Here is a 461,373-nt window from a genome sequence, read left to right on the forward strand (position 1 = left end):
GACTGGATTCAGCACGCTGCTGATCCGCAGCATCACCGGGCCGTTGCGTCGCACTGTTGCCGCTCTCGAAGAGGCTTCGAATGGCCGAACCGATCTGACGGTGCGTTTGCCGGTCGAAGGGCGCGACGAGCTTGCGCTGCTGGCGCGAAGCTTCAATACCCTGGTCGAAGCGGCGAACGATGTCGTCGCTCAGGTTACCGAGGCCAACCTGAAGCTGGTCGCCGCCAGCGATCATCTTGCCGAGATAACCGATAGCGCTCAGCGCGATGCCGAATCACAGGAACTGGAGACGGCCAGTCTTGCGGCGGCCATGAACCAGATGGTCGCGACCGTGCAGGAGGTGTCTCGCAACGCCGGTCTCGCCGCTGAATCGACTCGCCAGACCGAAATGGAGGCGGCCGACGGGCGTCGTGTCGTTGAGCAGAGCATGCGCGCAATCGAGGCGCTGACAAGTGATCTTGCTCAGTCACGCGCGGTGGTCGAGAAGCTCGCCAAGGATTCGCAGGACATCGGCACGGTAGTCGACGTGATCACCGGAGTGGCCGAACAGACCAACTTGCTCGCGCTGAATGCCGCGATCGAAGCGGCGCGTGCGGGCGAGCATGGACGCGGCTTTGCCGTGGTAGCGGACGAGGTGCGTTCGCTGGCGCAGCGTACCCAGTCGTCGACCCGTGAGATTCACGCGATCATCGAGCGTCTGCAATCGGGCGCAGTGATGGCAGCCGAGTGCATGGTTCGCAATGCCGACAAGGCGCAGCTGGCTGTGGAACAGGCTGCCCATGCTGGCGAGTCGCTCAACGCGATTACTCTGGCGGTTTCCTCGATAAACGACATGAACCTGCAGATCGCCACGGCAGCAGAACAACAGAGCGCCACCGCCGAAGAAATCAACCGCAGCGTGAGTGGCATCCGCGACACAGTCATATCGGGCGGGCAGACGGTAACGAGTACCCGTGGCGCCAGCGCTGAACTGCGCCAATTGGCACAGGCGCTTGGCGGTCACATGGAGCGCCTGAAGGCCTGACGGAGAATGGGCCGCGGCCGAAGCTCGGCCGCGGAAGCCTCCGGTTGTGGTGGTGTCATTGGAGGTGCTTCGCTTCGATTATCGCTCGCTCAAACCATGCAATTGCAGCTTCGAATACAGGCTTGCGCGGGAAATACCCAGCTCTGTCGCGGCGCGGCGGCGGTTGCCTTTGCAGGCGAGCAGGGCGTGTTGCAGCGCACGGCGTTCGGCCTGGGCAACGCTTTCGGCAAGCCGCTGCAATGGCGTCGCTTCCTGGGCGGGCAGTGGTTCGATGGTGGCGGGCATGGCTTGTGCGGGTGGCGTGGCGCTAGCGTTCTGTTCTCCGAGCAACGGCAACAGGTGCTGTGCATCCAGCGCCGGGCCATCGGCATTTAGCTGGGCGCGCTCAAGCAGATTGCTCAGCTCACGAACGTTGCCGCGCCAGGGTTGGTTGCAAAGCAGCGCCACGGCGGCGGGGGCGAGTTCCATCGGCGCTTGGCCGGAGCGATTGGCGATATCGTCAAGCAGGTGCTCGAGCACGGCGGGAATATCGCTTGCGCGCTCGCGCAATGGCGGCACCTTGAGCGCGAGCACGTTGAGGCGGTAGTAGAGGTCGTCGCGAAACTGTCCGGCGGCGACTTTGGCTTCCAGATCTATATGCGTGGCGGCGATGACCCGCACATTGAGCGGCTTGACCTGGTTGGAACCCAGCGGCTCGATCTCCTGCTCCTGCAGCACACGCAGAAGCTTGGCCTGCAGAGGCAATGGCAGATCGCCGATCTCATCGAGGAACAGGGTGCCGCCATTGGCGACTTCGAACTTGCCGATGCGTGCCTTGCGATCCGCGCCAGTGAAGGCGCCTGGTGCGGTGCCGAACAGTTCGGCTTCGACCAGGGTTTCCGGAATCGCTGCGACGTTCACCGCGACGAAGGGACCATTGGCGCGTGGCGACAGGTTGTGGATGCCTTGGGCCAACAGTTCCTTACCGGTGCCGGTTTCGCCGCGAATCAATACCGTGGCGTCGAGCTGGGCGGCACGACGCGCCTGGCGCTTGACCTCGCTGGCGGCTGGGCTGGTGCCGATGAAGCCGGCAATGGTGTAGCGAGCACGGCGGGCCTTGGCCAATTCATTCTGAGTGGCGAGCAACTGGTTTTGCAGCGTTGTGAATTTGCTCATCAACGGCTTGAGATGTCGTGCGCGATCGAACAGAACGAAACCCAATGCACCGACCAGCGTGCCGTCCTCGTCTCGTAGCGGAATGCGAGTGACGACGAAATGCTCGTCACCAAAAGCCATGAGGTCGAGCATGCTCGGCTGGCCGTTTTCCATCACCTCGCGAAGGCGGCTGGCCGGGAGGACTTCTTCGACTTCCTTGCCGAGCACGCTGCGTGGATCGCTGATGCCGATCTTCTCGGCGTACTTGTCGTTGATCCAGACGATGCGGGCCTGGCGGTTGACCGCGATGGTCCCTTCGCATTGAGCGTTGAGGTGATCGAACAACAGCGGCATCGCCACGGCGCGAAAGCGCTCCGGAGAAACGCCGATGGTCAGGCCGTTGTGGTCGAGGTCGTTGCGTGCTATCGCCATGGGCAGAGCAATCCGATTGGGTTCGGCCGATTATGGAAGGCACCGGCTGCCTCGGGCAAGGCAGCCGGGCGGGGACGCGATCAGCTGGTTTTAGCGCGCGTAGATTTCATTGGGCAACCACGTCGCCAGCGGCGCGAAGAAAAACACCAGAGCCAGGGCGAGCAGCTGGATCAGGATGTACGGCAGCACGCCAAGGTAGATATCCGAAGTGGTCACACCCGGTGGGCAGACACCTTTGATGTAGAACAGCGAGAAGCCTACCGGAGGTGTCAGGAAGGAGGTCTGCAGGCACATTGCGAAGAGAATCGCGAACCACAGCGGATCGACGCCCATGGAGAACAGTACCGGCGCTACCAGCGGCAGGACGATCAGAGTGATTTCCACCCAGTCCAGGAAGAATCCCAGCAGGAAGGTGATGAACAGCACCGTGAGCAATACGCCGGTCTGGCCGAACGGTAATCCGGTGAGCGCATCGCGGATCACATCGTCTCCACCCAGACCGCGCAGCACGGCGGCGAACACCGTGGCGCCGATGAAGATGCCGAAGATGAAGGCCGAGGTGCGGCTGGTCTGGTAGAGCGCATCCTTGAAAACGCTCATGTTCAGCTTGCGACTGCAGGCAGCCATCAATATCGCGCCGAACGCGCCGACGGCGGACGCTTCGGTGGTGGTGGCGATGCCGAAGAAAATCGAGCCGAGTACCGCAAGGATCAGCGCGAACGGCGGAACCACGGCCCAGAATACGTCGAGCAGCGCACGTGCATCGAGCTTTTGACGGTTGGCCGGCGCGGGTGCGAAGTCTTTCTTCACCCAGGCTATGACGACGATATAGAGAACGTACATCAGCGCCAGCATGAGGCCTGGAATCAGCGCGCCCATGAACAGCTTGCCCACGGAGGCCTCGGAAGTACCGAGACGATCGGCCATTAGTACCAGCATGATGCTCGGCGGAATGATGATGCCCAGCGTGCCGACCGAGCAGGCGGTGCCGACCGCGAGGCTCTTGTTGTACTTGGCTTGCAGCATCGGTCCGATCGAAAGCATGCCCAGCAGCGCTACCGAGGCGCCGACGATACCGGTGGAGGCGGCAAGCAGAATGCCCACCAGCACCACGGTGATTGCGTATCCGCCGCGCAATGGCCCGAGGACCCGCACCAGACTGTGCATCAAGCGCTCAGCGATGCCGGACCGGTCGAGCATGATGCCCATGAAGATGAACAGCGGCAGCGCCACCATCAACTCGTTGGCGACAATGCCGTAGATGCGTGCATCCAGCACGCCGATGGTGCCATCCCAGGTAAACCAGAGATCGGCATCGTAGTGTTCGACCATCACATGGCCGAGCACGGCAAACAGCAACCCGATGCCGGCCAACGACCAGGCCACCGGAAAGCCAAGCAGCAGAAGCACCATGAACGTAGCGAACATGCTGATGACGAGAATTTGTTCCAGACCCATGATTACGGCTTCTCCATCAGGGCTGCGAATGACCGCGATCGCGGTTATTCGTGGGGGCCGTAATGGCCCGTGGGAAATTGAACAGCAGCGTGCTGCAGCGCGTGGCCTTGGAGAACAAAGCCAGAGCCAGCAGCATCAAGCCCAGCGGCAATACGCTCTTGAAGATGAAGCGATGCGGCAGACCGCTCGGCGCTTGCGAGCGCTCGCTATAGACGAACGCGTGATAAGCGAAGGGAATCAGCGCGTCGACCATCAGCACAACGATTGGCAAGGCAAGGAACACGATGCCCAGCAACTCGATGATGGTCCGGCTGCGCAGGGTGAATTTCTCGCTCAGCACATCGACCCGCACGTGATCGTCGCGCACCACGGCGTATGCCAGGGCGAGCAACACCGCGGCGCCAAACAGGTGCCAGGACAGCTCTTCTAGCGCAATGGAGCCGCGCGCCAGCACGAAGCGGCTGAACACATTGGTCAGCACCACCAGCAGGCACAGCACCCAGAGCCAGGCGCTGAGTTCGCCGATGGTGATCATGGTCTTGTCCAGCCACCAGGAAAGTTTGTTGTGCGGCAGCCCATCCGCGTTAGCGGCGGGCACTGCGTCGTTGGGGGAAACGGAATGAACGGACACGGCCACCTCGGCAATCCGGTACTAGGGAAAAGAGGGGCACGGCCGTCGCCGTGCCCCTGATGGCCTGTGTGGTTAGCTGCTTTTCAAGTTCGCGCCCGCAGGCTGATACGGCTTTGCCTGCTGCGTTTACGTTCAAACGTAGGCATCCGAATTTGACTAACTGAACTAGCCACACAGGCCACTAGGCTCAGCGGAGCTATCAGTCGTACTGGTAGTAGTCGCGCGGTAGGTAACCCTTGCCGTGCCAAATGGAGTGGTGCTTCATGAAGGCGCGCTGGCTGGTCAGGACGCGGTTGAACATTTCGTCCCCGGCGGCGATTTCGTCGAGCACTTCATTGGTCACGCGCTCCAGCTCACGCAGTACTTCTTCCGGCAGTACCTGGGCTTTTACGCCTTGCTTTTCGTACTCGCGCAGAGCTGTTGGCTGGGCCCATTCGCTTTCGGCGAAGCCTTTAAGCGTGGCGGATTCGCAACCCATCTCGATCAGCGCGCGGCTTTGCGGCTCCAGTTTGTCCCAAACCCCTTTGTTGACCAGCAGGTGCGACGTGGTCAGGGTCTGGTGCCAGCCGGGCATGATGTAGTTCTTGATGATCTGGTCGAGGCCCAGCATCTTGTCGATCGCGGGTTGCGAGAACTCGGTGGCGTCGATGATTTTGCGTTCCAGCGCCTGATAGATCTCGCCACCGGGGATCATCGTGACCGAGGCGCCAAGCTTCTCGAGTACCTTGCCGCCGATGCCGGCAAAGCGGATGCGCAGGCCGTCGATGTCCTCCAGCTTCTCGATCGGCTTGGCGAACCAACCGGCGCCCTCTGGGCCGATGATGCTGCACAGCATCGGATGAATGTTGCGTTCGGCGTAGATTTCTTCGAGCAGCTTCTTGCCGTCGCCTTCGTAATACCAGGCCAGGTAGGCCGGCGGTTCCATGTTGAACGGAGCCCCGGAATACAACGGAAGCGATGCGATGGTGCCTTGGTCGTAACCGATCCAGGTGTAGCCTGCCGGATACTTGCCATTGCTCACCGCATCCATGATTTCGAATGGCGGTACCAGCTCACCGGGCTCGTAGTAGCGCAACTGGATATCGCCGCCGGAAATGGCTTTTAGCGATTCGGATAGATGCTTGACCGGCGTGGTCAGGCCAACGAGGTGCGAAGGGAACGCCAGCGGCACCTGCCAGCGGATCTTCTCGGTCGCCATCGCGTTACCGCTAACCAGCGTGGCGCTGAGGAGGGTGGTTGCGCCGATGGCGCAAGCGAGACGGGATAGCTTTTTCTTTACAGACATTGCAGGTTTCCTTGTTTTTGTTGTTTTGGTAACCAGAAGAGTTGCGGCCCGGTGCGGTGACGCAGCCGGAAGGCGGAAGAACGACATCCGGTCGTGTCCGCCAGGTGTTTCTGGCCTCTAGCCCTTATCGCTTAGCAGGTTCTGTGCCTGACTCTAAAAAAATGCTGCAACCCGCGTTTTAGAGGCGTTTCGGCTAATTGGCCGAGACGCCGGTGTCCAGCTCGATGGACACTCGTATGGGTTGTCTTTAGCAATGTCCAGAACGCTGGAAACCTGTCTGGCTTTTTGGACGATTAAGATGGGATAGGCGCGGAGGTTGGTCAGAAGCCGGCGTGCTGGTGTCGGCGAGGTTGCTGCGAGCGGCCCGAATTGCAAGCAACCTCGCTCCTGCGAAAGGCCAAGCGACGTTCGCGTTTGTTGGCTGTGTTTGTATGCATCCAGTAACCATGCCGCACAGGATTGCAGGAGCGAGCTTGCTCGCGAACCGGCGGCGTGTAAGAGCCTACGAAAGTGCGTGCGGGGCTGTTGGCATGGTCGGGGTCAGCTTGCTTCTTTGTCCATGGTCGCCTTCAGAGCGGTGAGGCAGCGCTCTTCGGCAGTATCCAGCTCCAGCTGCATTTGCTGGATATCCAACTGCTGCTGCTCGAGCTGCTGACGGCGTTCGGTGATCATGCCGAGCATGATATTCAGCTGCTTCTGGTTGCCGGCCTTGGGATCGTAGAGTTCGATCAGGGTTTTGCATTCGGCGAGCGAAAAACCCAGACGCTTGCCACGCAGGATGAGCTTGAGGGCGACGCGATCCTTGGGGGTATAGACGCGCTCTTGGCCGCGTCGCGTCGGCGAGAGCATGCCCTGTTCTTCATAAAAGCGAATGGCTCGGGTGGTGATGTCGAGCTCGTTGGCCAGATCGGAAATGCTGAAGGTCTGCTTTGCCATTAAGTATCCAGTCTTGCGTGTTCATCGCGGCTCGTGGCGAGCCGGGGTTTGTCGTTCTGTAGTTGTTGAGCAAGGCTACACGCGGCCGGACGCTATGCACAGTGGCGTCGGGCCAGCGTCTAGCCGGCTCAGCGGCGAATCGGGCAACCGGTGGCTTCCTGTAGCGCCTCGAAACTCACCCCATCGGCGAGCTCCACGAGTTTCAAGCCCTGCTCGGTCACGTCCAGCACGCCCAGGTCGGTGATGATCCGGTCGACCACGCCGACGCCGGTCAGCGGCAGGTCGCACTGTTTGATGATCTTATGAGCGCCCTTTGCGGTGTGCTCCATCAGCACGACGACGCGCTTGACCCCGGCCACCAGATCCATCGCGCCGCCCATGCCCTTGACCATCTTGCCGGGGATCATCCAATTAGCCAGATCGCCCGCCTCGGACACCTGCATGGCGCCAAGAATCGCGAGGTTGATGTGACCGCCGCGGATCATGCCGAAACTCATCGCGTTATCGAAAAAGGCGCTGCCGGGCAGGGCGGTGACGGTCTGCTTGCCGGCGTTGATCAGGTCCGGGTCGATCTCGTCTTCGGTCGGAAACGGGCCAATACCGAGCAGACCGTTCTCGCTCTGCAGCCATACGTCCATGCCGTCCGGAATGTAGTTGGCCACGAGAGTCGGCAGGCCGATGCCGAGGTTGACGTAGAAGCCGTCCTGCAATTCCTGCGCAGCGCGCTGCGCCATCTGTTCGCGTGTCCAGGCCATGATCAGCTCCTCACCGTACGTTTTTCGATGCGTTTCTCGGCGTTCGGGTTGTGGATGATGCGCTGCACGTAGATGCCCGGCAGATGGATCTGGTCAGGGTCCAGCTCACCGGTTTCGACCAGTTCGTCGACTTCCACCACGCAGACCTTTCCAGCCATTGCCGCGAGCGGATTGAAGTTGCGCGCGGTCTTGTTGAATACCAGATTGCCGGCCTTGTCGGCTTTGTAGGCCTTGACCAGGGCGATGTCGGCGGGGAGCGACTCTTCCATCACGTACCAGTCACCATTGAACTGGCGGGTTTCCTTGCCTTCGGCGATCAACGTGCCGTAGCCGGTGCGGGTATAGAACGCGGGAATGCCGGAGCCGGCAGCGCGCAGCTTTTCGGCGAGGGTGCCTTGCGGGGTAAATTCGAGCTCCAGCTCTCCGGCGAGGTACTGGCGCTCGAACTCCTTGTTTTCGCCCACGTAGGAAGAAATCATCTTGCGCACCTGCCGCGACTCCAGCAGTAGGCCGAGGCCGAAACCGTCCACGCCCGCGTTGTTGCTGATCACCGTTAGGTCTTTCTTTCCGGTGTCGCGCAGCGCCGCGATCAGCGCCTCGGGAATGCCACACAGACCGAAGCCGCCGACGGCGAGGGTCATGCCATCCTCGACCAAACCGTCGAGCGCCTGCGGGGCGTTAGGATAGATCTTGTTCATGTAGGCCTCTTGTTTTTCATATGGCTACTTGTTCGATCAGGTTTGCCATCACTCTGCACTCAAACGCGCCCCTGCAACCCGGGAGCCGTTGCGTCGACCCAGTACGTCACTGATGCGTTGCCCCGCGGCAACCAGCGCATCCAGATCGATGCCGGTATGGATGCCCAGCCCGTTGAGCATGTAAAGCACGTCTTCGCTGGCAACGTTGCCGCTGGCGCCTTTGGCGTAAGGGCAGCCACCGAGTCCGGCGACTGAGCTGTCGAACGTGCAGATGCCTTCGAGCAGGCTGGCATAGATATTCGCCAATGCCTGGCCGTAGGTATCGTGAAAGTGTCCGGCGAGCTTGTCGCGCGGGACTTCACGACTGACGATCTCGAACAACTGGCGGGTCTTGCCAGGCGTGCCGGTTCCGATGGTGTCACCCAGGGAAACCTCGTAGCAGCCCATGGCGAACAATTCGCGTGTGACGTGGGCGACGCGCCGCGGATCGATTTCGCCTTCATAGGGGCAGCCGAGCACGCAGGACACATAGCCACGCACCTGGATGCCGTTTTCGCGCGCCGCCGCCATCAGCGGGGCGAAGCGCGCCAAGCTCTCATCGATGGAACAATTGATGTTCTTCTGCGAAAAGGCTTCGGAGGCGGCGCCGAATACCGCGACTTCGCTGACCCCTGCTGCAATGGCCGCTTCGAGGCCTTTCAGATTCGGCGTCAGCGCCGCATAGGTCACGCCGGGCTTCTGCCTGATCTGCCCGAAGACTTCGGCCGAGCCGGCCATCTGCGGCACCCATTTGGGCGACACGAAGCTGCCGACCTCGATGTATTGCAAGCCGGCAGCGCTGAGATCGTCCACCAGCCGCACCTTGTCGGCGATGCTGATGGGCTGCTTTTCGTTCTGCAGGCCGTCGCGGGGGCCGACTTCTACCAAGCGGACGTGTTTGGGCAGGTTCATAAATGCTCCATGGGGGCGGGCGTCGTAGCGTCTTCACCTGTTTTGTTAGTTTTCTGGTGGGCTGAAGCCCACCCTACGCGTCCGGTGGACCCAAGCGGAATACCTCCGGTACCACTCTACGGTGCTGTCTTCCGTAGGGTGGGCTTTAGCCCACCAATTGCCGGGCAATACGTGCCGTGTCACAGCTATGAGGGTGCGCCGGGCGGCGTTCCGCTTCAGCCCACCAATCCGAAAGCGTCAGGCCTCTTCCATCTCCAGCAACACCGTTCCCTCATTGACCATATCGCCTTCAGCGCAGAACAGGCTTTTAACCACACCGGCCTGCTGGCTTCTGATGCTGTGCTCCATCTTCATCGCTTCCAGCACGACCAGTGTGGCACCAGCCTCGACGCTCTGCCCGGCCTCGACCAACACCCGAACGATGCTGCCGTTCATGGGTGCGGTCAGGCCGCCATGATGCTGGTGGTTGGCCTCGGCTTCGGCGATGGGGTCGAACGCCGTCACGGCTTGCAGCTCGCCGTTCCATTCCAGATAAAGAGTTTGGCCCTGACGAATCGCCTTCGGCCTGCGCAGGGCTTCTGCTTTTGTAGGAGCGAGCTTGCTCGCGAAGGCGGTTTCCGAGGAGGTTGATTCGCGAGCAAGCTCGCTCCTACGGGCATCAGCATTAATGTGTACCAGGCGGCTTTCGCCATTGCATTGCAGATGCACGCCAATCCGTGCCGGCATGCCGAAACGCAGTCCATCACGCTTTGCCCAAGGCGAGTGCAGGTCGTCTTCACGGACCTTGGCCGGTTCGCTCTGCACGAACAGCTCGCCAGCCAGCTGCCAGAATTCATCGGCCAGTTCGCCAGGTTTGCGCATCAGCTCGGCTTCGTGACGGGGGATGAAACCGGTGTCCAGCTCCGCCGCCGCGAAGGCAGGGTGGCCGACCACGCGACGCAGGAAGGCGAGGTTGGTGCGCACGCCGCCAATGTAGGTTTCATCGAGCATGGATAACAGGCGCAGCCGCGCTTCCTCGCGGTTCTCGCCCCAGGCGATCAGCTTGCCCAGCATCGGATCGTAGAAGGGCGACACCACATCGCCTTCGGCCACGCCGCTGTCGACACGGCGACCCGGACCTGAAGCGGATTCGCGGTACAAATCGAGGGTGCCGGTAGCGGGCAGGAAGTCGTTATCCGGGTCTTCGGCATACAGCCGCACCTCGATGGCGTGGCCGTTCAGCGGCACCTGCTGTTGGGTGATCGGCAGCGGTTCGCCACGGGCGACGCGGATCTGCCAGGCGACCAGATCGAGGCCGGTGATGGATTCGGTGACCGGATGCTCGACCTGCAGGCGCGTGTTCATCTCCATGAAGAAGAATTCGCCGCGGGCGTCGAGCAGAAATTCCACGGTGCCTGCGCCGACATAACCGATGGCCTGCGCGGCCTTGACCGCCGCTTCGCCCATGGCGCGGCGCAGCTCCGGCGAGAGGCCCGGTGCCGGCGCTTCTTCGACGACTTTCTGATGGCGCCGCTGGATCGAGCAATCACGCTCGTTGAGATACAGGCAGTTGCCATGCTGGTCGGCGAATACCTGGATCTCCACGTGGCGAGGCTTGAGCACGTACTTCTCGACCAACATGCGTGAGTCGCCGAACGAGGACTGCGCTTCACGTTGGGCCGATTGCAGCGCTTCGGCCAGCTCGGCTTCGCGCTCGACGACCTTCATGCCCTTACCGCCGCCGCCTGCGGTGGCCTTGAGCAGTACCGGGTAGCCGATCCGCTGCGCAGCAGCGCGAAAAGTTTCCACGTCCTGGGCTTCGCCGTGATAGCCGGGCACCAATGGCACGCCGGCTGTTTCCATCAGCGCCTTGGCTGCGGATTTGCTGCCCATGGCGTCAATGGCCGATGCGGGCGGGCCGAGGAAGATCAGTCCGGCGTCTTCGATGGCTCGGGCGAACTCAGCGTTCTCGGAAAGGAAGCCATAGCCAGGGTGGATTGCCTGAGCACCGCTGGCCTTGGCGGCGGCGATCAGTTTGTCGATTCGCAGGTAGCTTTCAGCCGGCTTGGCGCCGCCGAGATCGATGCGGATGTCGGCTTCGCGGGAGTGCCGTGCGTCGCGGTCGATGGCGCTGTGCACGGCGACGGTGGTCAGGCCCATGGCCCTGGCGGTGCGCATCACGCGACAAGCGATCTCGCCGCGGTTGGCGACGAGGAGGGTGGTTATCATTGTTGTGGCTCCTGCGTGGCCTTGAGCATGTTTCCCCTCACCCTAGCCCTCTCCCCAAAGGGGCGAGGGGATGACGGGGTGAGGCGAGGGAGTGGTGTGGTTTGGCAGACGGTGGCTCGCCTGATTGACGTGGCAAGGCGAGCATGGTTGCCGTAGCTGCGAGCTAGCGTCGTGGCCCAGACGCTGTACGAAACAACCCCCTCTCCTCCTTGGGGAGATGGCTGGGGAGAGGGGGCGGAATTCCAGACGAACCCGGACATCAAGCGTCCCCCAACCAAGCCGGTTTGCGCTTTTCCAGAAAGGCGTTCAGCCCTTCCTGGCCCTCTGGGCTGACGCGGATACGCGCAATGGTGTTTTCGGAGTAGCGGCGCAGGGCAGGGCTGAGCGAGCCGCTGCTGGCTTCACGCAGCAGATCCTTGCTGGCACGCATGGCCTGTGGGCTGTTGAGCAGAAGGTTGCCGATCCAGCTGTTGAGGCTGTCGTCCAGCTCGGCCGCGGCATAAGTTTCGGACAGCAGGCCAAGCTCACGCGCCCGCTCGCCGCTGAAACGCTCACCCGTCATGGCATAACGGCGCGTGGCGCGTTCGCCGATGGCCTTGACCACGAAGGGGCTGATCACCGCCGGCGCCAAGCCGATGCGCACTTCGGACAATGAGATTTGCGCATCAGCGGCGCCGATCGCCATGTCACAGCAGGCGATCAACCCGACAGCGCCGCCGAAGGCCGCGCCTTGCACGACCGCAAGTGTCGGCAGCTTCAAGTGGTAGAGGCTGTACATCATCTCAGCCAGCTCACGGGCATCGGTGAGATTGGCCTCAAAGTCCAGCTTGGCCGACTGCTGCATCCAGGCGAGGTCGGCGCCCGCCGAGAAGTGCTTGCCGCGACCGCGCAATAATAGGAAGCGCAGGCTTTTGTCCGCCTGTACCTGATCTATGGCGAGCACCAGCTCGCGAATCATCTCGGCGTTAAAGGCATTGTTCTTTTCCGGGCGGTTGAGCCAGAGAGTGGCGAAGCCGCGCGGGTCTTTTTCCAGTTGTACGGTGGTGAAATCGGTCATGGCGGCAAAATCCTCGATCACTAGGGGCGTGAGCGCCGCTCACATCCGGAATACGCCAAATCGGGTCGGCTCGATCGGTGCGTTGAGGCTGGCCGAGATCGCCAGGCCCAGCACGTCACGCGTCTGTGCCGGATCAATCACGCCGTCGTCCCACAGCCGTGCACTGGAATAGTAGGGATGCCCCTGGCGCTCGTACTGTTCGAGAATCGGCTGCTTAAGCTCTGCTTCCGCTTCATCGGAAAAAGAATGCCCGCTGCGCTCGGCCTGTTCGCGCTTTACTTGCACCAGCACGCCAGCGGCCTGCTCGCCGCCCATCACGCCGATGCGCGCGTTGGGCCACATCCACAGAAAACGCGGGTCGTAGGCGCGACCGCACATGCCGTAGTTGCCCGCGCCAAAACTGCCGCCGATGACCACCGTGAACTTCGGCACCTGAGCGCAGGCCACGGCAGTGACCAGCTTGGCGCCGTGTTTGGCGATGCCACCGGTCTCGTACTTCTGCCCGACCATGAAACCGGTGATGTTTTGCAGGAACAACAGCGGAATGCCGCGCTGGCAGGCCAGTTCGATAAAGTGCGCGCCTTTTTGTGCAGCCTCGGCGAAGAGGATGCCGTTGTTCGCCAGGATCGCGATCGGGTAGCCATGCAATGTGGCGAAGCCGCAAACCAGCGTGGTGCCGAACAGGGCCTTGAATTCATCGAATTCGCTGCCATCCACCAGCCGCGCGATCACTTCGCGTACGTCATAGGGCTGCTTGGATTGCGCAGGGATCACGCCGTAGAGCTCGTCCGCGGCATATAGCGGTGCCCGCGGCTGACGAGCCTGCAATTGGCCGAGTTTTTGCCAATTGAGGTTGGCCACGCAGCGGCGGGCGATGGCCAGCGCGTGTTCGTCGTTTTCGGCGTAATGGTCGGCAACGCCGGAGGTCTTGCAGTGCACGTCGGCGCCGCCCAGGTCCTCGGCGGTCACCACTTCGCCGGTGGCGGCTTTGACCAGCGGCGGGCCGGCGAGAAAGATGGTCGCCTGGTTGCGCACCATGATGGTTTCATCCGCCATCGCCGGTACATAGGCCCCGCCGGCAGTGCAGGAGCCCATCACCACGGCCAGCTGCGGGATGCCCATGGCGCTCATGTTGGCCTGGTTGAAGAAGATGCGGCCGAAGTGCTCACGGTCCGGGAAGACCTCGTCCTGACGCGGCAGGTTGGCGCCACCGGAATCCACCAGGTAAATGCATGGCAGACGATTCTGCTGGGCGATGGCCTGGGCGCGCAGGTGCTTTTTCACGCTGAGCGGGTAGTAGCTGCCGCCTTTTACCGTCGCATCGTTGGCGATGATCATGCATTCGACGCCTTCGACCCGGCCAATGCCGGCGACTACGCCCGCGGCGGCGACGTCTTCACCGTAAACCTCGTAAGCGGCCAGCGGCGCAACTTCGAGAAAGGCCGAACCGGAGTCGAGGAGAGCGTTGATGCGGTCACGCACCAGCAGTTTGCCGCGTGCAACATGGCGTTGCTGGGCCTTCTCGCCACCGCCTTCGCTGACCTTGCCGAGCAAGGCGCGCAGGTTTTCGACCTGTTCCAGCATCGCGTCGCGGTTGGCAGCGAATTCCGGCGAGCGGGGGTTGATTTGGGTGTTCAGGATGGCCATGTGGAGCCCTCGAAATGCGCTGGACGATACAGCCCGTAGGGTGGGCTTCAGCCCACCGCAAGTCCGCAACGGTGGGCTGAAGCCCACCCTACCGCGTCTCGTCTCAACGCCTTGTTTGTCTTTATTTGGTCTCGTTAAACAACTCGCGGCCAATCAGCATGCGGCGGATCTCACTGGTGCCGGCGCCGATCTCGTAGAGCTTGGCGTCGCGCAGCAAACGGCCGGTCGGGAATTCGTTGATGTAGCCGTTGCCGCCCAAGATCTGGATCGCCTGCAGTGCCATCTGTGTCGCCGCTTCGGCGGTATAGAGAATCACGCCGGCGGCGTCCTTGCGGGTGGTTTCGCCGCGGTCGCAGGCTTGGGCCACGGTGTAAAGATAGGCGCGGCTGGCGTTGAGCTGGGTGTACATGTCGGCGACCTTGCCCTGGATGAACTGGAACTCGCCGATGCTTTGACCGAACTGCTTGCGGTCGTGGATGTAGGGCACCACCACGTCCAGGCAGGCCTGCATGATCCCAACCGGGCCGCCGGCAAGTACCACGCGCTCGTAATCCAGACCGCTCATCAGCACCTTGACGCCGCCGTTCTCGACACCCAGCACGTTCTCTTCCGGCACCTCGACGTCATCGAAGAAGAGCTCACAGGTGTTAGAGCCGCGCATGCCGAGCTTGTCGAATTTGTTGCCGCGCGAGAAACCCTTCCAGTCGCGCTCGACGATGAAGGCGGTGATGCCGTGCGCGCCCTTGTCCAGGTCGGTCTTGGCGTAGATCACGTAGGTGTTGGCGTCCGGGCCGTTGGTGATCCAGGTCTTGCTGCCGTTGAGCACGAAGCGGTCGCCCTTGCGATCGGCGCGCAGCTTCATCGAAACCACATCGGAGCCGGCGTTCGGCTCGCTCATCGCCAGCGCGCCGACGTGCTCGCCAGAAACCAGTTTGGGCAGGTAATTCGCCTTCTGCTCCGGCGTGCCGTTGCGGTTGATCTGGTTGACGCAGAGGTTGGAATGCGCGCCATAGGACAGCCCCACTGAGGCCGATCCGCGGCTGATTTCCTCGAGAGCGATGACGTGCGCCAGGTAGCCCATGCCGGCGCCGCCATATTCCTCGTCTATGGTGATACCGAGCAGGCCCATGTCGCCGAACTTGCGCCACATGTCGCTGGGGAACAGGTTGTCACGGTCGATGGACTCGGCGCGGGGCGCCAGTTCATCGGCAACGAATCCGCGTACCTGATCGCGCAGCATGTCGACGGTTTCACCGAGGGCAAAGTTGAGGCCGGAGTAGTTCATGTGCCACCTGTCTTGTAATTGTTCTGATTCGACTACTGGACGCCGGAAAACGTTGATTCCAATTGCGGTCCAGCCTGTTGTTTGTCGCGTTCCAGTACCGGCTTTAGGCGTCGGGGCGCGATGGGTTGTTGCGTTGTTACCTTTACGTTAACGTAATCATGCCCGGAAGGACTGTCAACTCCAGCACGACGGGCGCCAAAGCCTCATAAAAAACATAAGACTGAGGAATTCGACATGAGTCTTCCGAGCTACACCTGCGGACCGCAGACCAAACCCTTGTTGGCCATGACCATCGGCGCAGCGTTCGACCGGGCAGTCGAGCGTTTCCCCGACCGTGAGGCCCTGGTCGTGCGTCATCAGAATCTGCGCTACACCTGGGCGCAGCTGGCCGAGGAAGTGGACCGCTGCGCACGGGGCTTGTTGGCGCTCGGCCTCAAACCTGGCGAGCGGGTGGGCATCTGGTCGCCGAACAATGCGCAGTGGTGCATTGCTCAGTTCGCTACTGCCAAAGTCGGCGTGGTGCTGGTGAACATCAACCCTGCCTACCGCCTGAACGAACTCGAATACGCGCTCAAACAGTCTGGCTGCCGCTGGCTGATCTGCGCCGATGCCTTCAAGACTTCCGACTATCACGCGATGCTTCATGAGTTGCTGCCGGAGCTGGAACGCTCGGCCGTGGGAACCCTGCAAAGCCACTTGCTGCCGGAGCTTCGCGGCGTGGTCAGCCTGTGCGACAAACCGGTGGATGGCATGCTGCTGTGGAAAGGCCTGATGGACATGGCCGAAGGCGTCGGCCCTGAGCAGCTGCGTCAATGCGGCGAGCAACTGCAGTTCGATGACCCCATCAATATTCAGTACACCTCCGGCACCACGGGCTTCCCCAAGGGCGCCACGCTCAGTCACTACAACATCCTCAACAACGGCTACATGGTCGGCGAAAGCCTGAAACTCACCGAGCATGACCGGCTGGTGATTCCGGTGCCGCTGTATCACTGCTTCGGCATGGTTATGGGCAACCTCGGCTGCGTGACCCACGGCACCACGATGATCTATCCGAGCGCCGCATTCGAGCCGCTCGCAGCGCTGCAGGCCGCTGCCGAAGAAAAGGCCACGGGCATGTACGGCGTGCCGACGATGTTCATCGCCATGCTCGACCATCCGGAGCGCCAATCGCTGGATCTGAGCAACCTGCGCACGGGCATCATGGCTGGTTCCACTTGCCCGATTGAAGTGATGAAGCGGGTGATCGACGACATGCACCTGGCCGAGATGCAGATCGCCTACGGCATGACCGAAACAAGCCCTGTCTCCACCCAGACCGGCCCGGATGATGATCTGGATCGTCGCGTAACCAGCGTCGGCCGCACCCAGCCGCACCTGGAAAGCAAAGTGGTCGACGAACACAACCGCATCGTCCCGCGCGGGCAGATTGGTGAACTCTGTACCCGCGGCTACAGCGTCATGCTCGGCTACTGGAACAACCCGGAAGCCACGGCGGGAGCCATCGATGGCGCGCGCTGGATGCACACCGGCGACCTGGCAATCATGGACGACGAGGGCTATCTCAAGATCGTCGGGCGCAACAAGGACATGATCATCCGTGGCGGTGAAAACGTGTATCCGCGCGAGGTCGAGGAATTTCTGTTTACCCATCCCGGGGTGGCGGACGTGCAGGTGATCGGGGTGCCGGACAAGACCTATGGAGAGGAGATCGTTGCCTGGGTCAAGCTGCATCCGGGGCATGAAGTCAGCGCCGATGACCTGCGTGATTTCTGCAAGGGGCGGATCGCGCACTTCAAGGCTCCGCGGCATATCAAGTTCGTCGGCGACTTCCCCATGACCATCAGCGGCAAGGTGCAGAAATTCCGTATGCGTGAAGTCAGCGTCGCTGAGCTCGGCCTCGGTGAATGAAGAACGGCATCGGGCCGGCTCGAACCGGTACTGCACTTTTGAACGATACGGAGTCCGCAATGACACAGCCCATCAGTCGTTTTCCCCTAATACAAGATATCGCTTCGCTGCCAGATGATGTGCGCGAGCGAATCCTTGCGGTACAGGAAAAGGCCGGTTTCGTGCCCAACGTGTTCCTGATGTTGGCTCACCGACCCGATGAGTTTCGGGCTTTTTTCAGCTACCACGATGCGCTCATGGAACGAGAGTCCGACAGCCTGACCAAGGCCGAAAAGGAGATGATCGTCGTGGCAGTCAGTGCCGATCACGGCTGTTTGTACTGCGTCGTCGCCCATGGTGCGATTCTGCGAATCCTCGCAAAGGACCCGCTGATCGCCGATCAGATCGCGGTCAACTATCGCACCGCGCCGATCAGCGAACGTCAGCGGGTCATGCTTGATTTCGCCTTGCATTTGGCTGCCCAGCGCGGCGTGCTGGATGACGCAGGGCAGGCGCGGCTGGAGGCAGTCGGCTTCTCGCTTGGCGACATCTGGGACATCGGCGCGATTGCCGCGCTGTTCGGTCTTTCCAATCGTCTGGTGTCGATGGCGCGGACGCCGCCGAACGACGAGTTCTATTTGCTGGGCCGCGTGCCCAAGGCCTAGCGTGCCGCCTGGCTGCAAAAGCAAGGAAGTCGCACACCAAGGAAGCCAATGTGCTCACATGCCACCTCGGCAGCTTGAGCGCATGGCGACACCTGGCTTACCTGCATTCTGGTGGGTGGCAATGCGTTGTAGATCAATAATCAAGATGAGCGTACTGGCAGGTTCGTTATGACTACGACTCTGCGACTACGGTATTCCAAGGTAGAGACGATGAATGCGATGAGCTATGTCCGACCGCCTCGCCGGAACATCCTCAGGCGTTCTGCCATTTAGCGTTGCGTTTCTCCAGAAAGGCATTAACGCCTTCCTTCTGGTCCAGGGTATCGAACAGCTCGACGAACAGGTCGCGCTCGCCAGCCCAGCCTTCTGCATGGCTACCGCTGCGGGCATTCATCACCAAGCGCTTGCAACGGCTGACGGACGAGGGGCTTTGTGCATTGACGCCTTCGGCCAGCTTAAGCGCAGCTTCCAGAGATTGGCCGCGCGGCACCACTTCCTCGACCAGGCCGATCTTCTCGGCGCGCTGTGCATTGACGCGCTCGCCGCAGAGGATCATCCGCTTGGCCCAGCCTTCGCCCACCAGCCATGGCAGGTTCTGGGTGCCGCCTGCACAGGGCAGCAGGCCGACGCTGGCTTCCGGCAGCGCCATTTGCGCCTGCTCTTCGGCGATACGGATATCACATGCCAGCGCACATTCCAGGCCGCCACCCATGGCGTAGCCGTTAATAGCGGCAATGGACACACCGCGGAAATGGCTCAGCGCATCAAAGGCGCGACCGAACAACTCAGCAACTTCGCGGGCCGCAACCTTGTCGCCATCGGCGAACTGCTTGAGATCGGCGCCAGCTGAGAAAAACTTCTCGCCCTGACCGGTAATGACCAGCGCGTAAACGTCCGGATTGTCGTTGAGCTGGCCGATCATCTGTTCCAGTGCTCCCAGGGATTCGCGGTCCCACGTATTGGCCGGCGGATTGGCGATGGTCAGCAGAGCAGTATGGCCGCGCATTTCGAGCTGAATCTTCTGGCTCATGTCGATTCCTTCTTCTTGTTGAACTGATTGCGAATGTAGTGAGGCGAAACAGGGTTCGATGAACGAGCCTAGCAGCGTAAAAATAGTAAACCCATGGTGCGAAATGCAGAGGTATTCTGTGTTTTTGCACAGCGGGCCGCAGGCGGGCGTGCTGAAGCTCAACGGATCTGGAGTTTGCAGTGGATTGGGATAACCTGCGTTTTTTTCTCGAACTGTCCCGTGCGGGCAAGCTGACCGTTGCCGCGCGGCGTCTGGGCGTCGATCACACGACTGTTGCACGACGCGTCCAGGCGTTGGAAAAGACGCTGGATCGCCAGTTGTTCATCCGCGCCAAAGCGGGCTATCGCCTGTCCGAGGCGGGGCGTGAATTGCTCGCCCAGGCCGAGGCAATGGAAAGCGCGATTACCTCCATCGAGCAGCCGAGCCTCACCGCTGACAAACTTTCAGGCCAGGTGCGTATCGGCGCTACCGAAGGCTACGGCACGGTAATGCTGGCCGGTCAGTTGGCCAGCCTGACGCGAGACTATCCGCATCTGGGTGTGGACTTGCTCGCGGTGCCGCGTTCGGTGCGGCTGGCGCGTCACGAAGCGGATATCGTCGTCACCCTGGAGCGCCCCGAGCGCGGTCCCTATGTGATCACCAAGCTGACCGACTACGTCCTGCGGCTCTATGCTTCGGAAGCCTACTTGGCGGCGCATTCACCGATTCGCAGCCGCGAAGATCTGAGCGGCCATGTATTTGTCAGCTATATCGAGGACCTGCTCTATAGCAAGGAGCTGAACTTTCTCGATGAAATCATGCGGCCGCGCCAGCACTCGCTACGCAGCACAAGCATTCTTGCGCAACAGGAAGCCGTCGCGGCGGGCGCCGGGCTGGCGATATTACCGGCGTTCGCGGCGCGCAAGGAGCCCTTGCTCAGAGAAGTGCTGGTAGACGAAATCGAATTCACCCGCACCTTCTGGATGCTGATGCCGGTGGAAAACAAGGATTTGGCGCGCATGCGCGTGTGCTGGGATTTTCTGCGTGATGTGGCCGCCAACAGCCACGACGTGATGATGGGGCGCGTATGACTCGCGAGGGCAAGGGCACCATTTCCGTGCGATTGGTGGAGGAGGCATTGCTGGCCATGACCTCGCCCTCGCTGCCACCCGAGCACCTGCTGCGCCAGCTTGGGCTGACCGCTCTCGATCTCGCCGAGACCGAGGCGCGTATCGATGTGGCCGAATACAGCAAGCTCTGGCGTCGATTGGCTCGGCGCTTCGATGACGAATTCTTCGGTATGGATGCACGGCGGATGCGCGCGGGCAGCTTCGCCTTCGTCTCTCGAGCGGCCCTGGCACAGCCGACGCTGGATAGCGCGATGCGGCTGGCACTGGATTTCTTCGGGCTGACTTTTGAGCATTTCCGCGGCGAGCTGCACCGTAGCGAGAGCCTGGCCGAGGTCGTTTTGCTGGAACGCACGGATGCACGGCCGCTTCGGGCTTTCACTTATTTCACGTTCTGGATGTTGGTGCATGGTCTGGCGTGCTGGTTGATCGGCCGGCGCATCCCGTTACTGGCTATGGAGCTGCGCTGCGACGAACCGGTTTATACCGATGACTACCGGGTGATGTTCTCCGACAACCTGCGCTTCGCCCGGCCCAGCACGCGGATTATCTTTGCCGCCGAGGTGCTCGACCTGCCGGTACGGCGTAGCGAGCAGGAGCTACACGACTTTCTGGCTCATGCGCCAGCCAACATCCTGGTCAGATATCGCGACACCACCAGCCTTGCCAGCCGCATCAAGGCGCAGCTGCGCCAGTTACCACCGGAACAATGGCCGACCAGCGAACAGCTCGCGCAGACACTATGCGTCTCGCCCTCGACGCTGCGTCGGCGACTGGCCGAAGCCGGGCAGCCATACCAGGCGATCAAGGATCAGGTGCGCCAGGAAATGGCTACGCTGTGGCTCGCAGACGCCGCGATCACTTACGCCGAAATCGCCGAGCGTCTCGGTTTTGCCGATGTCAGCTCGTTCTACAAGGCGTTCCGCAAGTGGACCGGGACCAATCCGGGTCAGTACCGCGGATTGATTCTCGGCGGAAACTAGGGGCGCTCCATTGCGGTGGGCTGAAGCCCACCCTACAGCTCGCTCCTACATGCTCAGCCAATCTGCTGGCGACGCTTTTTGAGAACGGTTCGCGAGCAAGCTCCTACGATCCACAGATTGGCCAAAACAGTCAGCCCGATTGCGTGCAACGACCATTGTTCAGTCTGATCGGTCTGATGAAGATGAGCCCAGCGGGAACCGCCGGCGCGTGCCTGCTGTGTCCTTAAAATCTTCGCGAGGTCATGCTGTGGATATTCAAGACAAGGTTTTCCTGATCACTGGAGGCGCTTCCGGCCTGGGTGCGGCGGCTGCCGAAACGCTGGTCGCAGCCGGCGCCAAAGTGGTATTGGCAGACATCAATGCCGAGCTGCTGAACGAGCGCAGCGACACGCTGGGCGCGAGCGCCCACGGTGTGGTCACCAACGTGTGTGACGAGGCCGCAGCACAGGCGGCGGTGAGTGCGGCGCTGGAGCACTTCGGCGGCCTGCATGGGCTGGTGAACTGCGCCGGCGTTGCAAGCGGCGAAAAGGTTCTGGGCCGTCAGGGGCCGCATGGGCTGGACAGTTTCAGCCGGGTCATCGGCCTCAACTTGATCGGTAGCTTCAACATGCTGCGCCTGGCTGCCGAGGCGATGTCGCGCGGGGAGCCGGATGTGCATGGCAATCGTGGCGTGATCATCAACACGGCCTCCATCGCTGCCTACGATGGGCAAATAGGTCAGGCCGCCTACGCGGCGTCCAAGGGTGGCGTGGTCGCCATGACATTGCCGGTTGCGCGCGAACTGGCGCGTCACGGTATCCGCGTGATGACTATCGCACCGGGTGTGTTCGAGACGCCGATGATGGCCGGTATGCCGCAAGAAGTGCGCGACTCGCTGGCCGCCGGCGTGCCATTCCCGCCGCGTCTGGGGCGAGCGAATGAGTACGCGGCGTTGGTGCGCCACATTATCGAAAACGACATGCTCAACGGCGAAGTGATCCGCCTCGACGGCGCGCTGCGCATGGCCGCGAAATAATCAGGAGACACATGATGAACAACGATCCAATCGTGATTCTGGGCAGCGCCCGTACACCCATGGGCGGCTTTCAGGGCGATCTTAAAAACGTCAGCGCGTCGGAGCTTGGCGCGGCTGCGATTCGCGCGGCAGTCGAACGCAGCGGCGTTGCCGCCGAACAAGTGCAGGAAGTGCTGATGGGCTGCGTGCTCCCGGCCGGTCTTGGGCAGGCCCCGGCACGTCAGGCGGCGCTAGGCGCCGGGTTGGGCAAGGCGACCGCGTCCACCACACTGAACAAGATGTGCGGCTCGGGCATGCAGGCCGCCATCCTCGCGCACGATGCATTGCGCGCGGGCAGTGTCGATCTGGTCGTTGCGGGCGGCATGGAGAGCATGTCCAACGCGCCTTATCTGCTGGAAAAAGCGCGCGGTGGCTATCGCATGGGTCACGGCAAGGTGCTCGACCACATGTTCCTCGATGGTCTCGAGGACGCCTACGACAAGGGCCGGCTGATGGGCACCTTCGCCGAAGACTGCGCACAGAACCACCGCTTCAGCCGCGAAGAACAGGACGCCTATGCGCTGACCTCGCTACAGCGCGCCCGAGATGCGATCTCCAGCGGTCGCTTCGCCAGTGAGATCGTCCCGCTCGACGTCACCCAGGGACGCGAGCAACGCACCATCCGCGACGATGAGCAGCCACCCAAGGCGATGCCGGAGAAGATTCCATCGCTCAAACCGGCGTTCCGCGAAGGCGGCACCGTGACGGCCGCCAATTCCAGCTCCATCTCCGACGGTGCTGCCGCACTGGTGCTTACTCGTCGCTCCGAAGCCGAGCGCCGTGGGCTGAAACCTCAAGCGGTAATCCACGGCCACGCGGTGTTCGCCGATGCGCCTAACCTGTTCCCGACGGCGCCCATCGGCGCCATTCACAAGCTGCTAGAGCGCACTGGCTGGCGCCTCGACGAGGTGGATCTGTTCGAGATCAACGAGGCGTTCGCCGTGGTCAGCATGGTCACCATGCGCGAGCTTGGGCTCGATCACGCCAAGGTCAACGTCAACGGCGGCGCCTGCGCATTGGGCCATCCAATCGGTGCTTCTGGTGCACGCATTCTGGTCACCCTGATCGCCGCACTGCGCGACCGCGGCTTGCGCAAAGGCATCGCGGCGATCTGCATCGGCGGTGGCGAAGCGACAGCCATGGCCGTCGAACTGCTCGACTGAGGATCTGCCATGCTGCTCAACGACGAACAAACCAGCATTCGCGACATGGCCCAGCAGTTCGCCCAGGAGCGGCTGAAACCCTTCGCTGCCGACTGGGACCGTGAACATCGTTACCCGGCCGAGGCGATTGGCGAAATGGCCGAGCTCGGCTTCTTCGGCATGCTCTGCCCAGAACAGTGGGGCGGCAGTGACACCGGCTATATCGCCTATGCGCTGGCGCTGGAAGAGATCGCGGCCGGTGACGGTGCCTGCTCGACCATCATGAGCGTGCACAACTCGGTGGGTTGCGTGCCGATCCTGCGTTTCGGCAATGAGGAGCAAAAGCAGCGCTACCTGACGCCATTGGCCAGCGGCGCGCAGATCGCCGCCTTCGCCCTGACCGAACCGCACGCGGGCTCCGATGCCAGTAGCTTGCGCACCCGCGCCCGGCGTGACGGCGATGGGTACGTGATCAATGGCGCCAAGCAATTCATCACCTCGGGCCAGCACGCCGGCACGGTGATCGTCTTCGCCGTGACCGATCCGGACGCCGGCAAGCGTGGCATCAGCGCCTTTATCGTGCCCACCGACACGCCCGGCTATCAGGTGGTGCGCGTCGAGGACAAGCTCGGCCAGCACGCCTCGGATACCTGCCAACTGGCGTTCGAGGACATGCGAGTGCACGAGTCCCAACGCCTGGGTGAGGAGGGCGAGGGCTACCGCATCGCTTTGGCGAATCTGGAAGGCGGGCGCATCGGCATCGCCGCGCAATCTGTAGGCATGGCACGCGCGGCGTTCGAAGCGGCCCGCGATTACGCACGTGAGCGTGAGGCGTTCGGCAAAGCGCTCACCGAACACCAGGCCGTTGCCTTCCGCCTGGCCGACATGGCGACCCAAATCGCCGTCGCCCGGCAGATGGTGCTGCACGCCGCCGCACTGCGCGAGGCCGGCCAGCCCGCACTCGTCGAAGCATCCATGGCCAAGCTGTTCGCCTCGGAAATGGCGGAGAAGGTCTGCTCGGCGGCGATCCAGACGCTGGGTGGATATGGCTACTTGCAGGATTTCCCGGTGGAACGCATCTACCGCGACGTGCGGGTCTGCCAGATTTATGAAGGCACGAGCGACATTCAGCGGTTGGTGATTGCGCGTAACTTGGGGGAGTGAGCGCGAGAAACGGTTCTGGCGTCGTTAGGGCCATCGGGCCGTTCCGTGTTTCTTCGGGTGAGCCGGATGGCGTTCCGCTTTAACTCACTACTATGCGCGTAATGAAATCCTGGTGGGCTGAAGCCCACCCTACGGGGTTGTGTCGGTATACCGGCGTCCGGGCTGCTCCGGGTCTCGCGTAGGGTGGGCTTTAGCCCACCGCAACGGAGTGATACTGCCGTCTTTGGTGGGCTGAAGCAGAGCGCCGCCCGGCCCACCCTACAGTTTCTGCGTGGGTGCGGGGCGCCATGGATGATCCGCGTCGCTTAGGTAGGGTGGGCTTTAGCCCACCGCAATCGAGTGATTCTGGTGCCCATCAATCCCAGCCTGTCGCATCCTCTTCCGAATCCCTAATTGCGCCCGGCGTTCGCGAAAAACGCGGAGCTGGTGCGGCGTGCAGAGCGCCGTCGATGTCGCGATAGACGCCGCGCTGTTGCATGTGCGGGTGCTGCGCGGCTTCTTCCAGCGTGAGCACCGGCGCGAAGCAGGCGTCGCTGCCTTCGAGCAGGGCGCACCAGTCGGCCTGGGTTTTGCTGGCAAACAGCGTGGCGAGCTGTTCGCTTTGTTCCTGCCAGTCGGCGCGATCGGCGCAACCTTGGCGCAGGCTTGCCGGAGCATCGATTCGTTGCATCAATTCCTGAAGAAACTGCGGTTCCAGTGGCCCGATGGAGATGTCGCGGCCATCGGCACAGGTGTAGCAGCGGTAATGCGGAGCGGCACCGGACAGCAAATTACGGTCGCGCTCAAGGGAAATTGCGCCGCTGGGCAAGAGTCCTGCAAAGAAACTCATCATCGAGGACACGCCGTCGACAATGGCCGCGTCGACTACCTGGCCTTCGCCTGAACGTTCTCTTTCCCACAGCGCGGCCATGATGCCGAACGCGAGGTACAGCGAGCCGCCGCCGAAATCGCCGACCAGATTGAGCGGAGGAATGGCCGGGCCTTCGCGGCCGCCAATAGCGGCTAGTGCACCGGTGATCGCCAGATAGTTGATGTCGTGCCCGGCGCTTTTCGCCAACGGCCCGGTCTGGCCCCAGCCAGTCATGCGGCCGTAGACCAGACGCGGATTGCGGGCGTGAACCTGTTCCGGGCCGAGACCCAGACGCTCCATCACGCCGGGGCGAAAGCCCTCGATCAGTACGTCGGTGCTTTCCGCCAACGCCAGACAACGCTCGCGCCCGGCATCGCTGCGGATATCCAGTGTCAACCGATTGCGACCGCGATCCGCTACAGGATTGGGCCAGCCGTTGCCGCCTTCACGCTCGATACGCAGCACCTCGGCGCCAAGATCGGCCAGCAGCATCGCGCAATGCGGACCGGGGCCGATGCTGGCGAATTCCAGCACGCGCAGGCCAACCAGCGGGCCTCGGCGGGGTTGGGCTTCTTCTATCGACATTGTTAGCTCCCGAGGCGTAGCGGACGAGGCGCGTTGGTAATAGGCATGGTTCGTAGGTTGGGCACCCGTTTGGGTCTTGGATTCATCAGTCCGGACGCCAGCCCGTCGTTGCAGCCATCAGAGAGTGGCGTCAAGTCCGCTAATCGCCACGATAGAGGTCGCTTCCCGCATCCACCGACGATGTCAGCCGGTGGATCGGTAAAGCGCGATCCACCCTACGTCCTTTGCTGGAGGTCGTTGGGCGGATGGCATGGCCTAGATGCTTACCGCGCTCGTGCTCATCTCCAGCAAATGGTTACGGTAGCGGTCGCGCAGAGTTTTCTTGTCGATCTTGCCGGTGGCGGTGAGCGGCACGGCGGCGATGATTACCGCGTCGGGCATCCACCATTTGACGATCTGTGGTTCGAGGTAGGCGAGCACCGCCTCGGCGCAGATATCGGCGTCATCGTGCGGTTCGATGATGAGGACTGGGCGTTCTTCCCATTTCTCATGCGTCACGCCGACGACCGCAGCGATGCGTACGCCGGGGCAACCCACGGCGATGTTTTCGATATCGATGGAGCTGATCCATTCGCCGCCGGACTTGATCACGTCCTTGCTGCGGTCGGTGATGCGCATGTAGCCGTTGGGGTCGAGGGTGGCGATGTCGCCGGTGTCGAACCAGCCGTTCTCGTCCAGCGCAGTGGTTTCGCTGCGGAAGTAACGCTCGACCGTCCAGGGGCCGCGCACCAGCAGTGCGCCGGAGCTGATTCCGTCGTGTGGCAACTCGTTGCCTGCTTCGTCGACGATCTTCAACTCGATGCCAAACTGCAGGCGGCCCTGGCGGGTCCAGATGGCCTCGTTGGTGGCGGCTTCGCCCAGGGCTGCGAGCTTGGGCGTCGGGGTGGCGACCACACCAAGCGGGCTGGTTTCGGTCATGCCCCAAAGCTGGCGGACACTGACGCCATATTTCGTTTCGAATTTCTCGGCCAGCGCCCTGGGCACGGCCGAGCCGGCGATTACCAGGCACTTGAGATTGCCGGTGCTTTCCCCGGTGCGTTCCAGATAGTTGAGGTACATGGTCCAGATGGTCGGTACGCCACCGGAGAAGGTGACGCCTTCGGTCTGGATCAGCTCCTGCAAACTGGCGCCGTCCATCTTGTCGCAGGGCAGGACGAACTTGCAGCCGTTGATGGCGGCGGTGAAGGGCACGCCCCAGGCAGTGGCGTGGTAGAGCGAGGAGCAGGGCATGATGCAGTCGAACGCGGAGAAGCCGAAGGCGCCAGTGAGGCCAGCGGCCATGGCATGCAGCACGACGGAGCGGTGGCTATACACCACGCCCTTCGGGTTGCCGGTGGTGCCGGAGGTGTAGCAGAGCATGGCGCCCGCATTTTCGTCGAATTGCGGCCAGTCGGTGATCGGTTGCTCCTTGGCGAGCAGCGTTTCGTAGCTGAGCGCACCCACTTCTCCCGGCTCGGTGCGTTGCGCATCGGAGAGCATTACGAAGGTGTGGATGTGCTCCAGCCGCGGTCGTACGCGTTCGACCACGGTGAGAAAGCTCCGGTCGAACAGCAACACCCCGCTACCGGCGTGGTTCAGCGTGTAAATAATTTGCTCGTCCGATAGGCGCGGATTGGCAGTGTGCAAGACGGCGCCGATGCCTGGCACCGCAAAGAACAACTCGAAATGACGATGGGTGTTCCAGGCCATTGATGACACCAGGTCGCCAGATTTGACGCCAAGGCTTTGCAGCATCGCGGCGGCCTGGCCGGCACGCCTCGCCAGACCTGTGTAGTCGTAGCGCCATTGAGGCTCGTCGACCAGTCGCGAAACGATTTCCCGGTCACCATGGGCCGCGGCCGCGTGGGTCAGGATGCCGCTGATCATCAGCGGGGTCTGCTGCATCGTACCTTTGAGCATGTTCGTATCCTTTTTATTGTTGTCTTGATGTCGGTCCGCGGTGGCCGGCATCTGCCGCTCGGAATACTGTTTGTTGTGGCCGTCTGCGTGCCGGCCTTTGATCGCCAGCAAGCTGGCTCCTACAGGTCTCGTTGACTCGCCACGCGTTTGTAGGAGCCAGCTTGCTGGCGATCCTCTACCGCACTGACTTTATGTTTAGTCCTGGGAATCCGACTCGCTTCACGGGATTCAATTACAACCCATAGCTATTCAACTCCCGCGCAATCAACAGCCGCTGGATCTCACTGGAGCCTTCGTAAATCTGGGTGATGCGCGCGTCGCGGTAGTAGCGCTCGACCGGATAGTCCTCAAGGTAGCCGTAGCCACCATGGATTTGCATGGCCTTGGAACAGACGTACTCGGCCACTTCCGAGGCAAACAGCTTGGCCTGGGACGCCTCCGAGAGGCACGGCAAATTGGCGCTGCGCAGGCGCGCCGCATGCAGAATCAGCAGGCGCGCCGCGTTGAGCCGGGTATGCATGTCGGCGAGCATATTCGCCACGCTCTGGTGCTCGATGATCGGCTTGTCGAACTGGATGCGTTCACGGGCATAACCCAACGCCGCTTCGAACGCCGCGCGAGCGATTCCGAGCGCCTGTGCGCCGATGCCGATACGGCCGCCTTCGAGATTCGACAGGGCAATTGCCAGGCCTTTGCCGCGCGGGCCGAGCAGATTGGCTTCGGGAATGCGGCAGTCACGTAGGATCACGCCGCAGGTATCCGAAGCGCGAATACCCATCTTGCTTTCCAGGCGGTCGACGACGAAGCCCGAATTGTCGGTAGGCACCAGAAACGCCGACAAACCTTTCTTGCCCAGCTCCGGATCGGTGACCGCGAAAACGATGGCGATCTTGGCGCGCTTGCCGTTGCTGACGAACTGCTTGGCGCCGTTGATCACCCATTCGCCGTTTTCCAGCACGGCGCGGGTGCGCAGGTTGTGTGCTTCGGAGCCGGCCTGGGGTTCGGTGAGAGCGAAGCAGCCGATGGCACGGCCAGCGGCCAGATCCGGCAGCCATTCGTCCTGTTGTTCCGGTGTGCCGTATTTCAGGATGGGGCCGCAGCCGACCGAGCTGTGAATGCTCATCAGCGCGCCGATAGCGCCGTCACCCGCCGATATTTCCTCGACGGCCAGCGCGTAGGCGACGTAATCGATATAGGTGCCGCCCCATTGCTCGGGGACGATCATGCCGAGAAGGCCGAGGTCGCCCAGCTGGGTTACCGTCTCGTCGCCGATCCAGCCGGCCTGTTCCCAGGCCTGAGCTTTGGGGGCAATCTCGGCGCGGGCGAAGTCGCGCGCCATGTCACGGATCATCCTCTGTTCTTCGCTCAGTTCGATGTCTTGCATTGATCCTCCTCAGGCACCCGCGAAGAAATCAGCAACACGTTGCGGTGTCACTTCATTGAGCGTAGGCGGGCTCCAGCGCGGACTCTTGTCCTTGTCGACGATCAGTGCGCGCACGCCTTCGATGATGTCCCCTTTGTCGAACCACTGCCGGTCCAGATGCAGCTCCATGCGAAAGCACTCGGCCAGGGAAAGCTTCCGGCCGCGACGCAGCATTTCCAGGGTGACGCTGACGGACAGCGGCGAGCGGCTTTCGATCAGCTTCAGCGTTTCGGCGGCCCAGTCGCGGTACTCGGCGCGGGTTTCGCCAGCCAGCGATTCGCGGATGGCAGCGATGCTGTCGTGGCTGAAATGCTTTTCGATGGCTGGGAAAAGCATCTTGAACGGCGCATCAGGCAGCTCGGTACTTCCCATGGAAGCGAGCAGGGCGGTCAGTTCTGCACGAGGTGCCGTGCTCCAGTCCCGCTCATCGAGGCGCTGCTCCAGTTCTGCAAAGCGCTCATGCGGCACGCAATAATCGGCAAGCCCCGCGTAGAGCGCATCGGCCGATCCAATGTGATTGCCGGTCACGCCCATATAAATGCCGAGATTGCCGGGCAGACGCGGCAAGAAGTAACTGCCACCGACATCAGGGAAATAGCCGATGCCCACTTCCGGCATGCCCATGCGTGTACGTTCGGAAATCACTCGCAGCGAGGCGCCCTGGACCAGGCCCATGCCGCCGCCGAGGACGAAGCCGTTCATCAGCGCCAGCAGTGGCTTGCTGTAGGCGTGGATGTATTGGTCGAGGGCGTACTCTTCCTCGAAAAACTCACGGTGCAGATTTTCGCCGTTCTGGTAACTGTCATACAGCGAGCGGATATCGCCACCGGCACAGAACGCTTTTTCCCCAGCACCGCGCAATACGACGGCGACCACATTTTGATCGTCGGCCCAATCCTGCAGCTGACGATGAAGGCTGCGCACCATGGGTAGCGTCAGGGCATTCAGGCCGGCTGGACGATTGAGCGTGAGATAGCCGACGCGGTTGCGAACCTCGATCAGTACCGGCGCTTCTGCCTGGGTCATGTTCGATCCTCTTGACGGTAGAGTTTGATGATCGCGGAGAAGTCCAGCGCACCGTTGCCCTGCATGCTGAAAGCTTGGTACAGCTGCTGCGCGAGACCACCGAGGATAACCGGCTGGCGCACCTGCTTGGCCGCTTCACTGGCAAGACCGAGATCCTTGAGCATCAAATCGGTGCCGAAGCCGCCGCTGTAGTCGCGCGAGGCCGGGCTGTTTTCCACCACACCGGGGAACGGGTTGTAGATTTCGGAACTCCAGCAGCGTCCGCTGGAGGAATTGATCACGCCAGCCAGCACCTTGGCATCCATTCCCAGCGCGACGCCCAGAGACATGGCTTCCGCGGCGCCGATCATGGAGATGCCGAGCAACAGGTTATTGGCAACCTTGGCCACCTGGCCGTTGCCGCTGCCGCCGCAGTGGACGATGTTCTTGCCCATTACCGCGAGGATCGGCTGAGCCTTTTGAAAGTCCGTTTCGCTACCTCCGACCATGAAGGTCAGGGTGCCGGCTGCCGCGCCGACAGTGCCGCCGGAAACCGGCGCGTCGAGCATGGGATTGCCATTATTGGCTGCCGCTGCGGCAACTTCACGCGCACTCATCGGGTCGATAGTGGAGGAGTCGATCAGCAATACGCCGGCCGGTACGTGGGCCAATAGCCCATCGTCGCCAAGATAGACCTGACGCACATGCGCGGCCGCGGGCAACATGGTGATGATGATCTCGACACCCGACTTTGCTATCGCAGCGGGCGAGGTCGCTTCCTTCCCGCCGGCTTCCACCAGCCCGGAAACCGCCGCGGCGGATAGATCGAAAACGCTGACCTGATGGCCGGCCTTGAGCAGGTTGTGGGCCATGGGCCCGCCCATGTTGCCAAGTCCGAGAAAACCGATATGCATGGCCGTTTCCTTCTTCTTGTTAGTGGCGACTGGTTGTGGGTGGCGAAAAGGCGGCGCCGCTGATGCGCGGCGCCGATTGCGTTACTTGAGGTTGATGGTGGTGTTCACCGGCCCGCCAACTTCGTTCTCGTCGAACCAGCGTTGAATGACGGTTTTGGTCTGAGTGTAGAACTGCACCACCTGCTTGCCATACGGGCCGAGGTCGCCAAGCTTCGAGGCACGCGAGCCGGTAAAGGAGAACATTGGCACCGGCACCGGAATCGGTACGTTGATGCCGACCTGACCAACGTCGATCTCTTCCTGGAAATGCCGGGCTGCGGCGCCGGAACGGGTGAAGAGGGCGGTGCCGTTGCCGTTGGGGTTGGCATTGATCAGTTCAATGGCCTCGTCGAGGGTGTCGACCTGCATCACGCAGAGCACCGGGCCGAAGATTTCCTCGCGGTAGATGCTCATATCAGGCTTCACTGCAGAGAAGATGGTCGGCGCAACGAAGTTGCCTTTGTCGTAACCGGCGATCTGTGGATTGCGCCCATCGAGTACCAACTCGGCACCTTCCGAAACGCCGCGCTCGATCAACGAGCTGATGCGATCCAGCGCTGCGCAAGAGACAACCGGACCGAGATCGGTGTCGTTTTCGGCACCCGCGTTGACTTTCAGCGTCTTGGCCTTGGCCACCAGATCCGGCAACCAGTTCTGCGCCTCGCCGACCAGAATCAGCACCGACAATGCCATGCAACGTTGACCCGCCGCGCCGAACGCTGCGCCAAGCAGGTTGTTGAGCGTCTGCTCCTTGTGCGCGTCGGGCATGATGATGCCGTGGTTCTTGGCGCCCATCATGCATTGCACACGCTTGCCGGCCTGGCTGGCGCGGTTGTAGACGTGGGTGCCGACCTTGGTCGAACCAACGAAGGAAACGGCTTTGATGTCTGGGTGATCGCAGATCATGTTCACCGCATCGGCGCCACCGTGAATGACGTTCAATACTCCCGGCGGCACGCCCGCTTCCATCGCCAACTCGGCCAGACGCATGGTCACCATCGGGTCTTGCTCGGATGGCTTGAGCACGAAGGTGTTCCCGGTAGCGATGGCCATCGGGAACATCCACAGCGGAATCATCGCCGGGAAGTTGAACGGGGTGATGCCGGCACAAACGCCTAGCGGTTGCAGCAGCGTATAGGTGTCGACGCCAGTGGCGACGTTGTTGGCCAACTCGCCCAGCTGCAGGTTGCCGATGCCGGCGGCATGTTCGACCACTTCCAGGCCGCGGAACACATCGCCCTCGGCGTCGGGCAGGGTCTTACCCTGTTCGGCGGTGAGGATTGCGGCGAGCTCCTTCATGTTTTCCCGGATCAGCTGCTGATACTTGAGAAAGATCCGCGAGCGCGCGCCGATCGGCGTCTTGCGCCAGGTCTTGAAAGCTTCCTTGGCGCTGGCAACGGCGGCGTTCATCTCCGCTTCGGTGGCGAAGGGCACCCGCGCCAGGACTTCCTGGGTAGCCGGATTGACGATGTCACGCCATTCGGTGGTAGAGGACTCGACCAGCTCACCGCCGATCAGGAGTTTGACTGTTGGGATGGCAATTGGCTGGGTCATGACGGGTCCTGTTAGTTGTTCTTATCGAGTAAATAATTGATCAAGCTGCCCTGATCCTAGAATGCAAATTTGTCTATATCAATGCGGGTTGCCGCATAGCAACTCTGCAGAAATACACTGATGGCCTGCGGTTTAAAGTGTTGCCGAAACGAAAACCCCAATGGTTCAAAGGGTTGCCTATCCACGACGTTTGCCACCGCCTCGGTTACCGCACAGGTCGGAAAACTGCTCGAAATTTTCAGGCTGCCGAAGGACTATAGACAGCCGATACCCATCGCGGTGCTTCTACGAGCATCGCCAATCGAAGAGGAAAAGCATGAACAGCAAGGTCGTTTTCATCACCGGTGCAACTTCTGGGTTCGGGCGCGCAACTGCTCGTCGTTTTGCCGAGGCGGGCTGGTCTCTGGTACTCACCGGGCGTCGTTCCGAGCGCTTGGATGCGTTGAAAGAGGAGCTTGGCGTCAGGGTGCCGGTGCATGTCGCCACGCTCGACGTGCGCAAGGCCGAAGCGGTGAGTGAGGTGGTCGCGAAGCTGCCCGAGGGCTTCCGAGCCGTGACCTGTCTGGTCAACAACGCCGGCCTGGCACTGGCCCCGGAGCCGGCGCAGAAGACCGATCTGAACGATTGGCATACCATGATCGACACCAATATCACCGGCCTGGTCAATGTCACCCACGCACTGCTGCCCACGCTGATCGAGACCGGCAAAGGCGCCAGCATCGTCAACATCGGCTCGGTCGCCGGTCAGTGGCCATACCCAGGCAGCCACGTCTATGGCGCCAGCAAGGCCTTCGTGCAGCAGTTCAGCTACAACTTGCGTTGCGATCTGATTGCTACGGGCGTGCGGGTCACCGATATCGCTCCGGGCATGGCCGAGACCGAGTTCACCCTGGTTCGTACCAAGGGCAATCAGGCCGCGTCTGACGCGCTTTACAGCACCACCACACCGTTGAGCGCCGAAGATATCGCCGAGCAAATTTTCTATGTCGCTACGCTGCCGGCGCATATCAACATCAACCGGCTGGAAATCATGCCGTCGCGTCAGGCGTGGTCGGGTTTTGCCATCGATCGGGATAAGTGATCCAGCTGCCTGGGCAGAGTCGGCGGTGGGCTGAAGCCCACCCTACTTGTCTGGGGGCACAGCGCAAGCCTCCCGCAACGGCAGGCAATGAGATTCAGTTTTGTAGGGTGGGCTTCAGCCCACCAAGGCATAGGCGCCAGTGGCACAGGCCAGACGAGGCGTGTATGAGGGCGGTGCCAGAGCAAGCGGTGGGCTGAAGCCCACCCTACTGTCTGGGGCACCGCGCAAGCCTCCTATAATGGCGCAGGCACGGAGATGCAGGGGCGGCGGTTGATCGGAATCAAAGGGCAACAGTGCTCAGGAGGAGCGAGCTTGCGAGGGGTAGACAAAGAAGGGAGGAGCGAGGCGTCTTGAACAGGCGCTGCGTCCAGCTGGACGTCAGCGGCCCGGTATACGAGGTGCTTAGTTCACTGCGTCTTTCAGTGACTTGCCTGGCTTGAAGCCTGGCAGCTTGGCCGCGGAAATTTTGATAGTCGCCCCCGTCTGCGGGTTGCGACCGTCGCGGGCGGCGCGCTCTTTGACGGCGAAAGTGCCGAAGCCGACTAGCGTCACGCTGTCACCGTTCTGCAGTGTGTTGGTAACGCTTTCGGTGAAAGCATCCAGTACGCGAATAGCGGTGCTCTTTGGGACGTCGGCGGAGGTGGCGATCGCTTCAATCAACTCGGCTTTATTCACGGGGGTGGCTCCAGGTTGGAATAGGGAGGTCAGTATAAGCAGCGTCTTGCTTCATCGCCTGCGGCAAATTTCCGGTTTCTTTAAAAAATATTGCCTCGAAGGTGCATATTGGCAGTTGATTCGACTGATCCGGACGCTTCAGCTCTGGACAGCCCGTTTCAGCCCTCAGTTCATTGATCAGCCGACCACTGGCCAGGATGTCGCCCACCGGCACGACAAAGATGTCGGGCGCAGCGCGGCGAAACGTCGTGGCTCTCGGTTCGCGCCGATGCGATGCTAGAGGTCATGACTGCTTTATTCGAGCCCGCATGAACAAGACCCGCATCCAAACGCTGATCATCGAAAAGCTACAAGCCGACCTCGTCATCGCCCAAAACGCCCTCAAGGCTTCTCACGAGGCAGCGACCCACGCCGAGAGCAAGGCGGAGAATAAATACGACACCCGCGGTCTGGAAGCTGCCTATCTGGCCGACGGTCAACGCCGCCGCGTGCATGAGATCGAGACTGCGCTGACCAGCTACCGCAATTTGCCAGTGCGCGCGCAGCTCGATGAGACGATCAAACTTGGTGCGCTGGTCTCGCTGGAGCAGGCAGGTGTATCCCTCTGGGTGTTCCTCGGCCCGGACGCCGCCGGGTTGCGGGTGATCGATGAAGACGTGAATGTGCTGGTCATATCGCCACGCTCACCGCTGGGCCAGGCGTTGCTAGGTCGTTGCGACGGGGATGAGGTTGAAGTGCTGGTGGACGGGCGCCGCCAGACATATGAAGTCATAGCAGTCTGTTAGGCCACGTCTTAGGGCAATGGACGTTACTGGTTTCCGCATGCGCTGCATCACTTCCAATCTAAATCCTTTACGCCGCGTAAATGCGGAACAGTCTTAGAAGCGGACCGAACTCTAGGTCGAAGCTCTTGTCATTGGTTTGACGTCAAAGAGTTATTATGGTCCTCAAAGGACTGGCGTAGACCGTTTCCATTGCTATGCTGCATCAAACTTTTAGTCCTATTCTGAATAAGAACCTTCGTGAGCAGCTATGGAGGGATTGTCGGTATTACCTTCCACGATTGGTAAGCTTCGGTGCGCGGTGCGTCTTGAGAACGTTGTCAAGGTTTCGCCAGCACTTGTCAGCACGCCACTTCCCGGCGCCCCTGAAGCCGTCTGGGCTGATCAACCTGCGGGGCCAGATTCTTCCGGTGGTTGATCTCGCGGGCCTTTTCAGTTGCGAGTCACCACAACGATCCCTATGGCGGCCAATGATTTGGCTACGTACTAGCCTGAGTGAACTAATCCTGACGGTCGAGTCGGTCGCAGTCGTCCTGGAATTGGAACCGAACGAATTTTTCTCGGCGCCGGACCCGAGCGTGCCTTCCGATCTGTTGCGCGGGGTGGCGCGTAGCGCCGAAGGCATGCTGCTGATTCAGGACGTCGAGCGACTACTTTCCTCGGCTGATGAGCAGCGTCTTGCCGAAGCTTTGGCGAAAAACATCGGGACCAGCGATGAGAGTGTCTGATGTCCTGACCAGAAAGTGCATCAGCATTTGGGCATGGATTTCTCTGGAGAGCGCCGAAGCGATCTTTTACGTCGCTTATTCAGACTGGCGCAGGAGCAGGGCTTGCGCATCCAACTGCGCTGGAAATTCTGGCCTGCCGCAAAGCCAATTGACCAATGGCAACGCGGAGTCGCTCAGCCGTACATCCAGCTAGGTCGGTTTCGCTGGGGTGGCGGCTTAATGGCTATTATTTGCTCACATACCCGCCCATCTCTCTGCTCTGTGCCAAAACGTACTCACGGAAAGCTTGGGCGACGTGCTGCTTGAGCTGTTCATCGTCCCACGGTTTGGTCAGGAACTTGTATATCGAGCCTTCATTAATCGCGTTGGTAACCGATTTCAAATCGGTGTAACCGGACAACACCATGCGGACGGTATCGGGATAGAGGTCCTTCACGCGGCTGAGGAACTCGGTGCCGTTCATCTCCGGCATTCGCTGGTCGGAGATAATGACCTGCACATCGTGCTTGGCGAGCAACTCGAAGGCGTCCTGGGCGCGAGTGGCGATCAGAATTCTGTAGCCATCGCGGCGCAGTAAGCGGGCAAGGGCGCGAAGAATATTCTCCTCGTCATCGAGCAGCAGGAGCGTCTGGACCTGCTCCTCTTCGCCGAGCTTCGCTACTGCCGGTTCGCAGACAAGCAAGCGCGCACGTAGAAACCTCTCCAGGTCGGCATAGGGCATCGGTTTGGCGAAGTAATACCCTTGAAATTCGTCGCAATGGCTTTTCTTCAGAAACGCAAACTGCGGTTCCGTCTCAACACCTTCGGCAATGACCTTGAGCTTTAGGTGATGCGCCATGGAGATGATTCCCTGGGTTATAGCAGCATCGTGCTGATCGCTGATGATCTCCTGAATAAAGGAGCGGTCGATCTTCACCTTGTCGATTGGCAGGCGCTTGAGGTAGTTGAGGCTGGAAAAGCCGGTCCCGAAATCATCGATTGCGATCCGAACGCCCAGCTGCTTGAGCTGTTGTATGGTTTCGATAGCTCGCTCAGGATTGTTCACCAGCACCGTTTCGGTAAGTTCGAGCTCGAGCGTCTGGGCGCTGATTTGGTGTTTGTGCAAGACCGCCTGGATGGTTTCGATGAAATTGCTGCGCTGAAAGTGCATTGGCGAAATGTTCACTGCCACAATCGGGCCGCTCATACCTTGCTCACCGAGCTGGCGGATGTCCCGGCAGGCGGTGTCGAGCACCCACAGACTGAGCGGAATGATTTGTCCTGTGTCCTCGGCCACCGGCACGAACTTGGCTGGCGGGATCATTCCATGTTCCGGATGGTCCCAGCGCAGCAGCGCTTCGAGCCCGACGATGCGTCCGCTGCGGCCGTCGATCTGCGGCTGGTAATGAAGATTAAAAGCTTGGTTCTCGATAGCTTTCTGAAGCTCGTTGCGCAGCGTGACGCTCTCGCTGACACGCCGATTAAGGTCCTTGGTGTACCACTGATAGTTATTGCGACCCTCCTGCTTGGCCTTGTACATAGCCAGATCCGCCTGCTGGATGAGTTGCATCGGTTGCTCGATATGACCGTCGCTGAGGGTGATGCCGATGCTCGCCGTGAGGTGAAGATCGACTCCCTGGACGCGGTAGGGCCGGGCGATGCTGATGATCAACCGCTCGGCCACCTGCAATACGTCCGCCTCGCGTGCCAAGTCAGGCAGTACCACGACGAATTCGTCGCCGCCCATGCGCGCGACGGTGTCACCAGGGCGCACCTGTTCGGTCATGCGGCGTGCCACCTCGATCAGTAATTGATCGCCGAAGTGGTGGTCAATCGAATCGTTGATCGGCTTGAACCCGTCGAGGTCGATATACATCACCGCCAGGCTGCGGTTGTAACGCTGGCTTATCTGACAACCCTGGACCAGGCGGTCCTTGAGTAGAGAGCGGTTGGGCAGGCCGGTCAGTGTGTCATGGCTCGCGTTGAAGCTGAGTTCGCTCTCGTAGCGTTTTTGTTCGCTGATGTCATTCAGAACGCCGACGAAATGGGTGACCTGGCCCTCTTCGCCGAAAACCGGTGAAATGTACAGGTCGTTCCAGAAGGGCGTGCCGTCTTTGCGGTAGTTAAGCAGCACCAGATGCACTTCCCGCGCCTGTGGCAGGCTCTGGCGTATCTCCTCGAGCCCCCTCTGCTCACGGTCCGTTCCCTGCAGGAAACGGCAGTTGCGGCCATGGGACTCCGCTTCGGAGTAACCGGTGATTCGCTCGAATGCCGGATTGGTATAGATGATCGGTTGATCGTCTGCCAGGGCGTCGGTGATCACTACGCCGTTGAAGCTCGATTCCAGGCTGCGCTGGAGCAGTCGCATCCGCTGCTCCGACTCCTTGCGCTCGGTGATGTCGCGCAACGACAGCAGGCTGACCGGGCTGCCTTCCCAGTCAGTCTCCGAACGATGGATCTCCACTTGTACCTTCCCGCCGCCGGGCGTCGGGATACTCCGCTCGTACAGGCGACCGCTCTCATGTGAAAGCTCGAAGCGCTGCTGTTGCAATTCCTGCAGGGAGGCGCCGAAGAGCCCTTCGGCGGCCGGGTTGGCATAGCGAACCGTGCCTGCCTCATCCACTACCAGCAAAGCGTCACGGGTGTCGTCAAGCAGCTTGCGAAAGCTTTGTTCGCGCTGCCTGGCCTCTGTTCGGGCCTTTTCTTTCTCCGTCGCATCGATGGCTAGTACGAGTCGGCTGGGCTGGTTATCAAATTCGAAATCATGACCTATGACCTCGGCGCAGACCTCATGGCCCTGTTTGTGAAGATAAGTCCATATACCCGCATTGGGTTCAGAACTCTTCTCCCGTTGAGCCAAGTAATCGAGAAAGCGTGCTTGTTCGTCTGGCCTGCGCATCTCGACAATTGTCTTGGCAAGAAGCTCGTCTCTTGGATACCCGAAAAAGCGAATGGCTGACTCATTTACTGCCAGGAACCGCATTGTCGCCTTGCTGAATACCCACATTGGTTCAGGATTTGTTTCGAACAACAGCCGGTAACGCATTTCGCTGTCGGCCAGCCGCAGGGTGGCCTGGCAACGGTCGATGGCGTATCGAATGCTGCGCGCAAGCTGTTGGCCGTCGAATTGTCCTTTGGCGAGATAATCGGCTGCGCCCAACTCTATCGCGCTGGCATCCAGCCGGGCGTCGCCCTGACCGGTAAGCAGAATGAAGGGCTTATTTATGCCTTTTCTAAGCGCCTCGCTGATCAGCTCAAGCCCCGACTCGACCCCCAGCCGGTAATCGACCAGATACAGATCGTGGCGTTGGTCAATGATCGAGTCCAGTGCCTGCGTATAGTCGCTCTGCCACTCTAGCTCGAAAGCCTGATCACTGGCTTGGCGCAGCAGGTCGCGGGTGATGAGGAAATCGTCCTCGTCATCGTCGATCAGCAGGAGCCGCAAAGGGCGCGTCGGTTGGCTCATGATTGGCTCCTGTTCTGCGGCAATTCGACGGTTTGCAGCCAGTACCGGTTGAGCACCTTCACCACGTCTATCAGTCCCTTGAAGCTGGGCGGCTTGGTCACGAAAGAGTTGCCGCCGATTCGATAGCTATCGACGATGTCATCGCTGGCCGACGACGTGGTGAGAACTACCACTGGTATGGTTCGTAGCCGCTCGTCAGATTTGATTTCCATCAAGGCCTCGCGTCCGTCTTTGAGCGGCATGTTGAGGTCCAGCAGAATCAGGCCGGGCAGCGGGTACTGCTTGCTGTCCGTATAGGGCGGACATTGCCGGAGGTAATCCATCAGCTCTTGACCGTTGTGCACGAAATGCACGGGGTTGGTAATCCCGCATTCGTTGAATGCTTCGCGGGCCAATAAGCAATCATCCGGATCGTCGTCTGCAACCAGAATGTGCATGAGCTGTCGTTCGGTCATGCAGAAGCCTCGTCAATGTGCGGGAAGGTGATGCGAAAAGTGCTGCCTTTCCCAGGAGAACTGGTTGCGGTAATACGGGCGCCATGCCGCTCGGCAATCTTCTTCACGATCGCCAGGCCGATTCCCGTGCCGGCATAGACGCCACGTCCATGCAGCCGCTGGAAGGGATTGAAGATACGGTCGAGGTATTTCTCGTCGAAACCGATGCCGTTGTCGGTGAAGCAAAGCGTATAAGCATCGTTACTCGCAGGCTCGACATAGATATGGATCAGTGGGTGGCTGTCGGGGCTCTGGAACTTCACGGCGTTGCTCAGCAGATTCTGGATCACCCTTCGCAACTGCGAGGCGTCGCCCATAACGCTGGGTAGCTCGCCGTATTCGACCTGGGCTTGAGTCTGTTCCAGTGTGGTTTCCATGTCCTGCAACACCTCGCTCACGATTTCACCGAGATGCAACCGCTGGAACGGCTGGCCGCGTGTGTTGACGCGCGAATAGTCGAGCAGATCGATGATCAGCGCCTGCATGCGTGCGGCTGCGGATGTCATGCGTTTGAGGTAGTCGCGGCCATCGTCGTCGAGCCCAGTCGCGCGGGTTTCGAGGCGCTCCGAGAATGCCTGAATCTTGCGCAACGGCTCCTGCAGATCATGGGACGCGGCGAAGGCGAACTCTTCAAGCTCGCGGTTGCTGCGCTCGAGCTCTTGGAGTGTGGACTGCAGTTCCTGCTCGGTGTGCTTGCGTTCGGAAATATCCTGGAAGTACACGGCCAGCCCTTCCTCAGATGGGTAGGCATGCACTTCTAGCCAAAGTCCTAGCGGCTCGTAGAAGGTATCGAAGTGCTCGGCCTCCAGGCTTTCGACCGCCCGCAGAAAGCGCGTGCCGACCTCACTATCCCGTAAGCCAGGGAAGGCCGACCAGACCACTGCACCAAGCATGTCTTCTACGCGCATACCGAGTAGGCGCGCGGACTCGCTGTTGATGTAAGTAAAACGCCAGTCATTGTCGAAGGTATGGAAGGCGTCGCTGATACTCTCCAGCGTGTTGGTCAGGCTCTCGGCCAGGCGATGAGTTTCGCGCTGGGCCTGCTTGCGCTCGGAGATGTTCTGGAAAGCCCCGACGAGGCGCACGATACGACCATGATCGTCCCTGATCGGCTGGCCGGTGACGCGGGCGTCAATTAACAGGCCGTTAGCGAGGTGGAATCCGAGGTCCAGATCGAAGCCTTGGCCGTGCTCGATGCAGTCGCGTATCGCTGCTTTCAACTCGGCACGGTCCTGCTCGGCACAAAGCGCCAAGCCATGTTCTAGAGAAGGTAGCGCGTGGGGTGGATAACCGAGGAGTTCACGCATCTCGTCGGACCACACCAGCGTCATGCTCGGCAGTTCGAGATCCCAACCTCCAAGCTTCGCAGTACGGCCAGCCATGCCAAGCAGTAAGTTGTTCTGACGTATCTGCTGTTCGATGGCCCGTCGCTCGGTGATGTCGCGGGCCACACAGTAGATCAAGCGGTCGTCGCCCATGGCTGCGCTCAACTGCAGCCAATGTTCGCGATTTAAAGCGTCGAATGCACGTATTTCCAAGTCCTGAATGAGCTCGCCGCGAGACAGTTGTTGCACGGCCATTTCGACTTCGAGGTGATCATCCGGATGGACTATTTCCAGGTAGGGGCGCTCGACCAATTCTGCGATGGAGTAATTCAACACCGTGGCGAAGGCCGGATTGACCTGGACGAAGCAGCCCCGCATATCGACCATGCAGAACATTTCAAGGGAGAGAGTGAAGAACTGCTTGCGTTCGCGTAGCACCTGGCTGGCGCGGCGCTCGGCGCTGACATCGCGCAGCGCGATCACCCAGCCGCGATGGCCGTTCGCGGCAAACATCGGGCGCGCATCATATTCGAATGTCGATTCGTCTCCATCCAGTAGACAGAATTCACCTCGCTCACTGCAGGCGGCATCCGAGGTGACCTGCCAGTCCCCAGCGTCCAATGGCAGAAAATTACTCAGCGGCGCTCCCACCAGCTGTTTGGCAGGTAAGCGAATCAGCGCCTGGGCTGCAGGGTTGACGAAGGAAAGGCGCCCGTTCGTATCGGTCGCCAGCAGTCCTTCGACCATGCTGTTGGTAATGGTCGAGGTCAGATCCAGCTGCGCCTGCAAGCGTTCCTCGCCAGCCCGCACTTCCTTGAGCAGACGATTGTTGTCCAGCACGGCCACGGCCATCTGCACGAATTGCCGGGCAATCGCCTGATCGTCCTCGTCAAATTCGCCCTGATACTTGTCCGAAAGCTGCAGCATGCCAAGGCCGCGTCCTTGCTTATCAAGCAGGGGTATCGCCAAACAGCCGTGGATTGGCGGATTATCGGCGAACTGGCTGCTGAAGCCAGCCCAGCGCGGATTGGCTTCCAGCTCCGCCTGGCTGAGCCTGAAAGGTTGACTCGTGTCGCCGGCCAGTGTGCGGATGAAAACCAGGCTCTTTGCAATGCAGTCTGGTTGCCAGGTCGCGTATTTTTCCGAGAGCGACAGGCCCTTAAGGCCTGGAGTGCCGTCACCCTGTTTGAGTACGATCATCGACTGATGCGCCCCAATTAACCCGCGCGCCTGTTCGACTAGGTAGTCGATCAGCTGTTGGTCATCGCGCAGGCTTGCAGTCACGATTGCTGCGGCACTGAGACCACGCAGCTGTTCGGCTTTGTCTTCGGTACGTTGCAAGGACTGCTGCAATGCGTCAGTCATCCGCTGGCGTTCGCTGATGTCTTTGGCGATCCCGAACACGCCGACGATTCGCCCATCCACAACCATCGGTAGGTTGGTCACATCCAGCATCAATGGATTGTCATGCCGGTCCTGCCCCTGCAGCTCATAGCGTTGCGGCTCTCCGGCGCAGGCGGCTGCGAAATGGCTCTGGACCCTATCTAGGTCGTCGGTACTGATGAAATTGGCAAAGTGCTGGCCGAGGAGTTCGTTCTGACTGTAGCCGGTAAGCGCCGATCCGGCGGCATTGATGCTCTGAAATTTGCCTTCCAGGTCAAAGGAAAATACCGGGTCGGGGTTGAACGTGAAGAGTGACCGGAAGCGTTGCTCGCTTTCCTGCAAGCGCTGCCGGTCCCGTGCTCGCACGATGACGACAGCCGCCAGCTGAGCGGCGGTGTCCATCAATTCGATCTGCTCTTCATTCGGCGTCTGAACCTCTCGACCGTAAAGCGCGAGCGTGCCCAGCACCGCGCCGCCATGTGAGATCGGCAAGGACCAACAGGCACGCAGGCCATGTTCCAGCGTCAGATCGCGGAAATCGTGCCAGAGCGGGTCCTGGGCGAGGTCCTCAGCCACCATCAGTTGGCGATGAAAAGTCGCAGCAGCGCAAGCGCGAGCATCCTCGCCGATCACCAGGCCATTGATGGCCTGGCTGTAGCCTTCGGGCAGGCTTGGCGCCGCACCGGTCACCAGACGCTGGCCCTTGGGATCGGTGAGAAGCACCGAAGCCAGAACGGTGGGCTCCTGCGCCTGAACCATCAGGCAGATGGCCTCAAGTGTTTCGGTCAATGGACGGTCGCTGGTCACCATCCCGAGAATGTCACGCTGGGCTTCGGCGAACATCTCGTACTGCATCAGATGTGTAATGTCGTGCGCGACCGCGAACATGACATCGTCTTCTTCCGACCAGTCGGACGACCAAAGGATATGGATAATTCTCCCGTCACGATGACGGTAGCGGTTATGAAAGCTGCGAGTCGCCCGACCACTCATGATCGCGGCTGCTTCCTCGTGGGTGCGGGAGCGATCATCGGGTAGCACGTAGTCCATGAACGGACGTCCGATCATTTCCTCGGGCTTGTAACCAAAGACAGTTTCGCAGGATGGACTGAGCTCGCGAAAGCACCCCTGTCGATCGACGGAGCACAGCACATCGAGAGAGAAATCCATGATCCGCTGGTTCAGCGCCTGCAGGCGCATCTGACGATCGAGGCTTCTTCCGAGCTCGCTATTGGCCGCCTCCAAATGCCCGGCTCGAACTCTGGCCAGCGAGGCCAGTCGTTGACTGAGCATCAGCAGGAAGCTGAGGCTCAGGCCGAACAGCATGACCAGTGTGGGGAAATGAGTAGAGGCGTAAAGCTCCCTGGGATTCGCTACGTAGGATTGCAGCTGGAGATGCAGATCATGATGAAAGGCGATCTCGCGTGAACCTATGGATACACCTGCGTGTCCCTGACCCTCGGAGTCGAAAATCAGGGTGCCGCTCTCATAAGCGCGAATGCCAAAGCCGCTGAGATCCGATCCGAGCGCTTCGGATAAGGATTTCTGGATATCGAGGCTGGCAACCACAAACCCGTTTTGCAGCGTCGGTAGTCGAATAGGGACAACAATCAGCGTGTGGTTATATTTTTCGGCATAGCGAGGCGCATCGCTTATATGCGCGCGCCGATCTTCTTGCACATGTCTGAACCAGTCCCTGCGCTCCGCTCCGCTGAGCGACTGTTCGAGCCATTCACCATGCTCATCGTCACGTGCCTCCAGCCAGAGCGGCCGCAGACTCTCGTCGAGCACGGCCAGCGCATCCAGGGGCGGGTAGTCGCGTAGATAACTTCTGGCTTCTTGCTGCCAGAAATCAGGGCTGGGCAGCTGGCCAAGGACCTGCCAGCGCTCGGCCATACGTTGCATGAGTGCGAGATGATCATGCAGGTTGCGCTCGACAGTGCTCTGCATCCTGGCCAGCAGCAGATCGCTCTCGCGGTTGATCGATTCGATCACCTTCAGGCTAAGCACATCCCAACTCAGGCAAGTGAGCAGAACGCCGATGCCCCCCGCCAGAACGGCCAGCCGGTCCAGCTTGCGCTCGCGCCTATGCGGCAGCCACCCGAGTAGAACTACCGCAATGCCGAGCAGTACTGTGAACAAGCTCGTCAGGCTGGACGGCCAGTAGTTGGCGCCGAGGTCGGAGGTCTCGAATGTAGTCGTCCAATCAATCGTTTGGAAAATGATGTGGAGCAACACTGCAATAACGCCGGTTGCCTGCCCAAATCGCCTGATGCGGGGCGGGCTGATCGCCAGAAGAATCCCGAGCATCAACAACAGGGCAGTGAGCGCCAGCGTGCTGGGCATATTCAGGAAGCTGCTGAATCGGGAGGCGTCTATCTCCGTATTGCCAGTCAGAAAGTTGCGTAAAAGGCCATACAGCGTTATCGCCAGAAGTATGGCAGCGACGATACGCAGCGCCACGATGTAGCGCCGCACTGCGGCAAGCAGCGCGACCCCGAGAAAGAGACAGAGCAGCATGCTGTTTGTATTCAGCGCCACTGCATGCGGAACTGGGTGCTGAATACGCAACGAACAGACAAGGCTGATCACGCCTATGCTCACCAACGCGAAAGCCAGTACGTAAAGGTACGACCGATAAACTACATAACGTGTCTTCATGGTTACTGCTGCAGATCCTGCGGCCCGAGCAGGCGAAGGACTTCTTCAATTGTGGTTAGTCCAAGACCTATCTTCTCCCTGGCATCGTCGAGCAAGGTGGTCATTCCTTCCTTACGGGCAATATTCTGCAGCTGCATGGCGCTGGCACCCTGAGAAATGGCGTCGCGTAGCGCATCGCTCACGGTCAGGACTTCATGCACGCCGACACGGCCTTTGTAGCCCTGATGGCATTGGTTGCAGCCGCGGCCCTGGTAAAACTTGAGGTTCGGGTCGAGAAAGCTCGGTCCCAGGCTACGCAAGCGCTCGTCGGGCGGCTTGACCGGTTCTCGGCAATTCATGCAAATGCGCCGTACCAGACGCTGGGCGATGATCGCCTCGAGCGCCGACGCCAGCACATAGGGTTTCAGACCTAGATCGAACAGCCGGGCAATGGTCGCGGCCGCCGAATTGGTGTGCAGCGTGGAAAACACCAAGTGGCCGGTGAGTGCGGCATGGAAGGCCACGTCGGCGGTTTCCTCATCGCGGATTTCGCCGAGCAGAATCACGTCCGGGTCCTGTCGCAGGATGGCCCGCAGCACGCTGGCGAAACTCAGGCCGATGCGCTCACGCACCGGGACCTGGCCGGCGAGATCCACATGGAATTCCACCGGGTCTTCGATGGTGATGTAGTTCTTTTCGGACGACGCCTCATGCTGGAGCAGGGCGAACAGGGTAGTGGTTTTTCCGCTGCCGGTCGGGCCGGTAGCGAGAATGATGCCCTGCGGCTTGTTCACTACGTACAGGAGTCGCTGCAGATTGTTCGCGGACAGCCCCAGATCCTCCAGCGACTGTGCCGCGGATTGGCGCTCCAGTACCCGCATCACGACCTTTTCGCCATTGATGGTCGGTAGCGTAGAGATGCGCAAATCGACGATGCGCATCGGGGTTTTGACGGTGATCCGGCCGTCCTGCGGGCGGCGCCGTTCGGTGATGTCCAGCTCGGCCATTACCTTGATCCGCGACACCAGCGACATCAATTGGGTATTGGGGATCTGGATCTTGTCCTGCAACACGCCGTCAATACGGTAACGCACCACCACATGCTTGGTCCGCGGGTGGATATGGATGTCGCTCGCACCTAGCCGTAATGCCTCGAGAATGATCGCATTGACTAGCCTGATCGCCGGCGGCTCTTCGGAGCTGCCGAGTAGCTGTTCGAGGCTTTCGTTGCCGCCGTCATCGTCGAGAACGATCTCGATGCCTTCGTAGGGGTCGCTGTTACCCACTACCGTGGCTAGGTCTTCAAGCTGCTGGCTGGGCTCGCCGAAGAATTCGTTAAGTTTGCTCTGGAGCTGCTCCAGCGGACAAAGCAATGGATGAATGCTGTAGCCGGTCATAAAGCCGAGCTCTTCGATCAGCCCCATGTCCATCGGATCGGCCATGGCCAAACGGAGGCGTTTGCCAATTAGCCGCAGTGGCATCACCAACTGGCGGATGCAAACCGATTGCGGAATCAGGGCCAGTAGTTCCGGATCGAGCTGGAACTCGCGCAGGTCGATTTCTTCGAACATCAAGTCTGTGCGCAACAACTCGAAGATCTTCCCGCTTTCGACCCAGTCATGTTGCATCAGCTGCCGCATGACCGGGGTCTTGTGAGCCTGCATCTCCTTGTGCAAAAGCTGAATTTGCTGCGCGTTGAGTAATCCCTTCTTGTACAACATGATCGCGAGCTGACTGCGGTTGGTAACGCCTAACTTGGCCAGGGTATCCAGGTCGCGATGCTGCTTGCGGTTTTCCTGCTCAAGCGCGCGGGTGCGTTGCAAAAGGGCGTATTGCTCCAGCGCCAGGGCAATCGTCAGACGCAGATCATCGTCGTTCCAGGGCTTGAGTATGAAGCGATACACCGCACCGTCTTTGACCGAGCCCATCACTGCCTCGGTGTTGGCATGCCCGGTGAGCATGATGCGGATAGTGTCCGGCCACCGTTCACGCGCCTTGGCAAGCAGCTCGCTGCCGTTCATACCGGGCATCATGAAATCACTGATGATCAGATTTATCGGTTTCGCTTCCAGGATTTTCAGCGCTTCGACGCCATTTCGAGCGAAATGCACCTCGTAGTTTTCCCGCTGTAGCACCCGCCGCAGTGCAGCGAGGATGCCCGGCTCGTCATCTACTAGCAGCAGGCGATAGGGCGTGCTGGGTGGCTCTTCGGCCTTAACTCCTATCGGTTCATCCCCTACGAACAACGATGCGTAACGTTTCGCCACGATGGCTCCTTACCGACAGAGAAAGCGCAGGGTCACTCGCGTGCCCGTATCTTGGTGGCTGCTCAGTAATATCTCGCCTTGATGCGCAACCAGAATGTCACGCGCCACGGTCAGGCCCAACCCGGTACCGGAGCCGACTGGACGGGTGGTGAAGAACGGGTCGAACACGCGCGGCAAGTCTGAATCGGCAATACCGCAGCCGTTGTCTTCGATGATCACTTCCAGCGCGCCATACTCGTCTTGGTGCGTGCTGATAAGAATCCGTCCATCTTCACGCAGCGATTTGGCAGCGTTATCGAGCACGTTATAGAAGGCCTGCGACAGCTTGGCCGGATAGCCGGCCAGCCGCGGCAGCTCGCCCAGACTGAGCTGAATATCCAGCGTCTGGTTGCCCTCGGCCTGCAACAGATGGCAGGTGGTGCCGAGAAGTGCATTCAGGTCGCAGGGGACGAAATCGGCTTGGTCGATATTGGAAAACGTCTTCAGGTCGGCAACGATGGCAGCAATTCGTCGGGTGCCGCTCGTCGATTCTTGGAGCAGGGCTCGGAAGTCTTCTATGAGAAAGCGGGTGTGCTGATCGGTCGGGAGCTGTTGCTCCAGTTCGTCGAGATAGTCGCCAGCGACACGCAAATTGCTAGCGATGAAACCGATCGGGTTGTTGATTTCGTGAGCGACACCGGCGGCCAACTGACCGATCGAACGTAACCGCGCGGTTTCGTAGAGTTGCTGCTGGGCCTTTTCGATGATCTGCACCTGTTCTTCGACGCGTGTCTGCAACTGCTCGGAAAGGGACTTGTAACGGGCCTCAGATTCCTGCAACGCGGCATGTTGGCGCTGGAGTTCGGCGAAGCTTGCTTCTGTGCTGTCGTGGTGCAGATTGGCGGCCAGGCGGTACTTGCCGACATAGAACAACACGAACTCCAGCAAGCGGGCACCGGCTTGTTGCACTTGGATATCTTCGGGGCAGTGCAGCCAGCCAAGGGTCTCCAGGTTGAATTCGACGGCTTCGGCACCCGCCAGCGGCGTTTCGCTCAGGGCTATCGGCCGGTCGGCCAAGACCTGTACCAGCTGCAGTAACTGCTGTTGACGCTCATCAGGGAGCAGGTCAGCGAGGGTCGGATCGTCCTCGAAACTACGCATGGGGCACTTCCAACGCACTCAGTCGGTGGATGAAATCGGTCTCGCTGATACCTTCGTCAGCGGCCAGCCGGAACTCTTGATCAAGAGTCGGATAAAGGCGCTTGAGTAGTACCCGGAAGCTTTCCACCACGCCTTGACCGTTTATGGCCGCAGCCATGCATAGCGGCGCCCAAGGCGTATTGCGCCAACGCGTTTGCAGCTCGGTTTCCTCGATTGCACCCGGCACGTCGCGCTTGTTGAACTGCACCACGATAGGCAGCTGCTCGATATCCATGCCGAGCTTTTGCAGGCTGTCGGCGAGATTGTCGAAGGCGTTGGCGTTGTTGTCTTGCTGCGCCTGCTGCGAATCGGCGACGAAGATAACGCCGTCGGCGCGCGACAGCACGGCCTTGCGGGTGCTGTCGTGCTGTACCTGCCCAGGGACGGTATAAAGCTTGAGCCGCAGATCCAGACCCTGTTCGCTACGCAGGCCGATCGGTAGCACATCGAAGAACAGCGTGCGGTCGTCACGGGTCTCGAGCACCATCAGCTCGCCCTTGCGTTGCGGCCGCAGCAGCGTATGCAGTTGCATCAGATTGGTGGTTTTGCCGCTCAATGCCGGGCCGTAATAGACCACCTTGAGCGTGAGCTTGCGCTCATGGGGCACGTAATCAGCCATATTCCGGCTGCTCGTCGGAGTCCATCAGTACGGCGCCATCGGCGTCGCGCTTGACTCGGGTGATGCCGGGATACTGAGCCTCCAGGCGGAGCAATTCATGTTGCTGGCGCTCCAATGCCGTCTGCTGGTCTTTCACCTGGGATAGTAGGCGCTGGTTCTGGATCCTTAATAGATACAGGTCGATGGCTGTACGTAGCGCGGTTTCGATCTCGTAGTCTTCCCATGGTTTGGACAGGTAACGGTAGATCTCCGCGCGGTTGATTGCCTGCATCATCGCCTGGCGATCGCCGTAAGCGCTGAGGATCATGCGCATGGCATTGGGCTGGCGCTGTTTGGCGAACTGTAGATAGTTAACACCGTCCACGTCCGGCATCTGGTAGTCGGAAACTATCACGGCGTATTCATGCTCGGAGAGGGCATCCAGAGCCGACTGGGCATCCGTGAAGGTGTGCACCTCCCAGCCATGCGGGCGTAATATGCGCTTCAATGCCGAGAGGATGTTCGGCTCGTCATCAACCAGCTGAATCTTGATCATTGGAGGTTTCCATCTTGCACAGCAGGGTCGGGCTTGCGTACGAACAGAGTGTAGCGGGCACCCTCGGAGGATTCGAAGGCGATCAGCTTGTCGATCAATGGCCGGGTGAGTTCCTTGCCCTCGTTTAGGAGCAGCATCCCGTTCTCGGCGTGAAGATTGCGCGCCAGGATCATCCCCGGCTCCACTCGCCGGGTATCGAGGATGAGAATGCTGGCATCGGCCAACGCCAGATCTGGGGCCAGGGTGGTGCATACCTCGATGAAGCGTGCGCAGAGATCCGGATCATAGAGCCGTCCGGCGAACTTCTTTTGTAGCAGCAAGGCTTCGTCACGATTCAGCCGGCGTTCCAGAATCATGCCGCGCTGCAGTTCGATGAAGTCTACGGCGAGCTTTAGCAAGCGTGCGCCGAAGGGGATGGCTTCGCCCTCCAAACGATCCGGGAAGCCGTTGCCGTCCCAGCGTTCCTGGTGATGACGGATAAGCGTGCCGGCGTTCTGGACCGGCTCCAAAGCCATCAACAGACTTTCTCCGAGCCCTGGATATTCTCGATAGCGCGCCCGATCCTGTTTGTACAACTGATCGGAGGGCATGCCGAGCAGGCGGTCTTCCCAGGTCAGCTTGCCTAGATTGTAGAGCGCCGCAGACATCGCTAGATCGTTGGTGGTGCGCTCGTCGAGCCCGTAGTGCTCGGCATAGCCTTTGACCAGGGCGATAACCTGAGTGTTGGTCTGGCGCTCCTTGTTCAGGCGTTGATTGAGCAGGTTGGCAAATACCTCAGTGGCAGTGACGTAGCTGCGACGCAGCTCGGCATAGGCCAGGTCGAGCATGTCGGCGGTTTCTTTGAGTTCCGCCGTGCGTGCGGATATGCGCTGTTCGAGGGTGGCGTTGAGCTCCTGTAGCGCCGCATTCTGCTGCTGCGTCAGTTGTTCGAGGCGCTGGCGCTCACGCTCGGAATGCTGAAACGCCAGCGCCTGGCGAATGACCAGGCGCAGCTCTTCGTCATCCCAGGGCTTGCTGATGTAGCGGTAGATCTGCCCTTCGTTGATGGCTTTGACGGTCGTGCCGATATCCGCATACCCCGTCAGCAGAATGCGCAAGCACTCCGGTCGGCGCTTCTGGATTTCCGCAAGCAGGCTCGCACCATCCATGCCCGGCATACGCGCATCCGATATGACCAGATCGATTGTCTGCTGTCCGAATACTTCCAGCCCCTGTTCTCCACAATTAGCCGTTAGCAGCCGATAGGGCTCGTTGCGTAATACGCGGCGCAGGCTGTTGAGGATGTTTTCTTCATCGTCGACCAGCAATAGGGTTGCAATCGGTCCGCTCTCAGGCATGGCCATAAATGCTATTAATCCTTCTGGCCCAGTGCAGTCGGCTGAACGACCGGCAGCCAGACGCGAAAGCGCGTGCCTTTGCCGAGTTCGCTATGAACTTCGATGCGCCCATGGTGCTTTTGCACGATGCTATAAGAAAGGGCCAGCCCAAGGCCGGTGCCCTTGCCGACCGGTTTGGTGGTGAAGAATGGCTCGTAGATACGATTCAGCAGCTTAGGGTCGATGCCCTGGCCGGTGTCCTCAACCTCGATCCAGGCCCAGTCGCCATCACAGGCGGTGCGCAACGTGATCCTGCCGAACTGCTCAATGGCGTGCGCTGCGTTGACCAGCAGGTTCATCACAACCTGATTGATCTGCGATGGGATGCACTCGATATCCGGCAGTTCGCCGTATTCCTTGACGACTTCGGCTTTGTACTTGAGCTCATTGTTAACCACGTTGAGCGTAGTATCGAGGCCGCGGTGCAGATCGGCGGGACGGAACTCCTCTTCCTCTATATGAGAGAAATCCTTGAGCGCTCCGATGATGCGTTTGACCCTATCGATGCCGTCCTCGGACTCAGCGATCAGCGCCTCGGCATCCTCGCGAATATAGTCATATTCCAGGTTGGCCTTGAGCTGACGAAGCTCGTCCAGATTTGCGGCTCCGTCCATTGCGTTAATGATCCGCAGCATGTCGCGCACATAGCCGCCCAAGGTCTTGAGGTTGGAATTGACATAGCCGATGGGGTTGTTGATTTCATGCGCGACACCGGCGGCCAACTGGCCGATAGCTGCGAGCTTCTCGGATTGAAGTAACTGGCTGTTGGCGGTTTCCAGCTTTCTTAATAGCTGGTCTTGTTCATCTTGTTTCTTGCGCAGCGCGCTTAAAGCAGCTTCTAGCTGCTCGTTCGAGCGGGCGACAGCGCTCGTGTCATACATGACCAATGCAAAATGGCTCTCGCCGTCCGGTGTTTCAAATAAAAAGAACAAGGTGCTTTGAAGGAAACCATTTTTATCATTGTCGGCGTGCATCAGATGCACCAGAGGAGGGGTTTCCAGCCAATGATTGTAGATATGCCTGGCCTGGCCACGGGCTAACTCCACCATCCGCTCGAAACGTGGCGAACCGGCCTCCGGAAAAACATCGAGGAATCTTCTTCCGAGTGCTTGCGTAAGATCTTTTCCGCTGCGCTGCGCAATAAAAGAATTCCAACGCTGCACGCACAAGTCGGAATCGAGCACGATTACCCCCAAGTCGATTTTCTCGACCAGAGAGCCAAATAAATCAAATGGATTCATCAATCGCGCTCCTGAGCGGTTGAGGATATATGGCGGAGTGCCGCCATTTGCATTTAGAACAAACATTTATCGGGGCGCAACAGGCTGCTCGGCGTTAATTTGCCTTATCCGAAAGGTCAGAAAACTATCTATGGAAAAGAGATTCGTCGGGTATTTGACTTGCTTGAACTTATTCCTCGATTTATCTAAACGCGCCGTCTGTTGACTTGCATCTGGATGTCACTGATTGTCTCTTTTTATCGACCTGTTTGAAGACAACTTTAGTGCGAACGGATGCAGTGGCAGTTCCCGAAGCGGAGTCGGTTTTTTTATCATTCGCTCGGCTTGACGTTGGGATTATTTGTGTCTCGATTGGGCTGCCACAACCTGGATAGGCCATAGCGCCTCCGATCAACCGATGGTCATCAAACTGGCGTTGCCGCCGGCCGCGGCGGTGTTAATGCTCAGGGCGCGCTCGATCAGCAGGCGTTCCAGCGGTATATCTGTCTCGCCTTTGGCCAAGCCTTCTATGCCGACAATAGGCCCGCTGCGGCGCGACAGTTGCTGGTTGATCTCGCGTAATTGGTCGGCGTCGCCATGGTGTAGCACCACATCGAAACGTACCTCGTCGTGGGTCCAGTCCGTGACGAGAGTGATCCGCGCCCGTACCTCTTGCGGCAGCTTGTCGACCAGCGTTTTGCTGAGCGGCGTTTCCGCTATCACCGCTTCGCTGCCGATAGCCAGCACCGCCGCAAGCTGCGTAAGCAAATCATGTTCGTCCTTGGCCAGGCACAGCACGTATTCGCGAGGCAACAGGTTATAACTGTTGCGCTCGCCAGTAGGGCCATTGAGCAGCCGTGTACTACCGCTTTGAGATTGTTCGGCGTAGCGGTCGCACAGCGCCGATATTTCGGTCCGACCGTTTTTCTGCGCCCATTCTCTGAACAACTTGGCGGCTTTGGTTTGTTCAGCCGGCCTGCGCACCTCGGCCGGCGTTTGCATGCCGCCGAAATTCAGCGCTCGCAGCAGTGCGTCATGCGGTCGTGCCGAGAGCAGGCGATACAGGTACAACGGGCCGCCGGCCTTGGGTCCCGTGCCGGAGAGGCCTTCACCACCGAAGGGCTGCACGCCGACCACCGCGCCGACGATGTTGCGGTTGACGTAAAGATTGCCGACCTTGGCTCGGTCGATGACCTTGGCGATGGTTTCGTCGATACGGGTGTGCACGCCCAGGGTCAGCCCGTAACCGGCGGCGTTGATCTGATCGAGCAACTGATCCAATTCGGCGCGGCGATAGCGCAACACGTGCAGCACCGGGCCGAAGATTTCCTGCTGCAGCTCGTCGAGGCGCTCCAGCTCGATCAGCGTCGGCATCACATAGGTGCCGCGAGCGATTTCCTCCTCTTCGACTCGCGCCATCTGATGCACCCGACGACCCTTGTCGCGCATGGCCTGTAGATGCCGTTCTATGTTGTCGCGCGCCTCGGCATCAATCACCGGCCCGACATCTACTGCAAGCCGTTGCGGATTGCCCATGCGTGCTTCGGCCATGGCGCCCTTGAGCATGTCGATGACCCGCTCGGCGACGTCTTCTTGCACGCACAGTACCCGTAGCGCCGAGCAACGCTGACCGGCGCTGTCGAAGGCCGAGTTCATCACATCCATCACCACTTGTTCGGCCAAGGCGGAGGAATCGACGATCATCGCGTTCTGCCCACCAGTTTCGGCAATCAGCGGAATGCTCCTGCCACGCGTATCCAGCCGCCCGGCAATGCTGCGCTGCAGAATCGAGGCGACTGCGGTGGAGCCGGTAAACATCACGCCGCGCACGCGCTCGTCCGCCACCAGGCGCGCGCCTACGGTTTCGCCCCGTCCCGGCAATAGCTGCAATGCGCCAGCCGGCACGCCGGCTTCATGCAGAATCTGCACGCCCAGCGTGGCAATCAGAGGGGTCTGCTCGGCCGGCTTGGCTAGCACCGTATTGCCGGCACCCAGCGCGGCGCAGACCTGGCCGGTGAAGATTGCCAACGGGAAATTCCACGGGCTGATACATACCACCGGGCCGAGTGGGCGATGCGTGTCGTTGTCGAAATTGCTGCGCACTTCGGCACCGTAAAACCGCAAGAAGTCCACCGCCTCCCGGACTTCGGCGATGGCGTTGATGAAAGATTTTCCGGCCTCGCGCACCAGTACGCCCATCAACTGCTGAATGCGCTGTTCCATTAGATCGGCGGCTCTTTCCAGAGCCATAGCGCGTTCTTGCGGCGGCGTTGCCTGCCAGATCGGCGCGGCTTCCACGGCGCAGCGCAGGGCGTTGTCGACATCCCCTTCATTGGCTTCCTGCACCTGGCCAACCACGTCGCGGTGTTCGGCTGGGTTTAGTAACGGTTCGGTCTGCATCGTCGATGCGCTGTCGCAGCCGAGCAGCGGCTTTGCGCTGTAGACCTGATGCGCGCTGGCGAGCAGTGCGGACGACAGCGAGGCCAGACGGTGCTCGTTGGACAGATCGATGCCGCAGGAATTGAGCCGGACGTCGCCGTAGAGGTGGCGTGGCAACGGAATGCGTGGATGTGGCAAACCGAGCGTGCCTTCTTCGGCCAGCATCTTTTCCACAGTAACCACCGGGTCGGCCACCAGTTCCTCGAGGGAAATGCTTTTGTCGGCGATACGGTTGACGAAAGACGTATTGGCTCCGTTTTCCAGCAGGCGGCGCACCAGATACGCCAGCAGGGTTTCGTGGCTACCAACAGGTGCATAGATGCGGCAGGGCCGGTTGAGGCGATCCTGGCCGACGACCTGCTCGTAAAGTGGCTCACCCATGCCATGAAGGCACTGAAACTCGTACTGGCCGGGATAATAGTTCTGGCCGGCGAGGTGATAGACCGCCGCCAGCGTGTGTGCGTTGTGGGTGGCGAACTGCGGATAGATCGCTTCAGGCGCGGCGAGCAGCTTGCGTGCGCAGGCGATGAATGAGACATCGGTGTAGGCCTTGCGGGTAAAGACCGGATAGCCCTCCAGCCCATTGATCTGCGCCAGCTTGATCTCGCTGTCCCAATAAGCACCTTTCACCAGGCGGATCATCAGGCGGTGGCGGCTGCGTTTGGCGAGGTCGATCAGAAAATCCACCACATAGGGGCAGCGCTTCTGGTAGGCCTGGATGACGAAGCCGATGCCGTTCCAGCCGTTCAGCGATGGATCGAGGCATAGCCGTTCGAGCAATTCCAGCGACAGTTCCAGGCGGTCTGCTTCCTCGGCATCGATGTTGATCCCGATGTCGTAGCGCTTGGCCAACTGGGTCAGGGAAAGCAGGGTCGGGTAGAGCTCGTCCATCACCCGTTCGAACTGCGCACGGCTGTAGCGTGGATGCAGCGCCGATAGCTTGATCGAGATGCCCGGCCCCTCGTAGATGCCGCGACCGCGCGACGCCATGCCGATCGAGTGAATCGCTTGCTCGTACGAGGCCAAATAGCGTCGCGCATCGCCTGCGGTCAGTGCCGCTTCGCCGAGCATGTCGTACGAATAGCGGAAGCCCTTGGCTTCCATGGTCTGCGCATTGGCCAGGGCTTCGCTGATGGTTTCGCCGGTGACGAACTGCTCGCCCATCAGCCGCATGGCCATGTCCACACCTTTGCGGATCAGTGGCTCGCCACCCTTGCCGAGCAGTCGATTGAGCGACGACGAGAGGTTCTGTTCATTGTGCGTAGCCACCAGCCGGCCGGTCAGCATCAGGCCCCAGGTCGCCGCGTTGACGAACACCGACTGGCTGTTGCCCAAGTGCGGCTGCCAATTGCCAGTGCTGATCTTGTCGCGGATTAGCGCATCACGGGTGCCCTTGTCCGGTACGCGCAACAGCGCTTCGGCCAGACACATCAATGCCACGCCTTCCTGGGATGACAACGAGAATTCCTGCAGCAGGCCCTGCACCAGTCCCTGACGACCGCCCGCGCTTTTCTGGTTGCGCAGCTTCTCGGCGATCCGCAGCGCAAGCTTGTGCGTGGCTTCGGCCTTTTCCGGCGAAAGCCGAGCCTGTTCCAACAACACCGGCAGCGCCTCCGGTTCGGGGCGGCGATAGGCTGCGGTGATGGCGGCGCGTAACACCGACTGGGGCAGGACGCTTTCGGCAAATTCGAGGAACGGTTGATTACGCGACTCGATGGCCACCGCCAGATCGGCCTCGGTGTGCTCGATCATTAAAGCGCTGACAGGCTCTGTGCCGCTTTCGAGCTGTTCGAGGTAGTTCAGCGTCGCCTGCTTGATCAGCCACTGCGGCGTGCGGTCGATCCGTCGAGCAACTGCCTCGATTCGATTACAGGTTGCCTCATCGAGTCTGATGCCGAGCGTGGTGGCCTTCATGTTGCCTGTCCTCTGTCGTGATGCATCGCGGGTGAACCAGCAGCAAAGTCGCCGCAAGACCAGTCGCCTCGAACGCAGCGCCGGTCATCTCATGTCGAACTGCCTGAAATGAGCGTAGACCCTCGACCAGGTGCCGGAGAGCCACCCGGCACCGAAGCGACCCGCTGCAATTCAGACAGAGCGACATGCATATGGAGATGGTAATACTGCTGAAGACTCGTCAGCAGGACGCTCTGTTCCCATGAACTGATTTGCAGAGAACAGGAATGAAGATCGAACGACCTCATCGACCGGCGATATCCAAGGGTTGTCAATGATCTGTGCGGTTAGTTAGCTCACCGATGCTTGCGGTCCTGTCGGCGATGCGCTTTTTTACCCAACGCGAGCGGGCGGTGCTGGCCTGGACCGAAAGCCTTCCGCAGCTGTCCGGCGGTCACCCAGGTAGCACTGAATACGAGCAGCTCTGCGAGCAGTTCAGCGAGGCAGAGCGCGTCAACTTGACGCTGGCAATCGCCACCATCAATGCCTGGAATCGCTTCGGTGTCGGCTTCGATATGCAACCGGCGTAACGACTGCCGCATTCGCGTTTGATGCGGTAAGGTCGAGAGGCGGGGCTCGGCTTTAATGCTTGTCCGGCTCTGGCACCTCAGATTCGCTAACGCCTTCCTCGCCAAGCTTTTTCGCAGCCTCACGGTCGTCCTGCGCTTCGCCTTGTAAGCTCTGCTGTTCGGGAGCAGGGTCGTATTGCAGTTCGACCAGTACGGGAAAATGGTCGGAACCGAACTTCGGCAGCCGTTGAATGCGTACCAGCTGGAAGTGGTGGCTATGGAAGAGGTGATCCAGCGGCCAGCGTAAAAACCAGTGCTGAGCGTGGAAGCTGTTGACCATGCAGCGCCCGACACGCGGATCGAGCAGCCCACTTATCTTGCGAAACAGCCGCGTATTGGCTGACCAGGCGACGTCGTTGAGGTCGCCGGTGACGATGATCGGAATCGTGTCCTCGTCGTCCTGCACGCTTTTCGCAACCACCAGCAGTTCGACGTCGCGCTCGGTCGATTCATCGTTTTCGGTGGGGCTGGGCGGGGCCGGGTGAAGAAAATGCATGCGGATCGCCAGCTGGTCGTTCAGCCGGACATTGGCGTGCATTGACGGCACGTCGTCTTCGACCAGAAAGCGGGTTTCGGCATTTTCCAGCGCAAGCCGTGACCAGACATGCATGCCATAGAGATTGTCCAGCGGGCAACGGATGCTGTACGGATATTGGTCAGTCAGCTCTTCCAACTGCGTCTCCCACCAATGATCGGTTTCGAGCGTAACCAGCACATCGGGGCGATGCTCGCGAACCAGCGCCTTGAGCTTGTCAGCCTGTCGGTTTGGGGTCAGGACATTGGCCGCCATGACGCGAATACGAGGTTTGTACTGGCTCGTATCGGCGGATTTCACTTCACGATGCCATAGCCTGGTATAGGGGATGATCCACCAAGCCTGATACGCCAGACAGCCAACCGAAAGGGCTGAAATAAATATTTGCAGCGGTTCGGAGTAGGACAAAAGCAGCGCCTGGGCAAACAGCAGCACGAGCGCCAGTACGCACAGTTGTAATCGGGGGAAATCCAGGTCGCGTACCCACCAGGCCGGGTTTTTCCAGAGCGGCAAACAGGTCAGTACAACCAGCAGGCCGGTGGCGGCCAGCAAGATTCCTTCCTTCATTTTCGTCCTCGGAGCGTTCGGCGCAAGTCTATGTCAGCCGTTTAGGTACTGGATTCAGACACAAAGGGTTCGTCCCGCCGATTCGGTGATTGGTTCCGCTTGCTTGAGAGCAGGGTGGCGCGGAGCAGGCCAAGGTAAACCTCTGGTACGTGTAGGAAATCGAGGGTGAAAAAAAGGCCTGACACGCAGCGCATGTCAGGCCTTCCGTTAAGCAATGTATGGCGAATGGCTTACATCGGTTCGCCTATGGCCGCGCAGCTATTCGGTGTGGCGGCGTGTTTCCTCAGGACCGGCAGTTGTGGCTGTTCTGCGCCGCCCGATACGTCCAGGGCGAGGATGTAATTACCCCACCAGGGGCCGCCGGCCCAGTAGGTGAGTGGAACACAGTTGTCACGCAAGTAACCGAGCAGGTTATCCATCGCCAGGATTGCATCGGGCGCATAGTTCGGAACGCCCATTTCACCGATGAAACCGCGCAGCTTGTTTGACCGCAGCCAATCGACGAAAGGCTTGGCGCGAGCGATACCCAGGTCCGGCGCGAAGGTTTCGGTCTTGTCCTTGTACATGCCGGACGTGTCGCGATCGAGGTACATATGGGCTTCGAAGATCAGGTTGTTCGCCGGATCGCGCATCCAGGGGTCAGCGATAAGTTGGGTATTGGACTGAGGCCAGTGCCAGGCGCTGGAGAACCGGTCGCCAGCGACATAGATCCAGTTGGTCTGGTCTACCTGACGAATCGCCTTGGCCGCAGCCAATGCTGCCTCAGGCCAAAGCCCCTTGGTGTTCGGCTCGTTCATCAGGCCGTAACCGCTGAGTGCCGGATGGTTGCCGATCTTCTGCGCGATGCGCTTCCAGGTATCGGCAAATGACTTGATCGGTACGGTTTCCGAGCCGATCGGCTGCTTGTAGTAGCGGTAGTAGTTATGCATGTCGAGGACGACCTTGACGCCATGCTTCTGTGCGAAGTCGAGAGACTGCGTGAGCAGCTTCAACTGCGCCGCGTCGAGTTCCGTGTTTAGCTGTGGCTGTAGCCGTTCCCAAAGAAAAGGCAGGCGAACCAGCTTCAACCCTTGCTCCGCGTACTTCTTGTAATACGACTCGGCCGGATAAATGTAGTTGGTGCCGTGCTTGCCGGGCAGGACCGATGGCCCGAACGCCGCGCCGGACAACGCCACGCCAACCAGTTGCACAGCCGGGGCTTCGGCTAGCGCGGATGAAGCCGGAGCAGCGGCCACCCGGAGCTTGTTCGGGTAGCCAACCAGCGAGCCATCCAGGACGGCACCATTCATGAATATGGTCAGCGCACCGCTTGCAGCTTTTACCGATGTGACGGTGCGTTCCTGCCCGTCAGCCAATCGAACTCGAGTGCCGACTTCGAACGCATCGAGGTTCTGTGAAGTGGCGGCAACCGAAACACCCGCCGAAGCTCGCCACGAGCCGTTGGACCAGTAGCTGTTGGTGAACTTGTTGATCAGTGCCGCATAGCTTGCCGCAGGCGCTTCAACGATAGCGGGCTGCGATTTGAATGGCGTCGCGCTGGCCGCATTGCTGACGCTGAGCTTTTTTGGATAGCCCACGAGGCTGCCATCAAACGCCGGACCTTCCATGAATACCCTGAGGTCTGCGCCAGCTACCTTCACCGAGGTGATCTTGCGGACCTGCCCATCTGCCGTTTTCGCATAACCGCCTGCCTTGAATGCGGCCATGTTGGCTGCGCTAGCGCGAATGGAAACGCCTGCCGAGGCGCGCCACGAACCGTTCTGCCACAGCGTATTGGTGTACTTGTTTATCAGCGCCGCGTAAGAAATACCCGAGACGCGGGTGCTGCTCGCGGTCGCCGCAAACGCGGGACTGTCAATCGGCAGCAGCAGCGCAGTTAGGGTGATCGTGGAAATGAGTGCCTTACGAACACTCGAAAACGTGATGACAGACATTTATCTCACCGTGAGTACGCACATCCAATCGCGCACCGCAGCGCGCCGGGGGATGGCAGGTTGATCAACAAGCGACCCGGTTACGCAAACAGCCGCAGAACGAACTCTGGTTTGCGAGACGGCGATGGGGGCGGCTTCGGCGTCTTAGGAGCGCCTTTATAATTCGTTTTTAAAATGGAGAGAATATATATCGCCTGTTTATAGGCGCCAATAATTCGGCGATCAAACTGTTTGATATTAATTTGATATTGCCTGTACGCATTGGTATTAATGCAGGGGTGTTTTAGAACACTGAAAACAACAGTCTCCGAACTATGTTGACGTCATTTTTTTGAACTTGCCGTTACGCAGTTACCAGCTTTCCAATATCGATAATCCGACAAACGGTAATCTAGTAATTGAACTTAACGGGCAGGGAGTTTTGAGTGCACGTGCTGAATAGCGCCGCTTATCTTTGCTGATGTTGGGGCATGCGGCAGAAGCCGGCAGGCTGTATCGCGGCGGGGTCATCAATCGCTAACAGGACAGTGCGTAAACCTTGTAAAGCGAATCAGCTTCGGGCAGGGTCGAGGGCTAGCTCTTGCCTGTGGAGTTTTCCATGTCGGACCTCTTTCCCAGTGTCGATCCCGATGGACTGATCGAGTATTCGGTGGTGTACACCGATCGATCTTTGAATCACATGTCCCGGTCGTTCCAGACCGTAATGAACGATATCTCCTCCACGCTCAAGACTGTCTACAACGCTCATGCTGTCGTCGTGGTGCCCGGCAGTGGCACCTTCGGCATGGAGGCGGTTGCGCGTCAGCTGGCCCATGACCGCAAGTGTCTGGTGATCCGTAACGGATGGTTCAGTTATCGCTGGACGCAGATTTTCGAGATGGGCTCGATCCCGGCGCATTCCACCGTGCTCAAGGCGCGACCGGAAAGCCAAAAGCCTCAGGCTGCATTTGCTCCCCCTCCCATCGATGAAGTCATCGCAACCATCGCGGCGCAAAAGCCGGACTTGGTCTTCGCGCCGCATGTCGAGACCTCGTCCGGGATGATCCTCCCTGACGATTATCTACGTGCCGTGGGGGATGCGGTGCATGCGGTTGGCGGTCTGTTCGTTCTGGATTGCATCGCTTCCGGCGCGCTGTGGGTAGACATGCAGGCATGCGGCGTCGATGTGTTGATCAGCGCTCCGCAAAAGGGCTGGAGCGCGTCGCCTTGCTGCGCCTTGGTGATGCTAAGCCAGGCCGCCCAGGCGCGCGTCGAAGCAACCCAGAGCAGCAGTTTTGCCTGCGACCTGAAGAAGTGGCTACAGATCATGCAGGCGTACGAGCAGGGTGGACATGCCTATCACGCGACCATGCCGAGCGATGCCCTGGCGCGTTTTCGCGATGTCATGCTGGAAACGAAAGCCTATGGCTTCGAGACCGTTCGCGCCCAACAGTTGGAGTTGGGACAGCGCGTCCGAACGCTGCTGGCCGAAGAGGGATTTGCGAGCGTCGCGGCCGGCGGCTTCGAGGCGCCGGGTGTGGTGGTGTGTTACACCAACGATAGCGATATCAAGAACGGCAGGAAATTCGCCGCGCAAGGCTTGCAGATCGCGGCAGGCGTACCGCTGCAATGTGATGAGCCGGCTGACTTTCAGACCTTCCGTATCGGCCTTTTTGGGCTGGAGAAGCTGAAACACGTAGACCGCACCATCGAGATCTTGCGGTGCGCACTGGGCAAAATTGTCCACGACGGAGCGGCCTGATTATTCGGATTGAGGTATGACCACCCCAGTCGAGCGAATCCTTCTGTCTGCCGATCTTGCTATGACTGACCCCTATGTAAGCTGACCTCAACCACTTCAAAAAAACCCTGAAACCGGCGAGATAGACACATCTTTGAAACAAAAATGTGTTTGCGCTCGCACGCAGGCTGACTACGCTCAAAGTGTACAAAGCGATTACAACAAGAAAGAGGGGCTCACCATGATCAACAACCAGAATGCTCAGGTCGTTGCACTCGAGTTGTGGCGCTTCTGCGCTCACTGCATTGCTGCCATCGTTGTTGTAGGAGCGGTACTGATTGGGTTCCTTGGATCATGGGAACTGGGGCTGAAGGTCGGCGTGCTGCCGTTGCTGGCATTGATCGCCGCTGATGCGCTGGCCAGACGGCGAGAGCAGGAAATTCGACTAAGGAATTTTTGACGCTCTGCCATCCTGCGCAAACCGTCACGGGGTTCGCGCAGGATGAACATTCAATGCAGTTGCAAATGCAGCGCCGTTATACCGAACTTCGCCTCGCTCCGCTTTATCTAGCCGATGATCCCTGGCGCCTGACTAAATCCACCGTGAGTATCTGACTAGACGAGATAGTCGCGGTAGTAATCCCGTGTCGCGAGATTCTTGTCCTTGGCCTCGAACATGATGTCGAAACGGTCGAGGAATTCCCTCGCGTATAGATTGGTCCAGTGGTTCCACATGCGCTTGCTGTGGCTGTAGAGGTCACGCTTGCTGACTTTCTCCAGCAGAATCGGCATTTCCAGCTTTTCGTTGGCGGAAAAACCTATCTCCATCAGGCTTTCGGGTGGCTGCGAGTAATGCATTGTCGGTCGCACGCCGTGCCAGCTGTCGATGATTTGCGCCACGCGTGAGTCGTGCGGATCGATGTAATGGTCCTCGTTGATCCAGCAGTGGTGAATATCCAGCACCACCGGCGCCAGATCAGCGAGTTGCAGGCAGTCGTCGACGCCATAGGTCTTTTCTTCGTTCTCGAAGGTGATGCTGTTTCTCGCTTCTTGCGAAAGGCGCGGCCACACTGCGCGGATACCTTCGATACCCAACCGTCCGGCGATATGCACGTTGCATTTGAAGTCTTGAAACTGCCGGCCGAAGCCCATCATCCGAATCATGTCGGCGTGATACTCGAATTCCGCCAAGCTGTTTTCAACTACCTGTGGTTTGTCCGAGCCCAGCACGCAGTACTGGCCGGGATGCAGCGACAGGCGGATAGCCAGAGCTCTGGCATGCTCGCCGATCTTTGCAAAGCCCGCCTCGATACTGTTGCGAACTTCGGTCTGGCGATAAAACTCGGCCGCCTCGGGATGGCTATAGAAGGGCAGCAGATCGCTGCTCAGGCGGAGCATGCGCATGGACTCAGGCAATGTGCCGACGTATTCGAGCAGGCGCAGCTGTGCTGCCAGATTGTGTTCGATGATGCCGCTCAGCTTTTCCCGCGCAACCTCCTGCGACACGCTGTTGAGCCAGCGCAATGTGGTCGAACGTGGATTGAATGATCGCTCGATCGCCTCCAATTCCTTCAGCGACTCGCTATGACCGGGATGACGATACATGCAGGCGAAACCGATTCTGTACATAAGATCCTGTCGATTGCGGCGTAATGGATAAGGATCAGCAAGCATTCGAGATGGCGGTACAGGTTAGTGGTCAACCCGCGAGCAGGGTGCCACGCAACCGACGAACGTGAAGAGCGACTGATGCATCGCTGGAAGCCGCAGCACGTCGATGACAAGCCCCGAAAGCGCTGCAGTTCCTGCGCTTCAGCATGCTTACCGAGACGCTGAACGGCACTGGCGCCGGTAGCCGCTCCTCGCCTCAGCATCAGTCATATGCGAAAAACCTTTACCATATCAATCACCTATTCATGGTCTGGTTGGTATCCAATGCTGTCTGCCGTCAAGCGCTACAAACTGCTTCTGTCAGGAGCTCTGGCGCGTTGTTTCCCTCGTACATCGGCCTATATGCGATCGGAGGAAGAATTGGTATTGCGCCGCTGGCCGAGCGCGGTTTCGACACCAACGGCCAAGCGCGTTGCCAAACAATCTGCCAAGGCCGGTCGCCATCCGAAGAAGCCCCCACTTGCCGAGAAACCCATCAAGCCTCGGGCGAAGCCCCGCAAGTCCGCCAGTGAAGGTATTTATGGCCCAGCGAAACTATCGGTCGAGGACCAGCAGGTCCAAGCGATGCGCTTGCGCGTCGGCCGTGCTGTAGAGGCAGGCGTGATTTGCGCGCCCTCGGACGAGCAGTGGGCGATGATCCTCAGCGACAGCCCGGTGACGCGCATCTTCGCCGGTGCCGGCTCGGGGAAGTCCACCACGTTGGTACTGCGCGTCGTGTTCATGCTGTGCCATATGGGCATCGCGCCGGAAAGGCTGACGGTCATTTCCTTCACCAATGCTTCCTGCTCGCAACTGCGTGAGCAACTGATCAAGGTGCTGGGTTTCTGGAATTTCGATTTCGATCCAGCCAGCGCGCGCCAGTGCGTACGAACCTTTCATTCGGCAATGGCGGTGCTGGCCAAGAACGTACTGGGCAAACAGGTCTGGTTCGAGCAGCTGGACGAAAAGGGCGCATCGCCCACCGAACTGGATAACCCATTGACTTCCTCGCGCTTGCGTCCGGCACAGCAGCGGCTGCTGAAGCAGGCCTATCAAACCTGCTACGTCGAAGAAGACGCTTTCCGCGTGCGGGTGCATGAATTGCTGCAGTTGCCGCAGCCTGGCGAGTCGAAAGGCAAACGCGTACCCAAGGCGCCATTGGACGGGTTCAAGCTGGCCGGTGAGTTCACCCCGATGCCGCTGTTCGAAGCGTTCTATGCGCAAGCCGGTTTCATCGAGAGCATCGGCATCCGGATCGAACACATGCAGCCTGCCCGAATGGACTGCTCGCCACGTGAGCGCGCTTTCATCGAAGCGCTGATGCTGTTCTGGAAGCACTTTCAGGCGCTCTTGGAGAGCCAGGGGCTGACTACTTTCAATGGTGCCTTTCAATCGTTGACCCAGCGTTTGGCGGCGTCCGACCACGGTGTGTCGACCGCCGCGTTGGCGCCGTTCAGCCATCTGCTGATCGATGAGTTCCAGGACATCTCACCGCAGATCGTGCAGTGGCTGCAGGCGCTACATCATGCATTGTCGCGACAGGGCGAGGCCGTGAGTCTGATGGCCATCGGCGATGACTGGCAGTCGATCTACGGCTGGCGCGGCAGTTCGCCGGAACTGTTCATGGATTTCGACAAGTACTTCCCCAGCCGAGGTGCCTCGAAGAAGAGCAGGGTGTTGATGCTCGAAACCAACTACCGCTCGATCGAGCCGATTGTCCGAGATGGTGAGGCGGTATTGAGCGCAGTTGCGTTCAAGCAGGCAAAGGCCAGCCAGGCGGCCAAGGCAATACAGCAGGGCGATCACGGGGTGAAACTGGTTACCCGCTTCGATGTGAAGACGCGGCTGCCAGAGCTGATCCGCGACATCCAGGCCCAGTGCGAGCACGTCGCCGGTCGCCCGAATGCGGACCGCAATGCGGTCCTGGTGCTCAGCCGGCGCAACGAACCCTTGCGTGCCATCGAGGCACAGCTGGATCGCAAGCTACCGGTCAAGACCTACACCATTCACCGCGCCAAGGGGCTGCAGGCCGAGGTCGCGATCATCGTCGATGACTGCCTGCCAGCGGAACGCCATCCGTTGCGCAACGCGCTATATGCCTATTGCGGTTTCTTTCGCAACAGCTACGACCAGGCCATGGCCGACGAGAGTCTGCGCCTGGCCTACGTGGCGATCACCCGTGGCGTCAGCCGCGTGTTCTGGTACACGCAGAAAGCCCAAGGTGCCACACGGCTGCTGGCCGACAGAGGAAAGACTCGCTAACCGTGGTGCGGCGTATCGCTAGCGGCTGACATCGGTTTACGGCTAGGGTTGCGGCTTTGACGTCAAACGTCGGCGGGCAGGAGCGCAATCGCATGTTGAAACTCTGGGGTCGGATCAATTCGACCAACGTAAAAAAGGCGCTTTGGTGCCTGGAAGAGCTGGGTGTTCCCTATGCCCGCATCGATGCCGGTGGCGCCTTCGGGGTCGTCGGCGAGGCCAATTACATCGCGAAGAATCCGAATCAGCTGGTGCCGTGCCTGGAAGACGGCGAGCTGGTCTTGTGGGAATCCAATGCCATCGTGCGGTATCTGGCTGCGCAGTACGGCGAAGGCGCGCTATGGAACCCCGACCCAAGTCAACGCGCTCAGGCGGACAAGTGGATGGACTGGGTTACCTCGTCACTGGCCGCTCCCTTTCGCACGGTGTTCTGGAACATCGTTCGCACAGCGCCGGACCAACGCGACATGCCGGCCGTACAGGCCGCGGTGGCGGAATGCGGCAAGCTCATGGCTATCGCGGACCAAACCCTGGCCGAGCAGCCTTATCTGTCCGGCGCCTCGTTCGGGATGGGTGATATTCCGCTGGGTTGTTTCGCCTACGCCTGGTTCGAGATGCCCATCGAGCGACCAGACCTGCCGCACCTGCGTGACTGGTACGAGCGACTGCAACAGCGTGCGGCGTATCAGGCCGCGGTGGTCACGCCGCTGACCTGACGGGCGTCTCAGTGACTGCAGGATTCGTTGTTCAGCCAGTCGAAGAAAGCCTTCACCGGCGGATGGCGCTCGCGGCCGGGCACGCAGAGCGCCGTGTAGGATGCACCGGGCACCGTGACCTCGGCGCGATAGGGCTGCAGCAGTCCCATCGCCAGGCTCTGCGATACCAGCACATTGCTCGCCAGCACCAGACCTTGCCCGGCGATGGCGGCCTGCAACGCGTAGTGTTCGTCGTCGTATTCGCGCAGCTCGGCGCTTTCCAGCCATGCTTCGGCAGCGGCTCCGCACCAGGCTTTCCAGCTGCGATCGTAAAGCTGTGGGTTGCGCCAGCGTACGGTAATCAGCGTCAGCCGAGCCGGGTCGAGCGCGGCGAGCAGATCCGGTGCGCCATAAACACCGAAGCATTCGTCGAGCAGGCACTGGCTGTGCAGGGTGGGGTGATTGCCATAGCCATAGCGGATTACCAAATCGATGCTGGCGTCCTGATGCAGATCGAGCAGTTCGGTGCTGGTCTCGACACGCACTTTGATGCCGGGGTGCGCCTGATAAAAGCGCCCGAGGCGCGGAATCAACCAGAGCGCGGCAAAGGCCGGCGTAACAGATAGGGTCAGGTTCCCGGTGCTCGGCTGGGGGCGCAACTGGTCGACCGCTTGCACGACCTCCAGCAGAGCGCCATGCAGGCTGCGAAACAGCCGCTCACCGCAATCGGTCAGGCGCACGCCGCGGGCCATCCGCTGAAACAGCGGTACGCCCAGCCAGCCTTCGAGCGCCTTGATCTGATGCGACACCGCCGTTGGCGTTACGGCAAGCTCCTCGGCCGCCGCCTTGAAGCTTTGCAGTCGCGCTGCGGATTCGAAAGTACGCAACGCGGTGAGTGGCAAGTTTGCAAACATCAGAAGCCCCAGATGAATTCAGCTCATTCGGGAAGAGTATTGCTCATTTGTGGCCATTCGCAGCGGCCAGTAATTTAGCTCCGACGGCCGCATCGGTGCGGCTCATGGAGATAACCGATGAAAAAAATTCTAGCCATACAAGGCAGCCCGCGGGGCGAACGCTCACATTCGCGGCGCTTGCTCGATCATTTTCTTCAGGCCCTGGCAGCCGAGCAGCGCGACAGTGATATCTCGCGCCGGGAGGTGGGTCGCATCGTTCTGCCGCCCGTTACCGAGGGCTGGGTTGCGGCCGCCTTTCACGATCCCTGTGAACGCTCGGAGGCGATGCGCGCAGACCTCGCCCTCAGTGACGAGTTGGTCGATGAGTTGTTAGCCACGGATCGTCTGGTCATCGCAGCGCCCATGTACAACTTCGGCGTTCCCAGCGGAGTGAAAGCCTGGATCGATCAGATTGTCCGTATCGGCCGCACCTTCGATTTCACCCCTGAAGATCCGGCGAGCCAGTACAAGCCACGGGTGCTTGGCAAGCGCGGTTTAATCATCACCACTCGCGGAGATCGCGGGTACGGCCCGGATGGCGCGAATGCACGGCTCAATCATGCCGATACCCACCTGCGCGATGTGCTCGGGTTGATCGGCATCACCGATGTCGAAGTCGTCGCGGTAGAAAATGATGAGTTCGGCGGAATGGCGTTCGAAGCGTCCTATGCAATGGCGCAACGACGCCTGGCAGAGCTGGCGATGGACTTCTGATGGCCAGCGCCTGGTTGTTCCTGTTGTTGGCGGCAGGGTTTGAAGTGCTGTTTGCACTGGCGATGAAATATGCCGACGGCTTCACCCGGCTCGCCCCCAGCGGGCTGGTGATCGTCGCGGCCAGCGCCGGCATCTACTTTCTGACCTTGGCATTGCGCGAGCTGCCGGTAAGCGTCGCTTATCCGATCTGGACCGGTATCGGCACGCTCGGCACGGTGTTGCTGGGCGCCTTGTTGTTGGGCGAGGCGCTGACGCCGGTCAAGCTGCTGTCGGTGGGGCTGATCGTGGCCGGGATTGCGGGCCTCAAGTAGCTCGTTCACCAGTGCTTTCGGCCGAGACGCCCGCGTCAGTGAATACCACGGCGCGCTCCTGCTGTATGAAACTAACCGCGCGCGACGCGAAGGCCGCTCAAACTGGTTCGCCCAGGTTTTTGAAAGTGGATAGCGCTCGCTCACGGCTCATCGCCAGGTCGGTGATCGGCGGCGGGTATTCGGCGGTGCCAAACAGGCCGGCCTTGGTGGCTGGGTTATGAATGTCGCGGTTGTCCAGCTGTGCGAGTTCGGGCAGCCATTGCCGCAGGAAGCGGCCCTCAGGGTCAAACTTCGCCGACTGACTGAGCGGATTGAACAGGCGGAAGTACGGCACCGAGTCGGTCCCCGTGGATGAGCTCCATTGCCAGCCACCATTATTCGCGGCGAGATCGCCGTCGATCAGGTGGCGCATGAACCAGCGTTCGCCTTCGCGCCAGTCGATCAACAGGTTCTTGGTCAGGAACATGGCAACGATCATGCGCAGACGGTTATGCATCCAGCCGGTCGCGAGTAGCTGACGCATGGCGGCGTCGATGATTGGAAAGCCGGTGCGGCCTTGCTGCCAGGCGGCCAGCTCATCCGGCGCATGGCGCCAGGGCAGCGCCTCGGTTTCGCGGCGGAATGCGCGACCCATGGAGACCTGCGGATAGCCAACCAGGATATGTTTGTAGAACTCTCGCCAGAGCAGCTCGTTGATCCAGGTAACTGCCCCAGGGTTGCCGCTGTCCAGTTCGGCCTGGTTCGTCCTCAGCGCAGCGTGCAGGCACTGGCGCGGCGAGATGACGCCGGCTGCCAGGTAGGCCGAAAGCTGACTGGTACCGGGTTCGGCGGGGAGGTCCCGGCGCAGTTGGTACTCGGCCAGATCGTCTTCGGCGAATATAGCCAGGCGCTCCCGGGCAAACTTTTCGCCAGCAGGCCAGAGCGAGCGCAGGTAGTCGCTGGGTACTGCGAAACCATCGACCGCGGTCGGTACCGGATCGCTGTTCAGGGGCAACGGCGTTTGTCGTGCAGGCACGGGCAGGCAGGGCGGCAGCGACTGGCTCAGGCGGGAATAGCAAACCTTGCGAAACTGGCTGAAGACCTTGAAGCAACCGCCCGACAGAGTATGTACGCTGCCCGGCGCAAAGAGCAGTTGATCGAGATGGCGGTACAGGCTCGCTTGCGTACCGTGGAGCGCCCGCGCCACGGCGGCGTCACGGCGTTGCTCGTTCACCCCATACTCATCGTTGACATGGACGCTGCCGATTGCATGTTCGCGGCATAGATCGGCGATCAGCGCGGGAACGTCCTGCCAATCGTGGACGATGCGAACCAGCAGCGGCACGTTCAGCTCGGCCAGTCGCGCCGAGACTTCGTTGAGATTGCGCAGCCAGAAATCCACCTTGCACGCCGCGTCGTCATGGGCAAGCCATTGACCGGGCGTGATCAGGAAAAGCGCAATGGTCGGCCCGCCATTCATCGCGGCCACCAGAGCGGAGTTGTCGGTGACGCGCAGATCAGTGCGCAGCCAGAGCAGTTGGTTCATTCCATATATCCTTCTGGGCCATCGAACAGCGGGCTTGCCTGCAGCGCATCGAGCGCGGTCAATGGATCGTCGGCGAGCATCAGGCCGGGCAGGTTGCGTAATTCGGCCTGGTGAATACTGGCTGCCGGGCCCGCGAGCATGACCGGCATGATTTTCTTTTTGTCGGCCAGCCGCGGCAGCTGCCGTTGCAGACGATTGCTGTCCAGCGTTTGGCTGGCATACAGCAACAAGCCGCGCGGTGCGATCTGCTCAAGTGCCAAGGGCAGTTCGGCGAGTGGTACCGGCCATTCGATAATTTCAACCGGACAACCGGCATTGGAGACGAGCCAGGCGCAGAGCCAAAGACCCGGCTCGAAGCGCTGGTCGCACAGTCCTACCGCCAACAATGGTGCGCCGCTGTGCTGACGATTGCTGTGATAGAGCCGCGTACCAAGTTTGGTGCGCAACCACGAATGAAACAGCGCGCGCTCGAGTTCCGCACCGAACCTTTTGTTCCAGCGCAGCTCGAGGCTCATTAGCAACGGCAGCAGCAAATGTTTACAGAGCGTGCGCGGCGGATAGACCGCCAGTGCCCGGTTGAAGCTTTCGTCGAGCTGTCGCTCGGCCAGCATGCTGATCGCGCGAAGCATCTCGTCGTGCATTCCACTCCACTGGTTAGGCTCGGCTCCGCTAGGAGGCTGGCGCGTATCAAGCAATCGCTTGACCTGGCCCACCGCAACGCCGCGATTGAGCCAACCGACGATGTTCAGGATGCGCTGTACATGGCTGTCGTCATAAAGGCGATGACCCTTGGCCGTGCGCCGCGGGACGATCAGCCCATAGCGCCGTTCCCAGGCGCGCAGGGTCACCGGGTTGACGCCTGTAAGGCGCGCCACTTCCCTGATCGGAGCCCAACCTTCGGTAGCGCTTGCATTGATGTCGCTATCGGAAACCTTGGTCATTTCAGATGCCGTTGCGCAGGCTGAGGTCTTCCGGGTGCGGCTGCAGATAGGCCTGGTTGGCTACATAGTGATCCGGATGCCGGCGGAAATGATGTTTGAGCAGCGTCAGCGGCACCACCAGCGGCACGGTGCCTTTGCGGTACTGAGTAATCAGGCGCTGAAGCTCCTGCTTGTCTTCGCTGCCGAGGTCGTTCTTGAGATAGCCGCTCAGGTGCTGAAGTACATTGCTATGAGTGCCGCGCGATGCAGTTTTTTTGAGCGCAGCCATCAATTGGCTGAAGTAGGGCGGGGCGAATTCATCCAATGGCGCGTTGCCGATGGTTGCTACCAACCGGCCGAGTGCCTTGTATTGCAGCGGATCGGTCGCCATCAACTGATATTTATAGCGCGAGTGGAAATCGACCACGGCCTTTCGAGTCAGGCCCTCCTTCAATAGGCGCTGCCATTCGGCGTAGGCAAAAATTCGAGTAAGAAAATTTTCTCGCAACACTGGGTCGTTGAGCCTGCCATCCTCTTCGATCGGCAGATCTGGCCGTGCCTCCATCAAGGCACGGGCGAACAGACCCGAGCCGCCACCCTCGGTCGGGTGACCGTTGGCCTGGTAAACCTTGACCCGCTCCATGCCGCAGGAAGGAGATTTCTGCATGAGGATGTAGCCGCTGATGTCGTCCAGTTCGACGGCGATGTGTTTGCCGTAGGCGGTCAAAGCGTCGCTGACATCCAGTTCGGGATGCACGGTGCCGACGGCGCGAGGGCTAGCCGGATTACCAACCAGCCGGATCGGTTCGCGCGGCGTGCCCAGGCCTATAGCTACTTCCGGGCAGATCGGTACGAATTCGAAATGGCGAGCCAAGGTTTCGCTGCACAGACGTGACTCCTTGTGCCCGCCGTTAAAGCGCACCGGTTGGCCAAGCAGGCAGGCGCTGATACCGATTTTGATGATGGAGCGTGAGACGGTGGTCATAGATCGACCTCTGCGAGACTTGTACAAACTGTAGTGTCCGTACAACAATGGGGCCATCATAATCGTGCGGTTATACAAGTCAATAAAACTGTAGAAGTCAGCGGGGGAATCTGTGTACGCTCAGCGTTCGTTCGTTCGTTCGTTCGCTAGCGCGCCGCGTTGGGGTTGGTCCTCCGTCTTTATCGGTTTCGCTGCGCTCGCATGCACGGCACTGTCGCCACGGCATCCAGGCGAAGCGGAAGGAAGCGATCAGGGGTTCCTTGTTGCCGGGGTCTGTAGGCTACGCTTTTAGTCAATAAGCTATACAGCGTTGGGCGTCTGTATAGACGTAGATCAAAGCATCTAGACCTGCGCAGTGCATCGCCTGACCCAGCCATCCGCGACGACGTTACGAGGTGACCGCCATGAACATTTTGCTGACCGGAGGGACCGGCCTGATCGGGCGACAGCTGTGCAGGCACTGGCTGGCCCAAGGGCACGATATCTGGGTGTGGAGCCGTTCACCTGATCAGGTCGCCGAGCGTTGTGGCGAACGGGTAAAGGGCATCGGTGAACTGGATGAAATCGGTCCGACACCCATAGATGCTGTGATCAATCTGGCTGGCGCACCGATCGCCGATCGTCCGTGGACCAAGTCGCGACGCCTGTTGCTGTGGAACAGTCGCATCAATCTCACCGAGCAGTTGATCGAGTGGTTGTCGGGCCGCGAGCAGAAACCGCAGGTTTTGATCTCCGGCTCGGCGGTCGGCTGGTATGGAGATGGAGGTGAGCGCGAGCTGACCGAAGACCACCCGCCCGTCACGAACGATTTCGCTAGTCAGCTATGCAACGCATGGGAAGAAAGCGCCGCTCGTGCGCAGAGGCTTGGGGTCCGTGTCGTGCTGGTGCGTACTGGCCTGGTTCTGGCTCGCGAGGGCGGATTCCTGCAGCGTCTGATGCCATTGTTTCGGCTTGGGTTGGGCGGGCGTCAAGGCAACGGTCGCCAATGGATGCCATGGGTTCACATTAATGATCAGATCGCCCTGATAGATTTTCTGTTACAGCAGCCCGAGGCGAGCGGCCCATACAATGCCTGCGCGCCACAGCCGGTACGCAATGCCGAGTTCGCCAAAGCGCTGGGGCGCAGCCTTGGGCGACAGGCAGTATTGCCGGTCCCGGCGCTAGCCTTGAAGGTCGGTCTGGGCGAGCTGTCCGGGCTGATCCTAGGTGGGCAGAAGGCCGTGCCGATGCGATTGCAAGCTGCCGGTTTTCGGTTTCGTTTTGTCGAGCTGGATGCGGCACTGGCGGACCTGCGCAAGCCGTAGTCGCTGTGTGAAAATACGCTGCTGGCCAATAGGTTGCGGCTGATCCTTAAATAAGTAGTCAGGAATGTGCATGACTGAGCAGGCGTTGTTGTTGGTCAACCTGGGTTCACCGGCGTCTACCGAGGTGGACGACGTTCGCAGCTATCTCAACCAGTTTCTGATGGATCCGTACGTCGTCGACCTGCCGTGGCCGATTCGCCGGCTGCTGGTGTCGCTGATCCTGATCAAACGTCCGGCGCAATCGGCGCACGCCTATGCCTCGATCTGGTGGCCGGAGGGTTCGCCGCTGGTGGTGCTTAGCCAACGCTTGACCGAAGCGGTACGGCCCTATTGGAAGGAAGGGCCGGTGGAACTGGCGATGCGTTATGGCGAGCCGTCCATCGAGCGTGCGCTGCTCAAACTGGCGGGGCAGGGCATCAAGCAGGTGACATTCGCGCCGTTATATCCGCAATTCGCCGACAGCACTACGACAACTGCGATCGAAGAGGCGCGCCGGGTTATCCGCGATAAGCACCTCGACATCAAGCTTTCGATTCTGCAGCCCTTTTACGACCAGCCTGGATACCTCGACGCGCTGGTCGACAGCGTGAAGCCGCACCTAGCACAGGAATTCGATCATCTGCTGTTGAGCTTTCACGGTTTGCCCGAACGCCATCTGCACAAAACCGACCCGACGGGCTCGCATTGCTTGAATACCGTCGACTGTTGCCAGCGTGCCGAAGGCGCGGTGCTCGCCAGTTGCTACCGCGCCCAATGTCTGCAGAGCAGCACCGCCTTTGCAGGGCGCGCCGGATTGCGCCCGGAGCAGTGGTCGATGTCTTTCCAATCGCGCCTGGGCCGCGCCAAGTGGATCGAGCCCTATACCGAAGCACACCTGGAAGTACTGGCGGCGAAGGGGGTGAAAAAGTTGCTGGTAATGTGCCCGGCATTCGTCGCCGATTGCATCGAGACCCTGGAGGAAATCGGCGACCGCGGCCGCGAACAATTCATCGCCGCCGGTGGTCAAGAGCTGCAGCTAATTCCTTGTCTGAACACGCACGAAAGCTGGGTACAGGCACTGGTTGCGCTGTGTCGTCGGGCCCCGCAGGCGTTATAACTCGCGGACGTTTATGCAGAATCAGGCGCGCAAGGTCAGTTCTTCAGGGCGGCGAGCTGGTCCTTGAGTCGCCGGACTTCGGCTTCCAGCTCGCGGACTCGCTGCTTGGCCTCGACTTCGGGGCTGACATCCTTTTGGATACCGACGAAGTAGGTCAACTGGTCCGCTTCGTTGAACACTGGCGTAATCGAAAGCTCGTTCCAAAAAGCGCTGCCATCCTTGCGGTAGTTGCGGATGATCTGGCGACACGGCTTGTTGTTCTTGACGGCTTCGCGAATGGCCGCGATGCCAGTCTGGTTTCGGTCATCCGCCTGTAGAAAGCGGCAATCCTGGTAGAGAATTTCGTCCACGTCATAACCAGTCAGGCGCTGGAATGCGGGGTTGGCATAGATGAGGATATTGTCGTCGCCTTCCTGCTCGGCTACCACGATTCCGTCGTTGGAGGCTTCGATTACCAATTGCAGTAGCTTGGCATTGATCATCTGGGTGTCTCTTGTTCATGGTCGCGGCATTTTAGAACAAGTTCGAAAGGGGCGGCACGGTGCCTTAGCGCGCCAAGATGTGATCGGTGCCTTGGCTGCGCGGTCTATGTCTGCAGACCCTGGGTTACAATGCGCCAATCCATCTGCATGAGCCTCGCCGCGTCATGACCGAATCCGCCCGTGCTTCCAAGCTGCTTTCTTCTGATTCGCTCAAGCGGGAAGAGCTGTTCCCCATTCGCGAAGTGTCGCGCCTGACCGGTGTCAATCCGGTCACGCTGCGCGCCTGGGAGCGGCGCTACGGTCTGATACAACCCACTCGCACCGAAAGCGGCCATCGTCTTTATTCCATGGCCGATATCGAAGCGGTACGCAGCATTCTGGTCTGGACCGAACGTGGCGTTGCGGTGAGCAAGGTTGGCAGCATTCTTTCACGTAGCGCCACCACCAAGGCCGCTGTTCTACCGGAGCAGCAGGAAGCGGTAGTCGGCGAGTGGGGCGAATGGCAGGCGCTCGTGCAGCGTGCAGTGAGCCGCTTCGACGAGTCCCGACTGGACCAGGTCTACGGGCAGATTTTTTCCACTTATCCATTGCCGATCGTCTTTCAGGACGTGCTGCTGCCGCTGTGGCAACAATTGTTGCTGCGTCAGGACGAATTTGGCCGGACCAGCGAATGGTTGTTCCTCGATACGTTCCTGCGGGCCCGTGTGCTGCAGCGTTTGCAGTTAGCGCGTGGCCAGGCGGAGGACCGAGTATTGTTGGCAGCGGTACCTGGACAATGCCGAGAATTGGAATTGCTGATTGCTGGCCTGCTGCTTTCCAGCGAGGCTGTGGCGGTCAACGTATTGGCGATCGGTCAGCCGTTGGATGAGCTCACGCTGGTCTGCGAAAAGGTCCGACCCCGCGCCCTGGTGCTCTATTCCAATCTTCCGCCAAACGCTGTGTTACTGCGCCAGCTGGCCAAGCTCACGCTGGGCCTCGATTGTCCACTGGCGATGGCGGGTGAAGCGGCCGAATTTTCAGAGCAGAGCCTGCGTGGCTCGCCGATCGCTTGCCTGGGCAACTCGGGCAAGCTGATGCAGCGCCGCCTGTTGCAGTTCCTCGACGGGCATTTGGATACCTGAACCGGCTGTCGCGATCGCGCGCTTGCCGGCTGCCTGGGTCATGCTTTAGCACCATTGTGTCGGGCACGGCTTGGCGCGATGCTGTTGGACCCCCAGTCGGAACCACGATGCCGCCATGCACCAGCTAACCGATCCTGCCCAGCGCCCGCCGCAATTGATCTTGACTAGCGGTTTGCGGGTGCGCCTGTTGTCGCTGCCAGAGAGCTCTCACGCTGCGGCGCTGGTGCGCATTCATGCGGGTTCCCATGACGTCCCAAAGGCCTATCCCGGTCTGGCTCATTTTCTCGAGCATCTTTTGTTTCTTGGTAGCCGCAACTATTACGCCACGCACAGCCTGATGCCGTTCGTTCAGCGTTGCGGCGGGCAGCTGAACGCCTCGACTCGCGAGCGACATACCGACTACTTCTTTCAACTTCCGCCCGACAGGCTGGAAGAAGGCTTGCTTCGCCTGCTGGATATGCTCGCCAGTCCGCTGCTCGACCCGGCCGCGCAGTTACGCGAGCGTGAGGTGCTGCACGCTGAATACCTCGCCCGCGCGCAGGACGCCGAAACACTGTGCGACGCTGCGTTGGCCAAGGCGTTCGATCAGGTACATCCGTTCACCGATTTTCATGCCGGCAACCGCGACACGCTGCCGGTAGATGAGGCGCAATTTCAGCAGGCGCTGCGTGATTATCACCGGCGGTTCTACCATTGCGGGCAGATCGAGTTGCTATTGGCCGGCCCGCAACAGGCTGACGAGTTGCAGCATCTCGCTATGCTGGCTGATGGCGCGCTCGCTGCTGGCCCTGCTATCGCTCGCAAGGCACCGTCATTGCGCTGTAGCCGCGATTTCTGGCTTCGCCTGCAGCTGGACAATACCCAGCCGCGCCTGCATCTGGCCTTCGCCCTTGAGGACATGCCCGAGCATTGCGTGCCGGCGCTGGACCATCTTTTCACCTGGCTCGCCTCCGAAGCGCCCGCTGGGCTTGCTCAGCGGCTGTGCGACGAAGAGCTGTGCCTGACAGTAAAGGCGCGCGCGCCTTATTGGTATGCAGGGCAGGGCGTCGTGATTATCGAACTGACGCTTACCGAACGAGGGTTGAAAGAACGTGCGGTAGTTGTCGATGCGGTGCTCGACTGGCTGCGCTTCTTTTCCGATGAGGCATGCTGGCAGCCGTGCCGTGACGAATATTTGCGTATCCGACGGCGAAGCCTGCAGGGCTCCGAGCCGCTGACGCGACTGCGCCATTGGGTGGAGCCGCTGGCCTGGAGCGATAACAGTGACGAAACGGCGATTCGTCATGCGCTGGGCGTGCTGTTGGGGCAGATGATCGCATCGGGCCCGCTGGTTATGACTTCCGATCCCTCCGAATGCGGGCCCGTAGAGACCGGCGGCTTCCCGCTGCGTCTGGCATTCGAGCCGCAGCCAAGAGCAGAGTCGCTAGCGTGGAGCTGGCAGCAGCCGTCGCCCAATCCGTGGTTGCGGACGAACACCATGCGGCGAGAGAAGAGCCGCCTCGATCCCGCGCTGCGCTGGCTTGGGCCGGAAGCTACGAACGGGCAGGGTGCGCTTTTCGTGCGCTGGCAATTCATTGCCGGTCAGCCTCCGGTGGGACTCTGGCATGTGTTGTGGGATGCGTTGCGGTCACGTATATGGGCGGCGCAGCAGGCCGGTGTCGAGCTGCGTTTCGATGATCTGGGCGATAGCTGGACGCTTGGTCTGAGCGGTTTCGCTGAGGCGATACCCACGATTCTTGGCGACATTTCCCAACTGCTCGTTGAGCCGCCAGTCGCTTCCTTCGTTCAGGGCGTGCAGATGGCCGAGCGCGCCGGAACGCTCAGTGGGGACGACATGCTGATTCGTCAATTGATCAAGCGCCTGCCGCGCCTGCTCGCAGATGTGACGCCTGAAGTGGACGAGCAAGCGGCGCTGGAGCGCTCGGCGGTGTCTCGGCATTGGCAATCAGCACAGTGGCAGGGGTTGGCGATCGGTTTTCCGTCGAGCTTGGGTGGCATGCTGGGCGATGCGATCAGTACGTTGCCGGGCGCGCCCGCGCCGGCTGTGCTCGATTCGCTTTCACGATCGATGGGCTACCGCTGGCACGATGTCAGTGGTGGGTCGGTCATGGCCGAAACGGCATTTCTGCTGTTCTGCCCCTTGCCGGAACGCGATCCCGAATGCGAGGCGTCCTGGCGGCTGCTGGGACGGTTGATCGAAGGTGATTTCTTTCGCCGTCTGCGCAGCGAGCTACAGCTGGGCTACGCGGTCTTTAGCCGCTTCAGCCAGTTTGGCAGCTACCCGGGCATGCTCTTCGCGGTGCAATCCCCAACGGCCTCGGCTGCGCAAATTCTCGGCTACATCCAGGTTTTCCTAGATGAATTCGCGATGAGACTGGTCGATCAGTCCGCCGAGGTGATCGAGTGCGCCGCCGATGAACTGAGCGATCAGCATGTTGCCGGCCCGGCAGACCTGCGCGCTCGGGCCGAACAAGCCTGGCAAAACTGTCTGGCCGGTCATGACATCACCCGTCCAACACAAGTCGCCACAGCCATGCGCGCCCTGCGCCGTGCGGACCTGGCTGCTGCGTTAGAAGCCCTGCGCGCCGCCGCCGGTGGTTGGGTCGTCGTTACCAATGCGGCTGCGCCGGGTGCATGCTGGTCCTGATCGTCGTTTCGCCCCGCTGCTGCGCGGCGGGGCATTAACGAATGCAACAGCGGACCTGGTAGCGCTCAGTCGTTATCAACCAATTTCAATATCGAGCGTGCCAATGCCCTGTACGCCGCCGCTCAGTCGATCGCCGCGCTGCACGGGCCCGACGCCGGCTGGGGTACCGGTCATGATCAGGTCGCCCGGCTCGAGTACGAACAGGCGCGACAGGTAGGCGATCACTTCCGATACCCGCCAAATCTGGGAAGCCAGGTCGCCTTCCTGGCGCGTCTCGCCGTTGATATCGAGCCAGATGCGGCCAGACTCCGGGTGACCGATATCGTTGGCCGGCATCAACGCCGAGCAAGGCGTCGCCTGGTCGAACGCCTTGGCCACGCACCAGGGACGGCCCAGCTTCTTGGCTTCGGCCTGCAGATCTCGACGCGTCATGTCCAGCCCGACCGCGTAACCGAACACGTGGTCCAGTGCCGTCTCGGCGGCAATGTCTGCGCCACCGCGGTGAATGGCCACCACGAGCTCGATCTCGTGATGCACGTTCTCGCTTCCCGGTGGATAGGGGAAGACATTGCCATCTGGCAACAGGCTGTCGGGGTGCTTGGTAAAGAAGAACGGCGGTTCGCGATCCGGATCGTGGCCCATTTCGCGCGCATGGTCGGCGTAGTTGCGCCCGACACAGTAGATGCGCCGCACCGGGAAACGCTGCTCGGTGCCGGCTACGGCGAGACTGGGAATAGCAGGGGTGAACAGATAATCCGCATGCTCTGTCGAGGTCATTTAAAACTCCTGGCTATGGATGTAATAACCGCAGCCGTTGGCTGCGGCGCGATAAGGGATGTCACTTGGGTGAGGGAATGCTGCCGGATTCGTCCAGGCTGCGTAGAAAATCGAAATCGCAGCCTTGATCGGCTTGCGTGACGGTGTCCAGAAACAGCTTGCGATAGCCGCGCTCATCGCCTTCCCGCGGCTCTGGCAGCGTGAGGGACTGACGGCGCCGGGCCATTTCTTCATCGCTCACCAGCAACTCGAGTTTGCGTTCGCTTACGCTCAGGCGCAGGCGGTCGCCACTCTCGATCAATGCCAGTGGCCCGCCAACGGCCGCCTCCGGCGTGACATGCAGAATGATGGTGCCACCCGCCGTGCCGCTCATGCGTCCGTCGGAAATCCGCACCATGTCCTTCACACCGGCGCGCGCCAGCTTGCGCGGGATCGGGATATATCCGGCTTCGGGCATCCCAGGCGCGCCTTTCGGGCCGATGTTTTTGAGTACCAGAATGTCGTCGGCGTTGACGTCGAGGCCCGGGTCGTCGACACGCTGAGCGAGATCCTCCAGGCCATCGAATACCACCACGCGACCTTCGTGCTCCATCAGCTCGGCACTCGCCGCCGATTGCTTGATGATCGCCCCGTCCGGCGCAAGGTTACCGCGCAGAAAAGCGATGCCACCCTGCGGATAGATGGGGTTGTCCAGCGGGCGCACAACCTCCTGCGGAAAGGCGGCGATTTCGTCGAGCTCTTCGCCCAGCGTGCGCCCGGTCACTGTCAGCGCGTCGAGGTGCAGGAAGGGCCGCAGTTCGCGCAGTATGGGCGCCAGCCCGCCGGCCTTGTGCAGGTCTTCCATGTAATACGTACCGGACGGTTTGAGATTGACCAGGACCGGAATGTTGCGACCGAGCGCGTCGACCTGATCCATGTCGATGCGAATGCCGCAACGGCCGGCGATCGCCGCCAGATGCACGATGCCGTTGGTCGAACCGCCAATGGCGAGCAGCACCATCAGCGCGTTCTCGAAGGCTTTTTTGGTGAGAATCCGATCAGGCGTCATTCGCGACTGGATCATCTTCACCGCCTGCGTGCCGGTGCGCTCGGCGATGCGGATGCGATCGGCGGTGACCGCTGGTGGCGTGGCGCCGCCTGGCAGCATCATCCCCAGCGCCTCGGTAACGCAAGCCATGGTGCTGGCGGTGCCCATCACTGAGCAGGTGCCGACGCTGGCTACCAACTGGTCGTTGACCTCTGTGATTTCCTGTTGGTCGATTTCCTCGCCGCGGTACATGCCCCAGAAGCGTCGGCAGTCAGTACAGGCACCGACGCGCACGCCGCGATGGGAGCCGGTCAACATCGATCCGCTGACAAGTTGGATGGCCGGCACGCCAGCGCTCGCGGCACCCATCAATTGAGCCGGGACGGTCTTGTCGCAGCCGCCGATCAGCACTACCGCATCGATTGGCAGGGCGCGGATCATTTCCTCGGTGTCCATCGACATGAGATTGCGCAGGAACATGCTGTTGGGGTGGGCGAAGCTTTCGTGTATCGAAATCGTCGGAAAATCCACCGGCAGCCCGCCGGCCAGCATCACCCCGCGCTTGACCGCTTCGATCAGCTGCGGCGCGTTGCCGTGGCAGGGGTTGAAGCCGCTGCCTGTGTTGGTGATGCCGACGATGGGCCGCGACAGGGCGTCGTCGGAATAGCCGGCGCCTTTGATGAAGGCTTTGCGCAGAAACAGTGAAAATTCCGCATCGCCGTAGTTAGTCAATCCCTTGCTCATGCCTTGCGCGGGATGCTTGGCCTTGTTGTCATTGTTTTCGGTCATGGCGTTTCCTCTCGATGGGTTGGAACGATGCCGCAGCGCTCGGCACACAGTGACGACGCGGCAGGGTGGGCTTACTCGGGCCTGGTCGGAGCTGGGCCGGAGCTTCCCCGTGCTACAAGTTCGGTAGTTGTCTCGATCAGGCCGATGGGCCTCTTGCCCGCAAGGGCTTCGAGCAGATAAGCGCCGGCATAAGCACCTATCTGCGCAAGATCCACGCGAATGGTGGTTAACGGTGGGGACATGTATTTGGCGTAATCGAAGTCGTTGAAGCCGACTACCGAAATGTCTTCGGGCACACGGACGCCCAGGTTCTTGGCGGCCAGCAGTGCGCCGAACGCCAGCAGGTCATTGGCGCAAATGACAGCTGTCGGCCGCTCCGGGCCTCGCAGCAGACGCTGCATGGCCACGATCGCGCTTTCAAGCGTAAGGTCAGCCGCCACGCGCCATTGGGCGGGTAGGTCCAGCCCCTCTTCGGCGAGGCGCGCCTGGGTGCCTGCGATCCGGTCACCGACACGGTCGTTGAACGACCGTTCGTTGACGATCATGGCGAACTTGCGGTGCCCCAGGGAAAGCAGATGTTCGACCATCTGCCGCGCGACGACGACGTTGTCGAAGCCGACGCTGGGGCGATCGCTGTCCTGCGACCAGGCCTGGACGCAGGGAATCCGCTTGCGGTCGATCAGATCCCACATCTTCGGATCGTGGGTGCGGCCAACCACCATCAGGGCGTCCACGCCATGCTCCAGCATGGTCTGCACTTCCTTCAGCTCGACTTGCGAATCGAAGCCGAAACTGGCGACCAGCAGGGTGTAGCCGGCCTCATGCACCGTCTGCTGGAAGGCTGCGAGCGGGCGGGAAAACGTTTCTGTTGCGAGTGTGGGGACGACTGCTCCGATGGTCATGCTGCGCCGTGAAGCCAATGTCCTCGCCGCCGCGTTAAGCACATAGCCGAGCTCATCGCAGGCGCGCTGAACAGCGTGGCGCTTGTCGTCGCTGACCGTCGCGCTACCATTGATAACCCGCGATACGGTAGCCGTCGACACACCTGCCAGTCGGGCAACGTCTTGCAGGCTGGCACGTGACAGCAATGACGAGAAGCCAGGTACCGAATCAGCCATTTCTGTGTCCTTCTGATTGTCGCTGAGCAAATGTTGTTTGACATTAGGAAAAACCGAAACTAAGTTTTTGTAAACGCTTACATCGTATTATTTTGCAAATGTAAGCGATTACATAGCTGCTTTAATTCCCCTAAAACGCCTTTAGCAGTAAGTAATCAGGGCAGTTGAGACAGGGAATGAAAGCGCTTACATCGGACTCCGAGATGAGGAACAACAATGGCAATAATCAGCTCCATCTCTGTTTGTGCAGCCCGCGTGCCGCTGGATCGGGTCACTTCATTTTCCAATCGCACGGTTCACGCCCGGGACTACGGTCTGGTGAAAGTGACATCCGTCGACGGTGTGACCGGCATCGGCTTCTGCTACGTCGGCAGTGCCGGGGGCGAGCTGCTGCCGATAGCGGTGGAAAAGCTGCTGGCGCCAGTGCTGCTCGGCCGCGATTCGCTGGACGTCGAGGCGCTGTGGCGGGAGATGTACCAAGAGGCACTGCTGCAGGGCCGGGCTGGCGTCGTCATGCGTGCCATCAGCATTCTCGACACCGCCCTCTGGGATCTTAATGCGCGCAGCGCCGGCCTGCCGCTGCACCGTTACCTCGGTGCGGCCAGTGCCGACCGGGTGCCGGCCTACGCCAGCGGTGGTTACTACCTCGACGGCAAAACTCCCGAATTGCTTGGCGAGGAGATGGCGCACTACGTGTCGCTCGGCTTCAAGGCGGTGAAAATGAAAACCGGCCGCCTCTCGCCGAAGGAAGAAGAAGCGCGAGTCGCGGCGGCGCGCGAGGCCATCGGCCCCGACGTCGAGCTGATGCTGGACGTCAACAACGGCTGGAGCGACGTCACCCAAGCGCTGCAATACGTCCGTCGGTTCGAGCGCTATACCCCGAGCTTCGTCGAGGAGCCTTTCCTGGTCGACGACATTGACAGCCACGCACGGCTGGCACGGGCCACACCGATTCCCATCGCCACCGGAGAGGTGGAGGTTGGCCGCTGGCGTCACAAGGAGCTGCTCGACAAGGGCGGCGCGGCCATCCTGCAGACCGATGCGGTGGTCTGCGGCGGCATCACCGAATGGCGCCGCATCGCCGCGATGGCCGCCGGTTACGGCGTACCGATGTACCCGCACTGGTTCCACGACGTACACGCACCGCTGGTGGCGGCGACCCCGAACGCCGGCTACGTGGAGTTCTTCTGGGACGACCAGGTCCTTAACTTCCGTCGCCTGATCGACCGGCAACTGCAGCAGGAGGATGGTTACATCAAGCTGCACCAAACCCCAGGGCTCGGTTTCAACTTCGACGAGCAGGCTATTGCGCGCTATTCGATCGGCGCTGACAACCAACCCTGGATGACACTCGAAAACAACCGTTGAGCAACGAAAAGAATCACCCGCAGTAGGGGCGGCGGCGCACGGTTGCCGCCCCTGACCACGTCTGGGCTTGAGTGGCCCAACACGATAAATCCAACAAGAAATGTGGAGTGAGCGAAATGAAGATCAACCAGAAACTGTCCGCTGCCGTCCTGACTGCCGTTACGGCGCTTTCCGTTCCCTTCGCTGCCCAGGCGGAATACGTTGCCGGTGATGAAGTCGCCGTATTGCAAGGTTTCAAGCCAGGCGGTGGTAGCGATGTGCTGGCGCAGCTGGTGCAGCCATACCTCACCAAGAAACTGGATGCCAATTTCGTCAACGAGTACATCCCGGGCGCCACCGGTGCGATCGCCTGGACGCGCCTGGCCAAGCAGTCGAAGAAGGACGGCACGGTGATCAGCATCACCAACACGCCCATGCTGATGACCAACTACATCATGAACGACGCGATCACCTACAACATCGATGACCTGACCCCGATCGCCAATGTGGTAACCGACTCGGGCATTGCGGTCGTGGCCAAGGACAGCCCCTATAACACCATCGAAGACTTGCTCGCGGCAGCCAAGGAAAAGCCCGGCCGAATCACCGTCGGCAACTCCGGTGTGGGCGGTGATGATTTCTTCACCACGCTGGTGATCGAGAAGGCCACCGGGCTCTCCTTCAAGAAGGTGCCGTTCCAGGGCGACGGCCCCTCAGCCACCGCGGCCATGGGCAACAAGATCGATGTCAGCTTCAACAACGTCGGCAACGTCTACAGCCAGATCAAGAGCGGCAACCTCAAGGCACTGGCGGTGTTCGCGGACAAGCGTTTCGAGAGCCTGCCTGACGTGCCGACCCTTAAAGAAAAAGGCATCAATGTTGTCGCCGGCTCTTCGCGCGGCTACAGCGCACCGGCCGGGATTCCGGATGAAGCCCGTGATCAGCTGATCGCCGCGTTCGAATCGCTGAAGACCGACAAGGCGTTCCTCGAAGATGCCAAGAAGCGCGCGCTCAACATCGACATCGTTACCGGCGAGGACTACGGCCAGATGTTCGAAAGCATGGAGAACGAGTTCCAGGGCATCTGGAGTGAAGTCGGCGACAAGCAACAGTGAAGCCATCCGCCGAACTGAACGAGGGTAGGTGCCCATGAACAAGAACAGGTTGGTACTCGGGCTCTTTGGTATGGCCCTGGCGGCGGCGTTTTTTACCAACGCGCAGGACTATCCAGAGGCCGCTGCGCAGATGCCGTTGATCTACTCCGTGACGGTGGGTCTGCTCTCGCTGGCGATCGTGTGTTCGGAACTGCTGCGCTGGCGTGCGACGAGGCAGGCCGAGGCGTTACCGCCGGAGCCTGTCGATGAAGTGACGGCCCCGCCGCGCTACGCGGTGACGGCCCTCGTTTTTGTCCTGGCGATTGCCTACGTCGCAGCCATCACCACGCTCGGTTATGTGTTGTCGACCGTGCTGTTCATGGCCGTGGCGCTGTTGCTGATCCGAACCGTTTCGGTGCGTTTTGCAGTGATCGGCACGGTGGTGCTGGTGGCGGTGGTATGTCTGGTTTTCGTGCAGTTTCTGGGCCTTCCCATACCGCTGTTGCCATCGGCGCTCGCCTGATCGCTCCCTTCCATTTTCGACGAGGCTTTTTCCGTGGAAAGTTCGATCGTCATGACAGGGTTGGTCAACGTACTGACCCTGGCTAACTTCGCTGCCATTTTCGGCGGCATCCTGCTGGGACTGTTTGTCGGCGCCATGCCGGGACTCTCCGCCACCATGGCGCTGGCCCTGTTATTGCCGCTGACCTTCAGCATGGACACCGCGACCGGCCTGAGCATGCTCGCCTCGCTCTATGTCGGTGCCTCCTACGGCGGCTCGATCGCCGCGATCCTGTTGCGCACGCCGGGCACCCCGTCGGCTGCCGCGACGGTGCTCGACGGCTACCCGATGTCGCAGAAGGGGCAGGCGGGGAAGGCGCTGGGGATCTCCCTGTTCGCCTCCTTCATCGGCGGTACCATCAGCGGCATCGCGTTATTAATGGCGGCTCCGTTGCTCGGCAGCATCGTGGTCGAGTTTGGCCCGATCGAGCTGTTCTCCATCGCCGTGCTTGGCATCACCATCATCGGCTCGCTGGCGCAGGGGTCGGTGATCAACGGGCTGTTTTCCGGTGCTGTCGGGTTGCTGGTGAGTACCGTGGGGATGGACTTGATGACCGGCACGCCGCGCATGGCATTCGGCAACATCAATCTGTTCTCCGGCATCAGCTTTACCGTGGCGTTGATCGGCTTGTTCTCGATTCCTCAGGCGCTGTCGTTGATCGAGAACTCGCACGACGCCGCCAAGGTCGCCAGCCGCATCACTGACCGGTTGATTCCCAAGCTTTCCGAACTGAAGACGTTGATGCCCAACATCCTCCGTTCCAGTGGAATCGGCATCGTGGTCGGCCTGATCCCAGGCACTGGCGGTGATACTGCGAGCTGGTTCGCCTACAACGAGGCCAAGCGCTTCGCCAAGGATAAGAGTGGCTTCGGCAAAGGCGACCCAGCCGGCGTCGCGGCGCCCGAGTCGGCGAACAACGCCGTGGTTGGCGGTGCGCTGATTCCTACCATCGCCCTTGGTATTCCAGGCAGTTCCGCTACCGCGATCCTGCTTGGGGCGCTGATGGTGCAGGGCATTCTGCCTGGCCCGAATTTGCTGAGCGAATACGGCGACGTCACCTACACGCTGATCTGGGCGGTGATCTTCGCCAATATCGGCTTGCTCGGCGTTGGCCTGATGTTCACCAAAGCCAGCGTGGCGGTCACCCGTATCCCGGACGGGTTCGTCGCCTGCGCAATCATCGCGCTGTGCATCATCGGCTCCTACGCGCTCAACAACAGCCTGTTCGAAGTAGGACTGATGCTCGGCTTCGGCCTGTTCGGCTATTGGCTGGCCAAGGCCGGCGTATCACCGGCGCCGATGGTTATCGGTCTGATTCTCGGCCCAGTTATGGAAAACGCCTTCCACCAGTCGATGCTGATCGGCAACGACGATTACCGCATCTTCCTGACCAGCCCGATCGCCGTGGTACTGCTGTCCATCGCGTTGCTCTCGATCTTGCAGGCGACTCCGATATTCCGCTGGTTACTGGCGCCCCTGCGCCGGCGCACCCGGCTGGCCTGAAATCAAACACCGGCAGCCCGCTTGGGTTGCTGGATTATCAGTACAGAAAGGAAAAACCATGAGCCAAACCATGGGTCGAGTCTGGTCCCCAGTAATCACACCCTTCACCGCGGAGCTCGCGCCTGACCGGGAACGCTTAGTTGCTCAGTGCCGCTGGCTGCTCGCCAACGACGTCGGGCTGGCGGTGTTCGGCACTAACTCGGAGGCCAACTCGCTCTCGGTCGAAGAGAAGATTCGGTTACTCGATTTTCTGATCGAAGCCGGTATTCCGGCCGAGCGGTTGATGCCCGGCACGGGTGCTTGCGCGCTGCCCGATACCGTGGCGCAGACCCGTCACGCAGTATCCAAAGGCGTGGAGGGCGTGCTGATGCTGCCGCCGTTCTACTACAAGGGCGTGTCTGATGAGGGCCTGTTCCGCTATTTCAGTGAGGTGATCGAGCGAGTCGGCGATGACCGTCTGCGCATCTACCTCTATCACATCCCGCCGGTCTCCCAGGTGCCGCTCTCGCTGGCATTGATAGAGCGCCTGCTCAAGGCCTATCCGAACAACATAGTAGGGGTGAAGGACAGTTCCGGTGATTTGGCCAACACATTGGCGATGATCGACAGCTTCAGCGCCGACGGTTTCCAGGTCTACGCCGGGAGCGAGCATTTTCTGCTACAGACCCTGCGTGCCGGCGGCGCCGGGTGTATCAGTGCCACTGCCAACGTCAATCCAGGGCCGATCGCCACGCTTGCAAAGACCTGGCACGCGGCGGATGCCGACGACCAGCAAGCCGCGTTGACGGGTACGCGAAAGCTGTTCGAGCGCTTCCCGATGATCCCGGCTCTCAAGGCCGCTACCGCCCGCTACAGCGACATCGAGCATTGGTCTCGGGTGCGACCGCCATTGCTGGAACTCAACGAGCAGCAGCGCGGTGAACTTTTTGTCCTGCTCGACGAGGCGGGTTTCGATATGCCCGGCCTCGCGCCCGACTGATAGGGGAGTGTGGAGATGGAGAGGGAGATGAAACGAGTCGTTGCCCTGCGCCGGTTGAAGGCGTCGCATCTGCAACGCCTGCGCGAACACTTCGAAGTTACGTACTTCGAGGAGCCGGAGCGGCAGCCAGAGGCAGTAGCCGTCGCGCTGCGCCAGGCGCATGGGCTGATTGGCGGAAAATTGCAGGTTACCTCTGCGATGTTGGACGAAGCGCCAGGACTGGAAGCCATAGCCACCATTTCGGTGGGTTACGACAACCTCCCGGTGGACGAGCTGAGCCGTCGTGGCATCCTGCTTACAAATACTCCGGACGTGCTCACCGAAACCACTGCCGACACCGGCTTTATGCTCATCATGGCCAGCAGTCGGCGCCTGGTCGAGCTGGCCAACATGGTCCGCGAAGGCCGCTGGACGCAGCATGTAGGCGAGCCTCAGTTCGGTCACGATGTGCACGGCAAAACCCTCGGCATGGTCGGGCTCGGACGCATCGGTCGAGCCATTGCCCGCCGTGCACTGGGGTTCAACATGCGCGTGCTTTACAGCAATGCCTCGTCCAAGCCCGAGCTTGAGGCGGAGTGGGGGCTGGAGCACCGTACCTTCGAGCAGTTGTTAGCCGAGTCGGACTTCGTCTGCCTGACCGTGCCGCTGACCGAGCAGACCGAACACTTGATTGGCTACGAGCAGTGCAGGGCAATGAAGCGTTCGGCCTTTCTGATCAACATTGCCCGAGGACGAGTAGTCGATGAGGCCGGTCTGATTCGCGCGCTGAACGATGGCCTGATCGCCGGGGCGGGGCTGGACGTCTTCGAGCGTGAACCGCTGCAGGATTCACCGCTGCTGCGCATGGATAACGTGGTGACCTTGCCGCACATCGGCTCGGCTACGCACGAGACCCGTGAAGCCATGGCCAGCTGCGCGGTGGAGAATATCTGTCAGGCCTTACAGGGCGAACGCCCACGGGATCTGGTCAATCCGCAGGCCCGCCCGAGCGGATTTATACAACCACCGCAGGACAGTCTGTAGATGCCAAGTAGCCACTCGCGACGCTTGGCGTCGATTCTGAACCTGCACGATCTCGATCGCGCTGCGAAGCGCCATCTGCCCCGGCCGATCTATGGCTATATCGCCAACGTGGCCGAGGACGGGCACACCGCTCGCGCCAATCGCAGCGCCTTCGAGGCCTATTCATTCCTGCCGCGGGCGCTGGTAGACGTCTCGAACATTTCGCTGGAAACCGAACTGTTCGGCCAGCGCTACGCCTTGCCGATCGGCATCGCGCCGATGGGCATCAGTGCGCTGTCGGCCTATCGCGGCGACCTGGTCCAGGCGCAGGCGGCGGCCAAGGCCGGCATTCCGATGATTCTCAGCGGCAGCTCGTTGATCCGCATGGAAGACGTGCTCAATAACGGCCAGACCGACTGGTTTCAGGCCTACCTGCCCGGTGATCACGCCGGTATCGAGGCGCTGATCGAACGGGTCCGCACAGCCGGCTTCGACAAGCTGGTGATCACCGTCGATTACCCCGTACCGCCGAACAGCGACAACAACACCCGTTCGGGCTTTTATTCGCCGCTGCGCCCCAATTTGCGTCTCGCCTTTGACGGGTTGATGCGGCCTCGCTGGCTGTTCGGAACCTTTCTGCGCACGCTGCTGAACCACGGCATGCCGCACTTCGAAAACAACTACGCCACCCGCGGCATCGCAGTGATCTCGCGCAACGTGAAGCGTGATTTTTCTGGCCGCACTCATCTCAACTGGAGCTATCTTGAACTGGTCCGGAAGCTTTGGCCGGGCAAGCTGGTGGTCAAAGGGATTCTCCATCCGGACGATGCCCGCAAGGCCCGTGACTGTGGAGCCGATGCACTCATTGTGTCCAACCACGGCGGGCGTCAACTCGACGGCACTCTGTCAGCGCTGGAAGCGTTGCCCGGTGTTGTCGAGGCGGTCAACGATCTGCCAGTGATGGTCGATAGCGGTTTTCGTCGCGGTACGGATGTATTGAAGGCACTGGCGCTCGGCGCGCGCATGGTGTTCATTGGTCGGCCGTTCAATTACGCCGCGGCGTATGCGGGCGAAGCGGGCGTATCGCATGCGATCGAGCTGTTAGGTGCCGAGTTGCAACGTGATATGGCGCTGCTAGGCCTGACGCGGATCGAGGACGTTACCAAGCACTGCCTGGTGAATAACAAAAATAAAAGTTAGATCGTATCGGAGGGCTTATGGGACGCGGATTCCTGTCAGGACTGTGGGACGTAGAAGCCGCCATTTACGCTGGGCCTCCTCCCGTGGAAGATCGTTACCAGCTCGGTGCGCATGGGACGGAAGCCGTGTTGAGCGCGGCGCGCGCTGAGGCTGAACGTAATGGCTGGGCGGTATCGATTGCTATCGTCGATTCCACGGGAGAACCGCTCGGGCTTGTCAAACTGGACGGCAGCCCGCCAGACAGTGCTCGATGCGCGATCAAAAAGGCTCAACAAGCGACGGCTGTCGAGCAATGCGGCCTGATGGACGATGCGCTACTGACGACTCACTCCCAACATCCGCAAGCGTCCACAGAAGCCATACCCCTCTACGTGGACGACCGATGCATTGGTGCGGTTGGAGTCCACGGGGCCCATCGGAGCGAGGCCGCGCAAGTGGCGTATGCGGGTGCGAAGGCTGCTGAATAGGATGTATGAAGCTTCGGCCTCATCCATCCATAGAACGTCCGCTTCCTTTCAAGCCTCTCGCATCCTGGGATGCAAGAAGAACCACACGGCCACCGGCGAGGCGACGGCGATCACGCATAGGCCCAGTATCGTTATTGCGGTGGGCAATCCGTAATGGTCAGCGATCCAACCGACGGCGATCAGAGGAAGAATGCTGCCGACATAACCGCATACCAGATAAGTCGAGATCAGCCCCGAGCGTTCTGTTGGGCCGGCGATGCGATTGACCATGCTGATGCCCGCCAACAGGCACATGCCATGACTCGCCGCCGCCGCGCAGACGCCGATCATGAAGATGACTGACGAGCCAACCTTGAAGTTGAAAACCAACATGGCGTTGCTCAGGACAACCGCCAGTAGGCCGAAAAAGCCGCACCAGCGCGCACTCATTTTTGCGGACAGCAGCTGCACCATCGCCGAAGCCATCAAGATGACGCCGATCGCCGTGCCGCTCACGATCGGTCCGTGCCAGGGCACCATTTTGTCGAGGAACAACGGGGCCATCGAGGCGTAGATCCCAAAGACGCCAAACGCGAAGAACGGGCAGGCACAGGTAAGGGCGAACGCCAGCGAATCGTGGCGGGCGGCCCAGGCCAGACGCGGAACGAACGCGCGCCAGCCCAGCGGTACTTTGCCGGCGTGGGGCTTTACCTCGGCTCGCATCAGGGCATAAACGGCCAGCACACCCAGTACCAGCGACGGTATATAAGTGGTGATCAGCGGATAGGGCAGCCACTGGCCGGTGATGCCGCCAGTGATGGGCCCAAGGCCGAAACCGAAGGCGAGCAGAAAGCTGGTGATCATCGCAATGCGCTGTGAAGCCCCGTCGCGGGAGATGTGCACCAACCCCACCGAGGCGCTGGTGACGATCAGGCTGGAAGACAGACCCACAGCAAAGCGACCGATGTTCAGGCTCGGCAGGCTCCAAGCGATCATCGTCAGCAGCGTGCCGCCCCAGCCGAGCAGCAACCCCGCCATCATCACGGGACGAAAACCCAGCGTATCCGACAGGCGCCCCATGAACAGCAACCCGAACAGCGCCCCAAGCATATAAACGACGTAGATCATCGAAATGTCACTGGTACGAAGCTGCCAGGCTTGCTGGTAGAGCGGATACAACGGCGATATCAGGGCCGTGCCCATCACGCCGACGCACATGGCGAAACACACCCAGGGAAACGGGGACCACGTTTCTTTCATTTCAAACGCCTGCACTGAAATAGGTTTTACAGCTTCAATGAAGCCTTAGCCGATAGCTGCCTACTGTATCGGCTCAACGCATGGCATGCATTGCACATTGCGCCGTAATACCTGCTCTGCTTCCGCTGTAGCGGTAATTGCTTGACGCCTGATCATTGACGACTTTCGACGCAAATTGTACAAGGTGCGCCGGTTGATATTTTTGTTGTACAACTTTTGAGGTGGCGCATGAACAGGTTCCGAAGTCTTTTGCTCGACATCAGCGTCAGGCGCAAATTGCTGTTGGGGTTCGGTCTGGTCTTGATGATCACATTGGTGATCGCCTGGATCAGTTACCAAGCCTTGGATACGGTTCTGGAACGGTTCGCCAAACTAAGCCAGGTGGCTGAAATCAAGGGGTTGGTGGCCGAAGCTCGGCAGAACGAGAAAAACTACCTGTTACGCCGAGAAACGACCTTCCTGGACGAAGCCCGACAGGCAATCGATACGACCCTGCGAATCGCTGCTGATACCCGGGCCGACTCACGGAACCCCGAAAAAATTGCACAAATGGACCAGCTCAAACAGGACGGAAAGGGCTACCAGACCGAGCTAGGTGAATTCAGCCAGGCGATGCAGCAGAGCCAGATTGCCGAAGACAACATGGAGCAGGCTGCGCGCGACGCGCTCAAGGGTTTCGCCACGACGGAATCCGAACTGCGCAGGCGTGCCGAGGAGCAGATTCAGCAGACGGGCGACGCCGAGAGCATTCAGACTCTGGATCGTTACGATCAGGCGACCCGTCTGGCCAAGCAGTTGCTGGACGCTCGCAGGCTGGAGAAAAACTTCGTTATCGGTGGCGACGAGGGCAAAGCCGATACCTTGCTGGCTCAACTGGAGGCGTCTGCCGCGGCGGGTGTTGCACTGCGCGACAGCTTGCCTGAGGGTGACAGCCGGCGTGCGCTGGAGCAGGCGTTGCCAAGGCTGGCTCAGTACCGACAGGAATTTCTCAACTACCGCAAGGCGCATTCGATTCGCGTCGCCAGTGAGGTGGAGCTGACCGAGCGTGCGCGTCAAATGGTCAGTGTTGCGCAAAGCGCCTATACCAGTCAGCTAGATGAGTTGCGTGTCGAGCAGCGCCAGGTGCGCATGGTCTTGATTGGCGCAACGGTGGTGGCGCTCGTCATGAGCTTGCTGTGTGCCGTGCTGATCACTCAGATGATCGTCGGCCCGCTGCAGCGCGTGGTTTCCCTTGCCCGCCGCGTGGCTGACGGAGATCTGTCGGAGGATCTTACGGTTGATCGCCGTGACGAGCTGGGTCAGTTGATGCAGGCCATGCAGCAAATGACCGAGAACCTGCGCGCGCTGATGACCCGGTTTTCCAACGGCATTGCCCAGCTTGCCACTGCTGCGGAAGAAATGTCTGCGGTGACCGAACAGACCAATGTTGGCGTCGGGCAGCAAAAGCTCGAGACCGATCAGGTGGCTACGGCAATGAACGAAATGACAGCTACCGTCCAGGACGTTGCGCGCAATGCCGAGGCGGCAGCGCATTCGGCAGCCTCGGCTGACGTCCAGGCACAACAGGGGCACTCGGTGGTTCGGCAGACCATTGAGCGCATCGAAGAACTGGCCCGTTCCATCGAGGAGTCGGCCGAGTCTATCGAGCGGTTGAAAAACGACAGCAGCGGCATCGGTAGCGTGCTGGATGTAATCAAAAGCATCGCCGACCAGACCAACCTGCTCGCACTCAACGCCGCAATCGAGGCGGCCCGTGCAGGCGAGGCGGGCCGAGGCTTCGCAGTCGTGGCTGAAGAAGTACGCGCGCTGGCGCGCCGCACCCAGGAGTCCACATTGGAAATCGAGCAGCTGATCGGGGCGCTGCAGAGTGGCGCCGAAAGCGCGGTTGAAGTCATGGGCAAGAGCTGCGGTCTGGCAGACCAAACGGTCGAGGCGGCCCAATTGGCTGGAGAAGCGCTCAGTGCGATCAATGCCGCGGTATCGAGCATTCAGCAGATGAACCAGCAGATTGCGACCGCTTCGGAACAGCAGAGCGCCGTCGCGGAGGAAATCAATCGCAGCGTTTCGAACATCCGCGACGTGGCCGATCAATCAGCTGCTGCCACTGAGCAGACCTCCGCGGCCAGCGCCGACCTTGCGCGGTTGGGCAGTGAATTGCAGTCGCAGGTCGGTCGATTCCGCCTCGTCTGAAGCGCTCGTCAGCACAGCCAAGGCGCCGGTGATCGGCGCCTTTTTTATGCCGCCCTAACGACCAACTATCGTGCGTTTCGAACTCCGCTGTGTGTAAGGTCCTCAGATTCAGCACAACCTGGCCTGACGAGGAATCACTGATGCCCGTATTGTTCGAACCCGTTCAATTGAATCAGCTGCGCTTGCGCAACCGCGCTGTGCTGGCCCCGATGACCCGTGTCAGCGCCGAGCCGGACGGCTGCGCCAACGAGCTGATGCGCGACTACTACCAGGCGTTCGCAAAGGGTGGCTTCGGGCTGCTGATCACCGAAGGTACCTACACCGATACGGCATACAGCCAGGGCTATTTCAACCAGCCGGGGCTGGCGACAGAAGGCCAGCGCGACAGCTGGGTGCCCATTGTCAGCGCCGTACACGAAGAGGGCGCCGCGATCATCGCGCAGCTCATGCACGGCGGTGCACAGACTCAGGGCAACATCCAACATGCGCGCCATGTCGGACCTTCCGCTGTGCAGCCCGACGGTCGGCAGCTGAGTTTTTATGGCGGAGAGGGGCCTTATGCCACACCGGCGGAAATGACCGAGACCGAAATCCAGGAAGCCATTGCCGGGTTCGTACAGGCCGCGCGACACGCGAGTGATGCCGGGTTCGACGGCGTCGAACTGCACGCCGCCAATGGCTATCTGTTGCACGAATTCATCACTGCCGAATTCAACAAACGCACCGATCGTTGGGGTGGCGATTTCAAAGCCCGACTGGCCTTGCCGCTGGAAGTCATTCGCGTCGTGCGAGAAGCCGTCGGAACTAATTTCGTCGTCGGCATGCGGATGTCGCAAGGAATGGTCACTGACAGCCGACTGAAGTGGGACGGTGGCATCGATGCGGCGCGTTATCGGCTCGCTACGCTGGCGTCGGCCGGCCTGGATTACCTCCACGTCACTGAATACGACGCCAGCGCACCTGCTTTCGAGGAGGGGCCGAGCCTGGCTGCCATCGCGAAGAGCAGCGTGACCATTCCGGTCATGGTCAACGGCGGCATCGGTACCGAGGCGCAGGCTCGAGCGTTGCTGGATAACGGCGAGGCAGATCTGTTGGTGATCGGCAAGGCAGCGCTTGCCAACCACGATTGGCCGATCCGTATTCAAGAAGGCGTGGCGTTGACAGAATTCAATTACGACATGTTCTCGCCGATGGCGACGCTCACCAACGAGCTGGGCTGGCGTGGCACCCATGGCCGTTCGGCTACCCGGCAACCCTGACAGATGGTCGCAAGGCTCTGTTATGCGGGCTGCAACGCTTTACGGACAAGGCACTACTAACGCAGGACGCTGTCTCCTTCCAAAGTACCATTCCGCTTTTGGCGGATCAGGGTGCTTAATGGGACGTCGGAATATTTCCGTCGCCATATAGAGAGAGGAATTTATCCATGTGGACTAAACCCGCTTTTACCGACCTGCGCATTGGTTTCGAAGTCACCATGTACTTTGCCAATCGCTGATTGATCTGCCCCGGCCCCGGTCGGGGTTTCGTTTTTTTACGGAGCTGCCCATGTTCATCCAGATTCTCGGTTCGGCTGCTGGCGGCGGCTTCCCTCAGTGGAACTGTAATTGCGCCAACTGCGCCGGGCTACGTGCCGGCACGCTGCGCGCTCAACCACGCACTCAGTCGTCCATCGCCATCAGTGACAACGGCGAGGATTGGATTCTGTGCAACGCGTCGCCGGATATCCGTGCCCAGCTGGAGTCCTTTCCGAAGTTGCAGCCAGCTCGCGGACCGCGCGATACCGCGATTGGCGCCATCATTTTGCTCGACAGCCAGATCGACCACACCACCGGGCTGCTGACCCTGCGTGAAGGTTGCCCGCATGAGGTTTGGTGCACTGAGATGGTTCACCAAGATCTCACTACCGGCTTCCCACTGTTCAACATGCTCAAGCACTGGAATGGTGGCCTGCGCTGGAACCCGATTGCGCTGGAAGGCAGTTTCACGATCCCGGCTTGTCCGAACCTGAACATCACGCCGATCCCGTTGCGTAGCTCGGCACCCCCGTATTCGCCGCACCGCAACGATCCGCATCCGGGCGATAACATTGGTTTGTTGATCGAGGATCAAAAAACCGGCGGCAAACTGTTCTATGCGCCGGGCCTGGGCAAGGTCAGTCCGGAGCTCCTTGAACTCATGCGCGGCGCCGACTGCCTGTTGGTCGACGGCACGCTCTGGCGTGATGACGAAATGCGTGTGCGGGAAGTCGGGACCAAGCTTGGTTCAGAGATGGGCCATCTTTCGCAGAGCGGACCTGGCGGCATGATCGAGGTGCTGGACGGCCTACCTGCGGCTCGCAAAATCCTGATCCACATCAACAATACAAACCCCATCCTCGATGAAGACTCGACCGAGCGCGGAATTCTCGGCGAGCACGGCATCGAAGTGGCATTCGATGGCATGAGCATCGAACTTTAGCGGCGCCGTGCACCTCGTGTTTCGAAATCATCGGTGGCCAGCCACTTCGAAGCACGCCAATGAACCGCGCCCGATATGTAACCCAAGGAAGCCGTTATGACCCTGCCAGCCATGTCTCCCGCCGAGTTCGAGCAGGCGCTGCGCGCCAAGGGCGACTATTACCACATCCATCATCCTTTCCATCGGGCCATGTACGAGGGGCGTGCCACGCGCGAGCAGATCCAGGGTTGGGTGGCGAATCGTTTCTACTATCAGGTCAGCATTCCGCTGAAGGATGCAGCGATTATGGCCAACTGCCCGGACCGTGAAGCACGGCGCGAATGGGTCCAGCGCATCATCGATCATGACGGTGCGCCGGGCGAGGAGGGCGGTATCGAGGCCTGGCTGCGACTGGCCGAGGCGGTGGGGCTGGATCGCGAGCAGGTGCTTTCACAGGAACTGGTTCTGCCCGGCGTGCGCTTCGCGGTCGATGCCTACGTCAATTTCGCCCGCCGTGCCGTTTGGCAGGAGGCGGCCAGCAGCTCGCTGACCGAGCTGTTTGCGCCGACCATTCACCAGTCGCGACTGGAGGCATGGCCGCAGCATTACAGTTGGATCGATGTGTCCGGCTACGACTATTTCCGCAAGCGCCTGAAAGAAGCGCGCCGTGATGTGGAGCACGGCCTGCGCATCACACTCGAGCATTACACGACCCGTGAAAGCCAGGAGCGCATGCTGAACATTCTTCAATTTAAACTCGATGTTTTGTGGAGCATGCTGGACGCCATGAGCATGGCCTACGAGCTGGACCGCCCGCCCTACCACACGGTGACCCGCCAGCGTGTTTGGCATAAAGGGATCACGTTCTGACCTGTTGGAAGAACGCCTGGACCGCGGAGGGTTGCGGTTCGTAGGGTGGGCCGGGCGGCGCTCCGCTTCAGCCCACCGCCCCAACCTGATAATCGGCGAGACAAAAGGACCATGAGCAACATCCAACTGACCCATATCCCTGCCTTCCGCCGCGGCTTTCGCTTTCAGTGGGAACCGGCGCAAAACTGCCATGTACTGCTCTATCCGGAAGGCATGATCAAGCTCAACGAGAGCGCTTCGGCCGTACTGAGTGAAGTGGATGGCGCTCGCACCGTCGGCACCATCGTCGCCGATCTGCAGGCACGCTTCCCGGATGCAGAAGGGATCGAGGAAGATATCGTCGCGTTTCTGGAGGTGGCCGTTGAACGGTTCTGGATCGAGCTTCGCTAAGCCCGGCTTCGAACCCGGTCCGCCGCTTTGGTTGCTGGCGGAGCTGACCTATCGTTGTCCACTGCAATGCCCCTACTGTTCCAATCCGCTGGACTTCGCTCGCAGTCACGATGAACTGAGCACTGCGCAATGGATCGACGTATTTCGCCAGGCGCGCGAGATGGGTGCGGCGCAGTTGGGCTTTTCCGGCGGCGAGCCGCTAGTCCGGCAGGATCTGGCTGAGCTGATCAAGGCGGCGCGGGATCTGGGCTATTACACCAATCTGATCACGTCGGGTATCGGCCTGACGGAGGCGAAAATCGCCTCGTTCGCGGATGCCGGTCTTGATCATATCCAGATCAGCTTCCAGGCCGCCGATGAAGAGGTAAACAACCTGCTCGCCGGCTCGAAGAAGGCCTTCGCGCAGAAGCTTGCCATGGCCCGGGCGGTGAAAGCCCATGGTTATCCGATGGTGCTGAACTTCGTCACTCACCGGCACAACATCGACAATATCGAACGCATCATTCAGCTGTGTCTGGAATTGGAAGCCGACTTCGTGGAGCTTGCCACCTGCCAGTTTTATGGCTGGGCGGAGCTCAACCGCGCCGGGCTGCTGCCAAGCAAGGAACAGCTGGTGCGTGCCGAGCGCATCACCAACCAGTGGCGCGACAAACTCGCCGCCGAGAACCATCCCTGCAAGCTGATCTTCGTCACGCCCGATTATTACGAAGAGCGTCCCAAGGGCTGCATGAACGGCTGGGGCAATCTGTTTCTCGACATCACGCCCGACGGCACGGCGCTGCCTTGCCACAGCGCGCGGCAGTTGCCGATCAGCTTCCCTAACGTGCGTGAGCAGAGCATCGAGCAGATCTGGAAGCATTCTTTTGGCTTCAACAAGTTTCGCGGTTTCGATTGGATGCCCGAGCCTTGCCAATCCTGCGACGAGAAGGAAAAGGACTTCGGCGGCTGCCGCTGCCAGGCTTTCATGCTCACTGGCGATGCGGCCAATGCCGATCCGGTGTGTAGCAAGTCCGCGCATCACGGCAAGATTCTTGCGGCGCGCACCGAGGCCGAGCAGGCGCCGCGCGGGCTGGATGAACTGACCTTCCGCAACGAGAAGGCCTCGAAGCTGATCCTCAGGGTGTAAGGTCGGCTCAAACCTGATGGACCGGAGTCGATTGGATGACCAAGACCGCAATCCCCTATGGCTTCTGGCCCAGCGACTGGATGGCAGCCGACGCCGCTTCTGCCAGTTGTGATTTCGCCGAGCTTCGCGCCGGTCATGATGGTCTGTTCTGGATTCAATACGATCCGGCTGATGCGCGTTCGACGTTGTGGTACTGGCGCGCCGACGTCTTGCGCTGTTTGACGCCGTCCGGATTCTCGCTTCGCAGTCGCGTATATGAGTACGGCGGTGGTGCCTTCTGCCTGACCGATGATGGGATTGCCTTCGTCAACGAGCAGGATCAGCAGATCTACCTGCAGGACCTATCTACGGACGCAGCGGCGCCGCCCATTGCGCTTACTGCTAATGACGCTTGCCGGTACGGTGATCTGCAGTTCGACACGCGCCACCGGGCCGTTCTCGCCGTGGAAGAAACCGCTGAAGAAGCTCGCTCAGAACATCGTCTGGTCAGTGTTTCGCTGATGGACGGCAGCCGCAGCGTATTGGCCGAGGGAAGCGATTTCTACTCGTCACCGACCTTGGATACGACCGGGCAACGCCTGGCCTGGATCGAATGGCAACGCCCCGAACAGCCATGGACCGCTACGCGTCTCTGGACCGCCGAACGCACCGAAAGTGATTGCTGGGGAGCACCGCGGTGTCTGGCCGGCGCAGCGGGAAATGAATCGCTGCAACAGCCGCGCTTCGCTGCGGATGGCGCCTTGTATTGCCTGAGTGACCGCGAAGGCTGGTGGCAACCCTGGAGAATGCAAGGTGACAGCCTTGTTCCGGTAACGGACACGGCTGGGTTCGCCCAAGCACGTTGTGATCATGCTCCGGCGCCTTGGCAGCTGGGCACGGTGAGCTATCTGCCCCTAGCGGATGGCGCCTTGCTGATGACGCGCATGGTGGATGGCTACGGACTGTTGTTCGAGCAAGACAGCCAAGGCAACGAGCGTCAGCTTGCAATGGCGTTCAGTCGCTGTCGCCAACTTGCTGTCGATGAGCGGCAGTTCTATTGCATTGCCGGGTCTTCTGATAAGACGTCTGCCGTGCTGGCGCTCGATAGGGTCACTGGCGTCGTCGAAATTCTTGCCGGAGGTGAACAGCCTTTGGCAGCCGACCAGTTGTCGCGCCCACAGCCGTTCAGCTTCTCTACCGGGCACGGCGAGGTGGCGCACGCTTTTTTCTACCCGCCGAGCAATGCGCAGTGCCAAAGCCTCCCGCAGGAAAAGCCACCATTGGTGGTGTTCATGCATGGCGGGCCTACGTCTGCTAGCTATCCGGTTTTCGATCCACGTATTCAATACTGGACCCAACGCGGTTTCGCCGTTGCCGATATCAACTATCGAGGCAGCAGCGGCTTCGGGCGGGCCTATCGGCAACGGTTGCGTGGCGAATGGGGCGTGGTTGATGTGGAAGATGCCTGCGCGGCAGTGCAGGCGCTTGCAACAAACGGCCAGATCGACCCAGCGCGAACCTTTATCCGAGGATCGAGCGCGGGCGGTTACAGCGCGCTCTGCGCACTTGCTGCTAATGCTGATTTCAGCGGCGGTGCCAGCCTCTACGGCGTGAGTGATCCATTAGCGTTGCGCCGGGTTACACACAAGTTCGAGGCCGATTATCTGGATTGGTTGATAGGCGATCCGGCGGTCGACGCCGAGCGCTATCGACAGCGAACGCCGCTACTCAATGCGGGGCTGATTCGGGTGCCGGTGATCTTTTTTCAAGGCGGGCAAGACGCGGTCGTGCTACCTGAGCAGACCGAGTCCATGGTCGCAGCTCTGCGCGAACGTGGCGTGGCGGTCGAATATTGTCTCTATCCGCAAGAGCGCCACGGCTTCCGGCAGGCGGCCAACCTGGCCGATGCGCTGGAACGGGAATGCCGTTTCTATCAGCGTCTGCTTCGCTGAAGCGTTTGCAGACTTTATTGGTGCTGCAACAATTCCATGCAGTTCAAAGGTGTGCCCCGACGTGCCGGGGCAGGCCAAGCGATATCAAGGCTGCCAACAGCACGAAGGCGCTGGAAATCCATAGGCAAGCTTCAAGGCCATGCGCCTGATAAACCCAGCCCGACAGCAACGTACCAACCAGCCGGCCCAGCGCGTTGGACATGTAGTAGAAGCCCACATCCAGCGACACCCCGTCCTCCTTCGCGTAGGAAACGATCAGGTAGCTGTGCAGCGAAGAGTTGACGGCGAACAGAGCGCCAAACAGCGTCAGCCCGCCGATCAGCACTAGCTGCTGCGAATGCCCGGTATACAGGCCAAGCGCGATCAGTGCGGGGAGGCCGGCGAGGAGCAGCGCCCAAATGAACGCGGCGCGCCCATCCGGAACATGGCCGCGCGTCTTGCCGGTCAACGACGGGGCCACTGATTGTACGGTCCCGTAGCCTATTACCCAGGCGGCGAGAAAGCCGCCGACTTGCCAGAAATCCCAGCCAAAAACTGCGGAGAGATACACCGGCAGCGCCACCACGAACCAGACATCACGGGCACCGAACAGGAACAGCCGCGCGGCGGAGAGCACATTAATCGCTCGACTCTTGGAAAGCAGGTCGCGGAATTTCGGCTTTGCCTTGGCTTTGCCCAGATCTTTCTTTAGCAAGAACAGGCTGGCAACCCAGATAACGGCGAGCGCGCCGGCCATCGCCAGCAGTGAGCCGCGGAAGCCGGTCACGGCGAGCAGGGCGCCACCGATGAAAAAGCCAACACCCTTGAGCGCGTTCTTCGAGCCGGTAAGAATCGCCACCCATTTGTACAGCGTGCCTTGCTGATCACCCGGCACCAGCAGCTTGATTGAGCTCTTGGCGCTCATCTTGTTCAAGTCCTTGGCGATGCCGGACAGCGCCTGTGCGCCCATCACCCAGGGAATCGTCAGCCACGTAGCGGGCACCGTCAGCATCAGCAGCGCCACCACTTGCAGCGCCAGTCCAATGTTCATGGTGCGGTTCAGGCCCAGCCGGGCGCCCAGATATCCACCAACCAGATTGGTGACGACGCCAAAAATCTCGTAAAAGAGAAATAGCGCGGCGATCTGCAGCGGCGTATAGCCCAGCGTGTGGAAATGCAGCACCACGAGCATGCGCAACGCGCCATCAGTAAGGGTAAAAGCCCAGTAATTGCCAGTGACGATCAGATACTGACGGATGGCGGGGGAAAGCGGCGGCATGGTGGGCCCTGGATGTGAATGGTGGTGGGTATCGCGAGGTTGTGCGACGCACGACATACTGGCCGCAGAACATCTTCAGAACCCGCCACGGAGTTCGACCAAATCAGGCCAGGCCAACCTTTCTTGCCAGCTCCACGGTGCGATTGGCATATCCCCATTCGTTGTCATACCAGGCGTATAGCTTCACCTGGGTGCCGTTGACGACCATGGTCGAGAGGGCGTCGATGATCGATGAGCGCGGATCGGTGCGGTAGTCGATGGATACCAATGGCCTTTCCTCGTAACCCAGAATGTTTTTCAACGGACCGTGCGTGGCGGCGCTTTTCAGCAGTTGATTGACTTCGTCGACGCTAGTGGCGCGCTCCACCTCGAATACGCAGTCCGTCAGCGAAGCGTTCGCCAGCGGCACACGTACGGCATGGCCGTTGAGCTTGCCTCGCAGCTCTGGAAAGATTTCTGCGATAGCGGTGGCCGAGCCGGTGTTGGTCGGTATCAGGCTCATGCCCGACGCCCGTGCTCGGCGCAAATCCTTGTGCGGCTGATCGAGAATGCTCTGGGTGTTGGTGAGGTCGTGAATGGTGGTGATTGAGCCGTGGCGGATGCCCAGATGCTCATGGATCACCTTGACCACCGGCGCCAGGCAGTTGGTTGTGCAGGAGGCAGCGGTGACGATGCGGTGCTGCGCCGGATCGAACAGCTGATCGTTTACGCCCATCACCACATTCAGCGCGCCAGCTTCCTTGACCGGCGCGCTGACTACCACGCGTTTCACACGTTGTTCCAGATAGCCCTGCAGCACTGCAACGGTCTTCATCTTGCCGCTGGCTTCGATCACCAGATCGCAGCCGGACCAGTCGGTATCGGCAATGGCCTTGTTGGCGGTGATCTTGATGCGCTTGCCATTGATGACGAACTGTTCGTCGTCATGACCGGCCTCGTGCTGCCAGCGGCCATGGACCGAATCGAAGTTGAGCAGGTGTGCATGGGTCGCCGCGTCGCCTGCCGGGTCGTTGATTTGTACGAACTCCAGCTCCGGCCAATCCCAGGCCGCGCGCAGAGCCAGACGTCCGATGCGGCCGAAGCCGTTAATGCCAACTTTGATGGTCATGCCATTATTTCCGTAAAGAATGAAGGACAGGTCAGCTACTGCGTGGTGCGAACATGATGATCGCCATGCCCAGTAGGGCTATTGCGGATCCAAGCAGGTCCCAGCCGGTCGGTCGGATTTTGTCCACCAACCACAGCCAGAGGATTGCCGTGCCGATATAAACGCCGCCGTACGCGGCATAGACGCGTCCAGCGGCGGTCGGGTGCAGCGAAAGCAACCAGGCAAACAGCGCCAGCGACAACGCGGCCGGCAGCAGTAGCCAGGCGCTCTTGCCCTGTCGCAGCCAGAGATAGGGCAGGTAACAGCCGACGATTTCCGCGACGGCGGTCAGTGCGAACAAGGTGAAAGTCTTGAGCATGGAGTGGTCGGCCTTCAATCGAGTTGGGCTGTCTTCAGCGTTGCGCGGTAGGGAGGCGCCACGCCGCGCGTCTTTGGGCTGATCAAATGGAGTGCTGGTTGACCCGTCGGGATAGCAATTCCGCGGATTCCTTGCGCTCGGAATAACGATCGACGAGGTAATCCTGACGATCACGCAGCAGCAGCGTGAACTTCATCAGCTCTTCCATGACGTCCACCAAACGGTCATAGAATGCCGAGGGCTTCATGCGCCCGGCCTCGTCGAATTCGAGAAAGGCCTTGGGCACCGAAGACTGGTTGGGGATGGTGAACATGCGCATCCAGCGACCCAGTACTCGCAGCTGGTTGACCACGTTGAACGACTGCGAGCCGCCGCAGACCTGCATGACCGCTAGGGTCTTGCCCTGAGTCGGGCGGATTGCGCCCATGGCCAGCGGCACCCAGTCGATTTGCGCTTTGAATACCGCGCTCATGGACCCGTGACGTTCTGGCGAGCACCAGACCTGACCTTCTGACCATTGCATCAGCTCACGGAGCTCCTGCACTTTCGGGTGGCTGTCTGGCTGGTCGTCTGGAAGCGGAAGGCCCGACGGGTTGAATACCCGGGTCTCGGCGCCGAGCTGTTGCAGAAGCCGCTCGGCTTCTTCAGTCATCAAGCGGCTGAACGAACGTTCGCGATTGGAGCCGTAGAGCAACAGAATGCGCGGCGCATGGGTCGCGTCGCCAGGGCCACTCAACCGCTCGATGTCGGGCCGTACAAGCAACTGCTCATCGATGTTGGGCAGGTCGAGCGGGATGGCTTGGTCATCGGACATGGCGGAACTCTCCTTGTTGGTCAATCGCAGCGGGCGTTGCGTTCAGGGCGGTTGCGCATGTTTTCCAACCGCCGGCTATTGGGTGCGAGCCATTGCTGGTTGGCGTTGAGAGCGGCCTGCAGTATCTGGTGAATCCAGTCGGGCAGATGAGGGTGCAGACGGTAATAAACCCATTGGCCCTGCCGACGGTCTTCCAGCAACCCGCAACTGCGCAGTTGAGCGAGATGTCGCGATACTTTCGGTTGGATCTCGTCGAGCGCACAAGTCAACTCGCAAACGCACAGCTCGCCTTCGTGAGCGATCAGCAGCGTCATTCGAGCGCGGGTCTCGTCAGATAGGCATTTGAAAACTGTGGCGGGAGTCAGGTGCTCGGTCATGGCGGGGCGGCAAGCTTAGACATATGGTTTGGCGAATATATTGCCCTCCGCATATGAAGTAAAGCGCAAGATCGAGCGCGCAGGGAGGGTTGGATTGATAAAGGTGAGCGATTTCTTGCGGGAACTTAGCTACCCGGCTTGAAATACGGATTCGATATCAGATCGGCGCAGCCGCGGCGAGTAGAACCGGGCCTTGCCGTAAGCATGGAATCTGCCACGGCACAAATGGCTATCCGCCTTGGACACTGAGTAGCAGCATCGAATAGCCGATCGAGCCCAGCAGGAACGCGCCGAAACGGCTGTTACGCTCTTCCGGTAGTTCCTCCTTGAGGACGTTCAAGATGATCGAGCCACCAACGAAAGCCGTCACCGCTGAAACCGCCAGCTCGGAAATTTCGGTGGTGGTACCGAGGGCCCAGCCAACCACGGGCATTACCGAAAGTAGCCAGCGACCGCGGCGGCCGAATAGGTCCTTATGGTCGCTCTGAAGCGCGAAGTCATTAACCAAAAAGTGCAGGCCCATCGCGATGCAATAGAGCACCAAAGTGGTCGTATTGTTGTTTTCGCCGTGGACCAGCAGGTAGCCAATCAGCCCGTTGTATATGGCGAACGCCGTGATGTGCAGCCAGAACACGCCGGAATGAGGTTCTTCGTGCTCCCGCAGCTCGCGCGGGCGTTGCTTGATGAGGCGCTCCAGGCCATAAAAGATGGCGAGGCCAAGCAACGCGAGCAGATAAGCATGGTGCTCGAGGTAGCTGAGCAATTGAATATCGCTACCGCCTATCACCTCTTGACCACGGGCCAGTTCGGGAAGCAGATGGACAAATACGTAAGCCACCGAAACACCGCCAGCCATAGAAAGCCAGCGGCTGCGGGGTAAGCGGTTGAGCATACGCAGGCGCGCCGCAAACAGGTGGACGGCGGCTAGAACGAGAGCTGCAATGAGACTTGCTGTCAAAAGTGATACCGGCGAGTAGGATTCAATTTGGTTGATGAGTCAGACGTTCGTATGCGCGTTCAGGTTCAGCCAAACTGCCCATAAGCCGGGCGCGTGGGGTGCTGTCACCTAGCCATAAATGACGTGCGGTCTGGGTAACCCGGCCAGTTTTTGTTAGAGTTCTCCGCTTGTGAAGCGAGCAGCCAGCCAGCTTTGAATTTGCACTGAAAGAGGTGTCTGCTTGATTAGAGTGCTGGTGGTTGACGACCACGATCTGGTGCGCACAGGCATTTCCCGCATGCTCGCCGACATAGACGGCTTGCAGGTGATTGGTCAGGCGGAATCCGGCGAGACCGCGATAAAGAAGTCGCGTGAACTCAAGCCGGACGTGGTTTTGATGGATGTAAAGATGCCCGGAATCGGTGGCCTTGAAGCTACCCGTAAACTCCTGCGTAGCCATCCGGACATTAAGGTCATCGCCGTAACCATTTGCGAAGAAGATCCTTTCCCGACGCGCCTTCTGCAGGCAGGCGCCGCCGGTTACCTGACCAAGGGCGCGGCGCTCGAGGAAATGATTCAGGCGATTCGCATGGTGTTCGCAGGCCAGCGCTACATCAGCCCTCAGATTGCTCAACAGCTCGCCCTGAAGTCGTTCCAGCCGAAGGTCAACGGTTCGCCTTTCGATCTTTTGTCCGAGCGGGAAATCCAGATTGCTTTGATGATTGCCAATTGTCAGAAGGTTCAAACCATCTCTGACAAGCTTTGCCTGTCGCCCAAGACCGTCAATACTTATCGGTACCGCATATACGAAAAGCTCGACATCACGAGCGATGTCGAGTTGGCGTTGCTAGCGGTCCGTCACGGCATGGTCGATACCATCAATTGATGAGCGGCTTCGATTCCTCTGCGTTCCTGGCATCGTGCAGCGGGCGTCCCGGCGTCTACCGGATGTTCGATGCTGACGCCAAGCTGCTTTACGTCGGCAAGGCGAAGAATCTCAAGAAGCGCCTGGCGAGTTATTTCCGCAAAACCGGACAGGCGCCTAAAACCGCCGCGCTGGTCGCAAAGATTGCCCAAGTCGAAACGACCATCACAGCGAACGAAACTGAAGCGCTGCTGCTCGAGCAGACGCTGATTAAACAGTGGCGCCCGCCCTACAACATCCTGCTGCGCGACGACAAGTCGTACCCCTACGTCTTTCTCTCCGGCGGGGACTTTCCGCGATTGAGCATTCATCGCGGCGCAAAGAAAGAATCCGGTCGCTACTTTGGTCCGTATCCGAGCGCTGGGGCGATTCGTGAAAGCCTTAGCCTGTTGCAAAAGGCTTTCTTCGTCCGCCAGTGCGAAGACAGCTATTACCGCAATCGCACCCGGCCTTGCCTGCAATATCAAATCAAGCGCTGCAAGGCGCCCTGCGTAAAACTGGTAGACCCAGAGGAGTACGCTGAAGACGTTCGGCACTCGGTGATGTTTCTTGAGGGGCGCAGCAATGCCTTGGCCGAGGAACTGTCGAAAAATATGGAAAAAGCTGCGATGGCGCTTGATTTTGAGCGCGCCGCGGAAATTCGCGACCAGATTGGAATCCTTCGCCGGGTCCAGGATCAGCAGAGCATGGAAGGCGGCAGTGGCAACGTCGATATTGTCGCGGCCGTGGTGAGCCCAGGCGGCGCCTGCGTGCATCTGATCAGCGTGCGCGGTGGACGGGTGCTGGGCAGCAAGAATTTCTTCCCGCAAGTGGCCATTGAGGAAAGCGTCAGCGAGGTACTGCAGGCGTTTCTCGAACAGTACTACCTCGGCTCCATGGAGCGCGATCTGCCGTCCGAGCTGATCGTCAATACCGTCCATGAAGACTTTGAGACGCTGATCAGTGCGATTGTCGAGCTGCGCAACGTGGAACTGACCATAACCCATCGCGTACGTGGCACTCGTGCGCGCTGGCAGCAGCTGGCGCTGACCAATGCCGAACAGGCGCTTGGGGCACGCCTGGCAAATCGTCAGCACCTGGCCGCGCGCTTCCAAGCCTTGGCCGAGGCGCTGGACCTGGACGAGCCACCGACACGGCTGGAATGTTTCGATATCAGCCATTCCAGCGGCGAAGCCACAGTCGCTTCCTGTGTGGTATTCGGTCCGGAAGGACCGCTGAAGTCCGATTATCGCCGTTACAACATCGAAGGCGTCACCGCCGGTGATGACTATGCAGCAATGCATCAGGCACTTTCTCGACGGTTCAAAAGGGCTGCCGAAGGGGAGGGCAAGCTACCGGACATCTTGCTGGTGGATGGCGGAAAAGGGCAGCTCAACATGGCCCGTGAGGTGCTACAGGAGCTTGCCGTGCCCGAGCTGATCCTGCTTGGCGTCGCCAAGGGCGTGACGCGCAAGCCGGGTCTGGAAACGCTTTACCTAAACGATGCGGCGCATGAGTTCACCTTGCCGGGGGATTCGCCAGCGTTGCACTTGATCCAACAGGTGCGCGACGAAGCGCACCGTTTCGCTATCACGGGCCACCGTGCTCGGCGCGGGAAAGCTCGGACCACCTCGACACTGGAGGGCGTGCCCGGCATCGGACCGAAGCGTCGTCGCGAACTGCTCAAGCATTTTGGTGGTCTTCAGGAACTGTGCCGCGCCAGCCTTGAGGAAATCGCCAAGGCTCCCGGGATCAGTAAAAAGCTTGCCGAGGCGATTTATGCCGCTCTGCACAGTGAGTAGAATCACCTCCTAAATCCGCGGATCAGTGGTATCGATGAACATTCCAAACATTCTCACCGTGCTGCGCGTACTGCTGATACCGATCATCGTCCTGTTGTTTTATCTTCCCTTTCAATGGAGCTATTTGGCAGCCAGTGCGGTGTTTGCCATCGCCGCGATCACCGATTGGCTGGATGGCTACCTCGCTCGCAAGCTTCAGCAAAGCACGCCTTTCGGCGCCTTCCTCGATCCGGTCGCGGACAAACTGATGGTGGCGGTGGCGTTGGTGCTGCTGGTTGAAGAACATTCGAACCTTTGGCTGACCTTGCCGGCTACCATCATTATTGGGCGGGAAATAGTGGTGTCGGCCCTGCGCGAGTGGATGGCGGAACTGGGTGCACGGGCGCAGGTAGCGGTATCCAACCTGGGCAAGTGGAAGACGGCTGCACAAATGGTGGCGCTTGTCATCTTGCTGGCCAACCCACCCCTAGCAACTTTCTGGGTAGGGCTCGGCTATGCATTGCTGATCATCGCCGCGGCGCTGACATTGTGGTCGATGGTCAATTACCTGATGGCTGCCTGGCCCCATCTCAGCCCTACGGAAAAGAAATAAGACTTTTTTAATCAAAGGCTTGACGGGGCGTGCTGAAGTTATAAAATGGCGCCCGTCATCAAGACGACGCGGGAATAGCTCAGTTGGTAGAGCACGACCTTGCCAAGGTCGGGGTCGCGAGTTCGAGTCTCGTTTCCCGCTCCAATTTGTTGACGATGGCGCCGCGGTATGCGGCGTCTTCGTTTTGAGGCCGGTTGGCAGAGTGGTTATGCAGCGGATTGCAAATCCGTGTACGCCGGTTCGATTCCGACATCGGCCTCCAGTATGAAGAAACCGCAGGCGCAAGCTTGCGGTTTTTTTATGCCTGCGATTCGGCTTTCGGTCATACGTGGCGGCCGTTCGGGTTGCACCTCGGCGGGCGGCTGGTTATAGTCCTGCGCCGCGATCGAGCATCGCGCATTTCCGTCCTTGCCCGGATGGCGAAACTGGTAGACGCAAGGGACTTAAAATCCCTCATCCGAAAGGGTATGCGGGTTCGATTCCCGCTCCGGGCACCATGGACGTATTTTGGCTATTGTTTGCTGTACCTTAAAACCGACCTCAGCGTCGGTTTTTTTCGTATTTACGATAATTGAACGCGTTGGTTGCCACATGACCAATGGCAGCCCATCTACCTGAACGCAGTGGCTCCTCAATCCTCTTATCGGTACAAGGCAACTGAACGGAGGTGGACGATGAGCATCCAGAGCGAAGATCGGCAACCGTTGGGCGAAACTCGCAGCAGCGCTGAGGTCAGCGATGACGATGGAATTCTGATTCCCGGCTCTGCACCGCCGTTAAGCCCAGGGCGCACTGACGTGAATCCAGATGATCAACCGGGCGTCGATGAATTACCGGGAGATGGCCTTGGGGTACCGCGGGTTAATGGGAACGACAATCCAATCGAGCGTGAGACGCCGGATATGGACGTCGACAATGCCGAAATGGACGACGCACCGAACCCGCGCTAGAGCCAGGCGCACCCAAACCCGACACGTACCAACTCAGTACTCAACTATCGTACCGGCAGTTGCACTTGTCCTGCGTAGTTGGACATCAAGTTGCCGTTAGCTCGTGTCAGCGTTGCGAGAATCAAGGCTGCAAGGGGGCCTCGTTTATGCGTCGAGTCAGACTGCTATTCGTACAATGTGGCGCTATCGCCGGACTAACGGGACTTCTAACCAGTTGCAGCGGCATAGAAACGGTGCCGCCTGCAGACGGAATCGATGAATACGTGTTTGCATGTACGAAGGATACCGGACAGCCTGTTTGCGAGACCCAGGCGCGTGAAGTCTGTCCTGAGGGTTACGAAACCGTTAGCAGCGAAGAAGATTTCGACCGCAAGGAACTGCGCGTCCGTTGCTCGAAATAAGGTGGCTCTAGCGAAGACACTTGATTGCCAGCCCACCGAGTAACGGCCACCAACACGGCAATTACTCGGTAACTGGAGGAACGATAAGTCTATTGCTCGGCGTCGAGCAGTTCCTGTGCCTGACCCAATACTTCAAGAGACTGTTCGTGATCGCCGGCCTTGTGCAGTTTCTCGCCTTCTGCGCGGAGCTCTTTCACTCTGGTCAGGATTGCCGGATCGCTTGGTGGGTTGGCTTGCAGCTGTTCGTCGATCCTGGCCATGTCTTGCGGGCAATGCATTGCCCAAAGTGGCGTGCTGACGGCAACAGTTGCGAGAAATAGCAATGTGCGGCGCATGATACTAGTCTCCCGATTAGATGGCTTCATCAGTATAGGAAGCATCTGGAAGCCGTGCGGATTTCGGACACAAGGTCGCCGGACAGCCAAACGATGAGGCTGCGGATAGTTATCGTACAACCGCTGGGCTATGATACGGGTTACTTCGCTTCATAGAGATCGATCTGCCCATGGAAAACCAGAGCGTCCAGCCTCGTGTCCGCCGAAAGCATCGCAGCCTTGCCCAGGAGCTGGTGACAGAGCTGTCTCAGCAGATACGCGACGGCGTTATCAAGCGCGGCGACAAGCTGCCGACCGAGTCGGCAATCATGCAGGCGCAAGGCGTGAGCAGGACGGTTGTGCGCGAAGCAATTTCACGACTGCAGGCGTCCGGATTGGTCGAAACGCGCCACGGTATTGGCACGTTCGTGCTCGACACACCTAGTACTACGGGCCTTCGCATCGACCCGGCGACCATCGGTACGCTGCGCGACGTGTTGTCGATACTTGAATTGCGCATCAGCCTTGAAGTCGAGTCGGCCGGGCTAGCAGCGATGCGTCGCTCCGCAGAGCAGCTAGCGGCGATGCGAGCCTTTCTGGATTCGCTGCAGCAGAGCACAGCGCTTTCCAGCGAGGCCGCCGTATCGGACTTCCAGTTCCATCTGCAGATCGCCGAGGCGACCGGCAATCGCTATTTCACCGACATCATGAATCACCTGGGCACGGCGATCATTCCTCGCAGTCGGCTCAACTCGGCGCGTTTGGCACACGACGACCAGCCGCATTATCAGCAGCGCCTCGGTCGCGAACACGAGCAAATTTATGACGCCATCGCCCGCCAGGATGCTGAGTCTGCCCGGGCGGCTATGCGCCTGCATCTGACCAACAGTCGCGAGCGTCTGCGCCAGGCGCATGAAGAGGCTGAAACCGACAAGGTCGAGTGAGTATCTGCGCTGGGAAGCATACTGCGGCGAACGGCTCGTGGTGTAGTGGCGCGCTGTGCCGAGGTTCATGGTAGGTGCCGAGTCGGTAATCAGCTGCTCCCCGAATGTCAAACACACGCTTTGCTAGCCCCGTCCGGCAGCTCAAGCGTTCCGTCATGTAGCGACTTGGCTGAAGGGTGGTGCGCCAAGCCCACTATTCTCAGCGGGCAGAGCGCCAGGCCGTTTGTTCCTCTCGCCTCAATGCTTGCGGTAAGCCAGCAGAACGATGCCGCTGACCACGATCAGGCCGCCCAGCACCTGCCAGGGTCCGAGCAACTGGCCGAGCACCAGCCAGCCCAAGAGCATGCCAGCGACAGGTTCCACGTTCATTACAGGCGCATTGCGTGCGATATTCAGGCGCGGCATGCAGATGAACAGCGTCGAAAAAGCCGCCCCATAGAGTAATACCAAGCATCCCAGGGCGATCCAGCCGGCGCTCGCGCTGGGCAAGCCCAGGCCACCCGGTATCAGGTCGCTGGCGCCAAGCAGGGCAGAGGTGCCGAATACGACGATCAGCGTCAGCATGCTGCGCACCGAGCCCGCCATATTCGATAGCTTGTGCTCGGTGATCCACAGTGCGATCGCGAATACCGCAGCTGCGGTCAGGCCGAACAGGATGCCGGCGATCCACTGGCCATCCGGCGCCTCGCTGCTGATCAGGCGTGCCGGGACGTCCAGCACCAGCACCAGGCCGAACAGGATCACGCCCATGATCGCCAGCGCCTGGTGGGTCGGCCTTGGGCCGCCTAGCAACCAGGTCAGCAGCGCCAGCATGATGGGCGATAGATTCACCACCAGTAGGGCCAGCGCCACCGGAATGCGCGCCACCGCCGAATAGATGCAGAAGCTCTGTACCGCGATCAGCAGGCCGAGCAGGGTCTGCCAGCGCCAGGTGGCGCCGCTCAGGCGCAGGGATTCGCGTCGCCAGAAGACCAGCGCGCCCAATGCCAACAGGGTCACTCCGGCACGGCAGAGCATGGCCAGTAGCAGTCCGGTGTCATGATCGAAAGCAATCCGGGCAGCGATATGATTGCCTGCGAACGAGCAGGCAAGGGTGGCCAGAATCAGTACGGCGATATGGCGTGGGAATGGAGCGGCAGCTTGCATAGGGTCAGTCCTGTCCTGGGCGGAATCCGTTCCGTTTGGCCGTGTACCTACGGCACTGGTGGCTTTTAATGTCTACGGTTGGCGAATTGTATGTTGGCTTGCAAAGTAAAACGCCGCCCGGGTGGGCGGCGTCCTCGTTCGTGCGCTGAGGACTGTCAGAGCACCATGCTTGGCAACCAGAGCGAGATCGCTGGGATGTAGGTTACGGCCAGCAGCACCAGGAACAAAGCGCCGTAGAAGGGCAGCAGCGCCTTGACGGTATTCTCGATCGTTACCTTGCCGATTGCCGCGCCGACGAACAACACGGCGCCTACCGGAGGAGTAATCAAGCCGATGCCGAGATTGACCAGCATGATCATGCCGAAATGCACCGGATCGACGCCAATGTCGGTGATTACCGGCATCAGAATTGGCGTCAGGATCAATATCAGCGGCGCCATATCCATCAACGTGCCCAACGCTAGCAGCATCATGTTGATGCACATGAGGATCACGTAGCGGTTGTCCGACAGAGTCAGAAACATCGTGGTGATCTTCGACGGGATCTGCATCAGCGTCATGATATAGCCGAAGCTTCCGGCGAAGGCGATTAGAATCATTACCACCGATAGCGTGCGGACTGTCCGATGCAGCAATTTAGGCAGCTCGCGCCATTTGTAATCGCGGTAAATGAACATGGTCACGAAGAAGGCCCAGACGACGGCGATCGAGGCGGACTCAGTGGCTGTGAACACGCCCGAGAGAATACCGCCAAGAATGATGACCATCGTCATCAGACCCCAGAGTGCATCGACACAGATCTTCAGCGCCTGCTTGAGCGGGACCACTTCCCCCTTGGGGTAGTTGCGTACTCGGGCGAAGATCAAACACATGGTCATCATCACCGCGCTCAGCAGCAGCCCCGGACCGATGCCGGCAATGAACAGCGACGAAATCGAGACAGTACCGCCGGCCGCCAGCGAATACAGCACCGAGTTATGGCTGGGCGGCGTCAGGAGTGCCTGTACCGAACCACTGACCGTAACCGCCGTAGAGAACTCGCGCGGATAGCCTTTTTTCTCCATTTCCGGAATCAGCACCGAACCCACCGAAGCGGTGTCCGCCAGTGACGAACCGGAGATGGCACCAAAGAAAGTGGAGGCCATGATGTTGACCAGCGACAGTCCACCACGGACGAAACCGACCAGCACGCCAGCGAAGGCGACCAGCCGTCGCGACATGCCGCCTTCAGCCATGATGGCGCCAGCCAATACGAAGAAGGGAATCGCCAGCAGGGAAAACTTGTTGACACCGCCCGCGACCTGAATCATCACCGCATCGAACGGTATCTCGATCCACCAGGCACCGATCAGCGCCGATAGACCGAGGGCATAGGCAACCGGCATACGCAGTAGAAACAGGACGGCAAAGCTGCCGAGCAGAACCAGAGCTTCCATTTACACGGCCTCCTTGCTGTCTTCGATCAGCTCGTAATTGACCACGCGTCTTTGGCTTTGGTCGCCGAATATCAGTCGTTCAATAACGAACAGCATCGTGACTGCGCCACCGATCGGGATGGGTGAATAGGTAATGCCGACACGTAAGGTTGGCAGCGTGCTCATGAACTGGTTCCAGGTCGCCATGCACAGCTTTGTGCCCCAGATAGTCATGAACAGACAGATGATGCCCATCAGGATTTGCACCAGCAGCTCAACGTGCCGGTGCAGGTACTCAGGCAGACGGTCGGTGAACATGGTCACCGCCATATGCGCTGCGGCTCTATAGCTCGCCGCAGCGCCGAGAAAGGTAAAGATCACCATCAACAGAATGGCCACGGGTTCAGGCCAGCCGGCTCCGGTGCCTAGCACGTAGCGCGCGAAGATCCCCCAGGGGATGATCAGGGACATGACCACGATGGCCATGCCCGCGATCCATATACAGCTCATGTAGATCGCGTCGTTGACGCGCAGCAGCGTGTTTTTCATCTGGCTCCACCACAAGCGCGGCGACGGGCGAAGGCCCGCCGCTGCGAGGTTTTTCAGAGGGAACGAATTACTGGACGGCTTCGATACGCTTGATCAGCTCGGCGTAAGGTGCGCCGTACTTCTCGCGAACCGGAGCAGTGGCATCGTAGAAGGGCTTCTTGTCCACTTCGATAAAGGTGACGCCTTCAGCCTTGAGCTTGGCTTCGCTGCTGGCGGTCTTCTCGTCCCACAGCTTGCGCTCTTCCATCTGCGCTTCCTTGGCGTACTTCTTGACGATTTCCTGCTGCTCGGGCGTCAGTTTGTTCCACGTCGCCTTGGACATCACGATGGGCTCGGGCAGGATCAGGTGGCCAGTCAAGGAGTAGTTCTTGGCCTCGCGGAAGTGGTTGTGTTCGAGCATCGTTGGCGGGTTGTTCTCGGCACCGTCGACCACACCGGTTTGCAGCGCACTGAAGATCTCGCCGGTATTCATCGCCACGCCCTGTGCACCCATGGCGTTCAAGGTGTCGATGAACAGCGGATTGCCCATTACACGAATTTTCATGCCCTTGAGGTCTTCAAGGTTGTGCACTGGCTCTTTGGTATAGAGGTTGCGCACGCCGCCGTCCATCCATGCCAGGCCGACCATGTTGAATTCGGAGTTAGTGATCTTGTCTAGGATCTCTTGGCCGATCTCGCCATCGATGACCTTGCGCATATGCTCATGGTCACGGAACACGAAGGGCATATTGAAGGCGTTCACGTCCGGAACGACCGGGCCGAGTGTGCCCAGGCTGACGCGGGTCATCTGGACTGCGCCGATCTGAACTTGCTCGACGACTTCTTTCTCCGAGCCAAGCACGCCGCCCGAGAACATGCGGAACTTGAGCTCACCGTCGGTGGCCTCTTCGATTTTCTTGCCCATGTTCTCCTGAGCCACCACGGTTGGGTAACCGGCTGGATGAATTTCGGCAATTTTCAGCGTCATTGCTGCGTGTGCAACGCCGGACAGGCAAAAGGCGAAGGGAAGTGCGGCGATGAGCAACTTGCGTTTGAAGTTCATGTGTATCTCCATCTTGTTGTTGTTGGTGTGCAGCGTTGGAGCTTCAAGGCCGGGCAAATGCGAGCCTGTCCTTGGTGGGTGAAGCGTCAGTGAAAGCGAGGTTCCTCCAGCCCGGCGACGCCAGGTTGTAGGGCGAACACGCCACCAGCCAGCGGCTGATCGGATAGATCGCCGCCAGGGCGAATGGATGTGACGAACAGGGTATCCAGGCCGGAGCCACCAAAAGCGCACATGGCTGGCTTTTTCACCGGGACCTGGAGCGAGCGATCAAGGCGCCCGTCCGGGGTGAAACGGTGGATCAGTCCAGCGTCGTTGCCGCAAATCCAATAGCAGCCATCGATATCCACCGCGGCGCCATCAGGACGGCCTGGGTGCTGGTTCATGTCGACGAATACACGACGATTGCTTGGTGTGCCGCTGTCGATGTCGTAATCGAAGGACCAGATGCATTGCACGCTGGGGTGCGAATCCGACAGATACATCGTGCGACCGTCCGGGCTGAAGCCCAGACCATTGGGGACGACGAAGTCCTTCAGATGGGCACCGAGCGATTCATCGCTGGCCGATTCGTCGAGCCGATACAACGCACCAGCCGGAATACCGGCTGCCATGTCCATGACCATGGTGCCGGCCCAAAAGCGTCCCTGGCGGTCACAGCGCCCATCATTGAACCGCATGCCGGCGTGGGCATGTCGCGCGTCTGCGAGGCGGGTTGCGCTGAGCGTGCCGTCATCCTGCGGGACGATATCGAAGATGCCGTCTTCCATGCCGGCGACCCAGCGATTTGCGCCTCCCTCGCGGCGCGCGATACAGGCGATCATTTGATCGCCTGTCCAGCGGGTCACAGAAGCGTCAGCTGCCTTCCAGCGCAGCAGCTGACGATTGGGAATGTCGACCCAGTACAACGCCTGCTCGGAGGGGACCCAGACCGGGCTTTCTCCAGTTGCGTTCTGCGCATCGACTATCAGTTCTGCTTGGTTTGCCATGGCGATTCTCTTGTAGTTGTTCGCGGCGTGGCGGGAGGTGGTCAGTCGTCGAACGGACCTGCTTCGCAGAAGGCTCCGCCCTGATAAATCAAAGCTGGGTCATTGGGCGCGTAGGGCGGCTGGGTTTCGATCTTGTCGCGGAAGACTTCGGAGGTGTCCTTGGGCTTGAATCCCAGGTGCGCCGCCATGTGGTTGTCCCACCACTGGTCACGGTTTGCCGAGGCGCCGTAGACAACGGTGTGCCCCACATTCGGGGTGAACAGCGAACGCTCGATCAGGTTGGTCAGGTCGCGATAGCTGAGGTAGGTGGCCATCATCCGACGGTTGAGTGGCTCGGGGAAGGAAGAGCCGATGCGGATGCTGACGGTTTCGATGCCGTAACGGTCGAAATAGAAGCTCGCCATGTCTTCGCCGTAGGATTTCGACAGGCCGTAATAGCTATCCGGGCGGCGTGGGGCGTTGGCGTCGATGGTCTCGGTCTGCTTGTGGAAACCGATGACGTGATTGGAGCTGGCAAAGATTATGCGTTTGATGCCGTGCTTACGTGCCGCCTCGTAGATATGGAACACGCCACGGATATTAGCTTCGAGAATCTCTTCGAAAGGCCGCTCGACTGATACCCCGCCAAAATGCGCAATGGCGTCGACGCCTTCGCAGAGTGCGTGTACGGCTGCTTTATCGGAGAGATCGCAAGGCATCACCTCTTCGTGCGGTCCGGCGGCGGGCTCCATCGAGGCAATATCGGAAAGGCGAAGGATGTTGGCGTAAGGGCGAAGCGTTTCGCGTAACACCTTGCCCAATCCTCCTGCCGCGCCTGTCAGCAGGAGGCGATTGAAGGGTGTGGGAGTGGTCGTCGTGCTTGTCATTTTGGTCTGCCCGTCGCTTATTGTTTTGATGTCATCGGTTGTCGGATGACTTGAGTCGATTATTTCTGCCGCCCTTCAACTTTGTCAACCCGCGAGGCGATTTTCTTGCTGCTGCTCAAGTAGCTTATCAACGATCAGAAAAGCCTTTTCATCCCTCTGTATGCAGCATTCTGTCTGGCGTTAGCGCGTTCAGAGGTGCTCCCAAAGCACCACGCTAGCGGGCGGAGCTTGGCAATTACATTCCACTAAAGTCGAGTGGGATCCTTGCATGATGAAAGGATGGGTGTGACAGGCGACGTGTTCATGGTTGTATGATGACTAGTCCGTGCGTAGAACGCTTGTCAAGCGTGCCATAAACACAAGTTCCAGGCGGCTTGGCACTACGTGACGGTCAGCGGCTATGTGCCGATTTGGCGCTGGAACGTTGGCTAGCAGTCGCAGCCGACTGGTAGCGATCTTCGCCAACCATCGATTGCGCAGCCATGTTTCGCTCGAGCAAGCCGTCGGGTTCCATCATCAGGAGATTCTATGAACGACAAGCCCGCTATGATCTGTGCTGACGACGACCGTATCGCCTGGCTGCGATTGCGATCGGTGGCACTGCCACTAGCCAACCCTATCAGCGATGCAAAGGTGCTTACCGGCCGGCAAAAGCCGATGACGGAGATCGCCATCCTGATAGCCGAAATCGAAACCCGCGATGGCCAACAAGGGCTGGGTTTCAGCTATTCCAAGCGCGCCGGTGGTGCTGGGCAGTTTGCTCATGCCCTGGAAGTCGCACCCAACCTGATCGGTGAGAACCCCAGCGACATCGCCAAGCTGTGGGACAAACTATGCTGGGCTGGCGCCTCGGTGGGTCGCAGCGGCCTGGCCACCCAGGCTATCGGTGCCTTCGACGTGGCTCTATGGGATCTCAAAGCACGCCGTGCCGGGTTGTCACTGGCGCGTTTGCTCGGGGCTCAGCGCGATTCGGTACGCTGCTACAACACCTCCGGCGGCTTTCTGCACACGCCGCTGGATCAGCTGTTGAAGAACACCGATCTTTCGCGAGACAAAGGCATCGGTGGTATCAAGCTTAAGGTCGGTCAGCCGGACTGGGCGTTGGACTTGCATCGGGTCGGTACGGTGCGCCAGCACTTGGGTGAAGCCTTCCCACTAATGGTCGATGCCAACCAGCAATGGGACCGACCGACGGCCCGACGTATGTGCCGGCGCCTGGAACCCTTCGATTTGGTGTGGATCGAGGAGCCGTTGGACTGTTACGACGCGGAGGGGCACGCCGAGCTGGTGCGCCAGTTCGACACGCCGATCGCCACCGGCGAGATGCTTACCAGCCCGGCCGAACACTGGGAGTTCATACGTCAGCGTGCTGCCGATTTCCTGATGCCGGATGCTCCGCGCGTCGGCGGTATCACGCCGTACTTGCGGGTGCAGACTTTGGCCGAGCAGGCCGGCATGACCCTAGCACCTCACTTCGCCATGGAGCTGCACGTCCACTTGGCGGCGACCCATATCCGCGAGCCCTGGGTCGAGCACTTCGAGTGGCTGGAGCCATTGTTCGAGGAACGTCTGGAAATTCGCGACGGGCGCATGCTGGTGCCCAATCGGCCAGGTCTCGGCTTGAGCCTGAGCGAACGGGTGGCCGGTTGGACCGTGCAGCAGGCCGAGGTGGGTCAGCGCGCCTGAGCAGTTTCGCTGGCGGAGTGGCGCACCGCTTCGCGAAGCGCGGCAACGGCGGGGTTGTCGTTGTCGTCGCGCCAGGCCAGATGCAGCTCGCTATGCACCCCTGTGGGCAGCTCGATTACCCTCCAACGCACATGCTCGAAGCTCACCGCGCTGGCGCTGCGCGGCACCAACGCCACGCCCATGCCGGCGTTGACCAGCGACAGAATGGTCAATGTATTGCCGAGCGACTGAACATAGTCCGGTTGCACACCACAGGAGCGAAACATGCCGGTAAGCAGCTCGTTGAAAGGCTGCCAGGCCGCATGCGAGTAAATGATGAACGGCTGGCCATGCAAATCAGCAAGCCCAAGCGGTTCCTGCGTCGCCAGCGGATGCTCGCAGGGCACGGCCAGAATGAAGGGTTCGCGCACCAGACATTCGTTGGTCAACCCTGGCTGGTTCAGTGGTGCACGTACGATGGCCAGGTCGATACGTCGGGTGTGCAGGGCTTGAAATTGGTCAAAGGTCGTCATTTCCTGCAAGGCAATCTGCACACCGGGGCGGTCGCGCCTGGCCTGTGCCACCACTCGAGGCAGGAAATCGTACACCGCGCTGGCGACGAAGCCGATGCTCACCGTCCCGCTTTCCCCCTGAGCGGCCAGGCGGGCGGCCTGGGCTGCACGGTGAGCCTGTTCGAGCAACGCCTGCGCGTCGACAAAGAAGGCGCGGCCCGCGGCAGTCAAGGCCACCGCGCGAGTACTGCGGGTGAACAGGGCGACGCCCAGCTGATGCTCCAACAACTGGATCTGCCGGCTCAGCGGCGGCTGGGTCATGTGCAGACGCTCTGCGGCGCGACGGAAATTGAGTTCTGCGGCCAGTGCGGTGAAGCAGCGCAGTTGGGCTAAGTCGAACATTGATCCATTTCCGGTATCAATCGAGTGGCTGATTAGATTAGACCTGTATCAATCTTGCCGTCCATCATGCCGCTCCGGCCTTTACAGCGCCTGCTTTGGAGCAGCACATGATGAATCCGTACATTCCCGATCGCATCACCTGGATTGGCTTGCGCTCGGTAGAGCTGCCGCTGTCGCAGGCGGTGAGCGACGCCAAGGTGGCGACCGGACGACAGAAACCGCTCGAGTCGGTCAGCCTATTGTTTGCAGAAATCGAAACCAGCCAGGGTCATTCCGGCCTTGGCTTCAGTTACGGCCTGCGTACGGGTGGGCCGGCGCAATACGCTCATGCCCAAGAGATTGCGCCGCTGCTGATTGGGGAAGATCCCAACGACATTAGTCGACTCTGGAGCAAAATGGTCTGGGCGAGTGCGTCGGTAGGGCGCGGTGGGGTGGCCGCGCAGGCAATCGCGTCCATCGACACGGCGCTATGGGATCTCAAGGCACGGCGTGCCGCTCTGCCGCTATCCAAACTGCTTGGGGCACGCCGCAGCGCGGTACCTTGCTACAACACGTCGGGTGGTTACCTTCAGGCGTCTATCGAGGAGATTGTGGACAAGGCCACCCAATCGCGGGAGCTCGGTATTGGCGGCATCAAGATGAAGGTCGGTCAGCCCGATCGGCGAACGGACCTGCAACGCGTCGAAGCCTTGCGCAAGCACCTGGGGGAACAGGTGCCGCTGATGGTCGACGTCAATCAGCAATGGGATCGGATCACCGCGCTGCGCATGGGGCGAGAGCTGGAGCAGTACCAACTGGAGTGGATCGAGGAGCCGCTGGATGCACATGATGTGGCCGGACACGCCGCGCTCGCCGCTCAGCTGGACACGCCGGTGGGCACCGGTGAAATGCTTACAAGCGCCGCCGAAGCGCTGGGCTATGTCGATAGCGGCGCGGTGGACGTGATCATGCACGATGCGCCGCGTCTGGGCGGCATCACGCCGTTCCTCAAGGTTGCGAATGCAGCGGAGCAGCGCGGAATGATCATGGCGCCGCACTTCGTCATGGAGATTCATCTGCATCTGGCTGCCGCTTATGAGCACCAGACGTGGGTTGAACACTTCGAATGGCTGGAGCCAGCGTTCAACGAGCGGCTGGAAATACGCGACGGTCAGATGATTGTCCCGGATCGGCCAGGGCTGGGCCTCAGCCTGAGCGAGAAGGTATCTGGATGGACACAGGCGCAGATCGAAATCGGTAAACGCGCCTGAACGAAAAACCGCGCCAAAGCGGGCACGGTCTTGTTTGCTCTTAGAACCACCAGCCCGCCTAAGCGGGCTGGTTTTGACGACCTCAGGTTTCTTGCAGCTTGCTGGCCGCCCCCTTGCGGCTGCGTAGCGAGCTGTAAAAATGCCAACCAACCGAAGCCACTGCCATCAGCAGAAAAACCGCCGAGATTGGGTCGGTGAGAAAGCCCATGAAGCTGCCATCGGACAGCATCAAGCCGCGGCGCAGGTTGGTTTCAGCCATCGGCCCGAGGATGAAGCCAATGATGAACGGCGCCGCGGGCATTCCACCTTTGACGAAGCCGTAGCCGATGAAGCCGAACAGCAGAATAGTCCAGACATCGAACACCCTGCTGCTGAGGCCGAACGCACCCACTACACAGAGCACAAGAATGATCGGCAGCAGAATGTGCTTGGGCACCGCCAATAGCTTGATGAAAATGCGCAGCCCGTAGAACTCCATCACCAGCATGATCACCGAGGCGAGAATCAGCGCGGCGAAGATGGTGTAAACGAGCCCGCCCTGGCTGATGAACAGCAGCGGGCCAGGCTGAATGCCGTGGATCATAAAGCCGCCAAGCATGATTGCAGTGACCGTATCGCCCGGAATACCGAGCGTCATCAACGGAATCATGGCGCTGCCGATACCGGCGTTGTTGGCAGTCTCACTGGCCACCACGCCGTCAATCACACCCTTGCCGAACTTCTCAGGGTACTTGGAGCGTTTCTTGGCGATGATGTAGGAAACGATGTTCGATGTGCCGGCCCCAATGCCCGGCAGTATCCCGATGCCGATACCGATCAATGACGAACGGAAGGCGTTGGGCAGCTGCCCGACGAACTCCTTGATTGAAAAACCGAAGCCCTTGACGCCCTTCATGCTGACCGTGGCGATCTTGCTCTTGTGCATGGAGCGACCGGTTTCGGCGATCTTGATCACTTCCGCCACAGCGAACATACCGATCATTACCGTCAGCATGGCGAAGCCGCCATTGAGGTTCGGTGAATCGAAGGTGAAGCGGCGGATCGCGTCGACGGGTGCGATACCAACGGTGGAAAACGCGAAACCCAAAGCGCCGGCGTAAATGCCCTTGACCAGGGAGCCGGTGGACAGGGTAGCGATAAGCGTCAGCGAGAAGATCGCAATGGAAAAGTATTCGTGCGGCCCGAAGCGCAGGGCTACCTTGGCCAGCGACGGTGCAATCGACATCAGCGCAACGATGCTGAAGATCGTGCCGAGAAAGGAGAACACCACGCCGACGCCCAGCGCCTTCATGCCTTCGCCTTTCTCCATCAGCGGTCCGCCGTCGAAGACGGTGGCGATGGATGCGGGCGTGCCGGGAATCTTCAAAAGAATTGCCGATATCAGTCCGCCTGATGTCGCCCCGACGAACAGCGCTACGAGCAATGAAAGCCCGGCAGCGGGACCCATTGTGTATGTCAGTGGCAGACAGAGCGCGATTGCCATGGTGGCCGAAAGGCCCGGCACGGCGCCGAAGACGATGCCGACGGCAACACCAAGGGTGATCAGAATAAAGATGTAGGGTGAGAAGACCGCGCCAAAGCCGGCCTGCAGTAGATCGATCATGGCCGCCTCCTAGATTTTCAGAAAGCCGGTGGGAAGCATCAGATCGAAGCCCTGCCGGAAGAGGTAATAGATGATCGTAGAAGTAATGACCGCGATAACGACGTAACTGATGTGGTTGATCTTTTGCTCTCGCGGCGTGATCACGATGAACTGCACGTACAGGTACAACGCCGTCATGATGGGAAAGCCGACCTTTTGCAGCAGGGCTACATACACCGCGATCAGCCCTAGGGTTTTGAACACGGTGGGGTAGTCCGGCGGAATATCGTTGCCAGGCCCGGCGTCTTCGTCGGGGTCGGCCGCCGCTGGCGTAGCCTTCCTTGCCGCCAGCAGCTGCAGCACGCCGAGCAGGCATAGCCCGAACGACAAGACGTAGGGAACGGTGGAGGCGTCAATGGTGCCTTTGCGCGGAAGGTTGATGGTCAGGAACAGGTAGAACAGGCCGGCGCCCAGCATCAAGGCTCCGACCAGTAGCTCCTTTCTCTTATAGGTATCCATGGGCGGCACTCGTATTTGAAGGAAGAAAGATTGCCGGGCGCAGGGGGCGCGCGCCCGGCATCGTGTTGCGGTGCTTATTTGTTTTGGCGCAACTCGTCCTTGTATTCCATGAAGTCTTCGCGGGTGTTCTTCAGGCGTTCGACGGACGCTTCAGTGCCGAAGTAGCTGACCGGCTGCTTGAAGGTCTTGCGCAGCTCTTCGCCGTATTCCGGCATCTCGGTAATCTGCTTCACGATACCTGCCATCTTTTCGATGATGGCCGGATCGGTGCCGTCCGGGAACGCCACCACGTACGGCTTCTCCATGACAAAATCGACGCCTTGTTCCTTGAACGTCGGCACTTCGCCGAGCAACGGATTGCGCTCGTCGTTGGGCTGCCCAAGGGCGACCATCTCACCGCTGGTTACATAGTCCTGGACCGACCCGTAGCTGATCGCGGCAAGGTCGATACGATTGCCCAATAGCGCGACGACTTTCTCGGATACGGTGCCGGCATCGACCATCTTCAGCTTGGTGTCAGTCAGCCCTTCGAACATCAGGCCCTGCAGATGCGAGTAGCTACCCATTTCGGTGCCGTAGGTCACACTGCTTGGTTCAGCCTTGGATTTTGAGATCAGGTCTTTCAACGAAGTAAGTCCCGATTCCTTCGACGCGACGAACACGGTGCCCTTGTCCACGCCGGCGATGCAGCAGATATCGAAGGCATCCAGGCTGTCTTCGGTCAGGCCCGCCACTTCATTGACGATCAACTGCCCTGTGTGGGTGAAAAGGATGGTGTTGCCGTCAGGGTCGGCCTGCTTGACCTGCTCGGCAGCAAGGGTGCCGCCGCCACCGGCAACGTTGGTGATGACCATCGCTTCGCCGGTGATCTTGGTGAAGTACTTGGCCATGGCACGGGCATTGAAGTCGGTATCACCGCCAGCGTTGGCGATAACCACGACTTGTACCGGGCGAGTGGGCCATTCGGTCTCGGCGGCATAAGCACCGCTGACTGCGGTTGCCAGTAGGGCGGAAACGAGGGAGGCGCTGATCATTTTTTTCATTATCTGTCTCTCCAGTAGTTCAGGTTGCGGCGCTTGGTTTTCTTCTTGGGTGGTGTTTTCTCTTTCTTCTATTGACGTCCCAGGCTCGGTTGCTTGGGGTCGTACTTCCAGCCAGGGACCAGATACTGCATGGCCATGGCATCGTCACGGGCACCCGTGGCGACCTTGTTGTATAGCTCGTGGGCCGCCATGATCCGATCCATGTCCGGCTCGATGCCGAGGCCGGGCTTGTTCGGTACTTGCACCTCGCCGCCAACGATCTGCAGCGGGTCGCGGGTCAGGCGTTCCTGGCCTTCTTGCCAGATCCAATGGGTATCGATCGCGGTGATGTTGCCCGGCGCGGCCGCGGCTGCGTGGGTAAACATCGCGAGGGATACATCGAAGTGATTGTTGGAGTGCGAACCCCAGGTCAGGCCGAACTGCTCGCACAGCTGAGCCAGTCGCACCGAACCCTGCATCGTCCAGAAATGCGGATCGGCCAGCGGGATATCGACGGCGTCCAGGCGGAACGAGTGGCCCATCTGCCGCCAATCAGTGGCGACCATGTTGGTGGCGGTCGGAATGCCGGTAGCGCGCTTGAATTCAGCCATGATCTCGCGGCCGGAGTAGCCGTTTTCCGGTCCGCAGGGGTCTTCCGCATAGGCCAGGATATGGCCTTGGCCTTTGCACAGCTCGATGGCCTCGGCCAATGACCAGGCGCCGTTGGGGTCGAGAGTGACGCGCGAATCAGGGAAGCGCGCCTTGATGCCGGCAATCGCCTGCATCTCCTCGCTACCGCGCATCACACCGCCCTTGAGCTTGAAATCCTTGAAGCCATAGCGCGCCGTGGCGGCCTCGGCCAGTCGAACGATGGATTCGGGCGTCACCGCCTGCTGATGACGGAGGTGGTACCAGTCATCGGCCGAGCCGGTGCCGGCGAGGTAGGGCAGGTCGGTACGGTTGCGATCACCTATATAGAAGAGGTACGCCAGCATTGGCACGCTGTCGCGTTGCTGGCCGCTGCCGAGTAGCTCTGCCACAGGCACGTCGAGATGCTGGCCGAGCAGATCGAGGAGGGCGGCTTCGACCGCGGTGATGACGTTATCCAGCCGCAGATTGATCTCGTGCGGTTGTTTCAACACCGCGGCTTCTGCTTCAGAGGTCACTTGATGCTGAGTGGTCTGCGGACCGCCGGCCGAACCGCCGGCGATGGCACGGCGCAACGCATTCAGCACACCGTTGTAGCGACCGATCTGCTGGCCTATTACCAGGCCCTTGGTACGTTCGAGCGCTTGGCGAATGCCTTCGCCGCCGGGTACTTCACCAATGCCGGTGCGACCGGCGCTGTCCTTCAGAATAACCAGATTGCGGGTGAAGTAAGGGGAATGAGCGCCGCAGAGGTTGAGCAGCATGCTGTCATAGCCCGCTACCGGTATGACTTGCATCTCCTTTACTACCGGTGTCGCCATCTTTGCATCTAGCATCTGCTGTCTTGCTCCTGCTTATTGTTGTGAGCGAGGGGTTGTCAGTAGCGCGGCATAGAAAGGGCGGTCAGCGTCCTTCCTTTTTGCCGAGCTAGTGGAATAAAGGACTGCCTTGAGCCTGGATGCAGAAGGCGCGTTTCTGATCTGAGAGTGCGGCTTATGTAGCCTTGGCAATGTCTGCACGGATGACAGAGCTTCTTCGAGATGGGTGCAAACGCATGATTGCCCACCTGCACAGGCCGTAGCAGTCTGCGTAGAGCGGCATAGGGCTGGCGCTGCGGGGCGCAAGTAAGGTGCGGAAACATCATGGCTTTTTGAGCTCTGGTTGTTTTTGTTGTCATACGTTGTCGTATGACTTGTTGGGATTTTTATCAGCGCCAATGTTGGATGTCAAATCACTGAGGTAATTAAAAATCGCCTTGTGTGACCCTCTGACCGTGCTCCCGTTTCGCTTCTTGCTCGTGAACGACGTCAAAAAATGAATTCGTCGGAATTCACTAGATAGTTGCTTGAACGTTCGTAGATATTTGGCCAATCCAATGACGAGAGATCTTGAACAAACAGGTAGCATCTCTCGATGTTGTACGATAACGTATCTCCAAGGCTGCGGCCCTACCTCACATACCGATAGCTTCACAGGATGCTCGAACAATGAATCCACAAGAACTGAAGGCCATCCTCTCTTCTGGTCTGCTGTCCTTTCCGGTTACCGATTTCGATCAACAGGGCGACTTCAGCCGTGCCGGCTATATCAAGCGACTGGAATGGTTGGCGCCTTATGGCGCAACGGCGCTTTTCGCCGCGGGCGGCACTGGCGAGTTCTTCTCGCTGACACCTCAGGAATATCCGGATGTCATCAAGACCGCCGTAGATACCTGTGCAGGCCAGGTACCGATCCTCGCAGGCGTCGGCGGCCCGACTCGTCAGGCCATCGCCTACGCACAAGAAGCCGAGCGTCTGGGTGCGAAGGGCCTGCTGCTTCTGCCGCATTACTTGACCGAAGCCAGTCAGGAAGGCGTTGCCAAGCACGTTGAGGAAGTGTGCAAATCGGTCAATATCGGCGTCGTGGTCTACAACCGCAACGTCTGCCGTCTGACCGCGCCGCTGCTTGAGCAACTGGCCGAGCGCTGCCCGAATCTGATCGGCTACAAGGACGGTCTGGGTGACATCGAATTGATGGTCTCGATCCGCCGTCGCCTCGGCGAGCGCCTGACCTACCTGGGCGGCCTGCCTACCGCCGAAGTTTACGCTGCTGCCTATAAGGCCCTAGGCGTCCCGGTTTATTCCTCGGCCGTATTCAATTTCGTTCCGAAGATGGCGATAGATTTCTACAAGGCCATCTCCCGAGATGATCATGAAACTGTCGGCAAGCTGATTGACGATTTCTTCCTGCCGTACCTTGATATCCGCAACCGTCGCAAAGGTTACGCCGTGAGCATTGTCAAGGCTGGTGCGCGTATCGCTGGCTATGACGCCGGCCCGGTCCGCGCGCCGCTGACCGATCTGCTGCCAGACGAGTACGAAGCGCTCGCAGCGCTGATCAAGAAGCAAGGCGCTCAATAACGGCCCGCCCGACCTATCACTCGCCCCACCCGCCAACAGTGGCAGCCTGTTCGGGCTTGCCCCTGTTAGCGGACATCACCAAGGAGAGCGTTCCGTGGCAGACGTAAAGCGTTACGACAATTACATCGATGGCCAGTGGGTAGCTGGTAACAACTACCAGGCCAACATCAATCCGTCCGATTTGTCGGATGTCATCGGCGAATATGCCCAGGCGAACGCTGCCCAGGTCGAATCCGCCATCGCTGCAGCCCGCAAGGCATTTCCCGCTTGGTCGACTTCCGGTATTCAGGCTCGCGCCGATGCGCTGGAAAAGGTCGGTCTGGAAATCCTTGCCCGCCGCGAAGAGCTCGGCGCGCTGTTGGCCCGTGAAGAGGGCAAGACCCTTCCCGAGGCAATCGGCGAAGTCGCACGCGCCGGCAACATCTTTAAGTTCTTTGCGGGTGAATGCTTGCGCCAAGCAGGCGAAACCTTGCAATCGGTGCGTCCGGGTGTGAGCGTGGAAGTCACCCGCGAGCCGCTGGGCGTAATTGGCCTGATCACCCCGTGGAACTTCCCGATCGCAATTCCCGCCTGGAAGATCGCTCCGGCTCTGGCCTACGGCAACTGTGTGGTGATCAAGCCTGCTGATCTGGTTCCCGGCTGTGCCTGGGCCATTGCCGAGATCATCTCGCGCTCCGGCTTCCCGGCCGGCGTGTTCAATCTGGTGATGGGCAAGGGGCGCGAAGTCGGCGAAGTCATCGTCAACGACAAGCGTGTCGACGGCGTCAGCTTCACCGGCTCGGTAGGCGTTGGTCGCGGCATCGCCAACACGTGCGTCAACCGTGGTGCCAAAGTTCAATTGGAGATGGGCGGCAAGAATCCGCAGATCATCCTCGATGACGCTGACCTCAACACCGCTGTCGAGCTGGCTACCCAGAGCGCCTTTTATTCGACTGGCCAGCGTTGCACCGCATCCAGCCGCATCATCGTGACTGAAGGCATCTACGATCGTTTCGTCGAAGCCATGATCGAGCGCGTCAAGAAGATCAAGGTCGGTTCGGCACTGGAGAAGGGCGTCGATGTTGGCCCTGTGGTTTCTCAGGCGCAGCTGGATCAGGATCTGAGCTACATCGCGCTCGGCAAGGAAGAGGGCGCACGCCTGGCGTGCGGCGGCGAGCGTGTCAGCTGTGGCACCGAAGGTTACTACTTGGCGCCGACCCTGTTCGTCGACAGTACAGCCGATATGCGCATCAGTCGTGAAGAGATCTTCGGCCCGGTGGCCAACGTGGTTCGCGTCAAGGACTATGACGAAGCGCTTGCCATGGCCAACGACACCGAGTTCGGCCTTTCCGCTGGCATCTGCACCACGTCGTTGAAGTACGCCAATCACTTCAAGCGTCATTCCCAGGCAGGCATGGTGATGATCAACCTGCCGACCGCAGGCGTCGATTACCACGTGCCGTTCGGTGGTCGCAAAGGCTCGTCCTACGGCCCACGCGAACAGGGGCGCTATGCGCAGGAGTTCTACACCACGGTGAAGACCACCTACATCGGCTAATAGGGCTGCGCTCGGCATGCGGCACGATCCGGAATAACCGGGTCGTGCCTACTGCCGACTCGTTACGTTTTTCCGCAAGTCGGACCATAAAAACAATAGAGAGATGCGTATGAACAACCCAGTGCATCAAGGCGCTCCGGTAATTACCGAACTACAAGTGGTGCCGGTCGCCGGTCAGGACAGCATGCTGCTCAATCTGAGTGGCGCACATGGTCCGTATTTCACTCGCAACATCCTTATTCTCAAGGACAGCGCCGGCAATACAGGTGTTGGCGAAGTCCCCGGTGGCGAGGCGATTCGTCAGACGCTTGAAGACGCTCGCGCCATTCTTGTCGGCCAGTCGGTCGGCAACTACAACGGCCTGTTGAACCAGGCGCGCAAAGCCTTTGCTGGCCGCGATGTTGCCGGCCGCGGGCTGCAGACCTTCGATCTGCGCATTGCCATCCACGCCATAACTGCGCTCGAATCGGCCATGCTCGATCTGCTCGGCCAGCACCTCGGCGTGCCGGTTGCGGCCCTGCTCGGTGACGGCCAGCAGCGCGACGAAGTCGAGATGCTCGGCTACCTCTTCTACATCGCCGACCGCAACAAGACCGACCTTGGCTATCGCGACGAATCGGATGCCAGCGATGCCTGGTTCCGCGTGCGCAACGAAGAAGCATTGACGCCCGAAACGGTTGTTCGCCAGGCCGAAGCGGCTTACGCGCGTTACGGCTTCAAAGACTTCAAACTCAAGGGCGGCGTGTTGCCGGGCGGCGAAGAGGTCAAAGCAATCCGCGCGCTGGCCGAGCGTTTCCCAGACGCACGTATCACTCTCGATCCCAACGGAGCCTGGTCGCTGGCCGAAGCCATTGACCTATGCAAGGACCTGCACGGCGTGCTGGCCTACGCTGAAGATCCCTGCGGCGCAGAGAATGGTTACTCCGGCCGCGAAGTGATGGCAGAGTTCCGCCGCGCCACGGGTCTACCGACCGCCACCAACATGATCGCTACCGACTGGCGGCAAATGGGCCACACGGTCCAACTGCAGTCCGTTGACATTCCGCTCGCCGATCCACATTTCTGGACGATGAGCGGTTCGGTGCGCGTGGCTCAAATGTGCAATGACTGGGGTCTGACCTGGGGCTCGCACTCCAACAACCATTTCGATATTTCGCTGGCGATGTTTACCCATGTGGCCGCAGCGGCGCCGGGCAAGATCACCGCTATCGACACCCACTGGATCTGGCAGGACGGTCAGTACCTGACCCGCGAGCCGCTGCAGATCGTTGGTGGCAAGGTCACCGTACCGGCCAAGGCTGGTCTTGGTATCGATCTGGATCGGGATGCGCTGCAAAAGGCCCACGAGCTGTATCTGGAAAAAGGCCTGGGCGCGCGCGACGACGCCATCGCCATGCAGTACCTGATTCCCGAGTGGACCTTCAACAACAAGCGGCCATGCATGGTGCGTTGATTCGCCCGTTCACGGTGATGCCTGCCTGCGGGGCGTTATAGGTCGTAGGGGTGGACTTCAGGATCGTAGGGCGGGCTTCAGCCCACCAGCGGCGCGCACAAATGGTGGGCGGAAGCCCACCCTACAAGCAAGCTCGCTGATACGAATAACAAAACCAACCGGGCCATACCGGAGACCAAGATGAACGAAACCGTGGAACTGATTCAGCATCAAGATTCGCCTCGTTACATCCGCTTGAACGAGGCGGACAACGTAGCAGTGGTGGTCAACGACGGTGGTGTGCCGACCGGTGCCCGCTTCGAAGACGGTTTGGTCACAGTCGAATCGGTGCCACAGAGTCACAAGGTCGCGCTGGTGGACATCGCCGTCGATCAGCCGGTACGCCGTTATGGCCAGATCATCGGTTACGCGCTCGAACCCATCGCACGCGGTTCCTGGGTGAAGGAAACCCAACTGCGCATGCCTTCGGCGCCGCCGCTCGACAGCCTGCCCATGGCCGACGCCGTGCCACAACGGCTCGAGCCGCTCGAAGGCTTCACCTTCGAGGGTTATCGCAACGCCGACGGCACGGTGGGTACGCGCAATGTGCTCGGTATCACCACCACGGTGCAGTGCGTCACCGGCGTGCTCGATCATGCGGTCGCGCGCATCCGCAAAGAGCTCCTGCCTAAATATCCCAGCGTCGATGACGTGGTGGCGTTGACTCACAGCTATGGCTGCGGCGTGGCGATCAACGCCAAGGACGCCTATATCCCGATTCGCACCGTGCGTAATCTGGCGCGCAATCCCAATCTTGGCGGCGAAGCGCTGGTCATCAGCCTCGGTTGCGAAAAGTTGCAAGCCGAACAGGTAATGCATGAAGGCGATGCATCGGTCGATCTCAGCGAGCCCTGGCTCTACCGGCTGCAGGAGTCCAACACCGGCTTTGGCGAGATGATCGAACAGATCATGGCACTGGCAGAGACTCGCCTAGAAAAGCTCAACCGCCGCCGGCGCGAGACCGTTCCGGCTTCCGAGCTGATACTCGGCATGCAATGCGGTGGCAGCGACGCCTTCTCCGGCATCACTGCCAATCCGGCGCTGGGCTATGCCTCGGACCTGTTGATTCGCGCCGGTGCTACGGTGATGTTCTCCGAGGTCACCGAGGTTCGCGACGCCATCTACATGCTCACCTCCCGCGCTGAAACGACGGAAGTGGCCGAGGCGCTGGTGCGCGAGATGGACTGGTACGACCAGTATCTGGAGCGCGGTGCGGCTGACCGCAGCGCCAACACTACGCCAGGCAACAAAAAGGGTGGCCTGTCGAACATCGTCGAAAAATCCCTCGGTTCCATCGTCAAATCCGGCAGCAGCGCTATCAATGGCGTACTCGGCCCTGGCGAGCGCTTCAGCGGCAAGGGCCTGATCTATTGCGCAACGCCTGCCAGCGATTTCGTCTGCGGCACGCTGCAACTCGCGGCGGGTATGAACCTGCACGTGTTCACCACCGGACGCGGTACGCCTTACGGCCTGGCCATGGCACCGGTGGTCAAAGTGTCGACCCGTACCGAGCTGGCCGAGCGCTGGCCCGATCTGATCGACGTGGACGCCGGGCGCATCGCCACCGGCCGCTCCAGCATCGAGGAGCTGGGCTGGGAGCTGTTCCATTACTACCTGGACGTTGCCAGCGGCCGCAAAAAGACCTGGGCCGAACAGCACAGGATTCACAACGACATCACCTTGTTCAATCCGGCACCGATCACCTGACCGCGATGCGCTGCACGATGATCAATTGCAGGAGGATGTGATGAGTGCGCTGCCGGACGAATTCATTCGCGAAATCGAGACCATCGTCGGGGCATCCGGCATCGTTCGCGATGCAGAACGAATGCAGAGCTACCTGAGCGACTGGCGCAACGCCTACCGTGGCAAGGCTGCTCTGGTGGTGCGCCCGGCCAGTACCGATGAGGTTGCGGCGGTGGTGCGGCTGTGCAATGAACACCAGGTTGCGCTGGTTCCGCAGGGCGGCAACACTGGCCTGTGCGGCGGCTCGATCCCGGACGGCAGCGGAACCCAGGTGGTGCTGTCACTGACCCGCATGACGCGGATCCGCGAAGTCGACCCTGCGAACGAGACCATCACCGTCGAGGCTGGGGTGGTTCTGCAGATGCTGCAGGAGGCGGCAGTGAAGGTCGGGCGGCTGTTTCCATTGTCTCTGGGGGCGGAGGGAAGTTGCACCGTTGGCGGCAACCTCGCCACCAACGCTGGTGGCACCGCGGTGCTGCGCTACGGCAACATGCGCGATCTAGCCCTTGGCCTGGAAGTCGTGCTGCCGGATGGGCAGATCTGGAATGGCCTGCGCGGATTGCGCAAGGACAACACCGGCTACGACCTCAAGCACCTGTTCATCGGTTCAGAAGGCACCCTCGGCATCATCACCGCGGCGGTGCTCAAACTGTATCCGGCGGTCCGCAGCGTGACGACCGCCTGGGTCGCCTTGCCCAGCGCGCAAGCGGCAGTCGAATTGATCGGTCTGATCCGCGGGCTGTGTGGTGATCGCCTGACCGGTTTCGAGTTGATGTCGCGGCAGAGCGTGGAGTTCGTGCTGCGCCACGTGGCTGGCTGCAACGACCCCTTCACCGAAGTGCATCCCTGGTACGCACTGATCGAACTCAGCGACACCCAACCTGAGGCGCCGCTCAACGACTTGCTGGAAGCCGGCATCGGCGAGGCGCTGGAGCGTGAATGGGTGATCGACGCCGTACTCGCCAGTAGCGAAGCCCAGGTAGCGGCGCTGTGGGCCATGCGCGAGAGCATTTCCGAGGCGCAGAACCATGAGGGGCCGAGCCTCAAACACGATATCAGCGTGCCGGTGAGCCGCATTCCAGAGTTCATCGAAACCACCGATCAGCGCTTGCTCGCGCAATTCCCCGGCGTGCGCATCGTCGCCTATGGCCATGTCGGCGACGGCAATTTGCATTACAACATCAGCAAGCCAATCGGCTCCGAAGATGCTGCGTTCAAGGCGCAGCAGGAGGCGATCATGCGGGTCATCTACGACGCCGCCGTCAGTTTCAAGGGCAGCATCAGCGCTGAGCACGGACTCGGTCAGGCCAAGCGCGCCGCAGCCCTGCGCTACAAGGACCCGCTGGAACTCGAGCTGATGCGCGCGCTCAAGGCAACATTCGACCCCAAAGGACTGATGAATCCCGGCAAGGTGCTTTAACCGAATCGCTCACTCAATCGAGGTAATCCTGTGACCTGCATTCTCCAGCTCGGTCCCCTTACCGACCGTTTCAACCGCGGCCTGGCTGCGGAGCATGAGGTACTGCGCATCTGGGACCAGGACGCCGATGCCTTGCTCGACCAGCACGCCCAGCGCATCGAAATCGTGGTGACCTCGGCGCGCTTCGGCTGCACGGCGGAATTGATCGGGCGGCTGCCTAACCTTAGAGCGATCATCAGTTCCGGTGTTGGTTACGACTCCATCGCCGTAAGGGCGGCGCGGGCACGGGGCATTCCAGTGAGCAATACGCCAGACGTGCTCAACGACTGCGTCGCGGACCTTGCCTTCGGTCTGGTTATCGACTGCGCTCGACAGATGTCGCGTGCCGACCGCTTTGTTCGCAACGGCGAATGGCCCTTAGGCGGCCTCCCGCTGGCGAGCAAGGTTTACGGCAAGCGACTGGGCATCGTCGGTCTTGGCCGCATCGGTGAGGCCGTCGCCAAGCGCTCCAGCGGTTTCGACATGCAGGTGCGCTATCACAATCGTCGGCCGGTCAAAGGTTGTGAGTATGGTTATGAATCCGACCTGATCGAATTGGCGCGCTGGAGTGATTTTCTGGTGCTGACCTGCCCAGGCGGGGAAAGCACCCGCAACCTGATCAACCGCGCAGTGCTGGATGCGCTTGGCTCGAAAGGCATGTTGATCAACGTCTCGCGCGGCTCGGTGGTGGACGAACCGGCATTGGTCGAAGCATTGCTTGAGAGGCGTCTGGGCGGCGCCGGCCTTGACGTCTACGCCCGGGAGCCAAGCGTGCCTCAAGCCTTGCTCGATCTTCCGAACGTCGTTCTGCTACCCCACATCGCTAGCGCCACGGAAGAAACCCGGCTGGCGATGGAAGAATTGCTGTTAGCCAATCTGCGCGCGTTTCTCGAGCGCGGGGAGTTGGTGACGGCTGTTTGAGTGCGCTTACCGGCGCGTTCAAATTTCGGCTTCGGCCGTTCTGGAACCATGGCCACAAGCTCTGGTTCTGTTTCCTTGCATACCCAGGCGTCACACCCGCGCAGCGAGCCACAAGCGCGTTTGCGCGGGACCTCATTCGCTTCCGTGTATTCGCAAGCCCAACTTGCCTGAGGATTCCGCATGCAACACCAGCCGTCAGATCTGTCTGAAACGCATCTGCAAAAAGGCCCGCTTCGGCTGTCGATCTGCCCGGCACTTGGCGGAGCGATTACTCGCCTGACGTTCGACGGTATCGATCTGCTGCGCCCATGGGACGGCTCCGACAGCGTGCGTCGTACCGGCTGCTTCGTTCTGGCGCCGTTCTCCAATCGAGTTGGCAACGGCGGCTTCGAGTTTGAAGGCGAGCGCTATTCGTTGCGCAACCTGTCGCCTGATCACCCTCTGCCGATTCATGGTGTCGCCTGGAAGCGCAGTTGGATGTTGACTGCACAGAGTGAAACCGAACTGACGCTGCGGCTGACTCATCAGCCGGAAGGTGAGGGCACGTCGGACTGGCCGTTCGCCTTCGAACTCGAACACGAACTGCGCTTGAACGAGCAGGGCGTCGAGTTGAGCCTGAATCTGCGCAACACCGACACGCGATCGATGCCCGCAGGGCTCGGTTGGCACCCCTATTTAGCCCGTCACGACGACTGCGTGCTGCAATTCGCCGCGCAATCGGTGTGGCTCAACGATGAACGAAATCTACCCGCTGAGTTGGTGAGGGTTCCGGCTCAGTGGGATTTCCGGCAGCCACAGCGCCTGGCAGAACCCGGCCTGGACAATTGCTTCGTCGGCTGGGACGGGCGGGCATGGATTCACTGGCCAGAGAAGGGAATCGCGCTGACTATGACCAGTGCGCTCCAGCATTTGGTGGTATTTACGCCGCCAGCGGAGATGGGGTTTTTCGCAGTGGAACCGGTCTCTCACGCCAACAACGCGCTCGGCATGCACGACCCGATGACGAACGGAATACGCATCTTGGCGCCCGGCGAGGCCATGACGGCCAATTGCCGAATTAGCATCGAACGTTCGACTCGTCCCGGACCGTAGGAGACGAAACGTTTCTGGCGCGTTAAAAGCACATCCGCCCGGGCAAAAAAAAGCCCGTCACAAGGACGGGCGAAAGTTTCCGCAACAGGAGCGAGGAGTGTTGCGTCCAGCGTGGTGACGCTTACAGAATCGAGATCGGGTAGTTGAAGATCAGACGGTTCTCGTCGAACTCGCTGGCACTGAAGTCACGACGAATGCTGGAGTTACGCCATTTGACGTTCAGGTTTTTCAGCACACCGCTCTGTACGGTATAAGCCAGCTCGGACTCGCGACCCCATTCCTTGCCGTCGTCTACACCACCGGCTTCGATGTTGTCACCGCTGATATAGCGGTTCATCAGGGTAAGCCCAGGGATGCCAACACCAGCGAAGTTGTAGTCATGGCGCAGCTGCCAGGAGCGTTCGTTGGCATTGTCGTAGCTGGAGTTGAAGCTATCGTTCGCCAAGGTGCCGCCACTGGTGCCGTTGACGCGCATCCAGCCATTGTCCCCGCTTACCTTTTGGAGACCGACGTAGAAAGTGTTGGCACCGAACTGCAGCCCGAACAGGCCCGAGTAGGTCTTGTTGTCCAGGTCGCCAGCAAGGGCGCTGCCTTCTTCCTTACCGGTGAAGTAGCCAAGATTCGCGGTCAGCGCCAAGTCGTCGCCCAGAGGCTGGGTATGTAGAATCTGGAAGTAGTTCTGCTGGTAGATGTCTTCCAGGCGAGCGTGCCAGACGCCAACCTTGGTTTTGTCAGTGAAGGAATATTCACCGCCAGCGAAGTTGAAGCGATCCGAACCGACGCCGCCGTAGAACATGTCTTCCATGCTGGCATCGTCACGGGTGCTGTTCTGGCGCATCTGGCCGCCGTACAGGGCCAGGTTGCTGATTTCCTTGGACGTGATCATCCCGCCCTGGAAAGTCTGCGGCAGCGACCGGCCGTCGTCCGAACGAAGGATGGGCAACACGACCATCCATTCACCGACACGTAGTTCCGTCTCGGAAAATTTCGCTTTAGCGGCGAGCGCCAGCCGGCCGTAATCATCGGCAGGCTTGCCATCGCTGTGTCGCGGCAGCAGACCGGTGCCGTAGGTACCGCCACCGCCGTCGAGTTTGACCGCTAGCATGCCCAGCGCGTCTACGCCAAAGCCGATCGGGCCGGGCGTGTAACCGGACTGAACGTTGAGGATAAAGCTCTGGGTCCATTCCTCCGCCCTGTTCTGCGGATTCAGTGCGTTCGGATAGGCCGGATCGACGAAGTTACGGTTGATGTAGAAGTTACGCGCACCAAGAGTGACCTTGGTGCCTTCAACGAAGCCATCCGCCGCATGAGCCACAGCAGGAATGCCAAGCGCCAACGACAGGGTGCCTGCGAATACGGCGGCAGATAGGGGGTTGCGTGGGGTCATTGTTGTTGTGCTCCCTTTTTTTAAGTAGTCCGCTACGTGTTGCCATTGGCTAAAAAACGAAGCGGGGTGTAGCGCGGCAGCCCGCAGGCGGCGCGTGTCGAAGCCGCCGATATCTGTTATCAGTCGTCATACGACATCACGGATTATGGCCGCGCGTAAGGTCTTGTCAATGCAATTTGTAAAGAAATGTCAGGAGTCAGACTTTCGTCTAACTCGCAGATTGCAGCTCGATGAAACGGAATCGAAAGATGTTTCGTTATTTGGCTAACGTCGACCAAGGGAAACGGGGAGATGTGATGACTGCGAGCCAGTGGTTACCACATTATTCCACCAACTCGGCAAGAGACGCCTGACCTGTGGGCGCGCGAAGCGGTCGTCAATCAGATGAACCACGCCGTGATCGTCCGTGGTGCGGATTACCCGCCCGGCAGCCTGTACGACTTTCTGCAAGCCTGGGTAGAGATAGGTGTAGTCGTAGCCAGTGCCAAATAGCTCATCCATACGCGCTTTCATTTGCTCGTTGACAGGATTGACCTGCGGCAGACCCAAGGTGGCGATGAAGGCGCCAATCAGCCGGTCACCGGGCAAGTCAATGCCCTCGGAAAAAGCGCCGCCCAGCACGGCAAAACCGATGCCATGACCCTCGCAAGTGAAGCGCGTAAGAAAAGCACTGCGAGCCGTTTCATGCATGCCTCGCGTCTGCTCCCAGAAGGGCAACTCGGGATGCTGAGCCGCCAGCAGAGCGGTCACTTGCTGCAGATAATCGAAGCTGCTGAAGAATGCCAAGTAGTTGCCGCGACGCTGGTGATACTGCTGTGCAAGCAGGTCGACGATCGCCTGCAGCGAGGCCGCACGATCCTGATAGCGCGTGGAGATGTGCCGCGCCAGGCGGACCTGCAACTGCTCTGCACGGAACGGCGATTCCACATCGACCCAGACGTGGTTTGGCGGTACGCCCAAGGTGTCGGAATAGAACCGCTGTGGGTTGAGCGTGGCGGAGAACAGCACGCAAGATCTCGCCTCGAGGAAGCGGGGCGCAAGAAACGGCGCAGGCAAAACATTGCGCAGGCAGAGCACCGAGCTGCGCCCGTTCTGTCGATTCCGTGACGGCAACAGCGTGCAATCGAACAGCGAATGCGCGCCGAACAGTTCAGCCAGCCGGCAAAAGTGCATCGCATCGAAATACGCCGACTGCAGCGCTGGATCGAGACCTGTCGGGTTTTCACCGAGGTAATCGGTGATCGCGCTGATGGCTTGCTGTAACGCACCGATGAGTTTGTGTGGTAGCTCCGGCTGAACCTGATAGGTATCTTCCTGCAGCCGATGCAGATCGTTCCAGCTGCGCAGGATACGTTCGATCGTCTTCTTCAGAGCTGTTGGAGCTGTCGTCCGTAAACCTCTGAAATTCCTGATATCTAGTTCCGCGGTGTACATGCTTCGGCCACGTTCGAGCAGATTGTGCGCTTCATCTACCAGCACACTGACACGCCACTGATTGACCAACGTGAGGCTGTAGAGCAGGGCGCTAAGATCGAAGTAGTAGTTGTAGTCGCCAACCACCACATCGGCCCAGCGCGCGAGTTCCTGGCTGAGGTAATAAGGACAGACCTGGTGCGCCAACGCCACTTCGCGCAGCGTCGCCTGGTCGAGAAGTTGGCGGGTGACGGCTTCTGCACGGGCAGCCGGGAGCCGGTCGTAGAAGCCGCGGGCGAGTGGGCAGGACTCGCCATGACAGGCTTTGTCCGGATGCTCACACGCCTTATCGCGAGCGATCAGTTCCAGCACCCGTACCGATGGCGTCTGGGTGTCATTCTTCAGGCTGGCCAGCGCATCCAGTGCCAGCTGGCGGCCGGACGTCTTCGCGGCGAGAAAGAACAGTTTGTCCAGCTGCTGGCCCGGGAACGCTTTCAGCTGGGGAAACAGTGTGGCGAGCGTTTTGCCGATGCCGGTTGGCGCCTGCGCCATCAAGTGCGTGCCGGTACAGGCGGCCTTGTATACCGCCTCTGCGAGTTGCCGCTGACCGCTGCGAAACTCGCCATAAGGAAACTTCAGATTGATGAGCGCCTCGTCGCGCTCAGCCCGGTGCGCCAGTTCCTGCTCGGACCAGGCGATAAAGCGCTGACATTGGTCTTCGAAGAAGGCTTGCAGCTCCGCGGCGGCGAAGGTTTCGGTCAGCAGGGTTTCCTTTTGGCTGACGACATCGAAGTACACCAAGGCCACGTTCAGCGATGCCAATCCGCGCGACTCACAAAGCAGCCAGCCGTAGACCTTGGCCTGGGCCCAATGCAAGTGGCGATGGTTGACCGGTTGCCGTGAGAGGTCGCCGCGATGGGTCTTGATCTCTTCCAGGCGATTCTGCGCCGAGTCATAGCCGTCGGCGCGGCCGCGCACCAGCAGATCGAGGTACTGCCCTTCCAGCGACACCTCGCGCTCATAGCCTTCGGCTCGGCGAGCGGTAACTGTGGAATGCCCGGCGATACCTTCCAGCGCGGTGGGTGCAGGCGTGAAGCGCAGGTCCAGATCGCCTTCTTTGGCGGTGAACTCGCACAGGGCGCGTACCGCGACCCGATACTTCAAGGCGCATCCTCGGCCCACTGCACGTAGCAGACGGCGATGGGCATGTCATGACGCAGCGCGAAGTCGATCCAGCGCTTTTGGTTGTCTTGCAAGCGATCACCGGGGCCTTTTACCTCGATCATCCGGTAGCGCTGCTCGCCGGGCCAGAATTGAATCAAGTCCGGCAAACCGCTGCGATGGTTGGGCACGTCCAGCAGGATTCGCTGGAAACAAGCCTGTAGATGCGCGGCGGATAAACAGTCGAGCGCCTGCTCCAGCAATTGGCCGTCGAACAGCCCCCAGCTGACGAATTGCGACTGAACGCCGAATTTTTCCTGAAACCTCCGGCGAATGCAGTCGCGGTATTCTCCCGTTCCCAACTTGGCCAGGCATGCATCGAACAACCCGGCACGCCGGCTGTAGAAATCCGGGTGGGCGAGATCCGCCGGTGCCGCATGGAATGGATGGAAGAAGGCCCCCGAAAGCGGCGCGAAAATCGCCTCCCAGCACAGCAGGCCAAGAAGAGAATTGATCAAAGCATTTTCAACGTAGTAGACCGGCGCTTCGCTACCAGACAGGTGTTCCCGCACTGCCTGCTCGACACTCATGCCAACCTGGCGGGGCAAAACCAGATCGATGCGCTCCGCTTCGGCCACGGCGCTACGGCGTGTAGCCGGCGCGCCGAGGACACGCCGCAGGCGTGGGAGGATGCGCTGTAGCTGCTGAGCTTCATGTTCGCTTTCCGGCGCGGTTTGCGCCTCACTCGCCAGATGCAAAGCGGCCTCAGGCTGGCCGCACCGTTCGAGCACTCTGATGGCACGTTCGCGCGCACCGGGATAACGGTTGGCGGCGTGTAGACGCAGTGCTTGTTGCAGATCACCGATGCGCTCGTATTGGCGACCGATGTTCAGCAGCAGCTTGCCGCGTCGGTTTTCCAGCCATTCGTTGGCGTAAGGCGTGCGCGGTATATCGGCTAGGATCTCGTCCAGCCTCTCACCTGCCTCGAAACGTTCGCGACAACGATGCATATATAGGTAGGCGTTAACATCGTCGCGGCTATGAAAGGCGCGGGACGCAGAAGAGAAGCTCACCTGCTCGTAGCGAAAAATACCCAGATCGGCGAGTACGAACTCGGTCCAGTCCTGACGGATATTGCCGAAGAACATCAGCCGCAGCCGATCGCAAAAGTCGCTGATGTTCAGGCTAAAAGCCGCTTCGCCGAGCGCCTCGCACCAGGTGGCGAAGGTTTTGGGCTGCGCATGTTCGGTCATCAGGAGCTGTAGCAGGTCGCTTTTTCGCTGGCTGCTGAATGCGGCATGTCCGAACACTTTGACCAGTTCGTCCTTCTTTAGCAGGCCGAACACCTGGGCTAAATCCAGAGTCGGGTTGGCGTCGATCCAGCCTTGCTCGACAAGCGCCGCCGCGGCAGCCAGCGGGCAGCCGATCTCGGCATAACGCAACTTACTGGCCCGGAACAAGGATCCCTTGCGCATCACCATACGAACCAGCAACGCCTGGGATGTCTGCGGTACCGCTTTGAAGCTCTGCAGAAATGATCGCTCACTGTCATCCAGCAGATCACCATGGCGCTCACCGACCCAGGCGAGCACCTGTCGAAAGTTTTCGAGGTAGTAGAAGGGGTTTTCCAAGGCCTGGCGCATCGAACATCCGGTTCGGTAGTACGCGAGCGTAGTCGCTCGTAGGGCTGTGTATTTATACAGCTGATGGCTGGTTTGGCAACGACGGGTCGATCAATGGCATGACGCTCGGTATTAGCAACGAACGACAGCAGCTCATGAACCGACACTTATTTAGCTCGCCTACTTGGCAAGTAGCCCCGCTCAGATCAGGCTATGCACATCGCGGAAGTCAACGACCATCGGTCGTTTAGTCAGCCAACGAAGAAGGCGTGGATTCGCTGCGATAGCGTGCGAACCCATTGTCGTTTCGATGGTCGTAGCCTCTAGTCAGCCGCTGTCGGCGGGACATGCAGGGTATGGCTGTTGACCGATCAGGCGCAGTGCATCAACTGGAACATTCTTTTCAAGGACTCACATGATCAAGAAATGCCTTTTTCCTGCGGCCGGATATGGCACGCGCTTCCTTCCTGCGACCAAGGCCATGCCCAAGGAGATGTTGCCGGTGGTGAACAAACCCCTGATTCAGTACGGGGTTGAAGAGGCACTTGCCGCTGGGCTGAGCCAGATCTCGATCGTTACCGGTCGCGGCAAGCGTTCCCTCGAAGATCACTTCGATATCAGCTACGAGCTCGAGCACCAGATCCGCAATACCGATAAAGAAAAATATCTGGTCGGTATCCGCAAGCTGATCGACGAGTGCAGTTTCTCTTATACCCGCCAGGTGGAAATGAAGGGCTTGGGCCACGCGATTCTGAGCGGGCGCCCGCTCATTGGCGACGAACCCTTCGCCGTAGTCCTGGCCGATGACCTTTGCATAAATCTCGACGGTGACCCAGTGCTGGCGCAGATGGTCAAGCTGTACAACCAGTTCCGCTGCTCGATCGTAGCGATTCAGGAAGTGCCGCCGGAAGAAACTAGTAAGTACGGTGTGATCGCTGGCGAAATGATCCGTGACGACATCTTCCGGGTCAGCCACATGGTGGAAAAACCCAAGCCGGAAGATGCACCTTCTAACCTGGCGATCATTGGCCGCTACATCCTCACTCCGGATATCTTCGACCTTATCGAGCAGACCGAACCGGGCAAGGGTGGTGAGATCCAGATTACCGACGCCTTGATGCGTCAGGCGCAGGATGGCTGCGTGCTGGCTTACAAGTTCAAGGGGCAACGTTTCGATTGCGGTAGTGCCGAGGGCTATATTGCGGCGACCAATTTCTGCTATGAGAACTTCTATCTGACCGGCAAGGCATTCTGATTCACGCCGCGTCGATCACAAAGCCACCTTTACAGGCCGTGTGAAAACGTAGCGAGCGAAGGTCAGACAAGGCGCAACGACCAACGGGAGTAACAGCCAAAGGCTGGCCCGAAGGGCGAGCGCAGCGAGTCAAAACAGGCGAAAAAGCGCAGTTTACGAGCTGTAAATGAGCGTTTTGAGCGTGTTTTTAACGCAGCATGGCCGAGCGCAGTAGTTTTCACACAGCCTGTAAAGGTGGCTTTGTTCGTTTAGGGAGCCGGCATTTCTTCGGCGCCCGGTCCCAGCGGCTGGCCATAGCTGAACTCGACGTAATTGCCCGCTGGATCCCGTACGCCACAGTAATAGCCGACCGGGTAGGGTTCGTCGCGCGGCTCCCATATCAGGCACCCAGTCTGGCGAGCACGCACCGCGATCGCATCGACTTCACCACGACTCGCAAGTGCAAAACCAAAATGGCTGTAATCGTTGTCAGCCAGGGCCCGATCCTGACCGCCCGGCATGATGACGAAGATGAATTCTCGCTCCTTGCCGGGTTCGGCCATCCAGACGATGCGCGAGCCTTTACCGGCACGCTCGTGAAACACATGCATGCCGCAAAACTGCTCATAGAACGTGATGCAGGCGTCCAGGTCGGGCACATGCAAGGCGAGATGGGTCAGGGTAGGGCGCATGCGGCACTCCTTCGGTGAACAGGCGAAAAGCCTGGGTTATGCTGTGTGTTCTACAAGGGAGACAACAGTACATGGCTTACGACTTCGATCTATTCGTCATCGGCGCGGGTTCCGGTGGTGTCCGTGCTGCCCGTTTCGCCGCAAGCTATGGCGCCCGCGTGGCGGTAGCCGAAAGCCGTTACCTGGGCGGCACCTGCGTGAATGTCGGCTGCGTGCCGAAGAAGCTGCTGGTCTACGGCGCGCACTATGCCGAAGACATTGGCCAAGCCCAAGGCTATGGCTGGACCATCGATGGCGCGACGTTCGATTGGAAGACCCTGATCGCCAACAAGGATCGCGAGATCCAGCGCCTCAACGGCATTTACAAAAACCTCTTGATCGATAGCGGCGTGACTTTGCTGCAGGCGCATGCGCGCCTGGTTGATGCGCATACCGTCGAAGTCGAAGGCAAGCATTACACTGCTGAGCACATTCTAATCGCCACCGGTGGCTGGCCTTTCGTTCCGGAAATCCCTGGCCGCGAGCATGCCATTACGTCCAACGAGGCCTTCTATCTCGATAAGCTGCCACGCCGCGTGCTGGTGGTGGGTGGCGGCTACATTGCCGTCGAGTTCGCCTCAATTTTCCATGGCTGCGGTGCCGATACCAAGCTGCTGTATCGCGGCGAGTTGTTCATGCGCGGCTTCGATGGTTCGCTGCGTGACCATCTCAAGGACGAGATGATCAAGAAGGGCGTCGATCTACAGTTCAATGCCGACATCGTCCAAATAGAAAAGCAGGACGACGACACCTTGCTGGCTACGCTGGAAGATGGCCGTACGCTGGAAGCCGACTGCATCTTCTACGCCACCGGTCGGCGGCCGATGTTCGACGGATTGGGACTCGAAAATATTGATATTGCATTGGATGATCGCGGGTTCATTGCCGTCGATGACCAATTCCACACGTCGGTGCCGTCAGTTCTGGCCATTGGCGACGTGATCGGACGTGTGCAATTGACTCCGGTTGCGCTTGCGGAAGGCATGGCGGTTGCGCGTCAGCTATTCAAGCCGGAGGAACATCGCCCGGTTGACTACAACACCATCGCCACGGCGGTGTTCAGCCTGCCGAATCTGGCTACGGTCGGGCTGACCGAAGAAGAGGCGCGCAAGCAGGGACACAAGGTGATGCTATTCGAGAGTCGCTTCCGGCCGATGAAGCTGACCATGACCGACAGCCTCGAGCGCAGCCTGATGAAGCTGGTGGTCGATGCCGAAACCGACAAGGTGCTGGGCTGCCATATGGCAGGGCCGGAGGCCGGCGAGATCATGCAAGGCATGGCTGTGGCATTGAAGGCGGGCGCGACCAAGCGAATCTTCGACGACACGGTGGGCATTCACCCGACCGCTGCTGAAGAGTTCGTCACCATGCGCACGCCAACGGGCATTTGAATGACGCACAGGTAATGAGCGGACCGATGCCCCAGTCATCGGGGCATCTGCAAGAAAAACAGAGCCATCGAGGAGGGCCGGTAGTCGACCCGGCCCAGGTGGTTTTGCGAATCGGTAGCTTTTTGGCCCGGAAGCGCAAGCTAGCCAGCCGCAGTCCGAAGCTACCAATCCTCAATGATGCTTGTGGGCGTGTCCGTTCGATTCCGGCGCCTGCTCCTGAATAGAGACATCGACGGTCACCTCACCGGCGTTCTCAAAAATCAGTGTCACAGGGAAATGCTCCCCAGCCACCAGCGGCTCGCTGAGTTCGAAGAGCATCACGTGGCTACCGCCAGGCTTGAACTCCACATGACCGCCGGCCGGGACTTCGACCGAGTCGATCTGCTGCATGCGCATGATCTCGCCTTCGTGTACGTGGGTGTGCAGCTCGGCTTTTTTTGCGCGTGATGTCTGCACGCCGACCAAGCGATCCTGCTTGTCGCTGGGGTTGTTCAGCGTGAAATACACCGCGCCGGTAGGAGCGCTCGGCGGCATGGCGCGAGACCAAACCTGCGTAACAGCCGGCGCCGTCGGGCCAGCCGTCTGGTGGTGCGCATGGGTGTGGTCGTCTGCAACGGCAATGAGCGTGGCAGTTCCGAGGGCGAGGGCGGTTACCAGGCGAAGCAACATGAACATCTCCAGTGCGATTTGAGCGTCAGACATTAGCACGTGGCTTGCTCGTATTGGCGCAATGGAACCTGCATGGCGGCTGCGTTTCTGTTTGAATGAGGTTTCGCACCAATTCGATCGGAGATGCATGACCACAATGGAACGCAGTCGCTGGAGTCACCGGTTGTTATCTGGCGGAAAGGAGCCCGATCCTCGGTTTACCTTGGCCAACGAAAGAACCTTTCTCGCCTGGATCCGTACGTCACTGGCGTTGCTGGCCGGAGGCGTCGCAGTGGAGGCCTTTGCCGGCGACATCTTTGTTCTGGAGGTCCGCAAAGCGCTTTCGATTTCGCTGCTGCTGCTGGCCATGTTCATCAGCTCCACAGCTTGCATTCGCTGGCTGACGATCGAACGTGCCATGCGTCACAGCGGCCCGCTGCCGTTTCCACTGCTGATCCCGATTCTGTCGATCGGTGGCACCTTGGTGACCTTGGTTCTGATCAGTTTTGTCGCGCTGCGTAGCTAACCATGCACATTTCCTTTCGCCGTCGATTGGAGTCCAAACCACCGCGACCACCGCTGCATGAAGACCCTGGCCTGCAACCAGAACGCACCACGCTGGCCTGGGGGCGCACGCTGCTTACGATGATCACCGTAAGCGCGCTTTTTCTACGTTGGATGCCGTACCACGGTTTTTTCGTAGGTGCGCTCGTGGCGGTTTCATTGATCACCGCGCTGGGCATCTGGACGACTCAACAGCGGCGTTATGCACGCAGCGCCAGCGGAGTTAAAAGTGGAAGAATCCATGCCGATGCGCTCTCAGTTCTATGGCTGGGCGCCTCGGTGTCGGTGCTCGGCGCGCTGGGGCTCTACACTGTGATTTTTCTGCCGATCAGTAGCTGAAGCAGCAACCTATAAAGAGGTTTAGATGAGCACCGCCAATCAGCAATTTGCCAGCGACAACTACTCGGGTATTTGTCCAGAGGCCTGGGAGGCCATGGCCAGGGCGAATCAGGGACACGACCGCGCCTATGGCGACGACCAGTGGACCGCGCGTGCGGCCGATCACTTCCGCCAGTTGTTCGAAACCGATTGTGAAGTGTTCTTCGCATTCAACGGTACCGCAGCCAACTCCCTGGCGTTGTCGTCCCTTTGTCAGAGCTATCACAGCGTTATCTGCGGTGACATTGCGCATATCGAGACTGACGAATGCGGCGCGCCGGAGTTCTTTTCCAACGGCTCCAAGCTGCTGGTTGCACGCACCGAGCAGGGTAAGTTGACCCCGACGGCGATCCACGAAATCGCTCTGAAGCGCAAGGACATTCATTACCCCAAGCCGCGCGTTGTCAGCATCACCCAGGCCACCGAAATCGGCACTGTCTACCAGCCTGACGAACTTCGAGCGATCAGTGATACCTGTAAAGAGCTGGGATTGCACCTACACATGGACGGCGCACGTTTCGCCAATGCCTGTGCGTTTCTCGGCCTGTCTCCGGCGGAGCTGAGCTGGAAGGCCGGTGTGGACGTGCTTTGTTTCGGCGGAACCAAGAATGGCATGGCCGTGGGCGAAGCGATCCTGTTCTTCAACCGGGAGCTGGCCGAAGACTTCGAATACCGTTGCAAACAAGCCGGCCAGTTGGCATCCAAGATGCGCTTTCTATCCGCGCCATGGGTCGGGCTGCTGGAAAACAACGCCTGGATGAAATACGCACAGCACGCCAACAATTGCGCACAGCTGCTCGCCAAGTTGATCAGCGACGTTCCGGATGTGGAGCTGATGTTTCCGGTGCAGGCAAACGGCGTTTTTGTGAGCATTCCGCCGTTGGCGCTGGAAGCGCTCAGAAGTCGCGGTTGGATGTTCTACACATTTATCGGTGTCGGTGGCGCGCGCTTCATGTGCTCATGGGATACCAGTGAAGAGCGTGTTCGCCAATTGGCTGATGACATACGCAGCGTCGTGATGCAGAACAAATAGGAGCTGAGCAGACGCCGTGCTTGTCGCTGAAAAGGTCAACCTTGTTGATGCTATTGAACGTGTATTCCTGTTCCCTCTACAAGGTCTGCTGAGGACGCTGGGGTGGGCTCCATGGCGTCAGTGGCGATCAGCTCGCTGCCAGGATGCCGCCCGGCCTTCTCCGCCTTTTTTCGCGCACTGATGGTCGCGACACACTGGTCATCGTTATTAAGAATGACGATGCACTCCAGGCACTGGATGCATTCGTCATAGTCGATGCCCCCGTCGCGCTTGATCGCCCCGATCTCGCAATGATTCTTGCAATACTGGCAGGGCTGGCCACAGGCGTCGATGCGCTTGAGCCATGAAAACAGATGAAATCTGCCGAGCATTGCTAGCCCGGCGCCCAGCGGGCAGACGTATCGGCAGTAGAATTTATGCACGAACAGGCCGAGCCCGAGCAGGATCACCGCGTAAAGCACGAACGGCCAGGACCGCACGAAGAACAGCGTGATGCTGGTCTTGAACGGCTCCACCTCAGCGAGCCGCTCGGCCAGCGTCAGCGAGTAGAAGGCCACCGGCACCAGCCCGATGAGGATCAAGTATTTCAGCCATTGCAGGCGCAGATGAAGGCGATCGGACACTTTCCACTGACGGATGCGTAGACGCTTGGCCACCCAACCGAACATTTCCTGTAGCGCGCCGAACGGACAGAGCCAGCCGCAGAACACCCCGCGGCCCCAGATGAACAGGCTGACAAAAGTGAAGCTCCAGAGGACGAAGATCACCGGATCCATTAGAAACACACGGATATCGAAATCCTTCCCCAGCGCCAGGAACATGGTGAAGATATTTACCACCGACAGCTGACCCTGGGCGTAAAGGCCAACGAACGCCAGAGTGAACAAGAGAAAGCCGGCCCGAAATAGGTGAAAGCCACGGCTATGCCTGCTGACGCGATGTTGCCAGATGAATACGCAGGTCAGCACAAGCAGCGACAGGCCAAGCAGGCTGGTCTGCCACCAGCGCTCCTGCCACATGCGTAGCCAGATGGGCGTCGGCTCGGCCGCGATCTGCGCTTTTTCGATATCGAAAAGGTCGCGGTCGAGCTGGAAATGCCGCATGAAATGCGTGTTGCTTTCCACAAGAGGGTTGCGCCGCAGGTTCACGTTCAAACGTAACCCGGCAGGCTCTGCGGGGTTGAAGGCGTTATGCGCCTTGATGCGGAAGACGTTCGCCTCGAAACCATCGAGCGGGATGTCGAGCATCTCCATCACCGCGCCATTGTTGAAATTCATGTCGTGCAGTTCGATGGCGTGGTCGTTCTGCATCAGTACCAGGCGACTCGGTGCTGTGGCGGGCACGAAGTCGTCCGGCACATGGAGGTACATACCCGAAGACAGCACCAGCACGGCCTGTTCGTTGGGCTTCAATTCTTCGTTGAGCTTGGCGAAACCGGCCTCGCCGAGCAGGTTGCGGCCGATGCTCGGTGCATTCAGGTAAGCGAAATAGAGGTCGCTGAACGGCGCGTCGTTTCCAGCCTTGATCTCCAGATAACGATCGAGTGGCCCAAGGGCCTGTTCTACCTCGTCGCGACTGATGGTCCAGTGCTGGAGATATCCGCTTTCGAGTAGCTGCGACCAGTCGAGCGGTTCATAGAGGTCGGTTTTTGCAGTGGCCAAGGGACCACTGGCGAAGCCTTCGAGCAGCTTGCGCGCGACGCCCAAGGCTGACAGCAGGACGGTTTCGTTGAGAATCACCACTGACACGGTTGCCTTGCTCACTCCGTCGATGCGGGTCACCGAATCGCTTGCGCCCGCCGCACTCTGCCCGCCCACCACGATTGGTTTGCCGATCGACGTCTTCCGGTATTGCTCGACGAAATCGAACAGCGACTGCTCGCCAAGTCCATGCAAGAAGACCGGTTCATGGTGTTCCAGCACCGTGACGCCGGCGAGGACGCCCTCGGTGTCCATGCCGATCAACAGCCGTATCGGCTTACCGGAGAACCCCTGCAGGTTGGAGTAGTCAGTGGACTCGAAGGCGTAGCCAAGCAATTCGTCGAGCTGATAGACGCTGTGCACCGGCGGGTTGTCCTGCTTCGGCTCGATACGAGTGGCCTTGGGAAACAGCTCCCGGATTTGCGTATCCAGCGCTTGGGCGAAAAGCGCCGGGCTGGCGAGCACGCATACCATCAGTAGCAAGCGCGATAGGCGGTCGGCGCTGCGTTTCATAGATGCCTCTAGACGTATTCTTATACGCCCATGCTATCCAGCGCTTGCCCCGCCGCCATGCGACTTGATGATTGAAATGGCAGCACTTCAGTCTAATAACCTCGTCTGCTAGCCACGCTGGCACGGCCGTCATGCGGACCAGGTATGACGTGATGCTTATTACATCCAAAGCGCGACGGCGTACTACCTAAGCGCTGCTCCTTCCGGCTCGACTGTCACCTGCTTACAGCGCAAGACGGCAATCGCAGCCAAAGCAGTAGCCAATCGCCGCCATCGCAGTGTATGGCCGACCCGCTGTGCTTTCGATAATCCGCCTCGACACGACTGCCCGTCGTCACATCAGCGGAGAGCGCCATGCACAACAAGAAGAAAGCAGTTACCACCCTAATGCCGTTGGCCCTGGCCAGCGCGATTGCGATGACCCTGAGCCAGTCGGCTGTCGCCGAAATCATGCTTTACGAAAAGGATGACACCACGTTCGCTGTCGACGGCTATTTCAACACGTTTTATGTCAGCAGCGACGTGGATCGTGCCGGGGAGCAATTCGACCGGGACCAGTCCCGTGTGAAAATGGGCTTTCTACCCAATTACATCGGCTTCAACTTCAGCAAGCAGCTCGATGACCTGAAGGTCGGTGGTCGCTCGTCCTTCTGGGTAACGATCAACGACAGCGACACCAATGCCACCGAGACTGGCATCGACGTTCGCCAATTCTACGGTACGGCGTCCAGCGGCCAATGGGGCGAGGTGCTCTTCGGTAAAGACTTCGGTCTTTTTGGTCGATCGAACATTTTTCTGGACGAAATGCTCACCGGATATGGCCAGGTCAGCGACACTCTGGGGCTGGTCGATTTCGGCGGTGTTTCGTTCGGCAATATCGGCACAGGCTATCCGTACCCGTTCCCGACCTCGCAGATCACCTATCGCTCGCCGGTCATGAGCGGCCTACGTATTGCCGCCGGCATCATGGATCCGGTCGACACCACGGATGACGCCAGCAGCGCACTGGATGAGGCCTACCAGGACAGTCCACGCTTCGAGACCGAGATCACTTACCAGTTCGATCTCGCCGGGGCCAAGATTTACTCCTGGGTCAACGGCATGCAGCAGACATCCAAGAACACCGACAGCAGTGTCGATGAAGTCGACTCCAAGGGCATCGGCTACGGTATCCAGGCGAAAATGGGCGCATTCTCCGTCACCGCCTCGGGTTTCCAGGCCGAAGGCATCAACCCGTTCTATACCAACAACGCTGGCGAAGCGCAGCTTCGTGACGTGGATAGCGACGGCTACCTGCTTCAGGGCTCCTACACCTTTGGCAAGAACCGCATTGCCCTGTCTACCGGCAAGACCAAAGATGATGGCAATGGTCTGGGCACCGCTGCCGATTACGAAACCCGTGGTATCGCCTACTTCCGTACCATCAACGACAACCTGAAGTTGGTTGCCGAATTGAACCAGTTCGAGCTGAGGGGGCGGGACACCGACGCCCTCGACGAGGACACCCGTACCTACGCCATAGGCGCCGCGCTGAGCTTCTAAGCGCAGCCTGCAACATCCAGGCGGACGCCTCTTCGGGCGTCCGCTTTTTTGGTTCGATGAAGCTAGGCGCGCCGAGCCTGCACTCTTTCGCCGCTTTGCTACCTTGGCAGGTCGCCGCCGGTACTGAAGTAGCATTTCCGAGCCCTATGCCCTGACTAAGAATGAGGACATACGAAACGGTTGATGGGGTGCGGTGCGTGGTCGAGCAAGAATCCGAAGTGATACGCACAGCGATGTCAGAGGCCCGTAACGTCGAAACGGTGGCGCAGGATCTGGCGCGCCAGCTGATCCATCCGCATCTCGGATTCGTGCTGTTCTTCTGTTCGGCCGAATACGACCTTCCGGCGCTGGGCGATGCGCTGCAGCAGTACTTCGGCGGCGTGCGTGTGGTGGGCTGCACCTCGGCGGGAGAAATCACCTCGCAAGGCTATGGCCGCAGCTGCGTGACAGCCATTGGCTTCGATCACCGCAGTTTCTCCATTGCCAGCGAACTGATCGTCGAGATGGATCGCTTCAGCCTGATCGACGCCCAGCAGTTGGTGGAACGTCTGGGCAATGTTTGTCGCAGCAACTCGTTGGCGCCGATCAAGGGCCACAGTTTCGCGATGACCCTGCTCGATGGCTTATCGAGCCGCGAGGAAATCGTCCTGGCGGCGTTGAGCGCTGCGTTTGGCAGCATTCCGCATTTCGGCGGCTCGGCCGGCGATGACAACCATCTGACCGATACCCACGTCTATTACGACGGCAGGTTCCACAGCGGCGCGGCCATCGTGGTGCTGGTCAATACCTGGCTGGATTTCGAGGTGTTCACCACCCACCACATGCTGCCGCGCAACGACAAACTGGTGGTGACACACGCCGACAGCAACGCTCGTCGCGTCTACGAACTGAACGCAGAACCCGCTGCCGAGGAATACGCCCGGCTGATCGGCGTGAATGTCAGTGACCTTGACCACCGGTTGTTCGCCGCACACCCGCTCGCTGTGCGCATTAACGAGCAGTACTACGTGCGTTCGATTCAGAAGGTCAATGACGACCTCAGCCTGACGTTCTATTGCGCGGTGGAGAACGGCATTGTTCTTACGGCCATGCGCCCCGGACCGCTGATGCCCAATCTTGAAACGCTGTTCGAACGCCTCGAACAGCGGTTGGGCGCGCCTTTGCTGACCATAGGGTGCGATTGCTTCTTGCGACGGCTGGAAATCGAGACCGAGGGGACTACCGAGCAGACGTCCGCCTTTCTCCGACGCCAACAGGTGATCGGTTTCAACACCTACGGAGAGCAGTTCAATGGCATGCACATCAACCAGACCTTCACCGGTGTCGCCATCGGTCGGCCTGGAGGGCGGGCTGGAGAAAAGAGTGCTCGCTGAACTGCTGGAGCGGCAGATCGAACTCGAGCGCGAGAACGACAAGCTGCGCCGTATCAACGCAGCGCTCATCGAGCGCATCGAATCCAGCGGCACGGGGCGCGATGCCTCTTATGCCGCGTTTCAGCATTCGGTCGAACTGGCCGAGCAGGTGCGCGAGCGCACCGACGCGTTGAACCAGGCGATGGCCGAACTGAAAGCCAGCAATCGACTGCTCAGCGACGCGCGATTACGGGCCGAAACCGCGCATCAGCACTTGGTCGATGCCATCGAAAGCATCTCCGACGCCTTTGTCCTGTTCGACAAAGACCAGCGCATCGTGCTGTTCAACAAGCGCTTCAAATCCCTCTGGAGCCGCACTCGCGTACGTATCAACAGCGGCACCCGGCTAGCCGAAGTGCGGCGGTTGGCCGAAAGCAGCGGCCTGATCGCGGAGGAGCATCGCGGCAAGGGCAAAGAGCCCACCGTTTACCGTCTGCACAACGGCCGCTGGGTGCAGGTCAGCGAACGCGCGACCCGCGAAGGCGGGCTGGTGATGCTCTACACCGACATTACCGAGGTCAAGGTCAGCGAAACCATGCGCCGCGAACAGGCGTTGGCGCAGAAGTCCCGATTGCTGCAGCGCGCCGTGGACAACCTGTCCCAGGGCGTCGCCATGGTCAGCGCCGACGGAGGGCTGGAGCTCTGGAATCGTCGCTTTCTTGAGCTTTGCGGCCTGGCGCCGATCGAGGCGCATAGGCCGTTCGAAGAGGTCATGGCCGACAGCGAGCTCAAGCTGCTGACGCCCAACACACGCGACACCGACGGCCTGCCGCTGGCCGAACTCGAACAACATCTATTCGACGGCCGTACGCTGGAGATACGCACCCATCCGTTGCCCACCGGCGGCTTCGTCAACACATTCACCGACATCACCGAGCGCTACCGGCACGCTGAGGCGCTGCGTGAAAGCGAACGCTGGATACGCCTGATCACCGACCACGTGCCGGCGTTGATCGCCTATGTGTCGGCAGACCTGACCTACGAATTCACCAACAAGGTGTACGAGGAATGGTATCGCTGGCCCAGCGACGGCATGCTCGGCCAGTGCCTGCCCGAGATCCACAGTGGTGAGCACTGGCAGCAGCTCGAGCCCTATATCGACCGGGCCATGTCTGGAGAAAGCGTCAGTTTCGAAATGGCCGAGCACAACCATGCCGGTCAGCAGCGCTACATGCTGCGCTCCTACGTGCCGAATCGGCAGCCTAACGGCGAAGCGGCGGGCATCTTCGTGCTGATTCAGGACATCACCGACCGTCGGCGCACCGCCGAAGCGCTGCATCAGGCCTATCAGAATCTCGAACAGCGGGTGCGCGAACGGACCGCGGAGCTGACCAGCCTGAACGAACAGCTGCTCTGCGAAATCGACGAGCGCGCGCACGCCGAGGCGCGACTGCGCGAAGCCAAGCGCGAGGCCGAACTGGCCAATCTGTCGAAGACCAAGTTTCTCGCCGCGGTGAGCCACGACCTGCTACAGCCGCTCAACGCGGCGCGGCTATTTACCAGTGCGCTAATGGAACAGCCTGCGGCACCTAGCGGCGGGCTGATCCGCAATATCAGCAATTCCCTGGAAGACGTGGAGAATCTGCTCGGCACCTTGGTGGATATTTCCAAGCTCGACGCGGGCGTGATCAAGCCGGATATCGCGCCCTTTGCCGTCAGCGAGCTGCTGGAAAATCTTGCCGTAGAGTTCCGGCAGATTGCAGGCAGCGAGCGGCTGCAACTGGACTTCATCCCGTGCTCGGCGCTGGTGCGCAGCGACATCCAGCTGCTCGCCCGGATATTGCGCAATCTGCTCACCAATGCGATTCGCTATACGCCCGAAGGCCGTGTGCTGCTCGGTTGCCGCCGTCGACGTCAAAGCCTGTCGATCGAGGTTTGGGACACCGGCGTGGGGATCGCCGAAGACAAGCTGGAGGAGGTGTTCCAGGAATTCAAGCGAGGCGAGGGCGTGCGGCCCAACCAGGACCGAGGGCTTGGGTTGGGGCTGGCCATCGTCGAAAAGATCGCCCGCATGCTCGGCCACCGCATTATGGTGCGCTCGCAACCGGGGCGTGGTTCGGTATTTGCCATCGAGGTCCCATTGTCCAAGCGCGCACCGAAAGCCCAGGTGGAGCCCGCAACCACCGATCTCTTGCTGGAAAAGCTCAAGGGCGCGCGGGTCTGGGTGCTCGACAACGACACTGCGATCTGTGCCGGTATGCGCACCTTGCTCGAAGGCTGGGGTTGCGCCGTGACCACCGCCCTGTCCGAAGAAGACCTGGCCGGCCAGGTCGACAACTTCCACGCTGACGCCGACCTGATCATCGCCGATTACCATCTGGATAACGGCTGCAATGGGGTCGATGTGGTCGCCACGGTCAATGCCCGTCGCGCCAGCCCACTACCGGCGCTAATGATCACCGCCAACTACAGCAACGAACTCAAGCAAAAGGTCAGGGAGCTGGGCCACATGCTGATGCATAAGCCGGTGCGCCCCATGAAGCTGAAAACGGCCATGTGTCACATGATGGAACAGGGGCACGCTTGAGCCGGTCCGCCCAGCGCTGTTCGCGAGCAAGCTTGCTCCTACGACCTACGTTGCCCTTGTAGGAGCGAGCTTGCTCGCGAATGCTTTTACGGGGTGAGGATCAACGACGCAGATAGGCCGCGAAGTCGATATCGCCAGCAGACAGGATCGCCTGCACGCGGTTGTGCACGTTGAGCTTGCGCAGGATCGCCGAGACATGGGCCTTGACCGTGGTTTCGGCAATGTCGAGGTTGTAAGCGATCTGCTTGTTCGATTCGCCTTTGGTCATCCGTTCCAGCACTAGCAACTGCTTGCGCGTCAGCGCCTGTAGCAGCTCCGGCGGGATGCTCTGTTCGTGATGCTGAGAGCGGCGAGTATTGGCGTTTTGGCTGCGGATAATATCCGAGGGCAGATAGACGCTGCCGTTGAGAATCTGCTCAATGGCCTCGGTCATCTGCGTGCGCGGCGAAGATTTGGTGATGAAACCGCAAGCGCCATAGGTGATTGCCTGTAACACGATCTGCTTATCCTGCTCGGCGGAGACGATCACTACCGGAATGGTCGGCGCCTCGTTGCGCAGGTTGATCAGGCCGTTGAGCCCATGCATGCCGGGCATGTTCAGGTCCAGCAGCACCAGATCCAGATCGTCGTGTTCCAGCGTCATCGCCAATGCGCTGTCGAGGTCGGCAGTTTCAAGAATTTCACTGCCCGGAAAGCCATCCTGAATGACGTTGTGGATGGCTTCGCGAAACAGCGGATGGTCATCAGCGATCAATATCTTGTGCATGGCCGGTCACCTCATTGTTGTGATTATGGTGGGGTGGATCGGGTAGCGCTTCGTCCTGTGCGACAGCGGATGATCGGTGGCGCGTTGCGTCGAACCAGTTTCAGGCGGGTAGGTCACGGCGGCGCGCAGAATGCTGCATCGGTAACGTTCAATGCCGAAACGATGGGATACGCCCTTAGGTGCCTCCCACTTGGCTGCAATCAGCAACAACACCGGCAGACTTGTCATCTTCCGCTTTCCAGTACTTCGGTCGGCCACATTACAGAGCAATGAGCGCTGTTTTGAAATCCTACAATCGACAGGAAAACCAGTACCAAAGTAGTAGAGACTCGCTCAGGCCGTTCGCCGCAACGCGGCGTGTTGCGGATTGAAGCTCAGCACGGCGAGCAAGCTGAACAGCAGGGTCAGGCCGAAGCAGATCGCTAGCGCCATCGGATTAAATCGCTCGTACAGCGCATAGCGCACCAGTTCGACCGCAAAGGTGAAGGGGTTGAACGAGCAGATCCAGTACAGCCATTCATTGGCGTCACGCATTTTCCACAGCGGATATAGCGCCGAGGACAAGAAGAACATGGGGAAGATGACGAAATTCATCACCCCGGCAAAATTCTCCAGCTGACGGATACCGTTTGAGAGCAACAGTCCCAACGCGCTGAGCAACAGCGCCACCAACAGCAATGCAGGCAATACCGCAAGCAGGCCCGCTGCGGGTGGCTGCACTCCGTAGAGCCAGGCCACAAGAAGAAACGCATAGACCTGCAGGAGTGAAATCAGCGCGGTCGCCAAGAGCTTGCTGGCGAGCAGGAAACCGCGCGGCAACGGGCTGGTCAGCAGCACGCGCATGCTGCCCATTTCGCGGTCATAGACCATCGAGAGCGAACCTTGCATCCCGTTGAACAACAGGATCATGCAGGCCAGGCCAGGCACGATGTAGGTTTCGTAAGTGATGTATGTGTCGTACGGCTCGATGATCGCGATGCCCAGCGCCGCGCGGAAACCGGCCGCAAACACCACCAGCCACAACAGCGGCCGCACCAATGCGCTGAAGAACCGTGAGCGTTGCTGGACGAAACGCAGCCACTCGCGCCAGACGATGGCACACAGGCATTCCCAATAGGCAGTCATGAGTCATGCTCCAAGAGTGGCTGAGGGGCAGGGCGCAGGCGCATCAGGCTGCGGCCGGCTGGTGGGTCAGGCGGCTAAACGTCTGTTCCAGGCTGCCATCCACGGCGGACAACACATCGGCACGGCCCTGGGCGGCCAGGTTTCCACGATTGAGGATCAGCAGATCGTCGTCGGCGCGGACTTCATCGAGCAGGTGCGTTGTCCAGAGCACGCTCATGCCTTCATTGCGACAAAGCTGGCGGACGTGGTCATTAAGCGCTTGGCGGCTGGCCGGATCGAGTCCGGCACTGGCTTCGTCGAGGAGTAGCAGGCTGGGCTCGTGCAGCAGCGCGCGGGCGATCTCGACACGTCGACGGTGACCGCCGTTGAGCTCGCGGACTTTGCTCTTGCGTCGCTCACCGAGTTGCTGGCGGTCCAGTTCCAGCTCGATACGGTCGTTCGCTAGCTTTCGTGGCATCCCATGCAGCGCAGCGTGGTAGCGCAGGTTCTGTTCGACGCTGAGGTCCAAATCCAACGTGCTCTGCTGGAATACCACGCCGAGGCGGCGAAGCGCTTTGCGCGGCTGATCGCGCAGGCTATATCCGGCAACTTGGATATGTCCCTGCTGCAGATCGTAAAGTCGCGTGAGGAGCGCAATCAGCGTGGATTTACCTGCGCCGTTCGGGCCTAGCAGGGCGGTGAAACATCCTGCTGCGGCGCTGAAACTGACATCCTGCAAGGCCTGACGCGGACCATAGGCGAAGCTGACGTTATCAAGCAGCAGGGCAGTCATGGCGCAACCACCACACCCCAAGGATAGCGGCCGACCTTGATCGACTTGACCACCTTGAGCGTACCCACGTCGATGACCGAGACGTCGCCGCTCACACCATTGGTCGTCAGCAGATGGCTCTCGTCGAGGTTGAATGCCATGTGCCAGACACGCCGGCCAACCAGCAGGTAATCGAGCACCTCGTAGGTTTTCGCATCGACAACAGCAATGTGGTTAGCGGGGCCGAGAGCGATGAAGGCGTACTTGCCGTCTGAGCTGAGCTTGACTCCGACCGGCTGGACCTTGTCCCGATGCACACCCTTGATCTGAAAGTCCAGCGTCTTGAGGATCTGTCGCTGCTCGACGTCGACCACGCTGACCGTGCCGCCGATTTCCGATGACGACCAAAGGACCTTGCTGTCTTTGCTGAACTCGACGTGACGCGGGCGTTGATCGACCAGCGTGTTGTCCACCAGCGCATTCGTGGACGTGTCGATCCAGTGCAGCATGTTCGTGGTTTCACTGGTGTTCACCGCCCATTTGCCATCCGGGCTCACGGCCATGCCCTCGGGCTCGACGCCTACGTCGATCTGCGCCAGCACTTCCTCATTGTCGACGTCGACCACGGTGACCAGGGCATCGTCCTCGTTGGAGATGTACAGCCATTTATTGTTCGGGTGCAGCGCGAACTGCTCAGGGTCGGCCCCAGATGGTAGTTGCTTGATGATTCGGCGTGTCGCCAGGTCCATGACCTGAACCGTGTCCGAGTCGCTGGCGCAGATGTAGAGCAGCTTGTTGTCGTGGGACAGCGTCAGGCCGCGCGGCCGCTGGCCGACTTCAAGCGTCTCGACCGTTTCCAGGCTGTTCAGGTCGATCACGCTGATGGTGTCGTCCTTTTCATTGGAGACGTACGCGGTGGCGGACAACGCGGAAACGCTCACGCAAGTCAAACCACAGGAGATGGCGGCGGCAAGAAGTGTTCTGGGCATTCTGAGGTTCTCTTGTTGTTGTGCAGGCTCGGTAGCGTGATTCAGCGCAACGCCAACTCATCGGCATATGCGTCCTGATCGCCGCGGACAGCACCGCTGTGAGGCGGCGGAAGGTGATCATGATTTCGCCTCGCTCAGCCGGCATTCACTTTCCGGTCGGTCGAAGCCGAGCGTGTCCAGCTCGCTTGTGGGATGCAGGAAACCATCCTGCGGCGAGTTGGAAACCAGCCCGCGCGGATGCACCAGTGGAATCGGCTGACGCAGCTGGCCATTCCAGGGGCGGAAGGTGAGTTTGCGGCCCTTGAAGCCATCCACCGGCAGGGTGTCGCTCAACGAGACCTGACGAATAGCATGCGGGTCGGTCACGCCGAGTTTGGTGATCGCGGTGGCCAGGCTGCGCACGCCAATCCAGGCGGCAAAGTCGCGGTCATTCATCCAGCGATTGGCGTGCGCTTCGAAACGCTTTTGCAGCTGCGCGGCGCCATAGGTCTCGACCGTCTTGTGCCAGCCGGTCGGGGTCATGCCTTGCGTGCCGACTACCGGGCGCGGCAGCCAAGTGTGATAGGGCACGTACTCGCCGAAATCGCCGCGCTCATCCGCAACCACCACCACGTCGTAGTCGTCGGCTTGGGTGAACAGCGGCATGTCCGCCTGGGCAGTACGGCGCTGATCGTTATCGAAGGACCAAGGCTTCTCTTCGATGATTTTGTGACCGAAGCGCTTGGCTGCGCGCCGCAGTGCCTCTGCATAGGCCTGATCCTCTGGCGTCGGGCCGCTGATCAAAAGCCAGCGGTTCCAGCGGCGTACGGCGAGAAACTGAGCCAAGGCATCCGCCAGCATGCTGCGGCTGGGCAGGGTATGCAGCACGTTGGCGAGACAGCTCGTAGTGCGCAGTTCGTCGCTGGCGCTGCCTGCATTGATGAGCAGGCTGTCGGGCATTGCCTCGGCGAGCTGGCGCAAGCTCCCGGCCGGTGCGTTTACTACGAATAAACGCAAGCCGTCCCGATGCAGCTGACGTGCGTCTTCGAGGAGTTGCTCGGGGGTATCGCTGTTGGTGATTTTCAGCGTGTAGCTGTGCTTAAGAAAACGTCCGGTGGTGTTGCTGTCGATGATGGCCAACTCGGCGCCACGCTGCCCGGCATCGGTTGGCTCGGGAATCACGTTGGAGAGCAGCGGTCCCGGATCCGGGCGGTAACCCAGATACCCGATCCGCACCGACAACGTCTCGCCGGGCGTCGGCGCAGCGGTGGCAACAAGCGGGGCGCAGGCGAGGGCGATGAGGTAGCCGGCTCGTTGTACGAAATGGCGCATGGGCAGCTCCTATGGCGTTGCGGCCAGCATAGGAACCATGGCGGGGTGGGGAAATATGCAGAAAGTACCAGTCGCTGTGTACCAAGGTAGTAAACAAGCGTCCCGCGGCCGCTCATAGGATAGGCCCACCGATAACAATAACGAGCAGACCCCTATGCCTCCATTCAAAGCCCTGGCGCTCAATTTGCTATTCATCGGCAGCCTGATCGGCTTCGATCATGCTCACGCGACGGGTGATTTGACGTTGCGAACCCAGTCGCTGCCTGACCTCAAGTTCGGCTCCGAGGAGACCGATTACGCGGTCTCGCAGAAGGAATACCAGCTGGAAACCGGCGTTGCCTACCAGCTCAAGGTCATCACCGACGGGCAGAAGGAGTGCGCGTTCCAGGCGCCGGAGTTCGCCAAGTCGATTTTCCTGCGCAAGGTCGAGGCCGGTGGTGTGGAAATCAAGGCGATCACGCTGGTCGAGCTGGAGTTCGAAGAGGCAGGCGAGGCGGAGATCTTCTTCTTGCCGGTCAAGTCGGGCACCTACGCGTTCTACTGTAAGGGCCTGCAAAACAAAGGGATGGAAGGCCGGTTCGTGGTGAAGTGACGCGCTCGCCTTGAACCCAGGCCTGCGCGGCAGTCCCACCGGGCGGTTAGCCACCCGGCTCCCTTTGTTGTCATACAGCCACGCGGTATAGAGGCCGGAGGCTATCAGGCCGCAACGCCTTCTTACCGCTGCTTTCCAGATGCTGAAGTCGTCCGATCCATTAATGACGCTTGCGACTGCGCATCCAGCGCTAGAAATACCATCAACGCGGCATAGGCATCGTTAGCGGCATAACGCTGCTGCGCTTCGGTCAGTTTTTTGTTCGCCCAGTTGGATGTCGATACGCTGCGCGACTTGCCAATACCGGCACCCAGCAGCGCCGCGACTGCACCGCGAAGCCCGACCTGACCCTTCTTGCCGTGATATCTCAAAGCCGACCCCAGATCGACGCTGTGCCGCAATTCGATTTCCAACCGGGTGCGTAGACGGCTGCGGTCGGACGCCAGCCCGAATCCGACTTTCAATACTCGGTCCGTTTCCAGCACCCGCTTGGCGGCTTCGGCGCAATCAGGTGTCCCGACCCGAAACAGATAGGCCCTTTCCGACGTTGCGAACTGAATGAGGTGTGGCCCGCTGGAAATTTCCCCAACCTTGAAGGTGGGTTTGGATTCGGTATCGAAGCCGATCTGTGCGAAATCCAGGATGTCGTCGACAGCCTGAGAGAATTCCGCTGGGGTCGAAGGCGTGAAAATTCGGTCGAGCGCGAGGCCGTCGAAGCGGGGCAGGCTATCGAGGTCGGTCAGCTGGGGGATACGTATGATGATAGGGCCTCCACTTCAAGCCGCTGTAATCTTCGGCCCTGGGAAACGGAGCGCGTATCCCTCATTAAAGCTCATGGCGCTCCGGTTCGATGCATCCGCCGGTATTACTTTTCCCAGTCCACCGGACAGCCGAGACAACCGTCCATATAGGTGCCTTGAAAGGTTGCATAGTATCGGCGCGCGCCAGCCAGGGTCGCGTTCGCGAGGTTTGCGTCGTTGAGCTTGCCTCTCTGATGCAGGGAAACTTCCAGCCGGCCTGTGTTTTCGCCTTGCTACCTCGGTGCCGCGTAATAGCCGCACGAGGCCCTACTACCAAGGGAGGAGGTGCAGACAACCAAAGCAGGATTCTGCCATCACAGCGCCACCGCCAAGATGACCGACATGCGCTCCGAACGGGGCTGCTTCGCTCAGGTACTCGAAAACAACGGTGGTAGTCATGAATAACAAAACCTCATTGCGCGCTCTCTTCGCTGTCGGACTTTTCGGCTTTGCCGGGTTGGCGATGGCTCATGGCGACGTCACACCACAAAAAGTCGAGACCAAAGGGCTGGCCCCTTTAGGCGAAGAGTGGGTCGAAGAAAATCCCTATCGTGCGCCGAACGAAGACAACGCCAAAGCTATTGAAATCGGCGCCTCCGCATACAATCAGAACTGCGCCCGCTGTCATGGCCTTGAGGCGATTTCTGGTGGTATAGCCCCGGACCTGCGCGACCTTGAAGCCAGCTACGACGGCGACGAGTGGTACAAGGAGCGGGTGATCAACGGTGCGGTTCGCGATGGTGCCGTCTACATGCCACGCATGGCCGATTACCTCAGCCAGGAAGCGCTCTGGGCGATCCGTACTTACATCGAAAGCGAAGCTGCCAAGCGGTGATTACCATGCGCCAGTTGCTCGGGGGCCTCTGCCTGTTACTTTCGTGCGCGCTGGTCCAGGCGGACGTGGTAAAGGTGCGTGCATTCGACGACATCATCGATTCGGGCGTGCTCAAGGTGGCGATGTATGAAAACTTCCCGCCCTACAGCTACATGGTCGATGGCGAGGTGCGCGGGGTCGACGCCGACCTTGCGCGCAAACTGGCAGCGGGGCTGAACCTGAAAGTCGAAGTGCTGTGGGTCACGCCGGACGAGACGCTCGACGATGACCTACGCAACTTCATCTGGAAAGGGCATTATTTGCGGCCGAACGTGTTGGCCGACGTGATGATGCGCGTGCCTTATGACCGCGAGTTCTCCTACAAGCAGAACGAGCTGGGCGAGTTGATCAACGAACTGGTAGTGATGTTCGGTCCCTATCAGCGCGAACGCTGGCAGTCCGCCTACGATGATCGGCGCATCGATGAGGTTTCGAGCGTGGGTGTGTTCCGCTTCCACCCGGTCGGAGTCGAAGTGGAAAGTGTGCCGTCCTTCTATTTGTCGTCCGTGTTCAACGGCAGCATCGCCAAAATGCTTCATCACTATCCAACGGCACAGGCGGCCTTCACGGCCATGCAGGCTGGCGAAGTAGACGCCACCATGGCGATGCGCGGTGAAATCGATTGGATGTTGCACCAAGCCAACGACAGTCATCTGAAGCTGGCCGAGAACGCCTACCCGAACATGGGCAAGCAGGCCTGGGAGCTGGGCATGGCCGTGCATGAATCCAACCGTCAATTGGCCTATGCCATCGAAGGCGTACTGGAAGGGCTGATCAAGGAAGATGAACTCGAGAAGATATACGCCAGCTACGGACTGCGTTACGAGCTGCCGGAGCTGTATCAGGCTGACTGAGCGGCAACTGACAGCAAGGACCAGACACGCCGCAAGTGCTCATGCATCTGCGGCGTTTTTTCGTCTGCACTTATTCACTCGAGAGATGGGCGCGTTCAGCCGGCCAAGCCATTGCAATCGTGGACCAGCGTGCCCTGCAGCGCGGTATTGCTACCAAGGGATGAGTGAAATCGGTACTGGGTGCAATTGTTGGCAAAGGGCCTTGGACGAAGAATCGGCACTAGACCGGGAAAATTTCCCGGCGACGATAACAATGAACCCGTAGAGGTAGCCGCAATGAAGCACACCGGTCTTCGCAAGCCCTTCGCCTTGACAGCGCTCTGCGTCGCCATGGCGATGTCCAGCGTGTCGGCATGGGCAGTCACTGATCAGGAAATCCTCGATGACGCCAAGTCCACAGATCAGATCGTTACCAACGGCCTGGGGCTGCAAGGGCAGCGCTACAGCCAATTGGAGAAGCTGAACACCGAAAACGTCAGCCAACTCCGTCCCGTCTGGGGTTTCTCCTTGGGGGGAGAAAAACAGCGCGGCCAGGAAGCACAACCGCTGATCAAGGACGGCGTGATGTACCTCACCGGCTCCTATTCGCGGGTCTTTGCTGTCGATGCGCGCACCGGTAAAGAGCTGTGGCAGTACGATGCGCGTTTGCCCGACGGCATCATGCCCTGCTGCGACGTGATCAATCGCGGCGTTGCGCTATATGACGACATGGTGATCTTCGGCACCCTCGACGCCAAGCTGGTCGCTCTGAACAAGGACACCGGCAAAGTCGTCTGGAAAAAGACCGTTGCAGACTACAAGGCCGGTTATTCCATTTCTGCCGCGCCGATGATCGTCAAAGGCAAGCTGATCACGGGCGTTGCCGGTGGCGAGTTCGGCGTGGTGGGCAAGATCGAAGCCTTTGATCCGAAGAATGGCGAGCTGCTGTGGACCCGCCCGACCGTCGAAGGCCATATGGGCTATGTGATGAAGGACGGAAAGAAGGTCGAAAACGGCATCTCCGGCGGGGAAGCTGGCAAGACGTGGCCAGGCGATCTCTGGAAGACCGGCGGCGCAGCGCCTTGGTTGGGCGGCTATTACGATGCGGATACCGATTCGCTGTTGTTCGGTACCGGCAACCCGTCGCCTTGGAACTCACACCTGCGGCCGGGCGACAACTTGTTTTCTTCCTCGCGTCTGGCTCTGGACCCGGACGATGGTTCGATCAAATGGCACTTCCAGTCGACGCCGCATGACGGCTGGGATTATGACGGTGTGAACGAGCTGATCTCCTTCGATTACAAGGAGGGTGACAAGATCATCAAGGCCGCCGGCACAGCCGACCGAAACGGCTTCTTCTATGTGCTCGATCGTACCAACGGCAAGTTCATCCGTGGCTTCCCCTTCTTGGATAAGATCACCTGGGCCAAAGGCCTCGACAAAAATGGCCGTCCGATCTACGACGACGCTAACCGTCCCGGCGCGCCGGGTGCGGACAAGGGCAAGTCGGTCTTCGTTGCGCCGTCGTTCCTAGGTGGCAAGAACTGGATGCCAATGGCTTACAGCCAGGACACCGGACTGTTCTACGTGCCATCGAACGAGTGGGGCATGGACATCTGGAACGAGGGCGTTGCTTATAAGAAGGGTGCCGCCTATCTGGGGGCCGGTTTCACCATCCATCCGCTGAACGAGGAGTACATCGGCGTACTGCGCGCGATCGATCCGAAGACCGGCAAGGAAGTCTGGCGCTACGAGAACTACGCGCCGCTGTGGGGCGGCGTGCTGGCGACCAAGGGCAACCTGGTGTTCACCGGTAACCCGGAAGGTTATCTGATGGCTTTCAACGCCAAAACCGGCAAGAAAGTGTATGAATTCAACACCGGTTCCGGCGTGATCGGCTCGCCGGTCACCTGGGAAATGGACGGCGAACAATACGTTTCCGTGCTCTCCGGCTGGGGCGGGGCGGTTCCGCTGTGGGGCGGGGAAGTTGCCAAGCGCATCAAGGACTTCAACCAGGGCGGTATGGTCTGGACGTTCAAGCTGCCGAAGGATCAGACCGTCGCCAAGCGTTGATGGCGCTGCGGTAAACATGGAAGGCCGGCTTACGCCGGCCTTTTCGTTCGCTCCATCTGCACATGGCGGACGGTCGGCTACAGGGGAGGGTGGGGCGCGCAGATGCAACCCATCAATCCATTGGAGCCTGCGCTGCATCGGGGCCAGCACCACGACGCTCTGCCAGTGCCTGTTAAAGCCTTCGCGTCTACTACCAAATGAGGACGGCTTCTGTCCCTTGGGTGAATTCCGGCAGGCGGCCCGCGCTGCCTAAGATCGCTCCATGTCCTGTCCACCTCCCGGTCAGGCTCCGACAAGCAGAAATTAGAGAGGCCGCTCATGATCTACGCCCAACCCGGTACTGCAGGCGCTGTCATTTCGTTCAAGCCACGTTACGGCAACTTCATCGGCGGCGAGTTCGTTCCGCCGGTGAAAGGCGAATACTTCGTCAACACCTCGCCGGTCAACGGCGAAATGATCGCCGAGTTCCCGCGCTCCGGAACGGAAGACGTCAACCTCGCCCTGGATGCCGCTCACGCCGCTGCCGATGCCTGGGGCAAGACCTCGGTTCAGGATCGCGCGCTGATTCTGCTGAAAATTGCCGACCGTATCGAAGCCAACCTGGAAAAGCTCGCCATCGCCGAAACCTGGGACAACGGCAAGGCCGTTCGCGAAACCCTGAATGCCGACGTGCCGCTGGCCGCCGACCATTTCCGCTACTTCGCCGGTTGTATTCGCGCCCAGGAAGGCAGCGCTGCCGAGATCAACGAGCACACCGCTGCGTACCATTTTCACGAGCCGCTGGGTGTGGTCGGTCAAATCATTCCGTGGAATTTTCCGCTGCTAATGGCAGCGTGGAAGCTGGCTCCAGCCCTGGCTGCAGGAAACTGTGTGGTGCTCAAGCCAGCCGAGCAGACGCCGCTATCGATCATGGTATTCGCCGAGCTGATCGGCGATCTGCTGCCTGCAGGCGTTTTCAACATCGTGCAGGGCTTCGGTAAAGAGGCGGGCCAGGCGCTGGCCACCAGCACCCGTATCGCCAAGATCGCCTTCACCGGTTCCACCCCGGTCGGCTCGCACATCATGCGTTGCGCCGCAGAGAGCATCATTCCGAGCACCGTGGAGCTAGGCGGCAAGTCGCCAAACATCTTCTTCGAAGACATCATGAACGCCGAGCCGGCTTTCATCGAGAAGGCCGCAGAAGGCTTGGTGCTGGCATTTTTCAACCAGGGGGAAGTCTGCACCTGCCCGTCGCGCGCGCTGATTCAAGAGTCCATCTTCGAACCCTTCATGGAAGTGGTGATGAAGAAGATCAAGGCCATCAAGCGCGGTAACCCGCTGGATACCGACACCATGGTCGGTGCCCAGGCGTCCGAGCAACAGTTCGACAAAATCCTCTCTTACATGGAAATCGCCCAGCAGGAAGGCGCGCAGATTCTCACGGGCGGCGCGGCTGAGAAGCTCGAAGGTGGCCTGGCCACTGGTTATTACGTGCAGCCAACCCTGATCAAGGGGCACAACAAGATGCGCGTTTTCCAGGAAGAGATCTTCGGACCGGTGGTCGGTGTCGCCACTTTCAAAGACGAAGCGGAAGCGCTGGCGATCGCCAACGACACCGAGTTCGGTTTGGGTGCTGGCGTTTGGACCCGTGACATCAATCGAGCGTATCGCATGGGCCGCGGCATCAAGGCTGGGCGCGTCTGGACTAACTGCTATCACCTGTACCCGGCACACGCCGCGTTCGGCGGCTACAAGAAGTCCGGTGTTGGTCGCGAGACGCACAAAATGATGCTCGACCATTACCAGCAGACCAAGAACCTGCTGATCAGCTACGACATCAATCCGCTCGGATTCTTCTGACCTCGGAGGACCCGGTGCGTCGCTCCTACGCGCCGGCTTAACTTGCTTGCACTGAACGTGCGGGGGCTACTCTGGCTTTATAAGTCACAAATGGTCCATCAACGCAACGCGGCCTTCTGGCCGCGTTTTTTTTGCTCGATGACCAGCTATCGTGCGTTTCGAACTTCGCTGTGTGTAAAAAAAGGGGGAGGGGATGCCGCTTCTATCAGTGTCTGCTTTGCTGAGGCGGCTGAAGGACACATTAAGGCTGTATGGAGCTTTTGCGGATTGCTTTGATCATAGAAAACAGTAGGCTTGCCGGACGTAACAAATAATAACTATAGGCCGTTGTATGAGCCCCAATCTTAGCCTGCAGCGCAAATTCGTTTCCCCCGAGATCGTGTTTGGTGCGGGTTGCCGGCACAGTGTCGGCAACTACGCGAAGAACTTTGGCGCGCGCAAGGTGCTGCTGGTTTCCGACCCGGGCGTAGTCGCCGCCAGTTGGGTCGGCGACGTTCAGGCAAGCCTGACCCACCAGGACATCGACTACCATCTGTTTACCCAAGTCTCAGCCAATCCCCGTTCCGAAGAAGTAATGCTCGGCGCAGAGGTGTATCGCAACGAGGGCTGTAATGTCATCGTCGCCGTGGGCGGCGGTAGTCCGATGGACTGCGCCAAGGGCATCGGTATTGCAGTGGCTCACGGGCGAAATATTATCGAGTTCGAGGGCGTCGACACGCTGCGCGTACCAAGCCCGCCGCTGATTCTGATTCCAACGACGGCCGGGACCTCTGCAGATGTGTCGCAGTTCGTAATCATCTCCAATCAGGACGAGCGGATGAAGTTTTCCATCGTCAGCAAGGGCGCGGTCCCAGACGTCTCGCTGATCGATCCGGAAACCACCCTGAGCATGGATCCGTTCCTCTCGGCATGCACCGGCATAGACGCACTGGTACATGCAATAGAAGCCTTCGTCTCGACCGGCAACGGGCCACTGACCGACCCGCACGCGCTGGAGGCGATGCGCCTGATCAACGGTCATCTAGTGCAGATGATTGCCAATCCGGCAGATATAGAGCTACGCGAAAAAATCATGCTCGGCAGCATGCAAGCCGGCCTGGCCTTTTCCAACGCTATTCTGGGTGCAGTGCACGCGATGTCCCATAGTCTGGGCGGTTATCTCGATCTCCCGCATGGCTTGTGCAACGCGGTGCTGGTCGAGCATGTAGTGGCATTCAATTACAGCGCTGCGCCCGAGCGCTTCAAGGTCGTGGCGCAAACGTTCGGCATCGATACGCGCGGTATGACCCATACACAGATTCGCGATGGTTTGGTCACCCATCTGGTTCAGCTCAAGCAGGCCATTGGTTTCAACGAAACGCTGGGATTGCATGGCGTAAATCTTTCCGACATTCCATTCCTGTCGCGGCACGCCATGCAGGACCCCTGCATTTTGACTAACCCTCGCTCGTCGACCCAGCGCGACGTCGAAGTTGTATATGCCGAAGCACTCTGAGCAGGACAACGCTCTCGCTGGCCTGCTTGGGCTAGGAACGCTTTCGGCACGCAAAAGCCACTATCCCGAACTGGTTGCGCGCCTCGAAGAACTGGAAGCCGAGCGCAATCGCTACAAGTGGCTATTTGAACATGCGGTACACGGGATTTTTCAGGCCAGCCTGCAGGAGGGCATCCGCGCGGCCAACCCTGCCTTGGCGGGTATGCTCGGCTACGACAGCCCCTCGGACGCGCTCTGGGGACTGACTGATCTTTCCCACCACTTGTTCATTGGCGGCGAGGAAGAGCTGAAACGCATTCGTCACGTTCTCAGCACTCAACGGGGCCTGTTCGGCTATGAGACCCGCTTGCGTCGCAAGGATGGCAGTGCGATTGACGTAATAATGAACCTGCTGCTCAAACCGGAGGAGGACGGCCTGGTCGAGGGCTTCGTTGCCGACATCACCGAGCGCAAGCTGGCGCAGTTGCGGTTGTTGCAGCTCAACGAGCAGTTGGAACAGCGCGTCACTGAACGGACTGTCGAACTGCGCAAGGCACGTGATGCGGCCGAAGCGGCCAACCACAGCAAAGACAAATATCTCGCAGCGGCCAGCCATGATCTGCTGCAGCCGCTCAACGCGGCGCGCCTGTTGATCTCAACCTTGCGCGAGCGGGGCTTACCCGGCGCGGAGCAGAATCTCGTCGAGCGCGCGCATCTGGCGCTGGAAGGTGCGGAAGATTTGCTCACCGACTTGCTGGACATTTCCAAGCTCGATCAACGAGCGATCAAGCCGGATATCGAGGTGTACCGTCTGGATGAAGTGCTGCTGCCACTGGTCTCCGAATTCCAATCGGTGGCGCAAGCGGAAGGTCTTGGCTTCGACCATTACATTCCAGCGTATGCGCTGCGCAGTGACTTCCGGCTGTTGACGCGCATTCTGCGTAATTTTCTTAGCAATGCCTGTCGTTATACGGATAAGGGCCGGGTGCTGCTGGGTGCGCGCAAGCGTGGCGAGTTTCTACGGATCGAGGTCTGGGATACCGGCTGCGGCATCGAGGCGGACCAGATGCAGTCAATCTTTCTGGAATTCAACCAACTGGGCGTTCAGCGCGCCGCTGAACGCGCGGGGGTCGGCCTGGGACTGGCCATCGTCGAGCGGATCGCGACCATGCTCGACTACCACATACATGTTCGCTCGCAACCGGGTCGTGGCTCGGTATTCAGCATCGACGTGCCGCTGGCCGAGGCGCCGTTAGTATCAGCCAGCGAAGCGCCTTTGATGATGCCGATGCTGGGCGATCCGCTGCCAGGGCGCCGATTGCTGGTACTGGATAACGAGCTGAGCATTTTGCACAGCATGGCCGCGCTACTCGAGCAATGGGGCTGCGAGGTGCTAACCGCCACCGACGAGGCGGCCGCAATGGCGGCTCTGAATGAATCACCGCCCGAGTTGATTCTCGCCGACTACCATTTGGATCAGGGCGTGACCGGCTGGGACGTGGCGCAGGCCATGCAGACATATTTCCGAACGCCGATCCCAGTGGTGATGATTACCGCAGACCGCAGCGACCAGTGCCGCCGCCAGTTGCAGGGTGTCGGTGTGCCGGTGCTGAATAAACCGGTCAAGGCCGGAAAGCTGCGCTCGGTGCTGAGCCATCTGCTAAATGGCAAGGGGGGCAATCATGCGGAACAGAACAAATCCGATCTGGTGTGAACGTTGAAAGTAAAACGGAAAGCCAAATCGCCTTATATTACCGTTAGTTAGTGGCGATGTCGCTCCATTGCCGGAAAACTTAGATCGTTATTCCGGTAATGAAACGGTACTCATTCGTTTTTCCGCCAATGAAACGTACAAATGGTTTATGTAAGTCACGCTCCGACGAGATGACCAGATCCCTGTCCAACCTCCCTCCACCAACATTAGGGAGTCGCTCAAGTCAAACTCAGGCTTGCAGACCCCGCCCCTGAAGTGACGGCCTCCATCGCACGAGCCCCATCGCACAGAGACGCCGCTTTCCCTAAACCGCATTCCACGGACATGAGGATAGGCTTTCGGCCGGCCAATTCTCCACAGCTAAACAGCAAGAGCAAACTTTTTTATTACTAGAACGAGTCAGATCAATACTTTGCAGTAATAAAAAAAGAAATTCTCTTTTATATATATTTTAATTAATTAAGCATCCCAGTGAAAGATATATCAAGGTAAATCACTGAAATAGCTGACAAATTAAACAGTAAACCAAGTGTATTATCCTCCGTTGCTGAAAGTTCAATATTCGTATAAAGAAACCTTCGCCTTCGAATCGCCTAAGCTATTGAGCTTTTTGCGTGGTTGCGTGTTCGCGATGGATGGCTATTATGACCCGAGCCTTATGAACCTCAACTAACAATCGAAACTCAGAGTTGGTCATGGATAACAAACATTCGGAGGAAGAAGCGCATCCGCTTGAAAACACCATGGCGTTGGCACCAGCCAGGAACCCGTACGATGGTGTCCCCAGAGACTGGAAAGAATCTGGTGTTCCACCCAGCGATGAAGTCATTCCATCTCAGGTCAGGACAATTGATCAGCGGGAGGAACAGCTCGCAGATGAACGTAGATCTGTATTCGAACAGGTCGATCAAGGACTGCGTGCCAGTAGAGGCATGGAGCTTCTTGGGTTAAAAAAATCTCATTTCTATAAGTTGCTCGACGATCATCGCAACGGAAAGAACATCGTTCGCAATCACAAGGGAACGCCTAAAGGAGGCAGTCGAACAACATCGGGCCAGGTGGCCGCACTAGGCAAAGCGTACGACAAGCACTACGTTGGCCCAAAGGCTTCTATCAGTGAGTTATTGACGTGGGCCCGCCGTTATTGTGAGAGGTCTGGTGAAAAGGCGGTAAGTCGCCATACAGCGAGAAGATATCTCTATGCAATACCAGAAAAAGACCGTGACCGGAAAACGCTCACTAATGAGCAGTTCAATCAAAAATATGGATTTAAACCAAAAAAATTAATCATCGATGGTTTGCTGCGTCGCGTGTCAATGGATCATACGCGCGTGGATATACTGCTCGTCGATGAGTTCAACAGAGATTTGATTATCGGTCGTCCCTGGATAACTATGATCATCTGTGACAGGTCTCGGGTGATCCTAGGTTTTTATCTTAGTATGGAAACCCCAAGTCTAAACACTGTTGCCGCAGCTCTAGCGTTTGCGGTGATGAATAAAGATAGCAGCCTGTTCGGTTTCGTAACTTACCCAGAGGAATACCCCTTCTTTGGTATTCCGTCTGTCATTTATACAGATAACGCCGCTGAATTCACGAGCGATGCATTTATCCAGCAGTGTCAAGAATGGGGGATGGAGTGGGATCATCGTCCCATTGGGAAAAAGTGGTATGGCGGGATCATAGAGCGTGTAATTGGCTCATTCATGACAACATCAGTGCACTTTCTTCCCGGTTCAACTGGGAGCAACGTCGTAGAGCGGCAGGGGTTTGAAAGCGAGCTAAATGCCAAATTGGACTTCGAGCAATTTGCGGAGTGGATGCTGAAAGAAATAACTGTTTATCACGGAAAAATTCACGCTTCCCTTCGGTGCACCCCTAGGCAAGCTTTCACCCATTATAAGAGTCAAGGAAAGTATGATTCGTCGAGGGTTATTAGTAAAGAAGATGAGACGAGATTTCTGATCGATTTTTGCCCGACTTCCTTCGGTCACAAAGTTCACTCATATGGGATTAATTTCGCCGGTCGCAGGTACGCAAGCGATGCCCTGGAGGAATATGTAGGCCAAAACATCGATGTTAAGTACTTGCAATATGACCTTAGCTATATTTGGGTCAAGGTGCCTCATGGCTTCTTAAAGATTAGTTGTTCATATACCCGTGACGGGCTAGCGATGCATTGGGAATCCTACTCGAACCACAAGCAGTTATCGAAGCGTATGCCAGGTTTAATCAACAAGGCTAGCGGTACCATCGATGACGAGTTCGCACCCTCCGCCATGGATCGCCAGGAAGAAATTCTTCAAGAGGCTGCAGCCATGAAAACGGCTTTCATGAATGCGCCAAAACAACCGGCTTTGCCTCCACCCCTTCCACCTTCAGCCGAAGGGGTGGCGCTGGATGAAGTGGAGGTGCACCCCATTGATGACAGCAAATTCTATGTCCAAACCGATGACGTTATCTGGGAGGAAGACGAAATTCTCCGGCCACGAATTATCTTAGACACCGATGAAATCGATCTGCTTGTTCCGGTTTTAATCGTTGACCCTAAGGAGGGTTGAGTTATGAGTAATCGGGATGAAGCTCTAAAATACGCTCACGTCAAAGCGGACATAAGGCACCTTGTTGACTTGCCGGCAGAACAAAGGATTCAGATCTGCCGCCATGATATTTGGATCGATACGCCACGTTTGAAGCCATTGCTGAACTGCCTAAACCACATGGTATACACAGACAACCAGATCCAGGCGTCTAGCATATTCATCCATGGTGGAGGCGGTGACGGTAAGTCCGCATTATTCCATCGGTTGCAGGCGCTGGGCGAGCTTTCGGGAAAGAAAATGGTGTTCATCACCCTGACCGAGAATTTGAACCGTTACAAACTCCATGATGCGATTTGTGAGCAATTCAGCGTGCAGATCGGCAAGAGAACAACTGCGGCCAATAGGCTTGATATTATAGAGAAAAAAATACATTCGGGGGGCATTGGTGCAATTGTCATCGATGAGTTGTCAGATGCAATGCTTGAGGGGAGCACCAACAAGCGAATAATATTATCACTGCTGCGTAGCCTCGCAGAAGGTAAACTTAAGCTGTGCGTTATTGCTTTTGGCAACTCAGTTGCCAACGAAGCCATGATACTTGACCGTGTTCTGGATCGGCGATTTGTACAATGGGAGCTTCAGCCTTGGAAATTAGATCAGCACTTTGTGGACTTCATTGCTACGTATGAAACCCATTTGCCCCTGAAGCTCGCGTCGAATGTTGCATCCCCGAAGCTGCGGACGCTCATACATTCAAACTCACATGGCATTCTTGATAATATCGTAAAGATTCTTAAAAGCGCGGCTATGGATGCTATCGAGCAGGGTACTGAGCGGATTACCCAAGATCAAATCCCTAACATTGATGCTCTGGCGATGAAGTATGGCTTCAAAATCCACCATCCCGGCAAGCCCAAAAAGAAATGATCAAGCTCTCGCCCTCACAGTTTGCCACCGCTAATAGTGTCTTAGCTGCTTTGACACGTGGGCGCGCATTTTGCTTTGTCTCATCCCAGCCTGGCTTTGGTTTGACGACCTGCATAGAAAATATCAAGTCACGTCTGAGTAATCCGATGTTCACTATCGCAGACCACCCTGAACTTGCCGGGTTGGATATGTTTGCCCAGCTCTACCATCACCTAAATATTGATTTAGAGTTCCAAGCTAAAAATAAATTGCCAGGTTTTGCAGCCGAAATTGTTTCCTTAAGAGAGATTTCGACAATTTTTGTCGACGATATAGATATGTTTCTCTGTGGTGAAAGTGCGAAGCGCCGCACTGTGCAGCAGCTAAAGTGTATCTTAACTGCTCTACCGACAGTAAATATTGTAATCTCTGGGCGTCATGAAGAGGCATGGGAGATGTTCGAACTATTCGAGTGCTCACCGCACTGTGTTGAGGCCTTCAGCTTAGATGGCTTTCAAGATTTTAATGAATACAAGGTTTTTTTTGATTCGATTCTCGCTGAAAACTCAAAAACTAAGTTAACGGACGTATCGCTGAAAGCGCTTTATCTCGATACGAAAGGTAACCTTGGCGATACATTTCTCCGGTTGTTTCACCCCGCGTACCTTTACAAAGGTTAGAAGTAATGACGGTTTTTATCGATAGCTTACCGATCGAGGGGGAGCTTTTGTCGTGTTGGCTATATAGGCAAAGTATGGTTTCTAAAAACACGCCGCTTGGCCGCGAGGAGCTCAGCCAGCTGTGGTTGGCCTCGGGCCCGGCGCTAGATTTCGATCCGGATTTCTCGCGAAGCTCCCATTTTACGAACGCGGCTTGTGATGCCGTAGGCATGAGTAGTGATCTAAGGGCTTTTTTCATTCAGCCACCTAGCAGTTGGCTAATACCACGCTTTTACAGGCGCACGTTCTGCTATCAGTGTTTGGCTGAAAATTTTCGAACACTTGCATTTCCTACCTCGCTGAAGAAATGGTGCGCTGTAGGCGTCGTAGTATGCGAGTTTCATAATTTGCCGCTAGTCGATGCTACAGAGGTATTCGCGCCTAAGCTGAGCATGGCTATGAAATTTTTTCAGATGCATTATTTACACAAGGACAGGTACATTTCAGCATCACGCTTTCAGGCTGGGATGCGGTCGATTAAGTCTTTGATCTTGGTACAGGACATGCTCAATCGCTTCGAGGTTAATGCCCTGCCAGGCAACCTGAGCAGCGATGCTCACCAAAATAGTGAGTGGGCATTCTCAAAATTTCTGATCTGCTTGATGCTCTATCCCAGGTTTGGCCTTATCAATCGCCATATGCGAAACGACGCCGCTTACCTCCAGCTCCCGGTATTTCAGCAGACTTTTACTCACGGCCCGCTGATAGCCAGTATCGCTCACCGAAGGGCCGCTCTGCTTATCCTCGGTTGGCTCTACGAAGTTTTGCCAACAGACGAGTCAAGCGTGATTGATGCTCTGTTGAACGCAGTAGGAGGCGGGATTGGGTTTTCAGAAGCCTATAGTTTGGGATCATCCTGCAATGGCTTCACGGCAGAACACGCTGCGGTCATCGCACGGCGACTTCTCCAATGGCAACCTCCAGTAGTCTCCAGCAGGACACTACAGTTTGTCGAGGGATTCGTTGCTTCTACTGTTAAGTGAAGGATGGTTGACTTGCCCTCAAAATGTAAGGGCGTGGGAGTGGTGAGATCGAATGAATGCTAGGTTTTCTTTAATCACCGAAATCTCGCTACCCTTAGGCCCAATCTGCCTAGACGACCTATATGGCGGTGCTGGTGTATGGATTGACTTCTTGGTGGCCATGCCACAGGTGCGCGTACTTCGATACTCAGTACGTCAAAGCGCAGAACGAAGCACTTTTGCATCCGCTCTCCACGCAGGCCCCTTGGTAAAAGTCACGCCAACCGTTAAGCAGTGTCGAATCAGTTTTACCTACACAACTTTGTACTCACCCTGGCCAGTGGGGAAGGAGTTCGATCACGCTCGTAATTTTTGCGACTTTTTTTTATGCAGGTTTTTTCAATGGCCGGCAGAGATGTATAGCAACCGATCTGAAGTTTTCAAAAGTTCTTTCGCTTTAATTTCCGAACAAGCAAAAATCACCGTTGCATCGATGCAGGGGGTGTTATTATATTTCCCGTGATCTTCCGGAGTGAGTTTCCAAAACGCCTTGAGTGCTTCCTCCCATCATCGGTGATTCCATCCGATGCGATCGCGATGGGCTTAAAGGCCGTGGGCATCATTGGGCATCACCTTGATCGGAGGGGAGGCGGGTCGTGGAGAACGACAGTCGTTGATTACTGATCACCGGCGCTGGCGCATGACGGAATCCAGCTCGAACAGCACAGCCGTCTCGTGATCCATTCCGTCCGTTAGCGCGAGGCGAGATGCCTCTTTGATGCTCGGATCGCTGTTGTTAGGGTAACCGAGGCCCGCTACTTCGCTGAGAGCCGGCGCAAAGCTGATCGCCAGCCGAAAGCGCTTTGAGCAGCTTCAATTGCCCTAAGGGCCTCCAGATCCCGCACGTCTGGGCTATCGGTGGCGACGGTAGTAGGTGCGCAGCTGCTCAGCGAGCCTTTTACCGCTGCTAGGCTTGCTTTCGTCTTGACCCTCATCGGCACTGTCACCGAAACCGCGCTGCGCATTGATCTCGTGAACTCGGATCTGATTCGATAGAGAATTACGTTCCAATGGAACAGCCGCGTCAGCTAGCGCTTGAAGGTTCGCAATCCGAGTCTCCGCGTTAGGAGCTGAAAGCTTGCCCGGGTCGAGGCGATACCACCGCACTTTGAGCGCTTTATGCAGGCGTCGTTGAGGTAGTCGTGCAGGTGGCCATAGTTGCAGGTGGCTGCACCTGGCCATCACCAGCCTGGTTCTGAATTTTTTCCAAAAGGGTGCCACCCGTGCCCGCTCTTTTCGATAGTCCGAGTAACGCGTAGGAAAATGATCAGGCTCCAGCTGAAAACGCATCCCCACCATTCCGCCCGACCAGGAAAAATTCGGGATCAAATCGCGGATATGATGAAGCTCGCCCTGCGCCGCTTGTATCCAGACATCTAGCGTCGCAAAGCGCCGTATCGCTGCGCTCTTGGCCCTTTCTCAAAAGACGCCGAGCGAAGCCGCAGGATGGACACAAGATCATGGAGATCAGGTGCTGGTAACCCAACCCGTTCGATGTCTCTGGAAGCGTTAAACGCGGTTCACCAGGCGCGCCGGCAACCGAGTCCAGTACAAACAGTACTGCGGCCTCATCATCTAAGCCATCGGATGGAGCGAGGCGAGTTGCCACCTTGATGCTGGGATCGCTGTTGTTAGGGTAACCGAGGCCCGCAACCTCCCTAAGCGCCGGCGCAAAGCTCGTTGTCAGCCTGGTGTCAAAAGCGCTTTGGGCAGCTTCAATCGCCCTCAGCGCTTCAAGATCCGATACATCCGGGCTGTCGCCTGGATCAAGGTGGCTACGATAGTACGTGCGCAGCTGCTCAGACAATTTCCTGCCACTTCCCGTTTTGCTCTCGTCTTGCCCCTCATCGGCGCTGTCGCCGAAACCGCGCTGAGCATTGATCTCATGAACCCGGATAAGATTGAGGAGTGGATTGCGCTCAAGTGGCACTGCAGTGTCGGCCAGCGCTTGCAGGGTCGCTGTCCTGCTTTCGGCACAAGGAGGAGAAAGCCTATCTGGGTTAAGCCGGTACCAACGCACTTTGAACGACTTGATCAAACGCCGGTTTAGATAGTCGTGAAGACTCTGTGGCCACAGCTGCAGGGAAGGGCGCACTTGCCCTTGTTCAGCCTGATTGCGGATCTCCTGAAGAAGCGTGGCCACGCGCGTACGCTCCTTTCGGTAATCGGTATAAAGCGTTGGTAGATCGTCCGGTTCCAATCGAAAGCGCATCCCTACCATTCCCCCGGGCCAGGAAAAGTTCGGAATCAGATCGCGAATGTGATGGTGCTCCCCCTGAGCCGCCTGTATCCATACGTCGAGTGTCGCCAGCCACGCGGCCCAACTATTAGCATCTGGAATCGCAAAGTCTTCGCCTGCCTGCTCCCACTCACGTCCGATGGCATCAAGCGTGGCTATATGGCAAAGAGTTAAGTCCTGCAGTCTGAATGTGGTGGGCTTCACTAAGAACTTGCGCAGCGCCAACATCGCCGAAGATTTGCCGCTATTGTTGGCGCCCACCAGGAGCGTCGTTTCGGCGGCCAAATCGATTCTGACGGACTTCAGCTTACGAAAATCGCGATTTCCAGGTGCTGGATACGCATAGACTCATCCTTGAAGAATTGGAGGGAGGGCCGTAGTGCGTTGCCCACTACATTGAACCTTACCTGAGCGGTAGCCAGCCACCAATATAGCTAAGCAAGGTTGAGTGCGATGTCGAGGCACGATCGTCATGATCGGGCACGGGCTGGACTGTCTCGGGCGGGCTCCGCTTGGAACCCCGCATGCGGAGTGTGCGCGTCACCACAGGTGGCGCAGGTGAGACTCAGCACTCCCGGGCCAGGTGTCTGACCACGCAACAGGGAAGAGGGAAGCGCGAGTAGGTTAAACACCATGCTAAATGGAGTTCGGGATCTTCTTGACGGCAAGCCCCCCGAAGGAAACCATGGAATCCACGTAGCGGAGAGCGGATTTCATATCCTTCCAGCCGACGTAACTCATCAGACCCTTGATATCCCAACCATTGGCGAAAGCCCAAGTCGCAAACCCGCGACGCAACGAATGACTGCTGTAGAGGTCTGCAGGCAGGTCCGCCTCACTGAAGATTCTCCGAAGCATAGGGATCAAGCTCCTGGAGTTGATGGCTGTGTCTGAAAGGTTTCCCCACCGATCTATCCCTCGAAAGACCGGGCCTCTGACGAGCCCCGCAGCGGAGATCCAGCTCACATAAGCTTCGACAGGGCAGAGTTTGTTCAGCGCCGGCGTCTGAAATGTCGTGCCCAAGTATTCACGATCGCCTTTGCTTTGTGGGAGGAAGAGGGTCATTCCTTCGCCGGGTTGGGCTTGGATGTGTTCAACCTGTAACCGCGCAAGCTCATCACTCCGGAACCCCCTCCAGAATCCGATCAAGACAAGCGCGATGTCGCGCCGGTACCGCATGACCGCTTTGTGGTTGCCTGCGGCGTACGCGGCCGTCGCCTCACTCTCCAGCCATCCGATGGCCTGCTCCAAATGCTGGAGGAGGAGGGGCACAGCCTGTTTGACCTGGGCAGGGTGAACAGCACGAATGCCTTTGAGGACGCGCCTGACATCGGGCGTCTTTGTCGGATCTGGAAACCCTTGGGAGATGTGCCATTGAGCCAGAGCCGCCAGGCGCTGCTTCAGAGTACTTATGGAGTGCTGGCTAGCGTACTCGGCCAGGTACCGGACGATGGCATCTCCAGTGGCAGGAAGGTACCCGCCCCAAGTGATCTCGAAATGCTCAACCGCCGCCCGGTAGCTCCTGCGGGTGTTCTCTCGTGTCCCGGCCCTAAGGTAGATCTCGGCCTTGCTCATGGTTGACCTCATCGTAGCCACGTCGCGCTCTGGCGGGGGCGATACGCACTGAAAATGCCATATTACAACGCTGAGAGGACATAAATTCCTATTATTCTATCTTAGAAAAAGCAGATAAAAGCTCAGAAGTGGTAAGCTGGTCGCACGTAAATACATATTACGTAATACGGTACGAAATAGTAGGAGGCAGCCATGGCGCGCGCAGGCATCAACAAGGCCGTCGTTCAAAAAGCCCGGCAAAGCCTGTTGGCCAAAGGAATCAATCCCAGCATTGATGCTGTACGTACCGCGTTGGGCAATACGGGCTCTAAGACGACCATTTCCCGGTATCTGAAAGAAATCGAGGCGCGTGATCCAAAACCGGATACGAATAGCCAGAGCCTCAGCAAGGAGCTTTCAGCCTTAGTGGAAAGTCTTGTTAGCCGGGTACAGGAGGAGGGCACAGAAACGCTCGTGCAGGCGCAGGCTGAGTTCGATGAGCAGCGTCTCACCCTTGAGAAGGAGGCCGTCGCTCGCCAGGCGGAGCTGGAGAATCTCGCCCAGCAAGTCAGCACTATGAACGCTGCGCTTCAGCTACAAGCGCAGGAGCTACAGACCTGTCACTCGTCTCTCCAAACCGAGATCACCCGCAACGCCCGCATATCTCAGAGCTGCACTGACCTTGAACTGCGTGTCCAGGAGAAGGACGCACACATCCAGTCATTGGAGGAGAAGCACGTCCACGCTCGTAACGCCCTGGAGCATTACCGAACGGCAGTGAAAGAGCAGCGCGAGCAGGATCAACGCCGGCACGAGACCCAGTTGCATCAGGTTCACACTGAGCTACGCCAGCTCCAACAGACACTGATCGTTAAGCAGGATGAGCTGGGGAGGTTGAACAGGGATAACGAGCGACTGCTGAGCGAGGCAAGGCAACGCGGCAAGACGATTGCCAGCCAGGAGGATCAGATCGCGCGGCAGGGAATTGAGATTCAGGCCTTGAAGCTTTCAGAGGCGAAGGCTATTGGTGCCAGGGAGCAGCTTGACGATCTAGTGGGCGCACTGAGACAAGAGATCAAGCATCAGGGTGAAGCCATTCGCAAAGCGTCCGGAGTAGAGCACCAGCTAGCAATCGCCCACCAAACGATCGAGGTGCTACATCTGGAGGCCGCAATGGCTTCAGCTAAGGAAGAGGAATTTGAAAAAGAAGCACCAGGTAGGGCTTCAGAGCCTAGCTCCCCGAAGGAGCTGCGGCGGCGAAAGAAAAAGTCTACAGAGTAGTAGCTCGCGTGGAACTACGATTGCTTTAGTAGGCAGGCGGTAGGGCATACTGCCGGCCAGTTTGATCGCATGTTTCACTGAAGAACCAAGTGGGTTACCATTCGGCCAGCAATGATGGCTATATGCAATTCCTCAGTGCATAACAGCTCGCTAGGCCGTTGAACATCAAGCGCAAGAGTCCGAGAAGCCTTGATGCGGAAGACTGAGGCTTTCATGGCACTCTCGACGCAATTGCTTGATCTGCACGACGTGTGCTCTCAGGGCTCAGCAGGGATGAATAGATCAATGGCGCCGGAATCCACGCCACCAGCGTTGCAAAAACCGCCGCTCAAATCCAGCCGACCTGGCTCCTACCTTGGGTATTCGCTCCAGTCCACCCGAATGTGCCTTCACCTATGCGAGGCACCTCGTGGCTCTTACGTCGCGCTCGAAGTTTTCGACGACACCGATGTTAGATCTCCCGACGATTCAGTGCTGTTGGAGCAGGCCAAAAGCGGCCTCGTGACTAACCCCATCAGCAATTTTTCGGTGGATCTCTGGAAGACATTTGCCAACTGGATTGATGTGATCGAGGCTGGCCTTGTAGACCTGAGCAAAACGCGCTTTCGACTCTATGTCCTGCAGCAAAAGGAAGGTGAATTTGCCAACCAACTGCATTTCGCACATACACCCAAACTGGTCGAGCGTGTAGTGGGTGAGATCAATGCCGCGTACCTCGCTGAGGGGCCCCAGCAGTGCAAACCCTACATCGAGAAATTCCTCAACTACGATGCGGCCAAGCGTGCAAGCCTGGTGATGGCGTTCGAGTTGGAAACAGGGAACGATGACCTGCTCGGCAGAATCCAGGGCTATTTTTCACTCACCGTTTCTGACGACAGGTTGGAAGATGTCTGCAACGTAGCAATTGGGTGGGTCAAGAACCATTCCGACCAGTTGATCGCTAGCAAGCAGTTCCCTGCGCTGCCGCAAACTGCTTTCCGCGACTACATGTCAACCTTCAATAGTCGTCGGCCCCTGAATCACTTGCTCACATACACCTTACCGCCGCCCACAGAGTCTCAGATCGAAGATAATCGCCCCCAGGCTCTGACCTTGCTACGCCAGCTTGATCTTATCGACAGGACATCTGAAGGTTTTGACGCCATGTCTGATTATCTTCAGTCGATCACGAACAAGGTGCGGTGGGGCGAGAAAGGGCTGGTCTGCGAGCAAGATTTTCAAGAGTTCGGGAAAACGCTGCTGAACAAGTGGACGCTTCTGAACAAGAAAACAAGCATGAGCTTTTCTGGTGCATCAGAGCTGGACAGGGGCCAGTTACTCCACATGGAGTGCATGGACGTTACTGAAAATCTTGATGGGACAGAATCACCAAGGTTTTTCGTGCGTGGCACCTATCACCAGTTTTCAAATCTCATGCGGATCGGGTGGCACCCTCGATTTACGGATCTATTGGACAAGTGAAGCCGCATCGCCTTGATGTTCCATCACAGGTCTCAATTGCAGTCAAAACCGCCCAGCATCCTGCCGCCATTCAGTGGCTAGGTCGTTAGGCCATTTACAGGTTGGCCAGGATGGAAACACCTGAATTTACAGCGTCCGCTCGTACCTACGACGAGATCTATTTAGTACAGAACCCTGCCCTTGGGGCGATTTTGCAATGGGAGTTTGTCAAGGGGTTCAAGCGACAAAGCGCTAATGCTTCGACGGCTTTACCCCTGCTTTTTATCGTACTCCCAATTCTCTTCAGCGAGTCGTTGCGTACCGCCATCGGCAAGACCAATCAGTCGTCCGGGTTGAGGCTGTTCACGGCCAAATTTTCCAAAGAGCAGGAACTGCTATTCGCCATTCAGCGAAGGATGCTCGCTCTTCGACACACATCACTGTCCAGCCTGCGCATTGCTCTGGACAGTGGGCTATTGACGCTTGACTGCGCGACCGCTTTGGTTGACTGCACGTACAAACGGTACCCGCCTAACGTCCCTCAAACGGTGAGGGAGTTGGGTAAACATGCGGATAAGCTCGGCGGCTGGTGTGGAGCACTCTCTATACAGGAAGTCCAGGCAGCCCTACGGATAGGTTTTTGATGAAACTGCAAATTGAAAAGCTTATTTTGTGGCCAAAGAATGGAAGCCGATACCGCGAGGTGACGTTCACAGCAGGTGCAGTGAATGTCATCAGCGGATCATCCAAAGCGGGAAAATCTGCTGTTATCCCGATCATTGACTATTGCTTGGCTTCTGAAAAATGCGGGATTCCAGTCGGCACCATCCGCAACACCTGTGAGTGGTTCGGGCTACTCGTGGACACTGATGAGGGCCTGAAACTGTTCGCTAGGCTAGAGCCGGGCAAACAGCGCTCCACTGACGATATGTTCGTTCTGGAAGGTGACTCTATTTCGATTCCAGCCAGGATCGAGGGCAAAAACTCCAATCGCGCGATCGTGAAGGACATTCTGAACAGGCTCTCAGGGCTGCCGAATATCGGTTTCGGTGACGATGTCCGTTACGGTTTTAAAAGCCGCCCCAGCTTTCGAGACCTGATGGCTTTTACCTTTCAGCCACAGAACATCGTCGCCAACCCGGACGTACTTTTCTACAAGGCCGATACCACGGGGCATCGAGAGAAGCTCAAGGACATTTTTCCGTTCATCCTGGGCGCGGTAACCCCGCAGACTTTGATAGCCTCCTGGGAAATGAAGGATCTGGAGCGCAAGCAGAAGGAGCTCAAGACAGCGCTCAAGGCGCTGGCTGTCGCCTCCGCCCGGTTGCGAGGCGAAGCAAACAGTTGGTATTTCCGGGCGCGTGAGTATGGGCTTGTCGCCATTGACTCAGTGCTGTCAGAGGAGTGGCCCGTTGCCGTCGAGCAGCTCAACTCCATCCTGCAGAAAACTTCGCAAGATGCCCGGCCAAAGCTCGAAACCTTCCAAGCGTCGATTAAAACCATCGGAGAGCTGAAGGCGAGGGAGGACGTAATTGCGGCCAACCTGTTCTCTGGGCGTCAAAAGCTAAATCTGCTCAGCGGCATCCAAAGGGACGCGGACGCCTATCTGTCCGCGCTGGAGACGATGAAGGAACGCCTGTCGCTGTCGACTTGGTTGAAAAGCCTGGCCAGTAAAGACGATGCCTCATCCCATGCACTGGGCGGCGCAACGGATTCAGCATCCGGAGAGCTAGACGCATTGTGTGAAGCGCTGATTGGTATCGAAAACACCGCCCGGGCTACACCGGCAGTTTCTGCGTCGGTTGAGAGCGAACTGGTGCGACTGAAAAACGCAGTACGTGCAGATGCAGAAGAGCTGGAAGCGATCCGAAAAGAAATCAGGGCCATCGAGTTGATCGATGCTCAGGCCAAGGGGCAGGCCCTAAGAGAAGCAGATATTGATCGTTACTTGGGCAGGCTTGAGGAAGCGGTTAAGAACTACAAGGAAGCCCAGTTCGATAACAGCCTGGCCAAAGAGTTGAAAGAGGTCGAGGATCGGATGGCTGAGCTATCTCCTCTGGTTTCTGTCGACGTGGTACGCGACAACACGCGAAAGATCCTCAACTCACTGAGTGAGCACTGCGCCAAGATCACACCGTCCCTGGATGCTGAATGGAAGGACGCAAGGATCGGTCTTTCGATCACTGATCTTGCGATTAAGGTACGCCATGATGGGCGCGACGATTTCCTCTGGGAAATTGGCAGCGGCGCCAACTGGCTGGCGTATCACGTCGCAATGCTCCTGGCCCTGCAGAAGCTATTCATGTCCAAGAAAACCGTCGAGCACCCTGTACCGCATTTTCTCGTATTCGATCAGCCCAGCCAGGTCTATTTTCCAGTTAAGCGGGCCGCGCAGGTCGAGGAGGAACACGAGCTCAACGATGAAGACCGCATTGCTGTTCGCAAGGTCTTCCAAGCGTTCGCGGATGCCGTCAACACAGCCCATGGCCGGTTGCAGATCATCGTGCTCGACCACGCTGACGTCGGTGTATGGGGTGAGATTCCAGGCGTGGTGCTGACGGAGGAGTGGAGGGACAAGAAACTAGTCCCAGACTGGTTCCACGACCCGGCGTAGACGAGATAAAAGACGTCCCCGACCTATTTAGTCTCCTGAACAGCAATAAGGAGCGTTATGCAGCTACAGGATCTGCTTACTAAAGGATATTTCCCGATTCAGCTACCGATTGGATTTGGTACGAAGCGACTCGCCGAAAGTATTGAGCAGATCAAGGCTGTATGGGATGGCGCGCCAGGGGGTGGGGCATCTCAGGCTGAGAAATTCTCGGTCGCGAGATCTTCCTACAGCAGGCGCACGACCTCGATCCCCAATCCCGTCAGCTTCTATGCTCTGGCCAAGGAAATCTGTGAGTATTGGCCTCAGATCCAAGCACATTACGAAAAAAGCGAAATATCTCATAGCATCCCCAGCACTGGCGGCAGCCTCAGAGCGATCGAGCTGACAAAGTTCAGCGAATTGTATGAGGCGCGCGTGTGCCAATCTGCAGGGGCGCGTTATGCGCTTATCACCGACATATCGAGCTATTTTCCTACTGTTTACACTCACACCATCCCGTGGGCGTTGCACACTAAGCAGGTTGCTAAAGCGAACAAGACCAAAAAAACTGCTGAGTTTTTTGGGAACATCCTTGATAACCGATGCATGGGAACACAGGATGGCCAAACCATTGGCTTACCCATTGGCCCCGACACCTCCCACATCATCGCGGAGATCATCGGAGTGTCGATTGATGAGGCCATCCGCGCCGAATTGGGTGAATGGCCGAAGGGGTTTCGCTATGTTGACGACTTCACTTTCTTTTTCAACAAGCGAGAGGAAGCTGAGAAGGCACTAGCTATCATCATCAAATGCGTCAGTGCTTACGAGCTTCAGATCAACGCCTCCAAGACGAAAATCGTCGAGGTACGAGAGCTCGTCCAGGAGTCTTGGAAATACAGCCTGAAGAAGCTGACGGTCTCAGCGGAAAGGCGGCAGCAGAAAGACGATATTCACCACTATTTCGAGATGTTGTTCTCGCTTGAATCAAGGTTCAAGGACGAGAGTCTGGTCAAGTACGGCCTGAAGCAGCTGTCTTCAACCATCGTCAAGAAATCCAATTGGGCGATCGTCGAAGCTTACATTCTCAAATGCGGGTATGGATTTCCCAACACCCTGCAGGTCATAACCCAAATTCTTGCGACTTACCATCGATACGACTACCCGCTAAACATGAGCGCGCTAAGTGCATTCAGCCGGAATTTGTTGGGATCAGCTGCCGCAGCGAATCATCACAGTGAGACGGCCTGGCTCCTTTGGCTGTGCAAAGAACTCAGGATCCATCTTGATGCACCTCTGATCCTTCAGGTGCTTCACATGGAGAACTCCGTTTGCTCACTCATTGCTCTCGATCTCATTCACTCAGGTTTGGTCGACGGAGAGGTGAGTCTTGCGACGTTACCGGGCCTACCTGTTACGACACTGGCGCTTAAAGGGAATAACTGGTTGCTGGCCTATGAAGGAGGCCGCCGGCGGTGGCTCGGGAACTCAAACCTCACTTTCATTCAAGCCGACCCCTGCTTTAAAGCGCTGCTAAACGCCGGTGTCAGTTTTTACGACGAGACAGCCCGACTGCCCGCTTTATTCCAGGTCAGGGTGGGCGCAGCGCAGGCCGTAGATTTCGACTCGGATGCCGAGATCGACAGCGATTTCGAGTTCGACAGCATGGACGAAGAATACTTTGATTCGACTGAACCGGATGATCAGGAAGGTGACGAGGAACACCTCGGCCCAGTAGTGACTGCAGGCAACTGAAGGCGGCATAGTTACTCGGCATGCGGATGAACGAAATCGCTCACTTCGGTGGCGGGTTGATCGTCCAGAGGGTGCTTTCCACAAAACTAGACGTGACGTGGTGCATGATCGCTTACAGTTACGTCGCTTTGACGATAGTTGTCTGCTCGAAAAGTATGGTGCGCATGATTGGGCCGGCTTCGTGGCCTACTTGCAGTCACCTAAACGATAGCTAGAGCATTAGTGACGCTGAGAATCGTGTTATTTATGAAAGGGATTTTTGATGTCAAAAGCAGAGCAGGCCTTTCAGTACTCGATCAAGGACGCTGAGGAGCTCCTAGAACACTTCGATTCAATCAACGGTAATCCCCCCCCTGCAAATGCTGAGGTGCTCAAGCGAGCGGGGCTGGTAATGGCCCTAACAGCCTGGGAAACCTATGTTGAGGATCGTGTCACCGAAGCGCTGGCGATCCAGCTCAAGCTGATCAAGGGAAGCCGATGTGGCGACTTTATGGCCGACAAGCTTGAGAACGAGCTCAAGCGCTTTCACAACCCTGATTCGGCTAAGACCAAGCAGCTATTCCTGGACTACCTCGGTGTCGACGTCACCGCCAACTGGGCCGGTATGAGCACTGATGCGGCTGGGAACCGTAAGGCGCTTGATGCTTTGATTAGCAAGCGGGGGCAAGCAGTGCATCGATCCAAGGTTCAGAACACAGGTGCACCTGCTGCTCATCTGGTCAAACGAGATGACCTGGAGAAGGCTATTCGCTTCATCAAGCTGCTCGTGGAGAAAACCGACGAGTGCTTAGAGGCAAACATCTAACCCGCGCTGTTTGTCAGAAAGGGGGTTGCTGTCTCCAGTAACCTTCTGTGTACCGCACGGCGGCAGATCAAGTCTCGGCATTGAAGCTTATTCGCGGGATCATTATGAACGGGGACGTTGAGTGCAAGCCGCGTCGAGACCTACTGATGCAGCTGGACTTCGTGACGGCTCTCGCGAGGGCCAAGCTAGTAAATAGCCCCATCAACCTTTTAAGCCAGTCGTCTAGCCGCCAAGCACAGCTAGGGCGGTAGGCGATCTTAAAAAGCTTTTTGGTCGACCTCTTTGTCATTGAGCCAAATGTGAGCGCTCGCTTGTGGTTGTTGAGCTATGTTCCGATGTGCAGATCTAGAGGTGGGTCTTATAGCCGGGACATGGCTGCCTCCGCGATTTTGCTTCTGGTCAATTCTGCGAACAGCATGGAAGTCCGGTAAACGTCGGGCTTGCCCCTTGCCCCTTACCCCTGAGGGCTACTACCACACTGAAAATTGCAGAGGCTTGTCTGCTATGTGGTAGCTTCGCGCCTTTCGCAAGGAGCGAGCTGTGCAGCAATTGAAGACCCTCAAGCACGTCCATACCCATGATGACGACGAGTCAGTACGCAAGTTACTGAACGCTTGGATCAAGGCAGTCGAGCGGTACACCAACGCGTTTAAGGATAACCCTTGGTGGTATAACGAGCGTGCCTCACTGAGCGTTTTGGCAGGAGCTGCTTGGACACTGAAGGACTGGTTCGCGCTCGAGGAGTTCAGCACCATCAAGCGCATGCGGACGCTCACGCCTGGTGTGGATGAGGGTCACCTTCGCAATGGCCGGTGTGACCTGTTCATCCGCAACCCGAATGAAAGTATCGCGATCGAGGCTAAGCAGGCCGTACAGCGGATAGGCGTTAGGGCCGATGGCGTGACCTATATGAACAAGGCCCTGAAAGCGGCATGGGATGACACAGGTGATCTCGGGCATTGGGAGGCCAATCGCCGATTCGCAGTGACTTTCGTTGTGCCAACCATGCCCTTGAGCGAGATTCGGATCGGAACGGGTAGGCGGGTTCAGATCTGCCCTGACAAGGTCAAGGCATCGCTAAATCGTTGGCTTACTGATGAACCCGACTTCCCTGGGCGGTCACTCAAGCCCACCCAGTTCGCCTACATCTTCCCAAAGGTGGGAAGCACCAATTACGTTGATGAGCATCGGTATTTCCCTGGCATTGTACTGATCTTTGATGAGCGCCTCAGGGCAAATCAGCTCCGTAAGCCAGCTGATGCCGCCGATCCGCCTAGGTAGCTATAGGTTGACTAAGATAGCCAGCCGGACTGGCCTAATCATGCCTCCCGGCTGGCCTTGATGCTTAGTCAATGAGTTTCTGTTTGAACCACACATGCTGCGGTCTGAAGAAAGCCAACTTCGCTACCTCTTTCCAGAACTGCTTCACGGTGTTGGCAGGGCCGACGTATCGATAGAACACCAGTCCGTGCAGGTGCTCAGATAGGGATTCTTCGCAGTCCATGTCCTCGATATTGAAGTCATAACCTTCTTGCTCGTCTTCTTGCTTCCATATGGGAAACAGGTGCGGGCGGAGCGCGTCTAGGAGATTTCTCTCCTTGTGTGTGCCAATAAGTTCTGCCCGGCGCCACGGGGTATCTGGTTCCAGATATGGCTCGAACTTGGGATCGAGGGCTACGAGACCGATCGAGTCCATTTCCAACCTCACCGACTTTTTCGACCAGTCGTGCTGGGTGCGGTGTATCCAGGCATGCACTACCTTTTCCAGCTTTCTGACAGCTTTGAGTAGCTCTTTTCTTGCCAGACACTCTTGCAGAATGCCTTCAATCATACTTTGTAAGCTGGCGAGGTCTGATCGCATCCTGCGTGCCAGTGCAGGTGCTAGGAAGGCCACTGCGTGAGGCGTTACTGACAGTTGGAATATTGCCCGGGCTTGGCGCTCGTCGCCGAAATGCTTACTCATCCACCCAGATAACAGCTCTCCTATTAGTACTAGCACGCGCTGTACGGGCCTCGTATCCGGGCAGTGCTTTGCGATGCGGTTCACCAGCGCTGCCAGTTGCGTGTATTGCGCAAGGGAAAGCTCATTTACTGGAAGGTGAGAGCTCACATCAAAGCTGGGTCGCTCCGTGAGTGTGAGCAACGACTGCCTCATAAACGCTGGGTGCTGCTGTCGAGCGCTCCACACTAGATGCTCGTCTAGAGAACCACTGTTGCTACGAACCCAGTGTTCGACATATGCGTGTTCGAGAACGACAGTCAGAGCGGTACCAGGAACAATATTTTCTCGAAGAGCATGCAGTGCGCAGCCGGCAAATTCCTTAAAGCCTGGATGCTCCATTACCTCATCAATCCCGCCCCCTAAAGCGAGGCGCACCGATTGAGAATAGAGCGCGTGGAGGTAGCCGACCAGCTCGTCCTGGACTGCGCTGCGCGTCAAGTTGGGATAGCCGTCCCTGACGATCACGTCGGCTCCCTCGGCAGCAGCTATCGCCGTTGCGAGGTGCTTGATTCTCCAGCGGCCCATCGTGATTAGATCTTGCACTTCGATAGGCGAAAGTAAGGGCCGAAACCATAGTTGTGCGGCATTGGACTTATTGAGGTTGATCGGGGCGTGGATCTTCTCGAATAGCTCCAACACAAGCCCGTTGCGTGCAACTGACTCCGCCTGTATGGGTACTTTGGGGGCGTACCTCATCGCGGTCTGCTCGTCGACCAGAAACGGATACCCGCGCCGCTTACTCAGCTCGAAGGCCCGAATCTCCAACTGCATAGCAAACGTTGTACGTGCCTGTTTGACGAGTTCATCCACGTAGGCCATGTGCTTGGTAGCCTGCTTCCAATTCGAGAAGCCGTATTCTTGGCTGGCTTGATCAAGACATGCGCTATGACGAAGAGTGCTTTCTAAGGCAATCAGCTTCGACTGGTTTTTGAGGTGACGAGTGAGGGTGCTGCGATAGTGGTTCATACGATTCCTTCGTGCTGACGCAGCGTAAAAAGGACATCACCCGCAAATGTCGACGGCTGCTGTAGCACTCAGTCAACGTATGAAATTCAGAGAAGGCAGTTCCTATAAGGATTCGCTAAGCGGGTGGCAGGCTTCTGCTAAAAGCCGATGTTCAGTCTAATCGACTATGTGCCCAGCCTTCAATGATCCACACGCATCCAAATCGGAACCCGCGTCAAATCCAAATTCGCAAGTCGCAGCGGCTTCTATCCTGACGACTCAATCGCTGGGCTGGGTAAAGCCGGCCCACTTAAACGCTCAAAGTTAGTCTGTCAAAGCGCCGCGATCGGGCCTCTATCTTTCCGTATAGCGCTAGGCTATCGTTCAGGCCAGCCTACATCCATGAGTTACAAAGGAATTGACCATGCGCTTGAGTACGGTACGAGTTCAAAATTATCGAAGCATCATAGATACCGGCGAGTTTGAGATAGAACAATTCAAAACGATATTGGTTGGCCCGAACGAAGCAGGGAAAACTGCAATTCTGCAGGCGATTCAGCAGATTAACGCGCCAGAGGGGGTCAAAGGCTTCAATCCTCTACGTGATTATCCAAGAGCAAAATACACACAGATCAGTAGAGGCGAACTAAAGCCCGACGATATCGAAGTAGTAACGGCAACATTCGCTTTGGATAAAGCCGATTTGGACATTGCCCCTGCAAAGATAAAAGGGCAGCCAATTGGCTACACCTTCACTCGGTACTTGAGCAACACATGGCGCCATTCATTAGTCGGAGTCGCAACCCCTTTCTACAAAGACATCAAAAATGACCTACTTAGGCTAGCTGCACACCTCGATCGAGAAGTTCCTGAAGGATCGTCCAAGCCACGCACTGAGAGTCTTAACAAACTAGTTAGTGATTTTAACCAATATAGATACTTGTGGTCTGCGGCTGAAATTTTGAAGCCCTGGCTTGAACAAATGCTTCCGTATGTAGATGAAGAAAACGAGAAAGAGGTCGCCCGCTGGGAAGCCATCGTTGCCGCTCTGGATGATGATGTTGAAGTAAACCAGTTCCGACTGCATCTTCACAAAAATCGGCCAGTTTTTGTCCTTTACAGCAACTACTTCCGCGTCAAGCCGATCATCCATCTTGGAAATTTAGCGAAGCGTTTGGAGGCCAATACCCTAGATGACGATGCTTACGATTACGGGAACATCTGCTTGCTTAAGCTGCTTGGGTTTACAGCCCGAGAGCTTTCTGATCTCGGTAAAGCATCTGATCCAAGCCACACCAACGCTGACCTTGAAAATTTCCGAGCAAAGCTCGATCAGCGGAGCTACGAGCTGAATGCAGCTAGCGTTGAACTGACTCAGCAGATAATCAAAGTCTGGAATCCGGACGATTCTAAAGCCGAGGCCAGCAGGCTAAAGCTGACTGCAGATGGTCAGTATCTGAAGGTTGTCGTAGAGGACAATATTGGGGTAGAGGTGGAGCTTGACCAGCGCTCTGAGGGATTCCAATGGCTGGTCTCGTTTTTCATCGTGTTTTTCGCTGAGGCGAAAGGTAAGCACAAGAACACTGTCTTGCTTTTGGACGAGCCAGGGGTAAGCCTTCATGCCCTCAAACAAAGGGAATTCAGAAAAACCATCTCAATGCTTGCCGATGAAAATCAGACCCTGTATTCGACGCACTCACCGTTCCTTGTAGGCCCGGATGAGCTCGACTTGGTCAGGGTAGTCGAGCTGACTGATAGGGCTGTCGGCACCAAGGTTCACACGACTGTGTCCTCTAGCGATCCGGCGGCGCTGCTGCCGCTCCAAGAGGCGCTGGGTTACGACCTTGCTCAGAGTCTATTTGCCAGTCAGAGAAATCTTATTCTCGAAGGTCTGACAGATTACTGGTACATCGAAGCCATATCCAACCTGCTCAAGGATGGAGGCAAAGGGGCGCTGCATGACAAGATTGCGCTAGTACCAGCAAACACCGCCAGTAAGATAGTCTATTTCGCGACTATCCTAACGTCACATAATCTTAAGGTCGCAGCGCTGCTCGACTCGGACAACGCAGGTGACCAGGCCGCCAAACAGGAAATCCTGGTTCATCGTTTGGGCAACAAACGAATCCTTCGTACATCTGACTATACAGTGCCCAAGATTGACCACGCGGAGATAGAGGATCTGTTACGCGACACATTAGTCGAGGTTGCCAAGTCCGGCCTTGGCTGGGATATCACCGCTGCTATCGCCAGTACGGCCGACAAACCTATCATCGACATTTTTCAGAAAACCATAGGCAAAGACTTCACCAAATACAGACTGGCGAAAGCCTTTCTCCGGTGGTCGCGCGACCACTCGATAACTGACCTAGCCGCTCATGAGGTGGAGGGTTGTACGAACCTTATCAATGCGATCAATGCTGCGTTGAAGTGACCCGCTCCTTAGGCTAAAACAGCGCTGTAACAGGCTGCAATGGGGGCCTGAACGGACGGGCCCCACTGTTGATGCCGTCAGCGATTGACTGCCGACTAGGCATCCCCAGACAGGTATGGCAGCGAAGACCAGCGAACCTGCAAAGTGGTACAGCGCGATATGTGCGACGCCGCCTATGAGCACCGCCATCTAGCTGGAGTTAACGACTAGAAACATTCGGCGTTGTCGATACGTCCACGAGCTACTATCACTCGGGCGGCCTCCGGCTTCCGCTTTAGGTTATGCAGGCAAACATCTCCGCAATAATCCGAGCATCCAGCAGAGCATGATGAGGAAGGGCGCTGCCATCTTTGTAGGCTTCAAGCATCGTTGCGTCAGTTGGGAAATTCCGCACATTACTTGGCCAGTGCCCATCCTCGTATATGAGGTCGCAAAGCAGTTCCCAGTCAAACTGCGGCGCGTCGGTCACGACCTCTAGGATCTCGTCAAAAGTACCCAGGAAACCCAGCAGTTCGCTCCGCGCGTTTGCGGCTGTCTTGACGTACTCGCTACGCCAGAGCTGTGGAAGGACGATCTCGACAACAAAGTCACTACAATCGTCTACCTGCCAGGTGTCGAGTAGTTCGACGTAGAATTCCCGCCCATCTTCTGCAACGAGAGCCAGAGAGATCAGCTTCGCTTGAGCAGTTAGCTGAGTGAATTCGCAATCGAGGAAGAGCCTCACTTCATTGATCCCCCGTTTCATCAGGAGCAGAGTTCGCCCTGAAAGTAAAAGGCCGCTATGCGACCCTTTTCAAAAATCTTACTGGAGCCAACCCTCAACGGCCTCGGCACCATGCTCCTGCTTCCACGCCTTCAAAACTTTATGGTTGCCGCCTCTAGTCTCGACCACTTCACCCGTATTCGGGTTCTTGTAGCGCTTCAGTGACCGCTCGCGGCGTGCTGGCTTCTCAGCAACCGCCTGACGACCTTTCCCAGCCGAAGGATCCAGCAGCGAGATAACATCGCGGAGGGAGTAGTTGTATTCGCCCAAAAGCTTGCGCAGTTTGCTTTCAAACTCAATTTCTTGTTTCAGGCCTTCGTCCCCCTGAAGTGCTTCGAGGCGTTTTTGATGCTCCGCGATTTGGGCTTCGAGGGCTTTGAATTCTGCGATTTTTGACATGACCTATCTCTCGTTCAAAATATGGATACAGATTGCTCATGGTTGGGTGATTGAGCAGTCAGTTCAAGCGGAAAAAATTGGCTGGAAAAAGTTGTCGTAGCTCTTCGTTTGTAAGCACTCAGCGCGCTGAACGCCTTCATACTTTGAGTATCAAGAATACGATGCAGATAGTTTACGCCGAAGCGGCTATGGCTTCCTAACGCGCACGTTAACCACCAAAGCAATATGCGTCTAGATGCCCAAAACGCGACCCTCGGGGCTCGTCCACGCCCTACCATTGCGGTTGAGCGAACACACCACAACAAATCAGTGCATGGCGTTGTGGGCAATGCCGCTCTTGGAAGAGCTAAATGAAAGGCTCGCCCTCTGGGGTAGTTCGCGTAATCCTTAGTGGAAATCCCGGCTCCGGATATCAAGTCCGTCCAGCATCCCGCTCACATCCTGTAGATGCCCCGCAATCAAATACCGCACACCCGCTTTGTCCTCAAATGTTCCCTTTACCTGCAGAAGTCGCGAATGCATCAGCGCTGAGCGTTGCCGCTCTGCGAGGTCGCGCCAGACGACCACATTGATCATTCCATGCTCGTCCTCAAGGGTGACGAAGGTCACCCCTGCAGCTGTTGAAGGACGCTGCCTGCCGGTTACGATTCCTACTACCTTTATGTGTTGCCCATGGCGTAGGTCTGCAAAGTCGCGCGAGCTTTTTGCGCGAATCGCTATGAGCTCTGGACGTAGCAGAGACATAGGGTGTGCACCGAGCGTCGTGCCAGTAAGCGCATAGTCGGCCTTCATGTTCTCGACAACTGTCGGGGTAGGGAGCTCGGCTTCCGCCTCCGCAATAACGATCTCATCAAAGAGGGGCAGCGATTTCTGCAGGCCGGCGACTTCCCATCGTGCTGAATGCCTATCTCCTGCAAGGTGGGCCAGGGCATTAGCATCGGCTAACAAATCTTGTGCTTTACGATCTAGCTCAGCGCGTTTGCACAAATCCGCAACGTTACTGAACGCCTGTTCAGCTCGGACGACCTCGATCCGCCTGCCGACGTTTTCCGCTAGGCCACGAATCATACGAAAGCCCAATCTAATGGCAGGTTGAGGCCCATCCGATGCTTCTAACGAGCAATCCCAATCACTCTTCATGACGTCGACTTCACGTACTTCGATCTTGTGGCGTCGGGCGTCTTGCAATACTTGATCTGGACTGTAAAAACCCATCGGCCAACTATTAATGAGCGCACATGCGTATGCCGCTGGCTCATGACATTTGAGCCAACAACTGGCATAGGTCAGCAGCGCGAAGCTGGCGGCATGTGACTCAGGGAAACCGTAGCTTCCAAAGCCTTTGATCTGCTCGAAGATCCGCTCGGCAAATTCTTCGGAGTAGCCCCTTTCAAGCATGCCTTGTCGCAGGCGCACTTGGTGAGGCTCCAGACCTCCATGGCGTTTCCAGGCCGCCATAGAGCGCCGTAGCTGATCTGCCTCACCGGGGGAGTAGCCAGCAGCCACGATGGCTAGTCGCATGACTTGCTCCTGAAACAGTGGCACGCCAAGTGTGCGCTCGAAGACATCACGCAGCTCATCTGATGGATAAGCCACTTTCTCTTCGCCATTGCGGCGCCTGAGATAGGGGTGAACCATGTCGCCGACAATTGGGCCTGGCCGCACGATCGCGACCTCTATCACTAAATCGTAGAAGGTCTTTGGCTTCAGGCGTGGCAGCATAGCCATCTGCGCACGTGATTCGATTTGGAATACACCAAGAGTATCGGCACGACTGATCATGGCGTAGGTATCGGGATCCTCTGGGGGGATCGTAGCCAGCGTCAGATCTCTTCGCTCATGGCGGCGCAGCAAATCTAGGCATCGTCGGATCGCGCTGAGCATGCCGAGCGCCAGTACATCTACCTTCATTAGGCCCAGAGCATCGATATCGTCCTTGTCCCATTGGATTACCGTGCGATCAGCCATGGCAGCATTTTCTACCGGTACCAGTGTGGACAACGGATGCTCCGAAATAACGAACCCCCCAGGGTGCTGAGACAGATGGCGAGGAAAACCAACAAGGAGGTCAGTCAGGATGAGCACCATCCGAATGGTCTGATTGTCTGGATCAAAGCCCGCTTCTCGAAGCCTTTCCGGAGGCGGCATGCGGTCGCTCCAGGCACCACAGCATTTAGCAAGAGCATCAACTTGGTTAGGCGGAAGGCCAACGGCTTTTGATACATCCCGGATGGCGCCAGCAAAGTGATATGTTGAGGCTACGCAGGTTAGCGCTGCGCGCTCGCGCCCGTAGCGAGTGAAGATGTACTGAATGACCTCTTCACGGCGCTCGTGCTCAAAATCAACATCGATGTCCGGGGGCTCGTTCCTCTCTTTTGAGATGAAACGCTCGAACAGCATGCTCATCCGCGTGGGATCCAGTTCAGTAATTCCGAGCGCAAAGCAAACCGCTGAGTTAGCCGCCGAGCCACGGCCTTGGCAGAGAATGTTTTGACGACGTGCAAACTGGACGATGTCGTGGACGGTGAGAAAGTAGCTTTCGTACTGGAGCTCTTCGATGAGGCCGAGTTCGGCTCCAATCTGCGAAATGGCCTTGTCCGAGGCACCTTCAGGCCAACGCCATTTTACCCCTCTGTAAGTCAATTCACGGAGCCAGCGTGATGGGGTTTTGCTAGGAGGTACCACTTCACGTGGGTACTCATATCTAAGCTCTTCAAGTTTGAATTGGCAGAGGGAAGCGACCCTCACTGACTCGTCCAAGAGCTCGCGAGGATAGGTTCGTACGATTGCTCCAATCGTCCTTAAATGGCGCTCCCCGTTCTGGAAAAGTCTGAAGCCCGCCTCCGCCAGTGTGCACTTATGCTTGATGGCAGTAATCGTGTCCTGAAGTGCCCGGCGCCCGCGTGCGTGCATGTGTACGTCGCCGCTTGCTAACAGAGGTAAGCCAAATCTCGCAGCCAATTCGACAAGGTGTTGATGCTTTAGATGATCGTCGGATTCATGATGAAGCTCGACCGCTATCCACGCTTGGGATGGGAACGTCTCCGCTACCCACTTTGCCTCGGAGTCAAATGACGATCTCCCAGGAATCCACAGCACTACCACGCCGGGAATCTCGCTGTTTAGGTCATCCTTGCGAAGCTCATAACTTCCTTTTTTGGCACGCCTTCTTGCCTTAGTGATCAACTGACATATGTGCTGATACCCGGCTAGGTTTTTTGCAAGCAAAACCAAAGTCGGGCCATCCGCTAGCCGAATTTCGGTGCCGACGATCAAGCGGACGCCTGTTTTCTTCGACGATTGCCAGGCGCGGACGATGCCGGCTAACGATGCCTCATCGGTCACCGCAAGCGCCTCATACCCTAGCTCTGCTGCACGTTTGAATAGCTCGTCAGAGCTGGACGCACCACGCTGAAAGCTGAAATTGCTTAGGCAGTGAAGCTCAGCATAGCGAGGCTGGTCGGAAGGAGAAGAAGTCACGGCATAAGATAGCTATACTGTATGAACATACAGTGTCAGCTGGCTCGTTGATCTGGTCAATCACCTGGCGACAGGAGGAAAACAAATGTGCGGAAGGCTTGCTCAACACCGAGCGGCGGAAAAGTACCTAGCATCTCTTGATTTGCAGCAGGCCATGCTGATCGGTCGTAACGGGGGAGAGGAGATCCATCGTTTCAATGTTGCTCCAACCACGCGCGTTGATTTAATCAGGCCGAGTGAAAACGGGTTGATTTGGAAAGCCGAACGTTGGGGATGGGAGCCTTCCTGGGCATCACGCAGGGTTCGCAACATAATCAATGCAGCACGCGAGAAGGTATCGACTAGCGCGTACTACCGAGCTATCTGGCCGAACCGGGCGATCGTTGCTGTGGACGGCTAGTATGAATGGCGCGCAGTTCCTCGCGCAAAGCGCAAACAGCCTTACTACATTCGGCATGCTACGAATGAACCGCTTTTCATGGCGGCGGTAGGGCATTTTTCGGCGCCTGATGAGGAGCCCAAAGATACGGACGGATTTCGGATTGTCACTGCGGATGCGGAAGGTGGCATGGTCGATGTCCACGATCGCCGTCTGATCGTTTTCACAAAGGAGGTCGCCCGAGAGTGGTTGTCTGACATAGCCCTGGTATACGCCCGTAACCTACTGGACGAGCAGGCTTTGCCAGCAGATGAGTTCGTTTGGTACCCCGTTAGCCAAGATGTGGGGAATGTCCGTAATGACGGGCCATCCCTGTTACTCCTGCGTGATCACGCAAGTGAGGGTCGATCCGCGCATTCCGTATGCTTAGCCGCGAGACACGCGCGAATCTTTCGGTCAATCGACTGCGCTGGTGATCGCTACCTGGACGTGTCATTGGTGCCGACATCTCGCGCTCAGGACAGTGATTCTTCAGGGAGAGGCGATGACTCGTAACGAGGAGCGACTGATATGGAGTGCCGCATTGGCGCTGTTCTCGCCCCAAGTGCTTGCTACATGGGTGTTAGAGGGACTGCGCAGTATGATGCAAGGCATGCCAGACGGCGCTGTTCCCAGGCTCGTGAGCCACGAGGGTCTTGCTGAGATAGCAGGGTTGATGCTGGAAGATGTCGCACATGGGCATACTCCAATTCTACTAGGTCAACGATCGCTATACCGGGAGCACCTTCGGGTTTTGCTACAGCTGAGGTATGCAATTGCGGGTCATGTGCTGATGCGTATTCCCATGAACCTGCTTACGCCTCGGCTCTCTGAGATTCGGTTGTCTGGCGATCTTGGACTTTAATGGGCATCGTAGTTATCCGACCCGGTAGTTGAGCCAGCCCTTATCTGACAGCAACGGAGCCACACGTGAACGTCCGCGAACTGATTGAGATTCTCTCGACGCAGGATCCTGAAGCGAAGGTCGTGGTTGAATACGACACGCATTTTTACGACGTGCGACATATTGAGCGTCACGAGATTTTGACTCAGGGTGTGAGCTGGGCCGACTATCCGAGCGCAAATGTCCTGAGTCGGAACAAGGGTGGGTACCCATTGCCCGAAGATGAGCGAGCTGCCAACGAACGCAGTCCGCGTGAGACTGCAATCGTCATATCCGGCTCGCCGACTTGACGCAGCTGACGGTGCACTTGTGTGAGCTGAAACCTGCCCAGATGTAGGAGGGAATGAAGCAATAACCAACAACACCGGAAATGCTGCGGTTTTCGTTTTGCTGCTCAACCCCATGCGTAAGCAGTACATCAAACCGGTCTAGTACCTAAGGTGTCTTGCTCAGCACGCTACACGGTCATGCCACCGCAGCCGCAACAGCTTTAGAGCGCCAGGCAAAAGCCAGCACCATCAACAACCCCAGCGCCGCCATTGCCGCTCCGGCCAGGGATATCGCTGGGTAGCCCAGCCCGGCATTGATCACTGCGCCGCCCAGCGCCGCACCTATTGCGTTGCCGAAGTTGAAGGCGCCGATGTTCACCGCCGATGCTAGATTCGGCGCATCCTTGGCGGCTTCCATCACGCGCATCTGCAGCGGAGGTACCAAGGCGAAGCTGGCGATACCCCAGATCAAGATGGCAACTGCTGCCGGCAGCGGCCAGCGCATTAATACCGTGAACGCTAGCAAGACGAGAATCAGCACGCTCAGCGAGACGATCAGGGTGCGGTCAATCGAGCGGTCGGCAGCTTTGCCGCCCCACATGTTGCCCAGCGTCAGCCCCACACCGAACAGCACCAGCATGGCGGTGATGAAGGAAGTAGACGCATTGGTCTCGCTACCCAGAATCGGTGCGATATAAGTGAATACGGTAAACATGGCTCCAGAGCCGATTACGGTCAGGGCCAACGCCCCGAGCACCCGGCCACGACCCAGTACTCGAATCTCGGCCAGTACGCCGATGCTTTTCGGCGCCGGTAGGTTGGGCAGGGCAAACCACAACGCGGCCATAGCTACAATGCCGAGCCCGGTAATCCCCCAAAATGCAGTGCGCCAGCCGAACAGATCGCCAAACCAGGCGGCCAGTGGCACACCGCCAATAGTCGCCAGAGTTAGGCCCATGAACATTGCTGCAACCGCGCCAGCACGCTTATCCGGGGCGACCACGCTGGCGGCGACGATGGAGCCAACGCCGAAGAACGCACCGTGATTTAGTGAGGTCACCACCCTGGCGAACATGAGGCTGTAGTAATCGGTAGCTAAGGCTGACATGAGGTTACCCAGGGTGAAAATAGCCATGAGGCCGATCAGCAAATAGCGCCGTGGAATCCTGCCAGTGGTCAATGTCATCAACGGAGCGCCGAGCAATACGCCCATGGCGTAAGCACTGACGAGCAGGCCAGCGGCGGGAATGGATACGCCGAGATCCGCAGCGATGCCTGGCAACATGCCCATAGGGGCGAACTCGGTAACGCCAATTCCGAACGCACCAATGGCGAGTGCTACTAGGGGTAGATTGATATGCATGAACGGCTCCTTATCTATGCCGCAAATGCTACGATCTAAACTTTTCAGGCGGTAGATAGCATTTCTGGCAAGCACCTTTGCTTTCGGGGCACAGATGGACTTCAGCGGCAGGTCAGGCGAAATGGCCGTGTTCGCCACGGTGGCACAAGAAGGCAGCCTGTCTGCCGCCGCGCGTGCCTTGGGGCTGACGCCCTCGGCGGTCAGTAGAATCATCGCGCGTACCGAACTACGACTTGGAACCCGCCTGCTGTTACGCACTACCCGAGCGATCACTCTCACCGTCGAGGGCGAGGCTTATCTGCGCGGCGCCCGGCGTATCTTGGCCGACATGGCAGAGGTTGAAGAGGCTATCGCCGACCAGGGCGTTCCGAGGGGCCGCTTACGTGTCAGCGCCGCCCTCGGTCATGGACGGCAAGCCATCGTTCCATTGGTGGCAGCATTCAGTTCCTACTACCCGAACATCGTCGTCGACCTCACCCTCGGCGATGAGGTTGTCGACATTCTCGGCGGCGAGGCCGATGTGGCGGTGCGATTTGGCTATCTGCCTGACAGCCCACTGACCGCTCGCAGGATTGGAGACACCGGGCAAGTGCTGGTGGCTTCGCCCGAGTATCTGCAGCGCCATGGCATACCCCAGGAACCGGAAGATCTGTTACGGCACAACTGCCTGCGCTTCAACTTCCGACGTGCCGAACCCAACTGGCCGTTCATCCGCAACGGGAAAGCGGTTTCCCTAAAAGTTAGCGGCAACATCGAATGCAGCAGTGGTGAAGCGCTGGCACAACTGGCACGGGTAGGCGCCGGCATTGCGCGTATTGGCGAATTCAGTGTGGCCGAGGATCTTCAGCGCGGTGATTTGGTGCCACTGCTGGAAGCGTACAACCCCGGCGACCGGGAACCGATCCATGCAGTGTTTGTAGGAGGCTCAGCAATGCCGGCGCGAGTACGAGTGTTCGTGGACTTCCTACTGGAACATCACCAGATATAAGCGATCTTGTACCTGTTCCGAGTTCGCTCGCGATTCTGTTCGCATGGTTTTGGGCGAGCCTTTAATGAGGTAATCCTACTCGCGGAGCTATGGTGGTGATGCCTCGTCCGCAGTATAACTGCCCGCGATCTGCGTAGCTAACGTCAGGCCACTTTCGGCCAAAAGCGGACTGGCCGCAGGCTTAGCAGGCTCCAGTTGAGGCGTGGAAACGTCTACGATATCTGGGGCAATTCAGTACGGATGGAACACAGATGGAAGTCGAGACACACGAAGTCCTAACGCACGATGAGATAGCTGATTTTTCCAGGCTGGGCGGAAATCCAAGTGATGACTACATGCGCGTTGTTGAGATGTTGGACAATGTGGTTCGGGAGTGCATGTATGTATCTCGGAGCTATGGTGGAATACCATCCCCAAGCACAAAGCACTACTACGCATCAGTATTATTTACTGCCCTTGTAACCAAGGGGGTAACTCTAGCTCAGCTAATGCCATTTACACCATGGGTGGAAAAAAAGATTGAGCACTGGGACTATGCTTCTACAGCTGGCTTAGTGCGAACAATGTTAGAGCTACGAATTGCGTTTTATTACTTATGTAGCGATGAGTGTGGAGAGGCCGAGTGGGAGTGTCGATGGAATATACTAAATCTTCATGACTGTGTTGCTCGGATTCGCATGTTCACGGCGATTGAGAACCATGAGGAAGTAGAGAGGCTGACGCAGTCTGCAGAGGAAATACGTGATCGGCTTAGAGCGAATCTTTTCTTTGAGACTTTGCCAGATAAAAAGAAAAAAAATGCGCTGCATGGACAGGCAGCCTATCTTTTTCCGCTTGAAGATATAGCTGAAAAAGCCGGTGTTGCGAAAACCCAATTTAGGTGGCTGTATGTTCTCTTGTCGTCCCATGTCCATGCCTTGCCAATGTCTTTCTTTCGTATCGGCGAAGAACGCGGGAGAGGCTTGCCTACCCCTGTAGAGGAGGGCTACACGTCAATATGCCTGTCTTTAGCATCCACATTCCTCGTAAATACGCGTGACGAGATCCATGCCTTATTCCAAGCTTTCAAAGCACATGGGGACGAAATAATTGAGCGCGAGAGTCGGGAGGCTCAGGCAGCGTTGGCTGATCTGGATACCAAGGTGAAAAAAGTATCTTCTGAGGGCATGTCAGTTGGCGAGACAAAGTTGTTATGCACCACTCACGTCATAACTATTGAGGCGACGCTGATACAAGACAACAAACTAGAAGTGCGCTATCGAGATGTACGAACGGGGGCGGTAGTACTGCAAAGCACTGAGTCGGAAAGTGGAACATATCTTGATCTCTACGATCTTTATTTCTGGACGGTCATGGTAAATGGCGAACATGTGACTAATGATCAAATGAAGTTCATGGATGGAGATGATTTTGCGTTTAAGACTGATCCTCAAACTAGAACGCTCCATTTCAAACACGGATGAATAAAATCAGTTGGCATGCTGGTCTTCCTCCGCTCACTGTGTTGTATCCACTATTGGCCGTACGATGGCTTTGCGCCTGATCAATTTTTCCATTAGGCTTGGGCAGTTGAGGAGCATCTGTGCCATCGATGTCGAGACATGCTTTCGTGGATGGGTGTCAAAACCATACCTTTCGATCTCATATAAAGCTCTGCACCGCTGAACATCAAGGTGTGGATGGAAATAGCGAAGCAACGGTAGCGTAGCCAGCCTGTTTTCAAAACTATTTTTTTGCTGGGCGTAGAAATAATGTCTTCTAAAAATCTAGTAAGATTGGCGATTAAGAAAAACACCGATGAAGTGGGAATAGTTGATATCTTTGCGCTTTGCTTTATCATCGCTTGCTTATTTATGGCGCCAGTAATTGCGATTTTTGTTTGGGCAGAAAAGGAAGACTGGACGGCTTGGATTCAGGCGGTTGGGAGTGTGGAGGCGATCATTGCTGCCGCTCTCATTGCGGTCGGTACTCATCGTATGAACATCAAAGCTCAGGCCGCAAGGCAGGCCGCAGAGCATGTGCGCGTTCTCTCTAACCTGAAAAGTTTGATTGAGGAAACGTACTCCTACCTAGTTTATGTTCGTGACCACGCTAAGGGCGGGCTTGATAAATATGGCTCAGCAGCGCTATTCCCTCCTAAACTTGGAAGTAACAAGAGCAGTTGGTCTGATTATGGCTGGAAGGCCTCAGACATACGAAGAAGCATGTCGTTATTTGAAAAAAATATTGAGCAGTTATCGACAATAGGCCTCGCTAATTTGGATGACCCATTTGTTACTAGGAATATATCGACCTTCATCTCCTATAGTCGAACCCTACTTGAAGAGATAAGCGCAGGCTGGGATTTGTTGGATGTGAAGCAAGGAGATCAGGCCGACAATCGCGTTCCTGACAATTTCGATTCATTTAAATACCGCCCTGGAACACCAAATTTGTCACCGACTCAAAAGAAAATTGGTTTGTCTCACGCCATCGCGCGAGGCTTTATGGTTTATTATTTTGAGAATGATCTGCCAGAATCAATTCATGGCGTCTATAAAAAGCTAATGATTCAATTTACGGAATGTGGCGCGTAAAATGTTCCATAAAGTGGTTTGACTAGTGACCGTCCGCGATGGGTCGAGAGAAGCCTGACGTGACTGGCTGCTTCTGGCCGATTTCGTTCATTCGCGACCAGCAGCGAACGCCCCATGTGAGTGACGACCTGTAGAAACCGACGAGAAGCAGCCGCGCAAGGTGGCAGCGAAATGAAGGGCATTTAGTAATTGAGGAGGGGCTACCTGTAAATTCTGCTGAACAGGCGTAGCCCTGCTCTTCGCTGACTGGCTATGTCGAATCCAAACCGCTGGCCCCAAAAAAAAATCGCATTTCTGCAGGGCTTAGTCGTCTACTGATTCACGTTCGAGCTCAGCAGCGAATTGAGGGTCTAGGTCAAGTTTAAACTCTTTGGTGCTAGTGCCAATCACCAACTGCAACCCTCTGAACTCCTTCTGACCAAGCTCATGCTCTATCTCGAGAGCGACATCCAAATAGAGGGATTTGTCGATAGTCAGACGCTGTACGTCGCCGTACTCAAACCGCGCTGGAATTGCATCTGATTTCAAAATAGGTGGCCTGCTTACCATTGCCTGCTTCCGAAGGCGCGGAGACCGAATGTAAATACCTCTGACGGTCGCGGTTTTTTCCCCTACCGAGATTAGTTCAATAGTGAAATTATCTCTGGTGAAATATTGATTGATTTCCATCCTCGCTGAGTTATCTCGCCGTTGCTTATCCGCTAGATAAATGGCAATTGTTGCGGCTGCGAGTCCGCCAAGCCCGGATACCCAATCACCGGCAGAACCCAGGGCAGTTTTTAACGTCTCAGCAGGATCCTTTTCCGCGGCAACAGATAAGGCTGTGACAACTCCCGCAGTAAATACAGCAGGGAATCCGAGTACGACAGCGATAATAGCTGTGATCTTCCATTTCATACGGATCTCCTATCGACCGAATACAATCATCTTCCCCATCATAAAGCACCGTGGGTAAAAGGCTAAAAATTGCATGGAATTATTGCCCGTACTCAAAATGACTGCTTTTGTCCGGTTAGCGACGGGTTGGCCGTGGCCGTCGCTATGCATCGCACGGTCAAACTTCGTTCTGTTCCGCCGTCTCCAAGGCGTCGTCTATCTCGATCCCGAGGTATCCGACAGTGCTTTCCAGCTTCGTATGACCGAGCAGCAGTTGAACCGCTCTCAAGTTTTTCGTCGTGCGATAGATCAGGGAAGCCTTGGTACGTCTCATTGTCTGAGTGCCATATATGGCAGGATCAAGATCAATGACCTTCACCCAAGTTTTAACGATTCGAGCGTATTGCCGAGTGGATAGGTGTTCAGAGGCGTGCAGCAGGCTCGGGAACAGGTAGTCCTCGCTGCAGAGCTGTGCCAAGTGGATCCAAGTTTCGAGAGCCGTCCTTGTTTGCTCTGTGATCTCAACTGAACTGGTCTCTGGGTTACCAATTGATCCGGTCTAACGCCTTTTCTCTTGGAAAAGCGCGCTCACCCACTCAACAAATACCCGCACATTGGGTGAGAGATGACGTCGATCTGGGAACAATACGGAAACGGCCTTCGGCTCGACTGGAACATCCGGCAGCACCTCTACCAAGCGTCCGCTATCGATGTATCGCTGCAACGCTGGGCGCAGCCCCTGCACCATCCCAATCCCTGCCAACGCGCAGTAAAGCAACGCCTCGGCATTATCGACAACTATGCCGCTGCGCATCTTCACACTGATAGTTTTACCGTTGCCCCTGAACCGCCAGGGCATGATCTGGCGACGCTGCTCAACCATGAAGTTGACCGCCACATGCGCCTGCAAATCATCCAGCGAGCCTGGTAAGCCATACTTCTTAACGTAGGAAGGTGCCGCGCAGGTCACCAGAGCAACCTCGCCGATACGCTTGGCAACCAGGCTCGAATCATCCAGATCGCCTAGCCGCACAGAGCAATCGATGCCTCCCGCGATGAGGTCGTTCAGGTTGTCGGAGGCGCCCAGAGATATTTCCAGGCCGGGGTAGCGCTCCATGAACTCGGGCAGTCGTGGGATGACTACGGCGTGACCGAGTACGGTCTGCATGTCTATTCTGAGTTTTCCTCGCGGCGGACGAGTCGGCGAAAACCAGTCAAGTGTGTCTGCAAGGTCGGAGAGTAACGTCAGGCTGCGTTCATAGAACTCATCTCCGGCGGGTGTGGTGTTCACTCTGCGTGTGGTGCGGTGCAGCAGCTGCACGCCCAGTTCGTGCTCAAGATTTCGAATAAGCTTTGATAGTGCCGGTCGATGCACATTGAGCGCCTCGGCAGCTTTGGTGTAGCTGCCATGCTCAACCACTGCCACGAACATTTGCATGGCTTCAATCAGGTTCATCGCCATCCTCTACCTACCTGCACGGGCCAGAAGTACTCTGCAAAGAGGATGATAGCGAAGCTGGGCTACCTCTCTCAGGCATCAAAAAAGGAAAATGCCATCGCTGCTCCCGAGCAGCGATGGCATACAGCAGTCAAATTAACTGCCGCAGGGGAGCTACTCAGTCAACCACGACGACAATCTTGCCGATCTGCGCGTTCGACTCCATTCGGCGGTGTGCTGCCGCGATGTCCTTGAGTGAGAAGACTTGGTCGATGACAGGCTTGAGCTGACCACTTGCCAAGCCTTTGGTGACGAATGCCTTGGCATTGGCCAGTTTCTGCATATCCGTGGTGATTTCAAAAAGCTCGTAACCGCGCACGGTCAGATGTTTGCCGAGAATATCGAAAACCGGAACTGGAATATCGCGATGATCGAGAGCGCCGTACTGAAAGAAGATTCCGGTGCTGGCCATGGACTTGATCAGCTTGGTCGCTTCGGGGCCACCAACGGGATCAAAAACAATACGAGCACCCTTGCCCTCGGTGATCGCTGCCACCTCGGCAATCAGATCCTCTTCCTGAGTGGCGATAACATATTTTGCCCCAGCGTCCAGCAATGCCTGACGTTTGGCACTTGTGCGGGTAAGGGCCACCGGGATGGCGCCCTGCATGTTGGCGATCTGGATCGCCGCCAGGCCGACACTGCTCGACGCAGCCGGGATGAGCACCGTTTCGCCAGCCTGTAGATTGCCGTACTCAACCAGTGCGCCATATGCAGTGACAAACATCATCCAGCTGGCCGCTGCCTCCACGAAGCTGAGGTTGGACGGATGCTTGACGACAGCATGCATAGGCGCATTGACCACCTCGCCATACATGCCGTAATCGGCAAAGGAGAACGCCGGCACGACGCTTACTACGTCACCAGGCGCAACGTCGCTGACGTCACTGCCAACCGCGCGAACAATCCCGGCCGCTTCATAGCCAAGCTTCGCCGGGAACTGGGGATCGATCACGTACTGCCCAGTGCGGTACATGATTTCAGCACGGTTCAGGCCGATGGCTTTTACTTCGATCTGAACCTCGCCGCTCTTCGGCGCAGGTACGGCGATTTCATCAAGAGTGAGAACATCAGCGTCACCGGTACGGTGAAAGTGGACAACCTTGGGCATGGCACACCTCATTAACGGCAAGAGACAACGGTTACTTCTGGAAAGTTGTACCGATGCTACTGACCCTCTTGCCTGTAATAGAGCACTGATCGGCTCATAGATTGGTACTCAAGAAGAACCAATCCCCGGCTGACGGGCAAATAAAAAAAGACCACGGAGTAGCCGTGGTCTTATTCACTCCGCTGGCGCTATTTAGCGTTCAGAATTAGCAGGGTTTCGGTATTCAACAGGCACCCAGCTGTAGCCCTTTTCTTCTTTACGCAGATGCCCAATGCCAGGGAAGGGCAAGTGCGCCGCAGCCACCAACCAACGCTCACTGGCAGCCTCAGCGAACAGCCGAATGCGAGATGCAACGGCGGCTTTAGGATCAACATCCACCGCGATGGTTACCTCCGGACGCGGTAATTGCACAGAGTGCACGTGCACAATGTCACCCCAAAGCAGTAGTTTTTCGCCCCCCGAACTGAGCAGGTAAGACGTGTGGCCGGGGGTATGACCATTTGACGGCACGACCTGAATGCCAGAGGTGATGGAGTCACCTTCATTGAAGGTTCTGAATTTGCCTACGTCTGAGTACGGTGCAATTGCATCACGCGCCATCTTGAAGAACGGTCGCTGGTCTTCAGGCAGTGAGCCCTCCTGCTTCACGTCGAGCCAGTAATTCGCATCTCGGTCTGCGGCCCAGACGGTTGCATTAGTAAAGGCTCGTTTGCCGCCTGGTTGGGTCACGCCGCAGGCATGGTCAGGGTGCAGGTGCGTTAGCAGCACTGCATCGACCTCTTCAGGGGTATAACCGGCAGCACGGATGTTGTCGACCATCCGCCCCATGGTAGGGCCGAAGCAATCAGACGAGCCCGAGTCGATTAGCACCAGTTGCTTACCGTCATCGACAAGAAAGGCATTGACCGCCGTCTGTACGAACGGAGCCGCCTTTTGATACTCATGCAGGATGTTCTCCTGGATCTCCTCATGCGGTATGCCCGCGAGGTGCTTCGGATCTAGATCGATATAGCCGTCGTAAACGGCAGTAACCACGGTGTTGCCAACCATATGCCGGTAAAAGCCGGCTGCCTGCCGGTACTGGTCGGTCGGAGCTGCGAGTGCAGCCTGCGATGCGACAGCCATAACCCCGATTACGCCGAGCATCTTAAGACGCTGCGGTAGATTTAGTGCATCCATGACAAACTCCACAATCAGGCACCATTGCCTAGTGCGAAATCGTATGAGCGCACATAGCGCAGACCCATAGCGTCGATGGAACCAGATTGGTAATCAAAGCCGATATATTCGGCCTAGTGAAGGCTATGAGAGAGGTATCACATGGTGAATGCCTGCTCTTGGCCGATTGCAGCCGGTTTCTACAAAACTTGGCGACGGGTTGAAAATTGCCGTCGACGTCCTAGCCCATACGACACCAAGCGAGCTGGCGCAATGCATGTACCGGTTCGCTAGATCTTCGTGCTACCTGCGAAGCATGAGGGGCTGCCATGAGTCCGTGCGGAGAGCCAACATAGCTTCTCGGCACACCCCCTCTAGAAGGTTGACTCATCTAGAGAGAAATGCTCGCATTAACCTATTACCGTTCTGAGCGCGAAACAATGCCTAGATGTTTTTATAAGTACATGACTTATAACACTGCCTTAATTGTACTTAAAAATCAAACGCTACGCTGGAGCACTCCAGGGACTTTAAATGATCCTTATGATATTCAGTTCGATCTTAGTATAAGCTTTGACCGTGATACGGTACTCCGTCAGTCGCTAGAGAAATTATGGTTGGTTTTTAATGGCGACCTGGCAGGCCATCCAGATAGCCGGATGTCAGTTGCCATGAATGTGCTGCGGCCGTATCTTCAAGGGATGCCAAAGGAGCATTTTTTTACGAGAATGGCAGCGGGTATAAAAGATTCATTTGCAGCATTAGATAATAATATTCAAAAAACATACGAGGCAACAAGGGAACAGCTCTCCACTACTAAAATACTATGCTTGACGGCATCTCCTACTAATCAGCTTATGTGGGCATATTATGGCGACAGCAATAAAGGCGTCGTATTTCGGTTTGAAGATGAGCCTGGGGCAGACAGTCCTTTTCGAATGGCTAAACCAATTTCATACATGCCTGAAATACCGCCGCTATTTGAGGAGGACGAGCTTTCTGACTTCCTGGCCGGGTTACTAGTTTTTGAACCGACTAAACGCATAAATTCGTTAATTTATACGAAGTCTGACGCGTGGAAGCATGAAGATGAGTGGAGGATTTTCGCCGGGGACGGACGCGATAAGTATGCTCCTTATGAGGATAAAAGGTTTGGCGCTAGAGAACTAACGGGCGCAGTATTTGGCTGCCGCATGCCCTCTGAACAAAAAAGTGCTCTGTCATCAGCTATTAGTCGCTTGTACCCACATGCAGAAATCTTTCAGGCAGTTCCAGCTAATCACTCCTTTCAGCTCGAACTTTTCCCTCTTAGCGGAGGCTGAGCAGGTAGATACGCACTTTCCGCTGGTGGCCGACCGCCGTCTTTGCTAGATCGGCTCACACTAAGTGGCTGCTGCTGAGAGCGCTCTAGCTAAGGGACAATTAGACCCACCTTCCGCTTTAGTTCCAAGGAGATACAGTCCTGATCTTCCTTGATAGTCAATTCATCACCCAGCGCCCAGCCTAGCGCTTCGAGAAGATCCGAAGGAAGTTCCACGACCAAGTCTCCTGAGCCATCTCCAGGATCTTGGCATACAACAAGCCAACGATTGGATGTAGTAGCCATACATTGCTCTCAGGTGTCGGACAGTCAGGTGGCCGAGCCGCATAACAGGTGACATCGAAACTTGCCGTCGGCAGGGTGCCTCATAGAATTTCAGCTTTCGTCCAAACCAGCTCATGCCGAGCCAGGTCACTAGCCTGTTGAGAGCGCATCAGAAGCGACCGCCTTCGCGAACTCTAGTAAGTTGTTGAAGTCGCCGTTGCCGGCGCGGCTAAGGAAGTAACCCATTACTCCCACTTCTCTTGGGCCGTCCCGATCGCACTGTCGAGAGTCACCCAGCATCAACACGCGACCATGACTATCAAACCAATGTCCGGCCTCGATACCAAGCGATGCGCAGGCGGCCATGTAGATCTCAGGGTCAGGTTTTACATGGCCAACTTCGTAGCTGAAGGTGTACGCGTCGAGCATCGGAAGCAAGCGTTTTACCGACAGTCCGTAGCTGGAGGCAAGATTAGAACAAACGCCAACTCGGATGCCGGCATTTTTAAGAACGTCGATAGCTTCAGGCGCGTCCGAAAAGAGCGCCATGCTCTCTAATTCTTCTGCTAAGCGTTGCTCCAGCTCCAGTAATTGCGTGTCGTTTATTTTGATCCCAAAATGCCGTGCCGCGCTCGCAAGCGTCATATCAAGGGTCATTAGTTGAAGCGCATCGTCGGGCAACGGTCGACGACCCTGTAGTCGCGCTAACTTCAGCAGTCGTAGGTAAGGGCTTCTCCGATTTTGGATCTGAACCAGCGTGCCGAAAACATCGAAGATCACTACTTTCGCCATGCGATGCTTCCTCCGATCGCTTGTGCCTTACTCTTCAACGCCAAAGCGCAGAGATCAGGTTCCATACTCATCACAGGCCAAGATCAGCTTGGAATCTGCGATCCCTCAGATGTTCTGGAAGTATTGGCATTGGCAGCTTGGCCACCAGCTCGTCCGCTAGATATTCGGACGCTTTCCTAGAAACATTAAACTGCCCATCTAAAACCAGCACGGCCTGCCACCGAGGTACATAACCAAGTGCAATCATAGGAAGCAAAAAGGCGTCTGGTTCGCGCTTTGTATATTCGATCATCACTTCGCGCCTTTCGTCGGTAACGAAACGCGATTGTGCGCTATCAAAAGCAGCATGTAGCTGACCTTTATCTAAATTTTGTAAAGCAAGCTGAAAAATTTCCGAATTTCTTTTATCGGCAGTAATAGGGTCGCTAGTGCTGGGTTCAGCTTCAGCTACAATGCTCCGTTTGGATCGCCTATTCGGAATTTCAAACTTTATAAGATCCGTTTCTGGCGCAGCCACCGCATCAGTCTCATTGTCGAAATCTATTGGCCGCTCGGGATCTGTTCTAAATAAAAAATCAGTGGCATGAAGTCCGTCACCATTGAAATTGAGGTGTGCCCATGCATCATCAAACTGACGCCAGCTGGCGATGAGATATAGATTTCCGCTTTGGGTGAGAGCGAATTGGTAACCCGTAACTTCAAACGCAAAATTCAGTGGCGAGGTCATTATTCGTTTGCCATTACCGAACCGTTTTTGTTTGTCTGCAAAAATTTCACCGGAAAGGCATCCGTTCAAAAGGTACGAATCGCTTAAAATTGCCGTAACGGCACCGCTGAAATTGACCTCGACGAGATGTTCTAGTGAAGCAATTACATCCAGCATGGTATCTCTTCCCGTGGCAGGTCAATGGCGCACAATGATTGTGTCAGTAAACTCAACAGAAACTCCACTCTCGTTTAAATAGCCGGAGGGAAAGTTGTAATTACAAATGACGTAGCTACTTCCGGACTCGGTGTGTGCGACATGCCGCTCTAGCTCGACTTGAATATAAACCACCGGCGCTGTGGATATATATGTGCCGTCATCAAATCTTCCTTTTGCGTCGCTATAAACGTAGCCATGAATTACCTCATTCGCGTGTAGCTCTGCGTTTACAAGGAAGCCGGTGATAGGGAACGGGTATTCGAATTTTTTTGCATCTTGGACAAGCCTTGGTAGTTTCATGTCGCACCTTTTTTCGGGCGAGTGTTATCGCTCCGTATCGCCGAAGTATTAAATCGTGGGGTGGTTTATATAGTGATTACGAGGTCAGGTTTGAAGTTGATCTCCTCGTTTGGATAGCCTCTTGGGTTAGAGAGAAAGCGCGTATGTTCAATTACCCTATCTACAGGTTGATGGGTATGGCCAAATATCCATAGATCTATTTTTAGTTTGAGCAGCTCGCGCCAATCATTTCCAAATATTGATTGGGAGTGGGGAGAGGTATCCCAATTCGGGATGAGTTCCAGCAAGGGTGGATGATGAGTTACGACTACTGTTTTGCCTGAAAATGGCTGGCTTAACTCACTGTTTAACCATTTTCTTGACTGCCGTGCAATTAGCTGGGTGTCCTGCGGGCGCAAGCGGCGATATGTTGGTTCCAGTCGAATGCACCTATAGTCATTCAACAGAGCATTAGCCTGGACTGCAGCAAGGGGCGCATTTCCAGTTGCGGAAAAGTCCGACCAGGCTGTGCATCCCAGAAAACGAACCCCTTCGTGCTCAAGCGTCTGCTGCTCAAGTACGTTAACGTGGGGCGCTGCTTCCTCCTTCATGGTACGCAATGCTTTCTGAAGCGTGACGTCGTAGGACTCGTGGTTGCCCGCAATCATCACCACGGGCTTCACGAATTGAGTACTCGCCCATCCAGCTGACCGACCTTTGACGTTAGTGTCACCGGCGAGCACGACGATGTCGTAAGCGTCAGGATGAGGCAGCTCACTTAGTGAAAGTGGGCTGAACTCAAGATGTAGATCAGACATCACCAGCAGGCGCATAAAACGATTTTCCAATATATTGACAAAGCGCACACGCTGCCGTATGCGACACAAGCGTATCGTAGACAATAAAGACGTGTCGCGTCAAAGATGGCTTTATGCTCGCTTTTCAGTGCACATGTCATGACTAGCGAAAGGGAAGAGCTCGATCCGTTCAATATCGCGCTTGGCGGAGTGCTCAGGGATCTGCGACTTAAATGCGGGCTTGCGGGTGATGACGTGGTGCGAGTCGTAACGCGGGCGAATTTACATCATATTGAATCAGGCGCAGCTCAAGTAGGCCTAAGCGCTCTCAGAGAGCTGTGTCGGATGTATGGGGTGTCTGCAAGCCACGTCATTGCCGTTGCTGAGGCGCGCTCCAAACGGGGCGGCCTTCGCGAGAATGTAGCCAAAACCTGTGAGGAGCTGATGGCATCGGTTGCCGCTGGTAGGTTTGATCGGATGAGCGAGGCCGGCGTTGAACAGGGTTTAAAAGCTCTTCGCAAAGCCCAGTTGCAGGCTCAGGTCAAAGAGCTGGCACGCGATGGACATCCCAATAGCGAAATCGCGAAGCGTTTGGGTATATCCGTGCGAACCGTTCAACGCCACCTTGCTTCCTGAAGTCCAGACATCGACTAGCTGCAGTTTCCTGCCTTGCGATATCCCGCTGTCATTGCATCGTGCTCGGATACAAAATGAACCTGGTTCTTTGGCGCGACCTTGTCGTAGCTCGGGCATCCAGTTGACAGATGATAAACACGGCTGTTTCGGTTGCCGATGATCGCACCGTTCGAGCTGTGCTCGATTGGGTAATCATTGAGAGGCCTGTGGCCATGGTTATCTGATGTCGCTTCGGCCGTTAGCCCTTCGCCCCTGGGCTTGTGGCCAAGTGACCATCGACGTTCGCCCGTCACGAACGGATTGCCATGGCCGACGATGGCTCTGATGCGTTCGTTCCGCTCGACCTCCCAAGGGGTAACCGCATGCTGATTGTTCCAGGCGATTAACAGTTGCTGTTGCTGTCTGGACATCCTCAATGCATAACGGTCGAACATGTAGAAGGTCGACCTTGCGACCAAGCCTTTGACTTCGTCACGCGGCTCCGCTACTCGACCTCTGAAATCGACCTTGGTGCTGCATTGGCCGTATTGCTGGCTAGTACCTGAAATCATCCCAAAATTAAAGTTTGCACGGTCGCTATTCAGCTCACCCACTGATGGGTAAAGGTTAAAGAGATCGGCCTCCATCTCCCTGAACACCGGATCACTGGCGACACAGTTCTTGCGACCGCCGTTCTGCCAGCACTTGCGCTGATGCCCAAACGTCCAGGCGGGGACGATGTGCTCCCACTCGCTACGTTCACCTCGTACTTGCTGCTTTCGAACCTCGTACCCGCAAGAGGCAGTATCGATTCGTCCTCCTGATCTTCCGACCCACCGCCACTGGCAGCCGCAGTAGAGGTCACCTAGCACGCTGGTGTTTTGGTCGTAGAACACCTTTTGCCTAGCGATGGCTTTGGCTTCAGTGAATGTTGAGGGAGGGGAGGCGGAGGAGATGGCACTGAGGAGGAGAAGCGAAACTGCGAAGATTAGGCGGGTCATTGATGCGCGTAACTGAAAGGTCAGGGCGGCATATCGTACGCAAGCTTGCGCTAGGATTCAGCGCTTCTTGGCAAGGCCGCTATTGACTATCTGCTGAGTGTCACTATTTCAGGCACTCGTGTCTGCATTAACTACCTTGGACGGATTGTATTGCTCAAGCTGCTCATCTTTATTCTTGCCCCTTTGGCAAACTTCGATACTAGGGATTCGACGATCTCAAACGTACCTGCGGGTGCCAGAGGCCCCACTAAAATTTCCGCAGACCTCAGTGCCTCGGAGTCGAGGCGGATATCAACATGGGTACGGTTTGGAATATCCCTTACGATATCCACCCCCGTTCTGTGCCAATCTCCTCTGGCTCGGATGTATGCTGCAGAATCCCCCTGATAGGGAGTTTCGGGGCCAGGCGACGCCGCAAGCACAAACCTATACTCCTCCTGAAATGCCCACGCGCTTGGCTTGAAATAAGCGATCTCAGTCCCTTCTCCGAAAAGTGTGAGCTCATCAGGGGTGGGGTTGCTGTACAGGTGCTCAATCGCTGCCTGCACGTCCGGTACGTAGCGAACCCGTTGACCAAACATTGCTTTCATCTCTGGAGTGGGCGCGAGCGTAATGTTCGAGGCAAGCATCTCCTCCAGGCTATACGGGGCTTGCAGGTCAATGAATTGAAAATTCTCGTGCCACCTGATGTCGATGGGATGCCAGATGAAAGGATCGGGTCTCAGGGAGAGTCGAATGCCCTTCATCCCATCGCCGTACATTGCCCATTGTGGAATGCTCTCTTCACGCGCTGCCGACCAACAGCTCGCGAACGTTCGTGCCCCAAGCGGGAAGTGGCCAATCGAACGGCCCTCCGTAACATCATCAAACTGATCCAACCTGGTGAATCGCAGCGTCTGATGCCTGAGAATTAAGGCGAGGGTGCTTACCGTCGTGTAGTGATGCAGCATGGGGGAAGTCCAGTACAGGATGTGGTGGCAGGGCGCGCTCGCCGCTAACGCAATCACTTCCATGCTACTGGATTAGGCCTGATTGCGTGTACCTTCAGGTCGTCTAACGATGCCTAGGCATCCTTACTCAGTTGCGAGTTTAAATTCAATGCATGTGCAAGCGGCTCCTGCAGCAGGTACCTATAAAGGTGCCCAGTATTTTTTTATAGGTGCCGACGCCCGCATTACCTGACTCTAACCTTGTCGCAACAGCCGACAGTAAAGGTGACCCAGTGAGAGCAATCGAGAAGGCAGTGGCCGAGTGTGAATCTGTCCTGCGGGCCGATTTGACGTACAACAAGGAACACGGAATCTGGCCAAGCACCAACCGTGTCATCGAGCGCATGCTTGGCATGCGTCATGATCTCGGTAAGGCTTACCAAGAGCTATATAAACAGCTGCATAGCCATGAGCGAGCACTGGATTCGTTCCTCGACATGCTCGTTTATTTGCCAATAGGCTGGAGTCCCGAAAAGGCTATCAAGGCCCGACAGGATCGAGAAGAACTCGTCTCGGTGAATAGCCGGATTGCCTCGTTGGCGACTCAGCTTGGCGGGCTGCTTTCCCGGCGCACCGAAATTGAAGAAACGTCTGGCTTTAGCAGCGAAACGCACTATCACATTCTCAACGTTATGAAGGATGCTGCGGAGCACAACCATCATTTCGGCTTTTATGTTGAGGATGAATTAGATGGCCTTTATAACCAGTACGATCTCAAGTACTGGCCAACTCTGAGCGATTTCGCAGAGGCGCTTGCTGCCGATGCACGCGATGCCATTGTCGTCGCAGACAACCCCGTGACGGCCGCTGCGACAGAGAGCCGGAAGCCCGGGCTCACGGATTTCCTGAGAGCTTACTATTCGAAGCTTGATGAGCGTTCGATGAAGCAGGGTGGTTTGATTCCAGACACCTTTAGATTGTCTGACTCTGCCCTAGCGTCCTTGCTCAGCTGCGTTCTGGATCTTGGCCCCGAAAAGTTAATGAGCGCCGAGGCAGTGAAGCGTTTCCGCCAAGGGGAGCGGAGTAGGAAAGCAGGATGAGTGAGCGTGGCTCATTCAGTATGCATTTTGGGCCAGGGCGTGGTTCAAGCGGTGGACGTCAAGAGGCGTGACTGATGGATTGGTTGACGACGTATTGAAATGCTTCAGCCTTCAAACCATGGCATAGGTGCGCAGCAACACGATCTATCGTCAGCGTAATCCGGTGAATATCACCGCTCATTTCCCCACAGCACGGCGCTATCCGAACCCGTCAAGCTTGGGGGCTTTAACCGGTTTACAGACCGCTTTCATCCCGATTATAAACGTACCTTCCGTGGGGCCTGGCCCCAAGACGAAATTATCTGCGACGCATTAGGGCTTCGCCGTCAAGATAGGAGTCAGGGAATGCCCGCAAAGATTCAGGTCTCGGAAGCTTACTGCGTAGAGCTTGGGGAGGTCGTTTCCATTACTGATGCCCGCAGGGCCTACTTCTCGCAGCCTGAGCCCAGAGCTCGCTTCACGTTTCAGTGTTCTTATGCTGACTGCATGGCGTTGACAAAGCGACCCACAATCACGGCGGTGAACTATGCAAGCCTGCCTCAGGACACCTATCGGGCAGCGCATTTTCGCGACCCCGGCGTGGGTCATGCGCCTAGTTGCCACTGGCAGGGTGAGGAAGCCGCTGTAAGCGATCAAGACCAGGGTGGAGAGGCTGTCCATAAGGATCGAGAGGCCAAACGTAAGCTCCATGATTTCATCGATGAGTTCGATCCCACCGCCGTCAAACCGAAGGATGAAGAGGGGGTCTCGGGGAGTGCTGGATCAAAACCTGCCCACGGTCGCGGGCCAGGCCGCAGCGGTGTTGCGAAGGGCAGTTCCTTCTCAACCAGAAACCGGACTAGCAGTTTCGAGCGGCTCGTCGAGTATTATCGCAACGCGCACAAGGATCTTCCGAGCAACGAGTTCTTCGGCCTGCAGCTGAGGGTTACCGGTGAAGGGGAGATGCCGCTTATCTCCTACTTTCCAAACATATCGAAAGCGGCACCCGACTCACCCAATCGGGTTATCCATGGCGGGGCTCGGCTGGAGCCGCGCAAGAGTAGTGGGTTCATGTTCTGGTTCATCGATCGTGTCGATGGAAAGGGCGTTTACCTGAAGGTCACCAACCAAGAAATGGATGATTACCGGTTCCGAGGTTTCTTTAATGACATCCTTGCCCAAGATGACGCTGACTATTTCCGCGTTTTCGGTCTGGGACGTCTTGTGCTTTCTGACACCGGTAAAAGCTACAGGCTTGAGATTGATGACCTCAACCGCCTGACGATTTTTGCGGTCAAGAAAAAGCAGCTCAACTAATTTTTGATGGGCGAGGGATCCTTGGTAGTCGGCCGATAACCTGAGCGTTTGTGTCTGGCGGGTAGCATGATGTCGGCGTGCGCGCGTTTGAAGTTCTGGTTGAGATCAAACTCGATGAGCACCTGATCATTCAAGTGAAAAGGGGCTCGGCGAGCATGCCACGACTCTGACGTTGGCACATGTCTACTTGCCATCATAAAGGGCAGGGGCATACTCTTCAGTAAAGCGATTGTTGCCATCCAGGGGAGCTAAGCAATATTAGCTCTAGGATGTGGCGCTGGCGCAGACATCATCATCTATCGCGCACCTTCCCCGCGTGCATGGACGCAAGTAGGCAATCAATGAGCTTTTTTACTCAAGCAGAAGAAGATTCACTCGCTATTCGTCGGATGATCTTGCATGTCGTCGGCGCTAAAACGTTCGAGGCAATGCGAGAGCGAAAACCCGAGCATACTGATTTTTTCCAGACCAAAATCCTGGAGCACGCAGCAGACTCCGTTTTCAGTTTCAAAACCAACTCAACTACAAGGCTCGCGCTGGAGTCCATTGCACAGGGTTCGACGACATTCCAGAGAGGAGCGCAGAGCCTTTCGAGAGCATTCAATACACTGCATAGGGGCGGAAGCGCCGATGGTGTACTTTGCATTTTCGAACTGGACGTCGGTGTCGCTGACACCGTTGTGTATAGCTTTATCAAGTACGACTACAAGGTGGCTTTGGTACAGAACGGCGCCAAACCTGGAGATGCGTTACGCCGCATTGTGACGGCCTTGATTGAGGACAAAAAAGCTGTACAGAAGACAGCGTTGATTCGAGTCGTAAACGGTGTTGCAGAAACAAGCGTCTCGGCCCGCGACCGGAAAAAACAGGCCCCTGACCTTGCCGACTACTTCGAGGAGTTCCTAGGCGTCACTCGGACGATATCTGAGCAGGAGCTGAGCCACATGGCCAGCAAACTGCTCCGCCGGACGCTCCAGACTTGCAAGGATCTACTCCCGGATAAGGATGTTGCAAAAGCCTTCCGGCATGCTAAAGGTATTTTAGGCAAACGGCTTAAGGTTGATGAGGATGCCATTATCGAGGCGGTGCTGTCTTCAGCCGGCGACCCGACAGATGACAAAACCGTACAGCGGCTTGAGCGCGAGACACGCAAGCGAGTGCGCGAGAGCAAGCTCCATCATTTGGAATTTAAGCCTGATCGTTCAGTGCTACGACAACCAGCAATCCGCAAGCTTCGTACTATTGAAGGGGTCACTGTCACCTTCCCAGACATTCAGACCAATCCTAACGTAGTCATCAATAATATCGACGGCGGGGGGAAAAGAATTGTCATAGAAACCAAGGAAATCACGGAGAACGGTCTTGTCGCTGAACGACTTGGCAAGCCTACTTAATAGCGAAGCCAGATCAGGACGAGCGTTTATTTCCGAGAGCGAAATCGACGTATCCATCGCCAAGCTTTCAGCTGATTTGACGCTGCGTTTAATCAAGCTCTGTAAGACCGCTGGAGTCGTATGCTTGGCATATGATGACGAGTACTCGCACTGTGACGAGGAAGACATTCATGATGATATGGGCCAGTTTCGCCTAACTATCACAAAGCCCGAGAGACCAGCTGAGGATGCGGATCTTTATATCCTCACTGCCAGTGGCTTCTCGGACTTCCTACGTAAGGGGAACGAATCAAATGTATGGAGAATTACAGGCTTAGAGTCCTCCTTTCGCTGCCAGGCAAGAGTGTTCGGAAACTGGGAGGAGCCAATAACTGCGCCTGAAGTCGCGCCGACCAAGTCTCCACGAATGCTCGTCAAAGAAGCAACTGACACCCGAATTGTTCCTGAAGACATCAGACCCTACTTGCTTTACGAATCTACCTTGAACCCAGCAGATCCTCTCCATGGCATATGGGTTTCACACGCATTCGACTCGTTGATCCGCTGCATCGCTAACGAGGTCAGCGCATCTGATCGAAGGCTCATTTTCAAGGGGCCACCGAAGCTGAGCCTGGAATACCATGATCGTGATCATGGCACTGATGACGTGTTGGCTTTCAAGGACTTCCAAGGTTTGCAGGACGCCGCAGTGTGGGTCTACGAAAACGCCCGAGAAGCGGAGATGAAGTACGTCCTTCTTTCTACGGAGATCGCGCGTTCAGGACGGTCAGATGGTGAGGTGATCACCTATTTCCGAGAAAATCTCGAGTCAGCGCTGGATTGCGCAAAAATTGCTTACCAAATGGCGATTTCAGAAGTCACCAAGGACACACTGAAGTCGTTGGGGGATTTACGTAAAGCCGTCACCGAGGAAACATCCAAGGCCACTGACGCAACGCGCCAAACAGTAACGGCAATCACAACCGCTGCTGGGGTCGGTATCGGACTAGCGGTAGCCCGAATGAGCATCGCGATCAACCCTTGGGTTATCCTGCTGGTGATGATCATGGTCTGGCTATATGTCGCGAGCATTGCCTATTCCGGGTGGCATTTTATCCTCGGACAGCGTGAACTACGGAAGCAGTGGCAAACCAAGCTGTATCGCTTTCTCTCGTCCAATGACTATAAAAATATGGTGATTGACCCTGTCAATCGCGCGGAGACGCTCTTCAAGCTGACGGCTATCTGGGGTGTTTGTGTATTGGCGGTATGGGCTCTAGGTGTCGTGTTGTTCGCATTTTATACGATACCCTTTAACGCCAAACTGCCAGCGGAGCGAAAGGTCATACAGCCCGCAGAAACATATGAGCAACCGCGACGTCATGTACCCAGAGAGCCACGTGCGGGGTACGAATATCCGTACCTAATCCATACCCAGGACAGCATGCCGTCATATCCCGAAAGCTAAGCCAGCATGGAGCGAGATAATTGGGCATGTTCGACTGGTTGTTCCGACGGCGCACCACCCAGCAGTCCAAACTAAAACCAGCAAAGCCCGACGCAGGTCAGCTTTTCAAGCTCAGCAACAGATTCATCACGATACATTCCATTGGCTACCACGGACTTGTAACGCGTTCGCCGGCAAAAACATGGGTGCTCTCCTGGAAAGACTCAACGCCAGATGGTATTCGGGACGGGAGCCGGGAAGCAGGCGAGGGCAGGTACGTCCTTGTCGACGTAGAGGGGAACGCGGTTCGAGTAGATGCCCGCATGGCGCGTCCAAACAATGGTGCGGTAGCCGACAACGGCACCTTTTGTCTTGAAGACTGGCATTTCGGGAACGCCTTGTCCGGCACATTCCATGTCTTCAGTGCTCAGGGAAAGCCGATCATCACCAAAGAGCTTTCCGCCAACATACTGGACAGCGGGATCTCGCGATCTGGACGCCTGGCGTTCTGCACGACAGCCAATAGCCCCACAGAGGATGGGCATAAGCTGTTCCTGTTTGACCTCAAAGAAGGCCGCCAGCTCTTCGCTGTCACCCCAGGCCGCGCCTGCGAGCGGTTCGAACTTGATGAGGCTGCTCAACAGCTTGTGGCAAAGGTTGCAGGGGGAGGTGAATACCGCTACGGGGCGGATGGTGACCTCGTGGATGAGGGCGCAGCAGATGTCGCGCTGCTGAGATCGGCGGACTACACAGCGGTTATCCTCACCGCTGAATCCATGCTCAAAGGTAACCCGGATACTGAGGAGTTGGAGTCTATTTCGGCGGCACTGATCCGGGCTCGTGGTCTAGGCGCCGACGATGATCCCGCGTGGAAGCCCGCAGCATTGAAGGTGCAAGGATTGGCCCATGAGGCGCTTGGTCAGGCTTCCGAGGCTATCGGGTGTTACGAGGAGGCGTTGAGGCTGAATCCGAAGATCGGGGTCAAGCGGAAGCTTGACGGCCTGACGAGGCGACAGCTCTGACTGTCTGAGCACCTAGCTGAATGTAGTAGGAAGCGGGCTTGCCAGACAAAACATCATCCGCTTTTCTTACCGGCGCTACCGGTCACTATACGGTTGCAGTAACCAAATACTGCCAATTCAGCGACACACCAAATGTGGTAACAGGTTGGCAAGGATGGTGTCTGTTTGATTAAGGCTGGAGTATCCGTATCGCGCCTGGCATATAGCAATGTGGGGGGTCAGATTTGAAGGTATTTATCAGTTCCGTTGTCCGTGGTTTTGAGACTTACCGCGCCGCCGCCCGGAAAGCTGTTGGGCTCCTTCAGCATCAGCCAATCATGTGCGAAGACTTCGGTGCACGGCCTGACTCGTCTCAAGTCGCATGCATGACAGAGGTCGACCAGGCTGACGTGGTGGTCTTGATCCTTGGGGCTGACTTTGGTTTCAAAACAGCCAGTGGTGAGTCCGTCACACAGCAGGAGTTCCGACGTGCTAGAGCTGGCGGGAAGAGGGTGCTTGCCTTTCTCCAAGACGTACCGGTTGAAGGGCCTCAAGAAGCTTTCCGGTGGGAAGTGTCTGACTACGTCGATGGATTGTTCCGGGTGACGTTCACCAATGAACACGAGCTCTCAGACGCCATAGTCCACGCGCTGAATCAGCTCAATGTCGTGAGAGGCGCAGTTTCAGAGCAGGACTTTGTTGAGCGACTCCAGCAATGCCAGGGATATCGGGGCGATCACAGTCGTGATACCCGAGTCGAAATTGCCTTTCTTCCACAGCCCGAGCTATTCGGCACACTTCGGCAGGTGCACACAGAGCACGAAGCGTTCTTCCTCAAGCTGTGCCAAGCAGGTCTGAGCAAGTTAAAGGATGGATACCAGGATTACGACCAGGGTGACCTAACCGGTATCGACGCAGACACCGTATCGTGGCGTCATCACGATTCCGGGATGGCTTGGTTCTCCGCAGCGCTCACGGCTTCCACGTCCAGCCATGATTCTTTTGCCGGCCATTACATATCCCCCAGCCGCGTGCGAAACATCGCCGAGGCTGCGTTCGGACTGATCACGCATGGCCGAGGAGGGTGGTTTCAACTTGCCCTATTTGACCTGTCATACAGACTGTTCCAAGAGCCACCATCATTACCTTCGAATAGCCTTTCTATGCCACATGGCCAGGAAGAGCATGTGATTGAACGTCAGTTGCTGATCCCTGCATCACAAGCGTCGTATAACCGGTGGGTGGACGATGTACTGTTCAGGATGGGGCGCAAGCTCGCGTCCTGACGCTGATATTGAAACTGCCGCTCCGTAGCCCGGTGCTGGTTTGCACGGCAAGCGGAGCGCGCAGGCGTGAGGATGGAACGTGACGAGGCGGAAGCCGAGGCGCGGTTCACAACAGTCGTCCCGTAAGGGCACGCGCCAGTTCACAAGGCATTTATTCTCTAATCTTCAGATTACGAGCAGGCGGCAGGATGAATCATAGCTATAAATTGCCGGAAGCAGCCTCAGGTATAGAGTTAGTTGATCGTGGAATTTAGATGGGCGAAAGGACTGTGCTTTGTATATGACGAATGAGCCTTGTTACTTGAGCTTGCTGCGCAGCCAGCTCATTACGTGAATCAAAATTTTCAGCTTGCGATAGAAGTTATCCGCGTCGGCCAAGAACCCCAGCTGCTTGCGGAGCTGTGCCATCTCGCTTGTCACGGCGCTATGGGTCTCGGTGCCAGCCATGCCTGCTGCAATCAAGTCTTGGTCAACCTCGCACAGTCGGCGATGCCAGGTAATATCGACTGCGTGGCGCTCAAAGTAGCGGCGGTTGAATGCGCGGTGCTTGCCGAGCAAAAACAAGTAGGTGCCAAAGCCCGCCAGAAAGACATGCAGCACGCTGATCTCAAGGCCCTGAGACGTCAGAAACTGAGCGATTTGTGGCGTTTGCCAGCAGCCGACTGCGAACAACACAGGCCATAGGGCAATGACGAAGAGTGCGTGGTTGGTGGGGGGATAGTGCAACAGCCAGGTGGGGATGGGGTGGAAACGGGTCATAGCAACTCCTGTTGGAAGGCTGTCCTGGCCTGAGGGGCCAAGACTCGCTCAAGCATCGCGTTTTCCTCAGATCCCGTTCAACTCAACTGAATGCATTTGGTATCCCCATCTGACGCCCTACGCCCGCTTGTAGTGGTCTACCAACCCCGGACACCTTTTTAGGCGAAGATGATCGCCATGTAGAGGTGTCGATGAGCAGACAACGACGTACTTTCACTCCTGCCTTCGAGCGTGAGGCTGCCAGCCTGGTGCTCGACCAAGGCTACAGCTGCCCCGAGGCCGCCAAATCCCTCGACGTGGGTGAGACCGCATTGCGCCGCTGGGTCGCTCAGTTGCAACTAGAGCGTGGAGGCGTCACGCCTTCTGCCAAAGCGCTCACGCCTGAGCAGCAGACGATCCAGGAACTTCAGGCACGTATCAACAGGCTGGAGTTAGAGAAAATCTTAAAGGAGGCCACTGCGCTCTTGATGGCCGAGGAGCACGGGCGCAGACGTTGAAGTCGATTCGGCAGTTGGCCAAGCACTATCCTGTTCAGCTGTTGTGCTCGCTTTTCGAGCTGCCCCGATCGTGTTACTACGCCTATCTGGCACGACGGCGTCGCATCGATGTACGCCGAGTGAGTCTGCGCAGTCGCGTAAACGAGCTGTTCAGCCAAAGCCGTAGCTCAGCTGGTAGTCGCAGTATCGTTGCCATGCTCAAAGACGAAGGCACCGAGGTCGGACGCTTCAAGGTCAGAGGCTTGATGAAGGAACAGGGATTGATCAGCAAGCAGCCAGGCTCTCATGTTTACAAAAAGGCCACCGTCGAACGTCCTGATATTCCCAATATCCTCGACCGGCAGTTCACCGTTGCAGCGCCAAACAGGGTCTGGTGCAGCGATATCACCTATATCTGGACGCAGGGTCGATGGAGTTACCTAGCCGTCGTCCTGGACTTGTACAGCCGTAGAGTGGTGGGCTGGGCAATGTCTGCCAAGCCTGATTCCGAATTGGTCATCAAGGCGCTCGACAGAGCTTACGAGATGCGTGGCAGGCCGCAGGGTGTCCTGTTTCATAGCGACCAGGGCAGCCAATATGGCAGCCGTAGTTTCCGTCAGCGGCTCTGGCGCTATCGGATGACGCAAAGCATGAGCCGACGGGGAAATTGCTACGACAACGCACCCATGGAGCGGCTGTTTCGTAACTTGAAGACGGAGTGGGTATTAACGGTGGGCTACATGACGACAGCGCTGGCTGAGCAGGACATTGGCCGCTATCTCATGCAGCGCTACAACTGGGCAAGGCCGCATCAGCACAACGGTTTCGTGCCACCAGCGGTTGCGGAAGAAAGACTTAATTCTGTGTCCGGGAATTGTTGACCACTACAGATCCTCCCCCCCGGTGTGAAGGGCGGGGCACGGGGGGAGGCTATCCAAGTACGCTTGAAGCTCCGCCAAGAACATGCAGTGACCTTTGATCTTGGTCAACTCTTCCATTAAAAGACCAAGCCGGAACACCATCAGCTTCGCTCGGCCACCTTCCAGCGCAATACCATCGCGCTTTTTCGCATCCGGCGCGCTTTTCGAAAGAGCCACCAGGTGCCTTCCATCCGCGTACCGTTTGATGACCCAGTGGGAGAAGGTATGTCGAAACTCCCTGTGCATCTCAAGCGTCTCTACCGCTGAGATGACGCCGGCCTTGTGGATATTCAGGGCAGTCTCACAGGCCTCTTTCTTGGTGTGAATCAGTACGTCGGTATCGTTCAGGGAGTAGGCCGAATCACTGGCGGTACCGATCCTTTTCTCCTTGAGTGTGGCGATAAGCTCACGGCACAAGGCGTCAGCAATGCAGTACATCTGGACGAGTTCACCGATCAGGGCGAATTCGTCTTTGCCGATTCCCAGTAGTAGGCGCTGCAACTCGGCGCTGCCTTCGGCCTTCTCCAGCCGTCCAATGATCTCGCGAGCCTCATCCTCTGCTGATCCAACCATCAAGCGGTCTGCTTCCATTTTTTCTTTCGCCCTGTCTATCAAACCAGCGGGGTAGGCTCAGGTGACTGCGGCGCCATCAACACGATCATCGAGTGATCCTATCCCAGCTCTGTTGGCGTCAACAGGCTGGGGTTACCGATTTCTCTACTGGACGAGCTCAGGGGCAAACATTAATAGCGCATCCAATGGGCCCTCTCTTAATTTAGCGTGGTCTGAGGCAATGGCGACTTGTTGTTGACTTGTAACCTGCGCTTGTAGATTGAACTCACATACATCGAACAAATGCATAAGCATGCCTAGCTGTCTCATCAAATATTAAAACCACCGAAGGCAAGGGGCAAACGGGCGGCCACCTTGAGACTGACGCCCCATGTCCCTAATATACTCATATACGGAATTATTGAAGAAGCTCGCTCTAGGCTTGAGGCTCTTATTGGCTTGGCGGAGTGATTTTTCGGGCCGAGGAGGGCGGTTGTTTTCCGCTGCTGGTCTAGTCACGCGCGTCTCGTTACACATCTCGCGATGGCTAGTCCAGCATGCCCGAAAAAATGTTAATTTTGACCGATTCGATCACCAATAGTGAATTACAAACGTTCTCGCACCAGCCCATGATTCGGCCTGCCCGAACAATTTTTTCTTCATCGCTGCCCGAGATGCGGACAAATGGAGTCCAATTTGGATTTGGCAGCACGCCCGTAATTCGGACGCTCAGCCTTGCCTGAGCATGATTGGCAGCCCAGCTCGTAGGCGGTGCAAGACAAAACTCGTAAAATTCCCGAGCATCAAGCGGGGTCAACGAGTAGAAACTTTTATGCTTGATATAAACTGACCAGAGGAGCAGTTTTTCAAGTGCTACCAGCTTTAACCGATCCGCACTGCATGAACGGTATACCCGAAGTACCTCTAACGACTCCAGCGCAATTTTTAAGCGGTTTCTTGGAAAACAGCTTGCGACATAGGCTTGTCCTTGAGTCTTTGAAAGAACGAGCACTTCTCTCTGTTGCATACCAAATAATGGAGGCGGGTGCTCCTGAGTGTGATAACCGGCGTCCAGATCCGCAGAGTCTTGTTGGTGGACGGCCCCACGTGCTTTCGAAACCTGCTTACGATTCCAACTCAATCGATACTGGCGCGAGCTTTCGCTTCGTGATGGACGAACGGGTGCTGGCGTATCAAGCTGACTAATACGAAAACCCACGGCTCGCTCAAGCAGCTCGCTAGGAGAACACCCCAACCCAGGCATTTTGGGAAGTCTCCACATTAGCTTGTTGAGCAAGGCTTCCGTAAGTATTGGATTGCCTTCGTCCGGAGATGGAATAGCGCTCAACCCCAGACTGTGCCTGTATCTGGACATCGAGTCTATGAGGGCCTGGGGGACGGGGATGTTGTAGTCTCGCAGATGACCTCGCATGATGAAGTGCGGATCGCTGGAACCTATCGATGAAAAGCACGCCATTGAAAAGTGACTGCGCTCTGAGCGCCACTCTTTAAAGCTGAGGCGAAGGTGATAGCAGGCCGAAAACACAAGCAAACCACGCTCAGAAACCTTGGTGGCTGGCGTCAGGTTTGCGAGGTATTTAAGGTATTGCTGAGCTTGGAGGTCATCCTGGTCACTGAACGGCGCTCGCGGTGCTCTGTACAAATCGGAGCTCGACAGCCTGGGCTGTACACCCAAGTCCGTGCCTAAAAACTCGAAAAATCGGTTAGTTATGTATCCGAGTGCAGGATCTGCGATCGACTGTGCGAATGGCTTCCAGTCTTCGTTATGACGTTCGGTGCCTTTATTGATGACAAATCTTGCCTTCCGAGCGCCAACCCAGGCCTCCGGTGGCCGCGCGCAGAAGGCGCTGAAGGCCCTGAGATCCGATGCCGCAAATTCGCTCAGTGGCTTCCTTGCGATGCAAATTGCCCAGAGGACGAATTTTTCAAGGAACACCACGGTTCGAAATTTACTTCGTATAGAAGAAGAAAGGCTATCGGAGTAGCGGCAAAAATGCTCGTAGGTTTCGACTGCGCCTATTTCGGATGGGAACGAGGCAAAGTAGCCCAAGATTAGGGTCGATTGGGATGTGGAGCGCTCATCGGCTTCGACGTTGCCGTTGGCTTCGACACGGTGTGCGGTTTCACCACGGTCTGTGAGGACTGATCTCGGGAACACCTTTTACGTCCTTGATGGGGCCGATTGGAACGATGCACCGGCACCAATCTAGCTAAATCAGCAGGTTTGGCAATCCTGGAGGACGAGCGCATGGCGAATCACAGTATTTTTCCGTTTTGGTTCCGACAGCGGCGTCAAGACGCCGAAAATGCGCTTTAAAGTAAAGCAGGGATTTCAGGGGGTTGGGTGCGGCGGAGATTTGGGTCGGAATATTTTTCCGTTTTGGTTTCGACAGTTCAGGACGGAAAAAATAAGGAATGCGTCGCCCAAACGTCCTAAACGTTCCGTTTTCGTTCCGACATTGATTGGCTTGCATCTCGGGTGTCACATGAGCTGTCGGGGGCAACATATTGAGAGGAATTATTTCCGGTGATGCGACAGGATTCCGTTTTGGTTTCAACACTCACATCTGGAGCACGATTGAGGTCTCAGTCGTGGAAGTAGCAGATCGGACATTCACAACATAACATCGCATTTAACATAATATAGATTATGCGAATTACTCATTAGCCAAGGCATAGCAGCCGAGTTCTCCGTTGGGATTTCGATTGCCTTCCTCCAAGCTCTATTGGCAAATCCAGGCCGGCAGGTATCCGAGCGTCGTCGGTTTGTATCGGCGACATTTTCAGCGGAGCGTTGCGCATCGATCACCGTGATGGTGATCAGGCTGGGTTCAGCTGTCCTTGCTTTACTCGGAAACCACGGCCGTGTGAATCGCCTGTGATTCGGTTGCGGACTGGCCGGCTACGGTCTGTTCGGAGGTGGCGTTACGGGCCTGTTCTTGTAGCGCGGCAAAACGAGCGGCGAACGCAGGCGATTCTTCAGCAAAGGACATGGGCGAAAGGATCAGGGCGCAAGCGGCGAGCGCTGCGGCGGATAGAGTATTGCGAGTCATATGGAGTACCTCAAAGTGCGCTATGGCGTGGAACTTGAGCGCAAGCTTAGGACCCACTCTCGATCGGAAACAGGTGACCAGGCATGAAGCACTATTACCGCATACGTAACAGTCTTACTTAAAAGCAATGCCTGTGACCGCTCAATCATCTCGCTTGAATGCGCCCCGAAACTCGCTGGGCTTGAGACCGGCCTGTTTGCGAAAGAAACGGCTGAAATATGCGGTATCTGCGAAACCAAGGTCACGCGCGACCTGTTGGATATCGAGGCTCGTGTAAGCCAGTTGGCGCTGGGCCTCCCGAACGATGCGTTCGCTAACGATCGCGCTGGGCGCAACACCAGCCTCTTCCCGACATACACGGCCCAACGTGGTCGTCGTCATTCCCAAGGCCTCGCTATAACGCCCAAGTGTCCAATGACTACGGAAATGTTGCTCTACCAGTTCGCGAAACTGCCGCAGCACAGCGGCCCGCCGACTCTTTCCCGGCCGCGGCGCCGTGTTGATGGACGCGTCCAGCCGTGCGGCGTGGATTAGCAAGGCCAGCAATAACGAGTGTCCCGCCGCAATGTTGCCCCGGGCGTCGCTTCTCGCCTCCGCCTCGATCAGCTGAATCAAAGGCCAGATTGGTTCGCAGCCGTCCGCTTGCCAGGGCAAAGGCACGACGCTGGGGCGTTGCAGAAAGCCCAGCAAACCGGGCGCGACGATCCGCGCCATCGATTCCAGCGGCCGTTGCGCCGCGGTAAAGACCGGCCCGTCGGTGTCGCGGTGATAACTGAACGCGTGCACCGTGCGGCTCGGCAGGACCAGGATGCTCGGCCCGGCGAAAGACAGACGCTGGTTCTCCAGAGAAACCTCGCCGCCACCGCTGCGGATATAGAACAGCTGCAGCAAGGCGTCGTGCTGATGAGGCTTGATCTCCCACTGGTACTGCTCGCTGCGTTCGTTGATCCATTCGCAGTGCAGCATGTCGCGCCAGGCTGGCTGGGCGGTTTCGCCATACAGGCCGTAATTGGGGATGCGCTTCATCGTGCCTCTGGTTACGGACGGTCGTAATCACAAATACAGTGCCCGACAGATCGCGGACTTGAAAGTGATGCGATTGTCCGGTTGGTTGTTCGATTTGTCACATCTCGATGGCGTTAAATGTAACAAGTTGTGCAATTCGCCGTAGCGCTCTGCTGTTCATCAACGCTGCCACGGCCTCGAAATAATCAGACTCCTATGAATATGCCTGCTTGGCGCGAATGGCTGTTTTCAGCCAAGGCGCTGATCGCTGCCCTGCTCGCGCTGTATATCGCGCTCGCCATTCCGCTGGACAACCCCTACTGGGCGATGGCCTCGGTCTACGTGGTCTCGCACCCATTGTCCGGCGCTACGCGCTCGAAGGCGATCTACCGTGCGCTGGGCACGCTGCTCGGCGCGGCGGCATCGGTAGTCATCTTGCCGATATTCGCCCAGCAACCAGTGATGCTGAGCCTGGTGATGGCGCTGTGGATCACCACCCTGCTCTATTTGTCACTGCTCGACCGTTCTCCACGCAGCTACATCTTTTTGCTAGCCGCTTATACCGTGCCGCTGATCAGCCTGGCCGAGGTCAACCATCCGGAGAGCATCTTCCATGTCGCCTTGGCCCGTTCCGAGGAGATTCTGCTGGGCATCGTCTGCGCCAGTCTGGTCAATGCCGTCTTGTTTCCGAGCCGCATCGCACCGGTGCTGAATGCCCGCATGACGCTTCTGCTCGACGACGCACGGGCGGCGACACGTCAGATGTTGAACACAACAGAGCCAGACGCCTTCGATCAGCATGCGTTGCACCGCCTGATGATCGACGTGATGGGGCTCGACGGCATGATCGTCCACCTCGAGTACGACAGCAGCAGCCATCTGCCAGCCAGGTATGCGCGCGATTTTCGCGCCCGGATGGCCATGCTCACACCGCAGCTGATCTCCTTGGGCGATGCGCTGCGCCATCTTCGCCGGCATTTGCAAGAACCGCTGCCCGAACTCGAAGACCATTTACAGCGAGTTGCCTGCTGGATGCAGGGCGACGATGCCCAAGTCACTGCGCAACAGCTCGGTGCGCGCAGCCTGCAATTGGAAACCGAGCTGGGTGACAGCCGTCCGGCACACCGGCTAGCGCTCGCCAGCGCCCTCGGCCAGCTGCGAGCCCTGGTCGAGCTTTGGCAGGACGCCCTGATCCTGCGCCAATGCTTTGCTGACAATAATCCAACGCAACCGCCGGTGTTGCGCTACCGGGTGCGTCAGCTGATCGGCGCGCCGCGTCATTACGATTACGTGTTGCTGGCGTTCTCCGCGATATCGGTCGGCCTGCTCGTGCTGCTCATCAGCCTGTTGTGGTACTTGTCGGGCTGGCAGCACGGTTACACCGGCGTGTTCATCGCTGCCGTCGCCAGCTGCTTTTTTGCCAGCCAGGACAACCCGGCGCCCTTCATCAAGTCGTTCCTGATGGCGACGCTGGCTTCCATCGCAACGGCGACGATTTATCTGTTCGCCTTGATTCCCAACGTGCATGACTTCGGCAGCCTGGCCGCCCTGCTCGCGGTGCCGCTGTTGTTGCTTGGCACCCTCGCCGGCCGTCCGCAGTACACCGGCACGGTGATCCTGCTGGCGGTGCAGACCATCTCCACCATCACCATTCAGGACAGCTACAAGGCTGACTTTGCGTTGTTCGCCGACATCGCGCTATCCACCGCTTTGGGCGTCGTCCTGGCGCTGATCTGGGCGCGCCTGACCAGGCCATTCGGCACACAATGGGCGGCGCGAAGGCTCGCGCGTAGCGGTTGGATCAGCCTGTCGCGCCTAACACTGGCAAAGCAGAAGCAGGATTACGACAGCGTCGCCTCAGAAGTCATCGATCGCACCGCACAGCTGCTGCCGCGTCTCGGCCAATTGGATGACCATGGCTTGGCGCTGCATGACGCCACCCGGGAGTTGCGGATCTGCTTCCGTCTACTGGAGCTCAAACAACTACAGCTGCCCGTAGCGATCCAGCAGCAGCTTCAGCCGATCTTGATCGCCGCGCGCGCCTACTTCCAGCGCTGCGCAAAAACCCATCACCCAGCGCCCGCACCGGACAGCCTGCGCCTGCTATTGGACGAGGCTCTGCAGCGGTTGCTGCCGCTGCCCGGCCAAGTGACGCGCGAGGCCTGCCAGGCCTTGCATGGCTTGCGCCTGGCTCTGTTTCCCGATGCGCCGGTCGTACCGTCGCCGCACGAAAATTCTGAATTCGACTCCCTCGGAGCGTCCGCATGATCGGTCATCTGAATATCTATGGCGTCTACGTGCCGATGCTGCTGGTACTGATGCTCGGCACCTATTTGCTCAAAAGTCTTCTCGCCATGACCCTGGCGCGCCTGGGTTTGTATCGCTGGATCTGGCACCCACCGCTGTTCAATCTCGCCCTGTACGTAATGGTCCTTGGCGCCCTGTTCACCCTCACACCGGGACTCGAATCGTGAAGAAATGGATACCTGCCACCGGCTCCGTGGTGCTGACTCTGCTGGCCGTAGGCATCGCCATCGCTGTCAGCCTGCACCTGTGGGATTACTACATGGAAGCGCCCTGGACCCGGGATGGCCATGTGCATGCCGACATCATTCAGGTTGCGCCCGACGTCTCCGGCCTGGTTACCGAACTGCGGGTGCGTGACAACCAGAAAGTCAGTCGTGGCCAAGTGCTGTTCGTCATCGACCAGGCCCGCTTCGAACTTGCCGTCGATGAAGCCGAAGCCACCGTTCTTGAGCGTCGTGCCCAGCTTGACCAGGCGCGCCGGGAAGCCAAGCGCAACCGCGTGCTAAAGGACCTGATCGCGGCGGAAACCGTGGAAATCGGCAACACTCAGGTCAAGCGCGCCGAAGCCGCACTAAAGACCGCCGAAGCAACGCTCGGCGTGGCCCGCCTCGATCTCAAACGCACCACCGTGCGCAGCCCTGTGGACGGCCACCTCAGCGACCAGACCATGCGCGTCGGCGACTACGTCAGAACCGGTACGCCGGTGCTTTCAATTGTCGATACCCACTCGCTGCGCGTCGAAGGCTACTTCGAAGAAACCAAGCTCCACGCCATCGAAATTGGCCAGCCGGTGGATATTCAGATCATGGGCGAATCCCAGCACCTGCACGGCCACGTTCAGAGCATCGCCGCAGGCATCGAAGACCGTGATCGCGCACGTGGCAGCTCGCTGCTGCCCAACATCGACCCGAGCTTCAACTGGGTCCGCCTCGCCCAGCGGATTCCGGTGCGCGTAGTGCTGGATGAGGGGCAGGAAACCGGGATTCGACTTGTCATCGGCCGAACAGCGACGCTCTCCGTGCTGCCCTGGACGAAAAACGCCACAACGGAGCCGGCCGCGCCATGAGCCGCCATTACCTGATCGCTCTGCTCGCGGTCTTCACTACGCTTAGCGCCTGCACCACCGTAGGTCCCGACTACCGGCTGCCTGACGACGCCGCGATTCAACGCGTCGAGGCTCAGGCGCCGTTCGATCTGGCCGGCAATGCGAAGGTGATCCAAGCCGAGTTGTCGGCGGACTGGTGGAAACTCTATGACGACCCACTCCTTGACCAGCTCGTGACCGAGGCGCTGGACCGCAGCACCGATGTTCGCCTCGCCTACCACACGCTCCGGCGCGCCTATGAAGGCTTCCAGATGGCCCAACACGCGCAGGAAGTCGAGATTGGCGGCGCCGGTTCGCTCGCGCGTGGTCAGATATCAAGCGAATCACTGGCGCTGCAGGAAAAAATCCCGGTGATGAACCTCGCCGATGTGGGGCTTTCGATCGGCTATCAGCTCGATCTGTTCGGCAAGCTCAAACGCGCCGCCGAATCGGCCGGCGCCAGTGCCGACGCCAGCGCAGCGGCGCTGGACACCGCCCGCATCACCGTCGTGGCGCAAGTCGTGCGCAACTATGTCGAGGCTTGCCACGCGAGCGAAGAACTGACCATCGCCGAGCATTCGCTGGATATTCAGCGGCGGCAACTGGACGTGGCCACGCGTCTGTTGGTCGGCGGACGCGGCAACGAGGTGGACGTCGCCCGAGCACGCGCTCAGGTCGAAGCACTGCGCGCCGAACTGCCGCCATTCGAATCGAAGAAATCCGCCGCGCTGTACCAGATCGCCGCCCTGCTCGGCCGTACGCCCGGTGACTTGCCTGAGACGGTGGCCGCCTGCAGCCATGCGCCGCAACTGGGCCAGCCGATTCCGGTTGGCGATGGTGCCGCGCTGCTCAAACGTCGTCCGGACGTTCGCGCGGCAGAACGCACGCTCGCCGCGGCCACTGCAGATATCGGCGTCGCGACCGCGATGATGTACCCGGAAATCAACCTTGGCGTCTCGGCCGGCTACACCGGCATGCTCGAACACATGGCCGATCCGATCACTCGCCGCTGGGAATTCGGACCAGCAATTTCATGGCATTTCCCGACTCAGGTCGATCGCGCCCGGGTGCGCGCCATGGAAGCCGGCGCCGACGCCGCCCTGGCCCGCTTCGACGGCACGGTGCTCAACGCCCTGCGCGAGACGCAGACGCTGCTGACGCAATATGCCCATGATCTGGAACGCAACCATGCCCTGCGCGATTCCCGAAACGCCGCCAGCCGCGCCGCCGATCACACTCGCCGGCTATATCAGGAAGGCCGTTTGGCCTATATCGACAGCCTCGATACCGAGCGTACCCTCGCCTCTGCCGAAGCCGCATTGGCTAAATCAGAAGCACAGTTGTCGTTGGATCAGGTCAACCTTTTTCTGGCATTGGGCGGCGGCTGGGAAAGCGTCGATCCGGGCCGACCGATCCGACAAGCAGGAAGATAAACGCGAGACTACAACCGGCCATTGCACCGAGTGGTATAGATGCGTCTGGATGGCTCGCCGGGAACCGGCAGCGGCGAGCCTTTGGCGAGACAAGACTGGCTTGGATGAGCGCAGCGATACCCAGCACCCCTGCAAGCAGTCAGGGCTAAGGGTCGAAACCTTAAGCGTGTGGAATTCAAGCCAACGATCGCAAAGTGACCGCTTTCGACACATTGCGGCCGTTAAGAGTCGAGAGAACTCGGCCAAAAGCGGCGGTAGCCGCATTATCTAATTGGCTGCTTAGATTACCGTATCTGTCCCTGTTGTTCTGTTCTGCGCATAGGCGGCAGCACAGCAAGGAGATTGTCATAGCGGGTGCCCGGATGAAGCTGATGCGAACCCTGGCTAAAACTCAGCCGTTACTTGACAAACGGCTTCCAGATTCACTCTGTCAGGGGCCCGTACATAAGCCGCATAGTAACCGGAGTGGTAATGGGGCCTGAGCCCCGGTGCCCCGTTGTCCTGTCCGCCAGCGGCCATGGCAGCCGCATGGAACGCGTCAACCGCCTCATGACTCTGCGCGATCAGCGCTATGTGTACGCCCTGGCTGGGGACGGGAGAGTCATGCAACCAGAGAAATGGCTTTCCTCCAGAACCGAATCCCAGGCGCCGAGGCGTCGATTGAGGTGGATTGGCCTCAATGCTCACAACCAAGGTAATCCCTAGTGGCTTGAGCGCCTGCTCGTAGAAGGCGCGCGCATGCGAAATGTCCGAAACACCGATGCCAACATGGTCAATTGCCGAACCAGTGAAGTTGTTCATCAGAAAACTCCATAAGACGCCGATCGCTCGGCAGGTTAGTAGGCTCGCTAACAACTTAGTAGGCTCGCTAACAACAGCGGGCATTGTTCATTGTTGCCAACTTGCGCGGTCGCGTCAGGAGCCGCTAGGCATTCTTGGGATTCAAAGGAAGATCAGCGAAGGCAAAGCAGTCGCCCCGTGCCCGTTCAGACCTGGGAAGCCCCGCCGTCGGCGAACAGCTCGGCGCCGTTGACATAGCTCGACGCATTGCTCGCCAGAAAGAGCGCGGCTTGGCCGATCTCGTGCGCCTGACCGATCCGGCCGAGCGTGCTTTTTTCGCTAAGGGCATCAATCACCTGCTGCGCGTTATCGCCAAGGACGTCGCGCAGAGACTGGGTGTCCACTGGCCCAGGGCTGAGCAGGTTGATGCGCACACCAGAACCTTTGATGTCCAGAATCCAGCTGCGCACCAGCGCCCGTAGCGCAGCCTTGGTGGCTCCGTAGACGCTCAGACCGGGGCCGGGGTTGATCGAAGCGGTCGAGCCGATGACGACGACACTGCCGTCCTGGCCCATCAACGGCAACGCGCCCTGCACTGTGAAAGTCGTGCCCTTGACATTGGTCGTGAAGACCCGATCAAAGACTGCTTCGGTAATCGATCCCAAAGGCTCGATTTGACCAATCCCGGCGTTAGCGATCAGCACATCGATACGGCCATGGACCGCGCTTATGTGCGTGAACAGCTCGGTAAGGTCGCCCGGGTTCGAGATGTCGGTCCGCACGGCGGAGGCGTTCCCACCTAGGCGGCTCACGGCTTCGTCTAGTTGAGATTGGCGGCGCCCGGTGATGATCACGTCGGCGCCCTCTTGGGCAAACGCTTCGGCGATCGCGAAGCCGAGGCCCGAAGAACCGCCGGTGACCAGCACAACCTTGTTTTTGAACTGCATGGGGAATACCTCAATGCGTGAATATGTAGCGGACACTACATGCGTCGATAACTGTTCGCAAGTTATTTAGTGATCACTAAAGAAATAGACCCGGTATTGCATTGAACATGGCTGTAGCGATCGCTACAGTCGTCGTATCGACCGTGAGAGATTTCCATGAACGAAAAACCCCGGCGACGCCGCCCCGCCTTCGACCGCGAGCAAGGGATAGCCATCGCACAGGCACTGTTTCACCAGCACGGTTTTGACGCGGTCAGCTTGTCCGACCTGACCGAGGCCATGAATATCAAGCCGCCAAGCTTCTACGCCGCCTATGGCAGCAAGGCCGCGCTGTTCGAGCGGGCAATGCATCGCTATGCCAATGAAAATGCGCTGCCGATGGACACGCTACTGGCGCCGGACCGACCACCCGCCGAAGCGCTGACCGCGCTGCTGGTTGCCGCTGCGAAGCAGTACGGGCGTGACAGGGCTTTGCGTGGCTGCCTAATCACCGAGGGTATGCGCGCTGACGATCCGATTGCCCGCGATATGGCAGAGAAACTAGGCGACGCTGGAGTCCAGGCGATCCGCTGTTATTTGGATCAGGTCCGCCCGGACGCTGCGCAGGCGCTGGCTGACTACCTGCTGGTCACCCTGCGGGGACTGTCTGCGGCAGCGTGCAGCGGCATGTCCTGCGAGCGCCTGGTGGAGGTGGCGCAAACTGCCGGCAAGCTTATTTCCCAAGCGTTCGAGGCAAGCGACAGCGCTACGGACGCCTGAGTAAACAGCATTGCCGCTATCGCCCGGGCGACTCAGCGATCAGTGATCGTCGTACCGGCGATGCGCTCGGCGAATCCGACTCCCAGCAGCTTCGCCGGCGTCTCGAAACCCGGCCGCCGCTCGCCGCTCAATACCCGGCGCGCCGCCTCTACGGCAGCGATTGGCGTGTAGGTGTAGCCGTTGACGGTCTCGATTACTGAACGGGCAACTGTGCCGTCAGCGCCGGTCACTTCAGCCACAGCTCGGGCGCGATGAGCTTCACGCTGTTGCGCGTCCGGGCCCTCGGGAAGCTGCGAAAGGTCTCCTTGGAACGGATCGCCGGAGAAGTGCACGAACATGGCAATGTTGGGAATACCGGTGGAGTGCCAGCCGGTGACCAGATCACCGAAAGACAGTGGAGCACACAGTTCCAGGCCGTCGCCAAAATCGAAGTGTCGCGGTTGCGCATCGGGAGTTAGCACGAGCTGTCCGTCAATCCGGGCCAGCAGCCCCGCTCCAATGATCTCGCTGACGCTCAGGGCCGATCCGCGTGACATGGAACCCGCAACCTGAAGTGCAATGCTAAGTGACTGCGGATCCTGCACACGGCGGGCAACATGCACTGCGAGGCAGTCTGTCGGCACCACGTCCCAGCCAACGCCAGGCAAAAGCATGACGCCTGACTCGGCCGCCTCAGCGCCCAATCGCTCAGCCAACCGGTACACATTGATCTCGGCCGTGATATCCAGATAGTCGACACCCACCTTGATGCAGGCCCGCATCAAGGCATCGGCGGTTTGCGCGAAGGGCCCGGCAAGGTTCACCAGCATGCCGACGCCTTCAAGGGATTCGGCCGCCCGGGCATCGGGCATGAACACGCGATAAGGTACGTCCAGCTGTGCAGACAGAACGCTCAATTTGTCGTGACTGCGCCCGGCAATGACGATGTCCATTCCCTGCGCAACGGCATATTCGGCCGCCATGCGCCCCACGTAGCCGGTTGCGCCATAGATCAGTAACGTCTTCATCGGACGTGCTGCCAGTTCTTGTAGACGAACTCAAGGCTGTAGCCGTCAAGGTCCAGGACGTTAGCGGCGTAGTAGTTCGGGTCATAGTGCAGACGTGCGCCCGGTGCGCCGTTATCGACCGCGCCCTGGGCCAACGCGGCCGCATAAGCAAATTCAACTTGGGCTTTGCTGTTTGCTACAAAACCGACATGCACCGCTCGGCCTTCGACTTCACCCTGGCGCAGCCAGAAGAACATCCGGCCGTTTGCGCCGAAGCCTTTCAGGTCCGGGTGCCCGGGTGGGCCGTCCTTGCCGTCGTAGTCCAGGCGCGCGGTGATACCGAGGGGCATCAAGGCCGCTTCGTAGAAACGGATAGAGCGCTCAATGTCGCTCACAGACAGAAAAATATGATCCAGCATGACAGGTCCTCGATTGCTCAGATGATGTAGCCGCCCGCGACTTCAATGCTCTGGGCGTTGATCCAAGCCCCCTCTTCCGACAGCAACATGACGATGATCCGGGCTACATCTTCTGGCTCACCGACTCTGCCAAGCGCCGTTTGCGCAGCCAGTATCGCCTCGAACTCGTCATTGAGCCCGCCACCCAACTCGGTTCGAATCGCCCCGGGTGAAACCGCATTGGCACGTATACGCCGATCGCCGAATTCCTTGGCCATATAGCGCGTGAGCACTTCCAGCCCACCTTTGAACGCCGCATATGGCGCCACCCCGTCGGTGGCCACGCGCGTTGTAGCGCTGGTCAGGTTGACGATGCTGGCGTTTTCTTCCAGTAGCGGCAGCAAGGCCTGCGTCAGAAAGAATGGGCCCTTGAGATGAACACTGAACAAACCATCGAACTGCGCCTCGCTGACCGATGCCAACGGGTTGAACAGGCCGTAACCGGCGTTATTCACTAAACCTGTGAGCGTGCGTGTACCCCAAATCTCTTGGAGCGCAGCGAGGACCGCCTCTCGGAACGCTTCGAAACTTCCGACATCCGCCACATCAAGCTTGAGCGCAACGGCCTTGCCGCCCGCTTGTTCGATGCGTCGCACTACCTCATTTGCGGCGTCTGGATGATGGTTGTAGGTAAGGATGACACCCATGCCGTGGCGGGCGGCGTGTTCCGCAGCACTGGCACCAATTCCTCGACTGCCTCCGGTAATGACGATAACGCCCATGACGTGCTCCTTGGCTGATTGCATGAGCCACCACATTAAGGGGCCTCGTCATCGCGAACGCAGCCGTTCCTACACGAAACCTGCCTGTTTCTGCTTTTTGCTTGCACTGCTCATGTTCCGCCATTCAGCATGGCCAGCATGAACGATCAACTGACAGAAATCCGCACCCTCGCCGCCAAGGCCGAAAACCGCCGCACAGAGACGGGCATTCCGCGCGTCGCCATGGTCCAAGGCAAGATTCCCGAGCATATGCTGGCGGCGGTTTATGACCCGATGATCAACCTGATCCTGCAAGGCAGCAAAACCATGACCGTGGGCGACCGCACGCTGCGGTATGACCCGGCGACCTATTTCGTCATGTCCATTGAGCTGCCCGCAGTGGGCATGGTGCATCCAGCAGCATCAGGCGAACCCTACCTGGCCGTCAGCCTGACACTCGATCCAACCGTGTTATCCACGCTGCTCACCGACTTGCCCAAACCTGTCGATCGTCATGAAAGCGACCCTGGTTTCTCAGTAGCCGCCGTCACGCCCGAGCTGATGGACGCCTGGGTGCGCATGTTGCGATTGATGGGCAACCCTGATGCCATCGCAGCCCTCGCCCCTGCGTACGAACGCGAGATTCTGTTTCGCGTACTGCAAGGCCCCCATGGCTGGATGCTGCGGGAGATTGCAGCACCGGATACCGCCATGGCCCGCGTGAATACGGCCATCCAGTGGATCCGTCGAGATTTTGCGGAGCCCATCAGGGTAGAAAGCCTGGCGCAGAGGGCGGCGATGAGCGTCTCGGCCTTTCACCGCCACTTCAAGGCAGTAACTACCTTGAGTCCGTTGCAGTATCAAAAACGTGTTCGCTTGCTCCAGGCGCGGATGTTAATGGTGGCGAGCGGCAAAAGCGTCACGGCCGCGGCATTCGAGGTAGGCTATGAAAGCCCGACGCAATTTAGCCGGGATTATGCCCGGGTATTTGGCCTTCCTCCTGCCAGGGATGCTGGAAGGATTCTGGGACAAGCGAAGGCATCCAGAGACTAACGGGTGGATTGGGGCGCGAAATCCCCCATGAGGCTTTAGTTTGCCTATCCGACCAGCGACAGGCAGTAGTCGGCCCGCTTCCAGTCATTCGCTGAACTACCACCAGCCCAAACTGATTTCTAACTTCTTTCCCCGCCACCAGACGAGCATCATGGCAAGGCTTACATGCGCACAGGGTAATGATTGATGGACATGCTCCATGCGATGCGAGTCTTTGTACGGGTAGCCGACGCCGGCAGCTTCACGGCGGCGGCGCTGCAGTCCGATACGTCGACCGCTCAGGTTTCCCGGCTGGTGTCGGAGCTGGAGAACCATCTGCAAGCGCGTCTTTTACACCGCACCACGCGGCGTTTGGCGCTGACCGAAACAGGCGAACGCTTCCTTGAACAATGTCGAGCAATTATCGAACAGGTCGAACAGGCACGCGTCGAAGCCGGCGGCGCGCATCTGGTGCCCAAGGGGCGGCTGCGGGTGCATTCCACTATCGGCTTGGGGATTCAGTTGCTGGCGACGCTGGCTGGGCGCTACAACGAAATCTATCCGGATGTGAATCTGGATCTGCTGCTGTCCCAGCGGCAGCCCGATCCGTTGGAAGACAACCTCGACGTGATCATCACCCTGTCGCGCGAACTGCCGGATTCCGAGCTGATCGCCCAGCGGTTGGGCACGGTGTTCCATGTGGTCTGCGCGTCGCCAATCTATCTCAAGCAGCATGGTGCGCCACAGGTGCCGGCCGATCTCGAACACCATCGGTGCCTGCGCCTCGCCGATCCGGTGTTCAGCGATAGTTGGAGTTTCGTCGGCGATGACGTGGAACAGACGATTCGGCCGGGCGAAACCTTCAAGGTAAACGTCGCCGAGGCGATGAGCAGCGCTGCCGAGGCGGGAATGGGCATTTGTCTTCTGCCGGACTATGTGGCTGTCCCGGCGCTGCAACGGGGCTCGTTAGTGCGGTTGCTGCCGCAGTTCCGCCTGCAGGAAAAATCCATCTATGCGCTCTACCCTTCGCGGCGGTTCCTCGATGCCAAGGTGAAGACCTGGGTGGAGTTTCTCAAGCAAGAACTGCCGCAAGCATTTTTTGGCTATCACGAGGTGCTGCAGAACCCTGAATACTGGGCCTGAGCATTGTTACCGATTCGGTAAGAGTTCCTCTCGCCAGTCGCTATTTTTCCGGCACCCACCAAACTTTACTATTTGTTTCAGAGGCATGACGGCGGTTGATCACCATCCCGCCGCCCGTCGTTCGATGATTGCTCCTTTGGGTCGTTCGACGCTTGTCCCTTTCGGCTGCCTCCCTCGTTGGCAGCCCGTTTTATTCCGAGTGCACGCCCGATGCCTCTGGCGTGCCTCAACTCACGAAGAGGCCACTATGAAAAATCTATTCTGGATTGCCGGTATTTCCCTGTTCGCTCAACTGGCCAATGCCGCGCCGCAGGCGGTGCCGTACCAATACGGTGATGATTTGGACGTCGCTAAGATTATCTCGATGGAAGTGCCGAATGGCGGTTGTGCCGTGGTCGAAGCCAAGATGACTTACCTGGATTCCAAAGGCGAAACCCACGTGATGAGCTACCTGCGTCAAGGCGCGGATTGCAGCGATTACTGATCACCCACCACTGGAGCGATTATTTCATCCCGAGTCGCTCGCGCATTTCCTCTGTGATTGTTTGTCCCGTCTCATCGATACCGGCCCAAGGGTCGTCGTCACCCTGCTCTTCCAGTCGCGGCATCAGGTTTCGGATCGTCCAGATGTTTGCGCCCTTGAGGTCGGCCAGCTCATCACGGTGGATTGGCACTGACACCGAGAGCCCTTCGCGCGCTCGGACCGAGTAGGCGGCAACGGTGCTGGCGCCCTGGCTATTGCGTAGGTAGTCGATGAAGATTTTGCCGACTCGATTCTTCGGGCCGCTCACTGCCGAGAAATGCTGTGGCAGCAGCTTCGCCATGTATTGCGCGATGGCCTGGCTGAACGCCTTGACTTCGGTCCAGCTGTGAACCGGCTCGAGTGGCACCAGTATGTGCAGACCCTTACCACCGCTGGTTTTGAGGTAGGACTGCAAGCCGATTTCATCGAGCAACGTCTGGGTCAGCTGAGTCGCTTCGACCATGCGCTTCCACGGCAACGCAGGGTCCGGGTCGAGATCCAGCACGAATCGGTCGGGATGATCGAGCACGGGCGCCACGGCATTCCAGGTGTGCAGCTCAATGGTGCCCATCTGCGCCGCGCTGACCAGCGCCTCTACGCTGTCGATGGTCATCAGCGCCGCATGCTTGGGAAACAGCGCCGTGTCCAGCTGAGTGATATGCGGAATGCTCAGCTTCTCAGTGTGCTTCTGAAAAAACAGCTCCCCTTCGATGCCTTCTGGCGCACGGACCAACGCCAGTGGGCGCTGACGCAAATGTGGTAAGGCCCAAGGCGCAACTTCGGCGTAGAACCGGGCCAGCTCCATTTTGGTGGCGCCGATCGACTTGTCGATGATGCGCTCGGGGTTGGAGATCTTGATCTTGCCAGCGCTGTTCGACGCACTGGCCGTGGATTTGCGGGCGGCCGCTGCCTTTGTTGCCTTCGCCGGCCGCTCATGGGTGATCGCCTGCGCGGGTTTATCCGAACGCAGGCCGTGAAACACCGAATGGCGAATCACACCCTGCCGGGTCATCTCGGCATAGGCGACTTCACACATCAGTTCAGGCTTGAGCCAGTGCGCACCTCGGACATCCGCAGCCGGCGGCGCCTTGGCCAGCGGGCTTTTGTCGGCTTCTAGTTTTTTCAGCTTGGCATGCAAACTTTTCAAGGTGATCTGGTTAAAGCCCGTGCCAACTTTGCCGGCGTAGTGCAGTTCGCCCTTGTCGTTATGCAGCCCCAATAGCAACGCCCCAAAACCACTGCGCGCGCCCTTGGGATCGGTGAAGCCGACAATGATGAATTCCTGCCGATTCTTGCATTTGATCTTCACCCAGCTACTGCTGCGTTTGGAGACGTATGTGCTGCCGGCACGCTTACCAATCAGCCCTTCCAGTTTCATCTGGCAGGCGCTTTCCAGGACGCTTTCCGGTTGCTCGGTGAAGTCGGCGGAAAACCGCAGCAGTTCGCTGTCGTTACTTTCCAAAGCCTGACTCAAGGCCGCGCGGCGTTCTTCCAGCGGGACCTCGCGCAGGTCCATACCGTTCAGATAAGGCATGTCGAACAGGTAATAGACGATGCTGCCACTGCGCCCGATCTCAAAGGCGTTTTGCAACGCCTGGAAGTCTGGCGTGCCCTCCTCGTTTGGCACGACCACTTCACCGTCGAGCCAAGCTGATTCCAACCCAAGCGCCGCGAGCGCCTCGGCTTGCTGCGGCATCTTGGCCGTCCAGTCGTGGCCGTTGCGGGTAAAGAGTTGCACCTTGCCGGACTCGATGCGCGCCATGATCCGGTAACCGTCGAATTTGACCTCGTAGTACCAATCGCCGTCGGGCACCGATTCGACCAAGGTGGCCAGCTGCGGTTTGATGCTGTCGGGCAACGGCGCGGGTTTGGCTCCCGATAGCGTCGCCCGCGGCTCCTGCTTGCGGCTCTGCTTTTTGACGGGCGTCTTGACCGGCTTGGCGGCGACTTCGATTTTCGCCTTGCCGCGTTTGCGCGGAATCAATGTGCGATCGCTGAGTACGCTGTCTGGCAGCGCCTCGACGATGTCGTATTCCTGCTCGGGACGCGCCGCCTCGTCGTTCGACTTGATTAGAAACCACTGCTCCTTGCCGCCGTCCATTCGGGTGCGCACCAGGTTCCAGGTGCCGCTGAGCTTTTCACCTTCCAAAGTGAATTTGAGCTTGCCCTTGCTATAGCCCTCCTGCGGATCACCTTGAGGAATCCACACGCCACGATCCCAGACGATCACATCGCCAGCGCCGTAATGGCCTGCCGGAATGCTGCCCTCGAAGGTGGCGTATTCCAGCGGGTGGTCCTCGACGTGTACCGCCAAACGACGGGACTTCGGATCCAGCGATGGGCCCTTGGGAACAGCCCAGCTCTTCAGCGTGCCGTCGAGCTCCAGTCGAAAATCGTAGTGCAGCCGCGTCGCATCGTGCTTCTGAATGCAGTATTGCAACGCGCTGCTCTTGGCTCGCTTGGGTCTCGTCTGAGACTTACCGCCCGGCTCGGGCGTTGCGGCGAAATCACGCTTTCGGTTGTATTCGTCGAGGGCCATGGTGACGCTCCTGAATTCCCGACGGGGTTATTCCAGGTTGCCCGGATCGGATGCCGGATCAGTCGGGCCGCCGTGGCTGGAGTGGCGGCCCGGACTCACTGAAGGGTCCTGCGCGTCAGGATCGGATTCGCCTTCGGTCTGCGGCGGGGTGGCAACCGGGTCGCCGTCTTCGGTAACCGTGCGGCCCTGACTGTCCATGTGGGTATCCAAGGTTTCCTGCGGCGTAGGATTACCCATCGGGCTAGGACGGGCGCCCCGCTCGTCTTCGGGTGTACCGGCGGGCCATTGAGCGAACGCCGATGTCGCCATGAGGCTCGCGAATACCAGTGTCGTTATTTTTTTCATCGTTGGTTCCTCTGTGGCTGTCACCCGTCGCGATGCATTCACGGTCGGGCCGTTACGGTTGAATACTGCCGCCACGTCCACTCGTCGAAACTGAGCTGCGAAGCGCAACGGCGCAGGTTTGGCCGCGGGAGGTTCTTCTGCCGAGCGGCGACAAAACGGTATTTACAACCGGGCAGGTCCTGCTAGCGTTGAAAGATGCCGCGAACTCAAAGCGGCGGAATATGGGTGCGAGTAATCTCGCCGAGTCTGGACGCACGATAGGAGGAACGGTCATGAGTTCACGTCTACCTCTGCTGACGATAGAGAACATCCTTCGTAACTACCTTCAGCCCTTTCGTTGTGACTGTCATGCCCAGCAAGACAGCCGCGTCACCGTGCGGCTCTACGAAGAACATCACGACGGTGAAGAGCTGACGGTTTTCGGCATCACCGACGAGCAGTGCCGCGATGCCGCTAACCTGGTACGGCTCGCTCAGGAACTGCGCTTCGAACTCTACGCAACCCGCAGCGGCATGGCCTCCGCTGCGGGTTGCGCCAAAGCTGCCGAGCGCTAGCGGTCCTTTCTGACGACGCATTTCACAATCAGCGCTTGGCTTCCACATTCGGCGTTTGCGCGCGGGTTAGATAAGCCTGGGTCAGTTCGGCAAGGTGACTGCGCATCCAATCAGCCATCGCGACCTCTTCAGCCAGAATGCGAGTGCAGATTTCCTTCGTCTGGGTATCGCCAACCGCTTCTGCGGCCGCAATCAGGATTTCGTAGGAGGCGATTTCCAGGTTTTCGAAGACGTAACCCATCTGGGCGCCTTTGACGATCTCATCGCTGACCATCATGCCGCCCATGGCCTGGCCCATCGCCATCATCTTGCCGCCCAGGTCCTTGAAGCCCGAGTAGGATTTGTCGTAGCGCTGCAGGCAGGTTTCGATCAGCTTGGCCTGGTTCTGGGTTTCGGTAATGTGCTGCTCGATGCGCGCCTTCAACTCGGGATAGTGTTCGATTCGGCTGGCCTGCTTGCTGAGCATGGATTCGGCTTGCGCTTCCATCGCGTGGGCATCACGCAGCCATTCGATCAAGCGTTCGATGCGGACGTCGTTTCCGGTCTGTGCACTTTGCATGTCGGTTCTCCCGATGGATTGGATGCGAGCAGGGCTTCTCGCCCCCTTGTTGAATATGTGAGAGGAGCCATTGCGGGGAGTTCCGCCCATCCGACTGGCTGCACGCCGACCCTGAACTTTGCACAGAGGCTGCCAGTCACTGATGCAACCTTTGGAGCGGAGTTGGCTTATCGAAATCCTCGACTTTTTCCTGCAATGGGAGAACTACATAACCGAGCCGGCACTGCGCACGCTGTTGGCTGCATCTTTTGTCGTGGTCCTGCTGAGCGTGTTCAGCCGTGTGCTGACAGCTGTAATGCTGCGATTGGCTCGCGGTTTCCTGTTTACCAAGGCAGTCTCCGAACAGCTCGAAAAACCCATCCGGGTCCTGCTGCCGCTGCTCGGCTTACAAACTGTGCTCTCCACCGCCAGCGATGAACTCGCGTTGATAGGCGCCGCGCGACGCGTCACCACGTTGCTGATCATTGCCTGCTTCACCTGGCTGGCTCTGCGTCTGCTGCGTGGCGTTGAACAGGCGGTGCGGCTGAAAAATCCGGTGGATGTGATCGACAACCTGCGTGCCAGGCAGATCCAGACCCAATCGCGGGTGCTACTGCGCACCCTGAGTTTTTTCATTCTGCTGATCGGCGCTGCCGGCATGCTGATGACTTTTCCAGCAGCCCGGCAGTTTGGCGCCAGCCTGCTCGCGTCTGCAGGTCTTGCTGGTTTGGCTGTGGGTTTCGCCGCGCGGCCAGTACTTGCCAACCTGATTGCCGGGATCCAGATCGCGATTACCCAGCCGATCCGCCTGGACGACGTGGTGATTGTCGAGAACGAATGGGGACGCATCGAGGAGATCACCGGCACCTATGTCATCGTGCGTATTTGGGACGATCGTCGGCTGGTCGTTCCGCTGCAATATTTCATCGAGAAGCCCTTTCAGAACTGGACGCGACGCAATTCCAGCATCATCGGCTCGGTATTTTTCTGGGTCGATTATTCGCTGCCGCTGGAGCCGCTGCGCGAAGAGCTGCGCCGGCTCTGCCAGGAAGTGCCGGAGCTCTGGGATGGTCGGGTCATCGTGCTGCAGGTGACCGATACCAGTGAAAAGTCGATCCAGCTCCGCGTGCTTGTCAGCTCGCCGGACTCTTCCCGCAACTGGGATTTACGCTGCCACCTGCGCGAGAACCTCATCGGATTCATCCAGCGACAGTTCCCGAAATGCCTGCCACAGCTGCGTGCGGACCTGAGCGTCGGGCAGAAACCCAGCATCGATCATTCGGTGCCGGAGCATGTGGAGCCTGAGCGCCAGCCACCCGTGTAATGGTCGTGGCGAGGCGCCAGGTTTCGCCGCAACAAATGCACGATGCGTTAGCTGCAGCCCGGTGCGTGGTCCAGCGCTGCGTTCAGCTGTGTTCTGCAAGTTTGCGCAGCAACTGTTCGTATTTTTCCGGCAGCTGCTCCAGCCCATAACGTGCCGCCTGTTTGCGAATTTCCACACGGTCCCCTTCGAACTGAACCGTCTCGCTGATGCTCACCTGGCGCTCGCCTTGTATCAGCGCAAAGGCGTAGCACTGAGTTCCGCCGGCATCTTCCTCGCTGTCGTCGGCGACTCCGGTGTTGGCAATGGCGATATCCGTGACGCTCGCATTCAGCGCCCCGATGGCCATTTCGGTAGCAACTTCCTCGCTGGTGAGGCCGAACGTTTCGATGGTTTCGAAGCTGACGTGGAGCAAACGGTTTTTCGCTTTTGGCGAATACACGACGAACCCGCTGTCCAGCACTTGGCCGCAACCTGGAATGTCGCCCAACAGTGAAGCCATCAAGCCACAGGTGCAGGATTCGGCAGTAGTCAACTTCAGCTGCTTGTCGCTCAGAAATCGCACGATCTCAGCAAGGTCTTGCATGGCTTTAGCTCCGGCTGGCGGCTTGAACACAACAGTGTTGAGTCAATTTTCCGAGCCAGCATTCGTCGGCAAAGTTCCCAGCTGCGCATTCCATCGAAATGTGAGAACTAATTCATGGACGTTCGGTCTTTTTTCAAGGTAGGGCCACAGTAGCCCTATGCCGCGAAATCAGCGGGTCCGAACAAGAAAAATCCAGTATTGCCGTGCTCATGGTTTACAGCGCTCAGATTGGCGCTGTGTTGGAAATACGTGCTCGTAACTGACCTTGGCGAAGGCGCCGGTCATTGGGGAAGATGCTTATGAGTATTGCTGCTGTGAACGCCCGGCCTGTCCGCTTGAACACAACTGAACGTCTGATGCCGCCTGCCGAGCGGCCCGTGCTGCAACTTCGCAGTACTCAGAACGACAAAAAGAAAATTTTATTCGTCACCTCCGAGCTGACCGATCTGGTCAAAACGGGCGGTCTCGCCGATGTTTCGGCGGCCCTGCCCAGGGCCTTGGCCGATTTGCATGACGTGCGTGTCCTGATTCCGGGATACACCCAAGTGATGCAGTGTGGCGAGCCGATTCGCATCGTTGGCAGCGTCCTGTCGCATGGCGACCTGCCGACGTGCCGGATCGGTCGTCTCGACATGCCTGATGGGCTGATCATCTACGTGCTGATTTGTCCGGAGCTTTACGAGCGCGACGGCCTGCCCTACGGCGATGAACAGGGGCAAGATTGGTCAGACAACCCGATACGCTTCGCCCGTTTGTGCATGGCCGCAGCGGATATCGCCGCCGGTACGGCCTGCATCCGCTGGACGCCGGATCTGGTCCATGCCCATGACTGGCCGACTGGGTTGACTCCCGCCTACATGCATTGGCGCGGCTTGAGCACGCCGAGCATCTTCACCATTCACAACCTGGCTTACCAGGGCAACATCGACATGAGTCTGCGCCGCAAGCTGGGCATTCCCATGGAGGCCTGTGGCCCCGAGCGGATGGAGTTTTACGGCGCGCTGTCGCTGCTCAAAGCCGGTATTGCCTACGCCAGCCACGTCACCACCGTCAGCGCGACCTACGCCGAAGAAATCACTACGCCGGCGTTCGGTTGCGGCATGGAAGGCTTCCTTGCCATGAAGGCGCGCCAGGGTCTGCTCAGCGGGCTTTTGAACGGTATTGATGAGAGCTGGGAGCCGCAGAGCTGCCCGCATCTGATCAGCCAGTTCGGCCCCCACGACTGGGCGGGTAAAGGCGCCAATGCCGCGCACATTCGCGAATTGTTCGGCCTCGAACCAGGCAACGGGCCGCTGTTCGCCGTGGTGTCCCGTCTAGTGAGTCAAAAAGGCATCGACCTGACCGTCGAAGTAGCTGAGACGATCGTTCAGTGCGGCGGACAGCTGGCCATTCTCGGACGCGGCGACGCACATATCGAGGCTGACGTAAGACGGCTCACCGACCGCTTTCCCGGCCGGGTGGGTGCGCATATCGGCTTCAACGAAACCGATGCGCGGCGGCTCTTCGCCGGCAGCGATTTCCTGCTCATGCCTTCGCGTTACGAACCGTGCGGGCTGAGCCAAATGTACGCACAGCGCTTCGCATCGCTGCCGATTGCACACCGCACGGGTGGCCTGGCCGACAGCATCGACGACGGCGTCACAGGTTTCCTCTTCAACGAGGCCACGCTAGACAGCTATCGCCATGCAGTGGAACGCGCACTGGCGGTTTACGAGAAGCCACATCTGCTCAATGCGATGCGCTGCCGAGCAATGAGCGGCGGGTTTTTCTGGCGCCATGCGATCGAACCCTATGACCGGTTGTACCAGCAGCTGCTGAGCGAGCGGCGCGAGGCCAATGCCAATTTTTAACGAGGTCGATCAATGCAAAACAGGCCTGCCCGCAAGGCGCAACACGGACCGGTGTTACTCGGCGATTTCCGTACCCGGTTCAGGCTCTGGGCGCCCGACGCGCAAAGCGTAAGCCTGGTGCTAGACGGCAGCGAGGCGCTGCCCATGCACGAAGGTGAAGATGACTGGTACAGCATCGAGGCGGAGGCTGGAGCCGGTACGCGTTACAGCTTTCTCATAGACAACGAACTGCATGTGCCCGACCCTGCGTCACGCGCACAGTCAGGCGACATACATGACCCCAGCGTGGTGGTCGATCCCGACGCCTATCAATGGCGTAACCGCGACTGGCTGGGCCGGCCCTGGCATGAAACCGTTCTCTACGAACTGCATGTCGGCGCTTACGGCGGCTATGCGCAGATCGAGCAACGTCTACAAGCATTGGCCGAGCTCGGCGTTACCGCCATCGAGCTGATGCCGCTCGCCGAATTTCCTGGCGATCGCAACTGGGGCTACGACGGCGTCCTGCTCTATGCGCCCGAGGCCTCCTACGGTACGCCTGAGCAGCTCAAGCACTTGATTGATACTGCGCACGGTCTTGGTCTGATGGTCTTCATCGACGTGGTCTACAACCATTTCGGGCCGGACGGCAATTATTTGCACCGTTACGCCAAGCACTTCTTCCGTCACGACCAGCAGACGCCATGGGGCGACGCCATCGACTTCCGCCGCCGCGAGGTGCGCGACTTCTTCATCGATAACGCACTGATGTGGCTGATGGAATATCGCTTCGACGGCCTGCGTATGGACGCCGTACACGCCATTCCCGATCGCACCTTTCTGACGGAGCTGGCCGAGCGTGTGCGCGCCGAAGCGGAATCCGGTCGCCATGTGCACTTGGTGCTGGAAAATGAAGACAACCGTTCCAGCCTGCTCACCCAAGGGTTTACCGCGCAGTGGGACGACGACGGCCATAACATCCTGCATACGCTGCTGACTGATGAAAGCCAGGGCTACTACGCCGACTATCATCAGGACTCGACCAACAAGCTGGTGCGCTTCCTCGGCGAAGGCTTCATCTATCAAGGCCACCAGAATCGCCGTGGTGAATCCCGGGGCGAGCCCAGCGGGCACCTCTCCCCGACGTCATTCGTGCTGTTTTTGCAGAACCACGACCAAACCGGCAATCGCGCGTTCGGCGACCGGCTGATTGGCCTCACCGATCCCGATGCGCTGAAAGCGGCCACTACGGTGCTGCTTCTGTCACCGATGATTCCGCTGTTGTTCATGGGCGAGGAATGGGGCGCGCGCGAGCCCTTCCTGTTCTTCACCAGCCACCACGGCGAATTGGCCGATGCCGTGCGTGAAGGTCGCCGCGGGGAGTTCGCCGAGTTTGCCGAATTCGCTGACGAACACACCCGCGAACGCATTCCAGACCCGAATGCGGTGGGAACCTTCGAAGCGTCCAAGCCCGACTTCAGCAAGCGTGATCAGCCCGAACACGCCGAGTGGCTGGAGTTGTACCGCCGACTGCTGAAGATCCGCCACGAGGAAATCGTGCCGCGCCTGGAAGGTTCACGCTTTCTCGGCGCTGAAGCGCTTGGCGAGGCCGCCGCACTGGCGCGCTGGCAATTGGGCGACGGCAGCGAGCTGCGTCTGGAGCTCAACCTGAGCGGCACCGATGTGGTCGTCATGCCGGTTTCTTCTGAAGCGCAACTCCTGCACAGCAGCCGCGAAAACACGACCGAACGCGACCCGAACGCGTTGCCGGCGCGTACCGCCAGGATGTACCTGAACGATGTACCTGGAGAGAATGAATGAGCGATGAACGACTGAGCCGCCTGGCCCAGGCGGCTGGCCTGTCCATCGATTGGGTCGATGCCGACGGCCGCGATCAGCGAGTAACGTCCGACGTCTTGCGCGCAGTGCTCAACGGGCTGGGCCTGAATGCTGAGAGCGACGCTGAAATTGAACAAAGCCTGGAGAAGCTCGAGGCTGGCGACGGAGTGTCCAACCTGCCTCCGTTACTGACGCTCGATCAGGGCGCTGCCTTGGAGTTGGGCCAATATTTCGAGCCGTCCACGCGCTATAGCCTGGAATTGGAAAATGGACCCCATCACGACGGGACGCTAGATGATCAGGCGCGCCTTGCTGCAATCGATGTACCGGGCTATCACCGCCTGAATATCGCTGGGCGGCAAATCACACTTGCGGTTGCGCCGAGTGCCTGCCCTAGTGTCGAGGACGTGGCCGGGCCCAACGCCTGGGGCCTTACGGTCCAACTGTACAGCTTGCGCCGGCCCGGTGATGGCGGCCTGGGTGACACGCTGGCACTGGAAGCCGTGGCGCGTAGCGCCGCCGCGCACGGTGCCGATGCGCTGGGCATCAGCCCGGTTCATGCGATGTTTACCGGCAACAGCAGCCAATACAGCCCCTACTCGCCTTCGAGTCGGCTGTTTTACAACATCCTTCATAGCGCTCCAGAAGCGATACTCGGCGACACGCCGCTGCGCATCGCCATTGAGTCTTGTGGTCTGGCCGATGAACTCAAGCGGCTGGAGCAGTTGGAGCTGATCGACTGGGACGCGGTATCTACAACCCGCCAGTGCTTATTGCGCACCCTTTACGATGACTTCGCCACGGGCGGCAACGCCCAACAGGCGGACTTCGACAGCTTCCGCCAGGCGGGCGGCGAAGCACTGGAAAACCATTGCCGCTTCGAGGCCCTGCACGCCGCCCTGCTCGGCCCCGAAGGCTATCCGCAGCACTGGCGTGACTGGCCTGAGGAATACCGCACGCCGCAGGGTCCGGCGGTCGAACGATTCGCGCAGGAACATGCCGACGAGATCAGCTACTACGCCTTCTGCCAGTGGTTGATTGCGCGTGGTCTTGAACGCGCGCAGACCGCCGCTCGCAGCGCCGGAATGAAGATCGGCCTGATCAGTGACCTGGCGGTGGGCGCCGATGGCGGTGGCAGCCAGGCCTGGAGCCGTCAAGAAGAAGTGCTGGCAGCGCTGAGTGTCGGTGCACCGCCGGACATCATTAATCGCCAAGGCCAGAGTTGGGGCATTTCTGCCTTCTCGCCCTGGGGACTCAAAGCCAACGGCTACCGCGCCTTTATCGAGATGGTGCGGGCCAACCTCGCCCACGCTGGCGGCATGCGCATCGACCATGTCATGGGCCTGATGCGCCTGTGGGTGATGCCCTCTGGGGCCGGACCCACCGAAGGCGCGTACCTCAACTACCCCTTCGACGATCTGTTGCGGCTGCTGTCGTTGGAAGCCTGGCGGCGCAACGCGGTGGTTCTGGGTGAAGATCTGGGTACCGTGCCCGAAGGTTTGCGCGAAAAGCTCGCAGCACGGGGATTGTTGGGAATGCGCGTGCTGTTCTTCGAGCGCGACAACCATGGCAATTTCAAGCCACCGATGCAGTGGCCGCACAGCGCACTGGCGACCTCCACCACCCATGACTTGCCGACAATCAATGGCTGGTGGCAATGCCACGACATCGACTGGCGCATCCGCGTCGGTCAGCACCAGGAGCATGAGCGTCCCAAGCAGCTGGAAGAACGCGAACGCGAACGTACGGGCCTGCTTCGCCTGCTGCGTGAATACGCGCCGGACATTCAGGGCGACCTCACCGACCCCGAGGTATTGGCCGATGCCTGTGCGGCTTTCCTCGGACGCACACCGGCGCCGCTGGTGCTGTTTCCGGTCGAGGATGCGCTGTGCCAGCTGGAGCAGCCGAACATGCCCGGCATCATCGACACCCATCCCAATTGGCGACGCCGCTATCCCGACGACAGCGCCACGCTGCTTGACGACCCTGCCTGTGCCCGCCGATTGAAAATCCTCGCCGGCGCTCGCAAGCAGGCCATTGGAAGCGAACACCGATGAGAGACCTTAGCGCCACACTGCGATTGCAGTTCCATCGTGACTTCACCCTCGACGACGCCACCGCGCTGGTCGATTACTTCGCCGACCTTGGGATCAGCCACATCTATGCATCGCCTCTGCTGACCGCCCGCCCTGGCTCGATGCACGGTTATGACGTCATCGACCCCACGCGCATCAATCCCGAACTGGGCGGCGAGCCCGCCTTGCGCCGTCTGGTCGAGGCATTGCGCGCCAAGGGCATGGGGCTGATCCTCGATATCGTCTCCAACCACATGGCGGTTGGTGGTTCGGGCAATACTTGGTGGCTGGACGTGCTCGAGTGGGGCCGCCGCAGCCCCTACGCGCAGTTCTTCGACATTCAGTGGCATTCTCCCGATCCGCTGCTTGAAGGCCAGCTGCTGGTTCCCTTCCTCGGGAGCGACTACGGCGAGGCGCTGCAAGAAGGCAAGATTCCACTGCAGCTGGACGTTGAAAACGGCGCGCTCTATGCAGAGCATTACGAGCATCGCTTTCCGATCACCCCGCCCAGCTACGGCGAAATCCTTCGACTGACCGACAACCCCGAGCTGCGCGTTCTGGCGGGTCATTTCGACGCGCTCAAAACCGAGCCAGCCGCCTATCAGACTGCGCGCCAGTTACGCGCTGATCTGGCCCAGGCGCTGAAAGACGACGCCACCAGACAGGCTCTCGAAGCTGCGCTCAAGCACTACGACTCGACTACGGTTGAAGGTTTCAAGCGCTTGCACGGCCTGCTGGAACGGCAGAATTACCGTCTCGCCAGCTGGCGCACTGCGGGTGACGACATCAACTGGCGCCGCTTCTTCGATATCAACGAGCTGGGCGGCCTGCGCGTCGAGCGGCCGGTGGTGTTCGAGGAAACCCACGAGAAGATTTTCGAGCTGATCAGCGAAGGCTTGGTCGACGGGCTGCGAATCGACCATGTCGATGGCCTTGCAAACCCACGCGGTTACTGCCGCCAGCTGCGGCGTCGGGTCGATCGTCTCAACGCCGCGCGGCCTGCCGAGGCGGCCCAAGACCACGTGCCAATCTATGTCGAGAAGATCCTCGCCGGCGGCGAGCATTTGCATGACGACTGGGGCGTAGACGGCACCACCGGTTATGAATTCATGAATCAGGTCTCGCTACTGCAGCACGATCCGGCTGGCAAATCGGTGCTCTGCTCGCTATGGAGCGAAACGGCGGAGCGCCCGTCTGATTTCATGGAGGAAGTCCGTCAGGCGCGTCAGTTGGTACTGACCGGGCCGTTGGCTGGCGACTTTGAATCGGTCGCCCAAGCGCTACTGCAGGTGGCTCGCTACGACGTGATGACCCGTGACATTACCCTCGGTGCAATCCGTCGGGCACTGCTGGAGCTGATCGTCCATTTCCCGGTGTATCGCACCTATATAGGTGCACACGGGCGGCGCGAAGCCGATGACCCCTTCTTCCAGCAAGCGCTCGCCGCAGCCCGCACTACGCTTGGCGAAGCCGATTGGCCATTGCTCGACCTGCTCGATCGCTGGCTCGGCGGCGAAAGCCTGCGCTCGCTGCCACCAGGCCCGGCACGGCGAATTCGGCGTTATGCCTGCACCCGTTTCCAACAGCTCACCTCGCCCGCCGCTGCGAAGGCGGTGGAAGACACCGCTTGCTATCGCTCCGGAGCGTTGTTGTCGCGCAACGACGTCGGCTTCGATCCGCAAACGTTCAGCGCACCGATAGACGCTTTCCATGCCGAGTGTCTGGCTCGCGCCGAGCACTTTCCGCGTAACCTGCTGACCACCGCAACCCACGACCACAAGCGTGGGGAGGACACCCGTGCACGGATGACCGTGATCAGCGAGCGCGCCGAATGGTTTGCGGCCAAGGTGCGCCATTGGCGACAACTCGCTTACGGTCAGCGTCAGGAACTGGCCGAAGGCGCCGCGCCCTCTGCGGGCGACGAGATGTTGCTGTTCCAGATCCTGGTCAGCAGTTGGCCGCTGGGTCTTGCGGCGGACGACCGAGAAGCCATGACAGTGTTCTGCGAGCGGATCATCAAATGGCAGGAAAAGGCTGTCCGCGAAGCCAAGCTGCGCAGCACCTGGACCGATCCCAACAGCGAATACGAAGGCGCCTGCCAACAATATCTGCGGGCGTTACTGCTCGGCGACGAGTGCAAAACGCTTCGTACCGATATAGCCGGTGCTGCACATGAGCTAGCGCCAGCCGGCGCTTTGAACAGCCTGACCCAGACGCTGCTACGCATGACCACGCCCGGCGTGCCGGACCTTTATCAAGGAGCCGATTACTGGGATTTCAGTCTGGTCGACCCAGACAACCGTCGCCCGGTGGATTTCGATAGCCGTCGCGCCACGTTCAACTTACAGGCGCAACCGGCCGAGTTGTTGGCGAGCTGGCAGGACGGCCGCGTCAAACAGTGGTTGATTGCTCGTACTTTGAAGCTGCGCCGCGCACAGCCCCGCCTGTTCACCGAGGGTCGCTATCTGCCTTTGAAAGTCGAAGGCGAGCATGGCGATCAGCTGATCGCCTTCGCGCGAGAACTGGACGGAATCTGGCTGATCGTCATTGCTGCGCGGCTTGCCAGCGACCTGCTCGGCGACAGTCAGACACCGCACATTCCGCCGGAACGCTGGGGCGACACCCGCGTGCAATTGCCCGATGCGCTGAGCGGTCATGTGCTGGAGCGACTTTTTGACGGAATGACAGTCACACCCAAACAAGCGGGTCTGAGTGCAACAGAGGTTTTGCAACATCTGCCCTTGGCACTTTTACAGGTATCAATCAGTTCAACAGGAGAATCAGAACGATGAACAAAGACGAGCAGCGCATCCGCGAATTCGCTTACGACATCTGGGTATCGGAGGGTCGCCCTGAGGGCCAGGACGAACGCCACTGGGAAATGGCACGCAAACTTGTCGAGGCAGAAAGCGGAGCGTCGACCGCCAAACCGGCGAGCCGTGCCCGCAAGACCGCGACCAAACCTACTGATGCGACACCTGCGACCAAATCGGCCAAGGCAGCCAAACCAACGAAAGACGCCAAAGAACCCAAGGACGTCAAGCCCGCCAAGGCATCCGCTGCGGCCAAAGGTACGGCGCGCCCTAAAGCCGCGGCCGGGACCGATGCCGCTGAGGGCACCCCGGCAGGCGTGAAGAAAACCCGCGCCCCGCGAGCCAAGAAAGAAGCCTGAACAACATCGCGGCACGCTCCGGAGCCAATTTGGGGTCCGGACGGCCGCGGCGTCCCATTGACATGCACAGCATCTACCAAGAGTTGCCATCGGAGATTTCATGAGTAGAAAAAAGCCTGCGGCGCCTCAAATTCTTACCCCGTCGCGTATTCGCGAAGGCCTGCCCTTCCCGCTTGGTGCAACTTGGGATGGGTTAGGGGTCAATTTCGCGATCTTTTCCGCGAATGCCACCAAGGTTGAGCTGTGCCTGTTCGATACCGATGGCGAAACCGAGCTCGAGCGAATCGAGCTACCCGAATACACCGATGAGATCTGGCACGGTTACCTGCCCGATGCTCATCCGGGGCAGATATACGGCTACCGCGTTCATGGCCCGTACGAGCCCGATGCCGGTCATCGTTTCAATCCCAACAAACTGCTGATCGACCCGTACGCCAAACAGCTGGTGGGCGAACTGAAATGGTCCGAAGCTTTGTTCGGTTACACCATCGGCCATGCCGACGCGGATCTCAGCTTCGACGAGCGCGACAGTGCGCCTTTCGTGCCGAAATCAAAAATCATCGACCCCGCCTTCACTTGGGGCCATGACCGCCCGGTGCAAGTGCCCTGGGATCGCACCATCATCTATGAAACCCACGTGCGCGGTTTCACCATGCGGCACCCCTCGGTGCCAGACGACATGCGCGGTACCTTCGGCGGCTTCAAAACGCCGGACGTCATCGATTACGTGCGCAAGCTGGGTGTGTCGTCGGTCGAGTTCCTGCCCATCCATGGCTTCGTGCAGGACCAGCATTTGCTGGAAAAAGGCATGAGCAACTATTGGGGCTATAACAGCATCGCCTTCTTCGCGCCGCATCCCAAATATCTGGCCAGTGGCAAGATCAGCGAATTCAAGGAAATGGTCGCGCATCTGCACAATGCCGAGCTCGAAGTCATTCTCGACGTGGTTTACAACCATACCGCCGAAGGCAACGAGCTGGGCCCGACCCTGTCCATGCGCGGCATCGACAACGCCTCGTACTACCGGCTCATGCCCGATGAGAAGCGCTATTACATCAACGATTCCGGGACCGGCAACACGCTGGACATGAGCCACCCGTGCGTCGTGCAGATGGTCACCGACTCGCTGCGCTACTGGGCGCAAGAGATGCACGTCGATGGCTTCCGCTTCGATCTCGCAACCATCCTTGGCCGCCAGCACGACGGTTACGACGAGCGCCACGGCTTCCTCGTCGCCTGTCGCCAGGACCCGGTATTGGCCAAGACCAAGTTGATCGCCGAACCATGGGATTGCGGCCCGGGTGGCTATCAGGTCGGTGGCTTTCCGCCAGGCTGGGCAGAGTGGAACGACCAGTTTCGCGACACCGTACGCGCCTTCTGGAAAGGCGACGACAACCAGCTCGCCGACTTCGCCGCGCGCCTTACCGGTTCAGGCGATCTCTACAACCAGCGCGGCCGCCGACCGTTCAGCTCGGTCAATTTCGTTACGGCGCACGATGGATTCACCTTGAAGGACCTGGTGTCCTATAACGACAAGCACAACGAAGACAACGACGAAGAAAACCGCGATGGTAGCGACAACAACATCTCTTGGAACCACGGGGTCGAAGGACCGACCGACGATCCGGAAATCAACGAACTGCGCTTCCGTCAGATGCGCAACTTCTTCGCCACGCTGTTGTTTTCTCAGGGCACACCGATGATCGTCGCTGGAGACGAGTTTGCTCGTACCCAGCACGGCAACAACAACGCCTACTGCCAGGACAGCGAGATCGGGTGGGTCAATTGGGATATCCCCGAAGACAGTCGCAACCTGCAGGCCTTCGTGCGCAAGCTGATCCGTCTGCGCCAACGCTACCCGATGCTGCGCCGCGGGCGCTTCCTGGTCGGCGCCTACAACGAAGAACTTGGCGTCAAGGACGTCACGTGGCTAGCGCCGCATGCAGAAGAAATGACCATCGAGCACTGGGAAGACGGCAACAACCGCTGCATGGGCATGTTGCTCGATGGCCGCGCACAAGCGACCGGTATCCGCAGAACCGGATCCGACGCAACCTTGCTGATCATCGTCAACGCCCATCACGATGTGGTCAATTTCACGCTGCCGGAAGTGCCGCAGGGCATTTTCTGGAATCGCCTGATCGACACTAACAACCCCAACGCCCGGGCCGAGCGTTTCGAGTTCAGCGACGAGTACGCACTGACCGGTCGTTCGCTGCTGCTGTTCGAGTTGATCAAAGAAGAGGAATAAACCAACCGCGATGCCCAGCTAGTGTCAGAGCCCGATGTGGGCTTTGACATTCTCAAGGACACGCCCGACGGCGCATTTCGCGGCTACTCATCCATTCGGCGGTTCTCGACGTGCGGTAGTGAACCTCGCATTTTGCCCCTAGTCCCAACCCCAGCGCGGCATTCTTGAACCCCGACGGATTCGTCCTGCCGGCCGCAGGCGGGTTGTCCTTTCCGTGACGGATCACACCCTTATGGCTTCGACTCGGCTGATTGTTTCTCTTGCCCTGATGATCATTTTCTCCGCCATCGCCTTGCCTACGCTGGCTGGTGGCGCCATCACCAATGCGACGCTCCCGGCCGGCAAACCCGGCACCGTTCGGCTATTCGTGAATCGCGTCGGTAGCGGCAAGGCAATGGATGTGCGCAACGATACGGACGTGCCGGTTGAAGTGGTGCTGCGCCTGACACACATGGTCAACGTCGCGGGCGTCGGCAAAGGCGTGGTTCGTAAAACAGTGCCAGCACGTACCCGCATGCGCATCGCCACGTTGCGCAAACGCCAGTCGGGATATCCGTTGATGTATCAGCAGTCGTTCAGCTATGCGCTGATCTATTCGCCCGAGCCGGGCAAGAAAGGCTCCGTCGGCGGCCACGCCTATGCGCTGCCGTGGAAAGGCGGGCCGTTCCGTATCTCCCAAGGAGCCGGCGGAGACTTCAGCCACAACTCACCAAAGGGCCGCTACGCCGTCGACGTGGCGATGCCGGTGGGCACACCGATTACCGCGGCACGCGCCGGCATTGTGCTCAAGGTGCGCAATGGTCAAGGAGGCCGCCTGCCTGATCCAGCCGGCAACTATGTGCGAATTCTGCACGACGACGGCACGCACAGCGCCTACTTGCACTTGAAGCGTGGTTCGGTACAGGTGAAAGCAGGCCAGCAGGTCAAGGCTGGCTCTCTGCTGGGAAAATCCGGCAATACCGGACGCAGCACCGGACCGCATCTGCATTTCGTGGTGCAAAAACCCTACGGTGATTCCCTGGTATCGATCCCCTTCCGCTTCTCTCAGCCGGTCAGCTCACTCCCGAATTTCGCACGCAACGAGCAATAGCCGCCAGCGCTCAGACGGCTACCAACGCTGTCATCGCCGCCAATCGAAGGTGAACGTCTCGTCCGATGCCATGCGTTGCAGATGATCGGCGACCACGGTTTCCAATCGCTCCAGCTGCACCTCGTCCTCGGCCTGAACTTCGGCGCGCAGACTGCCCTCGCCCGCCTTCAACTGACACTTCCCGGCACCCAAAGCGATGCTGCCCTGCTGGTCATCGAAGCTAACCTCGAACTTATGGCTCCAGTGCTTGCAGAGGCGGCGGATGAGGCGGCTCGGGTTGGATGTGTCGATCTGTACTGTGGAACTGTGCATGATGAATCCTCGTTTCGACGGGCTGAACATCAGCCGAACTGGTAAGCCGAGAGCGTCGTGTGCATGACGCGATCGGAGAAAATCTTGCGCCCCGGACTGGTCGTACCGGCGCCGGCGGCAACCATCAGCGGAAGCAAATGTTCCTCGGCGCGCGGTGGATGGCAAAGCCGTGCGGCGGGCGCCTCGGCCCAATATTGCAGGGCAGTTTCACGCTGCGCGGGTGAAGATTCCACGGCCTCACTCAACCAGCAGTCGAACTCATCCGAGATCGGCGCGAAACGCGGATCGCCATAGCCGCGCATATTGTGGAAGCTCATACCGCTACCCACGATCAGCACCTCTTCGTCCCGCAATGGCGCAATGGCACGGCCAATCGCCAGGTGCGCCTGGGCATCGAGATCGCTGCGCAATGACAGCTGCACCACTGGCACCTCCGCTTCGGGGAACATCAGCTTGAGCGGTATGAAGACACCGTGATCGTAGCCGCGCTGTGCGTCCTCGCTGGCTTCGATACCAGCCTGACCGAGCAATTCGACCAGACGTGCAGCCAGCGATGGATCACCTGGCGCCGGGTAACGCAGCTCGTAAGTGTGCGCTGGAAAGCCACCGTAATCGTAGATGAGCTCGGGATTGGCGTTGGCGGTGACCTTGACCTGCTGTGCCAGCCAATGCCCGGACACCAGCACGACGGCTCGCGGGCGTCGTGGCAAGGTCGCGGCGATGCCCTTGAGGAACGCGGCCATCTTGTCCCAGGCATCGATAGGGTTCCATTCCATGAAGAAACAGGGGCCGGCGCCATGCGGCACGAACAGGGTCGGCATCCGCACCCGATCTGTTGCGCGCTCTCGATCACTAGTCATGGTTTGTCCTCACTGATGGGAGCGCAGTATGGATTACACTCCGTTTGGCTTGAACAAGGCAAAACACCTCAACAGTTTTAACTGAGAGTAGGAGCTTAGATGCTCGACAGAATCACCGGAATGCGTGTATTCGCCCGTGCCGCCAGTGCTGGCAGCCTCTCCGCCGCAGCGCGTCATTTCGGGCTTTCGCCTGCAATGGCGACCAAGCATGTCGATGCGCTGGAAGCCAGGCTCGGTGTCAAACTGTTCCACCGCAGCACGCGGCGATTGAGCCTGACCGCAGCTGGCAACAGCTACCTGGAGGCCTGTCTGCGCATCTTGCCGGAGATCGACGAGGCCGAAGCCAGCGTTGCTTCGCAGCGGGTCGAAGCCTCAGGATTGCTGCGCATGAATGTACCCCTGTCATTCGGCACCCGTTTCATTGCGCCGCTGATGCCCCGATTCAGCCGACGCCATCCCGCGGTGAAGGTCGAGTTGGGACTGACCGATAGCCAAGTCGACTTGGTCGACGGCCGCTGGGATCTGGCCGTAAGGATTGGCCGCCTCACTGATAGCCCGTTGCAGGCAAGGCGTTTAGCCGATTGCCCTATGCTGGTCTGCGCCTCACCCGGCTACCTCGCGGAGCACGGTGTGCCGCGTCGGGTCAGCGAACTGACCCAGCACAACTGCCTGGGCTATAGCCTGTCCGCGCTGCTCGGCGGCCGCGAATGGGCCTTCGGACCCGCTGCCGAAGTTCGCGTGCGCATCGAGGGCAATCTGGTAGCCAATAACGGCGCGGCACTGGTCGCTGCCGCGGTGGGCGACCAGGGCTTGATCTATCAGCCACAGTTCATCGTCGCCGCGGCGCTGAGCCGGGGTGAGCTGGTGGTGGTGGAACTGGATCAGCCGCCTCTGGGCCTCGGCGGCATTCATGTGGTGTACCCGCCGGACCGCCGCCCACCGGCCAAGGTGCGCGCGATGATCGATTACCTCGCAGACGCCTTCGCTGGCGATCTACCCTGGAACTCACCCCGCACATAACACCGCCGCGGCTCGATTGGGTATCAGGCCAATCATCGAGCGCTGTCGTTGCGGTGCAAGTTCTAGCCGCGTCCAAGACAGGCCCGCCCACACGCCCGGCTGAAAAAAAGATGAACCGTGAAAGCCGCGATCAGTCCGAATGAAGGTGCACCTGCTCGATGTCGCATGCTGCTGGTTTGTTCCACCTGCCAGGGTCTGGCAGCGATTCGCAGGAACGCCCGGTCTGCACTGTGATGGCTGACCGACTCGCAGTTCACCGCCCATTCAGACGATGAAGCCCTGCCCGGCTTGATCGGTCCATTACGGAGTAGCCATGAAAGCAGTCGTTTATCACGGTGTCGGCGATATCCGCCTCGAGGATGTAGCCGAACCCCGTATTGAAGCCCCTACCGATGCCATTGTGCGCATCACCGCCTCGGCCATCTGCGGCACCGATCTGCACTTCATTCGCGGCACCTTCAGCGGCATGAAACCCGGCACGATTCTCGGTCATGAAGCGGTGGGTATAGTCGAAGAACTTGGCGACGACGTGCGCAACCTGCAGGTTGGCGACCGTGTTGTGGTTCCTTCGACGATCGCCTGCGGCAATTGCTCTTATTGCCGCTCGGGCTATTTCGCCCAGTGCGACGTGGCCAACCCTAACGGCAAGGAAGCGGGCACAGCGTTCTATGGCGGTCCATCCGCGACCGGCCCGTTCCATGGCTTGCAGGCGGAAAAAGCCCGTATCCCGTTTGCCAACATCGGCCTGGTCAAGCTACCGCCCGAGATCAGCGATGATCAGGCAATCCTGCTTTCCGACATCTTCCCCACCGGTTATTTCGGCGCTGAGATGGCCGAGATCAAATCCGGCGATACCGTGGCGGTATTCGGCTGCGGCCCGGTCGGCCAGTTCGCTATTGCCAGCGCCAAGCTATTGGGTGCCGGTCGCGTTTTTGCCATCGACCAGTACGAAGATCGCCTGCGCATGGCCCAGCATCAGGGCGCGGAGATCATCGACTTCAACCGCGAAGATCCGGTGGAAACGCTCAAGCGGCTCACGGCGGGCATCGGTGTCGATCGGGTGATCGATGCGGTGGGCATCGACGCCGAGCATGGCTGCTGCAGCGGCAAACCGGCCGACGGCGCGCAAGCGGATCAGAGCGGCCAGTGGCAGCCGGGCGACGCGCCGTCGCAAGCGTTGGAGTGGGCCGTGCAGTGCCTGTCGAAGGCCGGCACCCTGTCCATCATCGGGGTGTATCCACCGGATGCCATGACTTTCCCCATCGGCATGGCGATGAACAAGAACATCACCATGAACATGGGCAACTGCCACCACCGCAAATATATCCCGCGCCTGATCGAGATGATTCAGGCTCGGCGTATCGATCCGGCGAAAATCCTCACTCAGATCAAACCAATGACCGACGTGATAGCCGCCTTCGAGGCGTTCGATCGGCGCGAGCGTGGCTGGATCAAGGTGGAGCTTCAACCACAACGCAGCAGCCCGGCCGGGCCTGGCTCGGAGGAAAACGTGGTGGACAAGGCGATCGCCGATACCTTCCCGGCCAGCGATCCGACCAGCATGCAGAACCCGCGGTAGCAAACAGGAGCAGGCGATGGCAGCCATCCATATCGGAATTTCAGGCTGGCGCTACGCTCCCTGGCGAGGCGACTTCTATCCCAAGGGACTTACCCAGAAGAACGAGTTGAAGTTCGCCTCGCGTGCCGTAAGCAGCATCGAGATCAACGGCTCTTTCTACGCGTTGCAACGTCCCGAACTGTACGCCGGCTGGTACGACGAAACACCCAAAGGCTTCGTTTTCAGCGTCAAGGCGCCGCGTTACATCACCCATATCCTGCGGTTGCGGGACGTGGAAAAGCCCATCGCCAACTTTCTTGCATCCGGCGTTCTTGCGCTCAAGGACAAGCTCGGGCCGATGCTCTGGCAGTTCCCGCCGTCCTTCAAGTTTGATCCCGAGCAATTCGAGACTTTCCTGAAGTTGCTGCCTCATGACACCGAGGCCGCGCTGGAATCGGCAAAAGGCTGTGAAGCGCGCATGGAAGGACGCAGTTATCTGCAAATCGACCACAAGCGCCGGCTGCGACATGCGGTGGAAATTCGTAATCAAAGCTTCGTCGATCCCGCATTCGTCGCATTACTGCGTAAGTACAACGTTGCGTTGGTGGTTGCCGATACGGCGGGCAAATGGCCTTACCGTGAAGATCTCACCAGTGACTTCGTCTATATCCGTCTGCATGGCGCTGAAGAACTCTATACCAGCGGTTATAGCGAAGAGGCACTGGATAACTGGTGTCGACGCATCAGCCTGTGGAGCGAAGGCCAACAACCTGATGACGCTCAACTCATCACCTCCGACGAGCCGCCAGTTCGAAAGTCGCGCGAGGTGTACTGCTATTTCGATAACGATGTGAAGGTCCGGGCGCCATACGATGCGCGACAGCTGTTGCGCCGGCTCGGGCTGGAGGAAGACCTGGAAACCACTCCGGGCCAGCTGGAAGGAGCACTGGTTTGAATCTGGACAAAAATCACCCGCTGGACAGCAGCGATCTGGATGCGCACATGTCCACGGCGGTCAACTCGATCCGCCTGCTCACCGTCAATACTCACAAGGGTTTCACCGCACTGAATCGACGCTTCATTCTGCCGGAGCTACGCGAGGCGGTCAGAGCGGTTTCGGCCGATGTGGTGTTTCTGCAGGAGGTGCTGGGCACGCATGAGAAGCACGCCCTGCGCTTCCATGATTGGCCGAAAATGTCGCAGTACGAATTTCTCGCCGACAGCATCTGGACCGACTTTGCCTACGGTCGCAACGCGGTCTACCCCGACGGCGACCACGGCAATGCCCTGCTCTCGAAATTTCCTATCACGCGCTACGAAAATTTGGACATCTCCATCGCCGGCCCGGAACGACGTGGGCTGTTGCACAGCGTGTTACAGGTTCCGGGGCACGATCAATTTCATGCGATCTGTGTGCATCTCGGCCTGCGCGAATCGCACCGTCAGCAGCAGTTGGCATTGCTCTGCGAGCTGCTCGACTCACTACCGCACGACGCGCCCGTAGTGGTGGCTGGTGACTTCAACGATTGGCGACTGAAGGGCGCTCAGGTATTGGACCGCTGCGCCGGCATGCACGAGGTGTTTGCCGTTGCGCAGGGCAAGGTCGCGAAGACTTTCCCGGCGCGCTGGCCAATGCTGCGTCTGGACCGTATTTATGTTCGAAATGCCACGAGCCATAAAGCGCGAATCCTCGGTAACAAACCCTGGACGCACTTGTCCGATCATCTGCCCCTGGCGGTGGAGATACACCTATGAATTTTCACTGGAGAGACGGGAATCGTCTTCAGTTGTTGGAAAACGGAGAGGAATTCTTTCCTGCCGTGTTCGAGGCCATTGCGGCCGCCGAAAAGGAAGTCCTGCTGGAAACCTTCATCTTCTTCAAGGACAAGGTTGGCGAGCAGCTTCAGCAAGTGCTGATCGCGGCGGCCGAACGTGGCGTCAGCGTCGATGTCACGGTGGACGGCTATGGATCGGCTGATCTCAACGGCGAATTCGCCGCTGCGATGACTCGCGCCGGGGTGCGCATTCACATGTTCGACCCCGGCAAGCGTCTGCTCGGCAGGCGCGTCAACGTGTTTCGCCGCATGCATCGCAAGATCGTGGTCACGGATGGCGATCTTGCCTTCATCGGCGGGATCAACTTTTCCGCAGACCACCTCGGCGACTACGGCCCGGCGGCCAAGCAAGACTATGCCTTGCGGGTAGAAGGACCGGTGGTGCACGACATTCACCGCTTCGCCCTTAACGCCATCGCTCCCGCTCAGGCCGGACGACGTTGGTGGCAGCGCCGGGTACATACTCAGAGCAATGGTTTCGTTGGCGTCAGCCGCGGCGAGGCCCGCTCCCTCTTCGTCACTCGTGACAACCACAACCATCGCAACGATATCGAGCAGCATTATCTGCAGGCGATACGTGACGCGCGCTCGCGGCTGCTAATTGCAAACGCCTACTTTTTTCCTGGCTATCGGGTATTGCGCGAAATCCGCAACGCGGCGCGGCGCGGCGTGCGGGTTCGGCTGATTCTGCAGGGCCAACCTGACATGCCTATCGCCAAGTTCGGCGCGCGCATGCTCTACAACTATCTGATGAGCGACGGGGTCGAGATTCACGAATATTGCCGCAGGCCGCTGCATGGCAAGGTCGCGCTGGCGGATTACGAATGGTCGACCGTCGGCTCGAGCAATCTCGATCCGCTCAGCCTCTCGCTGAATCTCGAAGCGAACCTGATCATTCGCGATCACAACTTCAACCGTCAATTGCACGAGAAACTCGACCGGTTGCTGCAGGAAGACTGCCGCCGTATTCCGCTTGAGCGGATCATCCGCGGTTACTGGTGGCGTGCGCCGTTGGCGTTTTTCATCTTCCACTTTTTACGTCATTTCCCGGAGATGGTGGGTTTGTTTCCCGCGCATCGGCCCAAGCTGCAGCTGCTCGATCCTGAGCCGCTGGAGCCAAACCCAGCCCCTCTGCAGCGAGATCACCGATGACCCGGCAATCCAAAGACCATGAACCACGTAGCGGCTGGCGACGGCGCTGGCCGTTGATCAAGAAGATCCTCACATACGTCTTCTTTATTCTGGTTGCCGTGCTGCTGATCGGCCTCGCGCGTAACGTCGACTGGGGCGAGGTTTACAAGACTCTGCGCAACTACAGCGCCCAGACGCTATGGATGGCCGGGGCTGCGGCGTTCGCCAGCTATGCCGTGTATTGCTTCTTCGACGTACTCGGCAAACGCTACGCACAGCACAACCTGCCGGTCCGGCAAATTCTCCCGGTAACTTTCGTCTGCTACGCGTTCAACCTCAACCTGAGCGCCTGGGTCGGCGGGATTGCGCTGCGCTATCGCCTCTACTCACGGCTCGGTCTGCGAGCATCGCAGATCACTCGTGTGTTCACCCTGAGCTTACTGACCAACTGGCTTGGCTATATCTGGTTGGCCGGCCTGATCTTTTCCATGGGCTGGATCACCCCGCCAGATGACTGGGAGATTGGCCATACGGCTCTGCGCGTGCTGGGCGCTGCCCTGTTGGTGGTTACGGTGATCTATCTCTGGGCGTGTGGCTTCTCCAAGCGTCGCCAATGGACGATACGCGACCATGAAGTTCACCTGCCATCGCTGCGCCTCGCGGCACTGCAGCTGGTATTGGGAGCGGCCAACTGGTCGCTGATGGCGCTGGTGGTCTATTACATGCTGTCGGAGAAGGCACCTTACCCCGAGGTACTGGGCATTCTCATGATCAGCAGCATCGCCGGCGTGATTACGCATATCCCGGCGGGCCTGGGCGTGATCGAGGCAGTATTTGTGGCGATGCTGGCGGGCGATCTCAGCAAGGGCGCTGTAGTCGCAGGGCTCATCGGCTATCGGGTGGTGTATTTCCTGGTACCGCTAATGTTCGCCACCATTGTTTATGTCGCGCTCGAAGCACGGGCGAAGAAACTGCGTTCCAGCAACGAGGCTCAACCCACCGAAACGCAGCCGGAAGAGCATCCGCCCACCGCGGCCTGAAGCGTTTCCGCGCTGGAATCCAGAGGCACGAAAAAGCCGGGACGATCAGATCGCCCCGGCTTTTCATTGCTGGCACCCCATACCGAGGCGCCGCTATCTACACCTGCGGTCGCAAAATAACGACACCAAGCGGTGGCAGCGTTAGCGACAAAGAAACCTCCTGACCATGTGCCGGAATTTGCTCGGCCAACATTCCGCCGCCGTTGCCGACGTTGGAACCACCGTAGCACTCGGCATCGCTGTTGAAGATCTCCAGCCAGCGACTATCCATCGGAACACCGATCCGATAGCCCTCGCGCACTACCGGAGTGAAATTGCCCACTACGAGCAGCGGATGACCGGTCGAGCTCTTGCGCAGCCAGGCGAACACGCTGTTGCTGCGGTCGTCGCCGATCAGCCACTGGAAGCCCTGCGGATCGGTATCAAGCTCGTGCAATGCCGGTTCCTGGCTGTACAGCCGATTGAGATCCCGGACGAGGTTTTGCGCGCCACGATGGTCGGCCTCTTCCAACAAGTGCCAGTCCAGCTCGCGGTCGTGGCTCCATTCGCGCCATTGGCCAAACTCGCAGCCCATGAACAACAGCTTCTTGCCCGGGTGCGTCCACATGAATGACAGATAAGCGCGCAAATTGGCGAATTTCTGCCAGCGGTCACCGGGCATCTTGTCGATCAACGATCCCTTGCCATGTACCACTTCGTCGTGGGAGATCGGCAGTACGAAGTGCTCCGAGTAGGCGTAGACCATGCTGAAAGTCATCTGGTCGTGGTGGTACTGCCGGTTGATCGGGTCTTCCTGTATGTACTTCAGGCTGTCGTGCATCCAGCCCATGTTCCACTTGTAGGCAAAGCCCAGCCCGCCCTCCGACGTCGGTTTACTGACTCCCGGAAATGCCGTGGATTCTTCGGCAATGACCAGGGCGCCAGGTGTTTCGGTCGCCACCACGTCGTTGAGATGACGAAGAAAGTCGATCGCCTCGAGGTTTTCCCGGCCGCCATGGCGGTTGGGTATCCATTCGCCTTCCTCCCGCGAATAGTCGCGATAGAGCATCGATGCCACCGCATCGACGCGCAATGCGTCGACATGGAATTCACGCAGCCAATGCAACGCCGAAGCGAGCATGAAGCCGTGTACTTCGGTGCGACCGAGGTTGTAGATGAAGGTGTCCCAGTCCTGGTGGAAGCCCTCGAAGGGGTGCGCATATTCGTACAGTGCAGTGCCATCGAATTCACCGAGGCCATGGGCGTCGGTGGGAAAGTGCGCAGGCACCCAGTCGAGAATCACGCCGATGCCGGCGTTGTGGCAGGCATCGACGAAGGCTGCGAAGTCATGCGCGTTGCCATAGCGCGCGCTGGGCGCGAACTGCGACAGCAGCTGATACCCCCAGGAACCGCCGAAGGGGTGCTCCATGATCGGCATCAGCTCGATATGTGTGAAGCCCATGTCCACGACATAAGGGATCAGGCGTTCGGCCAGCTCGTGCCAGTCATACAAACGACCGTGGTCGCCTCCGTCCCGACGCCAGGAGCCTGCGTGCAGCTCGTAGATGGTCATGGGCGCATTGTAGGACTGCCGTGCGACCCGCTGTTGCAACCAGGCTTCATCCTTCCACTGATATTCCAATGGATGAGAGATCACCGAAGCGGTTCCCGGCGGATGCTCGGTCGCAAGCGCGATGGGATCGGCTTTGAGCGGCAACACACCGTTAGGCCCAAGGATTTCGTATTTGTACTTGTCGCCGGGTTGCAGCCGCGGGATGAAAATTTCCCAGACACCTGAAGGTATGCGCAGACGCATCGGATGCCGACGGCCATCCCAATCATTGAAGCTGCCGACCACCGACACCCGGCGGGCGTTGGGTGCCCAGACGGCGAAGCGCACGCCCTGCACACCGTCGACTTCCATCGGCTGCGCACCGAACACACGGCCGATTTCCCGGTGATTACCCTCGGAGAACAGGTACATGTCCATCTCGCCGAGCTGCGGTCCGAAACTGAACGGGTCTTCGGTGATCTGCTCACCCCCCGCCCAGCGAATTTTCAGCAGATAGGGTTGCGGATGGGTCAGCCGGGTGAAGTAAAAACCGGGCACCTGGCCCTGCTCCATCGCGGCCAACAAGCGGCCACTGGTACGTTCCAGCACTTCGACGCCCAACGCGTTAGGCAGGTAAGCGCGCACCACCTGCCCGTCACCGTCGGAGTGCGGACCGAGGATAGAAAACGGATTGCCGTGTTCGGCGCGCACCAGCGCATCGACGTCAGCATCGGTTGGTAGCAGGGTTTCACCGGGCATGGTCACGGCCGGACGATCATTCATAGGGAACCTCCATCGGAAATCTGTTGTGCCAGCGTCGCCAGTCCCTGGAGCGGGACGGACAGCCAGGCCGGGCGGTTCTCTGCCTCATAGGCCACCTCATACGCCGTCTTTTCCAGGCTGAACAAGGCCAGCGCAGCATCGGCCCCAGCGGCATCCGCCCACGCGTGTGACATCTCAGCGGTGGCTTCGCGATAGGCCTCGAGAAACACGCCGCGTGCACTCTGCTGGTAGGTTTCGGATATGTTTTGCCGGGCCTGATCCGCCGTTTCGGAGCTGTCGCTGATTTGCGCGTTGCGCCTGGTCATCGCGGCTGCATATTCAAAGGACCGCAGCACTCCGGCGACATCCTTGAACGGACTCAGCTTGCTCCGACGCTCCTCCAACGAGCGCGCCGGCTCGCCTTCGAAGTCGATGAAGTAGGCATCGCCCTGAGCCACCAATACCTGACCGAGGTGCAGGTCGCCATGCACGCGCGTACGCAGACCGCCCAGTGTCTTGTCGGCAAGCCGCTTGACCTCGGCTGTCAGCTGCTTGCGTTGACCGAGCAATTGGTCAACCTGGGCGGCAGCTTTGCGGTCCAGATCGCCTCGGTGGGTCTGTAGCAAATCCAGGGCTCGCTCCACTTGAGCGGATACGGCTTTGGTCCACTCCTTGGCATCGGCCTGTTTGGTCGGTTCGCTGGCGAACGCCGGATTGTCGGTCTTCGCAGCGAGGGTCATGTGCATTTCACCCAAACGCTGGCCAAGCAGGCGATTGAAGGCATCCAGTTCTTCAAGCGCGCTGAACTGATTTTCGTGCAGCGAGACACCGCCAGCGATCTGGTCGCGTACGGCGCGATCGAGAGTATTGAGCGTCCATTCCCAGGCGTCGCCCTGATTGTCCAGATAACGCTGCACGACCATCAGCGCATAGGGCTCGCCCCGCTTGTCGAAGCGGCTGACCTGACCGAGCATCGCCGAAATATGGGTGAAACCCTGCTCGGTTAGAAAGCCGCCCATCTCCAACTCCGGGTGCATGCCTGCCGAGACGCGGCGCAACACCTTGATCATCATGCTGCCGCCAACGATTGCCGAGCTGTTGGACTGCTCAGCCGTGAGGTAGCGAACCTCGGCATCGGCCGGTAGCTCGATATCGGCCAACTGCGCCATCGGCTGGAAGCGAATCTCGCCGTCACCGCAGGGCAGCACCTGCTCTTCACGCAGCCCTTGAATCACACCCAGCACGAACTGGTTGAGCGCGAAGGCGTCGGTCAGCAGGCCTACTTGCGGTCCCCGGCGCACCCGCGCCATAGCCAGTTGCTGCGGCAAGGCGATATCGAAATCACCCTCATCGAGGAAGCCCAGCGGCAACTGATACAGATCGGTGCGGCCGGCGGACTCGACAGCAATCTCGCTCAGCAAAACCGGCCGCTGCGGATCGCCGAACGGCACGCTGTAGCAGATTTTGATCGAGTCGATGGAGGCATCCTTGCTGGCAAACCAGCGCCGCTTCGGCAGATAGGCCGGCAGCGACTCCGTTTCCAGGATGCGTTTGTTCGTCGCATTGAGCGTATCCAGACGCTTGAGCACGAGGGTCTGAAAGTCGGGCATGGTTTCCACCGGTTCCTGGTGCCAGCTGGGCATCTGGTGACTGGTTGCCAATTGGAACCAGTAGAAGCCGTAAGGTGGCAATGTCAGCAGATACGGCAACTGGCCGATCGGCGGGAAGGCACTGCCGCCGACCATTTCCACCGGCACCATGCCGGCGTAATGCGACAGTTCCAGTTCTGCGGCCTGAGCCGAGCGCGATACGTTGGCCACGCAGAAGATGACCTCGGTTTCGCCGTTGGGCCCGGTGTACTCACGCAAATACGCAAGGATCCGTCGGTTGCTCGGCGCCAGCATTTTCAACGTGCCGCGCCCGAACGCCTTGAATTGCTTGCGGATCGAGAGCAGACGCCGTGTCCAATTCAGCAACGAGTGCGGATCTCGCTGCTGCGCCTCGACGTTGATCGCTTGGTAGCCGTACAGCGGGTCCATGATGGGCGGCAGGACCAGGCTCGGCGGATCAGCGCGCGAAAAACCGCCGTTGCGGTCCACCGACCACTGCATCGGCGTACGGACGCCATCGCGGTCACCGAGGAAGATGTTGTCGCCCATGCCGATCTCGTCGCCGTAATAAATCACCGGCGTACCGGGCATTGACAACAACAGACTGTTGAGCAGCTCGATTCTTCGCCGATCCCGCTCGAGCAGCGGCGCCAGGCGCCGACGAATGCCGAGGTTGATCCGCGCGCGCTTATCGGAGGCATAGTAGTTCCAGAGGTAGTCGCGCTCCTTGTCGGTCACCATTTCCAGCGTTAGCTCGTCATGGTTTCGCAGAAAAATCGCCCACTGGCAGTTCTCCGGAATGTCCGGGGTTTGTCGCAGGATGTCGGTGATCGGAAAGCGGTCTTCCTGGGCCAGCGCCATGTACATACGCGGCATCAGCGGGAAGTGAAAGGCCATATGACACTCGTCACCGGGGCCGCCTTCCTCGCCGCCGAAATAAAGTTGGGTGTCTTCCGGCCACTGGTTGGCCTCGGCCAGGAGCATGCGGTCGGGGTAGTTCGCATCGATCTCAGCGCGAATCTGCTTCAGCACCACGTGGGTTTCAGGCAGGTTTTCGTTGTTGGTGCCGTCGCGCTCCACAAGATAGGGAATGGCATCCAGTCGCAACCCGTCGATGCCCAGGTCGAGCCAGTAGCGCATCACGCTCAGCACGGCCTTCATCACTTGCGGGTTATCGAAGTTGAGGTCCGGCTGGTGCGAATAGAAGCGGTGCCAGAAGTACTGCTGGGCGACCGGGTCCCAAGTCCAGTTCGACACTTCGGTATCGAGGAAGATGATCCGCGTGCCGTCGTATTTCTGGTCCGTATCTGACCAGACGTAGAAGTCGCGCGCTGCGGAGCCTTTCTTCGCCTTGCGCGCGCGCTGAAACCAAGAATGCTGGTCCGAGGTGTGGTTGATGACCAACTCGGTAATCACTCGAAGACCCCGCTTGTGCGCCTCGGCAATGAAACGCTTGGCATCGGCCATGGTGCCGTAGTCGGGATGCACACCGCGGTACTCGGCGATGTCGTATCCGTCATCGCGGCGTGGCGAGGGATAGAACGGCAGCAGCCAGACGGTATTGACGCCCAGGTCGGCGACGTAATCGAGCTTGTCGATCAGCCCCTGGAAATCTCCAACGCCGTCGTTATTCGAGTCATAAAAGGATTTGAGATGGACCTGATAGACCACCGCATCCTTATACCAAAGCGGGTCTTTGATAAAGGCGGCTGGTTTGCGCGCTTTAGCCATATTCTCGTTCCTTTTGTGGCATCCAGACCCGACACACCAAGGTGTCTGACGGAGGCTTACAAAGTGGATTCAGCAAATTAGTTAGCTAGACTATCTCTTAACTACTTCGCATAACTTATTGATATTTAGAGCTACGCGAACTTTTCTAGAATCTACTTTAAGTCCGGATCAACGGCGTCGCCGGCGAGCCGCCAGATGCCGAACGGCAGGTGCCATGGCTCGATTCGCATCCACTGGGTCTTGCCGTACCAGGTCCAGCGATGCCCGTTCATGAGGTCTTCGCCGCGCGTCTCGGCATGGTCAGGCAAGCCCAGCTCCCACAACGGCAATTCGAAATGCGCTTCCTGGGCGTTGTGCGGGTCAAGGCTGATCGCAACCAGAATGAAATTCGAACGATCCGGCGTGCGCTTGCCGAAGAAGAGAATATTGTCGTTGTAGGCTGTGTAAGCCTTGAAACCGAGATGAGTTTGCAACGCCGGGTTCTTTCGGCGGATGCGATTGAGCTGCGCAATCTCGGCGATGATGTTGCCCGGCGCGTGGTAGTCGCGTGGGCGAATCTCGTACTTCTCCGAATCCAGGTATTCCTCCTTACCGGGAATCGCCGCGGACTCGCACAGCTCGAAGCCGGAATACATGCCCCAGAGCCCTGAGCCCATGGTCGCCAGCGCGGCGCGGATCAGGAATCCTGGGCGGCCGGAGTCATGCAGGAAGAACGGGTTGATATCGGGCGTGTTGACGAAGAAGTTCGGCCGGTAGCAATCGCGCAACGGAGGCTCGTTGAGTTCGGTGAAATATTCACTCAGCTCCGCCTTGTTGTTGCGCCAAGTGAAGTAGGTGTAGCTCTGGTTGAAACCGACCTTGCCCAGGCGCGCCATCATGGCCGGCCGGGTGAACGCTTCAGAGAGGAACATCACGTCCGGATCGCGCTCACGAATATCGGCGATCATCCACTCCCAGAACGGCAACGGCTTGGTATGGGGGTTGTCGACGCGGAAGATCTTCACGCCCTGCTCGACCCAATGCCAGACCACATCGCGCAACGCGATCCACAGGTCGGGCATGGCGTCTTCGGCGTAGAAGTCGACGTTGACGATGTCCTGATATTTCTTCGGCGGGTTCTCCGCATAGCGAATGGTCCCGTCCGGCCGCCACGAGAACCAGCCTGGATGCTCCTTCAGCCAGGGATGGTCTTGGGAGCATTGGATGGCGAAGTCGAGCGCGATTTCCAAACCATGCTCGCGGGCAGCGGCAACCAGATCACGGAAATCCTGCACCGAACCGAGCTGCGGGTGCACAGCATCGTGGCCGCCGTCTTCGCTACCGATGGCATAGGGACTGCCCGGATCGTTCGGGCCGGCGTTCAGCGTATTGTTTCGGCCTTTACGGTGCTGACGGCCGATGGGATGAATCGGCGTGAAATAGAGCACATCGAAGCCCATGTCGCGGATCGACGGCAGACGTTTGTGCACATCGCGGAAGGTGCCGTGACGATTCGGATCGTCGGTTTCGGAGCGTGGAAACAGCTCGTACCAACTGGCGAATTGCGCCAGGGGTCGCTCGACCTCGAGGGGGAACACTTCGCTCTGGCTGCAATGCTCGCGCGGGTCGGCATCGGCCATGGCAGCAGCGGTTTCACTGGCAAGCATCACCGAGACGCGCTCATCGTCAAGGTGCGCCATGCTCAAACGATGCAGCAAATCGTCGAGAATCGCCTTGGTTTCTCCGTGTGCACGCTGACTGGCCCGCTCCAGCAGCAGGCGCCCCTCCTCCAATTCGAGTTGAACCGGTACCCCGGCGGCATGCTTCTTCGACAGTTCGTAACGGTAGGTCTCGTAGATGTCCCACCAGGCTTCGATCATGAATTCGTGGCCCGCCACTTGCGTCGGCGTGAACTGACCTTCCCAGCTGTCGTTGCCGAGCAGCTTGAGGCGTGCCCGGCGCCAGGCGCTTTCGTCCTTGGTACGCCAGCAGATCGCGGCGGCAAGCTGGTCATGGCCGTCGGCGAAGATCTTGCTGGTGACATTAACCGGATGGCCGATGATGGCCTTGGCAGCGAATCGGCCACCGTCGAGAACCGGCTCAGTCGCCTCGATGGCAATACGCGGCATCTGCAGTGCTTGTTCAAGTCGGGGGTGAATCGTTACATGGGGCTGTGCATCGTTCATCGAACGGGCTCCTGAGACCAAGGCGTTGCGGTACAGCAAATCCCTCCACTTACGATCTGGAATCGAGCGGGTTGGATTTACCGGAGGAAAAACCCGCCATACGGGCTTTCACGGGCTCTGTTCTTCCGAGCCAAGGGAGGCCTCAAAAGTTCAGCGTAAAAGCCCGCTGCACGTCGCCGCACCGCCCTATGGCACGCCTGTTGATCGCCAGTGCATAGCGCTGCCGAAGCTGATGGCAAAAGACGAACGCCGATGACTTCCCATAAGCGATCGCAGTGACTGCTTTGTATGAGCCCGCTTGCTGGCGAAACGGGGCTCTGCGGCCGTAATGAGGCGCGCGTTCGCGAGCAAGCTCGCTCCTACAGTGGACGGTGCGGGAATGAGTAACAGAGCGAGGGGTTAACTGAATATTGATGGCTTTACATTAGAAGCCTGAACGACAAACGGCTGCTTTTGTAGGAGCCAGCTTGCTGGCGAATCGGGGCGCCGCTGCTGTATTGACAACCGCATTCGCGAGCAAGCTCTCGCCTACGAAACGCTCTGACGTGCTGATCAGTCTCCGGCGATCAACAAAGGGTTGTAGCCGCTGCGCCCGTATACGCCCTGCTCGGCCAACAGCAGATCCAGCGCCAGGCTGGCGAGGTCGTCGGCAACCGGGTCGGCGCGCCCGTGAAGTTCACGTTGCATCACCTTCAGGTAGCTGTGGCATTCATCGCAGGCTTCCGCCTGGACCGGCAGGAAAGGCTTGCCTTGCTCGTCATTCAGCGTCAGATAGATCAGCTTGCCGCTGCTGCCGCACGCGCTGCACTTGATGCGTTCGAGGTGCCATTCCGTCGCGCATAGCGAACAGTGCAGATAGCGCACGCCACTGCGATGGCGCTCGTTGTGCACGACGCTGGCCACCGGCGCAGCGCCGCAGCTCGGACAAAGCGCCTGCGCATCACCGGTAGGTCGCGCTGGCGCTTTAGGCAGGTCTATAGCCAGACGCATCCAGGCGACCTGTAATGCCGCGGCTACCAGCGGCAACAAAGCGCGTGTCGCCGCGTTGCCCGGGCACGCCTCGAATACGTCGTCGGCGAGTTCGTCGAGCTGTTCGGCGGGCATCTCGCGTAGCGCTATGAGTAACGGTCGCTGACGTTCGCCCACGTGCAACTCCATCGCGTCGAGGATGGCGAACAAATCATCCTGCCAGTGCACATCACGTCGCAACGCGCGAAAACCCAACGGCGGCATTTCATGTTTCAAGGCCTGATCGAACGCATCCGCCGCCGGTCGCCAGGCAGGCTCACGCTCGATCAGTACCTGGTGCTGCGCCTGCACCAGGCGGGCCATGAATGCGAGAAACTCGTCCAACGAGGGAACTTGCACAACGAGTTCGCGCAGCCGAGTCGCCCGTTTGCTGAAGACTTTGGCGTCCGGCAACACTACGTGAGGCGCCTCCATGATTCCGGAAGGTGCGCTTCCGTACGAATGGTTCACTGGTTCTTCTTTCATCGACGGCGGTCCTGCACTTCGCTATTTGGTGCGGCGCTCTCGGTATCGGATTTCTTGTTGCGCATGATGTCTTCGTACCAAAGCCCATGGTGATGCCGCGCCCAGGCGTGGCTGACGCGCCCCTGAGTCATGGCGCGTACCGAGCCTTTGACCCAGATCGCCGAGTAGATGTGGATCACCAACGTGATGATCGCGATAAATGCCGTAATCGCATGAATCATCACGGCCCAGCGCAGCGCCCAGACCGGCATGTCGTCCGCGATCCACGGACGCCAGAGCACGATGCCGGTAATCAGCAGCACCGGCACGGTGGCAAGGAAAATCCAGTACACCAGCTTCTGCCCAGCGTTGTTCTTGCCGACCGGAGGCAGTCGTTCGTCGCGGTTACTGAGCACGTCGCCGATCTGCCTGGCCCACTGCACATCGTGTTTTCGGATCAGGTTGTCGCCGAAGAAGCGCACCGCCTGAATGACGAAAAACAACGACATGAACACGCCGATGTACGGGTGCACGATGCGTGTCGGCTCCGGGCCACCAAACAGCGAGGTCAGCCCGAAAAACGCCGGATAGAACAGTGCGAGGCCGCTCAGCGTCAACAGCACGAAACTGATTGCGATCAACCAGTGATTGACCCTCGCCCACCAGCCGTAACGCAGAATGCCGTGCTTGACGTTTGAATGGCTCATAACCGGTCCTCCCCGCGACGATCGAGCTCCCGGTCAGCCGCAGCCAGCTCTGGATCGGGGTCATCCTCCGGTTCTTCCTTCGGCCCCTTCATCACGTAATGGAAGAACCCGGCCAGCACCGACACGCCTAGCGCTACGGACATAATCGGTTTGGTTACGCCCTTCCACAGCTCCACGGTCGGGCTGATATGCGGGTCCTTCGGCAGGCCACTGTAGATTTCGGGCTTGTCGGCATGTTGAAGCACATAAACCACATGGGTGCCGCCAACACCGGGCGGATCGTAGATGCCAGCGTTCTCGTAGCCGCGCCCCTGCAGGTGCTGGACCCGATGGGCGCCGTAATCGAGCATGTCCTCCTTGGTGCCGAACATGATGGCCGAGGTCGGGCAGCTCTTCACACAGGCCGGTTCGAGACCATGGAATACCCGATCGGAACACAGCGTGCATTTGTAGGCCTTGTTGTCCTTCTTCGAAATCCGTGGGATATCGAAGGGACACCCGGCGACGCAATAGCCGCAACCGATGCAGTGTTCCGAGTTGAAATCGACGATGCCATTGGCGTACTGCACGATAGCGCCAGGCGACGGGCAGGCCTTGAGGCAGCCCGGCTCGGCGCAGTGCATGCAGTTGTCCTTGCGGATCAGCCATTCGAGGTTGCCCTGCTCGTCCTCGTATTCGCTGAAGCGCATTACTTCGAAGGATTCCGCCGTCAGGTCCTGGGGATTGTTGTAAGTCCCATCGCATTCGCCGACTTCATCGCGCAGGTCATTCCATTCCGAACAAGCCACCTGGCAGGCTTTGCAGCCGATGCAGACAGAGACATCGATCAGTTTGGTGACCTTTTCCACACCGCCATGCCGCACTTGCGGCGAGGGCGTGGTGGTCGCCGAGCGGGCGATGATGTTTTGCAGGTTGATCTGGTCACCACGCATCAGACGGCTCCTCCAATCTTCTCCACGTTCACCAGAAACGACTTGAATTCCGGCGTCTGTGTATTCCCGTCACCCACAAACGGGGTGAGGGTGTTGGTCAGATGCGCCTTCTTCGCCACGCCTTTGAAGCCCCAGTGAATGGGAATGCCGATCTGATGCACGGTACGCCCGTCGATCTGCAGCGGGACCAGTCGCTTGGTCACCACCGCGACAGCAGTGATGAAACCGCGCTTGGATGTCACTCGTACTCGATCACCAGCCGCAATGCCCAACTCCCCGGCGAGTACAGCACTCATCTCGATGAACTTCTCTGGCTGGGCAATCGCATTGAGCCGCGCATGCGTCGTCCAGTAATGGAAGTGCTCCGTGAGGCGATAAGTCGTCGCCGCGTAAGGGAAGTCCTGGTTGTTGCCGAACGAATCCCGATCCTGCTCGAACACGCGGACAATCGGGTTGTGCAGCGCCAACGGGTTATTCGGACTCATCGGGTTACGGTCGATGGGCGTTTCCATCGGTTCGTAGTGTTCCGGGAACGGCCCTTCGTTCATCCACTCGGATGCGAAGAAATGCCCGGTCCCGGTCTGCGTGATGATGAATGGTTTAACACCCTGAGACGGTGGCGAGGTCAGCGGGAAATCCGGTACGTCCGCGCCTGTCCAGCGTTCGCCATTCCACCAGATGAACGCCTTGTTAGGTGCCCATGGCGTGCCGTCTGGCCGCGCTGAAGCACGGTTATAGAGCAGTCGACGGTTCATCGGCCATGACCAGGCCCACCCCAGCGTGTTACCTGTGTTGTAGGGGTCGGAGTTGTCGCGCCGGGCCATCATGTTGCCTTCTTCGGTCCAGGCGCCGGAATAGATCCAACAACCACAAGCGGTCGAACCGTCCGCGCGAAGCTCGCTGAAATCCTTCAGCAGTTCGCCCTTGCGGCGGATCACATTACCCGCCTCGTCGGTCAGATCCGCCAATGCCCTGCCGTTGTATTCCTTGGCCAGCTCCGAGGCTTTCGGAAACTGCGGGACCTTGTAGTTCCAGGTGAGATTCAGAATCGGGTCTGGAAATGCGCCGCCCTCCTCCTGATACAGGTGCTTCAACCGCAACATGACTTCGCCGAGAATTTCAGTATCGGTCATCGACTCGCCGGGCCCCGGTGCGGCTTTCTCATGCCATTGCAGCCAGCGCGAGCTGTTGGTGATGGAGCCGTCGTCCTCGGCGAAGCAGGTGGTGGGCAGGCGGAACACTTCGGTGCCGATCTTCGATGGGTCGACGTCGTGGTATTCACCGAAGTTTTTCCAGAACTCGCCGGTTTCGACAGTCAGCGGGTCCATGATCACGAAGTACTTGAGCTTCGACAGGCCATCCATGACCTTGGCCTTGTTCGGAAATGCAGCAAGGATATTGAAGCCTTGGCAGAACGCTCCGGTCATCTTGCCCAAGGTCATGTCGTTGATGGCATAGAGCACGTCGTAGATCGGCTCGGAGAGCTTTGGCAACCAGTCGTAGCACCAGTCGTTCTCGACCGTAGCGACGTCTCCGTACCAGTCTTTCATCAAGCTGACGAAGAAGCGTTCGTAGAATTTCCAGTAGGACACCTCGCCTTCGACAAGCGGCGGCTTGATGCGGGTTTTCATGTAATCGGCGTAGGTCTGCAAATCTGCCGATGGCAGGTTCAGATAACCCGTCAGCAGGTTGGAAAGCAGGCCGATGTCGGTCAGGCCCTGAATATTGGAATGCCCGCGCAGCGCATTCACGCCGCCGCCAGGCATGCCCATGTTGCCAAGTAGCAGTTGCACCATCGCACCGCAACGAATGATCTGCGAGCCGATGGTGTGCTGCGTCCAGCCCAAGGCGTAGAGGATAGTCATGGTCTTGTCGGGCGCGGATGTCTGCGCCATCAGATCCCACAACTCCTGCACCTTGTCCCTGGGCATGCCGCAGACGTTCTCCACCTGATCGATGGTGTAACGGCTGTAATGCTCGCGCATCAGCTGGAACACGCAGCGCGGATGTTCGAGGCCCGGATCGGAGCGCGCAAAGCCGCGCTCGTCCAGCTCGAAATTCCAGGTTTCCCGGTCGTAGGTTTTGTCCTCTGGGTTGTAGCCGGCAAACAACCCTTCTTCGAAGCCAAAGCCTTCTCTGACGATCAGACTGGCATCGGTGTATTCGCGGACGTATTCGTGAGCGTAACGGTCGGATTCGATCAGGTAGTTGATGAAACCACCCAGAAACACGATGTCCGTACCGGTACGGAGCCAAGCGTGGTAATCCGCCACCGCTGTGGTGCGGTTGAAGCGTGGGTCGATCGAAATCAGGATCGCATTGCTGCGCTCTTTGGCACGCATGACCCAGCGGAAGCCCACCGGATGCGCTTCAGCGGAGTTGCCACCCATGGAGAGGACGACGTTGGCATTGCCAATGTCAGCCCAGTGGTTCGTCATGGCACCGCGACCAAATGTTGGGGCAAGACCTGCCACCGTTGGTCCGTGTCAGACGCGCGCCTGGTTGTCGATCTTGAGGATGCCGAGCGCGCGGGAAATCTTCTGCGTGAGATAGGCGGTCTCGTTGGTACAGGCCGAAGCCGCGACCATCGAGGTCGTCATCCAGCGGTTGACCAACCGCCCCTGCTCGTCATGCGTCTCGAAATTCTTGTCGCGATCATCCTTCATGTGCCGCGCGATACGCGTGAAGGCTTCATCCCAGCTGATGCGTTTCCACTCGTTGGTGAACGGCTCGCGCACCTCCGGGTACTTGACCCGAGATTCGCTGTTTATGAAGTCAAGCACGCCGGCACCACGCGGGCACAGCGAACCGCGGCTGACCGGATGATCCGGATCGCCTTCGACGTGGTAGATCTGGTCGACCACATTGGCGGCGCCATCGCCGCGCGAATAGAGCAACATGCCGCAGCCTACCGAGCAGTAGGTGCAGATGTTGCGAGAGATCTTGGCGCCGGTCAGTTTGAAGTGACGAATCGACGCGACGGCTTCATCAGGCGCAAACCCCATCATGGCCATGCTCGATGCGCCTACACCCGCCGCACCGAACTTAAGGAACTGTCGCCGGGATACTCGCACGGTCATCGGTATCTCCTGTTATTTGTTATGTCTGCCCGTCTGAAAAATCGACTTCAGCCGCTCTACGATAGGTCCTGCAGAGGGACAGGCGGGCCGGCGCATGGTTGCTAGTGCAAGGCTAGCTGGAGATCGGCTTTTAGAAAGGTCACCTGTCGCGTCAGTGACCGGTGAGATCTTTGAGCAAACGTGCCGAGATCGTTTGCCTGGTCGATGCATAGTCGGACCAAGGGTCCTTGCTTTGCGAATCCAACCGCTCGTGCAGGTTCAAGATGCTCCACTGATCCGCACCGGTAATCTGGTCCAGTTCCTCGCGCGTGATCGGGACCGAGACCGGCAAGCCTGGCCGTGCGCGAGCTGAATAAGCTGCCACGGTACTGGCGCCACGCTGGTTACGCAGGTAGTCGACGAAAATCTTGCCGACCCGGTTCTTCGGCCCCATTTTTCCGGCAATCCGTTCGGGCGCCTCGGTGGCCAGACGCAGCGTCACGCCGCGGGCGAATTCGTTGATGCAATCCCAGCTCTGGCGACGCTCGATCGGCACCACCACATGCATGCCGCGCCCGCCGCTGGTCTTCAGAAATGCCTTGAGTCCCAATTCGCCAAGCAGGTCCAGCGTCATACGGGTCGCTTCAATCATCCGCGTCCACGGCAATTCCGGGTCCGGGTCCAGGTCGAACACGATGCGGTCCGGGCGATCGATACGGTCGCTGCGAGCATTCCAGGTATGAAATTCGATAGTGCCCATCTGCGCCGCCTCGACCACTGCCGTGACGCTGTCCGCCTGGATGAGGCGCGCGTGTTCAGGGTCGAGGGATTTATCCAGTACGCGCATATGCGGCATCTTCAAACGGCCGCAATGACGTTGGAAAAAGCTCTCGCCGCCCACACCTTCGGGAGCGCGAACGATGGAGAGCGGTCGATTGGCCAAATGCGGTGTTATCCAATCGCCTACCGCCAGATAGTACTGAGCGAGCTGCAATTTGGTGGCGCCACTGCGCGCATCAATGATCCGCTGCGGGCTGCTGATGCCGATACCGCCCACATCGGGGCGGCTTTTGCCGGATTTTTCTGGCACACGGAGCTCCCGTCGAAATCAGCTGGCTTTCTTGGTACTCGATTTCGTCGCGGTGCTCTTGCGAGTAGTCGATGATTTGCTGCCGGACGCCTTGCTAGCCGTCGACTTGGCAGCAGGCTTGGCCTTGGTGCTGGCGGCGGTTTTGCTCGTTGTGCGCTTGCGTGGCGCGGCCTCTTCTGCTTCTTCTGCCTCGTCCGAATCGTCGACTTCCTCTTGGGGTGCCGCCTTTTTCGCGGAGGGCTTTCCTGCCAGGCTGCGCTTGAGCAGTTCGGTCAGGTCGATGACATCGGCGCTGCGGCGATCGACCGCCTCCTCCGGCCCGCCCACGGCTTCGATCTTGCCTTCGCGGGCCTTGGTTTCCACCAGGTCCATGATCTGGTCCTGAAACGTGTCCTTGTACTGGTCGGGATTCCATTCGTCGCTCATGTCCTCGACCAGTCGCTTGGCCATGTCCAGCTCGCGCGGGTTGAGGTCGGCGTTGAGCGCTTCGTCCTTCATCTCAAGGTATTCCAGCCCACGCACTTCCTCAGCCCAACGTAGCGTGTTCATCACCAGCGCCTTGCCCAGAGGCATCACCACCGCCAGATGCTGCTTGTTACGCAGCACGACGTTGGCGATGCCCACTTTGCCGGTCTGGATCAGTGTTTCGCGCAACAGCGCATAAACCTTCTCGCCACGTCGGTCGGGCGTCAGGTAGTAAGGCGTGTCGATATAGAGGAACGATATGTCCTTGGCGTCGACGAAGGCGACGATATCCACCGTCTGCGTCGCTTTGGGGTGCGCTGCCTTGATTTCCTCATCGCTTATCACGACGTAGTGACCCTTCTCGTACTCGACGCCTTTGACGATGTTCTCGCTGTCGATGTCTTCGCCGGTGGTTTTGTTGATTCGTTTGTAGCCGACCCGGTCCATGCTGCGCTTGTCCAGCCAATCGAAGTCGATCCCGGTGCGGGTAGTGGCGGGCACCAGCGCGACGGGAATATGAACCAGACCGAAACTGACGGCACCCTTCCAGATCGTGCGAGGCATATCGTTACTCCTATGGCGTGGCTTAGCCGTTGACCACCGAGCCGCCGTTGATGTGAATCACCTGGCCGCTGACGTATGACGAATCGCTGCTGGCGAGATAGACATACGCCGGAGCCACTTCGTCCGGCTGGCCGGGGCGCTTCATGGGCACATTGGCGCCAAACTCGGCAACCTTGTCCGCATCGAAGGTGGACGGAATCAAAGGCGTCCAGATCGGGCCTGGCGCTACGCCATTCACGCGGATGCCGCGCTCGGCCAGGTTCATCGACAGCGAGCGGGTGAACGCCGTGATGGCGCCCTTGGTCGCGGAATAATCGAGCAGCTGCGGACTGCCTTTGTAAGCCGTCACGGAAGTCGTATTGATGATGGATGCACCTTCTTTGAGGTGCGGCAGCGCGGCCTTGGTCATCTGGAACATGCCGAAGATATTGGTGCGGAAGGTCTTCTCCCACTGCTCTTCGCTTATGTCTTCCAGGCCTTTCTGTGGATGCTGCTCAGCCGCGTTATTGACCAGAATGTCGAGCTTGCCGAACTTCGCCCGCGTCTCATCGACGACCTTGCGGCAGACCTCGCGATCGGCGACGTCGCCGGCGAATGTCAGGCATTGACGACCGTGGCTTTCGACCACGCGGCGGGTTTCGTCAGCGTCCTGGTGTTGATCGAGATAGAGAATCGCCACATCGGCGCCTTCGCGGGCGAACAGCACGGCCACCGAACGACCGATGCCGCTGTCACCTCCGGTAATGATCGCGACTTTGCCCTGCAGTTTGCCGGCGGCCTTGTAGTCTTCACCCTTGAACTCCGGGCGAGGATTCATCAAGCCTTCCTTGCCGGGTTCGGGTTGTTCCTGAGGCGGCAGCGTCTGCTTTTCTTCGGCCATGTAGATTTCCTCCGTCAAGGTGAATTACCTGTCTTCGGAGGACTTGAACGGCGAGGGAAAAGTTTCTATGAAGCGATGAGAGGCCCCGGCAGACCGCGTGAAAACGTAGCGAGCGAAGGGTAGGCAAGGCAAAAACAGGCGAGGAAGCGGAGTTTACGAGTTGTAAATGAGCATTCCGAGCGTGTTTTTAACGCGGCCTAACCGAGCGTAGTAGTTTTCATGCGGTCTGTGCGGGCCTGTGTCACTCGACGCCAAGCACGACCCGTCCGCGCGGAACGCCGCTTTCGACGTACTGGTGGGCGGCAACCACCTCATCGAATGCGAACACCTTGTCGACTTGCGGCGTGATCAGCCGGTCGGCGGTGAGCTGGTTGATATGCAACAGCGCGCGCTGGACCGCGTCACGATTCTGTTCGATACCCATTTCCGGCTGGCCGGTGAAATCGCACAAACAATGAAGGAAGAATTTGAAATTTTTCTTGAACGCCGCACACGCCGGAAAAGCTGTCTCGTTGCCGCCGTTCAGTCCGTAAAGAATCAGCTTACCGCGCGGTGCGATGACATCGCCCAGGAGCTTCATCTGAGACCCGCCACAGGCGTCGAGCACCACCTCGACGCCCGTGCCAGCGGTGATTTTTTGCAGCCGGCCGACCAAGTCTTCCTCTTCGGTGGCGATCACCGTTTCGGCACCCAACTCACGCAGGAAATCGCGATCTTCGGCCGTATCGCACGTGGCGATCACCCGCGCACCCAATGCCTTCGCCACCTGGACAGCGGTCGGGCCGGTGCAATGGCGGGCTTCGGTTATAAGGACATACTGCCCCGGTTCGAGCTGCGCCAGTTCAACCAGCGCAAAGTAAGCCACCAGCGCTGGCGTGTAGTGGATAGAGGCTTCGATCGGACTGAGTATGTCGGGATAATGAACGAGCGAAGTGTGCGGTAGCAGCACGCGCTCGCCATAGAGTGGGTACTGATTGAGGTCATGCGCTGGAAAGCTTGCCACCCGATCACCCACCGTGAAGCCATCCACCTCGTCGCCGACGGCCAGTACTTCGCCGGCGATCTCGCTGCCAAGCCCCGCCGGCAGCCGCGCGTGGCGTGGCGCAAGATCTTGCCGCCAGAGCACGTCGTTCCAGCTGATGCCGATAGCGCCCACGCCGATAAGCACTTCGCCGGGACCCGGGCGTGGCACGTCCTGCTGCTCGTAGCGCAGAACTTCGGCAGGGCCGAACTGATGGAAACGGATGATGCGGGACATTGAAAGACCCCTCGGTTACTACTGTATTAGTGACTCTATCTGCACTGCCGACACAACTCCAGCCGCGATTCCCGCATTCCGCTCGATAGTCTCCATGCGCGGGAATGATGATGCTTTGTATGTAAATCCGAATCACGACCTGCAGGTTTGTGTAATTGCAAAGCGGAAATGGACATGCCGGCGTCACGCCGATCTGTCTAGAATGCAGGCGCAACCTTGAAGGTCAGCCACGCCCTTTGTCTGACCACAGCTTGAAGTGAATGGCATGAATCGCAACGACCTTCGCCGCGTGGATCTGAACCTGCTTATCGTCTTCGAAACGTTGATGCACGAGCGCAGCGTGACCCGAGCGGCCGAAAAACTGTTTCTCGGCCAGCCGGCAATCAGTGCCGCACTGGCGCGCCTGCGCACGTTGTTCGACGATCCGCTGTTCGTGCGCACCGGCCGCAGCATGGAACCGACCGCTCGCGCGCAGGAAATTGCCGGCCTGCTCTCACCTGCGCTGGATTCGATTTCCACAGCGGTCAGCCGCGCCTCGACTTTTGATCCAGCCACAAGCGAACTGGTATTTCGCATTGGCCTGACGGACGAGGTCGAATTCGCCTTGTTGCCTCAGTTGCTCCGACGCATACGCGCCGAGGCGCCGGGTGTGGTGCTGGTCGTGCGGCGTGCCAACTATCTATTGATGCCTGGCCTACTGGCATCCGGGGAAATCTCAGTAGGCGTCTGCTACACCGTGGAGCTGCCAGCCAATGCCAAACGCAAGATCTTGCGCCGGCCGAAACCGATGCTGCTGCGCGCCGACAGCATTCCTGGCCGCATGGCCATGGAGGACTACTGCTCGCGCCCACATGCCATGGTCTCTTTTGCTGGAGATCTGAACGGTTACATCGACGAGGAACTGGCGCTGCATGGCTGCAAGCGCAAGGTGGTGCTGGCGGTCCCGCAGTTCAACGGGCTGGCGAGCTTGCTGGCGGGTACCGATCTGGTTGCCACCGTGCCGGACTACGCCGCTGCGGCCCTGGCCGCCAATGGTGGGGTCCGTGCAGAGCCACTGCCATTCGAGACCAGCCAGGACTTCGAGCTGTCCATGGCCTGGCGCGGCGCCCAGGACAACGACCCCGCCGAACGTTGGCTGCGCTCGCGTATCCAGATGTTCGTTGGCGATCCGGATAGTCTCTGAAACAACCCGAATGGCGATGGGTTTCTTCCATCCTACGGGGCGGATCACCGTTTCCTCTTCCGTAGGGTGGGCTTTAGCCCGCCACAGCCGAGGCCGAGCTGAAACGGGAGCGCCGCCCGACGCCCGTACTCTCTCGCCATTGATGAAACGATCTGCAACATCATTGCGAGTGATATCCATATTCGCCTCGTTCGATTTCTGCATTCAGAGGCTGCCCCGCACACTCCCGCCATCGATAAAAACGAGTTGCGGAGTCAAGGCATGGAACGTTCACTCAAAGCCCTGCGTTACCCATTGGTTGCGGTTGTCGCTGCCCTTGTTGGCGCCTGCGGGCAAGCACCTGAAGCCACCGAAGCGGCGATGCCGGCGCCGGCTGTCAGCGTCGCTGAAGTCATCGAGCAGCAAGTCACCGAATGGGACGAGCTCACCGGGCGCCTGGAAGCACCCGAGTCGGTCGAGATCCGCCCGCGGGTTTCCGGCTTCATCGATAGGGTCGCGTTCGAGGAAGGCGCACTGGTCAAGAAAGGCGATCTGTTGTTTCAGATCGACCCTCGCCCGTTCGAGGCTCAGGTAAAACGCCTGCAAGCCGAGTTGCAACAGGCACGCGCCACGCAGCAACGCACCGCCAGTGAAGCCCAGCGCGGCGAGCGGCTACGGGCCAGTAATGCGATTTCCGCTGAACTGGCCGACGCTCGCGTCAGTGCCGCCAGCGAAGCGAAATCCGCAGTTGCGGCAATACAGGCGCAACTGGAGGCAGCCAAACTGGACCTCAGCTTCACCCGCGTCACCGCACCGATTAACGGTCGTGCAGGTCGCGCAATGATCACCGCCGGCAACCTGGTCAACGCTGGCGAGGCGTTGCTCACTACACTGGTTTCCACCGAAAAGGTCTACGCCTACTTCGAAGCGGACGAGCGTACCTACCTGAAGTACCGCGAACTGGCCCGCGAAGGCGAACGCGGCGAGGCGACGCCCGTTTACCTCGGACTTTCCAGTGAGGACGGTCACCCGCACCTCGGCCATATGGATTTCATCGATAACCAGGTCGATCCGCGTACCGGCACCATCCGTGGGCGCGCCGTGTTCGACAACCGTGATGGGCGCTTCACGCCGGGTCTTTATGCGCGGATGAAGCTGGTTGGCAGCGCCACCTACGATGCAGTGCTGATCAAGGACGTGGCAGTGGGAACCGATCTGGGCAAGAAGTTTGTGCTGGTGCTTGGCGAGGACGGCAAGGTGAATTACCGCTCCATCGAACTGGGACCGAAACTCGAAGGGCTGCGCATCGTCCGCAGCGGTCTCAATGAAGGCGAAACCATCGTCGTCAACGGCCTGCAGCGTGTCCGTCCGGGCAATACAGTTTCGCCAGAAACCGTGCCCATGGCAGACGCCGATACCCTCGCCGCTCTCAAAGAACAGCATCGCGCCATCACCGCGGCGTTCAAGACCGAGGTGGTCGATCGCAGCGTGCCGCGACGCCCCAGCAGTTAAACAGATAGCAGCTGAGTTAGCGCAGCAGCCAGTCGACAGTGCGCCTCGGCGCACACCCCGAAAACCGATTCCGTCAGGGTGCGTGATGCGCACCCTCTCCCCCGGAGTGCGTCATGAATTTCTCTCAATTCTTTATCCAGCGGCCGATTTTCGCGGCGGTGCTGTCGTTGATCATCCTGATTGGCGGCGCCATCTCGCTGTTCCAGCTGCCCATCAGTGAATACCCGGAAGTAGTGCCGCCTACGGTCGTGGTGCGCGCTAACTTCCCCGGCGCCAACCCCAAGGTGATTGGCGAAACCGTCGCCTCGCCGCTGGAACAGGCCATCACTGGTGTTGAAGGCATGCTCTACATGTCGTCGCAGGCCACCGCCGACGGCAAGCTGACCCTGACCATCACCTTCGCGCTCGGCACTGACCTGGACAATGCCCAGGTGCAGGTGCAGAACCGCGTGACGCGTACCATGCCGACTCTGCCCACCGAGGTGCAGCGCCTCGGCGTGACGGTCGACAAGGCCTCGCCGGACCTCACCATGGTGGTCCACCTGACCTCGCCGGACGAGCGCTACGACATGCTCTATCTGTCGAACTACGCAGCGCTCAACGTCAAGGACGAGCTGGCACGGCTGGACGGAATCGGTGATGTGCAACTATTCGGCATGGGCGACTACTCGCTGCGCGTCTGGCTTGACCCAAACAAGGTCGCCTCTCGCAATCTCACGGCTACGGACGTGGTCAACGCGATCCGCGAGCAGAACCGTCAGGTCGCAGCCGGCTCTCTTGGCGCACCGCCAGCACCGGGTGCGACTGATTTTCAGCTTTCGATCAACACTCAGGGCCGACTGGTCACCGAGGAAGAATTCGAGAACATCATCATTCGCGCCGGCGAAGACGGCTCGATCACTCGCCTCAGGGATATCGCGCGCATCGAGCTGGGGTCCAGTCAGTACGCCCTGCGGTCGCTGCTGAACAACCAGCCTGCCGTTGCCATTCCGGTATTCCAGCGCCCCGGCTCCAATGCCATCGAAATCTCCGACTCGGTGCGGGCGCGCATGGCCGAGCTGAAAAAGGATTTCCCTGAGGGCGTGGACTACGAAATCGTCTATGACCCGACCATTTTCGTTCGCGGTTCCATCGAGGCGGTGGTGCACACGCTACTCGAGGCCATCGTGCTAGTGGTGCTGGTGGTGATTCTGTTTCTGCAGACCTGGCGTGCCTCGATCATTCCGCTGGCTGCAGTACCGGTGTCGCTGATCGGTACCTTCGCCGTCATGCACATGCTCGGCTTCTCGCTCAATGCGCTGTCGCTGTTCGGCCTGGTGCTGGCCATCGGCATCGTGGTGGACGACGCCATCGTCGTGGTGGAAAACGTTGAACGCAACATCGGCCTCGGCAAGTCACCGATCGAAGCCACCAAGCAAGCCATGAAGGAAGTGACCGGTCCCATCATCGCCACGGCCTTGGTGCTCTGCGCGGTGTTCATTCCGACTGCGTTCATTTCCGGTCTCACCGGGCAGTTCTACCAGCAGTTCGCGTTGACCATCGCCATCTCTACCGTGATATCGGCGTTTAACTCGCTGACCCTGTCGCCGGCGCTTGCCGCCGCACTGCTGCGCAGTCACGACGCGCCTAAGGACGGCTTCTCGCGCTTGTTGGACAAGCTCTTTGGCGGCTGGCTGTTTGCGCCGTTCAACCGAGTGTTCGACCGGGCCAGCCATGGCTATGTTGGCGCGGTGAAACGCATCCTGCGCGGTAGCGGCATTGCCTTGGTGGTGTATGTCGGCTTGGTGGGCTTGGGGTACATGGGTTTCGCCAGCACGCCGACCGGCTTCGTGCCGCCGCAAGACAAGCAGTACCTGGTCGCTTTTGCGCAATTGCCGGACGCTGCGACCTTGGACCGTACCGAAGACGTGATCAAGAAGATGTCGGAAATCGCCGGCAAACACCCTGGCGTGGAGAACACCATTGCATTCCCTGGGCTGTCGATTAACGGCTTCACCAACAGCCCGAACAGCGGCATCGTCTTCGTTGCCCTGAAAGACTTCGACCAGCGCAAGGACGAGAACATGTCCGCCGGGGCCATTGCCGCCGAGCTTAACGGTCAGTTCTCAGGTATCCAGGAAGCCTATCTCGCGATCTTCCCGCCACCACCGGTACAAGGCCTGGGCACTATCGGGGGCTTCCGTGTGCAGGTGCAAGACCGTGGCAATCTCGGTTACGAAGAACTGTACAAGCAGGTCCAGAACGTTCTTGCCAAGAGCGCCGAGTATCCGGAGCTGGCCGGGTTGTTCACCAGTTATCAGGTCAATGTGCCGCAAATCGATGCCGATATCGACCGGGAAAAGGCCAAAACCCATGGTGTGCCGATCGATCAGATTTTCGACACCATGCAGGTCTACCTCGGCTCGTTGTATGCCAACGACTTCAACCGCTTCGGTCGCACCTATCAGGTCAACGTCCAGGCCGAACAGAAGTTTCGTCTGACGCCCGAGCAGATCGGCCAACTGAAAGTACGCAACGACCGTGGCGAAATGGTTCCGCTGTCGACCTTCGTCAAGGTCAGCGACAGCGCAGGTCCCGATCGGGTTATGCACTACAACGGCTTCCTCACCGCTGAGATCAATGGAGCAGCTGCGCCGGGCTACAGCTCCGGTCAAGCCGAAGACGCCATGGAGCGCTTGCTCCAGGCCGAGCTGCCGAACGGCATGAGCTACGAGTGGACCGAGCTGACCTATCAGCAAATTCTGGCCGGCAACACCGCGATGTTCGTCTTCCCGCTCTGCGTGCTGCTGGCGTTTCTGGTACTGGCGGCGCAATACGAGAGTTGGAGCCTGCCGCTGGCAGTAATCCTGATCGTGCCGATGACGCTGCTGTCGGCCATCACCGGCGTGATCCTCTCGGGTGGTGATAACAACGTGTTCACTCAAATCGGCCTGATCGTGTTGGTGGGTCTGGCGTGCAAGAACGCGATCCTCATCGTCGAGTTCGCCAAGGACAAGCAGGAAGAAGGCATGGATCGGTTGGCCGCGGTACTCGAAGCCTGCCGGCTGCGCCTGCGCCCGATCCTGATGACCAGCTTCGCCTTCATCATGGGTGTGGTGCCGCTGGTGCTGTCCAGCGGTGCCGGTGCCGAGATGCGCCATGCCATGGGCGTCGCGGTGTTCAGCGGGATGCTCGGCGTGACTTTCTTTGGGCTGCTGTTAACCCCGGTGTTCTATCTGGTGATTCGCGCTTTCGTCGAAAAGCGCGAGGAGAAAAAGGCTGTATTGAAGGAGATCCATGCATGAAGGCTGTAATCACCGCCCCGCTCCTGCTTGCCGCAATGCTGGCCCTCAGCGCCTGTGCCGTTGGTCCCGATTACCGTACGCCGGAAACGGCTCCCGCAGAGATCGATCGGGCAACTGCGCAAGACTTCGACCGCTCACGGTTCGAATCCGCCTGGTGGCGCCAGTTCGAGGACCCGACGCTGGATGCGTTGGTCGGTCAGGCTTTGGCTGAAAACCGTGAGCTGCGCATCGCCTTCTCCAGGTTACGTGCGGCACGCTCGATTCGCGACGACGATGCCAACGATCGCTTCCCAACGGTAACCGCTGGCGCTACCGCCGAATACGGTGAAGCCCAGCAACCCGGTTTCAGTGAAGAGCGCAGCAATATCGAGCGCTACGACTTGGGTCTGGACATGGCCTGGGAGCTGGATTTGTTCGGGCGCATCCAGCGGCGTATCGAAGCCAGCGAAGCCCAGACCGAAGCCGCCGAAGCCGAGCTCTATCAGCTGCAAGTGAGCCTCATCGCCGAACTGGTGGATGCCTATGGACAGCTTCGTGGCGCCCAGCTGCGCGAGCGCATCGCTCGGGAAAACCTGGCCAATCAGCGCGACTCGCATCGGCTGACCGAACAATTGCGCGACGCCGGCATGGGGAGCGAGCTCGATGTCCTGCGCGCCGATGCTCGTTTGGCCGCCACCGAGGCCAGCCTGCCGCAATTTCAGGCGACCCAAAGCCGTGCGCGCAATCGCATCGCCACTCTGCTCGGCCAGCGCGCCGATCAGCTCAGCGTCAACCTTTCGCCACGTGAATTGCCGGCGATTGCCAAAGCGTTGCCAATTGGCGACCCCGGCGAATTGCTGCGCCGTCGTCCAGACATCCGGGCGGCAGAGCGCCAGTTGGCCGCGGCCACCGCCAATGTTGGCGTCGCGACGGCGGACCTGTTTCCGCGGGTGAGCCTGTCGGGTTTCCTCGGCTTCATTGCCGGGCGTGGATCGCAGATTGGTTCCAGCGCTGCGCAGGCCTGGGGAGTCGCACCGAGCATCAGTTGGGCGGCATTCGACATGGGCAGCGTACGCGCCAGATTGCGCGGTGCCGAAGCCGATGCCGAGGGTGCGTTGGCCAATTACGAGCAGCAGGTATTGCTCGCACTGGAAGAGTCTGAGAATGCCTTCAGCGACTACGCCCGCGCCCAGGAACGGTTGCTGTCGTTGCTACGCCAATCAAGCGCCAGTCGCGCCGCGGCGCAGCAGGCTGAGATCCGCTATCGCGAAGGAACGGTGGACTTCCTTGTGCTACTGGACGCCGAACGTGAACGGCTCGCCGCCGAGGACGCCCAGGCACAGGCTGAAGTCGAGCTGTATCGCGGTGTCGTCGCGCTCTACAAGGCCTTGGGCGGAGGTTGGCAGCTAGCGAACAGCTGACATCAGATAGCCCTGCGTCGCCGCTTTGCGACGCAGGGCGGCGATTCATACTGGCAAACTGTGATCTATTCCCGCTCCTGCTCTTTCAATTATGAATTTTGCGAAAAAGCGCTTTAGGTGGTTCGGCTTATTTGGCATAACGTCGCGTTGAAGCTCAATCGCATCCGGTTCACGGATGCAATGCCAACCAACCAAAATAAAGAGCCTTTCAATGATCAAGCCGATCATCACCCTCGCCGGACTGATGCTGGCACTGACCGCGACAACGGTCGAAGCAGAGCCGATAGTCATAAAGTTCTCCCACGTCGTCGCCGAAGAAACCCCAAAGGGCAAGGGCGCCCTGTTGTTTAAAAAACTGGTCGAAGAACGCTTGCCGGGCCAGGTGATCGTCGAGGTCTACCCAAACTCCACGCTGTTTGGCGATGCCACCGAACTGGAAGCTCTGAGCAACAACGAAGTCCAGCTACTGGCACCCTCGCTGGCCAAGTTCGAGAAATACACCAAACAGGTGCAAGTGTTCGACCTGCCTTTCCTGTTCGACGACCTGGAAGCCGTCAACCGCTTTCAGAAGCGCGCCAAGGGGCGTCAGCTGCTGCGCTCGATGGAAAAGGAAAATATTACCGGCCTGGCCTACTGGCACAACGGTATGAAGCAACTGTCGGCAACCAAGCCGCTGCGCCTACCAGGCGATGCCACCGGACTAGCGTTCCGCATTCAGCCTTCTGCGGTGTTGGAATCACAATTCGCTCAAGTGGGGGCGCCTACTAAAAAGATCGCTTTTGCCGATGTTTTCGCCTCGCTGCAGAACGGCACCGTCCAAGGCGCGGAAAACCCCTGGTCGAATATCTACAGCAAGAAGATGCATACCGTGCAGCCTTACATCACCGAGAGCAATCATGGCGTGCTCGACTACATGCTGGTGAGCAATACGCGCTTCTGGTACGGCATCCCACACAAAATTCGCACCGAACTTGAAGGCATCATCGACGAGGTAACCTACGAGGTTAACCGTGCGGCCGAAGAAGCCAACCAAGCCCATCGCGAGCGCATTCGCCAAGCCGGCACCTCGGAAATCATCGAGCTGACCCCAGCAGAGCGCGAAGCCTGGCGTGAAGCCATGCGACCGGTATGGAAGGAGTTCGAGCCGGTTATCGGCGCCGACATCATCAAGGCGGCACAGACGGTGAATCGCAAACAGCGTCACTGAGTTACCGTCATCAGCAGAAAAAAACCAGGCCTCGGCCTGGTTTTTTTCGTTCCTGAATAACGCTGTCTGTTAAAGATCCGGCTCGCGCTCGAGCTGTTCGATAGTCCAGCCACCACCCAGTGCCGCGATCAGTTGCACGCTGGCAGTCAGGCGGTCGCCCAGCAGCGTGAGATTGGTGCGCTCGTTGTTCAGCGCGGTGGTTTGTACAGTCGCCACGCTAAGGAAGTCGACGGTACCGGCGCGGTACTGGTTTTCGATCAAACGCAGCGACTCTTGCGCCGCTTCCAGTGCTTCGCGCTGTACGACCGCCTCCTCGGCCAGAACCCGCAGTTGTACCAGGTTGTCCTCGACTTCACGGAAGCTGTCGAGGACTGTCTGACGATAGTTCGCCACGGTCTGGTCATAACTGGCTTCGGCCTGCTCCAGCTCGGCGCGCCGGCTGCCGAAGTCGAGCAGCGTCAGTGCCAGTTGCGGACCCAGCGACCAGAAGCGGTTGGGCAGGCTGATCAGGTCGCTGAAGCTGCTGTTGCGATAACCGCCGCTGGCGCTCAGGGTCAGGTCCGGATACCAGGCCGCCTCAGCCACGCCGATCTGGGCATTGGCGGCGATCACCTGGCGTTCGGTCGAGGCGACGTCCGGCCTACGCTCCAGCAACTGCGATGGCAATGCCAACGGCACCTCAGGCAGTTGCGGAATATCGCTACGCTCAGCAATGTTCAATTCCGATGGCGGCACGCCTATCAGCACCGCGATGGCATGTTCCATCTGCGCACGTTGCCATTGCAGATCAATCGCCTGGGCCTGGGTGCTTTTGAGCTGGGTCAGCGCCTGGCTGACGTCCGACTTCGGCACTATGCCGGCCTGGTACTGGTTTTCGGTCAGGCGTAGCGAGCGTGCGAACGCCTCGACGGTCTGATCCAGCAGCCGCTGCTGTTCGTCCATCACGCGCAACTGCAGGTAGGTCTGAACCAGCTCGGACTGTAGGCTCAAGCGGACTGCCGCGAGATCCGCCGCACTCGCTTGCATGTTGGCTCGATTGGCCTCGAGATTGCGCCGCAAACGCCCCCATATGTCCAACTCCCAAGAGGCGTCGAGGCCGACTTCGTAGCTCTCGCTCACACCGCTACTACTACCGAAATCCTCTGAAAACGAGCTATTGGAAGAACTGCTGCCCTGCCCTCCACGCGACACGCCACTACTGGCCCCCACGATGGGGAACAGCTGCGATCGCGCGCCACGCACCAGCGCTCGTGCCTGGCGATACTGAGCTTCCGCAGCCGCCAGGTTCTGATTGGAAACGTTCAGCCGCCCCACCAGCGCATTGAGCTCGGCATCGCCATAGAGCGTCCACCAGTCACCACGCTGCAAGACATCAGCCGGCGCCGCGGCCTTCCAGCCTTCGGCTTGCTTGAATTCAGCGGCCATCGGTAAGTCTGGCCGCTGATAGTCGGGGCCGAGCGTACAGGCGCCCAGTGAAAACGCCATGGCCACCAGGGCCAGAGGACGCATGGGGTGTTTCAAATGCAACGAACTCATAGCGGATTTTCCAGTGCAGCATCGGTGCGCACACCGCGCCAGCTGTTGAAACGATGACGCGCGCGGTCCAGGTACAGATAGACCACCGGCGTGGTGTAGAGGGTAAGGATCTGACTCAGCAGCAGCCCGCCGATGATGGTCAAGCCCAGCGGCTGTCGCATCTCGGCTCCTTCGGCTCCGCCCAACAGCAACGGCAGCGCGCCGAGAATGGCAGCCATGGTGGTCATCAGAATCGGGCGGAAACGCAGCAGACAGGAGCGGCGGATCGACTCTTCAGGAGACAGCCGATCGTTACGCTCGAATTGCAGTGCCAGGTCGATCATCAGGATCGCGTTCTTCTTTACCACTCCGATCAGCAGAAACAACCCAAGCAGGGAAATCAGACTGAACTGCTCGCGCGTCAGGATGATCGCCAGCAGTGCACCGACACCGGCCGATGGCAGCGTGGAAAGAATCGTCAATGGATGAATGTAACTTTCGTAAAGTATGCCGAGCACGATGTACACCAGTAGCAAGGCACCCAGAATCATCAACGGCTGGCCTTGCTGAACGGACTGGAAGACATCGCCGGTGCCGCCCAGACGTCCCTGCACCTCGCTGGGCATGCCAATGGCGGCCACTGCACGCTCGATGGCCTGCGTCGCCTGATCGAGACTGACACCCGGCGCCAGATCGAAATCGATATTCTCTGCGGCGAACTGCCCCTCATGGCTGACCCGATCCTCTTCAAGGCTGCGCTCGTAACGCGCGAACGCAGCCAGCGGCACCCTTCGACCGTCGCTGGTGATGACGTTGATCTGCTCCAGCACCTCGGGATGCTGGGCATAGGCCGGATCGATCTCCATCACCACCTGATACTGGTTGAGCGACTCGTAGATGGTGGAAATCTGCCTTTGGCTGAAGGCGTTGTTAAGCATGGTCGTGACCGTGCTCATGTCGATACCAAGCCGCTTGGCCGCATCACGATCGACCTTCAGGCTGATCTGCTGTGCACCCTCGCCTTCGTTGGCATCGATGCTGGTCAGCTCCGGCAAGGCCATCAGCGCCCGTGTCACTTGCGGCAACCATGTGCGCAGATCTGCCAGGTCGCTGGCCAGCAAGGTGTAGGAGTACGCCGAGCTGCTCTGCCGGCCACCGCCGAACTGCAAGTCTTGGTCGGCCATCAGGAACATGCGCCCGCCCGGCACCTTCGGCTGATTTTTGCGGATGCGCTCGATCACCTTCTGTGCGGAAATCTTGCGCTCCTCCAACGGCTTGAGCCGGACGATCATAAAGGCGTTGTTGATGCCGCCCTGCCCGCCGATGAAACCCGCCACGCTTTCTACAGCCGGATCCGCCAGGACGGCCTTACGATAGATTTCCATTTTCGGCTGCATGACCTGGAACGACAGGCCATCGTCGCCGCGGATAAAGCCCGTCAGCTGGCCGGTGTCCTGCTGCGGCAGGAACGTCTTGGGCACTTGAATGTAGAGGACGACATTGAGGGCGATAGTCGCCAGCAGCGTCAGCAAGGTGATTCGGCGGTGGCGCAGCGCCCAACTCAGGGAACGATCATAGTGACGCAAAAGCCATTGATGAGCGTCGTGGCTCCAGCGATGCAGACGACCATCATGTTCGGGCTGATGCGGTCTCAACCAGCGCGCACAAAGCATGGGAGTCAGCGTCAGCGACACCAGTAGCGAGACCAGGATGGCCGCCGCGAGGGTGACGGAAAATTCACGAAACAACCGCTCGACAATGCCGCCCATGAACAGAATCGAGATGAACACCACCACCAGCGAGAGGTTCATCGACAACAGCGTGAAGCCGACTTCACGGGTGCCGATGTAAGCAGCACGCATCGGCGGAATACCCTCATCGATGTGCCGGGCGATGTTCTCAAGCACCACGATGGCATCATCCACCACCAGGCCGGCGGCGAGGATCAGAGCCATCAGCGAGAGCACGTTGAGCGAGAAGCCGAGCAGATACATGACCGCGAAGGTACCGACCAGCGACACCGGCACCACCAATGCCGGTATCAGCGCGGTGCGCAATCGGCCAAGAAAGAGAAACACCAACACGATGACCAGACCCACAGCGATCAGCAATGTCCGCTCGGCCTCATGCAAAGTCGCGCGGATCACCGGCGAGCGATCCATCGCCACCGCCATGTTGACGCTGCCGGGCACGATTGCCTGCAATGCCGGCAGCTCGTTGCGAATGCCTTCGATGGTTTCGATGATGTTGGCGCCGGCCTGTCGGTTGATCACCAGCAGCACGGCACGATCATTATTGAAGAAGCCGTCGTTATAGCGATCCTCGACGCCGTCCCGGACCTCGGCGACGTCGCTCAAGCGCAACGCTGCACCGTCCTCGTAGCGGATGATCAAGGGCAGGTAATCGGCAGCCTCGTGCAGCTGATCGTTGGCCTGCACCTGCCAATGGCGATTGTCGTCCTCGACCATGCCCTTGGGCCGCCGCACGTTAGCCGAAGCGATGGTTTCGCGCACCTCATCGAGCGATACGCCGTATTGCTCCAGCTGTTGCGGTTGCAATTCCACTCGCACCGCCGGCAGTGAGCTCCCGCCTACCTGCACTTCACCGACTCCTGGCACCTGCGACAATTTCTGCGCGAGCACCGTGGAGCCGATGTCGTAGAGCTGGCCTTTGTCGAGCACTTCGGAAGTGAGCGATAGCACCATGATCGGCGCCTGCGACGGGTTGACCTTGCGATAGGTGGGCATGCTGCGCATACCGCTGGGCAATAGATTACGCGCCGCGTTGATCGCCGCCTGAACCTCCCGCGCAGCGCCGTTGATGTCCCGATCAAGGTCGAACTGGATGATGATCCGTGTCTGGCCCTGGCTGCTGCGGCTGCTCATCTGGTTGACGCCAGCAATGCTGCCGAGCGACCGCTCCAGCGGCGTCGCCACGCTGGATGCCATGATCTCGGGGCTGGCGCCGGGTAGGCTGGCCTGTACCGTAATGACCGGAAAATCCATGTTCGGCAGTGGCGATACCGGCAGCAGTCCGAAACTGACCCCGCCCAGCAGCAGGATCGCCAGGCTCAGCAACATGGTCGCCACCGGACGGGCAATGAAAGGTGCGGACAGGTTCATCGCGCAAAAGCCACTGGAGACTGAAGGCTGGAGACTGGACGAGCCGGCAGCGCCGAGCGCTCTAGCCACCCTGCCATCCTACGGGCTGGCCGCGAACCGCTCATACACCTACCTCTTGCCCTTTCACGTTTTTCCGGGCAAATCGTTGGCCCAGTCGATCGAAGAACAGATAGATCACCGGCGTGGTGAACAGCGTCAGCAACTGGCTCAACAGCAAACCACCAACCAGTACCAGGCCCAGCGGCTGACGCAGCTCGGCACCGGAACCCGACGCAAGCATCAGCGGTACCGCGCCGAACAGTGCAGCCAGAGTCGTCATCAGGATCGGGCGGAAACGCAGCAGCGCGGCCCGGTAGATCGCATCCTGCGGGCTCATGCCTTGCTGACGTTCGGCCTCGAGGGCAAAGTCGATCATCATGATCGCGTTCTTCTTGACGATGCCAATCAGCAGAATGATGCCGATGATGGCAATCAGTCCCAGGTCGTTACCGGTCAGCAACAGCGCGAGCAAGGCGCCAACCGCCGCCGATGGCAGCGTGGACAGGATGGTGACTGGGTGAATGTAACTCTCGTAAAGCACGCCAAGCACGATATACATGGTCACCACCGCCGCCAGGATCAGCAGCAAGGTGCTCGACAGTGAAGCTTGAAAAGCTTCGGCGGCTCCCTGGAAGCGACTCTGAATACCTGCTGGCAATCCGATCTCGGCCTCGACCCCCTCGATGACGTCCACCGCTTTGCCCAGCGATACGCCGTCAGCCAGGTTGAACGATAGCGTCACCGCCGGAAACTGGCCGATGTGATTGATCAGCAATGGCGCGTTGCGCTGTTCCACCGTCGCCAGGCTCGATAGCCGCACCGGCGTGCCGCCCTCGCTTTGCACGAACAACTGCTCAAGCGCCTGCGGACCAAGACGGCTGCCCGTCTCGGCCTCGAGCACCACGCGATACTGGCTGGCCTGGGTGAAGATGGTCGAAATCTGCCGCTGGCCGAAGGCGTCGTACAAGGCATCGGTTATTGCCGATATCTCGATTCCGAGGCGAGCGGCCGCATCGCGATCAATATCCAGGTAGATCTGCAGACCATTGCTTTGTAAATCGCTGGCGACATCGGTCAGTTCGGGGCGCTCACGCAAGGCCGTCACCAGGCGCGGCGTCCATTCCTGCAACAGTTCGCCATCTGGAGATTCCAGGCTGAACTGGAACTGCGTACGGCTGACCCGGTCCTCGATCGACAGGTCCTGCACCGGTTGCATATACAGCTCGATGCCTGGCAGTTTCGCCAACTCCGGCCGCAGACGATCAATGACCTGGCTCGCCGTGACATCCCGCTCACCGTGAGGCTTTAGGTTGATCAACAAGCGACCACTATTGAGGGTCACGTTGTCGCCATCGACGCCTATGTACGACGACAGGCTGGCCACCGCCGGGTCGGCGAGAATGACGCGCGACAGCGACTGCTGGCGCTCACTCATCTCCCGAAAGGAAATTGATTGTGGGGCTTCGCTAATGCCCTGGATCACACCCGTGTCCTGCACCGGGAAAAAGCCCTTCGGCACCGCCAGATAAAGCACGACGGTCAGTCCCAGCGTAGCCACGGCAACCAATAAGGTCAGGGTCTGGTGCCCCAACACCCAGGTCAGCCAGCGCGCGTACCCGCCGATGAGCCGTTCAACCCAGTCCGGTCCGGACTTCTCCGCTGTGGCGGGTTTGAGCAGTTTGGCGCACATCATCGGCGTCAGGGTCAGGGACACCACGAGCGAAATCAGGATGGCGACTGCCAAGGTGATGGCGAATTCGCGGAACAGACGCCCCACCACGTCTTGCATGAACAGCAACGGAATCAGTACCGCGATCAGCGAAAGCGTCAGCGAGATCAGCGTGAAACCGATCTGCTTGGCACCTTTGAGGGCAGCCTGGAGCGGCGTCTCGCCCTCCTCTACGTGGCGTGCGATGTTTTCGAGCATGACGATGGCATCGTCGACCACGAAGCCGGTGGCGATGGTAAGGGCCATCAGCGTCAGATTGTTCAGAGAGAACCCGGCGAGGTGCATCACCGCAAAAGTGCCGACAAGCGACAGCGGTACGGCGATCGACGGGATGATCGTCGCTGATAGCCGTTTGAGAAAGACGAAGGTGACCATTACCACCAGAAACGTGGCCATCAGCAGTTCGTGCTGTACATCGGTTATTGCAGCGCGGATGGTCTGTGTGCGATCGGTAAGCACGACCACATCGAGCCCGGCCGGCATGCTGGCGGTGACTTCCGGAAGCAGCGCCTGGATGCGCTCGACCACCTCGATAACGTTGGCGCCTGGTTGGCGCTGGATGTTCAGCAGCACGGCCTGGCTTTCGTTGGCCCAGGCAGCGAGACGCTCATTCTCGGCGCCATCAACGATCTCGGCGACATCCTCCAGACGCAGCGTCGCACCGTCCTCGTACGCCAGGATCAGTTCGGCGTATTCCTCTGGCGTCTTCAATTGATCGTTGGCGTCGAGCATCGACACCCGCGTTGGTCCGTCGAAGTTGCCTTTGGGTTGATTGACGTTGGAACTTGTCACCAGAGAGCGGACGTCGGCGAGCGACAGTCCATAGGACGCAAGGGCTTCGGGATTGACCTGGATACGTACCGCGGGGCGCTGGCCACCGGCGATGCTGACCATGCCCACGCCACTGACCTGCGCCAGTTTCTGCGCCATGCGCGTGTCGACCAGATCATGAAGTTGCGGCAGCGCGAGGCTTTCCGACGTTACCGCCAGGGTCATCACCGGGGTGTCGGCCGGGTTGACCTTGTTGTACACAGGCGGGGCCGGGAGATCGTTGGGCAGTAGATTGTCCGCCGCGTTGATGGCCGCTTGTACTTCCTGTTCGGCCACATCCAGTTCGACCTCCAGCGAGAAACGCAGGGTGATCACCGAAGCGCCACCGGAGCTGGTCGAGGACATCTGCGTCAGCCCCGGCATCTGACCGAACTGTCGTTCCAGCGGCGCGGTAACGGCACTGGTCATGACTTCAGGGCTGGCGCCGGGATACAGCGTCAGTACGCGGATGGTCGGGTAGTCCACCTGCGGCAGCGCCGAAATCGGCAGCATGCGGTAAGCGATCAAGCCCGCCAGCAGGATGGCGACCATGGTCAGTGTGGTCGCCACCGGCCGGAGAATGAACAGCCGCGAGATATTCATCGCGCTGAACGCTCCTTGTCACTCTTAGGATCGACCTTGGGATTTTCGGCTGCCTCTTCGGCGAGTTTCTTGCGGTCTACCACTTCCACTTCGCTGCCGTCACGCAGGCGATCGGTGCCCTCCATGACGATCCGCTCGCCGACGCTCAGACCGTTGGTAATGACTGTCATCTCGCCGTTGCTCGGTCCTACTTCCAAAGTGCGCAGCTCGACTTTGGAATCTTCGCCGACCACATAGGCGTAATTGCCGCGAGAGCCGAATTGCAGCGCTGCCGAAGGGATCAGGATGGCGTTATCCAGAGTCTCTACGCGCAGGCGGACGTTGACGAACTGATTGGGTATCAGCAGCTCCGCCTCGTTATCGAAGCGAGCCTTCATTTTCAAGGTGCCTGTGGTCGGATCGATCAGGTTGTCGAAGCTTTCCAGCACACCCTCGCCAAAGAGTATTCGCTCGCCACGGTCCCAGGCCTGCACGGTTAATTCATCACCGCGACGGAAACGGCTGATGACCGGTGGCAGTTCACCTTCGGGCAACGTAAAGCTGATCGCCATTGGCTGGGTCTGGGTGATGACGACCAGTGGCGTGGTGTCGTTGGCAGCGACAAGGTTCCCTGCATCCAGCTGCCGCAGGCCGACGCGACCATCTATCGGCGCGCGGATCTGTGTAAACTGCAGGTTCAACTTGGCTTCGTTGACCGCCGCCTGGTTGGCCGCAAGCGTTCCCTGATATTGATTGACCAACGCCTGCTGAGTATCGAGGGTTTGCTTGGCAATACTGTCTTCGGCGAACAATCCCCGATAACGCTTGAGATCGACCTGTGCGTTCTGCAGCAACGCGCGGTTCTGCTGGAGCGTGCCTTCTGCCTGTTGCAGCGCCACCTCGTAGGGGCGCGGATCGATTACCGCAAGCAGATCGCCGGCACTGACCCGTTGACCTTCATCGAAACGCACGTCGACCAACTCGCCGGCAACACGGCTGCGCACGTTCACCGTATTCAGCGGAGTGACTGTGCCGAGCGCTTTGGAATAGACCTCGAATTTCCCCTGTTCGACCGATGCAACGCGCACCGGCGTAGGCCCACCAAGCGCGCCGAAAGCCGCACGCCCGCCGCGCTGTGGTTGAGGTGTCTCGGTTGCGGTCGGCCATAGCCACCAAAGCAGCAACGCAATAGCCGTAACCACGACGCCAATGATCAGCCAGCGCCGCGCGGAGCCGGTAGAAGAAGTGTTTGCCTCGGACATGAACTGGGTTCGCTTGGAAATGAGCGTGAACCATAAGCAGTCACGCCCCGCTCGCAAAGGGGATTTACGGCATTTTTACGTATCCGCACTTGTCCGCGGCGATTGCGGACCGTCAAGCGCGCTCATAACGCACAGGAACCATGTTTCAGTCGTTCAGTCTATGTATCGTTCGCCAGGGTTCTGCCGGGCGCGATTCACGAAACTACCGCTGGCGATCCATTCAATCGGATGCGATATGCCGACTTCATCAGGCCACTCGATAATGGCCTGTACAGGATCAAGGAATGAACGCATCACTGGTCATCCTGGCGTTGACTGTCGCCAGCTTTCTTCTCGGCTTTCTGCGCGACCTGTTCATTGCCAAGGCCTTCGGCCTGAGCTGGGAAGCGGACCTTATCTTCGTCGCACTGATCCTGCCGATGTTCTTCGAGAACTTCCTCGGCCTCGCGCTTCGCGATGCGATGATTCCGTACTTGCAGAAATTGCGCAGCCAATCAGAAGCCCTGTTCGAAACCGTGAGCCGCTGGCTTTACTGGCGTGTGATGCTTATGGGCGCCGCTGTGAGCGCCATCGCCATCGTCGGCAGCTACTGGATCCTCAACCTCCTGGCGCCAGGCTGGTCGGACGCTCAGGTTGCCTCCGGCCAATTGGTGTTCTGCGTGGGCGCTGTGTTGATCGCTGTTCAGGCCGTACTGTATTGCCAGGGCGCACTGCTAAATATGAATGAGGTGTTCATCCTGCCGATGACACGAACGGTGCTACTCAATGCCGGCGCGATCATCGGCATCCTGTTGTTTCAACCCACCGGGATGGTGATCTTTGTCGGCATGCTGCTGCCCCAGCTGGCATTGATCTTGGTTCAGCACCGCCGTATTGCTTATCTGCGCGGAGGTGTCGAGGTCGAAGCGACCGGTCACGGTGGTGGCTTCGGCCTCGCATTCGCCCCGATTCTACTGGCCGCCGGCGCGCAACAGGGCTGCATTCTCGCCGAGCGGATGTTCGCCTCCTTTCTCGACGAAGGCAGCATCACGATGCTGTCGTTTGCGTTCCGCATCGTCACGATTCCGCTCACGCTTTATGCACTGTCGGTGCTTTCGGTGCTCTTCCCTCGCTTCGTTTCCAGCTGGAACGACGATGACCTCAGCGGCCACGCCGTGGTGATACGCAAGGGATTGCTGGCGACTCTGCTGTTTCTGATCCCGGCCACGGTGGTGCTCTGCTCGTTCCCGCAGACGGTTGTATCGGTGCTCCTGGAACGGGGCCAGTTCGGTGCCAAGCAAACCGACGCCACGGCATCGCTGGTGATCCTGTATGCGCTTGGTCTCCCTGCGATGGGGCTGGCGCTGTTATGGGGGCGCGCCCTTCTTGCTCAACATCGGTCGCGGCTGTTTCTGGCGATTACGCTGGTCAGTTCCGCGCTGACAATCGGTCTCGACGCACTGCTTTACCGTTCATACGGTGCCGAAGGCCTGGCATTTGCGTTTTCCAGCGGAGCGGCGTTGCAGGCGCTGTTCATGGGGCTTTATGTCTATCGGGCATCGCCAAAAGGTCTGGCGCTGAGCGTCCTTTTGCGCTGGGTAGCCACCGGAGCAGCAGTCGCCACGGCGCTGCATTGGCTACCCGCCCCGCACGGCCTGCTCCAGTTGTGCCTGTACATTGCGCTGGTGTTATGTGCCTTTGCGGCAGGTGTGGTACTGCTGGGCGAGCGGGACCTGTTCAAACCGGCCTATTGGTCAATGAAGAAGGTCTGACCGTACGGAGCTGCTTGGCTGCTGTTGTGCCGCAGATCAAGCAACCGATGTGACGCGATTACGGATTCAATCCAGGGGCAAAAACAACGAAGGCCGCATCAGCGGCCTTCGTTTGATTTGCATAACAGCCATCAGCCACCCATGACCATCATCCCGACCGACCCTGTCGGGCTCGTCTCCAAGCTATGGCTGACCGCCGCGACTCGCTCTGCACGCTGCTGTAGGACGATCTCCAGCGCGCGACTTGGCAGAATGTCGACATCATCAAAGGTGATCAGCTGCCCTGGTTCGACCGCGCGTTTGAGCGCTGTCTTGCGCAACAGTCCGATCGGAACGTGATCGGGATTCTGATCGAGCTTGATCGCCTCGCCGCGGAACTGGAATCCACCAATACCACGCTCAATCAACTCACCGGCACGCATGGCTCGCTTGGCGATTGCACCTACGCCTAGCGTCGGCTCGGTCGAGTTATTCAGCAACACGCCACCGCCATTGAGCACACGGCGGACGGTTTTGCCGACCTCCAGCGAACACAGGTGGAACGGACGCACCAGCGTGTAATAGGGACCGGGACCAAGCTTGAAATATTCAATTGCGGACCGCTGGCTATCGTCGTGTCGACAAACCATGAACACGCCGCCGGCCGGATAGCCTGAAGGAATTACATAATCCACGAAAGGATGGCCAAGGCGCTCGGCCATCATGCCCAGGAGGTTGCCCGTTTCAGTCAGGTTCGTCGAAGCGAGCCCTTCCAGCCCCTGTTTGGTGATGGTCGCCCCAAGGCCATTGCCGACGATTACCTGCTCGATCTGCACCTTAGTGCCATCGGTGAATGAAGTCGTCTGATCGATGCTGATGCCCTGACGCTTTGACCAGTAGGCCATGTCCTCTGGCGACGGATCGTGATTCAGATAGCCTTTCATGTTGCCGTATACCAACGGCTTGAAGCCCATCATCAGGGCCTCCTCATGGAGTGCCGCCAGCGATCCCGGCTGGTCGCCTTCAGCCTCGGTGATGAAGCCCTTGCCAGCCAGATAGGAGCCGGTAGTGACTTGCAATTCGGCATTGATCGTTATCACCGGCAGGCCGGCTTCAAAGGCACGCTCGATGACCTCGGTGCCATGGAATACATCACCGCTGCACTCGACGATCAGGTCAGCGCTGTCGATCAGTTGGTCGATAGAATTGGTGAGGCGATCGGTCAGTGGGAAATCGGTGAAGGAGTTTATCGGCCGACGGGTCAATACTCGGGAGATTTCCAGATCCTGGTAGTGCTGCTTGATCAACCGAACAAAACAATGGGCGATCATTCCTGTGCCGGATACACCGATCTTCTTGACGCGCGAGGTAGACATAAGCGAATCCATTCAATGGGCAACGATGCTAGGACCGCGGCGAAAGAAAAAGATTTTGTAGGCAATTGATAAAGTCTGGCCTAACGCCATCGTGATCGCAGCAATCCGTAGGAATGCGCTAATGCAAGCTAAGTGCTGACAGGGGATTTCAGCCAATTGATAACGACAAAAGGGATGGATAACTCAAGCGTTATTTCTGTCGCCAGATTTTAGAATAAGCGAAGGAAACGGCGTTGCACCGCTTCCTATCAGTTGAGCCTACTTGAGCGATGCGATGGCAGCTTCGTAATCAGGCTCGGAACCAATTTCGGCGACCAGTTCGCTGTGCAGCACTTGATCCTGTTCGTCCAGCACGACGACCGCGCGCGCAGATACGCCAGCGAGCGGGCCAGTGGCGATCAGCACACCGTAATCCTCGAGGAACTCGCGGCCACGCATGGTCGAAAGATTGACCACGTTCTCCAGGCCCTCGGCACCGCAGAAGCGCTTCTGGGCAAACGGCAGGTCGGCGGAGATACACAGCACCACCGTGTTATCCAACCCATTGGCTTGAGCATTGAACTTGCGCACCGACGTGGCACAAGTCGGTGTATCGATACTCGGGAAGATATTAAGAACCTTGCGCTTGCCGGAGAAGCTGCTCAGCGCAACATCAGCCAAGTCACCGCCAACCAAGCTGAACGGCTTGGCTTTCTGACCGACTTGCGGGACGGCACCAACAACCTTTATCGGGTTGCCTCTGTGGGTAATTTCAGTCATGTGAACTCCTTCGGTCATAGGCCGCGAGAGGCTCTCGCGGCCCGGATTATCAGGCTACCGGGTTACGGGCAAAGTATTCCTTGGTCAACTTGACCACGACCGGACTCAGCAGCAATAGGGAGATCAGGTTGGGAATGGCCATCAGCCCGTTGAGGGTATCGGCAAACAACCAGGCGAAATCCAGCTGCGCGATTGCGCCGAACGGTACCGCCAGTACCCAGACGACGCGAAACGGCCAGATCGCCTTGGTGCCGACCATGAATTCCCAGCACCGCTCACCGTAATAGCTCCAGCCCAGGATGGTTGTAAAGGCGAATACCACCAGGGCGATCGTCAACACTGCAGCCCCGAATCCAGGCATGGCCGATTCGAACGCGGCGGCCGACAGTGCAGCACCGCTTTCGCCACCCGTCCAGACGCCCGAGCAGACGATTGCCAGACCGGTAATGGAACAGATGATGATGGTATCGATGAACGTCCCCATCATGCCGATCAGGCCGGAGCGCACGGAACTCTGCGTGGTGCCGGCTGCCTGCGCGATACCGGCAGTACCCAGTCCTGCCTCGTTGGAAAAAATACCGCGCGCCACGCCGAAGCGAATCGCGGCCATGACGGCCGCACCGGCAAAGCCGCCAGTGGCAGCGATTGGCGTGAAGGCATGGGTAAAGATAAGGTCGAATGCCCTCGGGATCTCAGCCGCATGGACCACCAGCACCACAATACCTGCGATTACATAGGCCACGCACATGAACGGAACCAGCGCGGCGGCTACTGCACCGATCCGCTTGATGCCGCCCAGGATAACCAGCCCGACGAACACCATGGTGACCAGGCCGGTGACCCACAGCGGCACCGAGAAGGTGCTCTCGAGCGCAAGCGCCATGCTGTTCACCTGCACCATGTTGCCGATTCCGAAACCGGCCAGCCCGCCGAAGATCGCAAAAGCGCCACCCAGCCATAACCAGCGCTTGCCCAGGCCATTCTTGATGGCATACATCGGGCCACCGACATGCTCGCCGCGATCATCCTTCTCACGGTAATGCACCGCCAGGACGACCTCACAGTACTTGGTCGCCATGCCCACCAGCGCCGTGCACCACATCCAGAACAGCGCACCAGGGCCGCCGAGGAAGATCGCAGTGGCGACGCCGGCGATATTGCCGGTACCGACGGTGGCGGCCAAGCAAGTCATCAGCGCCTGGAACGGGCTGATTTCGCCTGTTGACTCATCGCCCTTTGCGCGTCCACGCCAGATCAGCGCAAAGCCGGTGCCGATGCGCACCAGAGGCATGAACTTGAGCAAGATCATGAGGAAGAAACCGGTGCCGAGAATCAGCACCAGCATGGGAGGTCCCCAGACGAGACCGTTAACGCTATTGACCAGGTTTTGCAGGAATTCCATTCAAGGCACCCTTATTGATTATGTTAGACATCCTTGCCCGAGCGGCCCGCGTCGGAGCGCAGTAGAAGCACAACGCCTATAGCCTGACTGCCTCTCCCGCTCTACCGAAACGGCCAGTAATGACCCTGACTTCATGTGCTGGGTACTACTACCGACAACTTGCAGAACCCTTGCCAGAGCCCTGTAATAGCTGCGACGCAAGGAGCGACCGAGCGATCCTACCACCACCACAAGCGCTTGGCGCAACGCCGTTTTACATGCCGTTCGCACAGCATCGAAAAGACACTGAGAGGCTTGCAGATCGACCGAACAGTCACCCCCGGTTGCCGGTTACGTAAGCCCAACAGAGTAGCCCAAGGGAGCAGCGCCGCCAGTCGATTCGCTACGTTTTTTTCAAGCGTAGATGTAACGCCGTAGCGCCTTAAAAATTACGCCGATAGAACACGTCAAGCGAACTGGCCAGCCCGCTAGCGGCTTCGAGAAAAATGCGCTTGGTCAGCCGGTAACGCAGAGCAACATTATTGGCAGATTCGAATACGCCAACCCCGTAACGGAGTGTCAGACGGTCGGTCAGTCGCCCGCTGGCGACTACGCTGGTCTCGGCGCCGCTGCCTTCGGTATCGAGTTGAAAATCCTGGATGCCCAGACGCTGCGCAACGTCTCCGGTTATTGACGCACTACCGGCTAGGCCGAGCCCGAGGGCGGCCTGTGCCAGCATATTGTTATCGCCAGAATCGGCACCCAGCGGCCGCCCAAGCACAAGATAGGACAAGGCCTGCTCCTGGCTCATCGCGGGTTCGGCAAACACGTTGACCCGCGGCTGTTCGGCGCTGCCGGTGATACGCAAACCAGCGATGACGTTATCGGCCTCGATCCGCCGAATGGCCTCGATATTCAGGAATGGCTGTGACAGTACGCCGGTAAACAGCAGTTGCGCTCGGCGTATGGTCAGGCGCTGGCCGTAGGCCCTGTAGCGCCCATTGTTGAGATTGAGCTCGCCGCGGGCATCGAGGTTGTCACCGATATGCAAATAACCGGCAAGGTCAGCAGTCAGGCCGAAACCTGAAAACCGCAGCCGGTCCTGGCCCACTTCGACATCGATATCCATACGAATTGCCAACGGCGTCTGCGCCTCTTCGGCCTCTTCGCCGATGATCACCGTGTCTTCGGAAACCTTGACGGTCGACGGCGGCAATTCGCGAACGGTGATAGCGCCGCGGGGCACGCGGACCTTGCCGGTCACGGCCAGTTGATCATCGGTCAGTTGCAACCGTAGATCCGGCTCGACCTCCAATTCGGCATAGGGCTCGACGACAACCGGCAGCCGGCTGCCACTCACGCGCATATCCAGGTCCAGCGCGTCGCGCCAGTCCAGCGTGCCGGCAATCTCGCCCCGCCCCTGCTCGCCGCTACGCCAGTCGCCATCGAGGCGCACACGCTCACCGTTGATGACGGCGTGAATCTGCAACTGCTCGAAACTGACCGGTAGCTCGCTGCCAGCAATCTCACCGCCGCTGAGGATCAGCTCACCGTTGACCTGCGGCTGCTGCAAGCTTCCGGACAGCTCGCCATTGCCGTTCAGCTGCCCCTCCAGCCGCTCGACCTGAGCGACGAAGGGTCGGGCCACGGAGAGATCGAAATCGCTCAGGCGGAAGCTGCCGGAGATGGCTTTCGCATCAGTGCTTGGATCAACTTGCAAGCGCACATCGAGTTCACCAAGTTCGCCGCCTTCGAAGCGCAATCGGCTATCGATTCGTTGCGGCGTCAACTCGCTGTTCAACGCCAGGGTTGCATAGGGAAATTCCAGCCACCGCTCGCCGTCGCGCATGCGCAGCGTGCCTGGACCTGCATCGACGCGAATGGTCCCGCTGGGACCGGTGCTCGGTAGATCCAGCGACAGGTCGGCGTTGACCTCGCCTTGCCAGATCAGATTGTTCGGCAAGTAGGCACCGATCGATTCCAGAGGGAAATCACGCAGGTGATAACGCAGCTGTGGATCAGGCAGTAGGCGCTGGTCCTCGGCACACAGCGTGGCGGGGCCAGAGCCCCAGCAGTGCGCACCAAACGTGATCCGGCCGCTGGCCAGCCGCTCCAGCGATGCCGGTTGCTGAAGCGCCCATTGCTGCCCCTTTGCGTCCAACTCTGCTCGCACCAACCGCCCTCGCCAATCCTCGCCGTGCAGCCCGCCGTCCAGCGCCAGGGAAAGATTCAGCAACGGGCCCTGCAACCGCAGTTCGACCTCGTGCGCCTGCCGGGTGCCGTCCGCATTTACCTGCAATTGGCCGAGATCGGTTTCACCTGCCCGTAACCCGTCAGCGGTGAGCCGCAGTTGACCGCGTTCCCCCTCTTGAAGGTTGGCTGCCAGCTGCAGGCGTTCCACGCGGTTATCCTGAAACGCAACGTTGTTTCCCTCGACCGCCAGCTCGCCCTGGGGTGCTTGCGGCGTGCCCGCCAGGCTCAGGTTGCCGGCCAGCTGACCTTGCAGATCAGGCCAGAGTTGCGCCAAACGCGGCAAATCCAGACTCAGGTTTGCCTGCAACGTCTTGGCCCAGCGGCCGCTGCCCTGGACCCGGTTGTCACCGAGCTGTAGATCAATGCGGGGGACACTCCAAGTGTCGTCCTGACCGCTCGCCTCCAGCTGTAGATGTAGCGGCTGCTTGCGCAGCGTGCCGTCCAGATCAAGATGCGCTTCGGCTTGTAATTGCTCGTCGCGCAGGGTGCCGCGGCTGCTGAGAATGCCACCGAGTTGGCCTGGCAATTCGGCGACCCAGTAGGAAGGATCGAGCCCGCTCAGATTCAAGGTGGTATTCCAGTCGATACCGTCGGCGAAGCCCACGCTTAGATTTCCGGTGGCCGCGCCCTGCCCGGCCTGTAACTCAAGTTGTGGCAGGTGCACAACTTCGAGGTCGCCGCTGATAGGGCTTTGCAAGGTGAAGTCGCCGGAAGGCCCAGTCAGCGCCGCATTGAAGTTGCCCAGGTAATTGCCGTCTTCATACTGCAATTGTGCGTTTAGCGTGCGCAGCGCCACGGGCGGCTCTTCCACGCCTGGATACAGCCTGCGCCAGGGGAAATCGCGCCAGGCCAATTCCGCTTCGCCCGCTAATCCATCCTGCCAATTGACCTGCCCGTTCAAGCTGATCCGCCGACCCTCGTCGGCTTCCAGCTGTAGCTCTTCCACCTGCGCCTGAGTGGCGTCGATCAAGCCGTTCAAGGCGATGCCGACCGCGCCGCCCTCGCCTTGAAAGCTGCCCTCGCCGACTACCCGGTAACCCTGATTTAGATCGCCCTCGGCGGTCAGCTCCAAACTATCCAGGCGCAGCGCATCGGGCAACTCAGGGGTGGCCTTGAAACGCTCGATCACCAACAGCAGATTCGCCGGCAGCTCCGGCTCCAACGGGCGTACCCGGCCACTGAGCTTGGCATCGAGGTAGCCCTGGCTTTCGACATTCAGCATCAGGTGCTCACGTAGCTCACCATCCACCGCGATCTTCAGCGCCCAGGGTTGCTGACTAGGCGACTGGATGGCTGCATTGCCCGCCAGTTCCAGCGGCCAATCGCCGTTCGGTTGCACGCGGCCAGCCATATCCAGCGAAAGATCTTCGCGGCGCACCTGTAAAGCCTTGATGTCCAGACCGTCCTTACGCCAGTCCGCGCGCAGTTGCAGGCTTTGCAACTGTTCGACGTCATTCAGCCGAAGCCGGCCGATCTCGACTCGCTCGATTCGAAGCTCCAGCGGCAATGTGATTTCGGGCAGGCTAAAGGGCTCGCTTGGTTCCTCATCAGGGCTGGGCGGAAATTGCAGATCGATATCCCCGGCAACCAGTTGCTCGATACAGAGGGTCATGCGCAGCAGGCACGCCGGTGACCAATCCATCTGCGGTGACGCTACCGTGACGCGGCTGCCGTCCTGTTCCCAAATCAGCCGCTCCGCCTGCCAACGACCGCCAAGACGCCCCTCGAACTGTTCGACCTGCACCCCTGGAATCTTGCTCAGGGCCCAGCGACTGCCCGACGTGGTGCCGAGCACGGCGCCCACAGCCAGAACGATCGACAACAGCACTGCAAGCACGACCAGCAGTGCCCAACCCATAATCCTCGTGGTACGCCTCAAAGCTCCGGCCCCATGGAAAAATGCAGCCGCACCCCTCCGTCGTCGTCTAGCGGATGCGCCAGGTCGACGCGGATCGGCCCAACCGGCGAAACCCAGCGAACGCCCAGACCCACGCTGCTTTTAAGGGATGGCAACTCCAGCGAATTGAACGCATTGCCCTGATCGACAAACGTAGCCACCCGCCACTTGTCCGTTACCGAGTACTGATATTCGGCACTGACCGCCAGTTGATAACGACCACCGATTCGGTCGTCATCGGAGTTGGTCGGCGACAGGCTCTGGTAGTCATAGCCGCGCACACTCTGATCGCCACCGGCGAAATAGCGCAGCGACGGCGGTACGTTGGTGTATTCGTCGGTCCAGTTTCCGCCGACCTGAACGCGGCCCAGGAAGCGATGGCGCTCGGCGAGTGTGATCAGACCTTTGAGGGTGGTGTTCGCATGGATCAGGTCCGCATCTGACAACGCACCATCCTTCGCGGCGGCCAGCTCGAATTCCAGGCGATAGCCACGGCTGGGGTCGATACGGTTATCGCTGCGCAGGTAGCTATAGGCAACGCCGGGCATCAGCAACGTACTGACGCCTGAATCGTCGCCAAGCTCGTATTGTTCGTGGCGCCATTTCAGCGACCAGACCCGCTGCCAGCCGCTAGATAGCTTGCGGTGCCACTCGGGGCCCACCGTCAATAGCTGGCTGAGGCTGTCATTGTCGGCCAGCTGTTCATATTGATAGCCCGCGGCATAACGCAGCTTGTCCGTCAGTGGCGGATCAAGCGGCACGTCGTAGTAGAGCCCGACATTTTGCCGTGGGGCAGACAGCTCGGACTCGATGCCGTAGCTGTGGCCCTGCGGGTTGACCCAATGCCGAAGGAAATCGAAACGCATACGCGGCCCGACGTCGGTCGAATAACCGAGACCGAGACCCAGGGTACGGGGCTCGCGAGTGGTCAGTTGCACCGCTACCGGAATACGCTGCTGTTCGGCATTGGCAGGATTGGCATCGACCCGCACGCCTTCGAAGTAGCCACTCGATTGCATCGCCTGATTGAGATCGGCCACCAGCTCCGAGTCATACGGAGTACCAGCTTCGAACGGCACCATGCGCGCCAGCAGATCGGGGTCGAAGGGCGAATCGCCCTCGAATCGCACATCGCCCAGCACGTAGCGGGGGCCGCTGTCGAACACCAGCTCCACGTCGGCGGCGTTCGCGGCAGGGTCGACCGCCAGACGCTGGCTTTTGAAGCGGCCATCGAAAAATCCATAGCGCGAAGCCTGGTTGAGAATCTGCTGCTTTACTTCCTCGTACTGCCCATGATTGAGCACGGCGCCAGCGTTCAGCGTGTTGCGCGGGACGCGAAAGGCGCGTAACTCGGCAGCAGGCCCCTCCACCCGCACCGTGATGTTGCGCAGCCGAACCGGCTCGCCGGGCTCGATGCGCAGCGTCAACTGTGGATTCTCGCCGCCGGTGACTTCGGATTCGATTTGGCCGTTGTAGTAGCCCAGAGCCTGGAGCGCTTTTTGCGCTTGCTGCTGCGCTATACGGCTGTAGCGCAGCAGTTCCCGCTCGCTACGGTCGCCCAGCTCGCCAATATAGTTTTCGACGTTCTCGCGCAACTCAGCGTTGGAGGGCTCGACATTGACGTCCAGCTCCGCAGCGGTAGCGGATGAAACTACAAGCAACGTAAGTCCGGACGCGACAATTCGGCCAATGAGAGATAAGTGCATGACGAGCGATGCTAGCACGACGCACACCGAGGCTCGGGATGGCATCGATGCGTGTAGCACGGCACATACAGCGTCAAGCAAGACATTGGGAAGACTTCTTCGGACATCCGATGGTTGGACTGTTGGCAAACAGCAAAATTCGCCACTAACCGCTGCTGGCTTCGACCTGACGCGGCGCGGGATGGAAAAACACATGCTCGACCACCGGGCCGATGGCCACTTGGCCGATGTTCTCGTAGCCCTGGCGTTCATAGAAATGCAGATAGCGCGGGTTGCCGGTATCGATCATCAACCCCTGTGAGCCCGCGTCCGCTGCACACCAGTTGTGCAGGGCCTCGAGCAGCTGTTCGCCGTAATGCTGCCCTTGGAATTGCGGATGAACAGCCATCAACGGCAGCACATGAAAAGTGCCCGGCGGCAGGCAGCCAAGCACTGCCGCGTGATAGTCGAGGTAGCGCCGGGTGCAGCGAAAACCGGTGGTCAGCAACATGCGCATGCGCCACGCCCAGCTCTCGGTAATATCGAGGCGTCGTTGCGGCGGTGCGATCAAGGCGGCGGCGATGAGTCGATCGTCCAGCAGCAGCCCCAGCGCCGGTTGGTCCTGCATAAAATGTTGGTTGACCAGTTCGCGCACCGTTGCACGCACGCGCTGGTCGTAACCAGGACGGTCGGATTCGAACAGATAAGCGAATGTGGGTTCGTGTCGATAGGCGTTATAGAGCAGTGAGCGCGCTTCCCTGGCGTAACCACTGTCCAGCATTCGTACTTCGGCAGGCATCGGCATGGCGGTTCTCTTGTTGATGTTCTTATTGTTGTCGAGCGCTGATTTCACGTTAGCACCGGCTCGGCGGTCGTGCCTTCTCCAAGCCGGTTATTGCCGACCCGCGTGACACGGCTCGCGCCGATCTGCCCAAGCGATTAGAATCCCGGTTTTGCCGGAGCCTGCACCGATGAAGCTTGTTTCTTTCAATATCAATGGGTTGCGCGCAAGACCTCATCAACTGGCTGCACTTATTGAAAAGCATCAGCCGGATGTGATCGGCCTGCAGGAAACCAAAGTGGCCGACGAGCAGTTTCCCCAGGCCGAGATCGAGGCCCTCGGCTATCACGTCCACTACCACGGCCAGAAAGGTCACTACGGCGTCGCACTGCTATCGCGGCAGGCTCCGCTGGAAATCCATAAGGGGTTTCCCGGCGATGGTGAAGAATCGCAGAAGCGCTTCATCTGGGGCCGCTTCGCCGATGCCAATGGTCAGCCTGTTACCGTGATGAACGGCTACTTTCCGCAGGGCGAGAGTCGTATTCACCCCACCAAGTTTCCCGCCAAGACGAAGTTCTACGCTGACTTACAGACATTGCTGGAAGAGCGCTTCACTCCCGATCAGTCAGTTGCCGTCATGGGCGATTTCAACATTTCGCCGGAAGACTGCGACATTGGTATCGGTGAAGTGAATGCCAAGCGCTGGCTGCGCACCGGCAAGTGCAGCTTCCTGCCGGAAGAACGTGAATGGCTGACGCGGTTGAAGAATTGGGGGCTACAGGACAGCTTCCGCACGCTCAACCCGGAAGTGGTCGATCGCTTCAGCTGGTTCGACTATCGCAGCCGCGGCTTCGAGGACGATCCGCGCCGCGGTCTGCGCATCGATCTAATCCTGACCACCGCCGGCCTGCATGACTGCGTCACCAACTGCGGCGTCGACTACGACATCCGCAGCATGGAAAAGCCCTCCGACCATTGCCCGGTCTGGATCGAGCTGAACTGATAGTTGCTGCCCCGTATCCGCCGCGTCGTGCGACCGCCGCGCGGCGAGACATCGTGGGTTCTAACCGAGCGCAGCAATTTCACACTCTCGCTTCGGCCCGCCGTCACGTAACGGTAAACAAACCTTCTTAATCTCCCCGCTTCTTTGCATGGGAGAGTTGCTGCATGGCATTTTTAGCGTTCGTACGCACGACAGGGAAACGAGCGCTGCGCCTGGCGCTTCTCGGTCTGTGCGGTGCCAGCCCGCTCGCGGTAAGCGCCCCCTTGCCGGCGGTGCCTGCAGACGGTAGCGCAGTGCTGCGTATACATGGGTCGAACACCGTTGGCGCGAAGCTGGCGCCGATGCTGATTGCCGGCATGTTCGAGGCGCAGGGTTTTGGTTCGGTACGGATTGCCTCAGCTGGGCGCGAGAACGAACAGCGAATCAGCGCCATCGACAGCTCCGGTCGTACACTCCACGCGTCGGTCGCGGCTCATGGGACAGGTACCGGCTTTGCGGGGCTAAAAGACGGTTCCGCCGATCTCGCTGCTGCGTCGAGACCGATCAAGGACAGCGAGCACGAAAGCCTCGCGAGTCTGGGCGATCTGCGTAGCGCGCAGGCCGAACAGGTCATCGCTATCGACGGCCTGGCGATCATCGTTCACCCGAACAATCGAATTGCTTCGCTCAGCGTCGAACAGGTTGCCCGATTATTTGCTGGCGAGATTCAGAACTGGCGGGAGCTGGGCGGCGATGATCTTGCTGTCGAACTGCATGCACGCGATGACCGGTCCGGCACCTACGACACCTTCAAAGAGCTTGTGCTCGGCACGCAGAGCAAGACGCTGGCTGGCAGCGCCACGCGGTACGAGTCCAACGACCAATTATCCGAGATAGTCAGTACCCGCCCCGGCGCGATCGGCTTTGTCGGGCTTGCCTCGGTTGGGAGTTCAAAAGCCCTGGCCATTGCCGATGGCGACTCGCATCCCATGCTGCCCACCACTGCGCTCGTCGCGACCGAAGATTACCCGTTGTCGCGACGCCTGTTTCTCTATGCCAACCCTGCCGAACAAACAGACTGGACCCGAGCTTTTCTCGATTTCGTTCACAGTGCCGCTGGCCAATCGATCGTAGGCAAGTCCGGCTATGTCGCGCAGGCAATTACCGCAATCAAATTGCCGGTTGAGACAAGCATGCCGCAGCTCTACCAGGATCTCGCAAGCCAGGCGCAGCGGCTAACGGTCAACTTTCGCTTCGATGAGGGCAGCGCGCGCCTGGATAACAAGGCACAGCGTGACGTCGGACGCCTGATCGATTACCTGCAAAGCACCGACAAGCAGATGAACGCAGCGGTGCTGGTAGGCTTCGGCGATGCGAAAGGTGACTCGGCGCGCACTGCGTTGTTATCCAAACTGCGCGCGATGGCGGTCCGCCGCGAGCTGTCACGAGGTGGGATTCTAGTTAAGGATATCAATGGGTTGGGTGACCAACTTCCAGTCGCGTCGAACAACGAGAGCGGCCGTATAAAGAACAGACGAGTCGAGGTATGGGTCTACTGAAACATCAGCCTCGAGTGCAAGATCGTATCGGTCGATTGCCTGCGGCGTACTGTCACACCGTGCGCGTCACGGTTAAGCTCAGGGGATTCCCAGCGGCAGGAATCCATCATGTATCTGGTCTGTGGCGAAGCCCTTTTCGACGTGTTCGCAGCTCCGGCAGGTTCCCGTAGCAATCGCTTGAATCTGGAAGCGGTTGCCGGCGGATCACCGTTCAATGTCGCTGTCGGGCTGGCGAGGCTGGGTACGCCATCCGCATTATTTGCCGGCATATCCAGGGACTACTTGGGCCAACGACTTTGGCAGGTGCTCGACGAAGAAGGCGTCGATACGCGTTATCTGGTGCCGTTCGACGCACCGACCACTCTGGCCATGGTCGCGCTCGGCGCTGATGGTGCGCCGATTTACAGTTTTCGCGGCGAAGGGTGTGCCGACCGCCTACCGCGCGAGGAACACCTCTCTGCGCCGGGTAATGGAATTCGCGGCATTCATGTCGGCTCCTATTCCCTGGTCACTGCACCGATTGCGGATACCTTGTTGACCTTGGTGCGCCGTGAAAGCGGGCGTCGGCTGATTTCCCTGGACCCGAATATTCGTCTCAATGTCGAGCCTGACCTGCTGCGCTGGCGGGAACGCGTCGAGGCCTTCGCCGAGCTTGCTCATCTGATCAAGGTCAGCGATGAGGACTTGGCGCTGCTCTATCCCGGCGAAGCGCCTGAAGCCATTGCCCAGCGCTGGCTGCAGGGCCCCTGCGAGCTGGTCGTGCTGACCCGGGGCGGCGCAGGTGCACAGCTATTCAGCCGTCGTCATGGCGCCCTCTACGCATCGGCGAAAGCCGTCACCGTGCGCGATACCGTAGGAGCCGGCGATACCTTCCAGGCAGCTCTGCTGAGTTACTTGCATACGCAGGGGTTGGACACTGCCGCGGCGTTGGCGCAGGTTGAGCACGATCAGTTGCAAGCACTGCTGGCCTTTGCCGTTCAGGCAGCCGCAATCACTTGCTCCCGTCGCGGTCCCGACCTGCCCTACCGATACGAAATTGCCTGACCGATTGGCCCCGGCGCCATGAACGTCTATAACCCAAGGGGACAAAAAGGACGACGGAACACTGCATGAAAGCGTTGAAGATCTCCGACCCATCCTACGAGCTGATGGATGATCACCACGGCAATTCGCTGATCTACCGGGAGCACGGCTTTCCGTGCCCACTGGTGCGCTGGCACAACCACAAGGAATACGAGCTGCATCTGATCGTCGCCAGTTCGGGAAAGGTCTTCGTCGGGGACTATGTAGGCAATTTCGGTCCGGACAGCCTGTTCCTCACCGGCCCACACATGCCACATAACTGGATCAGCCAGGTCGACGAGGGTGAAGTGGTCGCCAAGCGCGACATGCTCGTCAACTTTACCGATGAGCTATTCGAAGCGGGCCACAGCGTTTTCTCCGAATTGCGCAGCCTGACACCGATGCTCGAGCGTTCGCGCTATGGCATCGAGTTCCGCTGTCCACGCACCATTGCCGAGGCCAGCAGGCTGATGCAAAGGGTCGCCGACAGCCGCGGCGCCACCCGCCTCGGCTATTTTCTGATCATGCTCGAGCTGCTCGCCGGCTGTGACGATTATCAACTGCTCTCTGGAGCCACCTCGGCGCAACTAGGCGACGAGCACCACGCCGACCGCACCAACATGGCGGTCAACTACATCTTCGATAACTACATGCGCGAGCTGCCGCTCGAGGAAGTCGCGGGCCATCTGAGCATGAAGCCCACCTATTTTTCGCGCTTCTTCAAGCGCGCCACCGGACGATGCTACGTCGAGTTCGTCAACAGCTTGCGCATCAGCAAATCCTGCGAGCTGCTGTTGGACAATGACAAACCGATCACCGACGTCTGCTTCGAGTCGGGTTTCAATAATCTCTCCAACTTCAACCGCCGTTTTCAACAGCTAAAGGGTATGACCCCCTCCTGCTACCGCCGCCTGGTCGAGCAGCGATTAACCGAACAGAACCTCGCCAGCTGATACGCATCGTATCTTCCCACCTGATGATATTCCTCGTACCGCCATGCGCGGTTAGGACTCTGCCAGCCGTTTGCTTCCCGCGGACTTGGCGCCCTCGCCGGCCGGTGCGAATGCTTGGATGAATGATTGGCCGTCGGCTTAACCCTTAGCAAAGGAGTGCAAATAAGTATCAGACGATGTGCAGTCAGGGCTTTGTGACCCTGCCATCCATGGCGTTGTAATGCTCGCGAGACGCTCGTACCGGAGTACGCGAGCAACAACAAAAACAATAAGCGCTTCCGCCGCCACAGGCAGTGGAAGAGGAGTCCAAGATGAAAATCGCCAAATTCCTGCTCGGCACCACCTGTATTGCGATGATCGGCGTGGCCCATGCTGCCGAAACCCTGACCGTCGCTACGGTCAACAACGCGGACATGATCCGCATGCAGCGCCTCTCCAAAACCTTCGAAGAACAGCATCCCGACGTGAAGCTCAACTGGGTCGTGCTCGAAGAGAACGTCCTGCGCCAACGCCTGACTACGGACATCGCCACCCAGGGCGGCCAGTTCGATGTGCTCACCATCGGCATGTACGAAGCTTCGCTGTGGGGCGACAAGGGCTGGCTGGCGCCGATGACCGATTTGCCTGCCGATTACGATCTTGATGATGTCTTTCCTTCTGTGCGTGAAGGTTTGTCCGTCGACGGGACGCTCTACGCGCTGCCGTTTTACGCCGAAAGCTCGATGACCTACTACCGCACGGACTTGTTCGATCAGGCCGGGCTGGAAATGCCAAAGCATCCAACCTGGACCCAGATGGCCGAGTTTGCCGAGAAGCTGCACAAGCCCGACAAAGACCAGTACGGCATGTGCCTGCGCGGCAAGGCCGGCTGGGGCGAGAATATGGCGCTGGTGACCACCGTTGCCAACTCGTTTGGCGCACGCTGGTTCGATGAAAATTGGCAGCCGGAATTCAACGGCCCGGAATGGACCAAAGCAGCCAACTTCTATGTCGACCTGTTGAGCAAATACGGCCCGCCGGGGGCATCGAGCAACGGCTTCAACGAAAACCTCGCGTTGTTCAACAGTGGCAAATGCGCCATGTGGGTGGATGCGACCGTGGCTGGCTCGTTCGTCACCGATACGTCGCAGAGCAAGGTTGCGGACAAAGTCGGCTTCACCTTCGCGCCTCAGCAAACTACCGATAAAGGTTCAGCCTGGCTTTACTCCTGGGCACTGGCCATTCCCACCAGCTCGCAAAAGAAAGATGCTGCCAAGACCTTCGCAGCCTGGGCCACGTCGCAGGATTACGCCAAGCTGGTCGCCGAAACCGACGGCGTCGCCAACGTGCCGCCGGGCACTCGCGAATCCACCTACAGCGACGAATACATGGCCGCCGCACCGTTCGCCAAAATCACCCTGGAATCGTTGAAGCAGGCTGATCCGGCGTCGCCGACTGCCAAGCCGGTGCCTTATGTGGGTATTCAGCTGGTGACCATTCCCGAGTTCCAGGCCATTGGCACCCAGGTCGGCAAAATGTTCTCCGCCGCGCTCACCGGCCAGATGCCGGTCGAGCAGATGCTTACCGCCGTGCAGCAATCGACCACGCGTGAAATGAAGCGCGCCGGCTATCCAAAGTAAGCAGCCCAAGTAGGCAGCCGCTACCTCCCCACTGAGGGCTCGCTGAGTCCTCATCGGCCTTTCTTCAGCCGGAGCACGCCCATGGCTACCACCTCCACAGCCTTGTCCAAGGCGCCTGTTACCGATACGGCAAGCGAGTCGAACGAGCGCAAGCCACGCCGATTCGGCCCCAGCTGGTTCCTCGTCAGCCCGTCCGTTGCGCTGTTGCTGCTTTGGATGCTGGTGCCTCTGTCCATGACCGTCTACTTCTCTGTCATCCGCTACAACCTGCTCTATCCCGGTGAGAACGACTTCGTCGGGCTGGAGAACTTTCATTACTTCCTGACCGATGCCGGCTTCATGCCCGGCATGATCAATACCTTGCTGCTGGTTGGCAGCGTGCTGCTGATCAGCGTGGTGCTCGGCGTGCTGATCTCCGCGTTGCTGGAGGCGGCGGATTTCGCCGGTCGTGGAATCGTTCGCGTCATGCTGATCTCGCCGTTTTTCATCATGCCGACCGTCAGCGCGCTGGTCTGGAAGAATCTGATCTATCACCCCGTCTCGGGCATCCTCGCCGCGGTCTGGAAGTTTTTCGGAGCGCAGCCGATCGACTGGCTGGCCCAGCACCCGCTGCTGTCGATCATCATTATCGTGTCCTGGCAGTGGCTGCCCTTCGCGATCCTGATTCTGATGACTGCGATGCAGTCCCTCGACCAGGAACAGAAGGAAGCCGCCCGCCTCGATGGCGCAGGGCCGATCGCCATCTTCTGGCACCTGACGCTGCCACATCTGGCGCGGCCAATCGCCGTGGTGGTGATGATCGAGACAATCTTCCTGCTGTCGGTCTTCGCCGAGATATTCACCACCACCAGCGGCGGTCCCGGCTACGCGTCCACCAATCTGGCCTATCTGATCTACAACCAGGCGCTGCTGCAGTTCGACGTTGGCATGGCATCGGCTGGCGGCCTGATTGCGGTGGTGATCGCCAATATCGCAGCGATCATCCTGGTGCGGATGCTCGGCAAGAATCTCACCGAAAAATACTGAGGACAGACCGATGCTGACGCTCAAACAAAGTCGCCGCCTCAATACCCTGGTGGTCGGGCTGCTCGCCTGGGCCGTGGCGCTGCTGCTGTTCTTCCCGATCTTCTGGATGATCCTGACCAGCCTGAAGACCGAGATCGACGCCTTCGCCACGCCGCCGCAGTTCATCTTCACGCCGACGCTGGAGAACTACCTGCACATCCAGGACCGCAGCGGCTACTTTAAGTACGCCTGGAATTCGGTGACCATCTCCTTCGGCGCCACTGCGCTGGGCATGCTGATCGCGATACCCGCCGCCTACTCCATGGCCTTCTTCGAGACCAAGCGGACCAAAGGCACGCTGCTGTGGATGCTCTCGACCAAGATGCTGCCGCCGGTGGGCGTGCTGGTGCCGATCTACCTGCTGGCCAAACAGTTCGGCCTGCTCGACAGCCGCACGGTGCTGATCGTCATCTACACGTTGATCAACCTGCCGATTCTGGTGTGGATGATTTACACCTACTTCAAGGACATTCCCCGCGACATCCTCGAAGCGGCGCGAATGGACGGCGCCACATTGATGCAGGAAATGGTTCGTGTGCTGTTGCCAATCAGCAAGGGTGGGCTCGCCTCGACCATGCTGCTATCGCTGATCCTGTGCTGGAACGAGGCGTTCTGGTCGCTGAACCTGACCTCCTCCAATGCCGCCCCGCTGACTGCGCTGATCGCCTCCTACTCCAGTCCCGAAGGGCTGTTCTGGGCCAAGCTCTCGGCCGTTTCCACCCTCGCCTGCGCCCCCATTCTGATATTCGGCTGGATCAGCCAGAAACAGCTGGTCCGCGGCCTGTCGTTCGGTGCCGTGAAATAACCGCCGCCGTATCAACAGATCGACAAGAACTAGAGGATTCGAACATGGCAGACCTTAAAGTCCATAACCTGAAGAAAAGCTTCGACGGCAACGACATCATCAAGGGCATCGACCTGGACATCCGCGACCGCGAGTTCGTCGTCTTCGTCGGCCCGTCCGGCTGCGGCAAGTCAACACTGCTGCGGTTGATTGCCGGGCTCGAAGAAGTCAGCAGCGGCAGGATTGAACTCGATGGCCGCGACATCACCGACCTCGGCCCGGCCAAGCGCGACCTAGCCATGGTGTTTCAGACCTATGCACTGTATCCGCACATGACAGTGCGCAAGAACATGTCCTTCGCCCTCGACCTGGCCGGCGCCGACAAGCAGGAAGTGGCGCGCAAGATCGAGGCCGCGGCCCGCACCCTGGAGCTGGAGCCGTTGCTGGAACGCAAACCGCGCCAGCTCTCCGGCGGCCAGCGCCAGCGCGTTGCCATCGGCCGCGCCATCGTGCGTAACCCCAAGGTATTTCTGTTCGACGAACCGTTGTCGAACCTCGACGCGGCACTGCGTGTGCAGATGCGCCTGGAGCTGTCGCGCCTGCATCAGGAATTGCAGGCGACGATGATCTACGTCACTCACGACCAAGTCGAAGCCATGACCCTGGCCGACAAGGTGGTGGTGCTCAACGGCGGACGCATCGAGCAAGTCGGTTCGCCCATGGAGCTTTACCATCAACCTACCAATCTGTTTGTTGCCGGCTTTCTCGGCACACCGAAGATGGGTTTTCTCAAGGGCCATATCCGAAATGTCGACGCCACTGGTTGCGAGGTCGAGCTCGACGCGCAGTGCCGGCTCTATCTACCGCTGGGCGGCGCGACGCTTTCCATCGGCGATCCGATCACGCTGGGCATCCGCCCGGAGCACCTCAACCGCAGCACCGATGGTAGCTGCCAGCTGGAAGTGAAAGCCGACGTCAGCGAGCGGCTGGGCAGCGACACCTACTGCCACGTCATTACCCAGACCGGCGAACCTTTGACCATGCGCATCCGCGGTGACTTTACCCCGCGCTATGGCGAAGCGCTGAAGCTGACCCTGGACGCTGCCCATTGCCATCTGTTCGACAGTAATGGCCTGGCGATTGGCCAACCGCTGCAACAAGTGGCCTGACTCCCGCTGCTCCACGTAGGAGCCAGCTTGCTGGCGAATCGCTGCCGCCTGGCGCCCGCGATTCGGCTACGGCTTTCCTAAATACACGCCCAGCGAGGCCTGACATGAAATTGAATGAACAGAATCTGCCGCAGCTACCGGTGCACGTTGCCCGCCCGTCTTACACACTCGAATCGGTCACAGCTGGGATCGCCCATATCGGCATTGGTGGCTTTCACCGCGCCCATCAGGCGGCTTACACCGATGCCTTGATGAACACCGGCGAAGGGCTCGACTGGGGAATTTTTGGTATCGGCACGCGCGCCAACGAGTTGTCCATGCGCGACGCCCTCGCCTCGCAGGATTACCTCTACACCTTGGTCGAACTCGACGATCGACCCGATACCGAAGTTCGAGTGGTGGGTAGCATTCGCGACATGCTGCTGGTTACACGGGATGGTCCCGAAGCCGTGGTCGCCCGGCTGGCCGACCCGGCGATCCGCATCGTTTCGCTGACCATTACCGAGGGCGGCTACTGCCTGGATGACAGCACCGGCCAGTTCAACGCCTCGCTGCCGCAGATCCAGCACGACCTGGAGAATCCGTGCTCGCCAATCAGCGTCTTCGGTCTTATCTGCGCAGCGCTCGCCAAGCGTCGTGGCAACGGCGATGGGCCGTTTACCGTAATGTCCTGCGATAACCTGCCGCACAATGGCGATGTCACTCGCAAAGCGGCCCTGGCCTTCGCCAATCTGGTCGATGCGGAACTGGCAGGCTGGATCGAGCGCAACGTCAGCTTCCCTAACGCCATGGTCGACCGCATTACTCCGATGACCAGTGTTGCCCACCGCCAAGCGCTGAAGCAGCAACACGGCGTCGATGATGCCTGGCCGGTGGTTTGCGAGCCTTTCGTGCAGTGGGTGCTCGAGGACAGGTTTGTTGCCGGTCGACCAGCCTGGGAAAAGGTCGGCGTGCAGTTCACCAATGACGTCGCGCCCTACGAGGAGATGAAAATAAAGCTGCTCAACGGCAGTCATCTCGCCCTTACGTACCTGGGCTTCCTACGCGGCTATCGCTTCGTGCATGAAACCATGGCCGATCCGCTGTTCGTCGAATACATCCGCCGCTATATGGATGACGACGTCACGCCGCAGCTGGCGCCCGTGCCCGGCATCGATCTGACGCAGTACAAGCAGACCCTGATCGATCGCTTTTCCAATTGCGCTATCGCCGATCAACTGGAGCGGGTTTGCTCGGACGGCTCCTCTAAATTTCCCAAGTTCACCGTGCCAACTCTCAATCGTCTGATCGCTGATGGTGCCGAGCTGGACCGCGCGGCACTGGTCGTGGCCGCATGGGCGATGTACCTCAAAGGAGAGGACGAGAACGGAACCCAATACAGTATTCCCGATCCGCGGGCAGAGCTCTGTCAGTCGCTGGTCGAAGAAGACGAGGGGCTTACCGAGCGGTTGCTCGGACGAGAAGAAATTTTTGGCTCGCAGGTCCCCCGTTCACTAGCGTTCCGTGACGCCTTCGAGCGCAACCTGCTGCGACTGCGCACACTGGGCGTGAGCGGCACCCTCGACTTGTTGCTGACCCGCTGATGGAGGCCAGCCAATGTTTCTAGGCATCGACTGCGGAACCCAGGGCACCAAGGCGCTGTTGCTCGATGCCGATAACGGCGAGGTATTGGGTCAGGGTTCGGCCAGCCACGAACTGATCAGCGGCCCCAACGGTCGTCGGGAGCAGGATACGGCGCAATGGATCGAAGCGTTCCAGCGAGCTACCGCGGCAGCGTTATCCGAGGCCGGGGTGGATGGCAGTCGTGTGCTCGGTATCGGTGTGTCTGGGCAACAACATGGCCTGGTCACGCTGGATGGCCAAGGCCGAGTGCTCCGCCCGGCCAAGCTTTGGTGCGACACCGAATCGGCCGACGAAAACCGGCGATTGCTGGATTGGCTGGGCGGTGAACGCGGCTCGTTGCAACGGCTCGGTGTGGTCATTGCGCCGGGCTACACCGTATCCAAGTTGCTCTGGATGAAGCAGCAGCATCCGCAGCTGTTCGAACGCATTGCGCATATCTTGCTGCCGCACGACTACCTCAACTACTGGCTAACAGGGCGTTGCTGCAGCGAGTACGGCGACGCCTCGGGTACCGGCTACTTCAACGTGCGCGCGCGACGGTGGGACTTCGAAATACTGCGGCATATTGATCCCAGCGGTCGCCTCGTAGCCGCGCTGCCGGAGCTGATCAAGTCCGATCAACCGGTCGGCCGGCTACGTCCGGAGCTGGTGGAGCGGCTGGGCCTGAACCCACAGGCCATCGTATCGAGCGGCGGTGGCGACAACATGATGGGAGCGATCGGTACCGGCAACATCAGCCCCGGTGCAATCACCATGAGCCTGGGCACATCCGGGACGCTGTACGCTTATTCTGATGAGCCGAGCATCAGTCCACAGCCCTCCGTTGCGACCTTCTGCTCGTCCAGTGGTGGCTGGCTGCCGTTGATTTGCACCATGAACCTGACCAACGCCAACGGCGCCATCCGCGAGCTGCTGCAACTTGATCTGGAACAGTTCAATACATTGGCAGCGCAAGCGCCGATCGGAGCCGAAGGCTTGACCATGCTGCCCTTCCTAAACGGCGAGCGCGTACCCGCCCTGCCCCAGGCCACTGCCAGTCTGCATGGCCTCACCGCAGATAACCTGACCCGAGCGAACCTATGTCGTGCAGTGATCGAAGGTGTGACCTTCGGCTTGCGCTACGGGTTGGACTTGCTCCGTGAGAGTGGGATTCGCAGCGAGCGGATTCAACTGATCGGTGGCGGCGCGAAGAATCCGCTGTGGCGGCAGATCGTCGCGGACGTCATGGATACACCGGTAATCTGCGCCAAGCACAGCGAGGCTGCGGCGCTGGGTGGCGCAATCCAGGCTGCCTGGTGCCATACGAGACAGATCGACCCTGAAGCCAGTCTCGAAGCACTATGTCAGCGCTGCGTCAGTGTTGACGAGGCAACTGCGGTCGAGCCGTCCGCCAATGCATTCGATGCCTATGAACGGGCCTACCGGCGTTATCGGCGACTGGTCGCTGATACTTTCGGTCAGCAAACGCCACCGGATCTGAGCTCCGTAGCGCCTTGAAAGCGGCTGGTACGCGCCTGTCGAGCCTGCTGGTAGATTGCAGTGTCTGTAGGGTGGGCTTCAGCCCACCGATGACTGTGCTGGTGGGCTGAAGCCCACCCTACGGTCGCTCGGCCCGCCTCGTTCGGTCAACCATCAAAGCAAAAGCCACTCGCGTGGCTTTGCCTCTTGCCCGGTGTTAGCGACGCCTTAGCGGCTACGCAACATTTCCCGCGGAAAGTACTTACCCAGTTCATGTTTGGCGATCGAAGCGCGGTGCACCTCGTCCGGGCCGTCGGCCAGGCGCAGCGTGCGCTGCATGGCCCACCAGTGCGCCAGCGGGAAGTCTTCGGAAACACCAGCACCACCATGAATCTGGATAGCTCGATCGATCACCTTCAGCGCCACGTTTGGCGCCACGACCTTGATCTGGGCAATCTCGCTCGCGGCGATCTTGTTGCCCACGGTATCCATCATGTACGCCGCGTTTAGCGTCAACAGACGCGCCATGTTGATCTCGATGCGGCACTCGGCGATGTGATCCAGGTTGGCGCCGAGACGCGCCAGAGGCTTGCCGAACGCGGTGCGGTTGACCGAGCGCTCGCACATCAGCTTCAGCGCACGCTCGGCGACACCCACGGAGCGCATGCAGTGGTGAATGCGGCCTGGGCCAAGGCGCCCTTGAGCGATCTCGAAGCCGCGGCCCTCGCCGAGCAGCACGTTTTCGTACGGCACGCGAACGTTTTCCAGCAGCACTTCGGCATGACCATGAGGGGCGTCGTCATAGCCGAACACCGGCAGCGGTCGCAGTACTTTCAGGCCCGGCGCGTCCATCGGTACTAGGATCATCGAATGCTGCTGGTGGCGCGGTGCGTCCGGGTTGGTCAGGCCCATGAAGATCATTACTTTGCAGCGTGGGTCGCAAGCACCGGAGGTCCACCACTTGCGGCCGTTGATGACCCACTCGTCACCCTCGCGAACGGCGCGGGCCTGCATGTTGGTCGCATCGGACGAAGCCACGCCCGGCTCGGTCATACCGAAGGCGGAACGAATCTCGCCGCGCAGCAATGGCTCGAGCCACTGCTTCTTGTGCGCTTCGCTGCCGTAACGCACAAGCACCTCCATGTTGCCGGTATCGGGCGCGGAGCAGTTGAAGGCTTCCGGGCCGAGCCCTGAGCTACCCATGATCTCTGCCAACGGTGCGTATTCGGTATTGGTGAGCCCGGCGCCCAGCTCGGAATCCGGCAGAAAGAGATTCCATAAACCTTCGGCCTTAGCCTTGGCTTTGAGCTCCTCGACGATGGCGGTGGGTTGCCAGCGGTCACCCTCGCTCACCTGCTGATAAAAGATTTTCTCGGCGGGATAGACATGCGCATCCATGAACGCCTGGACGCGCTCACGTAGCTCTTGAACCTTGGGGGAATAGGCGAAATCCATGGCGACAGACCTTCTGCGGGTAACGTTTTGTAGTTTTAGATGCTAGAGGACGCCCAACGATTTATCTAAGCTATTTTCCTCGTGTATAAACATTCATCACCGATATATGATCGGCGAATTCCGATACACGCCGGAGAGCACAACAATGAACCTGAACAAGGTCGATCTGAATCTGTTCATCGTTTTCGACGCTATCTACACCGAGGCGAACCTGACCCGCGCTGGGCAGATCGTCGGCATCACTCAGCCCGCCGTTTCCAACGCCCTGGCCCGCTTGCGGGAGACCTTCAACGACCCGCTGTTCGTGCGAACAGCACAAGGCATGGTGCCGACGCCGATGGCGCAAAACATCATCGGACCGGTGCGCAATGCACTGCAGCTGTTACGGGTCTCGGTGCAGGAAAGCCGGACCTTCAACCCTGCGCAGGCAAACAAGACGTTCCGCATCAGCATGACCGACCTCACCGAGGCGGTGGTGCTACCGCCATTGTTTCAGCGTCTGCGTCGTTTGGCGCCGAGCGTGAAAATCGAAAGCATGCTGGCCAAGCGCCGCGAAACCACCAAGGAATTGGCTGCTGGCCGTCTCGATTTCGCCATGGACGCCCCGCTAAATACCGACCCGCAGGTGCGTCACGTCAAGCTGTTGGAAGACCGTTATGTTTGCGCCATGCGTCGCGGTCATCCGCTGGCGAAGGAGAAACTCAGCGTCGATGAATACCTGTCGCTGTCGCACATTCACATTTCCAGTCGGCGCAGCGGTCTGGGGATGGTCGACCTGGCGTTGGGCAAGATGGGACAGCAGCGCAAGATCGCCCTGCGCTCGCAGCATTACATGATGGCCACTCAAGTAATTCAGCACACCGACATGGCGGTGACAGTGCCGGAGCGTTTCGCGCGGCGCCATGACTTGCATCAGATTCCATTACCGGTGGAAATCCCACCACTGGAGACGCACATCTATTGGCACGAAAGCACGGATCAAGACCCGGCCAATCGCTGGATGCGCGAGCAGATGATCGAGATCGCCCAGCAGGTCACTGCGGCGCAGCAAGCCGAATAAAGAGAGGTCCGGCAAGCGCAACGCTTGCCGGTTTTTTATGCGCTCTCGCGCATCACCACTTCGAAGCCCACATCGATTCGCCGTTGCGGCGGCGACTCGCCACGCATCAGGCTGAGCAGCATCTGCCCGGCCAGCTTGCCAACTTCACCGCGGATGGTGCGTACGGTGGTCAGCGCAGGATGCATCCATGCCGCGGCCGGCAGGTCGTTGAAGCCGGCAATTGCCAAGCGCTGTGGCACGGCGAGCTGCAGTTGACGCGCACGAAACAGTGCGCCCAGCGCCAGGTCGTCGTTGTTGAAGAAGATGGCATCGATTTCCGGATGCTTCGCCAGCAGCCTGTCGAGCAGTTCGGCGCCCAGACCGATGGACGAAACCTCGGGCGTTAGCATTTCCAACGCAGCGTCATAGCGAGACGCTGTCCGCATCACGCTTCGGTAACCCTCGGCGCGTTGCAATGTACGCGGATCGAGCTGCGCAGCGGCAAAAGCGATGTTGCGGTACCCACGTTCCAGCAACTGGCGAGTCATCGCCGCGCCCGCCTCGAATTGGGAAAACCCGACGCAGTACTCTTCATCGGCATCGCTCAGCTCCATCAGCGTAACGATGGGGCTGGTATAGCTGCCAAGCACTTCCCGCGCAGCGTCGCTGCGCTCGAAGCCTGTAACCAACAGCCCCGCCGGCTGATGCGCCAGGTAGGCACGGAGCAAACGCTCATCTTCTTCAGGGTGGTAATGGCTGACCCCGATCATCAGCTCGTAACCGGCCGGCATCAGCACGCGCTGAATGGCCTCAACGGTATCTACGAACACCGCGTTCGATAATGAGGGGATGATCACTGCCACGAGGTTCGAGCGGGCGCTCGCCAGGTTGCGCGCCGCCGTATGCGGGACGTAACCCAGCGTCTTGACCGCCGCCATGACTCGCTCGCGCAACGCGTCGGACACTCGGTCGGGTTGCGACAATGCACGCGAGGCGGACATCAGCGAACAACCGGCGCTGCGCGCGACGTCGGATAACGTGGCCCGTTCCAGCGAACGGCGACGGCGAGAACTCATAGCGTGATCCAGCGAGGAGAGAAGAAGATTCTACAACGGGACGGCGCCCCCGCAGGGGCGCGCCAGATCACTTCGGAGCCTTTGCAATCTCGGCCTGGACTTCGTTGAACAGCGGCTCACCCACCGTATCGATCACAGTCTGAATCGCCGGCTTGGCCTGCTCGCGCATACGCTGGATTTCTTCAGGGCTGACCTTGTTGATCTCCATGCCGTGCTCTTCGATTTGTGCCAAGGCTTCGCGGGCTTCGGCACGGGTGTCTTCGCGCTCCGAATCACGCGACTTCTTCGCCGCGTCCATGATGATGTTCTGCTCGGTCTCGGACAGACCATCCCACCAGCGCTTGGACGCCGTGACGATCCATGGGCTGTAGACGTGATTGGTCACGCTCAGGTACTTCTGCACCTCATAGAATTTCGAGGAAAGGATGGTGTTGTAGGGGTTTTCCTGACCGTCGACCGCCTTGGTCTCCAGCGCAGTGAACAGCTCGGAGAACGGCAGCGGAACCGCGTTGGCGCCCATCTGCTTGAAGGTGTCGATGAACACCGGGTTGGGCATCACGCGCAGCTTGATACCGTTGAAGTCTTCCATCTTCTCAACCGGCCGCACGTTGTTGGTGAGGTTGCGGAAGCCGTTCTCCCAGTAGACCAAGCCAACCAGCCCTTTCTCTTCCAGCGCATCCATGACCTTCTGCCCGACCGGGCCATCCAGCACGTAATCCGCCTGCTTCTCGCTTTCAAAGAGGAACGGTGTGTCCCAAACCGCCATTTCCTCAGCGATGCCAACCAGCGTTGCCGTCGAGCCAACCATCATTTCCTGCGCGCCGCCCATCAGCGCGTTCTGCATCTGATCGTCCGATCCCAGGCTGGCGGAGGCGAAGGTACGCATTTTGAGTTTGCCGTCGGACGCCTTGGCGATCTCTTCGGCAAGCAGCTTCGCCGCCCTGCCCTGGTTGCTGTCTTCGTTGAGGCCATAACCAAAGCGGATCATCCGCGAACGGACGTCATCAGCCGCCTGCGCGCTGACCGCGGTGATGGCGCTACCGAGCGTGGTGGCCGCCAGGGCCGCTATGAGAAATCGTTTCATGCTGTCTTACCTTTTGTTGTTGTGGATGAAGTGAAGGTGAAGCGTCTCCCGCCGAGGCAGAAACTGCGTACCGCTGCAGCCAGTCGGAGCGAATCCCGCCCCGATCAGCGCAGCCATTGCAGCGGCACGGTGATGATCGACGGCACGGCAACCAGCAGTGCGACGATAACCAGATAAACAACGAAGAATGGGATCACGCCGCGCACCAGCGTCTCCATGCGCAATCGACCGATACCGCCGACGACGTTCAGCACAGTGCCCACCGGCGGCGTAATCAGACCGATGGAACCAATCAATACGAACATCACGCCGAAGTACACCGGATCGATACCAGCTTTGACCGCGATAGGCGCCAGCACAGGGCCAAGGATGAGGATGGTCGGTGTCAGATCGAGCACCATGCCGATCGCGACCATCAGCACCATGATGGCGACCATCAGCAGCTTCGGATCTTGTGCCAGCGGGCCGAGCATCGTGGCGATCTCATCCGGCAGCTGCGCCAGCGTGATCATGTAGCCGGAGACGATTGCCGCCGCGCAAAGGAACATCACCGATGCCGTGGTGCGGCTCGCGCGAGTCAGCACTTCGACCACGCCGCCCCAGCTGAGCTCGCGATACAACAGGGTCGAAACAGCCAGCGCATAGACTGCCGCCACTACCGCCGCCTCGGTTGGAGTAAACAGCCCGCCGCGCAACCCGCCGACAATGATTACCGGCAACATCAAGGCGGCTGCTCCGTCGACCAGCGCCTTGCGGCGCTCGGCACGGGTGGCCTTCGCTTGCGGCGGCTCTTCGATTTTGCGCGCAATCAGCGTCCAGGCCACCACCAGTCCGGCGCCCATGATCAGCCCGGGCACCATGCCGGCGAGGAACAGCTGACTGATCGACGTATTGGTAACTACGCCATAAATCACGAAAGGCATCGAAGGCGGAATGATCGGAGCGATGATGCCGCCAGCCGCAACCAGGCCGGACGACGAGCTCAGCGGATAGCCGCGCTCGCGCATCATCGGCAGCAACAGCGTCGCCAGCGCAGCGGTGTCTGCCAGTGCCGAGCCGGACATGCTTGCCAGCAGCACCGAGGCGGCAATCGCGACATATCCCAAGCCGCCACGCTTGTGGCCGAAATAGGCCTGAGCCATGTTGATGATCCGGCGAGAAATGCCACCGGCGTTCATCAACTCACCGGCAAGAATGAAGAACGGCACGGCCAGCAGTGGAAAGCTATCGGCACCAGCCTGCAGGTTCTGCGCAATCAGCTGCACATCCCAGAAATCCAGGTACCACATCAGCACCGCGCCGGTGAGGATCAGCGCGAATGCGATCGGCATGCCGAAGGCCATGAAGCCAAACAGTGAAGAAAGGAAGACGACGACAGTCATGTACGGTCCTCTGGCGGGCATTGCCCATGTTGTTATCGGAAGGTCAGTCGGCCGTTACATTGGCGTCGGCGGCGTGCGGCTGGGGCTGCCCGCGCCACACGTTCACCAATTGCAGAAGCGCCAGGACCGTCAGAGCGATCATGCTCGCCATGACCGGCAACATCGCCACAGCCAGCGGGTATCCCACTACCGGGCTGTTGATGTTCCAGCCGAACTGCATCTGGTTCCATCCGCCCAGAGCGGCCATGCCGCTGGCAACCGCTACCATCAGCCAACTGGTCGAATCGACCACGCGGCGGGCCAGTCTCGGGAAGCGATCGCGGATTATGCTGAAGGCCATCAACTCGCCCCGGCGCATGCTGGAGGCGACGCCGACAAAGACCAGCCAGACAAAGGCCAATCGCGAAAGCTCCTCGGCGCCAGTCCAACCGGTACCGAAGGCGTAACGCAGCACCACGCTGCTGAACACCACGATCACCATAAAAGCGAGCAAAGCGGCCATCAGCCAATCGGTGATCCGATCGAAGCTCTGCGCTACTTTTCCGCTGTAAATAGGCGCGTTGGTCAATTCAGCGCCGCGCTCCAGCTCTGTGTTAGCGCTATCAAGCGGATGCGCGGAAAGATTCTCTCGATCGGCGATTTCCAATCCAGGGTCGCGCTGCATCCAGCTGACGATTTTTTCGTGCACCTGCTCGCGCGGCTCGCTGGCATCGACCACCAACACACCCGGTTCGCCTTCCGGCGATTCAAGCGTGGCGAACTGACTGTCCACCAGAGAAATCGGCATGAAATGCCCTGCACGGCCACCGACGCGCTGAACGGCAGTGTCGTAATCGATGGACAGATGGGCGAAACGCAAGGCGGGAACCGCATCGCGCAGCAGGTCGCGGTAGCGGCGCTTGAGTGCGGAACAGGCGAGCACGAAGCCAACGTCGTCTTCGATTGCCTTTTGCATCTCGATGATGAGCTTCTGCAGCCACTCGACACGATCGGCGTCGGATAGCGGCGTGCCGGCACGCATGCGTGCGACATTTTCTTCGGGATGGAAGTTGTCGGCTTCGATATGACGAAAACCCAGTGCATCGGCGACGGCATGGCTGGTTTCGGTCTTGCCCGAACCGCTGACGCCCATAACCACCAGCACGCGGCTGATAGCAGGAAAATCGCTGTTGGAGTGGGAATCCACTATCGGCTCTCCGGCAGCATCGACGTGCTGCGTTATGATTGTTGCGTCGAATGGTAGCGCTAACATGTGAAGGTCATAACTACCGTTCGTCGGCTTTTTTTCCGGCCGAACGGTCATCATGGTGGTTATGCTGCTTCGGTTTTGCCAGCGCGCTGACTACAATCGCCGCCGCACCCCGAGGAGAAATGCAATGCCCAAAGCCATGGCGCGCCACATTCTGGTGAAAACCGAAGCCGAAGCCGCGCAGCTGAAAAAGCGCATCGCCAACGGCGAAGCCTTCGATGTGCTGGCGAAGAAATATTCCACCTGCCCATCCGGCAAGAAAGGCGGTGACCTAGGCGAAATTCGCCCCGGACAGATGGTGCGCAGCATCGACCAGGTCATTTTCAAGAAGCCGTTGCGTGAGGTGCATGGGCCGGTGAAAAGCCAGTTCGGTTATCACCTCGTGCAGGTGTTCTACCGGGAGTGATCGTTCGTTCAACTCGATTCACCGAAACGCTGTAGCTGCATCTCCCGGCCGCCCCTGCGCGGCCATCAGCTTGTCTGCGTGCTGGCGAACCTGGTCCAGCAACTCCAACTGCGCCGCAGAAGGCGCTTCCTGCGCTCGTACTAGCGCATACAGCGGCACCGGGATCAGCGGCTCCAGTGGACGTGCCTGAATCAATTGCCCTTCGTTAGCCAGCGCCGTGAGCGGATCGACCAATGCAATCCCCTGCCCGGTGGCTACTAGTGAACGCGCCAACTGATAAGTCTGTACCCAAGTATCGATGCGCGGTGGTGGGCTGAGCTGCTCCAGATGGCCTCGCAGCAGGCCGCCCAGCGCATCGCGGGTGTCCAGCCCGATTAGTGGCGCATCGGTTAGCTCCTCAAGCCGCAAGGGTTGCTGCAATACATTACTGGGCCACCAACCGCTCGGGGCGATTACCATCATTTGTCCTTGCGCGAGGATCTGGCTGCTGAGGCCCGGATGCTCCACGGCCTGCAATGTCAGTCCAAGATCGGCTTCGCGCAGTAGCAACGCCTCTACGATTTCCGCAGTGTGTTGAGTCGCGAGCTGACACGGCGTGTTGGCGAAGCGGCTTCGCCAGCAGCGCAACGCATCGGGCAGCAGCGCCTGTGCCAACGCGGGTGTACAGATCAGTCGTAACGCACGGTCTTCGCCGCGGCCGAGGTTATCCGCCAAACGCCGAAGGTTTTGCAAGTCAGCCGCCAGGCGTTCGGTTTCCTGCTGAAGAATGCGTGCCTCCGCGGTCGGCTGCAGTTTGCCGCGCACACGATTGAACAGCGCGAATCCGAGCTGCTGCTCGGCATGCTTGAGAATCTTGCTCGCCGCCGGCTGTGAGATATGCAGCAGTTGCGCCGCGGCGGTAAGACTGCCGGTCTGCAAAATGGCCTGGAACAATTCGATGTGGCGAAGGCGCATGCGTATGTTCCTGATCTGATCCGCCAGAGCATAACCTCCGGTTATGCATTGTCTCCATCCTTTCATTGGCCGCTGCGCTCGCCTTCGCCATAGGCTCCTGTTACCACGATCAGGGAGCGAAGCGATGCGAATTGCGGTAATTGGTGCCGGCGTTGTCGGCCTGACAACGGCCTATGCACTGATACGCCAGGGTCATCAGATCGAGCTGATCGAAAAGCGCGATCAGGTTGCGCTGGAGACCAGTTTTGCCAACGGCGGCCAGCTCAGTTATCGCTACGTCTCGCCTCTGGCCGACGCGGGTGTCCCGCTGCAGGCGCTCGGCTGGATGTTGCGCGGCGCCGACGCACCTCTGCGTTTTCGGCCACGGATGAGCATGCAGCAGTGGCGCTGGTGTCTGCGCTTTCTGCTCGCCTGTCGGCGCTCGACCAACCAGCGCAACGCGGCGCACCTGTTGCGCCTGGCGTTGCACAGTCAGCAAGTCTTACGTAGCTGGCGCGAACACGATGGGCTGAGCGACTTCGCCTGGCGCGCCAATGGCAAGCTGGTGATCTATCGTGATGGTGCGAATTTCGAAAAGGCCGCTGCCGGGCTCGGTACGAGTTCGGATCAATTAGTGCTCGACGCCCAGCGGTGCACCGAAATCGAGCCCGCGCTGCTCCCCTTGGCTGGAGAACTACGAGGTGGAATCTATTCGCCGGGCGATGAGGTCGCCGATTGTCACTTGTTCTGTCGACGTCTGCTCGAGCGGCTGAAACAGTCACCGGACTTTCGATTGCACTGTGGGCAGGCAGTCGGCGCGTTGCACAGCGAGCGCGGCCGGATTCACTCGCTGACTCTCGGCAACGAGGAACTGAAGCTGGACCATTTGGTTGTTGCCGCCGGTGCCGCCAGCGTCGCCTTGCTACGGCCGCTCGGCATCGAGCTGCCGATCTATCCGCTCAAGGGTTATAGCCTGACACTGCCTTTGAATAGCCGGTTGGGAATTCCGGAAACCAACGTGACCGATTACGACAACAAGGTGGTGTACGCACGCCTCGGCGACCAACTGCGCGTTGCTGCGATGGTCGACATCGGCGGCTGGGATGCCAACCTCGACCACGGACGGATCGCGATGCTGCAACGCCTCGCCAGCGAGATCTTTCCCGCCGCGGGAGATTATCGCAGCGCTACCCAATGGGCCGGCCTGCGCCCGGCAACCCCGGAGGGTACGCCGCTGCTTGGCGCTACTGGCATTGACAATCTCTGGCTCAACGTCGGTCACGGCAGCCTTGGTTTCACCCTGGCCTGCGGCAGCGCCGAGCTGCTTTGCGACCTGATCAGTAACAAGCGACCAGGCGTTGCGCTGGATGGCCTGGCGCTTACTTCCTAACTTCACTTTAAAACAGAGGACTCCGTATGACCTTGCAGCGCATCAACAGCAATGAACGCATGTCTGCCGCCACGACCTTCGCCAATATTGTTTTTCTCGCCGGGCAGGTGCCGGATGACCGCAGCGAGGACGTGTCCGGGCAAACCCGTCAGGTGCTGGCGAAGATTGACGATCTGCTGGCCGCAGCCGGTTCCGACCGTTCGCGAATGCTCAGTGCACAGATCTGGCTGAAGGACATCGACGCCGACTTCGCGGCGATGAACGTCGTCTGGAGTGAGTGGTTGCCGACCGGCTGCGCACCCGCGCGGGCAACCGTGGAAGCACGCCTCGCGTCGGCGGACGTGCTCGTGGAAATCATGGTTATTGCCGCCAGCGTCTGAGGAGGCAGCGCTTGCAGCGATGCCGGATAGGCCGCCGTTGCCGCGATAGACGACGTGGCTGACCTTGTTTCACCCAATAACAACAACATGAGAGGGAATGACGATGAACCAGAATATCCGTATCAGCTTGCTGGGCTGTGTCTTAGCGGGCTCGCTGAGTGCGACCACGGTCGTGGCCCAGGAGCGTTTCGTCACCATCGGCACCGGCGGCCAGACCGGCGTCTACTACACCGCCGGCCAGTCGATATGCCGGTTTCTCAATCGCGCCGAGACGGAGCCGGCAATCAAATGCAATGCGCCGTCCACCGCCGGCAGCGTGACTAACATCGTGTCGTTGAAAAACGGCGAATTCGAATTCGGTTTCATCCAATCCGACCACCAGCATAAGGCCCTGAATGGCCTCCCTCCGTTCGACAAGGACGGTCCGATCGAAGAATTGCGGGCGGTATTCTCATTGCAGACCGAGATTCTCACCGTCGTCGCCCGAAGCGACAGCGGCATCAAGACCTTCGATGATCTCAAGGGCAAGCGGGTGAACATCGGCGTTCCAGGCTCCGGTAGCCGCGACACCTTCGACGAAGTGATGAAGGCCAAGGGCTGGACCAACGCCGACTTCTCTCTGGCCGGCGAACTCAAGCCCGCGGAAATGGCTTCGGCGCTCGGTGACAACAACCTCGACGCCATTACCTACGTGGTCGGCCATCCCAGCGGTGCCATTCAGGAGGCACTGACGAATGTCGAAGCCGAGCTGATTCCGGTCAGCGGTACGGAAATCGATAAGTTTCTCCAGGGTGCCGATTACTACACCGCGGCCGAAATTCCAGCCGGGCTCTACCCGGGCGTGGACGCGGCGGTGCCTTCCATTGGCGGCAAGGCGGTGCTGGCAACCATGGAGAAGACCGATCCGGACGTCGTGTATCAGCTGGTCAAATCCGTGTTCGACAATCTCGAGCGGTTCAAGCGCCTGCATCCTGCCTTTGCCGGCCTGGAAGCCAAGGACATGATCCGCGTCGGCCTCACCGCACCGCTGCACGAAGGCGCCGAGCGGTTCTATAAAGAGAAAGGATGGCTCTGATCAGGTTGCGCCGCCGCTGATTGGGCGGCGCTTGCAATCAGTGTTTGTGATCGGCGCTGACGAAGGTCAGCGACGAGAACATACCGCGCACGCGTGCGTCCGGATCGTCACTGTCGACCGTGGTCGCTGCCGCGATCACGTTCAGGCCCCGGTTGCGCACTGGGATTCGCGCCCTGCCCTGTTGATCAGTGGTGGCGACAACTTTTTCCGGGTCGTTGATGTAGTCGCCGATCAGATCGATGCCTTCTGTGGCTTTTCCGTCCACCAGTACCTGCACCTCCAGCTCGTCACCGACGTCGACCGCAAGCGGATCCCGCTGCGGCACGATGACCAGCTTGAGCTTGTCCAGCGCGGGTAATTGCGCACCTTCCTTCAGAACCGCCAGGCTGTATTTGTAATAGCGACCGGAGTCCAATGCACCCGGCACTTGGGTTTCACCGACGTTCAGCCACTTTTTGTCCGCGGCTTGCGTCCAGTAGCCGTTGTCCAGCGCCACGCTGATCACCGCTGCGTCATCCAAAGGCTGAAGACGGGCATGATCGTCGAGCCGCTCGACTGTGACGGGTATTCTCCCGCCGGACAGGTTGGTCGCCCAGGCTCCGGAAATCTTCTTCGCGTCATAGGCGTTGTCCTCGGCGCCGTGGCCGTAAATGACCTCGATGTTGCCGCGCCGTTCCTCCGTCCACATCCCGTGGGCCCAAGCTTGACCTGCCATCAGCATCGTGATCAGTGCAGCGGTTATTTTCGCGTGTTGCTTGCTCATTTCTTCTTCCTATAAATGGGGATTGGTATCCGGTTCGTGGACCGAGCCGGGTCAGGCATTACAGATTCAACGACAGGCTCAGACTGAGGTTGCGCGGCTCACCCGGCATCACCCAGACATTGCTGTAAGAGCGCTCGTAGTAAGTGCGGTCGAACGCGTTGTTGAGGTTCACGCCCAAGGTCAAGTCTTCCGTAGCCTTGTAGCGCGCCAGCAGATCCACAGTGGTGTAACCCGGCAGTTCGAAGCCGCTGTCCGAGACGTTGCCGGATCGCTCGCCGACGTAGTTCACCCCGCCGCCCAGCTCAAGCCCTCGCAACCCGCCATCGAGAAATTCGTAAACGCCAAGCAGGCTGCCGCTGTGCTCAGGCACGTTGAGCAGGCGGCTTCCGCGCGCCAGGGTGTTGTCCTCGGTAACTTCGGCATCGACATAGGCGTAGGCGCCAATGACGCGAATCTGATCGCTCAACTGACCGGTTAGCTGAAAATCAATACCGCGGCTACGCACTTCACCGGCTGCGACCTGATAGGTCGTGTCGCCAGGGTCGGCGGTGAGCACGTTTTCCTTGGTCAGATGAAAAGCGGCGACCGTCATGCCGAGACGGCTGTCGAGTAAATCCAGCTTGAAGCCGGCCTCGTAACCCAGACCTTCTTCTGGGTCGAAAGCCGCGCCGGACGCGTCCGCGCCGCCATTTGGCTTGAATGACTGGGAGGCGTTGGCAAACACGCCAATATTGGGCGTTAACTGATACAGCGCGCCGATACGCGGGGTCAGCTTTTCGTGAGTCTGCTCGGTGCGCGTGCCGCTTACTTCGTTATCCAGGCGATGTTCATAGTGGTCGTAGCGAGCACCGATGACACCGAAGAGCTTTTCGGTGAAACGCATCTGGTCCTGCAAGTTCAGCGAACGGGAATGGACCAGCTCGTGCCGATCGGTGCTGCGTCCATTGAGCCCCACACTGAACGGTGGCCGCGGCTGGCCGTACACCGGCTGATAGATATCGATCTGTGACACCGGATTTGAGCGTAGCAGCCGCTCGTTCTTCGCATAGCGCTCGTACTCGGTGCCGATCAGCAGGTTGTGTTCGACACTACCGGTGTAGACCAAGCCGCGCAGTTCCAGCTGGGTGATGCTGTCTTGCCAGTCGAAGTCTCGGTAGCGGTACTCGCGGTTGATCGTTCGAGCATCAGCGAAGCTGCTCGCCTCGGTGGCGCCACCGTTCAGGCGGCCCTGCTTGTAATGGCTGGCGAGACGGACCGTCCAGCTGGCATTCAGGTCATGTTCGATCTCGGCCTGCAGGCTCTCATTGTTGTTTTGAATATCACCGTCTTCGGGCTCCCCCAGGAAGGTCGAGCGTGAGACGTTGCCGAGCCGGTCGTTCGGCGCCACCACACCGCGGTCGAACACCTGACTGTTGCGAATGACCTCGGCTTGTACGAGAAGGCGGGTCTGCGGCGTCAGCTCCCAACTGAAAGCCGGTGCGATGAACTGGCGGTCGCCGGAACGGTAATCCCGGAAACTCTGGTTGTCCTCCACCGCGAGATTCATGCGATAGAGCATCTCGCCCTCATCATCCAGCGGAGTGTTCACGTCCAGGCTGCTGCGATACCGGTCCCAGCGGCCAGCGCTCAAATCCAGACGTGCAAATTGGTCGTTCTGGGGACGCTTGCTGACGATGTTGATGGTGCCGCCGGGATCACCGCGGCCGTAGAGACTGGACGCTGGCCCTTTGAGAACATCGATGCGCTCAACGTTGGAAGCGTCTTGCGGATTCATGTGACCACGGTTGACGCTAAAACCGTCCTTGTAGAATTCCGAGGTGGTCAGTCCGCGGATGCTGTATTCGTACATGGTCAGGCCGCCAAAGTCGTTCTGACGCGCCACACCGCCAGCGAAGTCCAAGGCCTTTTCGATGCGCGGGCTATCTAGATCCTCAAGCACCGTGTCGGGAATGACGCTGACCGCTTGCGGGATTTCCTCCAGCGGGCTGTCCGTCTTGGTTGCGCTTATCGAACGTCTGGCTCGATACCCCGCAGCGGCGTCTCTCTGCTCTCGTTCGGCCGTGACCACAACCTCTTCCAGAACTGCCGTTTCTGCGTCCTGCGCCATCGCAGGCATAGCGCCGATGCCAGTCGCTACTGCCATCCCGATAAAACCTGCTGAAACCTTCCTACTGCTCATAACGCTTCCGATTCAGATGTTATACCATAACACTCTGAACGGAGCGTTCCGCTGTTGTCAAGATTGCGCCGCGCTCTGCGACGGTTGTTCATAGTTCGCATCGCCAGACCTAGGTGGAAAGCCGCTTTTCGTCGCGATCCAGTCGAGCTTTGCCCGGGCAGTGGAGCCTCAAAGCCCATTGTATCGGGGCTTTATATGTTATCCACAGAAGCTGTGGATAACGCTGTGAACATAACTGGGATGACTCGCCCAAAGGCCCGACTGGCGCGGCTTAGGAACAGATCGGCGAGTTTTTACCCAATAGCATTTACACGTTATAAATCAGTCACTTAAGTCAAGACAGCCAAACAGAGGAAACGCCCTGAAAGGGTGTTGTGGTCGGGCCTTGTCGTATGTGCATAAAAATTCTTGTCAATGTTTTTTTAAGAAAAAATGGCAGCTATAAGACTAGACAAACCACCTTTTCCGGCTCTATAAGCCGGCCTATTGCCACCATCAGGTCACAGCAACAACGCTACGCCGTATGTAATCAGTTGGAAAAGCGCAACGGGCAGCCATATCTCCTTTCTTTTGTCCGGACGGCGGGCTTGGAGGTTGGCGAATTTGAGGTAGTTAGGCGTGCCATGCACGACGTCTACGTCAGCAAACGATCAGATGGTTGCCGACTCCTGCGCACGCCGCGCACGGATGACAACAACTCCGCGTGCAGCTGTTGGTTTTCTGCCGGAGAAAATGGCAGCGAGCTCTCGAGCTTCAGGCTCCGACGGCACCGGAGGTAACTGGCCTGGGCTCCTGTCCATGATCGGCCCGCATCCCGAGTTGCCATCCAAGATAGGCCCACAGGAGCGCGCAAGCCGCACCGATCAGCGCAGCCAGACTGTTACCCTGCCCGAGCATGTCGAGCAGACTTTTAGCCCAGCCGCTGACGGCATCTCCGCCTCGATAGACCACTGTGTCGATGAAGTTCTTGGCCTTGTATTTGCTCTCGGCGTCCAACGGCGCAAACAGCATCTCTCTTCCGGGGCGGACGAATGCGTACTCACCGATTCGTCGCACGATCATTACCGCCGCAAGCAGGGCAAATCCGGGCGCCAGTGCGAGGCCGACAAACCCGATACACATGAGCATCGGCACGATCGCCAGCAGCACACGCACACCGACCTTTTGCGCGATGCGGCCAGTAATGAACAGCTGGGACAGCAAAGCGCCTGCCTGCACGATGAAGTCAATGATGCCGAAGACTCTGACCTGCGCCTCGCGATCGGGGAAACGCTCGGCAACCAAGCGAGCTTGCTCGAAGTAGAGAAAGGTAGTGACCGTCGCCAGCAGCACCACGAACCCGGCGATCCCCAGCAGATAAGGCGACCTGAGCACCGCCGTCAACCCGCTGAACGGATTACCGGGCAATGGCTGGCGGGGGTTTTCCGTCGGCTCCGCGCCTGGCCTGCCGGCGCCGCCATCTTCACGCCATCGCATCAGTACTTGCTTCAAAACCAACGCCAGACCGAGCAATAGAGCCGCCAGCAACATCAGCCCGGACGTGCCAATAGAGCCGATAAGCGCTGCGCTCAGGGCTGGCCCCAGCAGGCCGCCAACGCTGGCGCCGGCTGCAATGAAGGCAAACAGGCGTTTGGCCTGCTCGCTGTCGAACACGTCTGCCATCAGGCTCCAGGCCACAGACACAACGAACAGGTTGTAGACCGATATCCATACATAAAAAACGCGCGCCAACCAGGTGCTATCGGGCTGGAGCTGAAACAGCACAACGAACACCAGAAGGTTGATGCCGAAAAAGCCGTACACCCAATCGACGAAATGCCGGCGAGGTACCCGAGAGCTGAGCCAGGTGAGCAGCGGAACGGCCGCCAGCATGACCAGAAAGGTCACGGTGAACAGCCACTGCAGATTTTCGATGCCCGCCGCGATGCCCATTGATTCGCGTATCGGACGCAGCATGAAGTAGCCCGCGAAAAGGCAGAGGAATAGAAGGAACCCGGACAATGCCGGGCGCAGCTCATGGTCACGGGCGTTGAGAGCGACGCTCAGCCGGTGCAGGTGGGAAGACGTGTTCATGGAAGCTCCTAAAGGAGACATTGCAGATGAGTGGGCACGGGACAGCATCCGTGCCCCGGTTGCATCAGGGATAGGCGACACCCGTGAGCTGCTCGGAGACGACCCAGAGCCGCTCGGCCTCCGCCTCAGCGGTGGCTGCCGGTGGGGTCTTGGCGAAGCCCAGCGGACCGCGCTTTTCCTCATCTCCGGTCGGGCCGTAGTAGGCACCGCCAATGGCCTCAGGAGCGGTGGCCGCATACAGCGTGGACAAAGCGCCCTGAGCCGCTGAGTGGTACTCGTCACGGTCCTCGGCCCATTGCTGACCGAATTGGCTGTTCAAGCCTGGGCCGCGTGCGATCAGCTCGGTCACGGCGACACCAGGATGCGCCGCGATGCTGCGGATGCCCCAGCCTGCAGCCTCGCTGCGCCGCTGTAACGCAAAGGTCCAATGCAGAACAGCGAGCTTCGACTGCGCGTAAGTGGTGTAGGGGTTGTATGCCTGCTCGGCCTGCAGGTCTTCGAAGTTCAGCTCTGCGCGAGCGGCGGCAATGCTTGAGAGACTGACCACTCGGGCATCTTGGCTTTCACGCAGCAACGGCACCAGCAGGCCGGTCAGGGCGAAGTGTCCCAGGTAATTGGTTGCCAGCTGAAGCTCGAAGCCGTCGGCGGAGGTACCGCGCTCGGGCGGCGCCATGATGGCGGCATTGTTGATCAGCACGTCGAGACGCGGCAGCCGATGTTTGAGACGCTCGGCCAGGCCACGTACGGAGGAAAGGTTGGCCAGATCCACTGCCTCGAATACCACCTTTGCATCGGGCACCGACTCCTGAATCCGAGCGATGGCCTGTGCGCCGCGCTCAGGGTTGCGAGCGGCAATGATGACCTCAGCGCCGGCACGCGAGAGTGCCAGCGCATCCTCGAATCCCATGCCACTGGTACCACCGGTGATCAGGATAATGCGACCCGCCTGCGGAGGTATGTCGCTTGCGGTCCAGTCCGGTTTCGGCGCAACGCGACCGGAGGCCTCAATGCTCATGCCCCCTACAAGCGCGACGCCCGCGGTCAGTGTGCGCGCTAGGGCCAGGAATCGGCTGGTGCTTCGTTGGGAGCCCGCTGGGGGCGTTTCGGTGCTGTTCCACATAGCTGAACCCTCTGTTGAAACCGGCAATGCCGGAGGAGAGTCGATTATTTCTGTACGACAGCGATGTGATAATCCGATCTTTTCTGGATGACCCGTACGGCGCAGCGTACAGTTGCCTTCAACCAAGTGGAGGCTTCATGCGCCAGCCCAATCTAAGTGACGTCGCCTTGTTCGCATCCGTTGTTGAAGCCGGCGGCTTTCGAGCCGCCGCGCAGAAGCGTGGAATGTCCGCCTCTTCGTTGAGCGACTGCGTACGCCGCCTTGAAAGCGATATAGGCGTGCGGCTGCTTAACCGCACCACACGCTGCGTGACCGCGACAGCTGCCGGTGAGCGCTTGCTCGAGCGCCTGCGCCCTGCCCTGCTTGAAATTCAGTCTGCCTTCAATGATCTGGATGACGACGCGCATCGCCCGGTCGGAACAATCAAACTGAATGTCCCGGTTCCCGTAGCGCGTTACATGCTGCCGGATCTGCTGACGCGCTTCCTGAAGCTCTACCCCGGCGTGAATGTCGAGGTCATGATGGAAAACACCTTTATAGACGTCATCGCTGCGGGCTACGACGCAGGGGTACGCTACGAGGAAAGCCTGGCCAAGGACATGATCGCCGTGCCGATCGGCCCTCGGCGCCAGCGCTTTGTTGCCGCCGCCGCGCCAGCTTACCTGGCCGCACGAGGCACACCGTTTCATCCTGCCGAACTGGAAGACCACGAACTGCTGGGCCACCGCTTCGAAAGCGGTAAGGTCGGTATATTCGAGTTCGAGAAGGACGGCCTGACGTTTCGAATCCCGCCGCGCAGCCAACTGCTCACGTCCTGCCACGATCTCAAGATCCGTGGCGCCGTAGCCGGCCTCGGTATCGTCTACACCTTTGAGGAATTCTTGCGCGAAGAGCTGGCCGACGGGAGGCTGGTGCCCATCCTCGAAGATTGGTGGCAGCACTTCGACGGTCCTTTCCTGTACTACCACGGACGTCGTCATATCCCTTCGCCGTTGCGGGCGTTCGTTGACTTCATCAGGGCCGAAGCGCAAACGTAGTCGCGCTGCTCGGCCGCTGCTACCGAACCGTATTGCACCGGTAACCAGACGGAAGCCCTGACACGACAGAACACTAGCTTCACGAACGCGCTACGCCGGCATGCATTTGCCTTGCCGATTACCGGTGCGCCTCATCGTTGAAAGCGGTCAGGGCTTTTAGGTTTTCAAACTTTCACGGAAGGCCGGATCGTCCAGGTACGCCACGTTGAGACGCGTCCAGGGGACGGGAACGTTACGGTTTACAGCGAAGATCGAACCAGGGGCGAGCATTACGCCTTTGCTCAGACAGTGGCGGGTCAGGTCGTTGGTGTCATCGACACCGGGAAAACGGGCCCAGAGATAGAGGCTCTGTTCTGGACGGCAGAAAACTTCGGCATCCAGTTCATCGAGGATTTCCAGTCCGCGACGTGTGGCATCCCGGAGCCGATCCTGCAGGCGCGCCAGGTGTCTGAGGAAGTGCCCTTCCCCCAGGATCACGTCAATGGTGCGTTCGCTGTATTCGGCGCCGCTGTTGTGCAGGAGCATCTTCAGGTCGGCCAGTTCCTCGATGCGCTGTTTGCTGCCGGCGATAAAACCGACCCGCAGTGCCGCTGAGATCGATTTTGAAAAGCTCCCCAGATACAGCGTGCGGCTCAGTTGATCCAGGGCCGAGAGCTTGACCGACGAGCTTGGCTTGAAGTCGGCCATGGCATCGTTTTCTACGATGAGCAGGTCATGGATATCGGCGATCTGTAGCAGTCGATGCGCCTTGGCTGGCGAGAGGTCGGACCCAGTAGGGTTATGCCCAATGGACTGCAGAAAGAACAACTTGGGTTTGTGCCGCTTGAGTATACGCTCCAGTGCGTCCAGGTCAGGGCCGTCCGCTTGGCGAGGCACCCCGAGCATGCGCGCGCCTTGCAGCTGCAACTTGCCGAACAGAGGGTAGTAACCCGGGTCCTCCACCAGCACGACGTCGCGCGGCATCACATAGCGGCGAATGATCAGATCCATCCCGTGGTTCGCGCCGAGAGTCGTGACGACCTGCCTTGGCGAGACGGTGATCGCGTAGTCTGCGAGCTTTTGAATCAGCCGTTGGCGCAGCCCTGGATTGCCAAGACGCGTGCCATAGCGAAACAGGGTTGTGACTCCTCCCCTCACCACCTGACGGTGAAACTTGTCCAGGCGCATATCCATCAGCCACTCCACCGGCGGGAATCCTTCACCTAGATGCGAGTGACCCGGTTCGCGCACGAACTGCTGGCGCATCATCCAGATTGTGTCGAGCGCGCGGGTATAAGGCTCCGACTCATCGTCCTCCGTGCTGATCGCCGGCACGTCGCAGACAAAGAAGCCGCGGCCATGGCGGCCCTCGACCAACCCTTGCGAAGCCAGGTGCTCATAGGCGGTGATGACCGTGTTTTTCGAATACCGGTGCAGGCGCATGTACTCGCGCAGCGAAGGCAGCTTGTCCCCGGCCTTGAAAGCGCCATCGGCTATCTGCTGCGCAATGGCAGCGGCAACTTTTTGCGCAAGCGTCTGACGAGCCATGGTGGAGTTCCGGTGAGGGTGCAGGCTCGAACTGTCTCGCGAAACTGTACCTTCTTTCAAGGATACAGATGGGGCTACCGTTGACGCATCCAACAACAACTGACTCCCTGAGGAGCGCCCTGATGTCCGTTGACTCCCGCGTGTCCCAATTCCGAAACCTCTCCCCTGCCCAGCGTCTTGAACACCTTCAGCAGTTGCTCACTTTGTCCGAAGCGGACACTGCCCTGCTGCGTGACGCCGGCGCGCTGCCGCTCGAGATTGCCGAAGGCATGATCGAAAACGTGGTTGGCAAATTCGAGTTGCCTTACGCCATCGCCAGCAACTTCCAAATCAATGGTCGCGACATCCTGATCCCGCTGGTGGTCGAGGAGCCGTCCATCGTCGCTGCGGCTTCATTCATGGCGAAGCTGGCGCGCCCAACCGGTGGGTTCCTCACCTCCAGCAGTGCGCCGCTCATGCGCGCCCAGGTCCAGATCGTGGGCGTGGATGACCCCTACAACGCGCGCCTCAGCCTGCTGCGCAACAAGGAGGAGATCGTTGCCCTGGCCAACAGCAAGGACCAGTTACTGAACAAGCTGGGCGGCGGCTGCCGGGACATCGAGGTGCATACCTTTATCGAGAGCCCACGGGGTCCGATGCTCGTCGCACACCTGATCGTCGACGTACGCGACGCCATGGGCGCCAACACGGTTAATACCATGGCCGAGGCCGTGGCACCTTTGATGGAGCAGCTCACCGGCGGCAAGGTGCGCCTTCGCATCCTTTCTAACCTGGCCGACTTGCGCCTGGCGCGTGCCCAGGTGCGTATCGCACCCGAACAGCTGAACACCGCCGACTACAACGGGGCAGATGTGATTGAGGGCATCATCGACGCCTATACGTTCGCCGCGATTGACCCGTACCGGGCCGCGACCCACAACAAGGGCATCATGAACGGCATTGACCCACTGGTAGTCGCTACCGGCAACGATTGGCGCGCAGTGGAAGCAGGCGCGCATGCCTATGCCTGTCGCAACGGGCACTACGGCTCGCTGACGACCTGGGAAAAGGACGGCAGCGGCCATCTTGTCGGCACCATCGAGATGCCCATGCCGCTGGGCCTGGTGGGCGGCGCAACCAAGACCCATCCCCTGGCGCAGCTTTCCCTGCGCATCCTGGGCGTGAAGACCGCCCAGGAGCTCGCTGAGATTGCCGTCGCCATTGGCCTGGCGCAGAACTTGGGCGCTCTGCGGGCGCTGTCTACCGAAGGAATCCAGCGCGGCCACATGGCGCTGCACGCTCGCAACATCGCGTTGTCAGCCGGTGCTCGCGGTGATGAGGTCGATTGGGTGGTCAAGCGCATGGTCGAGGCCAAGGACGTACGCGCGGATCGCGCCGAAGCGCTGCTCAACGAGAAGCGCGGCCAATGAGTACCGATGCGGTCAGGCTGGTTGAGGTCGGCCCGCGCGATGGTTTACAGAACGAGCCGTGCGCCTTGCCCGTGGATACTCGCGTCAGGCTGATCGAGCGGCTCGTCGCGGCAGGCCTGCGCCACTTGGAAGTCGGCGCGTTCGTCTCGCCTCGCTGGGTCCCGCGGATGGCAGGTTCCGACGAGATCATGCGCTGCCTCGCTCCGTTGCCTAGCGTCACCTACAGCGCGCTGGTACCCAACGAGAAAGGCCTGAACTCGGCATTGGAAAGCGGCTGCCGCGAGGTCGCCGTGTTCGCAGCCGCCTCGGAAGCCTTCTCGCAGCGGAACATAAACTGTTCCATTGCCGAAAGCCTGGAGCGGTTTGAACCGGTCCTCAGCAAAGCCAAGGAAGCGGGCATAGCCGTGCGTGGCTATGTCTCCTGCTCGCTGGGTTGCCCCCTCAGCGGCGACGTTGAGATAGCCGAGGTTGTCCGGGTCAGTGCCGCGCTGTATGAGATGGGCTGCTATGAAGTCAGCCTGGGCGACACCATCGGCACCGGCACGCCGGGCAAGACCAAAGCCCTGATCGAGGCCTGCGCTTCGGAAATGCCGATCGCCGCACTCGCCGGTCATTTCCACGATACCTACGGCATGGCTGTGGCCAACCTGCACGCGGCGCTGGAAGCCGGCGTTCGGGTATTCGACAGCTCCGTCTCCGGGCTTGGCGGCTGCCCCTATTCACCAGGAGCTACCGGCAATGTCGCAACGGAGGACGTCGTCTACCTGCTCCATGGCCTGGGTATTCAAACCGGCGTGAACTTGGACACGCTGGTGGACACCGGCACGTTCATCGACCATGAGCTTGGTCGGCGGACGGCTTCACGTACAGCGAAGGCAATCAAGGCAAGACGGGAGCGAACGCTCGAACGCACCCCGACCTGACGCGTTTTTCCCAATAACAACAAAAGCCCACCAGGGCAGGAGAAGCATCATGCAATACCCGATGGCCAACTTGCGTGCCCTGTGCCTCGCCGGACCGGAGGCACCACTATGAACAAGCCCGAGCTCTACGAAGTCTGGGGTGACACTGTCAACAGCCGCCACCTGGTTATGGCAATCATCATTGGCGCCTGCGTCAGCCTAGCCACCTTCTATCTCGCCCAACACCTGCTGCTCGGCTTGGTCGAGTCGCCGCAGATGGCGCGGGCTTACGCCATGCTGACCGGCATTCTGGGTTGTCTAGCCGGTGGCGTGATCAGCGCCATGCTGTTCAAGCCCAAGCGCGAAGTCGTCGAGCATATGGCCGACCCGACGTTCCGCCAGCAGGTGCTCGCCGATCTGACGGCAGAGCATGGCACCCTGGGACGGCTGGATGAGCTGCCGCCCGAAGTAGTGGCCGAACTACGTGAGCTGGCGCTCTATGACCTGTTCCGTGAAGCCGAAGCCGCCGAGGTCCGGCATGCCACCGAAGCGCCCTCGCCTATCGATGCGCTACCCGCTCAAGTCAGCCTGAGCGGAGGGCGTTCGTAATGGAAGGCTTACTCGACCAGATCCTCGTCGCCTTTGGTATGGGACTTATCGGCGCAGTGGTGTTCGCCGCCATTGGCCTGATTTCCGGGAGTGATGAAACCACTACTCTCGCCCCGTTGACCCTACTGGTGGTGCTCCTTGGCGTCCCGCCGGAGGGTGTGTTCACCTTCTTTCTTGCAGGCGCGGTGGCCAAACATATGACCCACGCGGTTCCGACCGCTTTGCTGGGCATTCCGGGCGACACCATGGCCACGCCATTGATGGCCGAAGCCAATTACTTGCGAAAACTCGGCGTACCTCACATCGCGCTTCGCAAGATGATCTCGGGTGGTGCCATCGCCGCGCTCGTTGCCGTGCCGCTGTCGGTGCTGTTCGCGGTACTGCTGGCACCGTTCGGCGATGTGATCAAGGAATTTGCGCCTTGGGTGTTTCTCTGCGCCGCGCTCCTGATCGCCTACTTCTCGGCAGGTCGCTGGGCCTCGGTGCTGACCCTGGTGCCCTTCGTGCTGGTCATCGTCGCGCTGCAGACGTTGACTGCGCAGCATGGGGTGAAGCTAGGCGTAAGTTATTTCCTCGGCATCGCGATTGGTCCCCTCATCGCTTCGTTGTTCGCGCTCATGTCTCCAGGGGAGCGCGTTCGCATGCAACGTGACGGCGTGCGGGTGTTTTCACTGTCGCCGGACGTGAAAAGCTGGGGCGGATACTTTCCGAACCCGCTTAAGGTGCTCGACAAACGCCAGACCGGCATGACGTTAGCCACGGCCGCAGTGTCGAGTGCAACCTTCGTCTTCAGCCCGGTAGCGATGACAGTCATCATGGGCGAAGTGATCGGGGCGCGGATCAAGCACGCCTACCATCGCCTCACGACCGTGATTACTGCGCGCAACGGTGTAACCGAGGCGACTTACATCGCCGAGGCGCTGATCCCATTGATCGCCTTTGGCCTGCCGTTGAGCCCTGTCGCTGCCGGTCCTGCCGCCCCGTTGTTCAACGCCCCGCCGCGCTTCTCGGTCGATAGCGCCACCGGCGAGATCAACAACCTGCATACGTTAATGAGTACGTGGGAGTTTTTTGGCTACGGCATGCTGGCCGTGATCATTGCCATCTTGATCGCATACCCGTTCTCCATGAATTTTGCACACCGGGCGGCATCGTTCGTCTCGCGCAAAGTCAGTCACGAAGCAGTCATCGCCACTTTTGTTGGGCTTATTCTGGTGATCGGCATCTGGGAAGGTGGTCTGCTTGGCTTAATGGTGATTCTCACCGTAGGACTACTCGGAGGTTTCCTCTCGCGCTTTCTCGGCTTCAACATCGGCGTCCAGTTCATGGGGTACTACACCGCCGTATTGACCGTGCCGGCTCTGCTGGCCCTGGGCGGATGACTCCTGGGTAACGCTGAGTTCGCCCTGCCTAGCATGGCGGGGCGATTGGCTTTTTTCCTTTTAGCGGTACGACCTTCGGTGCTGTACCTGGCCCAAGCCCTAGAGGCGATCGCAGTGCCGGCGCTGGAAAACTACCAAACACAAGGCGACTACTTACGCTTCAAGGCGAGTGCCGAACCTCGTGCGACGGGCTCAGGTAAAGTCACCGAGTTCCCCTACTGCTTCCCTCCAAGCAAGAACGCATTGTTCATTCAGCAGACCAGTGACCTGCACCATCAACGCGACCGACCATGAAGGCGCTGGGTATTCGTTACCGTCCTCCGTACAATGCGCGCCACACGTACGCAACCATGTGCTTAATGGCAGGCATGACACCTGCTTTCATCGCTAAACAGCTCGGCCATTCGTTACAAATTCTCCTATCTCGATACGCTCGTTGGATCGATGGCGAAGGTGATTGGAACGAAATGAATAAGCTGAAAAATGGGACCAAAACGGGACCAAGCGTAAATCCAAAACCCTGCAACCCGCGAGAATACTGGCTTTGATCTCCACCGCTAACATCACCATGCAGTTCGGCGCTAAACCGCTGTTCGAAAACGTCTCCGTCAAGTTCGGCAACGGCAATCGCTATGGCCTGATCGGCGCCAACGGTTGTGGCAAGTCGACCTTCATGAAAATTCTTGGTGGAGACCTGGAGCCGTCGGTAGGCCAGGTCATGCTCGAACCCAACGTGCGCCTGGGTAAGCTGCGTCAGGACCAGTTCGCCTACGAAGATTTCAACGTCATCGATACGGTGATCATGGGTCACGAGGAGCTGTGGAAAGTCAAAGCCGAGCGTGAGCGCATCTACTCGCTGCCGGAAATGAGCGAAGAAGACGGCATGGCGGTGGCCGAGCTGGAAACCGACTTCGCCGAAATGGATGGTTATACAGCCGAATCTCGCGCCGGCGAATTGCTACTGGGCTTGGGCATCCCACTTGAGCAACATTTCGGGCCAATGAGCGAAGTCGCGCCTGGCTGGAAGCTGCGCGTGCTGCTGGCGCAGGCGCTGTTCTCCGATCCGGAAGTGTTGCTGCTCGACGAACCGACCAACCACCTGGACATCAACACCATTCGCTGGCTGGAAAATATCCTTACGGCGCGTAACAGCACCATGATCATCATTTCCCACGACCGGCACTTTCTGAACAGCGTGTGCACGCACATGGCCGACCTTGATTACGGCGAGCTGCGCCTGTTCCCAGGCAATTACGATGAGTACATGACCGCTGCGACCCAATCGCGTGAACAGTTGCTATCGGATAACGCGAAGAAGAAGGCGCAGATTGCCGAATTGCAAACCTTCGTCAGCCGCTTCTCTGCCAACGCCTCGAAGGCCAAGCAAGCTACTTCGCGCGCCAAGCAGATCGACAAGATCCAGCTGGCCGAAGTCAAACCGTCCAGCCGCGTCAGCCCGTTCATCCGTTTCGAGCAGACCAAGAAGTTGCACCGCCAGGCCGTGACCGTCGAGCACATGGCCAAGGGCTTCGACGGCAAGACTTTGTTCAAGAACTTCAGCTTCACCGTCGAGGCCGGCGAACGCGTCGCCATTATCGGCCCCAACGGCATTGGCAAAACTACTCTGCTGCGTACGCTGGTCGGCGAGCTGCAGCCCGATGCCGGTTCGGTTAAGTGGACCGAGAGCGCCGAGCTCGGCTACTACGCACAGGACCACGCCGACGACTTCGAAGACGATGTGACGTTGTTCGACTGGATGGGTCAGTGGACCCAGGGCGGCGAGCAGGTAGTACGCGGCACGCTCGGTCGGATGCTGTTCTCCAACGACGAGATTCTGAAATCCGTTCGGGTGATTTCCGGTGGTGAACAAGGCCGCATGCTGTTCGGCAAGCTGATTCTGAAAAAGCCCAACGTGCTGGTGATGGACGAACCGACCAACCACCTGGATATGGAATCGATCGAGGCGCTGAACCTGGCGCTGGAGAACTATCCGGGCACGCTGATCTTCGTCAGCCATGACCGAGAGTTCGTCGGCTCGCTGGCGACACGCATCATCGAGCTGTCGGATTCCGGCGTGACAGACTTCAGCGGCACCTACGATGATTACCTGCGCAGCCTCGGCGTGATCTGAGGATCGTATCGGTAAGAAGGCGCCCCGCTAACCCGGGGCGTTTTTGTATCCGATACATCAGCCTCCGATACTCACAGCTGCAACAGCAATCGATACAGTCGCTGGAGATACAGATAGTCGAACCACGCCACCTGATGCGCAACGACGATCAACCAGAACACCAACTGGACGACAACTTGCGGGTCTTGTGGCGCAATGCCTGCTGAGCGAGCAACGCACCCGGCCAGCCACTGAACAGTTCGAGATGTGCGCGAAGATCTCCTCACCGCCCTGCTCCGGCCGGATAAAGCCGGATCCCTTCTGATCGTTCCAGCTTTTCAGCTGACCGCGTAATTCCATGGCACATGATCCGGTGGCAAAGCCGGTGATTCTAAAACCCTACTCTGCTAGCGACGAGACGCCAGATATCTACTGGACCGGCGTGTAGCGACGCTCAAGAAAGCCGAGCAGCAGCCTGTTTACCTGCTCGGGCTGTTCGCTCTGCACCCAATGTCCGCAGCTACCAAGCATGTGCTGTTCAAGATCAGGTACCCAGCCGGGCATCTTCTGCAGCGTATGCGCTTCCAGCGTACCAACCGGGTCCTTATCACCTAGCAGAAATAGCGCGGGCTGCCCGATCTTGCGTTCGGCCAGTGGCGCGGTTCGCTCCCAGTTGCGTTCGAAATTGCGGTACCAGTTGAGCGCACCACGGAAGCCGCGTCCCTCGAACGTAGCGACATAGATGGCGAATGCTTCCGGACCGCACCAGGCTGGCGGCAAGCCGGGATCCTGCATGCCATGATGCAGCGAATTGTCGGCCGGCTTGTCCTTCAGGAAGTAATTCTTGGGCACGGCTGCCGAGGTGTTGTGCATCATCATTCGCAAGGTTCGCGGGATGTCATGATCCAGCTCGGCCTCGGCAACGCCTGGCTGCTGGAAATAGAGGATGTAGTTGAAGCGATCGGCGAACTGGCTGCGGATGATGTCGATTGCAGGCTTTTTCGGACGTCCGCCGTAGGGAACGGCCATCGCGGCAACCACGCGGACTCGCTCTGGCTCGAGCAGGGCCAGGTGCCAGGCAACCGGTGCGCCCCAGTCGTGGCCTACCACCGCCACCGAGCGATGGCCAAGCAGGTCCATCGCGGCCTGGATGTCTCCACATATCGTCATCAAGTCATAGCCAGCGACATCATCCGGCGCGCTGCTTTGTCCGTAGCCACGCATCTCCGGCACCAGGACGCGGTAGCCCGCCTCAGCAAGAGCACGCACCTGATGCCGCCACGAATACCAACACTCCGGAAAACCGTGCAGCAGCCAGACTACCGGCCCTTGTTCCGGCCCGGCGCTGTAGACGCTAAGCGTGATGCCATTTATCTGCAGCAATCGATGTTCGTAAGCCTTCACGGGGCACCCTCAAGCAATCAGCTTTCAGCGCGCTCAGCCCGCCGCGGTACTCCAGTCAATCAGGCTGAACTGCCAGGTCGCCAGGATGATGAGACCGAAGATGATTCGATACCAGGCAAATGCCGCATAACTATGGTTGCCTATAAATTTGAGCAAGGCTCGAACCGCTATCATTGCAAAGATAAACGACGTGACGAAGCCGATCGCAAACACTGGAAAGTCGTTCGGCTGAAACAGCTCGCGGTATTGATAACCCGAATAGACCGCCGCGCCAACCATGGTCGGCATCGCCAGGAAGAAAGAGAACTCGGTAGCCGCTTTGCGCGACAGCCCGAACAACAATCCGCCGATGATGGTCGCCCCGGAACGCGACGTGCCGGGAATAAGTGCCAGGCACTGAGCGCACCCCACCTTCAACGCGTGGGTCCAGTGCATGTCGTCGACCGTTTCTGCCTGAACGCGGTGCTGACGCTTTTCCGCCCAGAGCATGACCACTCCGCCAATGACCAGCGCAGTCGCCACGGTAATCGGATTGAATAAGTATTCGTGAATAAGATCGGCAAAAGCCACTCCGAGCACCACGGCAGGAAAGAACGCTACCAGCAGATTGCCCGTGAATTTCTGCGCTTGTTTTTCCTTAGGCAACCCCATCACCACATCGAAGATCTTGCGCCGGTACTCCCACACCACCGCCAGGATCGCGCCCAGCTGAATGATGATGTTGAAGGCCAGTGCCCGCTCGCCGCCAAAACCGATCAGGTCGGCAACGATGATCTGGTGTCCCGTACTGGAAATGGGAAGAAACTCAGTGATGCCCTCTACCACACCTAAAATCAACGCCTGGAAGGCAATCCAAAGATCCATCTAATCCCCATCAGCGGTGCAATCCACCGCATTTGAATATGCAACCAAGGTATATGCCAGACAGCTATCTGAGCGCTGTTCTGACTCGCTTGTACCAACTAAATTCACTGCCTCGACGTCGGCACCCTCATCTTTTATCGAGACTTGCCGAAAAGCTACACGAGGGCTCATGAAACCAACCACTGCCGCAGGACAAATATCAGGGCAGACCATGGCGCCAAGCTCCATCGGATATCAACGTACAAATAATAAAGAAGATAAAGCCTCAACAGGAGCTCATAAACCGATGAATTTGCTACGAAACTTCCCGATCAGTAAACGCCTCTGGCTGATCCCGGTGGTAGCAGTCGCCATGCTATTCATCCTCGGCCTGTTGATGATTCAGCAAGTACGGACCGACCTGTACAAGGGCAAGCAGGTCATGACCCAGAACATCGTCGAGACGGCCAACGGCATTCTCGACTATTACCAGCAGCTCGAAGCCAGCGGCACCCTGAGTACCGCCGAGGCACAAAAGGCCGCCATGGACCAGATCCGCGTGCTGCGCTACGGCCAGAACGATTATTTTTGGATCAATGACATGACGCCAACGATGCTCATGCATCCCATGAAGCCGGAGCTGGAAGGTAAAGAACTATCCAATCTTAAGGATCCTAACGGCAAGGCTCTGTTCAACGAGATGGTCAAAATAGCCCGCCTGCAGGGCGCAGGTCTGGTGGATTATATGTGGGCCAAACCGGGCGAACAGGATCCCGTGCCCAAAGTCTCCTACGTTGAGCTGTTCAAGCCCTGGGGCTGGATCATCGGCACAGGCATTTATGTCGATGACGTGGAAGCGGAGTTTCAGAACTACCTTGTTCGCTTCTCCATCATCGGGCTGGCCATCGCCGCGCTGATGGCCGTGCTGGTCGCCATCCTAATTCGCAGCATCACACAACCGTTGCGCCATTCCATGCAAGCCATGGCCAACATCGCCAGCGGCGAAGCTGATCTCACGCGCGACCTCGACGTATCGGGTAACGACGAGCTGACGACGTTGAGCCGGGATTTCAATAGCTTCACGCAGAAACTCCGTACGGTTATCAGTCAGCTGTTCGAGACCGCCGGATCGCTGGAAAAGTCCTCCAACGCCCTCGGCGGGCTTGCGGGACAAGCGCACCACCAGAGCCAGCAGCAATCGCAGCAAATGGAGCTGGTGGCAACGGCGATCAACGAAGTGACCTATGCGGTGCAGGAAGTAGCGAAGAATGCCGAGCACGCCTCCAACGAGGTCGGTGAGGCTGAAAGCCAGGCCGGTCAGGGCCAGCGCAGCATCGCAACCAGTCTGCAACAAATCGACCAACTGTCGACAACCATCGGCGAGGCCGTCGGCGTGATTCAATCATTGGCAGATGAAACCACCAAGATCGGCTCGGTTCTCGAGGTGATCGGTTCGATCGCCGACCAAACCAACCTCCTGGCGCTCAACGCCGCGATCGAGGCGGCACGTGCTGGCGAGCAAGGTCGTGGTTTCGCCGTCGTGGCTGACGAAGTCCGCTTGTTGGCGCAGCGCACACAACAGTCGACCGCGGAAATCCACACGATGATTGAGCGCTTGCAGAAGAACTCCGGTGCCGCGGTCACCGTCATCATGGAAAGCAGCCGAGCATCGCAAGCCACCGTCGAACAAGCCAGCCAGGCGGGTGAGAGCCTGGGTCAGATCGCCCAAGCACTGCGCACCCTTTCCGGCCTCAACGCGTCGATCGCCAGCGCTACGCTGCAGCAGGCCCACGTAGTCGAGGACATCAATCAGAACGTGACTCAGGCAGCCGGGCTGGCCCAGGAAAGTACCCTGGCCGCAGAGCAATCGAGCGCAGCTGGCGATCAGTTGGGGCAACTGGCCGAACAGTTGAATCGACTGCTCCGGCAATTCAAAGTGTGACAGGGTAGTTGATACCGCTCAGCTTCAATAACTGGTAACTGGCAGTTATAAACAAAATGGCCGGCACATAAGTCCCGGCCATTTTCTGTATTACAGTGGTTTGTTTCTCGCGTGCCGGCACAACATTCTCCGTTTGTTTGATGCGCGACCAAACGCCGTTAAAAAAATAGTGCCGCCCCAGCAAAATCGCGGCATCCAGCACAGGCTTAATGACGAACAGAAGCACACCAGATGTTATACCTTCGACTAATTGCAAAAATACTGAAGGATGACGAACTCTCGATGTGACTTATCAGTCCTCTGTGTACATCAATGGAATGTAAGGCCAACGCCGGCAGCCTGGCGGCAAGGCTCAATCCGATTCCTTGGGTATCAAACAGAGAGACATGCCCCATGAACAGCCCCCTTCGTTTCAACGACGCCCTTCTCATCACTGATCGCGCATTCAAGCCCTTCCAGTGCGTCGCCTGGACCCTTCTCGAAGGCAATGGTGAACTGAGCATTACCGTTGTAGATGGCAGCGAATCCCGCGCGGTTGGCCATTGCAAACTTTCTAGCAGCGTCTATTCCGATCCGGTCAAACTTGGCCAGTCATTGGAACAAGCCCGCGCCGATCTGAGCCGTCAGGGTGTCCACTTCGCCCCATGGCACATGCCGGAATAAACGCACCAGCTGTGAATGAGCCAAGGCCCGGTTGTGCAAGCACCGGGCTTTTTCGTTTACGACCCGAATCCCGCCCTGCATCCTGGTTCCGCTTTCAAACTGATCCATTCGCTTGTTTTACGGTCCCAGCAATAAGTGGATAACCAGGAGCGAGCCATGAAAGGTGCAGAAGCCTACGTCAATGATCAGTGGCACAGCAGCGGACTGGCAAACCTGCCGGAGGGTCTAGAAGGACATAGCATCACGCTGAAATTCATCATTCCCCGAGATGCGCAGTTCACCGGGCTGATCACGCATGTCTGCGAAGTCGCCCAGCAGCGGCTGGGCGAGCACTACAAAGGCCGCCGAATAACGCACAAGCCTGTGGTGGGCTCGGTCGTAGGCGATGGCAGTGGCGACGGCATCGACCTTGTATTCGACGTCGCGCCAGCCGATGGGATGGCTTCTCGCAACACCGCGGAGTGATGACCATGACTACCCAACACATCGCACTGGATGAAGCCATGCGCATCAGCGAGATGGCCTTTCTGCCCTGCCATGCGGCTGCGAAGGCAAATAACGAAGACGCCAGCTTTTCGTTGCGGGTAATCAACGCGGCGGGCGATGAGATACTGACGATTTCCCACATTGCTCGTTCCCAGTACGTCGCTCCTACTCACCTTGCTGGGCTACTGGAGAATGCGCGCCTGCAACTGAGCAAGGATGGGGTGCCGCTGAGCGCTTGGTCCATGCCAGCGCAACCGGGCATACCAGGTGCATGACCGAATATCGACGTTAGCTAGCGAGGCCGGATGACTCCCTTTGATTGGCAGCGCATGCTGCTTGATGATTTTCCGCTGCTGTTCCTCGCGGAAGTGGCGCTGCGCGCACTGTTCGCCTTCGTTGGAGTGTTTCTGTTCCTGAAGATCAGCGGGCGTCGCGGCATTAGGCAGCTATCGCTATTCGAGCTGGTGGTGATTCTGACGCTGGGGTCGGCAGCCGGTGACGTGTCTTTCTACGAGGACGTGCCGCTGCTTCCGATCGTAGCGGTTTTCGTCACCCTGCTTGTGCTTTATAGACTGACAGTTCTGACGATGACCCATAGCGAGCGGCTCTCCAACTGGATGGAGGGCAAGCCGGTTACGATCATCAAGGATGGGTTGTATGAGCTGAACAGTCTGGACAGATTGAACATATCATCCGACGAGTTCTTCATGGAGCTGCGCCAGCAAGGCGTTGAGCACTTGGGCCAGGTCCGCCTCGGCATTCTTGAAACCGATGGCGATGTCAGCCTCTTTTTCAACGATTCCGAAGCGGTACGACCGGGTCTCCCGGTGCTGCCGCCCGAGCATCGACCGACTTATCGGCAGGCACCTTCCAGCGGCCTATTTGCCTGTACGCGCTGCGGTTTCCCAAGCGCCATCGAGAGTCAGCAGACGGCCAATTGCCCTCGTTGCGGTAATCAGGAATGGGCCAAAGCACTACGCCATCCCCGAGCTCGCTGATATGCGGCGCGAACGCCCACGGTTCACATGGGTCATTTAAAGAGACGGGACCGCGCGACCTCTAGCGCGGCTTCCCTTTTCTAATCTTCGACCCAGGAGTGCTCATATGATTGGCGACTATTCCTCGATAAATGAACATCTCGAAACCGCACGAAAGCATGCTGACCATGCCGAGACAAAGGCAGATCCGGCCCTCTATCGTGAAGCAATCGACGAGCTGGTTGCGGCGATTCGGCTGTTGATGCGTAACAGCCAGGAGAGCGAGGACTGACCGCTATCTGTACCAACGTCTTCGACGCCCCGGGTCGTGTTACAACGCTTACTCGAGCGTCGCAAGACCGAAGGGTTGCTTGCGCTATCACGTCGCACGATAGCGACGCGATGCGTTCATGAGGGATTTCAGATGCTGATCGACCAGAGCGATGAGACTCATCTGGCCCAAGCAAAAGGCATTCGTCCCGTGCCAAAGGATGAGCAGCCCGATACCGGCACGGCTCTTTGCCCGGCACTTCCTGCTGATCTGCACTATGTAGATGACACTGGTCCCGGCATCAGCCGCCGGATACTGAGAGGCAAGTTCGCCTACTTTCTCCCGAGCGGAGAGCGCATTCGCGATACAGCGGATATTTCACGAATCAACAAGCTGGCCATCCCTCCGGCCTATACCGACGTATGGATCTGCCCCGATCCCATGGGCCACATGCAGGCAACCGGGCGAGATGCACGTGGCCGTAAACAGTACCGCTACCACCCGCGCTGGCGGGAGATCCGGGACAGTAACAAGTACGAACGCATCCTGTCGTTCGGTGCATCGTTGCCCAAACTGCGTGCGCGTTTGGAACAGAACCTGGCTTTGCGTGGAATGCCGCGCGAGAAAGTCATGGCGCTGGTGGTGCAGTTGCTTGAGTCGACTTTGATTCGCGTCGGCAATTCACGCTACGCGCGAGAAAACCGCTCCTATGGCCTGACCACCCTCCGCACGCGCCACGTGGACGTACGCGGTACTGCGATTCGCTTTCAGTTTCGAGGCAAAAGCGGCGTGGAGCATCAGGTCACATTGAAGAACCAACGCCTGGCGCGCATCATGCGGCGCTGCATGGAACTGCCTGGGCAACATTTGTTTCAATACTTGGACGAAAACGGCCAGCGCCATGCCGTGAACTCCAGCGATGTAAATCAGTTCCTTCGCGAAATGACCGGCGGGGACTTCACCGCCAAGGATTATCGCACCTGGGCAGGCAGTGCTCTGACATTGGAATATCTGCGCAAGCTTGAGTGGCAGCCCGACGCAGTCGCTCGGCGCAACCTGGTCGAAACGGTCAAGGAGGTGTCCCGCCAACTGGGTAACACCCCCGCTGTATGTCGCCAGTGCTACATCCATCCCGACGTCCTTGATGCCTTCGTGTCGGGCGATCTCGCGAAGCTGCCAAAGGCAAGAAAGCGCAAATGGATGAGCAGCGAAGAAGTCGCGCTGTTGAGTTTTCTGACCGAACGTAATTCGGGCTAACGACAAACTACCTACTGGTAGAGCGTCACTCGGTTGCGGCCCGCCGACTTCGACGCATAGAGAGCGCTGTCAGCCCGTTCGATCAGCTGCGCATAGCCGCTCGTGGGTAGACTGAGATCGGCGATGCCGAAGCTGATGGTAAATCGGATGCGGTGGTTCTCATGGCTCACCTCATAAGCTTCGGAAGACTGGCGCAGCCGTTCGGCAAACATCACCGCACCCTGACTGTCGGTGTCCGGCAGCAGCACCACGAATTCTTCGCCGCCATAGCGTCCGGCGACGTCGGCGCCCCGCATGCTCTGCCGGATGAGATTGGCTGTTTGCTGGATTACGGCATCACCAGCCTGGTGGCCGTATTTGTCATTGATCTTCTTGAAGTGATCTATATCGAACATCACCAGCGCTGCATTGCTGTCGTAACGACGGTGCCGAGCATAATCCTGACGCAGCATCTCTTCCCAATGGCCTCGGTTGAACAGGCCAGTAAGGCGATCGGTACTAGAAAGCCGCTGCAGTTCCTGGTTTGCCGCCTGCAGCTGGCGGCGGTTGGTTGCCACGTCAGTCACATCGTAAATGATCAAGCAGATCTGCTCGATGCTGCCGTTGAGCCCCTTCAATGGCAGCAGCGTGGTGTTCTGATACATGAAGTCTTCCAATCCGGTGATCGGCTGGTAATTCTTGAATCGCAGCAGATACGGACGCTGCTCCCAGATCGTGGAGGATGGAGTGCCAAGCGTCGCGACGTTTTCCACCTTGCGTCGGAACCACTGCTCGTCCACCTCAGGGAACAGCTCGAAGAAAGATTTTTTATGCGCGTCTTCGGGTAACCGCCCGGAGCGATTCTCCATGAAGGTGTTCCATACATCGACGCGGTAGACGCGATCCAGCACCACGACGCCAACGTCAATGCTTTGGACAATTGCCTGGAGCCAGTGGAGCTCGCTCAGATTGGTCGAGTCGGACATGCTCAGTTCATCATGTGGGCAAGTTTGCGAGACAGCAGCTCAACCGAATCCTCGGTGAACAGCAGCAATAGATCGAAATGGATATCGTGGCCTTCCAGGCTGTAGCTGATTTCCACCGCGAGCGTGCTTTTCCAGCGCTGCCGGTTGAAGCGGATGAGCTCGTCGATCGAAGCATGCTGCCCCAGCACCTGCGGATGCCCTAGGGAAAATACAACATCGATCTGCTCGGCGATCCCGCTCAGGCATGCGCTGATCAACAGACTCGACAGATCGAGCAGCATTTCCAGCTCTCGATAATCATCGGTGTGCATCAGGCGCGCCATGTCGGCCACTTCCGAGTCGTGGAAGATCAGCAGTGCCTCGCCGGAAATACCGCCGCCGATATAGCCCTGGCAAACCGCGGTAAGCTTGTCGCCGTGGGCCGCATCCGCGAGCGCCATATGTAGCTCGCTGGCTTCAAGAATATTCACGTTAGGCACGGGCAGCTGCACGAAGACCCCAAGGACCTTTGCGAGCAACGCCGCCGCACGCCCCATCGCGACGTTCACCACCTCGCTAAAAGCATCGCGAAAGACGATTGGCCCTGCTTCCCGCTCGCCGAGCATCGATAATTCGCTGCCCATCAGCCCGAGCCCGGCCAGCGTCTGTCGCAAATGCATGGGGTCCGCGGGCTTACGGATGAATGCCAGCGCGCCCAGCGCCAGCACGCGTCGTACAGCCTCTTCCTGAATATCCGCGGATATGACGATGACCTTGCAATCGAGCTGGCCATCACGAATCCCCGCGAGAACCTCATAGCCGTCCATATCCGGCATGGTGAGATCGAGCAACAGCACGTCGATGCCGCCCCCACGAATACATTCGAGCGCCTCGCGACCGCTGGCCGCCTGGTGAATGCTCAGCGGCCAGGCAGCCGGAAGCGCACGCAGCAATTGCTTGCGCGCCAGGCTCGAATCATCGCAAATTAACAGGGAAACGGCAGACATGCAGCGCTCGCTCAGTTATCCAGGTCCCCGGAACCCGGACAGCTTATCCCAGCGAGCAAGCGCTGTGGTGGTGGCGCCGAATAAATAATGGCATTTTGCCAATATTTTATCTGAAACGCCCGCAACTTGGGCCGTTGCGGCCTTTGCAGCTTTAGTAGTAGGCGTTATCCCTATTGGTATGGTCCGTCACGTCACGCACACCTTTGAGCTCTGGGATACGCTCTAAAAGAGTCTTTTCTATGCCTTCTTTGAGCGTCACGTCGGCCTGTCCACAGCCCTGACAACCGCCGCCGAACTGCAACACCGCTACGCCCTCCTCGACTACGTCGATTAGCGTAACTTGCCCACCGTGGCTGGCCAGCCCCGGGTTGATTTCAGTTTGCAGGTAATAATTGATGCGCTCATTCAGCGGGCTGTCTTCATTGACCATTGGCACCTTGGCATTCGGTGCCTTGATGGTCAGCTGACCGCCCATGCGGTCAGTGGCGTAATCGACCAACGCGTCTTCCAGAAAGGGCTCGCTGACGCCATCGATCCAGGCGGTAAAGTTCTTTAGCGCAATAGCAATGTCGTCCGGCTTTTCTTCGCCGGGCTTACAGTAGGCGATGCAGGTTTCCGCGTAGGGCGTGCCGGGCTGAGTAATGAAGACCCGGATGCCGATGCCCGTGGTGTTCTGCTTCTCAAGCAGATCGGCCAGGTAATCGTGTGCAGCTTCGGTAATGGTAATGGCGCTCATGGGAACTCCTCTCAGACATGGAGGCAGTGTACGCCAACCACCGCGCCGGATAAAGTCCTAGTATTTTAGTAGGAATTATTGGCAGGTTACTACATTGGGCTGAATATGAGCATTGCTCATGCAAATCAGCTCATGATCAAAAAGCATGCAGCTTTGCTATCATTCACGGTCCTCGCAAACTAGCTTTCAGGTAGTCCCCATGCTCGACCGCAACGCCCGTCTCCAGGCACTCCAGCAGGCGCTCAAGGAGCGCATTCTGATTCTCGACGGCGGCATGGGGACCATGATCCAAAGCTATAGACTGGACGAGTTCGACTACCGCGGCGAACGTTTCGCCGACTGGCCTCAGGACCTCAAGGGCAACAACGACCTTCTGATCCTTACCCGGCCGGACGCCATTAGCGCTATTGAAAAAGCGTACTTCGACGCTGGCGCCGATATCGTCGAAACCAACACCTTCAATGCCACTCGCGTGTCCCAGGCCGATTACGGCATGGAGGCGCTGGTCTACGAGCTGAACGTCGAAGGCGCGCGCTTGGCCCGTCAGGCCGCCGACGCCAAGACGGCCGAAACACCGGATCGCCCGCGCTTCGTTGCTGGCGTACTCGGCCCGACCAGCCGTACCTGCTCGCTTTCACCGGACGTGAACAATCCAGGCTACCGCAACGTCACGTTCGACGAGCTGGTGGAGAATTACACCGAAGCCACCCGCGGCCTGATCGAAGGTGGCGCGGATATGATTTTGATCGAGACCATCTTCGACACTCTCAACGCGAAAGCCGCCATCTTTGCCGTGCAGGAGGTCTTCGAAGAGATCGGTTTCGAGCTGCCGATCATGATCTCCGGCACCATCACCGACGCCTCTGGTCGCACGCTGTCCGGCCAGACCACCGAGGCGTTCTGGAATTCCGTGCGCCACGCCAAGCCGATCTCCGTCGGATTGAACTGCGCGCTTGGCGCCAAAGAGCTGCGGCCTTATTTGGAAGAACTCTCGAACAAGGCTGAAACTCATGTATCGGCGCACCCCAATGCCGGCCTGCCAAACGCCTTTGGTGAGTACGATGAAAGCCCGGCGGAAATGGCCTCCGTAGTCGAGGAATTTGCGGCAGCGGGCTTCCTCAATATCGTCGGCGGCTGCTGCGGCACCACGCCGGCCCATATCGAGGCGATCGCTAAGGCCGTCGCCCAATATGCACCGCGAGCGATTCCTGATATTGCAAAGGCCTGCCGGCTATCCGGCCTCGAGCCCTTCACCATCGATCGCAATTCGTTGTTCGTCAACGTTGGCGAGCGCACCAACATCACCGGCTCGGCGAAGTTTGCCCGACTGATCCGTGAGGACAACTACACCGAAGCCCTGGAAGTCGCCCTGCAGCAGGTGGAAGCCGGCGCGCAGGTGATCGACATCAATATGGACGAGGGCATGCTGGACTCGAAGAAGGCCATGGTGACCTTCCTCAATCTAATCGCCGGGGAGCCAGACATTTCCCGAGTGCCGATCATGATCGACTCCTCCAAGTGGGAGGTGATCGAGGCCGGCCTCAAGTGCATCCAGGGCAAGGGCATCGTCAACTCGATTTCCATGAAGGAAGGCGTCGAGCAGTTCAAGCAGCACGCCAAGCTGTGCAAGCGCTACGGCGCCGCCGTGGTAGTGATGGCGTTCGACGAGGCCGGCCAGGCCGATACTGCCGCGCGCAAGCGTGAAATCTGCCAGCGCTCCTACGACATCCTGGTCGACGAAGTGGGCTTCCCGCCAGAAGACATCATCTTCGACCCAAACATTTTCGCCATCGCCACCGGAATTGATGAGCACAACAACTACGCCGTGGACTTCATCGAAGCCTGCGCCTATATCCGCGACAACCTCCCCTACGCCCTGACCTCGGGCGGCGTGTCCAACGTGTCGTTTTCGTTCCGCGGCAACAATCCGGTGCGTGAGGCGATCCACTCGGTCTTTCTCTACTACGCCATCCAGAACGGCCTGACCATGGGCATCGTCAACGCCGGACAGCTGGAGATTTACGACGAAATCCCAAAGAAACTGCGCGATGCTGTCGAGAACGTGGTACTCAACCGCACGACCGGCGGCACCGAAGCGCTGCTGGCTATCGCCGATGATTTCAGGGGCGACGGCAGCGTCAAGGAAGCGGAAACCGAGGAGTGGCGCGGTTTCACCGTCGAGAAACGGCTGGAACATGCACTGGTCAAGGGCATCACTACCCATATCGTTCAAGATACCGAAGAATTCCGCCTGCAATGCGCGCGCCCCATCGAGGTCATCGAAGGCCCGCTGATGGCCGGCATGAACGTGGTCGGCGATCTGTTCGGCTCGGGCAAGATGTTCCTGCCGCAGGTGGTCAAGTCAGCCCGCGTGATGAAGCAGGCCGTGGCGCACCTGATTCCCTTCATCGAAGCCGAAAAAGGCGACAAGCCCGAAGCCAAGGGCAAGATTCTCATGGCCACGGTCAAGGGCGACGTTCACGACATCGGCAAGAATATCGTTGGCGTGGTGCTCGGCTGCAACGGCTATGACGTAGTGGACATGGGTGTCATGGTCCCGGCAGAAAAGATCCTGCAGACGGCCATCGCTGAAAAATGCGACATCATCGGTCTGTCCGGTCTGATTACCCCATCGCTGGACGAAATGGTCCACGTCGCCCGTGAGATGCAGCGCCAGGATTTCCACCTGCCATTGATGATCGGTGGAGCCACCACATCCAAGGCGCACACCGCGGTGAAGATCGATCCGCATTACAAGAACGACGCGGTGGTCTACGTCACCGACGCCTCGCGCGCGGTGGGCGTGGCGACCACGCTACTGTCGAAAGAACTGAAGCCGGCCTTCGCCCAAAAAACCCGCGAAGAGTACGCAATCATCCGCGAGCGCACCGCAAACCGCAGCGCCCGCACCGAACGCCTGACTTACGCCGAAGCCATCGCCGTCAAACCCGAATTCGACTGGGCCGAGTATTCGCCGGTCAAACCGACCTTCACCGGGCGCAAGGTGCTGGAAGACATCGATCTGGGCACTCTGGTCGATTACATCGACTGGACGCCGTTCTTCATCGCTTGGGATCTGGCTGGCAAATACCCACGCATTCTTGAAGACGAAATCGTCGGTGAAGCCGCCACTGCGCTATTCCAGGACGCGCAGGCCATGCTGACCAAGCTGGTCGATGAAAAACTGATCAAGGCGCGTGCCGTGTTCGGGTTCTGGCCGGCAAATCAGATCGACGAAGATGACTTGGAGGTTTACGGCGACAATGGCGAGCCGCTAGCCAAGCTGCACCACCTTCGCCAACAGACCGTCAAAACCGACGGTAAGCCGAATTTCTCGCTAGCTGACTTCGTTGCGCCAAAGGACACCGGTGTGACCGACTATGTGGGCGGCTTCATCACCACCGCAGGCATCGGCGCCGAAGAAGTCGCTAAGGCCTACCAGGACGCCGGTGACGACTACAACTCGATCATGGTGAAAGCGCTCGCCGACCGCCTTGCCGAAGCCTGCGCTGAATGGCTACACCAGCAGGTGCGCAAGAACTGGTGGGGCTATGACCCGGAAGAGCAATTGAGTAATGAAGAGCTGATCAAGGAGCAATACAAGGGCATCCGCCCTGCTCCCGGCTATCCGGCATGCCCCGATCACACCGAAAAAGCCACACTGTTCAAGCTGCTCGATGCGGACGGCGCGAGCCAGGTCACCCTGACCGAGCACTACGCCATGCTCCCCACTGCCGCCGTCAGCGGCTGGTACTTCGCCCATCCGCAGGCGCAATACTTCGCGGTCGGCAAGATCGACAAAGATCAGGCCGAGAGCTATAGCAAGCGCAAGGGTCAGGAACTGGCTGTGACCGAACGCTGGCTGATGCCTAACCTGGGTTATGACAACTAACGCAGCGATGCGAGCTTTTGGGAGCAGAAGTAGCGCTTGAGTCTTGCCCATAAAAGCGTATATCGACGAGGCATTTTTGCCCTGTTATGCGCGATTAGCAGGGCACTCCAACCATACTTATCCTTTCGATTAGGTACACACCAATCATGCCCGCCGCTCCCCTTTACCTGCTCGACCAGCTCGAAACTGCCGACATGCTCGAAATCAATGGGCTGCATGCCTTCGAATTCAGCCTGAACGACCAGCTTCTGGATCGCGCCGAAGCAGCCGCGCTCGCCGACGAATCCTTTTCCAGCGAAGAAGTAGCGCTGCGAATCGAGTCGTTGGACGGGCGTGAACGGCGACGGTGGCAGTTCAGCTACAACGCTGTGATGGAAGCGCAATACAGCGCCGAAGACGACAGCTGGACGCTGGGCGATCCGCCTCAGCATCGCCTTAGATGCATGGGCGCAGTTAGCGCTTGCACCGAAGACGAATAATTCCATCCGCCTGATCGAGCATGCCAGGCACCAATGCACTTACACGATTCGCACCTCTAACAGGAGGTTTCATTGAGCCTGACAAGACGTTGCTTCCTCTCGGCGACGGCCAGCCTCGCCGTTGGCAGCGTTTGCGCGGCTAGTCCGTTGAATGGCAATACAAGCGATGCATCCCAAGATAGCTTCATCCGCAAGGTGATCCAGCTAGAAGCCAGACTCGGTGCACGCATCGGTGCGGTGGTTAGAAGTCCGCAAATAAATTTACATTGGGCGCATCGGGCCGATGAGCGTTTTCCCATGTGCAGCACTTTCAAACTGCTCGCCTCCGGCGCATTGCTGGCTCGAGTAGATAGGGGGCAGGAACGGCTCGATCATGTTGTCCGCTTCGAGCTGGCCGATGTAGTCGACTATTCACCGATCACGCAAAGCCAGGCCGACGGCAACGGCATGACCCTCGCCCAGCTGTGCGAAGCTGCGCTGACCCACAGCGACAATACGGCGGGCAATCTCATACTCGAGCACGTCGGTGGCCCAGTCGGGGTTACCGAATTTGCCCGGACACTCGGCGACACAATGACCCGGCTCGATCGCTGGGAAACCGAGCTCAACGAAGCGACACCCGGCGATCCGCGAGACACCACGACGCCAGACGCCATGTCGCACTGCGTGGATGCCTTATTGTTCGGCGAGGCCCTTTCCGCGTCGTCACAGCAGCGGCTAAGCGATTGGCTGATTGCCAACAAGACAGGCGATGCCAAGCTGCGGGCCGGTATGCCAGCCAGCTGGCGGATCGGCGACAAGACGGGAGGCGGCAATCACGGCACCATGAACGACGTGGCCGTTATCTGGCCGCCGGGGCGGGAACCCTTAATTGTCAGCATCTACATGACCGAGACGGCCGCCTCGTTCGACGACCGCAACGCAGCGTTTGCCGAACTGGGCAGGACACTCTGCGAATTGGTGTGAGCCGGTACATGCCGGTGTTGCGAGCCGACTCAACTAACGTTGCGGTATTCCATCACAGAGCGAAGGCAAATCATGCAACCTGAAATTCTGCGAGCCGAAGTCGCCGAGGTAAGCGGCATTGCCCCGTTATTCAATGCTTATCGGATGTTCTATGGCCAGCCGTCCGATCTCGCATTGGCCAACATCTTTCTCGCCGAACGCATTCGTAATGACGAGTCGGTGATTTTCTATGCGCGGGACGCCGCAGGAACCTATCTGGGCTTCACTCAGCTTTACCCCATCTTCTCGTCCATCTCCGCGCAGCGCTCGTGGATACTGAATGACCTCTACGTGACTGAAAGCGCCCGAGGTCGCGGCATCGGGCGGATGCTAATGAAACGCGCCAGCGAGCATGCAATAGCGACCGGCGCCGGGGCTCTAGCGCTAGAGACGGCAAAGACTAACACCGGCGCACAGCGTCTCTACGAGTCGCTGGGGTATGTCAGGGATAACGAGTTCTACAGCTATTTTCTCAGCCTGAGCGGGGGTTGATTCGGGTCAGTCAGGATTCGCGCCGTGCCGCAGCAACAGAGCGATGGCAAGCATTACCAGCAGACTTCCCGGTAGCCAATGCCAACCGATTCGTTGCGGATGCTCGATAAATAGCAACACCATCGACACGAAAGGCACCAGATAGCTATAAGCGGTTACCGCGCCAGGCGTCAGCACTGCCGTGGCCCGCTGCTGCAGGAAGAACGTCATGCCGCTTGAGAAGACGCCGAGGTAGATCACCAGTGCCGCGTCGCTCAGATTCATCTTTGTGAGCCCGGCAGGCTCCTCCAAGATCAGCCCCAATATGCCAATCAGAACGGCGCCTGCGAGCAGACTCCAAAAGGTCCGCAACCCGGCCTGCTGGGCAAGCACGCCACGATGCAGGCCCCATTTACTCAGCACCGGATACAACGCCGAGGCGATGCAGCCGAAGAAAAAAGCCAGTTCTCCAAAGCCGAGCTTGAGTTCCGTCAAGTCTCCGTTGCTTTCAGCAAGGGCCAGGCCCAGTGCACCGAACGCGCCCAGCGCCAGTATCGCCAGCAGCCGCCCCGCGGGCCGTTCCACACCCAGGCCACGGCCGATGCAGTACGCCAACAGCGGAACGCTGACGAATAGCGTGGCCATCGACAACGCGCTGATGCGATGCGCAGCCCAGAACATGGTGCCGAAAAAGCCAGCCAGGCTCAGACCCATAAAGGCGTACAACAGCAGCCCCGGTAGGCTCGGCCAACGGTCCTCATGACGCCAAAGCAGCGGAAGTAGCGCTAATGCTGCGATGCTGAAGCGTATTGCGGTAAGCAGTAACGGGGGTAAACCTTCACTCATCAGGCCCACCGCAGGAAACGACAGGCCCACAAACAATGCCCACAACAGCATGCCCAGGTGCGCATGCGTGCGACGCTTAGCTTCAGTCATCGTCTTTTCCTTCAAGCGACAGCAGGAGCGTGCGCAATGCGCCCGCTAATGCCTGTTTCTGTTGCGCATCGAGAGGGGTTTGCAGCTGATGTAGGGTCGCCACGTATTCGTTGAGGCACCTGAGCAAAACCGTCTGCCCTTCGTCACTCAAGCGAATCAGCAGGCTCCGACGATCTTCGGGATTGGCTACGCGCTGGATCAGCCCGGCCGCTTCGAGCCGGTCGAGACGATTGGTCATCGCGCCCGAGCTGAGCACCGCGGCGTGGCGTAGAGCGTTCGGCGTCAATCCCCGAGGCTCACCGCTGCGGTAGAGCGTGGCGAGCAAATCGAACTCGCCGTCGTGCAGCCCGTGTTTGCGAAAGACCGTCGCCACACTGCGGTTGAGATATTTGGAGAGACGATACACACGCGTGAATACCGCCATCGGCGATACGTCGCATTCTGGAAGCAGGTTGTGCCATTGAGCGAGCACGCCGTCGACGTGGTCGCCTGGGCCGGGCTTCTGCATAGTTAGCTCCAGCAAAAGAATCTTCACGTAAAGCTAAATAGACGCAAGCATGAACGCAAGCGTCAATGCAGCGAACGATGCGCGGCCCGACGAGCGACATTCCGTCAGGCACGGAAAGTCCCAGCGCACCCGGGCCGCACAGCAGAGCTATGCGGGTTATCTCAGCTCGGACGGCGAGTTACGAACGATTTTGATCGAGTGCGTTAGGGTTGGCTTACGAGTAACGCTGACCGCTTTGCGCGTCACGGTATCGATGGTGATATTCCAGAAGCCGGTGTTGGGTACTTTGATTTTCGCTGGGAACTTGTCAAAGGCTCCGCCGTGGTAGGCGTGGCGACCGCCATTCTTGAAGCTGCGGAAATTCTTGTCGTTCATCAGACGAATGTTGCACGGCTGCGAGCATTCGATGATCACGAAGTCATCTTCGTTGAGGTGTTCGCGCTGGTGAATGAACTTCATGTACCGCTCCGGGCCGCGTTTCTGGCAAAGGGCGAAGATTACCATGGGCGTGCCTGCGGCTGAATGTGCCGAACTAGCTGAGATGCACAGGGCGTTACCTTCTCCGTCCCGCGGTTGTAACCGCAATCGGCTTTCCCTCTCGTTCTTTGACACAATGACCGCTGCATAAATCGGCTGTGATACACAGCGCCACGCCTTTACTCCTACTGATCAAGGACACTCGTGCATGTCTGCGGCGACTCACTCCGTCGATGCCACGTCACCCGTTGCTCGTCGCGCCACACGCGTCGGCTTCTTCATGGCAGGATTCGGCCTGTCAGTGTGGGCTCCGCTGGTGCCTTACGTGCGTGAGCGCATCGAGATGAGCGATGCACTGTTCGGCACGCTGCTGCTGTGTATCGGTGTTGGCTCGCTGACCTGGATGCCGCTATCCGGGCTGCTAGTGACACATCGCGGGATACGTCCGGTTGTGCTGTTCAGCGCAGTGCTGCTTTTGTTCGCCCTGACAGGGATGGCCTTCACCGAATCAATCTGGATCCTCGGCCTCGCTCTGTTCTGTTTCGGCGGCAGTCTGGGCGTCATCGATGTGGTGCTGAACATCCAGGGTGTTTTGATCGAGCGCGACACCGGCAAGCGGCACATGTCGAACTTTCACGGCATGTTCAGTCTGGGCTCGATCTGTGGTGCCGTGGCGCTCACCGGAGCGCTAACGCTAGGCCTCGCACCGGCAGCGGGCACCTTGCTGATGATCGGAGTGATCGGTACGGCTATTGCCACCGTGACGCCCGGATTTCTTCGAGACAAGGCGCCGGCTGGCGGCGTCGCCTTCGTTCGCCCAACCGGCATGGTGCTGCTGGTCGGCGGCCTGTGTTTCGTTGTCTATCTCGCTGAAGGCGCCGTGCTGGACTGGAGCGCGCTGTATCTCACCGAATACAAGGCGCTGGACACAGCCAAGGGCGGATTGGGTTACGCCAGCTTCGCGCTGATGGTGACTATCGGGCGTTTTGCCGGTACTCCAGTGGTGAACAGCCTCGGAACGGCGCGGGTGATCGGCTTCGGTGGTCTGCTGGCGGCGCTCGGCATCGGTCTGAGCATATTGACCGAACACTGGGCGCTCGCTCTGCTCGGCTACGGATTGTGCGGTCTGGGCTGCGCTAACGTCTCACCAGTATTGATTTCCTCGCTGAGCCGCCAACAGGCCATGCCGGTGAACCAGGCGATCACCGCCGCAACCACCATAGGCTTTGCCGGGGTTCTCGCCGGCCCGGCATTGATCGGCGTGATTGCTCACTACGGTTCGCTGACGCTTGCCTTCGGCCTGCTTGCATTATTGCTGCTCGGACTCGCGTTGGGCAGCCGCCGATTCAAGGAATAATCAGCAGCGGGAATGGCCACCCCTTCGCTCACGTCGCTACAGACCAGAATCCGGCCTTTGGCTAGAATGCGCGTCCTATGCGCATCCAAGACATTCATCAGCAGCTTGCCGAGATCGGCGCCAAGCCCGTTCATACCGGTCGGGTGATGCGTGCCTGGCTCAAGGGCCAGGCGCTGGACACCGGCATCCGACATCAGAAAACCGAAGACTTCCTGCCCTTGTCTGTCCGCAATGGGCTGCCCGCTCTCAGCAAAACCGTCACCAGCCTGGTCAGGCTGCGTTCCGAACATCCCGGTGCAGATGGCTCTGCACGCCTGTTAGTAGAGCTAGCGGACGGTCAGATGGTCGAGAGCGTACTGTTGCCACGTGATGGGCTTTGCGTGTCGAGCCAGGTCGGCTGCGCAGTGGGTTGCGTGTTCTGCATGACCGGCAAAAGTGGCCTGCTGCGCCAACTTGGCAGCGCCGAGATCGTAGCCCAGGTCGCTCTCGCCCGACGTTTTCGCCCGGTGAAGAAAGTGGTGTTCATGGGCATGGGCGAACCAGCACACAATCTCGACAACGTGCTCGACGCCATCGACATGCTGGGCACCGATGGCGGTATCGGTCACAAGAATCTGGTGTTTTCCACGGTCGGCGATCCACGTGTATTCGAGCGCCTGCCCCAGCAAAGGGTGAAGCCCGCACTGGCGTTGTCGCTGCACAGCACCGACGCAGCGCTGCGGCGCGAACTGCTGCCACGCGCGCCGCAGTTCGACCCTGCCGAACTGGTCGAACTGGGCGAAGCCTATGCACGACTGGTGGATTATCCCATCCAGTATCAGTGGACGTTGCTCAAGGGTATCAATGACGGCCAGGACGAGATGGATGGGATCATCCGGTTGCTTAGAGGCAAGTTTGCGATCATGAACGTCATTCCCTACAACAGCCTTGACGATGATCAGTTTCAGCGACCGGACACCAACCGTATTCATCAAATCATGCGATACCTGCATCAGAACGGCGTGCTGACCAAGGTACGCAATTCAGCGGGACAGGACATCGATGGCGGCTGCGGACAATTGCGCGCACGCGCCGAGCGAATCGTAAGCGCACGTCAGCGACCAGCGGAGCCGCTCGCATCAGAGCGGACCGACTGAACGTCGATGAGCGGACACTGTCCTAGCGCATTGATTTGCTGACCGCATCGGCAAGCACCGTTTCCATCAGCACGCACCCACTGTTGCAGGTCTTTCTAAGACGGCACGAGAACAGCATGCATACGCTCGAACAACTGAAACGTGGCGAACTGACCGGCGCCACCCGCCTCGATCTGTCAGAACAACTCCAGACGTTCCCGCGCGAAATTTTCAATCTGGCTGACAGCCTGGAGATACTCAACCTCTCGGGCAACCAGCTCAGCAGCCTGCCAGACGACATGTCGCGCCTGCACAAGCTGCGCGTCCTGTTCTGCTCGTACAACGCCTTCACTGCGGTACCCACCTCAATCGGCAGCTGCGCCAATCTGGAGATGGTGGGATTCAAAGCCAACCGCATCCGCCATTTATCGGCCGAATCGCTACCGCCAAAGCTGCGCTGGCTGATTCTGACCGACAACCAGCTCGCAGCGGTACCTGACGAGATCGGTCGCTGCGAGTGGTTGCAGAAGCTTATGCTCGCAGGTAACCAACTACAGACGCTGCCTGAAACGCTTGCCAACTGTACCCGACTGGAACTGCTGCGCATTGCCGCGAACCGATTGCCCGCGCTGCCCGAATGGCTACTGACGATGCCGCGCCTGAGCTGGCTGGCCTTTGGTGGCAACCCGTTCAGTGATGCGATGGAAGCGCGAATACTGGCGCAGCATCCGCTGCCGCCGGTCGATCGTGAGCAGATCGAATTGGGTGAGGTGCTCGGCCAGGGCGCTTCCGGCATCATTCATCGCGCCGACTGGCAACCGCCTGGACAAGCGCCCATACCCATGGCTGCCAAACTGTTCAAGGGCAGCCTGACCAGCGATGGGCTACCGCACAGCGAGATGGCCGCGAGCATTGCCGCGGGTGAGCATGCCAACCTGATTCGTGTCGCTGGCCCACTGGCCGAGAGCGTCGACGCCCTGCCTGGCTTGTTGATGGAGCTTATCGAACCGACTTATGAAGTACTTGCCGGTTCACCATCCTTCGCCAGTTGCACGCGCGATTGCTACGCCCCTGAGCGACGTTTTTCCGCCCGGCAGATACTGCGAATTGCCTCGAGCGTGGCCTCGGTGGTCGATCATCTCCACCAGCGCGGCATCCTCCATGGCGACCTCTATGGCCATAACCTGCTGGTCGATCCGGTCGGCAATTCGCTGCTCAGCGACTTTGGCGCGGCCTCGTTCTTTGATCCACAAGGCTGCCAAGGGCAGAAACTCCAGCGGATCGAGGCGCGCGCGTTCGGTTGTTTACTGGAAGAATTGTTGGAGCGTTGCGACGATGCCGATTCAGATCCGCGCTTGCAGCGACTCTCCGGATTGCAGCAATTGTGCATGTCCGACCTACCCTCGCAGCGGCCTGCCTTCGGCAAATTGAAACGCGAGTTAGAAACAATCGGCCAGGCGAACGCTGCTCCGGCCGGTTAGTTGCATGCCTCCACCGCTTATCCACTGTACTGACGGCAACCTGACGCTATGCTCACACCCGATCCAAGCTCCAACGACGGCCATGGCCGCTACCCCGCCACCGACAGTACCGCAGCGCTGGAGCGTGATGCGTTCATCATCGGCTTGAAGCAGCGACTTCCTGAAGAGCTTCGCGAGAGCTTCACCGACCAGCAGTTGGAGGGGCTTCGCAGCGCCTTTGCCACGCGCTCATGGGCACGCCATAAAATCGACCTGCGCGGCACCTTTAGCTTTTGGAGCAACCAGTACTATTTTGTGCTCGTCGGTGGACGCAACAAGCGCAGCCTGTCGCGAGCACAGCGCAACTTGTCGCTGGCAGCCAAGGCCGGCGCAATCACGCTGTTCCTGTTTTTCTCGGTGCTGGTGGGGCTGGTCGTGCTGTATTTGCTGAAATCGGCGCTCGGCATCAATCTGCTGCCAAATTATTCGCTCGGCCTGTGGGACTGGTTCAAGGGACAGTGATGCGGAAATCTTCTCATCACAGGAGACCAGCCTGCTATGTCCGGGAAAATGATTACCATGACCTGGCACAAGGAGCGGCATTCACCTCAGTCATTAATGCTGCCCCTGCATCCGGAGCTGACTAGACTCCTAGCAGACGATGGCTGAGAGGTGCCCATGAGCGAAGAGCAAGAGCACAAACCCCTTACCCTGCGGCAAATGTTGCAAAGCGTGCTAGCCGGTGCGCTGGGTGTTCAGAGCGAAAAAAACCGGACTCGCGATTTCAGTCACGGCAAGCCCAGCCACTTCATCCTGTTGGGCGTGGGTTTCACAGTGGTATTCGTCCTGGTAATTCTTGGCGTGGTCAAGCTGGTGCTGTATCTCGTGGGGCTGTGATGCAGCCCCAACAACCCCGGCTTATTGGTGGCTGACCCAGAAAACTGCCGTTGCAACCACCAGAAGAATCAGGACGAATATCGCAGTGGCGTCCGCCCTGCTGTCATTACCGTGGCGATTGGAATGTTCGGACACGACTGTTCTCCTTATTATTGGTATCTCGCGTTGCTAGCAGTTAAGACCACGCAGACGAGGCGCTCAAGGCCAAGCGCTCAAATGCCTAAAATTCAGTGATTCGTTCTAAACATATTCCCAAACATCACTTTTGCGTATAACCGGTAGCTGGTATCTTGCCGCCCTTCCCTGAACGGGTGCGCGGCCGTGCGCGCAAAAAGCTGTAGACAGCCTGAAAAACAGGACACTTCATGTACGTTTACGATCAGTACGACCAACACATCATCGAGGATCGCGTGCGCCAGTTCCGCGACCAGATTCGCCGCTACCTTGCAGGCGAACTGACCGACGCAGAATTGCTGCCCCTCCGCCTGCAGAACGGCCTGTATATCCAGCGCTACGCGCCGATGCTGCGTATTGCTGTGCCGTATGGCCTACTGTCGTCGACCCAGGTCCGCAAGCTGGCGGAGATCACCCGCAACTACGACAAGGGCTACGCTCACATCAGCACCCGGACCAACGTGCAACTAAACTGGCCCGAGCTGGAAGAGGTACCGGATATTCTCGCCGAGCTGGCTACCGTGCAGATGCACGCGATCCAGACCAGCGGTAACTGCATCCGTAACACGACTACGGACCAGTTTGCCGGCGTTGCCAAGGACGAACTGATCGATCCACGCCCGTGGTGCGAAATTATCCGCCAATGGTCGACCTTCCACCCGGAATTCGCCTTCCTGCCGCGTAAGTTCAAGATCGCCGTGAACGGTGCCGTCAGTGATCGGGCCGCCATCGAAGTGCACGACATTGGTCTTGAGGCGGTGAAGAATGAAGCCGGCGAGCTGGGCTTCCGCGTATCCGTTGGCGGCGGTCTGGGCCGTACGCCAATCGTCGGCAGCTTCATCAATGAATTCCTGCCCTGGCAGCATCTCCTCACCTATCTCGACGCCATTCTGCGTGTGTACAACCGCTACGGCCGTCGCGACAACAAGTTCAAAGCGCGCATCAAGATTTTGGTCAAGGCGCTCACCCCGGAAGTCTTCGCCGAGCGCGTCGAAGCCGAGTGGTCGTATCTGAAAGACGGCGCGAACACCCTCACCGATGCGGAAGTCGAGCGCGTCAGCAAGTTCTTTGTCGATCCCGCGTACAAGGCATTGGAAGACGAGGTCACCGCCCTCACCCAGCTCGACGCCGAACACCCCGGATTTGCCCGCTGGCGTGAGCGCAACGTCGTGGCCCACAAGAAACCGGGCTATGCGGCCGTCACATTGTCGCTGAAAAGCACCGGCGTCGCCCCGGGCGATGTCACCGACAAGCAACTCGACACCATCGCCGACCTGGCTGATCGGTACAGCTTCGGTGAGGTGCGCAATTCGCACGAGCAGAACATGATCCTCGCCGACGTCGAGCAGTCGCGTCTGTTTGAGCTGTGGAACGAGCTCCGCGAATTGGGCGTCGCCACACCGAATATCGGCCTGCTGACCGACATCATCTGCTGCCCTGGTGGCGACTTCTGCTCGCTGGCTAACGCCAAGTCGATTCCGATCGCCGAAGCGATCCAGCGCCGCTTCGATGATATGGATTACCTGTTCGACATCGGCGATATCGACCTGAACATTTCCGGCTGTATGAACGCCTGCGGCCACCATCACGTCGGCCACATTGGCATCCTTGGCGTGGACAAGAAAGGCGCCGAGTTCTACCAGGTCTCCCTCGGCGGCAGCTCGGGCCGCAATGCAAGCCTTGGTCAGATCCTCGGCCCATCGTTCGCGCAGGACGTAATGCCCGACGTGATCGAAAAGGTGATCGGCGTCTATGTGGAGCAGCGTACCGAAGATGAACAGTTTCTCGACACCTTCCGTCGTATCGGTATCGACCCCTTCAAGGAGCGCGTCTATGCAGCGAATCATTAAGGACGGCCAGGTCATCGACGAAACCTGGCATCTGCTGCCCAAGGACGCGACGCTGGATGGTCTGTCCAATTGCGACGACTTGATCGTGCCCTTTCAGTTGTGGCTCGATCATGCCCACGCGCTAAAGGCCCGCGACGGCGGCCTGGGAATATGGCTGGACTCCGACGAAGCCGTAGAAGAACTAGCTGATGACCTGCAGTACTTCCAAGTCATCGCGCTCCACTTTCCCGCTTTCACAGATGGCCGTCATTACTCGAGCGCGCGTCTGCTGCGTGAACGTTACGGCTACAAGGGCGAGATTCGCGCAATTGGCGATGTGCTCCGCGATCAGCTGTTCTATATGCGTCGCTGCGGCTTCGATGCCTTTGCCGTGCGCCCGGACCGTGACCCGTACGAGGCGCTGGAAAGCCTCAAAGACTTTTCAGTCACCTACCAGTCCGCAACCGACGAGCCTTTGCCACTGTTCCGCCGCCGGCAAAGCTGATCGATGTAAGCGGTCAGAAAAGATTAAAACGAAAACCCGCCTATCTTGGCGGGTTTTCATTTTTCACTATGCATCACTCAGTAATACATCCAAAAGTTTGGGTGGTCGAGCGGAGCGACCTGAGCGATCTGCTTTTTTCCGAACGCTTCTCTGATCTTCTCTGCCAGTGTCTTCATAATCGATTCCCGCTGTTGCGTTTGAGTGACGGCAGGTTCGCTCAAACAAGCGCAGCAGGAAAATCGGTTACGCCTATGATCTCGATAGCTGGCGCAGCGGCGACGGTGCGGCTGTCAATCCAGACGGACCAGCATGCGCCCGACCTGCTGCCCAGCGAGCATCCGATCAATAGCCCCAGGCAGATCCTGCAGCGAAATCTCCTGGACCAAATCGCTCAGATTCGGCAGCTTCCATTGCAGCGACAGCTTGTCCCACATGGACGCTTTCACAACCAGCGGAATCTCTACCGAATCGACACCCAGGAGATTCACGCCACGGAGGATGAAAGGCAGCACGTTGGCCTGAAACCCAGTGCCGGCCGTGAGCCCACAACAGGCAACGCTCCCGCCTCGCTGAAGAGCCTTGACCACGTTGAACAGGATATCGCCACCGACGGTATCAACGGCACCGGCCCACTGTTCCTTGAGTATTGGCTTTTCAACCCCCGCCTGTAGCGCGCTGCGTTTGACGATCTGCTTGGCACCAAGTCCCTTGAGGAAATCCGCCTGATCGGCCTTGCCAGTCACCGCAGCTACGTTGTAGCCAAGGCTGGCTAGCAGCGCGACGGCGATGCTGCCGACGCCGCCAGTTGCACCGGTGACCAGTACCGGCGCCTCACCTGGCTCGAGACCAGCCTGCTCCAACTTGTCGATGCAGAGCGCGGCGGTAAGGCCTGCCGTGCCGAGCACCATCGCGTCACGCAAGGACAGGCCGGAAGGACGCTTGATCACCCATGCCGCAGGAACGCGGATGTATTGACCAAAACCACCTGCCGTATTCATCCCCAGGTCGTAGCCGGTCACGATGACTTCATCGCCTTTGGCGAGCTCCGAGACGCTGGACTCGACTACGGTACCGGCAGCATCGATGCCCGGCGTGTGCGGGAAATTGCGGGTCACTCCGCGGTTACCGCTGGCCGAAAGCGCATCCTTGTAGTTCAACGACGAATAGCTCACGCGAATCAGCACGTCGCCTGTAGGCAGATCATCGGTGGTGCGCTCGACGACACGCGTCTCGAAGCGGCTGTCCGCGTTCTCGCTGGTCTGCAATGCTTTGAAAATTGCCATCGGTAGCTCCTTTATTGCCAGAATCGTTGCTCGTTCAGCCGCGTCCATCCCTTGAGCAAGCCATGCTCCATCGCGGCACTGGCCGCCATGCCGAATCGCTCGGGAAGACTTTTCTTTTCCGCATAGTGCAGCTGGAACAGGTCCGCCTCACGTGCGCGTGAGGCCAGGTATTCGTCGCTGGTCTGCAGCTCGTCAACGAGTCGCTTGCCAAGTGCGGCGATACCCAGCCAGATTTCACCGGTCGCAACATCGTCGATGGACACTTGCTGGCGGTAGCGCGCAACGAAATTCTTGAACAGCTCATGAGTAGTTTCCAGGTCATCCTGGAATTTTTCCCTTCCCTTCTCGGTGTTCTCGCCAAACACCGTCAGGGTTCGTTTGTACTCGCCTGCGGTCAGCACCTCGAAGTCGACGTCATGCTTCTTGAGCAATCGATGAACATTAGGCAGCTGCGCAACGACACCGATGGAGCCGAGTATCGCGAACGGTGCGCAGAGAATCTTCTGGCCGATACAGGCCATCATGTAACCACCGCTTGCCGCCACCTTGTCGACGCACACTGTCAACGGCACCCCGGCATCGCGGATACGCACCAACTGAGAGGCTGCCAGGCCATAGCCGTGGACCATGCCGCCACCGCTCTCAAGACGTAGAACCACTTCGTCCTGAGGTGTCGCCAGGGTCAGCAATGCGGTTATCTCGTGGCGTAGATTGTCGACCGCGGAAGCCTTGATGTCGCCATCGAAATCGAGCACGAACACGCGCGGTCGGCTTTCGGGATTTTTCTTCGCCAGCTTCGCGGCCTTGGCTTCACGCTTGCGCTGAAGCTTGAGCTGAGACTTCTCGATCAATGACTGTTCAAGGCGCTCGCGCATCGACTTGTAAAAATCGTTGAGCTTATGGACCTCAAGATGTCCGCCGCCCTGTTTATGCCGCCCGCGCCGCAGCGAAGCAAGCGCAACTAGCACAACTAGAATCGCGATCACCAGTGTTACGGTCTTAGCCAGAAAGCTTGCGTAGTCAGCAAGAAATTCCACAGATCCTCCTAGGATTATCTACAGGCGCCAGCAGAAACCCGACATGGCGCAAACCGGTCAAGCATACCGACTGCACGGCTATAGGGGCCAGCGCAGTGCAATTCAAACAAACGTATGATTTATCGTTGACACTCTAAAGCGATCCCCCTACCCTCGCGAAAACAGGGGTCGGAGCGGAGCATGGGCAGTATCTATCTGATCAGACATGGTCAGGCGTCATTCGGCGCGGAAAACTACGACGTCCTGTCGCCGCTCGGCTTCCAGCAATCAGCCGCTCTGGGTGATCACCTCAACCAATTAAATATTCGCTTCGACCGTTGCATAAGCGGTGAGTTGAACCGACAGCAGGACACGGCAAGGACCACCCTTGATCGGCTAGGCTCGTACCAAGGGCAACAGCCCGTAGTTGAAGTCGATTCAGCTTTCAATGAATTCCGTGCCGATGAAGTGATCCGTGCTCACATGCACGACCTGCTGGCTGTGGAACCCAGCGCCATACAGATATTCGCTAACGCCGCCAACCACCGGGCCGAGTTCCAGCGCCTGTTCAGTTACGCGATTCAGCGATGGGTTTCCGGCGAGCATGAGAAAGAAGGGCTGGAAAGCTGGCAAAGCTTCATCGACCGCGTCCAGACCGGTTTGAATCGTTTGCTTGACCAGGCAGGCAAGAAAGATCGCATCGCTGTATTCACTTCTGGCGGGACCATTACGGCGCTGCTTCAATTGGTTATCGGCGTGCCGCCCATCAAGGCATTCGAAATGAACTGGCAGATCGTCAACACTTCGCTCAGTCATCTGAAATTTCGCGATCGAGATATGGCACTGGCCTCGTTCAACAGCCATGTGCATCTGGAGTTGCTGAAAAATCCGGAGCTCGTCACCTATCGATAAGCTCCAGCCCAACTGCGGCCTAAGGCTGCATGTTTTTCCACGATAACCAAAGGGACCTACGCGATGAGCAACGTCGACGAAACCATCCAAGGCATGAAGGCCAAGTTCAACCCTAGCGCTGCGGCCGGCCTGGATCTGGTGTTTCAGTTCAATATCACCGACGCGGAAAACTACTATCTGGTCGTCAAGGATGGCACTTGTGACTTCCACAAGGGTGAGTCGGCCGATGCCAACGTTACGTTGATCATGGATAGCGAAACCATGCAAGGCGTGATCAGTGGCGAAACCGATGGTATGCAGGCCTTCATGGCGGGCAAGCTGCGCGCCGAAGGCGACATGATGCTGGCTCTGAAACTGAGCGAGCTGTTCCCGGCCTGATCCAGCCGAGACGCAACCAAAACCGAAGTCCGACGACTTCGGTTTTTTTATGCGCACATTTAATGAAGATCATGCATCAAGCGCCTTGATTGGACAGCAACACCCCGGCCAATAACGACCCTCTTTGCTTGGTGATGCTCGTACAGCGCATTAAATTACGGACGCCGGATGATCGGATGGAGGCCTGCGAACAAGCGCGGCAACGCCCGGTTCGTCGAGGCTCGATTACAAGAGAAGGGACAAGCATGGCGCTAACAGATCAGACCAGCCGCATCCGTGAAGGCGAAGAACTGCCAACAGAACTCGTCGACCAATACCTGAAGACCCGTATCTCAGGATTGCAAGGTACACCGAGCATTTCGCAGTTTCCGGGTGGCGCGTCCAACCTGACCTATTTGCTGGAATATCCGACACAGGAATTCGTGCTGCGTCGCCCACCGTTCGGCCATAAGGCCAAATCCGCGCATGATATGGGCCGTGAATACCGGATACTCAACCAGCTCAACGCCGGCTTCCCATACTGCCCGAAAGCTTACGCCCACTGCGTCGACGAGACGCTGATCGGCGCTGAGTTCTACGTCATGGAACGGGTCAAGGGCATCATACTGCGCGAGGATATGCCGCCGGAGCTGGGCTTCACGGCGGAGCGAACCACCGCTCTGTGCAAAAGCTTCATCGACAAGTTCGTTGATCTGCACAGTGTCGATTACAAGGCTTGCGGCCTGGACGATCTAGGTAAGCCGGAAGGCTACGTCCAGCGTCAGATTACCGGCTGGATCGATCGTTATGAGCGTGCAATCACCCCGGACGCGCCGAACTGGGAGCCGGTCAAAGCCTGGTTGCGGGACAAGATGCCTGCCGATCATCATAAACCCGGCATCGTCCACAACGACTATCGCTTCGACAATGTGATCCTGAGCCCTGACAACCCGATGGAGATCATCGGTGTTCTAGACTGGGAAATGGCGACCATCGGCGATCCGCTGATGGATCTCGGTAACACGCTCGCCTACTGGATTGAAGCTAACGACCCGGCACCCGTACAGCTGATGCGCAAGCAGCCCAGCAATGCGCCGGGAATGCTAAGTCGTCAGGCTTTCGTCGACTATTACGCCGAGCGAGCAGGTATTCGCATCGATAATTTCGATTACTACTACACCTATGGGCTATTTCGCCTGGCCGCTATCGTCCAGCAGATCTATTACCGCTATTTTCATGGCCAGACCCAAGACAAGCGGTTCGCGAAATTCGTGCAAATGAATGCCCTGCTCGAGCACATGAGCCTGCAGGTCATCAACAAATCGAAGCTGTAACACAGCTCACCAACAGGAACCCTTCCATGAGTAAAACCACTCTGTTCGATCTAGATGGCAAAATCGCTTTCGTATCCGGCGCCAGCCGCGGTATCGGTGAGGCGATTGCTAAACTACTGGCCCAACAAGGCGCCCATGTCATCGTTTCCAGCCGCAAGATCGAAGGCTGCCAGGCCGTCGCGGACGCTATCGTCGCCGCTGGCGGCAAGGCGACTCCGGTGGCCTGTCACATCGGCGAGCTGGAGCAGATCCAGACCGTCTTCGAGCAGATACGCGAGCAGTTCGGCCGACTAGACATACTGGTCAACAACGCGGCTACCAATCCGCAGTTCTGCCATATCCTCGATACCGATGTCTCGGCATTCCAGAAGACTGTCGACGTCAACATCCGTGGATACTTCTTCATGTCCGTCGAAGCCGGCAAGCTGATGCGTAAAAATGGCGGAGGCAGCATCATCAACGTTGCGTCGATCAACGGCGTGACGCCTGGCAACTTCCAGGGGATCTATTCGATTACCAAAGCGGCCGTGATCAACATGACCAAGGCGTTCGCCAAGGAGTGCGCACCACAGGGCATCCGCTGCAACGCGCTGCTGCCGGGCCTGACCGACACCAAGTTCGCCTCCGCGCTGGTCAAGAACGACTCGATCCGCGAAGAAGCGCTGCGCCATATTCCGCTGCATCGCGTCGCCGATCCGAGCGAAATGGCTGGCGCCGTACTGTATCTGGCGAGCGATGCGTCGAGCTACACCACAGGCCTGTCGCTCAACGTGGACGGCGGCTACCTCGCCTGAACCCGCTGTGACGAAAAAGGGACCCCTTGGGTCCCTTTTCATGCGCGGTGGATTGCAATTACCAATCCTTCATCGCTTGCTCCGCTGCAGCATTTACCGGTTTCGCCAGCAACCCGGTGGGTGCCATCTCAACTGTATATTCGGCGCCATCGGCGATAGGCAGATAGCTGACCCGATGGGGTTGTGCCTCAAGAATCAGAGGTGCGCATTGGCAGTCCTGCAACCACGCCCAGAAATCGATCCCAGCCAGGCTTTGTCCGAGTTCGACACGAGGACGCCGAGCCTGATCCTGCTGTTCCACCGCGAGATAGCGTCCGGAAAGCTTCTCCAGTCGAAAACCGGGTTCCAAACCAATCAGCGTGGCCAGCCCTTTCCAATGGAGCGCGCGAAGATCGAGCTGCCATAGGTCACCCTCCAGCGTGACGAATCGGATCTGATTGCCCTCTTCCACCTTCACCTGGTAGCGCTGCTGACCATCAGCCTGAAAAGATAGCGAAACAAGTGGTTTGCCCTGTACAAGTGGCTGATAAGTTCTTACATCCCAGGCAATCAAGCCAATCAGACCACCCAGCGTGAGAACCAGCATACCGAAGGTGCCACGCAGCCATCCTAGTAGCCAGTGACCGCTAAGCAATAGCCGCAGCGCCACCAGCGCGGTGATCAACGCAAGCAACGCGACGACTACCGCAAGCCCCAGATATTGCATTACTTACCGTCCTTGAAATTCAGTGATGCATTATCGACAGCAGCAAGCACGGCGACCAGTGTGCGCACGGAACACTGTTTACGAGTCGACATTCTGTTGTGGCGGGTTCACGTCCTAAATTCGAAATTGGCTGTTAAATTCTGCCGCCAGACTGCGTATCCGCGCTATGCGAGCTGAGCGCTGGCCCAGGCCTTGGTTTGCAACAGCGCAACCGGCATCATGCGCCGCCTGCCTTTCACCGCTTCACTCATGAGTATCAACGCATGCCGTTTTTCGAACTCGCCATAGACCCGCCGGTACTGGCCGTTCTCATGGTCGTCGCCTTTCTCGCCGGTTTCATCGATGCGATTGCCGGTGGCGGTGGCCTGTTGACCTTACCGGCATTGCTCACCGCAGGACTGCCGCCGCATCTGGTTCTCGGCACCAACAAGTTATGTGCGACCTTCGGCTCGGCCACGGCGAGCTTCACGTTTTATCGCAGGAAGCTCTTCGACCCTCGACAATGGCGATTTGCGCTCTTGGCTACCGCCATCGGCGCAGCACTGGGCGCAGGACTGGCACATCTGATACCGGCTCGCTGGCTCAATTTGATGCTGCCGCTGGTGGTTTTCATCTGCGGTTTGTATCTGCTGTTCGGCCGCGTGCCGACCACGCCACTAGAAAGCGCAGCGCCAATAGCCAAGGGCCGTCAATGGCCTCAAGGACTGGGACTGGGCTTCTATGACGGAGTAGCCGGCCCTGGCACCGGTGCGTTCTGGACCGTCAGCAGCATGTTGCTCTATCCGCTCGACTTGCTCAGAGCCAGCGGCGTGGCGCGCAGCATGAACTTTGTCAGTAACGGCACTGCGCTCGCCGTTTTTATAATTAGCGGCCAGGTTGCCTGGGCTCTGGGTATCGGCATGGGGTTCGCGTTGATGGCCGGCGCCTACCTCGGCGCCCGGACGGCGATCCAGGGCGGATCGAAATTTATTCGGCCGATATTCATCGTCGTGGTGTTGGCGCTGAGCCTGCGTTTAGCCTGGCAGCACTGGTTCGGGACCGCCTAAGCGCTGCGCCAAATACAGATCGATCAGATAGCGCGCAATGGATTTCGGCGCGGGCAGTGCGGGTAAATCATGGATGGAAAACCAGGCGGCATCCTCGATTTCTTCCGGCTGCATGACAATTTCCCCAGATGCATATTCAGCATGGAAACCGAGCATCAGTGAGTGCGGAAACGGCCAGCCTTGGCTACAGATATATTGAGGCGCATGGATAGAAACTCCGACTTCCTCATGCACTTCTCGCCTCACACATTGCTCGACCGACTCGCCCGGTTCCACGAACCCTGCCAAGGTACTGTATACGCCTGGAACGAACCGCGGCGAACGTGCCAGCAGCAACTCATCGCCTCGTGTCACCAGAACGATCATGCTCGGAGAGATACGCGGGTAATGGTGGATGCCGCAACTCTCGCACTGCATTGCCCGCTCTGACGGATGCTGGCGCATTGCGTTACCGCAACTGCCGCAGAAGCGATGATGACTTGCCCAGGTACCGATCTGCGCAGCAAAACCGAGCATGCGGAATCTGTCACTATCATCGTCCTGCAGCATGAACTGACGCAGCCCTTGCCAAGATGCCCCCGGCACTTCGGCGGGATGTGCCAGCTCCAGCAAAAATACTGGCTCGCCCTCGAAATAACCGAGGCCCTGCTCGGTGAGCACAGGCAACTCGAGACGCTTGAGCCAGCCTCTCGGAAACAACACACCGTTGGCATCGAACAGAAATCCGTGCTGACAATGCACCACCGCCCATCCACCTTCACTTGCAGGATCGAGCAGTGCGGGTTGCCAGCGCAGGTTCATCAGGCAGCCACCGGCAGACCCAGTGCCCGAACGCTCTCGGTCGCCAGGTCCAGCACGCTAATGCGCGAATCGTCACGACGCAGTATCGCGCCGCCTTCGAGATAGTATTCGAGGCTCGTCAAGGCATCGGCGAGCGTTTCGAGCATTTGCTCCGGTGGCATCTGCATACCTTCTAGCATCTGCTTCTGGATGAAGTCTGCGCACGCGCCGATCAGGTCTGCAGCGCGATCCTGTTCGAGGAAACGCAGCCCGCCACGAACCGCCATCAGGCTAAAGGGAACATTGGCCAGGTGCAGTTTTTCCCCGTTGGATTCCAAGTAAGCGGTAATTGCGCGCTTGGCCAGCGCCAGACCGGCGGTCGCTTCGCCGATAACCACAATGTAGGCTTCGGTGAGCTGATGATTGGCAAAAGCTTCCGCTTCTAGGCCCGGCTGTGCAATTTGCGGGCGCGAATCACGCCGCTCGCCGCGTTCCAGGCTGGCGACCATGCTTTCTACATAAAGCACCGCGTCGGCCAATTTCAGTAGCGCATGTGAATCCGGCACCTGTTCAGCGTTCCAGCAAGAGATTGCTGCCAGTTGTGCATGCAGGGTACTGGAGGCAGACGACAAGCCGACCATCCCAAGAGTTTTCGCCAGTTTACCCAACAGACTGTGGAGATTGGCGTATGACTCGGCCGGGGCTGTCTGTCGCTCGATTAGGTCGAGCAAATCCTTGAGGCTCGCCAGCTCTTCGCGGATCGCCGAAGACAGCGAGCGCATCACGGCCTGACCGGGACCAGCGAGACGTTGGGACTCGTCTTCGAGAAGATGATCGGTAAAGGGGAGCGAGCTGAGAGAAAAAATCTCCCGGACCTGCGTCGCCACAGGGCCGTTACTTTCCGCCAGCGCAACCAGATACAGCAGCTCCTTGAGCAGAACACGCGGTGGCTCGTAGATGCTGCTGATGCTCAGTTGCCGGAGCTCCCGATCAAGCCTGGAAAAGAGCTGTTTGCGTGATTGGCGCGGTAGCAGTTGGCCGTCCAGTTGGGCTTCCAGCGCGGCGCTACCCAGCCAGCACAAACGCCCGCCGGGCGTATTGGCAAACAGAATATCCAACCGATGTAGCGCTCGTGTCATGAGCTTGAGGCTGGCCGACGTATTGTCCTCGCGAATGAAGCCAAGCAGGCCGACCTGATACATCTGCCGCAATCGGCGTGCTTCGATAGCTCTCGCTGCAGGTTCCCGCACCGCGGCAGTCACCGGCGGACGCGCATGATCGAGGCGAGCGCTGAAGAAAAAGCTCTCCGGCAATGGTGGCTGCGCACTAACGAGCCGCAGTGCGTTGATAGGCGGCAGAAGCAGCTCGGGCATTTCCTGACGGCTGGCGTCGACGCTTTCCAGATAACGCCCGAGCACGTAGAGCGCATTGCTCAATGACGCTAGCTGAGCGTCGCGATCCTCGCCTGCCCCAACTGGGATATCGGTCGCCAGCTGCAGAATCTCCTGCGCGAGCAGCTCGGCGCCCGTCAGTTCAATGAGCCTGAGAGTACCGCGAACCTGTTTGAGGTTTTCGACAGCCTGCTGCAACAGGCCGCCATTGTTCCGATCGATGATGAAATGCTCGAGGCTCTGCTCGGCCTCCTCCATGGTCGCGAATAACTCATCGCGAACCAGGCTGAGTGAAGTAGCTCCGGTAACCATGCCTAGCGCGCCTCCCGCGCAACGTTTAGATGATGCATCAGTCAGCGAAGTCCGGTTTCTGTTTGCCTATGTGAGCGGCCATGGCCACCTTGAGATCTGCCGATTGAAGCATTGCCGCATTCCAGGTGGCGATGTACTCCAGGCCATCGTCGACACGGTGATCGCGCATGTAGCGGATCATTTCCTTGGTGCCGCGAATCGCCACTGGTGATTTCGCAGCGATGTCGGACGCCAGCGCTAACACCGCATCCATTAATGCCTGCTGGTTGGGATATGCCCGATTGATCAGACCGATGGCCTGTGCCTCCTTGCCGTCCACGGTGCGTCCGGTATAGGCCAACTCGCGCATTACTCCGTCGCCGATGATTCGCGGCAACCGCTGCAGCGTGCCGACATCCGCAGCCATGCCCATGTCGATTTCCTTGATGGAAAACTGCGCATCGAACGTGCCGTAACGCATGTCACAGGCCGCAATCAGATCAATCGCACCACCAATGCAATAGCCCTGAATGGCTGCAATAACCGGCTTGCGGCAATTGTCCACAGCATTGAACGAAGCCTGTAGCTTTAAAATTTGGCGGCGTAGGCGCTCGGCGTTGCGTCCGATGTCCGTACCCATCTGGGTTGCGGCCTGAGCCAGCAGCTGCAAGTCGATACCTGCGGAAAAGTGCTTGCCTTCACCCGACAGCACAACCACCCGAACCTCATCCGTATCGTCGACCCATTGAAAGATATCGACGATCTCGTTCCAGAACGCCGCATTCATGGCGTTGATCTTGTCGGGTCGGTTGATCGCTACATGGGCAATCTTGTCCTTCAACTCCACGCGGAAGGCTTGGTATTCAGTCACGCTATCATCCTCGACAGCCGAGGCACCTCAGTGCCTTAATCAAGTTGAACAGTCCCTCGGCAGGGTTGTTCTTAGCCGAACAACTATAACAACAGCCGGGTGAAAGTCGATGCGGGACGTTGTGATGCAACCCACGCCCTTGCGCATCATCCACTTTGACATCCGGCAATACCGACTCTAACTGCCGAAGCGACGTATTTCAGCTCTCCAGAATGCAGTCAACTGTATAACGCGCGCCCTCCGGATGATCCTCACGTTGCAGTCCATGTACATCGGCATCGAACCCGGGAAAGCGCATGGCGAAACGTTGCGCAAAGTCGAGATAGTCGCGTATGGAGCGCGTTTCGGCGGTGAACCGCTCGCCGGGCATGATCAGCGGAATACCTGGCGGATACGGCACCAGCATTACCGAGGCAATACGGCCTTCGAGCGCTTCGATGGGTACCGCTTCGACTTCCCCCCGCACCAGCTTGTCATACGCATCGGCCGGCTTCATTGCTAATACCGGCAAGGCGGTATACATACGCCGCATAGCTTTTGCGGTGGCGTTCTCCCGGTAACACTCGTGCAGCGAGTCACATAGATCTCGCAAACCCATTCCAACGTACATGCTGCCGCCGGCGTTCACGATGGTTGGCAGCGCATCGCATAGCGGTACGTTATTGTCATAGTGCCGCTTGAACTCCAGCAACTCGGTCAACAGGGTGCTCCATTTGCCCTTGGTGATGCCCATGGAGAACAGCACCAGAATCGAATAGAGCCCGGTTTTTTCCACCACAAGGCCTCGCTCCCAGAGGAACTTGCTGACAACCGCAGCGGGGATGCCGCGCTCACCCAGCTTGCCACCAGCGGTAAGCCCCGGAGTGACCAGTGTGACCTTGATCGGGTCTAGCAAGACGTAGTCGTCGGCAACATCGCCGAAGCCATGCCAGTCCGCTTCCGGCCCCAATAACCAGTCCGCCGTAATCAGCTCTTCTGCGCCGTCAACCGCCGATGGTTGCCAGATACTGAACCACCAGTCGTCCGCAGCCAGATGCTGCTGGAGATTGGCCAGCGCACGACGAAAACTCAGCGCTTCATCGAACGTTTCCTGAATCAGCGAACGGCCGGCAGGGCCTTCCATCATCGCCGACGCCACATCGAGCGATGCAAGGATGCCGTACTGCGGGGACGTCGAGATGTGCATCATGAAGGCTTCGTTGAAGCGATCGCGGTCCAGTTGCCGTTGCTGACTGTCTAGCACATGAATCATCGAAGCCTGACTAAAGGCAGCCAGCACCTTGTGCGTCGAGTGGGTCGTGAATACCAACGGTCCTTGCTCGCGAGTATCCATCCCGTAGCGGCCGTCGTAGAACTCATGAAAGGCGGCGTAGGCGTACCAGGCCTCGTCAAAATGCAAGACGTCAACGCTGTCGCCGAGGGTTCGCTTGATTAGGTTGGCGTTGTAGCAGAGGCCGTCGTAAGTGGAATTGGTTACCACCGCCAGCTTCACCCGAGGCGGCCGCCCATGAGCCAGCGGGTTGGCGTCGATCTTGGCCTGAATCGATTCTGGTGAGAATTCTTCGAGCGGGATGGGACCGATAATGCCGAGCTCGTTGCGTGAGGGCGTCAGGTACAGAGGGATCGCGCCCGTCATGATGATCGAATGCAGAATAGACTTGTGGCAGTTGCGGTCGACCAATACCAGGTCGTCACGCGCCACCATCGAATGCCAGACGATCTTGTTTGCCGTCGAAGTGCCATTAATGACGAAGAACGTGTGGTCTGCACCGAAGTTGCGTGCCGCGCGGGCCTCTGCCGCTGCCAGCGGCCCTGTGTGATCGAGGAGCGAGCCAAGTTCCGGTACCGAAACCGACAGATCGGAGCGTAGCGTGTTCTCGCCGAAGAACTGGTGAAAGGCCTGACCGACCGGACTCTTACGAAACGCGACGCCACCGCCGTGCCCAGGCGTGTGCCAGGAATAGTTGGAGTCACCGGTGTGCTGAACCAGCGCACGGAAGAACGGCGGAAGCAGACCATCCAGATAACTGCGCGCTGCCCGTGCGACCTGCCGAGCCAGAAAGGGCACCGTGTCTTCAAAAAGATAAAGCAACCCGCGCAGCTCATTCAGGTCAGCCATTGCTTCGGCCGGGGCGTTCTCGATGGTGATCTGCTCACCGAGGGCGAATATTGGCAGCTGTGGTGCGCGACGCCGCGCCACACGGATCAGCCCCACAACGTCTTGCAGCAACCGCTGATTCTCGCCCGCGCCTTCGGCGGCAACCAGAATGCAGGCCAACCCGTGATGCGTCGAGGCGACGATACGCCCTTCGGCGGCACTTCCCGTAGGGAGAATATGAAAGCCGTCCTGCTCGAGTTCAGCTGCTATTTCGCGGACCCGCTCGCCAGCAACGGTGTCGGCCTTGATGTCGCGATGAACGATAAGAATGGGGAACTTGAGGTCTTTGTACATGGGCACTTCCTGAGGACGTTCCCCCTCAGCGTAGAAGCTCTGCCCTCAAGTACCAGCCCCGAAAATCCGATCACAACACCGTCGCCGCGACAAAGGCAGCGCCGACACGAATTCTCAGGCTGGCGAAGCCTCAGCCTCGACTTCCACGGTCTGCTCCAACTGAACCCAGAGCGGCGTCGCGCCAGCCGCTTTTTCGATGGCCTGCATGCGGGCCGCATGCGCAGCAACTTCATTCGAACTGGCCCGGATGACCAGCGTACTGGGTCGATCGGTCGGCAACCGGCGGATCGGCGTTGGCTGCTGACGCCCGCCATTTTCGGAATCAGCACCGTCGCCAGCCAGGGACAGATTGGTCTGACCTCCCGTCATGGTCAGGTAGACATCGGCGAGGATCTCGGCGTCGAGCAAAGCGCCGTGTAGATCGCGCCCCGAGTTGTCCACGCCGTAGCGCTTGCACAGCGCATCCAGACTGTTGCGCTGCCCTGGATGACGCTCGCGCGCCATTCGCAGGGTGTCCAGGATGCTGCAGTGATCGCTCAGTTCGGCGCGATTCTGTTGCCCGAGCAAAGCGAATTCGTTGTTGATGAATCCGACATCGAACGCTGCGTTGTGAATGATCAGCTGCGCGCCCTTGATGAATTCGAAAAACTCATCGGCAATATCATTGAAGCGCTGCTTGCCAATCAGGAACTCATTGGTGATCCCGTGAACCGCGATGGCGCCCTCGTCGACTTCACGATCCGGCTGCAAATACACGTGATAATGCCGACCCGTAAGGCGTCGACCGATTACTTCGACACAACCGATCTCGATGATCCGGTGGCCATCGGTCACCGGCATGCCGGTGGTTTCGGTATCCAGCACTACGCTACGCATGTTCGCAACTCTCTCAAGCGGTTTGTCGTTTGGCCTGCACTACGCCGCGATTGGCCAGCAAATCGGCGCGCTCGTTTCCGGGGTGGCCGGTGTGCCCGCGGACCCACTGCCAGCTCACCTGGTGGCGACTGACCTGCTCGTCCAGCAACCTCCACAGGTCCGCGTTTTTCACCGGTTGCTTGGCTGCAGTTTTCCAGCCCCGTTTCTTCCAGTTGGGCATCCAGTCGTTGATGCCTTGCATGACGTACTGGGAGTCGGTCACCAACCGTACCTGGCAAGGCCTTTTCAGCTCTTCCAGTGCTCGGATCGCCGCCATCAGCTCCATCCGGTTGTTGGTGGTTTCCGCTTCGCCACCCCAGAGCTCGCGCTCCACACCCTTATAGATCAGCAGCGCACCCCAGCCTCCCGGACCCGGATTGCCCTTGCAGGCACCATCGGTATAGATTTCGACCGTGTCATCGCTCATGAAGGATTACTTGCTCGTTACTGTTCGGCATCGCGCCGGCTGACCTTCGCCACCGGCATCGGCAGCAGTTGGCCCATACGCTCCCGTCGGTTCTGCCGCAGGGGTCGCAGGCCCACCATCAATTTCCGCGCCACCAACACGTAGAAGCCACCGGTAGGCATCTGCAGCCGTTGGCCGGCAACTTCCAACCCGGCCAGCCGCGCCTGCCACCGGCCCGAAGAAAGCGGCGGACAATAGCACCCGAACCGACGTTTCTCCAGCGCGAATCCGAGCAGGTTCAGCCAGTCACCAACCCGCGTGGGACGAATGCAGCGAGCATGGCGAAAGGCCTTGCGCGACAGCAGACGCGTTGCACCCCAAGGGCTCCACGGGTTGACACCGATGATCAGCAAATGCCCCCCTGGCCGAACGCTACGAGCAGCCTCGCGCAACAGGGCGTGCGGCGAAAGACTGAAATCGAGCCCGTGCTGGACGACCACAACGTCCGCAGCATGCTCGCCGATCGGCCAAGATTGCTCTTCGCAGATGATTTCGACACCCGGTAATGGAGGCCCCACCCGCACGCTGCGCTTGATTTTTTGCGGCTCGATCGGCGTGTCGGCAAAAGGACCGTAATGCACCAAATAACTGCCGAAACAACGCGCCAACTCCAAGCTGATCACCCGCTGCTCCTGCTCCAGCAACTGGCGACCAGACGGACCATCAAACCAGGTACATGCCTCGTTCATCAGGGACAGCAACCGGTCGTCTGCCTTGGCACAAGACTCATCGCTCATGGCTCGCCTCCGTTCATCGGTTTGGCCAGTCCGACCGCAATTTCCGGCCGGTTCACTTTCAAATCCGGCTGTTAGGATGCGCTTTTACGAATGGCTTGGCGACCGCACATATGTTGAAAATAGAAGCTTTACCTGCTTTCACCGATAACTACATCTGGATGCTGCAGGATTCAGAACGCCGCCGCTGTGCTGCAGTGGATCCAGGCGATGCGGCCCCCGTTCAGGCGTGGCTGGATTCCCATCCCGATTGGCGCTTGACCGATATCCTGGTCACTCATCACCACCCGGATCACGTCGGCGGCGTGCAGCAGCTCAAAGCCAAGCATGGCGCCAGAGTCTACGGCCCTGCCGCGGAGAACATTCCAGCAAGAGACGACGCCCTCAGCGATGGGCAGCGTATCCGCGTACTCGACCACGAGTTGGCAGTCATAGAGGTGCCTGGCCATACCCTTGGCCACATTGCCTATTTCCATGACGACGCGCAGACGCCCTGGCTGCTGAGCGGCGACACCCTGTTCGCTGCCGGCTGTGGGCGTCTTTTCGAGGGCACCGCGACACAGATGTTCGCCTCTTTGCAGCGGCTGGCGGCGTTGCCTACGCAAACCCAGGTGTACTGCACCCATGAATACACTCTGAGCAATCTGCGTTTCGCCAAGGCAGTCGAACCGGACAATCAAGAGATTGCCGAGCGGCTCGAACAGGTAACCCGGTTGCGCGAGGCGAAACGCATCACTCTCCCGTCTGACCTGCGGACCGAGCAGGCTACCAACCCGTTCCTGCGCAGCGCCGAACCCACCGTGGTAGCTGCCGCAAGCCGGCGAGTCGGCCATCCGCTCGACACGCCAGAAACTGTGTTCGCCGCATTACGCTCCTGGAAGGATAGCTTTTAACGAAGGTCGACCAGTCCCCAAAACCGCGGCGTCCGCTTGACCCACCGAAACGGCATTCCTACACTCCCTCGAATTTTGCTTCTGGGGAAACCTTCAGCCAATGCCGTCTGACTCTTCGAACAGCCCTAATCCGGACGCCTTGGCAGCCTCCGGCCGGGCTTTGGCGCTGGCAATCTGTCTCGCTATAACTGGCTGCCAAAGCACTGTTTCACGAGCACCGACAGGCATGAGCCCTCAGACGGCAGCTGCGCCGTTGGTGCAGGAGACCCTCTGGCTCACGCACAAACCCGCTGCGCCGACACACACGGATATCTGGGATCGCTTGAGGCACGGCTTCAAGATGCAGGAATACCTGGCCAGCAATCCCCGCATCGAGCAACAACGCCTGCTTCTAGCCAGCCGTCCGGAGTCCATCGAGATTGCCAGCGAACGCGGCAGCCTCTATATCCACTACATCGTCGAGCAGCTCGAAGAGCGCGACATGCCGCTTGAACTGGCGCTGTTGCCGATAATCGAAAGCGCTTACAACCCCTTCGCCTATTCGCCAGCTCAAGCAATGGGCCTCTGGCAGTTCATTCCCTCGACCGGCCGCCACTTCAATTTGCAACAAACCAGCTGGTACGACGGCAGGCGTGACATTACCGCATCGACCACCGCCGCACTGCGCTACCTGACTTATCTGCATGGCCTGTTCAATGACGACTGGCTGCTGGCGTTAGCGGCCTACAATGCTGGCGAAGGAACAGTCAGCAGAGCCATTGAGCGCAACCAGAAACTCGGTTTACCCACTGACTACTGGAACCTGCCCCTACCCCGTGAAACGCAGGACTATGTGCCTAAGCTACTGGCGCTCTCGCAAATGGTGCAGAGTCCCGAGGCATATGGCCTCAATCTTAGCCCGATCGCCAACGAGCCCTATTTTGAAGTGGTCACCCTGAAGCAGCGCATGGATCTAGCCAAAGTCGCCGAGATGGTGGACATAGACGAAGATGAGATCTATCAGCTTAATCCAGCCTTTACCCGCCGGATCACCATGGACGGACCGCAGCATCTCCTAGTCCCGAGCGCTAAGGCGGAAATGCTTGCCGCCAATCTGGCGCTGATGAAGCCGCAAGATCTGGTCGATTGGCAGCAGTACAAGGTGCGCCCAGGCGACACGCTCGGTGCGATCGCCAACCGACATCATCTTTCAGTCAATATCATTCGTGATATCAACCGCCTCAAGGGCGATCGACTGCAAATCGGTCAAGTGCTGAGCATTCCGCAATCAGCCGGTGCCGGTCAATCTCGCGAGCTGTTGCACGCGGTTGCGCGAAGCCAACCGGCGCCACGCAGCTATCGGGTTCGCCAAGGCGATAACCTTTGGGATATAGCCAAGGCAAAGAAAGTCTCGGTACGTGACTTGCAGCGTTGGAACAACTTGTCGGGCAGCAACCTGAAGGTTGGTCAGGCACTGTTTCTCCAGGCGGCCAGCAACAATCAGCACGCCAAATCCGCGCCGACCTATTACAAGGTCAAGAAAGGTGATTCACTTTATGAGATCGCCAGACGCTTCAATGTCCGGGTTAACAATCTGAAGACCTGGAACCCCAGGGATAGCGTGATGCTCAAGCCAGGCCAGACTCTAACGCTCTACCTCCCCCATTAGCTGCAGGCGCGCAAAGCGCCTATACGACGCCGTTTAACTGTTAACCGCGCTTGCTTAGCGCATCAAGGCAACGCCCGGCCAATTGAGTGAAACGCTGAAATGCGACGAACTGCTCGTGCTTCAGCGCTCGGCCGGATATCCGGTTGTCAGCGTAGAGGACACCGATCTCTCGAGTGCCCGCCATCAATGGTGCAATGAAGAACATCCCCTTACCCAGCTGCTGACGAAGCGGCAAAGTTATCAGCTCATCGAGGTTGTAGCTTGCCGGTACGCCCATCCATAACGGCTGACGCTGTCGAAGTACGTAACTGAAGATGTGCATCTGACCGGATTGGTCGGCAGGCAAGGCGAATTCGTCAAGCCAAGGCTGAGTTTGCTCTCCTGCGACGCGTTTGGCGCGAAAGGTCGTATGCTGATCAGCAAGGACCGTCAGCATCACGCGTTCCAACCCCGCGCCTTGATGCAAACCCTTAAGCAAGGCATCGAGGATCAGCCCTACATCACCGCGAGTGGTAGCCATCGCCCCAAGATCCTGCATTGCCTGTTGCATCAGCAGCAGATTTGGCTGCAACTGGCTTGCCTTGCGTTGCGCCTGTTGTAGCAACACTTGTTCCGGATCAGTCGAAGGGATTAGCTTGCAGAGTCGGCTGGCGCCGAAAGTTGTCGCCACTTTGACCGCCTCATCTGCGCTAGCAAGAATCTGCTGCATGGCGTCGGCTTCGGATATGCCGCTGAACTCGGCCAACTCCCTAACCAGGCCCTCCATTTCCGGACATCCCCACCCACTCAATGCAGCCGCGCTGATACGGACTCCCAAGCTGACCGAACGAACCGCAGGGTCACGAAGATTTGCCGTACCATGAGCGAGGCTGGCCAACTCACCGATGTTCCAACTTTTGATCAGCCCCAGATTCAACTGACGAAAACTGGTACCGAGCACCCTTTGGACTGCTTGGTCGTGATCTGTGTCGCTGGCCGCCAGCGCGTCGCCAAGCTCGTCGGCCTGCTCGCCACCGCAGCCCCAGAATGCAAGCTCGCCAACGTCATGAAGCAGTGCCGCGATGAACACCTCTTCCTCGTGCCTCGTCAGCACATACCCGGCGATGTTGCGTGCCTGCACGGCAGCGTGAAACGAGCGAGCCAGCAACTCCTGCAATTGCTGTCGCGGCGCACGATCAAGGAGGCCGTCGATCAGGCTGACCGAAAGGCTGATCAGCCGAACATTATCGAAACCGATCATGACGATGGCGCGGGAAATGGTCTTGATGGTTTCCTGCGATGGGTTGTAATAGCTACTGTTGCCGACCCGAAGCACCTTTGTTGTCAGCGACGCATCTCGCAGCAGTACATCCGCAAGCTGCTGTACTGACGAGTGCTCCTGCTCCGTAAGCCGTTGCAGGTCCTGAACGACCGCAGCCAGTGCGGGCAAATCGGATTGGTTCAAGCGGTCTATCCATGACTGCAAACCATAGCTAGTTTCACTCAAGATTCGCGACCTCACCCAACGTTCGGGCGGCTAAAGGAAAGGGAGTTTGCCCAGATGGTCGGCCTTTTTCCAGTGGATACAAGCTGTTACTGTACTCGGCCGAAAAGACCGAAAGCGCCATGGATCGGATTCACCGTTTGATGCGACCCGTCCTATTGTTATTGAGCTGCCTAGGACTGAGCTTTCCGTCCTTCGCGACCATCAGCGAAAGCCACGGTTATGCGCAGTTTGGCGCACTCAAGTATCCGGATAACTTTGCCCATTTCGATTGGGTGAATCCCGATGCGCCGAAAGGCGGTACCTTGCGGGTGATGGCCTCTGGGACATTCGACACGCTCAACCCCTACACGTTTAAAGGGACGAGTCCAATCGCGACGCCGGGTTTTTTCCAGTACGGCATAAGCGAGCTGAACGAGCCATTGATGGTAGGCACTGGCATTTATGATCCCTCGGGAGACGAACCGGCTTCGGCGTATGGTCTTATCGCCGAAACCATCGAATACAGCGACAACCATAGCTGGGTAGTTTTCAATCTGCGCGATTCGGCACGCTTCCATGATGGCCAGCCAATTACCGCCTACGATGTAGCGTTTTCCTATCGGTTATTGATCAAAGACGGCCATCCTCGGTTTCGCACTGACCTACGGGGAATCAAGCGAGTCGACATACTCAATCGCCATCGGATTCGCTTCGTATTCGACAAACCCGACAATCCATTGCTAATTATGCGTCTCGGTGAGCTGCCAGTATTGCCCCAACACTATTGGAAAGACCGGGATTTCCGCGCCACTACGTTCGACCCACCGCTCGGTAGCGGTCCCTACCGCATCAGTGAGGTTCAGCCGGGACGTCGCATGACATTCGAGCGGGTGAAGAACTGGTGGGGAGCCGATCTTCCAGCCAATCGTGGTAAATACAATTTTGATCGTGTCCAGGTGGAGTTCTATCGCGACAGTACAGTGGCCTTCGAAGCGTTCAAGGTCGGTGAATTCGACTTTTATATCGAGCACCAAGCGAAGAATTGGGCCAATGGCTACCAATTTCCGGCTGTTCTTCGCGGCGATGTAATTCGAGCGGAGATACCGCATCAGATTCCCACCCAGACGCAAGCCCTGTTCATGAACGGGCGTCGACCAGTCTTTTCCGACATCCGGATTCGCCAGGCACTGGGCATGCTGTTCGATTTCGAATGGACCAATCGTGCTTTGTTCTACGGCGCCTATCAGCGCAGCGAGAGCTATTACCCGAACAGCGAGTTTTCAGCGACCGGCACACCGGAAGGAGGTGAGTGGCTAATGCTGTCGCCGTTCCGCGATCAGCTTCCCCCCAAGTTGTTTACCGAACCGTTTGAGCTACCGGAAACGGACGGACGCGGCATCCCACGCGACACCCTGCGCAAGGCGCTGGCTTTACTCAAAGAAGCCGGCTGGGAGCTCACCTCGGAGGGCCTTCGCGACAAGAAAGGCCGTGAATTTCAATTCGAGATCCTGCTCGTCAACCCGCGACTCGAGCGCATCCTCCAGCCCTACGTGGAGAATCTGGCGCGCATCGGCATACAGGCTCGTCTGCGTAGCGTTGATGGCGCGCAATATAAGCAGCGCCTGGATCAATACGACTACGACATGATTCTGACAACCCTGAGTCAAAGTTTGAGTCCAGGCCTCGAACAGTGGTTGTATTTCCACTCAAGCCAAGTAAACGTCAAGGGTGGCCGCAATTACGCCGGCATCACCAACCCGGTGATCGACAAGCTGATCGTAAAACTGATCTCAGCCAAGACCCGAGACGAGCAGGTTTCCGCCGCACGCGCCATTGATCGCGTTTTACTTTGGAACCACTACACCATCCCCAACTGGTTCATCAATTATCACCGTCTGGCTTACCGTAATCGGTTCGCCCATGTCACCACACCCCCTTATACACTCGGACTACGTGCTTGGTGGTTGAAGGACTTGGAGAAGGCTCAATGATAAGAAACTTACCCCTATCATTCCTGCATGCGGGCATCCTTGCCCTTGTGTGTCTTGCGAGAATTGCCGAAGCAGCTCCGCAACATGCGTTGACCCTGTATGGCGAGAAGCCCAAATATCCTGCGGATTTTTCCCATTTCGACTATGCCAATCCCGACGCCCCCAAGGGAGGAACCCTGCGACAGGCAGGCTTCGGTAGCTTCGATTCGCTCAATCCCTTCATCAACAAGGGCGTCGCAGCGGACGATATCGGTCTCGTCTACGACACCCTGACAACCAATAGCCTGGATGAGCCGTTCACGGTCTACGGTCTGCTGGCGGAAAAAATCGAGAAAGGCCCGAACAACGAGTGGGTACGTTTCTATCTGCGCCCCGAAGCCCGCTTCCACGACGGCGAGCCGGTGAAGGCCGAGGATGTCGTTTTCACCTTCGAGACATTGATTAGCAAGGGAGCGCCGCATTATCGCGGCTATTACGCTGACGTCGAGAAAGCCGTTGTAGAGGGGCCGCGTCGCGTCCGTTTCGATTTCAAGCACGCGGGCAACCGCGAGCTGCCGCTTATCCTCGGACAGCTGCCGGTGCTGCCGAAACACTGGTGGGCAGAAAGGGATTTCACCTCCGGCAGTATGGAGCCCCCATTGGGCAGCGGGCCGTATCGAATAGAGCAAGTAGAGGCTGGCCGCTCGATCCGATATGCCCGAGTCGAGGACTATTGGGGCAAGGACCTGCCGGTCAACCGCGGCTTCTATAACTTCAATCAGGTGCGCTTCGATTACTACCGTGATAACACGGTGGCGCTCCAGGCCTTTAAGGCCGGGCACTTCGACTATTGGCTGGAAACCAGCGCGAAGAACTGGGCTACCGCCTACGATACCGAGGCAGTCAAGGACGGGCGAATCATCAAGGAGGAGATCGCCAACCATAACCCGCAAGGCATGCAAGGCTTCATCTTCAATATTCGTAAACCGCATTTGCAGGACGCCAGAATTCGGGAAGCCTTGGCCCTGCTCTTCGATTTCGAATGGACCAATCGCCAGCTGTTCAATGGCGCCTATACCCGTACCCGCAGCTATTTCGACAATTCCGAGCTCGCCTCCTCCGGCTTGCCGGGCGAGAAAGAACTGAGCATTCTCGAGCCACTGCGCGGCCAGATACCCGAGGGCGTGTTCGACAAGCCCTTCAAGCTGCCACAGACCAACGCCGATGGCATGATCCGCGAGCAACAACGTCGCGCCTACGAATTACTTACCGCCGCGGGTTGGAAAATAGAAAACGACCGTATGGTGGATGCCAGCGGTAAGCCGGTCAAACTGGAGTTTCTGCTGGTACAGGCGGACTTCGAGCGGGTTCTCTTGCCTTACAAGCGCAACCTTGCCGGCTTGGGTATCGATCTCGAAATCCGCCGGGTCGACGTCTCGCAGTACATCAACCGACTACGCTCACGTGACTATGACATGATCGTCAGCGGTTTCGGCCAATCTAGTTCGCCAGGCAACGAGCAGCGCGAATACTGGCATTCGGCAAGTGCGGACAATCCAGGAAGTCGCAACTTCATCGGACTGAAGGATCCGGCAATCGATGCGCTGGTGGAGAACCTGATCGCCGCCGACTCGCGTGAAGAGCTGATCACCAGCACTCGTGCACTGGATCGCGTGCTGCTGTGGGGCCACTACGTAATTCCAAACTGGCACATCAAGACCTGGCGTGTCGCCTACTGGAATCACCTTGCTCATCCCGAAATCACGCCCCGTTACGATATCGGCCTGATGACCTGGTGGCACAAGCCCAGCGCCGAGGCACCTGATCCGGAAGCAGTCAGCGACGAGCCGGCCGCCAAAGCAGAGGCCGCCAGCGCCACCAGCACTGCTGCGGAGCGCTAGGGATGCTCGCGTATATCTTTCGCAGGCTACTGCTGATTATTCCGACCCTCTTCGGCATTCTGCTAATTAACTTCATCATCATCCAGGCCGCGCCTGGCGGCCCGGTCGAACAGGCAATCGCCAAACTGGAAGGTTTCGAAGGTGCGACCAGCCGTATCGCTGGTGGCGGCTCCGAAGTGGCCACCGGCAGCAATAGCTACCGGGGTGCGCAAGGCCTGGACCCGGATCTGATCGCCGAAATCGAACGCCTATACGGCTTCGACAAACCGGCACCGGAACGCTTCTGGATCATGCTCAGTAATTACCTGCGCCTGGATTTCGGCGAGAGTTTCTTCCGCGACGCCAAGGTCACCGATCTGATCATCGAGAAGATGCCGGTCTCGATCTCGTTGGGACTCTGGAGCACCTTGATCATGTACCTGACGTCGATACCGTTGGGCATCGCCAAGGCCACGCGCCACGGCAGCCCGTTCGATGTCTGGACCAGCTCGGCGATCATCGTAGGCTATGCAATTCCGGCGTTTCTGTTTGCCATTCTGCTGATCGTGCTCTTTGCCGGCGGCAGTTATTGGAACTGGTTCCCCCTGAGAGGTTTGACCTCTGGTAATTTCGACGAGCTAACGCTGACCGGTAAGATCATCGATTATTTTTGGCATCTTGCGCTGCCGGTCACCGCATTGGTCATCGGCAACTTCGCGACCCTGACTCTCTTGACGAAAAACAGCTTTCTCGACGAGATCAACAAGCAATACGTGATCACTGCCCGTGCCAAGGGCCTGAGCAAAAATCGAGTGCTTTATGGCCACGTGTTCCGCAATGCGATGCTGATCATCATTGCCGGCTTCCCGTCGGCATTCATCGGTATGTTCTTCACCGGTTCGCTGCTGATCGAAGTGATCTTCTCCCTCGACGGTCTTGGCCTTCTCAGCTTCGAGGCTGCCATCAACCGCGACTATCCCGTGGTGTTCGGCACCCTGTTCCTATTCACCCTGCTCGGTTTGGTAGTCAAGCTGATCGGCGATCTGACCTATACGCTGGTCGATCCCCGAATAGACTTTGAAAGCAGGGAGGCCTGACATGCAGCTGACCCCGCTGAACCAGCGGCGCTTCGCCCTCTTCAAGGCCCACAAACGCGGTTGGTGGTCGCTGTGGTTGTTTCTCGTACTATTCGTTCTAAGTCTCGGCGCCGAACTGATCGCCAATGACAAACCGATCGTGGTGCGTTTCGATGGAGGCTGGTATTTCCCTGTATTCAAGCGTTATCCGGAAACGACATTCGGCGGCGAGTTTCCGCTGCAGGCCAACTACAAGGGGCCCTACATCCAGGAGCTGATCAAAAAAAAGGACGGCTGGATGATATGGCCGCCGATTCCGTTCAACTATTCCAGCATCAATTACGACCTTCAGGTTCCCGCCCCTGCCCCACCATCGGGGCAAAACTGGCTGGGCACCGATGACCAGGGACGAGACGTCCTCGCCCGCGTTATCTACGGCTTTCGCATTTCGGTATTGTTCGCGCTCACGCTGACTTTAATCAGCTCGGTGATCGGTGTGATCGCCGGCGCCCTGCAAGGGTTTTACGGTGGTTGGGTCGACCTCGTTGGGCAGCGTGTCCTGGAAATCTGGTCCGGATTGCCAGTGCTTTACCTGCTCATTATCCTCGCAAGCTTCGTGCAGCCCAATTTCTGGTGGTTGCTCGGCATCATGCTGCTGTTCTCCTGGATGAGCCTGGTCGATGTGGTTCGTGCAGAGTTTTTGCGTGGTCGCAACCTCGAGTATGTACGCGCCGCACGAGCGCTGGGCATGCGGAACGGTGCAATCATGTTCCGCCACATATTGCCCAACGCCATGGTATCGACCATGACGTTCATGCCATTCATCCTTACCGGAGCAATCGGCACGCTGACCGCCCTGGATTTCCTTGGCTTCGGTTTGCCACCCGGCGCGCCATCATTGGGTGAGCTGGTGGCGCAGGGCAAGGCGAATCTGCAGGCGCCGTGGCTGGGCATCAGCGCGTTCATGGTCCTTGCGATCATGCTGACTCTGTTGGTGTTTATCGGCGAGGCCGCCCGCGATGCCTTCGACCCGAGGAAATAGCATGACTGAGAATCTGATCGAGGTCCGCGACTTAGCCGTCGAGTTCGTCAGCGGGGACCGAACTCAGCGAGTCGTCGAGGGCGTGAGCTTCGACATTCGCAAGGGCGAGACCCTGGCACTCGTCGGCGAGAGCGGTTCCGGCAAGTCAGTCACAGCTCACTCGATACTGCGCCTACTGCCTTATCCGCTCGCGCAGCACCCGGCCGGTGAAATTCTCTACGCCGGAGAAGACCTGCTCAAGGCGAATGAAAAACGCATGCGCGGCATACGCGGCGATCGCATCGCGATGGTGTTTCAGGAGCCGATGACCTCACTCAACCCGCTGCATACCGTCGGCACGCAGATCAACGAAGTGCTGCAGATCCACAAAGGGTTAAGCGGCAAGGCCGCTACGGCCCGGACCCTTGAGTTGCTCGAGCTGGTTGGAATCCCAGAACCTAAACAAAGGATTCGGGCCTATCCGCACGAATTGTCCGGCGGACAACGCCAGCGTGTGATAATTGCCATGGCGCTGGCCAACGAACCTGAATTGCTCATCGCCGACGAGCCGACCACGGCGCTGGATGTAACGGTGCAGCTGAAAATCCTTGAACTGCTCAAGGAACTACAGGTGCGCCTGGGGATGGCTCTGCTGCTGATCAGCCATGATCTCAATCTTGTCCGGCGAATCGCCCATCACGTATGTGTCATGCAGAGCGGTCGCGTCGTCGAACAGGCGCCTTGTGAAGAATTGTTCCGCTCGCCGCAGCATCCCTACACCCGGGAACTGCTCGCGGCAGAGCCTAGCGGCCGGCCGGTAGCGGTTGAAGCGTCGGCACCGGCATTGCTGGAAGTGAGCGATCTGCGGGTCTGGTTCCCGATCAAGAAGGGATTGTTCAGGCGCACTGTCGATCACATCAAGGCAGTTGATGGCGTCACGTTCAGCCTGCCGAAGGGGCAGACATTGGGGATCGTAGGCGAAAGCGGATCGGGGAAGTCGACCTTAGGGCTCGCAATTCTACGGTTGCTATCCAGTAGCGGCGAGATCAGATTTCAGGAGCAGGCGTTGCAGCAAATGTCGCAACGTGCGGTACGCCCGCTACGGCGGCAGATGCAAGTGGTATTTCAGGATCCGTTTGGCAGCCTCAGCCCCAGGATGTCGGTCGGCCAGATCGTCGGTGAAGGTCTCAGCATCCATGGTATGGGGTCTGCAGAAGAACAAGCGCAGGCGATCATCGATGCGCTGGTCGAGGTTGGACTGGATCCCGAGAGTCGCCATCGCTATCCCCACGAATTTTCCGGGGGGCAACGACAGCGGATCGCCATAGCCAGGGCTCTGGTGCTCAAGCCGGATCTTATCCTGCTTGATGAACCTACCTCGGCGTTGGATAGAACAGTGCAGCGGCAGGTGGTTGAGCTACTACGCTCGCTACAGGCTAAGTACAACCTGACCTACCTGTTCATCAGCCACGATCTGGCGGTGGTTCGGGCGCTAAGCCACCAGATGATGGTGGTCAAGCAAGGCAAGGTAGTTGAACAGGGAGTGGCCGAGGCGATCTTTGCCGTCCCCCAACATTCGTATACACAGCAGTTGCTGGAGTCTGCCTTTATGGTGCCAGCGGCTGATGAACAACCAGAAGAGGGACAAGCACATGGGTTTTCTTACCGGTAAGCGCGTACTGATCGTCGGCGTCGCCAGCAAACTGTCGATCGCCTCCGGCATCGCCGCGGCCATGCACCGCGAAGGCGCCGAACTGGCTTTCACTTATCAGAACGATAAGCTCAAAGGTCGCGTCGAAGAATTCGCCGCCAGTTGGGGGTCGGGGCCGGAGTTGTGCTTCCCATGCGACGTCGCCAGCGACGATGAGATCGTCAAGGTTTTCGAAGCGCTGGGTAAAAAGTGGGATGGTCTGGACGGCATCGTTCACTCGGTAGGATTCGCCCCAGGCGATCAGCTCGATGGCGATTTTACCGACGTCACCACCCGTGACGGCTTCCGTATCGCGCACGACATCAGCGCCTACAGTCTTGTAGCGCTGGCAAAGGCCGGTCGCCCGATGATGAAAGGCCGCAACGGCAGCATCCTCACGCTTTCCTATCTGGGTGCAGAACGCACCATGCCCAACTACAACGTAATGGGTATGGCCAAAGCCAGCCTCGAGGCAGGTGTGCGTTACCTGGCCGGCAGCCTCGGCCCGGAGGGCACTCGCGTAAACGCCGTTTCAGCTGGCCCCATCCGTACATTGGCAGCGTCCGGGATCAAAAGCTTCCGCAAGATGCTGGCGGCCAACGAGAAGCAAACCCCGCTGCGCCGCAACGTTACCATCGATGAAGTCGGCAATGCCGGCGCCTTCCTTTGCTCGGACCTGGCCTCCGGCATTAGCGGTGAAATTCTCTACGTCGACGGTGGCTTCAACACCACGGCAATGGGTGCGATCGAAGACTGATCTATCGCTCAAAAAAAACCCGCACTTGAATGCGGGTTTTTTATGCTTGCGCAGATTTGTCAGCGCCCTATCAGAACGTTTCTATCTCAGCATCGGCATGCAGCATCTGTCGGTAGGCGGCAAAATCCTGCTGTCCGCTGCGCGAGGCCAGGAAGCGACGATAGTTCTGCTTATCTTCCTCCGAGAGCTCCGTCGTTGGCTCGCTTACGCCATCCAGGCGAATAACGACAAAGCTGCCATTGGGAAGACGAACACTACCGTAGGTTGGCTTGTCACTCGCCGCAGGCCGCGGCATCCGAAACACTTGCTGTAGCACCGCCGGCTCAACGCCCTCCTGATTTCGCGAAGCGGCTTCCACTGGTTGCCACTGCTGTGCCGCCTGTCCTCCTTCACGCAGCGTAGCCATCAAGCGCTCGCCCTCCTCGCCTGCCATCTCGGCAGCCTTGCTAAGCCGCAGCTGAGTGATGATGTCTTCCTTCACCGAATCGAAAGGCAAAACCTCCGGCTGCAAATGTTCCTTGGCGCGCACCGCAACGACGGTGTCCGGATCCAGTTCGATAATGCTGCTATTGGCGCCATCGATCAGAACCTCGTCACTGAACGCTGTCTGGATAACCTGTCGATTGGCAGCGATACCGGCCCCGCCTTCACGGCCGAATGGTTCGGTCGCCTGCACTGTCAGACCTAGTTCTTGCGCCGGTTGCGCGAGATCAGAAGACTCGAATGCGGTGTCTTCCAACAACTTGCTCGCCTCGACAAAACGCTGCTCGACCTGCTGCGCTTTGAGCTCTCGAACCAGCTCAGGCCGCATATCTTCGAGCGCTGGCACTTCGGGCGACCTAACACCCAACAGTTTAATCAAATGCCAGCCAAAATCAGAACGCACCGGACTCGACACCTGCCCTTCGTCAAGCGCATAAAGCGCCTCCTCGAAAGCCGGGTCGTAAACACCTGGCCCAGCAAAACCCAAATCACCGCCTTCATTGGCCGAACCCGGGTCTTGGGAAGCTTCCTTGGCAAGCGCCGCGAAATCTTCGCCTGCAGCCAATCGCTTGGCGATCTCTTCGATCTTCGCCTTAGCCTCGGCGTCGCTGGACTCATCCGACTCGATCAGGATATGCGCTGCACGGCGCTGCTCCGCCAGGTTCGCGATGCGCTCCTGATAGAGGTTTTGCACCTCCTCATCCGATACCTCGACTTGGTCGAAAAACGAATCCTTGTTCAGCTCGACATACTCAAGAACAACCTGCTCCGGCGAGCGAAAGCGGTCAGTGTTCTGCTCGTAGTACTCACGCGCCTCTTCGTCGCCTACCTCAACCGCATCCGCATCCGCCGGCACGGTAATGCTCGCAAAATCACGGGTCTGCTGCTCTAGGCGAGCAAACGCTTCGATCTGCTCATCCGTGACAAAACCAGAACCGGAAATGCCAGCACGAAGCTGTCCGATCAGCATTTCCTGCTTCAGCAGCTCGCGAAATTGGAGACGGGTGTAGCCCATTTGCTGAATAACTTGATCGAACCGCGCCGCATTGAATGCACCGTCTACGGTAAATTCGGGTGTCTGCAGAATCAGCTGATCGAGGGCTGTCTCGGAGAAGGCAAAATCGGCGCTGCGTGCACCCTGCAGCAACAGTGCTCGATCGATCAGTGCGCGAAGGGATGACTCGCGCACCAGCTTGTCATCCAGCAATGACGGATCGAAATCGCCACCCAGCTGCTGAGCCAACTGCCGACGCTGCATGTTCATCGCTTGGTTGAGCTCGTCCAGCGAGATTTCCTCACCGTTGACCTCCGCAGCTTGGCGGCTGTTGCTCGCGGCATTGAAGATAGCGTCGAAGCCTGTCAGTGCCAGCAGCACGACGATGATGCCGATAATGGTTTTGGCAATCCAGCCTTGTGAATTGTCCCTGATATTCTGAAGCATGCGTCCCCCAGGAGTCAGCTGCGCAACGGTCGCTGCAGCACGGGTGGAATCCAGATAAAAGAAAGGCGCATCCAGGGATGCGCCTTCTCGGAGCTTTGGAGCGGTTGGGCCTTATCCCCCAAGCCCGAACGCAACAGGCAAAACCTGTTCGAATAACCGCTCCAAGCCAGGGCCAGTGCTAACTGACAACTGGCCGGATCGAAAACGCTTAGTTGACAGCGTCTTTCAGAGCCTTGCCTGCCTTGAAGCCCGGGATCTTGGCCGCAGCGATGTTGATCGGCTTGCCAGTCTGAGGGTTACGGCCGGTGCGAGCAGCGCGTTCCTTTACAGCGAAAGTACCGAAACCAACCAGTACCACGGAATCACCAGCCTTCAGGGCGCCAGTGACGGATTCAATCACTGCATCCAGCGCGCGGCCAGCAACAGCTTTCGGGATATCAGCAGATGCAGCGATGGCATCGATCAGTTCCGACTTGTTCACTCTAAGTCCCCTTATTTCTGTTGAGTCATATCTTTAATTTTTGGTGTAAGCAAAAGCGGTGCTGAAATAGCAGCGACACAAGGGGCCGGTTTATAACAAGGACGCCGAAAATGTGTCAACAAAGCCTTCCAGACTAATGCGTGCTGATTCGCTCCTTGGAATCAGACTCGCGTTTGTCTTCCTTTGCAACTATATCGGGAGCCGCATCAGGCAAGGGCTCCGGCGCGTATTGCAGCGCAATTTGGAGGACTTCGTCAATCCACTTCACCGGTTTAATCTGCAGGTCCTGCTTAATATTCTCAGGAATCTCTTTCAGATCACGCTGATTCTCTTCAGGGATGATCACCGTCTTGATGCCGCCTCGATGTGCGGCGAGCAATTTCTCTTTCAATCCACCGATGGCCAACACCTGGCCACGCAAGGTGATCTCTCCGGTCATGGCGACCTCGGCGCGAACGGGAATCTGCGTCAGCGCGGAAACAAGCGCCGTGCACATCCCGATACCGGCGCTGGGGCCGTCCTTCGGCGTTGCTCCTTCCGGCACGTGAATATGAATGTCCTGCTTTTCATGAAAGTCCAGCGGAATACCCAGGCTCTTGGCCCGACTACGTACGACAGTAAGTGCAGCGGTAATCGACTCGCCCATCACGTCGCCGAGCGAACCGGTCTTGGTCAGACGGCCCTTGCCAGGCACCACAGCCGCCTCGATGGTCAGTAGCTCGCCGCCAACCTGGGTCCAGGCCAGGCCGGTCACTTGGCCGACTTGATCCTGTTGTTCAGCAAGCCCATAACGGAACTTGCGCACCCCAAGGAAATGCTCGAGCGATTCGGCGGTGACGTTCACCTCGAAGCTCTTTTCTGCCGCATGTTCTTTGACTACCTTCCGGCAGACTTTCGCCAGTTGGCGCTCCAAACCGCGAACGCCAGCTTCACGCGTGTAATAGCGAATTATGTCGCGTATGGCCTCTTCGTCGAAAATCAGCTCGGCCATCTTCAATCCATTTGCCTGCACCTGCTTCGGAACCAGATAGCGAATCGCAATATTGATCTTCTCGTCTTCGGTATACCCAGGGAGACGTATCACCTCCATGCGATCCAGCAGCGGCGCCGGAATATTCATGGAGTTGGCGGTGCAGAGAAACATCACATCGGACAGGTCGTAGTCGACCTCAAGATAATGGTCATTGAAGTTATGGTTCTGCTCGGGATCAAGCACCTCAAGCAGCGCCGATGCCGGGTCGCCGCGCATGTCGTTACCCATCTTGTCGATTTCATCAAGCAGAAACAGGGGGTTACGAACACCGACCTTGCTCATCTTTTGAATCAACCGGCCTGGCATTGACCCTATATAGGTACGGCGGTGCCCGCGAATCTCGGCCTCATCCCGCACGCCACCCAGCGCCATTCGCACAAACTTACGGTTAGTGGAGCGTGCGATGGATTCCGCCAGCGAAGTCTTGCCCACGCCTGGCGGGCCAACCAGACATAGCACCGGCCCCTTGAGCTTCTTGACGCGCTTCTGCACGGCAAGGTACTCGAGAATGCGGTCCTTCACCTCTTCGAGGCCGTAATGGTCGGTATCGAGTACGTCTTCAGCCTTTGCCAGATCGAGGCGCACCTTGCTGGCTGCCTTCCAGGGCACGTTCACCAGCCAGTCGATGTAGGTCCGAACCACAGTGGCCTCTGCCGACATTGGCGACATTTGCTTGAGCTTGTTCAGCTCGGTTGTCGCCTTGGCATGGGCATCTTTGCTCAGGCCAGCATTCTCGATGCGCTTCTTCAGGTCATCGATTTCATTGTGACCTTCGTCGATATCACCCAGTTCTTTCTGAATAGCCTTCATCTGCTCGTTCAGATAGTACTCGCGCTGGCTACGCTCCATCTGCTTCTTAACGCGTCCACGGATACGCTTTTCAACCTGAAGCAGATCGATTTCGGCATCCAGCAAGGCCAGGACGTGTTCAACCCGAGCGGGCAGCTCGGTAATTTCCAGAATCGCCTGCTTCTGCTCGATCTTGAGCGCCATATGCGCAGCCATGGTGTCAACCAGGCGCGCCGGTTCATCGATGCTTGCAAGCGATGAGAGCACTTCGGAGGGGACTTTTTTGCCGAGCTGAACGTATTGCTCGAACTGACTCAGCAGACTGCGGGTAAAGACTTCCGCTTCGCGCTCCTCGATGTCCGACTCTTCGATAAGCGACACCTCGGCACGGCAGTGATCATCCACATCGAAGAAACGATCTATGACGCCGCGCTGTTCACCTTCGACAAGCACCTTGACAGTGCCGTCGGGGAGCTTGAGCAGCTGCAAAACGGTCGCGATCGTACCCACGCGATACAGGCCTTCTTCAGCCGGATCATCATCGGCTGGGTTCCTCTGAGCCAGCAGCAGTATCTGCTTGTCACCGGCCATGGCGGACTCGAGGGCCTCGATGGACTTTTCTCGGCCAACGAACAGCGGAATTACCATGTGCGGGTAAACCACGACGTCGCGCAGCGGCAAAAGGGGCAATTCGATGGTTGTCTTCATAAATTCAGCTCTACGACGGCCATACGGCGGTGAACGGGGAAACACCCTGGCAATTAAGATGAGGGCACGCAGGGCAAAAAACAAGGATGGCGCAGAAATGCAAAGGGGCCCGGAGGCCCCTTTGTTCTGTTACGCGTCTGGCGCAGCCTTTGCGGGCGGCTCGCTGTTTTCGTAAATCAGTAGAGGTTGCGATGTACCTTCGATAACGCTCTCGTCGATGACCACCTTGCTGACATCCTTTTGTGAAGGAATCTCGTACATGGTGTCCAGCAGAACGCCCTCAAGGATCGAACGCAGGCCACGTGCGCCGGTCTTGCGCTCTAGCGCGCGACCTGCGACAGCCTTGAGCGCATCGTTACGGAACTCCAAATCCACACCTTCGAGCTCGAATAGTTTGGCGTACTGCTTGGTCAGTGCATTCTTGGGCTCGGTAAGGATCTGGATCAAGGCGGCCTCATCCAGTTCATCGAGCGTGGCAATAACTGGCAGACGGCCCACAAATTCCGGAATCAGGCCAAACTTGACGAGGTCGTCAGGCTCTACCGCACGCAGCGATTCGCCGATCTTCTTGCCTAAATCCTTACTGCGAACCTCTGCATTGAAGCCGATGCCACCTTGGGTCGAACGCCCCTGAATGACCTTTTCAAGGCCAGCGAATGCGCCGCCGCAAATAAATAGGATATTGCGCGTATCGACCTGTAGGAACTCCTGCTGTGGATGCTTGCGACCGCCTTGGGGCGGAACCGAGGCGACCGTACCCTCGATCAGCTTGAGCAGCGCCTGCTGCACGCCCTCGCCCGATACGTCCCGAGTAATCGACGGGTTGTCAGACTTGCGTGAAATCTTGTCGATCTCATCGATGTAGACGATGCCCATCTGAGCTTTTTCCACATCGTAATCGCATTTCTGCAGCAGCTTTTGAATGATGTTCTCAACATCCTCACCTACGTAGCCAGCCTCGGTGAGCGTGGTGGCGTCGGCGATGGTGAACGGCACATTCAGTAGCCGCGCAAGCGTCTCAGCGAGCAGGGTCTTGCCCGAGCCGGTCGGCCCGATCAACAGAATATTGCTCTTGCCCAGTTCGACTTCCTCTTTCTTGTCGCGCTGGTTGAGTCGCTTGTAATGGTTGTAAACCGCTACTGCCAGGATCTTCTTGGCGCGTTCCTGACCAATGACGTATTGGTCAAGAATACCGCTGATCTCCTTTGGCGCAGGCAGTTTTTGCGCGCTGCTCTCGGCCTGTGCTTCTTGCACCTCCTCACGGATGATGTCATTGCACAGGTCGACGCACTCGTCGCAGATAAAGACCGAGGGCCCGGCAATCAACTTGCGTACTTCATGCTGGCTTTTGCCGCAGAAAGAGCAATAGAGCAGCTTGCCGGAATCCTCGCCGTTGCGGGTATCAGTCATTCGATCGATCCAATCGGGAAGGCTTGAAACACAAGATGAAGGCAATCGTGGGCTTTTTCAAGCCCACACTGCCGCCGGATATCGCCGTGCGGACGAGATCAGACTGCCATCTGCCGTTGAGCCAGGACTTGGTCGATCAGTCCATACTTGACGGCTTCTTCGCCACTCATGAAATTGTCGCGGTCGGTATCCCGAGCAATCACTTCCATCGGCTGGCCGGTGTGCTCGGCCATTACCTTGTTCAGACGCTCACGGATAGTGAGGATTTCCCGAGCATGGATCTCGATGTCAGAGGCCTGCCCCTGGAAACCGCCCAGCGGCTGGTGAATCATCATCCGCGAGTGCGGCAAGCAGTAACGCTTCCCAGCCGCGCCACCGGTCAATAACAGAGCGCCCATGCTACAGGCCTGCCCGATGCATATGGTCGACACGTCCGGCTTGATGAACTGCATGGTGTCGTAGATCGACATACCCGCAGTGACGGAGCCGCCAGGGGAGTTGATGTACAGATGGATGTCCTTCTCGGGATTTTCTGCTTCGAGGAAGAGCATCTGTGCAACGATCAAGTTGGCCATGTAGTCTTCGACCTGGCCAACCATGAAGATCACCCGCTCCTTGAGAAGACGGGAATAAATGTCATACGCGCGCTCGCCACGGGCGGATTGTTCAATGACCATCGGCACCAGGCCACCCGCAGCCTGGATGTCTGGTGCTTGCATAAACGAATTGCCGGACATGTCCAACGATACTCCCTATGTCACGCCGCAAAGACATAAGCCAGCGCGAGGCTGGCTTATGAATGTGCATTAAACGGTTTGAAGAGACTCAGGCAGCTTGCGGGGCTTCCGCAGGCTTCACTGCTTCTTCGTAGGAGACCGACGTGTCGGTCAATTTAGCCTGCTGCAGGACAGTATCTACAACTTGTTCTTCGAGCACAACAGAGCGGACTTCGTTCAATTGCTCGTCGTTCTTATAGTACCAGGACACGACCTGCTCGGGCTCCTGATAGGCCGAAGCCATTTCTTCGATTAGCTCGCGAACCCGCGCGTCGTCAGGCTTGAGTTCGTACTGCTTGACCACCTCAGCGACGATCAGACCGAGCACGACGCGGCGCTTGGCCTGCTCTTCGAACAACTCAGCCGGCAATTGGTCAGGCTTGATGTTGCCCCCAAACTGCTGCACAGCCTGAACGCGCAGGCGATTCACTTCGTTGTCGATCAGCGCCTTCGGCACCTCGATCGGGTTGGCACTGACCAGTCCTTCCATGACCTGATTCTTGACCTTGGTCTTGATGGCCTGGCGTAGCTCGCGCTCCATGTTCTTCTTCACTTCGGCACGGAAGCCTTCGAGGCCGCCTTCCTGAACACCGAACTGAGCAAAGAACTCGTCGTCCAGCTCCGGCAGCTGCGCAGCGGCAACGCTATTGATAGTCACAGTGAACTCGGCAGTTTTGCCGGCGAGGTCGAGATTCTGATAGTCCTCAGGGAAGGCCGGATTGATAACCCGCTCTTCACCCGCCTTGGCACCAACCAGCGCGTCTTCGAAACCAGGAATCATGCGACCCGAACCCAATACAAGCTGGGTGCCCTGCGCCGAGCCGCCAGCGAAGGCTTCACCATCGATCTTGCCAACGAAGTCGATGTTCAACTGATCGCCATTCTCGGCGGCGCGATCGGTAGTCTCATAACGAGTGTTCTGCTTACGGAGGATATCGAGCATGTTATTGACGTCCGCATCTGCCACTTCGGCCTGCAAACGCTCAATCTCAATACCTTCGAAGCCGGCGACCTTGAACTCGGGGAATACTTCGAAAGTCGCGACGTACTCCAGGTCCTTGCCCTTTTCGAACACTTTCGGCTCGACTGCCGGTGCGCCGGCAGGATTCAGTTTCTCGGCAACTACGGCCTCGTAAAAAGTGGCCTGGATCAAATCGCCCAGCGCTTCCTGACGAGCAGCCGCTTCGTAGCGCTGACGAATCACGCTCATCGGCACCTTGCCGGGACGGAAACCTGGGATCTTGGCACGGCTGGCGGTCTGCTGCAGACGCTTGTTGACTTCGGTCTCGATGCGCTCGACCGGCACGCCAATGGTCATGCGGCGCTCAAGAGCGGAGGTGCTTTCAACAGAAACTTGCATGGATTTTCCTCGTTGCACAGACATAAGCCGGCGTTCCGGCCCCAGAATGGGCAAGCATTCTAGTGGCTCGCATGACAGAAGTCACCCCGTCCGGCAAGGCACCCGCAGCACTGAATCAGCTGCGCTGCACCTTCGTAGAGTTATCGAACAATCCAGCCCTGACGCCCGGACGGACCAATGAAACAGACAAAAAAAAACCGGCCACTGGCCGGTTGCTACACTCCGCATCATTTCAGATACGAAGCGCCTGTATGGTGCGGACGGAGAGACTCGAACTCTCACACCTTGCGGCGCCAGAACCTAAATCTGGTGTGTCTACCAATTCCACCACGTCCGCAGAACTTCTAAACGGAAACGCCAGGCAGTGCCTGGCGCTTCGGAATATGGGGTGGACGATGGGGTTCGAACCCACGACCGCAGGAGCCACAATCCTGTGCTCTACCAACTGAGCTACGCCCACCATATTGCCTTGCTTATGCCAGAGCCCAAAATGGCGCACCCGGCAGGACTCGAACCTGCGACCATCCGCTTAGAAGGCGGATGCTCTATCCAACTGAGCTACGGGCGCTTTATATCTGCATTCTATTCGGAGCGCAGACTTCAAGCTCCGGCCAGTGAAGGCACAGACCTTCAAAAGCCGTCTTACCCAGCAGCAAGCTGTGCTCGACAAGCGGGGCGAATCTTAATGGGCCACCTACAGGCCGTCAACACCAAAACCGAAAAAATTTCAGTCTGGTAAAGGAGTTACGGGAATAGATGGCCGCATCGTCTTTGCCCGACGGGACCACCGTGCGAGAATGCGCGTCCTTTTTCAATCCTCTCCGATGGTTAACCAAGCGTCATGACCGCAAAACTGATCGACGGTAAAAAGATCGCAGCCAATATCCGCCAGAAGATTGCTGGCAGAGTCGCCGAGCGCTCTCAGCAAGGCCTCAGAGTTCCAGGACTGGCAGTGATCCTCGTGGGCACCGACCCGGCGTCTCAGGTCTATGTTGCGCACAAGCGCAAGGACTGTGAGGAAGTCGGATTTAACTCCACCGCCCACGACCTGCCCGCTGAAACCAGCCAGGCCGAGTTGCTGGCGCTGATCGATCAGCTCAATGACGACCCACTTATCGACGGCATCCTCGTGCAGCTTCCATTGCCTAAGCACCTCGACGCGTCGCAGCTGCTTGAACGCATCCGCCCAGACAAAGATGTGGATGGCTTCCACCCATACAATATTGGCCGGCTTGCGCAACGTATGCCCCTGCTCCGTCCCTGCACACCGAAAGGCATTATGGCGCTGCTTGAGAGCACCGGTATCGACCTGCACGGACTCAACGCAGTGGTCGTCGGTGCGTCCAATATCGTCGGCCGGCCCATGGCACTGGAACTGCTGTTGGCGGGCTGTACGACAACGGTTACGCATCGCTTCACTAATGATCTGGCCGAGCACGTCAAGCGTGCCGACCTGATAGTAGTGGCGACCGGCATCACCGGGCTGGTCAAAGGTGAATGGATTAAGGAAGGCGCAATCGTCATTGATGTAGGCATCAACCGGCAGGCCGACGGCAAGTTGGTCGGAGACGTGGAGTTCGATGTTGCGGTACAGCGCGCCAGCTGGATTACGCCGGTACCCGGCGGGGTCGGTCCGATGACACGCGCCTGTCTGCTGGAAAATACGCTGCACGCGGCGGAGCATTTGCACACTTGATGTGAGCGCGTTATCAATGACGTGCTTGGCTCCGGGCAGCTACATGGCGTTCAAGAAAACGGCACCCTCGAGTGCCGTTTTTCCGTTGCAGGCCCAGCCGCGCATGCGGTAGCGGCTTAACGCTCTTGCTCCCAGGACTTGATCAGTTCGTTATAACTGACCGTCTTGCCTTGGGGCTTTTCATTTTCTAACTTGGGCTTCGGCGAGCCCGGCTGGCTCAGCCAGTATTCCGGATCGCGAGGCTCGTTGAGTATTGGTCCGCACTTCGGTTGTACATTGGCCCGTTCCAGCCGCGCCATCATCGTGTCCTGTGCTTCTGCAAGACCATCGAGCGCTTCCTGAGGCGTCTTGTCGCCACTGGCCGCTTCGGCGATGTACTGCCACCAGAGTTGTGCCAGACGCGGATAGTCCGGCACGTTGGTTCCGGTTGGCGTCCACTGCACCCGCGCCGGGCTACGATAGAACTCAACCAGCCCACCCAGCTTCGGCGCTGCCTCGGTCATGGCGTCGGAGTCGATATCGGATTCACGAATCGGGGTCAGACCGACAAGCGTTTTCTTCAACGACACGGTTTTCGACACCGTGAACTGTGCATAGAGCCAGGCGGCCAGCCGACGCTTCTCCGGCGTAGATACGAGGAAGGTCCAGGCACCGGCATCCTGATAGCCAAGCTTCATCCCCTCCTCCCAATATGGTCCCTTGGGCGACGGCGCCATACGCCATTTCGGCGTGCCGTCTTCATTGACGACTGGCAGGCCGGGCTTGGTCATGTCCGCAGTAAAGGCGGTGTACCAGAAGATCTGTTGAGCAATGTTGCCTTGAGCCGGGACCGGTCCGGATTCGGAGAACGTCATGCCCTGCGCTTCTGGCGGCGCGTACTCACGCATCCAATCGACATATTTCTGGGTCGCATAGACTGCCGCCGGTCCGTTGGTTGCGCCGCCACGGGAAACGCTAGAGCCCACCGGATGGCAGTCCTCAACGCGAATGCCCCACTCGTCCACCGGCAACCCGTTCGGCAACCCTTTGTCGCCAGCACCTGCCATGGAGAACCAGGCATCGGTGAAGCGCCAGCCCAGCGACGGGTCTTTCTTGCCGTAGTCCATATGGCCGTAGATGCGCTGTCCGTCGATTTCCTTGACGTGCTTACTGAAGAATTCGGCGATGTCTTCATAAGCGGACCAGTTTACTGGTACGCCCAACTCGTACCCGTAGCGGTCCTTGAATTGCTGCTTCAGTTCGGGGCGCTCGAACCAGTCGGCACGGAACCAGTAAAGGTTGGCGAACTGCTGGACCGGCAACTGATAGATCTTGCCGTCCGGCCCTGTGGTGAAGGAGATACCAATGAAGTCGTCCAGGTCGAGTGTCGGCAGCGTGTAATCCTTGGCCTCGCCCTCAATCATGTCGCTGATAGCAACCGCTTTGCCATAGCGGAAGTGAGTGCCGATCAGGTCGGAGTCGTTGATATAACCGTCATAGATATTCTTACCCGACTGCATTTGCGTCTGCAGTTTCTCGACCACATCGCCTTCCTGCATCAAGTCGTGCCGCAGGCGAATGCCAGTGATCTCGCTAAAGGCGCGCGCTAGCGTCTTCGACTCGTACTCGTGAGTGGTGATGGTTTCCGACGCGACGTTGATCTCCATACCGCGGAACGGCTCGGCGGCCTTGATGAACCAACGCAACTCTTCCATCTGCTGCTCGGGCGACAGGGTCGACGGATTGAACTCCGACTCGACCCATTTCTTCGCCGCATCTTCATAAGCGTCGGCCCAGGCCGCTCCCGTAATGCCGGACAACGTCAGCAGGGCAGCGAGCGCCATGCCATGTCGGGTGTTGTTTTTATTCTCGAACATAAACACCTCCTTTGGGTTTTTTGGAAGGATGAGCCGCAAGGCTCAACCCCAGCGCATCACTGCAAACAACCAGACAAGAGACAGCGCGGACGCTATCCAGATGCTCCAGTCGGTCAGCCCTATCAGCAAAAGATGCCAATAGGCGCTGCCCAGAAGTCCAATGAACAACCGATCGCCCCGCGTAGTGACGATGGGCAGCAAGCCCTTTCGCGGCACACAGGGCCGCCGCAGTTCCCACGCACTCATCAGCGCCAGCATCAGGCCGATCACGGCGAAGAACGCAGCAGTTGGTGTGGTCCAGGCCATCCAATTCATCGATAGCTCTCCTATACCCGTCCGAGGGCGAAGCCCTTAGCCACGTGGTTGCGCACGAACCAAATCACCAGCATGCCGGGCAGGATAGTCAGCACTCCGGCGGCGGCCAGCACACCCCAATCGATTCCCGAAGCCGATACGGTCCGTGTCATTACCGAGACGATGGGTTTGGCGTCCACCGAAGTGAGCGTTCGAGCGAGTAGCAGCTCCACCCAAGAAAACATGAAGCAAAAGAACGCGGTGACGCCGATGCCAGAGCCGATCAGCGGAATGAAAATCTTCAGGAAGAACTTGGGGAAGCTGTAACCGTCGATGTAGGCCGTCTCGTCGATCTCCTTTGGCACACCGGACATAAAGCCCTCGAGAATCCACACCGCCAGCGGTACGTTGAACAAACAGTGAGCCAGCGCCACGGCGATATGCGTATCGAACAGGCCGATCGACGAGTACAGCTGGAAGAACGGCAGTAGAAACACCGCAGGCGGCGCCATCCGATTGGTTAGTAGCCAGAAGAACAGATGCTTGTCGCCGAGAAAGCGAAAGCGTGAGAAGGCATACGCCGCCGGCAGCGCCACCGTCAGCGAAATCAGGGTATTCAGGCAGACGTAATACAGCGAATTGATGTAGCCGCTATACCAGCTGCGGTCGGTGAAAATGACCCGGTAGTTGTCTAGCGTGAAGCCCTGCGGCCAGAGCGTAAGCCCACCGAGGATCTCGGTGTTGCTCTTGAACGACATGTTGACGAGCCAATAAATGGGCACCATCAGAAAGGTGATGTAGAGGATCAGTACCGCTCGCTTGCGCAGATGCATTAGCTGGCCCTCTTCATTTCTGGTCGCCATGGGTCATCGCCGTATAGAACAGCCAGGACACCAGCAGGATGATCAAGAAGTAGATCAGCGAGAACGCCGCCGCCGGGCCGAGATCGAACTGCCCCACCGCCATCTTGGTGAGTGTCTGGCTGAGAAAAGTGGTGGCATTACCCGGGCCGCCACCCGTCAGCACGAACGGCTCGGTGTAAATCATGAAGCTGTCCATGAAGCGCAGCATCACGGCGATCAGCAATACGCTCTTCAGCTTTGGCAGCTGAATGTGGCGGAACACCGCCCACGCCGATGCGCGGTCGATGCGTGCTGCCTGGTAATAGACGTCCGGTATTGCCCGCAGGCCCGAATAGCAGAGCAGCGCGACCAGCGATGTCCAGTGCCATACGTCCATCACCAGCACCGTCACCCAGGCGTCACGCGTATTCGAGGCATAGTTGTAGCTGATGCCCAGTTCGTTGAGGACGTAACCCAGCAGGCCGATATCTGCGCGGCCGAAGATTTGCCAGATGGTGCCGACCACGTTCCATGGAATCAGTAACGGGATCGCCATAACGATCAGGCACAGCGAAGCCCAGCGTCCACGGGTCGGCATCGTAAGCGCGACGGCGATACCCAGCGGGATCTCGATCAGCAGGACGCAGCCGGAAAAGATGAACTGGCGCAGCAATGAATCATGCAGACGCGGATCGTTGAGTATCTGCCGATACCAATCGGCACCGACGAAGAATCGTGTCGATGAATCGAAGATGTCCTGCACCGAGTAGTTGACCACCGTCATCATCGGCAAAATGGCGCTGAAGGCCACCAGCAGGAAAACCGGTAGTACCAGCCACCATGCGCGGTTGTCCTGGACCTTGTTCATTGCAGCTCCTCAACCAGTAGATCATCGGCGTAGAGCATCAGCCATTGCGCCGGGAAGCCCACCCAGGCTTGCCCTTGCGGGACGACCTGATCTTCAGGCAGGCGCGCCTTGAGTAACTGGCCTTGCATGCGGAAGGTCAAAATCTTGTAGGTGCCGAGGTCCTCGACGCGCACCGCATCAACCTGCATGCCGCCGCTCGCCTCGTCGGCGACCTGCACGAATTCGGGTCGGATACCGATCTGCAGGCGCTTGCCGGCGAGCGATGGCAGGCGTGCCGCAAGCGATTCGGACAAACGCAGGTATTGATCGCCAAACGCCACACCGCCCTCCTCAGCCCGGACGTCAATCAAATTCATTCCCGGGCTGCCGACGAAGAAACCCACGAAGGTGTGTTGAGGGCGCTCGAAAAGCTCGCGCGGGGTGCCGAACTGAACGATCTGACCGCCATGCATCACCGCAATTTTTTCGGCGAAGGTCGAGGCTTCCAGCTGGTCATGAGTGACGTAGATCATGGTGATGTTGAACTGCTCGTGGATCTGTTTGAGCTTGCGTCGCAACTTCCACTTCAAGTGCGGATCGATGACCGTCAGCGGCTCGTCGAAGAGGATCGCCGATACGTCGTCCCGCACTAATCCCCGCCCCATGGACACCTTCTGTTTTTCGTCAGCGGTCAGGTTGCGAGCTTTTCGCTTGAGCAGCGGATGAAGATCGAGTACCTCGGCAATCTCATGGACCTTGCTGGTGACACGCGCCTCCGGGACGCCCTGATTGCGCAGGGGGAAAGCAAGGTTGTCGAACACAGTCATGGTGTCGTAGACGACCGGGAACTGAAAAACCTGGGCGATGTTGCGCTGCTCGGGCGTCATCCTGTTCACCTCGCGCGCGTCGAACAGCACCTGCCCTTCGGATGGGCTGAGCAAACCGGAAATGATGTTCAGCAAAGTTGACTTGCCGCAGCCGGAAGGGCCCAGCAATGCATAAGCTCCGCCCTGTTCCCAGACATGGTCCATCTCGCGGATGGCGTAATCCGCTGCGCCACGCGGCTGCGCACTGTAGCTGTGGGCCAGGTTCTGTAGACGAATCTCTGCCATGGGACTTCCTCAGACACGTCGCGCCGGCGCCTGGGCCAACCGACCCGTGGCGTCGAAGACGAATAGCTTGTGAGTCGGGATGTAGACGCGAATGGGCGAGTCCACTGGATAGTCGTGAACTCCCTGCACGTGCAGAACCAAGCTGAAGTGCTCGTTGCGCACGTGGAGAAAGGTCTCCGAGCCGCTGATTTCCGCCAGTTCGACCGTGCCAGAAACCTCCAGGTCGTCATCATTGGACGGCACCAGCCCGATGTGGCTGGGACGTACACCGAAGCTGTAAGCCCCCTCGCCTAGTCCGCGCAGATCGGCGTTCAGCGGAAAATGCATGCGATCTTCAAAGCTGACCTCACTGGAAGCGATACGCCCTGGCAATAAATTGATCGGCGGCTCGGAAAACAACTCGGCACTCAGCATCTGGCTCGGCCGGTGATAAACCTCAGACGTCGGTCCGCTCTGGATGACCCGCCCTTCATGCAGAACGGTGGCCGTGCCGCCCAATGCCAAGGCTTCGTTGGGCTCGGTGGTGGCGTATATGGCAATGCTGCGCCGCGTCCTGAACAGCTCGCGCATTTCCTGACGGAGCTCCTCGCGCAGCTTGTAATCGAGGTTTACCAGCGGCTCGTCGAATAGCACCAGATCGGCGTCTTTCACCAGCGCTCGGGCCATGGCCGTCCGCTGCTGCTGGCCGCCGGAAAGCTCCAACGGGTGTCGCTCCAGAAAGCTTTCGATGTGTAGCATTTCCGCCGTTTCGCGAACCTTGCGTTCGATCTCGACCTTACCAACCCCGATCTGACGCAGCGGCGACGCGATGTTTTCAAACACAGTCAACGTCGGGTAATTAATGAATTGCTGGTAAACCATCGACACGTTGCGCTTGCGTACCGGCACGCCGGTCACATCGGCCCCGTTCATGAGAATGCGGCCGCTACTCGGCTTGTCGAGGCCGGCCATTAGCCGCATCAGTGAGGTTTTACCCGCTAGCGTTCGCCCGATCAGCACGTTGAACGAACCAGGCTCGAAGCCAAGGCAAACGTCGTCGATGTGTAGCTGCCCATCGACCCTCTTGGTGACGTGTTCCAGTGTGAGGGACATGTCGCATCCTTCTATTTGTTATAGGAGAGCGATAGCCATATTCGTGCCATTTCGAAACGGCGGCTCTGGTTCGAGCTCCAGTGGTAAACGAGCAGTTCTGAACTGTTCAAAATGAACATTTCTGAACATTGACAGTGAACAGAAATGAACAAGACTGTTCAGGGCGCACGCTGCAACGCAGCGAAAACAACAAGAACTCGCATTCGAAGAGGGCGACATGGCCGACCCAGTCCAGTCCATTTCCCACCAGACACTGGTTGAAGAGTCCTGGCATCGCTGCGAGCGCTTTGGCCTGGACCCACTCAGCACGCCGAGCTTCGGCCAGCTCGCCGAACAGGACGTCAGTGCGCTGCTCGAACGGCAGCGAAACCTGGTGCAAACCACCCAGCGTGAAGTGCTGCCCTACTACGAAAATATCCTTTCGAATTCGAGTTGCGTGATTCTGCTGGCGGACAGCGGCGGCCAATTACTGGAGTCCTGGGGCGACCGGCGCTTCGTCGAGCCAGCCCAGCGCCGAGGCTTTTCCCCTGGTGCCAGCTGGATGGAACGCGACACCGGAACCAACGCTATCGGAACCGCCCTGGCCAGCGGGCAGGCAGTACACATTCAGCGCGACGAACATTTCCTCAAGGCCAACCGCTACCTCTCCGGCGCCGCTTCTCCGATCTTCGATGCGCAGCGACAGCTGATTGCGGTGCTCGACGTTTCCAGCGACAGCTATTTGCCGCCCTCGCACACGCTGGGCATGGTCAAGATGATGAGCCAGTCGGTGGAGAACCGACTGATCCTCAACCTGTTCCATGAAGATTACTTCCAGCTGACCTTCAACACGGGCCAGGACAATCTCGACAGTCAGTGGGCCGGCCTGCTGATCTTCGATGAGTCCGGACTGATCGTCTCGGCCAACCGACGCGCTGACAACCTGCTCGGCGTAACGCTGACGCGCACCCGAATCGACATGCTGTTCGATGTACCCCTGCTGCAATTGCTGAACCAGCCGGAAGAACAACCGATGCTGCTGCGCGCCATGGGTCGCCATCGATTTCATGGGACCATTCGACGACCGCAGAAGCCGCGCATTCAAGCCCGAGATTTTCGTAGTGCAGCCGCAAAGTACGCGGTGGATCTGGGAGGGGTTGATTACGGTGATCCGCGTGTGCAGAAAGTGGCTCGCCAGGCTCAGCGGATGCTGGAAAAGAACATTCCAGTCCTTGTTCACGGCGAGACCGGCGTTGGCAAAGAGTTTCTGGTCAAGGCGCTACACGCGGCCGGCTCCCGAGCGGCGGCACCGCTGATAGCCGTTAACTGTGCGGCCATTCCTGGCGAGCTGATCGAATCAGAGCTTTTCGGTTACGAGAAAGGTGCGTTCACCGGCGCTCATCACAAAGGCAGCAGCGGCCTGATTCGCAAGGCCGACAAGGGAGTGCTATTTCTTGATGAAATCGGCGACATGCCGCCCAATTTACAGGCCCGGCTGTTACGCGTCCTGCAGGACCGTTGCGTGCAACCGCTTGGAGGTGGCGACCCCTATCCTGTGGACTTCCGGCTGATCTGCGCGACCAACCGGTCTTTGCGGCAGGAGGTCGAAAGCGGGCGCTTTCGCCAGGACCTGTTCTACCGCGTCAGTGGTTTCAGTACCGAGCTGCCGCCGCTGCGTGCGCGAGCCGATAAGCTCGCGCTATTTCAGCGGGTATGGGAACAGCATCGCGAGCCACAGCAATGGGCTGGCCTGAGCAACGAAGTCCAGCGCTTGTTCGAACGCCACCCCTGGCCCGGCAATATCCGTCAGCTGAGCAGCGTGATCCAGGTCGCCTTGGCGATGGCTGACGAACAGCAGATCAGGCCGGAACATCTGCCTGATGACTTCTTCGATGACCTCGAAGCCGAGCCCGACGAGGGCCGATACGACTCGCAGCGCCAACTCAACATGCTCGAGCCCCAGCGAACCCAGCCGAACCAACAACTGCGTAGTCAGTTCGAAGCCTGTCGCGGCAATATTTCGCATCTAGCCCGGCACCTCGGCGTCAGTCGCAACACCTTGTACAAGCGACTGCGTGCCGAGGGCCTTTATCCAGGTTAAGTTTGCGGCATAGCTCCGCAAGACGCTTGAACGACGCTGGATACCGGCATTGACGGTTTCGCCTCCGACGTAGGGTGGGCTTCAGCCCACCGGTGGTGGTAGCTAATCCACTGCGCGGGACTGACGGTGGGCTGTGTAACTTATTCGCTTAGACGCCAGGTCGTTCCGCCCTTACCGTCTTCCAGCACAACCCCCATGGCGGTCAGCTGATCGCGAATCCGGTCGGACTCGGCCCAGTTCTTGTCAGCACGCGCTTGTAGACGCGCGGCGATCAGCGTTTCGACCTCGGCTGCATCCACCTTGCCCTCAGCACCAGCTTGCAGGAAGGTGTCGGGGACCATCTGCAACACACCAAGCACTACGGCCAGTTCCTTCAACCGGCCAGCGAGCTCGGCGGCAGCTTGCAGATCCGTGTCGCGCAGACGGTTGATCTCGCGAACCATCTCGAACAGCACAGCACAGGCTTCGGGTGAGTTGAAGTCGTCATCCATGGCAGCGCCAAAGCGTGCCACGAACGTTTCTCCGCCTTTTGCAGATGCTGCCGGCAAGCCCCTGAGCGCTGTATAGAAGCGCTCAAGCGCGCCCTTGGCTTCTTTCAGACTGTCTTCGGAATAGTTGATCGGGCTGCGGTAATGGCTCGACACCAACAGGTAGCGCACCACTTCCGGCTGATATTTTTCCAGCACCTCGCGAATGGTGAAGAAGTTGCCCAGTGACTTGGACATCTTCTCGCCGTCAACGCGCACCGCGCCGGCATGCATCCACGCATTGGCGTACTGCTTGCCGGTCGCCGCTTCGCTCTGGGCGATCTCGTTTTCATGGTGTGGGAATACCAGATCAGGGCCGCCGCCGTGAATATCAAAGGTTTCCCCCAGGCAGCAGGTGGACATTACCGAGCACTCGATGTGCCACCCCGGACGCCCTGCCCCCCAGGGCGACTGCCAGCTCGGTTCGCCGGGCTTTGCGGCTTTCCATAGCACGAAGTCCAGCGGGTCCTCCTTGGCTTCGTCGACCTCAATGCGCGCACCGATCTTGAGATCCTCGATCTTGCGTCGTGATAGCTTGCCGTAACCAACGAACTTGCCGACCCGGTAGTACACGTCTCCGTTACCCGGTGCGTAAGCAAAACCCTTATCGATCAGGGTCTGGATCATGCTGTGCATGCCAGCAATATGCTCGGTGGCGCGCGGCTCGAGATCGGGACGCAGCACATTGAGCCGTGCTTCGTCTTCATGCATCGCAGCGATCATGCGGTCTGTAAGGGCCTCGAACGATTCGCCATTGTCCTGGGCACGACGAATGATCTTGTCGTCGATATCGGTGATGTTGCGCACGTAGGTCAGCTCGTAACCGCGCTGGCGCAACCAACGCGAAACCACATCGAATGCCACCATGACCCGCGCATGCCCAATATGGCAGAAGTCGTAGACCGTCATGCCGCAGACGTACATCCGCACCTGGTTCTGAATCAGCGGCTTGAGTGGCTCCTTGGTCTTGGTCAGCGTGTTGTAGATCGACAACACCATTACTGGCCTCCCCAGGAGTCACGCAGGGTCACGGTACGGTTGAATACCAGCGCATCCGGCCGGCTGTCCTTACGGTCAACGCAGAAATAGCCTTCGCGCTCGAACTGGAAGCGATCTTCGGCTTCAGCGGACGCCAGCGAAGGCTCAGCGCGGCAACCTTTGAGCACGACCAGCGAATCCGGATTTATATTGTCGAGAAAGCTGCCGCCCTGCTCGTCTTTCTCAGGATTGGCCGAGCGGAATAGCCGATCGTACAGGCGCACTTCGCATTCGACGCTTTGCGCTGCCGGCACCCAGTGAATCACGCCCTTGACCTTGCGCCCTTCGGGATTTTTGCCAAGCGTGTCCGGATCATAGGAACAACGCAGTTCGACCACATTGCCCTCGGCATCCTTTATCGCTTCGTCGGCGCGGATCACGTAGCTCCCGCGCAGCCGCACTTCGCCGCCCGGAACCAGGCGCTTGAAGCCGGCCGGCGGGACCTCTTCGTAGTCGCCAGCATCGATATAGATCTCCCGCGAGAACGGCAGCTTGCGCACGCCCATGTCCTGTTTCGGATGACGCGGCAGTTCCAGGTTTTCGACCTGACCTTCCGGATGGTTGGTGATGACGACTTTTAGCGGCTTGAGCACGCACATGGCACGTGGCGCGTTGGCATCGAGGTCCTCGCGAATGGCGAACTCGAGCATGCCCACATCCACGACACCGCCGGCACGGTTCACGCCGATCATGTCGCAGAAAGTGCGGATCGACGCAGGCGTGTAACCGCGGCGGCGATAGCCGCTGAGCGTAGACATGCGTGGATCGTCCCAACCGCTGACATGCTTTTCATCGACCAGTTGCTTGAGCTTGCGCTTGCTGGTGATGGTGTAGTTCAGATTCAGTCGAGCGAATTCATACTGGCGCGGACGTGCCGGGACCGGCAGGTTTTCGAGGAACCACTCGTAGAGCGGACGGTGATCTTCGAATTCCAACGTGCAGATGGAATGGGTCACGCCCTCGATGGCGTCCGACTGGCCGTGTGTGAAGTCGTAGCTCGGATAGATGCACCAGTCGTTACCGGTCTGATGATGATGAGCATGGCGGATGCGGTAGAGAATCGGATCGCGCAGATTCATGTTCGGCGAAGCCATGTCGATCTTTGCACGCAGTGCCTTGGCACCATCCGGGAACTCGCCGGCCTTCATCCGCGAGAAAAGGTCCAGATTTTCTTCAACCGAGCGATCGCGGAACGGGCTGTTGCGACCCGGCTCGGTCAGGCTGCCACGATATTCGCGCGCCTGCTCCGACGTCAGATCACAGACATAGGCCTTGCCGGCCTTGATTAGCTCGACGGCCCAGTCGTGCAGTTGAGCGAAATAATTCGAGGCATAACGCTCCTCGCCGGCCCACTGAAAGCCGAGCCACTGCACGTCACTCTTGATCGCATCGATGTATTCCTGGTCTTCCTTGGCCGGGTTAGTGTCATCGAAGCGCAGGTTGCACTCGCCGCCAAACTCCTTAGCCAGGCCAAAATTCAGGCAGATCGATTTGGCGTGGCCAATGTGCAGATAGCCATTGGGTTCGGGCGGAAAGCGCGTGACGATCTTGGCGTGCTTGCCCGAGTCCAGGTCAGCCTGAACGATCGGGCGGAGAAAATTGGTGGCTGCGGTAGTCTCAGGCTTGCTCATGGTGTCCTTAACGATCTGCGAGTATGCGGCTCAGAGAGTGTTTACAAATGTAGCGAGCGATGGCCAGGCAAGGCGAGATCAGCCGAAAAGCTGAATGTACACGTCGCACATGAGCATCTTGAGGCTGATTTCAACGCGGCCTGGCCGAGCGCAGTAATTTGTAAACACTCTCTCAGGGTAGGCCGGCCAAATCAAAGCGCCTATCATAGCGGACCCGTCAACCCCCTGACAGAGCAAAGCGTCCTGCCGCGCGACGCTCTGCAGCAGGGACGCCCTCTTGATAATTGCGCCGGATGCCCCGTCGCGACGCGATTCTCCCGCTCGTCTCATAAGGAAGGTTTCCAATGATCAAACTCCATACCAATCATGGCGTCATTACCGTCAAGCTGTTCGAAGACAAGGCCCCTGAAAGCGCCGCCAACTTCAAGGAATACGTCAAGAGCGGCCACTACGATGGCACCGTTTTCCATCGTGTAATCAGCAACTTCATGATCCAGGGCGGCGGCTTCGAGCCGGGCATGAAGCAGAAGGCTACCCGCGGCCAGATCAAGAACGAAGCCAACAACGGCCTTTCCAACAAGACCGGCACCTTGGCCATGGCGCGAACCATGGAGCCGCACTCGGCTTCTGCGCAGTTCTTCATCAACGTCAAAGACAATGATTTCCTCGACCACACCGCGCCGACCGTACAGGGCTGGGGCTATGCAGTCTTTGGGGAGGTCGTCGAAGGCATGGACGTGGTCGAGAAGATCAAGGGTGTCTCTACGACCATGAAGTCGGGCCATCAAGACGTTCCGGTGGAAGACGTGATCATCGAGAAAGCTGAAATCGTCGAGTAAGCATCTTGATCCTGCTGATTTCCGATCTGCATCTCGAAGAACAACGCCCGGATATCACCCGGGCGTTTCTTCGTTTCCTTGAGGTTCGCGCTGCGCAGGCCGAGGCGCTCTATATTCTTGGAGATTTCTTCGAGGTCTGGGTCGGCGATGACGGCATGACGCCTTTTCAGCATGAAATCGCCGGAGCGTTACGGGCACTCAGCGAGAGCGGAACTCGTATCTATTTGATGCATGGCAACCGCGACTTCATGATTGGCAAGGCGTTCTGTCGTGAAGCAGGCTGCACGTTATTGGCTGATCCTCACGTGGCGCAGCTCGGCGGCGAGCGCGTATTGCTGATGCACGGCGATAGCCTGTGCACCAGAGACGAAGGCTACATGCGGCTACGCCGCTGGCTGCGCAACCCCCTCAGCCTGTTCATCCTGCACAACCTTTCGCTCGCCAAGCGTCAGCAACTGGCGCAAAAACTTCGCTCGAGCAGCAAGCAAGAAACCCGCATGAAAGCGAGCGACATTGTCGACGTGACGCCGGACGAGGTCGTCCGAATCATGCGGCGTTACAAGGTCCACACCTTGATTCACGGCCACACTCATCGACCCGCAACGCATTCGCTGCAGGTCGATAATCAGCCAGCCACGCGCATCGTGCTTGGCGATTGGGACCGGCAGGGTTGGGCACTGCAGGCTGACGAGTCAGGTTTCCAGCAGGCCGCATTCGAACTGAACTGAACCGATCAGGCGGCACTCGGAACGCCGCTGTGAAAGCGAAATTCGCTATCGGGACTTTCGATCAGCTCGCGCTCCCGCTCACGCACCCGAACGATGGTCGCATCGATATCCGTCGCATCCCCATAGAGATACGCCAGCTTTAAATAGTCCTGAAAATGCCTCGCCTCGGATTTAAGCAGCCCGTAATAGAACTTGCCGAGCTCTTCATCCAGATGCGGGACGAGCATTGCGAAGCGTTCGCACGAGCGCGCCTCAATGAGTGCGCCAGTCACCAGCGTATCGGTGAGTCGGTAGGGCTCATGATTGCGCACCAACTCCCGTAACCCCGCCGCATAGCGGGACGATCCGACGTTGCGCAAGGCAATCTCCCGCTTGCGGATGATCGACAACACCTGCTCGAAGTGCCGTAACTCTTCCCTGGCCAACCGCGACATCTTGTTCTGCAAGTCGGGCTTGTCGATATATCGGAACATCAACTGAAAGGCGGCACCAGCAGCCTTCTTCTCGCAATTACCGTGATCGATGAGCATCACGTCCTGGTTCTGCAGTGCAGCATCGACCCAGGCAGTAGGCGTGGCACAGCCAAGGAAATCGTTTAGTTCGGGGAGCATGGTGAGGTTCTGGTATTAAAGAGATGAATGGCGGCGGCAACGCGGCCCGTTGTCGTCGGCAGCGCATTATACGAAGAGCGTCTGCCACGACCAGAGCTGGTTGGATTTGCGTCACTGGCCAGCGCGAGTGGCTTGTCTATAGTGAAATCATCCGAAACCGGAAACGGAGCCGATCATGCAAGCCACTCGCTGCATTCTCGTGGTAATTGACCCAAAGCTACCCGAAAACCTGGCCCTGAGGCGGGCCCGCTTGATCGCCAGTGTCAGCCAGTCGCGACTGCACCTCCTGATCTGCGACGGCAAACATGATCACAGTGAGTATCTCGGCAGGCTTCGTGTGGAACTGGAGAACCAGGGCCATACCGTCGACACCCATCAGGCTTGGCATGAGAATCATCACCGGACCATCATCACTGTGCAGCAAGCCGAAGGCTGTGGTCTGGTCATCAAGCAACATGTCGCCGACAACCCGTTAAAACGCGCCCTGTTGACCTCGGAAGACTGGAAGCTGCTGCGCTACTGCCCCTGCCCAGTGTTAATGACCAAGACCGAAGCACCCTGGACCGGCGGCAATATCCTCGCCGCGGTCGACGTCGGCAACGCCGATACCGAACATCGCACACTTCACGCCAGCATCATCAGCCATGGCTACGAAATCGCCTCGCTCGCCGAGGGCTGTCTCCACGTTATCAGCGCTCATCCGTCAGCGATGCTTTCAGCTGCGGACCCTGCCTTCCAACTGAAGGAAACCATCGAGGCCCGCTATCGCGATGCCTGCAAACAGTTCCAGGCCGAGTTCGACATTCCAGACAGCCAACTCCATATCGAAGAAGGCCCGGCGGATGCGCTGATTCCTCGCGTCTGCCATCAACTCCAAGCAGTCGTCACTGTGATCGGCACCGTAGCCCGCACTGGTTTCTCCGGTGCACTGATGGGCAATACGGCCGAGGTCGTGTTGGATGCGCTGGAAAGCGACGTCTTAGTACTCAAACCGGACGCTATCATCGAACACCTGGATGAGTTGGCGCGCCGCTAGCCAACCGAGGCGCGCCATGCAGACGTAACCGCGGCCATCCATTCTTCTACAGCCAGAACCTAGTCGGCGGTCTCATTCAGGAACTGCGGAGCGATATAGCGCTGGTAATGCGCCTCTGACAGAAGAAAGAACTCCCGGTCGATGGCGTCGCGAAGCTCAGGTAATGCCCAATCACGAAACTCCGGCAGCAGTACCACGCCGTAGGCCTCAAGCTGCTGGATCACACGGGCACCCCGAGCGATCAACTGGTACGCCCAACAGTACGGCGACTGCTCGACGACGAAGCGGACTTGCCGGCTCTCCAATTGGCGGCGCAACAGATCCGCATCGAAAATTTCCAGCTTGGCAGCCATCACCTGTGCGAGAAGCAGCTCCAGCCGGCGCCAGACGGAGCGCTTGCCCTCCTCGCTATAGGCATTCCAACTCACCACCTCATGGTGGAAACGTTTGCAGCCGCGGCAGACGAGATCACCATAAACGGTTGAGCAGAGACCCACACATGGGGTTTTGATGCGCTGATTGGACATGACGGATGATGGATCGAAGAACAGCGCTGCATCTTAGACTTTTGTCCAAGCCGGGTCACTGAAGAATCCAACTCGCACTCTACTGTTAGCTGTGCATAGCACGCAGTGCGCGGGTTCAGCCGTGCATCACCGCACCTTGCGGATACCGGCGGGCTTCGGTCGCCACGGCGACTCACTTAACTTTACCGGCCCATTCCAGTAGAATCGGCCCGCCGTTTTCGGCGCCACGATCCGTACGAAGCTGTTTTCAAAGCGTCACGAGCACAGTTGAACCGGCATTCGCGGATGCGCAGATCCCTCTACCCTGCGCATCCGGTATCCAAACCCGGCGTAAAACTTTGAAAACAGCTTCCGGATGCGCGTCCCGAGACACCCAAGGGACCACTGATGAGGGTAAATAACTGTGCTTGAAGCCTATCGCAAACACGTAGAAGAGCGTGCCGCCCAGGGCGTCGTGCCCCAGCCGCTGAACGCCGAACAGACCGCAGGCCTGGTCGAACTTCTGAAGAACCCGCCAGCCGGCGAAGAACAATTTCTCCTCGATCTGATCACCAACCGCGTTCCGGCCGGTGTGGATGAAGCTGCCTACGTCAAGGCCGGCTTCCTCGCCGCCATCGCCAAGGGTGAAGCTACCTCTCCGCTGATCAGCAAGCAGCACGCCGTAGAACTGCTGGGCACCATGCAGGGCGGCTACAACATCGTCACGCTGGTCGACCTACTGGACAACCCGGAACTGTCCGACACCACTACTGCGCAACTCAAGCACACCCTGCTGATGTTCGACGCTTTCCACGACGTAGCCGAAAAAGCCAAGGCCGGCAATGCCAACGCCAAGGCGGTAATGCAATCCTGGGCCGAAGGCGAGTGGTTCAAGAACCGCGCACCGGTTGCCGAAAAAGTCACCCTGACCGTCTTCAAGGTCACTGGCGAAACCAACACCGACGACCTGTCTCCAGCGCCTGATGCCTGGTCGCGCCCGGACATCCCGTTGCACGCACTAGCCATGCTGAAAATGGCCCGCGACGGCATCAACCCGGACGTTCCTGGTTCGGTCGGTCCGCTCAAGCAGATGGAAGAACTAAAAGACAAAGGCTTCCCGGTTGCCTACGTCGGCGACGTGGTCGGTACCGGTTCTTCGCGGAAGTCCGCCACCAACTCGGTGCTCTGGTTCTTCGGCGACGACATCCCGAATGTGCCGAACAAGCGCGCCGGTGGTTTCTGCTTTGGCACCAAGATCGCCCCGATCTTCTACAACACCATGGAAGACGCTGGCGCTCTGCCGATCGAGTTCGATTGCTCCGATCTGGCGATGGGCGACGCGATCGACGTTTACCCGTACAAGGGCGAAGTCCGTCGTCATGGCAGCGATGAACTGGTTACTACGTTCGAGTTGAAAACCGACGTTCTGCTCGACGAGGTCCGCGCTGGCGGCCGTATTCCGCTGATCATCGGTCGAGGTCTGACCGAGAAAGCGCGCGCGGAACTGGGCATGGGCCCGTCCGATCTGTTCAAAAAGCCGGAAGCGCCTGCCGAAAGCAATAAGGGCTTCACCCTGGCGCAAAAGATGGTCGGTCGCGCCTGCGGTCTGCCGGAAGGCAAAGGCATCCGTCCGGGCACCTACTGCGAGCCGAAGATGACCACCGTCGGATCCCAGGACACCACTGGCCCGATGACTCGCGACGAGCTGAAAGACCTGGCTTGCCTGGGCTTCTCTGCCGACCTGGTCATGCAGTCTTTCTGTCATACCGCTGCTTACCCGAAGCCGATCGACGTCACCACTCATCACACCCTGCCGGACTTCATCATGACCCGCGGCGGTGTTTCCCTGCGCCCAGGTGACGGCATCATCCACAGCTGGCTGAACCGCATGCTGCTGCCGGATACCGTCGGTACCGGCGGTGACTCGCACACCCGCTTCCCGATGGGCATTTCCTTCCCGGCCGGTTCCGGCCTGGTCGCCTTCGCTGCCGCTACCGGCGTGATGCCACTGGATATGCCGGAATCTGTACTGGTTCGCTTCAAGGGCAAGATGCAGCCTGGCATCACCCTGCGTGACCTGGTCCATGCGATCCCTTACTACGCCATTCAGAAAGGCCTGCTGACCGTCGAGAAGAAAGGCAAGAAGAACATCTTCTCCGGCCGCATTCTCGAAATCGAAGGCCTGAACGAACTGACCGTCGAGCAGGCCTTCGAGTTGTCTGACGCCTCCGCCGAGCGCTCCGCTGCAGGTTGCACCATCAAGCTGCCAGAAGCTGCGATTGCCGAATACCTGCAGTCCAACATTACCCTGCTGCGCTGGATGATCAGCGAAGGTTACGGCGACGCTCGCACCCTGGAGCGCCGCGCTCAAGCGATGGAAGCCTGGCTGGCCAAGCCGGAGCTGCTGGCTGCCGATACTGACGCTGAATACGCTGAAATCATCGAAATCGATCTGTCCGAAGTCACCGAGCCGGTCCTCTGCGCACCGAATGATCCGGACGATGCCCGCCTGCTATCCAGCGTACAGGGCGAGAAGATCGATGAAGTGTTCATCGGTTCTTGCATGACCAACATCGGTCACTTCCGCGCCGCTGGCAAGCTGCTGGACAAGGTCGAAGGTTCGCTGCCGACCCGCCTGTGGCTGTCGCCACCGACCAAGATGGACCAGCATCAGCTGACCGAGGAAGGCTACTACGGTATCTACGGTCGCGCTGGTGCACGCCTGGAAATGCCGGGATGCTCGCTGTGCATGGGTAACCAGGCTCGAGTGGAAACCGGTTCGACGGTGGTCTCCACGTCGACTCGTAACTTCCCCAACCGCCTGGGCGATGCCACCAACGTGTACCTGGCCTCTGCAGAATTGGCAGCGGTCGCTTCGATCCTTGGTCGACTGCCGACTGTCGAGGAGTACATGGTTTACGCAGCGCAAATCGACACCATGGCAGCAGACGTATATCGCTACCTAAGCTTCGATCAGATCGCCGAATTCCGCGAGTCCGCGGCCAAAGCCAAGATCGATGTGGTTGCCGTTTAAGACTGTAACGCTCCAATGAAAAAGCCCTCCTCGGCGGGCTTTTTCTTGTTTCGGGTTCACATCCGACAGTGCAATGCGGCGTCATCGGATCCCAACTTATCTGCTCCAGTGGTGCGCATCGGAATTTCTATATATGCGAGCATGAAAAAGCCCGGCAATGCCGGGCTTTTTCATGACACTGGCACAGATTATTGAACCTGCGCTTCAACCTCAGCTTCTACGCGACGGTTGATTTGACGACCTGCATCGGTGCTGTTGTCAGCAACCGGGCGGGTTTCGCCATAACCGACCGAATCAATACGCTGGTTTTCCACGCCGTACTGATTGACCAACACGTCGCGAACGGCCTGAGCACGACGCTCGGACAGACGCTGGTTGTACTGATCGGTACCCACCGAGTCAGTGTGACCTTCAACGGTGGTGCTGGTCTGCGGGTATTGCTGCATGAAGTCAGCCAGATTCTTGATGTCGCTATAGCTCTCTTCACGAACACGGGCTTTGTCGAAATCGAACTTGACGTCCAACTCAACACGAACCAGTTCTGGTTCCGGCTCTGGCTCGGTATCAACGATCGGAGCCGGTGCTGGCTCAGGAGTCGGCTCGACCTGGGCGACCTGCTGCTGTGCGCCGCCACCGAAGTTCAGACCTACGCCTACGCCTGCCATCCACTCGCTGTCGCCGGCATCGATGTTATGCATGCCGTCAACACTAGCCTTGGCAAAGAAGTTCTCGGTGAAGTAATACTTCAGACCGGCACCAATATTTGCGAACGTGCTGTGATCGCGACCGCTACGTGCAGCCTGGCCGATGCTCTGGTGAGCCATGCCAGCAGAAACGTAAGGACGCAGACCGACGCCCGGCTGGCCGAAGTGGTAGGCCGCATCAAGTGAAGTCAGGCTACCCTTGATGTTCTTGTGACCGCCGCCCGCTACCGGCTCGTCCGATGTGACGTCGTGGTATTCACCATAGGACAGGCCCAGGGAGACATCGTCAGTGAGGAAATAGCTGGCGCCAGCGCCATAGAGCTCGCCTTCGTCTTCGAAGCCACGGGAGCTATCGGAGAAGTAATGCTTACCGAACGCTTCCACCTCTACTGCGCCTTGGCCTTGGGCCAGCGCGCTAACAGAAGTGGCGGCAACCAACGATCCAATTACAACGCCTAAGGTGTTTTTAAGCTTCATCCGTAAATCCCCATCTGGTGGTTAGTATCAGAACAATCTAAGGAAACCGGCTAACTAAGGCCCAAGCTGTTCGCTACCACTATGACAACTTCGAGCAGTTAAGTTTCAGCTATACCGGAAAATTTTTCGCGCAGCTTATCGAGGGCCCGCTTGTAACGCATCTTCGTTGCGCTTAGTCCCATATGCATAATGTCAGCGATCTCTTGGAACTCAAGTTCCGCTACAAATCGCAGCACGAGGATTTCGCGGTCTATCTGATTCACATGCACGAGCCAGCGCTCAAGCCCGGCCTTCTCAGTAACAACCGGACTCTTTTCTTCTGATGCTTCTTCAAGCGGATCCAGGCTCAGCGCATCGAGCAACCGTCGTTTGCGCCGCTCTTTGCGGTATTGGGTAATGCACTCGTTATAAGTAATGCTATATAGCCAGGTTTTGAACTTCGATTTCCCTTCGAAGTTCTTCAACCCGTACAGTACTTTGAGCATCACCTCTTGACATACGTCATCGGCGTCTCGGTCGTTACCCAGATAGCGGGCGCATACATTGAAAAGAGTGCGCTGATATCGCCGCATCAATTCTTCATAGGCACGCGTTATATGAAACAACTCGACATGGGCACGCTGCACCAGCTCTTCGTCAGAAAGCTGGCGTGGGTCATAGCTCATGGTGGGCGGATGGGCTTTAGTCAAGACGCTTCGAACCGGCAATCATGGTCGTGGCCACCGTTCACGGGAACCAGCGAAAAGGGGCGGCGCACTTTAGCAGATTACCGAGCCTAACGGCTGCCGACACGCTGCTCCAGCAGAACTCTATTTGCAATCGAAACCAATTCGCCATCATCGGTAAGCAGCAAGGTTTTCGCTGTTCCGATTTCCTCGATTTCACCACTCAGATCCAAGCCTTCGAGCCTGACGCGCTGCCCCACTTCGTAAAGTTCACGTACATAGATGCCAGCAAGAATCTGGCTGACCAGTTCGCGACTGCCCAAGCCAAGAGCCAGCGCAACGGCGAGCCCGACGGAGATCAGGGCAATAGCGATCACGTAATTGAGCAGCTCGGTCTTTACTTCCAGCTGACCAATAGCGACCGAGATGCTGATGATGATCACAAGCCCTTGGGCCATTCGTCCAAGGCCGCTGGCATACTCAAGGCCTACGCCTTCTGCAGCGCCTCGCACCAGGCCGCTGGCCAGCTGCGCCAACAACACACCGGCGAGCAGGATAAGCGCTGCGCCAAATACCTTCGGCACGTAAAGCGCCAGCATATCGAGGACCGCCGACACCCGTGCCAGCCCAAGGGATTCGGCAGCCGACACGAGGAAAATCAGCAGTACAAACCAGTACACGATCCTGCCGATCAAGGCGGAAACTGGCATACGGATCCCAGCACGACCAAGCAGCTTGGTCACACCCGTACCGGCTACCAGCCGATCGAGACCTACCTTTGCCAGCACTTTTGAGAGCAATGCGTCTAGTAATTTGGCGACCACGAACCCGACCGCCACAACCAGCAACGCACCAAACAAACGTGGAATGAAAGCAGCAATTGGCGCCCAAAGTGCGCTCATTGCACCTATCAGGCTTTGGCTCCAGGGATCGAGTTCCATGATCAGTCAGCCTTATCGAAAGAAGAATTGGGCGAGAGGCGACGCGTTACCGCCGAGGTATGCGGAGTGCGGCTGCTAAGTGCGATCAGTACTGCATGGAGCCAATGGCCCATCAGGCCGAACAGGTCGCCCGCACCAACCTGGCGGTTGGCAGTTTTCAGAACACGGTCCAGACAGGCATCGTCATCCCGTGCCGGCTGCTCATTGAGCATGTTCCGCAGCGACTCTTCAAAGGGATCGCGCATGTTCACCTCGCTAAACTATCTGACCTAGACGGCATGTAGGCGCAGGCAGTCACATTCACACCCATTTCAGGCGCCGGAAAACCCACCACTGAAACCCCGCAACCGCGGCAATCATTGCGCAAGCCAAGGCGAAACCGTACGGATTCTCCGATCCAGGAATGCCACCAACGTTGATTCCAAGCAGTCCGGTAAGAAAGCTCATCGGCAGGAAGAAGCCGGTGATAATGCCAAGCAAGTACATGGTTCTGTTCATGCGTTCACGCATGCGCCGCTCTTCCGCCTCGAGAACCAGGTTGGCCCGTTCACGTACCAATTCCAGCTCTTCGAGATAGCGGATCAGGCGATTGCTCAGCTCATTCCAGTAGTCCGTGTCGTCTTCGACGAACCAGGGCAGCCGATTACGAGTTAATTGACCATATATCTCGCGCTGAGGCAGCAGAAAACGGCGCAGACTTGCGGCTTGCCGGCGCAGCGTAAGCATTTTGTCCTGAGGCGGCGTGTAACGCTCATCGGTTTCGATGCGGTCCTCTTCCGCGTCCAGTTTCTCAGTCAGGACCGCAACCAGATCATCTACTCGATCAGTAAGCGCATCAGCCAGACCGAGCAGTATTTCCGAAGAAGTCTTCGGCCCAACACCAGCCTCCAACTGTTGAATAACCGCCTCGGTGGAGCGCAGCGGACGCAAACGCAGAGTGATGACCCGACGCGCACCGGCGAATACTCTCAACGAGACCATGTCCTCCGGCTCGGCGTCAGGATTGAGGTTAACTCCGCGAAGAAACAGCAGCAGCTCGTCGCCAGGCAACGCAAGCGACCGCGGCCTTGTGTTCTCTTCCAGTAGAACGTCGCAAGCGAAAGCACTTAGTCCGCTGCGCGTGCGTAGCCAGCTCTGAGCGGCGGGCTGGCTACGATCCCAGTGGAGCCAAAGGCTCTCCGCCTCGCTCAGTTCTAGAGCAGCAAGATCGGTATAAGCGATCTGACGCGCCCCGCCGTGCCCATCCAGCACCAAGGCGTGCAGCAACCCTGATTGGGCAGTATCCTCAGACAGCATCTTCGCCTCTTCAAACTGCAAAAAGCCCGGCAAAGCCGGGCTCGGGTAACCGAAAAGCTCGAATCAGCCCGGTATTTCCAGAGATTCAGGCGAAACCACAATGCCATTGTTATCGGCATATATGTATTCACCAGGGCGAAACGTCACGCCACAAAAAGTCACCGGAATATTCAGGTCGCCAACACCGCGCTTATCGGTTTTCATCGGATGGCTGGCAAGCGCCTGGACGCCAAGCTCAGTCTGTGCAATGACATCCACATCACGGATGCAACCGTAGATGACCATTCCTTCCCAGCCATTGCGGGCAGCCTTCTCGGCCAGCATATCGCCCAACAGCGCACGCCGCAGCGATCCGCCACCATCCACCACCAGAACCTTGCCGGCACCCTCTACGTCAACCTGCTCCCTAACCAGCGAGTTGTCCTCGAAGCATTTGATGGTGACGATCTGTCCGCCGAACGAATCGCGGCCGCCAAAATTGCTGAAGATCGGCTCGACAACCTGAACCAGGTCAGGATAGGCATCGCACAGATCAGGGGTGACGTATTGCATAAAAACCTCCTTCTCGCATAACCGTTTCGAACCTCGACGCCAGCCCAGCCACCGTCGCAAACCAACGGACCTCCCGTGAAGGCATCAACTTGAAGCAGTCGGCGCCTGGGACAATCCAGGAACCACAAAGATCGCATGCAGCAAAACATGCGCTCTTCGCTTCAAGGAAAAAGGGGCGGAAAATCCGCCCCTTTTTTTGCCTGCGAGATCAGTCGATCTCGGCATCCGCCAGGAAGAACCAAGTATCCAGAACCGAGTCCGGATTCAACGAAACGCTTTCGATGCCCTGCTCCATCAACCACTTGGCCAGGTCCGGATGATCGGAAGGACCCTGACCGCAAATACCGATGTATTTGCCCGCCTTGTTGCAGGCTTCGATCGCGTTTGCCAGCAGCTTCTTGACCGCCGGATTACGTTCGTCGAACAGGTGCGCGATGATGCCCGAGTCGCGATCCAATCCCAGAGTCAGCTGAGTCATGTCATTGGAGCCGATGGAAAAGCCGTCGAAGAATTCGAGGAACTCGTCAGCCAGCAACGCATTGGACGGCAGCTCGCACATCATGATGATGCGCAGGCCGTTCTCGCCACGCTTGAGGCCGAACTGGCCGAGGATATCGATGACCTGCGACGCCTCGCCCAGGGTGCGCACGAAGGGCACCATCAGCTCGACGTTGGTTAGCCCCATCTCGTCGCGGACCTTGCGCATCGCGCGGCACTCAAGTTCGAAGCAGTCGCGGAAGGATTCACTGATATAGCGCGAAGCGCCGCGGAAGCCGAGCATCGGGTTTTCTTCTTCCGGCTCGTAGAGCTTGCCGCCGATCAGGTTGGCATACTCGTTGGACTTGAAGTCCGACAGCCGCACGATGACCTTTTTCGGCCAGAACGCAGCGGCCAGGGTGCTCACGCCCTCAACCAGCTTCTCGACGTAGAAATCGACTGGATCGCCGTAACCGGCAATGCGCTTCTCGACGCTACCCTTGACGTCGGCTGGCAGCCCATCGAAGTTGAGCAGAGCCTTCGGATGAACCCCGATCATGCGGTTAATGATAAATTCAAGGCGAGCCAGACCGACGCCTTCGTTCGGCAACTGGGCGAAATCAAATGCGCGGTCCGGGTTTCCGACGTTCATCATGATCTTGAACGGCAGCTCAGGCATGGCGTCGATGGAGTTCTGGCGAATATCGAAGCCCAATTCGCCTTCGAAGATCAGGCCGGTGTCGCCTTCGGCGCAGGTGACAGTGACACGCTGGCCATCCTTCAGCAGTTCAGTGGCATTGCCGCAACCCACGACCGCCGGGATGCCCAGCTCACGTGCAATGATCGCCGCGTGGCAGGTACGACCGCCGCGGTTGGTGACGATGGCGCTGGCGCGCTTCATCACCGGCTCCCAGTCCGGATCGGTCATGTCCGACACCAGAACGTCGCCCGGCTGAACCTTGTCCATTTCCGAAACGTCACGAATGATCTTCACCGGGCCCGCGCCTATACGCTGACCAATAGCGCGACCTTCGACCAGCACAGTGCCTTTTTCCTTGAGCAGGTAGCGCTCCATGACGTTGGCGCTGGTGCGACTTTTCACCGTCTCGGGGCGAGCCTGAACGATGTAAAGCTGACCATCATCACCATCCTTGGCCCACTCGATATCCATCGGGCGGCCGTAGTGCTTCTCGATGATCATCGCCTGCTTGGCAAGATTGGCGACTTCGGTGTCGGACAGGCAGAAGCGCATGCGTTCGGCCTGATCGACATCGACGGTCTTGACCGACTTGCCGGCGCTGGCTTCTTCGCCGTAGATCATCTTTATCGCCTTGCTGCCGAGGTTACGACGCAGAATGGCAGGACGACCGGCTTCAAGCGTGTGCTTGTGTACATAGAATTCGTCAGGATTGACCGCACCCTGCACGACAGTTTCGCCGAGGCCGTAGGCGCCGGTGATAAACACGACATCACGGAAGCCGGATTCGGTGTCCAGCGTGAACATCACGCCGGCAGTGCCGGTTTCGGAGCGCACCATACGCTGCACACCGGCGGACAGGGCGACCAGCTTGTGGTCGAAGCCCTGATGCACGCGATAGGCAATGGCACGGTCATTGAACAGTGAGGCGAAAACTTCCTTGGCAGCGCGGATCACGTTGTCCACGCCACGGATATTGAGGAAGGTTTCCTGCTGACCCGCGAAGGAGGCATCCGGCAGGTCTTCGGCGGTTGCCGAAGAGCGAACCGCGACTGCCATTTGTTCATTGCCAGCAGCCATTTCGGCGAATGCGGTACGGATGTCGGCGTCCAGCTTGGGCGGAAATTCAGCCTCCATGACCCAACCGCGAATCTGCGAGCCGGCTTTGGCGAGGGCGTTGACGTCGTCCACGTCCAGCGCATCGAGAAGCGCATGGATTTGCTCGTTGAGACCGCTGAGCTCCATGAAATCACGATAGGCCTGGGCCGTAGTGGCGAAACCACCAGGTACCGAAACACCCGCACCTGCGAGGTTGCTGATCATCTCGCCCAGGGAGGCGTTCTTGCCCCCTACACGCTCAACGTCATGATTGCCGAGCTTATCGAGGGAAACTACGTACTCTACCAAGGTGATCTCTCCACGTTATGTTGGAAACTCGGTTCGTGCCCATCCGCGGCACGTTGGCCTGGCCCTGCGAAATAAGTAACAATGCCCGCCAATCGAGGCTCGGCGAAGGGGTCTACTATAGCTGAGAACCGTTCTTGACTTAAGGTCCCAGACGCAATGAAACGAACTGCATTTTTTATATCCGACGGCACCGGGATCACGGCCGAAACACTCGGCCAAAGCCTGTTGGCGCAGTTCGAAACGATCAATTTCACCAAGCTCACCCGGCCGTATATCGATACGGCCGAAAAAGCGCGGGCAATGGTACAGCAAATCAATAAAGCGGCGGAAAGCGACGGTGCCCGCCCGATCATATTCGATACGCTGGTGAACCAGGAGATTCGCGACATCCTGGCTGAGTCCAATGGCTTCATGATCGACATTTTTTCGTCCTTCCTTGCTCCGCTGGAACATGAACTGATGTCACGCTCCTCCTATTCGGTCGGCAAATCCCATTCGATCAGCCATAACGCCAATTACATGGAGCGAATCGACGCGGTCAACTTCGCCCTGGACAACGATGACGGTGCCCGCACGCACTATTACGACAAGGCAGATCTGATTTTGGTCGGTGTTTCCCGGTGCGGCAAAACGCCCACCTGTCTGTACATGGCGATGCAGTACGGCATCCGGGCAGCCAACTATCCGCTGACCGAAGACGACATGGAGCGCCTGCAGCTTCCGACCGCTCTCAAAACCCACCGCGACAAGCTGTTCGGCCTGACGATCGACCCGGATCGCCTGACCGCCATCCGCAACGAGCGCAAGCCGAACAGTCGTTATGCCAGCTTCGCGCAGTGCGAATTCGAGGTTCGCGAGGTGGAAAATCTCTTCCGCCGCGAGAACATCAACTACATCAACTCCACACATTTCTCGGTGGAAGAGATATCTGCCAAGATTCTTGTCGAGAAAGGCGTCGAGCGCCGACTCAAATAAGTGCCGTTTCGCTAGACAACGGAAAATCCGCTTAGTGCGTAGTGCTATTCACTTTAGGCGGTCCGGCAAAACACCACGGCGTAATGGCCCTGCTTTAGGAATGAGCTTGCTCGCGAAGCTTTGCGTGGCCTGGTTCGCGAGCAAGCTACGGGACAGTGGAATTCGCTTAGACCAGAAAAAACGCCGCAACCCTGCACAGGGTGCGGCGCTCATGGGTGAACGGCATTTCGCTTAGTGCGGACTTTCTGCGTCAGGCCTCTCGTTTTTTAACGCTACCGATTCCGACGTTGGCAATCACAACCCATCACCCGGCACGCGCACCCAACCTTCCATCAGGATCCGCGCGCTCCGGCTCATGCTTGCCTTCAGCACCGTCCATTCACCGTTTACCTGACGAGCTTCAGCACCCACTCGCAAGGTGCCGGACGGATGTCCAAACACCACCGCCGAGCGATCGCCGCCTCCGGCTGCCAGATTGACCAGCGTGCCTGGAATCGAGGCCGCGGTTCCGATGGCGACTGCGGCAGTGCCCATCATCGCGTGGTGCAGCTTGCCCATTGAAAGCGCGCGCACCAGCAGGTCGATGTCAGAGGCGCTCACGGCTTTGCCACTGGATGAAACGTAGTTGGTTGGCTTGGCGACAAAAGCCACTTTTGGCGTGTGCTGACGTTTAGCGGCTTCATCGAGCGTCGCGATCAAGCCCATGCGCAGTGCCCCATGGGCACGGATGACCTCGAACATGGCCAGCGTCTTGGGGTCCCCGTTGATAGCATCCTGCAGTTCCGTGCCGGCGAAGCCGATGTCCTCAGCGTTGATAAAAACGGTCGGAATACCCGCATTGATCATGGTGGCCTTCAGGACACCAACGCCCGGCACGTCCAGGTCATCGACCAGATTTCCCGTGGGAAACATCGAACCGCCGCCCTCGCCTTCGCCTTCATCGGCGGGATCGATGAATTCCAGCACGATTTCAGCGGCTGGAAAGGTCACGCCGTCCAACTCGAAATCGCCGGTCTCCTGCACCTCGCCTTTGCTGACCGGCACGTGAGCGATGATGGTCTTGCCGATATTGGCCTGCCAGATGCGCACGGCGCAGACACCGTCCCGGGGAATTCGATCCGGCTCGACCAGCCCCGCATGTAGCGCGAACGCGCCGGCAGCTGTGGAGAGATTTCCGCAGTTGCCACTCCAGTCGACAAAGGCACTGTCGATCGACACCTGGCCATAGAGGTATTCGACGTCGTGTTCAGGGCGCTCACTCTTGGACAGAATGACGCATTTGCTGGTGCTGGACGTGGCGCCGCCCATCCCATCGGTGTGCTTGCCGTAGGGATCGGGACTGCCAATGACGCGCATAAACAGCTTGTCACGCGCCTCGCCCGGCACTTGCGCAGCGGGCGGGAGATCCTGCAGGCGGAAGAACACGCCTTTGCTGGTGCCGCCGCGCATATAGGTAGCCGGAATTTTCAGTTGCGGTGCATGAGCCATGAAGACCTTCCTCATCAAATGCTGTGGCCTACTGGCCACAGCACGGATTCAACATCATAGCGAGGCGACGCTGCTGCCTTGAGCGCAGCAGTGCCGCCTAGCGACGCCCTCAGGATTGGTTGAGGAAATCCTTCGCGAAGCGCTGCAATACGCCGCCCGCCTCGTAAATCGATACCTCTTCGCCAGTGTCGAGGCGGCAAGTCACGGGCACTTCAAGTCGCTCGCCGTTCTTGCGCGTAATCACCAATGTCAGCGTGGCGCGCGGCGTCCACTCACCGAGCACGTCATAGGTTTCGCTACCGTCGATACCCAGCGTCAGGCGTGTGGTTCCCGGCTTGAATTCGAGCGGTAGCACGCCCATGCCAACCAGGTTGGTGCGATGGATGCGCTCGAAGCCTTCGGCCACGATCGCCTCCACACCCGCCAGCCGAACGCCTTTAGCCGCCCAGTCCCGGGACGAACCCTGGCCGTAATCGGCACCGGCGATGATGATCAGCGGCTGCTTGCGGCTCATGTAGGTTTCGATGGCTTCCCACATGCGCATCACCTTGCCTTCCGGCTCGACGCGGGTCAGCGATCCTTTCTTCACCTGGCCGTCGATCACGGCCATCTCGTTGACCAGCTGCGGGTTGGCGAAGGTGGCACGCTGCGCGGTCAGGTGATCGCCACGGTGTGTGGCATAGGAGTTGAAGTCTTCCTCTGGCAGGCCCATTTTCGCCAGGTATTCGCCGGCAGCGCTGTCCAGCAGAATCGCGTTGGAAGGCGAAAGGTGATCAGTCGTGATGTTGTCCGGCAGAACCGCCAGAGGACGCATTCCCTTGAGCGAACGCTCACCTGCCAGCGCACCTTCCCAGTACGGCGGACGGCGGATGTAGGTAGACGTTGGCCGCCAGTCATAAAGCGGACTCTCGGCCTCGACCACGGTGCCCAGATCGAACATCGGAATATAGATCTGCTTGAACTGCTCCGGCTTCACCGACGCGGCAACGATGCGATCGATCTCTTCGTCGCTCGGCCACAGGTCTTTCAAGGTCACGGGATTGCCGGCCGAATCATAACCGAGCACATCCTGCTCGATATCGAAACGAACGGTCCCGGCGATCGCGTAGGCGACCACCAGGGGCGGTGACGCCAGGAACGCCTGCTTGGCGTACGGATGGATGCGACCATCGAAGTTGCGGTTACCGGACAGCACCGCCGTGGCGTACAGGTCTCGGTCGATGATTTCCCGCTGAATCTTCGGATCCAGCGCTCCGGACATACCGTTACAGGTGGTGCAAGCGTAGGCGACGATGCCGAAGCCGAGCTTTTCCAGTTCCGGCAGCAGGCCCGCATCTTCCAGGTACAGCTTGGCAACCTTGGAGCCAGGCGCGAACGACGTCTTGACCCAGGGTTTGCGCGCCAGGCCCAGCTCATTGGCCTTTTTCGCCAGCAGGCCAGCAGCAACCACATTTCGCGGGTTGGATGTATTGGTGCAGCTGGTGATGGCGGCGATGATCACCGCACCGTCTGGCATCAGGCCCTGCGCCTCTTCGGCCAATGCCTTGTCCAGGTCAGTCGCGATGCCGCGCTCGTGCAGCGCTGAGGTCGGCAGGCGGCGATGCGGATTGGACGGCCCGGCCATCGTGCGCACAACACTCGACAAATCGAACTCGAGCACGCGTTCGTATTCGGCATCGACCAGCGCATCGGCCCACAAGCCGGTGGTCTTGGCGTAGTTTTCCACCAAGGCAACTTGCTCCGGTTCGCGACCGGTCAACTTCAAGTAATCGATGGTCTGCTCATCGATGTAGAACATCGAGGCCGTTGCACCATATTCCGGGCACATGTTGGAAATGGTCGCGCGGTCGCCGATGGTCAGACTGGCCGCACCGTCACCGAAGAACTCCACGTAAGCGCCGACCACACGTTCCTTGCGCAGGAACTCGGTCAAGGCCAGGACGATATCGGTCGCCGTGATCCCGGGCTGACGCCTGCCGGTCAGCTTGACACCGACGATGTCGGGCAGCCGCATCATCGAGGCGCGGCCGAGCATCACCGTTTCGGCTTCCAGACCGCCAACGCCAATGGCTATGACGCCGAGGGCATCGACATGTGGCGTATGACTGTCGGTGCCGACGCAGGTATCCGGGAAGGCGATGCCGCCACGGGCCTGAATGACTGGCGACATCTTCTCGAGATTGATCTGATGCATGATGCCGTTGCCGGCCGGGATCACATCGACGTTCTTGAATGCGGTCTTGGTCCACTCGATGAAGTGGAAGCGGTCTTCGTTACGACGTTCTTCGACCGCACGGTTCTTCTCGAACGCATCCGGGTCGAAGCCGGCAAATTCCACAGCCAGGGAATGGTCGACGATCAGCTGGGTCGGCACCACCGGATTGACCTTGGACGGATCGCCGCCTTGCTCGGCAATGGCATCGCGCAGACCCGCCAGATCCACCAGCGCCGTCTGCCCGAGAATGTCGTGGCAGACTACGCGCGCTGGATACCAGGGGAAATCGAGGTCGCGCTTTCGCTCGATGATCTGTTTCAGCGAGTCGGTCAGCATGGCGGGGTCGCAGCGACGAACCAGCTGCTCGGCCAGTACGCGCGAAGTGTAGGGCAGCTTGACGTAAGCGCCCGGCTGGATTGCCTCGACCGCTTCGCGAGTATCGAAGTAGTCCAGCTGGGTGCCGGGCAAGGGTTTGCGATGTTCAGTATTCATGCCGGAAGGACTCAATCCAGTAAATGTTCGGTGGAGAGGTTCGGAGGCCGGCGTCGCGCCCCCCTCCTCTTTTTTCGATCAGCGCTCGGCGATGGGTACGACCTTGCGCTGTTCCGGCCCGACGTAGTCGGCACTCGGACGGATGATGCGGTTATTGGCGCGCTGCTCGATAACGTGGGAGGCCCAGCCAGTGACCCGTGAACAAACGAAGATCGGTGTGAACAGCTTGGTCGGGATGCCCATGAAGTGGTACGCGGAGGCGTGATAGAAGTCGGCGTTGGGGAAGAGCTTCTTCTGCGCCCACATGGTTTCGTCGACGGCGACCGACACCGGGTAGAGAACGGTGTCACCCACTTCGTCGGCCAGTTTCTTCGCCCAGACCTTGATGACTTCGTTGCGCGGGTCGGACTCTTTATAGATCGCGTGACCGAAGCCCATGATCTTGTCCTTGCGCTCGAGCATGCCAAGAATGCCCTGCACTGCCGATTCCGGCGAATCCCACTGCTGGATCATTTCCATTGCCGCTTCGTTAGCGCCGCCATGTAGCGGGCCGCGCAGCGAACCGATCGCCCCGGTAACGCAGGAATACATGTCCGACAGCGTCGAAGCACAGACGCGAGCGGTGAAGGTCGAGGCGTTGAACTCATGCTCGGCGTATAGAATCAGCGAAACGTTCATCACCTTGACGTGCAGGTCGCTCGGCTTCTTGCCGTGCAGCAGGGCCAGGAAATGCCCACCCAAGGTGTCTTCGTCACTGCTGCACTCGATCCGCGTCTGCTCATGAGTGAAGCGATACCAGTAGCACATGATCGCCGGAAACGCGGCCATCAATCGCTCGGCAACATCGCGCTGCTGCTCGAATGAATGCTCGGGCTCCAGCGTACCGAGCAACGAGGCGCCGGTACGCATGACATCCATCGGATGGGCGTCGGCCGGAATACGCTCCAACACTTCCTTCAGCGCAGTCGGAAGATCGCGCATGGTTTTCAGCCGTGCTTTGTAATCGGCCAGTTGCTGCGCCGTTGGCAACTCACCATAAAACAGCAGGTGGGCCACCTCTTCGAATTCGGCTTGAGCGGCCAGCTCCCGCACATCGTAGCCACGGTAAGTCAGGCCCGCCCCGGTCTTGCCAACCGTGCACAACGCTGTTTGCCCGGCAACCTGGCCACGCAGGCCGGCGCCATTCAATACTTTTGCTTCAGCCATTGCTCTCTCCTTATTGGATTTGTTCTGGATACTGCAAAGTCGCTCATTAGTAAGCTGTCAGGCTGCCCGCTCGCGCTTCAGCTTTTTTTCTGGGCAAACAGCGCGTCGAGGCTTTGCTCGAATGCGTGATAGTTGATGCGTTCGTACAGCTCCATGCGGGTCTGCATGGTGTCGACGACATTCTTCTGCGTACCGTCGCGGCGGATGGCGGTGTAGACATTCTCTGCCGCCTTGTTCATCGCGCGGAACGCCGACAGCGGATACAGCACCAGCGAAACGTCGGCGCCGGCCAATTCCTCGGTTGTGTACAGCGGCGTCGAGCCGAACTCGGTGATGTTGGCCAAAATCGGCGCCTTCACCTTTTCAGCGAACAGCTTGTACATCGACAATTCAGTAATAGCCTCCGGGAACACCATGTCGGCACCCGCCTCGATGCAGGCCTGGGCGCGCTCCAGCGCTGACTCCAAACCCTCAACCGCCAACGCATCGGTACGCGCCATGATCACAAAGCTGTCATCGGTACGTGCATCGACTGCCGCCTTGATCCGATCGACCATCTCCTGCTGCGAGACGATCTCCTTGTTGGGGCGATGACCGCAGCGCTTGGCGCCCACTTGGTCTTCGATGTGAATCGCCGCTGCACCGAACTTGATCATCGACTTGACGGTACGCGCCACGTTGAACGCAGACGAACCGAAGCCAGTATCGACATCCACCAACAGTGGCAGATCGCAGACATCGGTAATGCGGCGCACGTCTGTGAGCACATCATCCAGCCCGCTGATGCCGAGATCAGGCAAACCAAGCGAACCGGCTGCGACGCCGCCTCCTGACAAGTAAATCGCCTTGAAACCGGCACGCTTGGCCAGCAGCGCATGGTTGGCATTAATCGCGCCGACCACCTGCAGGGGTTGCTCGCTGGCCACTGCATCACGGAAACGCTGGCCGGGGGTAGGAAGTGTCATGCCTCACCTCTTGTTTGTGGTGTCTGTTCCTGAGCGGCCTGATAGTGGCGCTCGATGTTGCGCTTGGATGCACAGATGTGACGACGCATCAGCAGCTCGGCCAATTCACCGTCGCGGTCGGCGATCGCGTCGAGGATCCGATGGTGTTCGGCGAACGCCTGACGCGGGCGATTCGGTGTCGCTGAAAACTGGATGCGGTACATGCGCACGAGCTGATAAAGCTCGCCGCACAACATCTGGGTCAGGGTTCGATTGCCGCTGCCCTGGATGATCCGGTAATGGAAATCGAAGTCGCCTTCCTGCTGGTAGTAACCGACCCCAGCCTGAAACGCCTCGTCGCGCTCGTGGGTATCCAGCACCCGACGCAGCTCCCCGATCTCGGCCTCGCTCATACGCTCGGCGGCGAGCCGGCAGGCCATGCCTTCCAGCGATTCGCGAATCTCGTAGAGTTCGATCAGCTCGGCGTGATCAAGCGACACCACGCGAGCGCCAACATGCGGCACGCGCACGAGCAGCCTCTGCCCTTCGAGTCGATGTATCGCCTCGCGCAATGGGCCGCGACTGATGCCGTAAGTACGCGCTAGCTCGGGTTCCGAAATTTTGCTGCCAGGGGCGATCTCGCCTTTGACGATGGCAGCCTGAATCAGCCGAAAAACGTGCTCCGAGAGCGTTCCATTGTCGACTTGAGCAGGAGACGAGATATCTAAGCTATCGAGCATCATTGTTGACACTTCTAGTGGAAGTTCTCGAAATTTACGCCTAAAACACTTGGACCGTCAATTATACGAAGGTAGATTGTCGACAGTTAGAAAGCGGCACTTGATTGCCAACGGAGGCAAGGCGGCAATACACAATGGTGCAAGCCTAGTCGCGACCCCTTAAAGTGCCATGCTAGAATGCGGCGCAATATTGCCGCGGCTGGCGCTCGTCTCGCCGCGCTCACCAAGCTCATGGGCCGCCGTTCCGCCCATGCTTTTCCGACTCGACTACCCCTGGATCTATGAGCGTCAAATCTAATCTTCTGCTGCTCTGCCTGCTGGCTTCCCCCTTATTCGTCCATGCCGATGAGAAAACCGTCTACGGTCTGAACGAACATGTTGCGCTGCCTGAATTCGGGCTCGAGGTGCAGGCGAAGCTCGATACGGGCGCGCAGACCGCCTCGATCAGCGCGCGTGATATCGAGCGTTTCAAACGCAACGGGAAAGAATGGGTCCGCTTCTACCTGGCCATTGACGAGGCCCACCAGCGCCCCATCGAGCTGCCATTGCAGCGCATCAGCAAGATCAAGCGTCGTGCCGGTGACTTCGATCCGGAAGAAGAAAAAACCTACACACCACGTCCTGTTGTCAAGCTCGACCTATGCATGGGCAAGGCTAAACGCAGCATTGAAGTGAACCTCACGGACCGAAGTGCATTCCAATACCCACTTTTAATCGGTTCCGTTGCTCTTACTCGCTTCGGAGCTCTGGTTGACCCAAGCCTTACTTACGCTGCTGGCAAGCCCGGCTGCATTATCGAATCCGACGCTGACGAGTAACCCATGCGCGCTCTAACCCTGCACCTGAAAGTACTGATTTTTCTACTCGTCACGCTGGGCATCGCGATCACCGCGTACCAGATTTTCATTCTCGGCATCCCGGTTACCGAAGACGAAACCGATGATCTGTGGAACATCGACGCCAAAGTCGAATTTCAGGCCAGTGCACGTGAACCGGTGAAGCTGCAGATGTATGTGCCGCCGTTGAATCAGGAGTTCGTCAGCCTCAACGAGAGCTTCATTTCCAACAATTACGGCGTGAGCATCAACCGTGCCGACGGTAATCGTCGGGTGACCTGGTCGGCGCGGCGCGTCAGCGGCAATCAGACCCTCTACTACCGCCTGGTGCTGACTCGACGTTACAGCGGTGAACAAACCAAGGCCACCGGACCGATTTTCCGTGACAGCATTCCGGTCGAAGGTCCCGAAAAAATTGCCGCCGAAGCATTGCTCTCACCAATCCGCCAGCATTCGGCCGATGTCGAAACCTTCATCAGCGAAGCCATCAAGCGGGTCAACAATGCCAATGACGACAACGTAAAGCTGTTGCTCGGTGGCGACGCCTCGACCGCGAACAAGGCAAGCGTGATCGAATTGCTGCTCTCCATTGCGCACGTCCCGATGGAGCGCGTCCACACTGTGCTGCTTTCACCCGACGTAGCACAAACGCCAGAGCTTTGGCTGCGCAGTTTCAATGGCGACAAGTGGCTGTATTTCAACCCGGAAACCGGCGAACAGGGTTTACCGAAAGATCGCCTGGTCTGGTGGACCGGTGATGAGCCCCTACTTAGTCTCGAAGGTGGGCGCAATGCGCAGGTAACCTTCACGCTCAACAGCAGCGAGATGAACGCCATCCGCCTGGCAAAACTGACCGACGAAAATACCGACGCGGATTTCCTCGAATACTCGCTGTACGGCCTGCCGCTGCAGACTCAGCAGACCTACCAGATCATGATCATGATCCCGATCGGTGTGCTGGTGATCCTGATACTGCGCAACCTTGGAGGCCTGCAGACCCTGGGCACGTTCACGCCGGTGCTGATCGCCCTGGCCTTCCGCGAAACCCAGATCGGCTTCGGCATCATTCTGTTCACCTTGATCACCGCGCTCGGCTTGTCCCTGCGCTCGTACCTTGAACATCTCAAATTGCAGATGCTGCCGCGCCTCTCGGTAGTGCTGACTTTCGTCGTAGTGCTGATTGCGGTGATCAGCCTGTTCAGCCACAAGCTCGGCCTCGAACGCGGATTGTCCGTGTCGCTGTTCCCGATGGTGATCCTGACCATGACCATCGAGCGTCTGTCCATCACTTGGGAAGAACGCGGCGGCGGCCATGCCTTCAAAGTTGCGGTCGGCACCTTGATTGCCGCGAGCCTGGCCTTCCTGCTGATGAACATCCAGGAGTTGACCTATTTCATCTTCACCTTCCCAGCGGTGCTGCTGATCATGGTGGGCTTCATGCTGGCAATGGGTCGCTACCGCGGCTATCGCCTGACCGAGCTGTTTCGTTTCAAAGCCTTTCTGAAGGATTGAGCCATGTTCGGTCTGATCAAGACGTGGAAGGCCCTCGAAGCCAAGGGCATCATGGGCATCAATCGCCGCAATGCGGACTACGTGCTCAAGTACAACAAGCGCAACCTTTACCCGATCGTCGATGACAAGATCATCACCAAGGAACGGGCCATAGAGGCTGGTATCGATGTCCCGAAAATGTACGGCATCATCGAAACCGAGAAGGACATCGACAAGCTCAAGGATATCGTCAAGGATCATGATGATTTCGTAGTCAAGCCGGCGCAGGGAGCCGGCGGCGACGGCATCCTGGTTATCGCCGATCGCTTCGAGGGTCGTTACCGGACGGTGTCGGGAAAAATCATTACGCATGAAGAGATCGAGCATCAGATCTCCAACATCCTCACCGGCCTCTATTCGCTTGGTGGACACCGCGACCGCGCGCTGATCGAATACCGCGTGACCCCGGATCCAATCTTCAAGAGCATCAGCTACGAAGGCGTGCCCGATATACGCATCATCGTACTGATGGGCTATCCCGTGATGGCTATGCTGCGTCTGCCGACACGGCAATCCGGCGGCAAAGCCAATCTGCACCAGGGCGCGATAGGCGTCGGCGTGGATTTGGCGACCGGCATCACTCTGCGCGGCACCTGGCTGAACAACAAGATTACCAAGCACCCCGATACCACCAACGCGGTGGACGGCGTGCAATTGCCCAACTGGGACGGCTTCATGAAGCTCGCTGCCGGCTGCTATGAGCTATGCGGCCTGGGTTACATCGGTGTCGACATGGTGCTTGACCAGGACAAGGGCCCGCTGATTCTCGAGCTCAACGCACGGCCGGGCCTGAACATCCAGATTGCCAACGATTGTGGTTTGACCCATCGCGCACACGCCGTGGAAAACCGGATCGAGGAGCTCAAGGAAAAAGGCATACAGGAAACGCCTGAAGAGCGAGTTCGATTCGCCCAGGAGCTCTTCGGCCACATTCCAGCCCACGTGTGATCCAGGCTCGGCCAGATGGCCGAGCCCTTCTCAAATCGAAACACTTGAATGCTCCTCTGCACGGTACACCCCCTTCCCTATCAGCCTGATCCAGCCACTTGGTTCGAGCGCATTCGCCATGCGCCCGGAGCGGTACTGCTCGACTCCGGACGGCCGATCGCCGAGCGCGGCCGTTATGACCTGTTGAGCGCCTGGCCAATGGACCTGCTGGAGCCCGGCGCGACAGAAAGCGGCGCCACCTTCTTCACACGCCTTCGCGGCGCCTTGCTATCGCTCGGCGAAGCGGAAGTACCGGTGGGTCTTGAGATTCCTTTCGCAGGCGGCCTGCTGGGCTTTCTCAGCTATGACTTCGGCACGCGGCTGGAGCGGCTCCCTGCGACCGCCACGCAGGATTTCCAGCTGCCTGTCGCGCGGTTCGGCCTATACGCCTGGGCACTGATCAGCGATCACCACCGCCAAGTGACTCATCTGATTTTTCACCCGAAGCTTGGCGATGCGGATCGGATTCGTCTGATCGAGCTGTTTGAATCCGAGCGGCAACCAGCGGGCGGTTTTTTCAGCCTTTCCTCGGCCTTTGCCCCAGACCTGCAGCCTGCCGAATATCAGCGTGCCGTCGAACGTATCCAGCAGTACATCCAGGCTGGAGACTGTTATCAGGTCAACTTCGCGCAGCGCTTCTGCGCGCCTTGCACCGGTGATGCCTGGCAGGCTTATCGAGCCCTGCGTGCCGCCTGTCCAACGCCCTACTCCGGTTTTATGACCCTGGACAATGGAGCAATCGTCAGCCTGTCCCCCGAACGCTTTCTTCGTCTCACCGACGGCACCGTTGAAACCCGCCCCATTAAGGGCACGCGTCCTCGTCGACACGATCCGCAGGCCGACCAGGCCGAGGCCCAGATACTGCTTGCGAGCGAGAAGGATCGTGCGGAAAACTTGATGATTGTCGACCTGCTACGCAACGATCTCGGGCGCAGCTGCGAGATCGGCAGCGTAAGGGTTCCCGAATTGTTCTCGCTGGAAAGCTATCCGAACGTCCATCACCTGGTTAGTAGCGTCACCGGTACCCTGGCTGCCGGCAAAGACGCATTGGACCTATTGGCAGGCAGCTTTCCGGGCGGTTCGATAACTGGCGCGCCGAAAATCCGCGCCATGCAGATCATCGATGAGCTGGAAGCCACCCGCCGCTCGATCTACTGCGGCTCATTGCTTTATCTCGACGTGCGGGGCGAAATGGACAGTTCGATCGCCATCCGTACGCTCCTGATAAGCAACGGGCAGGCAAGCTGCTGGGGCGGCGGAGGGATCGTCGCGGATTCGAGCTGGCAGGCCGAATACCGGGAATCGATGGATAAGGTTGATATCTTGATGAAAGCGCTTGAATCAGCCTTTTCCAAATTGCCATAGAAGAACGAATCCTCTTCACGCATGCGCCCAACCGAAGGCAAGCGTTTTGCAAACAGGCCAATAAGTACCCATGAGAGGCCGCACGGTTATGCGACTCCGCTCCATTTAAGAAGGAAAATTATGCCCAGCTTGAACCGCATCATTCTGATCAATACCCACCTTCAGGGTGTGGTAGAGCTGGTCGTGGACGGTCATACCAATATTTGTGGAACCAATGCTTCCGGCAAAACCACGCTGCAGCGCTTGGTACCGGTGTTCTATGGCGAGTACCCGAGCCGCGTCGTGCCGGCCACGCGTGACAGCTTCGAGCGTTGGTATCTGCCCACCGAGCAGAGCTTCATCATTTACGAATACCGGCGCATGGACGACCATCTTTGCCAAGTCGTCCTGGCCAGCGCCAGCGATGGCAAAGGCGTCGTTTATCGCTTGGTGCAGAAAGGCTTTGATCTAGAGGACTACACCAAGAGCCGCCAGGGCGAGGCCATCACCTGTCTGAGCATGGCGGAGTTGGGGCGTCAGCTAAAGCAAGCTGGAGTGCCCATCACCACGCTACTCAACACTCGCCAGTTCCGCGCCATCATCCAGAATGACCGCAGCCTACTTGCAGCAGACGGCCAGCGCGCCGAATTGCGAACCTGGGCGCGGCAATTCTCGTTGTGCGACAGCGAGCACTCACTGCGCCACATTGAAAAACTCGCCCGCGCGGTGCACTCGCGCGAAGGCAAGATGGAAACCGTCAAGTCGATGGTCGCCGCGATCCTCGAGGAAGACGGCGTCAGTCCCCCGGCCACCCATCTCAACCTGCAGCGGGTCGAGGACTGGATTCGTGACAGCCGCCTAATTCAAGGCTTCAACGCGGTCCGGCCGGAATTCGACAAACTCGAGCGTGAATATCAGGACCTGCTCGCCAGCGAACATCGCCTGAGTGGCCTGCTGCTAGGCTATCGCGCCGACGATTCGCGCCTGTTCCAGCGCCAGGAAGAAACCGCCTCGGTCATCGAACAGACCGGTCTTCAGCTAAAGCAATTGGAGGAGCAGTGGAAGGATCAGCGCGACACGCTCAACCAGGAATTTTCTGCGGCCAAGGGTGATGTATCGCGTATCGAGGAGGAGCTGGATCAAATCGAGGAGCAATATCAGGTTTTTCTCGATGCCGACATGGAACAGGCCAAGGCCGACTTGGAGCAGGTCGGCGTCTGGCGCGACGATCTGAATAACCTGCAGGCCCGTCACCGTCTACTGACCGAACAGCATCGGGACGTGGAACACGCCTACCTGGAACGCCAGCAGGCGATCAAAGATCAGCGCGAGGCGGCTCTAGATCAGCTGCGCGAGCAACAGGATGCCCTGCGCGAGAAGCGTGATTCGCAAAAAGCGTTGCAAGATGACGCCCTGCATACGCTGGAACAAACCTTTAACAGCCGTCGCCAGCAAGGCGTAGAGGCCTTCGGCGAGCGCAAGCACCAACTGCACCTTGAGCAGAATCGACTGCAGCAGCTCATCGACAATTCCGGCTACACCGAGGACGAAAACCTCAGCCTCGCGATCCTTGACCGCCGCTTGGACGAAGCCGACGAGAAAGTCGAAGCTGCCGAATCCCTCGTCCAACAGCTCCAAAACCAGGAACGCCTGCTGCGCAATCGGCGCGATGAATCCAACAACACGCTTACGCTATGCAGGCGAAGACTGAACGAGCGCCAAGAACAACTCGACGACCTGGAACGCCTGCTTTACCCCGGGCAGCACACCCTGCTGGAATTTTTGCGCCGCGAACAACCTGGCTGGGAAAGCCGCCTGGGCAAGGTGATCGAGCCTGCGTTGCTGCAGCGCGCCGATCTCAAGCCGGCATTGAGCGATACCGATCCGGACAGCCTGTTTGGCCTGCACTTGGATCTGTCTACTTTGGACGTCCCCGCTCATGCCGCCAGCGAAGCGGAGCTTCGCCGGCAAGTGCAGCTCGCCAAGGATGCCTTGGAGGATGCACAGAACCAGCAACAGGAAGCGGAAAAGCAGCTGATCGAGGCCACCGCGGCCCTGGATGAGCAGCAACACCAGCTGGTAGTCGCCCGCACCGATTCGCACAATCGCCGTGACGATCGCCAGCGTCTCAAGGAAGAGCGTCGGAACCAGAAAGAAAAGCTCGATGCCGCCCTAGCCGAACGCCGCATAAAGGCCAGGAAGCAACTGGCCGAACTGGAGGCCCAGCTCAAGCAGTTAGCCAGCGAGCATCAGGACTGGCTGGACGAATTGAAGAATCAGCATCATGAGGAGCGCCTGGAAAAGTCTGCCCATTGGCAGCAGGTAATCGGCAGCCTCGACGGTCAGATTCGCCAGCTCAAGGCCAACGCCGACGAGCGCCGGGAGAAGGCAAAAAACGAGCTCGACGAGTGCGAGCTTTGGTATCAAGCAGAACTGACCTCCCGCGGTGTCGACGAAGCCGCAATCATCGATCTCAAGCGCCAGATTAAAACCCTTGGCGAACGGATCACTCGCGCCGAGCAGCGCCGCTCCGATGTCCTGCGCTATGAGGAGTGGTACCGGCACAGTTGGTTGCAACGCAAGCCCAAACTACAGAGCGAATTAAGTCAGGGCCGCACCTGCATGGGCGAGCTGGAGCAGCAGCTTAAAACCGCCACGGCAAGCTACAAGAGTGAACGCAGCCGCTTCGAAGATGAGCGCCTCAAGGCCATCCAATTGAAGGGCAGCCTCGATGATGCGCTGACCCGCCTGAAATCGCTACTCAAGCGCCTCGGCGAGCTCAAGCTGCCCCGTGATGGCGAAATCGCCGAGGGCGAGCTGGATGAGCGTCTGCGTTTAGGTGAAGAGCAATTGCATGCTCGCGAGCAGATGCTTTCCGCAATCAAGAGCCATGTTGAGCACTTCGATAACCTCATCGTTGGCCAGTCCGGCTCCAACCTGGCGGAAACCTGGGAGCGCAGCCGCGAGGAATGCACCCTGGTCAATGATCGAGGCATTTCCAGCCTCGATTACCGCAAGCTAGTGCCTCATCTGGCGCAACTGCTTAACGTGCTGGTGCCGCAGAGCCTTACCGCCCTGCGTGAACAGGGCAAGATTTTCGGTATCGACCTTCATGGCTACTACGAGGTGCTGGCTGACATCGATCGACGCATCGCCACCCAGAGCGCGCGTATTACTCGCGAGGTGAGCGAGGAGCTGTTCCTGGACGGCGTCTCCGATTCGGCGGTGCGAATCCGCTCGCGTATCAGCGAACTGGAATTCTGGCCGGAGCTTAAAGCGTTCATCTCGGCATTCCGCGAATGGCGGGAGGACGGTTTTAGCGAACTGCCCAGCGAGGAATACACTGCCAGCATGCGCCGAGCACTGGACATCATTGGCCGCTCGGCGGTGAGTAACGGCATTGCCGGCCTGTTGGAAATCGAACTTCGCCTGCGCGAGGGCAACAGTGATCTGGTGATCCGTACCGACCGCCAGCTCAACGAATCTTCCAGCCACGGCATGGCCTATCTGATTCTCTGCAAATTTCTGCTGGCGTTCACCCGCCTCCTGCGCGGAGGCTCGCCGGCCACCATCCATTGGCCGATCGATGAACTGGGTACCTTGCACCACAACAACGTGAAGAAGATTTTCGACGCCTGTAGTAACAACAACATCCGCGTCCTCGGCGCCTTCCCCAATCCGGACTCCGAGGTGCTATCACTGTTCACCAATCGCTACATCGTCAACAAGCAGACCCGCCAGTTGCAGGTAGTCAAGCCGAAGGTGGATCTCATCGCGGCGAAACTCATGGCACGCAGAACCGGAGAGGTGGTTTAAATGCTCTCGACGAAAGGACAGGTCATCGAATGCCTACTCAAAGGCGACTTCATCTGCCGCATCACCAACGAGGATGGCTGGCGCTTCCTGAAAAATCCTGCCAACCGTGAACAGTTGGACGATTATCTGGGCACGCTCAACCGCGTTGTCGCCACGGTCGGCACCGGCGCCGACAGCGATGTGTTCTTCTGCGGCTATCGCCAGCTTGGTGAAGATCAGCGCAGAGTTGTCAGCCAACAGTTTCGTGACATCTGCAGTGCGCTGACACCGCTGGTGGAGTGGCTGGTTCTCGTGCAGGAGGCGAGCGCGCAAGACGCTCCACTCACCGAAGGCAGCGCCTTGCGTCTCAACGAGCTGCAAAGCGTGGTCGAAGACACTCCGGCGTTTCGCGAACAGCTGGCGCGCATCAGCCATTACCGGCTATTCGGCTCGACCAGTGTGAATGCCGATGGGCAGATCAAACAGGTCTTCAAGCGCCTCTGTGAGATGGGTTACTTGTTTCGCCCGAACCCCGACAAGCAGATCTATCTGGCCACCGGCAAGCTGGACTATTTGTATGAAGTAATCCGTTTCATCGACGAAACCGAAAGCCTGGGGCTGGAAGATCGCGCCGACGAGGCTAGCCAAGGCCACCTGTTATGAACAGCAACCTTCATCAGGGTGGGGTGCGCTTCCTGCGCCAACTCGGCCGCCATGCCGAACCGATCATGGATGCTTACCTGACCGGCTCGTTGCCGGACGACACGCTGGAGCCAGCAGTACAGGATCGACTGGTAAAGGACGGCATCCTCTATCGTCCCGAACCAGGCGCCGACCTGCACCTGCGCCGAGTGGTGCGGGCGTTGCTCGAAGAGGCCCTGCGCGACGATCGCAACCGGCAGATCGACGCCAACACCGGCTCGGCGCTAGCCACCTTCAAGACGCTGGCTGCACATTACAAAGAAGCTCGCCACCAGGGTGATTATGCTGCTGCAGACGCCTATCTGGCGGACCTTAAGGAACATGTCTACGCATTCGGCGAAACCCTGAGCCACAGCATTCGCGTGCTATGGAGCCGAATCAACAACGAGTTCGGCTACGTCGGCACATTGAACGCCAAGATCCGCGAAAACGAGTTGGCCCAGGCTCAGGTAAGCGAGCTGCTCGCCGGATTGGAAATGATCAGTTTCGAGGAACTGGCCGAGGCTGCAGGCGAGCTACGTGAACTGCGTCGTCTGTTGGTCGCCAGCCTGCAGCACACGGTCAGTTCCTGCGCTCAGGAACTGAGCATCGTGCAGGGACGCCTGCTGGAATTGCTTGGCCGCTTCCGGCAAATCCGAGGTCGCACACGCCTGCTAAAGGGCTGGCTGCTGCACATGAATCAGCAACCCGACTATCAGGTGGGCAACCACGCCGTTCATTTGGAAGTGCCGCAGCTGTTCAACCTCGCCGGACCGATCTTGGCGCCTGCAGCGGTGGACGTTCATAACCCGCTACACGAACCCGACCTGCTGGAGCTCGTTGCTCAGTTGCGCCTCAATCAGTCGCAGGAGCAATTCAGCACAGCGCCGATTGAGGCGGCGGAGTTCATGCTCGGCGAGGTGGACGCCTTCGAAGTTATCAGCAATCCGATCCGCGACGCTGTGGCGACCTACTTTTGCCATGTCATCGACAGAGGCCAGGCAGTTTCGGCGC

371 protein-coding genes, 6 tRNA genes and 7 pseudogenes (2 of these 384 only partly in view) are annotated in these 461,373 nt (G+C 58.8%); 192 read left to right on the plus strand and 192 right to left on the minus strand.

Annotated features, from left to right (window positions below; genetic code table 11):
- Positions 1–1,024 carry the 3' portion of a methyl-accepting chemotaxis protein gene (locus D7241_RS05745; RefSeq protein ID WP_408100679.1) on the plus strand. Its footprint begins 614 nt before the window's first position, so only the last 1,024 of its 1,638 coding nucleotides appear in the window; the start codon falls outside the window, past its left edge; it ends in the stop codon at positions 1,022–1,024.
- Between the two features lie 78 nt (positions 1,025–1,102).
- On the opposite strand, the gene D7241_RS05750 is transcribed toward D7241_RS05745, so the two are convergent.
- The 12 genes from D7241_RS05750 to D7241_RS05805 all read right to left on the minus strand — a co-directional run bounded on the left by D7241_RS05750 (position 1,103) and on the right by D7241_RS05805 (position 15,501).
- On the minus strand, positions 1,103–2,590 hold the full coding sequence (locus tag D7241_RS05750; protein ID WP_408100680.1) for a sigma-54 interaction domain-containing protein: 1,488 nt from the start codon (positions 2,588–2,590) through the stop codon (positions 1,103–1,105).
- Positions 2,591–2,680: 90 nt separating this feature from the next.
- Positions 2,681–4,048 carry a TRAP transporter large permease subunit gene (locus D7241_RS05755; RefSeq protein WP_408100681.1) on the minus strand — a complete coding sequence of 456 codons (1,368 nt, stop codon included), beginning with the start codon at positions 4,046–4,048 and terminating at the stop codon, positions 2,681–2,683.
- Between the two features lie 16 nt (positions 4,049–4,064).
- Entirely contained in the window at positions 4,065–4,679 is a 615-nt protein-coding gene (locus D7241_RS05760) for a TRAP transporter small permease subunit (protein WP_408100682.1), read from the minus strand.
- A 199-nt stretch (positions 4,680–4,878) separates the two neighbouring features.
- Complete coding sequence (locus tag D7241_RS05765) at positions 4,879–5,964, minus strand: TRAP transporter substrate-binding protein (protein ID WP_255975713.1); 1,086 nt, start codon at positions 5,962–5,964, stop codon at positions 4,879–4,881.
- Positions 5,965–6,504: 540 nt separating this feature from the next.
- Complete coding sequence (locus tag D7241_RS05770; RefSeq protein ID WP_408100683.1) at positions 6,505–6,900, minus strand: MerR family transcriptional regulator; 396 nt, start codon at positions 6,898–6,900, stop codon at positions 6,505–6,507.
- Positions 6,901–7,028: 128 nt separating this feature from the next.
- A complete protein-coding gene (locus tag D7241_RS05775; RefSeq protein ID WP_255975717.1) occupies positions 7,029–7,655 on the minus strand; it encodes a CoA transferase subunit B in 627 nt (208 codons plus the stop codon).
- A gap of 2 nt (positions 7,656–7,657) precedes the next feature.
- Positions 7,658–8,353: a CoA transferase subunit A gene (locus tag D7241_RS05780; RefSeq protein WP_408100684.1), complete on the minus strand. Its 696-nt coding sequence runs from the start codon at positions 8,351–8,353 to the stop codon at positions 7,658–7,660.
- Between the two features lie 48 nt (positions 8,354–8,401).
- Positions 8,402–9,304, minus strand: coding sequence for a hydroxymethylglutaryl-CoA lyase (locus tag D7241_RS05785; RefSeq protein WP_408100685.1), 903 nt, complete (start codon positions 9,302–9,304; stop codon positions 8,402–8,404).
- A 237-nt stretch (positions 9,305–9,541) separates the two neighbouring features.
- Entirely contained in the window at positions 9,542–11,512 is a 1,971-nt protein-coding gene (locus tag D7241_RS05790; protein WP_408100686.1) for an acetyl/propionyl/methylcrotonyl-CoA carboxylase subunit alpha, read from the minus strand.
- A gap of 259 nt (positions 11,513–11,771) precedes the next feature.
- Entirely contained in the window at positions 11,772–12,569 is a 798-nt protein-coding gene (locus D7241_RS05795; RefSeq protein WP_408100687.1) for a gamma-carboxygeranoyl-CoA hydratase, read from the minus strand.
- A gap of 39 nt (positions 12,570–12,608) precedes the next feature.
- Positions 12,609–14,216, minus strand: a complete 1,608-nt coding sequence (locus D7241_RS05800) for a carboxyl transferase domain-containing protein (protein WP_408100688.1) — start codon at positions 14,214–14,216, stop codon at positions 12,609–12,611.
- Positions 14,217–14,337: 121 nt separating this feature from the next.
- Positions 14,338–15,501: an isovaleryl-CoA dehydrogenase gene (locus D7241_RS05805; protein ID WP_408100689.1), complete on the minus strand. Its 1,164-nt coding sequence runs from the start codon at positions 15,499–15,501 to the stop codon at positions 14,338–14,340.
- A 234-nt stretch (positions 15,502–15,735) separates the two neighbouring features.
- Between D7241_RS05805 and D7241_RS05810 the strand changes: the two genes are divergently transcribed.
- On the plus strand, positions 15,736–17,412 hold the full coding sequence (locus D7241_RS05810) for an AMP-binding protein (protein WP_408100690.1): 1,677 nt from the start codon (positions 15,736–15,738) through the stop codon (positions 17,410–17,412).
- Positions 17,413–17,471: 59 nt separating this feature from the next.
- Positions 17,472–18,056: a peroxidase-related enzyme gene (locus D7241_RS05815; RefSeq protein WP_408100691.1), complete on the plus strand. Its 585-nt coding sequence runs from the start codon at positions 17,472–17,474 to the stop codon at positions 18,054–18,056.
- Positions 18,057–18,309: 253 nt separating this feature from the next.
- Here the strand turns inward: D7241_RS05815 and D7241_RS05820 are convergent, their stop codons facing one another.
- The gene (locus tag D7241_RS05820) at positions 18,310–19,086 is read right to left on the minus strand and encodes an enoyl-CoA hydratase (RefSeq protein WP_408100692.1); all 777 of its coding nucleotides are present in this window, start codon (positions 19,084–19,086) and stop codon (positions 18,310–18,312) included.
- A 179-nt stretch (positions 19,087–19,265) separates the two neighbouring features.
- On the opposite strand from D7241_RS05820, the gene D7241_RS05825 reads away from it, so the two are divergent.
- From D7241_RS05825 to D7241_RS05845, 5 genes are all read left to right on the plus strand, one after another.
- Positions 19,266–20,156 (plus strand): LysR family transcriptional regulator, encoded by an 891-nt coding sequence (locus D7241_RS05825; protein ID WP_408100693.1) that lies wholly within the window; start codon positions 19,266–19,268, stop codon positions 20,154–20,156.
- The gene (locus D7241_RS05830) at positions 20,153–21,175 is read left to right on the plus strand and encodes an AraC family transcriptional regulator (RefSeq protein WP_408100694.1); all 1,023 of its coding nucleotides are present in this window, start codon (positions 20,153–20,155) and stop codon (positions 21,173–21,175) included. Before D7241_RS05825 ends, D7241_RS05830 begins: the two co-directional genes overlap by 4 nt.
- A 247-nt stretch (positions 21,176–21,422) precedes the next feature.
- The gene (locus D7241_RS05835; RefSeq protein WP_408100695.1) at positions 21,423–22,190 is read left to right on the plus strand and encodes an SDR family NAD(P)-dependent oxidoreductase; all 768 of its coding nucleotides are present in this window, start codon (positions 21,423–21,425) and stop codon (positions 22,188–22,190) included.
- A 14-nt stretch (positions 22,191–22,204) separates the two neighbouring features.
- The gene (locus tag D7241_RS05840; RefSeq protein ID WP_408100696.1) at positions 22,205–23,392 is read left to right on the plus strand and encodes an acetyl-CoA C-acyltransferase; all 1,188 of its coding nucleotides are present in this window, start codon (positions 22,205–22,207) and stop codon (positions 23,390–23,392) included.
- 9 nt (positions 23,393–23,401) lie between these two features.
- Positions 23,402–24,535, plus strand: coding sequence for an acyl-CoA dehydrogenase (locus tag D7241_RS05845; protein ID WP_408100697.1), 1,134 nt, complete (start codon positions 23,402–23,404; stop codon positions 24,533–24,535).
- 355 nt (positions 24,536–24,890) lie between these two features.
- On the opposite strand, the gene D7241_RS05850 is transcribed toward D7241_RS05845, so the two are convergent.
- The 6 genes from D7241_RS05850 to D7241_RS05875 all read right to left on the minus strand — a co-directional run bounded on the left by D7241_RS05850 (position 24,891) and on the right by D7241_RS05875 (position 32,804).
- The gene (locus D7241_RS05850) at positions 24,891–25,970 is read right to left on the minus strand and encodes a CaiB/BaiF CoA transferase family protein (RefSeq protein WP_408100698.1); all 1,080 of its coding nucleotides are present in this window, start codon (positions 25,968–25,970) and stop codon (positions 24,891–24,893) included.
- 255 nt (positions 25,971–26,225) lie between these two features.
- On the minus strand, positions 26,226–27,869 hold the full coding sequence (locus D7241_RS05855; protein ID WP_408100699.1) for a long-chain fatty acid--CoA ligase: 1,644 nt from the start codon (positions 27,867–27,869) through the stop codon (positions 26,226–26,228).
- A gap of 232 nt (positions 27,870–28,101) precedes the next feature.
- Positions 28,102–29,253: an acyl-CoA dehydrogenase family protein gene (locus tag D7241_RS05860; RefSeq protein ID WP_408100700.1), complete on the minus strand. Its 1,152-nt coding sequence runs from the start codon at positions 29,251–29,253 to the stop codon at positions 28,102–28,104.
- Between the two features lie 9 nt (positions 29,254–29,262).
- Positions 29,263–30,318, minus strand: coding sequence for an enoyl-CoA hydratase/isomerase family protein (locus D7241_RS05865; protein WP_408100701.1), 1,056 nt, complete (start codon positions 30,316–30,318; stop codon positions 29,263–29,265).
- Positions 30,315–31,211, minus strand: a complete 897-nt coding sequence (gene mmsB / locus D7241_RS05870; RefSeq protein WP_408100702.1) for a 3-hydroxyisobutyrate dehydrogenase — start codon at positions 31,209–31,211, stop codon at positions 30,315–30,317. Before mmsB ends, D7241_RS05865 begins: the two co-directional genes overlap by 4 nt.
- An 81-nt stretch (positions 31,212–31,292) precedes the next feature.
- Positions 31,293–32,804 carry a CoA-acylating methylmalonate-semialdehyde dehydrogenase gene (locus D7241_RS05875; RefSeq protein WP_408100703.1) on the minus strand — a complete coding sequence of 504 codons (1,512 nt, stop codon included), beginning with the start codon at positions 32,802–32,804 and terminating at the stop codon, positions 31,293–31,295.
- Positions 32,805–33,120: 316 nt separating this feature from the next.
- Between D7241_RS05875 and D7241_RS05880 the strand changes: the two genes are divergently transcribed.
- Positions 33,121–33,885 (plus strand): SDR family NAD(P)-dependent oxidoreductase, encoded by a 765-nt coding sequence (locus tag D7241_RS05880; protein ID WP_408100704.1) that lies wholly within the window; start codon positions 33,121–33,123, stop codon positions 33,883–33,885.
- A gap of 402 nt (positions 33,886–34,287) precedes the next feature.
- Here D7241_RS05880 and D7241_RS05885 read toward each other — a convergent pair whose 3' ends face one another.
- Complete coding sequence (locus D7241_RS05885) at positions 34,288–34,560, minus strand: HU family DNA-binding protein (protein ID WP_255975756.1); 273 nt, start codon at positions 34,558–34,560, stop codon at positions 34,288–34,290.
- A gap of 308 nt (positions 34,561–34,868) precedes the next feature.
- On the opposite strand from D7241_RS05885, the gene D7241_RS05890 reads away from it, so the two are divergent.
- The gene (locus D7241_RS05890; protein WP_408100705.1) at positions 34,869–35,345 is read left to right on the plus strand and encodes a GreA/GreB family elongation factor; all 477 of its coding nucleotides are present in this window, start codon (positions 34,869–34,871) and stop codon (positions 35,343–35,345) included.
- Positions 35,346–35,539: 194 nt separating this feature from the next.
- Entirely contained in the window at positions 35,540–36,070 is a 531-nt protein-coding gene (locus D7241_RS05895) for a chemotaxis protein CheW (protein ID WP_408100706.1), read from the plus strand.
- A 226-nt stretch (positions 36,071–36,296) separates the two neighbouring features.
- Here the strand turns inward: D7241_RS05895 and D7241_RS05900 are convergent, their stop codons facing one another.
- The 10 genes from D7241_RS05900 to putA form a co-directional block, all read right to left on the minus strand.
- The gene (locus D7241_RS05900) at positions 36,297–39,515 is read right to left on the minus strand and encodes an EAL domain-containing protein (protein WP_408100707.1); all 3,219 of its coding nucleotides are present in this window, start codon (positions 39,513–39,515) and stop codon (positions 36,297–36,299) included.
- Entirely contained in the window at positions 39,512–39,970 is a 459-nt protein-coding gene (locus tag D7241_RS05905) for a response regulator (RefSeq protein ID WP_408100708.1), read from the minus strand. The genes D7241_RS05900 and D7241_RS05905 overlap by 4 nt, the downstream gene beginning before the upstream one ends.
- Positions 39,967–45,378, minus strand: coding sequence for a PAS domain S-box protein (locus D7241_RS05910; protein ID WP_408100709.1), 5,412 nt, complete (start codon positions 45,376–45,378; stop codon positions 39,967–39,969). Before D7241_RS05910 ends, D7241_RS05905 begins: the two co-directional genes overlap by 4 nt.
- Before the next feature lie 2 nt (positions 45,379–45,380).
- Positions 45,381–47,624 carry an ATPase, T2SS/T4P/T4SS family gene (locus tag D7241_RS05915; protein WP_408100710.1) on the minus strand — a complete coding sequence of 748 codons (2,244 nt, stop codon included), beginning with the start codon at positions 47,622–47,624 and terminating at the stop codon, positions 45,381–45,383.
- 9 nt (positions 47,625–47,633) lie between these two features.
- Positions 47,634–48,764 carry a sensor histidine kinase gene (locus tag D7241_RS05920; RefSeq protein ID WP_408100711.1) on the minus strand — a complete coding sequence of 377 codons (1,131 nt, stop codon included), beginning with the start codon at positions 48,762–48,764 and terminating at the stop codon, positions 47,634–47,636.
- On the minus strand, positions 48,757–49,422 hold the full coding sequence (locus D7241_RS05925) for a GTP-binding protein (protein ID WP_408100712.1): 666 nt from the start codon (positions 49,420–49,422) through the stop codon (positions 48,757–48,759). Before D7241_RS05925 ends, D7241_RS05920 begins: the two co-directional genes overlap by 8 nt.
- A complete protein-coding gene (locus tag D7241_RS05930) occupies positions 49,415–49,957 on the minus strand; it encodes a response regulator (protein WP_408100713.1) in 543 nt (180 codons plus the stop codon). Before D7241_RS05930 ends, D7241_RS05925 begins: the two co-directional genes overlap by 8 nt.
- Positions 49,954–51,300, minus strand: a complete 1,347-nt coding sequence (locus tag D7241_RS05935) for an HD domain-containing phosphohydrolase (RefSeq protein WP_408100714.1) — start codon at positions 51,298–51,300, stop codon at positions 49,954–49,956. Before D7241_RS05935 ends, D7241_RS05930 begins: the two co-directional genes overlap by 4 nt.
- Before the next feature lie 8 nt (positions 51,301–51,308).
- Entirely contained in the window at positions 51,309–52,574 is a 1,266-nt protein-coding gene (locus tag D7241_RS05940; protein WP_408100715.1) for an ATP-binding protein, read from the minus strand.
- A 390-nt stretch (positions 52,575–52,964) separates the two neighbouring features.
- Positions 52,965–56,906, minus strand: a complete 3,942-nt coding sequence (gene putA, locus D7241_RS05945; protein WP_408100716.1) for a trifunctional transcriptional regulator/proline dehydrogenase/L-glutamate gamma-semialdehyde dehydrogenase — start codon at positions 56,904–56,906, stop codon at positions 52,965–52,967.
- Between the two features lie 362 nt (positions 56,907–57,268).
- On the opposite strand from putA, the gene D7241_RS05950 reads away from it, so the two are divergent.
- Positions 57,269–57,475 (plus strand): carboxymuconolactone decarboxylase family protein, encoded by a 207-nt coding sequence (locus tag D7241_RS05950; RefSeq protein ID WP_408100717.1) that lies wholly within the window; start codon positions 57,269–57,271, stop codon positions 57,473–57,475.
- A gap of 52 nt (positions 57,476–57,527) precedes the next feature.
- Here D7241_RS05950 and D7241_RS05955 read toward each other — a convergent pair whose 3' ends face one another.
- Together D7241_RS05955 and D7241_RS05960 are read right to left on the minus strand one after the other, a co-directional pair.
- The gene (locus D7241_RS05955) at positions 57,528–58,616 is read right to left on the minus strand and encodes an endonuclease/exonuclease/phosphatase family protein (protein ID WP_408100718.1); all 1,089 of its coding nucleotides are present in this window, start codon (positions 58,614–58,616) and stop codon (positions 57,528–57,530) included.
- 230 nt (positions 58,617–58,846) lie between these two features.
- Positions 58,847–60,550, minus strand: a complete 1,704-nt coding sequence (locus D7241_RS05960; RefSeq protein ID WP_408100719.1) for a glycoside hydrolase family 5 protein — start codon at positions 60,548–60,550, stop codon at positions 58,847–58,849.
- Between the two features lie 598 nt (positions 60,551–61,148).
- Between D7241_RS05960 and D7241_RS05965 the strand changes: the two genes are divergently transcribed.
- Entirely contained in the window at positions 61,149–62,291 is a 1,143-nt protein-coding gene (locus D7241_RS05965) for an aminotransferase class V-fold PLP-dependent enzyme (protein WP_408100720.1), read from the plus strand.
- A 220-nt stretch (positions 62,292–62,511) separates the two neighbouring features.
- Positions 62,512–62,730: a hypothetical protein gene (locus tag D7241_RS05970; RefSeq protein ID WP_255975772.1), complete on the plus strand. Its 219-nt coding sequence runs from the start codon at positions 62,512–62,514 to the stop codon at positions 62,728–62,730.
- Between the two features lie 155 nt (positions 62,731–62,885).
- Here D7241_RS05970 and D7241_RS05975 read toward each other — a convergent pair whose 3' ends face one another.
- Positions 62,886–63,899 carry a UV damage endonuclease UvsE gene (locus D7241_RS05975; protein WP_408100721.1) on the minus strand — a complete coding sequence of 338 codons (1,014 nt, stop codon included), beginning with the start codon at positions 63,897–63,899 and terminating at the stop codon, positions 62,886–62,888.
- 306 nt (positions 63,900–64,205) lie between these two features.
- Here D7241_RS05975 and D7241_RS05980 point away from each other — a divergent pair, with 306 nt between their 5' ends.
- Both D7241_RS05980 and D7241_RS05985 read left to right on the plus strand, forming a co-directional pair.
- The gene (locus D7241_RS05980; protein WP_408100722.1) at positions 64,206–66,182 is read left to right on the plus strand and encodes a UvrD-helicase domain-containing protein; all 1,977 of its coding nucleotides are present in this window, start codon (positions 64,206–64,208) and stop codon (positions 66,180–66,182) included.
- Positions 66,183–66,274: 92 nt separating this feature from the next.
- Entirely contained in the window at positions 66,275–66,895 is a 621-nt protein-coding gene (locus tag D7241_RS05985) for a glutathione S-transferase (RefSeq protein ID WP_408100723.1), read from the plus strand.
- 8 nt (positions 66,896–66,903) lie between these two features.
- Here the strand turns inward: D7241_RS05985 and D7241_RS05990 are convergent, their stop codons facing one another.
- On the minus strand, positions 66,904–67,788 hold the full coding sequence (locus D7241_RS05990) for a LysR substrate-binding domain-containing protein (protein WP_408100724.1): 885 nt from the start codon (positions 67,786–67,788) through the stop codon (positions 66,904–66,906).
- Between the two features lie 117 nt (positions 67,789–67,905).
- Here D7241_RS05990 and D7241_RS05995 point away from each other — a divergent pair, with 117 nt between their 5' ends.
- A complete protein-coding gene (locus tag D7241_RS05995; protein ID WP_408100725.1) occupies positions 67,906–68,541 on the plus strand; it encodes an FMN-dependent NADH-azoreductase in 636 nt (211 codons plus the stop codon).
- Positions 68,541–68,852 carry a DMT family transporter gene (locus tag D7241_RS06000; RefSeq protein WP_408100726.1) on the plus strand — a complete coding sequence of 104 codons (312 nt, stop codon included), beginning with the start codon at positions 68,541–68,543 and terminating at the stop codon, positions 68,850–68,852. Before D7241_RS05995 ends, D7241_RS06000 begins: the two co-directional genes overlap by 1 nt.
- A 97-nt stretch (positions 68,853–68,949) precedes the next feature.
- Here the strand turns inward: D7241_RS06000 and phrB are convergent, their stop codons facing one another.
- The 3 genes from phrB to D7241_RS06015 are packed head-to-tail and all read right to left on the minus strand — an operon-like array spanning position 68,950 to position 72,282.
- The gene (phrB, locus tag D7241_RS06005; protein WP_408100727.1) at positions 68,950–70,377 is read right to left on the minus strand and encodes a deoxyribodipyrimidine photo-lyase; all 1,428 of its coding nucleotides are present in this window, start codon (positions 70,375–70,377) and stop codon (positions 68,950–68,952) included.
- Positions 70,374–71,318, minus strand: coding sequence for a MerR family transcriptional regulator (locus tag D7241_RS06010; RefSeq protein WP_408100728.1), 945 nt, complete (start codon positions 71,316–71,318; stop codon positions 70,374–70,376). The genes phrB and D7241_RS06010 overlap by 4 nt, the downstream gene beginning before the upstream one ends.
- A 1-nt stretch (position 71,319) precedes the next feature.
- Positions 71,320–72,282: a YbgA family protein gene (locus D7241_RS06015; RefSeq protein ID WP_408100729.1), complete on the minus strand. Its 963-nt coding sequence runs from the start codon at positions 72,280–72,282 to the stop codon at positions 71,320–71,322.
- Between the two features lie 404 nt (positions 72,283–72,686).
- Between D7241_RS06015 and D7241_RS06020 the strand changes: the two genes are divergently transcribed.
- Positions 72,687–73,586: a TIGR01777 family oxidoreductase gene (locus D7241_RS06020; protein ID WP_408100730.1), complete on the plus strand. Its 900-nt coding sequence runs from the start codon at positions 72,687–72,689 to the stop codon at positions 73,584–73,586.
- 70 nt (positions 73,587–73,656) lie between these two features.
- On the plus strand, positions 73,657–74,682 hold the full coding sequence (gene hemH, locus D7241_RS06025; protein ID WP_408100731.1) for a ferrochelatase: 1,026 nt from the start codon (positions 73,657–73,659) through the stop codon (positions 74,680–74,682).
- Positions 74,683–74,717: 35 nt separating this feature from the next.
- Here the strand turns inward: hemH and D7241_RS06030 are convergent, their stop codons facing one another.
- Entirely contained in the window at positions 74,718–75,164 is a 447-nt protein-coding gene (locus D7241_RS06030; protein WP_408100732.1) for a PAS domain-containing protein, read from the minus strand.
- Positions 75,165–75,328: 164 nt separating this feature from the next.
- Between D7241_RS06030 and D7241_RS06035 the strand changes: the two genes are divergently transcribed.
- Together D7241_RS06035 and pqqF are read left to right on the plus strand one after the other, a co-directional pair.
- Complete coding sequence (locus D7241_RS06035) at positions 75,329–76,285, plus strand: MerR family transcriptional regulator (protein ID WP_408100733.1); 957 nt, start codon at positions 75,329–75,331, stop codon at positions 76,283–76,285.
- A gap of 115 nt (positions 76,286–76,400) precedes the next feature.
- Positions 76,401–78,932 (plus strand): pyrroloquinoline quinone biosynthesis protein PqqF, encoded by a 2,532-nt coding sequence (pqqF, locus tag D7241_RS06040; protein ID WP_408100734.1) that lies wholly within the window; start codon positions 76,401–76,403, stop codon positions 78,930–78,932.
- A gap of 75 nt (positions 78,933–79,007) precedes the next feature.
- Here pqqF and D7241_RS06045 read toward each other — a convergent pair whose 3' ends face one another.
- The 3 genes from D7241_RS06045 to D7241_RS06055 all read right to left on the minus strand — a co-directional run bounded on the left by D7241_RS06045 (position 79,008) and on the right by D7241_RS06055 (position 82,643).
- Positions 79,008–79,709 (minus strand): fumarylacetoacetate hydrolase family protein, encoded by a 702-nt coding sequence (locus tag D7241_RS06045; protein ID WP_408100735.1) that lies wholly within the window; start codon positions 79,707–79,709, stop codon positions 79,008–79,010.
- A 61-nt stretch (positions 79,710–79,770) separates the two neighbouring features.
- Complete coding sequence (locus D7241_RS06050) at positions 79,771–81,480, minus strand: IlvD/Edd family dehydratase (protein ID WP_408101193.1); 1,710 nt, start codon at positions 81,478–81,480, stop codon at positions 79,771–79,773.
- Between the two features lie 116 nt (positions 81,481–81,596).
- Complete coding sequence (locus tag D7241_RS06055; RefSeq protein WP_255975821.1) at positions 81,597–82,643, minus strand: LacI family DNA-binding transcriptional regulator; 1,047 nt, start codon at positions 82,641–82,643, stop codon at positions 81,597–81,599.
- 216 nt (positions 82,644–82,859) lie between these two features.
- Here D7241_RS06055 and D7241_RS06060 point away from each other — a divergent pair, with 216 nt between their 5' ends.
- From D7241_RS06060 to D7241_RS06095, 8 genes are all read left to right on the plus strand, one after another.
- A complete protein-coding gene (locus D7241_RS06060; protein WP_408100736.1) occupies positions 82,860–84,011 on the plus strand; it encodes a mandelate racemase/muconate lactonizing enzyme family protein in 1,152 nt (383 codons plus the stop codon).
- Between the two features lie 116 nt (positions 84,012–84,127).
- Positions 84,128–85,105: a Bug family tripartite tricarboxylate transporter substrate binding protein gene (locus tag D7241_RS06065; RefSeq protein ID WP_408100737.1), complete on the plus strand. Its 978-nt coding sequence runs from the start codon at positions 84,128–84,130 to the stop codon at positions 85,103–85,105.
- A 34-nt stretch (positions 85,106–85,139) separates the two neighbouring features.
- On the plus strand, positions 85,140–85,607 hold the full coding sequence (locus D7241_RS06070; RefSeq protein ID WP_408101194.1) for a tripartite tricarboxylate transporter TctB family protein: 468 nt from the start codon (positions 85,140–85,142) through the stop codon (positions 85,605–85,607).
- Between the two features lie 33 nt (positions 85,608–85,640).
- Positions 85,641–87,149 carry a tripartite tricarboxylate transporter permease gene (locus tag D7241_RS06075; protein ID WP_408100738.1) on the plus strand — a complete coding sequence of 503 codons (1,509 nt, stop codon included), beginning with the start codon at positions 85,641–85,643 and terminating at the stop codon, positions 87,147–87,149.
- A gap of 58 nt (positions 87,150–87,207) precedes the next feature.
- Positions 87,208–88,128 carry a dihydrodipicolinate synthase family protein gene (locus D7241_RS06080; RefSeq protein ID WP_408100739.1) on the plus strand — a complete coding sequence of 307 codons (921 nt, stop codon included), beginning with the start codon at positions 87,208–87,210 and terminating at the stop codon, positions 88,126–88,128.
- 27 nt (positions 88,129–88,155) lie between these two features.
- Positions 88,156–89,151: a 2-hydroxyacid dehydrogenase gene (locus tag D7241_RS06085; RefSeq protein ID WP_408100740.1), complete on the plus strand. Its 996-nt coding sequence runs from the start codon at positions 88,156–88,158 to the stop codon at positions 89,149–89,151.
- The gene (locus D7241_RS06090; RefSeq protein WP_408100741.1) at positions 89,152–90,330 is read left to right on the plus strand and encodes an alpha-hydroxy-acid oxidizing protein; all 1,179 of its coding nucleotides are present in this window, start codon (positions 89,152–89,154) and stop codon (positions 90,328–90,330) included.
- A gap of 17 nt (positions 90,331–90,347) precedes the next feature.
- Entirely contained in the window at positions 90,348–90,797 is a 450-nt protein-coding gene (locus tag D7241_RS06095) for a GlcG/HbpS family heme-binding protein (protein ID WP_408100742.1), read from the plus strand.
- Between the two features lie 48 nt (positions 90,798–90,845).
- Here D7241_RS06095 and D7241_RS06100 read toward each other — a convergent pair whose 3' ends face one another.
- Entirely contained in the window at positions 90,846–92,036 is a 1,191-nt protein-coding gene (locus D7241_RS06100; protein ID WP_408100743.1) for an MFS transporter, read from the minus strand.
- A 228-nt stretch (positions 92,037–92,264) separates the two neighbouring features.
- On the opposite strand from D7241_RS06100, the gene D7241_RS06105 reads away from it, so the two are divergent.
- From D7241_RS06105 to D7241_RS06140, 8 genes are all read left to right on the plus strand, one after another.
- Complete coding sequence (locus tag D7241_RS06105; protein ID WP_408100744.1) at positions 92,265–94,226, plus strand: methyl-accepting chemotaxis protein; 1,962 nt, start codon at positions 92,265–92,267, stop codon at positions 94,224–94,226.
- Between the two features lie 140 nt (positions 94,227–94,366).
- The gene (locus tag D7241_RS06110) at positions 94,367–95,485 is read left to right on the plus strand and encodes a HisA/HisF-related TIM barrel protein (protein ID WP_408100745.1); all 1,119 of its coding nucleotides are present in this window, start codon (positions 94,367–94,369) and stop codon (positions 95,483–95,485) included.
- Positions 95,486–95,652: 167 nt separating this feature from the next.
- Entirely contained in the window at positions 95,653–95,724 is a 72-nt protein-coding gene (gene pqqA, locus D7241_RS06115; RefSeq protein ID WP_003253598.1) for a pyrroloquinoline quinone precursor peptide PqqA, read from the plus strand.
- Between the two features lie 50 nt (positions 95,725–95,774).
- A complete protein-coding gene (gene pqqB / locus D7241_RS06120; RefSeq protein WP_408100746.1) occupies positions 95,775–96,686 on the plus strand; it encodes a pyrroloquinoline quinone biosynthesis protein PqqB in 912 nt (303 codons plus the stop codon).
- A 96-nt stretch (positions 96,687–96,782) separates the two neighbouring features.
- Positions 96,783–97,535, plus strand: coding sequence for a pyrroloquinoline-quinone synthase PqqC (pqqC, locus tag D7241_RS06125; RefSeq protein ID WP_255975849.1), 753 nt, complete (start codon positions 96,783–96,785; stop codon positions 97,533–97,535).
- A gap of 111 nt (positions 97,536–97,646) precedes the next feature.
- The gene (gene pqqD, locus D7241_RS06130) at positions 97,647–97,925 is read left to right on the plus strand and encodes a pyrroloquinoline quinone biosynthesis peptide chaperone PqqD (RefSeq protein ID WP_255975851.1); all 279 of its coding nucleotides are present in this window, start codon (positions 97,647–97,649) and stop codon (positions 97,923–97,925) included.
- Positions 97,897–99,051 carry a pyrroloquinoline quinone biosynthesis protein PqqE gene (gene pqqE / locus D7241_RS06135; RefSeq protein ID WP_408100747.1) on the plus strand — a complete coding sequence of 385 codons (1,155 nt, stop codon included), beginning with the start codon at positions 97,897–97,899 and terminating at the stop codon, positions 99,049–99,051. Before pqqD ends, pqqE begins: the two co-directional genes overlap by 29 nt.
- 35 nt (positions 99,052–99,086) lie before the next feature.
- Positions 99,087–100,982, plus strand: coding sequence for an alpha/beta hydrolase family protein (locus D7241_RS06140; protein ID WP_408100748.1), 1,896 nt, complete (start codon positions 99,087–99,089; stop codon positions 100,980–100,982).
- Positions 100,983–101,025: 43 nt separating this feature from the next.
- Here the strand turns inward: D7241_RS06140 and arsJ are convergent, their stop codons facing one another.
- The 6 genes from arsJ to D7241_RS06170 form a co-directional block, all read right to left on the minus strand.
- A complete protein-coding gene (gene arsJ / locus D7241_RS06145; protein ID WP_408100749.1) occupies positions 101,026–102,240 on the minus strand; it encodes an organoarsenical effux MFS transporter ArsJ in 1,215 nt (404 codons plus the stop codon).
- Positions 102,241–102,343: 103 nt separating this feature from the next.
- Positions 102,344–103,348, minus strand: a complete 1,005-nt coding sequence (locus D7241_RS06150; RefSeq protein WP_408100750.1) for an ArsJ-associated glyceraldehyde-3-phosphate dehydrogenase — start codon at positions 103,346–103,348, stop codon at positions 102,344–102,346.
- A 31-nt stretch (positions 103,349–103,379) separates the two neighbouring features.
- On the minus strand, positions 103,380–103,706 hold the full coding sequence (locus D7241_RS06155) for a YnfA family protein (protein ID WP_255975861.1): 327 nt from the start codon (positions 103,704–103,706) through the stop codon (positions 103,380–103,382).
- Positions 103,707–103,788: 82 nt separating this feature from the next.
- Entirely contained in the window at positions 103,789–104,520 is a 732-nt protein-coding gene (gene arsH / locus D7241_RS06160) for an arsenical resistance protein ArsH (RefSeq protein WP_408100751.1), read from the minus strand.
- Between the two features lie 20 nt (positions 104,521–104,540).
- The gene (locus D7241_RS06165) at positions 104,541–104,897 is read right to left on the minus strand and encodes a metalloregulator ArsR/SmtB family transcription factor (RefSeq protein WP_408100752.1); all 357 of its coding nucleotides are present in this window, start codon (positions 104,895–104,897) and stop codon (positions 104,541–104,543) included.
- A 229-nt stretch (positions 104,898–105,126) separates the two neighbouring features.
- The gene (locus tag D7241_RS06170) at positions 105,127–105,789 is read right to left on the minus strand and encodes a hypothetical protein (protein WP_408100753.1); all 663 of its coding nucleotides are present in this window, start codon (positions 105,787–105,789) and stop codon (positions 105,127–105,129) included.
- A gap of 286 nt (positions 105,790–106,075) precedes the next feature.
- Between D7241_RS06170 and uvrY the strand changes: the two genes are divergently transcribed.
- The 7 genes from uvrY (at position 106,076) to D7241_RS06205 (ending at position 110,082) form a co-directional block, all read left to right on the plus strand.
- On the plus strand, positions 106,076–106,720 hold the full coding sequence (uvrY, locus tag D7241_RS06175; protein ID WP_408100754.1) for a UvrY/SirA/GacA family response regulator transcription factor: 645 nt from the start codon (positions 106,076–106,078) through the stop codon (positions 106,718–106,720).
- Complete coding sequence (gene uvrC, locus D7241_RS06180) at positions 106,720–108,540, plus strand: excinuclease ABC subunit UvrC (protein WP_408100755.1); 1,821 nt, start codon at positions 106,720–106,722, stop codon at positions 108,538–108,540. Before uvrY ends, uvrC begins: the two co-directional genes overlap by 1 nt.
- A gap of 34 nt (positions 108,541–108,574) precedes the next feature.
- Positions 108,575–109,132, plus strand: coding sequence for a CDP-diacylglycerol--glycerol-3-phosphate 3-phosphatidyltransferase (pgsA, locus tag D7241_RS06185; protein ID WP_408100756.1), 558 nt, complete (start codon positions 108,575–108,577; stop codon positions 109,130–109,132).
- 68 nt (positions 109,133–109,200) lie between these two features.
- Positions 109,201–109,276: transfer RNA gene (locus D7241_RS06190), tRNA-Gly, on the plus strand.
- 44 nt (positions 109,277–109,320) lie between these two features.
- Positions 109,321–109,394: transfer RNA gene (locus D7241_RS06195), tRNA-Cys, on the plus strand.
- A gap of 148 nt (positions 109,395–109,542) precedes the next feature.
- Positions 109,543–109,629: transfer RNA gene (locus tag D7241_RS06200), tRNA-Leu, on the plus strand.
- A 177-nt stretch (positions 109,630–109,806) separates the two neighbouring features.
- Complete coding sequence (locus tag D7241_RS06205; RefSeq protein ID WP_408100757.1) at positions 109,807–110,082, plus strand: hypothetical protein; 276 nt, start codon at positions 109,807–109,809, stop codon at positions 110,080–110,082.
- A 490-nt stretch (positions 110,083–110,572) separates the two neighbouring features.
- Here the strand turns inward: D7241_RS06205 and D7241_RS06210 are convergent, their stop codons facing one another.
- The gene (locus tag D7241_RS06210; RefSeq protein ID WP_408100758.1) at positions 110,573–110,818 is read right to left on the minus strand and encodes a hypothetical protein; all 246 of its coding nucleotides are present in this window, start codon (positions 110,816–110,818) and stop codon (positions 110,573–110,575) included.
- 170 nt (positions 110,819–110,988) lie between these two features.
- Here D7241_RS06210 and D7241_RS06215 point away from each other — a divergent pair, with 170 nt between their 5' ends.
- A complete protein-coding gene (locus D7241_RS06215) occupies positions 110,989–111,741 on the plus strand; it encodes a FadR/GntR family transcriptional regulator (protein ID WP_408100759.1) in 753 nt (250 codons plus the stop codon).
- Between the two features lie 237 nt (positions 111,742–111,978).
- Here D7241_RS06215 and D7241_RS06220 read toward each other — a convergent pair whose 3' ends face one another.
- The 6 genes from D7241_RS06220 to D7241_RS06245 form a co-directional block, all read right to left on the minus strand.
- Positions 111,979–112,887 carry an EamA family transporter gene (locus tag D7241_RS06220; protein WP_408100760.1) on the minus strand — a complete coding sequence of 303 codons (909 nt, stop codon included), beginning with the start codon at positions 112,885–112,887 and terminating at the stop codon, positions 111,979–111,981.
- A gap of 155 nt (positions 112,888–113,042) precedes the next feature.
- Positions 113,043–114,323, minus strand: a complete 1,281-nt coding sequence (locus tag D7241_RS06225; RefSeq protein ID WP_408100761.1) for a TRAP transporter large permease — start codon at positions 114,321–114,323, stop codon at positions 113,043–113,045.
- A complete protein-coding gene (locus tag D7241_RS06230) occupies positions 114,324–114,851 on the minus strand; it encodes a TRAP transporter small permease (RefSeq protein ID WP_408100762.1) in 528 nt (175 codons plus the stop codon). It abuts the gene before it with no gap.
- A gap of 67 nt (positions 114,852–114,918) precedes the next feature.
- On the minus strand, positions 114,919–115,893 hold the full coding sequence (locus D7241_RS06235) for a TRAP transporter substrate-binding protein (RefSeq protein WP_408100763.1): 975 nt from the start codon (positions 115,891–115,893) through the stop codon (positions 114,919–114,921).
- Between the two features lie 86 nt (positions 115,894–115,979).
- Positions 115,980–116,879 (minus strand): SMP-30/gluconolactonase/LRE family protein, encoded by a 900-nt coding sequence (locus D7241_RS06240; RefSeq protein ID WP_408100764.1) that lies wholly within the window; start codon positions 116,877–116,879, stop codon positions 115,980–115,982.
- Between the two features lie 41 nt (positions 116,880–116,920).
- Positions 116,921–117,745, minus strand: coding sequence for an NAD-dependent epimerase/dehydratase family protein (locus tag D7241_RS06245; RefSeq protein ID WP_408100765.1), 825 nt, complete (start codon positions 117,743–117,745; stop codon positions 116,921–116,923).
- 528 nt (positions 117,746–118,273) lie between these two features.
- Here D7241_RS06245 and D7241_RS06250 point away from each other — a divergent pair.
- A complete protein-coding gene (locus tag D7241_RS06250; RefSeq protein WP_408100766.1) occupies positions 118,274–119,431 on the plus strand; it encodes an L-talarate/galactarate dehydratase in 1,158 nt (385 codons plus the stop codon).
- Here D7241_RS06250 and D7241_RS06255 read toward each other — a convergent pair.
- Positions 119,419–120,324, minus strand: a complete 906-nt coding sequence (locus D7241_RS06255) for a LysR family transcriptional regulator (protein ID WP_408100767.1) — start codon at positions 120,322–120,324, stop codon at positions 119,419–119,421. The genes D7241_RS06250 and D7241_RS06255 overlap by 13 nt on opposite strands.
- A 107-nt stretch (positions 120,325–120,431) precedes the next feature.
- Here D7241_RS06255 and D7241_RS06260 point away from each other — a divergent pair, with 107 nt between their 5' ends.
- Positions 120,432–121,574 (plus strand): L-talarate/galactarate dehydratase, encoded by a 1,143-nt coding sequence (locus tag D7241_RS06260; RefSeq protein ID WP_408100768.1) that lies wholly within the window; start codon positions 120,432–120,434, stop codon positions 121,572–121,574.
- 82 nt (positions 121,575–121,656) lie between these two features.
- Here D7241_RS06260 and D7241_RS06265 read toward each other — a convergent pair whose 3' ends face one another.
- The 4 genes from D7241_RS06265 to D7241_RS06280 all read right to left on the minus strand — a co-directional run bounded on the left by D7241_RS06265 (position 121,657) and on the right by D7241_RS06280 (position 126,181).
- The gene (locus tag D7241_RS06265; protein ID WP_408100769.1) at positions 121,657–123,177 is read right to left on the minus strand and encodes a tripartite tricarboxylate transporter permease; all 1,521 of its coding nucleotides are present in this window, start codon (positions 123,175–123,177) and stop codon (positions 121,657–121,659) included.
- 9 nt (positions 123,178–123,186) lie between these two features.
- Complete coding sequence (locus D7241_RS06270; RefSeq protein WP_408100770.1) at positions 123,187–123,675, minus strand: tripartite tricarboxylate transporter TctB family protein; 489 nt, start codon at positions 123,673–123,675, stop codon at positions 123,187–123,189.
- 74 nt (positions 123,676–123,749) lie between these two features.
- Entirely contained in the window at positions 123,750–124,718 is a 969-nt protein-coding gene (locus D7241_RS06275) for a tripartite tricarboxylate transporter substrate binding protein (protein WP_408100771.1), read from the minus strand.
- A gap of 68 nt (positions 124,719–124,786) precedes the next feature.
- The gene (locus D7241_RS06280) at positions 124,787–126,181 is read right to left on the minus strand and encodes an enolase C-terminal domain-like protein (protein ID WP_408100772.1); all 1,395 of its coding nucleotides are present in this window, start codon (positions 126,179–126,181) and stop codon (positions 124,787–124,789) included.
- 651 nt (positions 126,182–126,832) lie between these two features.
- Here D7241_RS06280 and kdgD point away from each other — a divergent pair.
- The 7 genes from kdgD (at position 126,833) to D7241_RS06315 (ending at position 135,991) form a co-directional block, all read left to right on the plus strand.
- Complete coding sequence (kdgD, locus tag D7241_RS06285; RefSeq protein ID WP_408100773.1) at positions 126,833–127,744, plus strand: 5-dehydro-4-deoxyglucarate dehydratase; 912 nt, start codon at positions 126,833–126,835, stop codon at positions 127,742–127,744.
- 94 nt (positions 127,745–127,838) lie between these two features.
- The gene (locus tag D7241_RS06290) at positions 127,839–129,281 is read left to right on the plus strand and encodes an aldehyde dehydrogenase family protein (RefSeq protein ID WP_408100774.1); all 1,443 of its coding nucleotides are present in this window, start codon (positions 127,839–127,841) and stop codon (positions 129,279–129,281) included.
- A 109-nt stretch (positions 129,282–129,390) separates the two neighbouring features.
- Positions 129,391–130,734 carry a glucarate dehydratase gene (gene gudD / locus D7241_RS06295; RefSeq protein WP_408100775.1) on the plus strand — a complete coding sequence of 448 codons (1,344 nt, stop codon included), beginning with the start codon at positions 129,391–129,393 and terminating at the stop codon, positions 130,732–130,734.
- A 192-nt stretch (positions 130,735–130,926) separates the two neighbouring features.
- Positions 130,927–132,480, plus strand: a complete 1,554-nt coding sequence (garD, locus tag D7241_RS06300) for a galactarate dehydratase (protein ID WP_408101195.1) — start codon at positions 130,927–130,929, stop codon at positions 132,478–132,480.
- Positions 132,481–132,520: 40 nt separating this feature from the next.
- Positions 132,521–133,939 (plus strand): FAD-binding oxidoreductase, encoded by a 1,419-nt coding sequence (locus D7241_RS06305; protein ID WP_408100776.1) that lies wholly within the window; start codon positions 132,521–132,523, stop codon positions 133,937–133,939.
- A 30-nt stretch (positions 133,940–133,969) separates the two neighbouring features.
- Positions 133,970–134,899 carry a 2-hydroxyacid dehydrogenase gene (locus D7241_RS06310; RefSeq protein ID WP_408100777.1) on the plus strand — a complete coding sequence of 310 codons (930 nt, stop codon included), beginning with the start codon at positions 133,970–133,972 and terminating at the stop codon, positions 134,897–134,899.
- A 180-nt stretch (positions 134,900–135,079) separates the two neighbouring features.
- Complete coding sequence (locus tag D7241_RS06315; RefSeq protein WP_408100778.1) at positions 135,080–135,991, plus strand: aldose 1-epimerase; 912 nt, start codon at positions 135,080–135,082, stop codon at positions 135,989–135,991.
- A 121-nt stretch (positions 135,992–136,112) separates the two neighbouring features.
- On the opposite strand, the gene D7241_RS06320 is transcribed toward D7241_RS06315, so the two are convergent.
- The 3 genes from D7241_RS06320 to D7241_RS06330 form a co-directional block, all read right to left on the minus strand.
- Positions 136,113–137,378 (minus strand): OprD family porin, encoded by a 1,266-nt coding sequence (locus D7241_RS06320; RefSeq protein ID WP_408100779.1) that lies wholly within the window; start codon positions 137,376–137,378, stop codon positions 136,113–136,115.
- 264 nt (positions 137,379–137,642) lie between these two features.
- A complete protein-coding gene (locus D7241_RS06325; protein ID WP_408100780.1) occupies positions 137,643–139,955 on the minus strand; it encodes an ATP-dependent DNA helicase in 2,313 nt (770 codons plus the stop codon).
- Entirely contained in the window at positions 139,952–141,595 is a 1,644-nt protein-coding gene (locus D7241_RS06330) for a VRR-NUC domain-containing protein (protein ID WP_408100781.1), read from the minus strand. The genes D7241_RS06325 and D7241_RS06330 overlap by 4 nt, the downstream gene beginning before the upstream one ends.
- A gap of 394 nt (positions 141,596–141,989) precedes the next feature.
- On the opposite strand from D7241_RS06330, the gene galU reads away from it, so the two are divergent.
- Entirely contained in the window at positions 141,990–142,829 is an 840-nt protein-coding gene (gene galU, locus D7241_RS06335; RefSeq protein WP_255975928.1) for a UTP--glucose-1-phosphate uridylyltransferase GalU, read from the plus strand.
- Positions 142,830–143,077: 248 nt separating this feature from the next.
- Here galU and D7241_RS06340 read toward each other — a convergent pair whose 3' ends face one another.
- On the minus strand, positions 143,078–143,500 hold the full coding sequence (locus D7241_RS06340) for a VOC family protein (protein WP_408100782.1): 423 nt from the start codon (positions 143,498–143,500) through the stop codon (positions 143,078–143,080).
- Positions 143,501–143,571: 71 nt separating this feature from the next.
- Between D7241_RS06340 and gorA the strand changes: the two genes are divergently transcribed.
- Positions 143,572–144,930 carry a glutathione-disulfide reductase gene (gene gorA / locus D7241_RS06345; RefSeq protein WP_408100783.1) on the plus strand — a complete coding sequence of 453 codons (1,359 nt, stop codon included), beginning with the start codon at positions 143,572–143,574 and terminating at the stop codon, positions 144,928–144,930.
- Positions 144,931–145,101: 171 nt separating this feature from the next.
- Here gorA and D7241_RS06350 read toward each other — a convergent pair whose 3' ends face one another.
- Positions 145,102–145,599: a copper chaperone PCu(A)C gene (locus D7241_RS06350; RefSeq protein ID WP_255975935.1), complete on the minus strand. Its 498-nt coding sequence runs from the start codon at positions 145,597–145,599 to the stop codon at positions 145,102–145,104.
- A gap of 136 nt (positions 145,600–145,735) precedes the next feature.
- Between D7241_RS06350 and D7241_RS06355 the strand changes: the two genes are divergently transcribed.
- From D7241_RS06355 to D7241_RS06365, 3 genes are read left to right on the plus strand one after another with little or no spacing between them, the layout of a single operon-like run.
- Entirely contained in the window at positions 145,736–146,104 is a 369-nt protein-coding gene (locus D7241_RS06355; protein WP_408101196.1) for a YidH family protein, read from the plus strand.
- Between the two features lie 2 nt (positions 146,105–146,106).
- Entirely contained in the window at positions 146,107–146,481 is a 375-nt protein-coding gene (locus D7241_RS06360; RefSeq protein ID WP_408100784.1) for a DUF202 domain-containing protein, read from the plus strand.
- A gap of 25 nt (positions 146,482–146,506) precedes the next feature.
- On the plus strand, positions 146,507–147,553 hold the full coding sequence (locus tag D7241_RS06365; RefSeq protein ID WP_408100785.1) for a threonine aldolase family protein: 1,047 nt from the start codon (positions 146,507–146,509) through the stop codon (positions 147,551–147,553).
- A gap of 50 nt (positions 147,554–147,603) precedes the next feature.
- Here the strand turns inward: D7241_RS06365 and D7241_RS06370 are convergent, their stop codons facing one another.
- On the minus strand, positions 147,604–149,766 hold the full coding sequence (locus tag D7241_RS06370) for a 4Fe-4S binding protein (protein WP_408100786.1): 2,163 nt from the start codon (positions 149,764–149,766) through the stop codon (positions 147,604–147,606).
- 354 nt (positions 149,767–150,120) lie between these two features.
- Between D7241_RS06370 and D7241_RS06375 the strand changes: the two genes are divergently transcribed.
- The 3 genes from D7241_RS06375 to nahK all read left to right on the plus strand — a co-directional run bounded on the left by D7241_RS06375 (position 150,121) and on the right by nahK (position 155,247).
- Positions 150,121–151,308, plus strand: coding sequence for a porin (locus tag D7241_RS06375; protein ID WP_408100787.1), 1,188 nt, complete (start codon positions 150,121–150,123; stop codon positions 151,306–151,308).
- Between the two features lie 233 nt (positions 151,309–151,541).
- On the plus strand, positions 151,542–152,681 hold the full coding sequence (gene nosP / locus D7241_RS06380; RefSeq protein WP_408101197.1) for a nitric oxide-sensing protein NosP: 1,140 nt from the start codon (positions 151,542–151,544) through the stop codon (positions 152,679–152,681).
- The gene (gene nahK / locus D7241_RS06385) at positions 152,599–155,247 is read left to right on the plus strand and encodes a hybrid sensor histidine kinase/response regulator NahK/ErcS' (protein WP_408100788.1); all 2,649 of its coding nucleotides are present in this window, start codon (positions 152,599–152,601) and stop codon (positions 155,245–155,247) included. The genes nosP and nahK overlap by 83 nt, the downstream gene beginning before the upstream one ends.
- Before the next feature lie 100 nt (positions 155,248–155,347).
- Here the strand turns inward: nahK and D7241_RS06390 are convergent, their stop codons facing one another.
- The 6 genes from D7241_RS06390 to D7241_RS06415 form a co-directional block, all read right to left on the minus strand.
- Positions 155,348–156,013 (minus strand): response regulator, encoded by a 666-nt coding sequence (locus tag D7241_RS06390; protein ID WP_408100789.1) that lies wholly within the window; start codon positions 156,011–156,013, stop codon positions 155,348–155,350.
- Positions 156,014–156,019: 6 nt separating this feature from the next.
- Positions 156,020–156,241, minus strand: coding sequence for a hypothetical protein (locus D7241_RS06395; RefSeq protein ID WP_408100790.1), 222 nt, complete (start codon positions 156,239–156,241; stop codon positions 156,020–156,022).
- A gap of 105 nt (positions 156,242–156,346) precedes the next feature.
- A complete protein-coding gene (locus D7241_RS06400) occupies positions 156,347–157,138 on the minus strand; it encodes an ABC transporter permease (protein WP_408100791.1) in 792 nt (263 codons plus the stop codon).
- 43 nt (positions 157,139–157,181) lie between these two features.
- Positions 157,182–157,910, minus strand: coding sequence for an ABC transporter ATP-binding protein (locus D7241_RS06405; protein WP_408100792.1), 729 nt, complete (start codon positions 157,908–157,910; stop codon positions 157,182–157,184).
- Positions 157,907–158,878 carry a YVTN family beta-propeller repeat protein gene (locus D7241_RS06410; RefSeq protein ID WP_408100793.1) on the minus strand — a complete coding sequence of 324 codons (972 nt, stop codon included), beginning with the start codon at positions 158,876–158,878 and terminating at the stop codon, positions 157,907–157,909. Before D7241_RS06410 ends, D7241_RS06405 begins: the two co-directional genes overlap by 4 nt.
- Before the next feature lie 117 nt (positions 158,879–158,995).
- Positions 158,996–160,189, minus strand: a complete 1,194-nt coding sequence (locus D7241_RS06415; protein WP_408100794.1) for an ABC transporter substrate-binding protein — start codon at positions 160,187–160,189, stop codon at positions 158,996–158,998.
- 154 nt (positions 160,190–160,343) lie between these two features.
- Between D7241_RS06415 and D7241_RS06420 the strand changes: the two genes are divergently transcribed.
- On the plus strand, positions 160,344–160,781 hold the full coding sequence (locus tag D7241_RS06420) for a copper-binding protein (protein WP_408100795.1): 438 nt from the start codon (positions 160,344–160,346) through the stop codon (positions 160,779–160,781).
- Between the two features lie 122 nt (positions 160,782–160,903).
- On the opposite strand, the gene D7241_RS06425 is transcribed toward D7241_RS06420, so the two are convergent.
- Both D7241_RS06425 and D7241_RS06430 read right to left on the minus strand, forming a co-directional pair.
- Positions 160,904–161,545, minus strand: a complete 642-nt coding sequence (locus tag D7241_RS06425; protein WP_408101198.1) for a 3'-5' exonuclease — start codon at positions 161,543–161,545, stop codon at positions 160,904–160,906.
- A 101-nt stretch (positions 161,546–161,646) separates the two neighbouring features.
- Positions 161,647–161,775: pseudogene (locus D7241_RS06430) on the minus strand (pentapeptide repeat-containing protein); the annotation flags it as partial.
- Between the two features lie 203 nt (positions 161,776–161,978).
- Here D7241_RS06430 and pedF point away from each other — a divergent pair.
- The 10 genes from pedF (at position 161,979) to D7241_RS06480 (ending at position 175,539) form a co-directional block, all read left to right on the plus strand.
- Positions 161,979–162,416: a cytochrome c-550 PedF gene (pedF, locus tag D7241_RS06435; protein WP_255975972.1), complete on the plus strand. Its 438-nt coding sequence runs from the start codon at positions 161,979–161,981 to the stop codon at positions 162,414–162,416.
- A gap of 5 nt (positions 162,417–162,421) precedes the next feature.
- Positions 162,422–163,309 carry a substrate-binding periplasmic protein gene (locus tag D7241_RS06440; protein ID WP_408100796.1) on the plus strand — a complete coding sequence of 296 codons (888 nt, stop codon included), beginning with the start codon at positions 162,422–162,424 and terminating at the stop codon, positions 163,307–163,309.
- Positions 163,310–163,585: 276 nt separating this feature from the next.
- A complete protein-coding gene (locus D7241_RS06445) occupies positions 163,586–165,361 on the plus strand; it encodes a methanol/ethanol family PQQ-dependent dehydrogenase (protein ID WP_408100797.1) in 1,776 nt (591 codons plus the stop codon).
- A 318-nt stretch (positions 165,362–165,679) separates the two neighbouring features.
- On the plus strand, positions 165,680–167,200 hold the full coding sequence (locus D7241_RS06450; protein ID WP_408100798.1) for an aldehyde dehydrogenase family protein: 1,521 nt from the start codon (positions 165,680–165,682) through the stop codon (positions 167,198–167,200).
- Positions 167,201–167,531: 331 nt separating this feature from the next.
- Positions 167,532–168,695, plus strand: coding sequence for an alcohol dehydrogenase-like regulatory protein ErcA (gene ercA, locus D7241_RS06455; protein ID WP_408100799.1), 1,164 nt, complete (start codon positions 167,532–167,534; stop codon positions 168,693–168,695).
- Positions 168,679–170,388, plus strand: coding sequence for a NahK/ErcS family hybrid sensor histidine kinase/response regulator (locus D7241_RS06460; protein ID WP_408100800.1), 1,710 nt, complete (start codon positions 168,679–168,681; stop codon positions 170,386–170,388). Before ercA ends, D7241_RS06460 begins: the two co-directional genes overlap by 17 nt.
- A gap of 695 nt (positions 170,389–171,083) precedes the next feature.
- Positions 171,084–172,949: a Mu transposase C-terminal domain-containing protein gene (locus D7241_RS06465; protein ID WP_408100801.1), complete on the plus strand. Its 1,866-nt coding sequence runs from the start codon at positions 171,084–171,086 to the stop codon at positions 172,947–172,949.
- A 3-nt stretch (positions 172,950–172,952) separates the two neighbouring features.
- Positions 172,953–173,858, plus strand: coding sequence for a TniB family NTP-binding protein (locus D7241_RS06470; protein ID WP_408100802.1), 906 nt, complete (start codon positions 172,953–172,955; stop codon positions 173,856–173,858).
- The gene (locus tag D7241_RS06475; protein WP_408100803.1) at positions 173,855–174,517 is read left to right on the plus strand and encodes a hypothetical protein; all 663 of its coding nucleotides are present in this window, start codon (positions 173,855–173,857) and stop codon (positions 174,515–174,517) included. The genes D7241_RS06470 and D7241_RS06475 overlap by 4 nt, the downstream gene beginning before the upstream one ends.
- 5 nt (positions 174,518–174,522) lie before the next feature.
- Positions 174,523–175,539: a hypothetical protein gene (locus tag D7241_RS06480; RefSeq protein ID WP_158188679.1), complete on the plus strand. Its 1,017-nt coding sequence runs from the start codon at positions 174,523–174,525 to the stop codon at positions 175,537–175,539.
- Positions 175,540–176,845: 1,306 nt separating this feature from the next.
- Here D7241_RS06480 and D7241_RS06485 read toward each other — a convergent pair.
- Together D7241_RS06485 and D7241_RS06490 are read right to left on the minus strand one after the other, a co-directional pair.
- Positions 176,846–178,102: an AAA family ATPase gene (locus D7241_RS06485; RefSeq protein ID WP_408100804.1), complete on the minus strand. Its 1,257-nt coding sequence runs from the start codon at positions 178,100–178,102 to the stop codon at positions 176,846–176,848.
- 351 nt (positions 178,103–178,453) lie between these two features.
- Complete coding sequence (locus D7241_RS06490) at positions 178,454–179,392, minus strand: site-specific integrase (protein WP_408100805.1); 939 nt, start codon at positions 179,390–179,392, stop codon at positions 178,454–178,456.
- 192 nt (positions 179,393–179,584) lie between these two features.
- On the opposite strand from D7241_RS06490, the gene D7241_RS06495 reads away from it, so the two are divergent.
- The 7 genes from D7241_RS06495 (at position 179,585) to D7241_RS06525 (ending at position 188,526) form a co-directional block, all read left to right on the plus strand.
- Entirely contained in the window at positions 179,585–180,652 is a 1,068-nt protein-coding gene (locus D7241_RS06495) for a DNA-binding protein (protein ID WP_408100806.1), read from the plus strand.
- A 213-nt stretch (positions 180,653–180,865) separates the two neighbouring features.
- Positions 180,866–182,113: an ABC-three component system protein gene (locus D7241_RS06500; RefSeq protein WP_408100807.1), complete on the plus strand. Its 1,248-nt coding sequence runs from the start codon at positions 180,866–180,868 to the stop codon at positions 182,111–182,113.
- Positions 182,114–182,223: 110 nt separating this feature from the next.
- The gene (locus tag D7241_RS06505) at positions 182,224–182,736 is read left to right on the plus strand and encodes a three component ABC system middle component (RefSeq protein ID WP_408100808.1); all 513 of its coding nucleotides are present in this window, start codon (positions 182,224–182,226) and stop codon (positions 182,734–182,736) included.
- A complete protein-coding gene (locus D7241_RS06510) occupies positions 182,736–184,706 on the plus strand; it encodes a DUF3732 domain-containing protein (protein WP_408100809.1) in 1,971 nt (656 codons plus the stop codon). Before D7241_RS06505 ends, D7241_RS06510 begins: the two co-directional genes overlap by 1 nt.
- Positions 184,707–184,763: 57 nt before the next feature.
- Positions 184,764–186,440 (plus strand): RNA-directed DNA polymerase, encoded by a 1,677-nt coding sequence (locus D7241_RS06515; RefSeq protein ID WP_408100810.1) that lies wholly within the window; start codon positions 184,764–184,766, stop codon positions 186,438–186,440.
- 262 nt (positions 186,441–186,702) lie between these two features.
- Positions 186,703–187,245 carry a HEPN domain-containing protein gene (locus tag D7241_RS06520; RefSeq protein WP_408100811.1) on the plus strand — a complete coding sequence of 181 codons (543 nt, stop codon included), beginning with the start codon at positions 186,703–186,705 and terminating at the stop codon, positions 187,243–187,245.
- Between the two features lie 540 nt (positions 187,246–187,785).
- Positions 187,786–188,526, plus strand: coding sequence for a hypothetical protein (locus tag D7241_RS06525; protein WP_408100812.1), 741 nt, complete (start codon positions 187,786–187,788; stop codon positions 188,524–188,526).
- 64 nt (positions 188,527–188,590) lie between these two features.
- Here D7241_RS06525 and D7241_RS06530 read toward each other — a convergent pair whose 3' ends face one another.
- Positions 188,591–190,213, minus strand: a complete 1,623-nt coding sequence (locus D7241_RS06530; RefSeq protein ID WP_408100813.1) for a hypothetical protein — start codon at positions 190,211–190,213, stop codon at positions 188,591–188,593.
- A gap of 403 nt (positions 190,214–190,616) precedes the next feature.
- Between D7241_RS06530 and D7241_RS06535 the strand changes: the two genes are divergently transcribed.
- Positions 190,617–192,626, plus strand: a complete 2,010-nt coding sequence (locus D7241_RS06535) for an AAA family ATPase (protein WP_408100814.1) — start codon at positions 190,617–190,619, stop codon at positions 192,624–192,626.
- A gap of 274 nt (positions 192,627–192,900) precedes the next feature.
- Here the strand turns inward: D7241_RS06535 and D7241_RS06540 are convergent, their stop codons facing one another.
- From D7241_RS06540 to D7241_RS06550, 3 genes are all read right to left on the minus strand, one after another.
- Positions 192,901–193,350 (minus strand): hypothetical protein, encoded by a 450-nt coding sequence (locus D7241_RS06540; protein WP_408101199.1) that lies wholly within the window; start codon positions 193,348–193,350, stop codon positions 192,901–192,903.
- Positions 193,351–193,428: 78 nt separating this feature from the next.
- The gene (locus D7241_RS06545; protein ID WP_408100815.1) at positions 193,429–193,788 is read right to left on the minus strand and encodes a histone-like nucleoid-structuring protein, MvaT/MvaU family; all 360 of its coding nucleotides are present in this window, start codon (positions 193,786–193,788) and stop codon (positions 193,429–193,431) included.
- Positions 193,789–194,175: 387 nt separating this feature from the next.
- Positions 194,176–197,268 (minus strand): error-prone DNA polymerase, encoded by a 3,093-nt coding sequence (locus tag D7241_RS06550; RefSeq protein ID WP_408100816.1) that lies wholly within the window; start codon positions 197,266–197,268, stop codon positions 194,176–194,178.
- An 85-nt stretch (positions 197,269–197,353) separates the two neighbouring features.
- Between D7241_RS06550 and D7241_RS06555 the strand changes: the two are divergent.
- Both D7241_RS06555 and D7241_RS06560 read left to right on the plus strand, forming a co-directional pair.
- A pseudogene (locus D7241_RS06555) lies at positions 197,354–198,202 on the plus strand (SOS response-associated peptidase family protein).
- 414 nt (positions 198,203–198,616) lie between these two features.
- Complete coding sequence (locus tag D7241_RS06560; RefSeq protein ID WP_408100817.1) at positions 198,617–198,880, plus strand: hypothetical protein; 264 nt, start codon at positions 198,617–198,619, stop codon at positions 198,878–198,880.
- Positions 198,881–199,055: 175 nt separating this feature from the next.
- On the opposite strand, the gene D7241_RS06565 is transcribed toward D7241_RS06560, so the two are convergent.
- The gene (locus tag D7241_RS06565; protein WP_408100818.1) at positions 199,056–200,222 is read right to left on the minus strand and encodes an MFS transporter; all 1,167 of its coding nucleotides are present in this window, start codon (positions 200,220–200,222) and stop codon (positions 199,056–199,058) included.
- Positions 200,223–200,316: 94 nt separating this feature from the next.
- Here D7241_RS06565 and D7241_RS06570 point away from each other — a divergent pair, with 94 nt between their 5' ends.
- The 3 genes from D7241_RS06570 (at position 200,317) to D7241_RS06580 (ending at position 203,786) form a co-directional block, all read left to right on the plus strand.
- Complete coding sequence (locus D7241_RS06570; protein ID WP_408100819.1) at positions 200,317–201,210, plus strand: LysR family transcriptional regulator; 894 nt, start codon at positions 200,317–200,319, stop codon at positions 201,208–201,210.
- A 251-nt stretch (positions 201,211–201,461) separates the two neighbouring features.
- Positions 201,462–202,673 carry a DUF5677 domain-containing protein gene (locus D7241_RS06575; RefSeq protein ID WP_408100820.1) on the plus strand — a complete coding sequence of 404 codons (1,212 nt, stop codon included), beginning with the start codon at positions 201,462–201,464 and terminating at the stop codon, positions 202,671–202,673.
- Between the two features lie 288 nt (positions 202,674–202,961).
- Positions 202,962–203,786: a hypothetical protein gene (locus D7241_RS06580; protein ID WP_408100821.1), complete on the plus strand. Its 825-nt coding sequence runs from the start codon at positions 202,962–202,964 to the stop codon at positions 203,784–203,786.
- Positions 203,787–204,089: 303 nt separating this feature from the next.
- On the opposite strand, the gene D7241_RS06585 is transcribed toward D7241_RS06580, so the two are convergent.
- From D7241_RS06585 to D7241_RS06605, 5 genes and pseudogenes are all read right to left on the minus strand, one after another.
- Positions 204,090–204,683: a hypothetical protein gene (locus tag D7241_RS06585; protein ID WP_408100822.1), complete on the minus strand. Its 594-nt coding sequence runs from the start codon at positions 204,681–204,683 to the stop codon at positions 204,090–204,092.
- A gap of 157 nt (positions 204,684–204,840) precedes the next feature.
- Positions 204,841–205,214 (minus strand): annotated as a pseudogene (locus D7241_RS06590) (tyrosine-type recombinase/integrase); the annotation flags it as partial.
- A 7-nt stretch (positions 205,215–205,221) separates the two neighbouring features.
- Entirely contained in the window at positions 205,222–206,118 is an 897-nt protein-coding gene (locus tag D7241_RS06595) for a LysR family transcriptional regulator (protein WP_408100823.1), read from the minus strand.
- A gap of 160 nt (positions 206,119–206,278) precedes the next feature.
- Complete coding sequence (locus D7241_RS06600; protein WP_408100824.1) at positions 206,279–207,271, minus strand: zinc-dependent alcohol dehydrogenase family protein; 993 nt, start codon at positions 207,269–207,271, stop codon at positions 206,279–206,281.
- Between the two features lie 192 nt (positions 207,272–207,463).
- Entirely contained in the window at positions 207,464–208,450 is a 987-nt protein-coding gene (locus D7241_RS06605; RefSeq protein ID WP_408100825.1) for an MBL fold metallo-hydrolase, read from the minus strand.
- A gap of 380 nt (positions 208,451–208,830) precedes the next feature.
- Between D7241_RS06605 and D7241_RS06610 the strand changes: the two genes are divergently transcribed.
- Entirely contained in the window at positions 208,831–209,751 is a 921-nt protein-coding gene (locus D7241_RS06610; protein ID WP_408100826.1) for a DUF2971 domain-containing protein, read from the plus strand.
- Between the two features lie 413 nt (positions 209,752–210,164).
- Here D7241_RS06610 and D7241_RS06615 read toward each other — a convergent pair whose 3' ends face one another.
- From D7241_RS06615 to D7241_RS06625, 3 genes are all read right to left on the minus strand, one after another.
- On the minus strand, positions 210,165–210,806 hold the full coding sequence (locus D7241_RS06615) for an HAD family hydrolase (RefSeq protein ID WP_408100827.1): 642 nt from the start codon (positions 210,804–210,806) through the stop codon (positions 210,165–210,167).
- A 70-nt stretch (positions 210,807–210,876) separates the two neighbouring features.
- Positions 210,877–211,689 (minus strand): hypothetical protein, encoded by an 813-nt coding sequence (locus tag D7241_RS06620; protein ID WP_408100828.1) that lies wholly within the window; start codon positions 211,687–211,689, stop codon positions 210,877–210,879.
- Between the two features lie 407 nt (positions 211,690–212,096).
- Positions 212,097–212,843, minus strand: a complete 747-nt coding sequence (locus D7241_RS06625; protein ID WP_408100829.1) for a metallophosphoesterase — start codon at positions 212,841–212,843, stop codon at positions 212,097–212,099.
- Positions 212,844–212,966: 123 nt separating this feature from the next.
- On the opposite strand from D7241_RS06625, the gene D7241_RS06630 reads away from it, so the two are divergent.
- Positions 212,967–213,443 carry a helix-turn-helix domain-containing protein gene (locus D7241_RS06630; protein ID WP_408100830.1) on the plus strand — a complete coding sequence of 159 codons (477 nt, stop codon included), beginning with the start codon at positions 212,967–212,969 and terminating at the stop codon, positions 213,441–213,443.
- A 14-nt stretch (positions 213,444–213,457) separates the two neighbouring features.
- Here D7241_RS06630 and D7241_RS06635 read toward each other — a convergent pair whose 3' ends face one another.
- Both D7241_RS06635 and D7241_RS06640 read right to left on the minus strand, forming a co-directional pair.
- Positions 213,458–214,423, minus strand: coding sequence for an endonuclease (locus tag D7241_RS06635; RefSeq protein WP_408100831.1), 966 nt, complete (start codon positions 214,421–214,423; stop codon positions 213,458–213,460).
- Positions 214,424–214,554: 131 nt separating this feature from the next.
- Positions 214,555–215,373, minus strand: coding sequence for a hypothetical protein (locus tag D7241_RS06640; RefSeq protein WP_408100832.1), 819 nt, complete (start codon positions 215,371–215,373; stop codon positions 214,555–214,557).
- Positions 215,374–215,645: 272 nt separating this feature from the next.
- Between D7241_RS06640 and D7241_RS06645 the strand changes: the two genes are divergently transcribed.
- The 6 genes from D7241_RS06645 (at position 215,646) to D7241_RS06670 (ending at position 222,855) form a co-directional block, all read left to right on the plus strand.
- Positions 215,646–216,452, plus strand: a complete 807-nt coding sequence (locus D7241_RS06645; protein WP_408100833.1) for a hypothetical protein — start codon at positions 215,646–215,648, stop codon at positions 216,450–216,452.
- Between the two features lie 345 nt (positions 216,453–216,797).
- On the plus strand, positions 216,798–217,748 hold the full coding sequence (locus tag D7241_RS06650) for an ATPase (protein ID WP_408100834.1): 951 nt from the start codon (positions 216,798–216,800) through the stop codon (positions 217,746–217,748).
- A 341-nt stretch (positions 217,749–218,089) separates the two neighbouring features.
- Complete coding sequence (locus D7241_RS06655) at positions 218,090–219,142, plus strand: nucleoid-associated protein (RefSeq protein ID WP_408100835.1); 1,053 nt, start codon at positions 218,090–218,092, stop codon at positions 219,140–219,142.
- On the plus strand, positions 219,111–220,589 hold the full coding sequence (locus D7241_RS06660; protein ID WP_408100836.1) for a hypothetical protein: 1,479 nt from the start codon (positions 219,111–219,113) through the stop codon (positions 220,587–220,589). Before D7241_RS06655 ends, D7241_RS06660 begins: the two co-directional genes overlap by 32 nt.
- A gap of 26 nt (positions 220,590–220,615) precedes the next feature.
- Positions 220,616–221,590, plus strand: a complete 975-nt coding sequence (locus D7241_RS06665; RefSeq protein WP_408101200.1) for a tetratricopeptide repeat protein — start codon at positions 220,616–220,618, stop codon at positions 221,588–221,590.
- Positions 221,591–221,814: 224 nt separating this feature from the next.
- The gene (locus D7241_RS06670) at positions 221,815–222,855 is read left to right on the plus strand and encodes a DUF4062 domain-containing protein (RefSeq protein WP_408100837.1); all 1,041 of its coding nucleotides are present in this window, start codon (positions 221,815–221,817) and stop codon (positions 222,853–222,855) included.
- Positions 222,856–223,152: 297 nt separating this feature from the next.
- On the opposite strand, the gene D7241_RS06675 is transcribed toward D7241_RS06670, so the two are convergent.
- Positions 223,153–223,614, minus strand: coding sequence for a hypothetical protein (locus tag D7241_RS06675; RefSeq protein WP_408100838.1), 462 nt, complete (start codon positions 223,612–223,614; stop codon positions 223,153–223,155).
- Positions 223,615–223,805: 191 nt separating this feature from the next.
- Between D7241_RS06675 and D7241_RS06680 the strand changes: the two are divergent.
- Positions 223,806–224,971 (plus strand): annotated as a pseudogene (locus D7241_RS06680) (IS3 family transposase).
- A gap of 3 nt (positions 224,972–224,974) precedes the next feature.
- On the opposite strand, the gene D7241_RS06685 reads toward D7241_RS06680, so the two are convergent.
- The 4 genes from D7241_RS06685 to D7241_RS06700 form a co-directional block, all read right to left on the minus strand.
- The gene (locus tag D7241_RS06685; RefSeq protein ID WP_408100839.1) at positions 224,975–225,601 is read right to left on the minus strand and encodes a hypothetical protein; all 627 of its coding nucleotides are present in this window, start codon (positions 225,599–225,601) and stop codon (positions 224,975–224,977) included.
- Positions 225,602–226,109: 508 nt separating this feature from the next.
- Positions 226,110–227,741, minus strand: a complete 1,632-nt coding sequence (locus D7241_RS06690; protein ID WP_408100840.1) for a hypothetical protein — start codon at positions 227,739–227,741, stop codon at positions 226,110–226,112.
- Positions 227,742–228,429: 688 nt separating this feature from the next.
- Positions 228,430–228,636 (minus strand): hypothetical protein, encoded by a 207-nt coding sequence (locus tag D7241_RS06695; RefSeq protein ID WP_408100841.1) that lies wholly within the window; start codon positions 228,634–228,636, stop codon positions 228,430–228,432.
- 141 nt (positions 228,637–228,777) lie between these two features.
- Positions 228,778–229,662: a helix-turn-helix domain-containing protein gene (locus D7241_RS06700; protein WP_408100842.1), complete on the minus strand. Its 885-nt coding sequence runs from the start codon at positions 229,660–229,662 to the stop codon at positions 228,778–228,780.
- A 195-nt stretch (positions 229,663–229,857) separates the two neighbouring features.
- Between D7241_RS06700 and D7241_RS06705 the strand changes: the two genes are divergently transcribed.
- From D7241_RS06705 to D7241_RS06720, 4 genes are read left to right on the plus strand one after another with little or no spacing between them, the layout of a single operon-like run.
- Positions 229,858–231,909 (plus strand): FUSC family protein, encoded by a 2,052-nt coding sequence (locus D7241_RS06705; protein WP_408100843.1) that lies wholly within the window; start codon positions 229,858–229,860, stop codon positions 231,907–231,909.
- The gene (locus D7241_RS06710) at positions 231,906–232,115 is read left to right on the plus strand and encodes a DUF1656 domain-containing protein (protein ID WP_408100844.1); all 210 of its coding nucleotides are present in this window, start codon (positions 231,906–231,908) and stop codon (positions 232,113–232,115) included. Before D7241_RS06705 ends, D7241_RS06710 begins: the two co-directional genes overlap by 4 nt.
- Positions 232,112–233,014 carry an efflux RND transporter periplasmic adaptor subunit gene (locus D7241_RS06715; protein WP_408100845.1) on the plus strand — a complete coding sequence of 301 codons (903 nt, stop codon included), beginning with the start codon at positions 232,112–232,114 and terminating at the stop codon, positions 233,012–233,014. The genes D7241_RS06710 and D7241_RS06715 overlap by 4 nt, the downstream gene beginning before the upstream one ends.
- On the plus strand, positions 233,011–234,465 hold the full coding sequence (locus D7241_RS06720; protein ID WP_408100846.1) for an efflux transporter outer membrane subunit: 1,455 nt from the start codon (positions 233,011–233,013) through the stop codon (positions 234,463–234,465). The genes D7241_RS06715 and D7241_RS06720 overlap by 4 nt, the downstream gene beginning before the upstream one ends.
- Before the next feature lie 384 nt (positions 234,466–234,849).
- Here the strand turns inward: D7241_RS06720 and D7241_RS06725 are convergent, their stop codons facing one another.
- Both D7241_RS06725 and D7241_RS06730 read right to left on the minus strand, forming a co-directional pair.
- On the minus strand, positions 234,850–235,266 hold the full coding sequence (locus tag D7241_RS06725; RefSeq protein WP_408100847.1) for a VOC family protein: 417 nt from the start codon (positions 235,264–235,266) through the stop codon (positions 234,850–234,852).
- A 185-nt stretch (positions 235,267–235,451) separates the two neighbouring features.
- Positions 235,452–236,192: an SDR family NAD(P)-dependent oxidoreductase gene (locus tag D7241_RS06730; RefSeq protein ID WP_408100848.1), complete on the minus strand. Its 741-nt coding sequence runs from the start codon at positions 236,190–236,192 to the stop codon at positions 235,452–235,454.
- A gap of 156 nt (positions 236,193–236,348) precedes the next feature.
- Here D7241_RS06730 and D7241_RS06735 point away from each other — a divergent pair, with 156 nt between their 5' ends.
- A complete protein-coding gene (locus tag D7241_RS06735; protein WP_408100849.1) occupies positions 236,349–236,951 on the plus strand; it encodes a TetR/AcrR family transcriptional regulator in 603 nt (200 codons plus the stop codon).
- Between the two features lie 32 nt (positions 236,952–236,983).
- On the opposite strand, the gene D7241_RS06740 is transcribed toward D7241_RS06735, so the two are convergent.
- Genes D7241_RS06740 through D7241_RS06750 form a run of 3 tightly spaced genes read right to left on the minus strand, consistent with a single transcriptional unit; the run spans position 236,984 to position 239,117 of the window.
- Complete coding sequence (locus D7241_RS06740) at positions 236,984–237,958, minus strand: saccharopine dehydrogenase family protein (RefSeq protein ID WP_408100850.1); 975 nt, start codon at positions 237,956–237,958, stop codon at positions 236,984–236,986.
- The gene (locus D7241_RS06745) at positions 237,955–238,356 is read right to left on the minus strand and encodes a VOC family protein (RefSeq protein WP_408100851.1); all 402 of its coding nucleotides are present in this window, start codon (positions 238,354–238,356) and stop codon (positions 237,955–237,957) included. Before D7241_RS06745 ends, D7241_RS06740 begins: the two co-directional genes overlap by 4 nt.
- A gap of 17 nt (positions 238,357–238,373) precedes the next feature.
- The gene (locus tag D7241_RS06750) at positions 238,374–239,117 is read right to left on the minus strand and encodes an SDR family NAD(P)-dependent oxidoreductase (protein WP_408100852.1); all 744 of its coding nucleotides are present in this window, start codon (positions 239,115–239,117) and stop codon (positions 238,374–238,376) included.
- A 138-nt stretch (positions 239,118–239,255) separates the two neighbouring features.
- Here D7241_RS06750 and D7241_RS06755 point away from each other — a divergent pair, with 138 nt between their 5' ends.
- From D7241_RS06755 to D7241_RS06765, 3 genes are all read left to right on the plus strand, one after another.
- On the plus strand, positions 239,256–240,149 hold the full coding sequence (locus D7241_RS06755; RefSeq protein ID WP_408100853.1) for an AraC family transcriptional regulator N-terminal domain-containing protein: 894 nt from the start codon (positions 239,256–239,258) through the stop codon (positions 240,147–240,149).
- A 186-nt stretch (positions 240,150–240,335) separates the two neighbouring features.
- Positions 240,336–241,271, plus strand: coding sequence for a LysR family transcriptional regulator (locus D7241_RS06760; RefSeq protein WP_255976059.1), 936 nt, complete (start codon positions 240,336–240,338; stop codon positions 241,269–241,271).
- Positions 241,272–241,518: 247 nt separating this feature from the next.
- On the plus strand, positions 241,519–241,755 hold the full coding sequence (locus tag D7241_RS06765; RefSeq protein ID WP_408100854.1) for a DUF2790 domain-containing protein: 237 nt from the start codon (positions 241,519–241,521) through the stop codon (positions 241,753–241,755).
- A gap of 19 nt (positions 241,756–241,774) precedes the next feature.
- Here the strand turns inward: D7241_RS06765 and ligD (D7241_RS06770) are convergent, their stop codons facing one another.
- Both ligD (D7241_RS06770) and D7241_RS06775 read right to left on the minus strand, forming a co-directional pair.
- Positions 241,775–244,333: a DNA ligase D gene (gene ligD, locus D7241_RS06770; RefSeq protein ID WP_408100855.1), complete on the minus strand. Its 2,559-nt coding sequence runs from the start codon at positions 244,331–244,333 to the stop codon at positions 241,775–241,777.
- Positions 244,334–244,360: 27 nt separating this feature from the next.
- Positions 244,361–244,678, minus strand: a complete 318-nt coding sequence (locus tag D7241_RS06775; protein WP_408100856.1) for a hypothetical protein — start codon at positions 244,676–244,678, stop codon at positions 244,361–244,363.
- A gap of 272 nt (positions 244,679–244,950) precedes the next feature.
- Between D7241_RS06775 and D7241_RS06780 the strand changes: the two genes are divergently transcribed.
- The gene (locus tag D7241_RS06780; protein ID WP_408100857.1) at positions 244,951–245,232 is read left to right on the plus strand and encodes a DUF1652 domain-containing protein; all 282 of its coding nucleotides are present in this window, start codon (positions 244,951–244,953) and stop codon (positions 245,230–245,232) included.
- Between the two features lie 28 nt (positions 245,233–245,260).
- On the opposite strand, the gene D7241_RS06785 is transcribed toward D7241_RS06780, so the two are convergent.
- Entirely contained in the window at positions 245,261–245,791 is a 531-nt protein-coding gene (locus D7241_RS06785; RefSeq protein WP_255976069.1) for a ferritin-like domain-containing protein, read from the minus strand.
- 190 nt (positions 245,792–245,981) lie between these two features.
- Between D7241_RS06785 and D7241_RS06790 the strand changes: the two genes are divergently transcribed.
- A complete protein-coding gene (locus D7241_RS06790; protein ID WP_255976969.1) occupies positions 245,982–247,094 on the plus strand; it encodes a mechanosensitive ion channel family protein in 1,113 nt (370 codons plus the stop codon).
- A gap of 82 nt (positions 247,095–247,176) precedes the next feature.
- Here the strand turns inward: D7241_RS06790 and D7241_RS06795 are convergent, their stop codons facing one another.
- Positions 247,177–247,677, minus strand: a complete 501-nt coding sequence (locus D7241_RS06795) for a CinA family protein (RefSeq protein ID WP_408100858.1) — start codon at positions 247,675–247,677, stop codon at positions 247,177–247,179.
- Positions 247,678–247,976: 299 nt separating this feature from the next.
- Here D7241_RS06795 and glgA point away from each other — a divergent pair, with 299 nt between their 5' ends.
- The 7 genes from glgA (at position 247,977) to D7241_RS06830 (ending at position 259,933) form a co-directional block, all read left to right on the plus strand.
- Positions 247,977–249,527, plus strand: coding sequence for a glycogen synthase GlgA (gene glgA, locus D7241_RS06800; protein WP_408100859.1), 1,551 nt, complete (start codon positions 247,977–247,979; stop codon positions 249,525–249,527).
- A gap of 12 nt (positions 249,528–249,539) precedes the next feature.
- On the plus strand, positions 249,540–251,327 hold the full coding sequence (gene treZ / locus D7241_RS06805; protein WP_408100860.1) for a malto-oligosyltrehalose trehalohydrolase: 1,788 nt from the start codon (positions 249,540–249,542) through the stop codon (positions 251,325–251,327).
- Positions 251,324–253,402, plus strand: a complete 2,079-nt coding sequence (gene malQ / locus D7241_RS06810) for a 4-alpha-glucanotransferase (protein ID WP_408100861.1) — start codon at positions 251,324–251,326, stop codon at positions 253,400–253,402. Before treZ ends, malQ begins: the two co-directional genes overlap by 4 nt.
- Positions 253,399–256,212 carry a malto-oligosyltrehalose synthase gene (locus D7241_RS06815; protein ID WP_408100862.1) on the plus strand — a complete coding sequence of 938 codons (2,814 nt, stop codon included), beginning with the start codon at positions 253,399–253,401 and terminating at the stop codon, positions 256,210–256,212. Before malQ ends, D7241_RS06815 begins: the two co-directional genes overlap by 4 nt.
- Positions 256,209–256,592 carry a DUF2934 domain-containing protein gene (locus D7241_RS06820; RefSeq protein ID WP_408100863.1) on the plus strand — a complete coding sequence of 128 codons (384 nt, stop codon included), beginning with the start codon at positions 256,209–256,211 and terminating at the stop codon, positions 256,590–256,592. Before D7241_RS06815 ends, D7241_RS06820 begins: the two co-directional genes overlap by 4 nt.
- Positions 256,593–256,692: 100 nt before the next feature.
- Positions 256,693–258,843, plus strand: coding sequence for a glycogen debranching protein GlgX (glgX, locus tag D7241_RS06825; protein WP_408100864.1), 2,151 nt, complete (start codon positions 256,693–256,695; stop codon positions 258,841–258,843).
- A gap of 232 nt (positions 258,844–259,075) precedes the next feature.
- Positions 259,076–259,933, plus strand: coding sequence for a M23 family metallopeptidase (locus tag D7241_RS06830; protein WP_408100865.1), 858 nt, complete (start codon positions 259,076–259,078; stop codon positions 259,931–259,933).
- A 30-nt stretch (positions 259,934–259,963) separates the two neighbouring features.
- Here D7241_RS06830 and D7241_RS06835 read toward each other — a convergent pair whose 3' ends face one another.
- Both D7241_RS06835 and D7241_RS06840 read right to left on the minus strand, forming a co-directional pair.
- Positions 259,964–260,245: a DUF2218 domain-containing protein gene (locus tag D7241_RS06835; protein WP_408100866.1), complete on the minus strand. Its 282-nt coding sequence runs from the start codon at positions 260,243–260,245 to the stop codon at positions 259,964–259,966.
- A gap of 29 nt (positions 260,246–260,274) precedes the next feature.
- Positions 260,275–261,105, minus strand: a complete 831-nt coding sequence (locus D7241_RS06840; protein WP_408100867.1) for a DODA-type extradiol aromatic ring-opening family dioxygenase — start codon at positions 261,103–261,105, stop codon at positions 260,275–260,277.
- 99 nt (positions 261,106–261,204) lie between these two features.
- Between D7241_RS06840 and D7241_RS06845 the strand changes: the two genes are divergently transcribed.
- The 6 genes from D7241_RS06845 to D7241_RS06870 all read left to right on the plus strand — a co-directional run bounded on the left by D7241_RS06845 (position 261,205) and on the right by D7241_RS06870 (position 267,689).
- A complete protein-coding gene (locus D7241_RS06845; protein WP_408100868.1) occupies positions 261,205–262,125 on the plus strand; it encodes a LysR family transcriptional regulator in 921 nt (306 codons plus the stop codon).
- A 313-nt stretch (positions 262,126–262,438) separates the two neighbouring features.
- Positions 262,439–263,704: a zinc-dependent alcohol dehydrogenase gene (locus D7241_RS06850; protein WP_408100869.1), complete on the plus strand. Its 1,266-nt coding sequence runs from the start codon at positions 262,439–262,441 to the stop codon at positions 263,702–263,704.
- Between the two features lie 16 nt (positions 263,705–263,720).
- Positions 263,721–264,638, plus strand: a complete 918-nt coding sequence (locus D7241_RS06855; RefSeq protein ID WP_255976096.1) for a DUF72 domain-containing protein — start codon at positions 263,721–263,723, stop codon at positions 264,636–264,638.
- Positions 264,635–265,438: an endonuclease/exonuclease/phosphatase family protein gene (locus tag D7241_RS06860; RefSeq protein WP_255976098.1), complete on the plus strand. Its 804-nt coding sequence runs from the start codon at positions 264,635–264,637 to the stop codon at positions 265,436–265,438. Before D7241_RS06855 ends, D7241_RS06860 begins: the two co-directional genes overlap by 4 nt.
- Positions 265,435–266,670: a cardiolipin synthase ClsB gene (gene clsB, locus D7241_RS06865; RefSeq protein WP_408100870.1), complete on the plus strand. Its 1,236-nt coding sequence runs from the start codon at positions 265,435–265,437 to the stop codon at positions 266,668–266,670. The genes D7241_RS06860 and clsB overlap by 4 nt, the downstream gene beginning before the upstream one ends.
- Complete coding sequence (locus D7241_RS06870; RefSeq protein WP_408100871.1) at positions 266,667–267,689, plus strand: lysylphosphatidylglycerol synthase domain-containing protein; 1,023 nt, start codon at positions 266,667–266,669, stop codon at positions 267,687–267,689. The genes clsB and D7241_RS06870 overlap by 4 nt, the downstream gene beginning before the upstream one ends.
- 97 nt (positions 267,690–267,786) lie before the next feature.
- Here the strand turns inward: D7241_RS06870 and glgB are convergent, their stop codons facing one another.
- The 11 genes from glgB to D7241_RS06925 form a co-directional block, all read right to left on the minus strand.
- Complete coding sequence (gene glgB / locus D7241_RS06875; RefSeq protein ID WP_408100872.1) at positions 267,787–270,003, minus strand: 1,4-alpha-glucan branching protein GlgB; 2,217 nt, start codon at positions 270,001–270,003, stop codon at positions 267,787–267,789.
- Positions 270,000–273,323, minus strand: coding sequence for a maltose alpha-D-glucosyltransferase (treS, locus tag D7241_RS06880; RefSeq protein WP_408100873.1), 3,324 nt, complete (start codon positions 273,321–273,323; stop codon positions 270,000–270,002). Before treS ends, glgB begins: the two co-directional genes overlap by 4 nt.
- A gap of 152 nt (positions 273,324–273,475) precedes the next feature.
- Positions 273,476–275,488, minus strand: a complete 2,013-nt coding sequence (locus tag D7241_RS06885; protein WP_408100874.1) for an alpha-1,4-glucan--maltose-1-phosphate maltosyltransferase — start codon at positions 275,486–275,488, stop codon at positions 273,476–273,478.
- Between the two features lie 552 nt (positions 275,489–276,040).
- Positions 276,041–276,982 (minus strand): formate dehydrogenase accessory protein FdhE, encoded by a 942-nt coding sequence (fdhE, locus tag D7241_RS06890; RefSeq protein WP_408100875.1) that lies wholly within the window; start codon positions 276,980–276,982, stop codon positions 276,041–276,043.
- On the minus strand, positions 276,979–277,668 hold the full coding sequence (locus D7241_RS06895) for a formate dehydrogenase subunit gamma (protein ID WP_408100876.1): 690 nt from the start codon (positions 277,666–277,668) through the stop codon (positions 276,979–276,981). The genes fdhE and D7241_RS06895 overlap by 4 nt, the downstream gene beginning before the upstream one ends.
- Entirely contained in the window at positions 277,665–278,600 is a 936-nt protein-coding gene (gene fdxH / locus D7241_RS06900; protein ID WP_408100877.1) for a formate dehydrogenase subunit beta, read from the minus strand. The genes D7241_RS06895 and fdxH overlap by 4 nt, the downstream gene beginning before the upstream one ends.
- Positions 278,600–281,674, minus strand: a complete 3,075-nt coding sequence (gene fdnG / locus D7241_RS06905; protein ID WP_408101201.1) for a formate dehydrogenase-N subunit alpha — start codon at positions 281,672–281,674, stop codon at positions 278,600–278,602. The genes fdxH and fdnG overlap by 1 nt, the downstream gene beginning before the upstream one ends.
- Positions 281,675–281,831: 157 nt before the next feature.
- Positions 281,832–282,749, minus strand: a complete 918-nt coding sequence (gene ligD / locus D7241_RS06910; RefSeq protein WP_408100878.1) for a non-homologous end-joining DNA ligase — start codon at positions 282,747–282,749, stop codon at positions 281,832–281,834.
- 18 nt (positions 282,750–282,767) lie between these two features.
- Complete coding sequence (locus D7241_RS06915) at positions 282,768–283,778, minus strand: Ku protein (protein WP_408100879.1); 1,011 nt, start codon at positions 283,776–283,778, stop codon at positions 282,768–282,770.
- A 22-nt stretch (positions 283,779–283,800) separates the two neighbouring features.
- The gene (locus tag D7241_RS06920; protein ID WP_408100880.1) at positions 283,801–284,658 is read right to left on the minus strand and encodes an SDR family oxidoreductase; all 858 of its coding nucleotides are present in this window, start codon (positions 284,656–284,658) and stop codon (positions 283,801–283,803) included.
- Between the two features lie 241 nt (positions 284,659–284,899).
- Positions 284,900–285,916 carry a zinc-dependent alcohol dehydrogenase family protein gene (locus D7241_RS06925; protein WP_408100881.1) on the minus strand — a complete coding sequence of 339 codons (1,017 nt, stop codon included), beginning with the start codon at positions 285,914–285,916 and terminating at the stop codon, positions 284,900–284,902.
- A gap of 265 nt (positions 285,917–286,181) precedes the next feature.
- On the opposite strand from D7241_RS06925, the gene D7241_RS06930 reads away from it, so the two are divergent.
- The 5 genes from D7241_RS06930 to D7241_RS06950 all read left to right on the plus strand — a co-directional run bounded on the left by D7241_RS06930 (position 286,182) and on the right by D7241_RS06950 (position 294,481).
- The gene (locus tag D7241_RS06930; protein ID WP_255976122.1) at positions 286,182–287,099 is read left to right on the plus strand and encodes a LysR substrate-binding domain-containing protein; all 918 of its coding nucleotides are present in this window, start codon (positions 286,182–286,184) and stop codon (positions 287,097–287,099) included.
- A 261-nt stretch (positions 287,100–287,360) separates the two neighbouring features.
- Positions 287,361–288,590: a multidrug efflux RND transporter periplasmic adaptor subunit MexE gene (gene mexE, locus D7241_RS06935; protein WP_408100882.1), complete on the plus strand. Its 1,230-nt coding sequence runs from the start codon at positions 287,361–287,363 to the stop codon at positions 288,588–288,590.
- 113 nt (positions 288,591–288,703) lie between these two features.
- The gene (locus D7241_RS06940; protein ID WP_408100883.1) at positions 288,704–291,874 is read left to right on the plus strand and encodes an efflux RND transporter permease subunit; all 3,171 of its coding nucleotides are present in this window, start codon (positions 288,704–288,706) and stop codon (positions 291,872–291,874) included.
- Positions 291,871–293,274, plus strand: coding sequence for an efflux transporter outer membrane subunit (locus D7241_RS06945; RefSeq protein WP_408100884.1), 1,404 nt, complete (start codon positions 291,871–291,873; stop codon positions 293,272–293,274). The genes D7241_RS06940 and D7241_RS06945 overlap by 4 nt, the downstream gene beginning before the upstream one ends.
- 214 nt (positions 293,275–293,488) lie before the next feature.
- Positions 293,489–294,481, plus strand: a complete 993-nt coding sequence (locus D7241_RS06950; RefSeq protein WP_336605346.1) for a TRAP transporter substrate-binding protein — start codon at positions 293,489–293,491, stop codon at positions 294,479–294,481.
- Positions 294,482–294,550: 69 nt separating this feature from the next.
- Here D7241_RS06950 and D7241_RS06955 read toward each other — a convergent pair whose 3' ends face one another.
- The 4 genes from D7241_RS06955 to D7241_RS06970 form a co-directional block, all read right to left on the minus strand.
- The gene (locus D7241_RS06955) at positions 294,551–296,017 is read right to left on the minus strand and encodes an efflux transporter outer membrane subunit (protein WP_408100885.1); all 1,467 of its coding nucleotides are present in this window, start codon (positions 296,015–296,017) and stop codon (positions 294,551–294,553) included.
- On the minus strand, positions 296,014–299,118 hold the full coding sequence (locus D7241_RS06960) for an efflux RND transporter permease subunit (RefSeq protein WP_408100886.1): 3,105 nt from the start codon (positions 299,116–299,118) through the stop codon (positions 296,014–296,016). The genes D7241_RS06955 and D7241_RS06960 overlap by 4 nt, the downstream gene beginning before the upstream one ends.
- A gap of 100 nt (positions 299,119–299,218) precedes the next feature.
- Positions 299,219–302,299, minus strand: coding sequence for an MdtB/MuxB family multidrug efflux RND transporter permease subunit (locus D7241_RS06965; protein ID WP_408100887.1), 3,081 nt, complete (start codon positions 302,297–302,299; stop codon positions 299,219–299,221).
- On the minus strand, positions 302,296–303,540 hold the full coding sequence (locus D7241_RS06970) for an MdtA/MuxA family multidrug efflux RND transporter periplasmic adaptor subunit (protein ID WP_408100888.1): 1,245 nt from the start codon (positions 303,538–303,540) through the stop codon (positions 302,296–302,298). Before D7241_RS06970 ends, D7241_RS06965 begins: the two co-directional genes overlap by 4 nt.
- A gap of 284 nt (positions 303,541–303,824) precedes the next feature.
- Between D7241_RS06970 and D7241_RS06975 the strand changes: the two genes are divergently transcribed.
- Positions 303,825–305,291, plus strand: a complete 1,467-nt coding sequence (locus tag D7241_RS06975) for a lipid II flippase MurJ (protein WP_408100889.1) — start codon at positions 303,825–303,827, stop codon at positions 305,289–305,291.
- Between the two features lie 131 nt (positions 305,292–305,422).
- On the opposite strand, the gene D7241_RS06980 is transcribed toward D7241_RS06975, so the two are convergent.
- The 6 genes from D7241_RS06980 to D7241_RS07005 all read right to left on the minus strand — a co-directional run bounded on the left by D7241_RS06980 (position 305,423) and on the right by D7241_RS07005 (position 315,426).
- Complete coding sequence (locus tag D7241_RS06980; RefSeq protein WP_408101202.1) at positions 305,423–306,601, minus strand: NAD(P)-dependent oxidoreductase; 1,179 nt, start codon at positions 306,599–306,601, stop codon at positions 305,423–305,425.
- 303 nt (positions 306,602–306,904) lie between these two features.
- Positions 306,905–307,405, minus strand: a complete 501-nt coding sequence (tpx, locus tag D7241_RS06985; protein WP_408100890.1) for a thiol peroxidase — start codon at positions 307,403–307,405, stop codon at positions 306,905–306,907.
- Positions 307,406–307,454: 49 nt separating this feature from the next.
- Positions 307,455–308,807 carry a sodium:alanine symporter family protein gene (locus tag D7241_RS06990; protein WP_255976134.1) on the minus strand — a complete coding sequence of 451 codons (1,353 nt, stop codon included), beginning with the start codon at positions 308,805–308,807 and terminating at the stop codon, positions 307,455–307,457.
- A gap of 421 nt (positions 308,808–309,228) precedes the next feature.
- A complete protein-coding gene (locus tag D7241_RS06995) occupies positions 309,229–312,897 on the minus strand; it encodes a translocation/assembly module TamB domain-containing protein (RefSeq protein ID WP_408100891.1) in 3,669 nt (1,222 codons plus the stop codon).
- A gap of 17 nt (positions 312,898–312,914) precedes the next feature.
- Positions 312,915–314,642, minus strand: a complete 1,728-nt coding sequence (locus D7241_RS07000) for an autotransporter assembly complex protein TamA (RefSeq protein ID WP_408100892.1) — start codon at positions 314,640–314,642, stop codon at positions 312,915–312,917.
- A gap of 145 nt (positions 314,643–314,787) precedes the next feature.
- The gene (locus D7241_RS07005; RefSeq protein WP_408100893.1) at positions 314,788–315,426 is read right to left on the minus strand and encodes a GNAT family N-acetyltransferase; all 639 of its coding nucleotides are present in this window, start codon (positions 315,424–315,426) and stop codon (positions 314,788–314,790) included.
- A gap of 166 nt (positions 315,427–315,592) precedes the next feature.
- On the opposite strand from D7241_RS07005, the gene xthA reads away from it, so the two are divergent.
- From xthA to xylB, 10 genes are all read left to right on the plus strand, one after another.
- Positions 315,593–316,405, plus strand: a complete 813-nt coding sequence (xthA, locus tag D7241_RS07010) for an exodeoxyribonuclease III (RefSeq protein WP_408100894.1) — start codon at positions 315,593–315,595, stop codon at positions 316,403–316,405.
- Between the two features lie 164 nt (positions 316,406–316,569).
- A complete protein-coding gene (locus D7241_RS07015; RefSeq protein WP_408100895.1) occupies positions 316,570–317,943 on the plus strand; it encodes a substrate-binding domain-containing protein in 1,374 nt (457 codons plus the stop codon).
- Positions 317,944–318,051: 108 nt separating this feature from the next.
- A complete protein-coding gene (locus D7241_RS07020; protein WP_408100896.1) occupies positions 318,052–318,987 on the plus strand; it encodes a carbohydrate kinase family protein in 936 nt (311 codons plus the stop codon).
- 65 nt (positions 318,988–319,052) lie between these two features.
- Positions 319,053–319,958, plus strand: a complete 906-nt coding sequence (locus tag D7241_RS07025; RefSeq protein ID WP_255976141.1) for a helix-turn-helix domain-containing protein — start codon at positions 319,053–319,055, stop codon at positions 319,956–319,958.
- 311 nt (positions 319,959–320,269) lie between these two features.
- Positions 320,270–321,577, plus strand: a complete 1,308-nt coding sequence (locus D7241_RS07030; RefSeq protein WP_408100897.1) for an ABC transporter substrate-binding protein — start codon at positions 320,270–320,272, stop codon at positions 321,575–321,577.
- Between the two features lie 81 nt (positions 321,578–321,658).
- Positions 321,659–322,603 (plus strand): carbohydrate ABC transporter permease, encoded by a 945-nt coding sequence (locus D7241_RS07035; protein ID WP_408100898.1) that lies wholly within the window; start codon positions 321,659–321,661, stop codon positions 322,601–322,603.
- A 10-nt stretch (positions 322,604–322,613) separates the two neighbouring features.
- The gene (locus D7241_RS07040) at positions 322,614–323,447 is read left to right on the plus strand and encodes a carbohydrate ABC transporter permease (protein WP_408100899.1); all 834 of its coding nucleotides are present in this window, start codon (positions 322,614–322,616) and stop codon (positions 323,445–323,447) included.
- Between the two features lie 44 nt (positions 323,448–323,491).
- On the plus strand, positions 323,492–324,595 hold the full coding sequence (locus D7241_RS07045) for an ABC transporter ATP-binding protein (protein WP_408100900.1): 1,104 nt from the start codon (positions 323,492–323,494) through the stop codon (positions 324,593–324,595).
- A gap of 104 nt (positions 324,596–324,699) precedes the next feature.
- Positions 324,700–326,178: a mannitol dehydrogenase family protein gene (locus tag D7241_RS07050; protein ID WP_408100901.1), complete on the plus strand. Its 1,479-nt coding sequence runs from the start codon at positions 324,700–324,702 to the stop codon at positions 326,176–326,178.
- A 13-nt stretch (positions 326,179–326,191) separates the two neighbouring features.
- Positions 326,192–327,715 carry a xylulokinase gene (gene xylB / locus D7241_RS07055; RefSeq protein WP_408100902.1) on the plus strand — a complete coding sequence of 508 codons (1,524 nt, stop codon included), beginning with the start codon at positions 326,192–326,194 and terminating at the stop codon, positions 327,713–327,715.
- Between the two features lie 189 nt (positions 327,716–327,904).
- Here the strand turns inward: xylB and D7241_RS07060 are convergent, their stop codons facing one another.
- A complete protein-coding gene (locus tag D7241_RS07060; protein WP_255976148.1) occupies positions 327,905–329,131 on the minus strand; it encodes an acyl-CoA dehydrogenase in 1,227 nt (408 codons plus the stop codon).
- Positions 329,132–329,276: 145 nt separating this feature from the next.
- Between D7241_RS07060 and D7241_RS07065 the strand changes: the two genes are divergently transcribed.
- Positions 329,277–330,191, plus strand: coding sequence for a LysR family transcriptional regulator (locus tag D7241_RS07065; RefSeq protein ID WP_408100903.1), 915 nt, complete (start codon positions 329,277–329,279; stop codon positions 330,189–330,191).
- A 35-nt stretch (positions 330,192–330,226) separates the two neighbouring features.
- On the opposite strand, the gene D7241_RS07070 is transcribed toward D7241_RS07065, so the two are convergent.
- The 4 genes from D7241_RS07070 to D7241_RS07085 form a co-directional block, all read right to left on the minus strand.
- Positions 330,227–331,246 (minus strand): LacI family DNA-binding transcriptional regulator, encoded by a 1,020-nt coding sequence (locus D7241_RS07070; protein ID WP_408100904.1) that lies wholly within the window; start codon positions 331,244–331,246, stop codon positions 330,227–330,229.
- A 67-nt stretch (positions 331,247–331,313) separates the two neighbouring features.
- Complete coding sequence (locus tag D7241_RS07075; protein WP_181103670.1) at positions 331,314–332,330, minus strand: TRAP transporter substrate-binding protein; 1,017 nt, start codon at positions 332,328–332,330, stop codon at positions 331,314–331,316.
- Between the two features lie 104 nt (positions 332,331–332,434).
- A complete protein-coding gene (locus D7241_RS07080; RefSeq protein ID WP_408100905.1) occupies positions 332,435–333,712 on the minus strand; it encodes a TRAP transporter large permease in 1,278 nt (425 codons plus the stop codon).
- A gap of 43 nt (positions 333,713–333,755) precedes the next feature.
- Positions 333,756–334,844 (minus strand): gluconokinase, GntK/IdnK-type, encoded by a 1,089-nt coding sequence (locus D7241_RS07085; RefSeq protein ID WP_408101203.1) that lies wholly within the window; start codon positions 334,842–334,844, stop codon positions 333,756–333,758.
- A 244-nt stretch (positions 334,845–335,088) separates the two neighbouring features.
- On the opposite strand from D7241_RS07085, the gene D7241_RS07090 reads away from it, so the two are divergent.
- The gene (locus D7241_RS07090; RefSeq protein WP_408100906.1) at positions 335,089–335,367 is read left to right on the plus strand and encodes a peptidylprolyl isomerase; all 279 of its coding nucleotides are present in this window, start codon (positions 335,089–335,091) and stop codon (positions 335,365–335,367) included.
- Positions 335,368–335,385: 18 nt separating this feature from the next.
- Here D7241_RS07090 and D7241_RS07095 read toward each other — a convergent pair whose 3' ends face one another.
- Positions 335,386–336,321 carry a LysR family transcriptional regulator gene (locus D7241_RS07095; RefSeq protein WP_408100907.1) on the minus strand — a complete coding sequence of 312 codons (936 nt, stop codon included), beginning with the start codon at positions 336,319–336,321 and terminating at the stop codon, positions 335,386–335,388.
- Between the two features lie 124 nt (positions 336,322–336,445).
- Between D7241_RS07095 and D7241_RS07100 the strand changes: the two genes are divergently transcribed.
- The 3 genes from D7241_RS07100 to D7241_RS07110 all read left to right on the plus strand — a co-directional run bounded on the left by D7241_RS07100 (position 336,446) and on the right by D7241_RS07110 (position 339,145).
- Positions 336,446–337,690 (plus strand): D-amino acid dehydrogenase, encoded by a 1,245-nt coding sequence (locus tag D7241_RS07100; protein WP_408100908.1) that lies wholly within the window; start codon positions 336,446–336,448, stop codon positions 337,688–337,690.
- A gap of 26 nt (positions 337,691–337,716) precedes the next feature.
- Positions 337,717–338,070: a RidA family protein gene (locus D7241_RS07105; protein ID WP_408100909.1), complete on the plus strand. Its 354-nt coding sequence runs from the start codon at positions 337,717–337,719 to the stop codon at positions 338,068–338,070.
- A gap of 103 nt (positions 338,071–338,173) precedes the next feature.
- Positions 338,174–339,145: a TAXI family TRAP transporter solute-binding subunit gene (locus D7241_RS07110; RefSeq protein WP_255976160.1), complete on the plus strand. Its 972-nt coding sequence runs from the start codon at positions 338,174–338,176 to the stop codon at positions 339,143–339,145.
- Positions 339,146–339,182: 37 nt separating this feature from the next.
- Here the strand turns inward: D7241_RS07110 and D7241_RS07115 are convergent, their stop codons facing one another.
- From D7241_RS07115 to D7241_RS07130, 4 genes are all read right to left on the minus strand, one after another.
- Positions 339,183–339,908 (minus strand): DUF4198 domain-containing protein, encoded by a 726-nt coding sequence (locus tag D7241_RS07115; RefSeq protein ID WP_408100910.1) that lies wholly within the window; start codon positions 339,906–339,908, stop codon positions 339,183–339,185.
- A gap of 58 nt (positions 339,909–339,966) precedes the next feature.
- Positions 339,967–342,051 (minus strand): TonB-dependent siderophore receptor, encoded by a 2,085-nt coding sequence (locus D7241_RS07120; RefSeq protein ID WP_408101204.1) that lies wholly within the window; start codon positions 342,049–342,051, stop codon positions 339,967–339,969.
- A gap of 789 nt (positions 342,052–342,840) precedes the next feature.
- On the minus strand, positions 342,841–344,160 hold the full coding sequence (locus D7241_RS07125; protein ID WP_408100911.1) for an NTP/NDP exchange transporter: 1,320 nt from the start codon (positions 344,158–344,160) through the stop codon (positions 342,841–342,843).
- A gap of 64 nt (positions 344,161–344,224) precedes the next feature.
- Positions 344,225–345,175: an oxidoreductase gene (locus D7241_RS07130; RefSeq protein WP_408100912.1), complete on the minus strand. Its 951-nt coding sequence runs from the start codon at positions 345,173–345,175 to the stop codon at positions 344,225–344,227.
- Positions 345,176–345,417: 242 nt separating this feature from the next.
- Between D7241_RS07130 and D7241_RS07135 the strand changes: the two genes are divergently transcribed.
- On the plus strand, positions 345,418–346,317 hold the full coding sequence (locus tag D7241_RS07135) for a LysR family transcriptional regulator (protein ID WP_408100913.1): 900 nt from the start codon (positions 345,418–345,420) through the stop codon (positions 346,315–346,317).
- Between the two features lie 156 nt (positions 346,318–346,473).
- On the opposite strand, the gene D7241_RS07140 is transcribed toward D7241_RS07135, so the two are convergent.
- The gene (locus D7241_RS07140) at positions 346,474–347,844 is read right to left on the minus strand and encodes a PLP-dependent aminotransferase family protein (protein ID WP_408100914.1); all 1,371 of its coding nucleotides are present in this window, start codon (positions 347,842–347,844) and stop codon (positions 346,474–346,476) included.
- 122 nt (positions 347,845–347,966) lie between these two features.
- Here D7241_RS07140 and D7241_RS07145 point away from each other — a divergent pair, with 122 nt between their 5' ends.
- From D7241_RS07145 to D7241_RS07170, 6 genes and pseudogenes are all read left to right on the plus strand, one after another.
- Complete coding sequence (locus D7241_RS07145; RefSeq protein WP_408100915.1) at positions 347,967–349,253, plus strand: hydroxymethylglutaryl-CoA reductase, degradative; 1,287 nt, start codon at positions 347,967–347,969, stop codon at positions 349,251–349,253.
- A complete protein-coding gene (locus tag D7241_RS07150) occupies positions 349,250–350,176 on the plus strand; it encodes a hydroxymethylglutaryl-CoA lyase (RefSeq protein ID WP_408100916.1) in 927 nt (308 codons plus the stop codon). Before D7241_RS07145 ends, D7241_RS07150 begins: the two co-directional genes overlap by 4 nt.
- 108 nt (positions 350,177–350,284) lie before the next feature.
- Positions 350,285–350,764 carry a hypothetical protein gene (locus D7241_RS07155; protein ID WP_408100917.1) on the plus strand — a complete coding sequence of 160 codons (480 nt, stop codon included), beginning with the start codon at positions 350,285–350,287 and terminating at the stop codon, positions 350,762–350,764.
- Positions 350,764–352,146 (plus strand): tripartite tricarboxylate transporter permease, encoded by a 1,383-nt coding sequence (locus tag D7241_RS07160; protein WP_408100918.1) that lies wholly within the window; start codon positions 350,764–350,766, stop codon positions 352,144–352,146. Before D7241_RS07155 ends, D7241_RS07160 begins: the two co-directional genes overlap by 1 nt.
- Before the next feature lie 171 nt (positions 352,147–352,317).
- Positions 352,318–352,694, plus strand: a pseudogene (locus D7241_RS07165) (site-specific integrase); the annotation flags it as partial.
- A complete protein-coding gene (locus tag D7241_RS07170) occupies positions 352,691–354,277 on the plus strand; it encodes an ABC-F family ATPase (protein WP_408100919.1) in 1,587 nt (528 codons plus the stop codon). The pseudogene D7241_RS07165 and the gene D7241_RS07170, both read left to right, overlap by 4 nt.
- Before the next feature lie 71 nt (positions 354,278–354,348).
- On the opposite strand, the pseudogene D7241_RS07175 reads toward D7241_RS07170, so the two are convergent.
- The 4 genes and pseudogenes from D7241_RS07175 to D7241_RS07190 all read right to left on the minus strand — a co-directional run.
- Positions 354,349–354,521 (minus strand): annotated as a pseudogene (locus D7241_RS07175) (DUF1294 domain-containing protein); the annotation flags it as partial.
- Between the two features lie 32 nt (positions 354,522–354,553).
- Positions 354,554–354,616, minus strand: a pseudogene (locus D7241_RS07180) (hypothetical protein); the annotation flags it as partial.
- Between the two features lie 69 nt (positions 354,617–354,685).
- The gene (locus tag D7241_RS07185) at positions 354,686–355,660 is read right to left on the minus strand and encodes an alpha/beta fold hydrolase (protein ID WP_408100920.1); all 975 of its coding nucleotides are present in this window, start codon (positions 355,658–355,660) and stop codon (positions 354,686–354,688) included.
- Between the two features lie 33 nt (positions 355,661–355,693).
- Entirely contained in the window at positions 355,694–356,524 is an 831-nt protein-coding gene (locus tag D7241_RS07190; RefSeq protein ID WP_408100921.1) for an undecaprenyl-diphosphate phosphatase, read from the minus strand.
- A 286-nt stretch (positions 356,525–356,810) separates the two neighbouring features.
- Here D7241_RS07190 and D7241_RS07195 point away from each other — a divergent pair, with 286 nt between their 5' ends.
- Positions 356,811–358,445: a methyl-accepting chemotaxis protein gene (locus tag D7241_RS07195; protein ID WP_408100922.1), complete on the plus strand. Its 1,635-nt coding sequence runs from the start codon at positions 356,811–356,813 to the stop codon at positions 358,443–358,445.
- Here the strand turns inward: D7241_RS07195 and D7241_RS07200 are convergent.
- On the minus strand, positions 358,435–358,671 hold the full coding sequence (locus tag D7241_RS07200; RefSeq protein ID WP_408100923.1) for a hypothetical protein: 237 nt from the start codon (positions 358,669–358,671) through the stop codon (positions 358,435–358,437). The two genes, D7241_RS07195 and D7241_RS07200, sit on opposite strands and share 11 nt — an antisense overlap.
- A gap of 167 nt (positions 358,672–358,838) precedes the next feature.
- On the opposite strand from D7241_RS07200, the gene D7241_RS07205 reads away from it, so the two are divergent.
- The 6 genes from D7241_RS07205 (at position 358,839) to D7241_RS07230 (ending at position 362,099) form a co-directional block, all read left to right on the plus strand.
- Positions 358,839–359,108 carry a hypothetical protein gene (locus tag D7241_RS07205; RefSeq protein ID WP_408100924.1) on the plus strand — a complete coding sequence of 90 codons (270 nt, stop codon included), beginning with the start codon at positions 358,839–358,841 and terminating at the stop codon, positions 359,106–359,108.
- A gap of 156 nt (positions 359,109–359,264) precedes the next feature.
- The gene (locus tag D7241_RS07210; RefSeq protein ID WP_255976191.1) at positions 359,265–359,573 is read left to right on the plus strand and encodes a hypothetical protein; all 309 of its coding nucleotides are present in this window, start codon (positions 359,265–359,267) and stop codon (positions 359,571–359,573) included.
- A gap of 5 nt (positions 359,574–359,578) precedes the next feature.
- On the plus strand, positions 359,579–359,869 hold the full coding sequence (locus D7241_RS07215) for a hypothetical protein (protein ID WP_408100925.1): 291 nt from the start codon (positions 359,579–359,581) through the stop codon (positions 359,867–359,869).
- Between the two features lie 30 nt (positions 359,870–359,899).
- Entirely contained in the window at positions 359,900–360,592 is a 693-nt protein-coding gene (locus tag D7241_RS07220; RefSeq protein ID WP_408100926.1) for a DUF421 domain-containing protein, read from the plus strand.
- Between the two features lie 106 nt (positions 360,593–360,698).
- Entirely contained in the window at positions 360,699–360,863 is a 165-nt protein-coding gene (locus D7241_RS07225; RefSeq protein WP_255976197.1) for a hypothetical protein, read from the plus strand.
- A 132-nt stretch (positions 360,864–360,995) separates the two neighbouring features.
- On the plus strand, positions 360,996–362,099 hold the full coding sequence (locus tag D7241_RS07230) for a DNA topoisomerase IB (RefSeq protein ID WP_408100927.1): 1,104 nt from the start codon (positions 360,996–360,998) through the stop codon (positions 362,097–362,099).
- 11 nt (positions 362,100–362,110) lie between these two features.
- On the opposite strand, the gene D7241_RS07235 is transcribed toward D7241_RS07230, so the two are convergent.
- The 3 genes from D7241_RS07235 to nfuA form a co-directional block, all read right to left on the minus strand.
- Positions 362,111–363,064 (minus strand): diguanylate cyclase, encoded by a 954-nt coding sequence (locus D7241_RS07235; RefSeq protein WP_408100928.1) that lies wholly within the window; start codon positions 363,062–363,064, stop codon positions 362,111–362,113.
- 2 nt (positions 363,065–363,066) lie between these two features.
- Positions 363,067–364,050: a response regulator gene (locus D7241_RS07240; RefSeq protein WP_408100929.1), complete on the minus strand. Its 984-nt coding sequence runs from the start codon at positions 364,048–364,050 to the stop codon at positions 363,067–363,069.
- 151 nt (positions 364,051–364,201) lie between these two features.
- Positions 364,202–364,786 (minus strand): Fe-S biogenesis protein NfuA, encoded by a 585-nt coding sequence (gene nfuA / locus D7241_RS07245; protein ID WP_255976206.1) that lies wholly within the window; start codon positions 364,784–364,786, stop codon positions 364,202–364,204.
- A gap of 199 nt (positions 364,787–364,985) precedes the next feature.
- On the opposite strand from nfuA, the gene metH reads away from it, so the two are divergent.
- The 4 genes from metH (at position 364,986) to D7241_RS07265 (ending at position 370,654) form a co-directional block, all read left to right on the plus strand.
- The gene (metH, locus tag D7241_RS07250; RefSeq protein WP_408100930.1) at positions 364,986–368,678 is read left to right on the plus strand and encodes a methionine synthase; all 3,693 of its coding nucleotides are present in this window, start codon (positions 364,986–364,988) and stop codon (positions 368,676–368,678) included.
- Positions 368,679–368,824: 146 nt separating this feature from the next.
- A complete protein-coding gene (locus D7241_RS07255; protein ID WP_408100931.1) occupies positions 368,825–369,157 on the plus strand; it encodes a DUF5629 family protein in 333 nt (110 codons plus the stop codon).
- A 195-nt stretch (positions 369,158–369,352) separates the two neighbouring features.
- Positions 369,353–370,123, plus strand: coding sequence for a class A beta-lactamase (gene bla, locus D7241_RS07260; RefSeq protein ID WP_408101205.1), 771 nt, complete (start codon positions 369,353–369,355; stop codon positions 370,121–370,123).
- 72 nt (positions 370,124–370,195) lie between these two features.
- Positions 370,196–370,654 carry a GNAT family N-acetyltransferase gene (locus D7241_RS07265; RefSeq protein WP_408100932.1) on the plus strand — a complete coding sequence of 153 codons (459 nt, stop codon included), beginning with the start codon at positions 370,196–370,198 and terminating at the stop codon, positions 370,652–370,654.
- A gap of 6 nt (positions 370,655–370,660) precedes the next feature.
- Here D7241_RS07265 and D7241_RS07270 read toward each other — a convergent pair whose 3' ends face one another.
- The 3 genes from D7241_RS07270 to D7241_RS07280 all read right to left on the minus strand — a co-directional run bounded on the left by D7241_RS07270 (position 370,661) and on the right by D7241_RS07280 (position 372,536).
- The gene (locus tag D7241_RS07270; protein ID WP_408100933.1) at positions 370,661–371,569 is read right to left on the minus strand and encodes a DMT family transporter; all 909 of its coding nucleotides are present in this window, start codon (positions 371,567–371,569) and stop codon (positions 370,661–370,663) included.
- Complete coding sequence (locus D7241_RS07275) at positions 371,562–372,077, minus strand: MarR family winged helix-turn-helix transcriptional regulator (RefSeq protein WP_408100934.1); 516 nt, start codon at positions 372,075–372,077, stop codon at positions 371,562–371,564. The genes D7241_RS07270 and D7241_RS07275 overlap by 8 nt, the downstream gene beginning before the upstream one ends.
- A gap of 156 nt (positions 372,078–372,233) precedes the next feature.
- Complete coding sequence (locus D7241_RS07280) at positions 372,234–372,536, minus strand: DUF1883 domain-containing protein (RefSeq protein WP_272887179.1); 303 nt, start codon at positions 372,534–372,536, stop codon at positions 372,234–372,236.
- Positions 372,537–372,762: 226 nt separating this feature from the next.
- On the opposite strand from D7241_RS07280, the gene D7241_RS07285 reads away from it, so the two are divergent.
- The 7 genes from D7241_RS07285 (at position 372,763) to D7241_RS07315 (ending at position 379,891) form a co-directional block, all read left to right on the plus strand.
- Positions 372,763–373,911 (plus strand): MFS transporter, encoded by a 1,149-nt coding sequence (locus tag D7241_RS07285; RefSeq protein ID WP_408100935.1) that lies wholly within the window; start codon positions 372,763–372,765, stop codon positions 373,909–373,911.
- A 77-nt stretch (positions 373,912–373,988) separates the two neighbouring features.
- On the plus strand, positions 373,989–375,047 hold the full coding sequence (locus D7241_RS07290) for an RNA methyltransferase (RefSeq protein ID WP_408100936.1): 1,059 nt from the start codon (positions 373,989–373,991) through the stop codon (positions 375,045–375,047).
- Between the two features lie 116 nt (positions 375,048–375,163).
- Positions 375,164–376,507, plus strand: a complete 1,344-nt coding sequence (locus tag D7241_RS07295; protein ID WP_408100937.1) for a protein kinase — start codon at positions 375,164–375,166, stop codon at positions 376,505–376,507.
- Positions 376,508–376,555: 48 nt separating this feature from the next.
- Positions 376,556–377,008 (plus strand): 3-phosphoshikimate 1-carboxyvinyltransferase, encoded by a 453-nt coding sequence (locus D7241_RS07300; protein WP_255976227.1) that lies wholly within the window; start codon positions 376,556–376,558, stop codon positions 377,006–377,008.
- 156 nt (positions 377,009–377,164) lie between these two features.
- On the plus strand, positions 377,165–377,383 hold the full coding sequence (locus D7241_RS07305; protein WP_255976229.1) for a DUF2970 domain-containing protein: 219 nt from the start codon (positions 377,165–377,167) through the stop codon (positions 377,381–377,383).
- Between the two features lie 365 nt (positions 377,384–377,748).
- The gene (locus tag D7241_RS07310) at positions 377,749–379,407 is read left to right on the plus strand and encodes a nitrite/sulfite reductase (protein ID WP_408100938.1); all 1,659 of its coding nucleotides are present in this window, start codon (positions 377,749–377,751) and stop codon (positions 379,405–379,407) included.
- Positions 379,391–379,891: a DUF934 domain-containing protein gene (locus tag D7241_RS07315; protein ID WP_408100939.1), complete on the plus strand. Its 501-nt coding sequence runs from the start codon at positions 379,391–379,393 to the stop codon at positions 379,889–379,891. Before D7241_RS07310 ends, D7241_RS07315 begins: the two co-directional genes overlap by 17 nt.
- Positions 379,892–380,181: 290 nt before the next feature.
- Here D7241_RS07315 and D7241_RS07320 read toward each other — a convergent pair whose 3' ends face one another.
- On the minus strand, positions 380,182–381,174 hold the full coding sequence (locus tag D7241_RS07320; protein WP_408100940.1) for a YhdH/YhfP family quinone oxidoreductase: 993 nt from the start codon (positions 381,172–381,174) through the stop codon (positions 380,182–380,184).
- 11 nt (positions 381,175–381,185) lie between these two features.
- The gene (gene sohB / locus D7241_RS07325) at positions 381,186–382,211 is read right to left on the minus strand and encodes a protease SohB (RefSeq protein ID WP_408100941.1); all 1,026 of its coding nucleotides are present in this window, start codon (positions 382,209–382,211) and stop codon (positions 381,186–381,188) included.
- 180 nt (positions 382,212–382,391) lie between these two features.
- Between sohB and D7241_RS07330 the strand changes: the two genes are divergently transcribed.
- The 4 genes from D7241_RS07330 (at position 382,392) to D7241_RS07345 (ending at position 385,587) form a co-directional block, all read left to right on the plus strand.
- On the plus strand, positions 382,392–383,102 hold the full coding sequence (locus tag D7241_RS07330) for a histidine phosphatase family protein (protein WP_408100942.1): 711 nt from the start codon (positions 382,392–382,394) through the stop codon (positions 383,100–383,102).
- Positions 383,103–383,165: 63 nt separating this feature from the next.
- Positions 383,166–383,480 (plus strand): SCP2 sterol-binding domain-containing protein, encoded by a 315-nt coding sequence (locus D7241_RS07335; protein WP_045427587.1) that lies wholly within the window; start codon positions 383,166–383,168, stop codon positions 383,478–383,480.
- A 245-nt stretch (positions 383,481–383,725) separates the two neighbouring features.
- Complete coding sequence (locus D7241_RS07340; RefSeq protein ID WP_408100943.1) at positions 383,726–384,793, plus strand: phosphotransferase family protein; 1,068 nt, start codon at positions 383,726–383,728, stop codon at positions 384,791–384,793.
- A 26-nt stretch (positions 384,794–384,819) separates the two neighbouring features.
- Entirely contained in the window at positions 384,820–385,587 is a 768-nt protein-coding gene (locus D7241_RS07345) for an SDR family oxidoreductase (protein ID WP_255976245.1), read from the plus strand.
- Positions 385,588–385,645: 58 nt separating this feature from the next.
- On the opposite strand, the gene D7241_RS07350 is transcribed toward D7241_RS07345, so the two are convergent.
- Complete coding sequence (locus D7241_RS07350; protein ID WP_408100944.1) at positions 385,646–386,293, minus strand: hypothetical protein; 648 nt, start codon at positions 386,291–386,293, stop codon at positions 385,646–385,648.
- A gap of 263 nt (positions 386,294–386,556) precedes the next feature.
- On the opposite strand from D7241_RS07350, the gene D7241_RS07355 reads away from it, so the two are divergent.
- Positions 386,557–387,339, plus strand: a complete 783-nt coding sequence (locus D7241_RS07355) for a TSUP family transporter (protein ID WP_408100945.1) — start codon at positions 386,557–386,559, stop codon at positions 387,337–387,339.
- On the opposite strand, the gene nudC is transcribed toward D7241_RS07355, so the two are convergent.
- The 7 genes from nudC to D7241_RS07390 form a co-directional block, all read right to left on the minus strand.
- Positions 387,307–388,140, minus strand: a complete 834-nt coding sequence (gene nudC, locus D7241_RS07360; protein WP_408100946.1) for an NAD(+) diphosphatase — start codon at positions 388,138–388,140, stop codon at positions 387,307–387,309. The genes D7241_RS07355 and nudC overlap by 33 nt on opposite strands.
- Positions 388,140–389,822: a ferrous iron transporter B gene (locus D7241_RS07365; RefSeq protein WP_255976252.1), complete on the minus strand. Its 1,683-nt coding sequence runs from the start codon at positions 389,820–389,822 to the stop codon at positions 388,140–388,142. The genes nudC and D7241_RS07365 overlap by 1 nt, the downstream gene beginning before the upstream one ends.
- Before the next feature lie 37 nt (positions 389,823–389,859).
- Complete coding sequence (locus tag D7241_RS07370; RefSeq protein WP_408100947.1) at positions 389,860–390,672, minus strand: crotonase/enoyl-CoA hydratase family protein; 813 nt, start codon at positions 390,670–390,672, stop codon at positions 389,860–389,862.
- Between the two features lie 199 nt (positions 390,673–390,871).
- A complete protein-coding gene (locus D7241_RS07375) occupies positions 390,872–393,124 on the minus strand; it encodes an Orn/Lys/Arg decarboxylase N-terminal domain-containing protein (RefSeq protein ID WP_408100948.1) in 2,253 nt (750 codons plus the stop codon).
- Between the two features lie 114 nt (positions 393,125–393,238).
- Complete coding sequence (gene dnaQ / locus D7241_RS07380; protein WP_408100949.1) at positions 393,239–394,000, minus strand: DNA polymerase III subunit epsilon; 762 nt, start codon at positions 393,998–394,000, stop codon at positions 393,239–393,241.
- Positions 394,001–394,013: 13 nt separating this feature from the next.
- Positions 394,014–394,466 (minus strand): ribonuclease HI, encoded by a 453-nt coding sequence (gene rnhA, locus D7241_RS07385; RefSeq protein WP_255976261.1) that lies wholly within the window; start codon positions 394,464–394,466, stop codon positions 394,014–394,016.
- Positions 394,467–394,483: 17 nt separating this feature from the next.
- Positions 394,484–395,242 carry a class I SAM-dependent methyltransferase gene (locus D7241_RS07390; RefSeq protein WP_408100950.1) on the minus strand — a complete coding sequence of 253 codons (759 nt, stop codon included), beginning with the start codon at positions 395,240–395,242 and terminating at the stop codon, positions 394,484–394,486.
- A gap of 110 nt (positions 395,243–395,352) precedes the next feature.
- Between D7241_RS07390 and gloB the strand changes: the two genes are divergently transcribed.
- Together gloB and D7241_RS07400 are read left to right on the plus strand one after the other, a co-directional pair.
- Positions 395,353–396,132 carry a hydroxyacylglutathione hydrolase gene (gene gloB, locus D7241_RS07395; protein ID WP_408100951.1) on the plus strand — a complete coding sequence of 260 codons (780 nt, stop codon included), beginning with the start codon at positions 395,353–395,355 and terminating at the stop codon, positions 396,130–396,132.
- A gap of 100 nt (positions 396,133–396,232) precedes the next feature.
- Positions 396,233–397,780 carry a LysM peptidoglycan-binding domain-containing protein gene (locus D7241_RS07400; protein ID WP_408100952.1) on the plus strand — a complete coding sequence of 516 codons (1,548 nt, stop codon included), beginning with the start codon at positions 396,233–396,235 and terminating at the stop codon, positions 397,778–397,780.
- Positions 397,781–397,820: 40 nt separating this feature from the next.
- Here the strand turns inward: D7241_RS07400 and D7241_RS07405 are convergent, their stop codons facing one another.
- Positions 397,821–399,245 carry an HDOD domain-containing protein gene (locus D7241_RS07405; RefSeq protein ID WP_408101206.1) on the minus strand — a complete coding sequence of 475 codons (1,425 nt, stop codon included), beginning with the start codon at positions 399,243–399,245 and terminating at the stop codon, positions 397,821–397,823.
- Positions 399,246–399,406: 161 nt separating this feature from the next.
- Here D7241_RS07405 and D7241_RS07410 point away from each other — a divergent pair, with 161 nt between their 5' ends.
- Genes D7241_RS07410 through fabI form a run of 6 tightly spaced genes read left to right on the plus strand, consistent with a single transcriptional unit; the run spans position 399,407 to position 407,639 of the window.
- Positions 399,407–401,236 carry an extracellular solute-binding protein gene (locus D7241_RS07410; RefSeq protein ID WP_408100953.1) on the plus strand — a complete coding sequence of 610 codons (1,830 nt, stop codon included), beginning with the start codon at positions 399,407–399,409 and terminating at the stop codon, positions 401,234–401,236.
- Complete coding sequence (locus D7241_RS07415) at positions 401,233–403,116, plus strand: extracellular solute-binding protein (RefSeq protein WP_408100954.1); 1,884 nt, start codon at positions 401,233–401,235, stop codon at positions 403,114–403,116. Before D7241_RS07410 ends, D7241_RS07415 begins: the two co-directional genes overlap by 4 nt.
- Positions 403,117–403,118: 2 nt before the next feature.
- A complete protein-coding gene (locus D7241_RS07420) occupies positions 403,119–404,192 on the plus strand; it encodes a microcin C ABC transporter permease YejB (RefSeq protein WP_255976271.1) in 1,074 nt (357 codons plus the stop codon).
- 1 nt (position 404,193) lies between these two features.
- A complete protein-coding gene (locus D7241_RS07425; RefSeq protein ID WP_408100955.1) occupies positions 404,194–405,213 on the plus strand; it encodes an ABC transporter permease in 1,020 nt (339 codons plus the stop codon).
- 1 nt (position 405,214) lies between these two features.
- Complete coding sequence (locus tag D7241_RS07430) at positions 405,215–406,864, plus strand: ABC transporter ATP-binding protein (RefSeq protein ID WP_408100956.1); 1,650 nt, start codon at positions 405,215–405,217, stop codon at positions 406,862–406,864.
- Positions 406,845–407,639 carry an enoyl-ACP reductase FabI gene (gene fabI / locus D7241_RS07435; RefSeq protein ID WP_408101207.1) on the plus strand — a complete coding sequence of 265 codons (795 nt, stop codon included), beginning with the start codon at positions 406,845–406,847 and terminating at the stop codon, positions 407,637–407,639. The genes D7241_RS07430 and fabI overlap by 20 nt, the downstream gene beginning before the upstream one ends.
- A gap of 70 nt (positions 407,640–407,709) precedes the next feature.
- Here the strand turns inward: fabI and D7241_RS07440 are convergent, their stop codons facing one another.
- The 9 genes from D7241_RS07440 to D7241_RS07480 form a co-directional block, all read right to left on the minus strand.
- A complete protein-coding gene (locus D7241_RS07440) occupies positions 407,710–409,563 on the minus strand; it encodes a SurA N-terminal domain-containing protein (RefSeq protein ID WP_408100957.1) in 1,854 nt (617 codons plus the stop codon).
- A gap of 208 nt (positions 409,564–409,771) precedes the next feature.
- On the minus strand, positions 409,772–410,044 hold the full coding sequence (gene hupB, locus D7241_RS07445) for a nucleoid-associated protein HU-beta (RefSeq protein ID WP_003282502.1): 273 nt from the start codon (positions 410,042–410,044) through the stop codon (positions 409,772–409,774).
- A 133-nt stretch (positions 410,045–410,177) separates the two neighbouring features.
- Entirely contained in the window at positions 410,178–412,574 is a 2,397-nt protein-coding gene (gene lon, locus D7241_RS07450) for an endopeptidase La (protein WP_408100958.1), read from the minus strand.
- 129 nt (positions 412,575–412,703) lie between these two features.
- On the minus strand, positions 412,704–413,984 hold the full coding sequence (clpX, locus tag D7241_RS07455) for an ATP-dependent Clp protease ATP-binding subunit ClpX (protein ID WP_255976281.1): 1,281 nt from the start codon (positions 413,982–413,984) through the stop codon (positions 412,704–412,706).
- 98 nt (positions 413,985–414,082) lie between these two features.
- The gene (gene clpP / locus D7241_RS07460; RefSeq protein ID WP_408100959.1) at positions 414,083–414,721 is read right to left on the minus strand and encodes an ATP-dependent Clp endopeptidase proteolytic subunit ClpP; all 639 of its coding nucleotides are present in this window, start codon (positions 414,719–414,721) and stop codon (positions 414,083–414,085) included.
- 88 nt (positions 414,722–414,809) lie between these two features.
- Positions 414,810–416,120 carry a trigger factor gene (gene tig, locus D7241_RS07465; protein WP_408100960.1) on the minus strand — a complete coding sequence of 437 codons (1,311 nt, stop codon included), beginning with the start codon at positions 416,118–416,120 and terminating at the stop codon, positions 414,810–414,812.
- 252 nt (positions 416,121–416,372) lie between these two features.
- A tRNA-Leu gene (locus D7241_RS07470) sits at positions 416,373–416,457 on the minus strand.
- Between the two features lie 47 nt (positions 416,458–416,504).
- Positions 416,505–416,580: transfer RNA gene (locus D7241_RS07475), tRNA-His, on the minus strand.
- A 31-nt stretch (positions 416,581–416,611) separates the two neighbouring features.
- A tRNA-Arg gene (locus D7241_RS07480) sits at positions 416,612–416,688 on the minus strand.
- 273 nt (positions 416,689–416,961) lie between these two features.
- On the opposite strand from D7241_RS07480, the gene folD reads away from it, so the two are divergent.
- The gene (gene folD, locus D7241_RS07485; protein ID WP_408100961.1) at positions 416,962–417,816 is read left to right on the plus strand and encodes a bifunctional methylenetetrahydrofolate dehydrogenase/methenyltetrahydrofolate cyclohydrolase FolD; all 855 of its coding nucleotides are present in this window, start codon (positions 416,962–416,964) and stop codon (positions 417,814–417,816) included.
- Between the two features lie 116 nt (positions 417,817–417,932).
- Here the strand turns inward: folD and D7241_RS07490 are convergent, their stop codons facing one another.
- Genes D7241_RS07490 through D7241_RS07515 form a run of 6 tightly spaced genes read right to left on the minus strand, consistent with a single transcriptional unit; the run spans position 417,933 to position 423,859 of the window.
- Positions 417,933–419,672, minus strand: a complete 1,740-nt coding sequence (locus D7241_RS07490) for an ABC transporter substrate-binding protein (protein ID WP_408100962.1) — start codon at positions 419,670–419,672, stop codon at positions 417,933–417,935.
- A 42-nt stretch (positions 419,673–419,714) separates the two neighbouring features.
- On the minus strand, positions 419,715–419,987 hold the full coding sequence (locus D7241_RS07495; RefSeq protein WP_255976291.1) for a DUF2160 domain-containing protein: 273 nt from the start codon (positions 419,985–419,987) through the stop codon (positions 419,715–419,717).
- An 11-nt stretch (positions 419,988–419,998) separates the two neighbouring features.
- A complete protein-coding gene (locus tag D7241_RS07500) occupies positions 419,999–420,799 on the minus strand; it encodes a carbohydrate ABC transporter permease (protein ID WP_255976992.1) in 801 nt (266 codons plus the stop codon).
- Between the two features lie 13 nt (positions 420,800–420,812).
- Complete coding sequence (locus D7241_RS07505; RefSeq protein WP_408100963.1) at positions 420,813–421,676, minus strand: carbohydrate ABC transporter permease; 864 nt, start codon at positions 421,674–421,676, stop codon at positions 420,813–420,815.
- A complete protein-coding gene (locus D7241_RS07510; RefSeq protein ID WP_408100964.1) occupies positions 421,673–422,767 on the minus strand; it encodes an ABC transporter ATP-binding protein in 1,095 nt (364 codons plus the stop codon). The genes D7241_RS07505 and D7241_RS07510 overlap by 4 nt, the downstream gene beginning before the upstream one ends.
- Before the next feature lie 9 nt (positions 422,768–422,776).
- Positions 422,777–423,859 (minus strand): ABC transporter ATP-binding protein, encoded by a 1,083-nt coding sequence (locus tag D7241_RS07515; protein ID WP_408100965.1) that lies wholly within the window; start codon positions 423,857–423,859, stop codon positions 422,777–422,779.
- A gap of 217 nt (positions 423,860–424,076) precedes the next feature.
- Between D7241_RS07515 and D7241_RS07520 the strand changes: the two genes are divergently transcribed.
- Positions 424,077–425,939 carry a sigma-54-dependent Fis family transcriptional regulator gene (locus tag D7241_RS07520; RefSeq protein ID WP_408100966.1) on the plus strand — a complete coding sequence of 621 codons (1,863 nt, stop codon included), beginning with the start codon at positions 424,077–424,079 and terminating at the stop codon, positions 425,937–425,939.
- 140 nt (positions 425,940–426,079) lie between these two features.
- Here D7241_RS07520 and cysS read toward each other — a convergent pair whose 3' ends face one another.
- Together cysS and D7241_RS07530 are read right to left on the minus strand one after the other, a co-directional pair.
- Positions 426,080–427,465 (minus strand): cysteine--tRNA ligase, encoded by a 1,386-nt coding sequence (gene cysS / locus D7241_RS07525; protein WP_408100967.1) that lies wholly within the window; start codon positions 427,463–427,465, stop codon positions 426,080–426,082.
- Complete coding sequence (locus tag D7241_RS07530; RefSeq protein WP_408100968.1) at positions 427,465–429,135, minus strand: glutamine--tRNA ligase/YqeY domain fusion protein; 1,671 nt, start codon at positions 429,133–429,135, stop codon at positions 427,465–427,467. The genes cysS and D7241_RS07530 overlap by 1 nt, the downstream gene beginning before the upstream one ends.
- 344 nt (positions 429,136–429,479) lie before the next feature.
- On the opposite strand from D7241_RS07530, the gene D7241_RS07535 reads away from it, so the two are divergent.
- On the plus strand, positions 429,480–429,974 hold the full coding sequence (locus tag D7241_RS07535) for a peptidylprolyl isomerase (RefSeq protein WP_408100969.1): 495 nt from the start codon (positions 429,480–429,482) through the stop codon (positions 429,972–429,974).
- A 5-nt stretch (positions 429,975–429,979) separates the two neighbouring features.
- Positions 429,980–430,702, plus strand: coding sequence for a UDP-2,3-diacylglucosamine diphosphatase (gene lpxH, locus D7241_RS07540; RefSeq protein ID WP_408100970.1), 723 nt, complete (start codon positions 429,980–429,982; stop codon positions 430,700–430,702).
- Between the two features lie 5 nt (positions 430,703–430,707).
- Here lpxH and D7241_RS07545 read toward each other — a convergent pair whose 3' ends face one another.
- Positions 430,708–431,313 carry a tRNA-(ms[2]io[6]A)-hydroxylase gene (locus D7241_RS07545; RefSeq protein ID WP_408100971.1) on the minus strand — a complete coding sequence of 202 codons (606 nt, stop codon included), beginning with the start codon at positions 431,311–431,313 and terminating at the stop codon, positions 430,708–430,710.
- Positions 431,314–431,488: 175 nt separating this feature from the next.
- Here D7241_RS07545 and D7241_RS07550 point away from each other — a divergent pair, with 175 nt between their 5' ends.
- A complete protein-coding gene (locus D7241_RS07550; RefSeq protein ID WP_408100972.1) occupies positions 431,489–432,349 on the plus strand; it encodes a universal stress protein in 861 nt (286 codons plus the stop codon).
- Between the two features lie 59 nt (positions 432,350–432,408).
- Here D7241_RS07550 and D7241_RS07555 read toward each other — a convergent pair whose 3' ends face one another.
- On the minus strand, positions 432,409–432,876 hold the full coding sequence (locus tag D7241_RS07555; RefSeq protein ID WP_255976312.1) for a DUF1289 domain-containing protein: 468 nt from the start codon (positions 432,874–432,876) through the stop codon (positions 432,409–432,411).
- 403 nt (positions 432,877–433,279) lie between these two features.
- Between D7241_RS07555 and acnB the strand changes: the two genes are divergently transcribed.
- Positions 433,280–435,889, plus strand: a complete 2,610-nt coding sequence (acnB, locus tag D7241_RS07560) for a bifunctional aconitate hydratase 2/2-methylisocitrate dehydratase (RefSeq protein WP_408100973.1) — start codon at positions 433,280–433,282, stop codon at positions 435,887–435,889.
- 188 nt (positions 435,890–436,077) lie between these two features.
- Here acnB and D7241_RS07565 read toward each other — a convergent pair whose 3' ends face one another.
- The 7 genes from D7241_RS07565 to ppsA form a co-directional block, all read right to left on the minus strand.
- Positions 436,078–437,070, minus strand: a complete 993-nt coding sequence (locus D7241_RS07565; protein WP_408100974.1) for an OmpA family protein — start codon at positions 437,068–437,070, stop codon at positions 436,078–436,080.
- A gap of 98 nt (positions 437,071–437,168) precedes the next feature.
- Positions 437,169–437,735, minus strand: a complete 567-nt coding sequence (sigX, locus tag D7241_RS07570; RefSeq protein ID WP_408101208.1) for an RNA polymerase sigma factor SigX — start codon at positions 437,733–437,735, stop codon at positions 437,169–437,171.
- Between the two features lie 110 nt (positions 437,736–437,845).
- Entirely contained in the window at positions 437,846–438,676 is an 831-nt protein-coding gene (locus tag D7241_RS07575) for a mechanosensitive ion channel family protein (RefSeq protein WP_408100975.1), read from the minus strand.
- 2 nt (positions 438,677–438,678) lie between these two features.
- Positions 438,679–438,921, minus strand: coding sequence for a CrfX protein (locus D7241_RS07580; RefSeq protein ID WP_255976343.1), 243 nt, complete (start codon positions 438,919–438,921; stop codon positions 438,679–438,681).
- A gap of 55 nt (positions 438,922–438,976) precedes the next feature.
- A complete protein-coding gene (locus D7241_RS07585; protein ID WP_408100976.1) occupies positions 438,977–439,972 on the minus strand; it encodes a zinc transporter ZntB in 996 nt (331 codons plus the stop codon).
- 63 nt (positions 439,973–440,035) lie between these two features.
- Positions 440,036–440,524: a ribonuclease E activity regulator RraA gene (gene rraA, locus D7241_RS07590; protein WP_408100977.1), complete on the minus strand. Its 489-nt coding sequence runs from the start codon at positions 440,522–440,524 to the stop codon at positions 440,036–440,038.
- 208 nt (positions 440,525–440,732) lie between these two features.
- Complete coding sequence (gene ppsA, locus D7241_RS07595) at positions 440,733–443,105, minus strand: phosphoenolpyruvate synthase (protein ID WP_408100978.1); 2,373 nt, start codon at positions 443,103–443,105, stop codon at positions 440,733–440,735.
- 156 nt (positions 443,106–443,261) lie between these two features.
- On the opposite strand from ppsA, the gene D7241_RS07600 reads away from it, so the two are divergent.
- Positions 443,262–444,080: a pyruvate, water dikinase regulatory protein gene (locus tag D7241_RS07600; RefSeq protein WP_255976354.1), complete on the plus strand. Its 819-nt coding sequence runs from the start codon at positions 443,262–443,264 to the stop codon at positions 444,078–444,080.
- A gap of 294 nt (positions 444,081–444,374) precedes the next feature.
- On the opposite strand, the gene prpF is transcribed toward D7241_RS07600, so the two are convergent.
- The 5 genes from prpF to D7241_RS07625 all read right to left on the minus strand — a co-directional run bounded on the left by prpF (position 444,375) and on the right by D7241_RS07625 (position 451,165).
- Positions 444,375–445,568, minus strand: a complete 1,194-nt coding sequence (prpF, locus tag D7241_RS07605; protein ID WP_255976356.1) for a 2-methylaconitate cis-trans isomerase PrpF — start codon at positions 445,566–445,568, stop codon at positions 444,375–444,377.
- A gap of 109 nt (positions 445,569–445,677) precedes the next feature.
- The gene (gene acnD / locus D7241_RS07610) at positions 445,678–448,275 is read right to left on the minus strand and encodes a Fe/S-dependent 2-methylisocitrate dehydratase AcnD (RefSeq protein WP_408100979.1); all 2,598 of its coding nucleotides are present in this window, start codon (positions 448,273–448,275) and stop codon (positions 445,678–445,680) included.
- 78 nt (positions 448,276–448,353) lie between these two features.
- On the minus strand, positions 448,354–449,481 hold the full coding sequence (prpC, locus tag D7241_RS07615) for a 2-methylcitrate synthase (RefSeq protein ID WP_408100980.1): 1,128 nt from the start codon (positions 449,479–449,481) through the stop codon (positions 448,354–448,356).
- 77 nt (positions 449,482–449,558) lie between these two features.
- Complete coding sequence (gene prpB / locus D7241_RS07620; protein WP_255976363.1) at positions 449,559–450,446, minus strand: methylisocitrate lyase; 888 nt, start codon at positions 450,444–450,446, stop codon at positions 449,559–449,561.
- Entirely contained in the window at positions 450,443–451,165 is a 723-nt protein-coding gene (locus tag D7241_RS07625; RefSeq protein WP_408101209.1) for a GntR family transcriptional regulator, read from the minus strand. Before D7241_RS07625 ends, prpB begins: the two co-directional genes overlap by 4 nt.
- Positions 451,166–451,446: 281 nt before the next feature.
- Between D7241_RS07625 and D7241_RS07630 the strand changes: the two genes are divergently transcribed.
- The 7 genes from D7241_RS07630 to D7241_RS07660 all read left to right on the plus strand — a co-directional run.
- A complete protein-coding gene (locus D7241_RS07630; protein ID WP_255976996.1) occupies positions 451,447–451,983 on the plus strand; it encodes an ATP-dependent zinc protease in 537 nt (178 codons plus the stop codon).
- Between the two features lie 3 nt (positions 451,984–451,986).
- A complete protein-coding gene (locus D7241_RS07635) occupies positions 451,987–453,513 on the plus strand; it encodes an inactive transglutaminase family protein (protein ID WP_408100981.1) in 1,527 nt (508 codons plus the stop codon).
- A 3-nt stretch (positions 453,514–453,516) separates the two neighbouring features.
- A complete protein-coding gene (locus D7241_RS07640; protein WP_255976369.1) occupies positions 453,517–454,500 on the plus strand; it encodes an alpha-L-glutamate ligase-like protein in 984 nt (327 codons plus the stop codon).
- 48 nt (positions 454,501–454,548) lie between these two features.
- Positions 454,549–455,904: an aminodeoxychorismate synthase component I gene (pabB, locus tag D7241_RS07645; RefSeq protein ID WP_408100982.1), complete on the plus strand. Its 1,356-nt coding sequence runs from the start codon at positions 454,549–454,551 to the stop codon at positions 455,902–455,904.
- A gap of 120 nt (positions 455,905–456,024) precedes the next feature.
- Positions 456,025–459,699, plus strand: coding sequence for an ATP-binding protein (locus tag D7241_RS07650; protein ID WP_408100983.1), 3,675 nt, complete (start codon positions 456,025–456,027; stop codon positions 459,697–459,699).
- Positions 459,700–460,341: a hypothetical protein gene (locus D7241_RS07655; RefSeq protein ID WP_408100984.1), complete on the plus strand. Its 642-nt coding sequence runs from the start codon at positions 459,700–459,702 to the stop codon at positions 460,339–460,341.
- A protein-coding gene (locus D7241_RS07660; protein WP_408100985.1) for a phosphoenolpyruvate carboxylase crosses the window boundary here: on the plus strand, positions 460,338–461,373 show its 5' portion. It continues 185 nt past the right edge of the window; only the first 1,036 of its 1,221 coding nucleotides appear in the window; the start codon lies at positions 460,338–460,340; the stop codon falls past the right edge of the window. The genes D7241_RS07655 and D7241_RS07660 overlap by 4 nt, the downstream gene beginning before the upstream one ends.

The sequence above is a fragment of the Stutzerimonas sp. VN223-3 genome, from assembly GCF_045999685.1.
Lineage (GTDB): Bacteria > Pseudomonadota > Gammaproteobacteria > Pseudomonadales > Pseudomonadaceae > Stutzerimonas > Stutzerimonas stutzeri_AR.

Coding starts and splice junctions, on each gene's coding strand:
- D7241_RS05750 (WP_408100680.1), bottom strand. CDS start 2,590: ATGGCGATAGCACGCAACGACCTCGACCACAACGGCCTGACCATCGGC.
- D7241_RS05755 (WP_408100681.1), bottom strand. CDS start 4,048: ATGGGTCTGGAACAAATTCTCGTCATCAGCATGTTCGCTACGTTCATG.
- D7241_RS05765 (WP_255975713.1), bottom strand. CDS start 5,964: ATGTCTGTAAAGAAAAAGCTATCCCGTCTCGCTTGCGCCATCGGCGCA.
- D7241_RS05770 (WP_408100683.1), bottom strand. CDS start 6,900: ATGGCAAAGCAGACCTTCAGCATTTCCGATCTGGCCAACGAGCTCGAC.
- D7241_RS05775 (WP_255975717.1), bottom strand. CDS start 7,655: ATGGCCTGGACACGCGAACAGATGGCGCAGCGCGCTGCGCAGGAATTG.
- D7241_RS05780 (WP_408100684.1), bottom strand. CDS start 8,353: ATGAACAAGATCTATCCTAACGCCCCGCAGGCGCTCGACGGTTTGGTC.
- D7241_RS05785 (WP_408100685.1), bottom strand. CDS start 9,304: ATGAACCTGCCCAAACACGTCCGCTTGGTAGAAGTCGGCCCCCGCGAC.
- D7241_RS05790 (WP_408100686.1), bottom strand. CDS start 11,512: ATGATAACCACCCTCCTCGTCGCCAACCGCGGCGAGATCGCTTGTCGC.
- D7241_RS05795 (WP_408100687.1), bottom strand. CDS start 12,569: ATGACCGATTTCACCACCGTACAACTGGAAAAAGACCCGCGCGGCTTC.
- D7241_RS05800 (WP_408100688.1), bottom strand. CDS start 14,216: ATGGCCATCCTGAACACCCAAATCAACCCCCGCTCGCCGGAATTCGCT.
- D7241_RS05805 (WP_408100689.1), bottom strand. CDS start 15,501: ATGAACTACTCCGGCCTCAACTTTGCCCTCGGTGAAACCGTCGACATG.
- D7241_RS05810 (WP_408100690.1), top strand. CDS start 15,736: ATGAGTCTTCCGAGCTACACCTGCGGACCGCAGACCAAACCCTTGTTG.
- D7241_RS05815 (WP_408100691.1), top strand. CDS start 17,472: ATGACACAGCCCATCAGTCGTTTTCCCCTAATACAAGATATCGCTTCG.
- D7241_RS05820 (WP_408100692.1), bottom strand. CDS start 19,086: ATGAGCCAGAAGATTCAGCTCGAAATGCGCGGCCATACTGCTCTGCTG.
- D7241_RS05830 (WP_408100694.1), top strand. CDS start 20,153: ATGACTCGCGAGGGCAAGGGCACCATTTCCGTGCGATTGGTGGAGGAG.
- D7241_RS05840 (WP_408100696.1), top strand. CDS start 22,205: ATGAACAACGATCCAATCGTGATTCTGGGCAGCGCCCGTACACCCATG.
- D7241_RS05845 (WP_408100697.1), top strand. CDS start 23,402: ATGCTGCTCAACGACGAACAAACCAGCATTCGCGACATGGCCCAGCAG.
- D7241_RS05850 (WP_408100698.1), bottom strand. CDS start 25,970: ATGTCGATAGAAGAAGCCCAACCCCGCCGAGGCCCGCTGGTTGGCCTG.
- D7241_RS05855 (WP_408100699.1), bottom strand. CDS start 27,869: ATGCTCAAAGGTACGATGCAGCAGACCCCGCTGATGATCAGCGGCATC.
- D7241_RS05860 (WP_408100700.1), bottom strand. CDS start 29,253: ATGCAAGACATCGAACTGAGCGAAGAACAGAGGATGATCCGTGACATG.
- D7241_RS05865 (WP_408100701.1), bottom strand. CDS start 30,318: ATGACCCAGGCAGAAGCGCCGGTACTGATCGAGGTTCGCAACCGCGTC.
- mmsB (WP_408100702.1), bottom strand. CDS start 31,211: ATGCATATCGGTTTTCTCGGACTTGGCAACATGGGCGGGCCCATGGCC.
- D7241_RS05875 (WP_408100703.1), bottom strand. CDS start 32,804: ATGACCCAGCCAATTGCCATCCCAACAGTCAAACTCCTGATCGGCGGT.
- D7241_RS05880 (WP_408100704.1), top strand. CDS start 33,121: ATGAACAGCAAGGTCGTTTTCATCACCGGTGCAACTTCTGGGTTCGGG.
- D7241_RS05890 (WP_408100705.1), top strand. CDS start 34,869: ATGAACAAGACCCGCATCCAAACGCTGATCATCGAAAAGCTACAAGCC.
- D7241_RS05895 (WP_408100706.1), top strand. CDS start 35,540: ATGCTGCATCAAACTTTTAGTCCTATTCTGAATAAGAACCTTCGTGAG.
- D7241_RS05900 (WP_408100707.1), bottom strand. CDS start 39,515: ATGAGCCAACCGACGCGCCCTTTGCGGCTCCTGCTGATCGACGATGAC.
- D7241_RS05905 (WP_408100708.1), bottom strand. CDS start 39,970: ATGACCGAACGACAGCTCATGCACATTCTGGTTGCAGACGACGATCCG.
- D7241_RS05910 (WP_408100709.1), bottom strand. CDS start 45,378: ATGAAGACACGTTATGTAGTTTATCGGTCGTACCTTTACGTACTGGCT.
- D7241_RS05920 (WP_408100711.1), bottom strand. CDS start 48,764: ATGCGTAGTTTCGAGGACGATCCGACCCTCGCTGACCTGCTCCCTGAT.
- D7241_RS05925 (WP_408100712.1), bottom strand. CDS start 49,422: ATGGCTGATTACGTGCCCCATGAGCGCAAGCTCACGCTCAAGGTGGTC.
- D7241_RS05930 (WP_408100713.1), bottom strand. CDS start 49,957: ATGATCAAGATTCAGCTGGTTGATGACGAGCCGAACATCCTCTCGGCA.
- D7241_RS05935 (WP_408100714.1), bottom strand. CDS start 51,300: ATGGCCATGCCTGAGAGCGGACCGATTGCAACCCTATTGCTGGTCGAC.
- D7241_RS05940 (WP_408100715.1), bottom strand. CDS start 52,574: ATGAATCCATTTGATTTATTTGGCTCTCTGGTCGAGAAAATCGACTTG.
- putA (WP_408100716.1), bottom strand. CDS start 56,906: ATGAAGGCCACCACGCTCGGCATCAGACTCGATGAGGCAACCTGTAAT.
- D7241_RS05950 (WP_408100717.1), top strand. CDS start 57,269: ATGCGCTTTTTTACCCAACGCGAGCGGGCGGTGCTGGCCTGGACCGAA.
- D7241_RS05955 (WP_408100718.1), bottom strand. CDS start 58,616: ATGAAGGAAGGAATCTTGCTGGCCGCCACCGGCCTGCTGGTTGTACTG.
- D7241_RS05960 (WP_408100719.1), bottom strand. CDS start 60,550: ATGTCTGTCATCACGTTTTCGAGTGTTCGTAAGGCACTCATTTCCACG.
- D7241_RS05965 (WP_408100720.1), top strand. CDS start 61,149: ATGTCGGACCTCTTTCCCAGTGTCGATCCCGATGGACTGATCGAGTAT.
- D7241_RS05970 (WP_255975772.1), top strand. CDS start 62,512: ATGATCAACAACCAGAATGCTCAGGTCGTTGCACTCGAGTTGTGGCGC.
- D7241_RS05975 (WP_408100721.1), bottom strand. CDS start 63,899: ATGTACAGAATCGGTTTCGCCTGCATGTATCGTCATCCCGGTCATAGC.
- D7241_RS05980 (WP_408100722.1), top strand. CDS start 64,206: ATGCTGTCTGCCGTCAAGCGCTACAAACTGCTTCTGTCAGGAGCTCTG.
- D7241_RS05985 (WP_408100723.1), top strand. CDS start 66,275: ATGTTGAAACTCTGGGGTCGGATCAATTCGACCAACGTAAAAAAGGCG.
- D7241_RS05990 (WP_408100724.1), bottom strand. CDS start 67,788: ATGTTTGCAAACTTGCCACTCACCGCGTTGCGTACTTTCGAATCCGCA.
- D7241_RS05995 (WP_408100725.1), top strand. CDS start 67,906: ATGAAAAAAATTCTAGCCATACAAGGCAGCCCGCGGGGCGAACGCTCA.
- D7241_RS06000 (WP_408100726.1), top strand. CDS start 68,541: ATGGCCAGCGCCTGGTTGTTCCTGTTGTTGGCGGCAGGGTTTGAAGTG.
- phrB (WP_408100727.1), bottom strand. CDS start 70,377: ATGAACCAACTGCTCTGGCTGCGCACTGATCTGCGCGTCACCGACAAC.
- D7241_RS06010 (WP_408100728.1), bottom strand. CDS start 71,318: ATGACCAAGGTTTCCGATAGCGACATCAATGCAAGCGCTACCGAAGGT.
- D7241_RS06015 (WP_408100729.1), bottom strand. CDS start 72,282: ATGACCACCGTCTCACGCTCCATCATCAAAATCGGTATCAGCGCCTGC.
- D7241_RS06020 (WP_408100730.1), top strand. CDS start 72,687: ATGAACATTTTGCTGACCGGAGGGACCGGCCTGATCGGGCGACAGCTG.
- hemH (WP_408100731.1), top strand. CDS start 73,657: ATGACTGAGCAGGCGTTGTTGTTGGTCAACCTGGGTTCACCGGCGTCT.
- D7241_RS06030 (WP_408100732.1), bottom strand. CDS start 75,164: ATGATCAATGCCAAGCTACTGCAATTGGTAATCGAAGCCTCCAACGAC.
- D7241_RS06035 (WP_408100733.1), top strand. CDS start 75,329: ATGACCGAATCCGCCCGTGCTTCCAAGCTGCTTTCTTCTGATTCGCTC.
- pqqF (WP_408100734.1), top strand. CDS start 76,401: ATGCACCAGCTAACCGATCCTGCCCAGCGCCCGCCGCAATTGATCTTG.
- D7241_RS06045 (WP_408100735.1), bottom strand. CDS start 79,709: ATGACCTCGACAGAGCATGCGGATTATCTGTTCACCCCTGCTATTCCC.
- D7241_RS06050 (WP_408101193.1), bottom strand. CDS start 81,480: ATGAGCAAGGGATTGACTAACTACGGCGATGCGGAATTTTCACTGTTT.
- D7241_RS06055 (WP_255975821.1), bottom strand. CDS start 82,643: ATGGCTGATTCGGTACCTGGCTTCTCGTCATTGCTGTCACGTGCCAGC.
- D7241_RS06060 (WP_408100736.1), top strand. CDS start 82,860: ATGGCAATAATCAGCTCCATCTCTGTTTGTGCAGCCCGCGTGCCGCTG.
- D7241_RS06065 (WP_408100737.1), top strand. CDS start 84,128: ATGAAGATCAACCAGAAACTGTCCGCTGCCGTCCTGACTGCCGTTACG.
- D7241_RS06070 (WP_408101194.1), top strand. CDS start 85,140: ATGAACAAGAACAGGTTGGTACTCGGGCTCTTTGGTATGGCCCTGGCG.
- D7241_RS06080 (WP_408100739.1), top strand. CDS start 87,208: ATGAGCCAAACCATGGGTCGAGTCTGGTCCCCAGTAATCACACCCTTC.
- D7241_RS06085 (WP_408100740.1), top strand. CDS start 88,156: ATGAAACGAGTCGTTGCCCTGCGCCGGTTGAAGGCGTCGCATCTGCAA.
- D7241_RS06090 (WP_408100741.1), top strand. CDS start 89,152: ATGCCAAGTAGCCACTCGCGACGCTTGGCGTCGATTCTGAACCTGCAC.
- D7241_RS06095 (WP_408100742.1), top strand. CDS start 90,348: ATGGGACGCGGATTCCTGTCAGGACTGTGGGACGTAGAAGCCGCCATT.
- D7241_RS06100 (WP_408100743.1), bottom strand. CDS start 92,036: ATGAAAGAAACGTGGTCCCCGTTTCCCTGGGTGTGTTTCGCCATGTGC.
- D7241_RS06105 (WP_408100744.1), top strand. CDS start 92,265: ATGAACAGGTTCCGAAGTCTTTTGCTCGACATCAGCGTCAGGCGCAAA.
- D7241_RS06110 (WP_408100745.1), top strand. CDS start 94,367: ATGCCCGTATTGTTCGAACCCGTTCAATTGAATCAGCTGCGCTTGCGC.
- pqqB (WP_408100746.1), top strand. CDS start 95,775: ATGTTCATCCAGATTCTCGGTTCGGCTGCTGGCGGCGGCTTCCCTCAG.
- pqqC (WP_255975849.1), top strand. CDS start 96,783: ATGACCCTGCCAGCCATGTCTCCCGCCGAGTTCGAGCAGGCGCTGCGC.
- pqqD (WP_255975851.1), top strand. CDS start 97,647: ATGAGCAACATCCAACTGACCCATATCCCTGCCTTCCGCCGCGGCTTT.
- D7241_RS06140 (WP_408100748.1), top strand. CDS start 99,087: ATGACCAAGACCGCAATCCCCTATGGCTTCTGGCCCAGCGACTGGATG.
- arsJ (WP_408100749.1), bottom strand. CDS start 102,240: ATGCCGCCGCTTTCCCCCGCCATCCGTCAGTATCTGATCGTCACTGGC.
- D7241_RS06150 (WP_408100750.1), bottom strand. CDS start 103,348: ATGACCATCAAAGTTGGCATTAACGGCTTCGGCCGCATCGGACGTCTG.
- D7241_RS06155 (WP_255975861.1), bottom strand. CDS start 103,706: ATGCTCAAGACTTTCACCTTGTTCGCACTGACCGCCGTCGCGGAAATC.
- arsH (WP_408100751.1), bottom strand. CDS start 104,520: ATGTCCGATGACCAAGCCATCCCGCTCGACCTGCCCAACATCGATGAG.
- D7241_RS06165 (WP_408100752.1), bottom strand. CDS start 104,897: ATGACCGAGCACCTGACTCCCGCCACAGTTTTCAAATGCCTATCTGAC.
- D7241_RS06170 (WP_408100753.1), bottom strand. CDS start 105,789: ATGCTCAACCGCTTACCCCGCAGCCGCTGGCTTTCTATGGCTGGCGGT.
- uvrC (WP_408100755.1), top strand. CDS start 106,720: ATGAGCGGCTTCGATTCCTCTGCGTTCCTGGCATCGTGCAGCGGGCGT.
- pgsA (WP_408100756.1), top strand. CDS start 108,575: ATGAACATTCCAAACATTCTCACCGTGCTGCGCGTACTGCTGATACCG.
- D7241_RS06205 (WP_408100757.1), top strand. CDS start 109,807: ATGAGCATCCAGAGCGAAGATCGGCAACCGTTGGGCGAAACTCGCAGC.
- D7241_RS06210 (WP_408100758.1), bottom strand. CDS start 110,818: ATGCGCCGCACATTGCTATTTCTCGCAACTGTTGCCGTCAGCACGCCA.
- D7241_RS06215 (WP_408100759.1), top strand. CDS start 110,989: ATGGAAAACCAGAGCGTCCAGCCTCGTGTCCGCCGAAAGCATCGCAGC.
- D7241_RS06220 (WP_408100760.1), bottom strand. CDS start 112,887: ATGCAAGCTGCCGCTCCATTCCCACGCCATATCGCCGTACTGATTCTG.
- D7241_RS06225 (WP_408100761.1), bottom strand. CDS start 114,323: ATGGAAGCTCTGGTTCTGCTCGGCAGCTTTGCCGTCCTGTTTCTACTG.
- D7241_RS06230 (WP_408100762.1), bottom strand. CDS start 114,851: ATGAAAAACACGCTGCTGCGCGTCAACGACGCGATCTACATGAGCTGT.
- D7241_RS06235 (WP_408100763.1), bottom strand. CDS start 115,893: ATGAACTTCAAACGCAAGTTGCTCATCGCCGCACTTCCCTTCGCCTTT.
- D7241_RS06240 (WP_408100764.1), bottom strand. CDS start 116,879: ATGGCAAACCAAGCAGAACTGATAGTCGATGCGCAGAACGCAACTGGA.
- D7241_RS06245 (WP_408100765.1), bottom strand. CDS start 117,745: ATGACAAGCACGACGACCACTCCCACACCCTTCAATCGCCTCCTGCTG.
- D7241_RS06250 (WP_408100766.1), top strand. CDS start 118,274: ATGAACGACAAGCCCGCTATGATCTGTGCTGACGACGACCGTATCGCC.
- D7241_RS06255 (WP_408100767.1), bottom strand. CDS start 120,324: ATGTTCGACTTAGCCCAACTGCGCTGCTTCACCGCACTGGCCGCAGAA.
- D7241_RS06260 (WP_408100768.1), top strand. CDS start 120,432: ATGATGAATCCGTACATTCCCGATCGCATCACCTGGATTGGCTTGCGC.
- D7241_RS06265 (WP_408100769.1), bottom strand. CDS start 123,177: ATGATCGATCTACTGCAGGCCGGCTTTGGCGCGGTCTTCTCACCCTAC.
- D7241_RS06270 (WP_408100770.1), bottom strand. CDS start 123,675: ATGGATACCTATAAGAGAAAGGAGCTACTGGTCGGAGCCTTGATGCTG.
- D7241_RS06275 (WP_408100771.1), bottom strand. CDS start 124,718: ATGAAAAAAATGATCAGCGCCTCCCTCGTTTCCGCCCTACTGGCAACC.
- D7241_RS06280 (WP_408100772.1), bottom strand. CDS start 126,181: ATGCTAGATGCAAAGATGGCGACACCGGTAGTAAAGGAGATGCAAGTC.
- kdgD (WP_408100773.1), top strand. CDS start 126,833: ATGAATCCACAAGAACTGAAGGCCATCCTCTCTTCTGGTCTGCTGTCC.
- gudD (WP_408100775.1), top strand. CDS start 129,391: ATGAACAACCCAGTGCATCAAGGCGCTCCGGTAATTACCGAACTACAA.
- D7241_RS06305 (WP_408100776.1), top strand. CDS start 132,521: ATGAGTGCGCTGCCGGACGAATTCATTCGCGAAATCGAGACCATCGTC.
- D7241_RS06315 (WP_408100778.1), top strand. CDS start 135,080: ATGCAACACCAGCCGTCAGATCTGTCTGAAACGCATCTGCAAAAAGGC.
- D7241_RS06320 (WP_408100779.1), bottom strand. CDS start 137,378: ATGACCCCACGCAACCCCCTATCTGCCGCCGTATTCGCAGGCACCCTG.
- D7241_RS06330 (WP_408100781.1), bottom strand. CDS start 141,595: ATGCGCCAGGCCTTGGAAAACCCCTTCTACTACCTCGAAAACTTTCGA.
- galU (WP_255975928.1), top strand. CDS start 141,990: ATGATCAAGAAATGCCTTTTTCCTGCGGCCGGATATGGCACGCGCTTC.
- D7241_RS06340 (WP_408100782.1), bottom strand. CDS start 143,500: ATGCGCCCTACCCTGACCCATCTCGCCTTGCATGTGCCCGACCTGGAC.
- gorA (WP_408100783.1), top strand. CDS start 143,572: ATGGCTTACGACTTCGATCTATTCGTCATCGGCGCGGGTTCCGGTGGT.
- D7241_RS06350 (WP_255975935.1), bottom strand. CDS start 145,599: ATGTTGCTTCGCCTGGTAACCGCCCTCGCCCTCGGAACTGCCACGCTC.
- D7241_RS06355 (WP_408101196.1), top strand. CDS start 145,736: ATGGAACGCAGTCGCTGGAGTCACCGGTTGTTATCTGGCGGAAAGGAG.
- D7241_RS06360 (WP_408100784.1), top strand. CDS start 146,107: ATGCACATTTCCTTTCGCCGTCGATTGGAGTCCAAACCACCGCGACCA.
- D7241_RS06365 (WP_408100785.1), top strand. CDS start 146,507: ATGAGCACCGCCAATCAGCAATTTGCCAGCGACAACTACTCGGGTATT.
- D7241_RS06370 (WP_408100786.1), bottom strand. CDS start 149,766: ATGAAACGCAGCGCCGACCGCCTATCGCGCTTGCTACTGATGGTATGC.
- D7241_RS06375 (WP_408100787.1), top strand. CDS start 150,121: ATGCACAACAAGAAGAAAGCAGTTACCACCCTAATGCCGTTGGCCCTG.
- nosP (WP_408101197.1), top strand. CDS start 151,542: ATGTCAGAGGCCCGTAACGTCGAAACGGTGGCGCAGGATCTGGCGCGC.
- nahK (WP_408100788.1), top strand. CDS start 152,599: ATGGCATGCACATCAACCAGACCTTCACCGGTGTCGCCATCGGTCGGC.
- D7241_RS06390 (WP_408100789.1), bottom strand. CDS start 156,013: ATGCACAAGATATTGATCGCTGATGACCATCCGCTGTTTCGCGAAGCC.
- D7241_RS06395 (WP_408100790.1), bottom strand. CDS start 156,241: ATGACAAGTCTGCCGGTGTTGTTGCTGATTGCAGCCAAGTGGGAGGCA.
- D7241_RS06400 (WP_408100791.1), bottom strand. CDS start 157,138: ATGACTGCCTATTGGGAATGCCTGTGTGCCATCGTCTGGCGCGAGTGG.
- D7241_RS06405 (WP_408100792.1), bottom strand. CDS start 157,910: ATGACTGCCCTGCTGCTTGATAACGTCAGCTTCGCCTATGGTCCGCGT.
- D7241_RS06410 (WP_408100793.1), bottom strand. CDS start 158,878: ATGCCCAGAACACTTCTTGCCGCCGCCATCTCCTGTGGTTTGACTTGC.
- D7241_RS06415 (WP_408100794.1), bottom strand. CDS start 160,189: ATGCGCCATTTCGTACAACGAGCCGGCTACCTCATCGCCCTCGCCTGC.
- D7241_RS06420 (WP_408100795.1), top strand. CDS start 160,344: ATGCCTCCATTCAAAGCCCTGGCGCTCAATTTGCTATTCATCGGCAGC.
- pedF (WP_255975972.1), top strand. CDS start 161,979: ATGAATAACAAAACCTCATTGCGCGCTCTCTTCGCTGTCGGACTTTTC.
- D7241_RS06440 (WP_408100796.1), top strand. CDS start 162,422: ATGCGCCAGTTGCTCGGGGGCCTCTGCCTGTTACTTTCGTGCGCGCTG.
- D7241_RS06445 (WP_408100797.1), top strand. CDS start 163,586: ATGAAGCACACCGGTCTTCGCAAGCCCTTCGCCTTGACAGCGCTCTGC.
- D7241_RS06450 (WP_408100798.1), top strand. CDS start 165,680: ATGATCTACGCCCAACCCGGTACTGCAGGCGCTGTCATTTCGTTCAAG.
- ercA (WP_408100799.1), top strand. CDS start 167,532: ATGAGCCCCAATCTTAGCCTGCAGCGCAAATTCGTTTCCCCCGAGATC.
- D7241_RS06460 (WP_408100800.1), top strand. CDS start 168,679: ATGCCGAAGCACTCTGAGCAGGACAACGCTCTCGCTGGCCTGCTTGGG.
- D7241_RS06465 (WP_408100801.1), top strand. CDS start 171,084: ATGGATAACAAACATTCGGAGGAAGAAGCGCATCCGCTTGAAAACACC.
- D7241_RS06470 (WP_408100802.1), top strand. CDS start 172,953: ATGAGTAATCGGGATGAAGCTCTAAAATACGCTCACGTCAAAGCGGAC.
- D7241_RS06475 (WP_408100803.1), top strand. CDS start 173,855: ATGATCAAGCTCTCGCCCTCACAGTTTGCCACCGCTAATAGTGTCTTA.
- D7241_RS06480 (WP_158188679.1), top strand. CDS start 174,523: ATGACGGTTTTTATCGATAGCTTACCGATCGAGGGGGAGCTTTTGTCG.
- D7241_RS06490 (WP_408100805.1), bottom strand. CDS start 179,392: ATGAGCAAGGCCGAGATCTACCTTAGGGCCGGGACACGAGAGAACACC.
- D7241_RS06495 (WP_408100806.1), top strand. CDS start 179,585: ATGGCGCGCGCAGGCATCAACAAGGCCGTCGTTCAAAAAGCCCGGCAA.
- D7241_RS06500 (WP_408100807.1), top strand. CDS start 180,866: ATGGCACTCTCGACGCAATTGCTTGATCTGCACGACGTGTGCTCTCAG.
- D7241_RS06505 (WP_408100808.1), top strand. CDS start 182,224: ATGGAAACACCTGAATTTACAGCGTCCGCTCGTACCTACGACGAGATC.
- D7241_RS06510 (WP_408100809.1), top strand. CDS start 182,736: ATGAAACTGCAAATTGAAAAGCTTATTTTGTGGCCAAAGAATGGAAGC.
- D7241_RS06515 (WP_408100810.1), top strand. CDS start 184,764: ATGCAGCTACAGGATCTGCTTACTAAAGGATATTTCCCGATTCAGCTA.
- D7241_RS06520 (WP_408100811.1), top strand. CDS start 186,703: ATGTCAAAAGCAGAGCAGGCCTTTCAGTACTCGATCAAGGACGCTGAG.
- D7241_RS06530 (WP_408100813.1), bottom strand. CDS start 190,213: ATGAACCACTATCGCAGCACCCTCACTCGTCACCTCAAAAACCAGTCG.
- D7241_RS06535 (WP_408100814.1), top strand. CDS start 190,617: ATGCGCTTGAGTACGGTACGAGTTCAAAATTATCGAAGCATCATAGAT.
- D7241_RS06545 (WP_408100815.1), bottom strand. CDS start 193,788: ATGTCAAAAATCGCAGAATTCAAAGCCCTCGAAGCCCAAATCGCGGAG.
- D7241_RS06565 (WP_408100818.1), bottom strand. CDS start 200,222: ATGCATATCAATCTACCCCTAGTAGCACTCGCCATTGGTGCGTTCGGA.
- D7241_RS06570 (WP_408100819.1), top strand. CDS start 200,317: ATGGACTTCAGCGGCAGGTCAGGCGAAATGGCCGTGTTCGCCACGGTG.
- D7241_RS06575 (WP_408100820.1), top strand. CDS start 201,462: ATGGAAGTCGAGACACACGAAGTCCTAACGCACGATGAGATAGCTGAT.
- D7241_RS06580 (WP_408100821.1), top strand. CDS start 202,962: ATGTCTTCTAAAAATCTAGTAAGATTGGCGATTAAGAAAAACACCGAT.
- D7241_RS06585 (WP_408100822.1), bottom strand. CDS start 204,683: ATGAAATGGAAGATCACAGCTATTATCGCTGTCGTACTCGGATTCCCT.
- D7241_RS06595 (WP_408100823.1), bottom strand. CDS start 206,118: ATGAACCTGATTGAAGCCATGCAAATGTTCGTGGCAGTGGTTGAGCAT.
- D7241_RS06600 (WP_408100824.1), bottom strand. CDS start 207,271: ATGCCCAAGGTTGTCCACTTTCACCGTACCGGTGACGCTGATGTTCTC.
- D7241_RS06605 (WP_408100825.1), bottom strand. CDS start 208,450: ATGGATGCACTAAATCTACCGCAGCGTCTTAAGATGCTCGGCGTAATC.
- D7241_RS06610 (WP_408100826.1), top strand. CDS start 208,831: ATGCTCGCATTAACCTATTACCGTTCTGAGCGCGAAACAATGCCTAGA.
- D7241_RS06615 (WP_408100827.1), bottom strand. CDS start 210,806: ATGGCGAAAGTAGTGATCTTCGATGTTTTCGGCACGCTGGTTCAGATC.
- D7241_RS06620 (WP_408100828.1), bottom strand. CDS start 211,689: ATGCTGGATGTAATTGCTTCACTAGAACATCTCGTCGAGGTCAATTTC.
- D7241_RS06625 (WP_408100829.1), bottom strand. CDS start 212,843: ATGCGCCTGCTGGTGATGTCTGATCTACATCTTGAGTTCAGCCCACTT.
- D7241_RS06630 (WP_408100830.1), top strand. CDS start 212,967: ATGACTAGCGAAAGGGAAGAGCTCGATCCGTTCAATATCGCGCTTGGC.
- D7241_RS06635 (WP_408100831.1), bottom strand. CDS start 214,423: ATGACCCGCCTAATCTTCGCAGTTTCGCTTCTCCTCCTCAGTGCCATC.
- D7241_RS06640 (WP_408100832.1), bottom strand. CDS start 215,373: ATGCTGCATCACTACACGACGGTAAGCACCCTCGCCTTAATTCTCAGG.
- D7241_RS06650 (WP_408100834.1), top strand. CDS start 216,798: ATGCCCGCAAAGATTCAGGTCTCGGAAGCTTACTGCGTAGAGCTTGGG.
- D7241_RS06655 (WP_408100835.1), top strand. CDS start 218,090: ATGAGCTTTTTTACTCAAGCAGAAGAAGATTCACTCGCTATTCGTCGG.
- D7241_RS06665 (WP_408101200.1), top strand. CDS start 220,616: ATGTTCGACTGGTTGTTCCGACGGCGCACCACCCAGCAGTCCAAACTA.
- D7241_RS06675 (WP_408100838.1), bottom strand. CDS start 223,614: ATGACCCGTTTCCACCCCATCCCCACCTGGCTGTTGCACTATCCCCCC.
- D7241_RS06685 (WP_408100839.1), bottom strand. CDS start 225,601: ATGGAAGCAGACCGCTTGATGGTTGGATCAGCAGAGGATGAGGCTCGC.
- D7241_RS06695 (WP_408100841.1), bottom strand. CDS start 228,636: ATGACTCGCAATACTCTATCCGCCGCAGCGCTCGCCGCTTGCGCCCTG.
- D7241_RS06700 (WP_408100842.1), bottom strand. CDS start 229,662: ATGAAGCGCATCCCCAATTACGGCCTGTATGGCGAAACCGCCCAGCCA.
- D7241_RS06705 (WP_408100843.1), top strand. CDS start 229,858: ATGAATATGCCTGCTTGGCGCGAATGGCTGTTTTCAGCCAAGGCGCTG.
- D7241_RS06710 (WP_408100844.1), top strand. CDS start 231,906: ATGATCGGTCATCTGAATATCTATGGCGTCTACGTGCCGATGCTGCTG.
- D7241_RS06720 (WP_408100846.1), top strand. CDS start 233,011: ATGAGCCGCCATTACCTGATCGCTCTGCTCGCGGTCTTCACTACGCTT.
- D7241_RS06725 (WP_408100847.1), bottom strand. CDS start 235,266: ATGAACAACTTCACTGGTTCGGCAATTGACCATGTTGGCATCGGTGTT.
- D7241_RS06730 (WP_408100848.1), bottom strand. CDS start 236,192: ATGCAGTTCAAAAACAAGGTTGTGCTGGTCACCGGCGGTTCTTCGGGC.
- D7241_RS06735 (WP_408100849.1), top strand. CDS start 236,349: ATGAACGAAAAACCCCGGCGACGCCGCCCCGCCTTCGACCGCGAGCAA.
- D7241_RS06740 (WP_408100850.1), bottom strand. CDS start 237,958: ATGAAGACGTTACTGATCTATGGCGCAACCGGCTACGTGGGGCGCATG.
- D7241_RS06745 (WP_408100851.1), bottom strand. CDS start 238,356: ATGCTGGATCATATTTTTCTGTCTGTGAGCGACATTGAGCGCTCTATC.
- D7241_RS06750 (WP_408100852.1), bottom strand. CDS start 239,117: ATGGGCGTTATCGTCATTACCGGAGGCAGTCGAGGAATTGGTGCCAGT.
- D7241_RS06755 (WP_408100853.1), top strand. CDS start 239,256: ATGAACGATCAACTGACAGAAATCCGCACCCTCGCCGCCAAGGCCGAA.
- D7241_RS06760 (WP_255976059.1), top strand. CDS start 240,336: ATGGACATGCTCCATGCGATGCGAGTCTTTGTACGGGTAGCCGACGCC.
- D7241_RS06765 (WP_408100854.1), top strand. CDS start 241,519: ATGAAAAATCTATTCTGGATTGCCGGTATTTCCCTGTTCGCTCAACTG.
- ligD (WP_408100855.1), bottom strand. CDS start 244,333: ATGGCCCTCGACGAATACAACCGAAAGCGTGATTTCGCCGCAACGCCC.
- D7241_RS06775 (WP_408100856.1), bottom strand. CDS start 244,678: ATGAAAAAAATAACGACACTGGTATTCGCGAGCCTCATGGCGACATCG.
- D7241_RS06780 (WP_408100857.1), top strand. CDS start 244,951: ATGAGTTCACGTCTACCTCTGCTGACGATAGAGAACATCCTTCGTAAC.
- D7241_RS06785 (WP_255976069.1), bottom strand. CDS start 245,791: ATGCAAAGTGCACAGACCGGAAACGACGTCCGCATCGAACGCTTGATC.
- D7241_RS06795 (WP_408100858.1), bottom strand. CDS start 247,677: ATGCAAGACCTTGCTGAGATCGTGCGATTTCTGAGCGACAAGCAGCTG.
- glgA (WP_408100859.1), top strand. CDS start 247,977: ATGAGTATTGCTGCTGTGAACGCCCGGCCTGTCCGCTTGAACACAACT.
- treZ (WP_408100860.1), top strand. CDS start 249,540: ATGCAAAACAGGCCTGCCCGCAAGGCGCAACACGGACCGGTGTTACTC.
- malQ (WP_408100861.1), top strand. CDS start 251,324: ATGAGCGATGAACGACTGAGCCGCCTGGCCCAGGCGGCTGGCCTGTCC.
- D7241_RS06815 (WP_408100862.1), top strand. CDS start 253,399: ATGAGAGACCTTAGCGCCACACTGCGATTGCAGTTCCATCGTGACTTC.
- D7241_RS06820 (WP_408100863.1), top strand. CDS start 256,209: ATGAACAAAGACGAGCAGCGCATCCGCGAATTCGCTTACGACATCTGG.
- glgX (WP_408100864.1), top strand. CDS start 256,693: ATGAGTAGAAAAAAGCCTGCGGCGCCTCAAATTCTTACCCCGTCGCGT.
- D7241_RS06830 (WP_408100865.1), top strand. CDS start 259,076: ATGGCTTCGACTCGGCTGATTGTTTCTCTTGCCCTGATGATCATTTTC.
- D7241_RS06835 (WP_408100866.1), bottom strand. CDS start 260,245: ATGCACAGTTCCACAGTACAGATCGACACATCCAACCCGAGCCGCCTC.
- D7241_RS06840 (WP_408100867.1), bottom strand. CDS start 261,105: ATGACTAGTGATCGAGAGCGCGCAACAGATCGGGTGCGGATGCCGACC.
- D7241_RS06845 (WP_408100868.1), top strand. CDS start 261,205: ATGCTCGACAGAATCACCGGAATGCGTGTATTCGCCCGTGCCGCCAGT.
- D7241_RS06850 (WP_408100869.1), top strand. CDS start 262,439: ATGAAAGCAGTCGTTTATCACGGTGTCGGCGATATCCGCCTCGAGGAT.
- D7241_RS06855 (WP_255976096.1), top strand. CDS start 263,721: ATGGCAGCCATCCATATCGGAATTTCAGGCTGGCGCTACGCTCCCTGG.
- clsB (WP_408100870.1), top strand. CDS start 265,435: ATGAATTTTCACTGGAGAGACGGGAATCGTCTTCAGTTGTTGGAAAAC.
- D7241_RS06870 (WP_408100871.1), top strand. CDS start 266,667: ATGACCCGGCAATCCAAAGACCATGAACCACGTAGCGGCTGGCGACGG.
- glgB (WP_408100872.1), bottom strand. CDS start 270,003: ATGAATGATCGTCCGGCCGTGACCATGCCCGGTGAAACCCTGCTACCA.
- treS (WP_408100873.1), bottom strand. CDS start 273,323: ATGGCTAAAGCGCGCAAACCAGCCGCCTTTATCAAAGACCCGCTTTGG.
- D7241_RS06885 (WP_408100874.1), bottom strand. CDS start 275,488: ATGAACGATGCACAGCCCCATGTAACGATTCACCCCCGACTTGAACAA.
- fdhE (WP_408100875.1), bottom strand. CDS start 276,982: ATGAAAGAAGAACCAGTGAACCATTCGTACGGAAGCGCACCTTCCGGA.
- D7241_RS06895 (WP_408100876.1), bottom strand. CDS start 277,668: ATGAGCCATTCAAACGTCAAGCACGGCATTCTGCGTTACGGCTGGTGG.
- fdxH (WP_408100877.1), bottom strand. CDS start 278,600: ATGCGTGGTGACCAGATCAACCTGCAAAACATCATCGCCCGCTCGGCG.
- D7241_RS06915 (WP_408100879.1), bottom strand. CDS start 283,778: ATGCCTCGCACGATCTGGAAGGGTGCCGTCAGTTTCGGTCTGGTTCAT.
- D7241_RS06920 (WP_408100880.1), bottom strand. CDS start 284,658: ATGGCCGAAGAAAAGCAGACGCTGCCGCCTCAGGAACAACCCGAACCC.
- D7241_RS06925 (WP_408100881.1), bottom strand. CDS start 285,916: ATGTCCCGCATCATCCGTTTCCATCAGTTCGGCCCTGCCGAAGTTCTG.
- D7241_RS06930 (WP_255976122.1), top strand. CDS start 286,182: ATGAATCGCAACGACCTTCGCCGCGTGGATCTGAACCTGCTTATCGTC.
- mexE (WP_408100882.1), top strand. CDS start 287,361: ATGGAACGTTCACTCAAAGCCCTGCGTTACCCATTGGTTGCGGTTGTC.
- D7241_RS06940 (WP_408100883.1), top strand. CDS start 288,704: ATGAATTTCTCTCAATTCTTTATCCAGCGGCCGATTTTCGCGGCGGTG.
- D7241_RS06945 (WP_408100884.1), top strand. CDS start 291,871: ATGAAGGCTGTAATCACCGCCCCGCTCCTGCTTGCCGCAATGCTGGCC.
- D7241_RS06955 (WP_408100885.1), bottom strand. CDS start 296,017: ATGAGTTCGTTGCATTTGAAACACCCCATGCGTCCTCTGGCCCTGGTG.
- D7241_RS06960 (WP_408100886.1), bottom strand. CDS start 299,118: ATGAACCTGTCCGCACCTTTCATTGCCCGTCCGGTGGCGACCATGTTG.
- D7241_RS06965 (WP_408100887.1), bottom strand. CDS start 302,299: ATGAATATCTCGCGGCTGTTCATTCTCCGGCCGGTGGCGACCACACTG.
- D7241_RS06970 (WP_408100888.1), bottom strand. CDS start 303,540: ATGTCCGAGGCAAACACTTCTTCTACCGGCTCCGCGCGGCGCTGGCTG.
- D7241_RS06975 (WP_408100889.1), top strand. CDS start 303,825: ATGAACGCATCACTGGTCATCCTGGCGTTGACTGTCGCCAGCTTTCTT.
- D7241_RS06980 (WP_408101202.1), bottom strand. CDS start 306,601: ATGATCGCCCATTGTTTTGTTCGGTTGATCAAGCAGCACTACCAGGAT.
- tpx (WP_408100890.1), bottom strand. CDS start 307,405: ATGACTGAAATTACCCACAGAGGCAACCCGATAAAGGTTGTTGGTGCC.
- D7241_RS06990 (WP_255976134.1), bottom strand. CDS start 308,807: ATGGAATTCCTGCAAAACCTGGTCAATAGCGTTAACGGTCTCGTCTGG.
- D7241_RS06995 (WP_408100891.1), bottom strand. CDS start 312,897: ATGGGTTGGGCACTGCTGGTCGTGCTTGCAGTGCTGTTGTCGATCGTT.
- D7241_RS07000 (WP_408100892.1), bottom strand. CDS start 314,642: ATGCACTTATCTCTCATTGGCCGAATTGTCGCGTCCGGACTTACGTTG.
- D7241_RS07005 (WP_408100893.1), bottom strand. CDS start 315,426: ATGCCGATGCCTGCCGAAGTACGAATGCTGGACAGTGGTTACGCCAGG.
- xthA (WP_408100894.1), top strand. CDS start 315,593: ATGAAGCTTGTTTCTTTCAATATCAATGGGTTGCGCGCAAGACCTCAT.
- D7241_RS07015 (WP_408100895.1), top strand. CDS start 316,570: ATGGCATTTTTAGCGTTCGTACGCACGACAGGGAAACGAGCGCTGCGC.
- D7241_RS07020 (WP_408100896.1), top strand. CDS start 318,052: ATGTATCTGGTCTGTGGCGAAGCCCTTTTCGACGTGTTCGCAGCTCCG.
- D7241_RS07025 (WP_255976141.1), top strand. CDS start 319,053: ATGAAAGCGTTGAAGATCTCCGACCCATCCTACGAGCTGATGGATGAT.
- D7241_RS07030 (WP_408100897.1), top strand. CDS start 320,270: ATGAAAATCGCCAAATTCCTGCTCGGCACCACCTGTATTGCGATGATC.
- D7241_RS07035 (WP_408100898.1), top strand. CDS start 321,659: ATGGCTACCACCTCCACAGCCTTGTCCAAGGCGCCTGTTACCGATACG.
- D7241_RS07040 (WP_408100899.1), top strand. CDS start 322,614: ATGCTGACGCTCAAACAAAGTCGCCGCCTCAATACCCTGGTGGTCGGG.
- D7241_RS07045 (WP_408100900.1), top strand. CDS start 323,492: ATGGCAGACCTTAAAGTCCATAACCTGAAGAAAAGCTTCGACGGCAAC.
- D7241_RS07050 (WP_408100901.1), top strand. CDS start 324,700: ATGAAATTGAATGAACAGAATCTGCCGCAGCTACCGGTGCACGTTGCC.
- xylB (WP_408100902.1), top strand. CDS start 326,192: ATGTTTCTAGGCATCGACTGCGGAACCCAGGGCACCAAGGCGCTGTTG.
- D7241_RS07060 (WP_255976148.1), bottom strand. CDS start 329,131: ATGGATTTCGCCTATTCCCCCAAGGTTCAAGAGCTACGTGAGCGCGTC.
- D7241_RS07065 (WP_408100903.1), top strand. CDS start 329,277: ATGAACCTGAACAAGGTCGATCTGAATCTGTTCATCGTTTTCGACGCT.
- D7241_RS07070 (WP_408100904.1), bottom strand. CDS start 331,246: ATGAGTTCTCGCCGTCGCCGTTCGCTGGAACGGGCCACGTTATCCGAC.
- D7241_RS07075 (WP_181103670.1), bottom strand. CDS start 332,330: ATGAAACGATTTCTCATAGCGGCCCTGGCGGCCACCACGCTCGGTAGC.
- D7241_RS07080 (WP_408100905.1), bottom strand. CDS start 333,712: ATGACTGTCGTCGTCTTCCTTTCTTCACTGTTTGGCTTCATGGCCTTC.
- D7241_RS07085 (WP_408101203.1), bottom strand. CDS start 334,844: ATGGGCGTCAGCGGTTCGGGCAAGACCGAAACCAGCCATGCCGTCGCC.
- D7241_RS07090 (WP_408100906.1), top strand. CDS start 335,089: ATGCCCAAAGCCATGGCGCGCCACATTCTGGTGAAAACCGAAGCCGAA.
- D7241_RS07095 (WP_408100907.1), bottom strand. CDS start 336,321: ATGCGCCTTCGCCACATCGAATTGTTCCAGGCCATTTTGCAGACCGGC.
- D7241_RS07100 (WP_408100908.1), top strand. CDS start 336,446: ATGCGAATTGCGGTAATTGGTGCCGGCGTTGTCGGCCTGACAACGGCC.
- D7241_RS07105 (WP_408100909.1), top strand. CDS start 337,717: ATGACCTTGCAGCGCATCAACAGCAATGAACGCATGTCTGCCGCCACG.
- D7241_RS07110 (WP_255976160.1), top strand. CDS start 338,174: ATGAACCAGAATATCCGTATCAGCTTGCTGGGCTGTGTCTTAGCGGGC.
- D7241_RS07115 (WP_408100910.1), bottom strand. CDS start 339,908: ATGAGCAAGCAACACGCGAAAATAACCGCTGCACTGATCACGATGCTG.
- D7241_RS07120 (WP_408101204.1), bottom strand. CDS start 342,051: ATGGCAGTAGCGACTGGCATCGGCGCTATGCCTGCGATGGCGCAGGAC.
- D7241_RS07125 (WP_408100911.1), bottom strand. CDS start 344,160: ATGAACACGTCTTCCCACCTGCACCGGCTGAGCGTCGCTCTCAACGCC.
- D7241_RS07130 (WP_408100912.1), bottom strand. CDS start 345,175: ATGAGCATTGAGGCCTCCGGTCGCGTTGCGCCGAAACCGGACTGGACC.
- D7241_RS07135 (WP_408100913.1), top strand. CDS start 345,418: ATGCGCCAGCCCAATCTAAGTGACGTCGCCTTGTTCGCATCCGTTGTT.
- D7241_RS07140 (WP_408100914.1), bottom strand. CDS start 347,844: ATGGCTCGTCAGACGCTTGCGCAAAAAGTTGCCGCTGCCATTGCGCAG.
- D7241_RS07145 (WP_408100915.1), top strand. CDS start 347,967: ATGTCCGTTGACTCCCGCGTGTCCCAATTCCGAAACCTCTCCCCTGCC.
- D7241_RS07150 (WP_408100916.1), top strand. CDS start 349,250: ATGAGTACCGATGCGGTCAGGCTGGTTGAGGTCGGCCCGCGCGATGGT.
- D7241_RS07155 (WP_408100917.1), top strand. CDS start 350,285: ATGAACAAGCCCGAGCTCTACGAAGTCTGGGGTGACACTGTCAACAGC.
- D7241_RS07160 (WP_408100918.1), top strand. CDS start 350,764: ATGGAAGGCTTACTCGACCAGATCCTCGTCGCCTTTGGTATGGGACTT.
- D7241_RS07190 (WP_408100921.1), bottom strand. CDS start 356,524: ATGGATCTTTGGATTGCCTTCCAGGCGTTGATTTTAGGTGTGGTAGAG.
- D7241_RS07195 (WP_408100922.1), top strand. CDS start 356,811: ATGAATTTGCTACGAAACTTCCCGATCAGTAAACGCCTCTGGCTGATC.
- D7241_RS07205 (WP_408100924.1), top strand. CDS start 358,839: ATGAACAGCCCCCTTCGTTTCAACGACGCCCTTCTCATCACTGATCGC.
- D7241_RS07210 (WP_255976191.1), top strand. CDS start 359,265: ATGAAAGGTGCAGAAGCCTACGTCAATGATCAGTGGCACAGCAGCGGA.
- D7241_RS07215 (WP_408100925.1), top strand. CDS start 359,579: ATGACTACCCAACACATCGCACTGGATGAAGCCATGCGCATCAGCGAG.
- D7241_RS07220 (WP_408100926.1), top strand. CDS start 359,900: ATGACTCCCTTTGATTGGCAGCGCATGCTGCTTGATGATTTTCCGCTG.
- D7241_RS07225 (WP_255976197.1), top strand. CDS start 360,699: ATGATTGGCGACTATTCCTCGATAAATGAACATCTCGAAACCGCACGA.
- D7241_RS07230 (WP_408100927.1), top strand. CDS start 360,996: ATGCTGATCGACCAGAGCGATGAGACTCATCTGGCCCAAGCAAAAGGC.
- D7241_RS07235 (WP_408100928.1), bottom strand. CDS start 363,064: ATGTCCGACTCGACCAATCTGAGCGAGCTCCACTGGCTCCAGGCAATT.
- D7241_RS07240 (WP_408100929.1), bottom strand. CDS start 364,050: ATGTCTGCCGTTTCCCTGTTAATTTGCGATGATTCGAGCCTGGCGCGC.
- nfuA (WP_255976206.1), bottom strand. CDS start 364,786: ATGAGCGCCATTACCATTACCGAAGCTGCACACGATTACCTGGCCGAT.
- metH (WP_408100930.1), top strand. CDS start 364,986: ATGCTCGACCGCAACGCCCGTCTCCAGGCACTCCAGCAGGCGCTCAAG.
- D7241_RS07255 (WP_408100931.1), top strand. CDS start 368,825: ATGCCCGCCGCTCCCCTTTACCTGCTCGACCAGCTCGAAACTGCCGAC.
- D7241_RS07265 (WP_408100932.1), top strand. CDS start 370,196: ATGCAACCTGAAATTCTGCGAGCCGAAGTCGCCGAGGTAAGCGGCATT.
- D7241_RS07270 (WP_408100933.1), bottom strand. CDS start 371,569: ATGACTGAAGCTAAGCGTCGCACGCATGCGCACCTGGGCATGCTGTTG.
- D7241_RS07275 (WP_408100934.1), bottom strand. CDS start 372,077: ATGCAGAAGCCCGGCCCAGGCGACCACGTCGACGGCGTGCTCGCTCAA.
- D7241_RS07280 (WP_272887179.1), bottom strand. CDS start 372,536: ATGAAGTTCATTCACCAGCGCGAACACCTCAACGAAGATGACTTCGTG.
- D7241_RS07285 (WP_408100935.1), top strand. CDS start 372,763: ATGTCTGCGGCGACTCACTCCGTCGATGCCACGTCACCCGTTGCTCGT.
- D7241_RS07290 (WP_408100936.1), top strand. CDS start 373,989: ATGCGCATCCAAGACATTCATCAGCAGCTTGCCGAGATCGGCGCCAAG.
- D7241_RS07295 (WP_408100937.1), top strand. CDS start 375,164: ATGCATACGCTCGAACAACTGAAACGTGGCGAACTGACCGGCGCCACC.
- D7241_RS07300 (WP_255976227.1), top strand. CDS start 376,556: ATGCTCACACCCGATCCAAGCTCCAACGACGGCCATGGCCGCTACCCC.
- D7241_RS07305 (WP_255976229.1), top strand. CDS start 377,165: ATGAGCGAAGAGCAAGAGCACAAACCCCTTACCCTGCGGCAAATGTTG.
- D7241_RS07310 (WP_408100938.1), top strand. CDS start 377,749: ATGTACGTTTACGATCAGTACGACCAACACATCATCGAGGATCGCGTG.
- D7241_RS07315 (WP_408100939.1), top strand. CDS start 379,391: ATGCAGCGAATCATTAAGGACGGCCAGGTCATCGACGAAACCTGGCAT.
- D7241_RS07320 (WP_408100940.1), bottom strand. CDS start 381,174: ATGGCAATTTTCAAAGCATTGCAGACCAGCGAGAACGCGGACAGCCGC.
- D7241_RS07330 (WP_408100942.1), top strand. CDS start 382,392: ATGGGCAGTATCTATCTGATCAGACATGGTCAGGCGTCATTCGGCGCG.
- D7241_RS07335 (WP_045427587.1), top strand. CDS start 383,166: ATGAGCAACGTCGACGAAACCATCCAAGGCATGAAGGCCAAGTTCAAC.
- D7241_RS07340 (WP_408100943.1), top strand. CDS start 383,726: ATGGCGCTAACAGATCAGACCAGCCGCATCCGTGAAGGCGAAGAACTG.
- D7241_RS07345 (WP_255976245.1), top strand. CDS start 384,820: ATGAGTAAAACCACTCTGTTCGATCTAGATGGCAAAATCGCTTTCGTA.
- D7241_RS07350 (WP_408100944.1), bottom strand. CDS start 386,293: ATGCAATATCTGGGGCTTGCGGTAGTCGTCGCGTTGCTTGCGTTGATC.
- D7241_RS07355 (WP_408100945.1), top strand. CDS start 386,557: ATGCCGTTTTTCGAACTCGCCATAGACCCGCCGGTACTGGCCGTTCTC.
- nudC (WP_408100946.1), bottom strand. CDS start 388,140: ATGAACCTGCGCTGGCAACCCGCACTGCTCGATCCTGCAAGTGAAGGT.
- D7241_RS07365 (WP_255976252.1), bottom strand. CDS start 389,822: ATGGTTACCGGAGCTACTTCACTCAGCCTGGTTCGCGATGAGTTATTC.
- D7241_RS07375 (WP_408100948.1), bottom strand. CDS start 393,124: ATGTACAAAGACCTCAAGTTCCCCATTCTTATCGTTCATCGCGACATC.
- dnaQ (WP_408100949.1), bottom strand. CDS start 394,000: ATGCGTAGCGTAGTGCTGGATACCGAAACCACCGGCATGCCGGTGACC.
- rnhA (WP_255976261.1), bottom strand. CDS start 394,466: ATGAGCGATGACACGGTCGAAATCTATACCGATGGTGCCTGCAAGGGC.
- D7241_RS07390 (WP_408100950.1), bottom strand. CDS start 395,242: ATGAGCGATGAGTCTTGTGCCAAGGCAGACGACCGGTTGCTGTCCCTG.
- gloB (WP_408100951.1), top strand. CDS start 395,353: ATGTTGAAAATAGAAGCTTTACCTGCTTTCACCGATAACTACATCTGG.
- D7241_RS07400 (WP_408100952.1), top strand. CDS start 396,233: ATGCCGTCTGACTCTTCGAACAGCCCTAATCCGGACGCCTTGGCAGCC.
- D7241_RS07410 (WP_408100953.1), top strand. CDS start 399,407: ATGCGACCCGTCCTATTGTTATTGAGCTGCCTAGGACTGAGCTTTCCG.
- D7241_RS07415 (WP_408100954.1), top strand. CDS start 401,233: ATGATAAGAAACTTACCCCTATCATTCCTGCATGCGGGCATCCTTGCC.
- D7241_RS07420 (WP_255976271.1), top strand. CDS start 403,119: ATGCTCGCGTATATCTTTCGCAGGCTACTGCTGATTATTCCGACCCTC.
- D7241_RS07425 (WP_408100955.1), top strand. CDS start 404,194: ATGCAGCTGACCCCGCTGAACCAGCGGCGCTTCGCCCTCTTCAAGGCC.
- D7241_RS07430 (WP_408100956.1), top strand. CDS start 405,215: ATGACTGAGAATCTGATCGAGGTCCGCGACTTAGCCGTCGAGTTCGTC.
- fabI (WP_408101207.1), top strand. CDS start 406,845: ATGGGTTTTCTTACCGGTAAGCGCGTACTGATCGTCGGCGTCGCCAGC.
- D7241_RS07440 (WP_408100957.1), bottom strand. CDS start 409,563: ATGCTTCAGAATATCAGGGACAATTCACAAGGCTGGATTGCCAAAACC.
- lon (WP_408100958.1), bottom strand. CDS start 412,574: ATGAAGACAACCATCGAATTGCCCCTTTTGCCGCTGCGCGACGTCGTG.
- clpX (WP_255976281.1), bottom strand. CDS start 413,984: ATGACTGATACCCGCAACGGCGAGGATTCCGGCAAGCTGCTCTATTGC.
- clpP (WP_408100959.1), bottom strand. CDS start 414,721: ATGTCCGGCAATTCGTTTATGCAAGCACCAGACATCCAGGCTGCGGGT.
- tig (WP_408100960.1), bottom strand. CDS start 416,120: ATGCAAGTTTCTGTTGAAAGCACCTCCGCTCTTGAGCGCCGCATGACC.
- folD (WP_408100961.1), top strand. CDS start 416,962: ATGACCGCAAAACTGATCGACGGTAAAAAGATCGCAGCCAATATCCGC.
- D7241_RS07490 (WP_408100962.1), bottom strand. CDS start 419,672: ATGTTCGAGAATAAAAACAACACCCGACATGGCATGGCGCTCGCTGCC.
- D7241_RS07495 (WP_255976291.1), bottom strand. CDS start 419,987: ATGAATTGGATGGCCTGGACCACACCAACTGCTGCGTTCTTCGCCGTG.
- D7241_RS07500 (WP_255976992.1), bottom strand. CDS start 420,799: ATGCATCTGCGCAAGCGAGCGGTACTGATCCTCTACATCACCTTTCTG.
- D7241_RS07505 (WP_408100963.1), bottom strand. CDS start 421,676: ATGAACAAGGTCCAGGACAACCGCGCATGGTGGCTGGTACTACCGGTT.
- D7241_RS07510 (WP_408100964.1), bottom strand. CDS start 422,767: ATGGCAGAGATTCGTCTACAGAACCTGGCCCACAGCTACAGTGCGCAG.
- D7241_RS07515 (WP_408100965.1), bottom strand. CDS start 423,859: ATGTCCCTCACACTGGAACACGTCACCAAGAGGGTCGATGGGCAGCTA.
- D7241_RS07520 (WP_408100966.1), top strand. CDS start 424,077: ATGGCCGACCCAGTCCAGTCCATTTCCCACCAGACACTGGTTGAAGAG.
- cysS (WP_408100967.1), bottom strand. CDS start 427,465: ATGGTGTTGTCGATCTACAACACGCTGACCAAGACCAAGGAGCCACTC.
- D7241_RS07530 (WP_408100968.1), bottom strand. CDS start 429,135: ATGAGCAAGCCTGAGACTACCGCAGCCACCAATTTTCTCCGCCCGATC.
- D7241_RS07535 (WP_408100969.1), top strand. CDS start 429,480: ATGATCAAACTCCATACCAATCATGGCGTCATTACCGTCAAGCTGTTC.
- D7241_RS07545 (WP_408100971.1), bottom strand. CDS start 431,313: ATGCTCCCCGAACTAAACGATTTCCTTGGCTGTGCCACGCCTACTGCC.
- D7241_RS07550 (WP_408100972.1), top strand. CDS start 431,489: ATGCAAGCCACTCGCTGCATTCTCGTGGTAATTGACCCAAAGCTACCC.
- D7241_RS07555 (WP_255976312.1), bottom strand. CDS start 432,876: ATGTCCAATCAGCGCATCAAAACCCCATGTGTGGGTCTCTGCTCAACC.
- D7241_RS07565 (WP_408100974.1), bottom strand. CDS start 437,070: ATGAAGCTTAAAAACACCTTAGGCGTTGTAATTGGATCGTTGGTTGCC.
- sigX (WP_408101208.1), bottom strand. CDS start 437,735: ATGAGCTATGACCCACGCCAGCTTTCTGACGAAGAGCTGGTGCAGCGT.
- D7241_RS07575 (WP_408100975.1), bottom strand. CDS start 438,676: ATGGAACTCGATCCCTGGAGCCAAAGCCTGATAGGTGCAATGAGCGCA.
- D7241_RS07580 (WP_255976343.1), bottom strand. CDS start 438,921: ATGCGCGATCCCTTTGAAGAGTCGCTGCGGAACATGCTCAATGAGCAG.
- D7241_RS07585 (WP_408100976.1), bottom strand. CDS start 439,972: ATGCTGTCTGAGGATACTGCCCAATCAGGGTTGCTGCACGCCTTGGTG.
- rraA (WP_408100977.1), bottom strand. CDS start 440,524: ATGCAATACGTCACCCCTGATCTGTGCGATGCCTATCCTGACCTGGTT.
- D7241_RS07600 (WP_255976354.1), top strand. CDS start 443,262: ATGAAACGAACTGCATTTTTTATATCCGACGGCACCGGGATCACGGCC.
- prpF (WP_255976356.1), bottom strand. CDS start 445,568: ATGGCTCATGCACCGCAACTGAAAATTCCGGCTACCTATATGCGCGGC.
- acnD (WP_408100979.1), bottom strand. CDS start 448,275: ATGAATACTGAACATCGCAAACCCTTGCCCGGCACCCAGCTGGACTAC.
- prpC (WP_408100980.1), bottom strand. CDS start 449,481: ATGGCTGAAGCAAAAGTATTGAATGGCGCCGGCCTGCGTGGCCAGGTT.
- prpB (WP_255976363.1), bottom strand. CDS start 450,446: ATGACACTTCCTACCCCCGGCCAGCGTTTCCGTGATGCAGTGGCCAGC.
- D7241_RS07625 (WP_408101209.1), bottom strand. CDS start 451,165: ATGCTCGATAGCTTAGATATCTCGTCTCCTGCTCAAGTCGACAATGGA.
- D7241_RS07630 (WP_255976996.1), top strand. CDS start 451,447: ATGAGCGTCAAATCTAATCTTCTGCTGCTCTGCCTGCTGGCTTCCCCC.
- D7241_RS07635 (WP_408100981.1), top strand. CDS start 451,987: ATGCGCGCTCTAACCCTGCACCTGAAAGTACTGATTTTTCTACTCGTC.
- D7241_RS07640 (WP_255976369.1), top strand. CDS start 453,517: ATGTTCGGTCTGATCAAGACGTGGAAGGCCCTCGAAGCCAAGGGCATC.
- pabB (WP_408100982.1), top strand. CDS start 454,549: ATGCTCCTCTGCACGGTACACCCCCTTCCCTATCAGCCTGATCCAGCC.
- D7241_RS07650 (WP_408100983.1), top strand. CDS start 456,025: ATGCCCAGCTTGAACCGCATCATTCTGATCAATACCCACCTTCAGGGT.
- D7241_RS07655 (WP_408100984.1), top strand. CDS start 459,700: ATGCTCTCGACGAAAGGACAGGTCATCGAATGCCTACTCAAAGGCGAC.